This window comes from Azospirillum sp. UENF 112521 (assembly GCF_058780665.1).
The window spans coordinates 167,200-584,111 of record NZ_JBSNCI010000009.1 but is presented as its reverse complement, the minus strand read 5'-3'; the positions used below and the strand labels follow the sequence as shown (position 1 = coordinate 584,111).

The window sequence follows — 416,912 nt, the reverse complement described above, 5'->3', positions numbered from 1 at the left end:
CCGCTCAATGGCATTTGGATCAATGGCATTTGAACACGTCGAACGGTTCGAGGCAGGCGTTGCAGGCGTGCAGCGCCTTGCAGGCGGTCGAGCCGAAGCGGCTGATCTGGCGGGTGTCCTCCGATCCGCAGCGCGGACAGGCGATCACCTCGTCCGGTGCCGTCAGCGCCCGCTTGCCGGAGTGCGGCGGCGGGACGATGCCAACCTCGGCCAGCTTGTCCCGGCCGGCGTCGCTGATCCAGTCGGTCGTCCAGGGCGGGGCGATCACCACCGAGACGCGGGCGTCGAGGCGTGCGCGGGCCAGCGCGGTTTCCGCCTCCAGCACGATCACGTTGGTGGCGGGGCAGCCGGAATAGGTGGGCGTCAGGGCCACCGACAGCCGGCCGTCCGCGTCGGCCGAGACGGCGCGGACGATGCCGAGTTCGACGATGCTCAGCACCGGGATCTCCGGATCCATCACCCCGGCCAGTGCGCCCCAGGCGGCCTTCACCACCGCATCGGCACCCGGTTCCGGTCCCCAGCAGCCCGCTGCATCCGGCATGGCATCCTCACCAGGTCGCGTCGGGATAGGCGCGCGGCAGGAACTGCATCTCGGCCAGCAGATAGCCCAGATGCTCGCTGTGCTCGCCACGGCGGCCGCCCTTCTGCATCCAGCCGTCGGCCGGGCGGTCGAGCGTGGCGTCCTCCAGAACCGCTTCGACGCGGGCGGTCCAGGCGGCTTTCAGCTCGGCCGGGTCGGGAACGATGCCGGCGGCGACCAGCGCCTGTTCGGCCTCGTCGCGCTCAAACATTTCGCCGGTGTAGGGCCACAGCCGGCCCAGTGCGTCGGCGACCTTGGCATGGCTGATTTCGGTGCCGTCGCCCAGCCGCACCAGCCAATCGCCGCTGTGGCGGACATGGTAGCGTACCTCCTTCACCGCCTTGGCGGCGATGCCGGCCAGCGTCTCGTCCGTCGAGGCGCAGAGCCGCCCGTACAGCTCCACTGCCCAGGCATCGTGCAGGAACTGGCGGACGATGGTGTGGCCGAAGTCGCGGTTGGGCTGCTCGACCAGCAGGTGGTTGCGGTAGTCGAAGACGTCGCGCCGGTAGGCGAGGCGATCCTCGTCGCGGCCCTTGCCCTCCAGCTCGCCGGCATAGGTCAGCAGCATGCGGGCATGGCCGACGAGGTCGAGCGCGACGTTGGTCAGCGCGATGTCCTCTTCCAGCTCCGGCGCATGGCCGCACCATTCCGACAGCCGGTGCCCAAGCACCAGCGAGGTGTCGCCCAGCCGCAGCGTGTAGCCGAACAGGGCCTCCTTGAGATCCGTGCTCATCAGATGGTCTTCCGGCTAGATGTTTTTGACGTCGGCGGGGATGTCGTAGAAGGTCGGGTGGCGATAGATTTTGTCGTCGGCCGGGTCGAACAGGCTGGCTTTCTCCGCCGGATCCGACGCCGCGATGCTGGCGGCCGGGACCGCCCAGATGCTGACGCCCTCGCCGCGGCGGGTGTAGACGTCGCGGGCATTGTCCAGCGCCATGCGGGCGTCGGCGGCGTGCAGGCTGCCGACATGCTTGTGCGACAACCCGTTCTTCGGCCGGATGAAGATCTCGAAAAGCGGCCAGTCCTTACGATCCATCGTCTCGTCCCCTCGGAATTCTTCGGTCAGCCGGCCTTCTTCAGGGCGCGCTGCTTGCGTTTGGCGGCATGGGCGACGGCGGCTTCCCGCACCCAGGCGCCGTCATCCCACGCCTTGCGGCGGGCCTCGATGCGCTCGCGGTTGCAGGGGCCGTTGCCCTTCAGGATCTCGTTGAACTCGGTCCAGTCGATGGCGCCGAATTCGTAATGGCCGGTCCCGGCGTCGAAGCGCAGCTCCGGGTCCGGGATGGTCAATCCTAGGAACTCCGCCTGCGGCACCGTGGCGTCGACGAAGCGCTGGCGCAGCTCGTCGTTGGAGAAGCGCTTGATCTTCCAGGCCATGTTCTGGGCGGAGTGGGCGGACTGGTCGTCCGACGGGCCGAACATCATCAGCGACGGCCACCACCAGCGGTTCAGCGCATCCTGCGCCATCCGCTTCTGCTCCGCCGTGCCCTGGGCCAGCGCCAGCATCAGCTCGTAGCCCTGGCGCTGGTGGAAGCTCTCCTCGCGGCAGATGCGGACCATGGCGCGGGCATAGGGGCCGTAGGAGCAGCGGCAGAGCGGCACCTGATTCATGATCGCAGCACCGTCGACCAGCCAGCCGATGGCGCCGATGTCGGCCCAGGTCGGGGTCGGGTAGTTGAAGATGCTGGAATATTTGGCCTTGCCCGACAGCAGCTGGCCGATCAGCTCGTCGCGCGACACGCCCAGCGTCTCGGCGGCGCTGTAGAGGTAGAGGCCGTGCCCGCCCTCGTCCTGCACCTTGGCCAGCAGGGCCACCTTCCGGCGCAGCGTCGGCGCGCGGGTGATCCAGTTCCCTTCCGGCAGCATGCCGACGATTTCCGAATGGGCGTGCTGCGAGATCTGGCGGACCAGCGTGCGGCGGTAGCCTTCCGGCATCCAGTCGCGCGGCTCGATCTTCTCCTCCGCATCGACGCGCTCCTGGAAGCGGCCCTGGAGAGCCGTTTCCTGCTCCGTCACCAGCCGGGGGGACGGTTGAGCGCCCTGCTCGGTCTTGGCATCCAAACCCTGCGTGTACATCGGCATCCCCGAGATGGATTGCGCGTCCAGCGAACAATTTCTGAAGGAAAAATATGATACAGATCAAAGACTGTAAAGAGGAATTATGTGTCGCTTTAGGGGTGGGGTGGCGTGGGCGCATAAAAGCGTTTCATAACAATGCATTGATTTGAAAATCCCGAGCGCATGCCGGGGTGGTGCGCAGGGAGAATGGGCACAGGAATACCGCCACCGATACACCGATGCTGCGGTTTTGCGGATTTTGTGCGGCGCAGAAAAGGCTGGGCGGGCAGGGGGGATGGCTGCCGGACCGATGGTTGACCCCGGCGCTGTGGATTGGGCCGGCGGCACGCATCGGTCGGGCGCAGGCGTCCCGTCAGGAGCCGCTCCGCCGGGCGGGGGAGGGCTGGTGACGGGGAACTGCGACGCTAGCGGATGGGGGGAGGGAGGCGTGGCTTCGGGGGGATTTGAACGGCCGAAGCCAGCGCCTTACGCGCCGGCGCCGGAAAAGGTGCGCTCCAGGCGACGGGGGGCGCGGATCATATGGAGGTACAACTCGTCGAACTGACCGACGGAGGCAAGCTGGCGCACGTCGTTGACGGTGATGCGCTGGCCATTCACTTCGATCAGGCCACTGTCGCGCAGCCGGCGCAGGGTCCGGTTGATGTGGACGATGCTCAGACCCAGCGCGTCGGCCAGGATCTCCTGCGTCACCGGCAGGACGAAATGGCCGTCGGTCACCATGTTGACGATGCTGAGGCGGCGCAGAAGTTCGACCAGCAGGTGGGCGGTGCGCTCCAGCGCGGTCCGCCGCCCCAGGCTGAGCAGCCGCTCCGCCAGGATCGCTTCCTCGCGTGCGCCCGACCAGGCGAGCGCCGCGGCGAGGCGCGGAAAGGAGCGGAACATCTCGCCGAGCCGTTCCGGCGGGAAGCTCGCCACCTCGACCGGGGTCAGCGTGGTGACGCTGTGGTCGGCCGATTCGAACAACGTGCAATACATGCCGATGATGTCGCCCGGCAGGACGAAGTTCACGACCTGACGCCGGCCGTCGGGCAAAGCCTTGTGACGGATCGCCCAGCCGTCCCGCATGATCCGCACGTCCCGATATCTTTCACCCTGTTGGAGTAGATCGGTTCGTGGAGACACTCGGGCAATTGTCCTTTCCAAATCGGTAAGGTACAACTTTTCCTCGTCCGACAGGATGAGGTAGCTGCTCAATTTAAGCCACAATGGAGTGGGCTCTAGGGCGCGGCTCGCCGGTGCGCGAGTCATGGTCGTCTTTGCCTTCTTTGTCCTAATATTGGCGCTTTGATAAACGGACGCGCAGTTGACCCGGTTCCGCGTGAGCTCGAACGTTTAGGGTTTTCGGCAAAGGCGGCCACAACATAGGTTAATCAGCCAAATATTTTTCTCGAACGGTCTGTGACGCGCGGCCGACCGTGGTGTTGTTCCCTATGCAATTGGACGTACCGGCAGCATGGCCGGACGGTAAGCACCATCCAATAACACGGGGGGCATGATGACGGCGGAGGATGGGGCGGCGGGGATGGCCGCTCTCTCGATTTGTGAATCGTTGGTGATCGCCATGGTGGAAAAAGGCCTCCTTACGGTGGAGGAGGCCCGGGGCGTGCTTGAGGACGCGGCGGCGGCTCATCTGCGGCAGGAGACTGCCGGATTGGCGGACGGGTATCAGCAAAGCGCCGTAAGGGCGATAGAACGGCTGGTTCTGCAGGTGGACGCCGCCGGGCAATCCGGCCGCAGATGACCTGAGGGGCGCGTCGGCCCACTCGAACCGGTTCAACCGGTCAACCGGTTCGAGTGAGCCCGGCGCGATCAGCCCGGCAGGATGACGGGATTGCGCCGGCTGCCGGTCTTCCGCCCACCCTCGGTTCCGGCCCGCTCCGGAACGGCGTCGCTCAGCAGTTGCGCGACCTCCTTGGCGGCAATGGGCTTGTGCAGGATGCGGTAGCCGCTGGCCTCCGCGTCGGCGATACGCTGCGGTGCGGTGTCGCCGGTCAGGACCACGCTGGTCGGAACCCTGAAGCCCCGGCCGCGCAGGGCGACCTCGACGGCCTGGATGGCCTGCAGACCGGTGGCGCCCGCCTCCAGCCGGTAATCGGCGATCACCAGATCGGGCGGACGGTCCTGGCCGCTCAGCAGGCGCAGCGCATGGCCGGCGCTGTCGGCCGCGGTCACCCTCCAGCCGAAATCCTCGATCAGCAGGGTCAGGCCTTCGCGGACCAGAGGATCGTCGTCGATGACCAGGGCGGTGCCGCGTCCCGGCTCCGGCGCCTGTTCGGCCGGTGCCGGTGCCGACGGCGCCTCGACGGCCGGCAGGGCAGGGATGGGGATTTCCAGCGTGAAGCAGGACCCCTTGTTCGGCCGGGAGGCGACATGCACGCGGTATCCCAGCAGCCGTGCCAGCCGGTCGACGATGGCCAGCCCCAGCCCCAGCCCCTTGCCGCGGTCGCGGGTGGGGTTGGAGACCTGATAGAATTCGTGGAAGATCCGCTCCAGATGTTCGGGCGGGATGCCGATGCCGGTGTCGTAGACCTGGATGCGCAAGACCCCGCGGGCATGGCGGCAGCCCAGCAGGATGCGGCCATGGTCGGTGTAGCGCAGGGCGTTCTCCACCAGATTGCGGATGATCCGTTCCAGCAATGCTGCGTCGGCGTTCAGCCTCATGCCGGTGGGAACGCTGCGGAAGGCGACACCCTTCTCCGCGGCGCGCAGGCGGTACTCGTCCTCCAGCCGCGCGAAGATGGTGCCGAGCGACACCGCCTGCACATTGGGCGACACCGTGCCGGCATCCAGCTTGGAGATGTCGAGGATGGCGTCGAGCAGGCGGCACAGCGCGTCCATCGACGCCTCGATGCTGCCGACCAGGGAGGCGGCGGGGTGGTCGCCCAGCCGGATCGCCAGCGCCGAGGTCAGCAGGACCAGCGACTGCACCGGCTGGCGCAGGTCGTGGCTGGCCGCGGCCAGGAAATGGGTCTTGGCGGCGTTGGCGCGCTCCGCCACCATCAGCGCCATCACCGCCTCCTGGCGCGAGCGTTCCGTCTCGTTGCGTGCGCTTTCCGCCTCGGCTCGGGCCTGCTCGGCGCGCTCGGCCAGCGTGCGCTGGATGGTGATCTCCTCCGCCGCGCGCATCTCGCGGTCGCGCTGGATGCCGGCGATGTGGTCCAGCATGGCGTTGAAGCCGCGCGCCAGGGCGGACACCTCGTCGTTGCCGCGCACCTCGGCGCGCTGGCCGGTGAAGCCGTCGGTGGCGATGGCGCCGGCCAGCCGTTCCAGTTCGCGCAGGGAGCGGGTCATGTGGTTGCCGACGGCGCGGCTGCCGACATAGATCGCCAGCAGGGCGGCCAGCCCCACCATCCCGTAGGCGGGCAGCATCCAGGAGAGCAGCGCCGAGGGCGGCGTTTCCGGTGCCTCCAGCCGCAGCGTCAGCCCCAGCGACGCCAGCCGTTCCGGCACGCTCAGCGGCACCGTCACCGCCATCATGTCGGGCGGCGGCGGCTTCGGTGCGTCACCGGCGTAAAGAAGCTCGGCCTCCGGATGCAGCACCAGGAAGTCGAGCGGCACCTTGTAGAGCAGCGCCCCTTCCGGCGACATCGTGCGGGAATAGATCAGCATCTCCGCCGCCAGCAGGAACTGCGTGTCGCCCTGCTGCACCACGCGTGCGGCCGGCTTGCCGGCGGCGATGGCGGCGCGCAGCCAGGCCATGTCGGCGGGTGCGACGGCCAGCGGGTCGGCATGGCGGCCGTTGTCGGCGATCGGCTCCCCTTCGAAATCGGTGAAGACCAGGGCCACCGGAACGCTGGCGATGTGGTTGAAGCTGCCCAGGAAGGGGATCAGGTAGGTTTCCTTGCCGGCGGAATCGACCAGCGCGGTGGCGAGCATGCTGTTGTCCGCCAGCTCGCGCACTGTGGTCACCAGCGTGTTCAGCAGCCCTTCGGTTTGGCGGGCGGCGAGGCTGGCGTTGGCTTCCACATTGGCATGGTGCTGGCGGGCCAGATGGCGGCTGGACACCACATACAGGCTGGCGCCGATCAGGATGGCGATCAGCACGCCCAGCATCAGCGACACCAGCGCGAAGCGGCGCGCCAGACGGCCGGAGGTCAGCATCCGCTGCGCGGTGCGCGGGATGGTGCCGTAGGCTGGCGGATCGAGGGGGGTGGGATCGGTCATCCGTGTCCTCAATCCACCGGGACCAGCACGCCGTCGCTGCGGAACCGTGCCATCAGCAGGTCCTCGGGACCAAGCGCCTCGTGGCGGCCGGGAGCGAAGGGGCGGTCGAAGTCGCGGATCACGCCGCGATAGGGGCCGACCTGCTCCAGCGCGTCGCGCACCGCGGCGCGGTCGGTGGTGCCGGCACGGTCGATGGCCAGCGCCAGGATGCGGGTCAGATCGTAGGCATGCAGGAAGCCCACCGGCGACACGATGTCCTCCGGCCGGCGGATGCCGAACAGCCGCCCGGCGGTCTCCAGCACCGGGGCCAGCCGGTCCGGCGGGATGCGGAGGGGGCTGACCGTCTGGATCACGGTGAAATCGACCTCGCTGAGCGCCGCGCCGGCCTGTCCGACGAAGTTGCCGCCGGTGACGCCCCAATGGCTGAGGATCGGCAGCCGCTGCTGCGCCGGCAGGGCGGCCACCTCGCGCACCAGAACGGCGGCCTCGTCGTCGTTGGCGACCAGCAGGATCGCTTGGGCGCCGTCCTCGGCCAGCGCCTGATACTTGTCGAGCAGCGAGCGGTCGCGCCAGTTGTACCAGGCGGTGCCGGCCAGATCCGGGATCTTGTGGCCGGCGAGATGGCGTTTGGCGGCTTCCAGGTTGGAGCGGCCCCAGGCGGTGTTGGTCAGCAGCAGCCCGACACGGGTGAAGCCGCGGTCGGCGGCGCGCTTCAGCAGGAAGGGCATCGCCAGGCTGTCGCGCAGCGACAGGCGGAAGATGTAGTTGGGCTCCATGTCGTTGTCGACGATGGCGTCGGCCGACGACCAGGGGGCCAGGAACAGGGTGCGGGTCTGTTCCAGGACCGGCAGCTCCTCGATCACCACCGGGCTGAACCGGCCGCCGAACACGGCGATCAGATCCGGAATGGTGGCCAGTTCCCGGATGTTCTTGATGCCGCGGGCAGAGATCGATCGGTGTTCGCGCGTGATCAGTTCCAGCGGCCGCCCGCCCAGCACGCCGCCCTGGCGGTTGATGTCGTCGATGGCGGTCAGGATGCCGCGTTCGATGGCCTCGGCCGAGGTGCTGTTGGTCAGCCCGAATTCACCGTCCAGCGCCAGGATCACCGGCTCCCGGCCCAGTTCCCCACCCAGCTCCCTGCCCAACTCTCCCACGGTCTGGGCGGCGGCAGCCGTCGCCAGCGCCGCGAGCGGCAGCGCGAACAGAAGAAATATCGGCCGGCAAAGGCGAAGGACTGCGATGAACATTGACCGTCGTTCGATGGGATCGGCGGACGGAAGATGGGCTCCCGCACACGCAAGGCCGCACTATGGGTGGGCGGAAGCGGCGGGGTCAATCTGCCCTTCGGCAGAGCGGAAGGTTTGGAAGACATGAAGCGCCGCGGCAGCTTCGCCGCCGGTGGCTCGCTGCATTATCTGCACCGGTACGCTTGCTGCCGCGGGACGCTGTCTTTTCTGCGGGACGGGTCAGAGAAGCTTGGCGGTCAGGCTGATCTGGGTGCCGGCCAGCGCCTTCGACACCGGACAGTTGGCCTTGGCGCCGTTCGCCTGTTCCTGGAAGGTGGCCTCGTCGATGCCCGGGATTTCCGCCTCGCACTCCAGCTCGATCCGGCTGATGGCGAAGCCGGCACCGGCCTTCTCAAGATGCACCTTGGCGGTGGTGTGGACGCGGGTCGGCGTGTGGCCGGCCTGGGAGAGCCCGGCCGACAGCGCCATGGAGAAGCAGCCGGCATGGGCCGCCGCGATCAGTTCCTCCGGATTGGTGCCCTGGCCGTTCTCGAAGCGTGACGGGAAGGAATAGCTGCCTTCGAAGGCGCCGCTGCCCAGCCGCATCGTGCCGCTGCCCGATTTGAGGTCGCCACGCCATTCGGCGTCCGATTGCCGCATCGCCATGCTGGTGTCTCCCTTTGAAGATTGTGGTCGGTCCGGTGGCTCGCTGTCGCGTGACCGGTCCGGCCTGACCTAGGGCAGGGGAACGCCACTGCCAGCCATGTACCACCTCCGCGCTGCCTGCCGTCCGTCGCCAGCCGTCAGGCCTCCTGGACGGTCTCGATCTCCGACAGGTCCGACAGGCGGCGGGCCAGACGTTCGGTGCAGCGCACTTCCAGAATGCCGAAGCCGGCGTTGGGGGCGATGGTGTGGAGGTCGCCGGCCATGCCGTTCTCGCTGGCCAGCCGCCGCACCCGGTCCACCATGGCGTCGCGTTCCGGCCGTCCCGGACGCAGCCCCGGCAGCGGGCGGGTGAAGTGCAGCTTGTATCGCTTGAAGATCGAGGGAGCCATTCTGGTCACGGATGCCGGGTCATGGGTGCGACGTGGGGGCGGCCCCCCGGCATGAAGCCTGCGGATGCCGCCCCCGGATCTCGCACAGGCCGGCGGTGCGATGCCAGCCTGAAAAGCCCGTATTTCCGCAGCCTACTTCTTCGGCTCGACATTCTCGGCACCGGCACGGGTGCCGCCGAAGCGGTCGGCGCCCTTGGCGTCGGGGGCGTCCGGCTTCTTGTGGTTGCCGGTGTTCTGCTCGCCCTCGGTATGGCGGACGGTCTCTTCGGTGTGGGGCTGCTTGTTCTGCTGGCCGGTCATCGGCGACGCTCCTTCTATATATAAGGTGTCTTCCGTTAACCGGATCGGGCCGCTTTGGTTTCGGGCGGCCTCACCTTTGCCGTGCGATCTGCTGGGCGATGGCCTGCGCCAGGGCGATCCAGCGCTCCTCCTCGTCCGCTCCCTCCCCCTCGTCGCGCAACACGCGCAGGGGCGGCCAGACGCCGAGCCGGCTGGAGCGGCGCAGCGCGAAGAACCGGTCGAGTTCCTCATTCGTCGGCAGGCGGTCGTCCTTGCGCTGGTTGCAGCGGCGGTGCGCCAGCACGACGTTGGCCGGATCGTCGATCCCGCCATAGGCCTGGGGGATCAGATGGTCGAAGGTGGCCTTCGCCCCCACCGGCCCGTCGCAGAAGAAGCAGCGCCCGCCCTGCTGGACGTCCATCAGTCTGGCATCGTCCGGCGTGACGGGCATGGCGCTCTCCAGTCGGTCGATAGACAGGGTTCAGAGATCGCGCTCGACGCTGCCCCACAGGTCGTACTCGTCGGCATGCTCGATGGTGACGTCGACCATGTCGCCCGGCTTCAAGCCGGTCTCGCCGTTCAGGAAGACGTTGCCGTCGATCTCCGGCGCGTCGGCGTAGGAGCGGCCGATGGCGCCGTCCTCGTCGACCTCGTCGATCAGGACGCCCAGCGTATAGCCGACCTTCTGCTGGAGCCGTTCGGCGCTGATCGCCTTCTGCGTCTCCATGAAGCGCTCCCAGCGCTCCTGCTTGACCTCTTCCGGAACGGCGCCGGGCAGGTCGTTGGCGGTCGCACCCTCGACCGGCTCGTACTTGAAGCAGCCGACGCGGTCGAGCTGGGCCTCCTTCAGCCAGTCCAGCATGAACTGGAAGTCCTCCTCCGTCTCGCCGGGGAAGCCGGTGATGAAGGTGGAGCGCAGGACCAGATGCGGGCACTCGTCGCGCCACTTGCGGATGCGGTCCAGCTGCTTTTCCTGGGCGGCCGGGCGGCGCATCGCCTTCAGCACGGTGGGCGAGGCATGCTGGAACGGGATGTCGAGGTAGGGGAGGATCCTGCCCTCCGCCATCAGCGGGATGACCTCGTCCACATGCGGGTAGGGGTAGACGTAATGCAGGCGGACCCACAGGTCGAAGTTCGCCAGCTCGTTGCACAGGTCGAAAAAGCGGGTACGGACCTCGCGGTCGTACCATTTCTCCGTCTTGTACTTCACGTCGACGCCGTAGGCGCTGGTGTCCTGCGAGATGACCAGCAGTTCCTTGACGCCGGCGACCGCCAGCTTCTCCGCCTCGCGCAGGACCGAATGGATCGGCCGGCTGACCAGATCGCCGCGCAGGGACGGGATGATGCAGAAGCTGCAGCGGTTGTTGCAGCCTTCGGAAATCTTCAGATAGGCGTAATGGCGCGGGGTCAGCCGCAGCCCTTCCGGCGGCACCAGATCGGTGAAGGGGTTGTGCGTCGGCGGCACCGCCTCGTGCACGGCGCTGACCACCTGCTCGTACTGGTGCGGACCGGTGACGGCCAGCACCCCGGGATGGACTTGCCGGATCATGTCCGATTCCACGCCCATGCAGCCGGTGACGATCACCCGCCCGTTTTCCTTGATCGCCTCGCCGATGGCGTCCAGCGATTCCTTCTTGGCGCTGTCGAGGAAGCCGCAGGTGTTGACCAGCACGACGTCCGCGCCGTCGTAGCTGGGGGAGATCTCGTACCCCTCCGCGCGCAGGCGGGTGAGGATACGCTCTGAATCGACGAGCGCCTTCGGGCAGCCGAGGCTGACGATGCCGACCTTCGGGGCGCCCATGGTCTGGGCGGCGGCCGGCGATGCGGACTTCGGAACGGGGGATGTGGTCATCGCGCGCGTATACCGCCGATTCAAAGATTACGCCAGTGAAACATGGCGTTTGAGCGCCCGGGCATGGCCGGCATGCCGGTTTTGCCGGGGTCTGTCATGCCTTTGAGGTCTTCCAGCGCCTTGTCCATCCCTTTGCTCCTCCTTCGCCGGGCTCAAGCCAATGCGACAATTTGCAACAAAAGGATGAAGTGTTCGATGTTCCGTTTTGTGTTCAGCCACGCTAGTATGTATGACGATCTTATGATCGATGTGGCTGCCGCCTTACAGCGATAGCCGCCAGCCTTGTGATGCGCCCATCGTATAGCCACTAAACTTTATAGAGTGGAAAAAATGGACTTCGCAAAAGTGCGCGGTGTTGCTGCGGGCCGGATGTCGGTCCGGAACAACGGGACGCTGGACCGGACGCCGATCGGAGCCGGAGCCATCGGAGCCACCATGGACTTCGCCGAACCCGATCACGCGGGGGCTGCCTCGCCGCAGGCCATCGCCGACGTGATGCTGCAGATCTCCCATATTGCCGACAGCCTTGGCTATACCCATGGCCTGAAGCCGTCGCAGTGGACGGCGCTCCGCTATTTCGCCGGGGCCAACAACAGCCAGCGCACCGTGTCGGCCTTCGCCGATTTCCACGCCACGACCCGCGGGGCCGCCTCGCAGATGGTCGAGGTGCTGGTGGGCAAGGACCTGCTGGTCCGCGTGCCGGTTCCGGAGGACCGCCGCGTCACCCAGCTGCACCCGACGCCGAAGGCGCTGGAACTGCTGCGCCACGACCCGCTGAACGACTTCGCCGGCATCATCGCCGCGCTGCCGGGCGACGAGCAGTACAAGCTGGCCGAGACGCTGACCAGCCTGCTGCGCGGCCTGCTGGAAAAGCGCCAGTCCGTCTGACCGCCCGGCGTGGTTCGGGCGTTTGAGCCCGGCCGCCCGTCAGGGCTTGCGGCAAGCGGCGACCGCCGCCTGCAGACCGCGCTGGTCGCGCTCGTTGAGGCGGTTGGCGACGAAGCCCTCCCATAGGCCATTGCGCGCCAGTTCGGATTGCACGCAGCCGCAGTTGGCGGTGCAGGTTGCTTTCGCCACGCCGGCGCGCTCGCAGCTTGCCACGCAGGACGCCTGGAAACTGCGTACGGCGAGCGTTTCCGCCGGCATCAGCTGCGCCGCGGCCCAGGCGATCCCGAACAGCAGAGGCTGGTGCAGCAGATAGACGGCAAGGCTGTGCCGGCCGCCGAAGGCGAGCAGCCGCGCGGCGCGGCCGTTCACCGCCACCCCCTCGCCCAGTCCAGGCCGCAGCCGGCCAAGCCCGATCCCGGCCAGCACGCCGCCGATCCAGGGCAGAAGCGGCACGAAATCGTTGGAGTCCGGCGCCACGCTGGTCAGCCCGATCCAGCGCAGCCAGGGGTTGTCGAACAGCGGGAAGCCCTGGGTCGTCCCGACCAGCACCGCCGCTGCCGCCGCCGTCAGGGTCACACTGGCGGGCAGGCGGACGAAGGCGAGGCCGATGACGCTCGCCACCGCGATGTGGTGCAGCACGCCGAAGAAGATCGGGCTGTCGGGAAACAGGGCATAGGATGCCGCCGAGACCGCCGCGGCCCCGGCCGCCACCCGCCCCAACCGGCGCAGGAAACGCCCGGCGTCGATCCCGTCGCGGCTCGCCAGCACCAACCCGATGCCGGCCAGCAGCAGGAAGCTCGACAGGATCGCGGTGCGGGCAGCCAGCCACAGCGGGTCGCCCAGCAGGTCGAAGCCGGCGAGGCCGAAATAGGTGGCGTCCCAGCTGCCGTGATAGGCCGCCATCGCCAGCAGCGCCAACCCGCGGGCCACGTCGATTGCCGGCCGGCGCGAGGGCCGCTGTGCGAGGCCCTGTGCCGACGTGATGCCGATTGCGCTCATGATCCGGTCATTCCCACCCCGAAGATCCACCCCTCCTGCCGCCTTGCGGTGTCGTCCAGCCCCGGCGGTGCCCAGGCGCGCGGGGTGCCGGCGAGCCAGCGCAGGCCGGCGGCCGACACCAGCGCATCGCTGTCATGGTCGCTGACCGCCCCGGTCCGCTCCAGCGGATGCGAGCCCAGCCGGCGCAGCGCCTCGTCCATCTCGGCGCCGTCGCGGATCTTGCGCTGGCCGAAGCCGGTGTGTTTCAGGAACAGGCGCGGGTAGATCTCCACCATCACGCTGGCGCCCGGTGCCGAGTCATCGAAGGGCCAGACCGCCAGCCGGCCGGGCAGGGCGGTGCGCAGGGCGCGCAGCACCCGCATGCCGGCAAGCGCCCCTTTGCCGACCTGACGCGAGCCGATCAGCTTGTAGGGGCTCTGCGGGTGGCCCAGCCCGTCGGCGCGGCAGGCCCATTCGGTGGCGCGGTGCGGGTCCTCGTACCAGTCCGGCTGCGGCCCGCCATGCCAGAAGCCGAGCCCGTGCAGCGGATGGCTGGCGAAGGGGCCGCCGCCGAAGTCGGGCTCCGCCGCGCAGGCCTCCTCCACCGCCTCCCACAGGTCGAAGACGGTGATGTCGCGGCCGGGAAAGCCGCGCGCCGCCACCGCGAAGGGCAGGGAGAAGGCGCAGTCGATGCCGACGAGGGCCGGCTCCTTTGGCAGTTCCGCACGCAGCCAGTCGAACACCGCCGTCCGCGACCACCAGCCGCCGGGGCCCTCGACCAGCCGTGGGGCGGCATCGCCCGCGGCACATTCCGCCACCGCGATGCCGGCGTAGCGCTTGGCCAGCGCGCCGGACCAGTCGATGGCGATGAAGCGCCCGAAAGCGGGCGCCGCCGTCCCGGTCACAATCCGGCTCCGGTCAAAGCTCCGCCACCTCCACCACGCCCGGCACCGCCTTCAGGGCCGAGCGGCTCTGCGCGGTGATGGTGTAGCTGCCGGGCAGCTCGATCTCGATCTCCTTCAGCGGGTCGACCTCGACCAGCACATTGATGCGGCTCTTGCCGCGCGACAGCCGATCCAGCGTGGCGCGCAGATGCTCGATCGGGCCGGGGTCGCGCAGGACGACGCGCAGGCCGGCGCTGACCGAGGCGACGGCCTCCTCCAGCGGCTTGATCTCCTGGCAGGTCAGGCGGATCTCTTCGCCGTTCAACTGGACGTCGACGGTCAGCAGAACCGCGTTGCCCGGCTCCAGCAGGGCGCGGTTGGCCGCCAGGATTTCCGAGAACAGCGTGACCTCGTAGCCGCCGGCGGCGTCCGACAGCTCGACGAAGGCGAAGCGGTTGCCGGACTTGGAGGTCTTCTCCTTCTTCGACACGATGATGCCGGCCATCGCGCGGCGGGTCATGCCGCCGGCCTTGGCGACGTTCGCCAGATCGGCCGAGCGCACCACCTTCATGCGGCCGAGCGGGCCGGAATAGGCGTCGAGCGGGTGGGCCGACAGGTAGAAGCCGATGGCGCCGAACTCGTGCTTCAGCTTCTCCAGCGGCTCCCAGTCCTTGACCTTGGGCAGTTCCGGTTCGGGCAGGCCGCCCCCGCCGCCGCCAAACAGGTTGCCGATGCCGCTGTCGCGCTCCGCCGCCTCCGCCTGGGCGTAGCGGATGATGGTCTCCAGCGCGGCATGGACCTGGGCGCGGTTGGGGTTCAGCCCGTCGAAGGCGCCGGCGCAGGCGAGATTCTCAAGCTGGCGCTTGTTGATGGTCTTCAGATCCAGCCGGCGGGCGAAGTCGAACAGGCTCTTGAAGGGGCCGTTCTTCCGCCGCTCCTCCACCACCGCGCGCATGGCGGGCTGGCCGACGCCCTTGACGGCGGCCAGCGCATAGCGCACCGCCTTGGTCCCGTCGGTCAGCTGCTCGACCCCGAAGATGGAGTCGGATTTGTTGATGTCCGGAGTCAGCAGCTTGACGCGCAGCCGCGCCAACTCCTGGCGGAAGACGTTCAGCTTGTCGGTGTTGCCGAGGTCGAGCGTCATCGACGCCGCCATGAACTCCACCGGGTGGTTGGCCTTGAGATAGGCGGTGTGGTAGGCGACCAGGGCGTAGGCGGCGGCGTGGCTCTTGTTGAAGCCGTAGCCGGCGAACTTCATGACCTGGTCGAAGATCATGCTGGCCAGATCGGCCTTGACGCCGCGCGACTCCGCGCCGTCGCAGAAGATCTTGCGCTGGTTGTCCATCTCCTCCTTGATCTTCTTGCCCATGGCGCGGCGCAGAAGATCGGCGCCGCCCAGCGAATAGCCGGACAGCACCTGGGCGATCTGCATGACCTGTTCCTGGTAGATCATGATCCCGAAGGTTTCCTTCAGGATGCCTTCCAGGCTGTCATGCATGTAGTCGGCTTTTTCCTCGCCGTTCTTCACCCGGATGTATTTCGGGATGTTGTCCATCGGGCCGGGACGGTAGAGCGACACCAGCGCGATGATGTCCTCCAGCCGGTTCGGCTTCAGCCGGCGCAGGACGTCGCGCATGCCCGAGCTTTCCAGCTGGAACACGCCGGTCGCCTCGGCCCGGCTGAGCAGCTGGTAGCTCTTCTCGTCGTCCAGCGGGACGGTGGTCAGGTCCGGCTTCTCGGGGATCAGGTCGACCGCCGTCTTCAGCACGGTCAGCGTCTTCAAACCCAGGAAGTCGAACTTTACCAGGCCGGCCTGTTCGACATATTTCATGTTGAACTGGGTGACCGGCATGTCGGAGCGCGGGTCTCGGTAGAGCGGCACCAGCTCCTGCAAGGGCCGGTCGGCGATCACCACGCCGGCGGCGTGGGTCGAGGCGTGGCGATAGAGGCCCTCCAGCTTCAGGGCGATGTCGATCAGGTGGCGCACGGTGTCGTCGCCGTCGCGCGCCTGCCGCAGCATCTCCTCGCTGTCCAGCGCCTGCTGGAGCGTCACCGGGTTGGCCGGGTTGTTCGGCACCATCTTGCAGATCTTGTCGACCTGACCGTAGGGCATCTGCAACACGCGGCCGACGTCGCGCAGCACGGCGCGCGCCTGCAGCTTACCGAAGGTGATGATCTGGGCGACGCGGTCGTAGCCGTATTTGTTCTGGACGTAGCGGATGACCTCTTCGCGGCGGTCCTGGCAGAAGTCGATGTCGAAGTCGGGCATCGACACGCGTTCGGGGTTCAGGAAGCGCTCGAACAGCAGGCCGAAGCGCAGCGGGTCCAGATCGGTGATGGTCAGCGCCCAGGCGACGACGGAGCCGGCGCCCGACCCGCGCCCCGGCCCGACCGGGATGTCGTGGGTCTTCGCCCATTTGATGAAGTCCGACACGATCAGGAAGTAGCCGGGGAACTTCATCTTGACGATGACGTCCAGCTCGAACTCCAGCCGCTCGAAATAGGTCCGCCTCGTCTCCGCGCGCTGCTCCGGCGTCATGTCGGGGGTGTAGACGACCTTCTCCAGCCGCTCCTCCAGGCCGGCGCGCGACTGGGCGCGCAGCTCGTCGTCCTCGGTGCGGCCGCCTTCGCAGGCAAACGGCGGCAGGATCGGCTTGATCGGCTTCAGCAGGAAGGAGCAGCGCCGGGCGATGGCGACGGTGTTGTCCAGCGCCTCCGGCAGATCGGCAAACAGCAGCCGCATCTCCTCCGCCGATTTGAAGCGGTGGTCGGGGGTCAGGCGGCGGCGGTCCTCCTGGCTGAGATAGGCGCCCTCGGCGATGCACATCAGCGCGTCGTGCGCCTCGTACATGTCGGCGGTGGCGAAATAGCAGTCGTTGGTGGCGACCAGCGGCAGGCCGTGGGCATAGGCGAGGTCGATCAGCGCCGGTTCGATGGCGTTCTCCGCCGCGGCGAAATGGCCGCGCCCGCCCTCGTGCCGCTGAAGCTCGACATAGAGGCGGCCGGGGAACAGCCGCTTCAGCCGCTCCAGGACGTCGAGCGCCAGATCCTTCTGCCCCTCATGCAGCAGCCGGCCGACCGAGCCGCCGGGGCCGCCGGTCAGCGCGATCAGCCCGGCCGAATGACCGTCCAGCGCGTCCAGGGTCACCTGCGGGCCGGCCAGCGGGTCCAACTCAAGGAAGGCCTTGGACACCAGCGCCGCGAGGTTGCGGTAGCCCTCCTCGTTCTGGCAGAGCAGGACGAGCTGGTCGGGGGTGGCCGCCGCCTTGCCGGGCAGGCCGGGCTTGGCCCCTCCTGGACCTGATTGGGCCGGGCCGACGCGGGTGATGCCCAGCACGGTGCCGATGATCGGCTGCACGCCGGCATCGGAGGCGGCCAGCGCGAATTCCAGGGCGCCGAACAGGTTGCCGGTGTCGGTGACCGCGACGGCCGGCATCTGCTGTTTCAGGCAGAGCTTGACCAGCTCCTTCACCTTGATCGCACCTTCCGACAGCGAATAGGCGGAATGGACGCGCAGGTGGATGAAGTCGGCGTGGGGCATGGCAACCGGGGGCTTGCTTGCTACGGGGCCCCTGGTTCTAGCACAGCCCGGACGCTTCCCGCGACGGTCGCGCGGGGGCATGCGAACGTGGTATGGAAGTCGCCGCAACACGTTCAGGGATGGGGAGGACGCCGCGATGGATCGGCAGCACCTTGCACCCGTCGTCCGACTGCGGCCGGTCCTGCGGGACCGCCATGCCGTCCGGGCGGCGACGCCTTCGGCCCTGCTGACCGGGGCGCTGCTGACCGGGTTGGCGCTGGCGCTGTCCGCCTGCGAGACCGTGCCGCCGCCGCCGGCAGCGGCCCAACAACCCGCGGCCGGGCTGCCGGACGGGCCGTCCAAACCCTTCAGCTCCGGCAAGGGCTGGACCGTCACCATCCACACGCCCCCCGGCGGCAAGCCCTTCTGCGTCGCCGAGCGCGGCATCCCGGTCGGCCAGAACGCCGCCCCGCGCCTCAGCTTCCGCACCGCCGCCGCCGAGTCGGGCTTCATCCTGTCGGGCTTCACCCCGTCGGACAGCGGGGCGACGGTGAAGCCCGGCGAACGCTACGACCTGGCGGTGATGTCCGACCTGGGGCCGCGCCTGTCCTTGAGCGCCCGCGGCCTGCCCAACGGCAGCCTCTACGTCGCTGTGCCGACCAAGGGGTTCCTGGAGGAGATGGAGCCGCTCGCCCGCGCCCACCGCGTCAGCTTCCGCAGCAGCGGGCTGGGGGATATCGGCACGATGCTGCTGTCGGGATCGTCCTGGGCGATCAACGCATCGGACGAATGCCGGATCCTGCACGCGGAGTCGTAAAACCTGCTCCCCGCCCGTGGGGGTGACGCGCAGGTCAGCCACGCTGGCCGCGCGCTCCGCCGCCGATTGACCGGTCCGGCAGGGCCCGTTTAGCCTTCCGATCATGCGCGCTTCCCACATCCTGCTCGCCGTGGCGGTCGCCGCCGTCTGGGGCCTGAACTTCGTCGCGATCAAGGTCGGATTGCGCGATTTCCCGCCGCTGCTGTTCTCCTGCCTGCGCTTCGCGCTGGCGGCGCTGCCGGTGGTGGTGCTGGGCTGGGGCAAGGGGCCGCCGGTGCCCTGGCGCTATGTCATCGGCATCGGCGTGATGCTGGGCGTGGTCAAGTTCCCGCTGCTGTTCCTGGGCATCGACGTCGGCATGCCGGCGGGGCTGGCCTCGCTGGTGTTGCAGGCGCAGGCCTTCTTCACCGCGATCTTCGCCGCCTTCGCGCTCGGCGACCGGCCGGGGCCGCGTCAGGTCGGCGGCATGGCCGTCGCCTTCGCCGGCGTCGGGCTGATCGCGCTGGAGATGCCGGCCGGCAACTCGCTGCTCGGTCTCGGGCTGACGCTGGCGGCGGCGGCGGCCTGGGGTGTTGCGAACATCGTGATGAAGCAGGCCAAGGCCCCCGACCTGTTCAGCCTGATGGTCTGGGTCAGCCTCGTTCCACCGCTGCCGCTGCTGGCGATGTCGCTGGCGCTGGAGGGGCCGGACCGCATCGTCCATGCCTTCACCACCCTGACAGTGGTCGGAGTCGGCTCGCTGATCTACATCGCGGCGGGGGCGACCTTGTTCGGCTTCGCCGCGTGGGGCTTCCTGATGCGGCATTATCCGGCGAGCCTGGTCGCGCCCTTCTCGCTGCTCGTCCCCATTTTCGGCATGAGTTCCAGTGCCTTGCTTCTGGGCGAGACCTTCACCACGGCGAAGCTGGCCGGCGGGCTGCTGGTGTTCGCCGGGCTGGCCCTGTCGGTGCTGAGACTGCCGGCGCGGGTGCGGGCGCGGGCCTGATCATAGGCCGATTTGGGGCCGACTGGGGGCCGATTTGAGATCGGATGGGGCTGGCAGGAGGAACCAGCCGCATTAAAGTCCTATTGAACTCGATGAGCTTGACGCGGCGCTATGGCGTCCGGATCATTCCGGTCGATAGTTGCGTCCCTAAACCATAGGCAAGCCTTGATCTCTTCCGACAGGACCGCGCAACCGAATGGTGGAATGCCAAACGGTGGAATGCCGATTCCGCCGATCAGGCACTGGCAGGCCCATCTACGCGCCAGCCGGCCCCTGCGCGTCCTGCTGCTGATCGGCGGGCTGTCGGTCGCCGTGCTGCTGGCGGCGACGGTCCAATACATCGACAGCATGCGCGACCGCGAGATGGAGGGGGCGGAGCGCGAGCTGTCCACCCTGAACCTGTCGCTGGCGGAGCAGACGGCCAGCGCGACTCAGAGCGTCGATCTGGTGCTGACCACCATCATCGAGCAGCTGAAGTCGGACGGGATCGACACGCCGGAGGAGTATGTCCGCCGGCTGGGCGGGCGCGACACCTACCAGATGCTGCGGGCGCGCATCACCGGCCTGCCGCAGCTGGATGCGGTGACGATGATCGCGGCCGACGGGCACCTGATCAACTTCTCGCGCTATTACCCGATCCCGCCGGTCAACGTGTCCGACCGGGATTACTTCGCCTATTTGCGCGACCACGACACCACCGCCCCCTTCATCAGCGAGCCGGTGCAGAACCGCGGCAACGGCAGCTGGACGGTCTATCTGGCCCGCCGCATCAGCGGCCGGGACGGCAGCTTCGTCGGGCTGGTGCTGGGCGCCATCGAGCTGAGCTATTTCCAGAGGATCTACAAGGCGCTGCAGCCCGATGGCGACGGCAGCATCAGCCTGTGGCGCCGCGACGGCATCCTGCTGGCCCGCCACCCGGTGCTGCCGGACATCGGCCGGCCGCTGGGCCAGCGCCAGTTCCTGAAGGTGCTGGAGCGCGCCAAGTCCGGCGTCTATTTCTCCTCCGGCGGGCTGAACGACGGCGCCCGTCTGGTGGCGACGCGGGCGCTGGCGGACTATCCGCTGGTGGTCAACGTGACGCGCAGGCTGGACGCCGTGCTGGACAAATGGCGCATCCAGGCCTGGACCATCGGTGCGGCGAGCGCCGTCGGCATCGCGGCGCTGCTGCTGTCGCTGTGGGCGCTGGCCCGCCAGTTCAGCGCCTACGAGGCGGCGACGCGGGCGATGGATGCCGCCCGCCGCGCCGTGGAGGGACGGGAGCAGGCCGAACAGGCGCTGCGCCAGAGCCAGAAGATGGAGGCGATCGGCCAGCTGACCGGCGGCGTCGCCCACGATTTCAACAACCTGCTCCAGGCCATCGGCATCAACCTGCACGTCATCGACAGCCGCACCGAGGACGAGCGCATCGCCGGCCCGGCCCGGCTGGCCTTGCAGGCGGTCGAGCGGGGCGCCACCCTGACCCAGCATCTGCTGGCCTTCTCGCGCCGGCAGCAGCTTCGCCCGGTCCCGGTCGATGTCGCGACGCTGGTGGAGCGGAGCAGCCGCCTGCTCGGCCGCACGCTGGGCCAGTCGGTGCGGGTCGAGACGGAGGTGGCACCCGGCCTGTGGCCGGCGATGATCGACCCGACCCAGCTGGAAATGGCGGTGCTGAACCTGGCGCTGAACGCCCGCGACGCCATGCCCGGCGGCGGCACGCTGTGGATTCTGGCCGGCAACCGGACGGTGGCCAGCCCGGAGGCCGGCGATCCGGCGGCTGGCGATCCGGCGATTGCCGGCCGGTTGCCGGGCGCCGGTCCGCTGCCGGTGCAGGTGGAGGGGCTCGCGGCCGGCGACTATGTGGTCCTGCGGGTGCGCGACACCGGCACCGGCATGGCGGCCGAGGTCGCCGCCCGCGCCTTCGAGCCCTTCTTCACCACCAAGGAGGTCGGGCGCGGCACCGGGCTCGGCCTCAGCATGGTGCATGGGCTGGCGACCCAGTCCGGCGGCGGGGTGGAACTGGACAGCCGGCCGGGGCTGGGCACCACGGTGATGCTCTATCTGCCGCGCGCCGAGCAGGCGGCGGACGTGGCCGCGGTGCCGCCTGCGCCGCCGCCGGCGAGGACGAAGGTAACGGACACGGCAGCGATTGGCGCCGGATGCGCCATCCTGCTGGTGGACGACGAGGAACTGGTGCGCTCCGCCACCGCCGGCTATCTGGCCCAGGCCGGCTTCGCCGTGCGCGAGGCGGCCGATGCGGCGGCGGCGCTGTCGCTGCTCGACCATGGGTTCCGGCCGGACGTGATCGTCACCGACCACATGATGCCGGGGATGACCGGGCTGGAGATGGCCCGCACCCTGCGCGCCCGCCAGGACGAGACGCCGATCCTGATGGTCACCGGCTATGCCGAGGATCTGACCTCCACCGCCGCGGTGTGCGAAGTGTCGCTGACGGTGCTGTCCAAACCGATCGAACCGTCGCGGCTGGTCCGCTCCATCCGCGACATGGCGTCGGTCGAGGGGTGAGGGCAGGGCGGCGTTTCGGGAAGGCCTCGTGGGGAACATCGGGGGAGTGGCGGCGTTGGAAGGGCGATCCCACTCCATTTTAGCCCCCGGAGAAGCCATGAACGCCCAATCCACGATCCGCGACGCCTATGACAGCGTCTTTGAAGGCCACACCAACCTCGGCATGGGCGAGCGTATCGTCTCGACCGGCCTCGGCCTTGCCGTCGCGGCGGGCGGGTTGCGCAAGGGCGCCAGCATTCCCGGCGCCATCATGGGCCTGGTCGGCGCCGCGCTGGTCGCCCGCGGCATGAGCGGCCACTGCCCGCTGAAGGACCGCCTGTCCGGCGATCACCAGGACCGGCTGGGCCATGGCGGCTCCTATGGCGAGTCGCAGGCCGTCGACCATTCGCGCATGGCGGAAACCTACTGATCCGCCCCGCGACGGGTCCATCCCGTCACCGGATGACGCAGTACGGTCACGGGAATGTGTGACGCCATTAACCCTGATGGTGAATTGTTGGGCAGGCCAGCGACGGGGTGAAGACCGGGGGCCGCGGGTGTGACATCCTGCGGGGCCCGGGCAGCAGCCCCCGACCTGACGTCCCGCTCAGGAGTTTCACCGCATGTGGTTCACCGCTTTCCGACCCCGGTCCACCCTTGCGGCGGTGACGGCGCTCTGCGTCGGCTCCGCCCTGGTGCTGCCGGTGCCGGCGCCCGCCCAGACTGCCGCGGCCCCGGTATCGACCCCGGCCCCAGCACCGGCATCGGCTTCGGTCCGCTACGACCTCGGCTACAACATCTTCTATCCCGTCCGCAGCCGGAACGGGATGGTGGCCTCCGAGCACCGGCTGGCGACCGAGATCGGCGTCGACATCCTCAAGCGCGGTGGCAACGCGGTCGATGCGGCGGTGGCCGTCGGCTTCGCCCTGGCGGTGGTGCTGCCCAATGCCGGCAACATCGGCGGCGGCGGCTTCATGGTCGTGCATGACGCCAAGAGCGGCAAGGACGTCGCCATCGACTTCCGCGAGATGGCGCCGGCCAAGGCCTTCCGCGACATGTATCTCGACCAGCAGGGCAAGGTGGTCCCCGACCGCTCGCTCTACACCCATCTGGCGGTCGGCATCCCCGGCACCGTCGCCGGGCTGGCCCATGCGCTGGAAAAATACGGCACGATGACGCTGGCCGACGTGCTGGCCCCGGCGATCAAGCTGGCCCGCGAGGGGCACACCGTCACGCCGCAGCTCGCCGGGCTGCTGGAGGTCGAGCGCGACCATCTGGCCGCCTGGGACTCCACCCGCGCTATCTTCTTCAAGGACAACCGCCCGCTGACCGCCGGCGAGACGCTGGCCAACCCCGACCTCGCCAATTCGCTGGAGTCGATCGCCCAGCAGGGGCCGAAGGCCTTCTACGAGGGGGCCATCGCCGACAGGATCGCCGCGGAGATGTCCCGCCACGGCGGCTACATCACCAAGGACGATTTGAAGGCCTACAAGGTGGTGGAGCGCGAGCCGGTCAGCGGCAGCTACCGCGGCTATACCGTGAAGTCGATGCCGCCGCCCAGTTCCGGCGGGACGCACATCATCCAGATGCTGAACATCCTGGAGCGCTGGCCGCTGAAGGAGTACGGCCCGGACAGCGCCAGGTCGATCCACCTGATGGCGGAGGCGATGAAGCTGGCCTATGCCGACCGCTCCGAATATCTGGGCGATCCCGACTTCACCAAGGTGCCGGTGAAGGGCCTGACCTCGCGCAAATATGCCGACGAGCTGGCGGCGAAGATCGATCCGGAAAAGGCGACCCCGGCCGGCAGCATCAAGCCCGGCAAGCCGGCGCCCTACGAGAGTGACCAGACCACCCATTTCTCGGTGGCGGACAACCAGGGCAACGTCGTCAGCACCACCTACACGCTGAACCTCAATTTCGGCAGCGGCATCGTCGCCGAAGGCACCGGCATCCTGCTGAACAACGAGATGGACGATTTCTCGGCCAAGCCGGGCGTGCCCAACGCCTTCGGTCTGGTCGGCGGCGACGCCAACGCCGTCCAGCCCTACAAGCGGCCGCTCAGTTCGATGTCGCCGACCATCGTGCTGAAGGACGGCAAGCCCTGGCTGGTCACCGGCAGCCCCGGCGGCAGCCGCATCATCACCACCACCATGGAGACGGTGATCGATCACATCGACTTCGGCATGAATCCGGCCGAGGCCGCCGCCCTGCCGCGCGTCCATCACCAGTGGACCCCCGACGAGCTGCGGGTGGAGAAGGGCCTCAGCCCCGACACCGTCCGCCTGCTGGAGCAGATGGGCCACAAGGTGGCGGTCAAGCCGACGATGGGCCGCACCCAGAACCATCCAGCTGCGCGAGGACGGCCTGTACGGCTTTTCCGACCCGCGCAATCCCGACGGGATGACGCTGGGATATTGAGGGAGCAATTGGGGAGGGGATTGTCCGGAGGGCAGTGACCGGATGGGAAGACGGGCGCCCGGCGACGGCCGGGCGTCACAATTCCCGTATACAAAGAAAAAGCGGCGTGCTTTGGTAACCTTCGATCCGCCATGACCGGCGGCGCAGGGGCCAAAGGCTCGTGCCCGTTCGGGAAAGGCAACGGAACAGTTGGATTAAGGCGGGCCTGTCGGTTAGCCTTTGCAGGAGTGAACCGGAGCATTTGCCGTGGACAAGGCCTTGGTCGAAAAGAACCGCGAGTGGACCTATCAGCGTGAAGGAAAGCAGCCCGTCACCATCCGGGTCGCCGATTTCGAGCGCGAGGGGAAGCGCATCGTCGCCTTCCTGGAACAGACCGACATCGCCAAAGCGGCCGGGTTGCCCCAGCCGGCCGTGAACGATTGGCCCCGCATCGCCGAGGCCTATGCGAAGGAACAGGGTGTCGGCCTCAACGACATCTATTGGTACGAGCTGCATCCGCGCCGCTTCGCCAATGGCCGCCCCAACGTTTCGGAATACCGTCCCGGCATGGCCGAATGGCGGTTCGAGACCAGCATTCCGCTCGCCCGCGCCATCGTGGAGCAGCTGGGCTTCGACCCGGACAACCTGCCGCTCGACATCTGACAATCCTGCATGCGGCCCCCGCGCGCAGCCCCTGTGATGCGCCGCGGGACCGGTGTATGATGGCGCCATATCTCAGGCGGCCGGCGGGACGGTTTCCGCGGACCGCTGCCGGGAGATAGAGGCCGGGAGACGAAGATGAAGACGGTGCGGAGGGCGGTCGCCCTGGGTGCTGCGATGCTGGCGGTTGCGGCCGCAGCCGCCGTGATGTCCGTTCCGGGTGCTGCACAGGCGCGCGCGTCGGTATCGGTCGGCATCGGCGTTGGACCGATTTTCCCGGCCTATGGCTATTACCACCCGTACCGCTACTACGCGCCGCCCCCGCCGGTGGTGCAGTATTACGCGCCGCCGCCGGTCGTCTACGCGCCGCCGCCGGTGCAATATTATGCACCGCCTCCGGCCACGGTCGGCGCCGATCCGGCCGGACCGGTCTATTATTCGCGAAGCGGCCAGCAATGCCGCGAATACCAGAGCAGCGCCATGGTCGGCGGCCGGCCTCAGCCGGTCTACGGCACCGCCTGCCTCCAGTCCGACGGGACCTGGCGGATCGTGAACTGAGGGCAGGTCGAATCAAGGGCGGATCGTGAAACGAGGGCCTCACCGGCCCTCGCGCCCGTTCAGGCACGTCCTTTCAGCCGCGCTTTTCAGTGATGAATCGCTTCGGGAACGAGGTCGGACGGCTCTTCGGCGTTCTCGTGGTGGATCCTGCACACGTCGTCCCAACGCGACAGGAAGGCGTCCAGCAGCGCCGGGTCGAAATGGCGGCCGCGGTTCTCGGCCATGTAGGCGCGCGCCTCCTCCAGCGTCCAGGACTGCTTGTAGGGGCGGGCGGAGGTCAGGGCATCGAACACGTCGGCGATGGCGACGATGCGGCCGGACAGCGGGATGTCCGTCCCGGCCAGACCGTTGGGATAGCCGCTGCCGTCGAACTTCTCGTGATGGCTGAGCGCGATCTCCGCCGCCAGACGCAGCAGCGGGATGGGGCTGTCCGCCAGGATGCGGTGGCCGATGGCGGCGTGCTGCCGCATCACCGTCATCTCTTCCGGCGACAGGCGTCCCGGCTTCAAGAGGATCATGTCCGGGATGGCGATCTTGCCGATGTCGTGCATCGGCGCCGCCTTCATCAGCTCCTGGGCGAAGGCGCCGCCGCAGCCGGCCGCTTCGGCGACCAGCTTCGAATAGAGCGCCATCCGCTCGATGTGGGCGCCGGTCTCCGGATCGCGGTATTCGGCGGCGCGCGACAGGCGGTTGACCAGTTCCTCGCCCTGGCGCTGGAGGGCGGCGGTCACCCGCTCGACCTCGGCAGCCAGCAGGGCGGCGCGGTCGCGCAGCAGGGCGCGGCTGTGGCGCAGCGCCAGCAGGTTGCGCAGGCGCGCCTGCACCTCCGGCACGACCACCGGCTTGGTGAGGAAATCGCTGCAGCCCTCGTCGAGCGCCCGCACGCGGATGTCGACCGCCGTGTTGGCGGTGATCATCACCACCGGCACGGTGTCCAGCCGCGCATCGTCACGGATGTGGCGCAGCAGCTCGATGCCGTCCATGTCCGGCATCATCTGGTCCAGAAGGATCAGGTCCGGCTCGTTCCCGCGCAGCCATTCGACGGCCTCCAGCGGGCTTTCCATGGTCACCGGCTCCGCATCGTCCAGGCGGCGGACGATGGCGGCCATGATGAACAGATTGGTGCGGTCGTCGTCGACGATGAGGATGTTCATCTTGCGGCGTCGCCTTTCCGGTCGCTGTCCTTGCGGGCGGCGAGCAGCCGGCCGACCTCGGCCAGCAGGGCCTTCAGGTCGACCGGCTTTTCAAAGGCCGCCTCGGCCCCCAGCAGGCGGGCCATCCCCGGCAGTTCCATCCGCAGGCGCACGCTGCCGCCGGTCACCGCGATCAGGGGCGGGCGCGACTGTTGTGACTTCAGCCGCAGGATGATCTCGTACCCGTCGGCCTCCGGCATGATGATGTCCGTCACCACCAGATCGACCGCATGCCGTTCCATGACCGCCAGTGCCGCGTTTCCGTTCTCAGCCTCGTGCACGGTGTAGCCGGCGCGCTGGAAGGCTGTGCGCACCATCCCGCGGAAGTCGGGGTCGTCGTCGACCAGCAGGATCGACGGAGCGGATTCAGTTGTTGTGGAGGGGGTGGACCGGCTCCGCAACTCGAAAAGGGACATTTCCATGGTTGCCGCTTCCGTAAACCGCCGCGTGACCGCCGGGCCGCGCTGGAGAGAAATCGCTAGGCTTCACCATAACCGGCTGCCGGCGCGCGCACCCGCTGTGTCTGGGATAGTGGAGACGGGAAATGGGATAGCGGGGATATTATCCTACGTCCATGAAGACGTGGCGCCGGACGGAGATGGGGAAATATGACCGGCATGCAAAATTATGACTGGCATGAAATATGGGGAAGCCACGAAAACTTAAGATTTCGGCCAGTATAACAGAAAATCTTGATACTATGGGACGAGTGGTTGCCGAGGGTGGCGGAGGCTGGTTGATGAAGATCCTGGTGGCGGACGACCATCCCTTGTTCCGGGACGCGTTGGAGCTGTCGGTCCGTCAGGCTTGGCCGGATGCGGAAATCGGCTGCATCGGCTCGCTTTTGGAACTGCCCGCGGCGCCGGCTTCGGCCGACGGCAGCCCCGCCATGCTTTTCCGCTATGACCTGATCGTGCTCGACTGGCGGATGCCCGGTGCGGAGGGAAGCAATCCGATCGCCGTGCTTCGCCAGGCGGGGGTCCAGGGGCCGGTCGCCGTGGTGACGGGTGCGGAGGATGCGCTGACCGCCCTGGAGGTGCTGCGCTGCGGGGCCGAAGCCTTCCTGCCGAAGACGACGCCGCGCCGAATCCTGGCCCAGGCCCTGCGTCTGGTGGCCGAAGGCGGAAGCTTCGTGCCGAAATGCGTGGCGCTCGACCTGCTGCACATGACCGACCTGTCGCTCGACATCGACGAGGCGGAGGAGGCCGACGGACCGCCGCTGGAGGGGGAGGGGGCGCCGTCCTCGCCCCTGACCGACCGGGAGGAGCAGGTGCTGTCGATGCTCGCCACCGGGGCGACCAACAAGGAGATCGGGCGTCACCTCGGCCTTCAGGAGGTGACGGTCAAGCTGCACACCCGCCGCATCCTGCGCAAGCTGGGTGCCCGCAACCGCACCGACGCCGTGCGCCGCGCCCAGCAGGCCGGGCTGCTGTCCCGCAGCCTGGACGAAGCGTCGTCCTGACTCCGGCAAGACCGCTTGCCGCATAGGGCTGGTCCCAGCAGCGGAAGGCCGGCCGTTCTGGTATGGTCGCCTCCTCTCGTCACATGCCTTCGTCCGGTGCGGCAGAGATGGGCCAACCGCTATAGGGCCGCAAAAAATGGGGCCGCATTCCGAGTTGCCGATGAGCCCATCCGACCATCCCCTGCCTGCTCCGCAAACGGTCCGCGCCGCGCCCGCCACCGCCGCGCCCGCCATCGCGGCGCTGTGCGGTGCGGCGGTGCTTCTGCTGTCCGCGCTCGACCCGCTGCGCGAGGCGGCGCCCCTGGCGCTTCCGCTGCTGGCCGCCGGCTGCGGTGCGGCGGCCGGGCTGACGCTGCTGTCGGTCTGGAATGCCGGGCGCCGCAAGGCCGCGCGCGACAAGGCGGCGGAGTCCACGCCGTTTGCCGTCCCGTCCCCCCTCCCTTTCCCTGGCCCTATCCCCGGTCCGGTGACGCCGCCGGGGCGGCCGGCCTCCCCCACAGTCCCCGACATGGCTGCCGACATGGCCGCCGGGGCCACCGTCCGCATCGCCGCGCTGGAAGAGGCGTTGCGGCAAAGGGACAGGCAGGCTGCGGAGCGGCTGCGGAGCCAGCAGCTGGCGGCGATGGACGTCCGTGCCGAGCTTGCCTGCGCCATCGTCCACGACATGAACAATGCGCTGGGTGCCGTCTCGGGCTATGCCGACTTCCTGGTCAGCGACCTGCCCGCGGACTCGCCCCAGGCCGACTATGCCAACCGTGTCCTGGCGGCGGTGACCCGCGTCGGTCCCGGCCTGCGCAGGCTGGTGTCGGCCGCAAGGATGGAGCCGGTCCCGCTGAAGCCCGAGCGGGCCGTCGGCATTCTGGACGAGGCGGCCGCACTGCTGCGGACCGTTCCGGTGCAGCCGGGCAGCCTAGCCGTCCGCCACGATCCCGGCGTGCCCGATCCGGTCTGCAACGCCGACCTGCTGGCGCGGACCCTGGCGGGTCTGGCGGCGGAGATCCTCGCCGCCTCCGGCCGGGCCGGCGATGCCCGGCTTTGCCTGCGCGCCTCGGTTCCGGGCCAGTTGGGGGCAGGGCTGGGGGCAGGGTTGGGATCGGAGCTGGGTGCGGATCAGGACGATCCGGATCGGGATGCCGCCGGCTGGACCGTCCGGCCGCTCCTGACGCCGCGCCGCGGGCCGCACATCCTGTTCGAACTGCGGGTCGATGGCCCGCCGCTGGCCGACGCCCTGCTGTCCATGCTGGTCGACCCGCTGCTGTCCGCCCGCGCCTGCTACCGCCGCGGCCAGTCGGAGCGGGAGGAGGGCCCCTCCTGGCCGGCAGCCCTGCTGACCGCGCGGCTCCATGACGGCGGGCTGAGCCTGCTGACCCACCCGGTGGAAGGAACGGCGGTGCGGCTGCACATTCCCGCCGTCCCGCCGCCGCCCCGCACCTCCAGGGCGGTGACACCGCAACCGGAGAACGCGCCGCCACAGCAGCCGCAGCAGGCGCCGCCGCTGCTGCCCCGGCAGGTGCCGGGTCCGGCGACGCGCAGTTCCGCGCCGGCCTGCAAGGTTCTGGTCGTCGATGCCGACCCGGCGTCCGGAGACCGGTTCCAGACCGGGCTGGAACGGCAGGGATTCGAGGTGTCGGTCTGCGACGACCTTCGCGACGCGCTGGACGTCATCTCCGACGAGCCGGGATTCTTCGATGCGGTGGTCATCGGTCCGGGGCTGAGCGCGCTTCCCGCCGGCCTTGCGCTGGCCGGCCGCCTGAAGGCGCTGCGGCCGGACCTGCTGTGCGTGCTCTATGGCGCGGCCGGTACGGAGCTTTCGGGGGTCGGCGCCGTCCCGCTTCATGCCGAGGCCGGCGGACCGGCCGACCTGTTGCTGCCGCTGCCGGTCGACCTGCCGCGGCTGGCGCGCGCGGTGGCGGCACTCGCTGCCGGCGGCAGCCGGATGGGCAGCGGGGACGGGATGGCCGGAGGGCGGCGCTGATGCGTGGACGTCTTCATCTGCAAGGCTTCATCGGCGCCATCTGGACGGCGACCCTGGTGATCGCCGCCGGACTGTGGGCGGCGGCCCTGACGCTGGCCCATTACGACGATGCCGAGGCGATGGCGCGGGCCGAGCGCGACAGCGGCAACCTTGCCCGCGTCGTCGCCGAGCAGGCGACCCGGACCATCGCCGAGGCCGACCAGATCCTGCTGTTCCTGATCGACGATTACCACGAGCATGGCGACAGCTGGACCCAAGGCATCACCCAGATGCTGCGGCAGGCGGTGGAGCGGTCGAGCATCCTGGTCCAGCTGGCGGTGATCGACGAGCATGGCGACCTCATCCACACCAGCGTCGAGGATGCGCCGGCTCGCATCCATCTGGCCGACCGCGAGCATTTCCGTGTCCATGTCAACAACCCGGCCACCGGCCTGTTCATCGGGAAGCCGGTGTTCGGCCGCGCCTCCGGCAAATGGTCGATCCAGCTGACGCGGCGCATCGACAACAGCGACGGCAGCTTCGCCGGGGTGCTGGTCGCGTCGATGGACCCCTTCTATTTCAGCCGCTCGCTGGAGGAGCTGGACGTCGGCCCCAACGGGGCAGTGGCGATCATCGGCACCGACGGCATCCTGCGCGCCCGCTCGCTGATGAACGACCGCATCGTCGGGCGGGACGTCGGCGGATCGCCGACCCTGCAGATGGCGCGCCTCCGGCCCACCGGCTTCGTGCGCACCGCCAGCCCGATCGACGGCATTCCACGCCTGCAATCCTTCCGCACTCTGTCCACCTATCCGCTGGTCGTCACCGCGGCCTTCGACGAGGGCTCCTTCCTGGCCGACACGCGGCGGCGGCAGCGGGTTTATCTGCTGGCGGCGGTGGCGTGCAGCGCCGGGCTGATCGGGCTGGCCCTGCTGGCGACGCGGCAGACGGCGCGGCTCGCCGCATTGGCCCGCCAGCTGGCCCAGAGCGAGGAGCGGTTCCGCGACCAGGCGGAAACGGCGTCCGACTGGTTCTGGGAGATGGACGCCGACCTGCGCTTCTCCAACCTGGCCGGGCCGCTGGTCCCGCATGTCGTCAACGGCACGCTGCCCATCGGCCTCAGGCGCGAGGATGTCGCGCTGCGCGAACCGGGGGATGCGCCCAAGTGGGAGCGGCACCGTCAGGCGATGGAGCGGCGGGAGCCGTTCCGGAACTTCCGCTACCGGGTGATGACGGCGGCGGGCTTGCGCTATTTCAGCGTCAGCGGCCGGCCGGTCTTCGACGAGAGCGGGGAATTCCGCGGCTATCGCGGCTCGGCCACCGACATCACCGAGCGGGAGCTGGCCGCCAACCGGCTGGCCTCCAGCGAGGCGCGCTACCGCGCCATGTTCGAGGCGGTCGGCCAGCCGATCGTCACCATCGACGAGCATGGCACCATCGACGCCTTCAACCGCGCGGCGGAGCGGCTGTTCGGCTACCGTGCGGCCGACATGGTTGGCGGGCCGATGACCCGGCTGATGCCGACCGCAATGGGCGCCGTCCATGACGGGCTGCTGGCCACCTACCGTGAGAGCGATGCCTCCGCGCCGCGCTCGGAGGTCCGGGAGCTGACCGGCCGCCGCAAGGACGGCAGCGAGTTCCCGCTGGAGGTGACTTTGGCCGGCTGGCGCGAGGGCGACCGCCGCTACGTCACCGGCGCGCTGCGCGACGTCACCGCCCAGCGCGAGATCGAGGCCAGCCTGCGCCGCGCCAAGGAGGCCGCCGATCAGGCCAACCGCGCCAAGGGCGAGTTCCTGGCGACCATGAGCCACGAGATCCGCACGCCGATGAACGGGGTGCTGGGGGCGCTCGCCCTGGTCGAGGGGCCGAACCTGAACGAGGAGCAGCGCCAGCTTCTGGACGTCGCCAACCGGTCGGGCAACGCGCTGTTGCAGATCATCGACGACATCCTCGACCTGTCCAAGCTGGAGGCCGGCAAGGCGGAGGTCGAGCCGGTGGATTTCGAGCTGCGCGCCGTGCTGGGCGACAGCATCGACCTGCTGGAGCCGACCGCCTGCGGCCGCGGCCTGATCCTGACGCGGGAGGTGGCGCCCGCCGTGCCCGACCGGGTGCGGGCCGACCTGCGCCGCATCCGGCAGGTGCTGGTCAATCTGGTCGGCAACGCGCTGAAATTCACCAACCGGGGCGGCGTGTCCGTGCGGGTCGGGCTGGAGGCGGCCGGAACGGGGGCGGCAGATGGCGGCTTCGTCCTGCGGTTCGAGGTGGCCGACACCGGAATCGGCATTCCGGAGAATGTGCAGCAGACCCTGTTCCGCCGCTTCACCCAGGCCGACAGCTCCACCACCCGGCGCTTCGGCGGCACCGGGCTGGGGCTGGCAATCAGCCGGGAACTGGTGACGCTGATGGGCGGGCGCATCGGTGTGGCCAGCACCGAGGGCAAGGGCAGCACCTTCTGGTTCACCGTCCGCTGCGAACCCGCCGCCGATCCGTCGGCCGGGGTGCTGACCGTGCCTTGCGCCCCGGAACCGGTGACGGCGGCAGGGGGCGGGGCAGGGGGCGGTGCGGCGGGCGATGCGGCGGAAGGAACCGCGCAGGCGGCCGGCCTGCATGTCCTGGTCGCCGAGGACAACGAGATCAACCGCGACATCGTCGTCACCATGCTGCGCCGCGCCGGCAATCGCGTGACCGCGGTGGAAGACGGCCTGCAGGCGGTGCGTCTGGTGGAGGAGGGCGGTTTCGACCTCGTCCTGATGGACGTGCAGATGCCGGTGATGGACGGGGTCACCGCGACCCGGCACATCCGCACCATGCCGGGCGAGGCCGCCCGCCTGCCCATCGTGGCGCTGACCGGCAACGTCATGCCCGGCCACCGCGCCGAGTATCTCGCAGCCGGCATGACCGCCTATCTGACCAAGCCCATCGTTTCCGCCGACCTGTTCGACGTGCTGGCCTCGGTGGCCGCGTCGCGGGCGGCGGGCGGGACATGGGGGCAGTCCGGCCTGCCGCCGCGGGTGCCCCTGGCATCGATTTCCCCGGCCGCCCCGTCGCCCGCCCCGTCCGAGGCGGAGATTCTGGCGCGCGGCCCCGCTGCTGGACGACGGGCAGGCCTCGTCGCTGCGCGCGGTGATCGGCGAGGAGGCCTGGGCGCAGACGGTGGTCGCCTTCCGGCGGACGGTGGGCGACAGCGTGGCCGCCATCCGCAGCGCGGCCGGGCGGGAGGGGGGCGCCGTGCCGCCGGTCCGCATCGCCCACACGCTCAAGGGAACGGCCGCCAACATCGGCGCCGTGCGCCTCAGCCGTCTGGCTTCGCTGCTGGAACAGCAGGCGCTCGACCATGGCGGCTGGACGGCCGGAGACCCGCACTGCGAAGCGCTGGAGGGCGTGGCCGAGGCCACGCTGGATGCCCTGGCGTCCCGGTTCCAGCCGGCGGACGACGCCGCGATGGAGCAGGAGACGGCCTGACGCAATGAATACTCTGGCGGCCGTTACTTTGTTTCCGAAGAGATTTCACAGAGTTTCTCAAGAAGAACAGCGACTTCGCGTCGCATATGCATCCGTAAGGAAGTATTTTCGGTGACCGAACGGTGTGGAAGGTCTAGGGTACGCAGTCTCGGCCTGCGCCGATCATTCGTACTCTTAACCAGTAAAGTTCCTTATCATGATGGCTGCCGGAAGCATTCTCCACGTCATCTCGATCCGGGCGAAGGTCGTGGCGGTCGCGGTGTTCGTCTTCGCCGCGGTCGGCCTGTCCTCCGTCCTCACCATGCGCGACATGAACGGGCAGACCGACCATCTGTCGGAGGTGCAGCGCGATACGCATGACCTTGTCGGCAGCGTCATCCCCCTGGTTTCCCTGGTCGGGGAAATCCGGTTCGACGTGGTGCAGACACAGCAGTGGCTGACCGACGTTTCCGCCACCCGCGGGCTGGACGGCATGAATGACGGGCCGGAGAAGGCCGCCGACTATGCCCGCCGGTTCGAGGAACACACCGCCAGGGCCACCGAGCTGGCGCAGGCGCTGGCCCTGCCGCAGGTGGTCGACGAGATCGGGCGCGCCCGCAAGGCCTTCGGTCCCTATTACGAGATGGGGCGGCGCATGGCGCAGGCCTATATCGACGGCGGGCCGGAGGCCGGCAACCGGATCATGGGCGAATTCGACAGCGTCGCCGACGCCATGGGCGACAGCATGGAGGCGCTGGGCGCCAGCGTCGTCGCCCTCAGCGCCGACCGGCTGAAGGCGCTGACCGGCGGCATCGGGGCGGTGCGGGAGGCGGCCGACGGTCTGCGCTGGACCCTGACCGGCGCCGGGCTGGTCATCCTGCTGATGGCCTCGGCCTGCGTCGTCTTCCTGGAGGCGGCGATGATCCGCCCGCTGGAGCGGCTGCGCAGCGCCATGGTGGCGCTGGCCGGCGGCAGCCTGGACGTCGAGGTCGGCCTGAGCGAGCGCCGGGACGAGATCGGCCATATGGCCGACACCGTCCGCGTCTTCCAGCAGGGCGCCCGGGAGAATGCCCGGCTGCGCCTTGCCCAGGAGGAGACCCGCCGCCGGGGCGAGGAGGAGCGGCGCCGGGCGCTGGAGGCGATGGCGGAGAAGGTGGAGCGCGAGACCCGCGTCGCCGTCGATCATGTCGCCGAACGGACCGGCCGCATGAGCGGCAATGCCGGCGCCATGGCGGAATCGGCGGTGCAGGTCAGCGACAACGCCCAGAACGTCGCCGCCGCCGCACAGCAGGCGCTGAGCAACGCCGAAACCGTCGCCGCCGCGACGGAGGAGCTGTCGGCCTCCATCGGCGACATCGGCATGCAGGTGTCCACCGCAACCCAGGTCACCGGCCGGGCGGTGGAGCGGGCGGGGCTGGCCCGCTCCACCATCGAACGGCTGTCGGCATCGGTCGAGCGCATCGGCGCCGTCGCCCGGCTGATCGGCGACATCGCCAGCCAAACCAACCTGCTGGCGCTGAACGCCACCATCGAGGCGGCGCGGGCCGGCGATGCCGGGCGGGGCTTCGCCGTGGTGGCGAACGAGGTGAAGACCCTCGCCAGCCAGACCGCGCGGTCCACCGAGGAGATCGGCTCGCTGATCGCCGAGGTGGAATCGGTGACCGCATCGGCCGTCGGCGTCGTCGGCGAGGTGGCGGAAACCATCGACGAGGTGGCCGGGATTTCCTCCTCGATCGCCGCCGCGGTGGAGGAGCAGGCGGCGGCCACCCAGGAGATCGCCCGCTCGGTCAGCCAAACCAGCGACGCGGCGAAGGAGGTGTCGCTGCGCATCGGCCGCGTCTCCACCGAAGCCGACGCCACCCAGAACCGCGCCGGCGAGGTGCGGACGGTGGCCGACGACGTTGCCGGCGGCATCGACGCCCTGCGCAATGTGCTGATCCGCGTTGTGCGAACCGCCACCAGCGATGTCGACCGCCGCCAGCGCCCGCGTTTCGCCGTGTCGATGGGCTGCGGCCTGGAGATCGCCGGCGCCGTCCCGGTGCGTGCCGTCGTCGCCAACCTGTCGGCGGGCGGCGCCATGCTGACCGGCGCTCCTGACCAAGTGACCGGCGGAATGGTGACCCTGCGGATCGACGGGGTGGCCCGGCCGCTCACCGCGCGGGTGAAGTCCAGCGAGCGCGGCCGGCTGCACGTGAAGTTCGATCTGTCCGATGCCGACCGGCAGGCCTTCGAGCGCGAGGTGGAGCGCCTGACCCATGGCCTGACGCCGATGGCCGCCGTTGCGTGACGCAACGTGACCCGCGGCTTCGCGGGGGCCGGCCTACAGCCCGCCCCTACAGCCCGCCCCCTAAAGCCCGCCCCCTAAAGCCCGATGAAGGGCTGCATCAGCCGGCCCATCAGGCCGGTGAAGCGCAGCGGCGCGTCGGTCGCGATCAGGCAGATGCAGTCGCGGTGGCTGTCGGCGATGGGCTGGTGGTTGGTGTCGCCATCGACCTCCGCCAGATCGCCGGGGCCGTAGCGGCCGAGTTCGTCGGCGAAATGGCCGCTGAGAACCACGGTCAGCTCCAGCCCGCCATGGCCGTGGTGGGGCAGGGCGGTTCCCGGCGCGATGCGCAGAAGCTGCGCCGCGCCGCCGGACGCCGTGCGCGGCAGCAGTTCCACTCGCCGCACGCCGGGGGCCAGACGCTGCCAGGACAGGCTGTCCAGGGATGGGACATAAGCGCGCAGCGGACGGGGCAGCCCCATCGCCGGTTGCGGCGCGGAGCCGGCTTTCGGCTTGCCCAGCGACGGCTTGCCCAAGGACGGCTTGAGGCGCAGGGCCTTGCAGGGGTTGGCCGGCGCCTCCTCCCGGTCCAGGCGGTCCAGGGTGGCGGCCAGCGACAGGCTTTCCAGCGGAGCCGGCGGCAGATCCTCCAGCAGGGCGCCGCCCAGCGCCTCCACCTCCGCCAGGGTGGCGCGGCAGTCGGGGCAATGGGCGAGATGGACCGCCACGGCCAGCGACAGCCCCTCTCCCAGGCTGCCGGCGCCATAGGCCACCAGCAACGCATCGCTGGGATGGTGGTTCGGCAGCAGGGCCAGGGCGGCATCGGGGTGGTGGGCGGTCATCGGTCGTCGTCTCCCAACGCCTTGCGGATCTTGGCCATGGCCAGACGCAGGCGCGATTTCACTGTGCCCAGCGGCACGTCCAGCCGTTCGGCGATGGCCGGATGGGCAAGGTCGGCGAAGAAGGACAGCCGAACCACCTCAGCCTGCTCCGGCGTCAGCGCCGCCAACGCACCGCGCAGGCGGCGGGCGCGGCGGTCGCCGTCCAGCAGCTCGTCGGCGGGTGGGCGGTCGTCCTCATGCTCCAGCAACTCGTCGTCGGACACCTCCGGATGCCGTTCCCGGCGCAGCACGTCGATGCGCAGGTTGCGCGCGATGGTGAAGACCCAGGTGGCCGCCTCCGCCTTCGACGGATCGTAGAGCTGGGCCTTGCGCCAAACCGAGAGCATGGTGTCCTGCGCCAGATCCTCCGCCCGCTGCGCCGGCATCCCCAGCTTCAGCATGTAGGCCTTCACCCGTGGGGCGAAATGGGCGAACAGCCGGGCGAAGGCCTGACGGTCACCTGCGGCCACCGCGACCAGATCGGCGGACAGCCGGGCTGCCGCCGGATCGTCGCAGCCGCGTGCCGCCAGCCCGGCTTTTGCCCGGTCCGGCCTGGCCCGGTCCGCTCCGGCGGCGTGCGTCAGAAGAGTGGCGAGGGGGGCGATCATGCTGGAGTTACGCCGACGCCTGCGCTTCGGATCACTGCCGCCCCTTGTCTTTTTTCCGTTCGGCCGGGCGGCGGGAAAGCGCGAGCGTCGCGATGATCCATCCGCGCCCGTCCACCGTATCCCGATCACACGCCGAGCCTACCCAATTCGGATAGAGTGCGGCCCCGGATATCGTCGAAACCCTGGCCGGTTACCGCCAAGTCCCCCAAAGAGGACCGCCCCATGCCGCATTCTCCGTCCGAGACCAGCCCGCCGGTCCCGCTCGACATCGCCGTCATCGGCTCCGGCATCGCCGGACTGTCGGCGGCGTGGCTGCTGTCGAAGTCGCACCGCGTCACCCTCTACGAGAAGGAGGACCGGCCGGGCGGCCACGCCAACACGGTCGAGGCGGATGGCGCCGGTCCGGTCGACACCGGCTTCATCGTCTACAACGAGCCCTGCTATCCCAATCTGGTGGCGCTGTTCGACCATCTGGGCGTGGCGACGCGGGCGACGGACATGAGCTTTTCCGCCTCGCTGGACGGCGGGCGGGTGGAATATGCCGGCAGTTCCCTCGCCACCCTGTTCGCGCAGAAGCGCAACCTGCTGCGCCCGCGCTTCTGGCGGATGCTGTCCGACCTGCTGCGCTTCTACCGCGAGGCGCCGGGGCTGCTGGCGGAGTTGCAGCAGGGCCCGGCGGCGGAGACGCTGACGCTGGGCGATGTGCTGGACCGCGGCGGCTATTCCGATGCCTTCGTCCGCGACCATCTGCTGCCCATGGCCGCCGCGATCTGGTCGACCCCGGCCCAGTCGATGCGCGACCATCCCGCCGCCGCCTTCATCCGCTTCTGCGACAATCACGGCCTGCTGAAGATCAAGGGCCGCCCGGTCTGGCGCACGGTGGAGGGCGGCAGCCGCAGCTATGTGGAGCGCATCCTGGCCGACATGCCCGGCGCCCTGCGCCTGAACTGTGCGGTGGAGGGCATCGTCCGCGAGGGGGGCCGCGAGGGGGGCCGTGTGCTGGTGCGCGACCGCCGCGGTGCGGTGCGCGCCCACGACCATGCGGTGATCGCCACCCATGCCGATCAGGCGCTGGCCCTGCTGGAGGATGCCGGCGAGGAGGAGCGCCGGCTGCTGGGTGCCTTCGGCTATGAGCGCAACCTTGCCATCCTGCACAGCGACGCCTCTCTGATGCCGAAGCGCCGGGCGGTGTGGTCGAGCTGGAATTATCTGGCCGAGCGGAGGGACGATGGTCAGGGGACGGACGCGGTTTGCGTCAGCTACTGGATGAACCGCCTGCAAGGCTTCCTGCCCCGGGAGCGCGACCTGTTCGTCACGCTGAACCCGCTGCGCCCGCCGCGCGAGGGCAGCATCCTGCGCAGCGTCCTCTACGACCATCCCATCTTCGGGATGGAGGCACTGGCGGCGCAGAAACAGCTGTGGAGTTTGCAAGGTCAGCGGCGGACCTGGTTCGCCGGCTCCTATTTCGGCGCCGGCTTCCACGAGGACGGCGCACAGGCCGGGCTTGCGGTGGCGGAGGCCCTGGGCGGCCTGTCCCGGCCCTGGACGGTGCCGAACCAGTCCGGCCGCATCCATGTCGGACCGGCGCCGGTACCGGGCCCGCGTGCCGCCGCGCTGGAGGCGGTGTGATGGAGGGGCTGCCCTTCGCCTCCGGCCTCTATGTCGGCAACGTGATGCACCACCGGGTGAAACCGGTGCGGCACCGGCTGTCCTATCGGGTGTTCAGCCTGCTGGCCGATCTGGACGAGCTTCCCCGGCTGGACCGTGAGTTGCGGCTGTTCGCCCACAATCGTTTCGGACTGCTCGGTTTTAATGATGAGGATTTCGGCCCGTTGGGTGATGAATCCCCTCTCCCCCCGGGGAGAGGGAGATTAAGGACCTCAAGGGCTGGGCCGAGGGCCAGCTCGCCGCCGCCGGGATCGAGGGGGGAGGGCCGGTCCGGCTGCTCTGCTTCCCGCGGATGCTGGGCTTCGTCTTCAACCCGCTCAGTGTCTGGTTCTGCCATCGCCGCGACGGGTCGCTCGCCGCCATCATCCACGAGGTGTCCAACACCTTCGGGCAGCGCCACGCCTATCTGATCCCGGCCGCGGCCGGACCGGACGGGCTGGTGCGCCAGCGCTGCGACAAGGGCTTCTACGTCTCGCCCTTCATGGAGATGGAGACCGCCTATCACTTCCGCATCCGCCCGCCCGGCGGGCTGGCGGGGGAGCCGATGGCGGTGTCGATCCGCCAGACCGATGCCGAGGGTCCGGTGCTGCACGCCGCGCTGACCGCCCGGCGGGTGGAGCTGACCGACGGCGCCATCCTGCGCGCCTGGGCCCGCCATCCGCTGATGACCGCCAAGGTGGTGGCCGGCATCCATTGGGAGGCGCTGCATCTGTGGCGCAAGGGGCTGGCGATCCGCCCGCGCCCGCCGGCCCCCGCCCATCCCGTCACCATCGTGAACAGCGCCATCCTGACCGTTTCCGAGAAGGCTTTCCGCCCATGACCGACGTTGTTACCGATATCGCAACCGACATCGCTGCGGGCGGGATCCGACGGCAGCCCCGATGGCTGCGGCTGTTGACCGGACGGGATTTGTGGACTGGCGCCCTGGCGAGGATGGCCGGCCGCATCCGCCGGGGCGAGCTGACCCTGCGCCTGCCCGACGGGCGGACGATGTGCGTCGGCGATCCGGCCCAGGGGCCGCGGGCCGACCTGACCCTGCTGGATGGGACGGCGGCGCGGCGTCTGCTGCTGGGCGGCGGCATCGGCATGGCGGAGGCCTACGGCGACGGGCTGTGGCGCACCGGCGACCTGCCGGCGCTGATCGAATTGGCGATCCGCAACGAAGGGGAGTTGGGCGGCGCGTCAAAGAGAAATGTGCTGAAGGGCACCCTGGCGCCGGCGCTGGCCAACCGCCTCTTCCACCGCAGCCATGCCAATTCCCGCCGCGGCAGCCGCCGCAACATCGCCTTCCATTACGATTTGGGCAACGACTTCTACCGGCTGTGGCTCGACCCCGGCATGACCTACTCCTCCGCCCTCTACGGGCGGGAGGGCCAGAGCCTGGAGGACGCGCAGGACGCCAAGATCGCCCGCGTCGCCGAGCTGTTGCAACTGCGTCCCGGCGACCGGGTGCTGGAGATCGGCTGCGGCTGGGGCGGCATGGCGGAGCATCTGGCCGGCCGTTTCGGCGCCTCGGTCACCGGCTTGACCCTGTCGGCGGAGCAGCTCGCCTTCGCCCGCGGCCGCATGGAGGGCGCCGGGCTGGCGGACCGGGTCGATCTGCGGCTGATGGATTACCGGGATGCCGGTGGCGGCTTCGACCGCATCGTTTCCATCGAGATGATCGAGGCGGTGGGGGAGGAGCATTGGCCGCGCTACTTCGCCACGCTGCGCGACCGGCTGGTGTCCGGCGGAGCGGCGGTGGTTCAGGCGATCACCATCGACGACGCGCGTTTCCCGTCCTACCGCCGCAACTGCGATTTCATCCAGCGCCACATCTTCCCCGGTGGTCTGCTGCCCTGCCCGTCGGCCCTGCGGGCCGAAGCGGCGCGGGCCGGGCTGGTGGTGGAGCATGTCGAGACCTTCGGCGATTCCTATGCCCGGACCTGCGCGGAGTGGCGGCGGCGCTTCCTGGAGGCCGGGCAGCAGGTGGCGGCGCTGGGCTTCGACGAACGGTTCCGCCGGCTGTGGGATTACTACCTCGCCTATTGCGAGGCCGGGTTCCGCGCCGGAACCATCGATGTCGGGCTCTGGCGTTTCCGCAGGCCGTGAGCGGGGGACCCTTGCGATGAAGATCGAGGATTTCGCCGCCAACGTGCCCGAACTGCGGATCGAGCAGTATTTCGCCGGTCGCACCCATGCCTGGGGGGTGTTCGAGGACCGCTTCGGCACCCTGCGCCGCAGCTTCACCGTTGCCATCGACGGGGAGTGGGATGGGCGGGAACTGGTGCTGGACGAACGCTTCCTCTATGCCGACGGCGAGACCGAGCGCCGGGTCTGGCGCATCGCCAGGACGGCTGAGGGCCATTACGAGGGGCTGGCCGACGACGTGATCGGTACGGCGGTGGGGCGGTCGGCCGGCAATGCGCTGAACTGGACCTACGAGATGGCGCTGAAGGTTGGCAACGACCGCTGGCGCGTGCGCTTCGACGACTGGATGTGGCTGCAGCCGGGCGATGCGCTGATCAACCGCGCGAACGTCTATCGCTGGGGCCTGTGGATCGGCACGGTCAGCCTGTTCTTCCTGCCGGAAGGCCGGTTGGGGCGGCCCGGCGCCGTCAGTCCGGCGGAGACGCGCCAGGCTTCCGTCCCCCCAGCCGCTGCCGAATGAGGCGCAGCGGCGCGCCCAGCAGCGGCAGGCGCAGATAGACATTCTCGCCGGAGTCCCAATGGTCGATGTGCTCGGCCACCCGACCGTCGGAGGCCTGCCGCACCTCGCTGGTGCCGATGACGTCCATGCGGCCGATGCCGGTCACCGTCGCCTCGAACCGCCAGCGCAGGATCGCCAGATCGGCGGCATACAGCCGGTGGGTGACGGTGAAGCGCAGGTCGCGGCAGCCGTTCAGCGTGTGGACCAGCACCGCGCGCACCGCATCGCGCCCGCGGGCGTCGTTGAAGGGATCGCGGAACCGCACCTCCGGCACCGTCAGCGCGGCAAGCCGGTCGAGCGTGTCGAGGCTCAGATGCTCGAAGAAGTCGGCCCAGGCGTCCAGCCCCTGGCTTCTGGCGTCGTCCGTCATGCTCCCGTCGCCTTGCGCACCAGGGGGAAGTAAAGCCGATAGGGCAGGCAGCGCGCCAGCTTCAGCTTGCGGGTGAAGCGACGGGGAAAGGCGATCTCGAACCGGTCGCCATCCAACCCGTCGGCGAGTTCCCGTGCCGCATCCTCGACCGGCATCAGGTCCGGCATGCGGAAGCTGTTGCGGGCGGTCAGCGGCGTGTCGACGAAGCCGGGGCAGATCAGCTGAAGCCTGATCCCGGCACGGTCGCAGTCGGGCTTCAGCGATTCGCACAGGTTGATCAGCGCCGCCTTGGTCGGGCCGTAGGCCGCCGCCGTCGGCAGGCCGCGGTAGCCGGCGACCGAGGCCACCACCGCCAGCTGTCCGCGCCCACGCGCCCGCATTCGCGGCAGCAGCGCCTCCAGCCCATGGACGACACCCATATAGTTGACCTCCATCAACCGGCGGGCGGTGTCGGCGGAGAAATCCTCCAGCGACATCGGGCTGTGGGTGCCGGCATTCAGCACCGCCCGGTCGATGGGCCCCATCCAGCTTTCGATGGCGGCGACGGTGGCCGCGGTCGCCTTGCGGTCGGTCACGTCCAGCGGGAACATGCGCATCCGGTCGGGGACCATCTGGATGGCCGTCGTCAGAATCCTCGACGGTGCGGGCGGACAGCGCCACCCGCGCCCCGGCATTGGCGAGGTGGATCGCCAGCGCGCGGCCGATGCCGCTGCCGGCCCCGGTGATCCAGGTGACGCCCTGCGAACTCCCGTCCGTGCCGTTGCTCATGTCACTGCCCGTACCGTCCATGGCGTGCGCTCCGCGCGGTTTAGCCGTCGCGGTACGCACCCAAGGCTGCGCTGGATCACCGGAGTTGGCGGGCCAGCCGGTCGCCGCGCTCCGACAGGTCGCGCATCAGGGCGCGGGCCTCCTCCTCTCCGGTCCAATGGGCGACCGAGGCCATGCCGTCGGGCGTGTCCGCGGCACCGTCGCGGCCGCCGCCGGAATCGTCCGGCAGGCCGAACACCTGTCCCGCCCGCGCCTCCACCACCGCGAAGCGGCCGTCGCCGGCCACCAGACGGAAGCTGCCCCTCTCCTCCACCACCGAAACCCGGGTCATCGGCCGTCTCCCTGGCGCTGTTCCATGGGCGGTTCAACCGGCGGGAGCGCCGGAAGGTTGCGGTGCGTCGAGATTCTTCGCGACAGCGGGTCGGAACAATGGTAGTGAGACTTATTCGCACTCAGCGGTCGCGGCCGCCATCAGTGGCTTCGGAATGGTTCGCCAGGCCAACAAAAGCATGGTCCGACGATGGCGAATTCCCACAAAAAACGACTGAATCCCCGCTGGGCGCGGTCGATTTTCAGTGCGAGTGCGACTCATTCGCACTATAACCGCGGTGGGGTATCTGCTTCGGGTCCATTGCTCCGGAGCGCCATCGGGTTTTTTGCAGTGCGCGTGCGGGGCACGCGCCGAGTGGGAGTTGGACCGCCATGCCGACATCGTTTCGCCACCGTCCTGTCCTGGCCGCCGCCCTTGCCGGCGCCGGGGCGCTGATGGCCGGCGCCGTCCGGGCGCAGGAGGCTGCCGCGCCCGCCGCCGCCGTGCCGGCGGTCGGGCCGGGGGTGGTTCAGGGTGTGGCGCAAGGGGCGGCATCAACGGTAACTCAGGGGGCGGCCCAGGGAGCGGCGCAGGGCGTGCCGGACGCCGCGGCGGCGCTGGCGTCGCTGCCGCACGACCTGTCGCCCTGGGGCATGTTCGTGACGGCCAGCCCGGTGGTGCAGGCGGTGATGGTCGGTCTGGCGCTCGCCTCGGTTGTCACCTGGACCATCGCCATCGCCAAGACCGCGGAAGTCACCTCGGCCAAGCGCAAGGCGCGGGCGGCGCTGGAGATGCTGGAGGAGGCGCGGTCGCTGTCGCAGGCGGCGGAGCGGGTCGGCTTCAGCCAGGGCACCGCCGGCGCGCTGGTCCGCGCGGTGCTGGCGGAGACCCACATGTCGGCCGATGCGCCGTCGCGTGACGGGCTGATGGACCGCGCCGCCTCGCGGCTGGAGCGGATCGAGGCGGCGGCCGGCCGGCGCATGGCGCGCGGCACCGGCATCCTCGCCACCATCGGCTCGACCGGCCCCTTCATCGGGCTGTTCGGCACGGTGTGGGGCATCATGACCAGCTTCATCGGCATCTCCAAGGCGCAGACCACCAACCTCGCCGTCGTCGCCCCGGGCATCGCCGAGGCGCTGCTGGCGACCGCCATCGGCCTCGTCGCCGCCATCCCGGCGGTGGTGGTCTACAACGCCTGCAGCCGCGCCATCGGCGGGCACAAGGCGCAGCTGACCGACGCGTCGGCTGCCGTGCTGCGCCTGCTGAGCCGCGACATCGACCGCCATGCCCTGCCGCGCTCCCATGCGGTGCAGGGCCACGCCGTGGCGGGCCATGCCGTTCCGGCCCACGGCAATTCCCGTGCGGCGGAGTAACGGCGATGGGTGCGCGCCTCGGCTCCGGCAACGAAGACGATCTGACCGAAACCCATGAGATCAACGTCACGCCCTTCATCGACGTCGTCCTCGTCCTGCTGATCATCTTCATGGTCGCGGCACCGCTGGCGACGGTGGATGTGCCGGTTGATCTGCCCGCTTCCACCGCGACACCGACGCCGCGGCCGGACAAGCCGCTGTTCCTGACCATCCAGGCCGACAAGACGCTGTCGCTGGGCGAAACCGCGACGACGAAGGAAGCGCTGGGTGCGGCGCTGGACGCCGCCACCAACGGCGACAAGACGCAGCGCGTCTTCCTGCGTGCCGACAAGACCGTCGATTACGGCGCCCTGACCGAGGTGATGAACAGCCTGCGCGGCGCCGGCTACCTGAAGATCGGCCTCGTCGGGCTGGAATCGGCGCCGACGCCATGAGTGCGGCCTTCGACCATGGTCCCGCCGACTGGTCCGCTGGCGACGGGGAACGGCCGGGGCGGGGAGCCTTCCGCTGGGGCGGCAGCCTGATGGTTGCGCTGGGCGTCCATGCCGCGGCCGGTGTGGCGATGGTCGCCTGGCATGTGCCGATCATGCCGTCCGACGCCGAACCGCCGGCCGTGCTGCTGGAACTCGCCCCGCTGCCGGTGGCCCCGCCGGAACCGACGCCGGCCATCGATATCCCCTTGCCGGAACCGATGCCGGAGCCGGTGATCGAACCGCCGCCGCCCGAACCCGAGCCCGAACCGGTCGTCGAGGAACCGCCCCCGCCGCCCGAGCCGCCCCCCGTGGTCGAGCCGGAGGTCTTGCTGCCCAAGCCGCCGCCCGACCCGCCGAAGCCCAAGCCCGAGGTGAAGAAGGAGGCGCCCAAGCCCCAACCGGAAAAACCCAAGCCGGAGAAGCCGAAGCCGCCGCGTCCGGTCGTCCAGCCGGTGCAGCCCGCCCCGGTGGCTGCACCGCCTGCACCGGCCCAGGCGCCCGCCCCGGCGGCCCCGGCGCCGTCGGCCGCGCCCAGCCGGGCGGTGCCGAGCTGGCAGGGCCGGCTGCTGAGCCATCTGGAGCGGCACAAGCGCTACCCGCGCGCCGCCCAGGCCCGCCGGCAGGAAGGTGTCGCCCAGGTCCGCTTCACCATCGACCGCGAGGGCAACGTCCTGTCGGTCCAGCTCGACCGCAGTTCCGGCGTCAGCTCGCTGGACGAGGAGACGGTGGAGATGGTCCGCCGCGCCTCCCCACTGCCGGCCCCGCCGGAGGAGATGGCGAAGGACCGCATCGAGCTGGTGGTTCCGGTCCAGTTCTTCATCCGCTGACCCGCTGCCCGTCCAACCGCCTCCTCCCGTCAGAGCCCATTCCATGGCCAACGCCAGCAAGCCGCGCAGCCAGCGCCTGTGGTATCGCACGCTTCAGAACATCCATCTGTGGGTCGGTCTGGTCCTCTGCCTGCCGCTGGTCGTCCTCGGCATCACCGGCTCCATCCTGGTGGTGGACGAGGAGCTGCGCAGCCTGGCCGGCGACGTGCCGGCCCGCGAAGTGTCCGGGGCGCCGGCCGACGGGCTGATGCAGCCGGTGTCCGCCATCCTGGCCGCCGCCCGCGCCGCGGCACCGGCCGGGACGCAACCGGGCTTCCTGGTCCTGCCCGAAGAGCCGGGCCGCCCGGCCACGGTGCGTCTCGTCGCCGCGCGCGGCGGTGACAGGGGCGGCGAACGGGGCGGGGAGAGGCCGCAGGGTGCTCCGCAAGGCACTCCCCAGGGCGCTCCGGCGCCGCAGGGGGGACCGGTCGGCATGCTCAGCATCGATCCGATGTCGCTGGCGGTGAGCGGCGGTTCCAACCCGGCGCAGGCGTCCGGCGGCTTCCTGCGCACGGTCCACATGCTGCACGGCAACCTGCTGATCCGCGACCGCAGCGGCCGCGAACTGGTCGGCTGGCTGGGCGTGGCGATGCTGGTGCTGGGCGTCAGCGGCCTCGTTCTGTGGTGGCCGCGGCCGGGCCGCTGGAAGGCCGCCTTCACCGTCAAGTCCGGCGCCCGCGGCGTCCGCCTGCACCGCGACCTGCACGGCGCGGTCGGCATCTGGTCGCTGCTGGTCTTTGTGATCGTCAGCTTCTCCGGCGTCTATCTCGCCTTCCCGCAGACGCTGGGGGCCGGCGTGTCGTCGTTTCTGCCGGCCCGCGACCTGCGTGCCGCGGTGACGGTCCAGCCGGTGAAGGGCGCCACCCCCATCGACGTCGACCGCGCGGTCGCCCTGGCGCAGGACGCGATGCCGGGAGCGGCCCTGCGCTCCGTCTCGCCGCCGGCGCGGCCGGATCAGGCGTACCGGATCGGTCTCGCCCCGGTCGGGCAGGCCCATGGCGCCCCCATCGCCACGGTGTTCGTCGATCCCTGGACCGCGCAGGTGGCCGAGATCCGCGACCCGGCAGGCTACAGTGCCGGCGAGACGGTCATCGCGTGGCAGCGCCCGCTGCATGCCGGCGAGGGGCTGGGGCCGCTGTGGAAATGGGCGGTCTTCCTGTCCGGCATCCTGCCGCCGCTGTTCGCCGTCACCGGCACGCTGATGTGGTGGCTGAAGCGCAAGGCCCGCCGGGCCAAGAACGCCGAGCGCGTGGCAGCGCTGGCGGCCGCGGAGTAAGGGGAGGGGCGCCCGCTGACGGCGCCCGTCCGCCCTTCAACCCCGCCCCTCAATCCAAAGTCGGTTCCATCCGCTTGCCCACCCGCCGTTGGGAGTCGACGGCGGCACGCAGGCGGTCGCGTGCGGCACCGCGGCTGCCGGCGGTGGCGGCCGGGCGCAGGCCGTTCAGGGCCGCCAGGAAGTTGGTGCCGGCGCGGCCCTTCGGTTCGGCAACGATCCGGGCCGGCAATGCCGGGATCTCCTGCGTCACCACATCACGGCTGGTATCGATGCCTGCGGTCTCCGCCGTCTTCGCCTGGACGCGGGCCTGCTGCGCCTCCACCCGGGCGCGGGCGACGATGCGGTCGCGCAACTCGGCGTCGAGCGTGCGGAACACGCGCGACGCCTCGGTCAGCTCGTTCTCCCGGCCGCTGTCCAGCGTCCGCTTCAGGGCGTTGGCGAGCAGGCGGCATTCCAGGACGCCGGGCACCCGCTCGCGCTCCACCGCGCGGGCGAGGACGCCGACGGCTTCGAGGGTTTCGCGGTCGAGAGTGCCCTGGGGCATGGTGCGGCCCGATCCAAAAGGGTTAGGGCCGACACTATCGGTCGGCAAGCGAGCTTATTCAACCCGCTTGTTAACCTTTTGTGCGGCGCACCCGGATCAGCGCCCGGCGGTGGCTTCCGGCCGGTCCTGCTCCACCGCTCCGCGTCGCTGGAGCCACTCGGCGATCATCCAGCAGAAGGCCGCCCAGGCGGCGCCGACGCTCCAGCCCGCCAGCACGTCGGTCGGCCAGTGGACGCCGAGATAGACGCGGCTCGACCCGATGATGAGGGTCAGCACCATCGCCCAGGTCAGCAGATAGGCCTTGGTGCGCCGGCCCTCGACGAACTGGGTCAGCAGGGCGCCCAGCGTCAGGTAGACGACGGCCGACTGCATGGCATGGCCGCTGGGGAAGCTGGCGGAGATCACCTCGTCGCCATGCGGCACCAGATCGGGGCGGGCGCGGTCGAACAGCATCTTCAGCACGGTGCTGAGCATTCCGCCGCCGCCGACCGACACCAGGACCAGCAGGGCCGCCGCCCGCTTGTGCAGCAGCAGCAGGAAACCCAGCGTGGCGACGGTCAGGATGGCGAGGATGGTGGTGCTGCCGAGCGAGGTGATATCGCGCGCCACCCGGGCCAGCCACCAGGGGCCGCCGGGCTGGTCGGGGTTCAGCGGATCGCGCAGCGCCATCAGGATGCGCTTGTCGAAGGCGGTGGTTTCGCCCTCCATCACCTCGCCGGCCAGTTCGACGAAGCCGAACAGCAGGCCGGCGATCACCGAGAGGCTGACGAGCATGCCCAGCCGGTGCCGGCTCAGATTCGCCCAGAACCCGTTTTTGCCGAACCCGTTTCTACCGCCGCCTCCGACCGCTTCGTTCCGGTTCACCCGCACCCTCCATCCCGGTTGCCGTTCAGGCGGGAGAGAGAAGCCGCACCGGTGAGCCGGCCGTCCAGGCCAGGATGTCCTCCAGGGCGTCGCGGTAGAACACCGCATAATTCTCCCGCGTCACGTAGCCGAGATGGGGCGTCAGCACGGTGTTGGGAAGGTCAAGCCAAAGGCTGTCTTTCGGCAGAGGCTCGATGGGGAAAACGTCGATGCCAGCGCCGCCGATATGGCCATGGCGGAGCGCATGGGTGAGCGCCACCTCGTCCACCAGCCCGGCGCGCGAGGTGTTGACGAACAGCGCGGTCGGCTTCATCGCGCCGATCTCTTCGGCCCCGACCACGCCGCGGGTGCGCTCGCTCAGCACCAGATGGACGCTGACCACGTCGGAGGTGGCGAACAGCGCGCGCTTCTCCACACGGGTCACCCCGGCCTCGGCGGCGCGTTCGTCGGTCAGGTTGGGGCTCCAGGCCACCACCTCCATGCCGAAGGCTTGGCCGACCCTGGCGACCTTGCTGCCGAGCTTGCCCAGCCCGACCAGACCCAGCCGCTTGCCGCCGAGATCGCTGGTCAGGCCGGTCTGCCAGCGGCCCTCGCGCAGCGCCTGCTCTTCGGCCGGGATGCGCTTGGCCAGCGCCAGGATCAGGCCCCAGGTCAGTTCCGCCGTCGGCGCGCCGACCATGCGGGTGCCGCTGACCGGGATGCCGCGGGCGGCGCAGGCCTTCAGGTCGATGGCGTTGTTGCGGGCGCCGGTGGTGATCAGCAGCCTGAGGTTCGGCAGCCGCCCGATCAGGGAGGCCGGGAACGGCGTGCGTTCCCGCATGATCACCAGAACGTCGAAGGGCTCCAGCGCCACAGCCGCCGCGTTCTCATCGCCGAGCGGCTTTTCGAACACCGTCAGGCTGCTTCCCGCCGGAAGCTGCGACCAGTCGGCGAGGTCGCGGGCGACCTCCTGATAGTCGTCGAGGATGGCGATGCGCATGGAGCCCGTCCCCCTTTACTTGGTGAAGTAGGGCGCCAGATTGGCGCGGATGCGGTCCAGCACCGGGACGGCGGTCGCCGGCACCTCGAACGGGCGGCCGGTGATGGTCTCGCCGGCTTCGATGTAGACGCGGGCGGCCTCCAGAACCACGTCGGCGGGGATCTCCGGAACGTCCTGGGTGTAGGGATCGCAGCGGGCGACGACCCAGTTGCGGACAAAGTCCTTGTCGAAGCTCTCCGGCTTCTCGCCGGCCTCGAACCGCTCCTGATAGCTGCCGGCGAACCAGTAGCGCGAGCTGTCGGGGGTGTGGATCTCGTCGGCCAGCAGGATGTTGCCGTCGGCGTCGAAGCCGAACTCGTACTTGGTGTCGACCAGGATCAGGCCGCGCTCGGCCGCCATCTTCTGGCCGCGGGCGAACAGGGCCAGCGCCTTGTCCGACACCTCGTCCCACTGGGCGCGGGTCAGCAGGTTGCGCTCGACGATCTCGGTCGCCGTCAGCTCCTCGTCATGGCCGGCGTCGAAGGCCTTGGTGGTCGGCGTGATGATCGGGGTGCCGAGCTTCTGGTTCTGGCGCAGCCCGTCGGGGAAGATGTGGCCGTACATCTCGCGCCGGCCCTGCTTGTACATCGACCAGATCGAGGTGCCGGTGGTGCCGGCCATATAGTCGCGGACCACGACCTCGACCGGCATGATGGTCAGCCGCTTCGCCACCACCACGTTGGGGTCCGGGTATTCCAGCACATGGTTGGCGCAGATGTCCTTCGTCGCCTCGAACCAGAAGCGGGCGGTCTGGGTCAGCACCTGCCCCTTGAACGGGATGGCGGTCAGGGCGCGGTCGAAGGCCGACAGACGGTCGGTGGTGATGAGGATGCGCCTGCCGTCCGGAAGGTCGTAGTTTTCACGCACCTTGCCGCGGTAATGATTGGGCAGCTCCGGGATGAAGGCGTCGCGAAGAACGTTGGTCAGGTGCGGGGCGAGCAGGGCGGTGTCAACCATGGGATCCTGGTCCGGATGCAGGGGCGGATGCGAGAGGCGCGCATGATACCCGAAACCCCTGCCGGAGCCAGGACGCTAATTTAGGAGGGAGGATCGCTGTCCGATGCATGACGGGACCATCGAAATGCCGGATCCTGAGCTTGCCGGCGACTATGTCCTGACGCCCGGAGTCGTCCGCGTCTGGTTCGCCGATCTCACCCGGCTGTCCGGACAGAAGGCGGCGATGCGCGCCCTGCTGTCCGCCGACGAGGTGGAACGCGCCGACCGCTTCCTGATGGAGCGGTTGACCGACCGCTTCATCCTGCGCCGCGGACTGCTGCGGCTGCTGCTGGGGCGCTGCACCGGCCGCGATCCGGCGGGGCTGGTCTTCGACTATGGGACGCACGGCAAGCCGTCGCTGCCCGGCGGCCCGGCCTTCAACCTCAGCGACAGCGAGGACAGCCTTGCCATCGCCGTCGCGGCGGAGGGGCGGATCGGCGTCGACATCGAGCGGCTTCGTCCGATCGAGAGCGCCGACGGCATCGCCGACCGCTTCTTCCACGTCACCGAGCGCGCAGCGCTGCAAGGGCTGGGGCCGGAGCGGCGGGACGAGGGCTTCCTGCTGGCCTGGACGCGGAAGGAGGCCTTCATCAAGGCGGCCGGCGTCGGGTTGTCGATGCCGCTCGACCGGTTCGCGGTGGAGGTGAGGCCGGACGCGCCGCCGGCCCTGCTGGAGATCGGCGAGGATCTGCGCGGCGATGTCGGCCTGCCGGCGGACTGGAGCCTGTTCGACCGCCGGGTGCTCCCCGGCACCATCGCCGCCATCGCGGCGCATGGCACCGGCTGGACCGTGGAGACCAGGGTGATCGATGTGGGGTTCGCGGGATAGGGAGACCCTACCTCACTCTCCCCCGGCCAGCGTGCCGGTCAGGCGGTTGCGGATGGCGGAGACGGCGCATTCCAGCGGGCGGTCGTCGTCGGGCTTGGGGGCCTTGTCCATCACGTCGGGGCACATGTCCTGCGCCATCCACACCTGCGCCTTCGGCGGGACCGGGGCGTTGGGGTCGCAGGTCGCCGGGTCGGGGTGGGTTTCCTCGGTGCTGCCGTGGGTCGGCTTGACCTCCAGGTTCGGCGAGACGCCGAAGCAGTCCACCAGCGCGCCCGACGGGCGGTAGTAGCGGGCGGTGGTCAGCCGGATGCCGGTGTCGACGCTGAGCGAGGAAATCGTCTGCACCGAGCCCTTGCCGTAGGAGCGGGAGCCGAACAGCAGCGCCCGGTGATGGTCCTGCAGGGCGCCGGCCACGATTTCCGACGCGGAGGCCGAGCCGCTGTTGATCAGCACCACCACCGGCAGCCCGGCCATCAGGTCGCCGGCGGTGCCGCGGTAGGTGCGGGATTCCTCGGGATCCCGGCCGCGGACGGACACGATGTCCACCGTCTCCAGGAAGCGGTCGGCCACCTGCACCGCCTGCTCCAGCAGGCCGCCGGGGTTGTTGCGCAGGTCGATGACGGCGCCGGTCAGCCGGCCCTTCGATTGCCGGCGCATGTCCTCGATCGCCGCATCCAGCGCCGAGGAGGTCGACTGGTTGAAGGTGGCGATGCGGACATAGGCGACGTTGCCCTCCAGCCGGTAGCGGACGGGCTGGATCTTGACGATGGCGCGGGTCAGCGAGACGCGGGTGTTGGCGTCGGTCGCCGGCGGGCGGCGGATCGACAGGGCAACCGAGCTGCCGACGGGCCCGCGCATGCGGGCGACGGCGTCGTGCAGGTTCAGCCCCTTCACCGCCACATCGTCGATGCGGGCGATCAGGTCGCCGCTGCGCAGGCCGGCACGGGCGGCGGGCGAACCGTCGATGGGGGAGACGACTTTGATCAGGCCGCTTTCCTCGTCCATCGTCACCTCGATGCCCAGCCCGCCGAACTCGCCCTGCGTCTGTTCGCGCAGGTAGCGGTAGCGCTCGGCGTCGAGGAAGCTTGAATAGGGATCGAGCGAGCCCAGCATGCTGTCGAGCGCCGCCTCGGTCAACAGCCGGTCGCTGGCCTTCGGATTCTCCGCCTTCTTCTTCTTCAGCCCGTCTTCCGCCTTGTCGATCAGCACCTGCGGATCGAAGGGCTTCACATGCTCCGTCAGGACGCGGCGCATGGCGTCGGAGAAGAGGACGTAATTGCGGTCGGCGGTCGACAGCGAGCCGTAGCCGCGGATTTTCGCGAAGTCCGTGCGGTAGCGGTCGAGCGCCGCGACGGTGTCGGCACGGCTGGTGGGCGCCACGGCGCAGGCGGGCCCGATCGCCACCATCATCAGCAGCAGGGCAGCCAGCAGCTTCGCCATCCTTGGACCCTCTTGACTGGCCGATCCGGCCGGCGGTCTTGCACGCATCGTTCACTATACCAGGGTTTCGCCGGTTGCCCCGACCCTAGCACGTCGTTCGCCCATTCTCAAAGTCCACCCGATTTCGGCAAGAGGGCATGCCGGGGGTGGAACGGCCGAACCGCACGATGGAGCGGAGTCCTGACATAGGATGCACAAACAGCGATGTCGCGCGCCCCGATGGGACGCACGACCGGCGCGAACGGACGAGTGCTTTCGGAGAGTGGGGACGCTAAAGGACCTGGGGAGAGGCGCTCAGTAGGCGCCGCTGCCCTTCACCACGACGCGCACGGTGCGCAGCATGATGCCGATGTCGGCCCAGAAGTTCCAGCCGACGACATAGGCGGTGTCGAGTTGGACGCGGCGCACGTAATCGACGTCGCTGCGGCCGCTGACCTGCCACAGCCCGGTCAGGCCGGGGCGGCAGCGGGTGTAGAAGGGGAAGCAGGCGTGATAGTAGGACACCTCGTCGTCGATGATCGGGCGGGGGCCGACCAGGCTCATGTCGCCGCGCAGCACGTTGACCAGCTGCGGCAGCTCGTCCAGGCTCGATTTGCGCAGGAAACGGCCGACCGGGGTGATGCGCGGGTCGTTGCGCAGCTTGCGCGTCGCCAGCCATTCGGCGCGCGCCTCCTCGTCGGTGGCGAGCAGCCGTTCCAGCACCTCGGCCGAATTGACCACCATGGAGCGGAACTTCAGGCAGGTGAAGGAACGCCCGTCGGCACCGACGCGCCGGTGGCCGAACACCGCCGGTCCGCCGTCGCGCGCCACCATCCAGGCCAACACCAGCATCAGCGGTCCGAAAACGGCAAGCAGCCCCAGCGCGCCGACGATGTCGAAGGCGCGCTTGATGCGGTGCCGGTGCAGGGGAGGGCAACCGGGAAGCCGGTCCATCGCCTGCATCGCCGACCGGGTCCCGGCCATCCGGCCGGGGTCCAGACGGGGAGCGCCCAAAAGAGCGATGTTGGACAACGCCATTGTAATCTCTCGTCGCTGAACGTCTCTGGTCAGAGCATAGGACCATCCGAGAGAGGCAACGGCCAGCGCGCGAAAGGGGTCCCGCCAATGGGACCGATTGTTTGGAAACAGCGGGTTAGCCCGCCGGTACGTATCAGCAGATACGGGGAAGCTGTTCTCCGGTCAGCCAATCCACGATCCGGCGGCCGCCGAAACGGGTCTCCATCTGAACGAAGCGGTGGGAGTCTTCCACCACCCGTCCGATGCAGGCGGCGTCCCGTCCCAGCGGGTGATCGCGCATGACGGAGAGCAGGCGGTCGCACTCCTCCTCGGCACAGATCGCGATCAGCTTACCCTCGTTGGCGGCGTAAAGCGGGTCGAGTCCCAACAATTCGCAGGCCGCCGTCACCTGCGCCCGCACCGGGATGTCGGATTCGCGCAGCCGCATGCCGACGCCGGACTGGTGGGCGATCTCGTTCAGCGTCGTCGCCAGCCCGCCGCGGGTCGGGTCGCGCAGCACATGCAGGTCGGGCACCGCCGCCACCATCGCCGCGACCAGCCCGTTCAGCGCGGCGCTGTCGGACAGGATCGCCGTCTCGAAGCCGAGATTGTCGCGGGTCGACATGATGGCGACGCCATGGTCGCCCATGGTGCCGCTGACCAGGATGACGTCGCCGGGCCGCGCCCGGTCACCGGAGGGGGAGACGCCGGGCGGCACCATGCCGATGCCGGTGGTGGTGATGAAGAGGCCGTCGCCCTTGCCGCGCTCCACCACCTTGGTGTCGCCCGACACGATGGCGACCCCGGCCTCGCGCGCGGCGGCGGCCATGCTGTCGACCACCCGCTTCAGGTCGGCGAGCGGGAAGCCCTCCTCTATGATGAAGCCGGCGGTCAGGTGCAGCGGCACGGCACCCGCCATGGCGACGTCGTTGACCGTCCCATGGACGGCCAGCGAGCCGATGTCGCCGCCGGGAAAGAACAGCGGCGAGACGACGAAGCCGTCGGTCGTCATCACCATGCGCCCGCCTGGCACGTCGAAGGCGGCCTGGTCGTTGCCCTGGTCGAGATACGGGTTGGCGAAGGCGGCGGCGAACAGCTCGCGCACCAGCTGCGCCATCGCCTTGCCGCCCGACCCGTGGGTCATGTCCACCGCTCCGCGGGCGATGTCGAGCTTGCGGGTGAAGAGGCGGCGGTCGGTCATGGCGGGGGTCCGGGTGGTCGGCGGGTGTGTGGAGGGCAGGGCGTCAGGCCGAGGCTTCGGCGGCTTCAGTTTCGACCTGGGCGACTTCGGTCAACAGAGCGAGCGTTCGCTCGGCTTCCTCCGCGTCCAGGCGGGACAGGGCGTAGCCGACATGGACGATCACGTAGTCGCCGACGGCGACACCCTCCACCAGCTCCAGCGAGCAGGTGGAGGTGACGCCGCCCAGGCTGACGGTGGCGCGGTCGTCGGGCAACAGGGCGGTGACCAATGCTGGGACGGCAAGGCACATGGCGGCGATCCCCCCGGTCAGACGGCTGCGGTGGCGGTATGGGACGCGCGGGCCTCGGCCAGCCCGTCGGCGATCCAGTCGTACCAGTCCTCCAGCCCTTGGCCGGTGGTGGCCGACAGCTGGATCACCGCCAGCGACGGGTTGAGGCGCTGGGCATAGCCGATCATCCTCTCCACATCGAAGGTCAGATGGGGCAGCAGGTCGATCTTGTTGACGACCAGCAGGTCGGCGCGGACGAACATGTCCGGGTATTTCAAAGGCTTGTCCTCGCCCTCCGTCACCGACAGCACGACGACGCGGTGGGTCTCGCCCAGGTCGAAGCCGGCGGGGCAGACCAGATTGCCGACATTCTCGACGAACAGCACGCCATCCTCGGCGAACTGGCCGTCGGCCGCCAGCTTGTCGGCAGCCTGCGCCACCATCGAGGCGTCGAGGTGGCAGCCCTTGCCGGTGTTGACCTGCACCGCCGGAGTGCCGGTGGCGCGGATGCGGTCGGCGTCGAAGCTGGTCTGCTGGTCGCCCTCGATCACCGCGACGGGGAACCGGCCCTTCAGATCGGTCAGGCTGCGGGTCAGCAGGGTCGTCTTGCCCGAGCCGGGGCTGGACATCAGGTTCAGCACGAACACGCCGCGCTCGGCGAAGCGGCGGCGATTGACGGCGGCTAGCCCGTCGTTCTTCGCCAGGATGTCGCGTTCGATGGTGATCAGCCGCGGCTGGTTCAGCGCCGCGCCGCCGTCGATGGCGTCCGGCCGGTCGGGGCGGTGCCGGTCATGGGCATGGTCATGGGCGGCGTGATGATGGTGGCCATGGTCATGATCGTGGCCATGGTCGTGGTGATGCCCATGGTCGTGCCCGTGCTCATGCCCATGATCGTTATGGCTGTGGCGGAACACCGTGCCGTCGGGGGCGACATGCTCGTGGGTGTCGTCATGGTGATGGTGGGCATGGGGATGCGCGTCGCCGTGGCGGTGGCGGTAGACCTTTCCGTCGGGGCCGATGTGCTCATGATCGGCATCGGCGGCCTTGCCGTCGATCCGGGTTTCGCCTTCGCCGCATCCGCAAACCGTGCACATCACGCCCTCTCCCACTCTTCCATCCGCAAGACGCCCGCCCATCATCGACTTGCCTGCGGGCTTCGGCAAGCGCTCGTCATTCGTGTACGTCTATGCCGCAGGCGACGCAGGGATCCAGCATCGCGACCAGCAGCCGCACACGCTCCACCGCATCGTCACGGTCGCGCACCGCCGCTCCGGCGAGGCCGCGCGCCAGCGGGCCGTCGGCGGCGAAATTCCAGTCGGTCGGCGCCACCATGCGAGCATCGGCCAGGCGGCCGTCCCCGTCCAACCGCAGCCAGTGTGCCAGCCGCCCGCGCGCGGTCTCCGCCACGCCGCAGCCCTCGCCCGGACCGCAGGAGCCGGTGGCGGCCGGATCGGCCGGCCGAAGCGCGGCTATGGTCTTTTCCATCCGCCGCGGCAATTCCGCCAGATCGGCGAGCCGCGCCGCGAACAGCCGGGCCAGCCCGTCGCCGAAGCGCTCCGTCACCGAGGCGACCAGCAGGTGGTCGGCCTGCCGTTCCAGCGGGCCGGTCAGGGCCGGGGCACCGTTGCGGCGGGGGGTGGTGGCGAAACCCGGATCGCCGGCCAGCGCCGCCGCGAACCAGCCGGGCGACCGTTCGCCGAGCAGCGGCACGCCGCAGGCGCCCCAGCCGGCCAGATTCGGCGACAGCAGCCGGGCGGCCAGCCGTGCCGCGTCCGTGCCGCCGCGCGCCGCCCAATCGGCCAGCTCGTCGGCATCCCGCGGTGGCGGTCCGGCGAAGACCGTCGCCTCCAGCCAGCCGGCCACCCGGTCCAGCGCGTCGCGCAGAGCCGCCACGTCCGGCCGCAGCATGCCGCCGCCGGGGCGCAGCCCATCCTTGGCCGGATAGAGCGCCGGCAGGACGGCGGACGCCGCGCTCCGAAGCTCGCGCAGGGCCGCCGGCCGCGGCGGTACGCCCAGGCGCGCCGGCCATTCGACCACCGCCTGCCAGCCATGGCTGTCCAGCGCCTCCGCATCGGCCAGCAGGCCGCGCGCCGCGTCATGGGCGCTTGCGTCTTGTCCCAGCGCCGCCTCGCAGGCGCGGGCGACGGCCAGCCCCTGGGCGCTGCCGCACAGGCTGAACAGCAGGGGCGCCAGCCGCGCCGCCTCCTCCGCCCTGCGGCCGACCAGGGCGGCGACGGCGCGCGGGCGGCGGGTGGCGACCTCGGCCCGGCGGATGGTCATGCCCTCCCGACCGTTGTCCAGCCACAGCCGGACGGACACCGAACCTTCTCCGGGAAGCGTGGGGGTGGACATCGAAGGTTCCTGGGGCGGCATCTGCCGGGGGTTAACGGATCGCATCCTGACGGATCGGGGGTGCAACTCATTGACCTGCGTCAAAATACGTAGATCCGGCGAGGTGGGAGCGCTGTCTCGGCCATGGCCGGGCCGGCACTTTCTGCTACACTTTGCCCCAACCGCGCCACACCGTCCGGTTTCCCCTGCGTCGGGCGGGAAAGCCGGGACGGCATGATCCGATGGGCGCGACACGACATCAGAGGATGCTGGTCCATGAAACGTTTCCCTCTCGCCTCGGCCGTCCTGCTGGCCGGGCTGGTGCTGCCCGCGGTCGCCGACGCCCACACCTTCGGCGCCCATGACGCCGGTTTCGCCCACGGCTTCCTGCATCCGGTGGGCGGCTGGGACCATCTGCTGGCAATGGTGGCGGTCGGGCTGTGGGCGGCGCAGCGCGGCGGTGCCGCCTTGTGGGCGCTGCCGACGGCCTTCGTCACCGCCATGATCGGCGGCGGCCTGCTGGGCATGACCGGCATCGGGCTGCCGGCGGTGGAGCTGGGGATCGCCGGGTCGGTGATCGCGCTAGGCGCCCTGATCGCCGCGCAGTCGCGCCTGTCGCTGCCGGTCTCGCTGGTCGTGGTCTCCGCCTTCGCCCTGTTCCACGGCCATGCCCATGGCGCCGAGATGCCGGAGGCGGCGCAGCCGCTGCTCTACGGCCTGGGCTTCGCGCTGGCCACCGCGCTCCTGCATGGCGCCGGTGTCGGCGCCGCCCTGTCGCTGCGCGGCGTCGTCCGCGGCGGCACGGCCGCGCTGGCCCTGCGCGGGCTGGGTGCCGCCATCGGCCTCGGTGGCGTGGCCCTGGTGGCCTTGGCCTGAGCGCCGCCACCGGTTCGCCCAAGATGGCCAATCGATGATGGAAGGGCCGGGCGGGAAACCGTCCGGCCCTTCGGCGTTGTGGGCCCCGCGACATTTTCTACCCCGGCCGGGTGACGGCGTTGCGCCGCTGCGCGTTCACGCGCTATAGGGCGGATCGTCCCCGCCCACCTCCCCTCCACCGACAATCGACGGACCGCCCGTGGACTCGCTGATTCCCGAACTGATCGCGCTTGGCCAGGTGGTCTTCATCGACCTCGTGCTGGCCGGGGACAACGCCATCGTCGTCGGCATGGCCGCCGCCGGGGTGGCGCGGGAAAAGCGGGCCCGCGTGATCTTCTGGGGCATCGCCGCCGCGGTGGTGCTGCGCATCGGCTTCGCGCTAGCGGCGACGAAGGTGATGGACATCATCGGCCTGACGCTGGCCGGCGGTCTGCTGCTGCTGTGGGTGTGCTGGAAGCTGTTCCGCGAACTGCGCAGCCAGCGCGAGGAGGCCCAGGCTGCGGCGCTGGTCGCCGACGGCGATGAAGCCGGCGACGGCGGGACCGCAGCCCCGGCCGGCGGCGGCAAGTCGGTGCGCACCGCCGTCTGGGAGGTGATCGTCGCCGACGTGTCGATGTCGCTCGACAATGTGCTGGCGGTGGCAGGTGCGGCGCGCGAGCATCTTTGGGTGCTGGCCATCGGCCTTCTGCTGTCGGTGGCGCTGATGGGGGCGGCGGCCAGCGTGATCGCGCGGCTGCTGAACCGCTTCCACTGGATCGCCTATCTGGGCCTGCTGGTCATCGTCTATGTCGCCGTCCGCATGATCTGGCAGGGCAGCATCGAGGTGATGGCCTTCGCCCAGATTATCGGCTGACCTTATGGGTTGACCCGCAGGGGGCGAGGCGGGCGGGACCGGAACAATCGGCCTTCGATGGTGTTGCAAGCCGGCAGCCCCCACAGGAGACGCCCGGCATGACCCATCAGAACGACGCCATTCCGTCCGCCGCTCCTCCCGACACGACAGCGCCCCAGGGCCGCCGCCCGGAAGAGATCGAGCACGAGATCCAGTCGATCCGCGCCCGCATGGATTCTGTGATCGACGAGATCGAGTTCCGCCTGTCGCCCGGCCAGATGTCCGGCGGTGTGGTGCAGGTGGTGCGCGACGTGATCCAGGGCGGCGGCGACGGACTGTCCGGCCGCATCGCCCGCGCCGTGCGCGCCAACCCGATTCCGGTGGCGCTGATGGGCGTCGGCGCCCTCTGGCTCGCCGTGGCGGTCGCCCGCACGCCGGACTCCACCACTGAATTCGACGATTACGCCCCCAATGGCCGGCAGCTCGACCCGCGCAGCCGGCATCTGCTGACCGACCTGACCGGCGCCTGCCGCGACGGGGCCGAGGCCTTCCGCCGCGCCGACATGACCATCGCCGACCCGTCGCTGTCCGGCCGCCTGCAGGAACTGGCCGACCAGCTCGACCGCAGCGCCGTGGCGCTCGATGCCGAACTGCGGCAGGGCGGCGGCTGGATCGAGACCGCCGGCGACGGTGGGCGCGTCTGGTCGCCGATGCACGGGCTGGCTGAGGCCAGCGCCCGCAGCGTGATCGCCGGGGCCGGCGGACCGGCTGCCCGCGGCGACCTGCTGGCCCGGCTGGAAGGCGGGCTCGACGGCACGCTGGCCCTGTTCCGCGACGCCCTGCGCGATGCGCCGGACGACCATCTCCAGGTCGCAATCGGCGCCCAGTTCCACGCCCTGGAAACGGCGCGGCACCGGGTCGGCGCGCTCCGCGAAGCCGTGGCCTGAGGAGGGCGGAGGATGCTGGGGCTGAGCCGCCGACATTATTACGAGCACCGCAACCGGGTGAACCGGCAACACGGTGGGCAGCATGGCGGCGGGCATGGCGCCAATGACGGGGCCAATGCCGGCGACGGCCGGGGCCGGTCGGCGGACAGCCCGTCGGAGATTCCCAAGAAAGGCTGGAAGGACATCCTGCTGCGGGTGTGGGACGAGCAGAGCAAGGACAATGTGTCGATGCTGGCCGCCGGCGTCGCCTATTACGCCCTGCTCGCCATCTTCCCGGCCATCGCGGCGCTGGTGTCGATCTATGGCCTCGTCGCCGACCCGTCGACGATCGAGAGCCAGCTGAACCAGCTGGGCAGCCTGCTGCCGCCCGAAGCCCTCAGCATCGTCAGCGACCAGGCGCGCAAGGTGGCGACCGCACCGTCGCAGGGGCTGGGCTTCGGCCTGATCTTCGGCCTGATGCTGACGCTGTGGAGCGCCTCGCGCGGGACCAACTCGATGGTGTCGGCGCTGAACATCGCCTACGGCGAGAAGGAGACGCGCGGTTTCCTCATGCTGGCGGCGCTGTCGATGGGGCTGACGGTGGCCGGGCTGCTGTTCGTCATCCTCGCCATGGCGATGATCATCGCCGTCCCCGCCGCCATCAACATCATCGGGCTACAGGACACGCCCATCGGCTGGATCGCCAGCCTTGCACGCTGGCCGATCCTGGCGGTGACGATCATGCTGGCGCTGGCCGTCTTCTACCGCTACGCCCCCGACCGGCGGGAGCCGAAATGGCGCTGGGTCAGCTGGGGTTCGGCGATGGCGACGGTCGTCTGGCTGCTGGGCTCGCTCGGTTTCTCCATCTATGTGTCGAACTTCGGCAGCTACAACGAGACCTACGGTTCGGTCGGCGCCGTTGTGGTCCTGCTGCTGTGGTTCAACCTGACATCCTACGTCGTGCTGCTGGGGGCGGAGCTGAACGCGGAGATCGAGCACCAGACCGCCCGCGACACCACCGACCGCGACGGCCGTCCGGCCCGGCCGCTGGGCCAGCGCGACGCCTATGTCGCCGACACGGTGGGGGAGCGCAAGGCGAGCTAGCCGCGGACGCGTTCCCTTGGCCAAATCTCTCTTGGCAAGCCGGCGGCCGCGCGCTATGGTCGCCGCTATGCAACAGATGCTCGCCATCGCGTCCTGTGGACGCTCCCGATATTTTGGCCGCTGGTTTCGTTCGGCGGCCTAGGAACGCGCATCTGTCGCTCACTCCCGAAGCCGCCCGGACCGACCCGCGGCGGCTTTCGTGTTTGTGATCCCCGGCCCTCGATGGGCTGCACATCCTGAAAAATCCGAACACGGGCGACCCGGGCGGCTTCATCACAAGCCGAGAGAGGTTGTCATGTTCGATTTCGATGTCGTCACCGGTCCCACCCAGCCGCCCCATTGCCATCTCGCCGACGAAGCCGCCGGCCCGGCCGCTTCCGAGTCGGTCCTGCCGCCGGCCAACCTGATCGGCGCTGCGGCCGCCACCCTGGCCGAGCCGCATACGGCAAACGGAGAAAAGCCGCGATCCTGATGCGGATCGGGCCGCCGACCGTGGCGTGCAGGGTCCGCATCCCAGCTTTCGACCAAAAAATCACGAATCCTACCTATGTTCGGCCGGCTGTTGTCGTATACTCCCTTTGGGCAGACGTGCCCGGGTGGCGGCTCAGCCGGCCGCACTCTTGTTGGCAGGTCCTCGCCGACGTCCGTGTCGGGATGGGCGCGATGGTCGGATCGGAAGAAGGATGACGAATCATGGCGGATGATGCTCTCTCAGGCGTCAACTCTATGGTCTCCAGCCTCAACGCGTCGATCAACAACGCGGTGGAGGCCATCAAGAAGTCGCAGAGCAATCAGGCTGTCGGCGACGTCAAGGAATACTCCAAGACGGTCAAGAAGTCGGCGCAGACCACCACGGCTGGCGCCACCGACATCGGCGTGCTTGCCAAGAACACCACCCGCCTGAACGTCGCCAGCACCCTGGCGCCGAACGACAAGGTCGATTTCTACAAGTTCAAGGTCGTCCAGAAGGGCGAGATGACCATGGGGCAGGTCGGCGACGACGGCCTGCGCGTCCAGGTGATGAACAGGCTCGGCCGCGTGGTGGCCGACAGCGATCCGAAGGCCGGCGACGATTACAAGGCCTTCAAGCAGTTGCAGGCCGGCAACCTGACGGTCGACAAGGGCGACTACACCCTGCGCGTGAGCCGCGAAAAGGGCCAGTCGGACAAGGACCCGAAGAATTACGCCATGCAGCTGGTCATGGGGAATTACAGCCAGGATTACGACACGGTCGCCAAGCAGCCGGCCAAGGGTGACACCGGGCAGTCGCTCACCACCGGGCAGCAGGCGACGCTCGACGGGCTGAACCAGGCCATCAGCAGCATGAACTCCATCCCCACCGGACAGACCGGCACCCAGAAACTGATGGGCAGCTTCAGCCTGTTCGTGTGACGCTGGGCGTTGGGCCCTGCGCCATGACGGAACTGTGCTATGACGGAGCGGAGCCGATCCGTTCCGGAGCCAAGATTTTGCCGTCCATCACGCGCCTGAGCCCCGCCGACCATCGCCGCGTTCCCTGGAAGAACGGTGGCGGCGTCACCACCGAGCTGGCGATGGAAGCGGCCGCCGATGGCCGCCCCGATGGCCGTTTCGTCTGGCGCGTCAGCATCGCCGACGTGGTCGAACCCGGTCCCTTTTCCGCCTTTTCCGGTTATGATCGTCTGATCGCCGTGGTGGAAGGCGACGGCATGCGCCTGTCGGTCGATGGCGCCCCGCCGGTCGAGCGCCGCCGCCTGGACCCCGCCTTCGCCTTTCCCGGCGAGGCCCCGGTGTGGTGCGAGCCGACCGCCGGTCCGATCCGCGACGTCAACCTGATGCTCGACCGGGCGTCTGCGGCCGGCATGTTGACCCTGCTGTCCGGCTCCGCCGCGCAAAGGGCCAATGTGCACCGGGCCGAAGCCGATGTGATTCTGGTCCACGCCCTTGCCGGCATGCTGACGGTAACGCCCGAGGACGGGGAGGCGCTGACGGTTCCCGCCGGCCACAGCCTGCTCCTGCTTGGCGCGGCGGCGCTGGTGGAGGCGCCGGACGGGGCGGAGGGCGTCTGTGCCGAGGTGTGGCGCCGTTAGGACTTCGCCGCCCGGATCAGCTCCGCATACCAGCGCGCCGAGTCCTTGCATGTGCGGGCCAGGGTCTGGAAATCGACGTGGACGATGCCGAAGCGTTGGCCGTAGCCGCTGCCCCACTCGAAATTGTCCAGCAGCGACCAGACGAAATAGCCGCGTACGTCGGCACCCTGGGCCATCGCGTCGCGCATCGCCGCGTTGTAGATGGTCAGGTAATTGATGCGGTGCGGGTCATGCACGGCCCCGTCCGGGCTGACGGTGTCGCTGCCGCCGCAGCCGTTCTCCGTCACCACGATGGGCAGGCGGTAGCGGCGCTGGATGGTCAGCAGCTCGTCCCGGAAGGCGTCGGGGAAGATGGCCCAGCCGACGCCGTGGGTCGGCTGGTCGGCCGGCGCGTCGCCCCAGCCATAGCCCCAGGTGCGGGCCGGATCGGCCTTGGCGAAGATCGGGCCGTAATGGTTCAGCCCGAACCAGTCCACCGGCCGGGCGATGCGCGCCATGTCGCCGGGCCGGACATGGGGCTCGATGGCGGCGGCGGTCTGCGGCGGGTAGTGGCCCAGGATCTGCGGGTCGCAGAAGGCCAGATTCCAATGCTCGTCCAGCAATGCCGCGGCGGCGCGGTTCTCCGGCGTGTCGGTTTCCGGGATCACGACCTGCCGGTTGTGGATGGCGCCGATGGAGGCGCCCGGCACCATGTCGCGCAGCACGTCCACCCCGGCGCCATGGGCGAGGTTGACATGGTGGATGGCGCGCAGATGCTGTGTCCGGTCGACGATTCCCGGCGCCGCCCAGGGAATCGCATAGCCGAACAGGGTGAAGACCGAGAATTCGTTGAAGGTGATCCAGCGCTTCACCCGGTCGCCGTAGCGCCGGGCGCAGAGTGCCGCGTAGTCGGCGTACCAGCCGGCGCAGTCGCGCGACGACCAGCCGCCCAGATCCTGCAAGGCCTGCGGCAAATCCCAGTGATAGAGGCACAGCCAGGGCTCGATGCCCGACTCCAGAAGCCGGTCGATCAGCCGGTCGTAGAAGTCCAGCCCCGCCCCGTTCACCGCCCCCTTGCCGCGCGGCATCACCCGCGGCCAGGAGATGGAGAAGCGGTAGGCGTCGACGCCCAGCCCCTTCATCAGGGCCACATCCTCCGGCATGCGGTGATAGTGGTCGCAGGCGACATCGCCGGTGTCGCCGTTCACCACCCCGCCCTGGGTGCGGCAGCGCACGTCCCAAATGCTGGCGCCACGCCCCTCCTCGGCAGCGGCTCCTTCGATCTGGTAGGCGGAGGTGGAAACGCCCCAGACGAAGCCCGGCGGGTACAGGGTGGGCGGAGTTGGGGAGGTCCGGTCGGTCATCGTCAGGCTGCGATCTGGTTGATGCTGCGGCAGCGGGCCTCGAAGGCGTCGGAGATGAATTCCGGGCGCTTGTAATAGCCCTTGATCCAGCTTGCCAGCAGGCAGAGCTCCTCCAGCTTCACCAGCTCGTCCAGCGTCCCGTCGGGAAAGCGGATGGCGAAGCTCTCGGCGATGTATTCCAGCACCTGCTCGACCTGGTCGATGGACAGCTGGATGTCGGTCTCCAGCGTCGCATTGCGGGTCAGCAGAGCCTCATCGACCCCATACTCGTCGCGGATCAGCTTCACGATCCAACGGAACATGTGCATCCAGTTGGATACACCCTCGATCGACTTGCTCATCGCGACGCTCGGCTTCGGTTGCGCGAAAGGGGTATGCGGCAGCGACTGTACGCACGGATCGTTAAAGAATAACGCAGCCCCCGTCGGGGTCTCCAGCCGGGCGCGGCAATAAACCGCGCGGCTTTTGCCACCTGTGCGGGCAGCGGCGCCATGGATTTGCCCAGGCATTGTGCAGCGGCGGGCGGGGATACGGCCGGAAGCCGCCATCCGCCAGGGCGGCACGCCCCATGCAGAACGAAGCAGACCGATTGCAGAGCGAGGCTTCCGCCATGAAAAGCGCCGCCACCCCCGATGTCCATCCCGTCGACGAGGTTCTGGCGCCTTGGCGGCTGCTGGCGCTGGGTCTGCAGCATGTGCTGGTGATGTATGCGGGGGCCATCGCGGTGCCGCTGATCGTCGGCGGCGCCCTGAAGCTGCCGAAGGACCAGATCGCCATGCTGATCAACGCCGACCTGTTCGCCTGCGGCGTGGTCACGCTGATCCAGGCGGTGGGGGTCTGGCGATTCGGCATCCGGCTGCCGGTGATGATGGGCGTCACCTTCGCCGCCGTCGGCCCGATGGTGGCGATGGCGACCAACCCGTCGCTCGGGCTGCTGGGCATCTACGGCGCGGTGATCGGGTCGGGCATCTTCGCCATCCTGGCCGCCCCACTGGTCGGCCGGCTGCTGCCGCTGTTCCCGCCGGTGGTGACCGGCAGCGTCATCGCCATCATCGGCGTCTCGCTGATGCGGGTGGGTGTCGGCTGGGCCGGCGGCGGGGTTGGCAATCCGCGATTCGGCGACCCGGCCTTCCTGGGCGTGGCGGCCTTCGTGCTGCTGACGATCCTGGCGCTGATGAAGCATGGCCGCGGATTCGTCCGCAACGTCGCGGTGCTGCTGGGTCTGGTGGCCGGGATGGTGCTGGCGATGGTGCTGGGCATGGTCGATTTCAAAGGGCTGGGGGAGGCGCCGTGGGTGGCGTTGGTCCAGCCCTTCCAGTTCGGCATGCCGGTGTTCGATCCGGTCGCCATCCTGACCATGTCGCTGGTGATGATCGTGGTGATGATCGAGTCGACCGGCATGTTCCTGGCCGTCGGCGACATGGTCGGCCGCCCGGTGAGCCGCGAGGATCTGGTCCGCGGCCTGCGCACCGACGGGCTGGGCACGCTGATCGGCGGCGTCTTCAACACCTTCCCCTACACCTCCTTCTCGCAGAATGTCGGGCTGGTCGGAGTGACCGGCGTGCGCAGCCGCTGGGTGTGTGCTGCGGGCGGGCTGATCCTGCTGCTGCTTGGGCTGCTGCCGAAGCTTGCCCATGTGGTGGCGTCGGTGCCGGCCTTCGTGCTGGGCGGGGCCGGGCTGGTGATGTTCGGCATGGTGGCGGCGACCGGCGTGAAGATCCTGGCGCAGGTCGATTTCGCCGGCCGGCGCGAGAATTTGATCGTCGTGGCGGTCAGCGTCGGCGTCGGGCTGATCCCGCTGGTGTCCGACAAGTTCTTCTCGCAGATGCCGGCCTTCCTGTCGCCGCTTCTGCACAGCGGCATCCTGCTCGGCACCCTGACCGCGGTGGCGCTGAACTGGTACTTCAACGGGCTGGCGAGCGCCGACCGCGCCCGCCACGACGTCGCGGCAGCCGCGCAGGGGGTGGAGGCTTAAGCCTTCCCCCGCAGCAGGTCCTTGCTGGCGAGCAGCGATCCGCCGGCGATCAGGGCGCAGGACACCCAGATGATGCCTGAATTGGGGGCGAGGCCGAACAGGACCAGCAGCAGGGTCGACAGCAGGGGCGCCAGATAGGACAGCGCCCCCAGCGCCCGGATGTCGCCATGGCGCACGCCGTAATCCCAGACGAAGAAGGCCGCACCCACCGGTCCCAACCCCAGCAGAAGCATCGCGCCCCAGCCGGCGGCGCTGTCCGGCCACACCGTCCGTTCCAGGGCCAGATGGCAGAGCAGCGACAGGATCGCCGTGACGAGGCAGAAGGCGCTGACAGCGTCGGTCGGCGCCTCGCCGATCTGGCCCAGCCGGCGGCGCAGCACCGAATAGCCGGCCCAGGTGACGGCGCTGCCGAGTGCCGCGGCATAGCCCGGCAGATGCGCCGGGTCGATGGAAAATCCGCCCACCGAGCTGCTGGGGCCTCCGCGCGCGATCAGCAGGGCCGTACCCGCCAGCCCGGCGACGGCGCCGCCGACATGCCACACCCGCAGCCGCTCGCCCGGCAGCAGGGCGGAGAACAGCACGATCAGCAGCGGCCACAGATAGTTGATCAGGTTGGCCTCCACCGGCGGGGCCGCCTGCAAGGCCATGAAATAGAGGAAATGGAATCCGAACAGCCCGCCGACCCCCAATGCCCAGGCCGCGACCGGCTGGCGGAAATAGCGCAGGGGATTGTCGCCGCGGGACGCGGTCCAGCCGCTGCCGACCAGGAAGGCCAGCAGGAAGGAGGTCGCCACCAGTTGGAACGGCGGCACCATGGCGGCCAGCGTCGCCAGCGGGGCCAGCGTCGCCCACAGCAGGATGGCGATGAAGCCGACCAAAGTGGCGCGGTTGGATGAGCGGCGGTCGGGCAGGGTGGTGGTGCTGGAGGCGGTCATGATGCCTGTCGGTCGGTTGGCCCTGGGGAGGCGACCATAGCCGGCCGGCGGAGGGCTGTCTTGACCGGACCTCCGCCGCGCATTGACCGAAACTCCGGCCTTAGAAACTCCGGTCTCAGGCCGTCATCGGCAGCGGCTCGGTCCGGGCGAATGCGGTCATCACCATCGCCTCGGCCGCCTCGGCCGCCAGCGGGCGCGAGATCAGGAAGCCTTGCAGGCAGTCGCAGCCGGCCTCCGCCAGCCAATGGCGCTGCTCGGCGGTCTCCACCCCCTCCGCCACGGTGGACAGCAGGAGCCGCTGGGCGAGCGCGATGACGGTGGAGGCGATGTCGGGGGCATGCGGCAGGTCGTTGACGAAGCTGCGGTCGATCTTCAGCACATCGACCGGCAACTGGCGCAGATAGGCCAGCGAGGAATAGCCGGTGCCGAAATCGTCGATGGCGATGCGCACCCCCAACGCCCGCAGCCGGTTCAGCGTCGGCAGATGGTGGCGCACGTCCTTCATGATGACGGTCTCGGTGATCTCCAGCTCCAGCAGGTTGGGCGGCGTGCCGTGGCGCTGCAACACCTGTTCGACCAGCCGGGCGAAGCCGGGATCGGCAAGCTGGCGGGCGGAAACGTTGACCGCCACCGGCACCGGGCCATGGTCGAGCGCCCAGCGGGTCGCGGTGCGGCAGGCTTCCTCCAGCACCCAGCGGCCGATCTCGATGATCAGGCCGGTGTCTTCGGCGACCGGGATGAAATCGGCGGGCGAGACCGCCGCCCCCTCGTGCCGCCAGCGGATCAGCGCCTCGAAGCCGGTTAGCCGGCCGCCCGCCGCCTCGATCTTCGGCTGGTAGACCAGCTCGAAGGCGCGCGCCGCCACCGCCTCGCGCAGACCGGACTCCAGCCGCAGCCGGGTCTCCGCCCGGTCGGTCATCTCGCGGGTGTAGAAGACGAAACGGTCGCCGCCCGCGGCCTTCGCCGCCTGCATCGCGGAATCGGCCATCCGCATCAGGCCGGCGGCGTCCGGCGCTCCTCCGTTCCCCGCTTCCGGATGGACGGCCACGCCGATGCTGGCGGTGAGATGGACGCGGTGCTCGCCCACCTCGCGCAGGGAGGACAGGCCGTCGAGCAGCCGTTGCGCGACCATCGCCGCCTCGTCCCGGTCGGCGACGCGCTCCAGCACGACCAGGAACTCGTCGCCGCCCAGCCGGCCGACGGTGTCGCAGCGGCGCACGCTGACGCCCAGCCGGTCCGCCACCCGGCAGAGCAGCAGGTCGCCGATGGCGTGGCCCAGGCTGTCGTTCACCCGCTTGAAGCGGTCGAGGTCGACATACAGCACGGCCAGCCGGCCGGCATCCGGTTCGCGCGCGCGGTTCGCCAGTTCGATGGCGTGGTCCAGCCGGTCGAGCAGCAGCGCCCGGTTCGCCAGCCCGGTCAGCGGGCAGCGCGTCGCCAGCCGCCGCAGCTCGTCATGCTCTTGCTCCAGCAGGGTGAGGGTGTGGTTGAAGCGGGCGATGACGAAGCCAAGCTCGTCGTCGGCGTGGCCGCGCGGCACGGCCAGCGGCTGGCCATAGGGCTTTTCCGGGTCGATCCGCGCCACCGCGCGGCCGATCTGCAACAGCGGGCGGGTCAGCAGCCGGTGGAACACCACCGCCATCGCCAGCCCGATCAGCAGGTTGCGCAGGGTCCCCGCCACAAGCGCCGCGGAAACATAGGTGAGGAAGCCGGAGGCTGCCCGTCCGGTGTCGATGCCGACGACCAGCTGTCCGATCCGCGAGGCGTCGGCGGCGCGCGGTCCGCTCGCCGATCCGTTCGGCGGGGTCATCAGCTCGTGCGTCACCACCGGCCGGTCGACGAACAGCAGGGCTGTCGCCCCGCGTTCCAGCAGGCTGGCCGGCTTGGGCGCGCGTTCGCGGCGCGCCAGCAAGGTGCCGTCACCCAGGCGGATCTCCGCCCAGGCGGCGTTGGCGCGGACCATCCCCTGCAACACCTGCCCTGCCAGCTCCGCGTCGATCAGCCAAGCGGCGCTGGCGGCCGGCCCCTCGACCAACGCGACCACATCCTTGACCTGCGCCAGCGCCGTCGCCCGCTCGCGCGTGGCGGTCCAGGCAAATTCGGCCGCGGTGATGGTCAGACCGATGACGAAGGCGGCGAGGACCGCGTGAATCGCCTGCTTCAGCGTCAGGCTGCGCAGGACTGGGATCGCCATCGCACCGTTCCTAAGGCCGGGTGTTTCGCACCGCCGTCCCTGCCGGGGGTAAACCTTTCGGCGAGGACGGCGAACCGTAGCATTAGTGGTGCGGGCGATGACCGGGACGCGGCGGATCTGTGAAATTTTTGTAACCGAGGCTGTGCTCTATTGCTGACAATGCATATTGCTGCATAGGGCTATTCCCGCAGCGCATGGCTACCATTCAGCATTGGTAATACCAGTTCGTGTGCGCCGCAGCATATTCTGCCCTTGCCCATTCTCGGGGCGTTTCCTCCCTAAACTACAGGGCCGCGCGATTGCGCGGCCCTTTTTCTTTTTCGACGTCTTGTGGGGAGGCGAGGGCGGATCAGACCCGACGGGCGAGCGCCAGCAGGCCGCCGGCGCCGATCATCAGGCCGCCGGTCAGGCGGTTCAGCGACCTGGCCGCGGACACCGTGGTGAGTTTCGCCGCCAGACGGTCGCCGCCGGTGGCATAGGCCATGATCCAGCCGAACTCGATCACCACCATGGTGGCGACCAGCGCCACCAGCTGCGGCGCCAGTGGGGCGGCGGCGTCGATGAATTGCGGGAACAGCGCGCCCATGAAGACCAGCGCCTTCGGGTTGCTGAAGGCGACCAGCGCGCCGCGCAGGAACAGGCGCACGGGCGTCCCTTCCCCCGACGCGGCGGCGGCGGCATCGCGCTCGCCCGGCTGTTCGACCGGCGCCCGCCATGCGGCGATCCCGAGCCAGGTCAGATAAGCGACGCCGGCCCAGCGCACGATCTCGAAGGCGAGCACGGAGGTGGAGAGCAGGGCGCCCAGCCCGAAGGCCGACAGCGCGGCCATCACCGCCAGTGCCGCGCACATGCCGGCTCCGCCCCAGGCGGCGCGGCGTGCGCCGAATCGAAGGCCGAGGCTCATCGCCAGCAGCATGTTCGGGCCCGGCGTCATGGAGATCACGAAGGCGGTGGCGAAGAAGAAGGCGAGCGTTTGCCAAGTCATGGCTGGAAACCTCGATACCGGAGGGATGCCGGGGGGAGCGACAATCGGCCACATCACAGCAGCATGCACCCGGTTCCGCCGCAAGCGGCAGCGGCGAAACACAGCCATGCTTGCGGAACCGGCTTTCCGATGCGGGCCGAAACGGGTCAGTGCACCGCCGTCCGGACCTGCCAGGCCCGGAAGGCGAGGTTGGCCGAATCCTGGTCGGGCCGCTTGTAGGAGGCGAAGCGGCGGTCGCGGATGCGCCCGCGCGCCTCCTTCCACACGGCGTTCCAGTCGATGGCGCCGTCGGCCAGCAGCCGCTCCTCCATAATGCCCAGCAGGGCCTCGTTGACCGTCGACACGCCGATGTTCTGGGTCGCCAGAACCAGCGCATCGGGGGCGCGTTCCAAGGTCGAGCGCAGGCGCGTGTGTCCGCCGCAGGAGCCCCAGAAGACCAGCGCCGTGCCCGGCGCGATCTCCGTCATGGTGGCGTCCTCGTGATAGCTGTGGCCGCGATGGATGACGATGGACGGGGCCAGACCCTCGCGCGCCATCCAGTCCCAGGCGGCGGCTCGGCCGGCGTCGCCGGCACCGGGGATGTCGGCGACGATGACGATCCGGCGCCCGTGGCGTTCGGGACTGATGGCGACGGCGAAGCCGGACTGGGCGTGCAGCGCCCAACCCTGCGCGCGGTGCTGGCGCAGGAAGCCGCGGAAGGACGCCCGACCGTCGGGATCGTCGTAGAAGGTCATCCGCTGCACGTTGATGCCGTTGCGGAACAGGCGCTGTCCGCTCAGGACCGGCAGGGCGGCCAGCGGATGGTTCTGGGAGAAGCGTTCCGCCTCGAAGGCCGGGGTGGCCGCCCGGCCGGACAGCCGTGCCGCGTGCAGGCTGCCCGCCAGCCCGATTATGCCCCGGGCCGGCGTGTCGCCGATCCCGCCCCGGATGGATACGTCCTGTAGTCCGGTCTTTGCCGGCGGTTCGCCGGCGGCGCGGTAGCGGGCGGCCAGCTCGTCTTCCAGCGCCGCGCGGATTGCGGGACTGTCAAGATCCATGGCGTCGGCCAGGGCGCCGATCACGACCGCGGTGTCGATTGCCGGCGGTTTCCCGTCGGCCGGCAGCAGGGCCCGCAGGCTCTCGCGCATCAGCTCCCGCGCGATGGCCGGGTTGGTGCCGAACAGGCTCGCCGCCCGTCCGCCGGCGACCGTTGCGACGAAGAACTCCGCCCACAATGGCCGTGTCCGCTCCTCGCGCGCGAGGGCGAGGAAACTGCGCTTCTCCAGCTTCACCTGGATCCGCAGGATGTTGACCAGCCCGTCGAGCGAGGAGGTGTAGAGCTGCGGCCCGATCCGCGCGATCAGCCCGAGCAGATCCTCCGACGACATCGCCATCGTGATGCGGAAGCGGTCGGCCGGCGGATCGTCGACCATGTCGTCGAGCAGCGCGCCGATCTTCGGCGCCATCCCCGCCGGATCGCGCGCCAGCGAGGCCGCCAATGCCTTGGCCGCATGGATTTCCAGCGCCCGGAGATCCGTCTTGGGCAGGCGTTTGCGCAGCTCGTGCCGTGTCTCGTAGAAGGGCATGCCCCCCTCCAGCGAGCGGGTCAGCAGCCCGAGGTCGAGCGCGCGGGCGATGATCTCCTCCCCGCCGGTACGGGTGCTCAGCTGATCGGCGGCTCCGACCGCATCGAAAGGCGCCTGCGGAACGGCGTCGCGCAGGGCGGCCAGCGCCGCGTCGCCGGGGAACAGGCTGGAGCAGCGGAACGCCTCGGCCGGCGACCGGCGGGCCAGGTCTGCGAAGGCCGCATCCCCGCCGAACAGGGCGTCGAGCACTTGCTGGCTCGCCGGCTCATGGTCGGCGCAGGCGGTCTGCCCGTCCGGCGGCCGGCTGTCGGAGGCCCGGCTGCTCATGATCCGCTCGTCGGCGGCCCTGGCTTCAGCCATTTTGGCGGCTCTTGCCGCTTTCGCGGCGGCGGCTCTCGCCTCTGCGGTCTGCGGATCGGCGTTCGGCGCAGTGGAAGGCGTGGCGGGCGGCTTGGCGGCGACGGGTTGGGTCCGGCCCTGCGGTCTGGGCCGCTCGGGCGCCATCAGTTCCGCCGCATGGATGGGCGTGGGCGGCAACTCCGCCACCGTGATCGGTGCGGTCGTCGTCACCGGCTGCGCTATGCCCGAAGCCGAAAATCCGGTTGCGAGGACGGTGCAGACGGACAGCAGCAGCCGGCTGGTCCATCGCGACGGTGAAGCCGCAGCGGGAGCGGGGAGCGAACGACCAGGGAGCACGTCGATGGCTGCTTCGGAGATTGAACGGGGCGGGTGGCGGCGCGGGATGGCGCCGGCCTGACGGCGTACCCCGATAGGACTAGCCTATGCAGGCAATATCGGTTTTGTCACCCGTTACCCGCGGTCCGCCTGCATATTCTTGTACTTCCGGCGGTGGAGTACCCCGCACTGGCCGTCCGGCGGGATCGGAATAGACCAGTGAAGCATGGACAGGGAACGTTCGCGCACCAATCCTCAGTCCTTCGTCCGGCGCCCAGGCCGGACCGGTGGCTGGATGGAGGGTGCGTATGCGTGCATACCGTCTCTTGGCCCACGTCTTGGCGCGCGCCTTCGCCCCTGCGGTCGCCCGTCTTCCGATCCTCGCCCTTTTATGCCTGCCCGCATTCGTTGTCCCGGCCGTGGCGCAGACGCCGGTGGACGTGGAACTGGTCTTTGCGGTCGACGTGTCCGGCAGCGTCGATCCGGACGAGGCGAAGCTTCAGCGCAACGGCTATGTCCAGGCCCTGCTGAACCCGAAGGTGCAGGCGGCGATCCGCGGCGGCCCCTTCGGCCGGATCAGCGCCACCTATGTGGAATGGGCGGGGGAAAGCCACCAGCACACCGTCGTCGGCTGGACCGAACTGAGCGATCCGGCCAGCATCGAACGCTTCGCCGCCAGCGTGGCGGAGGCGCCGATGATGACGGAGCAGTGGACCTCGATCAGCGCGGTCATCGACTACGCCGTCCCGCTGTTCGGCAACAACGGGTTCGAGGGGACGCGGCGGGTCATCGACATTTCGGGCGACGGCGAGAACAACCGCGGCCGTCCGGTGGAGGAGGCGCGCGACGCCGCGGTCGCCCGCGGCATCACCATCAACGGCCTGCCGATCCTGAACGACCGCCCCAACCCCTGGGGCGGGGCAGCGCCGAACGATCTGGAAGCCTATTACCGCGAGCATGTCATCGGCGGCCCCGGCGCCTTCCTGGTGCCCGCCCGCGACTTCGACGCCTTCGCCGACGCCATCCTCAGCAAATTGCTGCTGGAGGTGTCGGGCGTTCCGCCGACCGGGCGGGGGCGAGGGCGGGACTTCGCCGCCCACTGACCGGGCGAGAGGCGGTCAGTTCACCGTCCGGCCGTCAGTTGACCGTGCGGTCGATGGCGCGGCCGGCCTTTTCCGCCGGGCCCGGCGGATCGATGGCGTCCTTGACGCTCTGGCCCGCATTGTCGAGGGACTTGCCGGCCCGCTCGGCCGGGCCTTCCTGGTGGCAGGCGGCCACGGCGACCAGCGGCAGGACCAGGGCGGCGGCGCGCAAAAGCCTCAGCATCGGATTCTCCTTCACTCGTGGCGCGCGGCGTCCGGTGATGGGCGGCGCGCTGCAGTGCGGAAGGAACGCCATGGCCGGGCTTCGGGTTCGCCCGCCTAGCCGATTTCTCCGCCGACGGCCACACCTGGGCCGGAACGCTGCCGTTCAAGCTACTCCCCCTGATCGCGCCTTCCTCTCTCCAGTCTGCATTTTGTGTTCTACGGTCAACTGCCCACCGCGGCACCCGTGCCACTCTTGCGTCCATGATGAGACGGGCGGGAGGCCGGCATGGCTGGTTACCAGTGCGACCTGGGGCGGCAGCGCCATCGGTTCGACGATCTGAAGGCGGTGATGGCCTGCGCCTCGCCGCGGCGGTCGGGCGACGAGCTGGCGGGCATCGCCGCCGACAGCGACGAACGGCGGGTGGCGGCGCGCATGGTGCTGGCCAACCTGCCGATGAAAACCTTCCTGACCGAGGTGCTGGTCCCCTACGAGACCGACGAGGTGACGCGGCTGATCATCGACCGCCATGACGCCGAGGCCTTCCGGCCGGTGGCGCACATGACGGTCGGGCAGTTCCGCGACTGGCTGCTGTCCTACCAGGCCGACACCGCCGCGCTGGCCGCACTCGCCCCCGGCTTGACACCGGAAATGGTGGCGGCGGCATCCAAGCTGATGCGCAACCACGACTTGGTCTGCGTCGCCGCCAAATGCTCGGTCGTCACCCGCTTCCGCACCACGGTCGGGTTGCCGGGGCGGCTGTCGAGCCGCCTGCAGCCCAACCATCCGACCGACGACCCGACCGGCATCGCCGCCTCGACACTCGACGGGCTGCTCTACGGCATCGGCGACGCGGTGATCGGCATCAACCCGGCGACCGACAATGTCCCGGCCTGCATCGCTCTCCTGGAGATGCTGGACGCCGTCCGCACCCGCTTCGACATCCCTGTGCAGTCCTGCGTGCTGGCCCATGTCACCACGACGATGCAGGCGATGGAGCGCGGGGCGCCGGTCGATCTGGTGTTCCAGTCCATCGCCGGCACCGAGAAGGCCAACCGTGGCTTCGGCGTCACCCTGTCCTTGCTGGCCGAGGCGCAGGAGGCGGCGAAATCGCTCAAGCGCGGTACCATCGGCGACAACGTCATGTATTTCGAGACCGGCCAGGGATCGGCGCTGTCGGCCGATGCCCATTTCGGTGTCGACCAGCAGACGGTGGAGACCCGCGCCTATGCCGTCGCCCGCGCCTTCGACCCGCTGCTGGTCAACACGGTGGTCGGCTTCATCGGACCCGAATATCTGTACGACGCCAAGCAGATCACCCGCGCCGGGCTGGAAGACCATTTCTGCGCCAAGCTGCTCGGCGTGCCGATGGGCTGCGACGCCTGCTACACCAACCATGCCGAGGCCGACCAGGACGACATGGACGTCCTGATGACGATGCTGGCGACCGCGGGCGTCAATTTCCTGATCGCGGTGCCCGGCGCCGACGACATCATGCTGAATTACCAGAGCCTGTCCTACCACGACGTGCTCGGCCTGCGGCATCTGCTGAAACGCCCGCCGGCCCCGGAGTTCGAGGCGTGGCTGGACAAGGCCGGCTGGCTAGACGAGCAGCGCCGCCTGCCGCCCTGGCCCGACCAGAGCCTCGTCGTCTCCGCCCTGCTGGGGAGTGCGGCCCGATGAGCGACACTCCCAAGGATAAACCGCAGGATCCGTGGGCGCGCTTCCGCAGCGCCACCCGTGCCCGCATCGCGCTCGGCCGCAGCGGCGACGCCCTGCCGACCAAGGCTCTGCTGGAGTTCCAACTGGCCCATGCCCGTGCCCGCGACGCTGTCCACAGTGCGGTCGATTTCGACCGTCTGGCCGCCGACCTGTCGCCGCTGGAGACCATCCGCGTCCACAGCGCCGCGCCCGACCGGCCGACCTATCTGCGCCGCCCGGACCTCGGCCGCCGGCTCGACCCGGCCAGCGCCGCCGGGCTGCCGGCAGGGGAGTGGGATCTGGTCTTCGTGATCGCCGACGGGCTGTCGGCCGCCGCGGTGCAGATCAACGCCGCGCCGCTGGTCCAGGCCTGCATGGCGCGGCTGGGGCATCTGCGCATCGGCCCGGTGGTGCTGGCGGAGCAAGCCCGCGTGGCGCTGGGCGACGAGGTGGCCGCTGCCATGGGCGCCCGGCTGGTGGCGCTGCTGGTGGGGGAGCGGCCCGGCCTGTCGGCCGCGGAATCGCTGGGGGTCTATCTGACCTGGGAGCCCAGGCCCGGCCGCGCCGATTCCGAACGGAACTGCATATCGAACATCCATTCCGACGGCCTGTCGATCCAGACGGCCGCCGACAAGCTGTGCTGGCTCGCCACCGAGGCGGCGCGGCTGAAACTGACGGGGGTCGCCCTGAAGGAGGACGCCCCGTCGCTCGCCGGTGCGGACAACGAGAAAAACCAACTGACCGACCGGTCGTGAGAGAGCGCCGCCAACGGCATCAACGCCACTGAATCCAAAGCCTTGAACAGGGGCAGGAGGCAACATGTCTGGGAACACGAAACCTGAATTGAGCAAAAGCCTGAGCGGGCTCCATCTTTGGGGCATCGCCGTCGGGCTGGTGATTTCCGGCGAATATTTCGGCTGGAGCTACGGCTGGGCGGCGGCGGGGACGCTGGGCTTCCTCGTCACCACGATCCTGATCGCGGCGATGTACACCACCTTCATCTTCAGCTTCACCGAACTGACCACCGCCATTCCCCATGCCGGCGGTCCCTTCGCCTACAGCTACCGCGCCTTCGGGCCCAAGGGCGGCTTCGTCGCCGGCTTCGCCACCCTGATCGAGTTCGTCTTCGCCCCGCCGGCCATCGCACTCGCCATCGGCGCCTATCTGAACGTGCAGTTCCCCGGGCTCGACCCGAAGACCGCCGCGGTCGGCGCCTACATCCTGTTCATGGGGCTGAACATCGCCGGCGTCTCCATCGCCGCCACCTTCGAGCTGTTCGTCACCATCCTGGCGATCATCGAGCTGGTGGTGTTCATGGGCGTCGTCTATCCCGGCTTCTCCTGGGCCAACTTCACCGCCAACGGCTGGGCGGGGCAGGCCAGCTTCAGCAAGGACGCGCTGGGCGGCATCTTCGCCGCGATCCCCTTCGCCATCTGGTTCTTCCTGGCCATCGAGGGGGCGGCCATGGCGGCGGAGGAGACCAAGGACCCGAAGCGCACCGTGCCGCGCGCCTATATCGGCGGCATCCTGACGCTGGTGGTGCTAGCCTTCGGTACGATGATCTTCGCCGGCGGCGTTGGCGACTGGAACGCGCTGTCCAACATCAACGATCCGCTGCCGCAGGCGATGAAGGCGGTGGTCGGTGAGTCGAGCGGCTGGCTGCACATGCTGGTCTGGATCGGCCTGTTCGGCCTGATCGCCTCCTTCCACGGCATCATCATGGGCTATTCGCGCCAGATCTTCGCGCTGTCCCGCGCCGGCTTCCTGCCGCCGGTTCTGGCCCGCCTGCACCCGACGCGCAAGACCCCGCACTGGGCGATCCTGGCCGGCGGCGTGATCGGCATCGCCGCCATCTATTCCGACGAGCTGATCCAGATCGGCGGCCAGCCGCTGACCGCCAACATCGTCACCATGTCGGTCTTCGGCGCCATCGTCATGTACATCATGAGCATGGCGGCGCTGTTCCGGCTGCGCGCCACCGAACCGGCGCTGGAGCGTCCGTTCCGCGCGCCCTTCTATCCGGTGTTCCCGGCGATCTCGCTGGTGCTGGCGGTGCTGGCCCTGGTGACGATGGTCTACTACAACACCCTGGTCTTCGGGCTGTTCGTGGCGCTGTTCGCTCTCGGCTACCTGTTCCACCTCGCCACCGCCGGCATGCGGGTCAAGGCCGGCGGGGCCGCAGGGCTGACGCACATGGATGCCTTCACCGAGGCGCGGAGCATGGTTGACTGAGAGCTTTCAACTGGTTGACGTCAGAAAAGGGGCGCCGGTGTTCGGCGCCCCTTTTCTGTTTTCACTCGCCGTCGTGGCTTTGGATGAAGCTGCGGATTTCCGGCAGGATGGCTTCGCGCCAGCGGCGGCCGTTGAAGATGCCGTAATGGCCGACACCCTTCTGGAAATGCGTCTTGCGCATCTCGTCCGGCAGCGACGAGCACAGGCGCTGCGCCGCGATGGTCTGGCCGGGGGCGGAGATGTCGTCCAGCTCACCTTCCACCGTCATCACTGCGGTCTTGCGGATCGCCGACGGCTCCACCTTGCGGCCGCGCGACATCATGGTGCCTTCGGGCAGGGCGTGCTTCTGGAACACCGTCTCGATGGTCTGCAGGTAGAAGTCCGCCGACAGATCCATCACCGACAGATATTCGTCGTAGAAGCGGCGATGCTGCTCGGCCGAATCGCCGTCGCCGCGGACGAGATGGCGGAACAGCCCGACATGCTCGTTGATGTGACGGTCGAGGTTCATCGACATGAAGCCCGACAGCTGGATGAAGCCCGGATAGACGCGGCGGAAGGCGCCCGGATAATAGACCGGGACCGTGGTGATCACGCTGCGCTCGAACCATTTCAGCGGGCGTTCCATCGCCAGCTTGACCGGCACCGTCGGGTTGGCCATCGGATCGATGGGGCCGCCCATCAGGGTCATGCTGCGCGCCTGCACCGGCTCGTCCGCCGCCGCCATCAGCGACACCGCCGCCATCACCGGAACCGCCGGCTGGCACACCGCGATGACGTGGGTGTTGGGGCCGAGGAAGCGGATCAGCTCCGCCACCGTGTCGATGTAGTCGTCCAGATCGAAGCGACCGGCCGACATCGGCACCAGCCGCGCGTCGATCCAGTCGGTGATGTAGACGTCATGGTCGCGCATCAGCGCTTCCACCGTGCCGCGCAGCAGCGTGGCGTGATGGCCCGACATCGGGGCGACCAGCAGCACCTTCGGCTGGCGCGGCGTGCCGTCCGGCTTGGCGAAGTTCAGCAGCTTGCAGAAGGGCGACTGCCAGACGAACCGCTCGGTGACCGGAACGGTCTGCCCGTCGACCACCGTCTCCGGCAGACCGAAGGCGGGCTTGCCGAAGCGGCGGGTAGTCCGCTCCACCAGCTCGGCCCCGGCGGCGACCGCCCGGCCCAGCTTGGTGTAGGACAAGGGCATCAACGGGTTCTGGAAAGTCTGCTGGGCGGCTTCGGCCCAGAAACGCATCGGCCGCATGGCAGCGTGTTGCATGTCGTACAGGTGATACAGCAAATCAGATCCTCACGTCACGGCTACCCCCGGGCGGCCAGGGTTCGTTGTTCCTTCGATCAGCGCATTGATCGTATGACCAACCATATCCTTCGTCGGGGATCGCGTATAGGTCAAGAGCCTCTTCGCATTTGCAAAGCTCTGTTGTTCAAAGAACATTGCGGTGCACAAAAAATTATCAACTGCAACAATCCCGCTATGACCTAAGCGCGTGACTCCGTTGGTCATACTGACGTTCTGGAGCGGCCTTCGACGATCAGGGGACGGCGAGCACGGCGCGGACCGGCAGATGGTCCGATGCCCGACGGGTGAGGACGGTGCGGATCACCTCGAAAGCGGGGATTTGCAGGCCGCCCGTCACATAGATGCGGTCGAGCCGCAGGGTCGGCATGCGGGCGTGGAAGCTGCGCGGATTGGCGACGTCGGCGAAGGAGGACGCCAGCTGGCGCAGCCGGGGGGAACTGGGCGTCCATTCGTTGAGGTCGCCCATGAACAGGGTCGGCAGCTCCGGCTGGCTCTCCACCCGCGACACTATGTCGCCGACCTGCTTTGCCCGTTCCCAGGGGTCGAGGCCGAGATGGGCGACGATCACCCGCACGGGGCGGCCCTGCACCTCAACCACCGCGTCGATGCCGCCGCGCGGCTCGCGCTTGCCGACCGACAGGTCCAGCGTCTCCATCGACCGCACCGGCAGGCGGGTCAGCAGGCAGTTGCCGTAATGGGCGCGCTCGCTGTGCTTGGTCGGGCCGGCATAGGCTTTCAGCCCGGTGTTGCGCTCCAGGAAGGCGAACTGGTCCATGCCCGATTCGCCGCGGTGGTGCCAGCCGACCTCCTGCAGGCCGATCAGATCGACGTCGAGGTCGCGGATCACCTGGGCGATGCGGTCGGGGGCGAAGCGGGCATCGAGCCCGACGCAGCTGTGGATGTTCCAGGTGGCGACGCTGAGCGCCGCCATGCCGTCGGGAACGGGGAGGCTGCGGCGGTCGGCACGGCGGGGGCGGCGGGAGCGGGCTGCGCGCAACACGGCGGCGATGCGCTGGACACGGTCGCGGCTGAAACGGATCACGGTTCCAAATTCCTTTCCTTTGGCCTTTCGTCAGCCCTGTCGTCTTGCCGGCCCGGCGTTTTGCCGGCCCGATCCCGGCCGGAGCGGCCGAGAAGCCGGCTGGTCAGCCAGCCCAGCCCGATCGCCAGCGCCGCCATACCCGCCAGCAGGGCGAAGTCGGCGGCGCCGGGATTCGTTATGGTGCGCTCAAGCTGGTGCCCGAGCAGATTGAAGGCAAGGATGCCGGGTGCAAGACCGACCATTGTGCCGATCACGAAATCGCCGAAGCTCAGCTTCGAGGCGCCGGCGGCGAGATTGACCACGGTGTAGGGCGCAATCGGCACGGCGCGCACGCCGGCCACCGCGGCGATGCCGCTGTCGGCCAGCTTCCCGTTGATGCGGGCGATCAGCGGGCCGCCATGGCGGTCCAGCAGGTCGCGCCCGGCAATCCGCCCGGTCCAGAACATCGCCGCCGCCGAGGCGACCGCCCCGGCCATCGCGGTGGGGAAGCCCCACCACGGCCCCATGACGATGGCGGTGGCGGCGATCATCACCGTCAGCGGGAACATGACGTAGCCGCCGGCGACATAGGCCAGCATCAGCCACAGCGGCGCCAGCGGGCTGTCGCCCAGGCTGTGGAAGGCCGACATCACGGCCTCCAGCGTTGCCCAGTCCCGCAGCGCCGTGTAGCGCCACATGCCCCACAGCCCCAGCAGCGCCAATATGCCGGCCAGAGTCAGCCAATGGCGCGTGCGCGGGATGCGCGACGGCAGCACGCGGCGGACGATCTCCACCGCGCCGACGGGGTGTTCGGGATCGAAGACGCGGGCGTCGGCCACCGCGGCAGCCAGCCCGTCCGGCTCGGGGTCGTGCAGCGGCTCCAGCGTGCGGCCGACCGGCTTGCGCAGCTGGTCGATGGCCGCGGCGAGCGAGCCCAGCCGCCGGTGCGCCGCCGCCACCTCCGCCGCCGTGGAGCCCAGATGCTCGGCGATCAGGTCGTCGCGGGTGTGCAGGATGGCGCGGCGGGTGTCGGCATGCTCCGGCCCCGGCCCGGCCTCCAGCGCCAGGTCGCACTCGGTGTCGAGCCCCATGGAGCGGTTGTTCAGGTTGGCCGAGCCGATGCGCAGCAGCCGGTCGTCGACCACCATCACCTTGGCATGGACGGTGATGCAGGCGCCGCCGTCGGTCAGCGCGGCGAACAGGCGGAAGCGGCCATGGCGGTCGGCCTCGCGCAATTCCTGGGTCAGCCGGGCGCGGGCGCCGAGCATGACGGTGTTCTCCAGCCAGCTTGTGGTGCGCACCGGGTTGACGACGATCACCTCCGGGCCGTCGGGCTCCGCCAGCCGGGCCTTCAGCGCCTCGGCCACCGCGGTGGAGGCGAAATACTGGCTTTCCAGATAGATGACGTCGCGCGCCGCGGCGATGGCCGCCAGATAGAGCGCCTCGACCTCGCGGATCTCGTCGCGCCCGTTGCAGGCGGGGTCGGTGCGGGCGATGCCGACGCGCACGCCGCGCAGCATCGGCTCGAAGCCCGGCGGCCAGGGATCGGCGGCCAGCGGATGGCGGCGGGCGGGCCGGCCGGGGGCAGGGGCGGGGGGCTTCAGCGTCTCGCCGGTGGCGCGTGCCCAGCGGTCGCGGAACATCTCGCCCAGCGCGCGGGCGGCGTCGCCGTCCACCGCCATCATCACGTCGTGGAATGGCTCGTAGGGCTTGCCGTCGGGCTGGCGCCGCCGCGGGTCATGGGCATGGTGGGCGCGGGTGTCCCAGCGGTTGGCGGTGATGTCCAGCCCGCCGCAGAAGGCGACCCGGTCGTCGATCACCAGCATCTTCTGGTGATGGCAGGCGCCGGTCGGGTGGTCGCTGTCCAGCCGGTATTGCAGGCGCCGGTGGGTCAGCCAGTTGCGCAGCATGAAGGGGTGCGACCAGCGGGCGAGGTCGAACAGCTCGGCATAGTCCCACTTCAGCACATGGATGTGCAGGTCGGGCCGGGTGGTCGCCAGCCAGTTCAGCAGCGTGCCCAGCCGGTCGGGCCGGCGCGGCCGGCGGGTCTGCGGCATCAGGCGGATGCGGGCGTCGAAATCCCAGGCGGTCAGGTAGATGCTGCGCCGGGCGCGCCGCATGGCGGCCTTGGCCAGAGCGAAATAATCCTCTCCATCGACGATCACGCCAAGCCTTGCGGTGTCCTCCACCCGCCAGCAGGTCTGCCCCGGTTGCAGGATCGGCCGCAGCACACCGGCCGATCCGGCGATGTCGGGCGTCGATCCGGCTGACGGAAGCGGCTGGGGCGAGTGGGCGTACATGGCGTCCGATCGGGTGGGTGTCCTGGGTCATAACATGTGGGAAGGCCGATCCTTCCCCACCCTTCGCCATTTGGTGAAAGCCAATGGGAATTGCAGCCACCCCGGCCACGCCCACGGTCGAAAAATTGACCCCGGCGGCGGCGTTCCGGGGCCCCGGAGCCGCTCGATTGACCTCGCTCAGTGCGGGCGGGTGCCGGGCGTGGCAGGAGTTGAGCCGTCGTCGGGCACCGCCTTCGAGGGGACCGCAGAGCATGAAGATCGCTATCGGCACCAAGGATTTCGCCACCATCGCCACCCATGGCGGCCGCACCCGCCGCTTCCTGGTCTATGAGGCCGATGCCGGCACCGCCCCGGTGGAGGCCGGGCGGATCGAACTGGGGGAGGAGGAGGTGCTGCACCTCTGCGGCGACGGCCGGCCCCATCCCATCGATGCGGTGCGGGTGGTCATCACCGGATCGTCGGGCGCCGGCTTCGTCGCCCACATGAAGCGCCGCGGCATCGAACCGGTGACGACGACGGAAACCGACCCGCTGCGGGCGATCCAGGGCTGGTTCGCCGGCACGCTGGAGCCGGCGGCGGAACCGGCGCATCCCCATGAGCACCATGACGGTGACGGGCACGCAATCCCCTCTCCCCCGGGGAGAGGGGAAGCACTTGAACCGGGAAGCTGACGCTGGCCGTGGTGCCGGCGGCGTCGCTGTCGGTGGACAGCGTGTCGCCGAGCTGGCCGGCCAGCGCTTCGGCCAGCATCAGCCCGTCCTCGGCGGTGGTGTCGAAACCAGCGGGCAGGGCGCGGCCGTTGTCCTCCACCGTCAGGCGGGCGCGGCCGCTGTCGCCCTGCTGGCGCACGGTGATGCGGATCCAGCCGTCGTCGGGGAAGGCATGGTGCAGGCAGCTCGTCACCAGCTCCGCGATGATCAGGCCGAGCGGCATCGCCTCGTACAGGCCGATCTGGATCGGGTCGGAATTGACGGTCACCGGCACGCGCGACAGGGCGCCCGGCGTGCCTTCCCGCACCGCCTCGCAGAGTGCCGTGACATAGCGGCCGAGATCGACATGGGTGCCGGCACCGCTCTCGTGCAGCTGGCGGTAGAGGATCGCCAGCGCCTCGATGCGGACCATGGTCTGCTCGTAGGCGGCACGGGCGTCGGGATCGCGGATGCGTCCGGCCTGCAGCTTCAGCAGGCTGATGACCAGTTGCAGGCTGTTCTTGGCACGATGCTGCAACTCCCGCAGCTCGGCTTCCAACTCCTGGATGCGCGCCGTCAGCCGGTCGGCCGGAGACAGGCCGGACACGCCTGACGCGATGCCGTCGCCGGTCTGGTCCGGAGGAGAATAGGCGGTCTGCGACCGCGGAAGCATCGGCATGGGGACGGACTCGGCTCGATCGTCACGGGTAAGGATCGTCGAAAACATTCGTCAATCTAAGCGCTTGTCCGGCAGGCCCCACCGGTTCTGAGGGAGTAACCCGCCGCGCCTAGCCGATATGACCGGGCCGTTATGAGAGAGGTGGCGTAGCGCTCACGCTGCATCCTGCCGTATGTCTGACGCCGCGACCGAAAGAAAGCCAAAAGAAATATTGTATCCCTCGGTTGCACTGGCAAGAGTGCCCCGATGACGATACGCAAAAGCTTGGCCTGGGGCCTGCTGCTGGTCGCCCTGTCCGGCGGTTGCGCCGCCGTGGTCGGTGCCGGCGGCGACTCCGACCCCACCCCCGGCCCCCTTTCCGTCACCGCCTCCGCGGTGCCGCTCGACCGCGGACGGCCGGACAAGGTCGCGGTCGGGCCGCTGCGCTTTCTGGGCGGTCTGGACATCGCCGGGGGCGAGCGGGTCGGCGGCCTGTCCGGCCTTTGGATCGATCCGGCCGGCGACCGCTTCGTCGCCATCGGCGACACCGGGCTGGTGGTGGACGGCCGGCTGCAGACCGATGCCGAAGGCCGGCTCGCCGGCCTGTCGGAGGTCCATGCCCGTCCCTTGCCGGTCGAGGAGGGGATCTCCCATCGCAAGCGCCGCACCGATGCCGAGGATTTGACGCGGCTGCCCGACGGCGGCTGGCTGGTGTCGCTGGAGCGGGACCACCGCATCCTGCGCTACAAGGGCGGCGATGGCAGCGTCCGGGGGCCGGCGGGCACGCCCACGCCGATTCCGATGCCGCCGGGCATGGACAGCACGCCGGAGAATGGCGGGCTGGAGTCGCTGACCCTGCTTCCCGACGGCCGGCTGCTGACCATCGAGGAGGGCAAGGACGACGGCCATCAGGACCGCCGCGCCTGGATAACCCGCATGGGCTCGTCCAGGGACGGCGTGCCGGCGAGCGCCGCCGACTGGCAGCCCTTCACCTACCGGACGGCCCCGCGCTACCGCCCGACCTCCGTCGCCCCGCTGCCGGACGGCGGCGTGCTGGTGCTGGAACGCCGGGTGTCGCTGCTGGGCGGCTGGTCGTCGCGGCTGGTGCGGGTGGCGGCGCGCCAGTTGACCGCCGGCGCGGTGGTGGACGGCGAGGAACTCGGGCGTCTGGAGACGCCGCTGGTGAACGACAATTTCGAAGGCATCGCCACCCGGCCGGGGCCGGCGGGGGAAACGCTGGTCTATCTGGTCTCCGACAACAATTTCAGTTCGCTTCAGCGCACCTACCTGCTGATGTTCGCCCTGCACGGCCCCTCGTCGTGACCTCCAGGGTGTCCCACCAAAGTCGGACACGGCCGGTGACGCGGGGGGTTTGACAGGGCCATGGCTCTGCGGCTAGCTGGGCGGGGCTGGTTGCAGAGGAAACAATCGTGGTGGCAAGCGATAAGACGGGTGCCGTTCCGGCTCCGGCGGTGCCCACGACCGGGCGGGCGGCGCTGCTGACCGTGCTGGCGATGCTGGCCTTCGCCGCCAACTCCATCCTGTGCCGGCTGGCGCTGACCCAGACCGCCATCGACCCGGCCGGCTTCACCCTGGTGCGCATCGCCTCCGGTGCGGCCAGCCTGTGGCTGATCGCCCGGGCCACCGGGCACGCGAAGGCGGGCGCCGGCAGCTGGGGCGGGGCGGCGGCGCTGCTGGCCTATGCCGCCGCCTTTTCCTTCGCCTATCTGACCATGACCGCGGGGACCGGGGCGCTGCTGCTGTTCGGTGCGGTGCAGGCCACCATGATCCTGGCCGGGCTGTATCGCGGCGAACGGCTGGTGCCGCTGCAATGGGGCGGGCTGGCGCTGGCGCTCGGCGGGCTGGCCCTGCTGCTGGCGCCCGGACTGTCGGCGCCGGACCCGCTGGGGGCGCTGCTGATGCTGGCCGCCGGGGCGGCGTGGGGGATCTATTCCCTGCTGGGACGGGCCAGCCGCGACCCCATCGCCACCACCGCCGGCAATTTCCTGCGCGCCGTCCCGATGGCGGCGGTTCTGGCGCTGGCGGCGGCGCTGGCGGGGCCGCTGTCCGGCGGCGGCCTGCGCTGGGACCAGGGCGGGCTGGTCTATGCGGTGCTATCGGGGGCGCTGGCGTCGGGTGTCGGCTATTCCATCTGGTATGCGGCGCTGCCGGCCCTGACCGCCGCCCGCGCGGCGTCCGTCCAGCTGAGCGTTCCGGTCATCACCGCGCTTGTTGCGGTGCTGGCGCTGGGGGAACGGATCACGCCGGTCCTGGCGCTGTCGTCGGTCGCCGTGCTGGGCGGCATCGCCCTGGTCATTCTGGCCAAGTCGCGGCGGGGATAAGGGCACCCCGCCTCACACCGGAGCGGGCTGTGTCCGCTTCAGTGCCCGCAAGGGCTCCGACCGGTTGCGCAGCCGGGAGGGCGGGAACAGCACGGTGGCGGTGGTGCCCCGGCCCAGCACGCTCGACAGTACGAAGCGGCCGTCCTGCAACTCGACCAGCGACTTGACCAGCGGCAGCCCCAATCCGGTTCCGGCATAGCGGCGGGTGTGGGAGTTGTCGACCTGATGGAAGGGCTCCATCACCTGGTCCAGTTCAATGGCGGGGATGCCGATGCCGGTGTCGCTGACCCGCAGGCGCAGGCTGCGCGCCACCCGGTCGGCCTCGACGACGATCCGCCCGCCGGGCGGGGTGAACTTCACCGCGTTGGACAGCAGGTTCAGCAGGATCTGGCGCACCGCACGGGCATCGGCATAGAGGATGGGCAGGGAGGCGGGCAGCGCCGACGTGAGGGTCACGCCCTTTTCCACCGCCAGCGGCCCCATCTGGCGCAGGCAGTCGCCGATCAGATCGTCGACCGGCAGATCCTCCTGATGCAGCACATATTTGCCCGATTCGATCTTGGTGGTGTCGAGGATGTCGTTGATCAGGCTCAGCAGATGCTGGCCGGACTTGCGGATGTCGCCGACATATTCGGTCTGCTTGGCCGACATCTGGCCGAAGATGCCGCTTTCCAGCGCCTCGGCGAAGCCGATGACGGCGTTCAGCGGGGTGCGCAGTTCGTGGCTCATGTTGGCCAGGAACTGGGTCTTGGCCCGGTTGGCGGCGTCGGAGACCTGCTTGGCGGCGATCAGCTCGGCCTCGATCCGGTGGCGGGCGGCGATGTCCTGGATCAGCCGCTGCTGGCTGTCGCGCAGCGCCCGCTCGCTGTCCTGGAGATCGGCCATCGCCCGTTCCCGCCGCCCCGCCTCGCGCAGCAGGGCGAGCGTCATCGCCGCCAGCACCAGCGTCCCGGCAAGATCGGCCACCGCCAGCGTCATCGCCTTCGACCACCAGTGCGCCAGCACCGCGTCGCGCGACAACGAGACGGTCACCGCCACCGGCATCTCGGCCGACGCGCGATGGCTGAGGATGCGGCGCGGCCCGTCGCTGGCGCTGTCCAGCAGTTCGGTGCCCACCCGCGCCTGCTTCAGCAGCGTGGTGAACAGCGGCAGATGGTGGGCGGACAGGCCGATGTGGCTGTCGTGGTCGGGGAAGCGGGCGATCACCGGCCCGTCGGCGTGATAGAGCGTGACCACCGCGTCGCCGGACAGGGGAAGCGTCTGGTAGAAGCTGCGGAAGGCCATCGGCTCCATCACCGCGACCACCACCCCGGCGAAGCGGCCGTCCGGCGCCTCCAGCCGCCGGCTCATGCTGATGAACCAGGTGTTGGAGGTGCGGCCGCGCACCGGGTTGCCGACGAAGACCGCATCGGCGCCGCCAGGAACCAGCCTGTCGCGGTGCGCCATCAGGTAATCGCGGTCCGACAGGTCGATGCCGGCCGGCTCCAGCGTCTGGGTGTCGTGGATCAGTTTGCCGTCGGCCGACACCACCAGGACGGCGCGGATCAGCGGCGAAAGCGTCGCCTGACGGCGCAGCAGGGCGAAGACATCGGCGTCGCCGCGCTCCCAGCTGTCGGCGCGCACGGCCAGGACCTCGACGATTCCGGCCAGGATTTTCGCCACGCCGGACAGGCTGTCGGTGGCATGGTGCTCCAGCACCAGCGCCATCGCCGCGCTGTCCTCCCGCGCCCGGGCCAGCGTCTCGTCGCGCTGGTGCAGCAGGTCGTGGCCGACCAGGGCGTTGAGGCCCAGGATCAGCGCCACACCGAATGCGCCCATTCCCCCTTTGAGACGCGAGATCAAGCGACGGCCCGCCATGTCCGGTCACGGATCACCCGATCCTACACCGTGCAGGGAATGTCCGGAAGTCGCCTTATCGTAGAATTAAGGGGTTTCCTGTTCCCTCAAAGGCGAACGGAAGTGCTGGAATAGCGCTCCGCGGTCGAGTGCCCCATCGCGTTCAGCACCGCAGCCGTGCCCAGCGCGATCACCGCCGCGGCGGCGAAGCCGAGGATCATTGCCTTCATTCCATCACTCCCTGACACATGCGCGACGTCGGTCGCATAAAAGCAAAGCGGGCGTGGCGGCGCAATCCGCGCTTTCCCGGACGCCGGAGGCCCGGCCGAAACCGCTCAGATCTCGTCGGGACCGACCAGCGTCAGCGAGATGACGTCGCTGTCGATCAGCACCTTGCCGGCATGCTCGAAATTGACGGTGATGCGGTTGCGGATGGCCGACTGCACCTGCCCCAGCCCCCAGTCGGGCTGGTCCGGGTGGCGCACCCAGGCGCCGGGCACCAGCGAATCGTCCATGTCGGGTCCCATCCATCGAACTATTGTACATAGGAAATGCGACCGCCTGTGCGGCGGGGCCGGGACAGTATAGAATCTCCAGCGCCGCGCCGTCGCCGTTCCTTTTTACCGGAGTCTGCCTCGTGACCGAATCGTCCTCCCTCCCCGTCAGCGTCGACATCCGCGTTCTGGAACTGCTGGCGTCGAAGCTCTGCCACGATCTGGTCAGCCCGGTCGGCGCCATCCGCAACGGGCTGGAGCTGATCGAGGAGATGCAGGAGGACGAGGATGGCGGGCCTGCCAGCGGCGGTTCCATCGGCGGGTTCCTGGGCGAGGCGGTGAAGCTGATCGACCATTCCTCCGGCCAGGCCGACCGCCGGCTGCGGGTGTTCCGGCTGGCCTATGGGGTGGCGGGGCGCGACCAGAAGGGCTTCGGCGACGCCCGTGCCGCCGCCGCCGGCTATGTCGAGGGCGGACGCACCCGGCTGGACTGGCCGGAACGGGTGCCCCACGACATGACCGCCCAGCGCCGCGGCGTGGTCAAGCTGGTGCTGAATCTGGTGATGCTGGCGGACGAGGCGCTGACCCATGGCGGGCTGGTCTCCGTCGCCGCCGACGGCGATGAGACGGCGGGCCGCATCACCGTGACCGCCGCCGGCCGGCCGGGCACCCTGAACCCGGAGGCCGCGGCGGCGCTTGCCGGAACGGCGACGGCCGGGGCGCTGACTCCCCGCACCATCCACGCCTATCTGGCCGGCCGGCTGGCCGAAAGCGACGGCTTCCGCATCGCCGTCGCCACCGAAAGCAGCGAGCGGCTGGTCTTCACCGCCGAGTGGTGAGGCGTCCCGCCGCTCTTCCGGCCGCGTCTACAGCTGTTTGAAAATCCGCGGCTCCACCACGACCTGCTCCACCCCGCCGGTGGTCTGGTGGGCCGTGGTGCGCAGCGTGATCGCCAGATTGTGGCGTGCGGCCTCCGCCAGCGCGGCGTTGAGCCGTTCCACGGCTTCGCGCACGGATTGGGCGATTTCGGCGTCGCTCATCGATCCTCCCTGTGAGAATGAACGCTGTGACAAAGGAACCCCGATCCTACCGGTAGCAGCTCCCGGAAGACTCCCTATCGGAAGAGGTAAGGTTCTCTTAATCAGTGTTTGACAGGCTCCCACCCTACCTGGACTGGAGCGCAACCGGCAGCCTTTCGATGCTGCCCGTTCGAGCCGCAGGCCGGCGCGGACCATAAACATTGGGCCTGGGGAATGCGACATGGATGATCTGCTGTCCGAATTTCTGACGGAGACCAACGAAAACCTCTCGGTGCTCGACGTCGAGCTGGTCAGGTTGGAGCAGAATCCCAACAATCCGGAACTGCTGTCGAACATCTTCCGGCTCGTCCACACCATCAAGGGAACCTGCGGCTTCCTCGGCCTGCCCCGCCTGGAAAAGGTGGCGCACGCGTCGGAGAACGTGCTGGGCAAGTTCCGCGATGGCGAACTGACGATCAACCCGGAAGCCGTTTCGCTGATCCTGCAGGCTCTGGACACCATCAAGAGCCTGCTGGCGGTGCTGGAAGCGACCGAGGCGGAACCGCCCGGCGACGACCTGCCGCTGATCGAGCGGCTGAACCTGTGCGCCGAAGGCAAGCTGGGCGGTCCCGCCCCGGCCGCCGCCGCTCCCCCGCCGCCCCCGCCGCCGACCGCGCCTGCGGTTGCCGCGTCGGAATCCCGGCCGGTGACGATGGACGAGCTTGAGGCGCTGTGGAACTCCACGCCCGGCCCGAACGACATTCCCGCTCCAGCGGCCGGCACCGCGGTCGCCACCCGTGCGCCCGAGCCGGCCGAGGAGCCGGCCCAGTCGCACGACCTCGTCGTGCCCGATGCCGAGCCGGTCGCCGCCAAGGTGCCGGCGCCGGTCGCCCCGATGGCCGGTGCTTCGGGCGGCGGCAACGCCGGTGCCGCCGATGCCGGCGCCGAGGCCGCGACCAAGGAATCGGCGGTCGCCGCCCAGACCATCCGCGTCAACGTCGACCTGCTCGAAAACCTGATGACCATGGTGTCGGAGCTGGTGCTGACCCGCAACCAGCTGCTCCAGATCCTGCGGTCGCAGAAGGAGAGCGAGTTCGCGGCACCGCTGCAGCGCCTGAACCATGTGACGTCGGAGCTGCAGGAAGGCGTCATGAAGACGCGCATGCAGCCCATCGGCAACGCCTGGGCCAAGCTGCCGCGTCTGGTGCGCGATCTGGCGCATGAACTGAACAAGAAGATCGACCTCCAGATGCTCGGCGCCGACACCGAGCTGGACCGCCAGGTGCTGGAGCTGATCAAGGATCCGCTGACCCACATGGTGCGCAACAGCGCCGACCATGGGCTGGAGATTCCGGCAGAGCGCGTGAAGGCCGGCAAGACGGAGACCGGCCGCATCACCCTGAACGCCTATCACGAGGGCGGCCACATCATCATCGAGATCCAGGACGACGGTAAGGGCCTTGCCATCGACCGGATCAAGCAGAAGGCGATCCAGAACGGGATGGCGTCGGAAGGCGAGCTGGCCTCGATGACCGACCAGCAGATCATCCAGTTCATCATGAAGCCGGGCTTCTCCACCGCCGCCAAGGTCACCAACGTGTCGGGCCGCGGCGTCGGCATGGACGTGGTGAAGACCAACATCGAGAAGATCGGCGGTACGATCGAGATCAAGTCGGCCCAGGGCAAGGGCTCGACCTTCGTCATCAAGATCCCGCTGACGCTGGCCATCGTCTCGGCCCTGATCGTGGAATGCGCCGGCGAGCGCTTCGCCATCCCGCAGATCAGCGTGGTCGAGCTGGTGCGCGCCGCCGCCGACAGCGAGCACACCATCGAGCGCCTGAAGGGCACTCCGGTCCTGCGCCTGCGCAACCGCCTGCTGCCGCTGGTCTCGCTCCAGCAGCTGCTGCGGCTGGACGACAGCGAGGGCGCCAAGAAGACCGAGGAAGAGACCTTCATCGTCGTCACCCAGGTCGGCACCTACACCTTCGGCATCATGGTCGACCGCGTGTTCGACACCGAGGAAATCGTGGTGAAGCCGGTTGCGCCGATCCTGCGCCACATCGAGATGTTCTCGGGCAACACGATCCTGGGCGACGGCTCGGTCATCATGATCCTGGACCCCAACGGCATAGCGTCGGCCACCGGCGAGATGGCGATGGGCGAGGCTGCCGGCAAGGAGGCTGCCGCGGTCCAGACCCAGCGCCAGGAGGACAAGATGGCGCTCCTGCTGTTCCGCGCCGGCGAGGGCGCGCCCAAGGCGGTGCCGCTGTCGCTGGTCGCCCGCCTGGAGGACGTCGATCTCGCCACGGTCGAGTTGTCGAACGGCCTGCCGGTGGTCCAGTACCGCGGCAAGCTGATGCCGCTGGTCCCGATCGACCCGAACTTCGTCGTCGCCAACGAAGGCCGCCAGCCGGTGCTGGTGTTTGCCGACGGCGACCGCTCGATGGGCCTGATCGTCGACGAGATCGTCGACATCGTGGAGGAGAAGCTGAACGTCCAGCTGGCCGCGGAGCGTCCCGGCCTGATGGGGTCGGCGATCATCGCCGGCAAGGCGACCGAGGTGATCGACGCCGGCTTCTTCCTGACCCAGGCCTACAAGGACTGGTTCGGCTCCTCCACCCAGGAGGGGTTCGAGGAGGAGAAGCTGCAGCGCGTGCTGCTGGTGGACGACAGCCCCTTCTTCCGCAACCTGCTGACGCCGCTGCTGTCGGTCGCCGGCTACGACGTGACGGCGGTGGAGAATGCCGGCGACGCGCTGGCGCTCTGCGAGGCGGGCGAGGACTTCGACGTCATCGTCTCCGACATCGAGATGCCGGGCATGAGCGGCTTCGACTTCGCCGAGGCGGTGCGCCACGGCAGCCGCTGGCAGCGCGTTCCGATGGTGGCGCTGTCCAGCCACGCCAGCGCCCGCGATCTCGACCGCGGCCGGATCGCCGGTTTCAACGACTATGTCGCCAAGTTCGACCGTGACGCGCTGCTCTTCGCGCTCCAGCAGACGCTGACCGACCAGAAAGGTGCCGCATGAGCAACGCCAAGCTGCCGTCCACCGTCCGCAAGTCGCGGGGCGACGATCTCGTCGTCTCCGGCAACCAGGACTTCGTGACCATGACGATCGCCGACCAGATGTTCGGCATCCCGGTCCTTCAGGTGCAGGACGTGCTGGGCCATCAGCGGATCACCCGCATCCCGCTGGCCCCGCCGGAGGTCGCCGGATCGCTGAACCTGCGCGGCCGCATCGTCACCGCCATCGACGTCCGCCTGCGGCTCGGCCTGACCGGCCGTCCGAAGGACAAGCCCGGCATGTCGATCGTCGTCGACCTGCGCGGAGAACTGTACAGCCTGATGGTCGATTCGGTCGGCGAGGTGCTCAGCCTGACCAAGGAGGACTTCGAGCGCAACCCGGCGACCCTGGATCCGCGCTGGCGCGAGGTATCGACCGGAATTTATAGGCTGAACGGTCAGTTGATGGTTGTGCTGGACGTGCCCCGTCTGCTCAACTTCACAACCATCGAGACGGCTTGACGGTTTGCGGCGCCCTGCCCTCCGGGGGAGGGTGCCGCACCGGCCGGCCGGCTTTTGCCGACGAACAGATGACCTGAGGCCCTGCCGCAATGAAATCCTGCCTGGTGGTCGATGACAGCCGCGTTGTCCGCAAGGTCGCGCGCAAGATCCTGGAAGAGCTGAATTTCGCCTGCTCGGAGGCGGAGGACGGCAAGCAGGCGATGGAAGCCTGCGCGGCGCAGATGCCGGACGCCATCCTGCTGGACTGGAACATGCCGGTGATGACCGGGATCGAGTTCCTGCGCCGGTTGCGCAAGATGAGCGGGGGCGAACAGCCCAAGGTGGTGTTCTGCACGACCGAGAACGACCTTGCCCACATCCAGGAGGCGCTGTCCGCCGGGGCCAACGAGTACATCATGAAGCCCTTCGACAGCGACATCATCCAGACCAAGTTCGCGCAGGTCGGCCTTCTGTGACCCCGGGCGGGATGTCGGGAGAGCCAGCGTTGAACCAGTCGAGTTGAAAGGCGAATCGCCGTTATGTCGGACAGTTTTGGCAGAGGTCCCCTCACCACCGCGCGACCGGCCAACCCGGATCCCGTCCGGGTCATGGTGGTGGACGACTCCGCCGTCATCCGCGGCCTGCTGACCCGCGCGCTGGAAGGGGACCCGGACATCCGCGTCGTCACCTCCGTCGGCGACGGCCAGATGGCGGTCAATTCGCTGCAGCGCAATTCCATCGATGTCATCGTGCTGGACATCGAGATGCCGGTGATGGACGGGCTGACCGCCATCCCGAAGCTGCTGGCGGTTGCGCCGCAGGTGAAGATCATCATGGCCTCCACGCTGACGCTGCGCGGGGCCGACGTGTCGATCCGCTGCCTGTCGGCGGGTGCCGCCGATTACATCCCGAAGCCGACCTCCACCCGCGAGATCGGCGGGGCGGAGGACTTCAAGCGCGAGCTGGTCGCCAAGGTCAAGGCGCTGGGCGCAGCCGCCCGGCGCGCCGGATCGCGCTCGCGCGGCGAGATCCGGCCGCTGACCCCGGCGGCTCCGCTGGGGCTGCTGAAGCGCGAGGTCGGGCCGATCGTCACCCGGCCGACTCCGGCCGGCACCATCGCCACCAAGCCGGACGTGATCGCCATCGGCAGTTCCACCGGCGGCCCGCAGGCGCTGTTCGAGGTGCTGTCGCACCTGAAGGCCGGCGTCAGCCAGCCGATCCTGATCACCCAGCACATGCCGGCGACCTTCACCACCATCCTGGCCGAGCACATCACCCGCCAATGCGGGATCGATGCGCGGGAGGCCAAGGACGGCGAGCCGATCGTGCAGAACCGCTGCTACATTGCGCCCGGCGACTTCCACATGCTGGTGACCCAGCGCGGCGGCGCCAACGTGATCGCCCTCAGCAAGGATCCGCCCGAGAATTTCTGCCGCCCGGCGGTCGACCCGATGATGCGGTCGATCCTGAAGACCTTCGGCGGCCGCAAGATCCTGGCCTGCATCCTGACCGGCATGGGACAGGACGGGTTGAAGGGCTGCACCGACGTGGTCAATGGCGGCGGCACCCTGATCGCCCAGGACGAGGCATCGAGCGTGGTCTGGGGCATGCCCGGTGCCGTGGCGCAAGCCGGCATCTGCAATGCCATCCTGCCGCTCAAGGAAATCGGTCCCCACATCCGCAAGCTCGCTTCGAGGGCAGCATGAGAGTCGAAGATTTCGACATGTTCTCCACGCTGCTCAAGCAGCGTTCCGGCCTGGTCCTCACCCGTGACAAGGCGTACCTGCTCGAATCCCGGCTGATGCCGGTGGCGCGCAAGTGGAACATGAAGGGCCTCGAGGAGCTGGCGACCACCGTCCGCACCCGCAAGGACGAGGCGCTGCTGCGTGACATCACGGAAGCGATGACGACCAACGAGTCGTCCTTCTTCCGCGACCAGAAGCCTTTCGACCAGTTCCGCCAGCTGGTGCTTCCGAAGCTGATGGAGGCGCGGGCGGCCAAGCGGTCCTTGCGCATCTGGTCGGCCGCCTGTTCGTCGGGCCAGGAAGCCTATTCGCTGTCGATGATCCTGAACGACGAGGCGGCGAAGCTGGCCGGCTGGCGCATCGAGATCGTCGGCACCGACATCTCGGCGGAAATGGTGGAGCGGGCGAAGGCCGGCATCTACACCCAGTTCGAGGTGCAGCGCGGCCTGCCGATCACCATGCTGGTGAAGCATTTCAAGCAGAACGGCGACAAGTGGCAGATCAGCCAGCAGCTGCGCCAGATGGCGTCGTTCCGCGAATGGAACCTGCTGGGCGATTTGTCGGCGCTGGGACAGTTCGACATCGTCTTCTGCCGCAACGTGCTGATCTATTTTGACCAGCCGACCAAGGCGAAGGTTCTGGAGTCGATTTCCCGCCAGATGCCGCAGGACGGCGTTCTGTATCTGGGCGGTGCTGAAACGGTGCTGGGCATCACCGACAAGTTCAAGCCGGTGGAGGGCCAGCGCGGCCTCTACAGCCTGGGCGGCTTCTCGGCCGCCGGCGCCAAGGTGGCATAAATCCTGGGATCCTTGTCCTGACGGACGTCATCCCCGCGAAGGCGGGGATCCAGGCTTCCAACTCGATCGTTCGGACGGCTGGATCCCCGCCTTCGCGGGGATGACAGCCGGAAAATGCACCAACTCTCAGGCCGACGGCGTGATCGACTTGATCGGGCCGCGCGGATTGCCGGACATTTCGGCGATCTTGCGATCCTGCGCTTCGAGGAAGGTGCGAATGGAATTCTCGCGGTCGAACTGATCGATGTCGGCGGTCGGCACCTTGCGGTTCGAGGTGCGCGCACCGTCCTGGTAAATCACGTCGAAAAGCGCAAACGCGTTGTCGACGGGCTGTTTCTTCTGACGGGCCATGGCCTGTCCTCCGTATGGTCGCGGTCGGCCGCGCCTGCGGCCGTCCGTTCAGGCATTGTTGGTGTCGGTTTTGGTCTCGGCATCGGCATCGGTGTCGGTCGTCAGGGAATCGTCCTGACTCTCCGTCCCGTCCGGATCGCCGGCGCGGCGGGCGGCGACGCCTTCCTCGCGACGCTGAAGCTTTTCCTGCTTCCTCTGTTCCTTGGCCCGGTTGCGCTCGGCCCGCTGCTGGTTGTAATTCGGTTTGAAAGCCATCGCGGATCTCCTCTGGGCAGAGCCCTGCATCTGGGCGACAGGGACTTGTTCAACACGGAAAAAGGGCACCGGTTTCCCGATGCCCCTTTTTCCGCAGGTCGGCGGTCAGGCGGTCAGACCGCCTTCAGATTTTCCGCCGAGGTCTTGCCACGCTTCGGATCGCGCTGCTCCTCGTAGGAAATCTTCTGGCCATCGACCAGGCTGCGCAGCCCGGCGCGTTCGACAGCGGAGATGTGAACGAACACATCCGGGCCGCCGCTTTCCGGCTGAATGAAACCGAAGCCCTTGGTGCTGTTGAACCATTTGACGGTGCCGACGGGCATGTCTGTCTCCCATAACGCAAAGGGCGCCACACCACCGGTGCGGCGCATCAGACTGGGTGTGGGATTGGCGGCCCCCAGGTGCTCGCGATCGAATTTTGCGATGGCGAAAAAAGAGGGGCTGAGCGTGGGGGCTTTTGAAAGCCCCGCAGTCCGAAGCAGAATGACCCACCAAGTATGGGAACGCCCGGTCCGGCTTTCAAGGTGAAAGACGGCCGGGCGTGGAGGGGTGGGCAAAAGAAAAAGGAGAACCGGTGAAGCGTCAGCCGGCGGCCTGCTGTTGCGGCACGCGCGGCGGCGGCGGGGGATTGCCTTCGACGATTTCCTCGTGCGGGTCGCGCAGCACATAACCGCGGCCCCACACCGTTTCGATGTAGTTGTCGCCCTGGGTCGCGGCGGCCAGCTTCTTGCGCAGCTTGCAGACGAAGACGTCGATGATCTTCAGTTCCGGCTCGTCCATCCCGCCATAGAGATGGTTGAGGAACATCTCCTTGGTCAGCGTCGTGCCCTTGCGCAGGCTCAACAGCTCCAGGATGCCGTATTCCTTGCCGGTCAGGTGCAGCGGCGACTGGTCGACCTCCACCGTGCGGGTGTCGAGATTGACGGTCAGGCGGCCGGTGCGGATGATGCTGTCGGAATGGCCCTTCGACCGGCGGACGATGGCCTGGATGCGGGCGATCAGTTCGCGCTTGTCGAACGGCTTGGTCAGGTAGTCGTCGGCGCCGAACCCCAGACCCTTGATCTTGTTGTCCATTTCGGTCAGGCCGGACAGGATCAGGATCGGGGTGGTCACGCGCGCGGCGCGCAGGCGGCGAAGAACCTCGTAACCGTCGATGTCCGGCAGCATCAGATCGAGGATGATGATGTCGTAATCGTAGAGTTTGCCGATCTCGAGTCCGTCCTCACCCAGGTCGGTAGAATCGACGATGAAACCTTCCGTGTTCAGCATCAGCTCGATGCTTTTGGCGACGGAGGAATCGTCTTCAACCAGCAGAACCCTCATGGCGATATCCCGACGTTTGATGGCGCGCTTTCGCTACCCGACCCCGGACATGGCCCCCGATCCTTGATGACCGATTTCAACCATCCCGTTTACACAAGTTAACAGACGATTCAGCTTAACGCCAGTGCCAAGCGCTTACACAACGTTAATCCTTCCATCGCAAGATGCGATCATGGTGGTTAACGTCCCCTCCGTCCACTGAGCTACCACTTAATAGGGGCGCCTCCCGTCTTGGGACCGCCTGCCCTGGAAATGCCGGTATCCGATCCATGACGTTCGATATCGATCAGTTGATCCGCGACATCGACCAAATCCCGGACTCCAGCCGGTACGGCCGCGTCACCGCCGTATCCGGCCTGATGGTCGAGGTCGGCGGGATCGAGAAGGAACTGTCGGTCGGCGGCCGCTGCATCGTCGAGACGCGCGACCGCCGTCAGGTCCCGTGCGAGGTGGTGGGCTTCCGCCAGGGCAGGGCGCTCGCCATGCCGTTCGGTGCGCTGGATGGGGTGGGGCTGGGCTGCCGGGCGCTGGTTGCGGGCGATCAGGCGCGGATCTATCCGACGGATGCCTGGCTCGGCCGCGTCGTCAACGCGCTTGGCGAGCCGGTGGACGGCAAGGGGCCGCTGCCCAAGGGGCCGCAGGGCACGCCGATCCGCAACACGCCGCCCAACGCCCATTCGCGGGCCCGCGTAGGCGAGAAGCTGGATCTGGGCATCCGCGCCATCAACGCCTTCCTCACCTGCTGCCGTGGCCAGCGCATGGGCATCTTCGCCGGATCGGGCGTCGGCAAATCGTCGGTCATGTCGATGCTGGCGCGCTTCTCCGCCGCGGAGGTCGCGGTGATCGGCCTGATCGGCGAGCGCGGCCGCGAATTGCAGGAATTCATCACCGAGGATCTGGGCGAGGAGGGGCTGGCCCGCAGCGTCGTCGTCTGCGCCACCTCGGACGAAGCGCCGCTGATGCGCAAGCAGGCCGCCTACATGACGCTGGCGGTGGCCGAGCATTTCCGCGACCAGGGCCGCGATGTGCTGTGCATGATGGACAGCGTCACCCGCTTCGCCATGGCCCAGCGCGAGATCGGCCTGTCGGCCGGCGAACCGCCGACGACCAAGGGCTATCCGCCGACCGTCTTCGCCGAACTGCCGCGCCTGCTCGAGCGCGCCGGTCCGGGGGTTGTCGGATCGGGCACCATCACCGGCCTGTTCACCGTGCTGGTGGACGGCGACGACCACAACGAGCCGATCGCCGACGCCGTGCGCGGCATCTTGGACGGCCACATCGTGATGGAGCGCCAGATTGGCGAGCGCGGGCGCTATCCCGCCATCAACATCCTGCGCAGCGTGTCGCGCACCATGCCCGGCTGCAACACGGCGAACGAGAACGAGCTGGTCGGCCATGCCCGGCGCCTGCTGTCGTCCTACGACAACATGGCGGAGATGATCCGGCTGGGCGCCTACCGCCGCGGCACCGACCCGCAGGTGGACGAGGCGATCCACTTCCAGCCGGCATTGGAAGCCTTTTTGAAGCAGAGCAAGCGCGAGGCCACCGATCTGGAGACCAGCTACGCCATGCTCGCTGAAATCTTTGGGGTGCAGTGGCCGCAATGAGCCTGAAGACGATCATCCGCCTGCAAAAGCTGCAACTGGACGAGAAGCGTCGCGTCCTGGCGGACCTCCACACGCTGGCCGACCGGCTGCGCAACGAGATCGAGAAGGTGAAGCAGGAGATCGTGCACGAGCAGGAAACTGTGCGCGACGACTTTTCGGTGTCCTTCACCTATTCCAACTTCGCCCAGGCGGCGATGGAGCGCGGCCGCAAGCTGGGCGAATCGCTGGGACAGGTGGAGATGCAGATCAACATCGCCACCGACGAGATGGCCGAAGCCTTCCAGGAATTGAAGCGCTACGAACTGGCCGAGGAAGAGCGGCTGAAGCGCGAACGCGACAAGCAGAAGCGCAAGGAGGCCGCGATGCTCGACGAAACCGCGCTGGTGGGGTTCCGGCGCCGGCAGGCGGAGGAGGAGGAGGCGACCGGGGGGTAAGGCTTGCGGGCAGGGCAATCGGACGCGCTGCCCGGTTCAAGGCTGCCCGGTCAAGCCCTTCAGACGGTCACCGAAACCAGTCCACCCGGCGACCCGCCGCCGTATCCGCCCGTCGCGGCCGGTGTGACGCCGCCGGTCGTCGGTTCTGCTGTGGCTGACCCTGCCGCCGTTCCGCTGCTGCCGGGGGCACTGGCGAAGGACACGCCGATCGACGGACTGGCCGCCGTGCCGGCCGTCGTGCCGGTTGATCCGAATCCGCTCGCCGCTGCGCCATAGCCGCTGCCGGACGATGTCCCCGCGCCGCCGGCCGATCCGTCCGAGCCGCTCTTCGCCGCGGCGGCTTTCCGCTCGTCCTCCTGGGACAGGCGGTTGGCGGTGCGGCGGTATTCCTCCACCACGCGCTGGGACGGGATCTGGTCCTGGGTTTCGCCGGTGTCGAAGTCACGGAAATACAGCACGGCCACCCGCGCGCCCTGGTCGTAGCGCATGAACGGGCTGATGAAGCCGGCTCCGGAGGATTTCTCCGCTTCGCCAGAGGTTCCGCTACCGGAGCCCTGGACTGGAGTCGACGGGGAAGCGGCGCCGGCTTCGGTCGGCTGGAAAGCAGTCGGGCGGAGTGCCGTCGTGCTGGAAACGCCACGGATCTCCATCGCTGCCTCCTGCGCTTCTTGCCCGCTTTCCAGGCGTTGCCCCTGGGACAACCCCTTGGCGGGCGCCGCCCCTCGATGCTCTCCTTGACCGACCCTGCCGCACCGGACCTGTCGTGTGATCCGGTATGGATCAGACCGTGATGTTCAGGTTCTGGCCGCGGGTGGCGGTGGTGTTGCCGCCGCTGGATCCGCTCTGGGCCGTCTGCGCCTCCTGCTGGCGGCGGGTGCGCTCGGTCTGGTCTTCCTGTGCGGATTCGACGGGCGAGGTCGACCGCTGCGCCGCGGCCGGGCCGCTGCTGAGCGGGGTGACGTATGGCTGCTGCTGATAGCCGCCGATGCCGCCAATGCTGCTGACGCCCATGATCGTTCCTCCGGTCGCTGACGCGACGCTTCTCAACCCAACTAGGCAAATTTTGCCTGATCGAAAGGGTTAGCGCCAGCGAAATCGCTTCGGTGGAGAAGCTTTTCCGGGAATGTCAACGATCAAAGTGACTTGCGGGCAAAGGGTCACAACTGTTTTTCGGCGGTTGCTTCCGCTCCGGCAACCTGCGCTGCGGGCTCCGGCGGCAACTCGGCGTTCCGCCACAGCGCCGCTTCGACCGCCAGCGTCCAGAAGCTTTCGGCCGCCTTGCTCTGGCGCGCGCGCGGGCGGACCAGCCGGATCTGCACCGGCACAGTCCAGCGTTCGTCGCCGGCCGGCACGCCGGCGCGCACCAGGGAGCCGCGTGCCAGATCCTCGGCGATCAGGCTTTCCGGCAGCCAGGCCACGCCGCGCCCGTCGCGCGCCAGCGTGCGCAGGACCGCAGCGAGGTGGGAGGTGAAGACGGTGTCGAGCGCATTGGGCAGCGGATGTGCCGCCCGCACCGCCTCCAGAATGCGGCCCATGCCGGATTCGCGGCTGTAGGACAAATGCGGCAGCGCGGTGTCCTGGCCGTCCGCCAGCAGATGGCGTGGGCGGCCGCCGGGATCGGGGGCGGTCACCGCCAGCAGCCGGTCGCCGCCGACGACGACGGAGCGGAAGGACTCCGCATCCAGCCGGCCGGCCGCCGCCGGATGGGCGTGGCAGAGCAGGAACTGCGCCTGGCCTGCCAGCATCAGCCGCTCGCAGGCCTCCATGCTGTCGGACGACAGGGTGATGGCGCCCAGCCTTGCCCGCGCCTCCAGCGCCCGCAGCCAGGAGGGGAAGAAGGTCAGCGACAGCGCATGGGTGGCGGCGAAGCGCAGGGTCGCCGCTTCCGACTGGGCGGCGAGCCGGGCCTCTTCCCGGCCTTGCAGCAGGCGGCGCACGGTTTCGTCGGCGAAGGGGCGGAAGCGGCGGCCAGCCTCCGTCAGGGTCACCGGCTGGGCGCTGCGGTCGAACAGCGGGGTGCCGGCCCAATCCTCCAACGCGCGGATGCGGCGGCTGAAGGCCGGCTGGGTCAGGCGGCGCATGTCGGCGGCGCGGGAGAAGTTGCCGCAATCCACCAGCGCCAGGAAATCGTCGAGCCAGGAGAGTTCCATCGCCCAATCTTCGTCACGTCTGCCGGGCCGGCCCGGTGCCCTTATGCCGAACCCGCATGATGCGTTCCGACCTTGGCATTGGCCCGGCGGCCCGCAACATCCCTACAGTGCCGGCACGAAACGCGCCACCACGCTGCAAGGGGAACCGCCATGCGCATCGTCGAAATCCGCGAGCAGACCGCCGGCATCAAGTCCGACATCGCCAACGCCTTCATCGATTTCAGCCAGATGACGTGCAGCGTCGTCGCGGTGGTCACCGACGTGGTGCGCGACGGCAAGCCGGTGATCGGCTACGGCTTCAACTCGAACGGCCGTTATGCCGCGGGCGGGCTGCTGCGCGAGCGCTTCATCCCCCGGCTGATGTCGGCCGCACCCGACAGCCTGCTGGACGACACCGGCGAGAACCTCGACCCGTTCCGCATCTGGGCACGGCTGATGACCAACGAAAAGCCAGGCGGCCATGGCGAGCGCTCCGTCGCCGTCGGCACCATCGACATGGCGGTGTGGGATGCCGTGGCGAAGATCGCCGGCGTGCCGCTCTACCGCCTGCTGGCCGACCGTTACCGCGGTGGGGTGGCCGACGACAGCGTCTGGGTCTACGCGGCGGGCGGCTATTACTATCCAGGCAAGGATGTGACGGCGCTTCAGGACGAGATGCGCAGCTACCGCGACCGCGGCTACAAGGTCGTGAAGATGAAGATCGGCGGCGCCCCGCTGGAGGAGGATCTCCGCCGCATCGACGCGGTGCTGGAGGTGGTCGGGTCGGGCGAGAACCTGTGCGTCGATGCCAATGGCCGCTTCGACCTCGCCACCGCGATCAAATACGCCGAGGCGCTGAAGCCCTACGGCCTGTTCTGGTACGAGGAGGCCGGAGATCCGCTGGACTATGCGCTGCAGGCCGAACTCGCCAACCATTACGACCGGCCGATGGCGACGGGCGAGAACCTGTTCTCCCACCAGGATGCCCGCAACCTGATCCGCCATGGCGGCATGCGGCCCGACCGCGACTGGCTGCAGTTCGACTGTGCCTTGAGCTATGGACTCGTCGAGTATCTGCGCACGCTGGACATGCTGAAAGACAATGGCTGGTCCAGCCGTCGGGTGGTGCCGCATGGCGGGCACCAGATGTCGCTGAACATCGCCGCCGGCCTGCATCTGGGCGGCAACGAATCCTATCCGGACGTCTTCAAGCCCTTCTGCGGTTTCGCCGACGGTATCGCAGTCGAGGATGGCCGCGTGCGCTTGCCCGATCTGCCCGGCGTCGGTTTCGAGGCGAAGTCGGAACTGTTCGCGACGATGAGCGGGCTGCTGGAAACCAGATAACTGCACTCAGGTTCAAGGTCCGGACCTGTTCCATTGGGAGACGGCATCGCCAATGGTCGATTCGGCCATTGACCGAGCGCTTTACTGTGTCAATCTGTTGGAGGTCGCAACGTTTCAGAAAGGAGGTGATCCAATGTCTCATGGAGCCAGTCCGGTCGTCGCCGCTTTGTTCGGTCTCGCCACTCTCCTGACGGCGGGGATCGCCAACGCGGACTGTTCGCCCAACCACAGCGCGAGCGCGTCGCCGCCGCCGGCCTCCAGCACCGTCGGGTCGGCAGGAACATCGGCGCCCAGCAGCACGCGCGGCGGGTGACGGCCGAACGCTGACGACCAGGAAAATCCATGCACAGGAATGGGCCGCCCCTCGCCGGGCGGCCCGTTTTCATTCCGGCAGGGAGTGAAGTCGGGTTGTGGAGAGTGTTGTCCAAAAATGTCGCAAGAGTGAATTTTTATTGCTTTTCCATATGGTGGTAGGCCGTATATTGAAATTTTTAACAATCCGCTGCCACCATTGCGCGTGAAACCTCGATATGGGTTCGAGGCGTGTTGGAGGGCAAGATGGATCACTCGACCGGTCATCACCATGGCTGCTGCCAGGGCGAACACAGCTCGCGCCGCGGGTTCCTGAAGCTGGCGACGCTGGGCGCCGGCGTGACGCTGATGGCGCCGATGATGATGAGCCGCCCGGCGCAGGCCGGGGGGGTCGACACGCTGCTGCTGACCTGCATGGACTACCGGCTGATGGCGCGGGTGGCCGAGTACATGGAAGGGCGCAGTCTCAAGGAGAAATACGACCATATCGTCCTGGCCGGTGCCAGCCTGGGCGCGCTGAACGACAAGAAGCCGGCCTGGGGCGAAGCCTTCTGGGATGAGGTGGAGATCGCCCGCGACCTGCATCATGTGAAGCGGCTGATCGTCATGGATCACCGCGATTGCGGTGCGTACAAGGCGTTCCTCAACCTCGATCTGGCCGGTGACCCGCGCCGGGAAAGCGACGTGCACGGCCAGTATCTGACGAAGCTCCGGACGATTGCCAAACAGCGCCATCCCGATCTGGAGGTCGAACTGCTGATCATGGATCTCGACGGCAAGGTCGAGACGATGGCGGCATAGCGGCAGGATGACCGGCATTCCTCCCCCGGTTCCGAGGAAGGAGTGCCGGCAGGCGGCCGTCACATGTCCAGACCCAGGTCCAGGTTCGGGGCGCTGTGGGTCAGCCAGCCGCAGCTGATCATGTCGACGCCGGTCTCGGCGATGGCGCGCACGGTGGCGAGCGTGACGTTGCCCGATGCCTCGGTCAGCAAACGGCCATCCACCATCCGCACCGCGCGGCGCAGCGTGTCCGGGTCCATGTTGTCGAGCAGCACGACATCGACCGGCAGGCCCAGCAGCTCGTCCAGCTGATCGAGCGTGTCGACCTCGACCTCCACCTTGACCATGTGGCCGATGGCGGCGCGGACGCGCTCCACCGCCGGGCGCACGCCGCCGGCGACGGCGATGTGGTTGTCCTTGATCAGCACGGCGTCATCCAGCCCAAAACGGTGGTTGAAGCCGCCGCCCAGCTTGACCGCATGCTTCTCCAGAACGCGCAGGCCCGGGGTGGTCTTGCGGGTGCAGACGATGCGCGTTTGCGTGCCCTCCACCTCGCGCACCAGGGCGCGGGTGGCGGTGGCGATGCCGGACAGCCGGCCCATCAGGTTCAACGCCGTGCGCTCCGCCGTCAGCAGGGCGCGGGCCTTGCCGGTCAGGGTGGCGATGGTGCCGCCGGAGAGCACGTCGTCGCCGTCCGCGCGCTCCACCGTCACCGACATGCCGGGGTCGAGCAGGCGGAAGGCGATCAGCGCCGCCTCCAGCCCGGCGACGCGGCCGTCCTTGCGGGCGGCGATGCGGGCGGTCGCCACCGCGTCGGCCGGGATGATGCTGTCGGTGGTGATGTCGCCGGCCCGGCCCAGATCCTCCGCCAGGGCGGCGCGGACGATGGGCTCGACGGTCAGAGGATGCAGCATGCGGCGTCTCCGGGCAGGGGGCCGGCGGCGCCGGCCAGGTCGCTGAGGGTTAGGGTGCGGGAGAGGGAAGCGGGGTTCGGCAGGGGATGGTCGCTGCGGCAATGGGCACCGCGGCTTTCCTCCCGCGCCAGGGCGGCATGGACGACCAGACGGCCGACCAGCAGCCGGTTGCGGGCCTCGCCCCAGTGCCGGACGATGTCCGGCGGAGCCTGGACGGTGTCGTGGGTGTCGCCGTCTTCGCAGCGGAGCATGTCGAGCGCCGCCGCCAGCCGATCGAGCTTGCGCCGGGCGGCCAGCAGCCCCAGCCCGTTGCGCACCAGCCCGGCCCCGTCATAGAGCGCCGTCCGCGCCTCCGCCCCGATGGCATCGAGCAGGGCATGGCCGACATCGGCGGCGACCGCCGGCGGACGGGGCAGGGCGAAAGGCGGCAGCGGCGCCAGCGGGCGGTCCGCCACGTCGCGGGCGACGCGGGTGCCGAACACCAGCGCCTCCAGCAGGGAATTGCTCGCCAGCCGGTTGGCGCCGTGGACGCCGGTGCAGGCGACCTCGCCGCAGGCCCACAGCCCCTCCAGGCTGGTCCGCCCGTCGGCGTCGGTGACCACCCCGCCCATATGGTAGTGGGCGGCGGGCGCCACCGGCATCGGCTCCGCGAAGGGGTCGAGCCCATGCTCGGCGCAGAGGGCCAGCACGGTGGGGAAGCCGCCGGGCTTGGCGGCCAGCGCCGGGCGCAGGTCGAGGAACACCGGCTCCCCCGCCGCGACGCGCCGGCCGATGGCGCGGGCGACCACGTCGCGTGGCGCCAGTTCCGCCAACGGATGCTCGTCCAGCATGAAGCGGTGGCCCTGGCGGTCGAGCAGCAGGGCGCCCGCCCCGCGCAACGCCTCGGTCAGCAGCGGCACCGGGTCGGCATCGACGGCCAGCGCCGTCGGGTGGAACTGGACGAACTCCAGGTCGGCGAGAGTGGCACCGGCCCGCGCGGCGATGGCCAGCCCGTCGCCGGTGGCCTCAGCCGGGTTGGTGGTGCGGGCGAAGGCGGCGCCGATGCCGCCGGTCGCCAGGATCACGCGCGGTGCCCGGTGCAGCACCCAGCCCTGTCCATGACAGGCCAGCAGACCGCAGACCCGGCCGTTGCGCAGCACGAGATCGACGGCGAAGGCGTCGGTCTCCACCCGCACCGACGGGGTGGCGCGCAGGCGGTCGGCCAGGGTGGTGACCAGGGTGCGGCCGGTGGCGTCGCCGCCGGCATGGACGATGCGCGCTGCACCATGCGCGGCTTCGCGGCCAAGCAGCGGCGAGCCGTCGGGCGCACGGTCGAAGGGCAGGCCGTCCTCCAGCAGGCGGCGGACCTCGGCGGCGCCTTCGCGGGTCAGCAGGGCCGCCATCGCCGCATCGACCAGACCGGCCCCGGCGGCGACGGTGTCGGCGGCATGGTCCTCCGGCCGGTCGCCGGGACCGACGGCGGCGGCGATGCCGCCCTGGGCGTAGAGGCTGGAGCCGCCGGGCAGGCCGGCGGTCTTGGTGATCAAGGTGACCGCGCGCGGCGCCAGTTGCAGCGCCGCGGTCATCCCGGCAAGGCCGGAGCCGACGACGATCACATCGGCATCGCGGACATCGTAAGGCGTGCTGGAGGTCATGGGGGGACTCCTACACAACGCGAGCAGATCCCTTCTCCCCCCTGGGGAGAAGGTTAGGATGAGGGGGTTCGGCGAAGCCGAAGAGATCCTCGAAGCGGTTCCCCCTCACCCCGACCCTCTCCCCGCTTTCGGCGGACCAAAGGTCCGCCTGTCGCGTCAGCGCAAACTTCGTTTGCGCGAGAGCGGGGGAGAGGGGGTTACTTCGGCTTCACCGCCAGCATGCGCTCAACCGAGCGGCGGGCGCGGGTGGCCAGCGCGTCCGGGATCTCGACACGCGGCTCCAGGGTCCGCAACGAGTCGAGGATGCTCGACAGCGTCACCGTCTTCATGTGCGGGCACAGGTTGCAGGGCCGCACGAACTCCGTCTCGGGCGAGGCGGCGGCGACGTTGTCGCTCATCGAGCATTCGGTGACCATCAGCACCCGCGGCGGCTTCTCGGTGCCGACGAAGTCGATCATGCGGGCGGTGGAGCCGACGAAATCGGCGGCCTCCAGCACATCGGGCGGGCATTCGGGATGGGCGATCACCGTCAGCCGGTCGAAGCGGCGGCGGAACTCGCCGATCTCCGCGCCGGTGAAGCGCTCGTGCACCTCGCAATGGCCCTTCCAGGCGATGATCTCCACCTTGGTCTGGGTCGCGACATATTTCGCCAGATATTCGTCGGGCAGGAAGATCACCCGGTCGACGCCCAGCGATTCCACCACCTCCACCGCGTTGCCCGAGGTGCAGCAGATGTCGACCTCCGCCTTCACCTCGGCCGAGGTGTTGACGTAGGCGACCACCGGCACGCCGGGATGGGCCTCGCGCAGCAGGCGGACGTCGGCGGCGGTGATGCTGTCGGCCAGCGAGCAGCCGGCGTTGCGGCTGGGGATCAGCACCGTCTTGGCCGGATTGAGCAGCTTCGCCGTCTCCGCCATGAAATGCACGCCGGCCAGCACGATCACGTCGGCATCGGTCTCGGTCGCCTTGGCGGCCAGCGCCAGGCTGTCGCCGACGATGTCGGCCACGCCGTGGAAGATCTCCGGCGTCTGGTAGTTGTGCGCCAGGATGACGGCGTTGCGCTCGCGCTTCAGCTCGTTGATGGCGTGGACCAGCGGCGCGTGGAAGGGCCATTCGATGGCCGGCACGACACGTTTCATGCGCTCAAAGATCGGCGCGGTCGCCGCGGCGACGGCAGGGGTGTAGGCGAGTTCGGCGACCTCGGGCATCGGACGGCTCCGCTCTATGCTCGTTCTGAGCAAAACCATATGTGCTCGATACGAGCATATCAAGAAGAAAAGGCGGAGCGGAAACAATCCGGCGCAAGCGGCGTTGTGCGGTGGCGGGGAAGGCCGGCAGCGTGGCCTGTCCCCCCGGTCAGCGCTGTCTGGAGTTTTGCCGATGAAAGCCTTCCTTGCTGCGCTCTGCGCCATCGTTGTCCTGGCGGGCGGCGCCTGGGCGGTGCTTCCGAGCCTGTTCGCCCGCAGCGCCGACGAGACCTTCGCGTCGAGCGGAGCGCGGGTGGGAGAGGAGGCGTCGGTTGCGCACCGCAACTTCTCCGGCCGTCCGCAGATCGACCCCCAGCAGGCCGGCAACATGCGGAAGTGATCCGGCCAACGGGGAAAACGGATGACCCCGGCAGGGTAGCCCCGACCGGGTAAGGCAACTTTTGCCCGCGCCGGCCGTTAACCAGGCTCGGGCCGACCATGGCCCCACACAGGGTTTCCGGAGCGGTTTGCGGGAGTGTGATGACGGTTCATGATCCGGAAAGCGGCGCGGAAGACTTGCGTGCCGACGTCTACCGGCTGCTGGCGCTGACGCTGGCCGCCCCGCCGGGCGCCGACCTGCTGGCGCTGCTGGGCGGCCTCACCGGCGACGCGACGCCGCTCGGCCGGGCCTTCGACGATCTGGCCGCCCGTGCCCGCGCCACCGAACCACAGGCGGCGGAGCGGGAGTTCAACGCGCTGTTCATCGGCGTCGTCCAGGGCGAGCTGGTCCCCTATGCCTCCTACTACCGCACCGGCTTCCTGACCGACCGGCCGCTGTCGGCCCTGCGCGCCGACCTCCAGGCCCTGGGGCTGGAGCGGGCACCCGACGTGTCGGAGCCGGAGGACCACATCGCCGCGCTCTGCGACGTGATGGCCGTGCTGATCCGCGAGGGGGCCGACCCGGCGGTGCAGCGCCACATGCTGGACAGCCACCTGACGCCCTGGGCCGGGCGCTTCTTCCAGGATCTGGAGGCGGCGGAAGCGGCCGGCCTCTACCGCCCGGTCGGCACCATCGGCCGCCTGTTCCTGGAAATCGAGCAGGAGGCCCTGAGCAGACAGATCGACGAATTGGAAGGGGCCGACGCATGAAGACGCCGCAAGATCCGTCGTGCAATTCCCCCGCACGCAATCCGCTGCAACGCCGCGACATCCTGAAGACGCTGGGCCTGGGGGCCGCCGGCGCCGCGGCGGCGGCTGTGCTGCCGGTCGGCGACGAGGCGCAGGCAATGGAATCGCCGCAGGAGCAGGTGAAGGCCCGCTACCGCGAAACCGAACACGTCAAGCGCTTCTACGCGCTGAACCGCCTCTAAGGGCGATCCGGAGGGTGTCCATGCTGGTCAAACGCAGCTCGGCGAAAGCGGCAGGCGCAAAGCGGTCCGGTCTGGTCGCGGCCTTGGCCGACAGTCTGGAATCGGGCGTCAGCCGCCGTGGCTTCCTGCGCCGGTCCGGCCTTGCCGCGGGCGGCATCGCCGCCGTCAGCGCGCTGCCGGGTGCCATGATCCGCAAGGCGGAGGCGGGCCCCATCCTGCCGAATGTCGAGGTGGTGACGCGCAAGAATGTCTGCACCCACTGCTCGGTCGGCTGCACGGTGATCGCCGAGGTGCAGAACGGCGTCTGGGTCGGTCAGGAGCCGGGCTGGGAAAGCCCGATCAACCAGGGCACCCACTGTGCCAAGGGCGCTTCGGTGCGCGAGCTGACCAAGGGCACCCGCCGCGTCAAGTACCCGCTCAAGCTGGTCGACGGCGTGTGGCAGCGCATCGGCTGGGACCAGGCGATCGAGGAGATCGGCAACCAGCTGATGGACATCCGCAAGGCATCCGGGCCGGACGCGGTGTTCTGGCTCGGCTCGGCGAAGTTCTCCAACGAGGGCGCCTATCTCTACCGCAAGCTGGCGGCCTTCTGGGGGACCAACAACGTCGATCATCAGGCGCGCATCTGCCACTCCACCACGGTCGCCGGCGTGGCGAACACGTGGGGCTACGGCGCCATGACCAACAGCTACAACGACATCCAGAACTCCAAGGCACTGGTGATCGTCGGCGGCAACCCGGCCGAGGCGCACCCGGTGTCGATGCAGCACATGCTGCGCGGCAAGGAGCACAACCGCGCCCCCTTCATCGTCATCGACCCGCGCTTCACCCGCACCGCCGCCCATGCCACCGAGTATGTCCGCATCCGCCCCGGCACCGACATCCCGGTCGCCTGGGGCCTGCTGTGGCACATCTTCGAAAACGGCTGGGAGGACAAGGAGTACATCCGCCAGCGCGTTTACGGCATGGACGAGATCCGCGCCGAGGTGAAGAAATGGACTCCGGAAGAGGTGGAGCGGGTGACCGGCGCCCCCGGGTCGCAGCTTCGCCGGGTGGCGGAGGCGCTGGCGAAGAACAAGCCCAGCACGGTGATCTGGTGCATGGGCGTCACCCAGCACACGGTCGGCACCGCCAACGTCCGCGCCCTGTCGATTTTGCAGCTGGCGCTGGGCAACATCGGCGTGGCCGGCGGCGGCGCCAACATCTACCGCGGCCACTGCAACGTGCAGGGCGCCACCGACTTCGGCCTCGATGTCAGCACGCTGCCCGCCTATTACGGGCTGGCGGAAGGGGCGTGGAAGCATTTCGCCCGCGCCTGGGACGTCGAGTACGACTATCTGAAGGGCCGCTTCGCCACCAAGGACCTGATGGAGGCCAAGGGCATCCCGACCACCCGCTGGTTCGATGCCGTGCTGGCGAAGCCCGGCGAGATCGACCAGCCGAGCCCGCTCCGCGCCATGATGTGCTTCGGCCATGGCGGCAACACCGTCACCCGCATGCCGGAGATGGTGAAGGGGCTGGAGAAGCTCAGCCTTCTGGTCATCGCCGACCCGCACCCGACCACCTTCGCCGCCATCAAAGAGCGGCGCAACGGCACCTACATCCTGCCGGCCTGCACCCAGTTCGAAACCGACGGGTCGCGCACCTGCTCCAACCGCTCGATGCAGTGGGGCGAGAAGGTGGTGGAGCCGATCTTCGAGTCGAAGGACGACTACGCCATCATCTATCTGCTGGCGCGCAAGCTCGGCTTCGCCGACGAGATGTTCAAGCACATCACGGTGGAGAAGGACCGGCCGGTGCCGGAGGACATCCTGCGCGAGATGAACCGAAGCTGCCTGTCCATCGGCGCCACCGGCCAGTCGCCGGAACGGCTGAAGATGCACATGAAGCATCAGGCCGATTTCGACAAGATCACCATGCGGGCCGCCTCCGGCCCCTGCGCCGGCGATTACTACGGCCTGCCCTGGCCGAGCTGGGGCCATCCGGAGATCAGGCATCCGGGATCGGCCGTGCTCTACGACACCTCCAAGCATGTGATGGACGGCGGCGGCGTCTTCCGCGCCCGCTTCGGGGTGGAGCGCAACGGCGTCTCGCTGCTGGCCGACGGCTCCTATTCCAAGGGGTCGGAGATCGAGGACGGCTATCCCGAATTCACCATGGCCGTGCTGAAGAAGCTGGGCTGGGACAAGGACTTGACGCCGGACGAGATGCGCGTCATCCAGGCCATCGGCGGCGGCGGCGGCGGCGGCGGCGGCGGGGCCGAGGTGGACAATGTCAGCTGGCAGACCGATCTGTCGATGGGCATCATCCGCGTTGCGCTGAAGCATGGCTGCGTGCCGCACGGCAACGCCAAGGCGCGCGCCGTCGCCTGGAACCTGCCCGACCCGGTGCCGGTCCACCGCGAGCCGATCTATTCCCCGCGCCCCGATCTGGTGAAGGCTTTCCCGGCCATCGAGGACCGGCGCGACTTCCGTCTGGTCCAGCTTGCCCGCTCGCTCCAGTTCAAGGTGGCGGACAGCGACCTGCGCCAGCGCTTCCCCATGGTGCTGACCTCCGGCCGGCTGGTCGAATATGAGGGCGGCGGCGAGGAGACCCGGTCCAACCCGTGGCTGGCCGAGTTGCAGCAGTCGATGTTCGCGGAGATCAACACCAAGGACGCCGAGCGGCTGGGCATCAGGGACGGCGCCTGGGTCTGGGTCTATGGGCCGGAGGACGGCAGCAAGGCCAAGGTCAAGGCGCTGGTGACCGACCGCGTCGGCGGCGGCACGGTGTTCATGCCCTTCCACTTCTCCGGCTACTGGCAGGGCGACAGTCTGCGCGGCAACTACCCGCCCGACACCGACCCCATCGTGCTGGGCGAGCCGGTGAACGGGGTGACGACCTACGGCTACGACCCCGTCACCTTCATGCAGGAAACCAAGGTCACCCTTTGCCGGGTCGAGCCGGCGTGACGTACGGGAGCTGAACAGAACAATGGCCCGGATGAAGTTCCTGTGCGACGCCGAACGCTGCATCGAATGCAACGCCTGCGTCACCGCCTGCAAGAACGAGCATGAGGTGCCGTGGGGCATCAACCGCCGCCGGCTGGTCACGCTGAACGACGGCAAGCCGGGCGAGCGGTCGATCTCCATGGCCTGCATGCACTGCAACGACCCGCCCTGCGCCGCGGTCTGCCCGGTCGACTGCTTCCTACAAACGGCGGATGGGGTGGTGCTGCACAGCAAGGATCTCTGCATCGGCTGCGGCTACTGCTTCTACGCCTGCCCATTCGGGGCGCCGCAATACCCGCGCACCACCGACTTCGGCAGCCGCGGCAAGATGGACAAGTGCACCTTCTGCGCCGGCGGTCCCGAACCGGACGGCAGCGTCGAGGAATACCAGAAATACGGCGCCAACCGGCTGGCCGAGGGCAAGCTGCCGCTCTGCGCCGAGATGTGCTCCACCCGCGCGCTGATGGGTGGCGACGGGGCAGTGCTGGCCGACATCTATCAGGAGCGCTCGCTGCGCCGCGGCTACGGCTCGGGCGCGCCGGGCTGGTCGACCGCCTATGGCCGCAACGACCGCGGCTCTCCCTTCGCACCGGGCGGGCCTGGCACGGGAGGGGCGTGAGCGCCTCCGCAAGTAAAGTCCATTCCGGGAGACCATCATGCGCCCCACCAGACTCCCCCTGCACACCCTGCTGCTGATCGCCCTGCTGGCCGTTCAGAGTTTGGCCGCTTCGACTTTCGCACAAGCGCAGCTCACCCAGGTGCCCGGCCAGAACTCGCCGACCACCAAGGAGCAGGTGCCGCTCTACGTCCCGCAGGACGACAAGCTGATCGGCCGCGTCAGCATCCCGGACGAAAAGCTGGCGGTGCTGGTCCAGCCGGAAGGGCGGGAATGGCGGGAGTGGCGCACCCACACGCTGCGGCTGGCGATCGCCGGGCTCGCCATTGGCATGACGGCGGTCCTGGCGATCTTCTTCCTCTATCGCGGCACCATCCGCATCCATGGCGGCAAGTCGGGGCGGCTGGTCCTGCGCTTCAACGGGTTGGACCGCTTCGCCCATTGGACGACGGCGGTCAGCTTTCTGCTCATGGCGTTGACCGGGGTGATCCTGACCTTCGGCCGGCCGCTGCTGATCCCGCTGATCGGCCATCAAGCCTTCACGCCGCTGGCGGAATACGCCAAGTCGATCCACAACTTCGTCAGCGTGCCCTTCGTCGTCGGGCTGCTGATGATCATGGGCCTGTGGCTGCGCGACAACATTCCGGAAAAGGCCGACTGGACCTGGATCAGGACGGCAGGCGGGCTCTTCTCCAAGGCCGGTGGGCAGCATCCGGAAGCCGGGCGCTTCAACGCCGGACAGAAGCTGGTGTTCTGGAGCATCGTGCTGGGCGGCATCGGCATGGCGGCCACCGGCTATCTGATGATGGTGCCCTTCGCCGTTTCCGGGATCGGCGGCATGCAGATCATGCACGTCGTCCACGGCCTGCTGGCGGCGGGCCTGATCGCCGCGGTGATCGGCCACATCTACATCGGCACCATCGGCATGGAAGGCGCCTTCGACGCCATGGGCTGCGGCGAGGTGGACGAGAACTGGGCGATGGAGCACCACCGCCGCTGGTATCAGGAGCAGCTGCGCAAGGGCTATGTCGAGGGGCGCCAGCCGGCGGAGTGAAGCGACACACCGATGCTTTCATAGGGTGGGACACGAACAATCCCACCCGCCGACCGTCTCCTTCCATAGTACAATTTACCCCCTCCCTCTCAGAGTGGCTGAATGGCCCTCGACAAACGCGCTGGACCGGAGACCTGACCGGTTCACCACACTGAGAGGAACGGCCCAAATGCTCCACCAGGCTCTCGACACGCTCCAGAAGCAGATCGCGCTCCGCCCCCGCTACGACAACTATATCGGTGGTCAGTGGGTTGCGCCGGTGGATGGCCAATACTTCACCAATCTCACCCCGATCACCGGCAAGCCGCTGTGCGAGATCGCCCGTTCCCAAGCCGCCGACGTGGAGCTGGCGCTCGACGCCGCCCACGCCGCCAAGGATGCCTGGGGCCGCACCTCGCCGACCGAGCGCTCGAACATCCTGCTGAAGATCGCCGACCGCATGGAAGAGCGGCTGGAGGTCATCGCGCTGGCCGAGACGCTGGACAACGGCAAGCCGATCCGCGAGACCCGCGCCGCCGACGTTCCGCTCGCCATCGACCATTTCCGCTACTATGCCGGCTGCATCCGCGCCCAGGAAGGTTCGATCGCCGAGATCGACCACACCACCTACGCCTACCATTTCCATGAGCCGCTGGGCGTCGTCGGCCAGATCATTCCCTGGAACTTCCCGCTGCTGATGGCCGCCTGGAAGCTGGCCCCGGCGTTGGCCGCCGGCAACTGCATCGTGCTGAAGCCGGCCGAGCAGACCCCGATGGCGATCATGGTGCTGGCCGAGATCATCGGCGACCTGCTGCCGCCCGGCGTGCTGAACATCGTCAACGGCTTCGGCATCGAGGCCGGCAAGCCGCTCGCCACCAACAAGCGCATCTCGAAGATCGCCTTCACCGGCGAGACCTCGACCGGCCGCCTGATCCTGCAATACGCGTCGGAGAACATCATCCCGTCGACCGTCGAGCTGGGCGGCAAGTCGCCGAACATCTTCTTCGAAGACGTGATGGCCGCCGACGACGAGTTCCTCGACAAGGCGCTGGAAGGCTTCGCGATGTTCGCGCTGAACCAGGGCGAGGTCTGCACCTGCCCCAGCCGCGTCCTGATCCAGAAGTCGATCTACGACCGTTTCATCAAGCTGGCGGTCGAGCGCGTCGCCAAGATCGCCCAAGGCCACCCGCTGGACGGCGGCACCATGATCGGCGCCCAGGCGTCGCAGGAGCAGCTTGAGAAGATCCTCTCCTACATCGAGATCGGCAAGGCCGAGGGCGCCAAGGTCCTGATCGGCGGCGAGCGCGCCCATCTGGGCGGCGAGCTGGAGGGCGGCTACTACGTGCAGCCGACCATCCTCGAAGGCCACAACAAGATGCGCATCTTCCAGGAGGAGATCTTCGGCCCGGTCGTCGCCGTGACGACCTTCGAGACCGAGGAAGAGGCGCTGGCCATCGCCAACGACAGCGAGTTCGGCCTGGGCGCCGGCGTGTGGAGCCGTGACGGCAACCGCGCCTTCCGCATGGGCCGCGGCATCCAGGCCGGCCGCGTCTGGACCAACTGCTACCACCTGTACCCAGCGCACGCCGCCTTCGGTGGGTACAAGAAGTCCGGTATCGGCCGCGAGACGCACAAGATGATGCTCGACCACTACCAGCAGACCAAGAACCTGCTGGTCAGCTACAGCCCGAAAGCGCTCGGCTTCTTCTGAGCCCTGCTCCTCCCTATCGGGCAAACCTGGGCCGGGGGCGTGTCCCCCGGCCTTTTTTCTTTCTCCGTGTGGTTTCGTGATAAAGGACCACCATGACCGCCCCAACCCCGACTGACCGCGTGACCGCCACGCCCGAGGCCGTCGCCCTGCTGGACCGGCTTGCCGCGAAGCACGGGCCGCTGATGCTGCACCTGTCGGGCGGCTGCTGCGACGGTACGGCGCCGCTCTGCCTGCCGAAGGGGGAGTTCAGGATGGGCGGTCGCGACCTGTGCCTCGGCACGGTCGCCGGTGCGCCCTTCTGCATGTCCGACGACACCTTCCAATGGTGGCGCAACACCCAGGTCATCCTGGACGTTATCCAGGCGCGCGGCGGCGGCTTCTCGATCGAGGCGCCGGACGGCGTCCGCTTCATCGCCAGGGCCCGCCTGTTCACCGACGGGGAGCTGGCCGGCCTGCCCGATCCGCAACCGGCCGATACTGTTTAGGAGCCGCCCCGCATCATGTCCTCCTTCACCGGTCCGCGGATTGGTCTTGCCCGCCGCCATCCCTGGAGTACCCTTGCCGGATCGCATCCGCGGACGGAGCGAGGGGTGCAGGGGGAAGCCATGTCCGCAGGAGAGACTTCCGTGACGGGGCCGGTACGGCCGACCTCCGGCGACGGCATGCCGCGCGCCGTCACCCATGCCGAACGCCCGGACGAGGCGGCGCGGGAACTGCGCGCCGGGCTGGGCGAGGTGGCTTTGGAACTGGTGGTCGTCTTCTGCGCCCCAAGCTATGACCGCGAGGCGCTGGCCGACGCGCTGGCGGGGCAGTTCGGCATGGTGCCGGTGATCGGCTGCACCACGGCGGGGGAGATCGGCCCCGGCGGCTACACCACCAACGCCCTGGTGGCGGTGGGCTTCCCGACCGAGGATTTCTGCATCGTCACCGCGCTGGTCGACCATGTCGACCGCTTCGAGATCGCCGACAGCACCGCCATCGCGCGGTCGCTGCTGTCGCGCCGCGACCGCGCGATGGGGACCCGCCCGGTGCCGCTGGGCGAGGAGGCCCGCAGCTTCGCCATGCTGCTGATCGACGGGCTGTCGATGAGCGAGGAGACGGTGGTCAGCGCACTGCACAACGCGCTGATCGACATCCCGCTGTTCGGCGCCTCGGCCGGCGACGACCTGCATTTCGAACGCACTTTCGTCCTGCACGAGGGCGCCTTCCACGCAGACGCCGCGGTGGTGGCGCTGTTCACCACGACGCGGCCCTTCACCGTCTTCCGCACCCAGCATTTCGTCAGCTCCGACCGCAAGATGGTGGTCACCGGCGCCGATCCGCAGCACCGCATCGTCCATGAGATCAATGCCGAGCCGGCAGGCCGCGAATATGCCCGTCTGGTCGGGCTGGAGGGGGAGCCGCTGACCCCGATGATCTTCGCCTCCCACCCGGTCGTGGTGCGGGTCGGCGGCCAGTATCATGTCCGCTCGATCCAGAAGGTGAACGACGACGAGAGCCTGACCTTCTTCTGCGCCATCGACGAGGGCATCGTCCTGACGGTGGCGGAGGGGGTCGATCCGGTCGCCAATTTCGATGGGCTGATCGAGGGCATCGAGGCGGAGGTCGGCGCCCCCGACCTGATCCTCGGCTGCGACTGCATCCTGCGCCGGCTGGAGATGGAGCAGCGGCAGCTGAACGCCGTGATGTCCGACCGGCTGGCCCGTCACCGCGTCGTCGGGTTCTGCGCCTATGGCGAGCAGGTCAACGGCATGCACGTCAACCAGACCTTCACGGGCGTCGCCATCGGAGGGCGCTAAGCCATGGCCGGCATGCAGACCCGCAACTGGACACTCGACCCCGCCGACCGCATCGCCGAGCTGGAGCGGGAGAACGCCAAGCTCCAGCGCATCAACAAGGTGCTGATGGACCGCGTCGAGCGGTCGATGGATTTCCAGGGCGGCGCCTTCTCGCTGTTCCAGACCGCCATCGTGCTGGAACAGAAGATCCGCGAGCGCACGCTGGAGCTGGAACGCGCCCTGCACAAGCTGGAGGACAGCAACCGCGACCTCGCCCGCGCCAAGGAGCTGGCGGACACCATGCGCACCCGCCTGTTCGAGGCGATCGAGTCGGTGAACGAGGGGTTCGCCCTGTTCGATTCCGCTGACCGGCTGGTGCTGTGCAATCGCAAATACCTGTCCTACTGGCCGTCGGTGGCGGGCCGCATCCAGGCCGGCATCCGCTTCAACGATCTGGTGGCGATGGTCGCCGCCGCCGATGCCGTCGCCGAGCCGCCGCCCGACGTCTGGCTGCGCGAACGGATGGAGCACCGCCACGACCTGAAGGGCGTCTTCCTGAACCGGCTGGCGGATGGCCGCTGGATCCAGGTGAACGAGCGGCGCACGCGCGACGGCGGCATCGTCGGCGTCTACACCGACATCACCGACGTCAAGCGCGAGGAGGAACGGCGGCGCGAATCCGAACAGGCGGAGAAATCCGCACTGATGATGTTGAACGACCAGCTGCAGCAGGCCAAGTCCCAGGCCGATCAGGCCAATTTGTCCAAGACACGCTTCATCGCCGCCGCCAGCCACGATCTGTTGCAGCCGCTGAACGCCGCCCGCCTGTTCGTCTCGGCGCTCGCCGATCTGGAGCAGCCCGACGCCAATGCGGAGCTGGTGGAGAACGTCGATGCGGCGCTGACATCGGTGGAGGATCTGCTGTCGGCTTTGCTCGATATCTCCAAGCTCGATGCCGGGGCGGTGACGCCGGAGGTGACCGACTTTCCGCTGCGCGGCATCCTGGCGCCGCTCGCCACCGAATATGCCGCGGTGGCGGCGGAGCGCGGCATCGATTTGAAGGTGGTGGGGTCGGGGGCGGTGGTGCGCAGCGACATGCGGCTGTTGCGCCGGATCGTGCAGAATTTCCTGTCCAACGCGCTGCGCTACGTCCAGGGCGGCCGGGTGGTGGTCGGCTGCCGCCGCACCGGCGACGGCGGCATCCGCATCGAGGTGTGGGACAACGGCCCCGGCATCCCGCGCGACAAGATCGCCGAGATTTTCCAGGAATTCCGCCGTCTCGACACTCCGGTCACCAAGGGGCGCGACCGCGGCATGGGGCTGGGGCTCGCCATCGTCGACCGCGTCGCCCGCATGCTGGACCACCCGATCACCGTGCGGTCGGAGCCGGGCCGGGGCTCCGTCTTCGCCGTCACCGTGCCGCGCGGGACCGAGCGCCGCGCCGTCCGCCCGGCCAGCATCGCCGCCCGGCCGATGACCAACCGGCTGGCCGGCACCTCGGTGCTGGTGCTGGACAACGAGCCGGCGGTGGTGGCGGGGATGGAAGCGCTGCTGCGCGGCTGGGCCTGCGACGTGGTGTCGGCCACCAATGGCGACGAGGCTCTGGCGCTGCTGTCCGGCATGCCGCAGCCGCCGGATCTGCTGATCGCCGACTATCACCTCGACGACGGCGTGCTGGGGGTGGACGAGGTGGCGCGGCTGCGCGCCGCCTGCGGCCGCATCCTGCCCGCCGTGATCGTCACCGCCAACCGCACTCCGGAACTGGCGGACGAGGCCAAGGCGGCCGGCTGCCTCGTGCTGAACAAGCCGGTAAAGCCGGCGCAGCTGCGCGCGGTGATGTCGGGGCTGGTGGGGTAGGGGCGGGCGGCGAAGAGAGCCTGATGATTTACCGGTAACGCCTTGCCGGTTCGGCTGTTGTCGGTTTTCATGACCGACCCCGCTGCGTTGCGCGACAAGGCGCTCGAAATCCACCGGCTGCTGTGCACCGTCTACGGCTGCCCGGTCGCCTATTTCCACAGCCTCGACCCGCTCAGCGAGCTGGTGTCGTCGCTGCTGTCGCACCGCACCCGCAATGCGGCCTCGGGCGCCGCCTTCAAGGCGCTGCGGCGGCGCTGGCCGGATTGGCAGTCGGTGCGCGACGCGCCGGTTGCCGAAGTGGAGGCGACCATCGCCGGCGTCACCTGGCCGGAGCAGAAGGCGCCGCGCATCCAGGCCATCCTGCGCCGCATCACCGAGCGGGTCGGCAGCCTGTCGCTCGACCTGTTGTCCGGCATGCCGGTGCCCGACGCCCGTGCGTGGCTGGAGGAGTTGCCGGGTGTCGGACCGAAGACCAGTGCCGCGGTGCTAAGCTTCTCCACTTTGCGGCAGGCCGCGTTGCCGGTGGACAGCCACCATCACCGCGTCGCCGTGCGCACCGGCCTGATCCCCGCCACTCTCGCCGTCGGCCCGTCCCACGCCGTGCTGTCGGCGCAACTGCCGGAGGGGTGGGACGCCCAGCAGGTCTATGACAACCATGAGGTCATGATGCTGCACGGCCAGCGCTGTTGCTATTATCAGGCACCGGCTTGCGACCGCTGCGTGCTGTTGCGGCTCTGCCCGACCGGACAGGCGCTCCGCCCGCCTGAGGAGGAGCGGGAGAGGGCGTGAAGCCATTCGTTTTGTGCATTGCAACACGCAGCCATTCCCAGAATGCAGGGCCCTTCACCGTCAGGCGAGCGCATATAGGATTGTGAGAGCGACGAAGACGCCGCTCCGATCTTCATAAGACGAGGCCTGAGGTGATTCACAAGATTTTGGACGCGATCGATGCCATCGTCGCGGAAAAACGGCAGAACGGCCAGCTTGAGGACTGGCTCAAGAGCGGAGCTGCACGCCGTTTCTGCGAGAAGATTTCGTCCGAGCGCAAGCACTATTACCCCGCTCTGCTTCTCTACTTGGAACGCAATGGCGGGCAGCACGTCTGACAGCATATGGGCAACGGGAACGGGCCGCGGCATTCCGCGGCCCGCCCGTTTTTGAGGGAGCCTATTCGGCCGCCAGCGGCGCCGGGATCATGCTGCCGGTCTGCTGGAAGCGGCTGTGCCAAGCGAAGGCTTCCTCCAGCAGGTGCGGGGTGTGGCCGCCGCGCTGAAGCGCCCGGCGGTGATAGTCGGCCGCCAGTTCGCGGTAGCTGGGATGGACGCAGTTGCGGATGATGGTCTCCGCCCGCTCGCGCGGCGCCAGACCGCGCAGGTCGGCCAGCCCGACCTCCGTCACCAGCACATCGACGTCATGCTCGTTGTGGTCGACATGGGTGACCATCGGCACGATGCTGGAGATGGCGCCGCCCTTGGCCAGCGACTTGGTGACGAAGATGGCGAGGTGGCTGTTGCGGGCGAAGTCGCCGGAGCCGCCGATGCCGTTCATCATCTGTGTGCCGTTGACGTGGGTGGAGTTGACGTTGCCGTGGATGTCGCACTCCAGCGCCGTGTTGATGCCGATGACGCCCAGGCGGCGGATCACCTCGGGATGGTTGGAGATCTCCTGCGGGCGCAGCAGCAGCCGGCCCTTGTAGGAGCCGATCTTCGGCAGCACCTCGGCGTACTTCCCGGCGCTGAGCGTGATCGAGGATCCGGACGCGAAATTCAACTTGCCGGCGTCGAACAGCTCGAAGGTGCTGTCCTGCAGCACTTCGCTGTACATGGTCAGATCGTGGAACGGCCCGTCGATCAGCCCGTGCAGCACCGCGTTGGCGATGGTGCCGATGCCGGCCTGGAGCGGCGCCAGCGACCGGCCGAGCCGGCCCTGTTTCACCTCGCGGCCGAAGAACTCGATCAGGTGGCCGGCGATGGCGTTGGTCTCGTCATCGGGCGGCAGGATGCTGGCGGAGCTGTCCTGCTTGCGCGTCACCACGATGGCGGCGATCTTCGACGGATCGATGGGTATGTAGGGCAGGCCGGCCCGGCTTTCCGCCGTCACCACCGGGATCGGTTCGCGGAAGGGGCGGCGCGTCGGGATATAGACGTCGTGCATCCCCTCCAGATCCAGCGGCTGGGTCAGGTTCAGCTCGATGATGATCTTTTCGGCCAGGATGGCGAAGGTCGCCGAATTGCCGATGGAGGTGGTCGGCACGATCCCGCCGGTGTCGGTGATGGCACAGGCCTCGATCACCGCGACATCGACCGGCCCCATCTGGCGCGAGCGCAGCAGTTCCACCGTTTCCGACAGATGCTGGTCGACGAACATCACCTCGCCGCGGTTGATCGCCTTGCGCAGCACCGGGTCGGCCTGGAAGGGCAGGCGGCGCGACAGCACCCCCGCCTCCGTCAGGATCCGGTCCACGTCGTTGCCCAGCGAGGCGCCGGTCATCAGCGTGATCTTCAGCTTCTCCGACGCGGCGCGCTCGGCCAGCGCCAGCGGCACCGCCTTGGCGTCGCCGGCACGGGTGAAGCCGCTCATGCCCACGGTCATGCCGTCCTTGATAAGGAAAGCGGCTTCCTCCGCCGGCACCACCTTGCCCCACAAGGATTTCAGGCGGATGCGATCTCGGTACATCGGGCGTTCCTTTTATGAGTGTTTTTTGTCGAATGACGAACGATACGTGCCTTGGTGTTCGTTTTTCTTATTTGAAAATACTCATAAGGACGGGCTGTCCGATACCGCAACCGTTCGTCCGGAATATCAGGTCACGGAGAAGTGAATGGGTGGGCGAATATCGCCATATCCGTTCGGAATGCGACCAGAGACTTCGTTCGATTGTATGGATATTTGCCGAAACACAGTTTCGCAAATCGGTATTTGGCAAGCATCGTCCGGCAACGGGGCGGTTGCCGGCGGAATGGTCGAGGGCGTACCATCGGTCTCTCGAACCGATTCCAGGAGTCCGCCGGCGTGGCGTCCCCGCATCGGCCGACCGTCAGCACCCGCAGTTACGACGGGCATGAACGGCGGCACGCGCATGACCATCACCAGATCGTGCTGCCCATCGCCGGCACCCTCGACATGGAGGTCGGCGGCGCCTGCGGCCGGGTGGGAGACGGGCGCGGGGTGCTGGTGGCCGACGGCGTGCCGCACAGCTTCCGCAGCGGCGGCGCCAACCGCTTCGTCGTGCTGGATGTACCGGCCGCCGGGCTGGTGCCGGAGGCGGCGGTGCGCGCCTGCAATGCCTTCTTCGCCATCGACGGGGCGCTGGATGGTCTGGTGCGCTATCTCGCGGCGGAGGCGGCCGACCGTCCGCTCGACCCGGTGCTGGCCCATCACTCGGCGGGGCTGCTGCTGCGCGCCCTGGAGGCGCGCCAGCCGCCGCCCTCCGTATCGACAAGGGATCCCATCGACCGCGCCCTGGCCCTGATGGCGGAGCGCTGCGGCGAGCCGTTGACGGTGGCGGAGCTGGCCGAGGCGGCCGGTCTGGCGCCCAGCCGGTTCTATGAACGCTTCCGTGCCCGCACCGGCAGCACACCGGCCCGCCTGCTGGCCGAATTGCGGCTGGACCGGGCGGAGGCGCTGCTGCGGGATGGCCGCCTGGCGCTGGCGGAGGTGGCTTTGGCGGTCGGTTTCTCCGACCAGAGCGCCCTGACCCGCAGCCTGCGGCGGCGGCGCGGCACCACGCCGGGGGCGGTGCGGAAGGGCGTTTAAGTTCCGCGGGCCGCTTCGACGATCACCGCCGCCACCGCATCGGGGCGCGACAGGTGGGGGGCATGGCCGCTTTCGACCTCGACCGTCCGGGCGCCGATGCGCGACGCGGTGGCACGCAGGAAGTCCGGCGGCAGCATGCGGTCCTGGCTGGCGACGACATACCAGGCGGGCTTTGTCTTCCAGGCGGCGGCACCGACCTTGCTGGCGAAGCAGGCCGCCGCGACCGGCCCCTGGGTGGCGGCCAGCAGGGCGACCTCCTCCGCCGGCAGATCCTGGGCGAAGTTGCGGGCCATGCCCTCCGGCGTCAGGGTCAGGAAGCGGCCTTTGTCCACCGACACGCCCGACAGGCCGGCCGACGGCGGGAAGGGCTTCAGCGTGTCGTTCGGCGATTGCCCGACGTCGGGAGCGAAGGCGGCGACATAGACGAGGGACTTCACCCGCTCCTGCTCGCCGATCTGGGTGATGACCGCCCCGCCCCAGGAATGGCCGACCAGCACCACCGGCCCCTTGGTCCGGTCGATGGCGCGCTGGACATGGGCGACATCGTCGTCGAGCGAAACCAGCGGGTTCTGCACCGCGACCGCCGCGAAGCCTTCCGCCTGCAAGCGGGCGATCACCCGGCCCCAGGAGGAACCGTCGGCGAAGGCGCCATGGACGAGGATGATGGTCGGATTGGAACTCATGGAAAGGCTCCCACAGGCGGTCGGACCCGCCAGTCAGAGCATGGCGAAAGCCGGACCGTCCAGAGGGGGCGTGGCGCTTTTCCTCAATGCGGAAAAGGGCTTGGCCGTTATTCCGCCGGCTGGCGGGCCGACCGCCGGCCGAAGGTGGCGACGCGGTAGACGTACCAGAGGGCGATCCCGGCGGCGACGATGTTGGACACAGGGTTCACCCAGTTGGCGATCTGCTGGTAGCGGTCCTCCAGCAGATAGCCGGCGCTCGCCAGGAAGGTCGTCCAGATCGCGGTGCCCAGCGTGGTGTAGAGCAGGAACGGCATCAGCGCCATGTTTGACACCCCGGCGGGGATGGAGATCAGCGTGCGCACCGCCGGGATCATCCGGCCGATCAGCACCGCCCGGCCGCCATGCTCGCGGAAATGGGCGGCGGCCTCGTCCACCTCCTCCGGTGCGATGGTCAGCCAGCGGCCATGGCGTGCCGCCCACTGTTTCAGCCGGCGGCTGCCGACCCAGCGGCCGATCCCATACCAGAACAGCGCCCCCAGCACCGCACCCACGGTGCCCGAAACGATGATCATCGGCAGGCCAAGGTCGCCCCTTGCGGCGGTGAAGCCGGCCAGCGGCAGGATCAGCTCCGATGGAATGGGGGGAAACAGGTTCTCCGCGAACATCAGCAGAGCGACGCCGAGATAGCCCGTCTGCTCCACCATACCGACAATCCAATCGAACACGGTCTTCTCCTCGCGCCTGCCGACCCGCCACCCACCGCCGGAGCAACACCGCGACGGGGGGATTGGTTGCATGGAAGGGCTCGCACCGGCCGCCGGCCCTGCTTATGTTTGCAGATGCAACGATTGGATGGACGGAGAAAGTGCCAATGGCGGCGATCAAGCTCGACCGGCATGAGAAGGGGATCCTGGCGGCCCTGCAGGAGAATGCCCGCCTGACCATGCAGGAACTGGGCGACACGGTCGGGCTGTCGGCCTCCCCCTGCTGGCGCCGGGTGCGGTCGATGGAGGAGATTGGCGTCATCCGCCGCTACACGGTGCAGCTCGACCCGCGCAAGCTGGGGCTCGGCGAATGCGTCTTCGCCCATGTCACGCTGGAGCGCCACAAGGAGAATGCGGTCGACCAGTTCGAGACCGCCATCGCCGGCATGCCGGAGGTGCTGGAATGTTTCGCGGTCACCGGCGACGCCGACTATCTGCTGCGCATCGTCGTGCCGACCACCGAGGATTACGGCCGCTTCCTCAGCGAGCGCATCTTCTCCATCCCCGCGGTGTCGCACGTCAAATCGAGCGTCACCCTGAAGGAGGTGAAGTTCGAGACCCGGCTGCCGCTGGACCATCTGGAGTGAGCAGCCAACTTTCTTGAACGGCATCAATGAAAAAGCCCCCGCTCCGGTGGAGCGGGGGCTTTTTCACATCACAACGACCGATGAGAGATCAGGCCATCTCGACGCGCTGAGCCTCGGGACCCTTGGCGCCCTGGCGGATGGTGACGCGGACCTGCGCACCGTCGTCCAGGCCGTTGATGCCCGACCGCTCCAGCGCACGGATGTGCACGAAGATGTCCTTGCCGCCGGTCGACGGGGCGATGAAGCCGAAGCCCTTCGACACGTTGAACCACTTCACCGTGCCGTCGACGACTTCGCCGCCGTCCGAATCGCCGTAGCTGTCGTAACCGCCGCGGCTGCCGCCGCCGTAGCTGTTGCCGCCGCCGTAGCCGCCGTCGTTGCCCCAGCTGTCACGCTCGCGCGGGGCGCGCGACGGACGGCTCGGAGCGGCGGTCGAGGTGTCGACCGCGTGGATGGTGGCGACCTGCGGGCCCTTCGGGCCGCGCGACAGGTCACAGGTGATGGTGGCGCCTTCGGGCAGGCTGTCGTGTCCGCAGAACTGCAGAACCGTGGAGTGCAGGAAAGCGTCGGGCGACCCATCGTCGGGGGTGACGAAGCCGAAGCCCTTGGTGGCGTTGAACCACTTGACGGTGGCGCGGATGTCGCGCTGGGTGATTTCAGGAGCGCGGAAGGAAGAGCGCTGCGGACGGTCGAACATCAGTTATCGTCTCATCTGTCGTGTTAAACCCCATCCCGGCAAAAACCAAAGAAGGGACACCCGGAACAGGGCAGGCGAAGGATGATCGGTTCCGACCCATAATTCAATCGGGATTGCGCATTTTCACCATCCGCGCACAACAAAAACTCCGCCGCCGCCTGACGGGCAGGCGGGGCGGGGCGCTTCGGCGGTTTTTTGTGCAGATGCAGCGTGACGATTCAGCCGCGACTCAAGAGCCGAACCGGTCAGGCGCCGTGGCACTTCTTGTATTTCTTGCCGCTGCCGCAGGGGCAGGGGTCGTTGCGGCCGACCTTGGGGCCGCTGCGCGGACGGGCGCCCAGCTGACCGTCCACATAGTACCAGCGGCCGTCCGTATGGGTGAAGCGGCTGGTCTCGTGGTGGGTCATCGGCTTGCCGTTCATGCTGAAACGGGCGACGAACTCGACGATCCCCTCGCTGTCGCCGGGCTGGCCGTCCTCGGTCGAACGGATCTCCACGCCGGTCCACACGCTGTTCTTGGCCCAGGTCTCGATCTCTTCACGGTTGAAGTCGTCGCGGGTGCTGGGCAGCAGCGTGTCGTGCAGATAGTCGATGTTGCCGGTGGCGAAGGCGGAATAGCGCGACCGCATCAGCGCCTCGGCCGTCGGGGCGGGCATGCCGGCCAGATAGGGTCCGCAGCAGGCGTCCAGCGGCTTGCCGGAACGGCAGGGGCATTCGGCGGCGGTCTGGGTCGTGTCGGTCATGGCCTGCTCTCGGGTGATGGCGGGGCGGGTGATGGATGCTGTCCGGCTTCGCGGGGCGCATCCATAGCGCAGCCGTGCGCCGCTTCTCAAGAGGCTGGTTGGCGCAAAAGGCCGCAATCTGCGGCACGATCGGCGGTGGCCTTGCGCGCGGACTCCGCCGCCGCTATCAAGCGGCCCCATTCCAACCGACGTTCAACTGCTGCCCGGAAGGCTGCCCGCTCCCATGCCTGCCAAAGCGCCCCGCAAAGCCGCCATCCCCCGGCAACGCCCGGACCTGTCGCTGGAGGCCGGCTTCGGTCCCGGACGCCGCGTCTGCGGCATCGACGAGGTCGGGCGCGGCCCGCTCTGCGGCCCGGTGGTCGCCGCCGCCGTGGTGCTGCCGCCCGAAGGGCTGCCGCCGGAGATCGCCGCCCTGATCGACGACAGCAAGGCGGTCAACCGGCGCCTGCGCGAGGAGATCGAACCGGCGATCCGCGCGCATGCGCTGGCCTTCGCCATCGCCGAGGCGTCGGCCGCCGAGATCGACGAACTCAACATCCACAAGGCGACGCTGCTGGCGATGAAGCGGGCCTATCTGGCGCTGCCCGGCCCGGCCCCCGACGCGGCGCTGATCGACGGCAAATTCACCCCCGACATCGCGTGCGAGCGGGTGGCGGTCGTCAAGGGCGACAGCCGCAGCCAGTCCATCGCCGCCGCCTCTATTCTCGCCAAAGTGGCGCGCGACAGCGAGATGTTGCGGTTGTCGGTCCAGTATCCACACTATGGATGGGACCGAAACGCCGGCTATCCGACACCGGAGCATCTGGACGCGCTGACCCGCCACGGTGTCACGCCGCATCACCGAGTCAGTTTTGCACCAGTGAAACGCCAAAGGGCACTGAGCGGCTGAGCCGTCGTCACTTGGCAAAGAAAGCTGTTGACGGCGACTCGGTCGAGACTCATTGTCCGGCCGAGTCCCAGTTCTTTGCCGGTCGTGAAATGCTCCCTGAAAACCGTATCCTGGTCGGCGATTGCATCGCTCTCATGAACGATCTGCCGCCCGCTTCGGTCGATCTCATCTTCGCCGATCCGCCCTACAACTTGCAGTTGGGGGGTGAGTTGCTGCGGCCGAACCACACCCGCGTCGCCGGGGTGGATGACGAGTGGGACAAGTTCGACGATTTCGAGGCCTATGACCGCTTCACCCAGGACTGGATGGCGGCCGCCCGCCGCATCCTGAAGCCGGAAGGCTCGCTGTGGGTGATCGGCAGCTATCACAACATCTTCCGGGTCGGCGCCACGCTGCAGAATCTGGGATTCTGGATTCTGAACGACATCGTCTGGCGCAAGACCAATCCGATGCCGAACTTCCGGGGAACCCGTTTCGCCAACGCCCACGAGACGATGATCTGGGCGGCCCGCGACAAGGATGCGCGCTACCGCTTCAATTACGACGCGATGAAGAGCCTCAACGAGGATCTTCAGATGCGCAGCGACTGGCTGCTGCCGATCTGCAACGGCGGCGAACGGCTGCGCGACGAGGACGGCAAGAAGACCCACCCGACGCAGAAGCCAGAATCGCTGCTGTACCGGGTGATCCTGTCCTCGTCGCGTCCCGGCGACGTTGTGCTGGATCCCTTCTTCGGCACCGGCACCACCGGGGCCGTCGCCAAGCGGCTGGGCCGCAAGTGGATCGGGCTGGAGCGCGACGACACCTACGTCAAGGCGGCCCAGGCCCGCATCGACGCGGTGGAGGAGGCACCGGAGGCGGCGATCCTCGACACCCCGCCGAAGCGCGCCGCACCGCGCATTCCCTTCGGCTGGGTGGTGGAGCGCGGGCTGCTGCGCCCCGGCTCGACCCTGTTCGACCACCGCCGCCGCGTCGCCGCCCGCGTGCGCGCCGACGGCACACTGATCGGCTCCGGCCCGCGCGGCGACCATCGCGGCTCGATCCATCAGGTGGGGGCGGCGATGGCCGGCCTGCCGGCCTGCAACGGCTGGACCTTCTGGCATTACGAAGAGGGCGAGGATCTGCGCCCGATCGACGTGCTGCGCGAGCGCATCCGCTCGGAAATGCACTGAGTCCATCCCAGACCTGTCCGTCCGGCATAGGCGCTAGCGGGGACGGTTGCTTGGCAGCGGTGGCGTTGCCGTGTTAGGGCTGTCGGCCATGAACAAGCTCTTCGCCACCGTCACCGCCCCGGTGCCGCGTTCGGCCCCGGCGACGCTGTCCACCCGTTGTTTCGTGCGCGATCTGGTGATGGATGCGCTGATCGGCGTCTATGCCCACGAGCGGCTGAAGCCCCAGCGCATCCGCCTGAACCTTGACCTCGACGTGATCGCCCCCGGCGTTACCGGCGAGGACATGGCGACCATCGTCAAGGGCGTGGTCACCCAGGGCCACGTCACGCTGGTGGAAACGCTGGCCGAACGCATCGCCGAGCGCTGCCTCGCCGACGCGCGGGTGACGGTGGCCAAGGTCCGGGTGGAAAAGCTGGACGTGTTCCCCGACGCCGCCAGCGTCGGCGTCGAGATCGAGCGCGCCCGCGGATAAGGGCGCGCAAGCGTGAGGGCGGATTCAGCACTCACCGAACTCTGTCTTAACGCAAAATTTCTTATCGCCGCAACGGCACCGCCCGCTTGACCAGCCGGCGGTCCATGTCGGCTGCGGCTACCGTCGGCTCGCCAAGGCTGCGCATGACGAAGGCGAAGGTGTCCATCACCCGGTCCAGCACGATCTCGTTGTCGTCCGGGCGGCGGCTGACCGACACCACGGCATAGCCGGCGGCACGCGCCACCGCCGGTTCGCCGCGCAGGCCGCGCACCCCCCAACCGGCCAGCGCGTCCTTGCAGCGGAACAGTTCCGCGGCGAAACCGCCGGCGGACTGGGTGCGGCCGACCACATAGGCGGCGGCGACCGCCAGCGGCGCCAGCAGCCCGTCCCAGTCCAGGCAATCCTCCCGCCCGACCCACACCCCGCCGACCGAGCAGGCGGCGGCGCCGACCGCCTCGCCCAGCCCGGCGCGGAAGGCGCGCAGCGACTCCACCGCGTCGGCCGCCGGCATCGGCTCCACCCGGCGCCCCTCCGGCATCAGCATCAGCCGGCCCGCCCATTCCGACGAGGGCGGCAGCTGTTCGGTCAGGCGCGCGAGCAGCGCCTCGCGGGCGGCGGCGAAGGGGACGACCTCGGACATCGGGGCCTGCGGCAATGGTGGGGAGAGGAGGCGAGAAAAAGCCTGAGATGCTCCGGACTGTCAAGGGCGAGCCTGTGCGCCGGCAACCCATGGCTGCGGCGCGGCTGGAATGTCACAGGCGGAGGGCGCGGAAACCGCCTTTTTCCGGAAAAATGAAGAGCTTTGCATTTTTCCGCTTGCCAGCTTTCGCCAGCGGCCATATAAGGCGGGCCTCCGTTCCCGGTTAGCTCAGTTGGTAGAGCAGCGGACTGTTAATCCGCTTGTCGCTGGTTCGAGTCCAGCACCGGGAGCCATAGCGCGGGTGTAGCTCAGTTGGTTAGAGCGCCGGCCTGTCACGCCGGAGGCCGCGGGTTCAAGTCCCGTCACTCGCGCCATTCTCTCCTCCATCTCTCCAAAACGATGTAGCGGATGATGGCGACTGCCCCACAGGGCAGCTTCGCGCTATCATGCATTCTTCGCCGTGTTCACGATCTTCGCCGTGTTCACGATGCGGCCGATGGCGCCGGTTCCCTGTTGAACGGAGTCCGCGCGCCGCAACGGCCGTGCGCATCTCGGATCGAGAATTGCCGGGGAGGAACCGCTCATGCGTTTGTCTGACAAGGTCGCCGTCGTCACCGGCGGGGGATCGGGCTTCGGCGAGGGCATCGCCCGACGCTTCGCCGCCGAAGGGGCCCGCGTCATCGTCGCCGACCTGGACGAGGCCGCCGCCGGCCGCGTCGCCGACAGCCTGGGAGAGACCGCACTCGCCGTCCGCGCCGACGTCGCGGTCGGGGAGGATTACGAGGCCATCGTCTCGGCGGCGCTGGGCGAGTTCGGGCGGCTCGACATCCTGGTCAACAATGCCGGCTACACCCACCGCTACGGCTCGATGCTGGACGTGGACGAGGCCACCTTCGACCGCATCTATGCCGTCAACGTGAAGTCGATCTACCACAGCGCCATCCACGCCGTGCCGGTGTTCCGCGCCCATGGCGGCGGCGTGATCCTGAACATCGCCTCGACCGCCGGGCTGCGGCCACGGCCGAACCTGACCTGGTACAACGGCTCCAAGGGGGCGGTCATCACGCTCACCAAATCGATGGCGGCGGAACTGGCGGCCGACAATGTGCGCGTCTGCGCCATCGCACCGGTGGCGGGCGAGACCGGCATGCTCCACCGCTTCATGGGCCAGGACACGCCCGAACGCCGCGAGCAGTTCCGCAGCAGCATCCCGCTGGGACGTCTGTCCACCCCGGCCGACATCGCCAACGCGGCGCTGTATCTCTGCTCCGACGAGGGGAACTTCCTGACCGGTGTGTGCCTGGAGGTCGATGGCGGGCGGTGTATCTGAGGCTCCTAACCCTCTGCCGCCTTCGGCGGGAGAGGGGCCTCCTCTGGTTCCGCACTCACCCCCCTCTCCCGCATCGCGGGGGAGGGTTGGGGAGGGAGCGCGGTGGCTGGCTCCGCAGTCTCCGGCGACAGCCCGGCCACTTCCGCCTCGTCCTTAACAACCGCCTCGTCCTCCTCCCGTTTCTCGTCGGGCAGCACCGCGTTCAGCAGGCGGGCGATGTCGTCGGTGGGGCGCAGGGCGCCATAGCCCGGCGCGTTGTAGTCCCAGTCATATTCGGCGAAGCCGCGGAAGCCGGCGATGACCGGGTCGCTCGTCCAGGCCCGTCGTAGGGCTTCACGCCGCAAATCCGCCGGCACCTCGCGGCGAAGAAAGCCGGTGTAGTCGCTGCCTGCGTCAAGGCTGTCCAGCGCAGGCAGGTCCGCCACCTCCTCGCCGGTCTCTCCAGGCGACGGTTCAGGCGGCACGGCCTCGGGCAGCAGGGCTTCCTGCGGCGGTGCCGCCGGCTCCTCGACCTGAACCTCGCGCTTCAGCCGCGACCAGCGGCCGAGGAAACCTTCCTCCCCGTGCTCAGCCATGCGGCGGCAATCCGGGCTTGCGGTGCCGCGCCAGGGCTTCCGGGTCGGCACGGTCGCGCTTGCGCTTGTGGAAAGGGCGCTCGACGAAGTGGCGGGCGACGAAGCCGTCCATCCACAGCACCAGCGGGATCGGCAGCGGCAGCGCCTCGATCACGTCGTCGCCGGCTTCGGCGTGGGCATCGATCTCGCCGGGGTCGGCGGTGACCGCCAGCAACTGCATCCCCGGTGCCGGACCGCCCGGCCGCAGGATGACGTAGGCACTGGGGGTGCCGCCGTCGAGGTTGTGCTTGTAGTTCTCCGCCTCGGTCGGGAACAGGGCGATCTCGGCGGTGCCGGCGTAATGGCGTGTCCAGTCGGGTCCTTCGGCCAGCACGCTCCAGTCGGGCAGGGTGGGGTCGGCCGGGACCAGCATCACCGGCTGCCAGCGCGCCTCGATCCACGGATTGTCGACGCGCCGTCGCTCCACCACCACGCCGACGCTGCGCCGTTCGGCGCGGTCCTGGAGCGAGGCGGGAGCGGTGACGTTGGCGGAAGCGGCGGCAGTGGAGGAGGGGGCGGCGGAGGACGGGAACTCGCTGGGCATTGTCGGTGTTCCTGATGGGCTGGGACCGGACGGCCTGAAAGCCGGACTCTGTCCCCGGTACAACGCGCGGCCGGCCATTTGGTGCCGTTGCGCATTGGACTCCAACGGCTTTCCCCGAAAGGCCCGCCGGCCGATTCTCCAATGGAAGGATGCGCCATGCGCAAATTCGCCGCCGCCCTGCTGCTGTCGGGGCTCCTGTCCGGCCTGCCGCTGGTCGGTGCCGCCGCACAGCAGGCGGATCAGCCGCAGAGCCAGCAGCCGGCCGCCGCTCCGGTCGAGTCCGGATCGAAGGAGTCTGCCGGCGACGCGCTCGCCCGCGACGGCAAGGTTCAGCAGAGCCAGGATCCGCACCCGACCGCTCAGGGCACCAAGCCGCCGAACCCGTCCAGCTCCGCCGCCACGGGCAGCCAGGAGTTGCAGCAGGCGCTCGCCGACGTGCGCCGGGCGCCGCCTGACCTCAACGGCAACCCGGTGCCGCGCCCGAACCAATGGGCGAGCGAACCGGACCAGCCGAACGAGCCGACCCGGTCGCAGAACCCCTCCGACCTGACCAGTCAGGAAGTGAAGTAAAGGACGCTCAGCCGGAGACCCGGCGGCTGCGGACGCGGATCAGTCCGCTGCCCTCGGGGTCGGCGCGGTCGGGCTTCAGCATCGCCTCCAGCAGCCGGGCGTCGCTGGTCCAGTAGGGGACGTACCAGGCGCGGTCGGGGTCCATTACCAGCGCGCGCTTGTTCGCCGCGTCATAGGCGCCGAGCGGTGCGATGTGGCCAAGGCCGATGTCGCCGGTCAGGGTGCCCTGGTCGAAGGCCAGCAGGATGATGTCGTCGGCGCTGCGCTCATTGTCCGACAGGATGCGGCGCAGCTCCGCCAGCGTGGCGGGCGAGGTGTCGCGCGGGCGCCAGACCTCCACCTCGGCGTCGATGCCGTAGGCGCTCAGGCTGCGGCGGACATAGGTGATCAGCTCGCCGAAGGAGATGCCCTCGCCATCGTCGGCGGTGGCGTCGCGCCAATGATCGTCGTCCAGCCGGTCGAGCAGCTGCTTGGCGGTGACCAGCCGTTCCGACGCCAGCCCGGGCAACCCGCGCAGCGCGTTCAGCATCATGGTCACGCTCGCCACCGAGCAGGAGGCGCCGGTCGTCTGCGGCACGTAATAGGGGCTGAGCGCCCAGTAATCCGGTGCGGGCGTGGTGCGGACGAAATCGACCGAGCGGGTGATCGGCACGGCGTCCGGGCCGAATTTGGGCTTCTTGTCGTCCTGTTGGGCCGAGGCCGGCCCTGCCGCACAGGCAGCCCACAGCAGCAGGCAGGCCCCCAGGGTCATCGCCACGGCTCCTGCGGTCCGTCCTGCCGTCCACGTCGCTTGCGTCATCGGAAACTGTCTCGGTCCGTCCGGTCTGGAATGGGAATGCACCCCGATCGGTACAGCTTGGGCCTGTCCGCAGCGGAGCGCGGTCTGGATATGGTGCGCTGCGGCGCGAACGCCAAGCCGGGGGCAAGGCTGCGCCGATTGCGCTTGTGCCGGGCGCCTGTGGTCTTTTCTGAAGGGATTTCCGAAACGCATGTGGGCGAAGCCTCCGTCGCTCGACCTCGAGCAAAACAGGCTCCGCCCACCGCCGGGGCCGGCACGTCGAGGGCGTACCCCCGATGCGCCGGCCCCCTATGACCGGCTTCAGGATCGGGCGATCAGACGCCGTCCCAGAAATGCTCCAGGCCCACCGCGGCGACGCCGTCGACGCCCATCTTGGCCCAGGCGAGGTCGTGGATACCCATCGCGAAGGCGGGCGAGGTCGGCAGCAGCGAATAGTCGCCCCAATAGGCGTTGGCGAACATCGGCTTGCCGATCACGTCGTGATCGCCGTACTTCGGCACGTTGAAGACAAGGTTGTTGTCGATGACGAAGTCGTTGGCGCTCAGCAGCTCGATGTAGTCGTCCAGCGGCAGGGTCCCCATCACCACGTTCTTGGTGATCGTGTTGTTGTGCGGGTCGCCGGCCGTGCCGTGCACCGGCTGCCATTCGATGCGGATGAAGTCTTCCTTGTTGCTGGCGATGACCGAGAAGTTGTTGGTCACCACGTTGTTGTCGCCGCCATGGATCTGCACCGAAGCCCAGTCGGCGTCCTTGATGAAGTTGTCCTTGACGGTGATGCCGCCGGCCATGTCGTCCAGATAGATGCCGAAGCCCTTCTGGCCGAACATCCAAGTGTCCTGGTTGCTGGTGGCGAGGCCATTGGCATGCTCGATCCGGTTGCCCTGGATGATCATGCCGGTGTCGGCGCTGGACCGGCCAAGGATCTCGATGGCGCCCCCGTCGGCGGTCTCCAGCCCGGTGTAGGAGATGTTGTTGTACTGGATGATGTTGTTGTGGTTCACCGTGTTGGTGGTGCCGCCGTAATCCTTGAACGAGATGCCGTAGCGGGCGCTGTGGTCGATGTCGTTGTTGGAGATCAGGTTGTTGTCCACGCCGGTGCCGATGATGCCGGACACCGCCTTGCGCACTTCGCCGATGTTGCTGATGCTGTTGCCGTAGATGCTGTTGCCGTTGCTGCGGCCGTCCATCTCGATGCCGTTTTCGGCCAGATGGTTCAGCGTGTTGTGGGCGATGTCGTTGTTGGACGAGGCGGCGGTCAGCTTGATCGCGGTGCCGACGTTCAGGAAGCTGTTGTCGCTGATGTGGTTGCCGCTCGACTTCGTCAGCAGCAGGGCGTCGCCGCCGGTGGTGGTGTTCTTGAAGGTCAGCCCGTCGATGGTGACGTTGCTGGCGCCGTTCAGCTTGATCAGCGTGTCCAGCCGCGGCACCTCGACGCCGCTGGAGACGAAGCCGGAGCTGGCGGCCTTGTAGAGCAGCTTGCCGTCCGACGTCCGCCAGGCGAACTCGCCGGCCTGATCGACATAGGCGGCATTGTTCAGCAGCTTGTAGGTGGTGCCTTCCGCGAAGGGCAGGGAGGCGCCGTTCTTCAGCGTGATGGTGCGGGTGGAGGCGTTGAAGCTGGCGATGGTGCCCAGCGTGTCGCCCAGCCGCTCGGCATCCATGATCTGGATGAGCGTGCCCGGCTGGATGTCGGCGGCGGTCACGTCGGTGCCGTGCGAGCGGATCGACCAGCCGCTGGGCCCGCCCGAGGCGGCGTCGGCGAAGTGCCAGCCGCTGGTGACGTCGGCGGCGTCGTAGGCGAACTTCTCGGCCAGATGCTGGCGGACGTCGCCGACGATCAGGTCGAGGTTGCTGGCGGTGCCGAGCTTGGCCGAATAGAGGCCGTTGCCCTCGCTGGTGAAGCTTTTCACCACCTCGCCGCCGCTCAGCACCGGCTTTTCGCCGGGATAGTTCTGGAAGCTGTGGCCGTTGTCGAGCGAGGTCAGCTCCAGCGTCTTGGTCAGGTGATAGGTGCCCTCGCGGACATAGGTGGTGTCGATGGCCGGGTTGGCCCGCATGGCGGCCTGCGCCTTCTCCAGGCTGGCGAAGGGACCGTCGGTGCCGTCGGCGTTGGGGGCGGACAGCTTGCCGGACCAGGTGTCCTTGCCGTTGGCGGCGACGTAGAAGGCGGGCTTGGTCGGGGCGGTCGGCACCGGCGTCTGGGTGGCGGGGGTGTTGCTGAACAGGTCGGCCCCGGCCTTGACGTTCAGGGCGCCGCCCCAGTAGAGGCCTTCCTGGCCCTTGACCACGTCCTTGCCGTCGACGACACCCTTGTCATAGGTGACGATGCTGTCGGTGGCGGCGACGGTGTTGCCGTTGATGACGACCGACTTGACGAACAGGTTGCGGTCGACGCCGTTCACGGTCGCATCGTTGTCGTACCAGACCTGGACCGTGTGGGCCTTGGTCGGGTCGACGTTGGCGGTGAACTTGTAGCCGGTGGTGGTCGCCGCGGCCTTGGCGTCGCCGATCACCTGCCCGTCGACCAGCAGCTTGAAATGCGCGGCCTGCCCGCCGGCCGAGGTGCCGTAGGCGTTGACGACGATGTCCACCGCCTTGCTCGGCGGCGGCGGGGGCGGCGGGACATAGGCGCCGCCGAAATACTCCTCCGGCACGCCGAAGGTGAGGGCGCCGCCCCAATAGAGGCCTTCCTGGCCGGCGACGACGAACTTGCCGTCGACCGCCCCCTTGTCGTAGGAGGCCATGTCGGAGGTCGAGGCGATGGTCTTGCCGTCGATGTTGATCGACTTGACGAACAGGTTGCGGTCGACGCCGTTCACCGTGGCGTCGTTGTCGTACCAGATTCTGGATCTTGTGGGCTTCGTTCGGGTCCACCTTGGCGGTGAAGGTGTAGTCGGTGGGCGAGGTGGCGCTGACCCAGGCATCGCCGACCACCTGATCGTCGACCAGCAGCTTGAAATGCGGGGCCTGACCGGCGGCGCTGGCGCCATAGGCGCTGACCTTGATCGTCGTGGTCATGGTGGCGGCCGTTTCGGCGTCCGGCACAGCGGCGGACGGGAACAGGGTGGCGGGCAGCGGCACGTTCAGCGCGCCCGGCCAATACATCTCGGTCTGGCCGGCGATGACGTTCAGCCCGTCGATCTTGCCGGTGTCGTACTTGACCGAGGGATCGATCGACAGGATGGTCTTGCCGTTCACCTCGAACGACTTGACGAACAGGTTGCGGTCCTCGCCGTTAACCGTATCGTCGTTGTCGTAGATCAGCTGCAGCGCATGCGCCTTGTCGGCCGGCACGGTCGCGGTGAAGACGTAGCGGGATTGGGTGGCGGAGGAAACGGTGGCCTCACCGATGCTCTTGCCATCCAGAAGCAGTTGAAAATGCGGCCATTTTCCGCCGGCTGCCGCGCCCCAGGCATTGACCGCAAAGGTGACCTGGATCGTGCCGTCGGTGTTGGTGGTAGCCATTTTGGAACTCCGCTTTATGGGTATCGCTTCGTTCCAAAGGCTCGTCTGTTAGCCTTAATCGGGTACTAACACTTATGGTTAGGAAATTATGAATGAGGGCGTTTCCCGTGGCATGAATGAGACAAAAAGCGGACGATTGTTTTTTATGAGAATCAGAGAAAAATGAAACTCAGGCCACCTTGGCTGTCTGGCAGAAATTGATCGGCAATTTTTGCCCGGTTACCTGGGACTCGACCGCCTCTATTTGATGGAAGCCTTATCAATGAATGCGGTTTATCGTTTTTGAGCGTTCCGACTTGCGAACCCCGGTTGCATGCGTTGTCAGGATATCGCGCTGAAAGAATGGAACCGGACACCCTGTTTCCGCGTCTAGCTTGAGCCACCATGTGGCGCATCGGCAGGGGGGCGGACGGCATGGACGGTGGACTGGGCGGCAATGGGGAGGGCAGGGCCGCCGATGGTGGACGCATCGACCGCGTCAAGCTGGCGCTCTGGCTGCTGGGCATCATTGCCGGGGCAGCGTCGCTGTGGGTGTTGCAGGCAGCATCCTCCATCCTGATCCCGCTGGTGTCGGCCTTTTTCGTCGCCGTTGCGGTGGCCCCGGTCGCCCGCTGGGTGTGCGACCGCGTGCCGCGCCGACTGTCCTGGCTGGGGCTGGCCGCATCGATGCTGCTGATCCTGGCCATCCTCGCCGCTTTCTTCGGTTCGATGGCCCTGGTGGCGCAGCGGGTGGCCGAGGATTTCCCGCACTATGCCGACGCGCTGGGAAAGCTGTGGGCCAAGGTGAACGGCTGGCTCCAGGGCGCCAAGGCCGACCTGACGGCCCAGGCAGGACAAGGGGCGGCGCAAGGGACCGGGCAGGGCGGTGAGGTGCCGGTCGATCCGATCACCGGCTTCGCCAAGGCCGCCCTGTCCTCTGCCGGACAGACGGTGTCGATCCTGGTGATGACCGTCTTCCTGTCTCTGCTGATGCAGTTGGAGGCACCGGTCTGGCGCGAGAAGATCGTCATGACGCTCGGCCGTGAGCGCTGCCGCATGGCGGTGGAGGCTGTAACCGCCATCGCCCAGCAGTTCCGCCGCTATCTGGTGGTCAGCAGCGTGCTGGGGCTGATCACCGGCGCGCTCTATATCGGCTGGCTGTCGCTGTTCGGGGTGGATCTGGTTCTGCTTTGGGGCTTTCTCGCCTTTCTGCTGAACTATGTGCCGGTGGTGGGATCGGTGGTGGCCGGCGCCTTGCCCGTGCTTCTGGTATTGGCGACACAAGATGCCGGCACGGCGATGGCGGTCGCCGGCGGTCTGCTGGTGATTGAACAGGTGATGGGCAACTTCGTGGCTCCCCATATGCAGGGCAAGCAGCTGGCCATCTCGCCCCTGGTGGTGATGATCGCGCTTCTGCTGTGGAGCTGGCTGTGGGGAGCGGCCGGCGCGCTGCTGGCCGCTCCGATGGCGGTGCTGATCGCCATCACCCTGAACCACGCCGACGCCCTGCGTCCCTTCGCCATCTTCATGAGCGACAAGAGCGACCGCGAGCGCTTCGACGCCCATACCCATCCAGAGTGAGGGAGGGGCAACCTTTCGTGAGGACAGAAAAACACATAAGCGGAATTATGGAAATATTTGTCTCGAACCCGCTGTTCCAGACGCATGAAAGCTGCCCGGCCTTGCGACCGGGCAGCGTTCGGAACCCTGCCTGTGTAATTGGCTGAGGATCAGGCCGCGTTCTCGCTCAGCACGCCGCGGCGGATCTGGTCGAGTTCGATGGATTCGAACAGCGCCTTGAAGTTGCCCTCGCCGAAGCCCTCGTTGCCGATGCGCTGGATGATCTCGAAGAAGATCGGGCCGATGACGGTCTTGGTGAAGATCTGCAACAGCAGGCCCTGGCCCTCGGTCGGCGCACCGTCGACCAGGATGCGGTTGGCCTGGAGGCGCTTCAGATCCTGGTTGTGGCCCGGCACACGGGTATCGACGCACTCGTAATAGGTGTCGGGCGTGTCCTGGAACGGGGTGCCCATGCCGCGCATCGTCTCCACGGTGCGGACGATGTCGTTGGTGCCGAGCGCCACATGCTGGATGCCTTCACCCTTGTAGTCGCGCAGATACTCGACGATCTGCGACTTGGTGTCGGCGGACTCGTTGATCGGGATGCGGATCTTGCCGCAGGGGCTGGTCATCGCCTTCGACCGCAGTCCGGTCAGCTTGCCCTCGATGTCGAAGTAGCGGACCTCGCGGAAGCCGAACAGGCGGGTGTAGAACTCGGCCCATTCCTCCATCCGCCCGGTGTGGACGTTGTGGGTCAGATGGTCGATGTAGGTCAGGCCGGCGCCCTGGGGATGCTGGTCCACCCCCGGCAGCGGCACGAAATCGACCTCATAGATGCTGCCGCGGTCGGCATAGCGGTCGACGAGATAGATCAGCGAATCGCCGATGCCCTTGATGGCGGGAATGTTCAGTTCCATCGCACCGACGCGGGTCTCGACACCCCAGGCGCCAAGCTCCAGCGCGCGGCGGTAGGCGAAGGCAGCGTCGCCGACGCGGAAGGCGATGGCGCAGATCGACGGGCCGTGCTGGGCGGCGAAGTTGCGCGGGAAGCCCGACGGCTCGGCATTGACGATGAAGTTCACGTCGCCCTGGCGGTAGAGCGTGACGTCCTTCGACCGGTGGCGGGCGATTGCCGTGAAGCCCAGCTGCTCGAACAGGCGGCCCAGCGCCACGGTGTCCGGCGCCGTGAATTCGATGAACTCGAATCCGTCGGTCTTCATCGGGTTTTCCCACATGTCGGCCATGATCGCCCCTCCCTTGGATTGTCCTGCGATCAGTATGCCGGACCATCCGTGGAAAGAGCTTTCAAAGTGAGGCGGGCATACCTATGATTTTGGCAGGACTTTCCGGCATACTGCCCGACATCGGAGATTCTTGCCGTTGCCCGCTGCGCTATCGGAAATCGACATCAAAATCCTGATCGCCTTGCAGGAGGATTCGCGCCTGACCGTGCAGGAGCTTGCCGACCGGGTCGGCACCTCGCCCTCGTCCTGCTGGCGCCGCCTGAAGTCGCTGGAGGAAACCGGGGTGATCCGCCGCTACACGGCGCTGGTCGATCCGAAGGCGGCGTCGGTCGGCGAATGCGTCTTCGCCCATGTGACGTTGGACCGCCATTCCGCCGAGACCGCCGCCATCTTCATCGACGCGGTGCGCAAGCGGCCGGAGGTTCTGGAATGCTATGCGGTGTCGGGCGACGCCGACTATCTGCTGCGGGTCGCGGTGCGGGCCATCGCCGACTACAACCGCTTTCTGGAGGAGTTCGTCTTCCAGTTGCCCTTCCAGGTCCGCATCCGCTCCAACTTCGCTCTGAAGGAAATCAAGTTCGAGACGGCGCTGCCGCTGGGAGGCGGGGCGTAAAGCCGCCCCTGGCTTCTCCCCTACCCCGCCACGCGGCGCTTGGCCGGCACGGCTGCGGCTGCGGCGGCCGGGTGCGGGCCGGCGATGCGGTCGAGCAGCAGGTCCAGGCCGCTGCGGCTGGTCTCGAAGGCGACGCGCGCACGGGTCAGCGTCTGTGCCGAGGCGGAGGCGAGCGCCTCGCGGTCGTCGGCCCAGGCCGACAGGATCGGGACGGCCGCCTTCACGAAGTCGGCGTTCTGCGGCACCAGCCCATCGGCCGGAATGTCGGAGCCGATGCAACCGCGCTCATAGGCCAGCACCGGCACGCCGGCGGCCATCGCCTCGAACAGCACCAGCGGCTGCGCCTCGTTGCGGTAGCGGGTCGGGAAGACGAAGACGTCGATGTCGCGGTAGAAGGCCTCCTTGGCCTCGCCATGGACCGGGCCGTGATACTCCACCGACCCGTCGAAGGCCATCACCCCGGCGGCGATCATCGCATTGTCCTTCGGCTTCAGTCCCGGACCGGCCAGCACAAGCCTGGCGTCCACCCCCTCGAGCTGGAGGGCGCGCAGCAGGGCGAACAGCGTGTCCAGCCCCTTCTCGCTGCACAGGTTCGACAGATGGCCGATGCGCAGGGGACCGTCGCGCCGCGGACGCGGAATGGCGCCGGGAACCGAGAAGATGGCGTTCGACATGGTCATGCAGGTGCGCGCCGCCGGATAGATCGACTGGAAGCGCATCTGCATCGCCGGGCACAGCAGCACATGGGTGCAATCGGTGCCGGCGACGCGGGTCAGCAGCCGCATCCGCCAGGTCGGCTTGGAGATGGTGGCGAAGGAGTGATGATGCAGCACCCGCTCGTAACCGAACAGCCGGGCGGTCCCGGCGAGCGCCGCGGTGTAGAGCGCGCCCCAGCCGGAATCCACCGGCATGTAGAAACGGCGGTCGGGCTTCCGCAGCCCGGCGGCGAGCCGGCCCATGGTGCCGAACACCCGCGTCATCTTGCGCAGATGGTAGACGGCGCCGCCGCCGTTCCAGCCGGGCGACAGGTCGGCGACCTCCACGCGGCCGCGCCCCCGCATGCGGTCCTGCAGACGCTCCAGCACCAGGGCCGTCACCCGGCTCATCCCATCCACCGGCGGCGGCAGGCGCCCGGAGACGACCACATGGGTGCGCGCGTTCCGTTCCATCGTCAACTCCCGGTCAGTGCCGCTCCGGTCGACCGGCCATGCTGGCCACCCTCCGGGTCGGCGGAATAGTCGGACACATAGTCCGTGTCCGCGCTGCGCTCCGCCTTCGGGCCGCCCAGCGCCACCACGGCCTTCTCCACCGACAGGGCGAAGAAGCTGGCGTCGGCCAACGCCTGGAAGGGCCGCCCGTTCAGGCTCAGGCGGCGCCACTCGTCCTCGTCGGCCGCGACCGACAGCATGTAGCGCGCCAGCCCCTCCGGGTTGTCCGGCTCCACGATGTGGCCGTTCAACCCGCTGCGGATCAGCACGTCGCGCGCCCCGCACTGGTCGGACAGGATGGTCGGAACGCCCATGGCGAGGGCCTCGTTCACCACCAGACCGAACTGCTCCTCCAGCGACGGCAGAAGCAGGCAGAGCGTGGACCCCAGCGTCTCGGCGATCCCCTTCTCCTGGAGGAAGCCGCGGAAGACGATCGACCCGTCCAGCCCGCGCCGCGTGACCTCTGCCCGCAGCTCCGCCTCCAGCGGACCGGAGCCGCAAAGGTGGAGCGGCCGGGCGGCGGGACCGGCGAGCCGCCGGTAAATGTCATAGGCTTCGACCGCCCGGAACAAGTTCTTCTTCGGGACGAAGCGCGCGATGATGGTGAAGTGGCGGTCGGCGAAGGGTACTCCCCCAGGGGCCGGTTCCATCCCGGACAGGCGGCGGATGCGGTCCAGCGACAGCGTGTCGTACCCGATGTAGAGCCGGTCCTTCGGGAGTCCCAGCAGACGGAAGTAATCCACCGTGCGGTGACTGCCGCCGATCCCCGCCTGATAGGGGGAGTAGAAGACGCTCTTGACCATTTCGCGCCACAGGATGCGCGGCTTGTCGTCGTATTTGGACGCGTTCATGTTGATGACCTTGCGGCCCATCAGCCGCATGGTCAGGGCGAGCGCGAAGACGTCCGGATCCTCGTAATGGCAGAGGAAGACATAGCGCGCGTCGGCGTTGCGGCATTCGCGCAGCAGGGCGCGGTAGACTGCCGCCTTCGACAGATCGGCCTTCGACTGTCCGGGGAACAGGGTGATCTTGCGGAAATTCTGCCCGGTCCCGGTCGAATCCCAGGCATAGGTGTGCGACTTCGACCCGACCTCCAGCCCGATCACGTCATAGACGTGACCCAGCCGGCGGCCGACCGCTTCCAGCCGGTCCATGTGGTAGGGGCCGAACATCTCCCAACTGAAGACCAGCGCGGGCTTCTTCATGCTGCCTCTCCCAACAGAAGGCGGGCGTAGCGGTCGAGCGCCACGGCGCGCGTGGCGTTCGCCTCCACCCAGGCGCGGCCGCGGCGGCCCATGGCGGTGGCGCGGGCGGGGTCCGACAACAGGGCGGCCACCGCCTCGGCCATCGCGCGCGGCTCCTCCGGCGGGGTGCACAGGAAGGCGCCGACCTGGGCCTCCAGCGTGGCGAGCGCCGACCCCGGCAGGCAGGTGCTGACGAAGGGCCGCCCGGCGGCGAGGATGGTCACCGCCTTGCCGGGCATGGCGAAGGCCGCACCCTCGGGCCGCTGCGGCACGAGATGGACATCGCCCTCCGCCATCGCCTCGTTCAGCTGGTCCTTCGGCGCCAGCGGCTGGAAGATCACGTTGCCGAGCCCCATGGCGCGGGCGCGGCCCTTCAGCTCCTCCTCCAGCCCGCCCTGGCCGCGCATCTTGATGCGGGCCTGCGGCATCAGCTCGGCCAGATGGCCCGCCATGTCCAGCACCTGCTCCAGCCCCTGCTTGCGGGCGAAGGCGCCGCTGTAGAGCGCCGTCGGCGGCTGGTCGGGGCGCGGCAGCGGGTGGACCGCGTCGGCATCGACATGGGGCGGGATCACATGGATCGGCCGGGTGACGCCCAGCTCCTCCAGCACGCCGCGCATCGGCTCCGACAGGACGACGATGGCGTCGGCGCGGTTCAGCGCCGCGCGCTCCATGGCGCGGATCGCCTTGACCGCCGCCTTGCCGCCCATGCCCAGGGCACCGGCGAGGCCGGACTGGATGTCGTGGACGATGGCGACGTGGCGGCCGCCCGGCGCCTTGAAGCGGTTGGCGATGGCCACCGACAGGATCGACGGGCAGAGCGACAGCACGGCGGCGTGGCGTCCGACCCGGCCGCGGGCGCGGGCGGCGGCGAAGCCGGCATGCAGCACGCCCTCGTGGATCAGCCGGGCCTTCATGCCGCCGCCGGCCGGCGGGATGGTGTGCAGGCGCTCGATCAGCACCCCGTCCACCGTCCTGCTGTCCTGCGCCCCGTCGGCGTAGCCGTCATAGACCTTGTTGCCGGGATAGTTGGGACGCGCGGTCAGCACCGTTGTCTCGGCCCCGGCCGCCGCGAAGGCGGTGGCGAGGTCGGTCATCATCGGCGCGCTGCCGGCCGGTTCCGGCCAATAGCTCTGCGCCACGAGCAGCAGTTCTTCCGGCACGGGCACCTCCGTCAGGGAAGGCGTGCCCGCTGAAGCCTTGGAAGCCGGCCGGTCGAAGACCGGCGGCCGCAGATGGATGGAATCGTCCGGCATCGGGCTTTACTCCGCTGCCTGCTTGGGGGCTTGGCGACGGTCCGGAGCGGCATTCTCCAGGAACCAGTCGTATGTGCGGCGCAGCCCCTCCTCCAGCGACACCTTCGGGCGCCAGCCGGTGGCGAACAGGCGCGACACGTCCATCAGCTTGCGCGGGTGGCCGTCGGGCTTGCTCAGGTCGTGGGTCAGCGTGCCGGTGTAGCCGACGGTGTCACGGATCGACGCGGCAAGCTCGGCGATGGCGATGTCCTCACCGGGGCCGACATTGATGATCTCCCCGCTGTCGTAATGGTCCATCAGATGGATGCAGGCATCCGCCATGTCGTCGACATAGAGGAACTCGCGCCGCGGCGTGCCGGTGCCCCACAGGGTGACTGTCCGGTCGCCCGCCACCTTGGCGTCGTGGAAGCGCCGGATCATGCCCGGCAGCGCATGCGAGGTCTCGGGCTCGAAATGGTCGCCGGGGCCGTACAGGTTGGACGGCATCGCGCAGATGGCGTTGAAGCCGTACTGGCGCCGGTAGGCCTGGCACATGGTGATGCCGGCGATCTTGGCGACGGCGTAGGGCTTGTTACTCGGCTCCATCTCGCCGGTCAGCAGCGCCTCTTCCTTGATCGGCTGCTCGGCATGCTTGGGATAGAGGCAGGAGGATCCCAGGAACAGCAGCTTTTTCACGCCGGCGCGCCAGGCGGCGTCGATGACGTTGTTCTGGATCAGCAGGTTGTCGCGGATGAAGTCGCCGCCGAAGCGGTCGTTGGCAAGGATGCCGCCCACCTTCGCCGCGGCCAGGATCACCTGTTCGATGCCCTCGCGGTCGAAGAAGGCGCGCACCGCCGCCTGATCGGTCAGGTCGAGCTGCGAGCGGTCGCGGATCACGAGGTCGGTGTGTCCGGCTTCGGTCAGCCGCCGCAGAATGGCGGATCCGACGAGTCCCCGGTGTCCGGCGACGAAGATGCGGCTGTTGCGGTCCATGCGGGCCGTCTCCTTAAGATCTTGTGCGAACGAATGCCTCATCGGCCGTCCTCCCCGCGAAGGCGGGAGTCCGCGTTCGCAGGGACGACGGGTGGGAGCGCGACCGCCGGTCACGCCCCCCCTGATGACGCCCTACTCCGCCGCTTGCCCCATGCGCCCCAGGTCCGCACGCGCGCGCTCGGCATACCACTCGACCACGCCGGGCAGGCCGGCGGAGAGCGGGATGCGCGGGGTGAAGCCCAGCGCGGTCAGCTTGGCGATGTCGGGGCTGCGGCGGTCGGTGCCGCCGGGGGCGGCCGGGCCGGGCATCACCTGGGCCTCGCGGCCGAGGCAGGCGACCGTCTGGCGGGCGAGGTCGGCGATGGTGACCTCCTCCGGGTTGCCGACATGGTAGATGCCGAGATGCTCGCCCTTGTCGACCACCGTCACGATGCCGTCGATGGCGTCGTCGATGTGGACGAAGGCGCGGGTCTGGCGGCCGTCGCCCTGGATCTTGAAGGGCACCGTGCCGTTTGGATGGCCGGCGATGGCCTCCACCGCGCGGCGGGAGAATTCCGGCACCACATGCTCCCAGCCCATGTCGGCGCCGTAGACGTTGTGCGGACGGAAGATCGCCACGCGGTCGAAGCCGCTGCGGCCCCAGTTGACGGCCAGCAGCTCCGAGATCAGCTTGGAGCCGCCGTAGCTGTAGCGGGCGTTCAGCACGTCCGGCACCACCAGCGGCACGTCCTCCGGCGTCGGCACCATCGGCGGGGTCTGGTAGGCCTCCGAGGAGGAGGCGACGACCAGATCGCCCACGCCGTCGGCGCGGCAGGCGTCGAGCACGTTCAGCATGCCGCGCACGCCGACATCCAGCACCACTTCGGGCTTCTCGTAGAAATGCTTGGTCCCGTTGACGGCGGCCAGATGCAGCACGCCGTCGACACCCCGCACCGCACCGCGCACGGCGTCGGCGTCGCGGATGTCGCCCTGGACGAACTCCACGTCGTCGAGCACGCCGGCCAGCCGTCCGGTATGCCCGCGCGAATTGTCGTCCAGAACGCGGACGCGGTGGCCATCACGGACCAGACGGTGGACCAGGGCGGCGCCGATGAAGCCGCTGCCGCCGGTGACGAGATAGTGTTTCATGTCAGTCAAATTCCTTCTGCGGCCAGCCCGTGGCAGGCCCGGATAGCGTCAGGCCACATGCGCGTAGCGGGCGGCGCCATGGCTGCCGAGAGCCACGTAGGCGGTGCCGTCCGGCAGGTCGACATCGCGGCTGTTGAAGTTGTTCCAGAAATCGTAGATCACGCCCGGACGGTCCATCCGATGCGCCAGATCCGGCAGCGGCATGGAGGTGAAGACCGGGTGGTTGTTGAGGATCACCGCCAGATTGGCGCCGGACACCGCCTCGGCCATGTTGGCCGCCGGCTCCAGCCCGAAGGAGCGGATGTCGTCGGGGCGCACCACGGCGTCGAAGCCGCGCAGGCGGGCGGTCGGGAAGCGCTGGCGCAGCTCCTCCAGCACCGGCTTGGCCATCGTGCCGCGCAGATCGTCGGTCGCCGGACGGCCCTTGAAGGCGAGGCCCATCAGGCTGATGGTCGGCACCTCCGGGAAGCCCTGCATCGAGTTGGCGAGCTTGCCGAGGAAGTCGGCGACCTCGACCGGCTGGCTTTCGTTGACCAGACGGCCGGCGGCGGTGATCGCCATCTCCACGCCGACCTCGCGCGCCGCCTCGATCAGGATATGGGGATCCTTCTCCAGGCAGGGACCGCCGACCGGGCCGGGCAGCGGCAGGTTGGTGCGCGGATAGCCCAGCTTGCCGGCGCGCGCCACCTCGACCGCCGAGATCTCCATGGCGTTGCACAGCTTGGCGATCTCGTTGGAGAAGGCGAAGGTGACGTCGCGGTAGGTGTTGTCGACCAGCTTGATCAGCTCCGCCGTCTCCAGGGTGGAGACCTTGACGGTGGTCGGCGTCAGGAAGCCGAAGATCTGCGCCGCACGGGTGGCGACGTCCAGGCTCTCCGCCCCGATGATCTGCGGCAGCTGGTTCAGCTCCAGCAGCGCCTGGCCCTCCAGGGTGCGCTCCGGGCAGAAGGCGATGTCGAACTTCTTGCCGGTGGCACGCAGGATCGGCGCCACGACGTTGCGGGTGGTGCCCAGCTTCACGGTGGAGCGCAGGATGACCAGGTCGCCGTCATGCAGGCTGCCGGCGACCTGACGGGTCGCCGCCTCGATCATGTCGGTGCGGACCCGGCCGTCCTTGCTGAGCGGCGTGCCGACCGTGATGATGAAGACGCTGGCCTTGCTGCAATCCTCCTGGCTGCGGCTGAAGGTCAGCCGGCCGCGTGCGATGACGTGGCGCAGCTTCTCCGTCAGGCCCGGCTCATGGAAGTGCGGGTTGCCCTGGCCGAGCTTGTCGAGCACGTCCTGCCGCACCTCGACCCCGTGCACCTGGAAGCCGGCGTCCGCCATCGCGACCGCCAGCGTCAGGCCGACATAGCCGAGCCCGAGGACGCAGACGTTACGATCGGAAAAAGTCTTGGGAAGCATCGTCGCTCCTGCCGTTTGCTGAGGCCCCGCCACCGGCGGCGGGTTGCCGAGAGTTTGGAGACGCCCCGCGTGCCATGCCCTGTTGCCAAGCATGCAGACGGAGAAACCTCGAAATTCGAAATTGTTTTCTTGTTGTGACTTCGCCGTGACGATGAAGTACCTCGTTACCGGCGTTGTGCAGCGCGAAGTGTTTCAGAAATCACCGTCCGATGAAAAGACCATGATTGCAGATCTCCGCCGTATTAATGGTACTAACCCCCGTCGCGGCCAAATGAATGCTTGGAGGCACCAACAGAGACGTTCGAAAGTGGTGCAATAGGTGCATTCCGTTCCTGCTGCCGGTATCCTTCGACCCGGCCTTGCAGAATTGAGGGTTGAACCATCCATCCAGCCACGGCCCGCCCCTCTCAGGCCGTGGCGCTGGTCAGCCGCCGCAACCGTTTCAGGTGGACCAGTCCGGTCAGCACGGCCATCGCCGCATAGACCGCGACCATCGCCACGCTGCCGGCGACGAAATGCACCAGCGCCGGCATCCGGTCGAACAGCGGGGCGGCGAAACTGTCGAGCGCGAGCGCCGCGGCGATGGACGCACCGGCGCACAGCAGGGCCCGCGCGGCGATCCCGCCATACAGCTCCCCGACCGTCTGCCGGTGGATCCAGGCGATGGCGACGGTGGCGGCCAGTTCCGCGGTGAAGGTCGCCATCGCGGCGCCCTCGATGCCGTAGCGGGGGATCCACCAGATGTTCAGCAGGGCGTTCAGCGCACCGCCCGACAGCATCGCGACCATGTAGCCGGTCTGGCGGTGCCAGACGAGCAGCGGGTTGCCCAGGATCATGTTGGCGTAGACCACCGCTGAGGCCAGCATCAGCAGGCGCAGCGCCAGCGTCGCCGGGGCGTAGGCGTCGCCGAACAGCGTGCCGAGGATGGACGGCGCCAGGGCGAAGCCCCCAGCGATGACCAGCCCGCCGACCGCCAGCATGACGCCGGCATAGGCCCGCATCCGGTCGCGCATCGGCCCGAGCTCGCCATAGGCGGCGGCCAGCTGCGGCAGGAAGGCGTTCATCACGATGTTGCCGACCAGATTGGCCAGGGTCTGGATCTTCACCGCCGCGCTGTACCAGCCGACCTCCATATGCGGGGCCAGGAAGCCCAGCATCACGACGTCCAGATGGGTGAAGATCGCCCAGGCGAAGACGCCGACCGCCATCGGCGTCGCCGCCGTCAGGATCTCGCGCCACACCTTCAGGTCGACCCGCGGGCGCAGGTGGCCGAAGTCACGGCGGAAGCGGCCGATCATCACCAGCGCGTTGACGGTGATGGAACCGCCGGTGATGGCGGCTGCGGTGATGGCGTCCTCAGGCCCACGCACCAGCAGGAAGACGAGAAGCATCGAGCCGATGGAGGTGCCTATCTCGCGCGTGGCGATCACCCCCATCTTCTCGGTCGCCTGGTAAACAAAGTCGAGGACCAGAGCGTTCCCCAGCAACTGCACCGCCTGCACCAGAAGAACCGCCTTCACCTCCATCGGTTTGTCCAGCGAGAGGACGAAGGCCGCATAGAGAACGCCGACCACCAGGGCCAGCACGGTGCGCAGGGTCAGCACATGTTCCGACAGTTCGGCCGCCCGCTCGCGGTGGTCGTCCTGCTCGCGGTTTCTCGCGATCTCACGGATGGCGTAGGTGGACAGGCCCATGTTCACGAACAGCGCCGCATAGGCCATCAGCGAGGTGCCGAAGCCCAGCACGCCGAAACTGTCCGGTCCCAGAACCCGCGCAGTCCAGGCCGCGGTGACCAGCCCGCTCGCCATCGTCGCCGCTTTCGCGGCGGCAAGGGCGCGGATGTTCCGGAAGATGCGGTGTCCAGCGGACATTCATGGGCTCTTCGGTGGTTGAAGACATCGTGACGGACTGCGCAAAAGATCCTCGGCCGGCTTTCGGCCGGCCGAGGAGCCTTGTCGTCAGTTCGCGTAGTAGCGGCGGTAGCCATGGTAGCGCCCGCTGTCGGGGAACTCGTACTGGGCATGGCGCCGGGTATCGACCTGACTGAACAGGACGCCGACCACCTCGCCGCCGGCCTCGATCACCTCCTTGAGCCCGGCCATCGCGGTGCCGCGCTTGGTCATGCCCCAGCGGACGATGAAGACGGTCTGGTCGGCGAGCGCCGCCAGCAGCTTGCCCTCCGACACCGCCAGCACTGGCGGCGAATCCAGCACGATGCGGTCGTAGTTGACCGACAGACGCGACAGCAGCTGATGCATGCCGGACGAGCCCAGCGTGTCCTGCGGCAGCGTGCGGCCATGACCGGCGGGGATGACGTGCAGGCCGGTGCGCGGGTCGACCTGGATCACCTCCTCCAGCGTCGCGGTGCCGGCCAGCACCTCGGCCAGACCGCGGTTGTTGGGCATGCCCAGCATCTCGTGCAGGCTCTTCCGCCGCAGGTCGCAGTCGACCAGGATCGTCCGCTGGCCGGCGTTGGCGCAGGTGCGGGCGAAGGCGGCGGCGACGGAGCTCTTGCCCTCGCCGGGGACGGAGGAGCTGAACAGGATCACCCGGTGCCGCCCGTCCGGATTGGCGAGCAGCAGCGAGGTGCGCAGGTTCTGCATCGATTCCGCGAAGGCGGAGATCGGCTTGTCCACCACATAGGCGGCCGGCGAGCCGCCGAAACGCGGGATGCGCGGCACGATGCCGAGGCTGCGGACGCCGGTTGCCGTCTCGAACTGGTGCGGGCTGCGGAAGCCGCTCTCGGCCCGTTCGCGCAGCATGGCCAGCAGCACGCCCAGCGTGCCCGACGCCACCAGCGCCAGCAGCAGGATCAGCTTGCGGTTCGGCTGCGACGGGTCGAGCGGGATCGAGGCCTCCGACACGATGCGGGCGTCGGGCTGGCGCATGTCGTTCTGCGTCGCGATCTGCTGCGAGCGGGTCAGCAGCGCCTCGTACATCGACTGGGCGGTGGTGGCGTCGCGCTCCAGCGTGCGCAGGCCGACGGTCGCCTGCTGCTGCTCGTTCTGCTTGGCCTCGGCCTGGTCCAGGCTGGCCTTCAGCCCCTGCTCGCGGCCCTTCGCCAACTCCACCTCGTTGCTGAGGTTGGAGACGATCTTGCCGACATCGGACTTGATCTGGCCTTGCAGGTCGCGCAGCTGGCTCTGCAGCGCCTGCAGCATCGGGTGCTTGCTACCATAGCGGTTGGTGGCGTCGGCGATCTGGCGCTGCAGATCGACCTCGCGCTCGCGCAGGGCTTGGATCAGCGGCGAGCCCATGACATCGCCGACCGCCGAGGCGCCGCGCGGCGAATTCGCCATGGCGGTGACGTCGCGCAGCTTGGTCTCCGCCTCCTGCCGCTTGGTGCGGGCCAGGATATAGTCGGCGTTCAGCTGGCTCAGCTGCTGGCCGACCACCGTGCTCTCGTTGTTGGACGAGGTGGTCAGGCCATGCTGGGTCCGGTACTTCTCCACCGCGTCGCCGCTGGTCTGCGCTTCCCGGCGCAGGTCGGTCAGCCGTTCCTCCAGCCATTGGGTGGCGCGCTTGGACGCCTTGAACTTCTCGTCGAGCTGGTCGACCAGATAGAGGTCGGCCATGGTGTTGGCGATCAGCGACGATTTGCGCGGATCCTCGCTGTCGAAGCTGACGGCGATGACATAGGAGCGCCCCTGCGGACGCACCGACGTGTTGTCGAGCACGGCATTGACCACGGAGGTCAGGTGGTTGCGCTCGATCTCCTCCGGCGACAGCGGCACGCCGCTGGACGCCTTCCAGCTGTCGGGGATCCAGTTGCGCGGGTTCAGAGCGGACACCCATCCGGGGGGCGGCGGACGCAGCGAGGCATTGAACTCCGGATCGTTCATCAGCTTGAGCTTCGCCACCACCTTTTCGGCGAAGGCCGGCGACTTCAGGATCGCGACCTCGCTCTGCAGCGCGCTGATGTCGGGGGTCATGTCGGACACCACCCCCTCGAAGTTGAGGACGGTGTTCTTGCGGTGCTCCACCATGATGAGCGTTTCGGCGGTGTAGAGCGGCGTCATCCGGAAGGCGACCAGGGCCGCCAACCCGGTGCCGACCACGATAACCGTACCGATCAGCAGCTTGTGCCGGCGCAACAACCCCGTGGTCCGGCGCACCGCGCTGGCGGCGCTGGCCGACAGATCGTACGAAATGCCGGGCGACATGGACCCGGGGCCCCGCCGAGACTCAGGGGTGTTGCGTCGGGGATGTTCCTGAAGTTCCTGGGTGGCCAAAGGGTCCTCCTCGCGTAACGACCAGAAAGCGCGGCCATAGGACCATCCGTTTGCCCGATCCTTCCTTCCGGGCAGCGGATGCTGTCCGGTGGGCAGGCTCGGCGGTTCGTCCGATTGGCTGAAACGCAGTGTTAGTCCAGCCGTTGCATCGGCCATCCAGTGCATGCGGCGAGCAATGGGCGCGCAGTGGGTAGCCTTCCTGACCCTGTTGCAGTGCAGTATGAACCGTCGATGCAGGTCGGGGGATAATGGGGGTTACCCGGAAGGACAGGTTGCCAGACGTTCGATCGCACCGGCCGGCCTGCGGGCAAACCCGTGATTTTTCCTGGTGCTGACGACGCTGTGACCGGTTGCGAGGACCCATCCCGGCAACGCCGGACACACGGCGACGTTCCGCGCCGGAACAGTTCCGCGCCGTTCCGGCTGCCGTTGTCACACTTTCCCGACGATTTTAGAGGGTGAGGCCCAAAGGCGGATAATGCCGGAAACCGGGCGCCGGGCCGCGATGTCCTGTGCCGGACCGCCGGCACAGGACAGACCGAATTCCCGATTCCGACTTGCGGCAAATTGTTCTGCACACGCATTTTTATGATGTAATGGATACTATAAAAGGTATAGGGTTCCTATGTCTTTTGGACGGAGACTGCGTCATGCCATACCGTCAGGAATCCGCTACCGTCAGCGCGATCAGGCTGATCCGCGACCATAGCCGTGAGTGCCACAATCTCCCTGCCCGGGAGGTGCTGCTCCGGGTCGAACGGCGCATGATCGAATTTCTTGAAGACGGCTCTGCCCAGCCGATGCGCAATTGACGCCCGGCTGGCGACGGGGCGGTCCATCGCGTCCCGATCACCGACAAGCCGCTTGCCGGACGCTATGCCCGGCTTTGCCAGCGTGACGGATCACGGCTGGTATGGGCACAGGCAATCATGAAGACGGCAGCCGCTTCCACGCGGAAATAAAGCGCATAGGGGAAACGGCGGACCAAGGCCCGGCGGGAGTTGGTATGAACCAACGGGAACTGAAACGGGCTCTGCCCGATCCGCATCACTGCCGTCGACTGCGGCAAAGAAGCGGTCGCCCAGACCGAAGGCGCGGCTGTCGTACCAAGCCTGGGCGTCACGCAGGTCCGTCTCCGCTTCGGGCAGAAAGAAAAACCGGGAGGCTCACGCGTCGCGCTGCCTCACTCTGGCGCGCACCGTCTCCCATGGAACCGCATGTGCGCTGGTCTCGGAGAAGCTGGAGTTGCGCCGGTCGAGTTCGGCCCTCATGCCTGCCGTCAGCGGAATGTCGGCGTCTTTGAGGCTATCCAGCAATTCCTCCGCCAGCTTCAGGCGCTCCTGCGGCGAAAGATGACTGAAGTCGATCCCGGGCATGGCTTTGTCTCTCCTGTGCATCTTGAAGATGGCACTGCCCAACAAGCCTGTCGAGGATAGCCGGGGCGATCTCTCCCCATGCCTCCAACACGAACGGCAAGAACGGCAAGCACCGCTACCCGACATGCGAACGGCCCGCTCCCGATCCGGGGCGGGCCGTTCGCATGTTCGACCTGAACCGTGCCGGCTCAGGCGCGGGGCGCGTGCTTGTTCAAGATTCGCTGGAGCGTGCGGCGGTGCATCTTCAGGCGGCGCGCCGTTTCCGACACGTTGCGGTCGCACTGTTCGAAGACGCGCTGGATGTGTTCCCAGCGGACGCGGTCGGCCGACATCGGGTTTTCCGGCGGCTGGGGCAGCGGGCGGCCGTCGGCCAGCAATGCTGATTCCACCGCGTCGGCGTCGGCCGGCTTCGGCAGGTAATCGACGGCGCCGGCCTTCACCGCGGCGACGGCGGTGGCGATGTTGCCGTAGCCGGTCAGCATGACGACACGGGCGTCGGGACGGGCATCGCGCAGGGCGGATACCACGTCCAGCCCGTTGCCGTCGCCCAGACGCAGGTCGACCACCGCGAAGGCGGGGGCCGATTCCTGCGCCACCTCGATGCCGAGCTGGACGCTGTCGACCGCGACGACGTTGAAGCCGCGCTTCTCCATGGCGCGGGCCAGCCGCGTGCGGAAGGGGGCGTCGTCGTCGACGATCAGGAGGCTGCGGGTGACGTCGCCAGTGAAGGTCAGTTTGACGGCATCGCCCGACAGCAGGTCATCGGATGTTTTGAGGGTGTCCACCGTGAAACCTCATTTCTTGGCGTTGATGGTCTTCCAGCGCACGGAAATCCGCGCGCCGGTTCCGCCCTGATTGGAGTGCCCGCCGGCGACCTGATCAGCGGGCGGCGTGCCGTCCGGCGGATTGTTTGTATAGCGCACGGTCGCGCCGGTCTTCTCCAGCAGCGTCTGCGCGATGAAAATGCCGAGGCCCATATGCCCGCCGCCCGCCTGCCCCTTGGGGCCGGAGCGCTCGCCGCGCACCGACAGGTACGGCTCGCCGATGCGGCCCAGCAGATGGGACGGGAAGCCCGGGCCGTCGTCCATCACCGTGATGGTGACGGAGCAGCCGTCCCAGGCGGCGGCGACCGTCACCTTGTGGCGGGCGAACTGGTGGGCGTTCTGGATGAAGTTGCCGATGCCGTGGATGATCTCCGGGCTGCGGCGCAGGAAGGGCTCCTCCGCCTCGCCGACCGGGTGCGGTTCCACGGCGAAGTCGATGTGGCCGAGACGGTGCGGGGCGGCGGCGGCCTCGATCAGCGCGGTCAGCGGCAGCCGTTCGAACGGGTCGCCGCCATCGGCCTCCGGCTTGCGCGCCAGATCGGCCAGGATCTCGCGGCAGCGCATCACCTGGCTTTGCAGAAGCTCGACATCCTCGCCATAGGGGCTGTCCGGCGGCAGGTCGCGCGCCAGCTCCTTCGCCACCACGGCGATGGTGCCGAGCGGCGAGCCCAGCTCGTGCGCGGCGGCGGCGGCGAGCGCGCCGAGCGCGCCCAGCCGCTGTTCGCGGGCAAGCGCCACCTGCGAGGCGGCGAGCGCGTCGGCGAAGCGCCGCGCCTCCGCGGCGACGCGGAAGACGTAGCCGGCGATGAAGACCGACGACACCGTCAGCGACAGCCAGACGCCAAAGGCATAGAGCGGCGCCATCGAGCGCACCGGCTCCTCCCACGGCAGCGGGAAGTGCCAGAGGGCAAGTGCCGTCAGGCAGATAAGGTTCAGCCCGGTCAGCAGCACCGTGCTGTAGCGCGACAGGATGGCCGCACCCACGGTCATCGGCGCCAGCAGCAGGATGGCGAAGGGGTTGCTCAACCCGCCGGTGAGATAGAGCAGCAGCGTCAGCTGCAGCATGTCGTAGCTGAGATACAGCGCCGCGTCGCGGTCGGCCAGCCGCAGCCGGCCGCCGCGCTGGGTCATCGCCACCACGTTCAGCAGGGCCGACGCGCTGATGGCGGCCAGCACCGGCCCCAGCGGCAGCGGGAAACCCAGCCCGAGATTGACGAAGGTCACCGCGGCCAACTGCCCGAGCACCGCGACCCAGCGGATCAGGATCAGCGTGCGCAGGGTGATGCGGCCGTCGGGCTGCGCCCAGTGCGGCGGCGCCGGGGAGGCCGGGAGCGGTGCGGTCAGCGCGCTGGCGAGCGTCACCATGATCCTTGTCCCGATGCTTGTCGCAATCCCTGTCCCTGGGCCGCATGCCCCTGGCGGTTGCGGCGCGTGCCGCCATATTCTGTGCCCATGACCGAACGACCCATCCCACAGCAGCAGCCGGCCACCCCCGCCATTGCCCAGGCCATTGCCCCCGCCATCCGGGCGGAGGGGCTGACCAAGCGCTTCCCCACCCCGGACGGGCGGGACGTCACGGCGGTCGACGCCATCGGCTTCACCGTGCCGCGCGGCAGCGTCACCGGCCTTCTCGGCGGCAACGGCGCGGGCAAGACGACGACCATCTCGATGCTGCTGGGGCTGTTGCTGCCGACGGCCGGGACAGTGGAGATCCTGGGCGTCGACATGGCTCGCCATCGGCATGCCGTGCTTCCGCGCATGAACTTCTCCTCCCCCTACGTCGAGCTGCCCCATCGGCTGACGGTGCGGGAGAACCTTACCGTCTATGCCCACCTCTACGGTTTGACATGCGTCAAAAAGCGCGTCCAAGAATTGGCCGAGCATCTTGACCTGTCGCGTTTTCTGGATCGGCCGTCGGGCGGACTGTCGGCAGGGCAGAAAACCCGCGTGGCGCTGGCCAAGGCCTTGCTGAACGACCCGGAGCTTCTGCTGCTGGACGAACCGACGGCGTCGCTCGATCCCGACACCGCCGACTGGATCCGCACATATCTCGAACGCTACCGGCTGCGCACCGGCGCCGCCATCCTGCTGGCCTCCCACAACATGCTGGAGGTGGAACGGCTGTGCGACAGCGTGCTGATGATGCGGCAGGGGCGGATCGTCGACCGCGGCGCGCCGTCGGCGCTGCTCGCCCGCTATGGCCGCCAGACGCTGGAGGAGGTTTTCCTCGACATCGCCCGCGCCTCCGACGACCGCATCCCGACCGGGGAGACCGCCGATGCCGCCGAATGACTTGGTGATTCCGCGCGCGGACTTCTCGCTGCGCCGGGTCGGCGCCATGGTGCTGCGCTACTGGTACCTGCTGCGCGGGTCCTGGCCGCGCATCCTGGAACTGGCCTACTGGCCGACCATGCAGATGATCCTGTGGGGCTACATCAACCAGTTCATGGCCTCATCCAGCGGCGGCGGCAGCGGCTGGGTGGCGCAGGGCGCCGGCGTGCTGGTCAGCGCGGTTCTGCTGTGGGACGTGCTGTTCCGCGGCCAGCTCGGCGTCTCCATCTCCTTCCTTGAGGAAATGTGGTCGCGCAACCTCGGCCATCTGTTCGTCAGTCCGCTCCGCCCCGGCGAGTGGGTGACGGCGTTGATGACCATGAGCCTGCTGCGCACCCTGATCGGCGTGCTGCCGGCGGCGGGGCTGGCGATCCCCTTCTTCGGCTATTCGGTCTTCGCGCTCGGCCTGCCGCTCGCCGCCTTCTTCGCCAACCTGATCGTGCTGGGTTGGTCGCTGGGGCTGCTGATCGTGGCGCTGATCCTGCGCTATGGCATGGGGGCGGAAGGGCTGGCCTGGATCGTCGTCTTCATGCTGGCCCCGGTCAGCGCGGTCTATTACCCGGTGTCTGTCCTGCCGGCCTGGCTCCAGCCGGTGGCACTCGCCCTGCCGTCCGCCCATGTGTTCGAGGGCATGCGGGCGCTGGTGTTCGACGGCACGCTGCGCTGGGACCATCTGGCCTGGGCGGTCGGGCTGAACGCGGTCTACATGGCGGGCGGCATCGCCGTGTTCCTCTACGCCTTCCATCGGGCGCGGGTGCGCGGTGCCTTGCTGCAAACGGGAGAATAGCGGCTAAAGTGTCGGCCCCACGTCGTCAGCCGCACCGGAGACCGCCGCCATGACCCCGCCCACCGCCGCCGGCCCTGCCACCCCCGACCTGTTCGACCGGCTCGTCGCCGGGGCGCAGCCGGACTGGACGGCCTATGTCGACCATGCCTTCGTGCGCGGGATGGGCGACGGCACGCTGCCGCAGGAGTGCTTCCGCCATTATCTGGTGCAGGATTACCTGTTCCTGATCCATTTCGCCCGCGCCTATGCGCTCGCCATCTACAAGGGCCGCGACCTGCGCGAGATGCGGGCTTCGCTGAACGGGCTGAAGGCGATCCTCGACATGGAGATGGACCTGCATGTCGGCCTGTGCGCCGGCTGGGGCCTGCCGGCCGCCGAACTGGAGCAGGCGGCGGAGTCCAAGGCGACGATGGCCTACACCCGCTATGTGCTGGAAACCGGCTTGCGCGGCGACCTGCTGGACCTGCATGTGGCACTCAGCCCCTGCATCATCGGCTATGCCGAGATCGGCCGCCGGCTGGCGGCATTGCCGGGTGCGCTGATTGAGACCAACCCCTACCGCGTCTGGATCGCCGAATATGCCGGCGAGGCCTATCAGGAGGTGGCGCGGGCGGCGCGGGAGAATTTGGACCGGCTGGCCGCCGACGGCATGACCGAGGCGCGCTTTCCCCGGCTGCTGACCATCTTCCGGCAGGCGTCCCGGCTGGAAGCGGATTTCTGGGAAATGGGCATGACGCTGGCGGGATAGCCGGCTCAGGACTCATCCGCCACGACATCGCCGCCGGCCTCGTCAGGTCGCACCCCCGTGTAGATGGCGCGGGGACGGATCAGATGGTCCGTGGCCCGCTGCTCCATCGCCTGGGCGATCCAGCCGGCGGCGCGGCCGAGGGCGAACAGCGTGAAGGCCGCTCCCTCAGGCAACCCGAGATGCCGCCGCAGGACCACCAGGGCGATGTCGATCGACGGCGCCTGACCGGTCAGCCCTTCGGTGGCGCCCAGCAGGTCCGCCGCCACCGGGAAGTCCGGGAGAAGCCGGGCCAGCAGCGCCTTGGCGCGGACATCGCCGCTGGGATAGAGCGGATGTCCGAAACCCGGAATCCTCTCTCCCGCAGCCAGCCGCCGTTCGATCTGGGTTGCCACGGTCTCCCGTTCCGTCAGCCCCGCCCAGAAATGCTCGATCCGCGTGGTGGTCGAACCATGCCGGTGGCCGGATAAGGCGCAGAGTCCGCCAACGGCCGCCGCCCGCAGACTTGCCCCGGTCGAGGCGATGCAGCGCGCCGTGAAACTGGAGGCGTTCAGCTCATGATCGGCACACAGCACCAGCGCCATGCGGAGGAGATCGGCCCCCGCCTCGTCGAGCCCCCATGCGGTGGCCAACTGGCAGTGCAGCGGTGCAGCACTCGGCCGGCCGCGCAGGGCTGCCGCGAAGAGCAGGCGCAGCAGGTTGCCGCAATTTTCGAAGAACCGCCCATCGGTCGGCCGCCAGGACGCCGTCGCCTCGTCGGCCGATGCCGCCAGCAGCAGGGCGGGCAAGGCCTCCGCCGGCGAACTCGCCGCGCAATGAGGCAGCAGGGCGTCATAGCCGGGAAGGGCGACCGGCGGTTCCGGCGGGAAGGCGGTTTCCACCGCGCAGGCCCAGAACAGCGCCGCGGTCTCCTCCAAAGTCGCCGTGGCGGCCAGACGCACGGCGTCCTGTCCGCGGTAATAGAGCCGCCCGTGCCGGATCAGCGTGATCGCCGATTCCAGGACCGGCGCTCCCCAATCCAGTGTTGATTTGGCGACCTCCTTCGGCCGCCGGCCGCGTTTGCGCTCCACCCCCAGCCGTTCGACCTCATCGGCCAGATAACGGCTTTGCCGCGGGTCCGCCGCGGGATGGGCCTGCAACAGGCCGCGGCTGACATAGGCGTAGAGGGTCTGGCGGGACACTCCCAACCGTTTCGCCGCCTCTTCGGCGGACAGATAGACCGTCAGCGCGCCCGTCATGGTGCCCACCCGTCACATTGATCGAAACAATCAAGATTGACGATATAGCTGGCCCGCGATGGAGTGAAGCCGGAGCGGCCTGGAACCCGCTCTTCCGATGGAGAAAATCATGGCGCTGATGAACGGGGACTCCGGTTCCCCGCAACGCACGGCCCTTGCCGAAATCTGGCGGGCCGCCGGCGGCGACGACCGGCTGGTTGGCTCGGTCGTGCTTCGTGGCGAAGGGACTCTTCCCTCCGTCTTCGCGGTCAGTGCGCTGGCCACCGCCGCAACGGCCGCGGCCGGTCTGGCCGTCGCCGAATTCAAGGAAGCAGCCTTCGGCCACAACCCGTCCGTGACGGTCGACCAGCGTCTGGCCTCCCTGTGGTTCGGCACCTCCGTAAAGCCGTTGGGCTGGAGCCTGCCACCCGCCTGGGACCCGATCGCCGGCGACTACGAGGCCAGGGATGGCTGGATCCGCCTTCACACCAACGCCGTGCACCACCGCGATGCAGCCCTTCGCTGTCTCGGCGCACCGCCCGACCGCGATGCGGTGGCCGCCGCCGTCCGCCGCTGGGACGCCGACGGGTTGGAAAGCGCAGTCGTCGGCGAAGGCGGGTGCGCCGCGACGATGCGCGATCTCACATCCTGGCGAAGCCATCCGCAAGGACAGGCGGTCGCCCGGGAACCGCTGCTGTGGGTCGAGGCACAGGAGCCGGCCGACGCCGTCCATACTCCTGCCCGGCCCCCTGCCCGGCCGGAGCGTCCCCTGGCAGGCGTGAAGGTTCTGGACCTGACCCGCGTCCTCGCCGGACCGGCCGCCACGCGGTTCCTTGCCGGTTTCGGCGCCGAGGTGCTGCGGATCGACCCGCCTTGGTGGGACGAACCTGCCCTTCTGCCCGAGATGACGCTCGGCAAGCGCCGCGCCCGCTTCGACCTGCGCGACCCCGGCCAGCGGGCACGGTTCGCGGAATTGCTGTGCCAGGCCGACCTGCTGGTGCACGGCTATCGTGCCGATGCCCTCGACCGGCTGGGGCTCGACCTTCAAACCCGGCAGCGCATCCGCCCCGGCCTGATCGATGTGTCGCTGGATGCCTATGGCTGGACCGGCCCCTGGAGGAGCCGCCGGGGCTTCGACAGTCTGGTGCAGATGAGCGGCGGGATCGCCGCCGAAGGGATGCGCCGCGAGGGCGGCAACCGGCCCAGGCCCTTGCCGGTCCAGGCGCTCGACCATGCCGCCGGCTATCTTCTCGCCACCGCTGCGGTGCGCGGCCTGACCCGCCGGCTCGCGGACGGGCGGGGATCGAGCTGGCGCACATCCCTGGCCAGGGTCGGGACGCTGCTCACCGAACTGCCGTCCTCTGACGGCGGCCCGACCATGCCGCCCCTCGGCATGGAGGATTTCACGAACGATCCGGAAAATACGGCCTGGGGACCGGCCCTGCGCCTGAAGCCCGCCGTGACGGTCGAAGGATCGCCGGTCCGCTGGGAACGGCCGGCCGGACCGCTCGGCACGGACGAGGCGCGCTGGTAGGCCGGCAAGGCGGCGGGAGTTTCGGCATTTTCGGTGCCTCTCCCGCCGTTCGGTGCAGCGCTTACCCCATCGTGTGCTCGAGCAGGATCTTCGCGCCCAGCCCGATCAGCACCACGCCGCCGGCCATTTCCGCCCAGCGCCCCAGATGGTTGCCGGCGGCCTTGCCGATCAGCACGCCGCCGAAGGCGACGGCGAAGGTCACCACGCCGATCAGCGCCGAGGTCGTCACCATGTCGACATCGACCAGCGCCAAGCCCGCCCCCACGGCGGCGGCGTCGATGCTGGTGGCGACGGCGGTGGTCAGCAGGGCCAGCCATTCGGCGCGCACGCTGCGCACCGGGCCGCAATCCTCCTCGCCCTCATCCTCGCCGTCCATGATGGCGTTGCGCAGCATCGCACCGCCGACCGCCAGCAGCAGGCCGAAGGCGATCCAGTGATCAACCGACTCCACCAGGCTGGCGAAAGCGATGCCGATGCCCCAGCCGACCAGCGGCATGGCGAACTGGCAGACGCCGAAGGCGGCTCCCACCCGCACCGCTTCCGGCAAACCGGCACGGCGCGAACAGGCCCCGCGGCCGAGAGCGGCGGCGAAGCTGTCCATCGAAAGGCTGAAGGCGAGCGCGAGGGACGTGGCGATCATGGCTATTCCCGGGCCAGACAACACAGTGGAATCGGACGGACTCCGGCTGGCCGCGGAGATGTCCGATCCACTGGTCTCGCCGGGTCGACCCTTTGGTCGCCGTGCGCGCCATGGCGGTAACGGCCGGAGGCCGAAACCATCCAAGTCTGTTGACGCGAACCCCACCGGATCGCTGCCGGCGGGTGGCTACTCCCCAATGACGGCGGAAGTCCTACAGGGACTAGGGGCTTGGGTCAAGCGCCGGTTTGCCGCAGGTGCGAATTGCGGCCGCGTAGATAGGTGGCGGCCACCGAACGGTCGTCGCCCAGCGTCACTTGGATGAACAGCTCCTCCTCCAGATCGCAGTCCACCGCCTTCATGCGATGTCGCATAGCCGGCGTCGCGGCGGGATCGAGCACGACGAGGTCGGCCCAGCGGCCGGGCTCCAGGCTGCCGATCTCGCCGGCCATGCCCAAGGCTTCGGCATTGCCGCGGGTCATCCAGTGCAAGGCGGCGAGCGCCGGCAGGTTCTGCCGCCGCAGTTGCAGCACCTTGTAGGCCTCCGCCGCGGTGCGCAGCATGGAATAGCTGGTGCCGCCGCCGACATCGGTGGCGATGGCGGTGCGCACCGGCCGCTCCGGCTTCGACAGGGCGTCGAGGTCGAACAGGCCGCTGCCGATGAACAGGTTGCTGGTCGGGCAGAAAACGGCGACCGAGCCGCTCTCCGACAGCCGGGCCATCTCCGCTTCCGACAGATGGATGCAGTGGCCGAACAGCGAGGTCGGCCCCAGCAGCCCGAAGCGGTCATAGACGTCGGTGTAGTCGCGGGCACCTGGGAACAGCCGCCCCACCTCGGCGATCTCGTCGGTGTTCTCCGACAAATGGGTCTGCATGTGGACGCCGGGATGCTCGCGCAGCAGCGCGCCGGCGGCCTCCAGCTGCGCCTCGGTCGAGGTGATGGCGAAGCGCGGAGTCACGGCGTAGCGCTGCCGCCCGGTCCCGTGCCAGCGGCCGATCAGATCCTTGCCGTCGCGATAGCTGCTCTCGGCCGTATCGGTCAGGGCGGCGGGCGCATGGCGGTCCATCATCACCTTGCCGGCGATCAGCCCGGCGCCGCGCGCCTCGGCCTCGGCGAATAGGGCGTCGACCGACTGCGGGTGGACCGAGCCGTAGACCACAGCCGTGGTCGTGCCGTTGCGCAGCAGCTCGTCCATGAAGAAGGCGGCGTTGGCGGCGGCATGGACCGGGTCGGCGAAGCGCTGCTCCTCGATGAAGGTGTATTTTTCCAGCCAGTCGAGCAGCTGGGCGCCGTAGGAGGCGATGACCTGGGTCTGCGGGAAATGGATGTGGGTGTCGATGAAGCCCGGCAGCACCAACTTGCCGCTGTGGTCGTCGACCGCCACCCCGTCCGGAACCCGGCCACGCAGGTCGGCCCAGTCACCGGCCTCCAGAATCCGCCCGTCCGCCCCGACCAGCAGCAGCCCGTCCTCACGATAGGTCAGGCAATCGAGGTCCCCCGGTCCGGCGGGTGCGCGGTTGAAGCTGAGCAGGCGCCCGCGGACGGCGGCGGAAACGGGGGCGGCGATAAACTGGTCGGGCATGGGGGTCCGGTTCGATGGAGTGCTGTGAGGGAGGGTTACTTAATGTCCCCGGACCACGCCGCCAACACCGCCCGCTCCTGCGGGGTGATTCCGGTGATGTTGGCGGGGGGCATGGCGCTGCTGTAGCCGGCTTGCAGGCGGATCTGCTCGGCATGGCGGCGGATGCCGTCGCCCTCCAGCACGACGCCGCGCGGCGGGGTGGCGATGCCCTCCCACACCGGCTGGGCGGCATGACACATGCTGCAGCGGGTGGCGACGATCTCCTCCACCTGATTGAAGCCGACCTTCACCGGCGCCGCAGCCGCCGTATCGGCGGTCGCCGGCCCCAGGGTGCTGAGCCAGATGCAGCCCAGCATGCCGGCGGCGGCCACCCCCCAGGTCCACCAGGGCGTCGGCTTGCCGGCATGGCGGCTGTTGAAGAAATGGCGGATCGCCGTGCCGACCACCAGGACCAGCGCCACCATCACCCAGTTGTAGCGGGTGGAGCTGACCAGCGGGTAATGGTTGGACAGCATCAGGAAGACGACCGGCAGGGTCAGGTAATTGTTGTGCAGCGAGCGCTGCTTGGCCTTTTTGCCCAGCGACGGATCCGGCGTCTCGCCGCGCAGCATGGCGGCCACCGTCTTGCGCTGGTTGGGGATGATCAGCATGAAGACGTTGCAGGCCATCATCGTCGCCATCAGGGCGCCGACCTGCAGCATGGCGCCGCGCCCGCTGAAGATCTTCGTCATGCCCCAGGCGGTCGCCACCAGCATGACGAATCCGGCGACAGCCAACGCCCCGTCGTTGCGGCCAAGCGGCGACTTGCACATCAGGTCATAGGCGACCCAGCCCGCCACCAGCGCGCCGACGCTGATCGCCACCGCCTGCCAGTGGCTGAGCGCCAGCACGTCCTGGTCGATCAAAAACAGGTCGGCGCCGCGGTAATACAGCACGCACATCAGGAAGAAGCCGCTGAGCCACGTCGCGTAGGATTCCCACTTGAACCAGGTCAGCTCCTCCGGCAGCTGCGGCGGGGCGACCATGTATTTGGTCATGTGGTAGAAGCCGCCGCCATGGATCTGCCAGGCGTCGCCCGCCGTCCCGGCCGGCGCCCCGGTGCGCTTGCGCAGCGAGGCGTCGAGATGGATGAAGTAGAAGGACGATCCGATCCAGGCGATGGCGGTGATGACGTGCAGCCACCGCGCCAGGGCGTTGATCCATTCCCACAGGATGGGCTCCATCGCGCGCACGCTCCTTCCGGTCAGGTCGATGGCTTGACTGTAAGGCCAGTGTGCAGCTGCGGAAAACCATTCGTCCGTCCCAACAGCTTCAAAAAATGACGAAAGATGGAACTGCGGTTTCAAGCTCGCTGCCGAAGGAGTGCGGCCGCGGCAGTCACGATCATGGCGACGCCCTCAGCCATCCGCTCCATTAGGATACGTAATGTGAAAGATTAAGATTATTCCATTCCTTAATTCCTCCGACCGCTCTAACCAGACCTCAGGTCATCGGGTCGGGGGGTGGAGGAGATGCAAACCTTGAGCGGTTTCGCGCTTTTCGTGCTGGCGGCAACGATGTCTCCCGGCGGGGCCACGACGCTTGCCACCGCATCGGGCATGAATTTCGGCTATCGGGGATCGCTTCCGTTGATCGCCGGAATATCGCTCGGCCTCGCCGGCATGGCCGCCGCCGCCGCGGCCGGGATCGAGGGTATATTCGTTGCCGTGCCGGCGATACAGACGGCGGTCAAGATCGCGGGAACGGCTTATCTTCTCTGGCTGGCTTTTCAGCTGTCACGGACGGGTGCTCCGAAGACGACCGGATCGGTTGCCAAGCCGGCGAGCATCGCGGGCGGTGCCTGGCTTGTCCTGTACAATCCGAAGGGCTGGGCGATGACCACCGGAGCCGCCGCATCCTTCTCGTCGATTGGCGACGGTCCGGCCGAAGTTGCCGTTATTCTCGGAATTGCCTTCGGATGCTTCGCGTCGATATCGCTGTCGGTCTGGTGCCTGGGCGGCCGGCTGCTCCGGCGCGTCCTGACCCGGGACCGGCACTGGAGAGCACTCAACATCGCGCTGGCGCTTCTCCTGGTCGCATCGATCCTGCCGATCTGGATCGATCCATGACGGCAAATCCCCGGCCGCCGAAAGACCCGAGCCGTCAATCGATTGCCAACCCTCCTGCGAATTGGTAGAGGAACTAATTCTTCCTCGTACCGCACGGCTCTCCGCGATGCCCACGTCCGGCAGCACAGTCACCCGCCGTGCCCTTCTGATGCTGCTCGCCGCCGCCTTCGCGCTGCTGGCGATTATCGTGATGTCGGGGTGGCTGGCAGACAGCACTCAGCAATATTCCCGCTCGGTCAGCCGGATATCGTCCCTGCGCGTCGCCGCCGGGACCCTGCTCAGCCAGTTGCAGGATGCCGAGATCGGACAGCGCGGCTACCTGCTGACCGAGGACCGCCAGTATCTCAAGCCCTACGAGACGGCCGTCGCGGCGGTGGACGCCACCATCGCCCGGCTGCGCGAGCTGGCCGACGGCGATGCCGGCGAGCTGCGCATCCTCGACCATCTCGTCGATCTGGCTGCGGCCAAGCGGCAGGAGTTGGCGGAGACCATCGCCCTGATGGAGGCCGGACGCCGGGACAACTCCCTAGCCATCGTGCAGACCGGGCGCGGCATGAGGCTGATGGACGATGCCCGGCGCTCGCTCGCCGACCTGATCACCCCCGCCGATGCGCAGCTCGACACCCAGCTCCGCGCCCTGACCGGGCAGGCCAGGACATCGGGATGGGTGGCGATCCTGGGCGGCCTGTTCATCCTGCTGGTCGTCGGCGGTGCCGTGTGGATTGCGGTCGGCTACACGCGCGCCCTCATGCAGGCGCAGCGTGCGATCCAGGCCCTCAACGATTCCCTGGAGCAGCGCGTGTCGGACCGCACCATGGAGTTGCAGCGGGCCAACGGCGAGATCCAGCGCTTCGCCTACATCGTCAGCCACGATCTGCGCGCGCCGCTGGTCAACGTGATGGGCTTCACCAGCGAGCTCGAAGCGGGGCTGGCCAGCGTAACCGCCGATCTCGATCGCCGACCGGCGGATGGCGACGACGCCACGGCGGCGGAGGCGCGGCGGGCGGTCGCCGAGGACATGCCGGAGGCCATCGGCTTCATCCGCACGTCGACGACGAAGATGGATCGTCTGATCAACGCCATCCTCGCCTTGTCGCGCCAGGGCAGCCGGACGCTGAACCCCGAACCCGTCTCCATGCAGGCTCTTGTGGAAGCCGTGGCCGCCAGCAACCGCCACCGGGCCGGCGAACTGGGCTGTGCCGTCGACATCGCCGGCCCGCTGCCGTCGCTCGTCTCCGACCGGCTCGCCCTGGAGCAGGTGTTCGGGAACCTGCTGGACAATGCGATCAAATATCTCGACCCCGCCCGGCCCGGCCGGATCGCCATCCGCGGACGGTCGGAAGCGGATTCGCTGATCTTCGAGGTCGCGGACAACGGCCGCGGAATTGCACCGCAGGATCACGAACGCATCTTCGAGCTGTTCCGCCGGTCCGGCGTGCAGGACCGTCCGGGAGAGGGAATCGGCCTCGCCTATGTCCGCACGCTCGTCCGGCGCCTGCAAGGCGATGTCACTGTCGATTCCGTTCCTGGACAGGGCAGTATCTTTCGCATAAGCCTTCCGAAAGTTCTTGCCCTGTCCCCGGAGAAGCCCGCTCATGAATCGTGACCCTCAATCGGTCTGCATCGTCATGATCGAGGACGACGAGGGACATGCCCGCCTGATCGAGAAGAACATCCGGCGGGCCGGCGTCACCAACGAGATCGTGCCCTTCACCGACGGCACCAGCGCCCTCGATTACCTGTTCGGTCCGGACGGAAGCGGACAGGCCAGCATGGGCCGGGCGCTTCTGATCCTGCTGGATCTGAACCTGCCGGACATGACCGGGGTCGATATCCTGTCCAGGCTCAAGGCGAACCCCCACACCAAGCGCTTCCCCGTCGTGGTGCTGACCACCACCGACGACCGGCAGGAAATCCAGCGCTGCTACGACATCGGCGCCAACGTCTACATCACCAAGCCGGTGAACTACGAAAGCTTCGCCACCGCGATCCGGCAGCTCGGTCTGTTCTTCTCCGTCATCCAGGTTCCCGAGGCGGAGGCATGACCGACCCGGCCATACGCATCCTCTACATCGACGACGACGTTGCCCTGGCCCGGCTGGTGCAGCGGAAACTCGAACGGCGCGGCTACGCGGTGGAGTGGGCGAAGGATGGCCGGGACGGGTTGGAGCGGCTTGAACAGGGCGGCATCGCGGTGGTCGGGCTGGACCACGAGATGCCGGGAGCGACCGGGTTGGACATACTGCCCGCCCTGCTGGCGCGCGAGAATGCCCCGCCGGTCATCTATGTCACCGGTGCCGGCGACACGCGGGTGGCCGTCGCGGCGCTGAAGGCCGGTGCTGACGACTATGTTCCCAAGGAGACCGGCGAGGGATTCTTCGATCTGCTGGCGGCGGCCATCGAGCAGGCGCTCGAAAAGGCCATTCTGCGCCGGGAACGGGAGCGCGCGGACCGGGAGATGCGCGCCGCACGGGACCGGGCGGAGCTGCTGCTGCGGGAGGTCAACCACCGGGTCGCCAACAGTCTGGCCCTGGTGGCGGCCTTCGTGCGGATGCAGCGGTCAAGCCTGTCCGATTCCATGGCCCGCACCGCCCTGGACGAGACCCAGCTGCGCATCACCGCGATCGCCGGCATCCACCGAAGCCTCTACACCTCCGACGACGTCCGCTCCGTCCGCTTCGACGCCTATCTGGAAACGCTGCTCGCCGAAATGCACACCGCCATGGCGTCCCAGCGCCCGGACAGCTTCGTCGTCGTCGCCGACGAGGTCTCCGTGCCGACCGACAAGGCCGTGTCCCTGGCGGTCATCGTGACCGAACTGGTCACGAACGCCTGCAAATACGCCTATCCCGACGGCCGGGCCGGCAGCATCCGCGTGCGGGCGACGGCTGCCGAAGGGCAGCTGTCGGTGAGCGTCGAGGATGACGGAGTCGGCTTCTCCGGCGACGATGCCCCCCAGGGAACCGGCCTCGGCACCCGCATCGTCCAGGCGATGGCGGCCAGCCTGGGGGCGCTGCTGCATCATGACCGTCAGCATGCCGGCACCCGGGTGACGCTGACGATGCCGCTGCAACCGCTCTGACCGCCGCAGACCGCTCCTGTCAGGGGCCGGGCAGGAGACCCTCGGCCATCCATCCAAACCCCATGGACAGGATGCCGCACCCAAGCTATATCTCCGCCGGCAAGGTGAGTAAGCACTCACTTATCACAAGCGACTGACCCGGCACCCTCCGATGGCCCCCTTCTGATGGCCCCGCGCCTCGACAGCCACGCCCGCAAGCGGGCGATCCTCGACGCCGCCTTGCCGCTGTTCGCACGCAAGGGCTTCGCCGCGACCACCACCAAGGAGATCGCGCAGGCCGCCGGCGTGTCGGAGGCGCTGATCTTCAAGCATTTTCCGTCCAAGGCCTCGCTCTACGAGTCGATCTTCCTCAGCTGCATCGACGGCGATCCGGAATATGAACGGCTGGTGGCGTTGCCGCCCAGCACCAGCACGCTGGTGCAGATGATCCAGGGGATGGTGAACTACTTCGTGATCGAGCTGCCGGCCGATCCCGACGAACGCGCCCGCCATCGCCTGTCGATCATCAGCCTGCTCGAAGACGGCGAGTTCATGCGGCAGGTTTTCGAGGGCATCCGCAGCCGCTTCCTGCCCTGCTTCGCCGCCTCCATCGAGGCCGCGACCGCCGCCGGCGACCTGCTGCCGGGTCCGGTCGATGCGGAGAACGGATTCTGGCTCGCCGAGCATCTTTGCGAGATGATGGCGACCGTCTGCCTGTCCGGCGGGGCCATCGTACCCTATCCCTGCGGCCGTCCCGACCTTGCGCGCCAGACGATCTGGTTCATCCTGCGCGGGCTCGGCCTGCGTGACACCGCCATCGCCGCGCATGAAAGCGGCGGACGCTTTCCCTTCGTGCCTTCCCAGCCGCCGCCGGAGCCGCCGCCACATGGCGCAGCCAAGCCCGCAAATGGCGCAGCCAAGCCCATGAATGGCGCAGCCGAGAATGACGAACCCACACCCGAGAGACCGGAGTAGCCGATCGTGACCCTGGACCATTCGCCAAAGACCGAGACGTCATTCGGCCACCCGGCGTCCGAGCCGGGTCGCGGGGCGCCTCCCCCACCTCGCCGCCGCGCAAGCCGGTGACGCGCGGGCGGCTGACCGTGCGCATCGTCATCACGCTGGTGATCCTGGGACTGCTGGGTGCGGGGCTGTACGGCTTCAACAGCTTCCGCGCCAAGGCCATCGCCGACTTCTTCGCCAACAACAAGCCGCCGCCCACCCCGGTGGCGCTGGCCGAGGCGACGGTGCAGACCATCCCGAAATACCTGACCGCCATCGGCACGCTCCAGGCGGCGCGTCAGGTGACGGTAGCCCCCGAAGTCGCCGGCCGCATCGACCGCATCCCCTTCGAATCGGGCGCCCGCGTCAAGGCCGGCGACCCGCTGGTGCAGTTGAACGACGCCACCGAGCAGGCCGACCTGCTGGCCCAGCGCGCCCAGGCGCGTCTGGCCGAGCTGAACCTGGAGCGCTACCGCGACCTGCGCCGCAGCCAGGCGACGCCCCAGAGCAACGTCGACCAGTATCAGGCGCAGCTCGACGAGACCAACGCCAACATGAAGCGCACCAGCGCGCTGATCGGCCAGAAGCTGATCAAGGCGCCGTTCGACGGCGAGCTGGGCATCCGGCAGGTCAATGTCGGCGACTACGTCAATCCCGGCGCCACCATCGTGACGCTGACCGACCTGTCGCAGCTCTACATCAACTTCACCCTGCCGGAGCAGAGCTTCACCAAGCTGTCGGTCGGCCAGGGCGTGCTGATCAACGTCGACGCCCTGCCGGGCCGCGATTTCGAGGCGAAGATCACCACCATCGAGCCGCAGGTCAGCGCCGACACCCGGGCCGTCAAGGTGCAGGCCACCATGGACAACCGGGAGCGCCAGCTGCGGCCGGGCATGTTCGCCAATGTCCGCGTCGTCCTGCCGCCGCAGCCCAACACGCTGACCGTTCCGGAAACCGCGGTCGACTACACGGTCTACGGCGATTCGGTCTTCGTCGCCCAATCGCAGAAGACCCAGGACGGCAAGGAGCAGCTGGTGGTGGAGCGCAAGCCGGTCAAGGTCGGCGACCGCCTCGCCAACCGCGTGGAGATCCGCAGCGGCATCAACCCCGGCGACCGCGTCGTGGTGTCGGGCCAGCTGAAGCTCGCCAACGGCGCGGCCGTGGTCCCGGCGGAGAAGAATCCGCTGACCCCGCCGCAGACCCTGCCGCAGAACTGAGGCCGACGCCATGGGCAGTTTCACCGATATCTTCATCCGCCGGCCGGTCCTGTCGCTCGTGGTCAGCCTGCTGATCCTGCTGGTCGGGGCCCGCGCGCTGCTGGAGCTGCCGATCCGGCAGTATCCGCAGTTGCAGAACACGGTCATCACCGTGACCACCAGCTATCCCGGCGCCTCGCCGGAGCTGATGCAGGGCTTCATCGCCACGCCGATCGAACAGGCGGTCTCCTCGGCCGAGGGCCTCGACTATCTGACCTCCTCCTCCACCCAGGGGCAGAGCGTCGTCACCGCCTATGTCCGGCTGAACTTCGACCCCAACGTCGCGATGACCGACGTGATGGCAAAGGTGCAGCAGGTCAAATACCAGCTGCCACGCGAGGCCAACGACCCGGTCATCCTGAAATCGACCGGCGAGACCACCTCGATCCTCTATATGGGCTTCTCCAGCCCCGAATTGTCGGGAGCGGCGATCTCCGACTACCTGACGCGCGTGGTGCAGCCGGTGCTGTCCACGGTGGAGGGCGTCGCCCGCGCCCAGATTCTGGGCGGCCAGACCTTCGCCATGCGGCTGTGGCTCGACCCGGTCAAGATGGCGGCGCGCAACATCTCGCCGGCCGACGTCTCGGCGGCGGTGGCCGCCAACAACTACCAGTCGGCTCCCGGCCAGACCAAGGGCGTCTTCGTCATCTCCAACGTCACCGCCAACACCGGCCTGACCGACGTTGAGCAGTTCCGCGACATGGTGGTGAAGGCCAAGGACGGGGCGCTGGTGCGCATGCGCGACATCGCCACGGTCGAACTCAGCTCCAAGAGCTTCGACGCCAGCGTGGCGATGAACGGGCAGCAGGCGATCTTCATCGGCATCGACAGCACCCCCACCGGCAACCCGCTGAACATCGTCGCCGACATCCGCAAGATGGAGCCGGAGCTGCGGCGCAACCTGCCGCCCAACATGAACATGGAGATCGTCTACGACAGCACCCGCTTCATCCAGGCCTCCATCGACGAGGTGGTGAAGACGCTGCTGGAGGCGGTCGCCATCGTCATCGTCGTCATCTTCCTGTTCCTCGGCAGCCTGCGCTCGGTTCTGATCCCGGTGGTGACGATTCCGCTGTCCATCGTCGGTGCGGCCACCTTCATGCTGGCTTTGGGATTCTCGCTGAACCTGCTGACGCTGCTGGCGATGGTGCTCGCCATCGGCCTCGTGGTCGACGACGCCATCGTGGTGGTGGAGAACATCCACCGGCATATCGAGCACGGCAAGTCGAAGGTCGCCGCGTCGCTGATCGGCGCCCGCGAGATCATCGGGCCGGTCATCTCGATGACCATCACGCTGGCGGCGGTCTACGCCCCCATCGGCCTGCTCGGCGGCCTGACCGGCGCGCTGTTCCGCGAATTCGCCTTCACGCTGGCCGCGTCGGTGATCGTGTCGGGTGTGGTGGCGCTGACCCTGTCGCCGATGATGTGCTCCGTCATTCTGAAGGAGGGGGAGCCGGGCCGCTTCGCCGCCTTCCTCGACCGCCAGTTCGAACGGCTGGCGGGCTGGTACGAGCGGCGGCTGCACGGCATGCTCGACTATCGCGCCGCGACCCTGCTGTTCGCGGTCGGCATCCTGCTGTCGGTCGGCTACCTGTTCGCCAACACCATGTCGGAACTGGCGCCGGAAGAGGACCAGGGCATCCTGTTCGGCATCTCCAAGGGGCCGCAATACGCCAACCTCGACTACATCGACAGCTTCGGCAAGCAGATCGACGAGACCTTCGCCGCCTTCCCGGAGACCGACACCCGCTTCATCCTGACCGGCCTGCCCACCCTCAACCAGGGCTTCGCCGGCATGATCCTGAAGCCGTGGGGCGAGCGCAAGCGGTCGGCCAAGGAGCTGCAGCCGCTGGCCCAGGCCGAGTTGGGCAAGGTGACGGGCATCAACGTGTTCCTGGTGTCGCCGCCGGCCCTGCCCGGCTCGACCGGCGGCCTGCCGGTGCAGATGGTGATCTCCAGCCCCGGCGACTACCGCACCATCTTCGACGCCATCGAGCGGATCAAGGACGCCGCCACCAAGAGCGGCATGTTCATCGTCACCGACAGCGACCTGCAATATGACAGCCCGGTCGTCCGGCTGAAGATCGACCGCGCCAAGGCCGCCGATCTCGGGCTGACCATGCAGTCGGTGTCGAGCACGCTGTCGGTGCTGGTCGGCGGCAACTACGTCAACCGCTTCAACCTGAACGGCCGCTCCTACGAGGTCATTCCCCAGGTGCCGCGGGCCGAGCGCCTGACTCCTGAGTCTCTGACTAACTACTACGTCACCTCCGGTTCGGGCGCCCAGATCCCGTTGTCGACCGTGGTGTCGGTGGAAACCGCGGTGGAGCCCAACGCGCTGAACAAGTACAACCAGCTGCCCTCGGCCACCTTCTCCGCCGTGCCGATGCCGGGCGTCTCGATGGGTCAGGTCGTCGAGTTCCTGGAGGAGCAGGCGCGCACCCAGCTGCCGGCCGGCTTCAACCACGCCTACCTGTCGGAATCGCGCCAGTTCGTGACGGAGGGCAGCCAGCTGATGGTCACCTTCGCCTTCGCGCTGATCGTGATCTATCTGGTGCTGGCCGCGCAGTTCGAATCGCTGCGCGACCCGCTGGTCATCCTGGTGTCGGTGCCGATGTCGATCTGCGGCGCGCTGCTGCCGCTGTTCTTCGGCGTCGCCACCATGAACATCTACACCCAGGTCGGTCTGGTGACCTTGATCGGCCTGATCTCCAAGCACGGCATCCTGCTGGTGGAGTTCGCCCGCGAGATGCAGCTCAACGAGGGCGTCGACCGCCGCACCGCCATCGAGCATGCCGCCCGCGTCCGCCTGCGCCCGATCCTGATGACCACCGCGGCGATGGTGGTCGGCCTGCTGCCGCTGCTGACCGCGGCGGGTGCCGGTGCGGCCAGCCGCTTCTCCATCGGTCTGGTCATCGTGTCGGGCATGCTGATCGGCACGCTGTTCACCCTGTTCGTCCTGCCGGCCGTCTACACCCTGCTGGCCAAGGACCACTACGCCGCCTCCCGCTCCAACCGGGCGGAGCAGCTGCGCAGCACGACCTGACGCGCCGTCGGGCATCCTTCGACGAAACAGGCCCCTCCCAACCGGGAGGGGCCTGTTTTCGTTCGGAGCTTTCTTTCGGGGCCTCTCACCCCGCCAGCTCCGCCGGCACCGGCAAATCCTCGCCCTCCTCGCGGCGGAGCATCCAGATCATCCAGCGTTCCGTGTGGATCAGCAGGCGCCGGGTCTCGACGCTGTCGCAGCCGCGGCTGTGACTGCGCAGGAGGCGGATGGCGCGGCAGATGGCGGACTGCGGGTCCTGGGCTCGTTCCGGCACGGGCGGGGTCCTCGGTGGCTGTGCGGGGGTTGATGCGGGCTCTCCGACACATAGCGGACCGGTCCGCAACCAAAGCGTGATCTTTCTTGGCTTCGTGCAGAATCCTGTCCGGCCGCCGTTCCGAAGTTGCGCACCTCCGCCGGAATGATGCGGGGTGTGACGGTCAAAGGTCCAAGGAGCGCCGCCAGCAGTGGGTGTTGGCCGGTTCATGCCCGGCAAAGGCCACCCTGTGCGCTCTTGCCCCTACCTGCGGCATTTATCGAATGTTATATCTTTCGTCCTAGACCACCGCTCGGGCCGCCGCCGTCACGAATGCTGTCCGTCCAAGCGCCGGCATTTCAAACCTGCAGTCCGTAGGGAGCCGAAAGCCATGACCAAGCGACCGTTCGTCCGCCTCGCCGCGCTCTGTTCCGCCGTGCTGTGCGGCCTGGCGGCCACCGCTCCGTTTCCGGCTCTGGCAGAGGAGCAGGCGTTCCGCATCGGCATCGCCCCGCACACCAGCGCCCGCGTCATCATCGAACAGTACCAGCCCGTCCGCCGCGCGGTGGAGGCGGCGCTGGGCCGGCCGGTGGAGATCGTGACGGCGCCCGACTTCACCGCCTTCGCCCGCCGCGCGGTCGAGCAGGACTACGACATCGCCGTGACCACCGGCCATCAGGCGGAGATGCTGCGCAAGGATGCCGGCTACCTGCCGCTGCTGACCTACAAATCGGACTTCCGCGCCGTGCTGGTGACGGCGGCCAAGGGTCCCTACCGGACGGTCCAGTCGCTGGCCGGCACCACCGTGCTGGGGCTCAGCCCATCGTCGCTGGTCACCCTGTGGGGCCAGCACTGGCTGGCCGAGCAGAAGCTGCCCAACATCCAGCTCCGCTATGTCAGCGCCGCCGACAGCGTGGCCCAGCTGATCCTGGCCGGCGACGCGTCGGCCGGCTTCATGTCGCTGGCCAACCGCGCCAAGCTGGCGCCGGAGGTGCAGGCCCAGCTGTCCACCGTCGCCGAAAGCCGGTCGATGGCCGGGCGCGTCTATATGCTGAACGGCAAGCAGGCCACCCTGGCCGAGCCGCTGCGCAAGGCGCTGTTCGCCTTCGGCGAAACCGCGGAGGGCCGGACCTATTTCGACGCCAACCAACTGGGCGGCTACCGCCCGGTCACCGACGAGGAGCTGGAGGCGATGGAGCCGCTGGCCGACGAGGTCCGGAGCGTCCTGAAGGCCGGGAAATGATCCTGTCCCGTCTGGCGCCCTGGAAGACGCTGCGCGGGCGCATGCTGGCCGCCGCCATGGCGGTCGAGGCGATCATGCTGACCCTGCTGGTCGCCAACAGCGTGCGCCTGCTCTACGGCAGCCTCGCCGAACAGGCCAAGCTGCATGCCGAACAGGTGGCGCCGGTGCTGAACGCCGCCCTGGTGGCGCCGCTGGCCCAGCGCGACTATGCGACCCTGCAGGCGGTGCTGGACGAAAGCCGCTCCACCGGCGGCGTGCTCTATCTCGCCGTCGCCGACAGCAAGGGCAAGCTGGTGGCGACCAGCGGCTGGCCGCAGGACCGCAGCCTGCCCGCTCCCGACCCGACGCTGACGCTGGACGCCAAGGACGGCGTCGCCCGCTACGACGTGACGGTGCCGGTGTCGCTGGCCGGCCAGAAGCTGGGCACGGTGCAGTTCGGCCTGGAGCTGGCCCACATCGTCCAGGCCCGCCGCGACCTGCTGACCCAGGGCATCGCCATCGCCCTGTCGGAGATCCTGCTGTCGGCCGGGCTGCTGACCCTGCTCGGCCTGTGGCTGACCCGCCATCTGGCGGCGCTGGCGCGGGCCAGCGAACGGGTGGCGGCCGGCGATTACAGCCCGCCGGCACTGGCGGAAGGCGACGACGACATCGGCCGGCTGGGGGCCGCCTTCAACACCATGTCCCACGCCATCAAGGAGCGCGTCGACCAGCTGACCGTGGCCCTGGACGAGCAGGAGGCGCTCGCCCGCGACATGGAGCAGGAACGCGCCCGCCTGTCGGCCCTGCTGTCGGCAATGGATTTCGGCGTGCTGTTCGTCGGCGCCGACGGGCGCATCGCCTATGCCAACCCGGCCTTCTCCGCCCTGTTCGCCATTGCCGGGGCGCCGGTCGGCCACCGGCTGGACGAGACGCTTGCCAATGCCGGCAACGCCCCCAGCGACACCGACCACACGCTGCTGTCGGCGGTGGACGGCGACGAGCGGCGCGAGATGACGCTGACCGACGGGCGCATCGTCAGCTGGCACAATGTGCCGGTGCGCAATGCTGCCGGGACCGCCATCGGCAAGCTGTGGCTGTGCATCGACGTGACCGAGCCGCGGCGCGCCGCCGAACAGCTGCTCCAGGCCAAGGAGAAGGCGGAAGCCGCCAGCCGGTCGAAGACCGAATTCCTGGCGACCGTCAGCCACGAGCTGCGCACCCCGATGAACGGCGTGCTGGGCAACCTGACCCTGCTGGCCGATGCCTCGCTGCCGGCGAAGGAGAAGCGGCTGGCCGACGTCGCCCGCCGGTCGGCCGAAACGCTGCTGCGGCTGTTGGACGACATCCTGGACCTGTCGAAGCTGGAGGCCCGGCGCATCGACCTGGAGGAGGCCGACTGCGCCCTGCCCCAGCTGATCGACGGCGTGCTGGAGGTGCTGCGCCCCAATGCCACCGACAAGCGGCTGGACCTGTCGGCCCGGCTTATGCCGTCGGTGCCGGAGGTGATCGTCACCGACCCGGCCCGGCTGCGCCAGATCCTGTTCAATCTGGTCGGCAACGCGGTGAAATTCACCGAAGACGGCCACATCGCCGTGCGGGTGCGCCGGCTGGATCGCGACCCTGCCGAGTCCGCTCCCCAGGGCCGCCCGGACTCCTTCCTGCTGGAGTTCGAGGTGGAGGACACCGGCATCGGCATCGCGCCCGACTCGGTGCCGACCCTGTTCGACCGCTTCACCCAGGCCGACAGCTCGATCACCCGGCGCTATGGCGGCACCGGGCTGGGGCTGGCGATCTGCCGCGACCTCTGCCTGCTGATGGGCGGCAGCATCGCCGTCGACACCGCTCCCGGCCGCGGCAGCGTCTTCCGCTTCACCATCGTCGCCGGTCCCGGCGATCCGTCGGCGCTGCGCCGCGTCGATGCCGGCCACGGAACCAGCCTGGGCGAGGCCGCGCGCGTCGCCGCCTTGCCGCCGCTGCGCGTGCTGGCGGTCGACGACATCGAGGTGAACCGCGACATCGTCCGCGGCATCCTGGAACGCGCCGGCCACAGCGTGGCGCTGGCCGCCAGCGGCGGCGAGGCGGTGCGCATGGTCCGCGACCAGCCCTTCGACCTCGTGCTGATGGACATCCAGATGCCGGGCATGGACGGGCTGACCGCCACCCGCCGCGTGCGCGACCTCCCCGGAGACAGGGGCAGCGTGCCGATCCTGGCGCTGACCGCCCATGCGTCGGGCAGCTCGCGGCCGGAATGCCTGTCGGCCGGAATGAACGGCTTCGTCACCAAGCCCTTGCGTCCCGCCCTGCTCTTCGCCGAAATGGCTTCGGTGCTGGGCAAGGGCAATGGCGGGAACAGCCCGCCCCCCACCCCGGAACAGGCCGCTCCCGAATCCCCGTCTCAGAAGGCTGACATGACCGCTATCCCGGACGCCGACCTGCTGGACGAAGAACAGGTATCGCTGCTGCTGGAGGTGCTGACGGCCGACGACTGGGCCGCCTCCATCGCCGGCTTCACCGAGAATGGCCGCAAGACCATCGACGGCCTAGTCGCCCAGGCACGCGCCGGAGAGCCGCACAACCGCACCGCCCACACGCTGAAGGGCACCTCGCTCAATCTCGGCGCCGCCGCCCTCGGCCTGTTGGCGAAGGAGTTGGAACACGCCCCCGCCGCCGCGGTTCTGGAACAGGAAGGGCGTCTCTACGAGCTGCTCGACCGCTCGCTCGCAGCATTGGCCGCACGCACGCCCATGAACGTCTGAACGGATAAGCCGACGGTTGGACAGCACCCATCAGGCAATGGCGGCTTCCACATTCGGACAGGTGGTCGCGGCACAAAAGCTTCCCTGAAGCGTTGATCCATCAGGACAACGACCAGAGAGGCACCATGAGCGAGCTTGCGGACGATCTCGACCAATGGACCGGCACGCGGTCCGGGGTGAGGATTGACCGGGTGCGGCCGGCGGTTCGCCAGGCGATGACCGCGGCCGGCTTCACGCCGATGGATTTGGGCGACGGCAGCCATGCCTGGTATCGCCGGTCCGACGACGGCACCCATGCGATGATTTCGCACAACAACGCGCTGGACGGCGACCCGGCGCTCAAGGACTGGATCGTCGGCCAGTATGGCGAGCGCGGCGGCTTCGTCGAGGTCGGCGGCCTGCCCCTGGCCCGCGCGCTGCAAGGGGCGGACGTGCTGCCATCGCCGGTTAGGCCGGACGGATCGCTGGTCGAGGCGCTCTACCCCTCCCTCCAACAGGCACTTGATGATCTGGGGTGATAGTCCAGCCCGAGCTTGCGGATGGCCCAATGGGCGATGACCAAGGTCGGGGTGGACAAGCGGACGGCTGAACGGAAAAGCTCACGCCGGTTGCCGGATGGGATTGCGACCCCCATCTGTCCGCCGACCACCGCTTTGACCAGCAGCGAGCCGCCTGTCCATGGAAGCCGACCGATCCAAGCCCTTGCGCATCCTGCTCGTCGAAGACGAACCGCTGGTGGCCATGGCCATCGAGGATTCGCTGGAAGTCCAGAATGTCGTCGTCGTCGGCCCCGCCGGCACGGTGGCGGAGGCGCTGGACCTGATCGCCGAGGGCGGCATCGACGCCGCCCTGCTGGACGTCACCCTGCGCGGTGAGCGCGTCGATAGCGTCGCCGACGCTCTGGGCGCCAAGGGCATCCCCTTCGTCTTCACCACCGGCCATGGCGCCGCCGGCCTGCCGAAGAGCCATCAGGCCCGCCCGGTCCTGACCAAGCCCTTCCGCGAGGTCGAGATGACCGACGCCATCGACCGCTATTTCCGCGGCGGGGCGTAACGCCCCGCCCCACTGCACCTTGTCCGTCCTGCTAAGCCCGTCAGCCCGGCCGCCCATCGGCCCGCGGCGCCAGCAGGACCGGGGCATAGGCGACGAGGTAGAGGGCGAAGGCGGCGACCCAGGCATAGCCCGACCATTGCAGCGCCCCCCACACCCAGTCCACCGGCAGCAGCGGCGAGGCGGTGCGGCCGGCCGCGGCGAGCGTCAGCAACACATAGGCGGCGACCGTCGCCCGCGACACCGTCAGCGGCCGTCCGGTGTGGCCGAGCGAGGCGCGGCTCATCACCGCCAGGATCAGCGTGGCGAAGGCACCGACCGTCATCGCATGGGTTCCCGAAGCAGCGGGCAGCCCGGCCAGGGCATGCAGCCCACGCAAGGTCAGCGCCACCGGCACCCAAAGATAGCCGACATGCAGGATCCACAGGATCGGCGAGCGCCAAGCCTTCCAGCCCTGCCAACCGGCCAGCCGCATGGCATGGGCCACCGCGGCGGCAAGCGCGATCGATCCGGTGACCGCCGACTCCGGGGCCAGCATCGTCGCCGGGATCAGCGCCAGCGTCAGAACCAGCGTCGGCCGCTCCACCATCGGCCAGGACCGCACGCCGAGGCCGTCCTTGCCGAGCCCGTTGCGGGTGAAGGCCGGCAGGATGCGCCCGCCGATCACCGTCACCATCATCAGGACGATGCCGAGCCCCAGCGCAAAGCCGGCATCAGCCCCGCCGTCCAGCATCTCCAGCCAGTCCAGATGGATCAGCAGGTTGGCGGCGGTCAGCAATCCGATCAGGATCAGGAAGGCGCTGTTCCGCCACTTGCCCGCCTTCACCAGCGGCCGGGCGAGCGCGATGCCGAGTCCCGGCAGGAAGGCGACATCGATCACCGCCGCCACCGGTTCCGGCATGCCGGTCCAGGGGAACACGGCGACGCGGCCGGCGATCCACAGTGCTGCGAGCGCCATCAGCGGCGCGCCGGAGACCGCCCTGGTCCCCGTCCAGCTCGGCACCGCGGTCAGCAGGAAGCCGGCGATGGCGGCCACCACCATGCCGAACAGCATCTCATGCGCATGCCAGGCGCTGGCGCCCGCCGCATGCTCCGGCCATTCGCCGGTCACCAGCACGCCCAGCCAGGCGGCCAGCAGCCCGACAGCGGCCACACCGCTGAACAGGAAGAAGAAACGGAAGCCATACTGGAACAGGATCGGGATGGCGGGGCCGTCGTCACGGCCGGCAAGACTGGGGGAGGACATGGACAGGAACTCCGCAGGACGGGTGCTGCAATGCAGGATGACCGTCAGCCTGCGCCCCGTGCCGTCACGCCGCCTTGACGAAAATCAAACGCATTCTCAAGCTGGCGTCCCATCCAACCTCCCTCCGTACCCATGCCCCGTCCAGACAGCCTGTCCCTGCGCGAGGCGCGCCGCGTCGCCATCGCCGCCCAGGGTTTCCCCAACAGCCCCGCCGTCGCCACCGATGCCGCCGACGTCGACACGGTCGAAGCCCGTCATGCCCGGCGCCTGATCGGGCGGCTGGGGCTGGTGCAGATCGATTCCGTCAATGTGCTGGTCCGTTCCCATTACCTGCCGCTCTTCTCGCGGCTCGGTCCCTACGAGGCGGCTCTGCTCGACCGGCTGGCCTATGGCGGCAGGCGGCGGGCGCTGTTCGAATATTGGGGCCACGAGGCCTCCCTGATCCCGGTGGAGCAGCAGCCGCTGTTCCGCTGGCGCATGGCGCGGGCCGAACGCGGCGAGGGGACCTATGGCGAACTGGCGCGCTTCGCCGTCGAACGCCGTCCCTACATCGATAAGGTTCTGGCGGAGGTGGCGTCACGCGGGCCGATGGGAGCGTCCGAACTCAGCGAGGCCGGGCGCGGCGCCGGCGGCTGGTGGGGGTGGAGCGACGGCAAGCGGGCGCTGGAGTACCTGTTCTGGGCCGGCCTCGTCACCACCGCCGGCCGGCGCGGGTTCGAGCGGCTCTACGACCTGCCGGAGCGGGTGCTGCCCGCCGCCGTGCTCGACACCCCCACCCCGGAGGAGGCGGAGGCCCAGCGCGCCCTGCTGCGCATCGCCGCCCGCGCCCATGGCGTGGCGACCGAGCGCGACCTGCGCGATTACCACCGTCTGGACGTCGCCGACGCCCGCCTGCGCATCGCCGAACTGGTGGAGGGCGGCGAGTTGCTGCCGGTGACGGTGGAGGGCTGGGACCGCATCGCCTACGTCACCCCCGACCTGCGCATCCCGCGCAAGGCGGCGTCCCGCGCCCTGCTCTCCCCCTTCGATTCGCTGATCTGGGAGCGGCAGCGCACCGAACGGCTGTTCGGCGCCCGCATCCGGCTGGAGATCTACACCCCCGCCCACAAGCGCGAGCATGGCTATTACGTCCTGCCCTTCCTGATGGACGAGCGCATCGCCGCCCGTGTCGACCTGAAATCCGACCGCAAGGCCGGCACCCTGCTGGTCCAGGCCGCCCACGGCGAACCGCATGCCCAGGCCGATGCCGTCGCCCCGGCCCTGGCGGCGGAACTGCGCCGGCTTGCCGGCTGGCTGGGGCTGGAGCGGGTGACCGTGGTCGGCGCCGGCGATCTGGCGCCGGCCTTGGCGGGGGTGTTGGGCGAGGCTCAGGCATACTGAAGCCGACTCCGCCTACCCCACCACCCGCTCCGGCGGAAAGCGCAGCCGCACCGTCGTGCCGTGCCCCGGTGCGCTGTCGACGGCGATGCTGCCGCCATGCAGCTCCACCAGGGCGGCGGTCAGCGGCAGGCCGAGGCCGGACCCATGCTGGGCCACCGTCATCGGATCATGGGCAGGGTCGTGGAGCTGTGCAAAGGCGGTCAGCGCCTGCGGAATGCGGTCGGGCGGCATGCCGCGGCCGTCGTCGGCGACCGTCAGGACCAGACCGCCATCCGCCTCATGCTCCGCCGACACCGTCACATGGCCCCCGGCAGCGGTGAATTTCAGCGCGTTGCCGACGAGATTGGTCAGCATCTGCCGGACCAGCGACGGATCGGCCCGCAGCAGCGGCAGATCGGCCGGCAGGCAGGCGGACAGGGTCACGCCCGACCGCTCCGCCCGGCCCGCCATCATCGACAGGGTGACGTCGACGATCAGGGCCGGCGGGCACTCCTCCTCATGCAGGTCCAGCCGGCCGGCCTCGATGCGGGCAAGGTCGAGCAGGTTGTTGATCAACTCCAGCATATAGTCGCCGGCGGCGACGATCTGGGCCGCCGCCTCGCCATAGCGCGGGCTGTCGGGCGGTCCCAGCAGCCGGTCGCGCAGCATCTCGGCGAAGCCGATGACGGCGGTCAGCGGCGTGCGCAGCTCGTGGCTCAGGTGATGGACATATTCGGACTTGCGGCGGTTGGCCGCGGCCAGTTCCAGCGCCTGGGCCTTCAGGCCGGCACTGTCGACCGCCCCCTCCAGCAGGATCAGGTCGCAGTCCGGCACAGGCACGATGCGGGCAGTCAGCGCGAGCGGCGGGCCGCCGGCTCCGCGGATGGTCACCGCTGCCTCGGTGGCCGTCGTTCCGGGTCCGGCCGGCTCGATCCGCAGGCTGCCGCCCGCCGCATCCGGGTCGAGCAGCGCGTGGGCGGTTCCGTTCAGCCAGACCACGCCGCCATCCTCCGCCCGCGCCAGCCACAGCGGCGTGGCGAGCCCGGCCAGCAGCTCCAGTGCCGGCAGACGGTTCAGATCGGGCATGGCGATGGACAGGGACGGCATCGGCTCCCCGGCGGCAGGCGTTCAGGATGAGGAAACTTGCGTCCTGAAAGGATAACACAATGGCATGAAAACAGCCAGTCGTTGAGTCGATCCCGCTCACCCGTCCGTCGGCGTGTCCCAGTAATGGCAGGCCATATGGTGGCCGGGCGCCACCTCCTCCAGCGTCGGAACGGCCTGGGCGCAGAACTCCCGCGCCAGCGGGCAGCGGCGGCGCAGCGGACAGCCGGCCGGCTGGGCGAAGGCCGACGGCGCATCGCCCTCCAGCGCCGGGCGTTCGCCCTGCGCTGCCGCCAGCATCGCCCGGCTGTAGGGGTGCAGCGGCGCCGTCCGCAGCGTTCCGGCGTCCGCACTCTCCACCACGCGCCCGGCCAGCATCACGATACCGCGATGGGCATCGCGCAGCCCTTCGTCATACCGCTCGGTCGCCAGGACCAGCGACAGCCGGCGGCGGTCGCGCACCGCCATCAGCGTGTCGAGGAAGGTTTCGCGCTCCTCCGCCGACAGGCTGGATGCCGGCTCGTCGGCGATCAGCACGCGCGGCTCCGACAGGATGGCGCGGGCAAGGCCGGCATGGGCGGCCTCCGCGACGCTCAGCGCCGACGGCCAGCGGAGCGCCGCTTCCGGACGCAGGCCGGCCTCCTCCAGCGCCTCGTCGATGCGGTGGTCGCGGCGGTCGGCGGCGATGTCCGGACGCAGGCTCTCCAGCACGAGGCCGAACTGGGCGCCGAGCGTCATCGCCGGGTCGAAGGAGGCGGCCGGGTCGGGGAACAGCGGTTGCAGGTCGCGCCGGGCACGGCGCAATCCACCGCGGTCGGGGTCGTCGCCCCTGCCGTCAGCCGCAGCCGGCGGCGCGGAGGCCGCCATCAGGTCGCGGCCCATCCACACCACCGCACCCGCCGTCGGCGGCGGCAGGCACAGCAGCGAGCGGGCGAGCGTCGCCTTGGCGCTGCCGGTCTCGCCCAGCAGGGCCAGCGTCTCGCCCGTGCGCACATCCAGGTCGATGCCGTGCAGCACCGCCAGCGACCGCGCCTCCCCCCGCGGGCCGGGGGCGAGCGGATAGGACATGCCGACACCGCGGGCATGCAGGCGGGCGGCTCCTGGCTGCTCCAGCGGCGCCAGCGGTTCGGTTCTTGCCGGGCTGGGCGGCAGCAGACGGGCGCGGCGCAGCGCCAGCACCCGGTCGGCCGGACCGGCCAGCCCGTCCTCCGGCCGTCCGGCCAGGACCAGCGCCACCCCGTCGGCCCGCGCCCAGTCGGCCAACCGATGGAGAAGCCGCAGCCGCACCGTCGGGTCCAGCCCGGCGGCCGGCGCGTCGGCCAGCAGCACCGCCGGCCCCACCGCCACCGCCATGGCGAACAGGCAGGCCCAGCGCAGCTGTTCCGGCAGCTGTTCCGGCGGCAGGTCGAAACGCCGGGCTGCGGCGGGAACGCCCATGCGGTCCAGCCCGTCGGCCATGCGGCGCAGCGACGACCGCAGGTCGAGCCCCAGATGGTGGCCGACCACCTCCGCCACCTGCAGGGCCAGCGGCCGGCGCGGCGCCAGCCGGCCGCCCTGGGCGATCAGCAGATGCCCGTCGATGCGGGCGCTCCCCGCCATGTCGACACCGGCCGGCAACCGGCCGGCGAGCGCCCCCAGCAGGGCGGTCTTGCCGCTGCCGGCGCCGCCGGTGATGGCCAGAACCTGCCCGCGCTCCACCCGCAGGGTGGCGCGGTCGAGCAGGACGCGGTCACCCAGCATGAGGGTCAGCGCCTCGGTTTCGACCGGCGCGGGCTTCGTGGCCCCAAGGACGGATGCATCGGTCATGGCTTGCGGTGTCCGGCCGCCATGCCGTCGGCGATGGCGCAGGCGGCCCAGAGGGCGAGCGCCAGCAGCAGGGCCGGCGGGACGAAGGCCACCGGGTCGCCCAGCCGTGCCGCCAGCCCGACCGAAGCGCCCCAGCTGCCCAGGGCCGGCGGCAGGCCGAGGCCGAGCAGGCTGGCGAAACTCTCCGCCGCCAGGACCCGCGGCAGGGCCAGCACCCCGGCGGCCAGCAGCGGGCGTGTCAGGTTGGGGATCAGGTGCCGGCGCACAACCTCGCCTTCCGCCAGGCCGGCGGCGCGGGCGGCGGTCAGGAACTCCGCCCGCATCAGGCCCGACAGCTCGGCATGGGCGAGCGCCGCGACCGCGGGGGCTGCCGTCAGCGCGGTGACCAGCGCCAGCAGCCAGACCGGTCCCATCAGCCCGCCGGCAAGCGGAACCAGCAGGGCGAGCGGCCAGCCGGCCATCCGCTGGGCGGCGGCGATGGTGCGCCGCTCAGCCCGGCTGCCGGTCAGCGTGCCGAGCATCCCGGCCAGCAGCGCCCAGCCGATGCCCAGCAGCCCGCCCAGCACCGCGGCGAGCAGCGCGAAGGACAGGCTGCCCCGCCCGTCGAGCAGCGCCGCGGCGACCGGGTCGGCGTCCAGCCGGTGCACAGCGCTGCCGTCGGCCATCAGCGGTGCTGCGGCGCAGGCGAGCGCCAGGGCGGCGAGGATGGCGGCACCCGACAGCCCGCGGGCAAAGCCGGCACGCGGGGTGTCCGGCGGAACCGGATGGGAAAGCGGCGGTTGGTCGTACTCGGCCATCGGCGTCCTTTTTCGGTCACGCCCCGTCGTAGGGCGTGGAGCTGTGGTTGGCCGGGTCGATCCAGTCGCGCACCCCGAGGCCCAGCGCGTTCAGCAGGGCGGTCAGCCCGCCCAGCGCCACCAGGACCGGCACCGCCCCGGCGGCCGATCCGGCGCGGGCGGCATCGACCATCAGCGCCCCCGCCCCCGGCAGGTCCAGCAGGCTTTCCAGCGCCACCGCACCGACCATCGCCGCCAGCACAGCAGCGCGCAAGCCTCCCATCACCGGGGCGACCGCCTGCGGCAGGGCGTGGTGGCGCAGCACGGTGCGCTCATCCAGCCCCAGCCCGCGGGCCATCCGCACCGCCCCACCCTCCGGCCCCGAGCCCAGGGCGCGGCCCATCGCCGGGCGCGCCAGCCGGGCGGCCTGGCAGGCGGCGGGAATCGACAGGGCGGTCCAGCCCAGCGGCGCCGCCGACGCCCCGGCCCGCACAGCCAGAGCCGCAGCCGCAGCCAGCAGGAAGCCCGGCAGCAGCGGCCCGGCGCCGGACAGCAGCCGGCCGACCAGCCCGCCGGCCGACCGCGGCGCGACCGCGGCCCAGGATCCGGCGAGCGTGCCCAGCGCGGTTCCGACCGCCAGCGACGGCAGCGTCAGCAGAAGCGTCACCACCAGCCCGCGCAGCAGCGCCATGGCGGCATCCGGCTGCGGCGCCACCAGCGCCGACAGCCCGACCCCCGCCAGCATCGGCAGGACGGCGGTCGGCACGGCATCGATCAGGCGGCGGATCACGGGACGCGGCATCTGGGCAGGGGGACCGGTGGGGAAAGACCATATGTGGGGCGACATGCGACCGTAAGCGCCCCTCCCCCGCCGGGCAACAGAATTAGCGTCGGAGGGCGACCGCGTCCGATCAGACCGAACCGGTTTCGAGAATGGCGACCAGTTCGCGTTCGACAGGATGCGGAAAGCCAAGGCTTTTGAGCTTCGCAATCGTCGCCTGGACCGGATAGCGAAAGGATTTGAGTGCGAAACGACCGTCCTCGCAGACGGCGTAGCTTGCCAGCGTCGTGCCGTTGCGGGGCTGGCCGAGGCTTCCCGGATTGAGCACCACCCTGTCGCCGATCCTGCGCAGCATCGGCACATGGGTATGCCCGACGACGAGGACATCGGCCCGCACTCCGTCAAGTTCCCTTTCCCACCCGGCGGCATCGCCGGGGTGCCGGCCATAGAGCGGATCCGACGGCATCGCGTGCGTCAGGTGGAACCGGAGGCCGTCGCGCTCGGCCTGCGCCTGCTGCGGAAGCCCGCGCAGATAGGCCTTCTGCGCGTCGCCGAGGGCGGAGGACGTGTAGCGTCTGGTCGCTTCGGCCAACGGCCGATAGCGCGCGCTCCAGCGCGAGTTGTCGCCGTGCGCCACCGCATGGTCGTGGTTTCCCTGGATCGCCAGCGACGCCTTCTCCATGATGTCGGTGACCACCTCGTTCGGTTGCGGCCCGTAATTGACGAGGTCGCCCAGCACCCAGAGTTCGTCATACGCCTCGGGCAGGGCGCGCAAGGCGTCGTGGTTGCCGTGGATGTCGGATATGATGACCAGCTTCACCATGGCCTCCCGGTGTCAGGCGCGGATCAGGACGACGCCCAGCAGCAGGGACGCCGCACCGGCCAGCCGGGTGAGGCTCACCGGATGGTGGGGAAGCCCGAACAGGCCGAAATGGTCGAAGGCAAGCGAGCCGAGCATCTGGCCGACGACGATCAAAGCGAGCACGGTCGCGGCACCGAGGCGGGGAACCATCAGGATGGCGGTCCCGATGAACAGCGCGCCGAAAAGACCCCCCGTCCAGGACAGCCACGACGTCGGTCCGGCCAGCTGGTCGGTGAGCCGGGGGCCGGAGGATGTCAGCGCCACCGCCAGCATCGCCAGCATGCCGACGAGGTAGCTGACGAAGCCCGCCCACCAGGGCGACCCGAGCTCGGCCCGCAGGTTTGCGTTCAGCACCTGCTGCAAAGCGACGCTCACGCCGGCGCCGACGACGAGAAGATAGGAAAAGGCGGACAAGGCGGCGGTCATGCCGTACTCCCCGAAAACATGCCGGCCGGCATGGAGGGTTTTCCATGCGGCGCGTCCCGGAGGATGGATAGCAGCGCATGACCTCCGCCGTCTGGAACGCATGTGACCGGGCCGCGGCCTTGCCCATGCAACCGGAGTTTGATTATGGTTGCGCGACCGTCGATTTTCCGAAAGGGCTACGGCCGGAAGCGGGGTGGTTCGTCATGACGGCATCGTTTCAGCTTCCCAGCGACATGGGCAACGGCGGCATGGGCAAAGGCGGTGCCTGGAACTATTGGCGGCCGCTCAGCCGCGACATCGTCGAACTCGGCGTCGTGTGCGGACAGGACGTCTCGCTGCCGGTGCATTTCCATGACGAGGACCAGCTGACCTTCGTCCTGTCGGGCCGCCGGCGCTTCCTGATCGGGGACATGCCGGTCGATGTCGCACCGGGCCGGGGGGTGAGAATTCCGGCCGGAACGCCGCACAGCTCGCTTTCCGAACCGGCCGATGTCTTCTGCATCAACATCTACACCCCGCCCGCGGCCTGCGACGCCGCCGCCCTGTTTGCCGGGATGGCCCTGCGGTGGCGGCAGGGGAGCATCGACTGGCCCGATCTGGCGGCGATGATCGGGACTCACCGGTGCGAGGCCGGCATGCCGGCGCAACGGGTGGAGGCGATGACTCCCTCCTGGGAAACGGTCGGCGAGGGCGCCCGCCTCGCCGGGATGAGCCGCGAAGGTTTCTCGCGCAGGTTCCGCAGGCAGCATGGTGTCGCGCCGCAGCTCTTCCGGCTGTCCGAACGATTGAACGAGGCGCGGCGCCTGCTGCGCGCCGGAGACCCGGTCGCCGCCGTGGCGGCCGAAGCCGGCTTTTCCGATCAAAGCCATCTCGGCCGCTGTTTCCGGCGCGCCTTCGGCGTCACGCCGGGCCAGTACCGCCGGAACCTGCCGCCGGCCCCCTGAGCCTCCTATACCCGACCGCCGCGCTTGACTTACAGCACCAGTTTTGTACTATATGCCTGCCTGCTCCGCCGGAGAGGCCTGGGCCCGCCGATAGGGGGTCCTGAACCCGTCATATCGCTTTGCACGAGGATGTGACATGAGCACCGCCATCGCCCTCCGTTCGCCCGATTCCGGCGAATCGCTGTCCCGCTACATCAACGACACGCACCGTTACCCGGTCCTGACGGCCGAGGACGAATACATGCTGGCCAAGGCCTGGACCGAGCATGGCGATGTCGATGCGGCGCACAAGCTGGTCACCAGCCACCTCCGTCTCGTCGTCAAGATCGCCGGCGGTTACCGCGGCTACGGCCTGCCGCTGTCCGACCTGATCGCCGAGGGCAATCTCGGCCTGATGACCGCCGTCAAGAAATTCGAGCCCGAACGCGGCTTCCGCCTGTCCACCTACGCGATGTGGTGGATCAAGGCTTCGATCCAGGATTACATCCTGCGGTCCTGGAGCCTCGTGAAGATCGGCACCACCGCCGCGCAGAAGAAGCTGTTCTTCAGCCTGGGCCGCCTGAAGCGGAAGCTGGGCGAATATGGCAGCGGCGACCTGCAGCCCGACAGCGTCACCAGCATCGCCACCGACCTTTCCGTGCCGGAAGAGGACGTGGTCGCCATGAACCGCCGCATGTCGGGGCCGGTGGCCTCGCTGAACGCGCCGATGAGCGCCGACGGCGATTCGGGCGAATGGCAGGATCTGCTGGCCGACGAGCGTCCGTCGGTGGAGGAATCGCTGGTCGAACGCGGCGAGGCCCGCCAGCGCAGCGCCCTGCTGCACGAGGCGATGGCCGTGCTGAACGACCGCGAGCGCGACATCCTGACCAGCCGCCGTCTGTCCGACAGCCCGCTGACCCTGGAGGATTTGTCGGTCCGCTACGGCGTCAGCCGCGAGCGCATCCGCCAGATCGAGGAAAAGGCCTTTGAGAAGGTCGCCCGCCAGACCCGTGTCCTGGCGGCGGCCGTCGCGGCCTGATCCTGGGCCCGGTCTGACATCGGCTTGCGGATTCCGCGCCAGCTTCAGCGGGCTGCGCCGTGTAACCCCTCCATCAGCGCCGGCGGTTTCCGCCGGCCTCGTGGAGGCGGCCCATGTCGAAAACCAATTCGTCGAAAACCATCCCCCGGACATCCATCCCCCGGACCTCGGCGATCGAGGTCATCAAGGACGCGCTGGCCCTGTATGAGAGCAACAGGATCGGCCGCTGGCAGGTCATCAACCGCCTGATCCATCTCGGCCTGTCGGCGGACGACGCCAACGTCATCGCCGACCATGGCAGCATCCCGCCGCATCTCCTGGGGGCTCTCGGCGTTCCGCGCCGATGAGTGCCGCCCGATCCGGCGTCGAAACCGGTTTCGGCATGGCGCTGCGCCTGCACCGGGCCGGATGCTGGGCGCAGGCGCTGGCGGTCTATGACCGGCTGCTGGGCGACCCGCGTCTGCCTTCCGCGCAGGCGGCGCAAGCCTATGTCAACCGCGGCGCGGCCCTGCGCCGGCTCGGCCGGGCGGACGAGGCGGTGTCGTCCTGCATCGAGGCGCTGGTCCGCCGCCCCGACATGGCCGAGGCCTATGCCAACCTCGGCGCGATCCTGCAGGAGGCCGACCATCCACTGGCCGCCATCGACGCCTGCCGCCGGGCCATCGCGCTGGCCCCCGGCCTCTACACCCCCTATCTGGCGATGGCCCATGCCGGGCAGGATTGCGGCGACCATCGCGGCGCGCTGGCCCTGCTGCGCCGTGCGGCTGCCCTCGCCCCGGCAATGCCGAGCGTGCGCTACAATCTGGCCGAGGCGCTGCTCCAGCATGGGCTCTTCGCGGAAGGCTGGCAGGCATACGAGGCGCGCTGGCAGGCACGGGAACTGGCGCTGACCAAGCCTGCCTGCACCAACCCCAAATGGGCCAACCCCGAATGGGTGGGCCAGGACATCGCCGGCAAGACCCTGCTGGTGGTGGAGGAACAGGGCTTCGGCGACACACTGCACTTCATCCGCCTGATCCCGCTGGTGAAGGCGCGCGGCGCGCGGCGGATCGTCCTGCAATGCAGGGCGCCGCTGGTCCGGCTGCTGGCCGGCATGGAGGGCGTCGATGCGGTGACCGCCGCCCTGCCCGCTCCCAACGCCTACGATCTCTGGGTGCCGCTGCTGTCGCTGATGCAGCGGCTGGCGGTGCCGCCCGACCGCATTCCGGCGGAGGTGCCCTATCTCACGCCCCCGCCGGATGCCGTCCGGCATTGGATAGGAGCCCTGCCGGAGACGGAGGATTTGCGGGTCGGGCTGGTCTGGGCCGGCGACCCGCGGCTGGGCCATGCCGCCGCCAGCCGGACCGCCGCCCGCCGCAGCGTTACCCTTGCGCAGCTTGCGCCGCTGCTGACGATGCCGGGCGTGTCCTGGGTCAGCCTGCAAAAGGGACCGGCGGCGGCTCAGCTGGACGGGCCCACGCTCTTCGACCCGATGTCCGGCGTCACCGACTTCGCCGACACCGCGGCCATCGTCCGGCAGCTCGACCTCGTGATCGGGGTGGACACCGCCGTCGTCCATCTCGCCGGGGCGCTGGGCGTGCCGGTGTGGGTGCTGTCGCGCTTCAGCGGCTGCTGGCGCTGGCTGCTCGACCGCGATGACAGCCCCTGGTACCCGACGCTCCGCCTGTTCCGCCAGCAGCGCCCCGGCGATTGGGCGCCGGTGGTGGCGCGGGTGCGCGAAGAGCTGTTGCGCGCGGCGCGGCTCCCCCGCCATCATCGCGGTCCGGCTTGAGCACGATGAAATTTCGTAAGGACTCTGCGATGCCGACCGTCCTGCCCACCGTTCTGCTCACCGGCTTCAAGCCGTTCGGCGGCGAGCCCGTCAACCCGTCCTGGCAGGCGGTGCGGCAGTTGGACGGCTGGGAGTGCCGCGGCCACCGTGTCGCCGCCCGGCTGATGCCCTGCGTGTTCGGCGCGGCGCTCGACGCGCTGGACCGCGCGGTGGCGGAAACCGACCCGGTGGCCCTGCTCGCCGTCGGGCAGGCACAGAGCCGGGCGGAGCTTTCGCTGGAGCGGGTGGCGGTCAACCTCGACGACGCCCGCATCCCCGACAATGCCGGCAATCGGCCGGTCGATGCGCCGGTCGCGGCGGGCGGCCCAGCGGCCTATTTCACCAGCCTGCCGGTCAAAGCCATCGCCGCCGCCCTGCGCGAGGCCGGCATCCCCGCCGCCCTGTCGCACAGCGCCGGCAGCTTCGTCTGCAACCACTTGTTCTATGGCGCCTGCCACCTGCGGGCGGTGCGGCGGCCGAGCTTGCGCGTCGGCTTCCTGCACATCCCGCTCGCGCCGGAGCAGGCGGTTCGCCACCCGGGAGCCCCGTCGATGGCGGTCGAGCAGGTTGTCGCCGGCCTGCGCATCGCCGTGGATACCCTGCTGGCGACCGGCGAGGACCGGCATGAGGCGGCCGGCACGCTGGAATAGCCGGACGCCAGTTTTTCGGTTTTCCGTCCGGTTCACGCTTCAGACGATACCGTCTGAAGCAATCGCACTCTACGCCACCTCGGTCAGCAGCCACTCTTTGAAGCGGCGCACCCGGCGCGCCCGCTCGGCGCCCGGCGCGTGGGCGATCAGGTAGCGGCCGCGCGGCCGCAGCGTCTCGGTGAAGGGCTGGACCAGCCGCCCCGACGCTACATCGTCCCCGACCAGGAAGACCGGCAGCAGGGCCACCCCCATGCCCGCCGACGCCGCTTCGATGATCATGAAGAAATGCTCGAAGGCCAGCGACAGCGCCGCCTCGGGCAGCGGCAGGCCGAAGGCGGCGAGATAGACGCGCCAGGAATCGGGCCGGGTGGTGTGCTGCAACAGCCGGTGCTGCGCCAGATCGGCGGGATGGCTCAACGGCGGCCCCTGCTCCAGCAGCGACGGCGCGCAGAAGACGCCCATCGTCTCCGGCATCAGGGTCGCGATCTCGGCTCCTGGCCATTCCTCCACGCCATAGCGGATGGCGACGTCGATGCGCTCCTTGGCGAAATCGACACGGTGCTCGCCGACGCTGACCTCGACCTGGATGTCGGGGTTCTCCGCCTGGAAGCCCTTCAGCCGCGGGATCAGCCAGCGCTGCGTCAGGGTCGGCAGCGCGCTGACCCGCAGCACCCCGCCCTCCTGCGCGCGGGCCGCCCGCGCCGCCGCGGCGATGCGGTCGAGCGCCGCCGACGCCTCGCCATAGAAGGCCGCCCCGGTCGGCGTCAGCTCGATGCCGCGGCCGACACGGCGGATCAGCTCGACCCCCAGATCGGCCTGGAGGGTCTGCATCATGCGGCTGACCGCGCCCTGGGTCACCGCCAGCTCGTCCGCCGCCCGGGTGAAGCTGAGATGGCGGGCCACCGCGACGAAGCTGCGAACGGCATTGAGCGACGGCAAATGGCGTCCGGAAGCGCGGTCGGGCATGGGCAATCCGAATCATGAGTTGAACTCATAAATCTCTGCCTGAGAACTCGTTTGTCAAGTGTGCGGGGATACGCTCTGCTGGGGGCACCAACAGCCGCTACTGGCAACCGCCCTTGGCAGCCACCCAGGCAGCTCACCGCCACCCGGTCCTGAAAGGCCAACCCTCCGATGACGACGCTGACGCCCTTCCACATCGCCTTCCCGGTCGACGATCTGGCCGCCGCCCGCCATTTCTACGGCACCGTCCTGGGCTGCCCGGAGGGACGCAGCAGCGACGAGTGGATCGACTTCGACCTGTTCGGCCACCAGATCGTCGCCCACCTGAAGCCGCGCGACCCCGGCGCCGCCCCAGCCCACCACAACCCGGTGGACGGCCACGACGTGCCGGTCCCGCATTTCGGCGTCGTGCTGCAACCCGCCGACTGGGACGCCTTCGCCGAGAAGCTGAAGGCCGCCGGCGTCAAGTTCGTGATCGAGCCCTACACCCGCTTCAAGGGTCAGGTCGGCGAACAGTCCACCATGTTCTTCCTCGATCCCGCCGGCAACGCGCTGGAATTCAAGGCCTTCGCCGACATGTCGAAGCTGTTCGCGAAGTAACCGGTCGGAGAGCACGGGCCGCGGGCCGTCCTCACGGATAGGCCCGCCGGCACACCGCGGCGATGGTCTCGCGGAGCCAGCGGTGGGCCGGGTCGGCCTGGAGGCGCGGATGCCAGATGGCGGAGATGGCGAAATCCGCCGTCCGCACCGGCAGTTCAAAGCTGTCCAACCCCTGACCGCCGGGATACCCGCCCGTCAGCCCGTTGCCCAGGCAGGAGCGCGGGACCGCCGCGATCAGGTCCGACCCGGCGGCGACCCGCATCGCGTCGGGGTAGCGCGGGACGACCAGCGGCACGCGGCGGCTGAGGCCCAGCTCCGCCAGAGCGTCGTCGACCGGTCCATGGAACTCGCCCCGGCGCGACGCGGCGACATGGCCGCAGGCGGCATAGCGGTCCGCCGTCACCACGCCGTCCGCCAGCAGCGGATGCCCTCTGCGGGCGACGCAGACCAGCCTGTCACGAAACAGAAGCTGCGTCAGCAACTCCGGCGCCGAGGTGCCGAGCACGCCGATCTCCAGGTCGACCCGCCCGTCCCGCAGCGGCTCCGCCTCCTTGTCGGGCTTCGGCACGAACCGCAGGCGGACATGCGGTGCCGCGTCCGCCACCGCAGCCATCACCGCCGCAGCCATCAGTTCCACGAACCCCTCGCCGGCCCGGATGGTGAAGGTGCGATGGAGCGACGCGAGGTCCAGCCGCCCGGCCGCAGGCTGAAGGACAGCCTGCACGTCGCGGCAGAGTGCATGGACGTGGCCGGCAATCTCCTCGGCATAGGGCGTCGGGACAAGGCCGCGGCCGGCCTGGACCAGCAGCGGATCGCCCGTCACCCGGCGCAGGCGTGCAAGCGTCCGGCTCATGGCGGACGGGCTCAGGCCCAGACGGCGGGCGGCACCCGTCACGCTGCGTTCGGTGAGCAGCGCATCCAGCGGCAGGAGAAGGTTCAGATCGATGGCCTGCATCGGCGCAGGATAGCCCGCCGCTCTTCCCATGCATAGCGCCGGACGCAATCGATCTTTGCATCCTGTGCGTCTGGCGCAAAGCCAGGGCCCCGGACATATGGAGCATGGACAGCGACAGCAGGAGCCACGATCCCATGCAGCATCTCCCCACCGACACCCATCGCAGCATTCTGCTGGTCGGCGCGTCGCGCGGCCTCGGCCATGCCATGGCCGCCGAATTCCTGAAGAAGGGCTGGAGCGTCCTCGGCACGGTGCGCGGTCCCAATCGCACCGAGCTGCACGATCTGGCCGACGCCCATCCCGGGCAAGTCGAGATCGAAAGCCTCGACATCTGCGCGCCCGACCAGCTGGCCGCGCTCCGCGACAGGTTGGCGGACCGGACGTTCGACATGCTGTTCGTCAATGCCGGAACCTCCAACCGCGACCCAACGCAGACCATCGGCGAGGTTTCCACCGACGAGTTCATCCACGTCATGACCACCAACGCCCTAGGGCCCATGCGAGTCATCGAAGGCCTGGAGCGCAACGTCACCGCCACCGGGCTGATCGGCGTGATGTCCTCCGGTCAGGGAAGCATCGCCAACAACCTGTCCGGCCAGCGCGAGCTTTATCGCGGCAGCAAGGCGGCGCTGAACATGTTCATGCGCAGCTTCGCGGCGCGTCAGCCCGGCGCCGCCCGCCCCCTGGCGGTGATGGCGCCGGGCTGGATCCGCACCGCGCTCGGCGGCGCCGATGCGCCGCTGTCCATCGAGGACAGCATTCCGAAGCTGGTCGATGTCCTTCTCGCCAAGCAGGACAGGCCCGGTCTGGAGTATCTCGACTATCGGGGGCAAACGGTTCCCTGGTGAGGAGCGCCCCCCTCACCCGCCCGCCATCATCAGCCCCAGCGTCTTCTCGTCCGCCCGGTCCGGCATCACCTCGCCGACGATGTGGCCGTCGAACATCACGACGATGCGGTCGGCGAGCGCCCGGATTTCGTCGAGTTCGACCGAGACCAGCAGGATCGCCTTGCCCTGGTCGCGCAGGGCGACCAGCCGGCGGTGGATGAACTCGATGGCGCCGATGTCGACGCCGCGGGTGGGCTGGCCGACCAGCAGCAGGTCGGGGTTCCGCTCGATCTCGCGGGCCAGCACGATCTTCTGCTGGTTGCCGCCGGAGAAGTTGGCCGCCGCCAGCGACCCGTCGCGCGGGCGGGTGTCGTATTCCTCCATCCGGCGGGCGCAGCTTTCCGCCACCGCGTCGCGGTCGAGCAGCACCCGGCCGTTCCAGGCCGGATCGTCCTGAAATCCCAGGATCGAGCATTCCTCCGCCGAAAAGCTGGTGACCAGCCCGACCTTCTGCCGGTCCTCCGGCACATGCCCGACGCCCAGCCCGCGCAGCGCGCGGGCGTTGAAGCGGTCGGGCCGGCCGGCCAGCTCCTCCCCGCGCAGGTGCACGGAGCCGCCGGCGATGGGCCGCATGCCGGCCAGCGCCTCCAACAGTTCGGACTGGCCGTTGCCGGACACGCCGGCGATGCCGACGATCTCGCCGGCCCGCACCGACAGGCCGACGCCCTTCACCCGCTCGACGCCGGAGGGATCGCGCACCCGCAAGCCCTCGACCCGCAGAACCTCCGCACCCGGTTTGGCCGGCGTCTTGTCGACCCGCAGCAGAACCTTGCGGCCGACCATCAGCTCGGCCAGCTGCTCCCGGCTGGTGTCGCAGGTGGCGACGTTGGCGACCACCTGCCCGCGCCGCATCACCGTGACATTGTCGGTCAGCTCCATGATCTCGCGGAGCTTGTGGGTGATGATGACGACCGTCTTGCCCTGCTGGCGCAGCGCCCGCAGGATGCGGAACAGATGGTCGGCCTCCTGCGGGGTCAGCACGCCGGTCGGCTCGTCGAGGATCAGGATGTCGGCGCCGCGATAGAGCGCCTTCAGGATCTCGACCCGCTGCTGGGCGCCGACCGGCAGGTCGCCGACCGGGCTGTCGAGATCGACCTCCAGCCCATAGTCGCGGGCCAGCCGGGTCAGTTCGGTCCTGGCCCGGGCAAGGCCGCCCGCCAGCGTGACGCCGCCCTCCGCCCCCAGCAGCACATTCTCCAGCACGCTGAAGGGGTCCACCAGCATGAAGTGCTGGTGGACCATGCCGATGCCGGCAGCCAGGGCGTCGCGCGGGGTGCGGATGGCGGCGGGATTGCCGTTCACCCGGATTTCCCCACTGTCGGCGCGCAGATAGCCGTAGACGATGCTCATGATCGTCGACTTGCCGGCGCCATTCTCGCCGATCACCCCATGGATGGTGCCGGCCGGGACCGACAGCGACACGTCGCGGTTGGCATGGTTGGTGCCGAACCACTTGTTGATCGCCACCGTTTCCAGGGCGACTTCCGACCGGATGGCCGGCGCGTTTGCCTGCGTCATGAAGGGTCCGCTTACGGCTGGTACGGCTTGACCGCCAGCGAGCCCGCGATGATCTGCTTCTTCGCCTCTTCCAGCTTCGCTTCCATCTCCGGCGTGATCAGCTTGCGGTTGTTGTCGTCCAGCGCATAGCCGACGCCGTCCTCCTTCAGACCGACGACGCGGTGCCCGGCCTTCCAGCTGCCGTCCTTCGCCGACTTCATGCAGTCATAGACGACGACGTCCACCCGCTTGACCATCGAGGTCAGGACCTTGCCGGGATGGACATGGTTCTGGTTGCTGTCGACGCCGATGGACAGCTTGCCGGCATCGGCCGCCGCCTGCAGCACGCCGAGACCGGTGGCGCCCGCCGCGGCGAAAACCACGTCGGCGCCGCGGCCGAACTGGCTCTTGGCCAGCTCCGCCCCGCGGCCGGGGTCGTTCCAGGCGGCAGGCGTGGTGCCGGTCATGTTAACGAACACCTCGTCGGCGGCGGCGACATGCTTCACGCCCTGCTCGTAGCCGGTCAGGAAGTTGCGGATCAGCGGGATGTCCATGCCGCCGATGAAGCCGACCTTGGCAGTCTTCGACGCCAGCGCCGCCGCCATGCCGACCAGGAAGGATCCCTCCTCCTCCTTGAAGGTCACCGACTGGACGTTGGGGGCGTCCAGCTTGTCGTCGATCAGGCAGAACTTGGTGTTGGGCGATTCCTTCGCCACCTTGTCCACCGCCGCGGTCTGCGAGAAGCCGACGGCGACGATGACCGAGGCGCCGCGGCGGACCAGCGTGCGCATGGCCTGCTCGCGCTGGCCCTCGTTGGTGATCTCGAACTCGCGGTAGGCGGTGCCGGTTTCCTTCTTGAACCGCTCGGCGCCGTTATAGGCGGCCTCGTTGAAGGACTTGTCGAACTTGCCGCCCTGGTCGAACACCACGGCCGGCGAGAAGTCGTCGGCCAGCGCCGGAGCGCCGACTCCCGCTCCGGCCGCGGTCACCGCCAGCATGGCTGCAAGAATACGCGTCTTCATGTCCCACCCACTCCCGACTGCGGAAACTTGACCCAAAGGATAACCGCGCCATGATTTCACACAACAGGGAAAGCGGACGATGCAACGGAGCGAATCGGGTCTCCCCCGGTTGACGCCAGGGACGGGGGCGTTTATCACCCCCGCCGACAGTCATTGCGACGAACTGGCGATGGACACGGCCATCTGAACCTGGCCACAAGAAAATGGGGGCGACGCTCGGTGAACGAAGTCTGGGTGCTCTTGCAGGGAATCGCTCTTGGATTCGCCATCGCCGCACCCGTCGGGCCGATCGGTCTGCTGTGCATCCGCCGCACCCTCCAGCACGGCCCCCTGATGGGCTTCTTCACCGGATTCGGCGCCGCGGTGGCCGACACCTTCTATGGCGCCATCGCCGCCTTCGGCGTGTCGGCGGCGCTCAGCTTCCTGCGCGGGCACGAGATCGCCTTCCAGCTGATCGGCGGCATCTTCCTGCTGGTGGTGGCGGTCCGCACCTTCCGCCAGCATCCCGACGCCGACGAGCGCGAGGCGGCCTCCGCCCCCGACAGCAAATCCTGGCTGGCCGGCTTCATGACCGGCCTGTCGCTGACCCTGACCAACCCGGCGACCATCATGGCCTTCATCGCCATCTTCGCCGGCTTCGGACTGGGCGGCACGCTGGACCGGCTGGAAGCCTCGACCCTGGTGCTGGGTGTCTTCATCGGCTCGTCGCTGTGGTGGATAACGCTGTCGATGGGGGTGGCCGCCGTTCGCCACCGCATCTCCGACCGCGGGCTGACCATGCTGAACCACTGCACCGGCGTGGCGCTGGGCCTGTTCGGCCTGTGGGCGCTGGGCATGGCCGCCACCGGCATCGTCGGGATGGCGACGGCCTGATCCCCGGGCAGCGACTGCCTCTCAGCAGCCTGCCGACGGCGTGATGCCCGGCGCCTCCGCGGCCGTGCCGCCCTTGCGCAGCAGATGCAGGTGTTTGGACAGCCGCCAGAGATAGAGGCCGACCAGCACCACCAGCAGCCCGACGGTGAAATAGCCGACCAGCCGGTGCGCGAAGGGCCAGGTGGACAGCATGTAGCCGGTCCAGGCCAGCAGCAGCGTCCACAGCACCGACCCGATGCCGGACGCCAGCGAATAGTTCAGGATCGACATCTTGCAGGCGCCGGCCGGGATCGAGATCAAAGTCCGCACCCCCGGCACCGGTTGCGAGAACAGCACCGCCAGCCCGCCGCGCTTGGCGAACCAGTCGGTGCTCTGCCGCACCTTCTTCGGATTGATGGTCAGCCAGGGGCCGTACTTCTTCAAGAACGCCTCCAGCCGGTCGCGGCCCATCAGCCGGCTCGGCAGGAACCACACCAGCTGTCCGGCCAGCGAACCGAGCCCGCCGGCGATGGCGACCCCGACCAGCGTGAACTCGCCGGTCGCCGCCCCGATCCCGGCCAGCGGGATCACCGACTCGGCGGGGATCGGCGGGAAGACCCGCGCCAATGCCACCAGAAAGAAAATTCCGACATAGTGGAGGTTGTGCATCACCTGCACCAGCCAGTCCGTCAAGCCGCCTGCCAAGACTCTTCTCCCCTGCCGGAATCCAGCCGCATTCCGAAAACGGCCCGCCGTCATGAAGAGTTCCCGACCGCAAAGGCGCAAACGACGGAAGATCGGGTTCGCCCAATGGCAGAACATCACCCCGACCACAGATACTTTAAAATCATTCCAAGAATACGACTTTCTTCATAGGTTGTATTTTGCGACGCCGTGTAAAGCAATTTTAAGATTATACAATGCACATAATGAATTTCTAATAAAAATAACATGTAAACTTGTAAATAAAACTCGCAACTTGAGGGGGTATTAAGGGATGTCTTTGGGCAATCTTAAAATCTCGATGAAGATCATGCTGATCGTCGGCATGCTGTCCGTGGTGAGCATGACCATTGCCGGTTTCGGCGCAATTGGATTGCAATCCCTTGGATCTGCGATCACGGACCTTGACGAAGCGACGACGGAGGTGCGTCTCAGTTCCCGCCTCAACCGCCTGCTCGCCGAAATCAACCGCGACGAATACAGCCTCGCGATCGATCCGGGCGAGGTCGGCACCGTCTCGACCGCCATCGGGGAACGCCGCAAGGCGATTGCCGACGCCATCACACGGCTCAAGGGCACGGTCGAAGGGGAGCAGGTGGCCATCCTGCTGAAGATCGAACGCCAGCTTCCCGCCTATTACGAGAAGCTGGTGGCGTCCCTCGATGCGGCGCGCAAGCTCCAGGGCTCGTCCACGCTGACCGATGGGCAGCGGACGATGAAAATCGCCGTGGAGGCGAGCCGTGCCGATATCCGGAGCCTGCGCAGCGACATCACGGCCTTCCTCGATTTCACCGAGAAGGACTCGACCGAACTGGCGCGAGCGGCCGAGGCGATGGCGGCCTTGAAGCTGACCTGGATGTTCGTCCTCGCCGGCGTCGGAACCGTGGCGGGGCTTCTGCTCGGCCTGCTGGTCTCGCAGAAGGGCATCGTCGGGCCGATCAAGTCCATCGTCTCGTCGCTGCGCGGGCTGGCCGACGGCAACCTGACGGTCGAGATCGCCGGAACGGGCCGCCGCGACGAGGTTGGGGAGATCGCCGAAACCGCCAGCGTCTTCAAAGCCAACCTGATCCGCAGCCGCGAGTTGGAAGAGGAGGCGAAGCAGGCCGAGGCCAGGGCGGCGTCGGAGCGCAGGCAGGCCATGCTCGGCCTGGCGGACGAGTTCGAGACGAGCATCGGCACCGTCGTCGAGGCGGTCTCCAGCGCCGCGGCGCAGCTCCAGTCCACCGCGCGGACCATGTCGGCGGTCGCCGAGGAGACGGCCCGCCAGTCGACGGCGGTAGCCGCCGCGACCGAACAGGCTTCGGCCAACGTGCAGACGGTGGCGGCGGCCTCGGAAGAACTCAGCAGTTCCATCGGCGAGATCAGCCGGCAGGTGGCCGAGTCCGCCACCATCTCCGGCCAGGCGGTGAGCGAGGCCGAGCGCACCAACGGCACGGTCGAAGGGCTGGCCGTGGCGGCCCAGCGGATCGGCGACGTGGTCAGCCTGATCCAGAACATCGCCAGCCAGACCAACCTGCTGGCACTCAACGCCACCATCGAGGCGGCGCGGGCCGGCGAGGCGGGGAAAGGCTTCGCCGTGGTCGCCAGCGAGGTGAAGCAGCTCGCCAACCAGACCGCCAAGGCGACCGAGGACATCTCCACCCAGATCGCGGAAATCCAGACCCAGACCGGCGGCGCCGTCACCGCCATCCGCAACATCGGCCGCACCATCACCCAGGTGAACGAGATCTCCAACAGCATCGCCGCGGCGGTCGAGGAGCAGACTGCCGCCACCGGCGAGATCGGCCGCAACGTCCAGCAGGCGGCAGAGGGAACCCAGGAGGTCTCCTCCAGCATCGCCGGCGTCAGCAAGGCCGCCGACGAGGCCGGCACCTCGTCGAACGAGGTGCTGTCCGCCGCCTCGCTGCTGTCGCAGGAGGCGGGGCGCCTGCGCGATGAGGTGGACGGCTTCCTGTCGCGGGTCAGGGCGGCCTGACGGGCCAACAAAAGGCTTAACAGCAGGCCGGAACCGCGGGACCAGATCCCGGAAGGGCGGAGACGGCGGGGCGTTGGATTGAACGTGCCCGCACATCCCCGAAATCCCCGCCCTTCCGGGGGGCCGGCCACCCCTGGCACCGAATGGAGGACCGGCCTGAACAGGACAAACCGGATCGGGAAGCCTGTCTGGAACGATTCAAAGAATGGCTATAAACACCTGATCAGTCCAATCGATTTTTCAGGATACCCCGATAGGAAAAACCGATTGGCGCGGGATGGGCAGCGGCGTCCGGGTCGCTCCCCCTGGCCCATCACCCGTTGAACAGGGTCGCGTCGATCCGTCGGACCATCGCCACCAACCGCGGTGCGAACTCCTCCTCCAGCCTCTTCAGATCGACCATGAAGGCCGGTCCGCCGCAGTTGAAGGCCAGCACCTGCGAGCCGTCGCGCGGCACGAACGGGACGCCGACGGCATGGACCTCCGACTTCCAGGCACCGATGGAGCGGCAATAGCCGCGCGTCCGGTAATCCTCGACGGCCTGGAGGATGCCGTCGCGGATCTGCGGCCAGCGCTCCCCCTCATGCTCTTCCAGCTTCGCCATCAAGGGCGCGCGTTCCGCCTCCGGCAAGGCAGCCAGATAGGCGCGGCCCATGCCGGTGGTCGACAGCTTGATGTGGGAGCCGACATCCAGCGACAGGGTGATCGGGCCGTTGGCCTTGCAGCATTCCAGATAGATCATGCTCAGCCGGTCGCGCCCGCCCAGCGCCACCGCCAGCCCGGTCTCGTCGGCCAGTTCCTGCATCAGCGGGCGGGCGACCTGCCGGATGCCCATGCCCGACAGGCTGGCATATCCCAGCGCCAGCACCGAGGTGCCGAGCCGGTACTTGCCGGTGGTGTGGTCGTAGGAGAGGTATCCCAGCTTGGCCAGCGTGTAGGTCAGCCGCGACACCGTCGGCTTGGGCAGGCCGGTGCGCTGCGCCAGCTCCAGGTTGCCGAGCATCGATTCGTTGCGGCGGAAGGCGCGCAGCAGTTCCAGTCCGCGGGCGAGTGCCGTGACGAAGCGCGGATCCTTCTCGTCTTCCGCCAGATCGTCGGCGACCAGAGCCTCTTCCCGCCTGCGCATGCCCGAACCCTCCCGCAAACCTTTGCGGGACGATCCTGCCAGCCGCTAGACAGCACGTCAATGAAACAGCATTCCGCAGTACGAAATTTACTGTGCCCCGCCTGTGCCTGCGCTACTGGGTCGCCCCCAGCCCCAGCGTCACCATGCGTTCGTACAGCGACGCGCGCGAAATGCCCAGCAGCTTCGCCGCCCGCGCCTTGACCCCGTTGGCCTCCTCCAGCGCCGCGGCGATGGCGTGGCGCTCGGCGGCGTGCAGAACCTCCTGCAACGGCCGCGCTCCGGCCGCCAGCGGCAGGGCCGACGCGCCGGCCGGATGCTGGCCGGGCAGCACGCTGCGGATGTGCGGTGCCGTCAGGATCGGCGCGTCGGTCAGCGCCACCACCCGCTCCAGCGTGTTGTAAAGCTCGCGCACATTGCCGGGCCAGTCATAGTCGCGCAGCACCTGCACCGCCGATTCCAGCAGTTCGCGCGGCGGCGTGCCCTGCTGGATCGCCAGCTGTTCCAGGATGCGGTCGGCGATGCTCTCGATGTCTTCCGGCCGGTCGCGCAGGGGCGGCAGGGTGATCGGCACCACGTTCAGCCGGTAATAGAGGTCGGCGCGGAACTGCTTCTCGCGCACCAGGGCATGCAGGTCGCGGCTGGTGGCGGCGATGATGCGCACATCGACCCGCACCACCTTGTTGGAGCCGAGCGGCTCGATCTCCCGCTCCTGCAACACGCGCAGAAGCTTGGCCTGCACCGGCAGCGGCATGTCGCCGATCTCGTCGAGGAACAGGGTGCCGCCGTTGGCGAGCTGGAACTTGCCGTCGCGGTGACGGCGGTCGGCGCCGGTGAAGGCGCCGGGGGCGACGCCGAAGAACTCCGCCTCCAGCAGGGTTTCCGGAATGGCGGCGACATTGACTCCGACGAAGGGCTTGGACGCCCGCGGGCTGGCCGAATGGATGGCCTGGGCCAGCAGCTCCTTGCCGGTCCCGGTCTCGCCCAGCAACAGGACGGTCGAATCCATCTGGGCGGCGCGGCGGCCCAGCCGCTTGATCTCACGGATCGATTCGCTGGCGCCCAGGAACTGCGAGAAGGAGTATTTGGCGCGGCGTTCATGCGCCAGCTCCTGCTGGGTGCGGGCCAACTCCTCCTGCATCTTCTCGTATTTGCGGACCAGCGGGCGGAGATATTCGGCGCGGTCGAACAGCACGAAGCCGATGGCGCCGATGATCGAGCCGTCGGTGCCGAACAGCGGCATCCGCGTCACCACGAAGGACCGGTCGTCGAACTCCATGATGTCCAGCGGCTGCGGCTGGCCGCTGTCGATCACCCGGCGCAGCTGGCTGTTGGGGATGACGTCCTCCACCTGCCGACCGCGCGGATCGCCGGGAACGCCCAGCAGCGCCTTGTACTTCTCGTCCATCCAGGCGATGCGGCCGGCGTGATCGACGGCGACGGCGCCGACGCACATGGATTCCAGATGCTCGAACAGGGAGTGGACCGCCCGCTGGCGCAGCGCTTCGAAATCCACGGTGTCGCCCACGTCACCCTCCCAAACGGGACCGATCTTCGTCGTCCCGGTGTCGAGGCCCCTTGCGATGCCCGCTTTGGGGTCTGCTGCGTTGCAGCGCAATTTGCCAACAATATCAGAGGTCAACATAGTAGCCCATCCGTCGGATTAAAGGGAAGGCGCACAGGATCGGGCGGGTGCGCGCGGTCATCCGCACCCGTTCATCAGACCAGACCTTTATGGAACGCCTCGCGGGCGCGCTTTTTAAAAAGGCAACCCGGACCTGTTCTCTACATCCTCCGCCATACCCCTTCGCGATTTCCGGATTTTCAACTCACGCGCGTGAGAGTCGGGTGAGGGGATGAGGAAAAGAGGGGGACCTTTCGGTCCCCCCTGGGGGAGTTCTGTCAGGAGTTCCGCGGAAACGGCCCGCGGGGTCAGTGCCCCCGCTTCGGCAGGCGGGCCAGCAGCTCGCCGACGATGCCGCGGCGGAAGACCAGCACGCAGACGACGAAGATGCAGCCGATCACCACCGGCACCGGCAGGCTGGTGGAGGCGAGGTAGCTTTCCAGCGTCACCACCAGCCCGGCACCCACCACCGGTCCGAACAGCGTGCCCATGCCGCCCAGCAGCGTCATCAGCACCACCTCGCCCGACATCTGCCACGTCACGTCGGTCAGGCTGGCGAGCTGGAACACCAAAGCCTTGGTGCCGCCGGCAAGCCCTGCCAGCGAGGCCGACAGCACGAAGGCCACCAGCTTGTAGCGGTCGGTGCGGTAGCCGAGCGACACCGCGCGCGGCTCGTTCTCGCGGATCGCCTTCAACACCTGGCCGAAGGGCGAATGCACCGTGCGCCAGATCAGGGCGAAGCCGGCGACGAAGATCGCCAGCACGGTGTAGTACATGGTCAGCGGCTGGCTGAGGTCGAACAGCCCGAACAGGGTGCCGCGCGGCACGCCCTGGATGCCGTCCTCGCCGTGGGTGAAGGGAAGCTGGAGCGCCAGGAAGAACACCATCTGGCTCAGCGCCAGCGTGATCATGGCGAAATAGATGCCCTGGCGGCGGATGGCGATCAGGCCGAAGACCAGCCCCATCAGCCCGGCCACCGCGGTGGCGGCGATCAGCCCGAACTCCGGCGCCCAGCCCCAGACCTTCACCGTGTGGGCGGCGATGTAGGCCGCCCCGCCGAAGAAGGCGGCATGGCCGAAGCTCAGCAAGCCGGCGAAGCCGATCAGCAGGTTGAAGGCGCAGGCGAACAGCGCGAAGCACAGCACCTTCATCAGGAAGACGGGATAGAGCACGAAGGGGGCTACGACGGCGACCAGCAGCAGGACGGCGGCGATGATCGCCGTTCCGGCGCCGCGGGCGGGGCCGCGCAGGGCGACAGGGGTGGAATTGCTGGCGACGCTCATGGATCAGCGCTCCCGTCCGAAGAGGCCCGCGGGCTTGATGAGAAGAACGATCGCCATCACGACGAACACGACGATGTTGGAGGCTTCCGGGTAGAAGACCTTGGTCAGCCCCTCCAGCAGCCCCAGCCCCAGGCCGGTGACGATGGCGCCCAGGATCGAGCCCATGCCGCCGATCACCACAACGGCGAAGACGATGATGATCAGGTTGGTCCCCATCAGCGGCGACACCTGATAGATGGGTGCGGCCAGCACGCCGGCCAGCCCGGCCAGCGCCACGCCGAAGCCGTAGGTCAGCGACACCATCACCGGCACGTTGATGCCGAAGGCCTGCACCAGCGTCGGGTTCTCCGTCGCCGCGCGCAGATAGGCCCCCAGCTTCGTCCGCTCGATGGCGAACCAGGTGCCGAAGCAGACGGTGAGGGAGGCGACGACGACCCAGGCGCGGTAGTTGGGCAGGAACATGAAGCCCAGATTCTGCCCGCCCTTCAGCGCGTCGGGAATCGGATAGGGCTGGCCCGACACGCCGTACTGGTGGCGGAACGCCCCCTCCAGGATCAGCGCCAGACCGAAGGTGAGCAGCAGGCCATAGAGGTGGTCGAGCTTGTAGAGCCGCGACAGCATCGACTTTTCCAGCACGATGCCGAGCAGCCCGACCACCAGCGGCGCCACGACAAGCGCCCCCCAGTAGCCGATCCCGGCATAGGTCAGCAGCAGCCACGCCACGAAGGCGCCGACCATGTAGAGCGCGCCATGGGCGAAGTTGATGACGTTCAACATGCCGAAGATCACCGCCAGCCCAAGGCTGAGCAGCGCATAGAAGGAACCATTGATCAGTCCGAGCAGAAGCTGCCCGAACAACACTTGGGGCGGAACACCCAGCAGGCTGAACATCTCCGCGTCTCTCCCGGTTCGTGGTTGTTGTTCTTGTTTTGGATTGGATGGTCGTCGATTGCCGTCCTCCGGCCCCGCCAACGGGCGGGCGGGACCGGAGGACGGCTCAACGCCTCACTTCACCGCCCCTCACTTCACCAGCGTACAGCCGCTCTGCTTGGGGTCCATGAAGGCGGTGTCGGCCGGGATGGTCTTGACGATCTTGTAATAGTCCCAGGCCCCCTTCGACTCGGCGGGGGTCTTCACCTGGGCCAGATACATGTCGTGGAACATGCGGCCGTTGGCGGCGATCTTGCCCTTCTTGGCGAACATGTCCTCGACCGGCAGTTCGCGCATCGTGGCGGCGACCTTGTCGGCATCGTCGGTCTTCGCCGCCTCGACCGCCTTCAGGTAGTGCTTCACCGCCGAATAGACGCCGGCCTGCACCATGGTCGGCTTCTTGCCGGCCTTGGCTTCGAACTTTTTCGACCACTCGCGGGTCTGCTCGTCCGCGTCCCAGTAGAAGCCAGTGGTCAGCATCAGCCCCTGCGCCGATTGCAGGCCCAGCGCATGCACGTCGGAGATGAACATCAGCAGGCCGGCCAGGCTCTGGCCCGACTGGGTGATGCCGAACTCCGCGGCCTGCTTGACCGCGTTGACGGTGTCGCCGCCGGCATTCGCCAGACCGATGACGTCGGCGCCGGACCCTTGCGCCTGCAACAGGAAGGACGAGAAGTCCGAGGTGCCGAGCGGATGGCGCACCGAGCCGGAGATGGTGCCGCCGAGCGACTTCACCATCTTGGTGGTCTCCTCTTCCAGCGACTGGCCGAAGGCATAGTCGGCGGTCACGAAGAACCACTTCTTCTTGCCCTGCTCATAGAGGGCTCGGCCGGTGCCGGCGGCCATGGCGTAGTTGTCGTAGGTCCACTGGAAGCCGTAGGGGCTGCACTGCGCACCGCTCAGCGCGGTGGCGCCCGGACCGGACATCAGGAAGATGCGCTTCTTGTCCTTGGTGATGCCCTGCACCGCCAGGGCGGCGGCGGAGTTCGGCACGTCGGCGATGACGTCGACGCCGCCGGTGTCGACCCACTCGCGCGCCTTCGACGCGGCGATGTCGGCCTTGTTCTGGTGATCGGCGACGACGATCTCGACGGGCGCGCCGGCGACCTTGTTGCCGAACTCCTCCGCCGCCATCCGCGCGGCGATGGCGGAGCCTTCGCCGGCCAGATCGGCGTAGATGCCGGAACGGTCGTTCAGCACGCCGATGCGGATGACGTTGTCCGACACCTGGGCGGCAGCCGGAACGACTGTCCCGGCGAGCGTCAGCAGGGCGGTGCCGGCGAGAAGAAGCGTGCGCATCAGAAGGTCTCTCCCTCTTGGTTTTTGTTGTCGGCCGGGTCCCGTCGCGGGTCCCTCTGCCGTGCCTGGAGCAGGCAATCGGGCATGGAACCGGCGGTTCGCCGCCCTGCCCTTCGATGGGGTCGGGGCGGCGTTCGCGCCGGTGATGTCGGGGCTGGAGCGCCTACACGCCGAGATAGGTGTGCAGCTTGTCCATGTTGGCGTGGAGCTGGTCGTTGGGGATCATGTCGACCACATGGCCTTCCTCCATCACGTAATGGCGGTCGGCGATGGTGGCGGCGAAGCGGAAGTTCTGCTCGACCAGCACGATGGTGAAACCGCGTGCCTTGAGCGCCCGCACCGCGACACCGATCTGCTCGATGATGACCGGGGCCAGGCCCTCGGTCGGCTCGTCCAGCAGGATCAGGGTGGCGCCGGTGCGCAGGATGCGGGCAATCGCCAGCATCTGCTGCTCGCCGCCCGACAGGCGCGTCCCCTGGGTCGAGCCGCGGCCCTTCAGGTTGGGGAACAGCTCATGGATCTGCGGGACCGTCATCCCGCCCTCCTTGACCACCGGCGGCAGCGTCAGGTTCTCGTCGACGCTGAGGCTGGAGAAGATGCCGCGCTCCTCCGGCACATAGCCGATGCCGAGCCGCGGGATTTTGTGCTGGGCCATGCCGATCAGCTCGGTGCCCTGGAAGCGGATCGAGCCGGTGCGCTTGCCCATGATGCCCATGATGGCGCGCATGGTCGAGGTCTTGCCGGCGCCGTTGCGGCCCAGCAGCGTCACCACCTCGCCTTGCCGCACCTCCAGGCTGACGCCGTGCAGCACATGGCTCTCGCCGTAGAAGCCGTGCAGGTCGGCGATCTCCAGCATGGCGGTCTTGGTGTTCATCCCGTCAGGCATGTCCGGTCCCCCCCGTGCCCATATATGCTTCCATCACCTGCGGGTTCTTCGAGACGACCTCGTAGGGCCCCTCCGCCAGGATCTCGCCGCGGCGCAGAACGGTGATGGTGTCCGACAGGTGGGCAACGACCGACAGATTGTGCTCCACCATCAGAACGGTGCGGTCGGCGGCGACGCGCTTGATCAGGGCGGCAGTGCCCTCGATGTCCTCATGGCCCATGCCGGCCAGCGGCTCGTCGAGCAGCATCACCTCCGGGTCGAGCGCCAGCGTGGTGGCGATCTCCAGGGCGCGCTTGCGGCCATAGGGCAGCTCGGCCGCCAGATGGCCGGCCCAGGGGGTGAGGTTCACCGCCTCGATCAGCTCCAGCGCCCGGTTGTGCAGGTCGTAGAGCGAGGATTCGGACTTCCAGAAATGGAAGCTGGTGCCGAGCGGGCGCTGGAGTGCCACCCGGACATTCTCCAGCACGCTGAGATGCGGGAAGACGGCCGAGATCTGGAAGGAGCGGACCAGACCCATCAGGGCGATGTCGGCCGGCTTGGTGCGGGTGATGTCGCGGCCCTTGTAGAGGATCTGGCCGCGGGTGGGGGTGAGGAACTTGGTCAGCAGGTTGAACACCGTGCTCTTGCCGGCGCCGTTCGGGCCGATCAGCGCGTGGATGGTGCCGCGGCGAACCTGCAGGTTCACGTCGCGAACCGCCACGAACCCCTTGAACTCCTTTGTCAGGTTGCGCGCTTCCAGGATGATGTCGTCGTTCGGTGCGGCGTTCATCGGTCGCGAATTCTCCTCCCGTTCGTCCTTATGTCCCGGGCATATGCCCGGCGGCCGCCGTGCGGCGGGACGTTTCACCGATTGTTGTACGCACGAAGCGTGCCAGATACGGGGTCGCTTCGGCCGGGCCGCCGGCCCCTTTGTTTCTCCGCGGGTTTCGGTTCGGTGTCCTCCCTCTGACCGACACCCCTGCGTCGGAAAGTGTCGGATCCCTGGACACTCTGTCCACAAAACATGACAGCATCCAAAGTGTCGGCATGCAAGATCGTCCGTGTGGCAGACGCCTTATTGCGGGCTTGCCAAACGGGCTCGGCACTGCGATGGTGGCCGTCCGACGGTGCCCTGCCCGTCCTGACGGGCGGCGGGGATAATAGGGAATGCGGTACGGACCTTCCCGGGTTTCCCGGAAGCGCCAAAGCCGTGGCTGCCCCCGCAACTGTGAGCGGCGAGCGTCCCGTCCATCATGCCACTGGCCCTCCGCGGCCGGGAAGGCGGACGGCGATGCGACGACCCGCGAGCCAGGAAACCTGCCGGCGGACACACAGAACCTTTTCCAACCCCGCCGGGTGTGGCGGGAGAACAAGGATGTTTTCGATGACCGCCCGTTCGATGAACGCCGCCAGCACCGCGACCCGCAGCGCCGCCCAGACCGCGGTCGCCGCCTTCGCCGCGATCCTGCTCGGCAGCTTCCTGCTGTATGGCGTCGGCTTCGCCCAGCCGCAGCAGATCCACGATGCGGCGCACGACGCCCGTCACTCCTTCGCGTTCCCCTGCCACTAAGCAGCGGGTCATGGAACTGATCCGGCGGCTGTTCACAGCCGCTTTGGTCGCGGGCGTGCTCTCCGGCACGGCCGCTTCCGTCGTTCAGCAGGCGACGACCGTCCCGCTGATCCTCGAAGCCGAGAAATACGAGGTGGTGACCCCGCCTCCCGCAACCGCGCCAGCCCCGAATGCGGCTCCGGCCGCCAGCCAGGCCGAAGGCCACCAGCATGGCCCCGTGCGCGAGGTCGGCGAAGGTGTGCCGGTCACGCTGGACGAGGCGATGCAGCGCATCGGCCTGACCATCGCCGCCAACCTGATCGCCGGCGTCGCCTATGCGCTGCTGCTGGGGGCGGCGATCCTGCTGGCCGGACGGCCGGTTGATGCCCGCCGCGGGCTGGTCTGGGGCATGGGCGGCTTCGTCGCCGTGTCGCTGGCCCCGTCCTTCGGTCTGGCCCCGGAACTGCCGGGCATGGCCGGGGCCGAGCTGGAGCTGCGTCAGCTCTGGTGGCTGTCCGCCGCGGCCGGGGCCGGCGTCGGCATCGCCGCCCTCGCCTTCGCCCGCAACCGTCTGGTCATCGCCGTCGCCGTTCTGGCCGCAGCGCTGCCCCATCTGATCGGTGCCCCCCATCCGGAAAGCGCCGAGGGTGCCGTTCCCCCGGAACTGGCCGCCCGCTTCGTCGCCGCCTCGCTGGGCTCCGCCGCCCTGTTCTGGGCGATCCTGGGCTCCGTCTGCGGCTGGCTGATGAGCGGCGTGGTCGAACCGGCCGAACGGCACCCGGCCCTGCGGGTTCAGCCCGGCGCGCGTTAAGGAGGCGAAGTTCATGTCCGCTCTTGCGAAAACGGCCGCCGGCAAGGTTCCTGCGACCGTCATCACCGGCTTCCTCGGCGCCGGCAAAACCACGCTGATCCGCGGCCTGCTGGAAAAGGCCGACGGCCGCCGGCTGGCGCTGATCATCAACGAGTTCGGCGATGTCGGCATCGACGGCGACATCCTGCGCGCCTGCGGCAACCCGACCTGCACCGAAGACGACGTGATCGAGCTGGCGAACGGCTGCCTGTGCTGCACCGTCGCCGACGATTTCGTCCCGGCCATCGAGAAGCTGCTGGCCCGGCCGGAGCCGCCCGAGCACATCGTGATCGAGACCAGCGGCCTCGCTTTGCCCAAGCCGCTGGTCCAGGCCTTCCACTGGCCGGCGATCAAGACCCGCGTCACCGTCGACGGCGTGATCGCCGTGGTGGACGCCGCCGCCGCCGCGGAGGGCCGCTTCGCCCCCGATCCCGCGGCGCTGGAGGCCCAGCGCGACGCCGCCGGCACCGTCGATCACGAGACGCCGATCGAGGAGGTGTTCGAGGACCAGCTGCTCTGCGCCGACCTGATCGTCGTCAACAAGACCGACCTGCTGGCCGACGGCGATCTCGCCCGCGTCGAGGACCTGATCCGCGGCGCCCTCGCGCACACGGTCGGCCGCGACGCCAAGCTGGTCCGCGCCTCCCAGGGCGCGGTCGATCCGCTGGTCCTGCTCGGTGTCGGTGCGGCGGTGGAAGACGATCTCGCCAACCGTCCCAGCCACCATGACGACGAAGAGGGCCACGACCACGACGACTTCACCAGCTTCGTGGTGGAGCTGCCGGCGCAGCCCGATCCGGCCGCCCTGGCGATGACGCTGGAAAAGGTCGCCGGCCTGCATGGCGTTCTGCGCCTGAAGGGCTTCATCGACGTGCCGGCCAAGCCGATGCGCCTGCTGGTCCAGGGTGTGGGCACCCGCATCCAGACCCATTACGACCGCCTGTGGAAGCCGGGCGAGGAGCGCCGCAGCCGTCTGGTGGTGATTGGGGAGACCGGGCTGGACCGCGATGCGGTGACACGGGCGATTGCCGGTTAAGAGTTAGAGTAGTGCGGCGTCCGCCCCCTCCTTGACCTTCGCCGTTTCCGAGGGGGGAGGGGGCAGTCGCCCCTGGACATCAAACCATGCACCTGCTTGCCGCCCGCCAGGACGAACTGGACGCCGGCCCCCAGGCGGAAGACCTGGGGCAGACGCCGGCCGACCTCGTCATGCTGTCCTTTTCCGACAGCGACCTGACCGCGCTCGCCGCCGCATGGCGGGCGGGCCGCGAGTGGCTGCCCAGCCTCCGCCTCGCCAACCTCAACCGGCTCGGCCATCCGCTGTCGGTCGATCTCTACGCCGACACCGTCGTCGCCAAGGCCAAGCTGGTGGTTCTGCGCCTGCTGGGCGGCAGCGGTTACTGGCGCTATGGTCTCGACCGCCTGTCCGCCCTCTGCCGCGAGCGCGGCATCCCGCTCGCCGTCCTGTCCGGAGAGGCGCAGCCCGACCCAAACCTGGCCGCCTACGGCACCGTTCCGCCGGACACCGCCGACCGGCTGTGGCGCTACTTCACCGAGGGCGGCCCGGCCAACATGACCCATCTGCTGGCCTGCGCCGCGACGCTGGCCGGCACGCCGCTGCCCCACGAAGACTCGGCTCCCGTCCCGCGCTTTGGCGCATACGACGGTTGGACCGGCCCCGCAGCCGCCCCCCTGGCTGCCGACTCCCCGGTCGCGGCGGTGGTGTTCTACCGCTCCCATCTGCTGGCCGGCGACCTCGCCCCGGTCCATGCCCTGTGCGACACGCTGGCCGCCCGCGGCCTCGCCCCCCGGCCGCTGTTCGTCGCCAGCCTGAAGGAACCGGACTGCGCCGCCTGGATGCGGGCCAGCCTGATTGCGCAGAACGCCGCCGTCGTCGTCAACACCACCGCCTTCTCGGCGGCGCGCGAGGACGGTTCGCCGCTGGAGGCCAACGGCACGCCGGTGCTGCAAGCCATTCTCGCCACCACGCCGGAAGCCGGCTGGCAGGCGTCCTCGCGCGGGCTGGCGCCGTCCGACCTCGCGATGAACGTCGTGCTGCCGGAGATGGACGGCCGCATCATCGCCCGCGCCATCGCCTTCAAGACAGCGGGGGATCCCGACCCCGATCTGCAATTCGCCGCACCGGCCCTGCGGCCGATCCCCGACCGCGTCGCCTTCACCGCCGACCTCGCGGCCAGTTGGGTCCGCCTGTTCCGCACCCCACGGGCGGAGCGGCGGGTCGCGCTGGTGCTGTCCGACTATCCCGGCCCCGGCGGCGGCATCGGCCATGCCGTCGGCCTCGACAGCCCGGCCAGCACCGTGGCGATGCTCCAGCGCCTGTCCGCCGAGGGATACGGACTGTCCGCCATTCCGGACAGCGCCGCCACGCTGATGGAGTCCCTCACCGGCCCACCCACCGCGACCCTGCCGCTCGCCGACTATCTGCGCTTGGCCCCGCCGAGCTTGCGCGCCCGCATTGCCGAGACCTGGGGCGAGCCCGCCGCCGACCCGGCCTGCCGCGACGGCGCCTTCGCCTTCCGCACCCTGCCCTGCGGCAATGCCGTGGTGGCGGTGCAGCCCAGCCGCGGCCACGGGCCCCTGACCACCGCCCAGCATCACGACCCCGACACCCCGCCCAGCCACGGCTATCTCGCCTTCCATTTGTGGCTGCGCCATGCCGTCGGCATCGATGCGCTGGTGCAGATCGGCGCCCATGGCACGCTGGAGTGGCTGCCCGGCAAGGCGGTGGCGCTGTCGGCAGAGTGCTGGCCGGAAATCGTCGGCGGCGCCCTGCCGACCCTCTATCCCTTCATCGTCAACAACCCCGGCGAGGGGGTGCAGGCCCGCCGCCGGCTGGGCGCCGTGCTGATCGGCCATTTGACTCCGCCGCCGGTGGAATCCGGCCTCTACGGCGACCTCGCCGCGCTGGAAACCGCCATCGACGAATATTCGCAGGCGACCGGCCTCGACCCGCGGCGGCTGGGCATGCTGCGCGAGACCATTCTCGACCTCGCCTGGAAATCCGGCATCGCCGCCGATTGCAATTTGCGGCCCGACGACGATCCCGACGCCATCCTGTCGCGGCTGGACGCCCATCTCTGCGACATCAAGGAACTGCAGATCCGCGACGGCCTGCATGTCTTCGGCCACAGCCCGGCCGGCGAGCGCCGCGACCGGCTGACCGCCGCTGTCGCACGGAGCGCCGATCCGGCCATGGTCGCCACGGCGGTCGATGCCTGCGGCGAGGCGGAGATGCGGGCTCTGCTCGACGGGCTGGACGGCCGCTTCGTCCGCCCCGGGCCCGGCGGATCGCCGGCGCGCGGGCGGGCGGACACGCTGCCGACCGGCCGCAACCTCTATGCGCTCGACCCGCGCGGGGTGCCGACGCCGACCGCCTGGACTCTCGGCTGGCAGGCGGCGGATGCGCTGATCACCCGCTATCTTCAGGACCATGGCGACTGGCCGCGCCGGCTGGTGGTCGATTGCTGGGGCACGCCCGCCATGCGCACCGGCGGCGACGAGCTGGCCCAGGCGCTGGCCCTGCTCGGCGTCCGCCCGATTTGGGAGAACGGCTCCGGCCGCGTCACCGGCTACGAGATCATGCCGGCCGGCGTGCTGGGCCGACCGCGGGTCGATGTGACGCTGCGCATCTCCGGCCTGTTCCGCGATGTCTTCCCGCAGCAGATCGCCCTGTTCGATCAGGCGGTGCGCGCCGTCGCCGGGCTGGACGAACCCGACGACACCAACCCGCTGGCCGCCACCGCCAGAGCCGAGGAACAGCGCCTCGCCAGCGCCGGCACGGCCGCGGAGGACGCCCGCCGCTGGGCCACCGCCCGCATCTTCGGTGCCGCTCCCGGCATCTACGGCACGGCGCTGTCCGGCATGATCGCGCGCGGCGACTGGACCGCGCGGGCCGATTTCGGCGCCGCCTATCTGGAGGGCGGCTGCCACGCCTATGGCGCCGGGCTGGAGGGGGTTCCGCTGCCGGCCTTGTTCCGCCGCCGGGTTGGCGGTGCCGACGCCCTGGTCCACCATCAGGACCAGCGCGAGCACGACGTGCTGTCCACCGACGGTTTCATGCAGTTCGAGGGCGGCTTCGCCGCCGCGGCCGCGCTGGAGGACTCCGAGCCGGCGCTCTACCATCTCGACAGCGCCGATCCGGACAGGCTCGCCATCCGTACCCTGGCGGAGGAGATCGCCCGCACCCTGCGCGGCCGGGCGGCCAACCCGCGCTGGATCCAGGGCATGATGCGCCATGGCTATCGCGGCGCCGCGGAACTGGCGGCGAGCGTCGATACCCTGTTCGCCTTCGCCGCCACCACCGATGCCGTACGTCCCGCCCATTTCGACCAGCTGTTCGACGCGTACGTCGAGGATTCGCAGGTGTGGGACTTCCTGTCACAGGACAACCCTGCCGCTGCCCGGCACATTCTGGCGCGCATGAGCGAGGCGCTCGACCGCGGCCTGTGGCATCCCCGCCGCAACTCCACCGCGGAGGATCTGCAGCGCCTCCGGGAGAGCGCCGCATGACGAACCCTGCCACCATCCAGCCGCGGCGCCGCGGCGCCTGCCCCGGCGTGCTGGCGCCGATGCAGGTCGGCGACGGGCTGCTGCTGCGCGTCCGCGTTCCGGCCGGCGTGCTGCCGGCCGATCATGCCCGCCAGATCGCGGAGTTGGGAAGTCGTTACGGCAACGGTCTGATCGACCTCAGCCAGCGGGGCAACCTGCAACTGCGCGGCATCGCCGCCGATGGGCTGGAGCCGGTGACCGACACCCTGCGCGGCATGGGACACGTCTCCGGCGATGCGGCGAGCGAAGCGGTCCGCAACGTGCTGTGCTCCCCCACCGCCGGACTGGATCCCACAGCGGCGATGGACGTATGGGCGGCGGCGCGTACGCTGGATGCCCGGCTGGCGGAGGATGCCGCTCTGCACCGCCTGCCGCCGAAGTTCGGCTGGCTGGTTTGCGGCGGCGGCATCGGCCATCTGGCGGACAGCAGCACGGACGTACGCTTCGACGCGGTGGATGGCGAACGGTTCCGGGTGTCCTTGGGCGGGACGCTGGCGAAGGCGGCGCCGCTGGGGCTTTGCCGGGCGGACGACGTTGCGGATGTGGCGTCGGTGCTCGGGCGTGCCTTTCTCGAGTTGCGCGCGACACTGCCGGAGCCGCCACGCCGCATGGCGGGTCTGGTCGCGGCGATTGGCACTGATGAAATCGGCAAACGCCTCTCCCGCCTGATTTCTCCTCTCCCCCCGGGGAGAGGATCAAGGTGAGGGGGACGCACCTCATGGATGTCTTCGGCGATGCCGAACCCCCTCATCCTAACCTTCTCCCCAGGGAGGAGAAGGAATCCCGCGTTGGGGAGGCGCCATCCTTCCTCACCACCGCCTTCCCCTTCGGCCGCCTCACCGCCACCACCCTCGCCGCCCTCGCCTCCGCCTGCGCCGAGATCCGCATCACCCCCTGGCGCGCTCTCATCCTCGTCGCCCCCTCCAAGGACGCCGAAGCCGTCGCCCACACCCACGGCGCCATCCTGTCCCACACCGACCGCCGGCTGAAGCTGACCGCTTGCAGCGGGGCTGGCGGCTGCGATGTCGGCACCACCGACACACATGCGGCGGCGCTCGCCATCGCCGAGCGCGCAGGCCCCTTGCTGGACCCCGTGCGAATGGTGCATGTGTCGGGCTGCGCCAAGGGCTGCGCCCATCCCGCCATCGCCGATGTCACCCTGACCGCCCGCGACGGGGTGTATGACGTCGCCCTGAACGCAAAAGCCGGTGACGCTTCCCCGTACACCGGCCTGTCCCCCGCCGACGCCGTGGCCCGCGTCGCGGATCTCGTTGACCGAGGAGTCCACCGGTGCCTGAGCCGCTCTATGACTATATCCGCGACGGAGCGGCCATCTACCGCCAGTCCTTCGCCACCATCCGGGCGGAGGCCGACCTGACCGCCATTCCCGACGACCTCAAGCCGGTCGCGGTGCGCGTCATCCACGCCTGCGGCATGGTCGATGCGGCCCAGGACCTGCTGTTCTCCACCGATGTCGGCAGTGCCACCCGTGCCGCCCTGCGCGCCGGCGCCCCCATCCTCTGCGACAGCGAAATGGTCGCCCATGGCGTGACCCGCGCCCGCCTGCCGGCCGGCAACGCCGTGGTCTGTACGCTCCGCGACGCCGCCGTGCCCGATCTGGCGAAGACCATCGGCAATACCCGCTCCGCCGCGGCACTCGACCTGTGGGGCGACCGGCTCGGCGGATCGGTCGTCGCCATCGGCAATGCGCCGACCGCCCTGTTCTACCTGCTGGAGATGCTGGCGGCCGGCGCGCCGAAACCGGCGGCGATCCTCGGATTTCCCGTCGGCTTCGTCGGGGCGATGGAAAGCAAGGAGGCGCTGGCGGAAAACCCCTTCGGCGTGCCTTATCTGGCGATCCGCGGCCGGCGCGGCGGCAGTGCCATGGCCGCCGCCGCCGTCAACGCGCTGGCGAGCGACGTCGAATGAGCGACGATATCTTCTTCCCCAATCTCCTTCCGGGCACCCTGTTCGGTGTCGGCGTCGGTCCCGGCGACCCGGAGCTGATGACCTTGAAGGCGGTGCGCACCATCGGCGCCTGCCCGGTCGTCGCCTATTTCTGCAAGCGCGGCACCCGTGGCCAGGCCCGCCGCATCGCCGATCAGGCGATCAGGCCCGACCAGATCGAATTGCCGATGGTCTATCCGGTGACGGTGGAGCTGCCGCCGACCCACCCGGACTACGGTCGCCAGATCGAAGCCTTCTTCGATGAGTCCGCCGAGCGCATCGCCGAGCATCTCGCCGCCGGCCGTTCGGTCGCAGCGCTGAACGAGGGAGACCCGTTCTTCTACGGCTCCTTCATGCACCTGTTCCTGCGGCTGTCCGGCCGTTTCAAGGCGGAGGTGGTTCCCGGCGTCACCAGCATGGTGTGCAGCGCCTCGCTGCTGCCGCGCCCGCTGATGCTGCGCGACGACGTGCTGTCGGTGATCCCCGGCACGCTGGACGAGGCGGCGCTGGTCCGCGCGCTCACCGCCGCCGATGCCTGCGTGGTGATGAAGCTGGGCCAGAACCTGCCCAAGGTCCGCCGCGCCATCGCCGCCGCCGGACTGGCCGAGCGGGCCTGGTATGTCGAGCGCGCCAGCATGGACGAACAGCGCTTCATGCCCTTCCTGGAGGCGCCGGACGTCGCCCCCTACTTCTCCCAGATCGTCATTCCGGGCGAGGGCAAGCGCGGATGAGCGGCCCGGTGAACAATGGCTGGTTGAAAGTTGTTGGACTGGGTCCGGGCCCCGATGACTGGCTGACGCCGGAAGCCCGGCGCGATCTGGCCGAGGCGACCGACCTTGTCGGCTATTTCCCTTATGTCGATCGCGTGCCGCCGGGCGATCAGGTGCGCCACGCCTCCGACAACCGGGTGGAGCTGGACCGCGCCCGCTTCGCGCTCGATCTGGCGGCGCAGGGCCGGCGGGTGGCGGTGGTGTCGGGCGGCGATCCCGGCATCTTCGCCATGGCCGCCGCCATCTTCGAGGCGCTGGACGATCCCGACGCTCCCGAGGCGTGGCGCGCGGTGCCTCTCTCGGTCGATCCCGGCGTTTCCGCCATGCAGGCCGCCGCGGCGCGGGCCGGCGCGCCGCTCGGCCATGATTTCTGCGCCATCTCGCTGTCCGACAATCTGAAGCCGTGGGAGGTGGTGCTGCGGCGCCTGCGTCTGGCGGCGGAGGCGGATTTCGTCATCGCGCTCTACAACCCGATCTCCAAGGCCCGGCCCTGGCAGCTGGGCGCCGCCTTCGACGCCCTGCGCGACATCCGCGCGCCAGAGACGCCCATCGTGCTGGGCCGCGCCGTCGGCCGCCCCGACGAGGAGCTGACGGTGACGACGCTGGGCGAGGTGCGGGCCGAGCAGGCCGACATGCGCACGCTGGTCATCATCGGTGCCTCGCACACGCGGTTCGTGGCGCGTGCGGATGGTGGGCGCTGGGTCTACACCCCCCGGCATTACCGGGGGTGAGGATGGGCGTGACGGCATTGCGGGCAGGGATGCCCGCGACCTACCCGCCGCGAGTAACCCTCTCTCCCCCGGGGAGAGGGCTGGGTGAGGGGGACGCGCGGCATGATTTCCCGAAAATCCTCGCCTCACATCCCCTCCAGCCACCCCACAGCGTCCTCCACGTCGTGCAGCTCGGCGACACCGTTTCCGGCCGGCCGCTCCACCATCACCACCGGCAGGCCGAGCCGGCGCGCGGCCTCCAGCTTGGAGTCGGTGGCGCGTCCGCCGCTGTTCTTGCTGACGACCACCTCCACCCCCTCCCCCCGCATCAGCGCCAGTTCGCTCTCGACGGTGAACGGCCCGCGGTCGAGGATCAGGCTCATGCGCGGCAGGGCCGGCATCGGATCGGGCGGGTCGACGGCACGGATCAGGTAGCGCTTGTCCGGCATTGCCTCGAAGGCCGCGACCTCCTGCCGGCCGATGGTCAGGAACACGGTGTCGCCCAGGCCGCGCAAAGCCAGCGCCGCGGCCGCCATGTCCGTCACGCCGATCCAGCGGTCGCCCGGCCCCGTTACCCAGGCCGGACGGGTCAGGAGGCGCAGCGGCACGCCGGCCCGCGCGCAGGCCACGGCGGCATTGGCGGAGATCTGCGCCGCGAAAGGGTGGGTCGCGTCGATCACAGCCTCTATGCCCTCGGCGCGCAGATAACCGGCCAGCCCCTCCACCCCGCCGAAGCCGCCGATGCGGGTCGGCAGCGGCGGCAGCACCGGGTTCTTCGTGCGACCGGCCAGCGAGACGCAGGCGTCGATGCGCGGATGGCCGGCCAGCCGTTTGGCCAGCGCCGTCGCCTCCGTCGTGCCGCCCAGGATCAGTATTTTGACCGTCAGCGCCTTGACCATCTCCCCCTCCCCACCCGTCAGGATCGGCGCCATGGATAGCATGGGAACGACCCGCTGGCTCACCATCGTCGGCATCGGCGAGGATGGCTGGGACGGTTTGTCGCCCGCCGCCCGCGCCGCGGTGGAGAGTGCGGCCATCCTCCATGGCGGCAGTCGTCACCTCGATCTCGTGCCGGTCGTTGCGGGACAGGAACGGCTGGCCTGGCCGTCGCCGATGACCGATGCCTTCCCTGGCCTGCTCAGCATGCGCGGCCAGCGGGTCTGCGTGCTGGCGAGCGGCGATCCGTCCTGGTACGGCGTCGGCGCCACCCTGTCGCGACTCGTTCCGGCTGCGGAAATGACGTTGATTCCGGCGGCCTCCGCCTTCAGCCTCGCCGCATCCCGGCTGGGCTGGCCCTTGCAGGACTGCCGCTGCCTGACCGTTCACGGCCGCCCGCTGGAGCAGGTCGTTCCGCATCTGCAACCCAACGCCAAGCTGCTGCTTCTTTCCTGGGACGGAACGACCCCGGCGAAGCTGGCCGCCCTGCTGCGCGCCCGCGGCTTCGGCGCCTCGCGCCTGATGGTTCTGGAGGCGATGGGCGGCCCGCGCGAGGCCCGGCTGGAGGCCACCGCCGACGGCTGGACCGCCGAGCGCACCGCCGATCTCAACACCATCGCGCTCGACTGCGTCGCCGCCCCCGATGCCCGCATCCTGCCGCTGGCCCCCGGCCTGCCCGACGACTGGTTCGAGCATGACGGCCAGATCACCAAGCGCGAGGTGCGCGCCGTCACCCTGTCCTTCCTCGCGCCCCGCCGCGGGGAACTGCTGTGGGACGTTGGCGCCGGGTCGGGCTCGATCGGCATCGAATGGATGCTGCGCGACCCGGCCAACCGAGCCATCGCCGTCGAACACCACCCGGAGCGGATTGCCCGCATCCTGACCAACGCCGCCACCTTCGGCGTGCCCGGCCTGACGCTGGCACGCGGCAAGGCCCCGGCTACACTGGAGGGTCTGGAGCGGCCGGACGCCATCTTCATCGGCGGCGGGCTGACCGCGGATGGCCTGCTGGCCGCCTGCTGGGACGCCCTGCCCTCCGGCGGCCGGATCGCCGCCAATGCAGTGACGCTGGAAAGCGAGGCCGTGCTGTTCGACGCCCACAAACGGCTGGGCGGCGAGCTGACCCAGATTTCGGTGGCCCGCGCCTCGGCGGTCGGCGGCTTCCGCGGCTGGCGCGCATCGATGCCGGTGACGCTGTGGCGGGCCGAAAAGCCTTGTGCAGAAAAACCTTGCGCAGAAAAGCCGTACCGGGAGGACACATGGACCGCCTGACTCCCGACGCCCTGCTGTTCGGTCCCGTCTTTGTCGGGCTGGGCTGCCGCCGCGGCTGCGGTTGGGAGGAGATCGCCACTCTGGTCGCCGACGCCTTCGACGAAGCGGCGCTGCCCGATGCCGCGCGCCAGTTGGCGGCGCTGGCAGCCCCGGCGATGAAGGCCGACGAGGCAGGGTTGGCCGAAGCCGCCCGCGCGCTCGGCCTGCCGCTGCGCTTCATCGAGGAGGACGCGATGCTGGCGGCACAGGACCGTGTCCACACCCGCTCCTCCACCGTGCTGGCCGCGGTCGGGCTGGCCTCGGTGGCAGAAGCCGCGGCACTGGCCGCCGCCGGGCCGGGATCGCGCCTGCTGCTGCCGCGCCGCTCCACCCCCCGCGCCACCGTGGCGCTCGCCCTGCCTGCCATCGTCCTGTCGGAGACCCGTTCATGACCGTCCATTTCATCGGTGCCGGACCGGGCGCTCCCGACCTGCTGACGCTCCGCGGCCGCGACCTGATCGCCCGCTGCCCGGTCTGCCTCTATGCCGGCTCCCTGGTCCCGAAGGAGATCATTGCCCACGCACCGGCCGATGCGCGCATCATCGACACCGCGCCCTTGACGCTGGAAGAGATCGTCGCCGAGTTCCAGGCCGCCCATGCCGCCGGCCAGGATGTGGCACGGCTGCATTCCGGCGACCTGTCGGTCTACAGCGCCTTGGGCGAGCAGACCCGCGCGCTGCGGGAGCTGGGCATCCCCTACAGCATCACCCCCGGCGTGCCGGCCTTCGCCGCCGCATCGGCCGCGCTGGGGCGGGAGCTGACCCTGCCGGAGGTCAGCCAAACACTGATCCTGACCCGCACCGAGGGCCGCGCCTCGGCGATGCCGGCGAACGAGACGCTGGAGGTGCTGGGCGCCTCAGGCGCCACGCTGGCGGTCCACCTGTCGATCCACGTCATCGACCGGGTGGTGGAGCGGCTGACCCCGCTCTACGGCGCCGACTGCCCGGCGGCGGTGGTCTACCGCGCCACCTGGCCGGACGAGCGGGTGCTGCGCGGCACGCTGGCCGACATCGCCGCCCAGGTCGCCGCCTCACCGATGGAACGCACCGCGCTGATCCTGGTCGGCCCGGCGCTGGGCCATGAGGAGTTCCGCTGCAGCGCGCTCTATGACGGTAGCCATGTGAGGCGCTATCGGGGGCTGGGCCAGGAGTTGGGCCAGGAGTTGGGGGAGTGAGCCTCGCCGACGATGCGCCCCTGGCGGTCGGTGACCAGCACCTCGACCGCGACCGGCGCATCCTCCAGCACCTCCTGCGCGGCGCGGCGCGCCAGCTCGGCCACATGGTCGGCCAGCGGCAGACCGGCGGCGTCCGCCATGCCCAGCACCTGCGCCGCGGTGTTGGCGCCGCGCGCCTGCGCGACCAGCTCCGGCCCGGCTCCAAGATCCGCCAGCCGGTCGGCCAGCCAGTCGAAATCGACAGCATGGCGCTTGCTGTGCAAATCCATCAGCCCGCGCGCCAGCTTGCCGAACTTGGCGAAGCCGCCGCACAGCGTCAGGCGCGGAATCGGGTGCCGGCGCAGATACTTCAGCGTGCCGCCGACGAAATCGCCCATGTCGAGCAGAGCCTGCTCCGGCAGGCCATAGCGCGCCACCACCGCCTTTTCCGACAGGTCGCCGGTGCAGGCCGCGACATGGGGCAGCCCGGCCGCCCGCGCCACATCGACGCCGCGCTGAATCGAGGCGATCCATGCCGCGCAGGAATAGGGCACGACGATCCCCGTGGTTCCCAGGATCGACAGCCCGCCGAGAATGCCGAGCCGCCCGTTCATGGTGCGCTTGGCAAGCTGCTCGCCATTCTCCACCCCGACCTCGACCACCAGATCGGCCGGCTGGCCGGCGGCGCCCGCCGCCTCCCCCACCGCCTGAGCGATCATGCGGCGCGGCACCGGGTTGATCGCCGGCTCGCCGACCGGCAGCGGCAGGCCGGGCAAGGTCACGGTGCCGACGCCGGGACCGGCGCGGAAAGTCACGCCGCTGCAGGGCGCACCGCGCCACACCCGCGCCCGCACCAGCGCGCCATGGGTCACGTCGGGATCGTCGCCGGCATCCTTGATTATGCCGGCCATGGCCCAGGGTTCGCCCGGGGAGCCGTCCGTCCCCTCCCCCCGTTCGGTCACGGCCAGGGCGAAGGCCGGGGCCTGGCCGCCGGGCAGGGTCACCGTCACCGGGTCGGGGAACTCCCCGCCGAACAGGGCATCCGCCGCCGCCCGCGCCGCGGCGGTGGCGCAGGTTCCCGTCGTCCAGCCGCGGCGCAAGGGTGTAGCATCCTCCGCACCGCCTTCCGTCTTCTCCGACCCTGAGTCCGCGTTCATGTCGTTTGAGTCGTCCATTCCCGAAAGCGTCCTGGTTCCCTTCGCCCCCGGCAGCGTCTGGCTGGCCGGCTCCGGCCCCGGCGACCCCGGCCTGTTGACCCTGCTGGCCCTGCAAGGTCTAAGGCAAGCCGATGTCATCGTCCATGACGCGCTCGTCAACGAACGGATCATGGCGCTCGCCAGCCCATCGGCAAGGCTGGAGTTCGCCGGAAAGCGCGGCGGCCGGCCCTCCGCCCATCAGGACGACATCACCAACCGCCTGATCGAGCTGGCGAAGGAGGGGCACCGCGTCCTGCGGCTGAAAGGCGGCGACCCCTTCGTCTTCGGCCGCGGCGGCGAGGAGGCGCAGGCGCTGGCGGCTGAGCGCATCCCCTTCCGCATCGTCCCCGGCATCACGTCGGGCATCGCCGGCCCGGCCTATGCCGGCATCCCGGCGACCCACCGCGACACCAACCAGGCGGTGATCCTGGCGACCGGCCATTCGCTGGGCGGCGGGCCGGATTGGCGGGCGCTGGCCGCCACCAAGGCGCCGCTGATCCTCTATATGGGGTGGAAGGCGCTGCCGACCATCGCGGCGGAGCTGATGGCCGGCGGCCTGTCCGCCGACACCCCCGTCGGCGTGGTGACGGAGGCGACGACCGCCAACCAGAAGAGCCTCGTCACCAGCCTCGGCACCTGCGTCGCCGATCTGGCGGCGAGCGGGCTGGAGCCGCCGGCCATCATCGTGATCGGCGAGGTGGTACGGCTGCACCCGGCGCTGGACTGGCTGCCGGCCCAGACGGCGCTGCACCATGGCTAATGGCCTGATCATCGCGGCACCGGCCTCGGGCACCGGCAAGACGACGTTGACACTCGGCCTGCTGGCGGCGCTCCGCGCCCGCGGCGTGGCGGTGGGGGCGGTGAAGTCGGGGCCGGACTACATCGACCCGGCCTTCCACCGCGCCGCCACCGGCCGGCCCAGCGTCAATCTCGACAGCTGGGCGATGGGGCCGGATTTGCTGGACGGGCTGGCCGCCCGTGCCGCCGAGGGCGCCGATCTGCTGGTCTGCGAAGCGCTGATGGGCCTGTTCGACGGCGTTGCCGGCGTCGGGGCCACCGGCACCGGCTCGACGGCGGAGATCGCAGCGCGCACCGGCTGGCCGGTGCTGCTGGTGGTGAACGCCAAAGGCCAGTCGCAGTCGGCCGCCGCCTTGGTCAAGGGCTTCGCCACCTACCGCGACGACGTGACCATCGGCGGCGTCGTGCTGAACAATGTCGGCAGTCCGCGCCACACAGCACTGGCCGGCGGCGCCGTCGAGGCGCTGGGCATCCCGGTCCTGGGCTCCCTGCCGCGCGCGCCGGATCTCAGCCTGCCCGAGCGCCATCTCGGGCTCGTCCAGGCTGACGAGACGGAGGGGCTGTCCGACCGGTTGGAGGCACTCGGCCGCTTCATCGCCGAGCATGTCGACATCGACCGTGTCGTTGCGCTCGCCAAGCCGTCCATAGCCGGGCGCGGCAGCGATGCCCCTGCCCTGCCGCCGCCGGGCCAGCGCATCGCCATCGCGCGGGATGCCGCTTTCACCTTCGTCTATCCCCACCTGACCGCCGGCTGGCAGGCGGCGGGCGCGGAACTGCTCTTCTTCTCGCCGCTGGCCGATGAGGCGCCGCCGCCGGACGCGGACGCCGTCTATCTGCCCGGCGGCTATCCGGAGCTGCATGCCGGCCGCCTCGCCGCCAACACCATCTTCCGCGACGGCCTGCGCGCGGCAGCGGAGCGGGTGCCGGTCTATGGCGAATGCGGCGGCTACATGGTGATGGGCGAAACGCTGGAGGATGCCGATGGCGTCACCCACAAGATGACCGGGCTGCTGGGGGTGCGCACCTCCTTCGCCAAGCGGCGGCTGCATCTGGGCTATCGCCGGGCGTCGCTGCTGGCCGACGGACCGCTGGGAGAGGCAGGATCGCTGCTGATGGGGCATGAGTTCCATTACGCCTCCACCCTGTCCCGCGGCGACGACGCGCCGCTGCTCGCCGCGACGGCGGCGGACGGCAGCGACCTGGGCGCGCTCGGCAGCCGGCGCGGGCGGGCGTTGGGCTCCTTCGTCCATCTGATCGCGCGGGGGTGACGATGGAGGAGGATTTCACCGCGGAGGAGCGCGACGCGCTCTACAAGGCGATCTTCTCACGCCGCGACGTGCGCGGCCAGTTCCGCCCCGACCCGGTCCCGGACGAGGTGCTGACCCGCATCCTGCTGGCCGCCCACCATGCGCCGTCGGTCGGCTTCATGCAGCCCTGGAACTTCATCGTCATCACCGATCCGCAGGTGAAATCCCGCATCCACGCCGACTTCGCCAGCGCCAACGAAGAGGCGGAGGCGATGTTCGACGGCGAGCGACGCAGCCTCTACAGCCGCCTGAAGCTGGAGGGCATCCGCGAGGCACCGGTGAACCTGTGCATCACTTGCGACCGCGAGCGCTCCGGCCCGGTGGTGCTGGGCCGCACCCACATGCCGGCGATGGACCTCTACAGCTGCGTCTGCGCCGTGCAGAACCTGTGGCTGGCCGCGAGGGCGGAAGGGCTCGGGGTCGGCTGGGTCAGCATTTTGCACGAGGAGGCGCTGAGGGAAGCGCTCGGCATCCCGGAGCGGATCGTGCCGATCGCCTATCTCTGCCTCGGCCACGTCACCCATTTCGAAGCGACGCCGGAGTTGGAAACCAAGGGCTGGCGCAAGCGCCTGCCCTTGGAGGAACTGGTGTTCAGGGACCGGTGGCAGGGAGGGAGATAACGCGCGCCAGAAACGCGTCCTCCGGCCCCGCTGTCATCGTCGGCCGCGCCGCCAGCAAAAGTTGCAGCAGTGCGGTGTGCAGATCGGTGCAAGCCGACAGATCGACGCGCGGCGCCGCCGTCGCCTCCAGCCATTCGGCAAGCGGCAGGGCGTCCTCGACGGTGCAGGCGGCCTCGAAGCGGGCGAGGTCGGCGTCATAACGGATCGGCATCACAACAGCTCCCGCAGATCGAGCACCAGGATCAGCCGGCCGTCGCCCAGCACCGCCGTGCCGGCATAGCCGCGTAAGCCCCGCAGAACCCCGCTCATCGGACGCAGCACCACGTCGGCACGCTCGCCGACATCGTCCACCGCCACGGCGACCGGCCCGTCGCCCAGTTCGGCGAGCACGACGCAGTCGGCCCTGCCCTCCCGCCCGCCCCCATGCCCGTGCCCGTCATCGGGGGGCTGGCCCAGCAGGCGTCGCAGGCGGACCAGCGGCACCACCCGGTCGCGCAGCACGACGCTTTCCGCCCGCTTCACCCCGCGGATCTCGGCACGCGGCACCCGCTGGACGCCGCCGACCACCGCCACCGGGATGCCGTAGAAGGATCCCGCCGCCTCCACCACCACAACCCGGGTGATGCTGAGCGTCAGCGGCAGCGACAGCCGCACCCGCGTGCCGCTGCCGGGGGTCGAGGCGATCTCCACCCGGCCGCCGGCCCGTTCCACCGCCGCACGCACCGCATCCATGCCGACCCCGCGGCCCGACAGGTCGGATACGCTGCCGGCGGTGCTGAAGCCGGGGGCGAAGACCAGCCGCACGGCCTCGTCGTCGCCGAGCGCCGCGGCGGCATCCGGGGCGAGCAACCCCTTGGCGACGGCGGCCTTGCGCATCGCCGCCGGGTCGATGCCGGCGCCGTCGTCCGACACCTCCACCACCACCCCGCCCTTGTCCTGGAAGGCATGGACCCGCAAGGTGCCGCCCGGTGGCTTGCCCGACGCGGCCCGGCGCTCCGGCGCTTCGATGCCGTGGTCGATTGCGTTGCGCACCAGATGCAGCAACGGCTCGCCCAGCACGTCGAGGATGTCCTTGTCGGCCTCCGTCTCCGCCCCGTCCAGCACCAGCTCGACCGTCTTGTCCAGCCGGCGGGCGGTGTCGCGCACCAGCCGGGGCAGCGGATCGAACACGCGGGCAAGCGGCAGCAGCCGCAGGCGCAGCGCCGCATGGCGCAGGTCGCCGACCAGGCTGTCCAGCCGGGCGGAGAAGGCCTTCATGTCGCGCGTCAGCTCGCCGTCCCCGACGCGACGGACCAGCGGTTCCAACTGCCCCTTCACCACCGACAGCTCGCCGACCAGCGCCATCAGCGCGTCCATCCGCTCCGGCTCCACCCGCAGGGCACGGCGCGGGGAGGCGGGCCGCGCCTCGGCAGCGGCGGGTTTTTCCGCAGGGTCCTTTTCCGGAGGCCCGTCGGCCAGGAAGCGGCGCAACGTCCTGGAATCGACGCAGGCCGCCGCCACGACGGCCCGGTCGGCCGACCGGCCCAGCGCGGTCAGGATCGCGGTGACCGCACGCGTCACCGCGGCGTTGCGGGATTGGCGTTCGGCAGCGCTGCCGGGCAGATCGAGAATGCGCGCCTGCTCCTCCAGCATCGCCGCCGCCAGCGAGCCCGGCGGCGCCATGGTGATCGGCTTGGCGGAGGGCGGTGCCGCGGGGGGCGCCGCAGCAGGCATCAGTGTGACGCTGCCGATCCGCACCTGATCGGGAACGCTGCGGAAGGCCGGCGCCACCGCCTCCACCCCGGCCCCGCTCAGCGCGCGGAAGCGCAGCAGGCAGCGGTAGGGGTCCAACTGCGCCAGGGGCGGCAGCGGCTCGGCCGGCTCGATCCGGAGCCACCGCAGGTCGGGGACCCGCCGGAACAGGGCCAGCGGATCGTCGCCGGTGAAGAAGCAGTCCGGATCGGGCCTGTAGTCGATGGCGGTCAGCACGCCGCCGGCCACCCCAACCGCCTCCCGGTCCTCGCCGGCCAGCGCCGCCACCCAGGGGAAGGCGTCCGTCTCCCCGGCGGCCTCGCCGCCACCGGCCGCCCCCTCCGCAGACACCCCGGACAGCCCGCGGACCAGCGTCTCCGATGCCTGCGCCGCGTCGGCGGGCAGGGCGCCGGTGTCCTCCAGCGCCGCCACCCAGCGGGCGCACTGGTCGAGCGCGCGGAACAGCCGGTCGGCCAGCTCCGGCGTCATGCCGCGCCGGCCGTCGCGCAGCAGCGACAGCGTGTCCTCCCCGACATGGACCAGCCGGGTGAAGGGCGCCATGTCGAACAGGCCGCTCGCCCCCTTCAGCGTGTGGAAGGCGCGGAACAGCTCGTCCACCGACGCGCGGTCGGCGGGATCGCGCTCCAGTGCCAGAAGCGCGCCGCCGGCCGTCTCCAGCAGCTCCTGCGCCTCGACGACGAACTGGTCGAACAGCTCGCTCATGGCACGCCCTCCGTGGTGAGAGGTTGCCCTGTCAGCAGCCGCGCCGCTTCCACCAGCACCTCCGGCCGCGGCGGCTTGACGATGTACCAGTTGGCACCGGCCAACAGGGCCTGTTCGCGGTCGCTGTCCTTCGATTCGGTGCTGATCATGATGGCCGGCACGTCGCGCAGCGCCGGATCGCGGCGCAGGACGCGCAGCATGGTGTAGCCGTCCATCTTGCGCATGTTGACGTCGACGATCACCAGGTCGGGCACGACGGCCATGGCGCGCTCCAGCCCCTCGATGCCGTTCACCGCCTCGTCCACCACGAAGCCGGCGCCCTCCAGCACGCGGCGGCTGAAGGCGCGCACGGTCACGGCGTCGTCCACCACCAGGACGCGCGGCCCGCCGGTATGGTTCGCGCTCATGCGGCACCCCCGTCGACCGGCTTCTGGTAAAGGATGGCGTCGGGGAACCGGCGCGGCACGAACAGCGAGGACATGCGGCTCATGCTTTCCGAATGGCCGAGACAGACGAAGCCGCCCGGCGCCAGGGCATCGTGGAACATGCTCGCGGTCTCCCGTCGGCCAAGATCGTCGAAATAGATCAGCAGGTTGCGGCAAAAGATCACGTCGATCCCGCGGAAACCGCGGACCTGCTGCGGGTCGGCGAGGTTGACCAGCGAGAAATCGACCGAGTCCCGCAAATCCTCGACGATCTGCCAGCGCGGTCCCCAATCGTCGGCCGCCCCGCGCAGGGGCTGGAAATATTTGGCGCGCAGATGCGCCGGCAGCCCTTGCAGGGCGCGCTCGTCATAGATGCCTTCGCGCGCGCGCTCCAGCACCGCACTGTCGATGTCGGACGCCAGCAGCTCGATCTCGTAATCGTCCACCCGGCTCCAGTTCTCCAGCAGCATGATGGCGATGGAATAGGGCTCCTCCCCGGTGGCGCAGCCGGCCGACCAGATGCGCAGCCGCGACCCCTTCGGCCGCCCGCGCACCAGCTCGTCGAGGGCGGAATTCACCAGGCAGTCGAACTGGTATTTTTCGCGGAAGAAATAGGTCTCGTTCACCGTCATCAGGTTGACGAGCCGCTGAAGCTCCTCCCCCGACGCCTGGAAGCGCAGCAGGTTCATGTAGGCGCGCAAATCCGTCGCCCCGACCGCCTGCATGCGGGCGGCGACGCGGCGGTCGACGAAATAGCGCTTGGCCTCGGTGAAGGACAGGCCGGTGCGGTCCCGCAGGAAGCCGCACAGGGTCGCATAATCCTCCGGCGACAGGCCTTGCGGGTCGGTTTCGCTCACTCCGTTCACCGTCCGCCGAAGCTCGAACGCGCGGCATCGACGGCGAAGGCGACGAAGGCGTCGTCGGGGAAGCGGCGGGCCAGGGTCTCCAGGTTGGACAGCGCTTCCGGGCTGCCGGCCTCGGCCAGCGCCTCCACCGCGGCGAGGCCGACATTCACGTCGCGATCGCGCTCCATCACCCGTGCCAGCCAGTCGGCGCGGTCCGGATGGACGAGGCTTCCCAACCCCTGCACCGCGAAGATGCGCAGATCGGTGTCGGCATGGTCGAGCAGCGGCAGCAGCGCCGGGGCGGCGACCTCCGCCGGCATCTGCTGCAGGCTTTCCAGCGCCGCGTTGCGCAAGGCCGCATCCTCGCGGTCGAGGAAGGGGACGAGGACCGCCGCCGCCGCAGGCGTGGCGATGCGGGCAAGCGCCGTCAGGATGGCCTCGCGCACGCCGGCGTCGCCCTCCGCCTGAAGCCGGCGGGCGAGCGCCGCTTCGGCACCCGGCGGCGGGCTGTGGCCCAGCCCGTGGGCGGCATCGCGGCGGACCGCGGCGTCGGCATCCTCCAGCGCGGCCAGCGGATCGCGCACCCCCCCGGCGGCGGCCGGGGAGACCTCCGGAGCGGCCTTCTTCTTCACAAGTCCCATGGCGTCACTCCCTAGTCCTTTCGGTCCGCCGCGCGGCGGGCGACAGCCAGCGGGTCAGTTGGCCGGCGATCCGGTCCGACGGCAGCACGACGCCGGCACCGCCGCGCCGGATGAGATCCTGCGGCATGCCGAAGACCACCGCGCTGTCCTCCGATTCCGCGATGGTGCGGCCGCCGCGGGCATGAAGCTCGGCCATGGACGCCGCCCCGTCATTGCCCATGCCGGTCAGCAGCACGCCGACCAGCCGCTCCGGCGGCAGCAGCCGCATGGCGCTGGTCACCAGCCGGTCGGCGTTGGGGTGCCAGGGCCGGTCGGGCGAGGACGGCACGCAGACCGCCTGCAAGCGTCCGCCCCGCCGCGCCAGCTCCACGTCGGCACCGCCGCGGGCGATGCAGATCGTGCCCGGCTCCAGCACCGTCGCCCGCTCCACCTCCACCACGCTCAGCGCGCACATCTCGTCCAGTCGCCGCGCCAGCGTCGCGGTGAAGGCGGCCGGCATATGCTGCGCCACCACCACCGGCCAGGGGAAGCCGGCCGGCAGCAGCGGCAGGATGTCCTCCAGCGTGCTGGGCCCGCCGGTGGACACGCCGACCAGCACCACGCCCTCGACCTCGCCATCCACCGCCACGGAGGGCGCCGCCGGCGGTGCGGGCGCCACGAAATCCTCACCCGCGATGCGGGCGCGGGCCAGCCGCAGCCGTTCGCGCAGACCATGCACCCGGCGCGGGCGGGAGGATGCGGCGGCGCGCACCGTCTCCACCAGCTCCTCGCCGATGCGGCCGATGGAGCCGGCGGCCGGCTTCTGCACCGCCTCCACCGCCCCCAGCCGCAGCGCCTCCAGCGTCTCGCCCGCCCCCGCCCCGGTGAGGGCGGAGACCATGACGACCGGCTTGGGGTGCTCCACCATGATGCGGGCAAGGCAGGTCAGCCCGTCCATGCCGGGCATGGTGATGTCCAGCGTCACCACATCCGGATCGACCTCCGGCAGGCGCGCCAGCGCCTCCTCTCCCGTCGCCGCGGTCTCCACCCGGAAACCGGCCTCGACCAGCAGATCCGCGATGCGCCGGCGCATCAGCGCGGAATCGTCCACCACCAGAACCGTCAGCACGCCGCCCCCCATCCGTCCGTCACCGCGGGGTAACGGGCAGCTCCGCCAGTCGGTCCATGTCGAGCAGGCTGTCCGCCTCCATCAGCAGGATCAGGCGGGCGGCACCGGCCACATCCCCGGCCATATCCCCTGCCGCATCCAGCGTCGCCACCCGGCGGATCAGCCGGCGCTGCGCCGCCGACACCGCCGGGGCCGGACCGATCCGATCCGCCGGGACGGTCAGCAGGCCGGACAGCCCGTCGACCAGCAGCCCGACCAGCAGCCCGTCGCGCCCGACCACCACCACCCGCCCGCGCTCCAGCCCGGCTGGTCCGCTCTTGCTGTCGGCGGCCGGCAGCGCCAGCAGCCGGCGCTGGTCGATCAGCGGCAGCACCTCGCCGCGCAGGGTCAGCACGCCAGCGACGAAGTCGGGCGCATTGGGCAATGGCGTGATGCTGTCGGGCCGGCGCAACACCTCGCGCACGGCGGAGACCGGCAGGCCATATTCCGCCCCGGCAAGGCGGAAGACGACGAAGCGTTCCCCCGCACCGCCGATCCCGTTGGAGCCATCCGCAGGCTGCGCCGGTTCCATCCCGTCCCCTTCCCCGTCCGCCTCCGCAGCGCCCGCCCCTGTCCCGAATGCGGCGCCATGGCGGAACAGCCGCTCCGCCGACAGCACCGACACCAGCCGCTGCCCACCACCGGACACGCCGCCAGCCCCGCCATCCGCTCTGGCGATGCCGTCCAGATCCTCGAATTCCGGCTCGCGGGCGAGCAGCGGCGGCACCGGGTCGATCAGCGCCGGGTCGAGCCGCAGGATCTCGCGCACCTCGTCCACCAGCACGCCGACCGGCGCCTGCCCATTGCCGGAGCGCACCACGACGACGCGGCGCCCGGCCGCCAATCCACTGGAGTCCTGCCCTTCGCCAGCCTCCAGCCCGAACAGGGCGCGCAGGCCCACCAGCGGCAGCAGCCGGTCGCGCACCGCCATCACGCCCAGCAGGTGCGCCCTGGACCGCGCCATGCGCGTGACCTCGCGCGGGGCCGGCAAAACCTCGCGCACCCGATCCACCGGCAGGGCGAATTCCTGTCCCGACACCTCGAAGACCAGCAGGGCCTGCCGGTCGACAGTGCCCTTGATACCGCCCGCGGCACCACTTCCCCCGGCCGGCACGGGACCGAAGCCGGCCGCCGCGGAGGCTGAGCCCCGGTCCGTCCGCTCCGTCTCCGCCGGATCGCCGAACTGGCTGTCGATCAGCGCATCCAGCTTCAGGATGGTCGCCGGGCCGTCACGCAGCAGGCCGTCCAGCAGGGCGGGGTCGAGCCCGCCCTCCTCCTGCGTCACCGGATCGATGCGGTCGGGATTGCTGCGCAGGATGCCGGCCATCGCATCCACCCGCAGCCCCACCGTCGTCTGGCCGCCCATCTGGCTGCGATGCCCGACCAGCACCACCCGCGTCTCCCGCGTCGGCTCCGCGCCGCCCGGCCTGCCCAACGCCGTGGCGAGGTCCAGCACCGGCACCGCGTCGCCATGCCAGTGCGCCAGCCCGTCCAGGCTGGGCGGCCCCAGCGGGATGCGCACCAGCTCCGGCAACCGGATCACCGCGCGGACCGCCGGCAGCGGCAGGGCAAGGCGCAGGTCGGCGACCGTCACCGTGACGAAGTCGAGAGCGCCGCCCGTCTCCCCGTCCGTCTCCCCTGGCGCGCGCCCGGCCACGGCGGTCAAACCGCGCCCAGCAGGCTGTCGGCCATCGCCGCGATCTCCTCGATCGCCGACGCCAGTTCCTCGGCACCCTTCGCCTGCTCGCGCGCCGCCTTGGCCGCTTCGGTGCCGGCGAGGTTCGCGGCGGCGGCGGCGGTGGCCACCTGCTCCACCCCGACGCGGGTCTCGCGGAGCGCCATGGTCGTCTCGGTGGCGGCCTCCAGGATTTCGCGGCTGCCGGCGGTGACCACCCGCAGCTCCTGCGCGCTGGCGGTCAGGGTGACGCCGAAGGCGCGGTGCCGCGCGATCTCCGTCACCGCGGTGGCCGACCCCTCCTCCACGTCGCGGCGCACCCGCAGCATCTGGTCCTGGATGTCGCGGACGATGTCCTTCACCCGCTCCGCACTGTCGGCGCTGTCGCCGGCCAGCTTGCGGATGTCGCCGCTGACCACGGTGAAGCCGCGGCCGAACTCGCCCGCCCGCGCCGCCTCGATGGAGCCGCTGACCGCCAGCATGCCGGTCTGGATGGCGACGGTGGCGATGGCGTCCACCACCTTGTCGATGCGCCGGCCGATCCGGTCCAGCGCGTCCAGCCGGTCCCCGGCCCGGCGGGAAGACTCCACCGCCTCCAGCATGCCGTCGGCAAGCCGGCCGATGGTGTCCCGCGTCTCGCCCAGCAGCCCTTCCATCGCGGTGCAGCGTTCCACCGACTTGCCGGCCCGGCCGGCGGCCAGCGTCGCCGCCGCGTCGATTTCCGCGATGGCGGAGGCAAGCTGGTGGGTGGCGGCACTCTGCGACTGCGCCCCGCCGGAGATCTGGCCGATGGCGGTCATGATCTGGGCCGCCCCGCGGTTGATCTCCTCGATGGCGGCCGACAGCTCCTCGGCGGCCGACGCCAGCTCGTCGGCGGTGGCGGCGAGGTCTGCGGTGCCCTCCAGATCCTCGGCCACCTCGGACAGCTGGCCGGCGGCGCGCTGGCTCTGGGCCAGGGCCACCGCCTGCTCGCCCGCGGTCCGCAGCGCCTCCTCGGCGGCGGCGGACTGTTCCTCGGCGCTGGCGGCGATGGTCTCGGCCCCGCGCAGGGCCTCGCGCGCCGCCTGATCGGCCTCGACCGCGGCGCGGATCGTCTCCTGCGCGCCCTGGACCAGGGTCGACATGTCCGACCGCACGCCTTCCAGCTGCTCGACGATCCTGCGGCCGCGCTCCACTTCCGCCTTGGCCGCGTCCGACGAGGCGACGATGCCGGCGGCGATGGCGGCCACCGCATCCTGGATTTCCCCGACCATCGACTGGATGTCGTTGGCGCTGCGCTCCGACCGTTCGGCCAGCGCCTGCACCTCGTCGGCGACGACGGCGAAGCCCTTGCCGGCCTCCCCGGCGCGGGCTGCCTCGATGGCGGCGTTCAGCGCCAGCAGATTGGTCTGGTCGGCGATGGCGGCGACGCTCTGCACAATGGTGCCGATCTCGCGGGCCTGGGCTTCCAGGTCGCGGACCAGACTCACCGATGCTTCCTGCCGTTCGGCGGCGCGGACGATGCCCTCGATGGAGGACAGGATCTGGCCGCTGACGTCCTTCAGCGTCGCCTGCAACGCCTCGACCCGCAGCACCGCCTGCTCCGCCGTGCTGCGCGAGCGGGTCAGCAGTTCCGACGCGCGGCCGATCATGCGCTGCGACTGCTGGGTGGCGCCGGCCGACTCCTCGGCTCCGGCGGCGATCTGCTCCATCGCCCGGCGCAGTTCCTCCGCCGCCGACGCCGCCTGGGTGATGCCGCTGGCCAGTTCGGTCGAGGCGGCGGCGATGCCGGTGGCGGCCTGTCGGCGGCGCGAATCGGCGCGCGCCCGGCGGCGCTGCGGCGCACCCGTGGCGGCGGCCATCGGGGGGGCGGCTGCCGAGGCGGCCGGCGCGGACTCGACAGCGGCGGCGGACCGGTCCGGACCCTCGTCGTCGGCGCCGGACCTGGTCCGGGCGGTGCGCGCCGTATCGATCTTGGTCTTCTTGATGAGTGCCATGGTCCTTACCCGTCTTCCTTACCCGCCTGTCCGACCGGCCGGTTGTTCTTGTTTCCGTTACGCCACGAGCCGGCCGATGTAGCGGCCGAGCGTCGCCTGGAGCGCGCCGGCCGAGCCGGCGTCGAGCAGCAGGACCACCCGCCCGCCGACCACGACGCCTTCGCCGCCCGGCAGGCTGGTGCGCAGATCAATGTGGAACAGCACCGCGGCTCCCTCCGCCGTCGGAGCCGTTCCCGCACAGCCCCGCAACACCTCCGCCGCATTGCCGCGGAACACCGCCGGCAGACCGGTGTCGACCGGTTCGCCCAGCAGGTTGGCGACCAGCGCCAGCGCGCTGTTCAGGACGACGTTGCCCAACTCCGACAGCACCTCGTCCTCCAGCTCCGGCACCTCCTCGGCGGGGATTTCGGGCGGCAGGGCGGCGCGCACCAGGGCAATGCTGCCCGCCTGGGGGAAGACCAGCAGGGCGCAGCCGGCGAACAGCCCGCCCAGCGTTTCCGAGATGCCCACCAGCGGCGGCGTCAGCGCCCGGTCCAGCAGCTCGGCCACCGTGTCCGGCGGCACCATGTCCACCGTCGGGACCGACAGGGTCACCAGCCCGCCCAGCATGCGGCCGAGCGCCGTCGATGCCCGGCCGATGCCGATGTTGCCCAGTTCGGCCAGGGCGTCGCGCTCCAGATCGCTCAGCATGGGAATGCGGTCACTCCTGCTGCGGCTGTGTCGGGCGGCGTGGCGGCAGGGCGGTGGAGTTCAGGAAGCGGACGACCTGCTCCTCCTCCAGCGGCTTGGGCATGAAGGCGGCGCCGACGCCGCGGATGCCGGACACCACCGCGTCCTGGGCATTGGCGGTGATGATGGCGATGTGGATGCCCGGATGGCTCTGGCGCAGCTTGGCCGCGGTCTCCACGCCGTTGTCGCCGGGCATGTTGTAGTCGATGATGGCAACATCGACCGGCGTGTCCTGCAACGTCGTGAAGAGTTCGCCGCCGTTCGCAGCCTCGACCACCGTCCAGTCCGGCTTGTTGCGCAAGACCATGGCCCGCACATGCATGCGCGAAAGCTTGCTGTCATCGACAATGATTGCAGTCTTACTCAAGATATACGCCTTTTGGATGGATATTGGCCAAGGAAGCCTAGCCTGGACCGAATTGAGCGCAAGTATACAGAATGAAATGTGCCGCGCCAGTCCCCTTAAATGTTCTTGGGATTTTGCCTGCGCGCCATCCCGCCGACTCATGCTATCGAAACGACACGTTTTCTCCGATCCGGCCGACGCCCAATGCCGCCTTCCGCCGCCTCCAAACTCCCGGCCCGATTGGCCGCCCTCCTGCGCGAGGCGCTGGCCCATCACCGCGCCGGCGACCTGGACGGGGCGGAGCGCGCCTATCGCGCCATGCTGGCCGCCGACGGGCGGAACGCTGACGCACTGCACCTGATCGGCGTGCTGCACCACCAGCGCGGGCTGGATGCCGACGCCGTCCGCCTGATCGGGCAGGCCGTCCTGCACCGCCCCGGCGTCGCCGAACAGCACGCCAACCTCGGCCTCGCGCTGCACGCGCTGGGCCGGCTGGCGGAGGCGGAGGCGGAATACCGCCGGGCGCTCGCGCTCCGCGAACCCTATGCGGAGGCGCACAACAGCCTGGGCAGCGCGCTCCAGGAGCAGGGCCGGCTGGCGGAGGCCGCCGTCCATTACCGCCGCGCGCTGGACCTGAATGCCGGCTATGCCGAGGCCTGGGCCAATCTCGGCACGCTGCTGCGGGAGCAGGATGACTATGCCGAGGCCGAAACGGCGCTGCGCCATGCCCTGCGGCTCGACCCCGGCCATGCCACCGCCCTGACCAACCTCGGCGTCGTGCTGAAGGAGACCGGCCGCACCAATGAGGCCGAGGCGGCGCATCTGGAGGCCCTGCGGCTCGCCCCCGGCGATGCCGAAGCCATGGTGAACCTCGCCCTGCTGCGCGAGGCCCAGGGCCGCGGCGACGAGGCGGAGGCGCTCTACGCCCAGGCGCTGATCCAGGCGCCCGGCTTTGCGCTGGCCCGCTGGAACCTCGCCCTGCGGCTGCTCGGGCGCGGCCGGCTGACCGGAGGCTGGGAGGAGTACGAGGCGCGCTTCGTCTCCCGCCGCGTGTCGGCCGGGCGCAGCTTTTCCCTGCCGGCCTGGGACGGAACTCCGGGGGCGCGCCTGCTGGTCTGGCGCGAACAGGGGTTGGGCGACGAGCTGATGTTCGGCACCGCCCTGCCCGACCTTGCGGAGCGGCTCGGCCCGGAAACGCTGGTCGTCGAGGTCGATGCCCGCCTGACCGGGCTGGTCGGCCGCGCCCTTCCCGGCGTCACCGTACGGGCGCAGACGGCGGATCCCGCCCCCGCCGACGCCGGCGCGCATCTGCCGATGGGATCGCTGCCCCGGCTGCTGCGCCCCGGCCTCGCCGACTTTCCCGCCCGGCCCTCCTGGCTGGCGCCCGACCCGCTGCGGCTGGCGGAGTGGCGCGACCGGCTGGCGGCGCTGGAGCCGGGGCTGCGCGTCGGCCTCTGCTGGGGCAGCCAGAATATGCTGGGGGAGCGCAAGGCCTCCTACACCACGCTCGCCGACTGGGCGCCGCTGCTGACCCTGCCCGGCCTGATCCCAGTCACCCTGCAATATGACGGGCGCGAGGCGGAGATCGCCGCTGTCGAAGGGCAACTCGGCGTGACGGTCCAGCGCTGGCCCGGCACCGATCTGAAGAACGATCTGGAAGGCGTGGCGGCACTGATCGCCGGCCTCGACCTCGTGGTGACGGTGGCGAGTTCCGTCGGCGAGATGGCGGGCGCACTCGGGGTGCCGGTCTGGCGCTTCGGCCCGGCCGGCGACTGGACGGCGCTCGGCACCGGGGTGCGCCCCTGGTTCCCGTCGATGCGGCTGTGGAGCACCCGCCCCGGCGAGGGGTTGCCGGACGTGCTGGCGCGCATGGCGGCGGAATTGCGCCGCTTGGCCCCTGCTCCGCCCTCAGCTCTGCCAATCGAGGAGTGGCTGGCCGAAGCGCGCGACCTGCACGGGTCGGGCCGCTGGCCGGACGCGGAAAAGGCCTATCAGCGCATCCTCGACCAGGGCGGCGAGGTGCCGGCGGCGCTGGAAGGCTACGCGCTGCTCGGCCAGCAGGCCGGCCGCCCCGACATCGCCGACACCCTGCTGACCCGCGCCATCGCGGCGGAGCCGAGCGCCGACCGCCACAAGCGCCGCGCCCTGGCCCGGCAGGAGATGGGCGCGCTCGCCGACGCCGAGGCCGATTGGCAGGCCGCCGCGGCGCTGGCGCCCGAGGATGTCGAGGCGCTCGGCAATCTCGGCGCCCTGCGGCTGTCCCGCGGCGCGGCGGCCGAAGCGGCAGAGGCGACCGACGCGGCACGGCGCCTCGCCCCCGTCCATGCCGGGCTGTGGATCAATGCCGGGCTGGCGCGGCAGGCGATGGGCGGGGAAGGCCGGCCCTTCTTCATGCGGGCGCTCGCCCTCGACCCCGCTGTCGCGGAGGGCTGGACCGCCCTGTCGGCCGAGGCCCTGCGCGACCCCGACCATGCCGCCGAGGCGGAGCGCACCGCCGGCCGGGCCTTGCGCCTGCGACCCGGCGACCCGGCGGCGATCAGCAACCTGGGGCTGGCGGCCCTGGCGCTCGACCGGCCGGCGGAGGCGGTCGCCCATCTGCGTCTGGCGCTCCAGGGCCACCACGGCGATCTCGCCACGCTGGGCAACCTCGCGTTGGCACTGGAGCGGGCGGGCGACGGCAATGCTGCCGGGCTGGCCTGGTGGCGGGTGATCCTGTTTGCGCCCGGAACCGGCGCCGGCTGGGCCGGGCTGGCCGATCTGCGCCAGCGGCAGGGCCGGCCCGATGCCGCGCTGAAGGGCTGGGGCCGCGCCCTGGCGCTGGAGCCCAAGCGGGCGGAATGGCGCTACAACCAGGGCAACGCCCTGCACGCCGCCGGCCGTCCGGTCGAGGCCGATGCTGCCTACCGGCAGGCGGTGGAGGACGACCCGACCCTGACGCTCGCCGCCTTCAACCGCGGCTATGCGGCGCTGGCACGTGGGGAACTAGACACCGGTTGGACCGGGTTGGAGGCCCGCTTCGCCGCCGGACAGGCCTTGCCCGACCGCCGCTTCCGCATTCCCGCCTGGGACGGCGGCGACCTGGCGGTACGGACGCTGCTGGTCTGGCGCGAGCAGGGAGTCGGCGACGAGCTGATGCACAGCGCCTGCTACCCCGGTCTGATCGCACGCGCAGCCGCAGCCGCGGGCCGGATCATCGTGGAATGCGAGCCGCGGCTGGTGGCGCTGTTCGCGCGCTCCTTCCCACAGGCGACGGTGCGCGCCGCGACCGCGGATCCGGCGGATGCCGACTGTCACATCCCGGCCGGGTCGCTGCCGTTGCGGCTGGGCTGGGGGCTGGCCGGCTTTGCGAAGCGTGGCGGATGGCTGCGCGCCGACGAGGCGGCGGTGGAGCGGTGGCGGGAGTGGTTGGGGGGGCCGGCTCCAGCCTCACCGTCGGTATCTGCTGGCGCAGCGGCATGCGCGGTGCCGCGCGCGACGCCAATTACGCCCCGCTGACCGACTGGGCGCCGATTCTCACCCTGCCCGGCCTGCGGCTGATCAGCCTGCAATATGACGAGTGCGAGGCCGAACTCGCCGACGCCGAACGGCGTTTCGGCATCGCGATCCACCGCCCACCGCTCGACCTCAAAAACGATCTGGATGGTGCGGCGGCCCTGACCGCGGCGCTGGATCTGGTGATCTCCGCCGGAACTTCGGTGGCGGAGATGGCCGGCGCGCTGGGCGTGCCGGTCTGGCGGATCGGGCCGGCGGGGGACTGGACGGCGCTCGGCACCGGCTGCCGGCCCTGGTATCCGTCGATGCGGCTGGTCTGCCCGGAACCGGGCGGGACGCTCGGCGACGCGCTCAGCGCCGCCGGGCGTGCCCTCATCGGTCTCAGAACGCGCTGACTCAGAATGCCGGAACCACGGCGTTCTTGAACTTGGTGAGGATGAACTCCTTCACCTCGGGGCTGTTGTAGGACTTCACCAGCTTGGCGACCCAGGGCTTGTCCTTGTCGGCCTTGCGGACGGCGATGACGTTGGCATAGGGGCTGTCGGCCGCCTCGCGGGCGATGGCGTCCTTGACCGGGTCGATGCCGGCCTCCAGCGCGAAGTTGGTGTTGATCGCGGCGGCAGTCACGTCGTCCAGCGAGCGCGGCAGCTGGGCGGCGTCCAGCTCGACGATCTCCAGCTTCTTCGGGTTCTCGACGATGTCGATGGGCGAGGCCTTCAGGGTGCCGCCGTCCTTCAGCTTGATCAGGCCCTTGGCCTGGAGCAGCAGCAGGACGCGGCCGCCGTTGGTCGGGTCGTTGGGAATGGCGAACTTGGCACCCGTCGGCAGCTCTTCCAGGCTCTTCACCTTCTTGGAATAGATGCCGATGGGATAGACCACCGTCTTGCCGACGCTGACCAGATCGAAGCCGCGGTCCTTCACCTGGTTGTCCAGATAGGGCTGGTGCTGGAAGCTGTTGGCGTCGAGATCGCCGCCGGCCAGCGCCTGGTTCGGGATGACGTAGTCGGTGAATTCCAGGATCTGGATGTCCAGCCCGTCCTTGGCGGCGATGGGCTTCACCGCTTCCAGGATCTGGGCATGCGGACCGGCGGTGACGCCGACCTTGATGGTCTCGGCGGAAGCACCAAGCGCGATGGCCATGGTGGCGGCACCGGCCAGCAGCGAAGCCAGCGAACGGAAGCGCAGCATCTCGAACACTCCTCGGTTTCTTGAGTCAGGTCTTTTGGGGGGTCAGGACTTCAGATTGCGTTTGTTGACGCGGCGGGCGATCAGGTCGCCCGTCGACTGGACGATCTGCACCAGCACGATCAGTACGATCACCACCGCCAGCATCACCTCCGGCAGGAAGCGTTGATAGCCGTAGCGAATGCCGAGATCGCCCAGGCCGCCGCCGCCGACCGCACCGACCATGGCGGAATAGCCGACCAGGCTGACCGCCGACAGGGTCAGGCCGGCGACGATGCCCGGCAGGGCTTCCGGCAGCAGGACCTTGCGGATGATCTGGAACGGCGTGGCCCCCATCGCCTGCGCCGCCTCGACCAGCCCGCGGTCGACCTCGCGCACCGCATTCTCCACCACGCGGGCGATGAAGGGGGCGGCGGCGACGGTCAGCGGCACGATGGCGGCGTTGGTGCCGATGGAGGTGCCGGCGATCAGCCGGGTGAAGGGGATGATCGCCACCACCAGGATGATGAAGGGGGTGGAGCGGGTCATGTTGACCACCGCCCCCATCACCTTGTTGAAGGCGAAATTCTGCAACAGCTCGCCTCGGCCGGTGACGGCCAGCATCACGCCGATGGGCAGGCCGATCAGCGTCCCGATGGCGCCCGACACCGCCACCATGTGCAGCGTGTCGATCAGCCCCTTGATCAGCAGGTCAATGATTTGCGGGGAGAGCATGGCCCAACACCTCGACACCCAGATTGTTCTCTTTCACCAGCGCGATGGCGGCATCGACCTTGGCCTGATCGCCCAGCGCCTCCACCACCAGCGTGCCGAACGGCGCGCCCTGGATCTCGTCGATCTGGCCGTGCCAGATGTTCAGGTCCAGGTTCAGCTGGCGGCTGATGGCGCTGATGACCGGGGTGGTCGCCTTCGCGCCGGTGAAGGTGATGCGCAGCACCGGGTTGCTCCCCAAACCGGGCTGGGGCGACAGCCGGTCGCGCAGGCTGTCGGGGATGCCGCGGTTGATGACGGGATCGACGAAGCTGCGGGTGGTCGGGTGGTTGGGGTGGGCGAAGATGTCGAAGACCGGCCCCTGCTCGATCACCCGGCCATTCTCCATCACCGCCACCTTGTGGCAGATCTCCTTGATCACCGCGATCTCGTGGGTGATCAGCACGATGGTCAGGCCGAGCCGCCGGTTGATGTCGCCCAGCAGATGCAGGATCTGCGTCGTCGTCTCCGGGTCGAGTGCGGAGGTCGCCTCGTCCGACAGCAGCACCTTCGGCTTACTGGCCAGCGCGCGGGCGATGCCGACGCGCTGTTTCTGCCCGCCCGACAGCTCCGCCGGGTAGCGGTCGCGCTTGTCGGCCAGCCCGACGAGGTCGAGCAGCGGCTCCACCGTCCGGCGGATCTCCGCCTTCGGGGTACCGGCCAGTTCCAGCGGCAGCGCCACATTGTCGAAGACGGTGCGCGAGGACAGCAGGTTGAAGTGCTGGAAGATCATGCCGATGGAATGGCGGGCCTTGCGCAGCTCCGCCGCCGACAGGGCGGTCATCTCCACCCCGTCCACCGTGACGCTGCCCGAACTCGGGCTTTCCAGCAGATTGACCGTGCGCAGCAGCGTGGATTTGCCGGCGCCGGACCGGCCGATGATCCCGAAGACCTCGCCGCGTTCGATGGACAGGTCGATGTCGGTCAGCGCATGGACCGGAGCCCCACCGCCGCGCGCCGCGTAAGTCTTGTGAATGTTTGTTAGCGTTATCATCTTTTAATCGGCAAAAGGGGACGTCCAGCGTCCCCCAGCCTCCCTCACCACGTCGGAATGATGGAACCGTTGAAGCGCGTTTCGATAAACTGCCGCACTTCGGGCGAACGATACAGCGCAATGAAGCGCTTGATCGTCGGGTCTTCTATGCGATCCTTGCGGACCGCCCACACCAGGTTCCACTTGGACTGGTCATCCTCCAGCACCAGGGCCTTCTTCGGCTCCAGCCCGGCCAGCACGGCATAGTTGAGGGTGATGACCGACGCATCCACGTCGTCGAGCGAGCGCGGCAGCTGGGCGGCGTCCAGTTCCACCAGCTTGATGCCCTTCGGGTTCACCACGTCGGCGATGGTGGTGTTGAGGCCGGCGCCCTCCTTCAGCCCGATCACGCCGGCCTTGGCCAGCAGGAACAGGGCGCGGGCGCCGTTGGTGGGATCGTTGGGGATCGACACCGACGCGCCCGGCTTCAGGTCGGCCAGCGCCTTCACCTTGCTGCTGTAGACGCCCATCGGCACCACGACGCTCTTGGCGACGGAGACGATGTCGTAGCCGCGCTGCTTGACCTGATTGTCGAGGAAGGGCTGGTGCTGGAAGTTGTTGGCGTCGATGTCGCCGGCCTGGAGCGCCGCGTTGGGCATGTTCCAATCGGTGAACTCGATCACCTGCGCCTCGATGCCCTCCTTGGCGGCCAGCTTGGCGGTGAATTCCAGGATCTCGCCATAGGGGCCGGCCGACACGCCCAGCTTCAGCGGAGCGGCGAAAGCGGAGGTCGCGGCGGTCAGCAGGCCGGCGGCGACGGCCACCGACATCAGGATACGCTTCATCGGGTCTTTCCTCAGGATTTTCAGCAGCGGGCTATTGGAGCGGGTTTCTTGGCAGCGGGCTTTTATCGGGGTTCAGCGGCGGCGGGTGTCGGGCAGCCGGCTGCAATGCTGGTGGGCGGCGCGCTGGGCCTGTCCGACATTGCGGAAGACACGGCGGTCGAGATCGCGGAAAGCCCAATCGGACACGAAGAAGGTGAAGCCGCCGCGTTCGGCGACGACGATGCCGGCGGAGCGGCCCTGGACTTCGATGGCGTAGGCGTTGGCGTGGGACATGGCGGACTGCTCCCCCCAGATGGGATTGGGCGCGCGGGCGGCCCTCGTCATGGCGGGGCGGCGGCGCAGATGCGTTCGGGACCTGATGGTCAGGATCGGCGGATGTGCGGAATGGGCGCTGTGTCTTGGGGCCGCGATGTCAGCGGCAACACAGGCCCGAGCGCATCATGCAGGCCGGAAAAGCGGTCCGAAGCGCGGATGGGGGAGCGGAAACTCGCGATGTCATTCCGGTCTCTCCTTCTTGAAGAGGTCCACGACCGGTATCGTGGCGCTTTAGCGTTTGGTGACGCGGCGCAAGCTGCAGAAGTCAAATTGCCGCGGGATGCCCGGCGGGGCGTCCATGGATTTTTATCTACCCTTTTGATGGAGTTTGGTCAAACCCATTTTTGCGGTTTGTGTGAAATTCCTCATTGAGCATATTTTTCCCGTTAAATCTCGCGGTCGCGACAGCGACAGGTGACGGGCGCCCGGAATGTGCTATCTATCGCGGCGATGGTTCATCCGGGGCCCCCACACCGCCCCGGCGAGCGATGCGAGGAGAGTGTTTTGTCCGCCGATACCAGCGCCCTGGGCTTGCCGGCCGCCGAGGTTCCTGTCGACGACCAGCTGGTGCTGGCCCTGCCCAAGGGCCGCATCCTGAAGGAGCTGCGCCCGCTGCTGTCCCATGCCGGCATCCATCCGGAGCCGGCCTTCGACGACGACAAGAGCCGGCTTCTGCGCTTCGCCACCAACGTGCCGAACCTCAGCATCATCCGCGTCCGCTCCTTCGACGTGGCGACCTTCGTCGCCTTCGGCGCCGCCCATCTGGGCGTGGCGGGCAATGACGTGCTGATGGAGTTCGACTATCCGGAGATCTACGCCCCGCTCGACCTCGGCATCGGCGCCTGCCGGCTGTCGGTCGCCGAACCGGCGGAGATGCTGGAGAGCGACGATCCGTCGCGCTGGAGCCATGTGCGGGTCGCCACCAAATACCCGGAGGTGACCAAGCGTCACTTCGCCGCGCGCGGCGTCCAGGCCGAATGCGTCAAGCTGAACGGTGCCATGGAGCTGGCGCCGACGCTGGGCCTCTGCCGCCGCATCGTCGATCTGGTCTCCACCGGCTCGACCCTGCAGGCCAACGGGCTGGTGGAGGTGGAGCATATCGCCGACGTCACCTCGCGCCTGATCGTCAACCGCGCCGCCTTCAAGACGCGGACGGCCGAGATTTCTCAGTGGATCGACAAGTTCCGGGAGGCGGTGAATGCCCGTCAGGCTTGATATTCGCGACGCGGACTTCGCCGCCGGCTTCGAGGCGCTGCTGCACGCCAAGCGCGAGGCCAGCGAGGATGTCCAGACGCTGGTCGCGGGCGTCATCGAGCAGGTCCGCAGCCGCGGCGACGCGGCGCTGATCGACTACACCGCCCGCTGGGACCGCCAGACCCTGACCGCCGACACCCTGCGCATCGGCCGGGACGAGATCGACGCGGCCACGGCCAAATGCTCGGCCGAGACGCTGGAGGCGCTCGACCTCGCCGCCCAGCGGATCGAGGATTTCCACCGCCGCCAGATCCCGGAGGTCACCGACTACCGCGACGCCGCCGGCGTGCGGCTGGGTGCGCGCTGGACGGCGGTCGGCGCCGTCGGCCTCTATGTGCCGGGCGGCACCGCCTCCTACCCGTCCTCGGTGCTGATGAACGCGCTGCCGGCCAAGGTGGCGGGCGTCGAGCGCGTCGTCATGGTGGTGCCGACGCCGGACGGGGCGATCAACCCGCTGGTGCTGGCCGCCGCCAAGCGCTGCGGCATCGACGAGATCTACCGCATCGGCGGTGCCCAGGCGGTCGCGGCGCTGGCCCACGGCACGGCGACGATCCGGCCGGTCGACAAGATCGTCGGCCCCGGCAACGCCTTCGTCGCCGCCGCCAAGCGGCAGGTCTACGGCCTCGTCGGCATCGACAGCATCGCCGGCCCGTCGGAGATCCTGGTGGTCGCCGACGGCCACAACGATCCGGCCTGGATCGCCATGGATTTGCTGTCGCAGGCCGAGCACGACACCTCGGCCCAGTCGATCCTGATCACCGACGATGCCGCCTTCGCCGACGCGGTGGCCGCGGCGGTGGACAGGCATCTGGAGACCCTGCCGCGCACGGCAATCGCCGGCGAAAGCTGGCGCGAGCATGGCGCCATCGTGCTGGTCGGCGACCTGATGGCCGATGCCCCCGCCCTGGTCGACCGGCTGGCGCCGGAGCATCTGGAGCTGGCCGTCGAGGATCCGGACGCGCTGGCGGCGAAGGTCCGCAATGCCGGCGCCATCTTCCTCGGCCGCTACACGCCGGAGGCCATCGGCGACTATGTCGCCGGTCCCAACCATGTGCTGCCGACGGCGCGCAGCGCCCGCTTCTCCTCCGGCCTCAACGTGCTGGACTTCATGAAGCGGACGACCTTCGTCGCCTGCGACGCCGACAGCCTGCGGGCCATCGGCCCGGCGGCGGTGACGCTGGCGATGGCCGAGGGGCTGGAGGCGCATGCGCGCTCCGTCGCCCAGCGGCTGCCAAACTATAAAGAATAAGTTCTACAAAGACTGAAGACTGCGGGGGAGGCGGGGCGTGACGACGAAAAGCAAGCGGCGCATCACCCATGTGACGCTCGACGAGCGGAGTGTCGTCCGCCACAAGCCGGAGGTCGAGCATGAGCGCGCCGTCGCCATCTTCGACCTGCTGGAGGACAACGAGTTCTGCCCCTGCGAGTTCGCGGAGGACGGGCCGTACCACCTGCATCTGTCGATCGAGGACAACCGGCTGGTCTTCGACGTCCGGCGCGAGGACAACAGCGAACTCGACCGGCTGATGCTGCCGATCACCGGCTTCCGGTCGATCGTCCGCGACTATTTCCTGATCTGCGAGAGCTATTACGCCGCCATCAAGCGGTCGACGCCGTCGCAGATCGAAGCCATCGACATGGGCCGCCGCGGCCTGCACAACGAGGGGTCCGAGATGCTGCGCGAACGGCTGGCCGGCAAGGTGGAGATGGACCTGCAGACCGCGCGCCGGCTGTTCACGCTGATCTGCGTCCTGCACATTCGCGGCTGACGGACCGGGCAAGGCCATGGCGGCGACCCCGGTCCTCACCCCTCTGCCGGTCACGAGCGTATTGTTCGCCTGTACCTACAACATGATCCGTTCGCCGATGGCGGCGGCGATGATGCGCCATTACCACGGCACGCGGGTCTATGTGGATTCCGTCGGCGTCCGCGAGGGCGACGAGGTCGATCCCTTCGCCGTCGCGGTGATGGAGGAGATCGGCATCGACCTGTCCAAGCACCGCTGCCGCACCTTCGAGGATCTGGAGGACACCAACTTCGACCTGATCGTCTCGCTGTCGCCGGAGGCACAGCACCGCGCCATCGAGATGACGCGCACCATGGCTTGCGACGTGGAGTTCTGGAACACCTTCGACCCCACCCTGGTCGACGGCACCCGCGACGCCATGCTGGAAGCCTACCGCCAGGTCCGCGACGGCCTGATGGCCAAGATGAAGCAGCGCTTCCCGCTGTCCCGCGGGCCGACCGTCTGACGGTCACCCCGTCTAATCGCCCCGTCTAATCGCCCACCACACGGCATGGTCGGTAATAAAATTGGTATTCTGCAACTTTTTGCGCGGCTCCGTGTTCACTTCGCGTCCCCGCCAGTGCTATTGAGCTGTGTCATCGCAACGCACCCTGAGCCGCCTTAGGCTCGGGGGGCGTAGACGAACATTCCCGCGGAGAGCCGTCATCCATGCCCGCAGGTCCGATGCACCGCCTGCTCCGCGCCTTCAGCCCGCGCAGCCTGCGCGCCCGCCTGATGGGCGTGGTGCTGGCCTCGCTGGCGCTGCCGCTGGGGGGACGCTCTATCTCGCCGACCAGCAGCTCGACGACCACATCGACGCGGCGCGAGAGCTGGTGCAGCATCTGGCCGACGACGGGGTGGAGCGCCAGCACGACCTGATCGGCGAGGCGCGCAACCTGCTTGGCGTGCTGTCGCTGGTGCCCGCCATCCGCAACGCGACGATGGACCACACCGACGCCTGCGTCGCCACCCTGGCGCCGATGCCGCGCCAGCACCGCTGGACCACCGGCGTCTGGCTGACCGACGCCGACGGCAACATCATCTGCGACACCACCGGCCCCGGTGCCGGCATCACCCTGCGGGAACGCGAATATTTCCAGCGCGTGCTGGACACCAGAAGCTGGGTGGTCAGCGATTTCATCATCGGCAAGCGCTCGCTGAAGCCGCTGATCATCGTCGCCAGCCCGATCATCGAGGATGGGCGGATCGTCCGCGTCATGGGCGTGGCGGTCGACCTCACCTGGCTGACCGATCTGGTGAAGGTGATGAAGCAGCCGGACGCCCGCGTCATGGTGCTGGACCGCCACGGCGTGATCGTCGCCCGCCAGCCCGATCCTGAGGGCTGGCTGAACCGCAACATCGGCAACATGCCGCATATCCGGCAGATGCTGAAGGAGAAGGACGGCACGCTGGATGCGGAAAGCGCCGACGGCCGTGGCCGGCTGTGGGCCTTCCGCCATTCGGACGAGACCGACACCGTCTTCGCCGTCGGCATGCCGACCGGGCCGATCCTGGCGGAGGCCCGGCGCGACCTGTGGCAGAGCCTGGGCCTGCTCGCCATCGCGGCGCTGGTCAGCGTCACCGCCCTTTGGGTGCTGCTGCGCGCCTCGGTCCTGCGCTGGGTGTGGGAACTCGGCACCGCGGCCACCCGCATCGGCGACGGCGGCGGCGGCACCGTGATCGAGGCGGACCGCGCCCCCCACGAATTCCGCGTCGTCTCCCATGCCTTCAACAACATGTCGCGCCGCCTGAAGCAGCGCGAGCAGGAGCTGCGCTCCGCCATGGAGGAGGCGCGGGCCGGCAGCCGCGCCAAGGAGGAATTCCTCGCCACCATGAGCCACGAGATCCGCACGCCGATGAACGGCGTGATCGGGTTCGCGGAAATGCTGCTGGAAACCCCGCTGACCGCCGAACAGCGGCGCTACGCCTCGCAGGTGCGGGATGCCGGACGGTCGCTGCTGACCGTCATCAACGACGTGCTCGACCTGTCGAAGCTGGAGGCGGGGCGGCTCGACCTGGTCAGCGTGCCCTTCCGGCTGGACGATCTGGCCGACCGCTGCGTCGCCATCGTCCGGCTGGCCGCGGAACAGAAGGGGCTGGAGCTGCAGACCGGCATCTCGGCCACCGCCCGCGGCTTCGTCATGGGCGACCCCGACCGGCTGCGCCAGCTCCTGCTGAACCTGCTGAGCAACGCGGTGAAGTTCACCGACCGCGGTTCGGTCCGCCTGACGGTGAAGGCGATCGAGGACGGCAGCAAGGGCGGCGGCCGCATCTGCACCTTCACCGTCACCGACAGCGGGATCGGCATCGCCCCCGAACGGCAGCGCGACCTGTTCCAGCGCTTCACCCAGCTGGAGCGCGGGCGCGGCGGCACCGGGCTGGGGCTGGCGATCTGCCGCCGGCTGGTGGAGCTGATGGGCGGGGAGATCGGCATGGAAAGCCAGCTCGGCACCGGCAGCACCTTCTGGTTCTCGCTGCCTCTGCTGCCCGCCGGCAGCGCCGCGATCCAGCCCGACAGCGCCATCCTGTCCCCTCTCGAGTCCGGCGTCGCCAGCGCCCGCATCCTGCTGGCGGAGGATCTGGCGATGAACCGCGATCTGGCGGTGACCATGCTGACCAGGGCCGGCCATCGGGTCGACGCGGTGGACGACGGCGCCGCCGCGGTGGCCACGGTGCAGGAGCAGCCTTACGACCTCGTGCTGATGGACGTGCAGATGCCGGTGATGGACGGGCTGGAGGCCACCCGTCGCATCCGCGCCCTGCCCGGCCCGGTGAGCCGCATCCCGATTCTCGCCCTGACCGCCGGCGTGATGCAGATCGAGGTCGAACGCTGCCTGCAGGCCGGCATGAACGCCCATCTGGCCAAACCGCTGGAAAAATCCAAGCTGCTGGCCGCCATCGGCCGCTGGGCGCGCGTCGCGCATCCCGATGATCCGCTGCCCGACGATCCGCTGCCTGATGATCCGCTGGCCGGCCATCCGTTCCCCGGCGGGGATGAGGCCGGGGACGACGCCCCGCGCCCACAGTTGATCGCACATCGCTGACGAGTCGGTGCTATAGTGCCTGCATCCGTCCGGCCATGCCCACGCTCGTGGGGCATGGAAAGACGGGGCTTTCTCCCGGCAGGCTCGGCCGGTCCGTAGCGAAGTGTGTGCCATGAAGGTTGCGCAGCCCCCTCTCGCCCCCGTTCCGGAGCGCAAGCCCGACGCCTCCCCCGCGCTCACCGACGGCAGCGTCGGCGAGCCGTCCTTCCGCGACACGCTGGTCCAGTCCACCCGGACAGGCGCCGGGACCGTGCCGGTCGGCCGGCCGGCGAACGGTCAGAAGACCCCGCCATTGCCGGCCGCCCCCCTGCCGACTTCAAAGCCGCCGGCCCCGATCCTGCTGGGCGACGGGACCCAGGTTCCCCTGCCCGCGGCCAAGCCGGTCACCCCCATCCGCCTCGCCGACGGCAGCACAGTGCCGGTTCCCGCCGCAAAGCCCGAAGCGCCGGTCCTGATGGCCTCCGACTCCACGTCCGCGGAGACCGCAGCGCCGCGCGCGCCCCTGCCCGGTCTGAAGCCGGCGGCACCGGCGCAGACTTCACCGGCCCCAAGCTCCGCCAAGGTGGCGGAGGCGGTGAAGGCCGTTGCGGCCGAGGATCCGACCGCCACGCGGGTGCTGGTCGCCTCGCAGCAGGTCGCCGGCCTGTCGGGCCACAGCTTCACCGCCATCCTCGCCCAGGCGACCCAGGAGAGCGGGCTGGACAGTGCGGCGAAGAACAGCCGCAGCTCGGCCGCCGGCCCGTTCCAGTTCCTCGAATCGACCTGGCTCGACCTGTTCCGCCGCCATGGCGCCGCCTATGGCCAGGGCGAGCTGGCCTCGCACATCCAGGTCCGCAACGGGGTGTCCAGCGTCAAGGATCCGGCGATCCGCCGCCAGATCCTGGAGCTTCGCCACGACGTCGACCTGTCGGCCGGCATGGCCGCCCGCTATCTGGCCGAGGGGCGCGAGGCGCTGGAGAAGCGGCTGGGCCGCCCGGCCAGCGAATCGGAAAGCCGCATGGCCTATGTTCTGGGCTCCGGCGGGGCGGCGAAGCTGATCCGAGCCGCCGAATCGACACCGGGCGCGGTCGCCGCCGACCTGTTGCCCAGTGCTGCGAAGGCGAATCACAACCTGTTCCACGACAGATCCAGCGGCCGTGCGCTCAGTGCGGCGGAAACCGTCGGCCGCCTGACCCGCCGCATGGAGATCGACCAGCGCGAGATGTTCGCGGCGATCGGCAAGGCGATGGACCAGCCGCGCCGCCTGGAAGAAGGCGGTGCATCGCCACTCAACCCCTACCAGTCGGTCTGACGGGACGCGGGTTGAGGGGTATTTCCGGCACGCAACGCGGGGCTGCCCCGCGCGAATGGCTGCGGCCGAACGCATCGGAGGTGGGAATCCCCCTTGACCCGGCGGCCTTGGAAGGTCAGTTATTGCCGCGAAACTATTAGGACGGACATAAGGGCCTATGGCAAAGGAAGATCTGATCGAGTTTTCCGGGACCGTCGTCGAATTGCTTCCGAACGCGATGTTCCGGGTGAAGCTCGACAACGATCACGAGGTTCTGGCGCACACCTCCGGCAAGATGCGTAAGAACCGGATTCGCGTCCTGGCGGGCGACCGCGTCAATGTGGAAATGACGCCGTACGACCTGACCAAGGGCCGCATCACCTTCCGGTTCAAGTAGCATCCTTGCTGCATCGCGGTTCCCCGTGACGATCCCGTCCAAGGCGCCCCGGCTGGTGCTGGCTTCGGCCTCGCCCCGCCGGCTCGACCTGCTGCGCCAGATCGGCATCGTGCCCGACGCGGTCGATCCCGCCGATCTCGACGAAACGCCGCTGCGCGACGAACTCCCGCCCCAGCACGCCCTACGTCTGGCGGCGGAGAAGGCGTCGTGCGTCGCCGCGCGCCATCCCGACTCGTGGATTCTCGCTGCCGACACCGTGGTCGCCTGTGGCCGCCGCATCCTGCCCAAGGCCGAACGGGAGGAGGAGGCACGACGCTGCCTGTCCCTGCTGTCCGGCCGGCGGCACCGGGTGATCGGCGGCATCGTGCTGCTGGTGCCCGACGGAGACGGTCACCGCCGGATCGACCGGCTGGTCCGCACCGACGTCACCTTCAAGGTGCTCGACCGGTCGGAAGCCGACGCCTACATCGCGTCCGGCGAATGGAAGGGCAAGGCCGGCGGCTATGCCATCCAGGGCCGGGCGGGGGCGTTGGTGCGCTGGATCGGCGGTTCCTACAGCAACGTCGTCGGGCTGTCGCTGCACGAGGTCGCCGGCATGCTGCACGGCGCCGGCTTCCCGCACCCCCCGATCCCCCATCCGACCGATGAGCAGGCTTGAGCTGCTGGTCGACCGCGACGGCCCGCTGACGCGGGCGGCGGTGCTGACCGACGGCCGCCTGACCGACCTGCACATCGACCATGCCGGCCGCCCGTCGCTGCTCGGCGCCATCATCCTCGGCCGGGTCGAGCGCATCGCCACCGGCCTGAACGGCGCCTTCGTCGATCTCGGGAACAGCCTGTCCGGCCTGCTGCCGGCGGCCGACGTGCGCCGTCCCGTCCTCGACGACGATTCCCCACAACCGCGCGCCAATCGGCCGGGCGCCAAGCCGGCCCCCATCGGCGCGCTGCTGCGCACCGGCCAGCCGGTGCTGGTGCAGGTGAAGGCCGACGCCGCCGGGGCCAAGGGTCCATCGCTGACGATGGACATCACCCTGCCCGGCCGGTTCCTGGTGCATGCCCCGCTCGGCCGTGACATCGCGGTGTCGAAGCGCCTCGGCTCCGGTCCGGAACGGACGGCACTGGCCCGCCGCATCGAACAGCTCGCCACCGGCGCCGGCTGGATCGTGCGCGCCGGCGCCGCCCAGGTATCCGACGATCTGCTGGCCGCCGAATTGGAGGCGCTGCACCTGCAATGGCGCGCCATCCGCGACGATGCCCGCGCCGGCTCCGCCCCGCGCCTGCTGCATCCCGGCCCCGACGCCCCCACCCGCGCCCTGATCGAGCAAGGGGCGGCCGCCCCGGCCGCCATCCTGGTCGACGACCCGCCGCCCGCTGGCGGGATCAGGATCGGCGATGGGCCGCTGCTGTCGGCCTTGCGCGACTGGTGCGGGCACCACGCCCCCGACCTGCTGCCGCGCCTCGGCGGCCACACCGACGCCCAACGCCTGTTCGACCTGCGCGACCTCGACTCTGCGATTGCCGAGTTGCTCGACGTCCGGGTGCCGCTGCCGCTCGGCGGTTCGCTGGTGATCGAGCGGACGGAGGCGCTGACGGTGGTCGACGTGAATGCCGGGGAGCGCGGCAACCCCCTGGACGTCAACCTCGACGCCGCGGCGGAGATCGCGCGCCAGCTTCGCCTGCGCAATGTCGGCGGCATCGTGGTGGTGGATTTCGTCAACATGCGCAGCCGCGGCGATGCCGAGCGTGTGCTGGCCGCACTGTCGCAGGCGGTGGAAAGCGACCCGGTGCAGACCCAAGTTTATGGCATGTCCAAACTGGGTCTGGTCGAACTGACCCGGGCCCGCCGCGGCACGCCGCTGGCGGCCCTGCTGCGGCCCTGACTGCTTAAGTTCGTTACGGAGGCCTTCCCTTGACCGACTCCCGCTCCCCCGGCGCACCGCAGCGCTCCCAGCCCCATGCGCAGCCCCAGGCCCAGGCGGGCACCAAGGCGGGCACCAACTGCCCGATCTGCGGCCGCCCCACCGAGCCGGCCACCCGCCCCTTCTGTTCCAAGCGCTGCGCCGACATCGACCTGTCGCGCTGGCTGGGCGGAGTCTACCGCATCGAAGGCCCGGAAACCGCCGATGTGCCCGGCGGATCCGACCCCGACGAGGGGCTGTGAGCGGGGTCGAAAATTTTTTGAATTTTCCTCTGGACAGCCCGTCCGAACCTCTCTAAAAAGCGCCCCACACGACGCGCCGCACCGACCGAAACGGTCACCCACCAAGCGGCGCCGAGATGCCCAGGTAGCTCAGTTGGTAGAGCAGGGGACTGAAAATCCCCGTGTCGGCGGTTCGACTCCGTCCCTGGGCACCACCCTCCCTTCTTTTAAATTCAGCGGGTTGGTTGGTGCAGGCGAGCCTGAAAAGGCTCTTCGCCGTTTTTGGCGTACCGGCCACGAACTTCGGAACGCGTAGCCTGGGCTGGACACGGCCCTGCGAGCATGCGGCAGGCATGGTGAAGGGCTACGCCTCTTCTGATCACCGCTGTTTCCTCGATCTGGAACGCCGAAGCTGGACCGTTCAGTGATTGGAGTGTTGGCGCGGCCGAAAGCGGGGACGGATCGGCCGGCTTGACGACGGGCTTGCCCGACAGGGATGCGGCTTGCGCTGGCTGTTTGCAACAGCGCAGATCCTATCCTATTGTTGGGATGCCGCTTTGTTTCTATAAGCGCGATTGACCTGTTCCTGGAAATCCTCATGAAGTCCAGCATCGTTCTTAGTGTTCACAACAAAGCTCATTATCTTGATGTTTTTCTCGATCAACTTCGCCGATCCGCTCGTGACGCGGAACTGGTGGCGGTCGACGATGGAAGCACTGATGGCACTCAAGCGATTTTGGGATGCTATGCAGACCGGTTGATCGTCACCAACGACATCTGGGAGGTTCGTGCAAACAACGCCGGAATCGCTGCCGCGACCGGAGACTGGGTCGCCATCGTGCAGGATGACGACTTTATATTGGCAGCCGACTGGCTTGATGTCTGTGTCGACTTCATGGAGAGCAATGGGATCGACATTCTGAGCGGTCGTGGAGTCGGACAGATTGGTGTGCGTTGCGTAAGCTCTGAAAACCCTCCACAAAGTTCCTGGCAGATACCGAACAAGATCGAAGCATTAGACAATATTCCAGACCCGCCGGTAATCGACGGCGACCATTATATTTATCTTCACACCATCGCCAAACGGTTCCGATTGCCTTCGGACAATCGGTTCGAGTCCATGGTTACATTATGCCCTATGGTGATTCGTTCGCCTCTGATCCTATCTCGACGAGCATTGGATATGGTCGGCCTTCTTGATGAGGGCTTTGCCCCTCTTCTTTATGACGATCTCGATTACTGTATGCGGGCAAACGCGCATGGGCTGAAAGTGGCGTTCACCAGCATACCCCATTTCAGTCGTTTTGGCGGCGGAAGCAAGGATCTTTATACCGATCCGAACAAGAAACGCCTCTTTCAGGAGGTCGAGCACCGCAACAGGCACATGCTTCTGGCACGCCATAAACATCGTTTCATAAATCCAAAAGAGATTTACGTGCAGAATATTGGAATTATTCGATTCGATTTACTACCGCCTCGATTTTCCTCCTGCACCGGCTTTGCCGACGCCTATTTCTCCGCTCAATCATGGGCTCCTTTCTCTAAGGCCCCCTAATTCCCTTGGGCTTCGCGCTCACCCTCAACCGGCGGGCGCGGTCCTTATGGCCGGGCGCAAGTCAGGACTTACCCTGCGTCGCATCGACGGTCCCCGACCCGAACCATCCCACCCGTCCGATTCCCGGCAGTTTCACTGCAAGGTCCAGCGGGTCGATGCCGATGGTCAGCCCCAGCACATTCAGCTCCACCCCCTCCTCCAGAGCCAGCAGCAGGCCGGCGACGCCGAACAGGCTGATCTGCCAGCCGGTGCCGCTCGGCGCCCACGCGAACAGGCCGCGGCCGAGATAATCCTTGCCCAGCGCGGTCGATGGCAGGTCGAGCCGCAGCTCCGGCACGGCACGGGCGACCCAGGCGGCGAAGGTGTTGCTGTTGGGGCCGGGCCAGACGCGGTACTCGCCGGCATAGGGATAGCCGGCGGCGGCCTTGGCGATCTTGGGAATGGCGGCTTCGGCGGCGGGGCCACGCAACTCCGCCAGCAGGGCCGGCTGGGCGCCGAACCAGCGGCCGTCGGGATCGCGGTTGCTGACGGACACCACCGACAGGCCACGGTAGGCGCGCCAGCCGATCACCTCGTAGACCGTGTAGCTGCGGGCGCCGGCCGGCTTCACGGCGAACCAGGGATGCACGCCGAAGGCGCCGCGCCAGGACAGCACGCGGGCGGCATAGACCTGGACCACCGCCTCCGGCGTCGTCGCCGCATCGGGGGCGAGGCCGACCGGGCTGCGGTCGATGCGGCTCCAATCCACGGCGGTCGGCACCGCGCCGGAGGCGAGCAGGAACACCGGCCCGGCCAGCAGCAGGACCAGCGTCAACAGAAATGCCAGCAACACCCTCACGGCCCTCGCGCCCTGCCCTCAGCTCCGGGCTTCCCGCCCGCTTTCCATATAGGCACGGCCCATATGGGCACAATGACCGCGGATTTCCGGTGATTGCGGAGGGTCAGCGCCGCGGACGCGGCTGCTCAGATGCTGTAATCGCCCTGCTGCAGGCTCTGGTCCATGGTGAGCGCCGGCGCTGGCTCGTCGCGGCACCAGCCAACCACCTTGGCCGGCACGCCGGCGACGGTGGCGCAGCCGGGAACGTCCTTCAGCACGACGCTGCCGGCGCCGACCTTGGCATGGGCGCCGATGGTGATGTTGCCCAGCACCTTGGCCCCGGCCGACAGCAGCACGCCGTCGCGCACCTTCGGGTGGCGGTCGCCATGCTCCTTGCCGGTGCCGCCCAGCGTGACGTTCTGCAGGATCGACACGTCGTTGCCGATCACCGCCGTCTCGCCGATCACCACGCCGGTGCCATGGTCGATGAACACGCCGCGTCCGACCGGCACCGCCGGGTGGATGTCGACGGCGAAGGCTTCCGACACCCGGCTTTGCAGGAAATGGGCAAGGTCGTGGCGGCCGCCCCGCCACAGCCAGTGGGCGACGCGGTGCCATTGCAGGGCATGGTAGCCCTTGAAATAAAGGAAAGGCGTCAGGCAGCCGTCGGCGGCGGGGTCGCGCGCCAGGATGGCGGCAAGGTCGGCGGCGGCGGCCTCGACGATGGCCGGGTCGGTCTCGATCGCGTCGCGCACCACGGCGGCCAGCCGGTCCTCCGGCATGGCGCGGTCGGCCAGCTTGCGCACCAGCAGGGCGGCCAGCGCCGGGCCGAAACCGTCGCGCGCCAGCACCGCGTCATAGAGGAAGGGGGCGAGCCCGCTCTCCTCCTCCGCCACCCGGACGGCGTCGGCGCGCAGGCGGCGCCACAGCGACTGTTCGACCGTTTCGGCCGGCTCGCGCATCGTGACGTCCAGGCTGTCCATCGCCACCACCCTTTCCCGCAAACCGGGCCCAAGCATTGAATCGGTCCGCATCCCCGCCATGGGACGCAAGGCTGTTACTGTGGTGAGACGCCCCCGGTCCGGTCAAGGCCGTTCCCGTCAACGCTGCCTCCCGTTCCGCCATCCCCATGCGCCCGGCGGAAGGCTTGCGGCGACCGCCCCTCGCGCTTGGTGAAGAAGCGGGAGAAATAGGCCGGATCCTCGAACCCCAGGGCATAGCCGATCTCCGCCATGCCATGGCTGGTGTAGATCAGCGAGCGCCGCGCCTCCAGCATCAGCCGGGCATGCACCAGCTGCAGGGTGGACAGGCCGGTGACCCGGCGGCAGGCGGCGTTCAGCCGGCCCGGCGTGACGCCCAGCGCCGCGGCATAGCGCTCCACCGGCCAATGCTGGCTGAACCGCTCGTCGACCATCGGCCGCAGCCGGGCGAGCAGCCTGAGGTCGGGCGACACCCCCTGCCCGTCGCGGTCGGCACTGTCCCGCCGCCGGTCGGCCGCCAGTCGTGCTACGGCGACCAGCAGCAGCATCACCTGCGCCGCGATGGCGCTGGCCCGGCCGACATGGTGGGCGCGGAACTCCCGCCTGATCTCGGCGAAGCAGCGGTCCAGCGCCGCCGCCCCATCCGACCCGGCCTCGAGGTTCCAGGCTTGCGGCAGGGCCGGGGCATCGCGCAGCTCCACCTCCGGTGCAGCCGCCAGCACCCCGGCCAGGAACCCCTCCGACATGGTCAGCACATGCCCGTCGGTGCCGGGATCGAAGCGGAAACCGTGCACCACCTGTGCCGGCACGACGATCAGCGCCGGGGCGCGGAACGCCACCTCCACCCCGTCCGCGGTCAGCCGCCCGCCGCCCTCCCCGACCAGCAGGGCATGGCTCAGCCCATCGTGGCGATGCGGACGGACCTCCCAATTGTACAAGCGCATCCGCTCCGGAATCGTCTCGATATGGACGAAGCGCAGCTCCGGCACAGCCGGCGGTTCGCCATACAGCCAATAGCGGGGAATGGGTTCGGCGCTGGGAGCGAGATGGGCGGACATCGCACGGGGCTCCGTCGGGCAGGCGTTGAAAAGTACAAGCCTTTCGCCGGTTCGTCTATGTCCGGCCCTCCTGCCCGGGAATAGCATGAACACCAATGATTGGCGTGATAAACAATTCGCAGAATCACGCCTGCCCCTGGTCCCCAAGGAGGGCGAGAGACATGCACCCCACCAAATCGACCCGAACCCCAATCGCCCGAACCCCAATCGCCCGAACCCAGGTCGCCATCATCGGCGCCGGCCCGGCCGGCCTGTTCCTGTCCCACCTCCTCCACCGCCAGGGCATCGAGTCGATCATCCTCGAACACCGCAGCCGCGAGGAGATCGAGGGCACCATCCGCGCCGGCGTGCTGGAACAGTGGGTGGTCGACCTGATGAACGACATGGGCTTGGGCGGGCGCATGATGCGGGAGGCCCATTTCCATTCCGGCATCACGCTGCGCTTCGACCGCCAAAGCCACCACATCGACATGGCGGAGCTGACCGGCGGCAAGCGCGTCACCGTCTATGCCCAGCATGAGGTGATCCGCGACCTCGTCTCCGCCCGGCTGGAGGATGGCGGCACCATCCTGTTTGGCGTGTCCGACGTGGAGTTCCTCGAACTGGACAGCAAGGCGCCGTGCGTCCGTTTCCGCCGCAGCCCGGACGGGCCGGTGGAGGAACTGCGCTGCGACTTCGTCGCCGGCTGCGACGGTTTCCACGGGCCGAGCCGGCAGGCGATCCCCGCCGCCACCCGCAGCGAATACCAGATGGTCTATCCCTTCGGCTGGCTCGGCATCCTGACCGAGGCCCCGCCGTCGCACCCCGAACTGATCTACGCCAACCACGAGCGCGGCTTCGCCCTGCTCAGCACCCGCTCGCCGGAGGTGCAGCGGCTCTACATCCAGGTCGATCCCAGGGACGACATCGCCAACTGGTCGGACGACCGCATCTGGTCCGAACTGCACCGCCGGCTGGAGGACGACAACGGCTGGACCCTGACCGAGGGGCCGATCTTCCAGAAGGGCATCATCGCCATGCGCAGCTTCGTCTGCGACCCGATGCAGCATGGCCGCCTGTTCATCGCCGGCGATGCCGCCCACATCGTGCCGCCGACCGGCGCCAAGGGACTGAACCTGGCCGTCGCCGATGTGCTGGTGCTGTCGCGCGCCCTGACCGCCTACTACAAGTCCGGTACCACCGAGGCGCTGGACGCCTACAGCGCCACCTGCCTGCGCCGCATCTGGAAGGCGGAGCGCTTCTCCTGGTACATGACCACCATGCTGCACCGGAACGAGACGGAGTCCCCCTTCGAGCAGCGGGTGCATCTGGCCGAGCTGGACTATCTCGTCCATTCCCGCGCCGCCATGACGGCGCTGGCGGAGAATTACGTCGGGCTGCCGATGGAGTGAGCGGCGCCTTCCACCCCCCGAAAATCCGCCGCCGCCCCCTGGCCCTCGCAGCGGGTCCGCGCCATCATCCCCGTCATCCGAAACCGACAGGAAGGCCCAACGCGATGAAGAGGGGCGCGATGAAACAGGTGATGTTCGTGGAACTCGGCATGGGGGTGGATCTGCACGGCCAGGACGTGACCAAGGCCGCCGTCCGTGCCGTGCGCAACGCCATAGAGCGCAACTCGATGCCGGGCATGCGGGCCTTGGTGGACGGCGACACCGGCAAAATGCAGGTGCGCGTCCACCTCGCCGTGCCGGCCGATGCCGACCGGCTGGACCATGAGGCGGTGAAGGCCGTCTTCCCCTATGGCGTGGTCAGCATCCACGTCACCAGCGGCGGCATGCTGGCGCCGAGCGGCATCTTCCTGGCCGACAAGAACGACCGCAACGAGCAGATCTATGTCGTCAACGCTGCGGTCGAGGTCGGCATCTGATCCTTCCGGGTCCCCTGCCCCGGCCTGTTCCGGCCGAGGGGGATTTCCTGCAATACCGGGCGCCGCCCGCGATCCGCGACAGTGCGGGCGAACACCCGTCACCGGCGACGACGCCCGTTTTGATGACCTCCGGCTATGGCTGAGCCTTCCTGCCGGTATCCTGGGCGATGAAGGGCTTGTCCGAGCCCTTCTCCCAGTCTGGCAAATACTCTGCCTTCTTCATCTCCACGCTTTGCATGTTCGTGCGCGCCCAATCATGCGAAGCGGGGGTGTTTTCCACCCAGGTGCAAGTCTTCAAATCGCTCTCCAGGTCAGCCGAGGAGGCGGGAACCGGCTCCAGAGAAAAGCGCGCTTTCCACATTCCGAAGCGTGGAGCAATGCGGGCGTAGTAAATTTGATCCGTCGCAAAATCCGCATCCATGAAATCGGCCGACTCCCCGACCACCATCAGGCGACGCTTGCCGGCGGGCGTTCCATAGGCAAGTTTCTTCCCAGCGGACACGATGCCGATGAATTCGGACTTGCCCGACGTTATGTCGTAGACCGACGACTGGATGGCGCCGCCGAACATCGATGGGCGCATCAGGACAAGCGTTGCTGCATTTTCAGCGGGTTTGACGGCCGCGACGGGTTCCGAAGCATCCCGCATATGCGGGCTGGCGCAGGCGCTGAGCAACAGCAGCGTGCCTAACGCCAGGAATGACGCACGAAGTCTTTGCGATATCATTGTTTTTCCCCAGCATCATTTTTTGCCGGATGATCGGTGCCGAATCGCCGTGGCTGGCGGCAGAAGCCCCCTCACCCTTGTCGGTAATACCAAATAGCGTAATAACATTATAGAAGACACGCAATTATTGCGCGCCCGGCATTCATCGGTCCGGTGAACACAACCAGGCGGTGGCTGTCGCCGAACCGATGCCGCTGTTTGGAACAGGCAACGGACCCTCGGATGTGCGGGTCGCTAACCCCGCATCTTCGCCGGCGACATGCCGAACCAGCGGCGGAAGGCGCGGCTGAAGGCGCTGACCTCCGAATAGCCCAGCAGCGCGCCGATGTCGGCGACCGGGACATGGCGCTGGCGGATATAGACCGCCGCCAGATCGCGCCGCACCCCCTCGACCAGATCGGAGAAGCTCAGCCCCTCGTCGGCCAGCCGGCGTTGCAGGGTCCAGCGGGCGATGCCCAGCCGGTCGGCGATGTCCTCGACGTAGGTCGGGCCTTCCGGCAGCCGCGCCCGCACCTCCGCCTTCACGCGGTCGAGCAGCGGCGGCGTACCGGTGCCGCGGGCGATGTCGATCAGCGTGCCGCACAGCCCGGTCAGCCGCGCCATGTCGCCGCCGGGCATGCGGCGGTCGAGCTGGCGGTCGCGCAGCAGGATGGCGTTGGTGCGCTGGCCGAAATGGGCGGGCGCGTCGAACAGCGACTCGTGCTGGCGCCAGCCCTCCGGCTTGGGATGCTCGAAATGCACCTCCTCCGGCATCCAGTCAGGCCCAAGGCAGGCGCGCACCACATTGGCGAACATGCCCATGGTCAGCTCGGCATCCTGCCGCCGCTCGACGATGCAGCCGTCGAGGATGCGGTATTCCAGCCGCAGCAGCTCGCCCTCGCGGACGAAGCGCGTCTCGGTCGCCTGCTGGTGGAAGGGGAACAGCCGGGCCAGATGGTCGAGTGCGGCCCCCAGAGTCGGGGCGGCCAGCGCGATGGAGCCGATCAGCCCCAGCATCTCCGGCTGGAACTGGCGGCCGAACATCAGGCCGAAATTGTCGTTGCCTGTCTCCGCCGCCGCCACCTCCATCATCGCCACATAGGCGCGGAGGTCGAGCGCCAGCGTCGGCTGGCCGAGCGCGCGCTCCTCCACGCCTGCCCGGTGGAACACCTGATCGGGGCAGCCGCCCTGGGCGGCGATGAAGTCCGACACCCCGCAGGCCGCAGCGGCCAGGATGTTGTGTTGCACAGTTCCTGTGCGGCTCCCGCCGGGCTGGCCGGCAGTTTGCCCAAGAGTCGGTCGGTGCGGCGTCATGACACAGCCCCTCGCAGCCGTTTTGCCGCAACGCAGCAAACATTGTGCCGGATTTCAGGCTGCCAGAGACTATTTGTGTAGGAAATTGTACGATAGGCTTACGATAAGACGGGAATGTGCCAAGCAAAAGCCGCCCCATCCCGCGCGGAACGGGTTGGAAGAGGGCGTCGTGACCTCGGCGATAAGCCCGTCAGTTCGGCGCTTGCCGGATTGCTTCGTAGGCCGCGTTCAGTCTCTGCAGAACGGAGTCCGAGACCGACAGGCCGCACGCCTCGGCATTCAGGTGACGCACGCGCAGTTCATCCATCAACTCCTCCCACAAGGGAGGACCACCCTCTTCGAGAAGCTGCGCACGAATCGACAGCTCTCTGGACGCAGGCGCGTGCCGCCGCCCCCATGCGCCCATTTGAGCCAGCAACGGAACGAGTTGGATCGCCGGCTCGGTCAGGCTGTAGATCACGCTTTGCCGGTGACGCGGGTCATCGGCCTTGGTCAGCAGGCCCGCGGCGAGAAGCCGCTTGAGCCGGTCCGCCAGAACATTGGACGCGATGCCCTCCTCCGAGCGGGTCAGGAGTTCGCGATACCGCCGCCGGTCGCCGAAAATGATGTCGCGGATGACGATCAGGCTCCAGCGGTCGCCCAGGACCTCCAGCGTCAGGTTGATCGGGCATCCCGACCGATGTGCATCCTGCAAGACCGGTCTCCTTCCGCTTGCAAATTAGGATCGGTCGCGGTAGCTTTCAACTGCTTGCATATCGCAAGCAGTTGGAGGTGCCCCGATGTCGCTGACGCTCTACGCGCATCCCTTCTCCTCGTATTCCCAAAAGGTGCTGATCGCACTCTGGGAGAACGACATTCCCTTCACCTACCGGAATTTGGAGGAACCCGGCGCAGCGGCGGAGCGTGCGGCGCTCTGGCCACTCGGGCGCTTTCCGGTGCTGGCGGACGACGGCCGCACGGTCGTGGAATCCAGCATCATCATCGAGCATCTGGATCGCCATCATGCCGGACCGATCCGGTGGCTGCCCGACGACGGTGACGCCGCCTTGGAGGTCCGGCTGATGGATCGGTTCTTCGACAACTACATCATGACGCCCATGCAGGCGCCGGTGTTCGAGTCGATACGACCGGACGCGACGCGGCTGGACGAGGTGAAGGAGAAAACCCGCCAGGCCCTCGATACGGCCTATGCCTGGCTGGAGGAAAGGCTGTCGGGCAGACGCTGGGCGGCAGGCGACGGCTTCACCATGGCCGACTGCGCCGCGGCCCCCTCGCTTTTCTATGCCGATTGGGTTCACCGGATCGGCCCCGGCTTTCCCCGGCTGCGGGACTATCGCTCACGCCTGCTGGCGCGGCCGTCCATCGCGCGTGCCGTCGACGAGGGGCGCCCTTATCGGTCCTATTTCCCACTCGGTGCGCCAGATCGCGACTGATCTGTTGGGGGAGCGGCTTCATAGCAGCAGCCATCCGCGATGGCACGGCTCATACCGTCGCCGTCATTCCCCCGTTGCCCGGGGCGCCGTTCCCGCGATGGCAGTGCCGCAGCCGGACGGCCGTCACCAGCGCCAGCATGCCGAAGGCGATCAGATAGGCCGCGACACCCCAGGCGAGCGCCAGCAGGCCCAGCGCCGGCAGGATCCACATGCTGAGCCCGAACAGGATCGACAGCGCCCCGGCCACGCCCCAGGCCCATTTGCCGTGGGTGCGCTCCATCCGCCAGGCGCCCATCACCTCGGCAAGGCCGGTGACGACCGACCAGGCGGCGATCAGGAACACCAGCGCGAACAGGCTGGCGGCCGGCCACAGCGCGGCGACGATGCCGGCGATCAGGCTGACCGCCCCCTCCAGGATAAAGGGCAGCGAGCGTTCATGGTGGCGGGAGGCGCGCAGGCCGGCCAGGATGGCGAAGACCCCGTCGAGCAGCAGGTAGGCCGAGAAGGTCAGCGCCAGCGTCGCCACCGTCACCCCCGGCATCAGCAGGGCCAGCACCCCCAGCAGGATCGCCGCCGCCCCGCGCAGGGCCAGCGCCCACCAGTTGCGCGCCAGCACCCTGTTCATTCTGCGCAGACGGCCCGCCGGTCCGGGCTGCGGATGGGGCCCGGGCCGGTCCACATGGTCGTGGGACATGGAAAGCCTCCCGCTGTCATCCCGTGCAATGACAACAGGAGGCGAAGGGTTTCGTTGCCCGCCCGCCCTTGGCCGCTCAGTTGTTGCGGCCGAAGTCCGACCCGCGCGCCGGCTCCTTGAAATAGAACATCTCGCGGTCGAAGGTGACGTCGGTCCGCGGGTTCAGCAGAGCCACCTCGGTGGTCAGGCCCTGGGCGTCCAGCACCCGCCACTTGCGCAGCTGGAAGGGCCGGTCCTCGAACACCAGGGTCAGGGTGCCCTTGCCGGCGTCCTTGGTCTCCAGCAGGCTGACCTCGATCACGCCGGGGGCCTGGAACACGTCGGTGACGGTGACGTCGCCCGACAGGCGGATGTTCTTGCGCAGGATGAAGTCGGCCAGCGTCGAGCCGATGGGGGCGCTCGACTGCTGGCGCATCTCGCCGTCCCAATAGAAGACGAAGCTGCCGTCGGCGACGATGAAGTCCTTCAGCGGCCGGTCATATTCCAGCCGCATCTTGCCGGGCCGCCACAGGGAGAAGGTACCGGTCGCCTGCCGTCCGTTCGGCGCCACCTGCAGGAACTTCGATTGCAGGGTGGTGATGCCGTTCAGATACTCCTCCACCTTGGCGACGACCGCCTGGTCCTGCGCCGTCAGCGAGACGGGCGTGGCAGGCGCAGCGACGGCGGGCGGGGCGAAGACGGCCGGCAGCGGGGCAATGAGGGCGGCGGACAGCAGGGCGGCGGAAAGGCGGCGAAGCACGGTCTTCATCCTCGGTCGTTCGGAGCCCGGCTCCTTACCCGGCCGGTATGGCGGACATAAGGCGTCCGCCCCCCGCTGCCAAGGATTACCGGTGCCGGCTCTTAATGGCTGCTTAAAGAGGCTGGCCCTTGATCATCCGCGGCAGGTCGCCGACCACGCCCATGGCGTGCTTCATGAAGAAGCGCTTGACCGGCGGCAGCCGGTTGATCACCGCCATGCCCAGGTCGCGCGCCAGCTTCACCGGCGGGATGCTGTTGGAGAACAGATGGACCAGCCCGTCGCACACCGCCGCCAGCAGCACGGTGTCGAAGCGGCGCCAGCGCTGGAAGCGCGCCAGCACCTCCGGCCCGCCGACATCCAGCCCCAGGCGATAGGCATCGACCACCACCTCGGCCAGCGCCGCGACGTCGCGCATGCCGAGATTGAGCCCCTGGCCGGCGATGGGGTGGATGGCATGCGCCGCCTCCCCCACCAGGGCCAGCCGGTCGGCGATGAAGCGGTCGGCCAGCAGGACCGACAGCGGCCAGGCCTCGCGCTTGGTCAAGAGCGTGATCTCGCCGAGATAGCCGCCGGAGCGCCGTTGCAGCTCGTCGACGAACTGGTCGTCGGGCAGCTTCAGATAGGTGTCGACCAGCGAGGTCTTCTCGCTCCACACGATGGAACAGCGGTTGTCCGTCATCGGCAGGACGGCGAAGGGGCCGTTGGGCAGGAAATGCTCGACCGCGACGCCCTTGTTCGGCTCGGTGTGGCGGATCGTGCAGATGATGGCGCTCTGGTCGTAGGACCAGCGCCGCACCCTGATCCCGGCGCTGTCGCGCGCCATCGACCGCCGCCCGTCGGCGCCGACCAGCAGCCGGCCGCGCACGGTCCGCCCGTCCGCAAGCCGGACCGAGACGCCCGACCGCGTCCGCTCCACCGTCACCGCCTTGGCCGGCGCCAGATGGACCAGCCCCGGCAGCTCGTCGGCGCGGGTGAACAGGGCGCGGCGGATGTCCTTGTTGTCCAGGATCCAGCCGAAGGGCTGGTGCTTGCCCTCCACCGCCAGCTCGGTGTGGTCGTAATGGATGAACAGCGGCGAGAACTGGTCGGCGATGCGGATGTCCAGCATCGGGCCGGCCTTGTCGGCCATGTGGTGCCACACGCCCGCCGCATCCAGCACCATCTTGGAGGCGTAGGAGATCGCCGTGGTGCGGATGTCGAAATCCCGTTCGCCCATGCGCTCCGGGCTGTCCTGGTCGATGCAGACCACCGGCACGCCGGCGTTGGCCAGCGCCGCCGCCATGGTCAGCCCGGCCAGGCCGCCGCCCAGCACCACGACCTCCGTGGTGATGTCTCCGCCCTGCGGGGGAACGGTCGCGTTGCCCGATTCGGTGCCCGGTACGGCCATGATGCTCGCTGCCTTCTCGCCTTAGAATGCCTGTGCCGGTCGCCGGCCGGGCCCGAGCCTTGCCCCTGAGCCTTGCCGGCAACGCCGCGACCAGACAATTGTCGCACTGCGGCGTCCTGTCCAGTGTCCAGTCCCCAGCCGGCCCGGCCAGATCGCCGGACAGATTGTCGCTGAATGGATTTTAGGCAGATGCCGCCTTTTTGGGCGCCCAATCAACAGGCATATTCCCATCGTTGCAGCGCATTTCAACCGGCACGATTCTTGTAATCGTTGATTTTTGCGGTCGACGCGAACAGGCTTGGGCCAACGGCGGGGGAACGGTACGGTGTCGGGCCGGACCGGAACCGCAACCGGGCTGCCACAGCCTTGCACGCGGCCGGAACAACGCTTTAAGGGGAAGCCACATGAAACTGGTTATGGCCATCATCAAGCCGTTCAAGCTCGACGAAGTGCGCGAGGCGCTGACGTCGCTCGGGATCCAGGGCCTGACCGTCAGCGAGGTCAAGGGCTTCGGCCGCCAGAAGGGCCAGACGGAAATCTACCGCGGCGCCGAATATTCCGTGAGCTTCCTGCCCAAGGTGAAGGTCGAGGTCGCCGTGTCCGACGACCAGTACGAGCAGGTTGTCGAGGCGATCCAGAAGGCCGCCAACACCGGCCGCATCGGCGACGGCAAGATCTTCGTGCTGGAGATCGCCCAGGCTGTGCGCATCCGCACCGGCGAGACCAACGCCGAGGCGCTGTAAGGCTGCCGAACCTCGGGGTCCGCTCCTTCCGGCGGGAACGGACCCGGCGGGCGCGCGTCCCGCGCGCCTGACCTCAATCCTCAGCCGGTCCTTTATCCCCAGTCGCCATCCTCACTCGCCGAAGGCGTCCGCCGCCATCGCACCGGCGTAACCGCGCACGTCGGCCGGCCACTCCGCCGTCAGCGCCTCGAACCGCGCGCGGTCCGCGGCATAGAGCGCCCGCACCGCCTCCTCATAACCCGGCCGGTCGCCGGCCAGCTCCAGCATGACGCGGTAGGCGTTTTCCTGCGCCCGGCGCACCCGGTCCTTCGCCTCGCCGCCCTTGCGCGCCTCGTCCACCAGCTTGCGCAGCGCCACCGATGCGCCGCCCGGCTGGGCGCTCAGCCATTCCCAATGGCGCGGCAGCAGCGTCACCTCCCGCGCGACCACCCCCAGCTTCGGCCGTCCCGGCCCCCGCGGTAACGGCGGCGGCGAGAGACGCCACGCAAGCTCGTCATCGCTTCCCCGCAGGTCGAGGTCGACCACCTTGCCGGTGGCGTCGTCGAACACCAGCACCGGCGGCCCATCCGGCTCCGCGTCCAGTGTCGTCCGCACCGCCCGCGCGACGCTCAGCGCATCCCCGGCGGCAAGGCGGCGCTCGCCCCGGAAGGCGGTACAGAGGGTTTCGGCGGTGACGGACATGGTCGGAACTCCGTTGGTGAGGGACATATTTTACCCGGATGAAACAGGGCCGTCAATATCGCCCGGATGAAATAGCGAAGCGACCCGTAAGGACACTGTCTTCCGTCCGCTGTGACCGTTCGGCCACCCGCCGCGGCCAAAGGTTCTGGGCGCTTGTGCCCCCCGTGCCCCGCCGATAGGATCGGTCCCTCAATCGAAGACATGGCCGCCTCCCCGGGCCGGGGTGCGGCATCCGGGGTTGCGAAGAGGGTTGCGGTCGCCATGGTTTCTGCGGATTTCAGCGTCAACAGCGGTGCCGTCTTCACCGAGGCGATCGGCAACGACCGGCTCGACCTGCTGACCGACTATCCCTTCACCCGTCTGGCCAATCTGCTGGCGCCGATCACCCCGCGCGCCAACGTCGCTCCCGTCCTGCTGACGGTGGGCGAGCCGCAGCACACCCCGCCCGCCATCATCGAGGAAACGCTGCGCGCCAGCGCATCCGGCTGGAACAAGTATCCGCCGGTCGGCGGCACGCCGGAGTTCCGCGCCGCGACCGGCGACTGGCTGACCCGCCGCTACGACCTGCCGGCCGGGCTGCTGCAGGCCGACAGCTCCATCCTGCCGCTGTCCGGCACGCGCGAGGCGCTGTTCATGCTGGCCCTGCTGGCGGTGCCGACGCGGAAGGCCGGGCGCCAGCCGGCGGTTCTGATGCCCAACCCGTTCTACGCGCCCTATGAGGGGGCGGCCGTGATGGCGGGGGCGGAGCCGGTGTTCCTGTCGGCGACGCGCGAGACCGGCTTCCTGCCCGACCTCGACGCCCTGACGCCGGAGCTGCTGGAGCGCACGGCGCTCTTCTACCTCTGCACCCCCGCCAACCCGCAGGGAGCGGCGGCGACGCCGGCCTATCTCGCCAAGGCCATCGGGCTGGCGCGGCAGTACGGCTTCGTGCTGGCGGTCGACGAATGCTATGCCGAGATCTGGCTGGACGCCCCGCCGGCTGGCGCGCTCCAGGTCGCGGCCGGCCTGCCCTACGCGGACGGCAAGCCCTGGTCCAACCTGCTGGTCTTCCATTCCCTGTCCAAGCGGTCGAGTGCTGCCGGCCTGCGCTCCGGCTTCGTCGCCGGCGACCCGGCGCTGATCGGCCGCTTCTCCCGCCTGCGCAGCTACGGCTGTGCCGGCATGCCGCTGCCGATCCTGGCCGCCAGCACCGCGCTGTGGCGCGACGAGGCGCATGTCGAGGAGAACCGCGCCGCCTACCGCGCCAAGTTCGCGGCGGCGGAGGCGGAGCTGGGCGGCCGCTACGGCTATAGCCGTCCGGCCGGCGGCTTCTTCCTCTGGCTGGAGGTCGGCAACGGCGAGGAGGCCGCCAAGCGGCTGTGGGCGGAGGGTGCGGTCCGCGTCCTGCCCGGCGCCTACCTGTCTCGCAACAATCCCGGCGAGCCGAACCCCGGCGAGGCCTTCATCCGCGTCGCCCTGGTGCAGGACACCGACACCGTCGCCCAGGCCTGCGCCTCCATCGTCCGCATTCTCGGCTGAGCGGTTCCGGCACCCGGTTCCGGCCAGCCCCTTTTTCGGTTTCTACAGCACGAGGTTTCCGTCCCATGGCCCGACCCGCCGGCCCCTCCTCCGCGCGCCCCCGGCCCAGCCTGGGACGGCCCGCCCCCAGCCCGCGCAAGGGAGCGCCCCGCGAGGCCGCGAAGGAGCCGGGAAAGGACCGCATCCGCTCCGGCCGCAGCCGGCAGGAAAAGCCGCCCTTCTTCTCGCCCGCCATGCGCGCCTTCGTCGTCGCCCGTGCGCGCGAGGCGATGGGCTTCGTGCTGGGCCTGTTCGGCCTGCTGCTGATGGTGCTGCTGGGCAGCTACGACCCGCATGACGCCTCGCTGAACTCGGTCCCGGCCACGGCGGGTGGCGCCCACAACCTGTTCGGCATCCCCGGCGCCTATGCCGCCGACCTGCTGATCCAGTCGCTGGGCTGGGCCGCCTTCGTCATCGCGCTGGTGCCGATGTTCTGGGGCTGGCGGCTCGGCGCCCAGCGCAAGCTCGGCAACCCGCTGTTCCGCACCGTCCTGGCGCTGTGGGGCGTGTTCCTGGTGGCGATGGCGCTGGCCGGCCTGACCGACGCCTCCACCGATCCGCTCGCCCCCCTTCCGGGCGGCAGCATCGGGCAGGTGCTGTTGCGCGGGGTCGCCAACCTGTTCGGGCCCGAGCCGATGGTGGCGACGGCCGCCGCGGTGGGCGGCGGGCTGGTGCTGTTCCTGGCGGCCGGCCTGTCGATCGGCGAGTGGATTGCCAGCTTCCGCGCGCTCGGCCGTGGCATGGTCAACGGCGTCCACCTGATCCGCCAGGGCACCCGCAACGGCGTGGACTCCCTGCGCCGCCACGGCCGCAATGCCGCGCAGGCGGCCTCGGTCGCCGTGGACGCCTCGCTGCGCGGCGGCAAACACGACATCCCGCGCTTCGACGAAGCCGTCCGGGTGCCCCAGCCTCCCCCCGCCGGCCTCGATGCCAGCCGGGTTACGCTGACGGCCGGACCAGCGGCAGGCCCGGCTGCCGCCCCCGGCACAACCGCCCTGGGCGGAGCCGACAAGCCGGCCCGCAGCGTTCCCATCGTCACCCCGCCCAAATCCGCAGCACCGGAGACCAAAGGCGACAAATCGGACCCGCGCCAGCCCCGCCTGCCACTGGGCGAGGAGGAGGGACCTCCGGGCTACGAGCTGCCGCCGCTCGACCTGCTGCAGGTGCCGCCCACCGGCATCCGCGGCGAGCAGTTGGACGAGGCGGCGCTTCAGCGCAATGCCAGCCAGTTGGAAGGCGTGCTGGGCGATTTCGGCGTGCGCGGCGAGATCCAGAAGGTCCATCCCGGCCCGGTCGTCACCCTGTACGAGCTGGAACCGGCCCCCGGCACCAAGTCCTCCCGCGTCATCGGCCTCGCCGACGACATCGCCCGTTCGATGAGCGCCGTGTCGGTCCGCGTCGCCGTGGTCCCCGGCCGCAACGTCATCGGCGTCGAGCTGCCCAACGCCAAGCGGGAGACCGTTCTGCTGCGCGAACTGATGGCGGCGGAAGGCTTCGACAAGCATGGCGGCAAGCTGGCGCTGGCGCTCGGCAAGGACATCGGCGGCCAGCCGGTGGTCGCCGACCTCGCCCGCTTCCCCCATCTGCTGGTCGCCGGCACCACCGGCTCGGGCAAATCGGTGGCGATCAACACGATGATCCTGTCGCTGCTCTACCGGCTGCCGCCGGAGCGCTGCCGCTTCATCATGATCGACCCCAAGATGCTGGAACTGTCGGTCTATGAAGGCATCCCCCATCTGCTGACGCCGGTCGTCACCGATCCCAAGAAGGCGGTGGTCGCGTTGAAATGGACGGTGCGGGAGATGGAGGACCGCTACCGCAACATGTCCAAGCTCGGCGTGCGCAACATCGAGGGCTACAACGCCCGCCTGCGCGAGGCGCGCGAGGGCGGCGAGTCGCTGACCCGCCGCATCCAGACCGGCTTCGACCCCGACACCGGCAAGCCGCTGTTCGAGGAGCAGCCGCTCGACCTGACCGAGCTGCCCTACATCGTGGTCATCGTCGACGAGATGGCCGACCTGATGCTCGTGGCCGGCAAGGACATCGAGGCGGCGATCCAGCGTCTGGCCCAGATGGCGCGTGCCGCCGGCATCCACCTGATCATGGCGACGCAGCGCCCGTCGGTCGATGTCATCACCGGCACCATCAAGGCCAACTTCCCGACCCGCATCAGCTTCCAGGTCACCAGCAAGATCGACAGCCGCACCATCCTCGGCGAACAGGGGGCCGAGCAGTTGCTGGGCCAAGGCGACATGCTCTACATGGCCGGCGGCGGCCGCATCACCCGCGTCCACGGCCCCTTCGTCTCCGACCACGAGGTCGAACAGATCGTCAGGTTCCTCAAGGCCCAGGGCGAGCCGAATTATGTCGACGCCATCCTGGAGGACGAGGAGGGCGAGCAGTCCTTCGACGACGATGCCCTGCCCGGCACCGGCGGCGGATCGGGGGACGACCTCTACGACAAGGCGGTGGCGGTGGTCTGCCGCGAGCGCAAGGCCTCGACCAGCTTCATCCAGCGCCAGCTGCGTATCGGCTACAACTCCGCCGCCCGTCTGATCGAGCGGATGGAGACCGAAGGGGTGGTCAGCAAGCCCAACCACTCCGGCAAGCGCGAAGTCCTGGCCCGCAACATCGACGAATGAGTGTTTCCTGGCACCCCGTTGACAGCGGGCGGGTGCAGCACCAATATCGGGGGTAGGTGGGCCGGGGACTCCTATTCCCCGGCCCGCCCGCCCGATCTTAGTGCGTCAGAAGGTCAAGCAGCCGCTTGACGATCTCCAGCACCAGGATCAGGAGAGTGAGGATTTTCTCCATCCTCCAGCCCTCCGTTGGTACGGCGGCGATGGCGGCCCTCCCGCCATCGCGTCCGCCGGCGGACTATGGCCCAGGCGGTCACTTCCGCAAACGGGAAACCCACGCGAACGTGTTCTTTTTCCGGTTGCAGGCAGCGCTGTCGCGCGCCGTGCTTTCGATCAGCGCCGCAGCGGCACCAGCGATCCCAACAGGAACAGCGCGGCGGCAGCCACCACCACGCTCGGCCCCCCCGGCAGATCCCAGTTCAGCGAGGCCAGGATCCCGGCGATCACCGCCAGGATGCCCAGGACGGAGGCCAGCGCTGCCATGCCTTCCGGCGTGCGGGCGAAGCGGCGGGCCGCCGCCGCCGGGATGATCAGCAGCGACGTGATCAACAGGATGCCGACGATCTTCATGGCGATGGCGATCACCAGCGCGATCAGCAGCATGAAGGCCAGCCGCAGGGCGTCGACCGGCATGCCCTCGACCCGCGCCAGATCCTCGTCCACCGTCACCGCCAGCAGCCGGCGCCACAGCAGCGCCAGACCGGTCAGCGCCACCGCGCCGCCACCATAGATCGCCATCAGGTCGCCGTCGGTCACCGACAGGATGTCGCCGAACAGGTAGGCCATCAGATCGACGCGCAAGGTCTCCAGGAAGGCCAGCGCCACCAGCCCCAGCGACAGCGAGCCATGCGACAGGATGCCCAGCAGCGTGTCGGCGGCGAGATGGCGCCGCCGCTGCAACGCCACCAGCGCCAGCGCCAGCGACACGCAGACCACCATCACGCCGATCATCGGGTTGACGCCGAGCAGGAAGCCCAGCGTCACACCCAGCAGGGCGGAATGTGACAGCGTGTCGCCGAAATAGGCCATGCGCCGCCACACCACGAAGGAGCCCAGCGGCCCGGCCAGCAGGGCGATGCCGCCGCCGGCCAGCAGGGCGCGGATCACGAACTCATCCATGGCAGCAGTCCCCGTCATGGTCGTGCACGACCTTGCCGTCCTCGGCATGGGCATGGTCGTGGTGGTGGACATAGACGGCAAGGTCGCGGGCATGGCCGCCGAACAGGGCGTGATATTCCGGGTGCCGGCTGACATCCTCCGGCCGGCCGGAACAGCAGACATGGGCGTTCAGGCAGATCACCCGGTCGGTGCGCGCCATCACCGTGTGCAGGTCGTGGCTGACCAGCAGCACGCCGCAGCCGCGCCGCTGCCGCACCTGGGCGATGCGGTTGAACAGCTCCGCCTGCCCATGCACGTCCACCGCTTGGTCGGGCTCGTCGAGCACCAGCAGGTCCGGCTCGCCCAGCAGGGCGCGGGCCAGCAGCACCCGCTGCATCTCGCCGCCGGAAATCGTCTGCACCGCCGAGTCGGCGAGCCGCGTCACCCCGGCCTCCTCCAGCGCCGCCGCCACCTGATCGGCGGTCACCGGCCGCCACAGCGCCAGGAACCGGCGCACGGTCAGCGGCAACGTTTGGTCCACCGACAGCCGTTGCGGCATGTAGCCGATGCGCAGGTTGGGCCGCCGCAGCACCCGACCGCCATCGGGCGCCGTCAGCCCCAGCACGGCGCGCACCAGCGTCGTCTTGCCGGCACCGTTCGGGCCGATCAGCGTCACCACTTCGCCCGGCTGGACGGCGATGTTGACGCGGTCCAGCACGGTGCGGCGGCCGAAACGGACGGTCAAATCCTCGGTCCAGGCGAGCGGGCCGGCGAAGAGGGCGGAGCCATCCCGGTTTGGTTGGGGTGTTGACATGTTACGTTATAACGTGACACCAAAGTGAAGCCGGTTTCCCTATGCGCTGAAACCGGAAGCCTGTCCAGCAAGTCTAGAGGATCCCTCCCATGCGTCGATTTGCCCTGTCCAGCCTTCTGACCGGCACCCTGGGCGCTCTTGCCGTCACCGCCATCGCCACTGGCGCCCTGCCGGCCCGGGCCGAGGCACCGAAGGTGGTGGTGTCGATCAAGCCGATCCATTCCCTGGTCGCCTCGGTCATGCATGGGGTGGGCGAGCCGGTCCTGCTGGTCCGCGGCGGCGCCTCGCCGCACAGCTACACGATGAAGCCATCGGACGCGAAGGCGCTGTCGGCCGCCGATCTGGTGGTCTGGGTCGGCCCCGAGCTGGAAGGGTTCCTGGAAAAGCCGCTGAAGGCCAACGCGCCGAAGGCGACGAGACTGACCCTGATGGAGCAGAAGGGCCTGACCCTGCTGCAGACGCGCGAAGGCGGTGCCTGGGAGGCGCACGACCATGGACATGAGGGCGGCCATGAGGGGCACGGCCATAAGGATCATGATCACAAGGACCACGATCACGCTGCCGACCATGACGACGACCATGACGAGCTGAACAGCCACATCTGGCTCGATCCCGCCAACGCCCGCGCCATCGTCACCGCGACGGCGGACGCGCTGGCCGCCAGGGATCCGGCCGATGCGGAGGCCTACCGCACCAACGCCGACCGCACGCTCCAGGCCATCGACGCGCTGGATGCGGAACTGAAGGCCACGCTGGCGCCGCTGAAGGACAAGCCCTTCGTCGTCTTCCACGACGCCTACCAGTATTTCGAGGCGCGCTATGACCTGTCGGCGGTCGGCTCCATCACCGTCAGCCCGGACCGCCGCCCGTCGGCCAAGCGGCTGTCGGCGATCCGCGCCAAGATCGCCGGGCTGAACGCCGCCTGCGTCTTCGCCGAACCGCAGTTCGAGCCGACGCTGGTCCGCACGGTGGTCGAGGGAACCAAGGCGAAGACCGGCGTGCTCGACCCCGAAGGCGCCGACCTGCCGGAGGGCGAGGCGCTCTACCCCACCCTGCTGCGCAACCTCGCCGCATCGCTGCGCGGCTGCCTTGGCGCTTAAGCCACGGCCGGGCCTGTGCTAAACCGCTGGGAGGGCGGGAAACTCCGGCCGGAAGAGTCGAACAGAGGATGGGCGTCATGAAGATCGGTGTCGTCGGGTGCGCGGGGCGCATGGGCCAGATGCTGGTGCGCGAGATCGCGGCGACTGCGGGCTGCACGCTGGCCGGCGGGACCGAGCGGCTGGGCGGCCCGGCGCTGGGCAAGGATTCTGGGCATCCTGTCCGGGATCGACCCGCTGGGCGTGACCGCCATCGACGACCCGGTCGCCCTCTTCGCCGAGGCCGACGCGGTGATCGACTTCACCAGCCCGGACTCGACGGAACGGCACGCCGCACTCGCCGCCCAGTCGGAGACCGTGCTGGTCGTCGGCACCACCGGCCTCAACCCGTCGCAGCAGGCGGCCATCGCCGCCGCGGCCACCCACACCGCCATCGTCCAGTCGCCCAACATGTCGCTGGGCGTCAATCTGCTGCTGGCTCTGGTGGAGCAGGTCGCCCACGCGCTGGACGACGACTACGACATCGACATCCTGGAGATGCACCACCGCCGCAAGGTCGATGCGCCGTCAGGCACCGCGCTCGGTCTCGGCCGTGCCGCGGCGGCCGGGCGCGGGGTGGCGCTGGAGGATGTCTGGCAGAAGGTGCGCGACGGCCACACCGGCGCCCGTCCACGCGGCGAGATCGGCTTCGCCACGCTGCGCGGCGGCGACGTGATCGGCGACCACACCGTGTTCTTCGCCAGCGAGGGCGAGCGGGTCGAGCTGACCCACAAGGCGTCGGGCCGCGGCATCTACGCCAAGGGCGCCGTCCGCGCCGCCCTGTGGGCGCAGGACAAGACGCCGGGCCTCTACAGCATGCGCGACGTGCTGGGCGTCTGAAAACCGGCCCCTGAAAGCTGGGGCTTGAAAAGCAGGTGGGGCGGCGGGTCCTACACCCCCGCCCCGTCGCGCTCCAGCACCGCCAGGAAGGCCTCGACCACCCGCGGGTCGAAATGGCTGCCGGCCTCCGCCCGCAGCAGGTCCAGCACCTCGCCGATGTCCCACGCCTTCTTGTAGGGGCGGCGATGCAGCAGGGCGTCGAACACGTCGGCGACGGCGACGATGCGGCCGGCCAGCGGGATGGCGTCGCCGGCCAGCCCCTTCGGATAGCCGCTGCCGTCGAACTTCTCGTGATGGCTCTCGGCGATCTCCGCGCCCATCGACAGGTAGCCGTGGCGGTCGCCGCCGCAGGCATCGCGCAGGATGCTGCCGCCGATGGCGGCATGCTCGCGCATCACCGCCATCTCCGCCTCGTCCAGCCGGCCCGGCTTGCGCAGGATGGCGTCGGGGATGCCGACCTTGCCGACATCGTGCAGCACGCTGGCCAGCCCGATGGTGTCGCAGAACCAGTCGTCCAGCTCGTGCGCGAAAACATTGCGGGCGTGGAGTTCGCGGGCGATGGCGGTGGCCCAGCGGCCCAGCCGCTTCACATGGTCGCCGGTGACCTCGTCCTTGTATTCGGCCAGCTTGCCCAGCGCATGGACGGTGGCGATCTGCGCCTGGTTCAGCCGCTCGTAAAGCCGCAGATTGTCCAGCCCGACCGCCGCCTTGGTGCAGAGCAGCTCCACCAGCGGCCGGTCGCCCGCGGCGAAGGGACCGCCCAGCAGGCAGAGCGCCAGCGGCGGCGCATCGCGGCCGCGCAGCACGGCGACTCCGCAGCAGGCGCTCCAGCGCGTCTGCCCGTCGGCCAGCGCCGCCAGCACGGTGGCGGCCGCCTCCGGCGGCAGGTCGTCTGCCGGCAGCCCGGCCTCCGCGACGATGGACGGTCGCCCATCCTCCCCGGCGGCGCACAGCAGGGCGGACTGGGCGCCGCCCGCCAGCGCCGCCGCCCGCCCGACCAGCCCGGCCAGGAATTGCGGGCGCGAGCGCAGCCCGGCCAGATGGTCGGCCGCCTCCATCACCCGCTCCAGCCCCTGGCGGCCATGCTCGATGGTGGCGATGTGCTGGTAGGAGCGCAGTGCCGCGACCGCGGCGGTGTAGAGCTTCTGCGCCGTCAGCTCGCTCTTCGCCTTGTAGTCGTTGATGTCGTAGGCGGCGATCACCTGCCGTTCGGGCGCCTGCCCCGGCTGGCCGGTGCGCAGGATGATGCGGATCTGCCGGTTGCCCATCTCCTCGCGGATGTGGCGGACCAGCTTCAGCCCGGCATCGTCGGTCTCCATCACCACATCCAGCAGGATGGCGGCGATGCCCGGATGCTCCGCCAGCAGCGACCGCGCCTGCCTTGCGGTGTAGGCGGACAGGAAGCGGACCGGCCGCTCCTCGAACATCATCTCGCCCAGCACGACGCGGGTGATGGCATGGACCTCGTGGTCGTCGTCGACGATCAGGATCAGCCAGGGCGGATTGCGCCGCCCGCCGTCGGCGGATTCCTCCGCTTCGGCGGCGAATTCCAGGACATCCGCGGCGGAGTCCCGCCGGAGAATGTCCGCCCTGTCGGCCCCTTTGCCCCCGTCGACCATCACCGCCCCCGCGGATCGATTCGCTTTCGCCAGCGTCAAGAAAGTTACCGGCGCGTGCACCACCTCATTCGCAGACAATTTTCGGTGAAGTTATGATGAGTTGTCAATGAATCGGCTCAGGCCGTGCGCTTCCAGGCCACGGTCAGCAGCCCGGCGCCCATCAGCAGCGAGCCGCCGACCCGGTTGACCGTCCGCTGTACCGACGGCGTCCTGACCGCGCGCCGCGCCGCCGAGGCCAGCAGGGCATAGCCGGCGGCGTTCAGCGTCGCCAGCACCAGGAAGGTCGCCTCCATCACCACCATCTGCCCGGCCAGCGGGCTGCCGGTGTCGAGGAACTGCGGCAGGAAGGCGACGAAGAAGACGATGCTCTTGGGGTTCAGCGCGGTGACGGCATAGGTGTGCAGCATCATGCGCCAGGGCCGGACATCCCGGTCGTCGGCCGCGGCCTCGGCGTTGCCGACCGGCGCCCGCCACAGCTTGATGCCGAGATAGAGCAGATAGGCGGCACCCGCCCATTTCAGCAGGGTGAACAGCGCCGCCGAGGTCGACAGCAGCACCCCCAGCCCCAGCATGGAGGCGGTCATCGCCGTGAAGTCGCCCAGCGCCACCCCGGCCACCGTCGCCATGGCCGATTTCCGCCCATGGCCCAGGGCATAGGACACCACGATCAGCACCGTCGGCCCCGGAATCATCAGCATGATGGCGGAGGCGGCTGCGAAGGCGAGCCACAGGTCGGCGGACATGGTGCTGTCTCCAATATGGGTAGTGACCCACTCATCAATCCACAGCCGGCTGGCATGCGCAATGCCATTGGCGGTGGACCGGAACGCCGATAGGCAAAAGCCCGTCCGACGCAAGAGCGCAGTGGCGGCGGAGCCGGCCGAAATTTGCCGCGTCAGACCCGCGAAACGGTCACAGGCGGAATAATTCGCCGCAACCTATGTTGGTCCCGGTATCGGCCGGTCCGCGGCGGCATCGCCCAGGCGCCGGTTGTGGCTCCATCGTCGAATTGTCACAGCCGAACGTCATAGGCACCATTGTGGAATCCGGAACGAAGGTCTAGTTTGTTTGTGCCCCCAACGATTTCCCGAGCATGGGAAGGTGCCATCCATGAACCTGCACAATCTGGCCAGCGATATGGTGCAAACCGCTCTGGCCTGTGAAAAGGCGCTCCCCGGACGGGCGAACGCCGACGAACACGATCTCGCCCGGCACATCCTGGTCGAACCCGACCACGCCTGGCACGTCTGCGAGACCTACGCCCGCGCGGTCAGCATTCCGGTCGAACAGCTCCCGGTCAGCCAGCTCCGCGGCCTCATCAGCGACATTGTCCTGTCGAAGCTTCCCCGTTACGACTGAGTTTCTCGATCCCAAGGGCCGGCGCCGTATCCGGCCGATGGCCGGAACGATCCGGGTTTACCGAACCCCGCACTCCAAGTTCCGTGGTGCCACCATGGCGATCGAGCTTCATTCCTTTACCGTAACGCTGGCCGTCGCGGATGCGACCGGCTGCTCCAGCGCCGCCGAGCATCGTGCCCGCATCTGGAAGGCCGTGTCCGACCTGTCGGCCGCCGTCCGCAATGCCGGCATGGCGACCGAGGCCCGTTTCCGCGGCCAGGACCGCCAGGGCCATGTCCTGTTCGAGGCGACCGACACCGGCGCCGCCTTCCTGCGCGGCCTGCCCGCCATCGCCAGCGTCGATGACGCGCGCAGGAACGGCGGGCGCGTCCAGCTTCGTCACTGAAGCCCCGTCACTGACGGCCCGGCGGGCACCGCTCCCGCTGGAAAAGCAAAGGCCCGCCGCTCCGATCCGGGGCGGCGGGCCTTGCCGTGTTGGAAACAGGGTTCAGCGCGCGCGGTGGCGCAGCGGCCGGACGTTGCTTTCGGTCTCGACCTCTTCCTCGGTGGGGCGCACCTTCTTCAGCTGGACGATGAAACGCTCGGCGCCGTTCTCCATCACGGCGATGCCGGTCAGGCCATGCGCCCAGTCACAGGGAACGACGTGGATTTCCTTGATGGTGGCGGTGCCGGCCGCAAGCTCCGCACGGTCCAGGACCACGTCCCCGACCCGGAACCCCAAATAGGCGTCGATCAGCATTCTCTTGGGCGTCCGTCTTCCGTTTCAGGCCACGCACCGGGGCCGGCACCGACGGCCGGGCTCCCTTACGATGGACCATCTTGCCATAGATTGGGCCGTTCGCGACGCTTTCCCAGCGATGACGACGCAGTAAACCGACAGGGACCCCCGTTTGTCCCACGGCCGGCGGGGCCGGACGGCAGGCGCGGAAGCGGCCGTCCCCGTCCGAGGGAGGAGACGGAAACGGCCGCTTCGGCGGTCCCCGGACCCTTGGACTGATGCCCGGGACCGGGGCGGGAACGCCGGCCGTCACACCAGCGGCGACCGGGACGGCGGCGTCCGGCAGGTGCAGAATAGTTCGACCGGCAAACCATTTGCGCCCCTACCTTCGTTCAGCCCTGCACAGTTCTTGAGCAATTCCGAGCCCGCCCGTTGTTGGCGGCGGCAGCATTGCGATAGGGTCGTCGCACAGCTCCCCTTCCCACCCCAAAGAGGTCCGTCGGTCGTGCAGAGTTGGCTGGTGCTGGCCGTTTCGGCGGCCTATCTGGGGGTTCTGTTCGCCATCGCCTGGTGGGGCGACCGGCGCACCGCCGGGGGCGCGCTGCTGTCGGCCTCGCCGCGGGCGACCGGCATCCTCTTCGCGCTGACGCTGTGCATCTACAACACCAGTTGGAGCTTCTACGGCTCGGTCGGCCGGGCCTCGGCCAGCGGCTTCGATTTCCTGCCGATCTATCTGGCGCCGATGATCCTGCTGCTGGCGGCCCGCCCGGTGCTGACCAAGACCATCGCCATCACCAAGGCGCAGAACGTCACCTCCATCGCCGACTTCATCGGCGCCCGCTACGGCAAGAGCCAGGCGGTGGCGGCGCTGGTGACGCTGACGGCGCTGGTCGGCGTGCTGCCCTACATCGCCTTGCAGCTGAAGGCGGTTGCCGCCAGCTTCGACGTGCTGACGGCCCCGTCGCTGGCCGCCCCGGCCGCCCTGCCGCCGCCGGTCTGGGGCGACACCGCCTTCGCGGTGGCGCTGTCGATGGCGGTCTTCACCATCCTGTTCGGCGTCCGCCACATCAACGCCAGCGAGCATCACCGCGGCCTGATGCTGGCCATCGCGTTTGAGAGCCTGGTGAAGCTGACCGTCTTCCTGGCGGTGGCCGCCTTCATCGTCTGGGGGATGTTCGACGGCTACACCGACCTGATCGCCCGGCCGCAGGCGGAGCCGCTGCTGTCGCCCGACTTCACCGACCCGACCTGGTGGTCGAACACGTCGATCTCGATCATCGCCTTCCTCTGCCTGCCGCAGATGTACCATGTGATGACGGTGGAGAACGACAATCCCCGCCATCTGCGCGCCGCCGCCTGGATGTACCCCTCCTATCTGGTGGCGCTGAGCGCCCTGATGATCCCCATCGCGGTGGCCGGCCTCATCACCTTCGGGCCCGACAGCGGAAGCGACGGCATCAACCCCGACACCTTCATGATCACCCTGCCCATCGCGGCGGGGGCCAGCGGCTTCAGCCTGCTGTCCTTCATCGGCGGCCTGTCGGCGGCGACCGGCATGGTCATCGTCGCCGCGGTGTCGCTCAGCACCATGCTGTGCAACGACGTGGTGATGCCGCTGCTGCTCAGCCGCAAGCACTTCGCCGCCCGCGTCGGCCGGCGCGACATGGTCGGCACGCTGCTGCTGGTGCGGCGGCTGTCGGTGGTGGGCATCCTGCTGCTGGCCTATGTCATGCACCGGCTGGTCGACCGCGACTACCCGCTGACCGTCATCGGCCTCCTGTCCTTCGTCGCGGTGGCGCAGTTCGGCCCGGCCTTCTTCGGCGGGCTGTACTGGCGGCGGGCCAACCGGGTGGGGGCTCTGGCCGGGCTCGGTGCCGGCTTCCTGCTGTGGGTCTACACGCTGCTGGTGCCGTCGATGGCGCGCATCGTGCCGGTGCCGGACGCCTTCCTCGATCACGGCCCCTGGGGCATCGGCTGGCTGCGCCCGCAGGCCCTGTTCGGGATCGAGGGGCTGGACCCCATCTCGCACGCCAGCCTGTGGAGCCTGCTCGCCAACCTGATCGCCTTCGTCGCCGGCTCGCTGCTGGCCCGCCCCAGTGCCGTGGAGCGCACCCAGGCCGTCTTCTACACCACCGCGACCGCCGACCGCGACGAGGACGACACGCCGCAGGCGCTGGCCAGGCTGGCCGACCTGCGGGCGCTCGCCATCCGTTTCGTCGGGGCGGAGCGCGGCAACGCCGCCTTCGATGCTTATGCCGCCGGACGCAAGGGCGAGACCGGCCCCGCCGACCTCGACGCCGTCCGCTTCACCGAGACGCTGATCGCCGGCGCCATCGGGGCGGCGTCGGCGCGGGTGGTGATGGCCGCCTCTCTGCAAGGCCGCTCGCTGTCGCGCGGCGACGCCATGGCGATGCTGGACGAGGCGTCGGAGGCGCTGCGCTTCAACCGCAAGCTGCTCCAGGCGACGCTGGAGAACATCGGCCAGGGCATCTGCGTGATCGATGCCGACCACCGCATCGCCGCCTGGAACCACCGCTATCTGGAACTGCTCGACCTGCCGGCCGACATGGTGCGGGTTGGCGTGCCCTTCGCCGACCTGATCCGCTTCAACGAGCGCCGCGGCGAATACAGCGCCCGCGACATGACGGCGCTGCTGACCAACCGCGACACCGCCAACCAGCAATGGCCCTACCGCTACGAGCGGCGCCGCCCCGACGGCACGGTGCTGGAGATCGTCGCCAACCCGCTGCCGGAAGGCGGCTATGTCTCGACCTACACCGACGTGACCGAGCGCTACCGCGCCGCCGAGGCCCTGCGCGAGGCCAACGAGAGCCTGGAGCACCGCGTGCAGGAGCGCACCGACGCGCTGCAACAGGCGAAGGCGGAGGCCGAGGCGGCCAACGCCAGCAAGACCCGCTTCCTCGCCGCCGCCAGCCACGACCTGCTGCAACCGCTGAACGCCGCCCGCCTGTTCGTCTCGGCGCTGGAGGAGAGCATGCGGGGACCGCTGCCGACGCCCGGCCAGCGGGAGTCGGAATGCGGCATGATCGACAACGCCGCCGCCTCGCTCCGCTCGACCGAGATGCTGCTGGGCGGACTGCTCGACATCTCGTCGCTCGACGCCGGCAATGTCCGGGTGAAGATGCGCAGCTTCGCCATCGACGAGCTGCTGGGCGGGCTGGGGGTGGAATTCTCCGCCCTGGCGCAGGAACGCGGCCTGACCTTGAAGGTGGTGGGCTGCGGTGCGGTGGTGCGCTCCGACCCGCAGCTTCTGCGCCGGGTGTTGCAGAATTTCCTGTCCAACGCCATCCGCTACACGCCGAAGGGCCGCGTCCTGCTCGGCTGCCGGCGCCGCCGCGACCCCATTCACGGTGATCGCCTGCGCATCGAGGTTTGGGACACCGGCCCCGGCATCCCCGAGGCCAAGCGCCACGAGGTGTTCGAGGAGTTCCGCCGGCTGGGAGGCGAAAACGGCGGCGGCAATCCGGCCGATAAGGGATTGGGCCTCGGCCTCGCCATCGTCGACCGCATCGCCCGGCTGCTCGACCATCCCGTCACCCTGCGCTCCACCGTCGGGCGCGGCACCGGCTTCGCGGTGGAGGTGCCGATGGAGCAGTCGCGCGCCACCCCGGTCACCCGACCGGTCTCCACGCCTGCCGCCCTGTCGGCCGGGCTTCTGGTCCTGTGCATCGACAATGAGGAGCCGATCCTGGCCGGCTTGCGTGCGCTGCTCGGCCAATGGGGCTGCCGGGTGGCGACGGCATCGGACGTCGAAGGCGCCCTGGCGGCACTCGCCCCCTTCGACGGGGCGCTTCCCGATGTGGTCTGTGTCGATTATCACGTCGGCGACGGGCAGACGGGGCTTGCGGTTCTGGAGCGGTTGCGGGAATTGTGGGACCGCCCGGTCAAGGGGCTGCTGCTGACCGCCGACCGCTCCGAAGCGGTGCGGGCGGAAGCGGAGCGTTGCGGCTGCGGGGTGCTCTACAAACCGGTGAAGCCGGCGTCGCTGCGCCGCTTCCTGAACGGGGCGGCCTTGCAGACGGCGGCCGTGGCCGAGCGTTAAGGCTGGAACCGGACAAAAGCCGGGCGGCCGCAAATGGGGGGAGTGCGGAAGCCATGGGCGAGGACAGCGCAGCAGGCGCATCGGCAACGGCTGGACAAACGGCGGCTGAACAAACGGCGGCCGCGCAAACGACAGCCGGACAGACGACAATCGTCATCGGCGACGACCATCCGCTGGTGCAGGCGGCGCTGCGCGACGCGCTGGGCCGGGCGATGCCGGAGGTGCGGGTGATCGAATGCCCGGACCTCAACTCGGTGATGACCGCGGTGGGAGCGCAGCCGGACGGGATCGACCTCGTCCTGCTCGACCTGAACATGCCCGGCACCCACGGTTTCGCCGGCCTGTTCCTGATGCTGGCCCACCACCCGACCGTGCCGGTCGCCATCCTGTCGGCCTTGCAGGATCCCGACACCATCCGCCGGGCGCTGGCCTATGGCGCCTCGGGCTACATCCCGAAGTCGCTGTCGATGCCGGCGATGGCCGACGCCATCCGCGCCATCCTGTCCGGCGAGACCTGGGCGCCGCCGCTGTCGGCGGTGTCATCGGAAGCCGACGAGGCAGACTCCGCCCGCCGCTTCGCCTCGCTGTCGCCGCAGCAGCTGCGCATCCTGACGATGATCGTCGACGGCAAGCTGAACAAGCAGATCGCCGGCGAACTGAACGTGTCGGAGCAGACGGTGAAGGTCCACGTCTCCAGCATCCTGCGCAAGCTGAACGTGGTCAGCCGCACCCAGGCCGCCGTCGTTGCCGGCCGGCTGGCGGTGGGCGGCGACGTGCTGCGCTAACGCCCGCTTCTCCCACGACCACACTCCCGAGTGCCTCCATGGTTCTGCTGCTGAGCATTTCGCTGACCCTGTCGCTGGTCGTCCTGCTCGGCGCCGCGGCGATGGAGCGGGCCGCGATCCTCGGCCGGATCAACGGAGCCAATGGCCTGACGATTCTGGTGGCATTGGTCGTCTCGGCCGCCGCCTCCCTCGTCGCGGCCATGCTCGCCGGCTGGATCGGCGGGTGGGGCGCCATGCTGACGGTCCTGGTGGGATCGGCCCTCTATCACTGGGCTATGGCGAAGCTGCTTCTGAGTGGCTTGCAGGGCATCGCGTCCCGCATCGCCGCCACCGACCGGGCGAAGTCGCCGTTGCGCTGACCTCGCATTCCGTTCTTCCTTTGTACGCATAAGCTGGCGCTTGCTCCGCCGCTTTGCTAAGCTGCCGTCATCATGATCACCGCCCTGCACAGCGTCTGCCGCGACTGCGCCGCCGCCCTCCCCGGCGCAGGATCGGGCGCAGGATCGGGTGACTTGACGCGCTGCCCGAAATGCGGCAGCCGGCGGCTGTTCCGCCATGCCGAGCTGCACAGCCTGCATATCGGCCACATCGACTGCGACAGCTTCTATGCCACGGTGGAGAAGCGCGACCGGCCGGAGCTGGCCAGCCGCCCGGTGATCGTCGGCGGCGACGACCATCGCGGGGTGGTCGCCGCCTGCTGCTATGTCGCCCGGATATCGGGCGTGCGCTCGGCCATGACGATCCGCGAGGCGCTGGACCGCTGCCCCGACGCCACCATCATCCGCCCCAACATCGCCAAATATAAGGAAGTCGGCCATCGGGCCCGCGAGATCATGGAGGCCTTCACCCCGCTGGTCGAGCCGATCAGCATCGACGAGGCCTATCTCGACCTGACCGGCGTGGAAGACCGCCTCAGCATCAGCCCGGCCCAGGCGCTGGTTGAGATCGTCCGCCGCTTCGAGCGGGAACTGCGCATCACCGCCTCCATCGGCCTCAGTTACAACAAGCTGCTGGCGAAGATCGCCTCGGATCTCGACAAGCCGCGCGGCTTCTCCGCACTCGGCCGGGCGGAGGCGGCGGCCTTCCTGGCGCCCAAGCGGGTGACCATCCTGTGGGGCGTCGGCCCGGCCTTGGAGCGCAAGCTGTTCGCCGACGGCATCACCCGCGTCGGCGATCTTCAGGACAGGGATGAGCATTGGCTGGTCAAGCGCTACGGCGCCATGGGCCGGGTGCTCTACAGCTACGCCCGCGGCGAGGATTCCCGCCGGGTGCACCCCGAGTCGCCGAGCAAGAGCATCTCGTCGGAGGAAACCTTCGACTGGGACGTCACCACCCTGCCCGCCCTGGCGCAGGAGCTGCGCCCGCTGGCCGACAAGGTCGCCCGCCGGCTGGAGCGCGAGGGGCTGCTCGGCCGCAGCGTGGTGCTGAAGCTGAAGACCAAGGATTTCCAGCAGTTGACCCGGTCCCGCCGGGTCGAGCCGACCCGCTCGGCGGACGCGATCCTGGCGGCCGGCCTCGCCCTGCTGGAGCGCGAGGTCGACGGCCGCGCCTTCCGCCTGATCGGCATCGGCTGCACCGACCTGACCCACCCGGAAACCGCGCCGGACCCGGAACTCGACCTGTTCGGGTGAACCGCGGGGTCAGAACGTCGATAGCGCGGCGCAAAGACGTGGAAAGGAGAAAGCACAGTGCAGAATGAGGCTTGGTTCCGGGACACGCTGGAATTCGCCAGGACCCTCCACAAGGGTCAGGTCGACAAGGCCGGCGCCCCCTATTGGAGGCATCTGGAACGGGTCGCCCACCGCCTGATGGAGCGGTTCCCCGACGCCACCAAGGCCCAGTTCCAGGCCGCCCTGCTCCATGACGCCATCGAGGATGCCGGCGCCACCGCCGACGATCTCCGGGCGGCTGGCGTCGAGGAGGAGGCCATCGCCGCCATCCAACTGGTCAGCCGGAACCTGAACCCCGAAGGAAGCTATCTCGACTGGATCGGGCGGATCGCCGCGAGCGGCAACCTCACGGCGATCCGCGTCAAGCTGGCCGACAATCTGGACAACAGCGATCCCGCCCGCGTCGCCGCCATCGCCGCCGGGCCGCGGATGGTTGCCGAGAAATACGCACCGGCCAGGGCGATCCTGGAACGGGCGATCCTCGAACAGGCGCTGTAACCGGCTCCGACCCGGAATTGGACCTGTTCGGGTGAGAGGCAGCATGAAAGATCGGCGGCCTTGGCACAGGGCTGTATTACCCATGGCCGCCCAGCCGACGAAGCGGTTGTGAAGCGTCTTGCGTGCAGTCGCTCTTCCGACCGCGGATCACGCGGCGACGGCGCCTCCGTCCGCACCGGGAGGCTCGACGGCCAAAACGGTAAGGGTCTTCGCCTCGCCCTCACGCGTGTACCATGTGATCGACTGTCCTTCCGCGACGCCGATGAGGGCCGCGCCAATGGGGGTCAGCACCGACACCCGACCGGCCGCGAGGTCGGCGTCACCCGGATAGACCAGGGTGACAGTGCGCTCCTGTCCGGTTACCTCGTCCCGGAACGCCACGCGCGCGCCCATCGTGACCACCGTCGCCACGAGTTCGCCGGCATCGATCACCGCAGCGCGCTCCAGTTCGACCGTGAGGTACGCGTACACATCGGGCAACCTCTCGGAAACGGCCTCCACCAGAGCCGAGAGGCGGTCATGGTCGGTGGCGGTCAGCACGATGGGCGGAAACTGGTCTGCGGGACGCATCGAGGTCTTCCTTCGCTTTTCTCGGCATGCTCAACCGACTGCCGGGCGACGCCCCCCGGTGGACGCCTCATCGGTCATGCAGCGGTTGCATGTGATAAACCCGCGACCGCAGGGATGCGGTTCGAGCGGCTCTTTTGGATTCGGAGACGATGTTGGCCCCGGACGGTCCGGGAGCCTTGCCTCAGGCGACCAAATCCGGGGCGGGCGAGCCTGCGTGAACGCGGCCTGCACGCAGGAGGTTACGGATATGGCGGGGCGGCAGTGTCATGGTTCCCCGAACTTGGACAGGTTCGCGCCGGAATTCAAGGATTACACGATCACGACGGTGGCATGGGCCCCCACTCCCTGAGGCAGGCCGGTCCTGGGCGAACGTACCCCCCAGGGAGACGTTCCCTCGACGGTCAGTCCGCCCGGTCCTCCAGCGCCGGCAGGTTGCCGGGGCGCACGATGCTGCGGATGGCGAAGCTCGACTGGATGCGCACCACGCCGGGGAGGCGCGACAGCGAGTCCTTATAGATGCGGTCGTAATCGCTGGGATTCTGCGCCACCACCCGCAGCAGGTAATCGGAACTGCCGGACAGCAGATAGCACTCCCGCACCTCCGGACAGCGGCGGACGGCGGCGTCGAAACGGCGCAGATACTCGTCGGTCTGCCGTTCCAGCGTGATCTGGACGATGACGGTCACCGACCGCTCCTCGTCCGCCGTCTCGATGATGGCGGTATAGCCGCGGATGACGCCGGAATGCTCCAGCATGTGCAGGCGGCGCAGGCAGGCCGAGGGAGACAGCCCGACCTCCGCCGCCAGCTTGGCGTTGCTCATCCGGCCGTCCTTGCGGAGAAGGCGCAGGATCTTGTGGTCCAGGGCGTCCAGGGCGTGCATGCAACTTTATTCGAAGACGTGGCGGATCGTGCGGAAGCTCCACCACACTATGGGGGATTCATGCAAGGCTTTGCAGAGATTCACCCGCTTCGCCGGCCGTATAGTGACATCGCTGAGACAATCTGCCCCACCGATGGTTTCCTGGGATACCAATGGTTCTGCCGGATTCGATCGGCCGGATTGATTGAAACGGGCGTTCGGATCGGGGAGATCTCGCATGGTCACGCGCATCGGCGTTCCCAAGGAAATCAAGAACCACGAATACCGCGTCGGGCTGACGCCGGCATCGATCCGCGAACTGGCGGCGGACGGCCATTCCCTGCTGGTGCAGAGCGGCGCCGGCGCCGAGATCGGCTTTTCCGACGAGGCCTACCGCGCGGCGGGGGCCGAGATCGCCGAAACCGCCGAGGAGGTCTTTGCGAAGGCCGAGCTTATCGTGAAGGTCAAGGAGCCGCAGCCGGCGGAATGTCGCAGGCTGCGCCCGGATCAGGTGCTCTTCACCTACCTGCACCTCGCCCCCGATCCCGAACAGGCCCGGCTGCTGATGGAGAGCGGCTGCACCGCCATCGCCTATGAAACCGTCACCGACCGCGCCGGCCGCCTGCCTCTGCTGGCGCCGATGTCGGAGATCGCCGGCCGCATGGCGATCCAGGTCGGCGCCGTCGCCTTGCAGAAGAGCAACGGCGGCTCCGGCATCCTGCTGGGCGGCGTGCCCGGCGTGCTGCCCGGCAAGGTGCTGGTCATCGGTGGCGGCGTGGTCGGCGCCAACGCCGCCCGCATGGCGATGGGGCTGGGCGCCGACGTGACCATCGCCGACCGCTCCATGCCGCGGCTGGCCCAGCTCGACGATCTGTTCGGGCCGCGGCTGAAGACCGTCTATGCCTCCGCCGACACCCTCGACCGGCTGGTCGCCGATGCCGATCTGGTGGTCGGCGCCGTGCTGGTGCCGGGGGCGGCGGCGCCGAAACTGGTGCGCCGCGACCAGCTGGCCGGCATGCGCCGCGGGTCGGTCCTGGTGGATGTCGCCATCGACCAGGGCGGCTGTTTCGAGACCAGCCACGCCACCACCCACTCCGACCCGACTTATGTGGTGGACGGCGTCGTGCATTATTGCGTCGCCAACATGCCGGGTGCCGTCGCCCGCACCAGCACCGAGGCGCTGAACCATGCCACCCTGCCCTTCGTCCAGGCGCTGGCCGGCAAGGGCTGGAAACGGGCGCTGGCCGAGGATCCGCACCTGCTGGCCGGGCTGAATGTCCAGGGCGGCCGGCTGACCTATCCGGCGGTGGCGGAGGCGCTCGGACAGCCCTTCACCGACCCGCGCGAAACGGTCGGCGGATGATGTGAACAGCTGTTGACAATAAACTGAACGATATTTCTCGGAAACCGTAGGACTGGAAATTTTGAACGGAAAAATCGCGACGCGTCGGAACGATTGTTGTTTTTTTCAACCCTTGGAAAGAGAGTGTTGCGCCTACGGATCAAGTTGCATTACCTGTCTGTCACAAGAAAAAGGGTAACATATGCAACCGGCGCTTAAGTGCCGGGGCCAAAGACCAAGAACAGTTTTGAACAGGGTAAGGCGCGGCGCCTTTCGCCGACTGGTGCTGTCCGGACGGTCACTCCGTCCGAACTGGCCCGCGATTCACAAGCAGGATGTCCGGCAGCGATGCCGGTGGGGACGCCACGGCTGCAAGCCCGTGCCGCGCAAGTGGGAGCTGTTGACCATGGTCGAACGACGGAATGCCGCTCGGGTGCATGACCGCACCCCCGCGACCTCGTCGCATATCCGGAAGATGCCCGCCTGGATGCCCGTCCTGGTGAAGGCCGGCCTTGTCCCGGCTCCGCGCATGCCGGCCCGCAGCGGTCCCCTGTAACGAATTCGCCCGAAGCCCCGCCGGATCCCGCATCCGGCGGGGCTTCGGCAAGAACCGGGTGCGGCGGCGGGGTTCCAAGCGTCCCCTGCCTCGGTCCTGGATGTTCTCCCCCGTTCATCCGGATCGGAACTCCGCTGCCGCACACGGCTCACTCTTTTTCGCGTGCCTGCCTATTCGTTGATCTGGGAGAGTGGGAGAAGCCTGCCTGATGGAATATTTTCTTCAGCAATTGATCAACGGCTTGTCGCTCGGTGCGATCTACGGCCTGATCGCAATCGGTTACACGATGGTGTACGGCATCATCGGCATGATCAACTTCGCCCATGGCGAGATTTACATGATCGGCTCCTTCGTGGCGCTGATCACCTTCCTGGCCATCGGCGCGCTCGGCATCACCTGGGTGCCGCTGGCGCTGCTGATCATGCTGCTCGCCTCCATGCTGTTCACCAGCGTCTATGGCTGGACGGTCGAGCGCATCGCCTACCGGCCGCTGCGCTCCTCGCCGCGCTTGGCGCCGCTGATCTCCGCCATCGGCATGTCGATCTTCCTGCAGAACTACATCCAGATCCTCCAGGGCGCCCGCTCCAAGCCGCTGCAGCCCATCCTGCCCGGCAACCTCACCCTGATGGACGGCGCCGTCTCTGTCAGCTACGTCCGGCTCGCCACCATCATCATCACGCTGGTCCTCATGGTCGGCTTCACCATGCTGATCAACCGCACCTCGCTCGGCCGTGCCCAGCGCGCCTGCGAGCAGGACAAGAAGATGGCCGGGCTGCTCGGCGTCAACGTCGACCGCGTCATCTCGCTGACCTTCGTCATGGGGGCCGCACTCGCCGCCGTCGCCGGCATGATGGTGCTGCTGATCTATGGCGTCATCGACTTCTACATCGGCTTCCTGGCCGGCGTGAAAAGCTTCACCGCCGCCGTGCTCGGCGGGGTCGGCTCGCTGCCCGGCGCCATGCTCGGCGGCGTGGTCATCGGCCTGATCGAAGCCTTCTGGTCCGGCTATGTCGGCTCCGAATGGAAGGACGTCGCAACCTTCTCCATCCTCGTCCTCGTCCTGATCTTCCGGCCCACCGGCCTGCTCGGCCGGCCCGAGATCGAGAAGGTGTAAGCGCCATGACCACGCACTCCAACACCCTCTCCGCCGGACGCGGCGCCGCGCGCGGCGTCGACTGGGCCGCCACCGTCAAGGACGCCGGCCTCGCCGCCTTCGTGGCCCTGCTGCTGACCGTGCCGCTGGTGGGCTTGCGCACCGTCGACCGCCCCACCGGGCTCGGCATCGAAGCCCGGCCGGAAGAAGTCATCGCCTCGCTGGTCCTCGTCTTCCTCGGCCGGCTCGGGCTCGGGCTGATCCGCCAGGGCATGGCGCTGCCGGTGCTGATCCTGGCGCTGGTCTGCGCCGGCATCGGGCTGGTGCTGCCGATGCCGACCCAGGTGCTGCGCCTGGTGCTGGTGCTGGGCGGCGGCGTCATCGCCATCCGCGCCGCCATGACCGTCGCCACCGGCCGCTCCAAGCTCAGCCAAGCCGACCGCGACAAGCGCATGGATCGATTCGCCGCCAAGGTGCAGCATGCCAGCAAATACATCGGCCCGGTCGCCGTCGTCTTCGCCGCCATCCTGCCGATGACGCCGCTGGCCGACCGCATGCTGCTGGACATCGGCATCCTGCTGCTGACCTACATCATGCTGGGCTGGGGCCTGAACATCGTGGTCGGTCTGGCCGGCCTGCTCGACCTCGGCTATGTCGCCTTCTACGCCGTCGGCGCCTACAGCTACGCGCTGCTCGCCCATTATTTCGGACTCAGCTTCTGGCTCTGCCTGCCGCTGGCGGGGCTGCTCGCCGCCTGTTCCGGCGTGCTGCTCGGCTTCCCCGTCCTGCGGCTGCGCGGCGACTATTTCGCCATCGTGACCTTGGGCTTCGGCGAGATCATCCGCATCATCCTGGTCAACTGGTACCAGTTCACCGGCGGCCCGAACGGCATCTCCGGCATCCCGCGGCCGAGCTTCTTCGGCATCGCCGACTTCTCCCGCACCCCGGCCGAGGGCATGGCCGCCTTCCACGAGCTGTTCGGGCTGGAGTTCTCGCCGCTCCACCGCATCGTCTTCCTCTACTACCTCATCCTGGCTTTGGCCCTGGTGGTGAACCTGTTCACGCTCAGGGTGCGCAAGCTGCCGCTGGGCCGGGCCTGGGAAGCGCTGCGCGAGGACGACATCGCCTGTGCGTCCTTGGGCATCAACCGCACCAACATGAAGCTGGCGGCCTTCGCCATCGCGGCGATGTTCGGCGGCTTCGCCGGCTCCTTCTTCGCCACGCGCCAGGGCTTCATCAGCCCGGAGAGCTTCACCTTCATCGAGTCGGCGATCATCCTGGCCATCGTGGTGCTGGGCGGCATGGGCAGCCAGATCGGCGTGGTGGTCGCCACCCTGCTGGTGATCGGCCTGCCGGAAGCGTTCCGCGAGCTGGCCGACTACCGCATGCTGGCGTTTGGTGCCGGCATGGTGGTGATCATGCTGTGGCGTCCGCGCGGCCTGCTGGCCCATCGTGACCCGACCATCCTCCTGCATGGCGGCAAAAAGCCCGCCGCGGGAGCCGCGAAATGAGCGCCGTCATGACTGAAAAGCCGCTTCTGTCGGTCGAACACCTGACCATGCGCTTCGGCGGTCTGGTGGCGAACAACGACGTGTCGTTCGAGGCGCGGGCGGGCGAGATCACCGCGCTGATCGGCCCCAATGGTGCGGGCAAGACGACGCTGTTCAACTGCGTCACCGGCTTCTACACGCCGACCGTGGGGCGGCTGACGCTGCGCCATCCCGCCGGCAAGGAGTTCCTGCTGGAGCGGATGCCGGGCTACCGCATCGCCCAGCTGGCGGGCGTGGCGCGCACCTTCCAGAACATCCGGCTGTTCAGCGGCATGAGCGTTCTGGAGAACCTGATCGTCGCCCAGCACAACAAGCTGATGCGGGCGTCCGGCTTCGCCATCGCCGGCCTGTTGGGCCTGCCCGGCTTCCGCAAGGCCGAGCATGAGGCGGTGGAGCTGGCGAAATACTGGCTGGACCGGGTGCGGCTGACCGAGTTCGCCGACTGGGAAGCCGGCAATTTGCCCTACGGCGCCCAGCGCCGGCTGGAGATCGCGCGCGCCATGTGCACCGAGCCGGTGCTGCTGTGCCTGGACGAGCCGGCGGCCGGCCTGAACCCGCGCGAGTCGGGGGAGCTGGCCGAGATCCTGACCTTCATCCGCGACGTGCAGACCCCGCAGGGTCACCGCACGGGCGTGCTGCTGATCGAGCATGACATGAGCGTGGTGATGCGCATTTCCGACCATGTGGTGGTGCTGGACTATGGCCGGAAGATTTCCGACGGCACTCCGGAGCATGTGAAGAACGACCCGGCGGTGATCCGCGCCTATCTGGGCGAGGACGAGGACGAGGCGCTGCCGCCGGAGGTCGCCGCCGACCTGCACATCGCGCCCACCGCCGGCCAGAAGGGAGCCTGAACCATGCTGAAGGTATCGGGCGTCCACACCTTCTACGGCGCCATCGAGGCGCTGAAGGGCATCGACATCGAGATCGGCGCCGGCGAGATCGTCTCGCTGATCGGCGCCAACGGGGCCGGCAAGTCGACGCTGCTGATGACGATCTGCGGCAGCCCGCGGGCGCGCCAGGGCCGGGTGTTCTTCGAGGGCGAGGACATCACCGACCTGCCCACCCACGAGATCGTGCGGCGCGGCATCGCGCAAAGCCCGGAAGGCCGGCGCATCTTCCCGCGGATGACGGTGCTGGAAAACCTGCAGATGGGCTCCATCGTGGCGCAGCCCGGCAGCTTCGAGCGCGAGCTTGAGCGGGTGCTGACGCTGTTCCCGCGGCTGAAGGAGCGCATCAACCAGCGCGCCGGGACGATGTCGGGCGGCGAGCAGCAGATGCTGGCGATCGGGCGGGCGCTGATGAGCCAGCCGCGGCTTCTGCTGCTGGACGAGCCCAGCTTGGGGCTGGCGCCGCTGATCGTGAAGCAGATTTTCCAGGTGATCCAAGAGATCAACCGGGAACAGAAGATGACGGTGTTCATGGTCGAGCAGAACGCCTTCCACGCGCTGAAGCTGGCGCACCGGGCCTATGTGATGGTGACGGGGAAGATCACGATGACGGGGACCGGGGCGCAGCTCCTGGCCGACCCGGAGGTTCGCGCGGCCTATCTGGAAGGGGGACACTGAGATGGAAACGATCCTTGGCTCCTCCGTTCCGGTCTTCGTGTTCCTGACGGTGCTGGTGTTCGGCGGCTGCGGCGTGCTGACCGGGCAGACGCTGGCAGAGGGGTGGAAGCCGGTCTCCAGCGTGCTGGCCTACTCGCTGCTGCTGGGGGTGGGCGACCGCTTCCTGGCCTGGGGCCTGTTCGGCGAGCAGCTCTTGTCGCTGTGGGGCTTCATCGTCCACACAGCAGTGATCGGGCTGATCACGCTCACCGCACACCGCATCGCCATCGCGCGCCGCATGGTCAACCAGTATCCTTGGTTGTACGAGACTGCCGGTCCCTTCGGCTGGCGGGAGCGCACCCCGGCCCGCGGCTGAAGCGGTTCCGGAAAAACACATCTGAAAAGAACTGAAGCCGGATTTTTGAAATTCCCGGCACGAAAAGGCGCCGCTTTGTCCAAGCGACGGCGGCGCCTTCACTTTGTCCAAGCTGGACCGAGACTTTGGGATTGCTGTGACAACTGGCAATCTTCCGAAAGTCAGAGAGGAAGATCATGGTGCAGACCATGATGTGCTGTTACAATATCATTTAAATTTTGCAATTCGTTGACGCTTCTGTGGCGGACGCCGGCCTTGCCGGCGGTGCTTCGCCGTGCCCTGTGCCATATCCTCATGGTTGGCGGCCGGGCAGGAAGCGGAGGCGGCACGGGAAGGGGCAAGAGCATGGCAGTGGACAAGGCGGCCGCATCCCGGCCGCGACGGTTCTGGAGCGTGGGGCGGAAGGTGACGGCGGCCTTCGTCGCCGCCATCGTCGGCGGCTTCATCGTCATCATGGGGCTTCAGGCCAAGATGCAGTATGACGACGCGGTGCGGCTCGCCACGCACGACGCCCGCGTCAAGACGGACATGCTGGCAAACGCCACCAAGACCAGCTTCGTCGCCGGCGACGGCGCCTCCATCGAGACGGAGTTCATGCCGCTGGCCGGCAGCAACGAGGTGCAGCTCGCCTCGCTGCGGGCGGTGACATCCGCCGGCACGCTCGCCGACTTCTCCAACGAGCGATTTGCAAAATACGAGCTGAAGCCCGACCAGGACCTGGTCGAGGCGGTGCTGGCCGGCAAGGGGGCGCAGACCCGCTCCGCCAACGGCCACATCGTGGTGACGGTGCCGGTGGTGACCGGCAAGAGCAACCGGCTGGTCGGCGCCCTCCAGATCGCCTGGAGCCTGGACCAGCAGATCGACGCCATCGCCACCCAGATGCGCAACCAGATCGCCATCTGCCTGATCGCGCTGGTGGTGCAGATCGCCCTGCTGAACCTCCTGCTCGGCCGCATCGTCATCCGCCCGCTGCGTGCGATGTCGGCGGCGATGGCGAAGCTCGCCGACGGCGACACCGCGGTCGAGGTGCCCGGCAACGGCCGCTCCGACGAGATCGGCGCCATGGCCGGCTCGGTCACCGTCTTCCGCGACAACGCCCGCGCCATTGAACGCATGCACGCCGCCCAGGCCGAAGCCGACGCCAAGGCCGAGCAGGCCAAGCGCGCCGCCTTGCTCGACCTCGCCGACCGCTTCCAGGGCACGGTGAAGCGGCTGGTCGAGGGCATCGCCGAGTCGGCCGCCGGCATGGCCGACAGCGCCGACCGCATGGCGACGGTGGTGGGCGAGGCGTCGAGCCAGACCCGCAATGTCGCCCGCGAATCCGACGACATCCAGTCCAACGTCCGCTCCGCCGCGGCGGCGGCGACCGAACTCGCCAGCTCCATCGGCGGCATTTCCGATCAGGTCGGCCATTCCGCCCGCATCGCCGGCGAGGCGGTGTCCCACACCGACCGCACCAACGCCACCGTCCAGGGCCTGATCGCCAACGCCGAGCGCATCGGCCAGGTGGTCGGGCTGATCCATGCCATCGCCAAGCAGACCAACCTGCTGGCGCTGAACGCCACCATCGAGGCGGCGCGGGCGGGCGAGGCCGGCAAGGGCTTCGCCGTGGTGGCGACCGAGGTGAAGGGGCTGGCCGACCAGACCGCCAAGGCCACCGACGAGATCGCCGCCCAGGTCAACGCCATGCAGTCGGTGACCCGCGAGGCCGCCGACGCCATCGGCGCCATCGGCTCGACCATCACCGAGATCGACGGCATTTCCGGCACCATCACCCAGTCGGTGCAGGAACAGAACGCCGCCACCCAGGAGATCGCGCGGGCGGTGGAGATGGCAGCCCTCGGCACCCAGGACGTCTCGGCCACCATCGCAGCCCTGGCCCGGACGGCGGAGAGCGCCGGCAGCACCGCGCTCGGCGTGCAGGACGCCGCCCGCGGCCTGTCCGGCCAGACCCGCGCCCTGGCGGCCGAGGTGGAGCGCTTCCTGACCGAAGTGCGCCAGCAGGCGAACGGGGAGATTAGGGCGGCATAAGTTCCCCGACGGCGGACCTCACCCGAGCAGCAGGAACCCCGCTCCGGTGCCGATCAGGGCGCCCGCCCACAGCAGGTCGAAATTGACCCAGCCGCGGCGCAGAATGCCGAGGCCGACGGTTTCGAAAACCGCCAGCCCGATGACGGCGATCACCGCCAGCATCGCCGCCATATGCACCAGAACCACCGCCAGCCCGGCCGCAGCCGATCCCAGTGCGGCGACCGGGCCGGTCATCCCCGCCCCCGGTCCGCACAGGGACAGCGCCATCAGCTGCGCCGGCGCCAGCATGCCCAGCAGCAGGGGCAGGATCATCAGCCCGGCCCCGTGGGCGGACGCCATCAGAAAGGACCAGAGCGTCAGCCCGGCAAAGCCGGTGCGCATGCCGACCCGCAGCCGGTGACGGTATCCGCGCACGAGCCGGTAGAGGCCGAAACCGATCAGGAGGGCGGGCGTGACCAGCCTCAGCGGGGCCGTCGTGACGACCAGCTGCAGGATGGCGAATCCCGCCACCACCACCAGCACCGACAGGGCATGGCCGAGCGCGATGGGAGGCAGCGCCCTGATGACGGCGCCCCGCCGCCCCTCCTGAAGGCCGAGAGCCACGGCGAAGAGCCATCCCATCGCCGGGTTCACTCCATGGAAGGCGCCGAGCCCGGCCAGCGCCAGCCATTGCCACGGGTCATCCATGGAGAGGTGCCCCCCGGATGGCGGTCATGGGTAGCAGTAGGAATCCGAAGAGGCGTCGCCGCCTTCCAGCCGGATCTGGTGACCGCGGAATTCGTCGTCGAAGCGCAGGAAGAACCGCTCGTCGATGGTCAGGCCGCCATCCGGGTCGGCATCGAGCTTGACCATCCAGCTCTTGATGCCGTCCGGGTAGAACTGGTCGTCCCAGCTCCGGTACAGCGAGTTGGTGAAGTAGACCCGCTTGCCGTCGCGGCTGACCTCGACCATCTGCGGGCCGCCGTTGAGGGCGCCGCCGAGGGCACCGTTGAGGGCGCCACCATCGGCATCGCCGCCGGGATGGCGGCTGCGCCCGACGATCCCGCCCAACCGCACCGAGCCGGTCAGCCGGGGCTGGAACGGATCTGACACGTCGTACCGCCGCATTTCCCCCGTGCCCCAGCAGGACACGTAGAGCCAGCGGTCGTCCAGCGAGAGATCGATGTCGGTGACGAGCGGCGGCACCGCCTTGAAGCCCTTGAGCAGCGGCGGCAGCAGATCCGGGTCGGCCGGTTCGGCCGGGATGTCGATCACCTTCCGCATGGCCCACCGGCCAGACCTGCTGCCGTCATCCTCGCGATGCCACAGCCAGATCGACGAGGACAGGTCCGACAGGTTGACCACGGCATTCATGAACCCATGGGCCTTGGTCGGGTCGTGGGCCGGCCGCAGTTCCAGCGCCAGCTGGTATTCCGGCCCCAGATCGATGGTCTGCCGGTGCCGGCGCTTGCGCAGATCCCAGAAATGGACCTGATGGCCGTATTTCGCGCCGAGCAGCAGTTCGGGGTTCAGCCCGTCCTCGATCATGTCGGGCGTGCCCCATTCGCTGGTGATCAGCGTGTCCTGGCCGAGATGCCACCAGACATCGTAGGCCAGGAACTGCGGACCGCGGTCGATCTCCCACTGGCCGAGCACCTCGAAGGTTTCGTGGTCCATCAGGAAGACGCCCCCCGGCCCGCCGCCGTCGCCCTTTCCGTTGCCGAGCGCGCTGACATAGATGCCTTCCGGTCCGCAATGCATCGTGTGCGGGCGGGAATAATTGGCGCGCGCCGCGAGTTCCTCCGGCTCGATGATCTTGACGATTTTGGGGTCGGCGGGATCGGGCTTGGTGTCCAGGATGTGGATGCGCGATGACCGCAGCCCGGGCACGATCAGGTATCGCCGCTCTACATGCGGATGCGGAGCGTAGGGGCACAGGGCGGAACTGCAGGCGTTCCAGCCGAAATGGTGCAACTCGTCGCCGACATTCGGCATGTCGACCCGCCGAAGGAGCCGGCCATAGCTGGCCGAGGAGGGATCGACATCGACCACCCCCAGCGCATCCGGCCCCCCTTCGACATTCAGCATCGCCACATAGGCCAGCCGTTCCGGAGCGGCCTGCATCGCCATGCGTGGCGAGGGGTAGAAACTGGGATCAGGAGTCCAGGTCGCCATGGAAATTCCTCCCAAACCGGCATGCGCCGAGTTCGAAAGGATATCTCAGCCTCGACAGGCACCGGCGGAGGAAAACGGGGATCATTGTCTATCTAATGAGGAGACAATCCTCCCAATTCCGAAGTAGCTTTAACAGCGGAGCAGCCAAGCCCTACCCAGATCCCCGACCAGTCCCCCCGCTCAGTCCCATGGAGCCCCGGCGTACAATGGAAAAATTCCCGCCTCGGGATGAAGGAAGCCGGTATCGGCCGAGAACAGGGGTTTGCTCCAGGAATCCGCAACCACACCGATTCCCGCAACGTCCCCGCACATCTGCCGCACCGCGGTGGCTTCCCTCCCTTCCCCGGCACCGGGCGGACTTGCGATCCGCCCGATGCCGCCGGCAACGCATGCGTTGGCACGAGAGGCGGGAAAGGGGATGGACTTTCCGCTCAGAAGAACGCCTGCAGGCCCGTCTGCGCCCGGCCCAGGATCAGGGCATGGACGTCGTGGGTGCCTTCGTAGGTGTTCACCGTCTCCAGGTTCACCATGTGGCGGATGACCTGGAATTCCTCGGAGATGCCGTTGCCGCCATGCATGTCGCGGGCGACGCGGGCGATGTCGAGCGCCTTGCCGCAGTTGTTGCGCTTGATCAGCGAGATCGCTTCCGGCGACCAGCTGCCGTCGTCCATCATGCGGCCGACGCGCAGGCAGGCCTGGAGGCCCAGCGTGATCTCCGTCATCATGTCGGCCAGCTTCTTCTGGACCAGTTGGGTCTGGGCCAGCGGACGGCCGAACTGCTTGCGGTCCAGCGTGTATTGGCGGGCGGCGTGCCAGCAGAACTCGGCGGCCCCCAGCACGCCCCAGGCAATGCCGTAGCGCGCCTTGTTCAGGCAGCCGAACGGACCGCCCAGGCCCGACACGTTGGGCAGCAGGTTCTCGTCGGGGACGAAGGCCTCGTCCAGCACGATCTCGCCGGTGACCGACGAGCGCAGCGACAGCTTGCCCTCGATCTTCGGGGTGGAGAAGCCCTTGGTCCCGCGCTCGACCACGAAGCCCTTGATCTTGTTGTCATGGGCGTCCGACTTCGCCCAGACGACGGCGAGGTCGGCGATGGGGGAGTTGGTGATCCACATCTTGGAGCCCGACAGCAGATAGCCGCCGTCGACCTTGGTGGCGCGGGTCTTCATGCCGCCGGGATCGGAGCCGTGATCCGGCTCGGTCAGGCCGAAGCAGCCGATCAGCTCGCCGGTGGCCAGACGCGGCAGCCACTTCTTCTTCTGCTCCTCACTGCCGTAGGAATAGATCGGGTGCATGACCAGCGAGGACTGCACCGACATGGCGGAGCGGTAGCCGCTGTCCACCCGCTCGACCTCGCGGGCGACCAGGCCGTAGGCGACATGGCTGACGCCCGGCCCGCCATACTCCTCCGGGATGGTGGGCCCCAGCAGGCCCAGCTCGCCCATCTCGGTCATGATCTCGCGGTCGAACCGCTCCTCGCGGAAGGCGGAGATGACACGGGGCTGCAACCGGTCCTGGCAGTAGGCGCGGGCGCTGTCGCGCACCAGCTTCTCATCCTCGGTCAGCTGGGCTTCAAGGAGGAAGGCGTCGTCCCACTGGATGCTCTGCACGGTGCGTCTCCTGGTCATGTCACATGGCGGTTCGGCCATCGATTGAAACGCACTCTGCCGCGCCGACGCCATAGCTGCAAACACATATTTTCTATCATAGCCATACCGTTTCTATATGGCTCAAAAGAAACAGTCGCTATGCCGCACGGTTCCATAAAAGTTTTAACGTGAAGCTTACCATTTCCTATGCAATTTTGCCGACGGCACCGTAACCGCCCCCTACCCAACGGACAGACCGCACGTGTTTGCTGCATTGCAACCAATAACCGCTTTCGCCGGTTTTCCCCTGTTGCTGGGCCTTGCTTTGCTTACGCTTCTGCACGAAGACGTTGCAATTGCGGTTGGAGCGAGCCTCGTCAGCGTCGGCACCGTCAGCATCGGCGTGACCGCCATCACCCTGCTGTGTGGGATTGTTATCGGCGATTTGTTCATTTATGTCCTTGGACTATTGTCCCTGCGGATCAGTTGGATTAGGCGGCGGACCGAAGGTCCTATGCTTGAACGCTGCCGCGGAGCCTTGCAGCGGAACCTGTTGCCGACCTTGGTGACTTGCCGGCTGGTTCCCGGCGTCTTGTTCCCGACCTACTTCGCCTGCGGGGTGATGCGGGTGCCGTTCCTGCGCTTCATCGCCATCACGCTGGCGACCGCCGGGGTGCATGTCGGGCTGCTGCTGACCCTGATGACCTCGTCGCTCGAAGCGGCGGCGATCCAGGTGCAGGTGATCGGCATCGGCTGCGCCGCCCTGCTGATGGTCCTGCGCACCAAGCGGGCGCAGGCCGTCGTCCGCGCGCTGTTCGCCCGCATCCGGGCGGTGCTGGAGCCGCTGCTGCCCAAGGCCCTGCGCGACGCGCTGCACGGCAGCCCGACCCCGCGCGCCATCGCCCTGCCCGGCCTGCCGGTGGTGCCGGCCGGTGCCCCCACCATCGGCTGGGCGGAGCGCATTCCGCCGCTGCTGTTCTACATCCCGCTGGTGGCGCAGTGGCTGGCGCTCGGCGTCCGCTACCGCAGCCTGTCGCTGCCGACCGCCGCCAACCCGTCGATCGAGGCGGGCGGGCTGCTCGGCGAGTCGAAGATCGCCTGCATGGACCTGATCGGGCCGGAGGCGCGCCGGTGGGCGGCGAAATCCGTCGCCCTGGTCAACCGCCCGTCGCTGACCCCGGCGCAGCTCGAGTCGCTGGCGTCCGGTGCCGGCCTGTCCTTCCCGCTGGTCGCCAAGCCGGACATCGGCTGGCGCGGCATCGGCGTGCGGCTGGTGCGCGACGCCGCCGATCTCTGCACCTATCTGCGCGGCTTCCCGGCCGACGTTAAGCTGATCCTGCAGGAGCATGTGGCTTACGCCGGCGAGGCCGGCATCTTCTACGTCCGCAAGCCGGGGGAGCGGCACGGGCGCATCTTCTCCATGACCTTCCGCTATTACCCGCATGTGGTCGGCGACGGCCGCTCCACCCTGCGCAAGCTGATCGCCGCCGATCCGCGCGCCTCCTGGAAGGCCGACCTGCACCACGAGGCGCTGGCCGACCGGCTGGACGAGGTGCCGGAGGCCGGGCGCACGGTGCGGCTGTCGCTGGTCGGCAGCAGCCGGGTCGGCGGCCTCTACAAGGATGCCTGCGGCCATGTCACCGCGACGCTGACCGCGCGCTTCGACGAGATCGCCGACCAGATGCCGGGCTTCCATTTCGGCCGCTTCGACGTGCGCTTCGCCTCGGTGGAGCGGCTGGCGGTGGGCGAGGATTTCCGCATCATCGAGGTGAACGGCGCCGGGGCCGAGGCCATCCACATGTGGGACCCGGAGTTCAAACTCGGCGACGCCTATGCCACCCTGTTCCACCAGCAGGCGTTGATGTTCGAGGTGGCGGACGCCTGCCGGGCGGCCGGGGCGCAGCCGCTGACTGCGCTGGAATTGGTACGCTATCAGCGCCGCCAGCAGACCTTGCTTCCGCTCTATCCCGCCTCCAACTGAACGGGCGTGCGCATCGCCGCACGCCAATCGGTTGGAGACGAGATGCGCGGCAGCCTGACCCATCTGCGCAACCGCCCGTCGCTGAGCGGGGCGCTGGCCGTAGCATTGCTGGCCGGGGGCCTCGCCGCCGTCTGGCTGCGCCCCACCACCGCGGTGCTGACCGGCTGGGATTGCGGGGTCGCCGCCTACATCCTGCTCGCCGGCATCCTGATGAGCCGGGCCACGGTGGCTTCCATGCGCCGGCGGGCCAAGCTGCTCGACCCCGGCAAATGGGGGGTGCTGGCCGGTGCGGTGCTGGCCTCGCTCGCGGCGCTGGTCGCCATCGTGGCGGAGCTGGTGTCGGCCAAGGGCTCCCCGCACGAGGGGATGGCGGCGGTGCTGTCGGGGGTGACGGTCCTGCTGTCCTGGGGCTTCCTGCATGTCTTCTTCGCCCAGCATTACGCCCACGATTATTGGCTGGGTGGGCAGTCGGGCCAGGAGCGCAGCCTGGATTTTCCCGGCAACGACGCGCCGGATTACCTGGAATTCCTTTACTTCAGCTTCACCGTCGGCATGACAGCACAGGTGTCCGACGTGACCACCCGCGCCGCCGGCATGCGCCGTCTGGTGCTGATGCACGGTGCCCTGTCCTTCCTGTTCAACACCGCGGTGCTGGCGCTGGGCGTCAATCTGGCCGCCGGGCTGGTCAGCTGAGGTCCGCCCCGCCCCGTCGCAATTGCTGCGGCGGAGCCTTAGGAACCCCTTCCCGGCCGCGCGATCTACGCTACTCTCATCGGATCGACCGCCACGCTTCGCGACGCAAGGCCATGCCGACCCCTCCGCTCCTCGCCCGTGCCTTTTCCTTGCGTCTCCGCTGGCCGGTCCGGCTCAGGGCGGCGACGCTGATTTTGCTGCTGGGGCTGCTGTCGCTGGGCCTGGCGTTCGCCGAGGCGTCGGCCCAGACCGCAGCGCCGCCCCCCGCCCAAACCACCGCTCCTCCGCCCGCCCCACCTGCTCCCGCCACTGCCACACCCGCCCCGCCCTCCGCAGCCGCCAGCGCGGCTGACGGCATGATGATGCTGATGCTCAGCGAAGGGCGCGACCGCATGGCGGGGTTCCGCGGCAAGCTCGCCCGGCGGCTGCGCGCCACGCCCGCCATCCCGTCGGCCATCGTCGCCACCCTGAAGACCCAGAGCCCGACCGGCAGGCTCGACTATTTCCTGCAGGTCATCGCCCTGACCTTCGCCCTGATGGCGGCCGGCCATGGCGTCCAGCATCTGGTCTATCAGCGGCCGGTCGCCCGCCGCCTGCTGCCGCCCCCGGCCGAACCGAGACCGGGCGGCTCCATCCTGGCCGCCCGCTTTCCCCGTCTGGTGGCGCATGCGCTGCTGACGCTGGTCGGCATGCTCTTCGCCACGCTGATCGCCTTCGGGCTCGCCACCGCACTGGTGCCGGAACCGACGCCGATGACCGAGAAGACGGTCATCCTCGCCGGGGCCGGCTATCTGCTGGTCTGGGCCATCGCCCTGTTCTGGCGGCTGGTGATGCCGCCCGGCGCGTCTGCGGATGCCGGCGTGGCCCCGGCGGTGCGCCGGCTGCGGCGCGACCTGACCGCCAGCGGTGCCGTGGGCGTCGCCCTGATGATCGGCACCATCTGGCTGGAGGCGCTCGGCATGCCCTACGACCCGCACGCGGTGCTGGTCGCGCTGTTCGGGCTGCTCACCGTGCTGGCGACGGTCGGCGCACTCTATGCCAACCGCCAGACGGTCGAGCGCGCCTTCCTGGCCGGGCGTCCGGCGGCGACGGTGGCGCCGCTGGAACGGCTGACCCTGCGCCTGTGGTTTCCGGCGGTCCTGGTCTATTTCGCCTATGCCCTGGCGACGCTGGTCAACCGCCTGATCCTGGGCTGGCCGACCGAGCTGCCGCTGCTGCTCGGCGCCTATGCCGTCGCCGCGGCGATCCTCGCCGTCTATGCCACCGTCACCTATGCCACCGAATGGCTGTTCCACCATCGCCGCACCCTGTGGCGGCCGCTGGAGGAAGGCCGGGAGAGTGCGCCGGACGGCGACGGCCTGCTCCCCGACACTCCCCGGCCGGCGGCCATCGACAGCTACGAGGCGCTGGCCCGGCGGGTGGCGGGCATCCTCGCCGCCGCCGCCGGGGTGGCGGTGACCCTGTCGGTGTGGAACGTCCCGCGCATGCACGGCGATGCGGCGGACAAGCTCATCAGCATCATGACGGTCTGCCTGATCGGCTACGTCGCCTATCACGGCGTCCGCATCTGGATCGACCGCCGCATCGCCGAGGAGGGGCCGACCCCCGGCGCCATTCCCGGCGACGAGGGAAGCGGCCACGGCTCGGCCAGCCGGCTGGCGACGCTGCTGCCGCTGGTGCGCAACTTCATCCTGCTGTCCATCGTCGGCGCCATCCTGCTCAGCGTCCTGATGGATCTCGGCGTCAACATCGCGCCGCTGTTCGCCGGGGCGGGCGTGGCCGGCATCGCCATCGGCTTCGGCGCGCAGACGCTGATCCGCGACATCTTCTCCGGCGCCTTCTTCCTGATCGACGACGCCTTCCGCAAGGGCGAATACATCGAGATCGGCGCCATCCGCGGCACGGTGGAGAAGATCTCGGTGCGCTCGATGCAGCTGCGCCACCATCGCGGCCCGCTGCACACCGTCCCCTTCGGCGAGATCCACCAGCTGACCAACTACTCGCGCGACTGGGTGATCATGAAGCTGCCGCTGCGCATCACCTACGACACCGACGTCGAGAAGGTGCGCAAGCACATCAAGCAGCTGGGCCAGATGCTGCTCGACGATCCCGATCTGGGGCCGAAGTTCCTCCAGCCGCTGAAATCGCAGGGCGTCATCCAGATGGAGGACTCCGCGATGATCCTCCGCGTCAAGTTCATGACCCGGCCCGGCGACCAGTGGGAGATCCGCAAGCGGGTCTATCAGGAACTCAACGCCCTGTTCCGCCGCGAGGGCATCCGCTTCGCCAATCGCGAGGTGACGGTCCGCTTCGCCGGCGAAGCGACGGCTACCAGCGCCACCGGCGACCCGGTGACGATGCAGATCGGCGAGGAGGAGCGCACCCTGGCCGCCGGCGCCGTCCTGCACGCGCTGGGCGAGGACATGCCGGACGCCAAGCCCGCAGCCGGACGGCGCCTGGAGAGCTAGACGCCCCCTCCATTCCCGCTGCCGCGCAGGACTTCCAGGAAGCGGTCCAGCACCAGATTGGGCTGGGCCCCCTTCTTGGTCACCATCTGGAACTCCAGCGCATGGCGGTAGGTGCCGGGCAGCAGCGCCCGCATCATGCCGCGCTCGACCCATTGCCGCGCGTAATGGATGGGCAGGAAGCCGACATAGCATCCGGTCAGGATCAGGAACGCCACCCCCTCGCGGTCGGTGGCGGTCGCGGTGTTGTTCAGCTCGTGCGGAAGCTGCGCCTGGGTCGGCGCCACCGCGTCGGCCGCCTCGACATCCTCCCGCGTCACTGCACCATCGGGTCTGTCGAACAGCGGATGGCCGTCGCCGCAATAGAGCAGCGATTCCTCACTATAGAGCGGCAGGCCGGCCAGCCCCGGCAATCCGCGCCGCACCGGGACGACGCCGACATGCAGCTGCCCGTCCAGCACGCCGCGCTCGATCTCGTTGGGCGGGATCATGCGGATGTTGACGCGGACCTCCGGCGCCAGCTGCTTCAGGCCGCGCAGCGCGTGGGTCACCCGCATCTGCGGCATGGTGACGAGGTTGTCGGTGATGCCGATGTTCAATTCGCCACGCAGCCGGCGATGGACCGTGTTGATCTCGCTGCGGAAGCTCTCGGTGCTGGCCAGAAGGCGCAAGCTCGCCTCATAGGCCAGCCGCCCCTCCTCCGTCAGCCGGAAGCCCGCCCGCCCGCGCCAGCACAGCGTCAGGCCGAGCCTGCGCTCCAGATCGGCCATGTGCTGGCTGATCGCGGCGCGGCTGATGTTCAGCTCCACCTCGGCGGCGGAGAAGCCGCCGCACTCCACCACCGTCCGGAACACGCGCAGCAGCCGGATGTCGGCGTCGCTGATCGGGGCCATCGACCGGGCCGGCTTGCTCATGCTGTCGCCTGGGATCGTTGAGCGGGAAAGTTAAGCGGATGCTTACGTGAAGTTCTTCCACTTTGGATTTGATGGCAACCGGGAACCGCTCACACTGACCACAGACAGCAGCCCTGACATATGCGCCCCCCAAACCAAACCGGGAGAACAGCGGATGGCCCCCCTCGACCACGATCATGCCCACGCCGACGCCCACGCCCTCGGCACGGCTGCCGGACTGACGCGCGAGGAGCTTGACGCGCACTGGATGCCCTTCACCGCCAACCGCGAGTTCAAGAAGAACCCGCGCATCATGACGAAGGCGGAGGGCGCCTGGTACTGGGACGCGCAGGGCCGCAAGATCTATGACAGCCTGTCCGGCCTGTGGTGCAGCGGCGCCGGCCATTGCCGCCGCGAGATCGCCGACGCGGTGGCGCAGCAGATCGCCACGCTCGACTACAGCCCGGCCTTCCAGCACGGCCACACCGCCGCCTTCAAGCTGGCGCACAAGCTGGCCTCGATGACGCCGGCCGGGCTGGACCATGTCTTCTTCGTCAATTCCGGCTCGGAGGCCGCCGACACCTCGCTGAAGATGGCGCGGGCCTATTGGCGGATGAAGGGCCAGCCGGCCAAGACCAAGCTGATCGGCCGGGTGAAGGGCTATCACGGCGTCAATTTCGGCGGCACCAGCCTGGGCGGCATCGTCGGCAACCGCAAGCTGTTCGGCACCGGCGTCGATGCCGACCATTTGCCGCACACCCTGCTGCCGCAGAACCTGTTCACCAAGGGCATGCCGGACGAGGGCGCCCATCTGGCCGACGCGCTGGAGGATCTGGTGGCTCTGCACGACGCCTCCAACATCGCCGCGGTGGTGGTGGAGCCGATGGCCGGGTCGGCCGGCGTGCTGCCGCCGCCCAAGGGCTATCTCCAGCGCCTGCGCGAGATCTGCACCAAGCACGGCATCCTGCTGATCTTCGACGAGGTCATCACCGGCTTCGGCCGCATGGGCACCGCCTTCGGCGCCGATTATTTCGGCGTGGTCCCCGACATCATGAACGTCGCCAAGGGTCTGACCAACGGTGCCGTGCCGATGGGTGCGGTGGTCGCCAGCCGCGAGATCTACCAGACCTTCATGGACAATGGCGGGCCTGAGTATCTGGTGGAGTTCCCGCACGGCTACACCTACTCCGCCCACCCGGTCGCCTGCGCCGCCGGTCTCGCCGCCCTCGACCTGTTCGAGCGCGAGAAGCTGGCCGACAAGGCGGCGGCGCTGATGCCGCATTTCGAGGATCTGATCCACGGGCTGAAGGGGCTGAAGAACGTCGCCGACATCCGCAACTGCGGCCTTGCCGGCGCCGTCACCATCGCGGCGCTTCCGGGCGAGCCGGCGCGGCGGCCCTACGAGATCGCCATGAAGTGCTGGGACGCCGGCTACTACGTGCGCTACGGCGGCGACACTCTCCAGTTCGGCCCGCATTTCATCAGCGAGCGCGAGGACCTCGACCGCCTGTTCAACGTCGTCGCCGACGCGATCCAGGCGACCGCGTAAGGGCCACGGCGTAAGAACCTCCACACGCGACATTCCGGGAAAAGCCCAATGCCCATCGTTCCGCACCTGATCGGCGGCAAGACCGACGCCCCGGCCGACAGCCGCACCGCCGACATCGTCAATCCCGCCACCGGCGAGATCGCCGGTCAGGTGGCGCTCGCCAGCCGCAAGACGGTCGAGGAGGCGATAGCCGCCGCCGAGGCCGCCTTCCCGGGCTGGCGCGCCACGCCGCCGGCCAAGCGCGCCCGTGTCATGTTCCGCTTCAAGCAGCTGCTGGAGGAAAATGCGCAGCGCGTCTGCGCCCTGATCACGGCGGAGCACGGCAAGGTGCTGGACGACGCCTTCGGCGAGCTGACCCGCGGCATCGAGAATGTCGAATATGCCTGCGGCGTGCCGGAGCTGCTGAAGGGCGAGTTCTCCAAGAATGTCGGCCCCAGCATCGACAGCTGGTCGGAATTCCAGCCGCTGGGCGTCGTCGCCGGCATCACCCCCTTCAACTTCCCGGCGATGGTCCCGCTGTGGATGTACCCGATCGCCATCGCCTGCGGGAACACCTTCATCCTCAAGCCGTCGGAGCGCGACCCGAGTGCCGCCCTCTATGTCGCCCAGCTGGCCGAAGAGGCCGGACTGCCGCCGGGCGTGCTGAACGTCGTCAACGGCGACAAGGAGGCGGTGGACACGCTGCTGACCGACCCGCGGGTGCAGGGCGTCAGCTTCGTCGGATCCACCCCCATCGCCGAATATGTCTATGCGACCGCCACCGCCCATGGAAAGCGGGTGCAGGCGCTGGGCGGCGCCAAGAACCACGCCATCGTCATGCCGGACGCCGACCTCGACAATGCGGTCAGCGCGCTGATGGGGGCGGCCTACGGCTCCTGCGGCGAGCGCTGCATGGCGATCTCCGTCGTGGTGGCGGTGGGCGACGAGGTGGCCGACCGGCTCAAGGACAAGCTGTCGGTGGCGCTGCGCGACCTCAAGGTCGGCGCCGGCACGTCCGCCGGCTGCGAGATGGGGCCGCTGGTCACCCGCGCCCATTACGAGAAGGTGAAGGCCTACGTCGACCAGGGCGTCGCCGAGGGGGCCGAGCTAGCGGTGGACGGCCGCGGGCTGGTGGTGCCCGGCCATGAGAACGGCAATTTCCTGGGCGGCTGCCTGTTCGACCGCGTCACCCCGGACATGACCATCTACCGGGAGGAGATCTTCGGCCCGGTGCTCTGCCTCGTCCGCGTCAAGACGATGCAGGAGGGCATGGACCTGATCGACGCCCACGAATACGGCAACGGCACCTGCCTGTTCACCCGCGACGGCGAGGCCGCCCGTTATTTCAGCGACATGATCAAGGTCGGCATGGTCGGCATCAACGTGCCGCTGCCGGTTCCGGTCGCCTATCACAGCTTTGGCGGCTGGAAGCGGTCGCTGTTCGGCGACCTGTCGGCCTACGGTCCGGACGGCGTGCGCTTCTACACCCGCCGCAAGACCGTGACCCAGCGCTGGCCGACCGGCGGCGTCCGCGAAGGCGCCCAGTTCGCCTTCCCGTCGATGAAGTAAAGATCCGTCGGTAAAATCGAGCGGCGGCGGGGACGGCAAGACACCGCCTCGCCGCCGCTCCAGTTTTGACTTCACGCCGCTACCGTGCGGGTTTCGCCCCCGCCAGGATCAGGTCGAGACCCGCGAGGAACGCCTCCCGCTCGTCATGCGTCCGCACCTGCTCCGCCAGCAGGTGAACGAACGGGTATTCCGCGGGATCGCGCCGGGTCCAGCGCTCGACGATTGCAGCCAGGACGGCCGGCCGCTCCGACGCGTGGAACTTGTGGCGCGCGGCGGCCGCGGTCTGCGCAGCGGTACCCAGCAGATACTGGACGAACGCCGACACGCAGTGGAAAAGCGCCCCGCGCGGAACGCCCAGCAGATCGAACTGCGCGGCACTGCGCTCGAAAACCTCCACCATGGCCGGCTGCCACGGTTCCCTGGCGAGCTGGGTGCCCACCCATGGATGCGCCTCGATGGCGTCGAAGACGCCCAAGGCGATGGCGCGCAGGGCGTCCGCCGGATCGGATCCGCCCGCGATTCCGGCCAGCGCATGGGACAGCACAGCCTCGGTTGCCGCAGAGAGCAGTGCGTCCTTGTCCGGGATATGCCAGTAGATCGCCCCGCTTCCGGTCGACAGCCGGTTCGCCAGCGCGCGGAAGGTCAGGGCGCGCTCCCCCTCCCCATCGAGAAGCTCGATGGCGGACGCAACGATCCGCTCCTTGGAAAGCGCATCCTCCCGCCGCTCGGGAGTCTTGGGTCTTGGATCCATGTCTCACCTTGACATGTCTGGAACAACGTTCCAATGAATAGTAATGGAACGCCGTTCCAGAGCAGGGAGAGAGCGCAGTGGAGCAAGCTGTCGTCATCATCGGTGCGGGATTGGGTGGACTGACGCTGGCCCGCGTCCTCCATGTCCATGGCATCTCCTCAATCGTCTACGAGGCGGAGCCGGGCGCCGACAGCCGGACCCAGGGCGGCCAGCTCGACATCCACGACCACAACGGCCAGCTTGCGCTCGCAGCCGCCGGCCTCACCGAGGCGTTCCGGTCGATCATCCACCAGGGCGCAGAGGCGACGCGCGTGCTGGACCGCACCGGCAGCGTGCTCCTCGACCTTCCCGACGACGGACAGAACCGGCGTCCCGAAGTCCTGCGCGGCGATCTGCGCAGGCTGCTCCTCGACTCCCTGCCGGAGGGCACGGTGCGGTGGGGCAGGAAACTCGCCAGCGCCTCACCCCTCGGCGACGGGCGGCACGAGGTCCTGTTCGCGGATGGAAGCCGTGCCACCGCCGGTCTTCTCGTCGGGGCGGACGGCGCATGGTCCCGGGTGCGGCCCCTGCTGTCCGATGCCACGCCCCGTTATGCCGGCGCGACGTTCATCGAGACATACCTGCACGATGTGGACAGCCGGCATTCCCGATCCGCGGCGGCGGTCGGCGCCGGAGCGATGTTCGCCCTGGCGCCGGGCAGAGCCATCTTCGCCCATCGGGAGGCCGGAGACGTGCTGCATGTCTATGTCGAGTTGAAGCGGCCGGCGGACTGGTTCGCCGGGATCGACTTCGGCGATCCGGCGGCGAAGGGTCTTGTCGTGGCGGAGTTCGACGGCTGGGCGCCGGAGTTGACCGCCCTCATCACCGGGAGCGACACGCCGCCGGTTCCCCGCATGGTCCACACGCTTCCCACCGGACACCGATGGCAGCGGGTTCCCGGCGTGACGCTGCTGGGAGATGCCGCGCACCTGATGCCGCCGTCTGGCGAAGGCGCCAATCTGGCGATGCTGGACGGTGCCGAACTGGCCGGCGCCCTGGTTCGGCATCCCGGGGATGTCGAAGCGGCGCTTGCCGCCTATGAGGAGCCGATGTTCGCCCGCGCCGCCCTGGAAGCCGTGGACGCCAATCGGATGCTGGAGCTTTGCCTTGGCGACGACGCGCCGTCGGGCTTCATCGACATGATGAGGAGCGTGTCCGAACCAGATCGCCAGCCATCGTGACGGGAGACGGGCTTGCGGCTCGCTTCAGAGGCTTGCCGACCGCCCCGGCCATTGCCGCCACAGCTTGACGGCGCAGACGGCCAGCGGCACCGACAGGGTCGCCCAGCACAGCCAGTCCCAGATGCCGTCGCCCAGGATGGCGGCAGCCAGCCCGACGACGGACAGCCCGGCCAGCGCGGCCGGGATGCGCCAAACCCCGCTCATGCCCCCTCTCATGCCTTGCTCCCCAGCTTGGCGCCCGATGCAGTCCTGTCGGATGTCGACCGCGCCCGCGGCCGTTTCAGCCAGACGACGAAGCCGGTCACCGTCACCACGCCGGTGACGATGGTGAACAGCGCCCAGATGATCTGCAACGGCAGCCCGCCGTAATCGCCGAAATGGAACGGCCCCGACAGCATCAGCACCGTCATGTACCAGGGCGTGCCGGCCGCCTCGGCGACCACGCCGGTTTCGGCATCGACCAGGGCTACGCTGAGCAGCCGCTGCGTCAGTTCGGTGTGGCCGCGCACGATCACGCTGAAATGCCGGCTGCCGGCATATTCGTTGCCGGGATAGGCGATGAAGGCCAGATCCTTGCCGGGGAAGGCGGCCAGCCCGGCCGCGGCCACTTGGTCGATGGGCACTGCCGGCCCGGTCATCGGCTCGGGATGGCGGGCGGTCATCGCCGCCAGCTCGGTCTTCTGCCAATAGCCGGTGATCAGCGGCGAGAAGGACAGGATGGCGCCGGTCAGCCCGACGACGAAGGCCCAGACCAGAGTCGCCACGCCGAACAGGTTGTGCAGGTCGATGTTGCCGATGCGGGTTCCCCGGCCGAAGCGCAGGATGCCGAAGGCCAGCTTCTTCATGAACGGGCCGTAGACCACCAGCCCGCTGACCGTGCTGACCACGAACAGCAGCCCCATCACCCCGACGAACATCTGGCCGGCGAAGCCGGTGAACAGGTCGACATGCAGCTTCAAGAGGAAGCCGACCAGCGTCTCCTCCGGCTGCTTCAGCATCTGGTTGGCCCCGGTGAAGCCGTTCAGCACCACCCAGCGCCCCAGGTCGAATCCGCGCTCCTCCGGCTTGCCCAGATAGATGTAGTTGACCGCCTTGTCTTCCGGATCGAAGGACAGCAGCTTGGGCACCAGGGCCGGGTCGGCCTTCTGCGCGATGTCGACCAGCGACTGGAGCGGCAGGCGGGCCTGCCCCTCGGTGTAGCTGCTGTCGAGATCCTCCCCCATCAGATGCTGGATCTCGTGGTGGAACACCAGGATCAGCCCGGTCACGCACAGGATCAGCAGGTTGGCCGAACAGATCAGGCTGGTCCAGCGGTGGACGAGGCGCCAGCCCCGCAGGCTCGCAGGCGTCATGACGGCTTCCTTTGGCAATGGGGAAGGGACGGCACGGGATTTACCAGCGATAGCGCAGGCCGGCGGTCACCGTCCGCCGATAGCCGTAGGCGCACCAGTCGCCGTAATAGCAGGAGGCGACATACTCCTTGTCGAACAGGTTCTTGCCGTTGACGGTGACCTCCGCCCCCTGGAGCTTGGACGACAGCGCGCCCAGGTCGTAGGACACCGTGGCGTCGACCAGGGTGAAGGACGGCACCTTGAAGGTATTGGCCGTGTTGGCCGTGCTGCCGGTGTAGCGCAGGCCGGTGCCGACGCCGAGGCCGGTCAGCGGCGTGCCCTCCGGCATGTGGTACATCGCCCAGGCAGAGGCCTGATGGCGCGGCACCGCGGCCAGGCGCTTGCCCTGCAGCCCGTCATTGTCCTTGGTGTATTTGGTGTCGAGGTAGGTGTAGGCACCGATCAGCTCCAGCTCCTTGGTGACGCCGACCTTGGCCTCCAGCTCGACGCCGCGCGACCGTGCCTCGCCGCTCTGGATGGAGAAGCCGGGATGGGCGGGGTCGCTGGTCAGCAGGTTGCTGCGGGTCAGGTCGAAAGCCGAGACGGTGAACAGGCTGTTCAGGCCCGGCGGCTGGTACTTGACGCCGACCTCGTACTGGGTCCCCTCCTCCGGCTTGAAGGGCTTGCCGCCAAAAGCGACGCCGCTGCTGGGCGTGAAGGATTCGGCATAGCTGACATAGGGGGCGATGCCGTTGTCGAAGACGTAGGTCAGGCCGGCGCGGCCGGTCCAGGCCTGATCGGACTGGGTGCTGCTGCCCGACGCGGTGGTCGAGGTGGTCTTCGACCAGTCGCGGCGGCCGGCGACCGTCAGGATGAAGCCGCCCAGCTTCATCTGGTCCTGGAGATAGACGCCGGTCTGGCGCCCGTCGATGTCGGTGCGATAGACCGCCGGCGGGGTGACGGCGATGCCGTAGACCGGGTTGAACACGTCGATGGACGGCGCCATCCCGAAGCCGGCGGTGTAATGGCCGTCCAGCCGCTGGTGGTCGACGCCGGCCAGCAGCGTGTGGGAGACCGGGCCGGTGGAGAAGCGCCCTTCGATCTGGTTGTCGAAGGCGTAGGCGTTCATCTCCTCCCGCGAGGTGGCGACGCCGCGGAAGAGGCTGCGGTTGTCGGTGTCGAGGCCGTTGGCGTACAGGCTGTCGTAGGCGACCTTGGCGTTCAGCCAGCGCCCGTTCAGCCGCACGGTCCAGGCGTCGCCCAGCTTCTTGTCGAAGGCATAGCCGACCGAGACCTGACGGCGGTCGAACGTCTCGTAATTCGGGTCGCCGTCATAGAAATCGACCGGGATCCTGCCCAGCGGGTTCGCCAGCACCGTGCCCTGCGGCGGGATGCCGCCATAGGAATTGCCCTTCGGGTCATGCTGGTAGAAGCCCAGCAGGGTCAGGCTGGTCTCGGCGTCCGGCTTCCAGGTGAAGGACGGGGCGACGGCGATGCGCTCGTTCTCCGTCATCCGCATCTGGCCGTCCTCGCTGAGGCCGACGGCGGTCAGCCGGTAGAGGAACTTGCCGTCCTTGTCGATGGGGCCGGAGAAGTCGGCGGTGCCGCGCCAATGGTTGTCGGTGCCGTATTCGACCCCGACCTCGTTCAACGCGGTGGCGGTCGGGCGCTTGGAAACCTGATTGATCAGGCCGCCGGCCTGCGCCTGCCCGTACAGCACGGAGGTCGGGCCCTTCAGCACCTCCGCCCGCTCCAGCAGATAGGGGTCGACCTGCGATGCAGCGTAGTAGAGCGACTGGAGCTTCAGCCCGTTCAGGTAGGTGTCGGCGTCGAAGCCGCGGATCTTCAGCTGGTCGTAGCGGGTCGCCACGGCGCCGCGGGTCTCCGCCGTCACGCCGGAGGTGTAGCGCACGATCTGGTTCAGCGTCTGCGCGTTCTGGTCGCGGATCTGGTCGGCCGGAATGACGGAGATCGATTGCGGCGTCTCGATCAGCGGCGTGTCGGTCTTGGTGCCGGTCGCCTGCTGGTTGGCGACATAGCCGGTCACCGGCGACAGCGCCGTTTCGCCCTGCCCGGTCACCGTCACCGCCGGCATCTGCACCGCGGCACCGTCGGCCCCTTGCCCGCCGGCACTTTGCGCCATCGCCACCTGGGTCATTGCCACTTGGGCCGCCGGCACCATCAGCCCGCCCAGCACCATGGCGCCGAACGCCGCCCCCCGCGACACCCGACCGCCGTCCACTCGTCTCTTCACGATGATTGCCCCCGACACGAATAAGAATCATTCGCAGTTATTGGCCCTCATAATGCAAATGATTCTTATCTTCAATACCTATCCGCGTATGTGACGCGACAATCGCATTCAACCCCTCCCCCGCCCTGGAGAGAGCGCCGAGGACCCCCGAAAAAATCTTCGGCGCCCCCCGACGAATCCGCCCCGCCGCCCCGTATCAGGGATGGACAGAAAGACCGGAGCGGCGGCAAGCGCCCCCCGGTCGGATGTCGGGACAAGCGTCGGAACAGGTCATGACGATTCGTTGGAAGCCGGTGGTCACCGGCGTTGTTCTTGCCGGACTGGTCGGCGGCGTCGGCTACGCGGTTCAGCAGAAGCTGTCCCCGCCGGCGGCCACTCAGCCGGGCGGTCCTCCCGGCGGCGGTCCAGGCGGCGGTCCAGGCGGCCCACGCAACAGCGTGGTGGCGGTCCAGGCCGGCACCGTGGCGCGCGAGGACGTGCCGATCTGGTTCGACGGCATCGGCACGGTCCAGGCCTTCAACACCGTCACCGTGCGCGCCCGCGTCGATGGCGAGCTTCAGCGCGTCTCGCTTCAGGAAGGGCAGCTGGTCAAGGCCGGCGACCTGCTGGCGACCATCGATTCCCGTCCGCTCCAGGCCCAGTTGGCCCAGGCCCAGGCGAAGAAGGCGCAGGACGAGGCGCAGCTCGCCAACGCGCGGCGCGACCTGGAACGCAACATGGGCCTGAAGGAATTCGCCTCGCGCCAGACGGTCGACACCCAGCGCGCGCTGGTCGCCCAGTACGAGGCGCAGATCCGCGCCGACGAGGCGGCCATCGATGCGGTGCAGGTCCAGCTGAACTACACCACCGTCACCGCCCCGCTCAGCGGCCGCATCGGCCTGCGCAACGTCGACCAGGGCAATGTGGTGCGGGCCAGCGACCAGAACGGCATCGCCACCATCACGCAAATCCAGCCCATCGCCGTCCTCTTCACCCTGCCGGAAAAGCAGCTGCAGGCCGTGCTCGCCGCCCAGGCGCAAGGCGTGGTCAAGGTGGAGGCGCAGGACCGCGAAGGCCGCCGCGTGCTCGACACCGGCAAGCTGTCGGTGGTGGACAATCTGATCGACACCGGCACCGGCACCATCCGCCTGAAGGCCGAGATGCCCAACGACCCGCAGAAGCTGTGGCCGGGCCAGTTCGTCAATGTCCGCCTGCTCTCCACCGTCCGCCGCGGCGCCACCACCGTGCCCTCGACCGTGGTGCAGCGCGGCCCCCAGGGCACCTACGCCTACGTCATCAAGGACGACCTGACGGTGGAGCAGCGCCCGATCAAGGTCGCCCGCCAGGAGGAGACCAAGGCCATCATCGACGAGGGGCTGACCCCCGGCGAGCGGGTGGTGGTGGACGGCCAGTACCGTCTGCAGCCCGGCTCCAAGATCCGCATCGTCGAGCCCATCGCGTCAGCTGCGCCGGTTGGGGCGGCCCCTGCCGGCACCGCTCCTGCTGCCGCACCGGAAGCCGCTCCCGCCGGCAGGACGCCCAACCAGCAGCAGGACCCTGCCGCACGCGAGGAACGGCGGCGCGAACGGCAGCAGCAACGCGAAAACAACGGCGGCGCTCCAACTCCGGGCCCCGGCCCCGGCGCCCCGCGTGAGGGACGGCAGCCCTCATGAACATCTCCGCCCCCTTCATCCTGCGGCCGGTCGCCACCGGCCTGCTGATGCTGGCGGTGGTGCTGCTGGGCCTGCTGGGCTACAGCACCCTGCCGATCTCCTCGCTGCCGACGGTCGATTTCCCGACGGTGCGCGTCACCACCCAGCTGCCGGGTGCCGCCCCCGACGTGATGGCCTCCTCGGTCACCGCCCCGCTGGAACGCCAACTCGGCCAGATCGCCGGCATCTCGTCGATGGTGTCGACCAGCTCCTTCGGGCTGTCGGTCATCACCCTGCAATTCGACCTGACCCGCGACATCGACGCCGCCTCTCAGGATGTGCAGTCGGCGATCAGCGCCGCGTCGGGCACGCTGCCCAAGGGCCTGCCGAATCCGCCGGTCTACGACAAGGTCAACCCGGCCGACACGCCGGTGATGGTGCTGGCGCTGAGTTCGGACAGCCTGCGGCTGGAAACCGTCAGCGACGCCGCCGACACGCTGCTGGCGCAGAAGCTGTCCCAGGTCGACGGCGTCGGCTATGTCGGGATCGAAGGGGGCCTGCGCCCCGCCGTCCGCGTGCAGGTCAACCCGGCCGCCGTCGCCGGTCTCGGCCTGACCCTGGAGGATGTGCGGACCACCATCACCCAGGCCAACGTCAACGCGCCGAAGGGCAGCTTCGACGGCCCGCGCCAGTCCTGGTCCATCGGCGTCAACGACCAGATCGAGAATGCCGCCGCCTACCGCCCGATCATCGTCGCCTACAAGAACGGCGGCCCGGTGCGGCTGACCGACATCGGCACCGTGGTCGATTCGGTGGAGAACACCCGGCTGGCCGCTTGGCATGACGGCAAGCCCGCGGTGCTGCTGAACGTGCTGCGCCAGCCCGGCGCCAACATCATCGACACGGTGGACCGCATCCACAAGCTGCTGCCGTCGCTCCAGGCCAGCCTGCCGCCGCAGATCCATATGGCGGTGCTGACCGACCGGACCGAGACCATCCGCGCCTCGGTGGTGGACGTGCAGAAGACGCTGGTGCTGACCGCCGGGCTGGTGGTGCTGGTGATCTTCCTGTTCCTGCGCAAGGCGTGGGCGACGGTGATCCCGGCGGCGGCGCTGCCGCTGTCGCTGATCGGCACCTTCGGCATCATGGCGCTGTGCGGCTTCAGCCTCGACAACCTGTCGCTGATGGCGCTGACCATCGCGTCCGGCTTCGTCGTCGACGACGCCATCGTGATGATCGAGAACATCGTCCGCTACATCGAGAAGGGCGAGAAGCCGTTGCCGGCCGCCCTCAAAGGCGCCCGCCAGATCGGCTTCACCGTCGTGTCGCTGACCCTGTCGCTGATCGCGGTGTTCATCCCGCTGCTGTTCATGGGCGGCGTGGTCGGCCGGCTGTTCCGCGAGTTCGCCATCACGCTGTCCATCGCCGTTCTGGTGTCGGCGGTGATCTCGCTGACGCTGACGCCGATGATGTGCGCCCGCCTGCTGAAAGCGGAGACCGAGACCAAGCCCAACGGCCTGTTCCGCTGGACCGAACGCGGCTTCGACGCGCTGCTGAACGGCTATGCCGCCTCGCTGCGCTTCGTGCTGCGCCACCAGCCGGCGACCCTGGTCTTCACCATCGCCACGCTGGCCGCCACGCTCTATCTCTACGACGTGGTGCCCAAGGGCTTCCTGCCGCAGCAGGACACCGGCGTCATCATCGGCGTGACCGACGCCGCCCCCTCGATCTCGGTCAAGGCGATGGCGGAGCGCCAGCGCGAGGTCGCCGACATCGTGCGGCGCGACCCCGACGTGGCGGGGGTGGCGAGCTTCGTCGGCACCGGCACGGTGAACGCCACCACCAACACCGGCAACCTGACCATCGCGCTGAAGCCGCGCGACCAGCGAAGATCCTCGGCGGAGGAGATCATCGCCCGCCTGCGCGCCGCCACCGGCGACCTGAAGGGCGTCTCGCTGTTCATGCAGGCGGTGCAGGACGTGCAGATCGACAGCCGCGTCAGCCGCACGCAATACCAGTACGTGTTGCAGGACGCCGACCCGCGCGAGCTGGAAAGCTGGACCCCGCGCCTGCTGGAATCCCTGCGCGCCCGTCCGGAACTGACCGACGTGGCGACCGACCAGCAGCCGGACGGCCTGCAGGTCTATCTCACCATCGACCGCGACGCCGCCAGCCGCCTGCACGTCCTGCCCCAGGCCATCGACGACACGCTCTACGACGCCTTCGGCCAGCGTCAGGTCTCGACCATCTACACCCAGACCAACCAGTACCGCGTGATCCTGGAGGTCGAGCCGTCCTTCCAGATGGACCCGTCGTCGCTGTCGAAGATCTATGTGAAGGCCAGCGGCGGCACCGTCGTGCCGCTGAACGCCATCGTGTCGGTGGAGCGCAAGACCGCCCCCCTGGTCATCACCCACCAGGGCCAGTTCCCGTCGGTCACCCTGTCCTTCAACGTGGCGCACGGCGTCTCGCTGGGGGCGGCGGTGGCGGCGATCCAGCAGGCGCGCGACAGCATCGGCATGCCCGACACCGCCACCGCCCGCTTCGCCGGCACGGCGGCCGAATTCCGCGCCTCGCTCGACACCCAGCCCTGGCTGATCCTGGCGGCGGTGGTCGCGGTCTATATCGTGCTGGGCGTGCTGTACGAGAGCACGATCCACCCGATCACCATCCTGTCGACCCTGCCGTCCGCCGGCATCGGCGCGCTTCTGGCGCTGATGGCGACCGGCCACGACCTGTCGCTGATCGCGCTGGTCGGCATCGTGCTGCTGATCGGCATCGTCAAGAAGAACGCCATCATGATGATCGACTTCGCCCTGGAGGCGGAGCGCAACCAGGGCATGGCGCCGGAACGCTCGATCTACGAGGCGTCGCTCCTGCGCTTCCGCCCGATCATGATGACCACCATGGCGGCCCTGCTCGGCGCCCTGCCGCTGGCGCTGGAGAACGGCACCGGCTCGGAGCTGCGCCGGCCGATGGGCATCGCCATCGTCGGCGGGCTGCTGTTCAGCCAGGTGCTGACGCTCTACACCACGCCGGTGGTCTATCTCTATATGGACCGTCTCGGCAGCCGGCTCGGCCGCTGGCTGCGGCCCTGGCGGCGGAAGGAAACGGCCGAGCCGGGCAACGACGCCTCCGCCGGCCGGGCGGCGGCGGAGTAGCCGGCCATGGCCTCCCTCAACCTCAATCCCCTGGCTTCGGCCGCCTCGCTTTCCGCCCTGTTCATCCGGCGGCCGGTCGGCACGTCGCTGCTGATGGTCGGGCTGATGATCCTGGGGGCGGTGGCCTACCGCTTCCTGCCGGTGGCGCCGCTGCCGCAGGTGGAATTCCCCACCATCATCGTCACCGCGTCGCTGCCCGGCGCCAGCCCGGAGACGATGGCGGCCTCCGTCGCCACGCCGCTGGAACGCCGGCTCTCCCGCATCGCCGGCGTGTCGGAGATGACCTCCAACAGCAAGCTCGGCAGCACCACCGTCGTCGTGCAGTTCGACCTGAACCGCAATGTCGAGGCGGCGTCGCGCGACGTGCAGGCCGCCATCAACGCCGCCGGCGGCGACCTGCCGGCCGACCTGCCGAGCCCGCCCAAGATGCGGCGCATCAACCCGGCCGACGCGCCGGTTATGACGCTCGCCATGACCTCGACCACGCTGGCCCCGGCGGACCTCTACAACCTCGCCGACAGCATCATCGGCCAGCGGCTGAGCCAGATCGAGGGGGTGGCCCAGGTCTCCATCAACGGGGCGGAGAAGACGGCGGTGCGGGTGCGGGTCAACGCCGCCGCCGCCGCCAACATGGGCGTCAGCCTGGAGTCGATCCGCACCGTCATCTCCCAGGCGAATGCCAACGGCGCCAAGGGCAGCTTCGACGGCACGCACGAGTCCTGGTCCATCGGCGCCAGCGACCAGCTGTTCGGCGCAGAATCCTACCGCCGGCTGATCGTGACCGAAAAGAACGGCGCGACCATCCGGCTCGGCGACCTCGCCGACGTGATCGAGGCGCCGGAGAACAGCCGCACCGCGGCGTGGCAGGACGGCCACCGCGCCATCCTGATCAACATCCAGAAACAGCCGGGCTCCAACGTGGTCGAGACGGTCGACCGCATCCGGGCGGAGCTGCCGACCCTGCGCGGCTGGATGCCGCCGGGGGTCAGCCTGTCGGTGCGCACCGACCGCACGCCGACCATCCGCGCCTCCATCGACGACGTGCAGAAGACGCTGGCGGTCACGGTGGCGCTGGTGGTGATGGTGATGGCGCTGTTCCTGCGCCGACTGTGGGCGACGGTGATCCCGGCGGCCTCGGTGCCGCTGTCGCTGGCCGGCACCTGCGGCGTGATGTGGATCGTCGGCTACAGCCTGGACAATTTCTCACTGATGGCGCTGACCATCTCGGTCGGCTTCGTGGTGGACGACGCCATCGTCGTCATCGAGAACATCGTCCGCCACATCGAAAAGGGCACCAAGCCCTTCGAGGCGGCGGTGAAGGGCGCCCGGCAGGTCGCCTTCACCGTGGTGTCGATCAGCCTGTCGCTGATCGCCGTCTTCATCCCCATCCTGTTCATGGGCGGCATCCAGGGCCGGCTGTTCCGCGAGTTCGCCGTGGTGCTGTCGGTCGCCATCGCCGTCTCGGCGGTGGTGTCGCTGACCCTGACCCCGATGATGTGCGCCCATCTGCTGCAGCCGGAGGCCGAGCGCGGCCCCCCCGGACGCCTTGCCCGCGCGCTTTCCTGGGCCGGCGACCGGCTGTTCGGTCTCTATGCCGGCGGGCTGGACTGGGTGCTGGCCCACCGCCGCACCATGCTGGCGGCGACCTTCGCCATCATCGGCGTCAGCGTCTGGCTCTACGGGCAGGTGCCGAAGGGCTTCGTGCCGCAGCAGGACACCGGCCTGCTGATCGGCTTCAGCGACCCGCCGCCGGACATCTCCTTCCGCGCCATGGTGACGCGCCAGCGGGCCTTGCAGGACGCGGTGGCCGGAGACCCGGCGGTGGAGAGCGTCGGCGGCACCGTCGGCGGCGGCGGTCCCGGCGGCACCTATTCCGGCCAGATCTTCATCGCCCTGAAACCGAAGGCGGAGCGCGACGACCTCGCCACCGTCACCCAGCGGCTGCGCCAGCGCGCCGGCCGGGTGCCGGGGGTGCAGCTCTACCTGACGCCGGTGCAGGACATCCGCGTCGGCGGTTTCCAGGGCCGCAGCCAGTACCGCTACAGCCTGCAGGATTCCGACATCGCTGCGCTGAACGAGTGGGCGCCCAAGCTGGTCGACAAGATGCGCACCCTGCCGGAGCTGGTCGACGTCGCCAACGACCGCCAGAACGGCGGCATCCAGGCCAACGTCATCGTCGACCGCGACGCCGCCACCCGGCTCGGCGTGTCCTTGAGCGCTTTGGAGTCGACGCTCTACGACGCCTTCGGCCAGCGGCAGGTCTCGACCATGTATCTGGCGCAGAACCAGCACAAGGTGGTGCTGGAGGTCGAGCCGTCCGAAGCGCTCGGCCCCGACGACCTCAAGCGCATCTATGTGAGCGGCCGCAGCGGCATGGTTCCGCTGTCGGCGGTGTCGCGCGTCGTCATCGGCAACCAGGCCGCCAGCATCCAGCACCAGAGCGGCTTCCCGGTCGCCAACCTGACCTTCGACCTCGCCCCCGGCGTCTCGCTGTCCCAGGCGACCGAGCTGATCCAGCGGGCGGCGGAGGACATCGGCATGCCGGCCAGCATCCGCGCCGGCTTCCAGGGCGACGCGCGCGCCTTCCAGCAATCCTCCTCCAGCCAGCCGCTGCTGATCCTGGCGGCGCTGATCACCATCTACATCGTGCTGGGCGTCCTCTACGAAAGCCTGATCCACCCGCTGACCATCCTGTCGACCCTGCCGTCGGCCGGTCTGGGGGCACTGATCGCGCTGATCCTGACCGGCTACGACCTGTCGATCGTGGCCCTGATCGGCATCATCCTGCTGATCGGCATCGTCAAGAAGAACGCCATCATGATGATCGACTTCGCCCTGGAGGCGGAGCGCGAGCGCGGCCTTACGCCGCTGGAGGCGATCCGCGAGGCTGGGCTGGTCCGCTTCCGCCCGATCATGATGACGACGATGGCAGCACTGCTGGGTGCGGTTCCGCTCGCCTTCGACTTCGGGACCGGCGGCGAGAATCCGCCGCCCGCTCGGCATCGCCATCATCGGCGGGCTTCTGGTCAGCCAGATGCTGACGCTCTACACGACGCCGGTGGTCTATCTGACGCTGGAACGGCTGGCCCTGCGGCGCAACCGCCGCCACGCCATCGCCGCCCCCGCGGAATAGGGGGGCGAGGATGGAGGTGCTCTTGACAATCAACGTCTTCATTGCACCCGCAAGATCCCCTCTCCCCCCGGGGAGAGGGTTAGGGTGAGGGGGTCGCGCGGCGGCCCTTACCCGAAAATCCACCCTGTGCATCCCCCTCACCCCGCCCCTCTCCCCGGGGGGGAGAGGGAGAGATCACGCCCCTGGCGCCTCACCACCCTCTTGGGCATAGTTCTCGCCCACGGCAGGAGCGGAGCCCCGGTGGTCGAGGCGAGCGACACGGACGACGAACTGATGGGCCGCGTGGCCGGCGGCGACGCCGCCGCCTTCGACCGTCTGGCCGCCCGCCACATGCGCCGCGCGGTGGCGCTGGCCCAGCGGATGACCGGCAACCCGTCCGACGCCGACGAGATCGCGCAGGAGGCCTTCCTGCGGGTCTGGCAGCATGCCGGGCGCTGGGACGGGGCGCGCGCCGCCTTCACCACCTGGCTCTACCGCATCGTGATGAACCTCGCCATCGACCGCGGCCGCCGTCCCGGCTGGTCGCCGCTGGAGGATGCCGGCGACCTGCCCGACCAGACCCCCGACGCGCTGACCCGCATCGCCGAGCGCCAGACCGCCGAGCGGGTCAACCGGGCGCTGGCGGCCCTGCCCGACCGCCAGCGCGCCGCCGTCGTGCTGTTCCACCAGGAGGGGCTCAGCCTGCGTCAGGCCGCCGAGATCCTGACCATGGGCGAAAGCGCCTTCGCCTCGCTGCTGGCCCGCGCCCGGGCCGCGCTGAAGACGGCGCTCGGCCCCGACGATCCAGCATGAAGGAGGATGCCATGACCGACGAAGACTTCCTCCGCCACCTCGACGATTACGGCGCCTCGCCGCAGCGCTGGCCGGCGGAGTTGCGGGCGGAGGCCGAAGCGGCGCTGGCCCGCTCCCCCGCCCTGCGCGCCGCCCAGGAGGACGCCGCCGCCTTCGACCGGCTGCTGGCGGCCCCCGCAGCGCCGGTAGAGGACGCCCGCGTCGCCCGCCTGCTGTCCGCCGTCGGCGCCGCGGCGCGGGCCGTGCCGCAGGAGGGCGTGGTCATGCTGCTGCTCGGCCGGATGCCGCGGCGGAGGGTGGCCGGCTTCTGCGTCGCCCTGCTGGCGCTTGGCTGGCTGACCGGGGGCTGGTTCGCCGGCCATCTCGCCAGCCCGCTCCCGTCAGCGCCGCGCAGCCAGGAGCTGGCCCTGCTGAACGACGAGGTCGTCACCCTGTTCGACGGAGAGTCCCGATGAACGGCCTCGTTGCCCCCGGTCGCCCGCAGCCCTCCCTCCTGACCCGCCTCCGGCAGGGGATGAGCCTGCGCCGGCTGGCGCTGCTGTCGCTGGCGCTGAACCTGTTTCTGGCCGCCATGCTGGTCGGCACCACCCGCAAGCCGGCGCCCCCGCCCTACCGGCCGATGCCCGACCGCTTCGTCGAGCATGTGGCTGCGGGCATGTCCGACGCCGACGCCGCCCGCCTGCGCGCCATTTTCGAGCCGCTGCGCCCGCGCTATGACACGCTGACCGAGGATTATCGCCAGGAGGGGCAACGGGTGCGCGCCCTGCTTCAGGCGGAGCCTGTGGATTTCGAGTCCCTGAACGCCGCGATCGCCGCAGCCCGCGCCAAGCGCCGCCTGATCGGCGAATTGACCGAGCAGACCGTGCTGCTCGTGCTGCCCGACCTCTCGCCTGCCGGACGGCTGCGGATGGTCGGAGGATGGGGAACCGCTGGCGCCCCTGACACGCCCAAAAAATAGGCAAACCCACTCATCCACAGGCCGGATGCGCCCGCCGGAAGGATGCGGAAGATTCTGTTCGGAGTTTGCGCACACATCTATCCACAGATTCTGTGGAGAAGAAAACCGGCAGAAATTTTATCCACACAAATTCACATTCTATCATCCCCAAGTTTTATCGCCCGCCTTCCCATGGATCCTTGTATCCACCACCGATCCGGCATATCCAAATGACGAGGCCAATTCATGTAGATTGGCAAGATCGATGGGGGATCGTCATGATCGGAGATCCATTTCATCCAAAGAAGGCGACGATCTCTTTGCGCGTTGACCGCAGAATCAAAGATGTCGCCAAGAATTACGCACGCCAGCGGCAGACGCCTTTGGCCGAGGTCATGCGCGACCTCTTGGCCCGCTACGTCGCCGAATGCGCGCGGGAGAATGCCCTGGCGTCCCCGGACCTGTTGAAGGACCGGCCGGCGCAATATGTGGATTTCGCAAAGCTGGAAGGCCTGATGGGCCGTCAGGAGTAGGCGCGCGCGCCCGGAGGGGATCTTGAGCGGGCGGCCCCGCCCCCATACATCGACGGTGGACACGCTGCCAGGGGAAGGAGCCCCGCCATGCCGCCCACCGCCAGTTCTTCCACAGGCGCCCAATCCGGCGCCGACAGCCTTCACGTCGCCTGCCCGCACTGCGACACGCTGAACCGCGTGCCTCCCGCCCGGCTCGGCGGCGGCAAATGCGGCCGCTGCGGCAAGGCGCTGTTCGAGGGCAAGCCGGTGGCGCTCGACGCCCGCCGCTTCGCCGCCCATGCCGAGCGTGGCGATCTGCCCCTGCTGATCGATTTCTGGGCCGACTGGTGCGGCCCCTGCCGCGCGATGGCCCCTGCCTTCGCCCAGGCCGCGGCCCAGCTCGAACCGCAAATCCGCCTCGCCAAGATCGACACCGAGGCCTCGCCGGACCTCGCCGCCCGCTTCGCCATCCGCAGCATCCCGTCCCTGATCCTGGTCCGGCACGGCCGCGAGATCGCCCGCACCGCCGGCGCCATGCCGCTGCCGGCACTGGTGGCGTGGGTCCGCGAGACGCTGGGCTGACCGCGCAATCAAGCCCTTGTCGAACACTCAACACTCCGCTGGGCGCCCAAACAACGCTATTGATAATTATTTGCATCGACTACCCATTTGGTTTATTCGCATTCGAAGGAAATCCCGGAGCACACCCGCCGCCAAGCCGCCGGGCCGCGTTCCCCGGTTTCCGTCGGATCGACAAAGCCGGGGAAGGTCGTCGCGTGGAGTCCTTGAAACTAATCGCAGGCATTGCTTGCGCAGCCATTGCCTCCACGAGCGCCGCGACGGCCCGGGCCGAAGACAGCACCCCCGGAACGACCGGACCGGTCCTGGAACTCGCCCCGATCACCTTGATCGGCAAGGGCGCCGCCACCGACGGCTACCAGCCCAAGCGCACGTCGATCGCCACCGGAACCGACACGCCGCTGCTCGACGTGCCGCAGGCGGTCAGCGTGGTGGCGGCCCCCGTCCTCAAGGACCAGGCCGCCCGCACGCTGGACGAGGCGCTGGCGAACGTCAGCGGCGTCACCCAGGGCAACACGCTGGGCGGCACCCAGGACGCCTTCATGAAGCGCGGCTTCGGCGACAACCGCGACGGCTCGACCATGCGCGACGGCCTGCGGACGGCGATGCCGCGCAGCTTCACCGCCGGGGCCGACCGCGTCGAGGTCCTGAAGGGGCCGGCCTCGATGCTCTACGGCATCCTCGACCCCGGCGGGCTGGTGAACGTCGTCAGCAAGGCCCCCGAACTGACCCGGCGCGGCGAGGCCCAGGCCTGGGGCAGCAGCTTCGGCGGCGGCGGCGGACAGCTCGACGTCACCGGGCCGCTGACCGCCGGCTCCAACCTCGCCTACCGCTTCGTCGGCGACATCCAGGACACCGCCTACTGGCGCAATTTCGGCCGCGTCCGGCAGAAGACCGTCGCCCCGTCGCTCGCCTGGTACGGCGACGACACCACGGTCACGCTCGGCTACGAATACACCCGCTATCAGGTGCCGTTCGACCGCGGCACCATCTTCGACACCGCGACCGGCAAGGCGGTGCCGGTGTCGAAGCGGGAACGCTTCGACGAACCCTACAACGTCACCAGCGGCTTCACCCATCTCGCCCGCATCGGCATCAGCCACAAGATCGACTCCGACTGGACCGTCAGCGCCAACTACGCCTACAGCCACAACTGGTACAAGGACGATCAGGCGCGCGTCACCGCCTACAACGCCCGCACCGGGGTGCTGACCCGGCGCGCCGACGCCACGCAGGATTCCAACGTCGACGTCCATGCCGTCCGCGCCGACCTCAACGGCAAGGTGACGTTCGCCGGCCTGCGCCATCAGCTGCTGTTCGGCGCCTCTTACGATTACAGCGACACGCTGCGCACCGACCTGATCCGCGGCCCGACCTCCGCCGCCTTCAACATCTACCGGCCGGTCTATGGCCGCTTGCCCACCAGCCGCAACGTGGTGGCGACCGACAGCGACCAGAACCGAACGGCTGGAAACCTCCTCGGTCTATGCCCAGGATTCGATCGAGCTTGGCGACCGCTGGATCGTGCTGGGCGGCCTGCGCTACCAGTATTACGACCAGTATGCCGGCCGCGGGCGGCCCTTCCGCGCCAACACCGACGTGCAGGACGGCAAGCTCGTGCCCCGGGCCGGCGTCGTCTACAAGGTGACGCCCGATGCGTCGGTCTATGCCAGCTGGAGCCAGAGCTTCCGCCCGAACTCCTCGATCTCCAGCTATCTCGGCGCCCTACCGCCGGAGGAGGGCGATGCCTACGAGGTCGGCGCCAAGGTCGAGCTCGCCCGCGGCCTGACCGCCACCGCAGCATTGTTCGACCTGCGCAAGCGCAACGTGCTCTATTCGGAGGTGGTCAACGGCCTCACCGTCAACCGCACCGCCGGTGCCGTGCGCTCGCGCGGCTTCGAGTTGGATGTCGCCGGCGAGGTGGCGCCGGGCTGGAGCGTCATCGGCAGCTACAGCCTGCTCGACGCCCAGGTGACAAAGGATCCGCTCTACCGGGGCAACCGGCTGGCCAACGTCGCCCGCAGCACCGCCTCGCTCTTCGTCACCCACGACCTCGGCCCGGTGCTGGGCAGCAATGCGCTCCGTGTCGGCGGCGGCGCCCGCTATGCCGGCAAGCGCGCCGGCGATGCCGCCAACAGCTTCTACCTGCCCTCCTACGTCGTCGCCGACGCCTTCGCCGCCTACGACACCGACGTCCACGGCACGCCGGTCAGCTTCCAGGTCAACGTCAAGAACATCTTCGACAAGACCTACTACACCTCGGCGGTCAACAATCTCGGCGTCGCCATCGGCGAGCCGTTGCAGGCGGTGTTCCAGACCCGGGTCAGCTTCTGATGCGCGTCATCCCGCCATTCTCCCTGGCCACCGCCGTTTTATTGCTGGTGCTGTCGCCCGGTCTGGCCAGAGCGGCGGAGAGTGGGGCGGCGGAGATCCGCACGACCGATCTCGCCGGCAACGAAATTGTCCTGCCGAAGCCGGCGGAGCGGATCGTGGCGCTTCCCGCCCCCTCCGCCCCGACGGTGATCGCCGCCGACCGTTCGGCCGACCGTCTGGTCGGCATGCACCAGACGGTGGGCGAGGTGGCGAAGGGCGGCCTGCTCGGCCGGCTGTTTCCGCGGCTGAACCGGCTTCCCGCCTCGCTGCTCAGCGCCGGCAAGTCGGCCTTCATGCCGAATGTCGAGGCCATCGCCGCCCTGGAACCCGACCTCGTCCTGCAACGGGGCGAGCTGGGGGCGCAGGTGGTGTCGCCGCTGGCCGAGGCCGGGTTGAAGACCGCGCTGGTCGTCTATGGCGATGAGGAGACCACCCGCCGCAACATCCGGCTGATGGCAGACCTCACCGGGCATCCCGAACGGGCCGGGGCCCTGATCGGCTGGCGGGACGAGGTGCTGGCGCGCATCCGCCGCCCCGCCCCGGCCACGGCCACGGCCCTGACTGCCGTCAAGACACCGACGGTGCTTTTCCTCTCCAGGCTCGCCGGCCATCTGGTGGTGACCGGGAAGGGGACGCCGACCGATTTCGCCATCGCCGCGGCCGGCGGCCGCAACCTCGCCGCCGAGCGCAGCGGCTCGATCACCGTCACCGCCGAGCAGATCATGATCTGGGACCCGGAGGTGATCCTGCTGAACAGCGCCGACCGCGATTTGCAGCCGGCCGACATCCGCAACGACCCGCTGCTCTCCGGCACCGCCGCGGCGAAGGCGGGCCGGGTCTACAAGGTGCCGGTCGGCGCCTTCCGCTGGGAGCCGCCGAACGCCGAGAACCCGCTGTTCTGGCTGTGGCTGGCCAAGCTGTTCCACCCGGACGCCAACGGCTACGACCTGCGGGCCGAGGTGCGGCGCGGCATCGGGCTGGTCTATGGCCTTGAGCCGACCGACGCCGAGATCGACCGGCTGCTGCTGGCCGACGTCAACCGGGGGGCGCTGAACTATGACCGCATCGTCGGCCCCTGATGCCGTTTCCGGCACCGCTGCCGCCTCCCTGCCCGGCCGCCCTTGGCTGCTGGCGGCGATGGCGGTCGGGCTGCTGGCGATGATGCTGGTGGCGCTGTGCGCCGGCCGCCTCTCCATCCCGCCGGTCACCGCGCTGCGCATCGTCGCGGCGCAACTGCTGCCCGGTGGATTGGAGTCGGACTGGAGTTCGCTCCAGGAGCGCATCGTGCTGCTCGTCCGCCTGCCGCGCGTGCTGATGGCGGCGGCCTGCGGCGCCGGGCTGGCGCTGTGCGGCGCCGCCCTGCAGGGCGTCTTCCGCAATCCGCTGGTGTCGCCGCACATCCTCGGCGTGTCGTCGGGCGCCTCGCTCGGCGGGGCGGTGGCGATCCTGCTCGGCCTGTCGGGGGCGGCGCTGGTCGGGCTGTCCTTCGTCGCCGGCTGTGCCGCCCTGCTGCTGGTCGGGCTGCTCGCCCGCATCGACGGGCGCAGCGGCGTCGTCACCGTCGTGCTGACCGGCGTCGTGGTCTCGGCGCTGTTCAGCGCGCTGGTGTCGATGGCGCAGTTCGTCGCCGACCCCGACAGCTCGCTGCCGGCCATCGTCTTCTGGCTGATGGGCAGCTTCGCCGCGTCGGGCTGGCGCCAGACCCTGCTGGCGGTGCCGGTGATCCTGGCCGGGCTGCTGGCGATCTGGGCGATGCGCTTCCGCATCAACCTGCTGTCGCTGGGCGAGGACGACGCCCGCATGCTGGGCGTGCGGGTGGAGCGCGACCGCTGGCTGATCTTCGCCGCGGTGGCGCTGGTCGAGGCGACGGTGGTGGCCTTCTCCGGCGTGATCGGCTGGGTCGGGCTGGTGGTCCCGCATTTCGCCCGGCTGCTGGTCGGGTCCGACCACCGCATCCTGATCCCGGCCTCGGCGCTGATGGGCGCGGCCTATCTGCTGCTGATCGACACCATCGCCCGCACCGCGACCACGGCGGAAATCCCGCTCGGCGTGCTGACCGCCATCGTCGGCGCGCCGATCTTCGCGCTGCTGCTGCGGCGCCGGCAGAAGCAGGAGATGGGCGAATGAGCAGGCTGGAGATCCGACTGGAGGATGCCGGGGTGCGGCGCGGCGAGCGGTGGATCTTCCGCCATCTCGGCCTCGCCCTGTCGGCCGGCCGCTGCCTCGCCGTGCTCGGCCCCAACGGCCGCGGCAAGACCACGCTGATCCGCGCGCTCGCCGGGCTGCTGCCGCTGGCCGAGGGCCGCCGCCAGGCGCCGGCCGCCATCGGCTACGTCTCGCAGTCGATCGGCGACACGGTGCCCTACCGCTGCCTCGACGTGGTGGTGATGGGGCGGGCGCGGCGCATCGGCCTGTTCGGCGCGCCCGGCCGCGCCGACTACCGCGCGGCGGAGGAGGCGCTGGCCCAGGTCGACGGCCTGCGCTTCGCCGAGCGTCCGTTCAGCCGCCTGTCGGGCGGCGAACGGCAGATCGTCATGCTGGCCCGCGCCCTGGTGACGGGGGCCGACCTGCTGATCCTCGACGAGCCGGCCTCGGCGCTCGACCTCGCCAACCAGGCTCTGCTGCTGAAGGTCATCGAGCGGCTGCGCCGCGACGGGCGCCACGCCATCCTGTTCAGCACCCATCTGCCCCAGCATGCGCTGTGCGTCGCCGACGAGGCGCTGCTGATGATGGGGGTGGAGGAGCATCTCCAGGGTCCGGCGGACGCCGTGATGACCGAAGCCAACCTCGCCCGGCTCTACGGCATCCCCATCCACCGCACCCGGGTCGCCGGGCGGGTCGAAGCGGTGGTGCCGGTCTTCCTCCCCGCGGAGCACGGCCCCGGCCCGCATCGGCCGTAGCCCTACGCCGCCCGCACCGTCGCGATGAAGGTGCCGACCTCCTTGCGCAGGCGCTCGGCCTCGACGGCCAGCTCCTGCGAGGTGCCGTGGACGCGGCCGGCAGCGTCGCCGGTCTCGTGCACCGCCGTGCTGACGCCGGCGATGTTGCTCGACACCTCCTCGGTGCCCTGGGCGGCCTGGGTGACGCTGGAGGCGATCTCGCGAGTGGCGGCGGCCTGTTCCTCGATGGCGGCGGCGATGGCGGTGGTGATCTCGCTCATGTGGCCGATGGTCTTGCCGATGCTGCCGATGGCCCTCTGGGCGCCGCCGGTGGTCTGCTGGATTTCCTGCACCTTGGCCTGGATCTCGTCGGTGGCCTTGGCGGTCTGGTTGGCCAGCGCCTTCACCTCGCTCGCCACCACGGCGAAGCCCTTGCCGGCCTCGCCGGCCCGCGCCGCCTCGATGGTGGCGTTCAGCGCCAGCAGGTTGGTTTGCGCTGCGATGCCGCTGATCAGCTCGACCACGGCACCGATCTGCTCGGCGGCGGTGACCAGATCGCGCATGGTGCGGTCGGCGCCGGTGGCGTCGGCCACCGCCTGGGTGGCGATGCGGGTCGAGTTCTCCACCTGCTGGCCGATCTCGGAGATCGAGGCCGACAGTTCCTCCGTCGCGGTGGCGACGGTCTGGACGTTGGCGGACGCCTGCTCGGAGGCCGAGGCGACGAGCAGCGACCGCTCGCTCGCCTCATGCGCGGTGGCGGTCAGCTCCGTCGCGGCATCGCGCATGCCGGTGGCGGCGTTGGCGACGGTGTCGACGATGCCCTTCACCGTCCGCTCGAAGGTGTCGGCCATCTGCATCATCGTCTGGCGGCGCTGGGCGGCGGCCTGCCGCTCGCTCTCCTCCTGCGCCCTGCGCATCCGCTCCATCTCCAGCGCGTTCGTCTTGAAGATCTGGAGCGCGCGGGCCAGCGCACCGATCTCGTCGCGGCGGTCGTCGTCGCTGACGGTCACCGTCAGGTCGCCCTCGGCCAGCCGGCCCATTTCCCGCGTGATGTTGCCGAGCGGCCTGGTGATCGCCCGCGAGATCGCCCAGGCCAGCAGCAGGCCGAGCAGGACGGCGACCACCGTCACGGCGGTGCCGCGCGCTTCCGCCGCCGACACCTCGGCGGCGGCGGTGACCTCCAGCTGCGACAGGAAGCTGGTGGAATGGTCGCGGATCAGGCCGATCTTGTCGTTGATCTGCTTGCCGGCATTGCCCAACGTTTCAGTGTTCAGCGACTTCAGCTGGTCGCTCAGCACGGCGATGCGGTCGATGCCGGCGCCATAGGCCGGCAGCTTGGCCACCGCGTCCGACAGCTTGGCCTTGACCGGGCCGTCGGCGATGCCGTCGCGCAAGCCGTTCGCCTTCGCCGTCAGGTCGCCCAGATCCTTGCGGATCCGGGCCAGATCCTCCGCCTTGGTTTCCGCGACGAAGCGGGCGACCAGCACGCGGACCAGCAGGAACTGTTCGCTGACGTCAGCCGCCCGCACCGTGCGGTCCAGGTCGCCGCCGTCCTTCTCCGCCTTGACGGTGTCGCTCAGCGTGCGGCGGATGTCGGCGCCCAGCGTGTTCACCACCGACGCGACGATGGAGTCGCGCTCGGTCCTCGCGGCGACCAGCCGGTCGAACCCGACGGTCAGCGTCTGGTGCAGGCCGGCGATCTCCTGCGCCGCCTGACGGTCGCCCGCATCGGTCATCCGCGCCGTGGCGTCCTCCAGCTTCCGGCGGAACTTGTCCATTTCGCCGCGGAAACGGTTGGCCACATCGCCGGAGCCGCTGGAGACGAACTCCTCCGCCGCCCCCAGCGCATCGGAGATGTTGGTGTCGGCCTCGGCCACCGCCATCGCGACGTGCGATTGCGCCGCATAGCGGCGGAGCGCATCGTCGCTGGACCGCAAGCCGCTCCAGGATACCGCCCCCAGCCCGACCAGAAGCGCCAGCGTGACGCCGAAGCCGGTGTAGATCTTGGTCGCCGTGCGCAGGTTGGCGAAGGGACCGGCCTTGGTCGGCCGGGCTGCGGTCATCTGGTTGGGGCTGGCGGCGTTCATCACTGGGACCCTCGTCTTCTGATCCGGCTGTTTCCGATCCGGCTACGGGCGATCTCCGATCTTTCGGACGGCCGGTTGTCGACGAGGTACCCTACAAGAACAATGCCAAGGCTCCCTTAACGCCGCGATGTTTTTTTATCCTGCGAAATCGCCGTTTCTCCAATGAAAGCCGGTCTCATCCTTCGCAATTTGCCAAAATCATTGAGATTGCTTTGCATTTTGCCAAAGCTCGACCTTCGCAATTGCGGAAATACGCCCATTAGTTATAATACTGACCGCCGTTCACCTCTATCGTCTGGCCGGTGATGTATCCAGCCAGCCGGTTCGACGCGAGAAACAGGTAGGCGCCGACGCAGTCCTCCGCCCTCCCCAGCCGTTTCAGCGGAATGCGCGCCGCGGTCTGCGCCAGCTTGTCGGCGGTCGAGTAGCGCTGGTGGAAGTCGGTGTCGATGGTGCCGGGCGACACCGCGTTGACGCGGATGCCGTGCGGTGCCAGTTCCGTCGCCAGCGAGCGGGCGAGGCTGGCCTGGAAGGCCTTGGCGGCGCTGTAGAGCGACGAGCCGGCGCTGCCCCCGGTGCGGCCGGAGATGGAGCCGGTGTTGACGATGGCCCCCCTGGACGCGATCAGCGCCGGCAGGGCGCTGCGGCTGGCGACAACCGCCGAGGCGGCGTTCAGGTCGAACTGCTCCTGCAGGAAGCCGTCGTCGATGTCGGCCAGCGCCACCCGGCCCAGCATGGTGCCGGCATTGTTGACCAGCACGTCCAGCCCGCCCAGCCGGTCGATTGCCTGCTCCACCACCGCGCGGGTCTGCCCCTTGTCGGCGAAGTCGCCGGCCAGCCCGATCACGCCGTCTCCCATCCCGGCCGCCACCGCGTCCACCGCCGCAAGGTCGCGGCCATGGATGGCGACGCGGGCGCCGAGCTGGGCGAAGGCCGCCGCCACCGCAGCACCGATGCCGCGGCTGCTGCCGGTGACCAGGACCCGCTTATCCCGGAACTCCTGCGCCAGCAGGTCGGCGGGCCAGGTGTCGATCTCAGTGGCGGTCATGACGCGCGTCCTTCCCCTGCTGCCCGGCCCGGTCCATGTTCGGAATCGCAAGCCGGCTTGATTGTTCGTGTTCCAATCCGATCATAGGGGCCGGCAGTCCGGCGTCAACAGCCGGGCCTTCGCGCCGGCGACATCCGGCTGTTTTGCGAGAATCCTGTCGATGGAAGCCGGCCCTTCGGGCTATGTAGGCGCATGAACACCGACCCGACCAGCCCCGCCCAGCCTTTCGAGATTTTCCTGGTGGCCGCCCCCGGCCTGGAACCCGTGCTGTGCGCGGAGGCCAGCGACCGCGGCTTCACCGACCCCACCATGGTTAAGGGCGGGGTGACGGTCACCGGCGGCTGGCCGGAGGTCTGGCGCGCCAATCTGGAGCTGCGCGGCGCCACCCGCGTTTTGGCGCGCATCGCCAGCTTCCGCGCCCTGCATCTGGCCCAGTTGGACAAGCGCGCCCGCCGCGTTCCCTGGGCCGAGATCCTGCGCGCCGACGTGCCGGTGCGGGTCGAGGCCTCCTGCAAGGCGTCGCGCATCTACCATGCCGGCGCCGCCGCCCAGCGCATCGAGCGCGCCATCGCCGAGGAACTCGGCGCCCCCATCGTCAAGGCGGCGCCCAAGAAGACCGGAAAGTCCGCCGAAAAGAACTCCGGGGACGCTCCGGAAGACGACACCCGAGCCGTCCAGATCAAGGCACGGATCGACGACGACCTCTGCACCATCAGCGTCGACAGCTCCGGCGAGTCGCTGCACAAGCGCGGCCACAAGGAGGCGGTCAACAAGGCGCCGATGCGCGAGACGCTGGCATCCCTGTTCCTGCGCCAGTGCGGCTATGACGGGCGCGAGCCGATGCCTGTGGTGGATCCGATGTGCGGCTCCGGCACCTTCGTCATCGAGGCGGCCGAGATCGCCGCCGGCCTGAAGCCCGGCCGCTCCCGCTCCTTCGCCTTCGAGCAGCTCGCCACGTTCGACCCCGCCCGCTGGCAGGACCTGCGCGGCAATGCCACGGTCACGCCGCCGGCCGTGCGCTTCTACGGCAGCGACCGCGACGCCGGCGCCGTCACGATGAGCCGCGCCAATGCGGAGCGGGCCGGCGTCGGCGCCTGGACCGACTTCGCCCACCACGCCATCAGCGACCTGACCCCGCCGGAGGGTCCGCCCGGCCTCGTCATCGTCAACCCGCCCTACGGCGCCCGCATCGGCGAGGGCAAGTCCCTGATCCCGCTCTACCACGCCATGGGCCAGACGCTGAAAACCCGCTTCGCCGGCTGGCGCGTGGGCATCGTCACCAACGAAGCCGCCCTGGCGAAGGCGACGGAACTGCCGTTCCAGGAAGGCGGGGTGTCGGTGTCGAACGGGGGGATCAGGGTGACGCTGTATCAGACGGGGGTGTTGAAATGATAGCATCATATTTGATGTATTTGATGAATTCCTCTCGGCTTCCACATACTCGAGCACGGCTCTTGCTCTTCTGAACAGCAGCTTGCGCACACTGCACAAGGAAGCCATCCATTGAGTAAAAGAGATCGCAATAGGATAGTGCCACGACAGCATGTTGCAAATCCTCACCATCTGACGCTTGAGGATTTCTCTTCTTATTTTTTGTTCTGGCAATGGTTAGGTTATGCTCAATCAAAAATGATGGGCACTCATTGAAGAATTTATCTTTATTTCTTACGCAGAATTCCAATAAATCTTCCTTTTCTAACTTCGTAAAGATACGATTTTCAGGGGATACATCTGGTAGCGACAGAGAAATCCAAACCCTGAAAACTTCTTTCTCTTTTGCTTTTATGGCAGAAAAATCAAAATTTTGTATCGTGCGCAATGCGTCTGGAGAGAAATGCCTGTAATGATTAAGATCAGCGAAATCTATACTCTCTATAAACTTTTCCGGCGTTAACCCAATTTGAGGCAGACACCCCGGAACGATTGACACAGCCATAGATAGATATGGGACAATTGAAATTACGGCATACGATTGTATATTATAATAATTTTCCCAAATAAACCGCTTAACTTCCTGCTTTTGGATGTCTCTTCTTTCTATAATCCAAAATGGCTTATTTTCATTCAAAAATTTTAATCTACGTAATCTCTGGGAATGATCATTCGCTCGTCCAATTTCCACAAGATTCCACATCGACAGAGCCAACCGGACTGTTCCAGCGGAAACCGATTCGTGGATGTCTTGCCACAAAGATTCGTGCGAGACCACACTGTGATCAATGTAGAGGGTCCGCATTGGCCTCTCACTTCAGTTTGATCAAAGCGTCAAACCTACAAGCGAAGCAATCAAGTGCGCAGCACAAAGTGTCAGGCATGTGTATCACACGCGCCTGAGCCAATCAGAAAAATTCATCAAAAGCGGCAACTGCAGGAAAAGTGGCGTCCCCGACGGGAGTCGAACCCGTGTCGCCGCCGTGAAAGGGCGGTGTCCTAGGCCTCTAGACGACGGGGACGTTGTACCTTCAAGCCCGCGCTCAAAAACTCATCCAGCGCGTGGATGGCGTCCCCAAGGGGAGTCGAACCCCTGTTACCGCCGTGAGAGGGCGGTGTCCTAGGCCTCTAGACGATGGGGACGTCTGGTCCCGATGCTTGTCGCGGCGGTGGAGGCTGCCACCGGCCGCGCGATCCAACCTTGGAAGGTTGGCGTCCCCAAGGGGAGTCGAACCCCTGTTACCGCCGTGAGAGGGCGGTGTCCTAGGCCTCTAGACGATGGGGACGTCATCGGCGTGGGCGGGTTTCTAACGAAGCCCGGCCCACCGATCAAGCCTTTTCTTACAGGCTGCGCAAAATACCCAGCAATCCGTCCACGACAGCCGCCGGCGTGTCGAAGGCCGTCACGAACCGCGCCGTGCCGTCGTCCCAGCGGTAGAAGCCATAGCCCGCCGCCTCCAGCGCCTCGGCATAAACCGCCGGCAGGCGGACGAACAGCTCGTTCGCCTCCACCGGATGGGCCAGCTCGACGCCGGGCAGCGCCGTCAGCCCTTCGGCCAGACGGTCGGCCATGGCGTTGGCATGCGCCGCCAGACGCAGCCACAGCCCGTCCTCCAGCCAGGCGTCGAGCTGCGCCGACAGGAAGCGCATCTTCGACACCAGATGGCCGCCGCGCTTGCGGCCGAAGCCGAAATCCTCGGCCATCGCCGGGTTGAAGAACACCACCGCCTCGGCGGCGAGGCAGCCGCCCTTGGTGCCGCCCAGCGTCAGCACGTCGACCCCGGCCCGCCACGTCACCTCGGCCGGCTTGCAGCCGAGCCGGGCGATGGCGTTGGCGAAGCGGGCGCCGTCCATATGCACGGCCATGCCGTTGGCATGGGCGACCTCGACCAGCGCCTCGACCTCCGCCGGGGTATAGACGGTGCCGGCCTCGGTCGCCTGGGTCAGGCTGAGGGCGGCGGGCTGGACGCGGTGGACGACGCCGACGCCGGCCTTGGCGATGTGGCGAGACACGATGTCCGGCGTCAGCTTGCCATGCGCGCCGGCCAGCGGCACCAGCTTGGCGCCGCCGGTGAAGAACTCCGGCGCGCCGCATTCGTCGATGGTGATGTGCGCCTCGTCATGGCACAGCACCGCGCCGTAGGGCGGCACCAGCGCCGACAGCGCCAGCGAGTTGGCGGCCGTGCCGGTGGCGACCGGGAAGACGGCGACCTCGGTCTCGAAGATCGCGCACAGCCGCTCGGTCACCCGCGCGGTCCAGGGATCGTTGCCATAGGGCGAGGCGGTGCCGGAGGACGCGGCGGCCAGCGCCGTCATCACCTGTGGGGCGGCACCGGCGACGTTGTCGCTGCGGAAATCATGCATCATCTGTGTCCGGATAGGGGGAAACGGTCACTTGCCGGCGGTCACCGTCGCGGTGACGGCGCCGTTGCGCGGGTCGATCAGATACAGGCGGTCCGGCCCCTGCGGCAGGGTCACCTTGAACAGCACGCGGTTGCCGGCCACCAGCATCTCGCCGATGCGGGCGCCGGCCGGAACGTCCAGCGTCACCTCGGCCGGGCGTTCGGCCGGAACCGGCGCCGGGGCGGTGGCCGTCAGGGAGGCGCGGGTGGGATCCGACATCCGCTTGTACAGCTCCACCCCCAGAAAGGTGAAGCCAGCGAGGATGAGAACGCCCATGATGACGACGAGTACCTTGAGGATCTGCACGGTTTGGGGTCCACTCCCGGACGATTGAAACAGGACGCGATACGCGAAGCCGATGCCAGCCGATATGCCTGACGACCAGATGCCGGACGATCTGCCCGACGATTTCCTCGATGCGGACGACGACGCCGGCTCCCCTGCCGACGCCGCTCCCCAGCTGCTCGCCCACACCATCCCCGACGAGGCGGCGGGCCAGCGGCTGGACAAGGCATTGGCGGCGGGCCTGCCGGACCTGTCGCGGTCGCGCGTGCAGGCCCTGCTGGAACAGGGCTGCGTGCGCAGCGACGGCCGGACGATAACGGACGCGTCCCTGAGGGTCAAACCCGGCCAGACCTTCGAGGTGCAGGTTCCGGGCTCGCATGCGGCCGAACCGCTGGCGCAGGACATCCCGCTCGACGTGGTCTATGAGGATGCCGACGTGCTGGTGGTCGACAAGCCGGCCGGCCTCGTGGTCCATCCCGCCGCCGGCAACCCCGACGGCACGCTGGTCAACGCCCTGCTGGCCCATTGCGGCGACAGCCTGTCCGGCATCGGCGGGGTGCGGCGGCCCGGCATCGTCCACCGGCTGGACAAGGACACCAGCGGCCTGATGGTGGTCGCCAAGAACGACCGCGCCCACCATGGCCTGTCGGACCAGTTCGCCGACCGCACGCTCAGCCGCACCTATCTGGCGCTGGTCTGGGGCGTGCCCAACCCGACCCACGGCCGGATCGAGGGCAACATCGGCCGCAGCAGCGCCGACCGCAAGAAGATGGCGGTGGTCACCGGCGGCGGGAAGCCGGCCGGCACCAAGTACCGGGTGGTCAAGAGCTTCGGCATGGCCGCCTCGCTGGTCGAATGCGTGCTGGAGACCGGGCGCACCCACCAGATCCGCGTCCACCTGACCCACATCGGCCATCCGCTGGTCGGCGATCCGCTCTATGGCCGCGGGCGGTCGGGGCGGCCGGGCGGCAAATTCGCCTCGCTGCTGCCGGAACCGGTGCGGTCCAGCCTTGTTGGGTTTCCGCGTCAGGCGCTGCACGCCGCGGCCCTGACCTTCCGTCATCCGGTTAGTGGCGAAATTGTGGCATTCCGCTCCTCAATTCCGGCGGATATTCATGAACTAATTGTCACCCTGGAGTCGGCTTAAAACGGTACACCGGGAAATCTTTCTTGGTTAGACTCGGCGTCAATGGCGAGGTTCCTTCGCCCGCTCATTGCGAGGGGCCTATGGAACCCGCGCTGAAGAACGGCGGCGGCCCCTGAAATCCTTCGGATGGGAACGCCGGCTGTCAGGAGAGGGGTTTTACCATGGCGACGGCATCCACCCTTCCGGCGATCGGGTCCGAGAGCAATCTGTCCCGCTATCTCCAGGAGATCCGCAAGTTCCCGATGTTGGAGCCGGAGCGGGAATACATGCTCGCCAAGAGCTGGCAGCAGCATGAGGATTCCGGCGCCGCCCACCAGCTCGTCACCAGCCACCTGCGGCTGGTGGCCAAGATCGCCATGGGCTACCGCGGCTACGGCCTGCCTTTGTCGGAGCTGATCTCCGAGGGCAATGTCGGCATGATGCAGGCGGTGAAGCGCTTCGATCCCGACCGCGGCTTCCGCTTGGCGACCTACGCCATGTGGTGGATTCGCGCGGCGATCCAGGAATACATCCTGCACAGCTGGTCGCTGGTGAAGATGGGCACCACCGCCGCGCAGAAGAAGCTATTCTTCAACCTGCGCCGGCTGAAGGGCCAGATGCAGGCCATCGAGGAGGGCGACCTGTCGCCCGAGCAGGTCCAGGCCATCGCCACCAAGCTGGACGTGCCGGAACAGGACGTCGTCAACATGAACCGGCGGCTGGCCAGCCCCGACCATTCGCTGAACGCGCCCCTGCGGGCGGAGAGCGAGGGCGAATGGCAGGATTTCCTGGTGGACGAGAGCGCCAGCCAGGAGATCACCATCGCCGACCGCGAGGAGCTGGGCAAGCGCCGCAAGCTGCTGGCGAATGCGATGACCGCGCTGAACGACCGCGAACGCGACATCCTGACCGAGCGCCGCCTGCGCGAGGCGCCGACGACGCTGGAGGACCTGTCGCAGAAATACGGCATCAGCCGCGAGCGCGTCCGCCAGATCGAGGTCCGCGCCTTCGAGAAGCTGCAAAAGGCGATCAAGGCCGCCGCGGTGGAGCAGAAGATGGAGACCGAGGCGTAAGGCGGGCCGGCACCGCAGGCGCTTCGAGAGATCGGACATGCAGGATATTCAGGTCACGCTCGCGGTCGTCGAACCACGCGATCTGCCGGCCTTCAAGGCCGACATGGAGGCGTCCTTCGCGGTCGCCGTCATCGAGGCGTTCGGATGCCTTCCCGACGATTCGATCCCACGCGGCAGCGATCTCGACTTGTCGATGGGCGCGCCGGGCACCGAGCTTCTGCATATCCTGTGCGGTGAGGAGCGGGTCGGCGGCGCCGTCGTCGTGATCGACGAGGCGACGCAGCACAACTCGCTGGACCTCTTCTTCCTGTCCCCGGCGCAGCATGGCCGGGGAGTGGGCTTCAAGGCCTGGACGGCAATCGAGCGGCGCTATCCCCGGACGCAGGTCTGGCAGACCCACACGCCCTATTTCGAGAAGCGCAACATCCACTTCTATGTGAACAAGTGCGGCTTCCGGATCGTCGAGTTCTTCGGCGCCCACCACCCCGACCCGCATTGGCCGGGCCCGTCCGGCCTGCCCGGCGGCGGCGAGATGTTCCGCTTCGAGAAAATCATGTGACGGCGGCGGCGCTTGCCAAGGCCAGCCTCACGTCCGCGCCTCAAGCACGACAAAGCTCCAACGGACGTCCGGTCGCCCCAACATATCGTTCCGCTCTGCAACCTGGACCGCGGCCAGCCCGTGCAGGCCTGCGAGTTCAATCGTTTCATCCGCCGAGACGTCGAACATCCTGCGCCCTTGGGGAACCGGGCCATGACGCAGCGACATGCTGATCCGGCCCTTCGCACCGAGAAGTCCGGCCAGGGATTTCATGGCCGTCCGCCGCTCGTGACCGTCCAGGTGCATCCACACGGCCGTCAGGAGAATCAGGTCGAAGCGATCCTTCCGACGATGAAGCTGCGAGAGATCGGGAAGATGGTCGGCGACCCAGTCGATGGGTTTTCCACCATGAAGCCGCATTCCCTCCTGTCTCAGCGCGTCGGTCGGTTCCACCGCGACAACCGTGTGGCCGATTGCGGCGAGCGCCGCGGCGTCGCGACCCGACCCCGCCCCGACATCGAGGACCCGCGCGGGCGGGGACGGAAAGAGATGCATCACCCCGTGGTGGACATCGTCGAAGGTGATGCTCTCATACTGTTCGGCCAGTGCCGGCGCGTTGTCGCCGTACCCTTGCGTTCCGTCGATCATCGTTTCTTCTTCAATCCAATCCCGCTGGCCAATCCCGCTGGCCAATCCCGCTGGGGCGTCTCACGCCTTCACATAGACCCAGGCATCGGCCCCCGACCGCAGCCGGACCATGACCCGCCTGTAATCCGCGACCTCGTAGGAATTGGCGGCGGCCAGCTCTTCCGGGGTAAGCTCGAACAGAGTCCCGGCGACCTCGTCGGCCGGATCGCCGCTTTCGCTGACCACGGGATGGAAACGCTTGCCGCTGGTGCGGATCACCTCGGGATCGGTGATCTCCAGCATGTCGCAGCGATAGCCCGGCATGGCGTCCGCCCGGCCGGTGAGCAGCCGGCCGAAGGACGCCAGCTGCACGTTCTCCTGTTGCAGGGTGCCGTAGGAGAACAGCAGGACCGTATCGTCAGCCATCGACGCCCCTCCCCGCTTCCGAACCGACCCGCAGCAGGTTGCCGTCGGGATCGATGTGGGCGAACTCGCGCAGGCCATAGGGCGTGTCGGACACCGCCGTCAGCCGGCCGGCCGCCTTCGCCGCCGTCCAGGCCGCGTGCAGGGCGTCAGCGTCGCTGACATAGAGGTAGCAGGCGACGACCGAGCGTTCCGGATCGAGGTCGGGAACGCGGGTCAGATGCAGCCCCACCCCGCCCCAATCGAGGAACCCATAGACCGGATCCGCGGCGGCCTCGTCATAGGCGGTCACCGTGAAGCCGAGACTCCAATAATGGGCGAGTGCGGCACGCACATCGCGCACCGGCAGGATCGGGGCCACACGGTTGAACTGGACAGTCATCGCAACCTCACACCAGGATCGAGCCTTCGAGATACAGCACCGCCTGCCCGCCGATCCTCACCCGGTCGCCGGCCAGTTCGCACAGCAGCTCGCCGCCGCGGGCCGAGACCTGACGGGCCTTCAGCACGGTCTTGCCCAGCCGCTCCGCCCAATAGGGGGTCAGCATGCAGTGGGTGGAGCCGGTGACCGGATCCTCCGGAATGCCCTGGGCCGGGGCGAACAGGCGCGACACGAAATCGACCTCCTCATCGCCGGGGGCGGTGACGCAGACCGCCCAGATGTCCAGCGTCGACAGCAGCGCCATGTCCGGCGCCAGCGCCCGCACCGCCTCTGCCGAGTCGTAGACCACCAGATAGTCGCGCCCGCTCAGGATCGCGGCCGGCGCCGGTCCGCCCAGCGCCGCCAGCAGATTGGGGTCGGGGGTTTCCGCCGGCTGGGGCGGGCGGTTGGGGAAGTCCAGCGTGTAGCGGTCGCCGTCGCGGGTGACCGTCAGCGTGCCGGCCTGCCGGGTGGCGAAGTCCATGCGCGCGCGGCCCGGCTCCAGGATGGTGGAGATGACGAAGGCGGTCGCCAGCGTGGCATGGCCGCACAGCTCGACCTCCACCGCCGGGGTGAACCAGCGCAGCTCGAACTCTGTGCCGCTGCGGATGAAGAAGGCGGTCTCCGCCAGATTGTTCTCTGCCGCGATGGCCTGGAGCTGCGCGTCGGGCAGCCAGGACTCGAGCGGCACGACCGCCGCCGGGTTGCCGGCGAAGACGCGGTCGGTGAAGGCATCGACCTGATAAATGGGCAGGCGCATGGCTTTCCCGGTCATGGATGGGTATCCCTTACGTCTTGGGGGATTCAGAATCCCCTCTCCCCGGGGGGAGAGGGGCTTATCGCACCTCAAAAAAGGACGGTCAGCCCGCCTGAACCAGCGAGGCGAAGCGAGCGAGGTCGACGTTTCCGCCGGTGACGACGATGCCGACGCGCTTGCCGCGCACGTCGAACTTGCCGGACATCACCGCGGCGGCGGCGAGGCAGCCGGTCGGCTCGACCATCATCTTCATCCGGCTGGCGAAGAAGCGCATGGACTCGACCAGTTCGCCGTCGGTGACGGTCACGATGTCGTCGACCAGCCGCTGGATCACCGGGAAGGTCAGCTGGCCGACCGCGCGGCTCTGGGCGCCGTCGGCGATGGTCTTGGGCGCGTCGATGCGGACGATGGCGCCGCTGCGCAGGCTCTGCTGCGCGTCGTTGCCGGCCTCCGGCTCGACCCCGACGACGCGGCAGCCGGGGTTCAGCGTCTTGGCGGCGATGACGCAGCCGGACAGCAGCCCGCCGCCGCCGGTCGGCACCACCAGCAGGTCGAGCGGCCCGCCCGTCTGCCCCGCCTCCTCGATCAGCTCCTTGGCGACCGTGCCCTGGCCGGCCATCACATGCGGATGGTCGAAGGGCGGGATCAGCACGCCGCCCCGCTCCTCCAGCACGCGGGCGACGGCAGCGTCCGGCGGCTCGGCATAGCGGTCGTACAGCACCACGTCGGCGCCATAGCCGCGCGTCGCCGCCAGCTTGGCCGCCGGGGCGTCCTCAGGCATGACGATGGTGGACTTCACCTTCAGCATCGACGCCGCCAGCGCCAGCGCCTGGGCATGGTTGCCCGACGAATAGGCGACGACGCCCAGCGCGCGCTGCACCGGGGTGAAGCGCGACACCGCATTGTAGGCGCCACGGATCTTGAAGGCGCCGGTGCGCTGGAAATTCTCGCACTTGAACAGCAGTTCGCCGCCGGTCAGCGTGTCGGCGGTGCGGCTGGTCAGCACCGGCGTGCGGTGGGCGACGCCGGCAATCCGCTCCGCCGCCCCCGCCACGTCGGCGTAGGAGATGGCGAGGCCAGTCGTATCGGCCACGGTGCTGGTGATCGTGTCGGGCATGGCGGCGGTGCTCCCCCTCCCCGGTGTCTTGGTCCGGGGCTTATTCCAGATCGGTGAACAGGAAGGCCTGCTCGTGCCGCTTCAGCCCGGCCTGCTCGTAGAAGCTGATGGCCTTGGGCGCGGACAGCAGCAGGCACATGGTGCCCGGCCCCATCGCGTCGCGGGTGCGGCGCATCAGCTCCTTGCCGATGCCGTGCCCCTGAAGGGCACGGTCGACGGCGAGGTCGGACAGGTAGCAGCAATAGACGAAGTCGGTGATCGAGCGGGCGACGCCGACCAGCTTTCCATCCGCCCGCGCGGTGACGATCAGGCCGGCGTTGCGCAGCATCGCCTCCACCCGGGGACGGTCGCCCACGGGCCGGCGTTCCGCCAGCCCGGAGCGTTCCAGAACGTCGATGAACGCGTCGGCGCTCAGCTCCGGTTCGACCGCATAGTCGATTTGAACGGATTGTCCCTGAATGGATCGGTCGGCCATCGTCTCATCCCCGCCAGAACGGCTTCGACACCTCCTGCTCCGCCTCGGACCGGCTGACGCCGATGTCCTTCAGCAGATGGTCGTCGAGCCCCATGAGTGCATGACGTTGTTTGCGCCGTTCCATCACGGAAAACAACAGGTCGAGCAACCGCCAGAGAGGACGACGGGCAACAACGGTGACACGGTCGGCGGCCGGGACGGCGCCCGTGGCTGCCGTGTAAAGGCCGGAACTGCGGGTCACATCGGTGTGGCGCATCGGATCCTCCATAATCTGGCGCACAACGCTCGAACAATCGAGACAATCAGGATTATGGAGACGAAATCGGCGGGGTCAAACGGAACATTGTCACCATTACATTTCCGATGTCGGATGTATCTTTTCGGCCACAGGCCGGCATGGCCCGCGTCGCGGGGACAATGGAACAAGGACGGAGACCGTCAGGCAACGGGGCAGGACAGAGGAAACGCCTGAATTTTGAACGCCTCCACCGCCGTGGGCCGGACGGCTGGGCAGGGCGGCGGAGCGTTCATCGGCACAAGGGGTACAATCTGCCGCCCCGAAATGAGTTGTCACTCCGAACAGTCAGCACCTGCCAAGCAGCTAGCAGCCCGTTCTTTCCGGCGCGCCCTCGACGGGCGGAGCGGGCACGCAGGATTTGGCCGCCCCTTGCGCCATGCCGCCGTCGGCGGCCGGTGCGGAGCGGTCGCCCACGCCGCTCCGGTCGTAACCGGTCCAGGCGAGATGGCCCGGCGACATCAGCAGCGGCGCCCAGATCACGGCCGACAGGACGTTGAACGCCTGGAACTTCCGATGGGGCATCGCCATCATGCCGGCCGTCGTCGGCACCACCGCACGCAGCGGGCCGATGAAGCGCGCCAGGAAGACGCTCTTGCTGCCATGCCGGAGAAAGAAGGCTTCGCCACGGCCGCGCAGTTCGGGATGCCGGCTGAGCGGCCAGAGCCGGAACATGCGCTCGCCATAGTGCCGGCCCAGCCAGTAGGAGGTGGCGTCCCCCAGGATGGCGCCGCCCGCGATCGCCAGATAGACCGACCAGAAATCGAGAACGCCCGCGGCGACAAGCGCGCCGCTCGCGGTCAGCATGACGACGCCGGGGATAAGAAGCCCGACGAGCGTCAGCCCCTCCGCGAAGGCCATCAGGAAGATGATGATCTCCGCCCAGTCCGCGTGCGTCTCGATGAAGCCCGCGAGCGCGGTTCCATAGGCCGTGAGATCCAGGGCCGCGAAATCCGGAAGCCCCGTCATGTCGGCGCCCGCGTCGTCTGGCAGCTCGAAGGGGGTTGGCGGCCGGGGCGGAGCAGGTCCGGATCGATCATGACGAGGGCCTTGGTCCTTTTATCGCGGGTTCGGGCGCTTCACAGCTGGGCCCGTCGTCCTGGCCCTACAAGACCGCGCCGTTCGGTTTATGGCGCCGGGGCGGCAAGACCCGCACTCCTCAGACCGGCACTCCTCAGACGGGCATCGGATTGAGCCGGGCGAAGCCCTCCTGCGTGCGGTACGGGTAATAGGGGTAGGCGGGCATCACGTCGCTGGCCGCGTCGAGACGGGCGATCTGCCCCGGTTCGAGCGTCCAGCCGACGGCCCCCAGATTGTCCCGCAGCTGCGCCTCGTTGCGTGCGCCGACGATCACCGAGGAGACGGTCGGCCGTGCCAGCAGCCAGGCGATGGCGACCTGGGGAACGCTGCGCCCGGTCTCGGCCGCCACGGCGTCGAGCGCATCGACGATGCGGTAAAGCCGCTCCTCGTCGACGGGCGGCCCCCACTGGGCGGTGTCGTGCAGGCGGCTGCCCTGCGGGATCGGCTGGCCACGGCGGATTCTTGCCGGTCAGCCTGCCCCAGCCGAGCGGGCTCCAGACCAGCGCGCCGACCCTCTGGTCGAGGCCGAGCGGCATCAGCTCCCATTCATAGTCGCGCCCGGTCAGCGAATAATAGACCTGATGCACGACATGGCGCGGCCAGCCATGGCGGTCGGCGACGGCGAGCGACTTCATCAGCTGCCAGCCCGCGAAGTTCGAGGCGCCGATGTAACGCACCTTCCCGGCGCGGACGAGCGTGTCCAGCGTGTGCAGCACCTCCTCCACCGGCGTGAAGGCATCGAAGGCGTGCAGCTGGAGCAGGTCGATGTAATCCGTCCCGAGCCGCCGGAGCGCCGCCTCCACCGCGCCGATCAGCCGGTGACGGGAAAGACCGGCATCGTTCGGCCCGTCGCCCATCGGCAACCCGGTCTTGGTCGAGATCAGCGCCTTGTCGCGCCGCCCGCGGATGGCGGCGCCGAGCACCTCTTCCGAGCCGCCGTCCGAATAGACGTCGGCGGTGTCGAAGAGCGTGACGCCGGCGTCGAGGCAGATGTCGATCAGCCGCCGGGCATCCCCAACATCGCTGTTCCCCCAGGCCGAGAACAGCGGTCCCTTGCCGCCGAAGGTGCCGGTCCCAAAGCTGAGCGCGGGCACCTTGAGGCCCGAGGCACCGAGTGTCCGGTACTCCATGTCCTGTCCTTCCCTGATCGAGACTGTCGCGGTCGCGCCGATGATGGTGGGCGATGGAAGCGGCCGCCTGCCAACGATATAGCCGACGGAGCAGCTGTGAATTAGGCTGCCGCCAGTCCCAGGACTTGTGACGCGGGGTCATCGTCGTGACGCGGATGGATGTCAACCGGGCGGCCGAGATGGAGGTCTTCGCGCGGGTCGTCGATCTCGGCGGGTTCACCGCGGCGGCCCGTGCCTGCGGCCTCACGCCATCGGGCGTGAGCAAGCTGATCACGCGGCTGGAGACACGGCTGGGCACGCGGCTGCTCCACCGGTCGACGCGACGGCTCAGCCTGACGCCGGAAGGCCAGGCCTTCCACGCCCGCGCGGTGCGGATCCTGGGAGAGATGGAGGAGGCCGAGCGGGAGGCCTCGGCCGGTGCGGCGCCGCGTGGACATCTGCGCGTCAACAGCAATGTCCCCTTCGGCATGCGCCACCTGATCCCGCTGGTGCCCGAATTCCTGGCCGCCCATCCCGGCGTCACCATCGACCTTGTGCTGTCGGACGCGGTGGTCGACCTGATGGAGGAGCGGGCCGATGTCGCGATCCGGACCGGCCCGCTGCGCGATTCAAGCCTGATGATCCGCAAGCTGGGCAGCACCCGCATGGTCGTGGTCGCCTCCCCCGCCTATCTGGAGCGGCATGGGACGCCGAGGCACCCGGACGAGCTTGCCCGCCACAGGGGAATCGGCTGGACCTTCCCGCGCGCCATCGGCGGCTGGCCTTTCAGGACTGCAAGCGACGAAGAGATCGGGGAGCATATGCCGCCCATCGCCGCACGGGCGAGCGACGGGGACGCCGCGCGCCTGCTCGCGCTGGGCGGCGTCGGGCTGGCGCGTCTGGCCCGCTTCCAGGTGGAGACCGACATCGCCGCCGGTGCGCTTGTGCCGGTGCTGGACCACATGAACCCCGGCGGCAGCGAGGACATCCACGCCGTCTATCTCGGAGGTCCAGGCCCGCTGCCCGCCCGCGTCCGCGCCTTTGTGGATTTCATGGCTGGCCGATGCCACATGACCGATACCAGATGACCGGCACCCGATGGCCGGAGCGCAATCGCGGTGTGCTCGGCCCCGCCGTCACCGCCGCCCCGCCGTCCGGACCGCCAGGAGGAGCGCCACGGCGATCAGCCCGGCCGCGACGGCGAAGGTCGTCCGGGTTCCCGCGGCGACGGCGTCCGGCGCCGCCACGGCCACCTCCATTCCCACCCCCAGCGTGAACACCATGCCCATCACCGAGGCGCCGGTGACCAGCCCCAGATTGCGCGACAGGTTCAGCACACCCGACACCACGCCGCGGCGGTCCTTCTCCACATCCGCCATCACCGCCGTGTTGTTGGCGGTCTGGAACAGCGCATAGCCGGCGGTGACGACGACCAGCGGCCCGACATAGCCGGCCACGCCCAACGTCGCCGGCAGCAGCACCAGCAGCACGCAGCCGCCCGTCGTGGCGCTCAGCCCCAGGATGGTCATGCGCGCCGCGCCGAAGCGGTCGACGACCCGTCCGGCCGGCACGCCGGTCAGCGCCGCCACCAGCGGACCGGCCGACATGGCAAGTCCGACCATGCCGGTCTCCAGCCCCAGGGCATGGGCGAGGTGGAACGGCCCCACCACCAGCGTCGCCATCAGCACCGTCGCCACCAGCAGGCTCATCGCCAGGCGCCCACACAGCGTCCGGTCGCGCAGCATCTCCAGCCGCAGCAGCGGCGACGCCGTCCGCGCCTCCACCGCCAGGAACAGCCGGAACCCGGCCACCGCCGCCAGCAGAAGCGTCACCTCGGACCAGCCGAAGCCGCCGCGCCCGCCGGTCATCGCCAGCGCGTAGGTCCCCAGCGTCAGGGCCAGGATCAGCGTGCCAGGAAAATCGAAGCTCCCCCGCCCCGCTCCACGCCCCGTCTCCAACCGGGTCTCCAACCGGATTTCCCTCCGGTCGGCCGGCAGGCAGCGCCGCACCAGCAGGAAGGCCGCGACGCCCGGCGGCACGGTGACCAGGAAGATCGCCGGCCAGCCGAAGGCCGCGATCAGCAGGCCGCCCAGCGTCGGGCCGAGCGCGGTGCCGACCGCCGATGTCGTTCCCATCAGCCCCATCGCCCGGCCGATCCGCTCCTTCGGCACCGCATCGCCGACGAAGGCGGTGGCGAGCGCCATCATCGCGGCGGCCCCCAGCCCCTGCACCGCCCGGGCCGCGACCAGCATCCACAGGCCGGACGCGGCGGCGGAGGCGGCGGAGCCCGCCGTGAACAGGGCGATCCCGGCCAGCAGCAGGCGCCGCCGCCCGACGATGTCGCCCAGCCGCCCGACCCCGACGATCAGCGTGGTGATCGCCAGCAGATAGGCCAGCACCACCCATTGGACCTCGCGGAACGGCACGTCGAACGCCCGCGCCAGCGCCGGCAACCCGACATTGGCGATGCTGATGCCGAGCGACGATAGCAGCATCGCCAGCGCCAGCCCCGCCAATCCCCCTTGCGCGACCAGCCCTCGCGCCGGTCCGCCCGCCGCCTCCGCGGCCTGCTCCGCAACCGCTTCCCTCATGACGCCTCTCCTTCCCGAATGACAGGCATCCAGGCTAGGGCGCGGGGTGGCATGGCGGAACGCGCAGCATCCGCACTGTATTCGTGCATCGGACGCCATGTTCCAGCTGCTGTCCCGGCAGCGGCGGCGGTCGGCCCGTGCTACGCTCCGGCGCATGACCGCACCCGACCTCAACATGCTCGTCACCCTGGACGCCCTGCTGGCGGAGGGCAGCGTCGCCGGTGCGGCGCGCCGGCTTCGGCTCAGCCCGTCGGCGATGAGCCGGGCGCTGGCGCGGCTGCGCGCGGCGACCGGCGACCCGCTGCTGGTCCGGGCCGGGCGCGGCCTCGTCCCCACGCCCCGCGCGCTCGACCTGCGCGACCGCGTGCGCCTGCTGGTGCAGGAGGCGGAGGCGGCGCTGCGCCCGGCCGAAACTCTCGACGTCGGCCGGCTGGCCCGCACCTTCACCCTGCGGACCAGCGACGGTTTCGTCGAAAGCTATGGCGCGGCCCTGCTCACCCTGGTCGCCGCCGAGGCGCCCGGCGTCCGCATCCGCTTTCTGGCCAAGCCGGACAAGGACAGCGGCCCGCTCCGCGACGGCTCGGTCGATCTGGAGACCGGCGTGGTTTCCGCCGGCAGCGGGCCGGAACTGCGCACCCAGGCCCTGTTCCACGACCGCTTCATCGGCGTCGTCCGCCCCGGCCATCCGCTGGCCGCGGGCGGGATCACCGCCGAGCGCTTCGCCGCCGGCCGCCATGTGCTGGTGTCGCGGCGGGGCGACGACCGCGGGCTGGTGGATGAGGCGCTGGACCGGCTCGGACTCCGGCGCGACGTGGTCGCGACGGTCGGCGGCTTCGCCGCGGCGCTGGCGCTGGTGCGCGGCACCGACCTGATCGTCAGCGTCCCCGAACGGCACACCGAGGGGCTGCGCGCCGGTCTCCACGGCTTCGCCCTGCCCTTCCCCGCCCCGGAAGTGACCGTCTCCCTGATCTGGCACCCCCGCCTCGACGCCGACCCGGCCCACCGCTGGCTGCGCGGCTGCGTGCGCAAGGTCTGCGCCTCGCCACCCGGGGCCAAACGCCGGGAGTGATATGGCCGGCGGGGCCATTGCGCACCGACGCACCGCCGCCCTATGCTGATATATCACCAAGAATCACAACGGGAGTTCGCCATGCAGCCGCCCTACCTCGCCGCCGATCAGCGCTATGGGAGCATGAGCTACCGCCGCACCGGCCGCAGCGGGCTCGACCTGCCGGCCATTTCGCTGGGGCTCTGGCAGAATTTCGGCGGCACCGACGTGTTCGCCACCGGGCGCGCCGTGCTGCGCCGGGCCTTCGACCGCGGCGTCACCCATTTCGACCTCGCCAACAATTACGGCCCGCCGCCGGGCTCGGCGGAGGAGAATTTCGGCCGCATCCTCGCCACCGATTTCCGGCCCTACCGCGACGAGATGGTGATCTCGACCAAGGCCGGCTACGAGATGTGGCCCGGCCCCTACGGCAACTGGGGTTCGCGCAAATATCTGGTCTCCAGCCTGGACCAGAGCCTGACGCGGATGGGCCTGGATTACGTCGACATCTTCTATTCGCACCGCGTCGATCCCCGCACCCCGCTGGAGGAGACGATGGGGGCGCTCGACCACATCGTCCGCCAGGGCAAGGCGCTCTATGTCGGCATCTCCTCCTACTCGCCGGAGATGACGCGGCGGGCGGCGGGCATCCTGAAGCAGCTGGGCACCCCCTGCCTGATCCACCAGCCCTCCTACTCGATGCTGAACCGCTGGGTTGAAGGCGGCCTGCTCGACACGCTGGAGGATCTCGGCATGGGCTGCATCGCCTTCTCGCCGATGGCCCAGGGCATGCTGACCAGCAAGTACCTCGGTGGCCAGCCTGCCGATGCCCGCGCCGCCAAGGGCGGCAGCCTGCGCGCCAACTTCCTGTCGCCGGAGAATCTGGAGCGCATCCGCGCGCTCGATGCCATCGCCAAGCGGCGCGGCCAGACGCTGGCGCAGATGGCCATCGCCTGGGTCCTGCGCGACCCGCGCGTGACCTCCGCCCTGATCGGCGCACGGAACGTCGAGCAGCTCGACAACTCGCTCGACGCGCTGAACAGCCTGTCCTTCAGCCCGGAGGAACTGGCCGAGATCGACAGCCACGCCGTCGCCGACGCCGGCATCAACCTGTGGAGCGCCTCCTCCGCAGCCGAAGCCGGCTGAGCGCAGAGGGGAGCGGCCGGGAGAAAGCGGCCTGCGGGGAAACCCTGGGGGCCGCCCCTCCTTTTGCCTCCCCTTTTAGTCCTTCCGGAGCAGTGGTCGGTTCGCCGAAGCGTAACAGAGATTCTGAGAGTCTTTTTCCGACCGCCCCCTCTTCGCCGGCCGACGGTTGACGGCGAAGCGGCGGTACAGGTTGCTCAAGATCGAGGACACGCCATGAACACGCTCTTCCCGGCCCTGGTCGCCGCCGGCATCGTCCTGTCCACCGCCGCCGCGGCCCAGCCGGCTGCCACCGACCTCGCCCAACGCTTTCCCCTGCTGCTCAAGGAGGCCCGGGGCAAGGTTCCCTCGACGTCGGAGGTCGGCACCATCAGCACCACCCTGTCCGCCGCCGAATGGTATTGGAGCCGGGGCGATCAGGCGCAGGCCGTCAGCTACCTGAATTTCGCCCGCGGCCGGTTGGGCCTCAGCCTTGTTCAGCCCGCCGCCCCCGCCGGCCCCACGGCGCCCTGAGTCCGGTGGGGAGGCCGGCGGGACCCGCGCCGGCCAGGGCTCAGAACAGGTGGCGCAGCAGGTAGTACAGCAGGCCGGCCAGCATGATGGCGGCCGGCAGGGTCAGCACCCAGGCCATCGCCATGTTGCGCACCGTGCTCCATTGCAGGCCGGACCCGTTCGCCGCCATGGTGCCGGCGACGCCGCTCGACAGGATGTGGGTGGTCGACACCGGCAGGCCGTAGATCTCCGCCAGCCCGATGGTGCCGGCGGCGACGATCTCCGCCGAGGCGCCCTGGGCATAGGCCAGATGCTGCTTGCCGATCCGCTCGCCGACGGTGACGACGATGCGGCGCCAGCCGACCATGGTGCCGAGCCCGAGCGCCACCGCCACCGAGAACTTCACCCAGTCGGGAATGAAGCGGGTGCCGGCGTTCAGCGCCTCCTGATAGGATTTCAGCGTCTTCGCCTCGTCATCGGGCAGGCTGGCACCGGCCTTCGGCAGCAGGCGGACCGCATCGGCGGCCAGATACATGTCGTTGCGCATGTTCGACGTCGCTTCCGCCGGCACATGCTTGATGGCGCCATAGCTCTGCACGCCCTGGGCGATGTCGGCGGACAGCACGGCCAGCGCGCCATAGACCTCCGGCCGGTTCAGCTCCTTGGTCCGCAGCGCGTCGCCGACCATCCGCCTCGCCTCCTCCGCCGACGCCGGCTGCCGCCCGTCGGCATGCGAGCGCAGGACCGCTTCGGCCCGGCGGGTGGTCTCGATGAAGGCTGGGGTGGTGCTGTCGGGCATGGTGCGGTTCAGCGCATAGGCGGTGGGCACCGCGCCGATCAGGATCAGCATGATCAGCCCCATGCCCTTCTGGCCGTCGTTGCCGCCATGGGCGAAGGACACGGCGGTGCAGGTCAGGATCAGCAGCCCGCGGATCCACAGCGGCGGCGGGCGGCTGGGGTCGGCCGGCTCGAACAGGCGCCGGTTCCTCACCGCGCGCTTCAGCACCAGCAGCAGCATGGCGGCCAGCACGAAGCCCATCACCGGGCTGAACAGCAGGGCCTGGAGAACGCCGAAGGCCTGCCCCCATTCGACGCCCGAGGTCGCCTGCCCGTCCGGCGCCATCAGCTGGTTGGCGAGGCCGACCCCGATGACCGAGCCGATCAGGGCATGGGACGAGCTGTTGGGCAGCCCGAGCGCCCAGGTTCCCAGGTTCCAGATGATGGCGGCGATCAGCAGGGCGAAGATCATGGCATAGCCGGCGCTGCTGCCGACCTGAAGGATCAGCTCCACCGGCAGCAGGGTGATGACGCTGTAGGCCACCGCCCCCGACGACAGCAGCACGCCCAGGAAGTTGAAGGCGCCGGACCACAGCACCGCCAGCACCGGCGGCATGCTGTGGGTGTAGATGACGGTCGCCACCGCATTGGCGGTGTCGTGGAAGCCGTTGACGAACTCGAAGCCCAGCGCGATCAGCAGCGCCAGACCGAGAAGCAGGAAGGCCCCCGTCGCCAGCGGCGGCTGGTCCACCCGTTGCAGGTCGGTGACGAAGCCATGGACCGCATAGCCGAGACCGGCGGCCAGCACGACGAGGAACGCCACCGGCAGGGCGGAGTGCGGCTTCTGGTGGAGATTGGGACCGCGAACCGGCGGCGAAGCGCCAGACGGCAGTGTGGTGTCCGACATGGTCGTGCTCGCTGTTCGAGAGGGTCGGGTCGCGGCGCCGGAACCGTCCGGATGCGGTCCGCGGCACGGCCATCGCTTAACCCGCCGAACACGGGACGGTTGCCGCCGTCACCAAATCTTCACCGAACATTCACCGAGCATCGCAGGTGGCGATAATCACCCTCTCCCGCCCCGGGAGAGGGTGATTATGCGTTCACACTCCGAAGCCGCCCCCCCCGGAGCCGCTTGGCGTCAGTCCGCCGTGACGGTGTCGGTCGCCCGATACCGCTCCAGCCAGTGGGCGTAGGGCGCCGGCAGCACCCAGGACGGGCGCTCGACGCCCAGCTCCTTGGCGGCGCGGTAGGGATAATGCGGGTTGGCGAGATGGGCGCGGCCGACCATCACCAGATCGAGCTGCCCGTCGGCGACGGTGCGGTCGGCGATCTTCGGCGCATCGATGCCCCAGGCCGCCGCCACCGGCAGCTCCGCCTCGCGCCGCACCCGCTCGGCGACCGGCGCCAGGAAGGCCGGCCCCCACGGAACATGGGCGTCGGGGGTGGAGAAGCCGACGCTGACGCTCAGCAGGTCGAGCCCGCCGGCGCGGAAGTTGCGGGCCAGTTCGATCGATTCGGCCAGCGTCTGCTCGTCGCGCCCGTCATACTCGATCACGCCGAAGCGGGCGGTCAGCGGCAGGTTTTCCGGCCACACCTCGCGAACCGCCGCCAGCGTCTCCAGCAGGAAGCGGCTGCGCCCGGCAAGGTCGCCGCCATACTGGTCGGTGCGCGTGTTGGCATGGACCGAGAAGAAGCTCTGGCCGAGATAGCCGTGGGCGAAATGCAGCTCCAGCCACTTGAAGCCGGCATCGCGGGCGCGCACGGCGGCGGCGACGAAATCGGCGCGGACGCGGGCGATGTCGTCCAGCGTCATCGCCTTGGGCACCTTCGGCAGATGATGGCCGAAGGGCACCGCCGACGGCGAGAGGGTGTCCCAGCCGCGCGGATCGCCCTCGGCGATGTGGTCGTCGCCTTCCCACGGGCGGTTGGCGCTGGCCTTGCGGCCGGCATGGCCGATCTGGATGCCGGGAACGGCACCGGCGGCGGCGATGGAGGCGGCGATGCGCGCCATCCCCTCCGCCTGGGCGTCAGTCCACAGCCCGGTGCAGCCCGGCGTGATGCGGCCCTCCGGCGACACCGCCGTCGCCTCGACGATCACCAGACCGGCGCCGCCACGGGCAAGGCCGGGATAATGGGCGAGATGCCAGTCGTTGACGACGCCGTCAACGGCGCTGTACTGGCACATCGGCGGAACCGCGATGCGGTTGCGCAGGGTGACGTCCTTCAGCGTGAAGGGCGTGAACAGAGCGGACATTAGGAATTCCCGTCTCGATCGTGTCGGTGGCGGCAGGGGGTAATGTGTTTGCCTACCCCTGCCGCGGATCGGGGAGATTTAGGTCAGCCCCAGCCTCAACCAAGCCGTCCCGCCGCCAAACGCCCCACGATTGCCGCATGGCTGCGGATACCCTTGCGCAGGCAGCAGCCCACCGGACCGGAGCCGCCCGCCCCGGAACAGGAAACGGCTCACCCCCCCAGCCCGAGCAGCCTGCCCAGGATCGGCTGGCCCGCGACAGCCCCCAGCACGAAGCCGGCCACCAGCCCGACCACCAGTCCCACAAACGCCAGCCCCATCCCGCCGCGGCCGGCGGACTGCGCACGCTCCGCCTGCCGCCCGCCGTTGCCAGCACTGCCGCCGGGCTCGTCGCCCTCGTCGATGGAGGAGGCGCGCCGCGCGCTGTAGGAGGTGTCGGTCGCCTCGTGCCACCCGCGGATGCGCTCCAGCGCCGGCTTCAGCTGGGCGTCGTCGGGCGTGGTGCCACGGCCATGGACGATCTCCCAGGCCAGGGCTGCGAAGCGGCTGGTCGTCCGTCCTTCCGGCGTGAAGATCGCCGCCGGCATACGGCGGTATGTCGCCTTCACCACATCCACGTCATAGGGGAAGGCGGTGCGGAACATCTGGTCGGGGAACTCGTTGCGCAGCTGCGTCAGCGATTCGCGCCCGACCTCGTCGTTGGTGATCGACAGCATCAGGATGCCGGCCAGCGTCAGGCTGGGGTTCAGCCCGTTCTGGATATGCTCCACCACCTGCAAGGTGCGGCGCAGCCCGTCCAGCGCATAGCGCCCCGGAAACACCGGCACGATCAGCCGGTCCGACGCCGCCAAGGCACCGGCCGCCAGATGGCCCAGCGCCGGCGGGCAGTCGATGACGACATAGTCCGGCGGGTTGCGCGAGAAATGCAGCGCCTTGCGCAAGCCCCGCTGCGAGCCGCCGCGGCTGTCCAGCGCATGCTCCAGCGAGTACAGCTTGCGCGCGCCGACGATCATCGACAGCCCGTCGAAGGCGGTCGGGGTGATGGCATCCTCGACGAAGGTTTCCTTGCGCAGCAGGTCGTTGATGCCGACCTTGGCCTTGTCGCGCAGCAGGAAGTTGCTGGTGGCGCTGCTCTGCGGGTCGAAATCGATCAGCACGACGCTCTTGCCCAGCGCCGCCAGCGCGAGCGCGAGGTTCACCGACGTGGTCGTTTTGCCGACGCCGCCCTTCTGGTTGTAGACCGACAGGATGGTCGGCTGCCGTGTCTCCGGCGTGTCGAAGACGTCTTCGTGGCTGGTCATGTCCATTCCGCTTCGCCGTTTCTGCGGCAATCCCCGCACGGCCCGGATCGAATTCCGGTCCGGACTGCGCGGGCGCACTATAAGCGGTGGGGTTTCAACTCTCCACACACCTTTGGGGACAGGGTGGCCGAGCGCGGAACCAGCCACGCCCGGCCGTCCTGCACACCCCTTGCTGCATTCCTGCACAACCGATGCGCAAAGTTTCGGGTCGCCCCAAAGGGCCGCCCGGGTACACATGGTGACAAACAATCCCGAGGGAGGACAATAGGATGACCACCGAACTTCAGCACCTGATCGGCGGCAAGCTGGTTTCCGGCACGTCCGGCCGGTTCGCCGACGTCTACTCCCCGATGACCGGCGAGGTGCGCGCCCGCGTGCCGCTGGCGAGCGTCGAGGAGATGCGCGCCGCGGTCGAGAACGCCAAGCAGGCGCAGCGCGGCTGGGCCGCCACCAACCCGCAGCGCCGCGCCCGCGTGCTGATGCGCTTCCTCGACCTCGTCCAGCGCGATTACGACGAGCTGGCGCTGCTGCTGTCGCTGGAGCATGGCAAGACCATCGTCGACGCCAAGGGCGACATCCAGCGCGGGCTTGAGGTGGTGGAGTTCGCCTGCGGCATCCCGCATCTGCTGAAGGGTGAGTTCACCGACGGCGCCGGCCCCGGCATCGACATCTATTCGATGCGCCAGCCGCTCGGCGTCGTCGCCGGCATCACGCCGTTCAACTTCCCCGCCATGATCCCGATGTGGAAGTTCGCCCCGGCAATCGCCTGCGGCAACGCCTTCATCCTGAAGCCGTCGGAGCGCACGCCGGGCGTGCCGGTCAAGCTGGCCGAGCTGATGCTGGAAGCCGGCCTGCCGGCGGGCATCCTCAACGTCGTCCATGGCGACAAGGTGGCGGTGGACGCCATCCTCGACGACCGTGACATCAAGGCGGTGGGCTTCGTCGGCTCCACCCCGATCGCCGAATACATCTACAACCGCGGCTGTGCGGCCGGTAAGCGCGTGCAGTGCTTCGGCGGCGCCAAGAACCACGCGCTGGTGATGCCGGACGCCGACCTCGACCAGGCGACCGACGCGCTGATCGGCGCCGGCTTCGGTGCGGCGGGCGAGCGCTGCATGGCGATCTCCGTCGTCGTGCCGGTCGGTAAGAAGACCGCCGACGCCCTGATGGACCGCCTGATCCCGCGGGTGGAAGGCCTGAAGGTCGGCCCGTCGACCGACAGCAGCGCCGATTTCGGCCCGCTGGTGACGGCCGAGCATCTGGAGCGGGTGAAGTCCTACGTCGATCTCGGCGTCAAGGAAGGCGCCAAGCTGGCGGTCGATGGCCGCGAGTTCAAGATGCAGGGCTACGAGAACGGCTTCTACATGGGCGGCTGCCTGTTCGACGAGGTGAAGCCGGACATGCGCATCTACAAGGAGGAGATCTTCGGCCCGGTCCTCTCCGTCGTCCGCGCCGACTCCTACGAGGAAGCGCTGGCCCTGCCGAACGACCATGAGTACGGCAACGGCGTGGCGATCTTCACCCGCGACGGCGACGCCGCCCGCGACTTCGCATCCCGCGTCGATGTCGGCATGGTCGGCATCAACGTTCCGATCCCGGTTCCGCTCGCCTACTACACCTTCGGCGGCTGGAAGCGCTCGGGCTTCGGCGACCTGAACCAGCACGGCCCCGACGCGGTGCGCTTCTACACCAAGACCAAGACCGTCACCTCCCGCTGGCCCTCGGGCGTCAAGGAAGGCGCCAGCTTCGTCATCCCGACCATGGAGTGATGGGCGTAACATTCCCCCTCCCGCCTCTGGCGGGAGGGGGGTTGCACGAGGTGACGCATGTCCTTTGAACTGACCGAAGACCAGGTCGCCATCCGCGACATGGCGTTGTCCTTCGCCCGCGACGAGCTGGCGCCCAATGCCGTCGAGTGGGACCAGAAGAAGCATTTCCCCATCGACACCCTGCGCGCCGCCGGCGAACTCGGCATGGGCGGCATCTATGTGTCGGAGGAGCATGGCGGCTCGGCGCTGAGCCGCTTCGACGCCGTGGTGATCTTCGAGGCGCTGAGCCAGGGCTGCCCGACCATCGCCTCCTACATCTCCATCCACAACATGGTGGCGGGGATGGTGGACAATTTCGGCAGCGACGAGCAGAAGGCCCATTGGCTGCCGAAGCTCTCCCGCATGGACTGGCTCGCCAGCTATTGCCTGACCGAGGCCAATGCCGGCTCCGACGCCGCGGCGCTGCGGACGAAGGCCGTGCGCGACGGCGACAGTTACGTCCTCAACGGCGCCAAGCAGTTCATTTCCGGCGCCGGCAGCTCCGAACTCTACCTCCTCATGGCCCGCACCGGCGAGGACGGCCCCGGCGGCATCAGCGCCTTCCTGGTGCCTGCGGACACCCCCGGCCTCTCCTTCGGCGCCAACGAGCACAAGATGGGCTGGAACGCCCAGCCGACCCGTGCCGTCATCCTGGAGGACGCCCGCATCCCCGCCTCTGCCCTGCTGGGGCAGGAGGGGATGGGCTTCAAGTTCGCCATGAAGGGGCTGGACGGCGGCCGCATCAACATCGCCGCCTGCTCCATCGGCGGTGCGCAGGCGGCACTGGACAAGGCGCTGACCTACATGAGCGAGCGCAAGGCCTTCGGCCAGACGCTCGACCGCTTCCAGGCGCTCCAGTTCCGCATCGCCGACATGGCGACGGAGCTTGAGGCCGCCCGCACCTTCGTCCACCGCGCCGCCTCGGCGCTGGATGCGAAGAGCCAGGACGCCACACGCCTGTGTGCGATGGCGAAGCGCTTCGCCACCGACACCGGCTTCGAGGTGGCGAACAACGCGCTCCAGCTGTTCGGCGGCTACGGCTATCTGGCGGACTATGGCGTGGAGAAGATCGTGCGCGACCTGCGGGTCCACCAGATCCTGGAAGGCACCAACGAGATCATGCGCCTGATCGTCTCGCGCAGCGAGATCGGGCGGATGGCGTAAAAGCGAACCACAAAAACCAAACCCAAAAAACCAAAGCAACGGGAGACGCGACGATGGCGGTGATCGGTTTCATCGGATTGGGCAACATGGGCGGCCCGATGGCCGCGAACCTCGTGAAGGCGGGGCATCAGGTGGTGGGCTACGACCTCGTGCCCGCGGCCATCGAGGCGGCCAAGGCGGCCGGCGTCACCATCGGCGAGTCCCCCACCGCCATCGCGGCGGCGGCCGAGGTGGTCATCACCATGCTGCCGGGCGGCAAGCATGTGCTGGGCGTCTATGGCGACATCGCCCCGGTGGCCCGGCCGGGCACGCTGCTGATCGACTGCTCCACCATCGACGTGGACTCCGCCCGCAAGGCGCATGCGCTGGCCGCCGGCACGGGCGCCGCCTCGCTCGACGCGCCGGTGTCGGGCGGCGTCGGCGGTGCCGCCGCCGGCACCCTGACCTTCATGGCCGGCGGCGAGACGGACGCCTTCGAGCGCGCCCGCCCGATCCTGGAGGCCATGGGCAAGAAGATCGTCCATTGCGGCGGTGCCGGGGCCGGCCAGGCGGCGAAGATCTGCAACAACATGATCCTCGGCATCTCGATGATCGGCGTCTGCGAGGCCTTCGTGCTGGCGGAGAAGCTCGGCCTGTCGCATCAGGCGCTGTACGACGTGTCGTCGACCTCGTCGGGCCAGTGCTGGTCGCTGACCAGCTATTGCCCGGTTCCCGGCCCGGTCCCCGCCAGCCCGGCCAACCGCGACTACCAGCCCGGTTTCGCGGCGGCGCTGATGCTGAAGGACCTGAAGCTGGCCCAGGAAGCGGCACAGGGCGCCGGTGCTCCCACCCCGCTGGGGGCCGCGGCGGCGCAGCTCTACGCGCTGATGAACGCGCAAGGAGAAGGCGGCGCCGACTTCTCCGGCATCATCCGCATGCTGCGCGGCGAGGGGTAAATCAGGCTGCGGTAAATCAGACTGTGGCCGGCGGGGGCAGGAACAGCGCCTGCTCCCGCCGCACCAGATCGGCGATGTAGTCGGCGGTCATCGAAATCCGCGCCAGCGAGCGCAGATCCTCGTGAACGATCAGCCAGAAGGACCGGGTGATCGTCACCTCTTCCGGCAGCACCGGCACCAGATCCGGCTCGCCGGCGGCGATGAAGGCCGGCAGCATGCACAGGCCGGCCCCGGCCAGCGTCGCCTTCAGCTGGGCGACGAGGCTGCTGCTCTTGATGCGCGGCGCCACCTCCCCCATCGTCTCGACATAGTCCAGTTCCGGGGCGAAGATCAGGTCGTCGATATAGCCGACGAAGGAATGGCCGCGCAGGTCGCCGCGGCTGCGGATTTCCTGCCGTGACCCCAGATAGGCGGCGGTGCCGTACAGCCCCAGCCGGTAATCGGTCAGCTTCCGTGCGAACAGCCGCCCTTCCTGCGGGCACGACAGGCTGATGGCGATGTCGGCCTCGCGCTTCGACAGGCTGAAGACACGCGGCATGGCGACCAGCTGCACCTCCAGCTCCGGATGGCGTTCGCACAAGGCGCCGATCCGCGGCGCCAGGAAACAGCTGCCGAAGCCGTCCGGCGCCCCGATCCTGACCGCACCGGCCAGAGCCAGATCGCCGTCCGCCACCATGCCCTGGGCCAGCAGGGCCGCACTCTCCATCACCTCCGCCGTCTGTTTCAGCCGCTCGCCCTGCGGCGTCAGGGTAAAGCCGCTGGGCCGGCGCTCGAACAGGGTGACGCGCAGCGCCTCCTCCAGCGCGGTGATGCGGCGGCTGACCGTGGTGTGGTCGGCGCGCAGCCGCTGGGCCGCCGTGGTCAGCGTGCCGGCCCGGGCCACCGCCAGGAAAAAGCGCAGGTCGTTCCAGTTGAAATCGGCCATGTCCGCCGGCGCGCCGTCCGTTCTTGCAAGGTGGATGAGGGGCCGGACTCTCCCATCAAGCCGCCCGCCTGACAAGAGTGCCAACCCGCCCCTGCGACACCATCACCCGCCGGGCCGCACTCCCCTTCCCCCCAAACATTGGTGGATGGCCGAAAGAGCCTGATCCGAAGGGGTACCGCATCTTCCGGGGCAGCGCCCCCATTTCGCGCGGACGAATTGGCACTCCATTGCGTTTATCTGTTGAGCGACGGCGATGCGACCAGCAAGAGGATACGGAATGCCGGGCGAAGGCCGGACGGCGGGGGTCAGCGGATCGGTGATGGTGGCGGCACTTGCGGCCCTGCTCGTCATGCCTGCCGCAGGCCCGGCCACGGCGGAACCGCTGCTGTCGGCACCGGAGGCCCAGGAGGCATACCAGCAGTCCGCCGCTCCCCTGCCCGCCCCCGCACCGTCGAAGCCGCAGACCGGCGCCTTCGACTGCTGGCGGCTCGATCCGGGCCGCCTGGAACAGGCGTCCGACCGCGGGCTGTGCGGCGACGCCTTCGCTCGCGCCCCCGAAACCGCAGCGCTGCCGGAAGCCCCTCCCCCGCCGCTGCTCACGCCCGCGCGCAAGCCGAAGGCGCCGGAGCGCCGCATCCGCAGCAGCGGCCGCAGCGTCGGCGGCCCGGAAAGCCACAGCCTGGCCAGTTCACGCGCCCGGACGTCGCGCGGCGGCGACGCCGATTTCTTCAGCAGTTTCCAGCGGGATTTCCGGTCGCTGACCAACCTGCTGGGTGGCGGCAGCCCGCCGTCGCGCCGCGGCGACGACAGCCCCGCCTCCCACACCTCGCACAACCACTGACAGGCGGTAAAGCCGGGACAGCCAGCTTTACCGCCCTTGGTCCTCGGCGTCTGCCCCGATATCCTCCGCCTCGACATCGATGGTGACGCCGGTGCGGCCCGACCGGCCATGATCGTCATGCTCCGGGTCGATGCCATGATCGCGGCGCAGCTCGTCGCGGATTTCCGCCATGCGGACGCGCAGCCGGGCATAGTCGGCCAGCAGCTGCCGGCGCCGGTCGTTCGGCGTCACGTCCTTCGGCGGGCGCAGCGAGCGCTTGAAGTCGATCAGTTGGCGGCGGGTCACATCGGGACGGATCAGCCCCTGCGCCTTAGCGCGCTCCAGCTCGTCCGGCGTCATGGTGACGATCTGGTAGGCGACGCTTTCCGCCCCCGGCAGCACGTCCAGCGACAGCCGGCCGGTGTCCACCGCCTCCGCCACCGCGCGGAAGCGGAAGGCGGTCTCGACCGAGAACGGCATGTCGCTTTCGATCATCGCCTCGAAGTCGCCATGCGGCAGGATTTCCTTGGCGCGGTTCAGATACCGGCCGATCGACAGGAACTCCTTGCGGCTGCGGTTCCAGTGATAGCGGATTTCCTGGGCGAATTCCTGCCGGGTGTGGCAGGGCACGATGGCGTCGCTGATATCCGACGCCCGGCGGTCCGCCTTCGACGGCGCCACGGCGGCCCCTGACCGCACAGGCGTAGACGCTACCTCTGGCTTGGCATCCGGCGGGGGAGCGGCCTTGCCCTGCTCCGCCACCTTCTTCATGAAGGACTTCACATTGGCCATAATCAGATCCCCCGGGTTCAGATCCCCAGCTCGTGCCGGATGAAGTACCAGGCGCCAAGGCATTCGTCGGCGCCGTTGACAGCACCCACATCGACGATGGAGCAGCCGACATCGTCGACCCGGTGCATGTCCTCGATGTCCGGCACCTCGTGCGGCACCAGCCGGCCGACCCGGCCCAGCTCCAGCTTCGCTTCGCGCAGGCTGACCGACCGGCGCTTGACCCGGTTCAGCAGGAAGGCGGCGGGGCGGCCATAGTCGCGCAGGAACTCCATCCAGGGGATGACGCTCATCTTGTCGAAGCGGCCGACCCCGGTCGGCACCAGCACAAGGTCGGCGCGACGCAGCAGGATCTTGGTCGCCTCCGGATACAGCTCCACCGACGGCGGCGTGTCGACGAAGACAACGTCGTAGCGGCCGGGATCGATTTGGGCCAGCGCCGCCTCGATGTCGTCCAGCGTTCCTTCGTAATGGTCGATGGACGCCACATCGTGCGGACGGCGCAGCTCGTGCCACTGGCCCAGCGTGCGCTGCGGATCGAAATCCAGCGTCGCCACCCGCATGCCGTCCTTGGCCGCGGCGACGGCGGTGTTCTTGCAGCTGGTGGTCTTGCCGGTCCCGCCCTTCGGCGCACTATACACCACCCAGCGCGCAGGCAGCGGCGCAGCCTTGTTTACCGTGCCGTCGGCGCCCTGGGCTGCCGGCCTGCCGGTTGATTTACCTGTGGATTTGCCCGCGGATTTCCTTGTGGCGACGGCGGTCGGATCGGCCATCTGTTCCCCCTGCATCGCGTGCCAGTCGTCTGATGGCCTTCTTCTTAGCGGATCGCCCCGCTCCCCGAAAGGGCAAAGGCGGCACCTGCGCCATGGAAATAGGCGGTTTCTGTACCGCCAAAGCCGTTACCGGTAACGCTTCGCCGCCATTTCCGTTACCGGTAACGCTTGTTCCTGCCCCGGCCCGACCGCCTCTGTTGCCGCCACGAAACAATCTGTCACCACTTTCGGGATTTCCGTACCGGCGCGCGGTCGCTAAAATGTTTCGCATTCCAGGGTTTTGAACAGCGTATTGCCTTCCCGCAAGAGTCGGCGGCGGCAATGGGGGTTGGGTCGGTGATGCGGGGATCGGGGCGGACGACGGTTGGCGAGCGGGCAGTTGACAAGACGGCGTTCCGACGGGACGGCACGCGGCGCCGGGCTGCCTTGCGCCACAGTACGGCGCTGGCCGGGGCGGCGCGCCTGGCGATCCTGACCGCATTCCTCGCCCTGCCCCTCCCCGCACTCGCCAACCCCGAAGGCGGCGTGGTCACCGACGGCGCCGCCACCATCCACACGACCGCCCCCGGCCGGCTCGACATCATCCAGTCGACGCCCAAGGCGGTGATCGACTGGCAGCGCTTCGGCATCCGCGACGGCGAGCACACCAATTTCCAGCAGCCCGATGCCGCCGCCATCACGCTGAACCGCGTCACCGGCTCCGACCCGTCGGCGATCATGGGGCGGCTGACCGCGAATGGGCAGGTCTGGCTGGTCAACCCCAACGGCATCCTGTTCGGTCCGAACGCCCGGGTCGATGTCGGCGGGCTGGTCGCCACCACACACGACATCCGCAACGCCGACTTCATGGCCGGCCGTTACAATTTCGAAGGCCGCGCCGGCTCCACCGCGACGGTGGAGAACGAGGGCACGATCACGGTGGCCCAGGCCGGGCTGGCGGCGCTGGTCGCCCCCGGCGTCGCCAACCGCGGCACCATCCAGGCGCGCATGGGCGAGGTGACGCTGGCCTCGGGCCGCCGCTTCGTCGTCGACCTCTTCGGCGACCAGAAGATCAACATCGCGGTGGACGCCCAATCCGATACGAAGACCGACGCCCGCCCCGTCGGCGCCGACGGCAAGCCGGTCGAGGCACTGGTCAGCAACAGCGGCAAAATCTTCGCCGACGGCGGCCGGGTGCAGATGACGGCGAGCGCCGCCAAGGGGCTGGTCGACCGCGTCGTCAACATGTCGGGCACCGTCCAGGCCCGCCGGGTGGAGCAGCAGGGCGGCGACATCGTCCTGCTCGGCGACGGCGGCGAGGTCGAGGTCTCCGGCAGCATCGACGCCAACGGCAGCGGCGCCGGTCAGAAGGGCGGCTCCGTCACCGTGTCGGGCAACCGCACGGCGCTGACCGCCACCGCCCGCATCACCGCCTCCGGTCCCGCCGGGGGCGGGGAGGTGCTGATCGGCGGCGACGTGCAGGGCGGCAGGGCATCGGCCGCCACGCTGGCCGGCTACGCCATCCGCCCGGCGCGCAAGCCGGTGCCGCCCTCCGCCGAGACCGTCGTGGCGCAGGGGGCAAGCATCGCCGCCGACGCCATCGACAGCGGCAAGGGCGGCAAGGTGGTGGTGTGGGCCGACGGCAGCACCCGCTTCGACGGCGCCGTGTCCGCCCGCGGCGGGGCGGCCGGCGGCAGCGGCGGCTTCGTCGAGACGTCGGGCAAGCTGTCGCTGCATGTGCGCGGCAGCGTCGATGCCGGGTCCGGAACAGGGCAGGGGACAGGCGTCGGCGGCTTCTGGCTGCTCGACCCGACCGACCTCACAGTGGCGGCGACCGGCGGCACCATCACCGCCGACACCATCCAGACCGCGCTAAACGGCGGCACCAGCGTCACGCTGCAAACCGAATCGACGGGGACCGATGCCGGCGACATCACCATCGATCAGGCGATCACGAAGTCGGCCGGCGGGGATGCGTCGCTGACGCTGAAGGCCCACCGCAACATCGTCGTCAACCAGAGCATCGTGTCCAGTGCCGGCGCCCTCACCCTCACCCTGAACGCCGCGACCGGCTCCGGCAACGGCATCGTGCGGACGGCGGCCACCTCCGGCACGTCGCCCATCGCCATCACCACCAACGGCGGCAATTTCATCGTCGGCGGCGGCTCCAACCCGGCGATGAAGCCCGCCACCGGCATATCCGGCGGCTATTCGCCCAGCTCCGACCGGGCCGGCGTGGAGTTCCACGACACCATCGTCTCGACCGGCGCCGGCTCCATCCTGATCAACGGCGCCGGCGGCGAAAACAACGGCAGCGGCAACCACGGCATCGTGCTGTACGACAGCCAGCTGACCACCGGGACCGGCTCGATCACGCTGAACGGGGAGGGCGGCAACGGCATCTATTACGGCGACAATGTCGGCGTGCTGCTGTCGTCCTCGGCACTCCAGACCGGGGGCGGCGCCGTTTCCATCACCGGCACCGAGGGGCATGGCGAGAGTTCCCAAGGCAACGATGCGATCCGCGTCACCGACGACTCCTCCATCACCGTGCAGGGCAACGGGGCCATCGACATCAGGGCGGGCGCCAACTCCAGCCGCGACATCCAGCTGAGCGGCGCCGTCATCCGCAACGGCAATGCCCCGATCACGCTGGAGTCGGGCGGCAGCCTGTTCCTGGATGACGACAGCAGCCTGACCTCCGACGGTGCCGTGACGCTCAGGGCGGCGTCCGGCATCTCCCTGATGGACAGCCACATCGTCGCCGCCGACCGGCCGGTCACGCTGAACAGCAACCGCAGCGGCAACGGCGGCGCCATCAGCCTGGGCAGCAGCAGCATCGCGACCGCAGGCGGCGACATCGTCCTGGGCGGCGGCAGCGATCCGGCGAGCATGGCGGCCAGCGCCGATTATGGCGACTGGGCCGGCGTGTCGATCGCCAACAGCTCGCTCTACACCGGCCACGGCTCCATCTCGATCCGCGGCGAGGGCGAGGGGTACAGCAGCGGCACCCACGGCGTGCTGATCAACGGCAGTTCGACCATCGGCGCCGCCACCGGCCGGATCGCCATCCACGGCAAGGCGACCTCCCGGTCCGACAGCCGGAACGCCGGGGTGCTGATCGAAAGCAACGACCAGGGCGGGCCGACCGTCACGGCCGGTTCCACCGCCGCCAACGCCATCCTGATCGACGGCGATGCCAGCGAAGCGGACTCCATCGAGTCCTGGGGTGTCATGCTCCAGGGCAGGGTGGGGCTGCTTTCGTCGGGCGGCGTCTCCATCGCCGGAAAGGGCGGCGCCTCGTCCGCCGATTTCGAGGTCGCCGGCATCGGGCTGGACGCCGAGAACAACGGCAACATCCAGATCGTGGCCGCCGCCGGAGAGGTGTCGCTGCAAGGCACCGCCGGGACCGCCGGCCCCCATGGGACCGCCTCCGCCCTGTACAGAAACGGCGCCGTGACGATCAGCAGCACGCCGGCTCCGCCGCCGCCGCCCCCACCTCCTCCTCCTCCTCCTCCTCCGCCGCCACCTCCCCCACCTCCCCCACCGCCGCCCCCGCCGTTAACGCCGCCGGTGACGGACCCGACGCCGACGACGCCGACCACTCCGGGCACCGACAGCGGAAGCGGTGGCGGAACCGATACGCCGTCCACCAGCACGCCGACCACCACCACCCCGTCGACGGGGACCGGGACGGACACGTCCGGGACCGGAACCACGGGCACGGGAACGACAGGCACCGGAACGACGGACACCGCGTCCCCGGAAACCGGAACGACCACCACGACGGGCGGCAGCCAGTCCGCCGCGTCCGCCTCCAGCTTCGTGCAGGCGGCGCTGCAAACGGTGGCCCAGATCGCCACGACCCCGGCAACGACCACCACCACCACCGCCACGACCGGCACCGGCGCGACCGCCGGAACCACGGCCACCGGAACCACGGCCGGCGCGACCACGCCGCAGACCCTGCTGGCGACGCTGGAGCAGGGCACGGCCAACCAAGGCACGGCCACCCAGACCGCGGCCACCCAGACCACAGCAGGGCAGGGCACCCAGTCGGCCGGCGGCAGTTCCGCCTCCAACAGCGCCCCGTCCAACGGCGCCCCGCCTTCGCCGCCGCCGCCGCCGGGCCCGGCGACGGTCGTGCTCGCCTCCGGCCGCTCGGTCTCCTTCACGGCGGACGCGACGGCGGCCTACTCCTCCGGCGCCACCCTGTCGCAGCCGGGGCCGCAGCTTCTGGCCTCCCCGCAGGTGCAGGCGGCGGCCGGCAGCCTCATCCAGGCGGCCGGCAACGGCGGCATGGTCCAGGCGGTGACGGCGCTGGCGAGCGGCGGCCTGTCGCTGGCCGAACAGCGCGCGGTGCTGGCCAGCGTGCCGGTGGCCACCCTGATCGGCGGGCTGACCGCCAGCAGCGACCCGGTGGCGTCGCGCGTCGGCGGCATTTTGCAGAACAGCGCGTCGGGCCAGCCCGGCGGCTACGCCCAGGTGCGTGCCGCGGCGGCGCAGGCCAGCCTGCCGCCCCAGGTCGCCCGCACCTACCTCGCCATGGTGCAGCGGGTCGAGCGCGAACAGCGCACCCAGGCCTTCTCCGGCGCGCTGCGCCAGCTGGTGGCGAACCCGGCGGCGGCGGACATGCTCGGCCGCCCGTCCGCCGCCTCGGCCCTGCCCAGCCTGCGGCAGGCGCAGGGTGGCCGCACCCGCGGCGGCACCATGACGCTGCGCGGCGTCGTCGCCGACAGCGCCAATCTGGCGGAGGCGCGGGTGAACGGCCGCTGGGTCTTCATCGACGAGCAGGGCCAGTTCCGCACCAGCATCCCGGTGGAGCCGGGGGCGAAGGAAGCCACCCTGACCATGACCGACGAGGCCGGCAAGACGACGGAGCAGCGCATCGCCATCGACAGCGCCACCGCCGCTCCCGACCCGGCCGCCCCGCCGAAGCCGCGCAAGATCGCCCTGATGATTGCCGTCGACAGCTACCGCGACGGCGCCATCCCGGCGCTTGCCACGCCCGACGCCGACATCAAGGCGGTGGGCAAGGCGCTGAACGACCAGCTCGGCTACGAGACGCGGGTGTTGCGCAACCCGACCAAGGCGCAGATCGGCGACGCCCTGCGCAAGCTCGGCCGCGAGGTCGGCGAGCAGGACCAGGTGATGGTCTATTACGCCGGCCACGGCTATGAGCTGGCGGAGACCGGCACCGGCTACTGGCTGCCGGCCGACGCGGAGACGACCAGCGCCCGCAACTGGGTGTCGAACAACGACATCGGCCGCTTCCTCAGCCGCATGCCGGCCAAGCATGTGATGGTGGTGTCGGACAGCTGCTATTCCGGCGCTTTCACCAAGGAGCAGAAGGTCGACGCCAGCCGCCTCGCCAGCGAGACGGAGATGCGGCAGCGCCGCTCGGTCATGGCCCTGTCGTCGGGCGGCGACGAGCCGGTCGCCGACGGCGAGGTGAACTCCCCCTTCGCGGTGGCGCTGAAGAAGCGGGTGCTCGGCCTGCCGAAGGACAGCAGCGGCTACGCCCTCTATCAGGAGGTCCGCCAGGACGTGACCAGCGAGGCGCCGCAGACCCCGCAATACGGCGTGATCCGCACCGCCGGCTACGACGAGGGCGGCGACTTCCTGCTGGACCTGCCCGACCGCCCGATGAACTGAGGGGGAAAGGCTCCCGCAGCGGCCACCCCCATTTTCCCCTGGCGCATAGTTTCAAAAGAAACTATATCAGCGGCAAATGGTCGCGCCCGGCGCCTGCCGCCGGCGCTCCTCGCAGAAGGGAGCAGCCCGCATGACGTCCTCCGCATTCACCTACCGGTCCGGCTTCGGCAACGAATTCGCGACCGAGGCGTTGCCCGGCGCCTTGCCCGTCGGCCGCAACTCGCCGCAGCGCCCGCCCTACGGCCTCTATGCCGAACAGATCAGCGGCACCGCCTTCACCGCCCCCCGCGCCCACAACCGGCGCTCCTGGCTCTACCGCATCCGCCCGGCGGTGGTGCACGAACCCTTCCGCCCGCTGGAGTCCGGCCGCCTGACCAGCCGCTTCGACGAGGTGCCGGCCCCGCCGACCCAGCTGCGCTGGAACCCGCCGCCGATGCCGGACGCACCGACCGACTTCATCGCCGGCCTCGTCACCATGGGCGGCAACGGCGGGCCGCAGGCGCAGACCGGCTGCGGCATCCATCTCTACACCGCCAACCGGTCGATGGAGGGCCGCTTCTTCTACGATGCCGACGGCGAGCTGCTGATCGTGCCGCAGCAGGGCCGCCTGCGCCTGTTCACCGAGCTTGGCGTGCTGGAGGTCGAGCCGCAGGAGATCGCGCTCATCCCCCGCGGCATCCGCTTCCGGGTCGAGCTGCCGGACGGCGAAGGCCGCGGCTATGTCTGCGAGAATTTCGGCACGCCCTTCCGCCTGCCGGACCTCGGCCCCATCGGCTCCAACGGCCTTGCCAACCCGCGCGACTTCCTGACGCCCGACGCCTGGTACGAGGATGTCGACGGCGACTTCGAGCTGGTGGCGAAGTTCGACGGCGCTCTGTGGACTGCCCGCATCGACCATTCGCCGCTGGACGTGGTGGCGTGGCACGGCAACCACGCGCCCTGCAAATACGACCTGCGCCGCTTCAACACCATCGGCTCGATCGGCTTCGACCATCCCGACCCGTCGATCTTCCTGGTGCTGCACTCGCCCAGCGACACCCCCGGCGTCGACAGCATCGACTTCGTCATCTTCCCGCCGCGCTGGCTGGTGCAGGAGGACACCTTCCGTCCGCCCTGGTTCCACCGCAACGTCGCCAGCGAGTTCATGGGGCTGATCCATGGCGTCTACGATGCGAAGGAGGAGGGCTTCCTGCCCGGCGGCGCCAGTTTGCACAACTGCATGAGCGGCCACGGCCCCGATGCCGAGACCTTCGCCAAAGCGACGGCCGCCGACACCAGCCGGCCGCAGCGGGTCGCCGACACCATGGCTTTCATGGTGGAGACCCGTGCGGTGATCCGTCCCACGCGCCACGCCCTGGAAACCGCGGAGTTGCAGCACGATTATTATCGCTGCTGGCAGGGGCTGGCGAAGCGCTTCGACCCCAACCGTCCCTGAAGGAAGCGTCCCGGACGCAGGGCAGGGCAGGGCGACAGGACGGCCGCCGGCTCCCGACCACGCGACAATTTGTCTCGACGGCGCGCGCGCGGACTTCCACACTGCACCCGTGCCATTCGGGCGCTTGGCAAGGGGAGAAGGGCCGATGGCGGCCGGTGTTGGCAATGGTGATGGTGGCAATGGCGGGGAAAGCCGGTCTCTGCTCGACCGGATGATCGACCGCATGACGGTGCAGCGCAACGCGCTGGCCTGGGCGGAGCGTGAGGTCGCCGGCCGCGACGGGCTGGTGCTGGAGGTGGGGCTGGGCAAGGGCCGCACCTTCGACCATCTGCGCCACCTGTTCCCGCCGCGCGACATCCTGGTCTTCGACATGTGGGTCCGCGTGCCGCCGGAGCTGACGCCCGACGAGGACCGCCTGTTCGTCGGCGATTTCAAGGAGACCATGCCGGCGGCGGCGGAGCGGTTCGGCCGCTGCGCCCGGCTGGCCCATGCCGATTTCGGCAGCACCGACCGCAACCATGACGCCGCGCAGGCGGCGTGGCTGGCGCCGCTGATCGATGCGCTGGTGCTGCCCGGCGGCGTCGTGCTGTCCGACCGGCCGCTGGACCGTCCCAACTGGACCCGGCTCGACCTGCCGCCCGACGAACGCTGGACCTACCATGCCTGGAGGGTGGAAAGCTGAGCGGAGCAGGGTGGATCGAAGCAGGGTGGATTGAAAAAGGGCGCATGGCAAAAGCGCCGTTGGAAAACGGACCGGGCCACGCCCATTTATTTCCCCTCATCCTCCGCTGCATGACAGGGGCGGCCGGCGACGGCTGCGACGCTGAAGGCCGCGACGCTGAAGGCCATTGATGAACCGCAACATTTTTCAGTTCATTTGGAAGCACAGCGGGCGGCAGCAGATCCTGCTCGCCCTGTTGACGGTCGCCTCCTTCCCGGTGCTCTACGCCTCGCTGGAACTGCCGAAGATCATCATCAACCGGGCCTTGTCGGACCCGCAGCCGGAACGCGAGATCCTCGGCGTCGCCATGGGGCCGGTGACCTACCTCCTGGTTCTCTGCTTCACCTTCCTGGCGCTGGTGCTCGCCAACGGCGCCTTCAAGATGCGGATCAACACCTTCAAGGGCGTGGTCGGCGAACGGCAGGTGCGGCGCCTGCGCTTCATCCTGCTCGACCGCATGCTGCGCTTCCCGCTGCCGCATTTCTCCAAGGTCAGCCAGGGGGAGCTGATCTCCACCGTCGCGTCGGAGACCGAGCCGCTGGCCGGCTTCATCGGCGACTCCTTCGCCCAGCCGCTCTACCAGGGCGGCACGATGCTCACCATCCTGCTGTTCCTGTTCATCCAGCAGCCGACCATCGGGCTGGTGTCGGTCGCCCTCATCCCGGTGCAGGCCTACATCATCCCGAAGCTTCAGCTGAAGGTGAAGCTGCTGGGCAAGGAGCGGGTGCGCAAGGTCCGCCAGCTGTCCGAACGCATCGGCGAAAGCGTCGAGAACATCCGCGAGGTCCGCGTCAACGGCACCGTCCGCTATGTCCTGGCCGAATTCTCACAGTACCTCGGCAGCATCTACTGGATCAGGCTTGAGATCTACAAGCGAAAGTATTTCGTCAAGTTCCTGAACAACTTTATCAATCAGATCACGCCCTTCTTCCTGTTCTCCATCGGCGGCTATCTGGTCCTGCAAGGCAACATGACCATCGGCGCCCTGGTGGCGGCACTCTCCGCCTTCAAGGATTTGACGGCGCCCTGGAAGGAGCTGCTCGACTATTACCAGAACATGATCGACGCCCAGATCAAGTACGAGCAGATCGCCGAGCAGTTCTCTCCCCCTTCCTGTTCGACTGGGCCACACCGACCCCCGCCACCCCGACCGACCTGAAGGCCCCGCTGCGGCTGGAGGCGGTGACCTGGGCCAACGAATACGGCGACCGCATGCTGCAGCGCCTGTCGCTGGAGGTGCCGCCGGGCGCGCTCATCGGTATCGCCGGCACCAACGCGCTGGCGCTGCGCCGTCTGGCCGAGGTGCTGGTGCGGCTGTCGCCGCCGACCTCCGGCCGGATCGCCATCGGCGACCGCAAGCTGGACGAGCTGCCGCTGGATCTGCTGGGCCGCCGCATGGCCTATGCCAGCCCGGAACCGCGCATGTTCACCGGCAGCATGATGCAGAACATCACCTACGGCCTGCGCCACCGCCCGCCGGCCGACGACCCGGACAGCATGACCCCGGCCCGCCGCCGCGAGATCGTCGAGGCCCAGGCGTCGGGCAACTCCACCGACAGCATGGACGGGATCTGGACCGACTTCGGCATGATCGGCGCCACCGACTGGACCAGCCTGCGCCCCTGGTTCATGCAATGCCTGGCCGCCACCGGCGGCGAGAGTGCCGTCTACCAGCGCGGCCTGCGCGAGGTGTTCGACCCCGACGACTACCCCTTCGTCGCCCAGCCGCTGCTGCGCGCCCGCCACTGGCTGCGCGACGCCATCGCCGAACGCGGGATGGACGCACTGCTGGCCCGCTTCGAGCGCGACCGCTTCAACCCCTATGCCAGCATCGCCGAGAACATGCTGGCCGGCCTGCCGGACGGCAAGCGGCTGACCGTCGCCCGCATGGTCTGCAACCCCACCGTCCGCGGCCTGATGGAGGAGCACGGGCTGTGGGACTCCGCCGTGCGCATCGGCCGGCGCTTCGCCTTGCGGGTGGTCGGCGTCTATCGCGACAGCGACGATGGCGACGTCATGATCATGCGCTACCCGCACATCGACGACGCCCTGTTCGAGGAGCTGGTGGAGGCGGTCACCCGTCTGAAGCGCCGGTCCGAACGGCCGCAACGCCGCCATCAGGAAGCCGACACGCTGCTGTTCGCCACCATGTTCCTGATGATCGTGCCCAAGCGCGACGGCATGGACTTCATCCCGCAGGCGGAGCGCGAGGCGATCATGGCGATCCGCGCCCGCGTGCTCGACGACATGCCGCACGAGCTGCGCGACAAGGTCGCCATCTTCCACCCCGACCTCTACCACCCGCGCCTGAACGTGATGGACAACCTCCTGTTCGGCCGCATCACCACCGAGGATCCGCGCGCCATCACCAAGCTCCGCGCCCTGGTGGACGAGGCGCTGGAACGGACCGACGCACGGGCCTTCGTGCTGATCCTGGTGGCGCTGGGCGAGGTCGGCATCGGCGGCTCGCTTCTGCCGATCAGCGTGCGCCAGCGCGTCCAGCTGATCCGCGGCCTGATGAAGAAGCCCGACATCTTCGTCATCTACCAGGCGCTGAACAGCTACGATCCCGAGGAACGGCTGCGCATCTTCCAGGCGATGAAGGAGCTGCTGCCGACCATGACGCTGATCGTGCTGGAGGAGCGGATTTCCGACAATCCCGCCTTCGACGCGCTCTACGACCTGGAGGACGGCCGGCTGGTCCGGCGCGGCCACATCGGCGCCGACCAGGACGAGGACACCGTGCCGGGAGAGGGGGAGGGAACCGACGAGCCGGCCCTGCGCCTGCTGTCGCGCTCGCCCGTCTTCTCCGACCTGCCGGAAACGGTGCTGCGCCGGCTGCTGGCGGCGTCGGAATGGCGCACGGTCGCGGCCGGCGACTTCATCTATCGCAGCGGCGAACAGTCGGAATTCGCCTTCGTCCTGGCGGAAGGGGAGGCGGAGCTGGTGCGGCTGATGCCGGACAACCAGCCGCCGCTGCACATCGCCTACATCAAGCCGCCCGAGGTGATCGGCGAGCTGGAGCTTCTGGCCGGCGTGCGCCGCTTCTCCACCATCCGCGCCCGCACCGACCTGCGGCTGCTGCGGCTGGACGGGCCGACCATGCTGCGCCTGCTGTCGTCGGTGCCGGACCTGCCGATGCGGGTGATCCAGCAGATCGGCAAGCGCCTGACCAGCGAAGCCCCCGCCGTCCCGCCTCCGGTCCCGGCCCCGGCCCCGGAGGCGGCCCCGGAGGCGGCCCCTGCGGATAGCCGATCCGAAACGGAAGTATGATGAAATGGACGCAGTAGGGCAGGCGCACCAAGCATCCCCTCTCCCCCCGGGGAGAGGGTTAGGGTGAGGGGGATGCATGGCGTGGCTATCCCGGGAATCCTCGCTGTGCGCCCCCCTCACCCCGACCCTCTCCCCGCTTTCGGCGGACCAGAGGTCCGCCTGTCGCGTCAGCGCAAACTTCGTTTGCGCGAGAGCGGGGGAGAGGGGGATAACGGCGAATTGCGAACGGCTTTGTAAAACGGGAGGAGAGCGGCGCGATGCTGAAGGTTGAGGGCCTGACGATCCGCTTCCGCAACGCCCCCCATCCGGTGGTGGACGGCGTCGGCTTCTCCATCGGCGGCGGGCAGAGCGTGGCGCTGGTCGGCGAGTCCGGCTCGGGCAAGACGCTGACCTGCCGCAGCATCCTCGGCATCCTGCCGCGCGGGGCGACGGTCGCCGGCGGCTCGATCCTGTTCGGCCATGGTGCGGAGGCGGTCGACCTGCTGCGCCTGTCGGCATCGCGCCTGCGCGACATCCGCGGCAGCCGCATCTCGATGATCTTCCAGGAACCGATGAGCGCACTGTCGCCGCTGCACACCATCGGCGACCAGACGATGGAGGTGCTGCGGCTGCACGGCAACTGCAACCGCAGCAGCGCGCGGGAACGCTGCCTCGCCATGTTCGAGCGGGTGGGCTTCCCCGATCCGGTCCGCGCCTTCCGCTCCTATCCGTTCCAGCTGTCGGGCGGCCTGCGCCAGCGCGCGATGATCGCCATGGCGATGGTCGCCCGCCCGCAGCTGCTGATCGCCGACGAGCCGACCACCGCGCTGGACGTGACGCTCCAGGCCCAGGTGCTGGCCTTGATCAAGGAGTTGCAGGGCGAAACCGGCATGGCGGTGCTGCTGGTCACCCACGATCTGGGCGTCGTCGCCAACATGGCCGACGCCGTGGTGGTGATGCGCGCCGGCCGGGTGATGGAATCGGGATCTTGCGCCGACGTTCTCGGCCGGCCGCTGCACGGCTACACCCGCAAGCTGATGGCCGCCGCCCCCTCCATCCCGGAGACGGCCTGCGCGCAAGGGTCCGGCACCGTGCAAGACCCCATCCTGGAGTTCCACGGCGTCGCCAAGACCTACGAGCGCGGCAATGTCCGCATCCGCGCGCTGGACGGCGTCGACCTCTCGGTCGGCCGCGGCGAGACGCTGGCCATCGTCGGCGAGTCAGGATCAGGCAAGACGACGCTGGCGCGGCTGGCCATGCTGGCGGAGCGGCCGGATCCCGGTGGCCGCCTGCTGTTCCGGGCATCCGCCGGCGAACCGCCGCTCGATCTCCTTTCCGCCGCCGGGCCGGAGCTGACCGCCTACCGCCGCCGGGCCCAGATGGTGTTCCAGGACCCCTACGCCTCGCTCAGCCCCCGGATGAGCGTCGGCGAGATCATCGCCGAGCCGCTGGCGATCCACGGCGTCTGCGGCCGCGGCGAGGGCCGCGAGCGTGTACGGGCGCTGATGGCGCAGGTCGGGCTCGACCCCGCCTGGGCCAACCGCTATCCGCACGCCTTCTCCGGCGGCCAGCGCCAGCGCATCGGCATCGCCCGCGCGCTCGCGCTCGACCCCCAGCTGCTGATCTGCGACGAGCCGACCTCCGCACTCGACGTGTCGGTCCAGGCGCAGGTGCTCGACCTGCTGGAATCGATCAAGCAGCGCTTGGGCCTCAGCCTGATGTTCATCTCGCACGATCTGGCGGTGGTGGCGCGGCTGGCCGACCGCGTCGCGGTGATGCGCGCCGGCCGGGTGATGGAGGAGGCGCCGCCGGCCATCCTGTTCTCCGCCCCGCTGCACCCCTACACCCGCGCGCTGATCGCCGCCTCGCCGGAGCCGGACGTGAGCCGTCCCATCGACATCGCCACCGTGGCCTTGGGCGCCGGCCGCCCCGACCTGTGGCCCGAACCCTTCCGCCCCGCTGCCGACGGCGCGCCGCCCCCGCTGGTGGAAGCGGCCCCCGGCCATTTCGTGAGGCGGGCGGCATGAGGACCGGAGTGCTCCATAGCGACGACGCGCGTGACCTTCACCCTCTCCCCCCCGGGGAGAGGGAAGGGGCCCACCGCTCTGCGGTGGGAAGGGTGAGGGGGACGCGCGGCGGGATGCTCGCGCAAATCCTTCTCCTCCTCCTGACCCTCGCCACCCCCGCCGCCGCCTTCACGCCGCAGGATCCGCCGATGCTGCGCGACCAGGTGCGCTACGGCCTGATCCCGCCCGTCCGCCAGCGCATGCCGGACGAGCCGCTGATCGTCGATGTGGAGGGCAAGGGCCGCGACCTCGGCCTGTCCGGCGGCTGGATCCGGACCTTCATCACCCAGCGGCGCAACAGCCGCATCGCCGTGCTCTACGGCTATGCCCGGCTGGTCGGCTACACCGCCAAGCGGGAGATCGTGCCCGACATCCTGAAGGACGTTCAGGTCGTCGACGGCCGCGACTTCACCCTGACCCTGCGGGCCGGCCACCGCTGGTCGGACGGCGCCCCCTTCACCAGCGACGACATCCGCTACTGGTGGGAGGACATCGCCAACAACCCGATGCTGTCGCCCTCCGGCCCGCCGCGCTTCATGCTGGTGGACGGCAAGCCGCCGCAGGTCAGCTTCCCCGACGCCGTCACCGTCCGCTTCCATTGGGACGAGCCGAACCCCTATTTCCTGCCGACGCTGGCCGCCGCCCGGCCGCCCTTCATCTACCGGCCGGCCCATTACCTGAAGCGCTACCACGCCCGCTACACCAGCGAGGCGGAGCTGGCGCCGCTGCTCGCCAAGTACAAGGTCCGCAACTGGGCGGCGCTCCACAACGCGCTCGACGACATGTTCCGGATGGAGAACCCGGACCAGCCGACGCTCCAGCCCTGGATGGCGGTCTCCAAGGGCACCGGCAACCACCTGCTGTTCCAGCGCAACCCCTACTACCACCGCTTCGACCGGCGCGGCATGCAGCTTCCCTATGCCGACGGGCTGGACGTGTCGGTGATGGGCGGCGGGCTGATCCCGGCCCAGGTCGCCACCGGCAAAGCCGACCTCCAGGCCGAAGGGCTGACCTTCTCGCAGGTGCCGGTGCTGGTGTCGGGGGAGCGGGACGGCAACTACCGCACCCTGCTGTGGCCGGAGGGCAAGGCGGCGGAAATCGCCCTCTACCCCAACCTGAACTACAACGACCCGGTCTGGCGAACCCTGCTGCGCGACGTGCGCTTCCGCCGCGCCCTGTCGATGGCGATCGACCGCCGCATCGTCAACCGCTCGCTCTTCTTCGGGCTGGCCGAGGAGAGCGGAGTCGACGTGCTGCCGGGCAGCCCGCTGTTCAAGCCGGAACGCAAGGGGGTGTGGACCGGCTACGACCCGAAACAGGCCTCGGCCCTGCTGGACGAGATCGGGCTGACGCGCAGGCGCGGCGAGCTGTACCGCGAGCTGCCGGACGGCCGCCCGCTGGAGGTGATCGTCGAGACCTCGGGCGAGAAGCCGGAAATCTCCGACGCGATGCAGATCATCGCGGAGACCTGGCGCGACATCGGCGTGCGGCTGCTGATGCGCACGGTCGACCGCGACGTGCTGCGCAACCGGGTCTATGCCGGCCAGACGATGATGGCGGTGTGGGGCGGCTGGGACAACGGCATCCCCGACCCAGACAGCAGTCCGGAGGAGCTGGCGCCGATGACCCAGGAGAATTTCAGCTGGCCGAAATGGGGCCAGTATTACCAGACCTCCGGCAGCGCCGGCGAACCCATCGACATGCCGATCCCGCAGGAGCTGATGGACATCGCCCGGCGCTGGCGCCACACCACCGACGAGACCGAGCGCCGCGCCCTGTGGTCCGCCCTGCTCGACATCCACGCCGACCAGATCTACGCCATCGGCGTGGTATCGAAGACGCCGCAGCCCATCGCGGTATCGAACCGCCTGCGCAACATCCCCGACAAGGGGCTGTGGCTGTGGGATCCCGGCGCCTATCTCGGCGTCTACCGCCCCGACGAGTTCTATTTCACCGACGCCCGCCCGGCCGATCCCGAGCCGGTCGGCATCCACCGCGGGGAGGACTGACGGCCATGCTGCGCTTCATCCTGCACCGGCTGCTGGTGATGGTGCCGACGCTGTTCGTGGTGTCGATGCTGATCTTCATCGTCATCAACCTGCCGCCCGGCGATTACCTGTCCAACCAGATCGCCGAGCTGCGCGCCACCGGCCAGGAGGCCGGGCTGGCGAAGGCGGAGTTCCTGCGCCACGAATATGCGCTCGACCGCCCGCTGGCCGAACAGTACCTGATCTGGATCGGCGTCTGGCCGGGGCCGAACGGCTTCCACGGCCTGCTCCAGGGCGATCTCGGCTGGTCCTTCGAGTTCAACAAGCCGGTGGCGGCGGTGGTGGGCGAAACCCTGTGGTTCACCGTCATCCTCAACCTCGCCGCCGTGCTGTTCGTCTATCTGGTGTCCTTCCCGCTGGGGGCGCTGGCGGCGATCCGCGCCAACAGCTGGGTCGATTACCTCGCTGCCGCCGTCGGCTATATCGGGCTGGCAACGCCAAACTTCCTCTTGGCGCTGATCCTGCTCTATTACGGCCAGAAATGGCTGGGCCTGCCCATCGGCGGGCTGGTCGACGCGAAATACGAGGACCAGCCGCTCAGCTGGGCCAAGGCCGGCTCGGTGCTGGAACATTTGATCATCCCGACCATCGTCATCGGCCTGTCCGGCACCGCCGCCATGGTGCGCCGCCTGCGCGCCAATCTGCTGGACGAGCTGGGCAAGCCCTATGTCGTCACCGCCAAGGCCAAGGGCGTGCCGCCGCTGCGCCGGCTGACCCGCTATCCGCTGCGCATGGCGCTGAACCCCTTCGTCTCCGACATCGGCTCGCTGCTGCCGTCGCTGGTGTCGGGATCGGTGCTGATCTCCGTCGTGCTCAGCCTGCCGACCATCGGCCCGGCCCTGCTGGAGGCGCTGCGGGCGCAGGACATCTTCCTGTCCGGCTTCATCCTGATGTTCATCTCGCTCTTGGTGCTGGTCGGCATGCTGGTCTCCGACATAGCACTCGCCCTGCTCGACCCCCGCATCCGCCTCGGCAAGGCGAGGAAGGCCCAGTCATGAAAGAAGGGGGCATGAAAAAGGGGGACATGAAAGACGGGGGCATGACGGACTCGGGCGTGACTGGCGGCGGCACGGGCGGCAGTTGGGAGCATTACGTCGACAGCCGGCCCTATCCCGATCCGGCCGCGGCGGACGCGCCGGCCACCCGCTTCGACGCCAACGCCTCCACCGGCCGGCTGATGCTGCGCCGTTTCCTGCGCCACCGGCTGGCGGTGCTGGGGGCGCTGTTCCTGGGCCTGTCCTATCTCAGCCTGCCCTTCGTCGATTTCCTGGCGCCCTACAGCGCCAACGAGCGCGACGTGGAGCATCTCTACGCCCCGCCCCAGGGCGTCCACCTGTTCCACGAGGGGCAGTTCATCGGCCCCTTCGTCTATCCGACCACCGGGCGGCCCGACCTGAAGGACTATCGCTGGCGCTACGAGACCGACGCCAGCCGGCCGATGCCGCTGCAATTCCTCTGCCCCGGCGCGCCCTACCGCTTCCTCGGTCTTGTCGAATCGCGGCTCCGGCTGGTCTGCCCGCCGCCGGGGGCCTCTCTGCATCTGCTGGGCACCGACCGGCTCGGCCGCGACATGCTCTCGCGCCTCGCCATCGGGGCGCAGCTGTCGCTGACCGTCGGGCTGCTCGGCATCGCGGTGTCCTTCGCCATCGGCATCACGCTGGGCGGCATGGCCGGCTATTTCGGCGGCTGGATCGACGCCGGGGTGCAGCGCCTGTCGGAAATCCTGAAATCCCTGCCGGAGCTGCCGCTGTGGCTGGCACTGTCCGCCGCGGTGCCGGCGCAATGGTCTCCGGTGACGGTGTTCCTCTGCATCTCCGTCATCCTCGGCCTGCTCGACTGGCCGTCGCTGGCCCGCGCCGTGCGCTCGCGCTTCCTGGCCTTGCGCGAGGAGGATTTCGTCATGGCGGCGGAGCTGATGGGCGCCAGCCCGGCGCGCATCATCCGCCGCCACCTGCTGCCCAACTTCGCCAGCCACCTGCTGGCCAGCGCCACCCTGTCGATCCCGGCGATGATCCTCGGCGAAACGGCGCTGTCCTTCCTGGGGCTGGGGCTGCGCCCGCCGGCGACCAGTTGGGGGGTGATGCTGAACGACGCCCAGAACCTTATGGCCGTGGAAACCTATCCCTGGGTGTCATTGCCGATGCTGCCGGTGATTCTGGTAGTCTTGTCCTTCAACTTCTTCGGCGACGGCCTGCGCGACGCCCTGGATCCCTATCATGGCGACTGACCCGTCATCGCCGCTGGACGCCGGCTGGCGGCCTGTCCGGCGCTCATATATATCACAGCGCATAGAGGCGTTGCCCTTACCCGGTCGGAAGTCATATTGATGCGCGGCAAAATCCATGTGAGGGGTTCTCTCCAGGCTGGAGCCTTGCCGCCGGTGCCTGGACGACCCCGCAACCACCGGCGCCGAACCGGTTCCAAAGACAAGCACAGCGATCTGTTCCGCGACGGATTGTCGGTTCCGAAGCATTGCTGAAGCGGAGTGTCCGAGCATGCACCAGCCACAGCCGCCCCTTCGGCCCCTCCATCCCGACCGGACGCCGCCGCGCATCCTGCTCTACAGCCATGACACCTTCGGGCTCGGCCATCTGCGGCGGTCGCGGACGATTGCCCAGGCCCTGGTGTCGGCCTTTCCCGACGCCTCCGCGCTGATCCTCACCGGCTCGCCGGTCGCCGGCCGCTTCGACTTTCCGGAGCGGGTCGACCATGTGCGGCTGCCCGGCGTGGTGAAGCAGCCCGACGGCGGCTACACCGCCCGCAACCTCGGCCTGCCGATCGAGGAGACCACCGCGATCCGGGCGGAGATCATCCGCGCCACCGCCCGTGCATTCCGCCCGACGCTGGCCATCGTAGACAAGGAGCCGACCGGCCTGCACGGCGAATTCCTGCCGGCGCTGGACGAGATGCGGGCCAGCGGCAACACCCGCATCGTGCTGGGCCTGCGCGACGTGCTGGACGCGCCCGAGGCTCTCCAGCCGGAGTGGGAGCGCAAGGAGGCGGTCGCCGCCATCGAACGCTACTACGACCAGCTCTGGATCTACGGCCTGCCGGAGGTCTACCGCCCGCTCGACGGGCTCGATTTGCCGGCGGAGATCGCGGCGCGGCTGCGCTACACCGGCTATCTGAAGCGCGAGCCGACGGAGGGCGGCGGCGCCGTCCAGGCGGCGGACAGCCCGATGACCGGCCCCTATGTGCTGGTGACGCCGGGCGGCGGCGGCGACGGGGCGGCGCTGGTCGACTGGACCATCGCCGCCTACGAGAGCGATCCGGACCTCTCCCCGCGCGCCCTGATCGTCTACGGCCCCTTCCTGGAGGATGCACGCCGCCAGGAATTCGCCACCCGCATCCGCCAGCTGAAGGGCAGGGTGGAGACCATCAACTTCCATTCCCGCATGGAGGATCTCTATGCCGGCGCGGTCGGCGTGGTGGCGATGGGCGGCTACAACACCTTCTGCGAGATCCTGTCCTTCGACAAGCCGTCGGTGCTGGCCCCGCGCACCCGCCCCCGGCTGGAACAGCGCATCCGCGCCGAGGCGGCGGAGGCGCTGGGCCTGCTGCGCACGCTGGACAGCGACCGCGACGGCGCCGACCCGCGGGCGATGGCCGACGCCATCCGCGCCCTGCCGGGCCAGCCGCCACCCTCGGCCAGCCCGCTGCCCGGCCTGCTCGGCGGGCTGGAGCGCATCGTCGACCTGACGCGCGAGGTGCTGGCGGCCGACTCGGTGCTCCCCCGCGCCACCCCCGTCACCCCGATCCGCCGGGCGGCGGAACGGCTGTCCCGCGCCATGGCAGGCAAGCGCGCATGACCGACGCCGGAACGGGCGGCGGCATGTCGTCCGATGCCATGGGGACTGGCAAGCCGCTGAAGATCGCCGTGGTGGTGAAGGGCTATCCCCGCCTGTCGGAGACCTTCATCGCGCAGGAGCTTCTGGCCCTCCAGCAGCGCGGCATCGATCTGGCGATCTGGTCGCTGCGCCACCCGACCGACAGCCGCCGCCACGCCCTGCACGAGCGCATCACCGCCCCGGTCCATTACCTGCCGGAATATCTGCGCGACGAGCCGGCCCGCGTGCTGCGGGCACTCGGCCGCCTGATCCTGAGCCATCCGGCCGGCCTGCTGCGCACCGCGGCCGGATGGCTGCGCGACCTCGCGCGCGACCGCACCGCCAACCGCGGACGCCGCTTCGGGCAGGCGCTGGTGCTGGCGGCGGAGCTGCCGGCCGACGTGCCCTTTCTCTACACCCATTTCCTGCACACCCCGGCGTCGGTCGGGCGCTATGCCGCGTCGATCCGCGGCATCGGCTGGGGCTTTTCCGCCCATGCCAAGGACATCTGGACCACGCCGGAGTGGGAGAAGCGCGAGAAGCTGGCAGACGCCCGCTTCGGCGCCACCTGCACCGCCGTGGGTGCGGCCCATCTGCGCGCTCTCGCCGCCGACCCCGGCCGCATCGACCTCGTCTATCACGGCCTCGACCTCTCGCGCTTCCCCGCCCCGCCGGACCGCGGCGACGCCCCGGCCCGCGACGGCTCCACCCCCGACCGCGCGGTGGAGATCCTGTCGGTCGGCCGGCTGGTGGAGAAGAAGGGCTATGACCGGCTGCTCGACGCGCTGGCGACGCTGCCGGACGGGCTGCATTGGCGGCTGGTCCATATCGGCTCCGGCGACCTCAAGCAGGCCCTGCGCGCCCAGGCCGAGCGGCTCGGCCTGTCGGACCGCATCGAGTGGCGCGGCGCCCAGGATCAGGCGACGGTGATCCAGGCGCTCCGCCATGCCGACCTGTTCGTGCTGACCAGCGTGGTGGCCGGCGACGGCGACCGCGACGGCCTGCCGAATGTGCTGATGGAGGCGGCGAGCCAGCGCCTCGCCATCCTCTCCACCGCCGTGTCGGCCATCCCGGAATTCATCGCCGACGGCACCCACGGCCTGCTGACCGACGGCACCCCGCCAGCCATCGCCGCCGCACTGGAACGGCTCGCCGCCGACCCGGCGCTGCGGCTGCGGCTGGCCAACGCCGCCTATGGCCGGCTCTGCGCCGAGTTCGGCATGACCGCCGGCATCGACCGCCTCGTCCGCCGGCTGGAGGAGGCCGCGGCGTGACCGCCCCCCTCCCGCGCATCGCCTTCCCCCGGATCGCCTTCCCCCGGATCGCCTTCTATGCCCCGCTGAAGCCGGTCGACCACCCCATCCCCTCCGGCGACCGCCAGATGGCGCGGCTGATCCTGCGGGCGCTGGAAACCATCGGGCCGGTGGAGGTGGCGAGTAGCCTGCGCGTCTATGACGGCGCCGGCGACCCCGCCATTCAAGCCCGCCTGACCACCGCGGCCGCCGCCGAGTGCGACCGGCTGCTGTCGCTCTACGCCGCCAAGCCGGAACGGCGCCCGGCGCTGTGGCTCAGCTACCATGTCTATTACAAGGCCCCCGACCTGATCGGCCCGGCGGTCGCCCGCCGCCTCGGCATCCCCTATGTCGTGGTGGAGGCGACCCGCGCCCGCAAGCGCCTGACCGGCCCCTGGTCCGCCTTCGCCGCCGCCGCCGAGGCCGCCATCGAGGCCGCCGCCCTCGTCCTCTGCGTCAGCGCCCGCGACCGTCAGGCGGTGGAGGCCTACGGCCCGCCCGGCCAGCGGGTGGCGATGCTGCCCCCCTTCCTCGACCTGCCGCCTGCCCCGGAAGTCCGAGAGCCGACCGCGCCGCCCCGCCTGCTCACCGTCGCCATGATGCGGCCGGGCGACAAGCTGGCCTCCTACCGCCTGCTTGCCGAGGCTCTCCAGCTCCTGTCGGCCCAGCCCTGGACGCTCGACATCGTCGGCGACGGCCCGGCGGCGGCAGAGGTGGCGGCACTCTTCGCCCCCTTCGGCCCACGGGTGACGCTGCACGGCGCCTGCCCGCCGGACAGCCTCGCCAACCATTACCGCACCGCCGACCTGCTGGTCTGGCCCGGCCTGAACGAGGCGTTCGGCATGGTCTATCTGGAGGCTCAAGCGCACGGCGTGCCGGTGCTCGCCATCGACAATGCCGGCACCGGCACCGTCATCCGCGACGACGTCGGCGGCCGGCTGACCGGCCCGGCCCCGGAGGAGTTCGCCGCCGCGCTCGCCGCCCTGCTGGCCGATCCGCCGGCCCTGCGCGCGCTTGGCCGCAGCGCCCGCGCCCATGTCGAGGCCCACCACGCCCTGACCGCGGCAGCCGACCGCCTGCGCGGCCTGCTCAGCGGACTGATGTCATGATCCGCCTCGCTTTCCTGCGCCACGGCGTCACCGCCTGGAACCGCGAGGGCCGCATCCAGGGCCGCACCGACATTCCGCTGGCCCCGGACAGCCGCGAACAGCTCGCCGCCCTGACCCTTCCGCCGGACTGGTACTCCGCCACCCTGCACGCCAGCCCGCTCTCCCGCGCCGTGGAGACCGCCGCCCTTCTCGGCAAGGGCCGCCCCGTCCACAGCGACCCGCGCCTGATCGAAATGGACTGGGGCGCCTGGGAGGGCTTGCATGGCCGCGACCTGCGCGCCGACCCCGCCAGCGGCTACCGCGACCTCGACCAGTGGGGCTGGGACTTCCGTCCCCCCAACGGCGAAAGCCCCGCCGATGTGCGGGAGCGGTTGACGGGGTGGCTGGAAGATCTGCTCTCTCTCCCAACCCGGGACCAATCCCCTCTCCCCCCGGGGAGAGGGTTAGGGTGAGGGGGACGCACGGCGAGGATCTTTTCGGCTGCGCCGAACCCCCTCATCCCGACCTTCTCCCCAGGGGGGAGAAGAAGACACCTCCCTCCCACCTCGTCGTCACCCACATCGGCGTGATGCGCGTCGCGCTGGCGCTCGCCTGGGGCTGGGACTTTCGCGGCCCGCCGCCGGTGCCGGTCAAGCGCAACCGCCTCTACGCGATGACGCTGGCCGCCGACGGCACGCTCCGCCCGGCCGGTCCAAAAGAGGGGGAGCGCCTGTCATGAGGCTGCTGATCGCCGTCACCCATCTGCTCGGCACCGGCCATCTCAGCCGCGCGCTGGCCCTGGCCGAGGCATTCACCGCCCGCGGCTGGCGCGTCGATGTCGCCAGCGGCGGCCGTCCCGCCCCCCATCTCGAAACCGGCAACGCCACCCTGCACCAGCTGCCGCCGCTGGCGAGCGACGGCGCCGACTTCGCCACCCTGCTGGGCGCCGACGGCTCCCCCGCCGACGCCGGCCTGTTCGCCGCGCGGCAAGCGATGCTGACCGGCCTGCTCGACAGCCTCCGCCCCGATGTCCTCATCACCGAACTCTTCCCCTTCGGCCGCCGCGCGCTGGCCGCAGAGTTCGACGCCCTGCTGGAGCGCGCCCGCTCCCTGCCGCACCCGCCGCTGACGCTGGCCTCGGTCCGCGACATCCTGGCCCCGCCCTCCAAGCCCAAGCGGGTGGCCGAGACCGAAGCCCGCCTGCTGCGACTCTATGACGGCGTGCTGGTCCATTCCGACCCCGCTTTGATCCCGCTGGAGGACAGCTGGCCGCTGACGCGAGCGATGATGCCGCTGCTGCGCTACACCGGCTTCGTCGTGCCGCCGCCGCCCGTCCCCGACGACGGCACGGACGGCACCGCCGAGATCCTGGTCACCGCCGGCGGCGGCCCGGTCGGCCGCCCGGTCTTCGAGGCCGCCGCCCAATGCGCCGCCTCCGGCGCCCTGCCGCAGCGCTGGCGCCTCCTGGTGGCGAAGGGCGACGCGGCGCTGGCCGACCGGCTGCGCGCCCTGGCCCCGCCCGACCGCCTGCTGGTGGAGCCGGTGCGCCCCGACTTCCGCGCTCTGCTGGGCCGGGCGTCGGCCAGCGTCGGCCGCTGCGGCTACAACACGGCGCTCGACTGCCTGACGGCCGGCGTGCCCAGCGTCTTCTGCCCCTTCGAGGACGGCAAGGAGGTCGAACAGACCATCCGCGCCGCCATCCTGGCCCGCCAGCCCGGCATCGCCACCCTGCGCGAGGCCGATCTGACGCCCGACAGCCTCGCCCGAGCGTTGCAGTCGGTGCTGGGCGCCCGCATCCCGCCGCTCAGCCCCGCCGCCCTGGCCGGTGCGGCGCGCAGCGTCGAGATCGTCGAAGCCCTGTTGGCGGAGAAGACACCATGACGAACTGGACCGCCGTAACCGAAGAACTCGCCCGCTGGACCGATCTGGACCGCCGCTGCCCGCTCTGGCTGCGCGACGACGACGCGGTCGCCGCCAGCCGGCAGCTCGACGAATTGCTCACCCGCTGCGCCAATGCCGGCATCCCCCTCGGCCTTGCCGTCATCCCGGCCGATGCCGAGCCGTCGCTCGCCGAAGCCTTGGCCGACCATGCCCACGTCACCCCGCTGGTCCATGGCTGGTCCCACACCGACCACGCCGCCCCCGGCCGGAAGAAGTGCGAGTTCGGCCCCGAACGCCCACCCGAGACCCGGCAGGCCGAGGCCGAACGCGGCCTGTCCACCCTGCGCGGCCTGTTCGGCGACCGCGTCCTGCCGCTGTTCGTCCCGCCCTGGAACCGCATGGCCCCCGACATGCCGGCCTGCCTGTCGGCCTCCGGCTACCGCGCCGTCTCCGCCTTCGGCCCGTCCCCGGCGCCCCATGACGGCATCGCCTGGATCAACACCCACCTCGACCTGATCGACTGGCGCGGCAGCCGCTCCGCCGTGCCGCTGGACGGGCTGCTCGACCTGCTGTGCCGCGAACTGCGCGACCGCCGCGAGGGCCGGCGCAATCCCGCCGAGCCCATCGGCCTGCTGACCCACCACCGCGTCCACGACGCGGCGATCTGGGATCTTCTGGACCGCCTGCTGGACCGGCTGGCCGGGCATCCCGCGATGGAATGGCCGGCCATCGCCAGCTTGGGCATCGGCAGCTTGGGGCGCCCCCGCCCCGAAAACGAATTCAACCGATGAGTTCCGCCTTGGTTTTGGACACGCCGACACTCGATACAGACCGCTTCACCTTGCGAAAACTGGTCCGGGAGGACACCGCAGCCCTCTTCCCGACCTTTTCCGACGAGGCGCAGTGCCGCTTCATGTCGCAGCCCCATTTCACGACAATGGACAACCTGGCCGACTGGCTGACGGATCCGACATGGCCCGGCCGGAGCTGGGCGGCAATCGACAAATCCGACGGGTCCCTGGCCGGCCGCTACGTCGCCTATCCGGGACGGGACCAAGGGGTCCTCGAACTCGGCTACATCACGGCGGCGCACCGTCAAGGACAGGGCGTCGCCGCCGAATGCGTCGCAGCACTCGTCGACCATCTGTTCCGGAACGAGGGATATCGCAAGCTGTTCGCCGAGATCGATGCGGAGAACGCGGCATCCGTCGCGCTGATCGAGAGGCTGGGTTTCCGGCGCGAAGGCTGCCTGCGCGAGCATGAGACGACCCACAAGGGCGTGTGCGACATGCTCGTCTACGGCCTCCTCCGTCGCGAATGGCTCTCCGGCAGGACCGCCTGACCGAAAAAAAGCCGGCCCGCGTCAGTGACGACGCGGGCCGGCCCCATAAGCACAGTAGAAAAGCTGTCCCTTACGCCGCGTGGTCGGTGATGAAGCCGGTGGCGGTGCCCAGGTTGGCGTTGTCGTGGGTCAGGTGCAGCAGGAAGTTCTCCGTGCCGTCGTTGGTGTTGGTGCCGTTGATGTGGACGGACACCGTCTTGGTGGTCTCGCCCGGCTGGAAGGTCAGGCTGCCATGGGCGGCGGTGTAGTCGGTGCCGGCCTTGGCGGTGCCGTCCTCGGTCGCGTACTCGATGGTGGTGGCGGTGGTGACCGCCTTGGCCAGCTGCACGGTGAACACCGCCTCGTCGCTGCCGGCGACGGTGCCGGAGTTGCCCGAGTTGGCGGCCAGACCGGCCTTGATGATGTTCATCTTGGTCGGATCGACGGTCTTGTAGTCGTTCTCCAGCAGGCCGCCGACGTCGCCCGATTCCGGGGTCCAGGCCCAGTAGGTCCAGTTCATGCCCTGCTGGCCGGCCGCCAGGTCGCTTTTGCCGTCCAGGTTCCAGTCGCCGTTCATGTACTTGATCAGCGTGCTGGCCCAGGTCTGCTCGGCGGCGCTGGTCATCTGGCCGCCGAACTCGCCGACCAGGATCGGGGCGATGTTGTTCTTGTAGATGTAGCCCCACATGCTGTCGTACTGGGCCGGCAGGTTGTCCGGATAGCTCGGATCCGACAGCCAGCTGAACTGCCCGACGCTCTGGCCGTAGGCGTGCGGCGAATAGACCAGCTTGTTGGGGGTGTCGAACTCGATGGGATGGTCCTTCACGCCGGCCAGCGTGCTGCTCCACTCCGTGCCCTCGACCAGCAGCAGCCAGTCCTTGTTGACGGTCTGGATCGAGTTGCCGATGCGCTCGGCCGCCGCGGCCCAGTCGGTGGCCTGGTTGCCGTCACCCCAGGTGGCGGACACGCTCGGCTCGTTGTGCAGGTCGGCGCCGATCACCGCCTTGTTGCCGGCATAATGCTCGGCCAGCATCTTCCAGTTTTCGATGACCTTCGATTCGGGGTTGTTGGCGGTGTACCACAGCCCGCTCTCGTTGGTGCCGGCGCCGCCGTCGTTGCGGTGGTGGTCGAGGATCACCTTGATGCCGCTCTTGCCGGCATAATCGATGACCTTGTCATAGACCTCCAGCCGGGTCAGGCCCTTCAGGTCCGGGTTCTTGGAATAGTCGATGCCGTTGGTGACCGCGGTGCTGTCGAACATGTCGTCGGCCCAGGTCAGGCGGATGACGTTGAAGCCCAGGTCCTTCATGCTGTCGATGTGGTGCTGGTAGCTGTCCGCCCACAGGCCCGACGGCACGTAGTTGTAGCCCTCGCCGCCGAACCAGTTGACGCCGGTCAGGCGGACGTTGTTGCCGCTCTCGTCGACGATCTGGTTGCCGTTGGTGTGCAGGAAGCCGTTGATCGAGCTGCTGCTCTGCACCATGCCCGGATCGGCCACCGTGACGTTGCCGACCTTCAGCGACAGCGAGGCGTCACCGCCCGCCGAACCGCCGGTGGAGCCGCCCGTCGCGCCGCCGGTGGCGGTGCCGCCCTTGCCGGCGTCGGTGGAGCCCCCCGTCGAACCGCCCGCCGAGCCGGTGGAGGCGGCGAAATGGCTGGCATCCAGCTTGGCAGTCAGCGTGGCGTCCCAATAGAGGTCGCTGGTGGCGCCCAGGTCGGCGCCGTCGATGGTGCGGTGGACCGACATGGCGGCGTCGGTGGCCGCCACGGTCTTGCCGTCGACGCTGACGCTGTGGACGAACAGGTTGCGGTCGGTGCCGTCGATGACGGCGTCGTTGTCGTACTTCACCTCGACCGAATGGGCGGTGCCCTGGGCCAGATCGGCGGTGAACTTGTAATCCTTGGCTTCCGAGCTGGTGGCCGTGCCTTCGCCGATCTGCTTGCCGTCGACCAGCACGGTGAAGTGCGCGCCGATGCCGCCCGCCTCGCTGCCGGCGGCGTTCACGGTGATGACGTTCTGCGCGGTGCCGGCGGCCGGAGCGGCAGGGGCGGCGGGAGCGGCGGTCTGGCCGCCGCCATAGTAGTTGGCGGGGGTGCTGAAGGTCAGCGCGCCGTCCCACCACATGGCTTCCTGGCCGGCCTGCGTCGGCGCCGGGGCGGCATCGTCATAGCGTTCGTAGATGGCGTCGGTCGGCTTCAGCGTGTGGCCGTTGACCTCGATCGACTGGACGTAGAGGTCGCGATTGGCGCTGTTCGCGGTGTCGTTGTCGTAAACGACCTGAATCTTGTGCGCCGTGTTGGCTGCAAGGTCGGCGGTGAAGCTGTATGCCTTCGACGAGGCGTCGGCCGCATTGGCCGAACCGACCTCCTGACCATCCACCAGCAGCTTGAAATGCGCCGCGACGCCATCCTGGGACTGGCCGTAGGCGTTGACGACAATCTTGCTCGGCGAGGTGGTCGTGCTCATGACTTCGATCCTATGTCCGTTGCGTTGAAGCCATGCTGGGGCTTCAATGGTTAACGAAACCTTTCCAAATCCGGTTAACTTTTCTCGAACCTTGTGGCAAATTTGGCCCAGATCGTCACAAGCCCGGTCAAGGCCCCCGCAACAGGCCGGCGAACTATATCCCATCATGGTCACAGGATTTGCGATCCTGTACACAGTCTTCTTTTGAAATAGCCAATATCCACTTTGAATCACATCATATTGGAAAGTTGATCTCGAAAGACATAGACGGATTCACTCGGGGACACAACCATAATCGCGCATCATTCTTTCAAAAATTCCGCGGGATGATGCCAGATGTAAGCCGGATATACTGATCCATCCGGGGACTGGATTGATAGAAACCTAGCACGCAGAATTACAGCCACCGGGGTAAGACGAATTCGCATCAGACCTTTTTCACCCGCAAAAAAGTTAATGCTCGTGAGACCACAGCGGCCTGCGGGCAAAGCGTTAAGAGATTTTTTATAAGCTTATATTCCTTTTGGACAGCAACGACCGGTCAGCCGCATGCCGGCCGCGAGTGCGGACCGGCTCAGGGGACGCCGTCCGGAATAGCCGGGATGAGGGCGGCAGCCTGACGTTCCCGGGCGCATCCGCTCCTGGACAGTTCCTCCTTCACCGTCGCCCTGTCCGTCCCGCTGCGGTTCTGGCTCATCTTCCGCTTGGCGTCGATCCGGGCGATGGGCAGCCGCACACCGACGATGCCGCGCAACTGCGCGTCGACGAAGTCGGGCGGGGCATCGCCGACGGCCCAGGGCTGCGGGCGCGAGGACTCGTGACGGTCGGTCAGCCGCGTGACGACATCGAGCAGCCGGTCGGCATCCTCGAAGAACTCGACCGGGCCATAGGCGTGGACCGCGACGTAATTCCAGGTCGGAACGACCTTTCCGTCCCGGCTCTTGCCCTCGTACCAGGACGGGGTGACATAGGCGTCCGGCCCCATGAAGATCGCCAGGGCCTCCGCCACCGGCGTCTCCCTCCATTGAGAATTCGCTTTCGCCACATGCCCGTAGAGCGTGCCCATCCCGCCCTCGTCGGCAGCGAGGAACAGGGGCAGGGGAGTACACAGCAGCCCGCCGGCCGTGGTCGTCACCAGATTGGCGAGCCCGACGGCCCGCATCGTCTCATGGATGAAGGGCAGATCGGTTTCGCGGAACGCGGCTGGGATATACATGCAGGCCTCTTGGTCAAGCTGGAGTTCGGGATGGAGTTTCCGTGAAAACTGGCCCACACTGAACAGCCAGTTCTGATCTTTTTGACCGGTCCAGTCGATGCCCACGCTTCCGCAGCCGGATGGGGTCAGGACCATCGCGTCCCGAATCGTCGACGCGATCAGGGCCCAGATCGCCAACGCCGTTTATCCGCCCGGCTCGCGCCTGCCGTCGTCGCGCGCTCTCGCCGCCGACCTCGGCGTGTCCCGCGCGACGGTTACGGCCGCCTATGAACAACTCGCCGCCGAGGGCTATCTGGAGGTGAGGCAGGGCGCAAGGCCACAGGTGCCGAAGGGCCTGAAACTGGATGGCCTGAGCCCGAATGACCTGAAACCCGACGGGCTGAAAACGGAACGGCCGGTGCCACCGGACACCGGCGCGCCACCACCCCGGCTTTCGGAGTTCGGGCGCCGGCTGGCCGGCCTTCCCATGCAGCATCTCCCCGGCCCCGATGCGCCCGTCATCGACTTCCGCTATGGCGAACTCGCCGCGTCGGACTTCCCGACCCTCACCTGGAAGCGGGCCGTCGACGCCGCCATCCTGTGCCGTCCATCCCGCCTGCGCTATGGCGATCCGTCCGGCTCGCCCGAACTCCGCTCGGCCCTGCAAGCCTATCTTTGGCGGGCCCGGGGGCTGCGCTGCGATCCCGACCAGATCATCGTGGTGAACGGATCGCAGCAGGGTCTCGACCTGAGCGTGCGGCTTCTGCTCGATCCCGGAGAGCCGGCGATCATCGAGAATCCGTGCTATGCGGCGGCCCGGGACATCCTCACCGCCACCGGCGCGCGGCTGATCCCGCAGATGGTGGATCGGGAAGGCATGCGCACGGAGCGGCTGCCGCCCGCCCGTCTGGCCTATGTGACGCCGTCGCACCAGTTCCCGCTCGGCAGCGTCATGACCATCAGCCGCCGCCAGGATCTGCTGGCCTGGGCGCGGGCCTGCGGGGCCACTGTCATCGAGGACGACTATGACGGCGAACACCGCTTCGACGTCGCCCCCATCCCCACCCTGCAAACCCTGGATAGAGCCAGAAGCGTCATCTATCTTGGCACGGTGTCGAAGACGCTCTCGCCGGCCTTGCGGCTCGGCTATCTCGTGGTTCCGCGGCCGTTGATCCAGTCCTTCCGCGCGGCGAAGCGGCTGGCGGACCGCCACACGCCGGCCCTGGAGCAGAGCGCCCTGACGGAACTGCTCGCCAGCGGCGCCTATGAACGGCACGTCCGGCGGGTGCGGCGGCGCAACGGCGAACGGCGCGCCGCTCTGCTGGCAGCCTTGCGGACAAGGTTCGGCGATGGGGTCAGGGTGGACGGCGCCGAGGCCGGGCTGCATGTCGTCGCCTGGCTCACCCGCTTTCCGCTGGAGCGGGAGGCCATGATCGTGTCGGCGGCACGGGCGGCGGGTGTGGGCGTCTACCCCATCACCCCGCTCTACGACACGTCAGCCCTTTCCGGCCGACCGGATTCCGACCGTCCGCACCATCCCGGTCTGGTGATCGGCTATGCCGGCCTGGATGGCCGTGAGATCGCCCAGGGTATCGAAAGGCTGGGCGCCGCCCTCGAAATCTTGGCCTGAACCCTGGTCGAACGGTCTCCACACTCCCACAACTCCGGCCGATGAGGGCGCGCCGGTCAGCGCGCCTCGACCATGCCGATGAACTGCGCCAGTTCCGGCGTGGCCGGCCGGTCGAACAGCTCGGCCGGCGGTCCCTGTTCGGCGATGCGGCCGCCATGCATGAAGACCAGCCGGTCGCAGACCTCGCGGGCGAAGCGCATCTCGTGCGTCACCAGGATCAGCGTCATGCCCTCCTCGGCCAGCTTGCGCACCACCCCCAGCACCTCGGCCACCAGCTCAGGGTCGAGGGCGGAAGTGATCTCGTCGCACAGCAGAACCTTGGGCGCCATCGCCAGCGACCGCGCGATGGCGACGCGCTGCTGCTGGCCGCCCGACAGCTGCGACGGATAGGCGTCGAACTTGTGGCCCAGCCCGACCTTGGCCAGCGCCGATTCCGCGGCGGCGCGGGTGGCGGCCTTGTCCTGCTTCTTCACCACCTTCAGCGCCAGCATCACATTCTCGCCGGCGGTCAGATGGGGGAACAGGTTGAACTGCTGGAACACCATGCCGACCTTCTGGCGCAGCGCGCGCAGGTCGATCTGGCCGGGATCGACGCATTCGCCGTCAACCTCGATGACGCCGCCGTCGATGCGCTCCAGCCCGTTGATGCTGCGCAGAAGCGTGCTCTTGCCCGATCCGCTGCGGCCGATCATGGCGACGACCTGTCCCTCCTCGACCGCCATGTCGACGCCCTTCAGCACCTCCACCGGGCCGAAGGATTTGCGGATGGCCGACAGCTTCACCAGGGGCCGGACGGTGGCGGACGTGTTAACGGGCGACATTGAGCTTCCTTTCCAGCGCCTTGGCCGACAGCGACAGCGGGTAGCACAGGGCGAAATAGATCAGCCCGACCAGCCCATAGACCAGGAAGGGCTGGAAGGTGGCGTTGGTGATCATGGTCCCGGCCTTCGTCACCTCGACGAAGCCGATGATCGAGGTCACCGCAGTGCCCTTCACCACCTGCACCGAGAAGCCGACGGTCGGCGGCACGGCGATGCGCAGGGCCTGCGGCAGGATGACGTGGCGCATCTGCTCAGGGAATGTCATGGCGAGGCTGGCCGAGGCCTCCCACTGGCCCTTCGGCACCGCCTCGACGCAGCCGCGCCAGATCTCGGCGAGATAGGCGGCGGTGAACAAAGTCAGCGCGACGGCGGCCGAGGTCCAGGCCGAGGTCTCGATGCCGATCAGCGGCAGGGCGAAGAAGACGATGAACAGCTGCATCAGCAGCGGCGTGCCCTGGAACACCTCGATGAACAGCTTCGCCGCGATGCGCAGCGGCGGCACCGGCGACACGCGGGCGACCAGCAGCAGCAGCCCGGCGATCCCGCCGGAGACGAAGGCGATCAGCGACAGCAGCACCGTCCAGCGCGCCGCCAGCAGCAGGTTGGACAGGATGTCCCACAGGGTGAAGTTAAGCACGCGACACCCCCTTGGCGAACATCCGCTGCCCCATCAGGCTGAAGATCCAGCGCAACCCCACCGCCAGCGCCAGATACAGCGCGGTCGCCAGGAAATAGACCTCGAAGGGCCGGAAATTGCGGGATTGGATGAAGTTGGCGGCGAAGCTCAGCTCCTCCGCCGCGATCTGCGAGCAGACCGACGAGCCCAGCATGACGATGACGATCTGGCTGGTCAGCGCCGGCCAGATCTTCGCCATCGCCGGCCCCAGCACGACGTAACGGAAGATCTGCGGCCCGGTCATGCCCAGGCTGGCCCCGGCCTCGATCTGGCCCTTCGGCGTCGCCTCGATGCCGGCGCGGATGATCTCGGTCGAATAGGCGCCGAGATTGATCACCATCGCCAGCACCGCCGCCTGCCATTCCGCCAGCCGGATGCCCAGCGAGGGCAGCCCGAAGAAGATGAAGAACAGCTGGACCAGGAAGGGCGTGTTGCGGATCAACTCGACATAGGCGCCGACGACGACCGCCAGCGGCTTGACGCTGGAGGTCCGTGCCGCCGCCCCGCCGATGCCGAGCGCCACCCCCAGCACCGTGCTGACCGCGGTCAGCGCCACGGTGGTCGCCACCCCGTCCACCAGCACGGGCGTGTAGTCCAGCAGGGACGAGAAATCGAAACTGTAGGCCATGATACGGTCCCGTGCCGGTGGAAGGGTCAGGCGATCACAGAATCCTTCGGCAGCGGCGCGTGCAGCCACTTCTTGGCGATGTCGTTCAGCGAGCCGTCGTCCTTCGCCTTGGCGATGATGGCGTTGACCTTCTCCAGCAGCGGCCCCTCGTTCTTGTTCAGCCCGACGAAGCAGGGGGAATTCTTGACCAGGAACTTCAGGATCGGCTGGCGCGGCGGGTTGCGCTCGAAGATGGCGGCGGCGACCACGTTGCCGGTGGCGACCAGCTGCACCTGCCCCGACAGGAAGGCGGAGATGGTGCCGTTGTTGTCCTCGTAACGGCGGACGGTCACCTTGTCCGACACGATCTTCGACAGCTCGATGTCCTCGACCGAGCCGCGGGTGACGCCGACGGTCTTGCCGTCCAGATCCTCGACCTTCTCGGCCTTGATGTCGTCGGGGCCGAAGACGCCGTTGTAGAAGGGGGCGTAGGCGGTGGAGAAGTCGATGACCTTCTCGCGCTCCGCATTCTTGCCCAGGCTGGAGATCACCAGATCGACCTTGCCGGTGGTCAGGTAGGGGATGCGGTTGGTGCTGGTCACCGGCACCAGCTCCACCTTGGCGCCCATCTCCTTGGCGATCAGGGTGGCGGCGTCGATGTCGTAGCCGACCGGCTTCAGGTCGGTGCCGACCGAGCCGAAGGGCGGGAAGTCCTGCGGGACGGCGACGCGCAGCACCTTTTCCTTGGCGATGCGCTCAAGCGCGTCGGCTTTTGCATGGGTCGGGGCAAGACCGCCGGCCAGAACCGCCGTGGCAAGGCCGAGAGCACCCAGAATCTTCGCGAACCGCATGGCACCTGATCTCCGAACCGAAAGACGATGACCCTCCTTTTCAAACCATGTGCCACTTTCGTCCTACGCATTCAGGTGTGCCGCAAAGGCGCGGGAATGTTACGCTTATCCCGCCAACGCAAGGAGACGTTACAAATGTAACACCGCTTTGGTTGCAGCCCCGGAATCCATTTTTTGTGCAAATGCCGAAGCCCAGAGGCGATCAGCCCATGAAACAGGCAATTCACGCCGCACAGGCCCCGGATGGTCCGGAGGCAGGCGAACCGTCGCTGACCGCCCGCATCCGCGACCGCTATGGCGACCTCAGCCCTATGGAGCGACAGCTCGCCGATGTGATCCTCGCCTGTCCGGGCGAGCTGTCGGGCTATTCGGCGACCGAGCTGGCCGGCCGGGCCGGCGTGTCGAAGATGACGGTGTCGCGTCTGGTCCGCCGGCTCGGCTATGCCGGCTTCGAGGCGGCGCGTCTGGCCGCCCGGCGCGGCGGCGACTGGGGCTCGCCGCTGTTCCTGCTGCCGCCCGGCGGCCCGGCCTCCGCATCGTCGGCGGTCTCCGACGGCGATCCGGCGCCGCTCGACGCGCATTTCCGGCGCAGCGCAGAGGCGCTCGCCGCCACCGCCCGCCAGACCGACCCGGCGATGCTGGCGCGGGCGGCCCGCGCGCTCGCCGACGCCCGGCGCATCTGGGTCTGCGGCGCCCGCAACAGCGCCTTCCTGGCCGGCTATGCCCGCTGGCAGTTCATCCAGGTCCGCGGCGAGGTCCACCAGCTGGCGGCAACCGGCGAGACGATGGCGGAGACGCTGGCCGATCTGGAGCCCGGCGATCTCAATCCGGGCGACCTGCTGTTCCTGGTCGGCATCCGCCGCCGTCCGCCGGCCATCGTCCGCCTGCTGCGCATCGCGGGGGAGCGCGGCATCCCCACCATCCTGATCGCCGACAGCCATTCAGCCCTGGAGGCCCCGCCGCCGCCGCTGACCTTCCGCTGCGAGACGCGCAGCCTCGCCGCCCTCGACACCCATGTCGCCGCCCTGGCGGTGATCCACGCGCTCGCCGCCGAGCTGATCCCGCTGACCGGCGAGGCCGGCCGCGCCCGCATCCGCGCCATCGAGGATCTGCATGACCGGCTTGGCGAATTGTGAGTCTGTTGCCCCGGCTGCGGTCGGATAGCATCCACCGGAGACGCGTTTCACGGTCGGGAGCAGGGCGATGGCTTGGTTGCGGTGGGACCGCGGCCGCCAGGAGAATGGCGGCAGGGACTATTTCAAGATGCTGCTGGCCCGTTCGGCCCGGCTGCGCTTCGACTGCTATCTGCTGCGCTATCCGACGACCAGCGGCCTGGACGAGCATGTCGACCCGGCACCCGACGGCTTCGAGCACCACCGCGTCAACATCATCCTGCGCCAGCCGGCGTCGGGCGGCCTGTTCCTGTGCGACGAGGCGATCGTCGACCGGCCCCGCATCAAGTATTTCCGCCCGGACCTCCATCCGCACCGCGTGACCGAGGGGGTCGGCGAGCGGCTGGTCCTGTCCTTCGGCTGGCTGCGCAAAGCGCCCAGCACAGGAAAGAATGCCGAAATATAATTTCCGTTGAAGGAATGATCATTATTCGACCTGCTTCGTCATTGTACTCCCAAAAGGATTCCGGTTTCTCGTCGACTTTCCAACCCTGCGGAACCTGCTGTTTTCGCGAGGAACCTTTGCTGCCGGCATGATGTTCAAGGCGTGAAGAGTATCCGATATCCACAGTCCGGGATTGGTCATTTGCGATCCCGGACATCGGCGGCTCCAGTCTTTTGCGTCCCCTCCAGGCTTTAAGGACCTTGAGCATGATCACACAGCACGGTGCCTACTCATCGCCCGAAACGGGACCACGCCGCACGGTCCTTGCCACCGATGTGGAGGTGAGGCCGGGCGTCCACCGCCGCGTCTCCTGGGCCGGCGTCTTTGCCGGCGTCGTCCTGGCCCTGGCGATCCAGCTGCTGCTCAGCATGCTCGGGCTGGGCATCGGCATGACGGCCATCGACCCCGGCGCCGGGCGCGACGCTCTGCCGCAGGCCAGTTCCTTCGGGATCAGCGCCGGGCTGTGGTGGACGGTCAGCTATATGCTGGCGCTCGGCGTCGGCGGCTATGTCGCGGCCCGGCTCGCCGGGGTGCCGACCCGCGGCGACGGGCTGATCCACGGCCTGCTGACCTGGGCCTTCGCGCTGCTGATCAGCGCCTATCTCGTCACCACCACGCTGGGCAGCATCACCGGCGGCGCGTTCAACGCGCTGGGCAGCGCCACCTCGGGCGTCGCCCAGACGGTGAAGCAGGCGGTCCCCGAGGTCGCCCGCGCCTCCGGTGTGTCGGCCGAGGATCTGCGCCGGCAGGCCGAGGATCTGATGCGCCCGGCCGACCAGCAGCGCAGCGGCGAGGACGCCCGCACGCAGCTGCTCAGCGCCCTGACCAAGATGGCCGCCGGCGGTCCCGAGGCCGACCAGGCGCGCCAGCAGGCGGTCTCCATCGTCGCCCAGCAGGCCGGCATTCCCGAGGATCAGGCCCGCCAGCGTCTCCAGCAGCTTGAGCAGCAGTTCGGGTCGGCCAAGCAGCAGGCGGCCGAGACGGCGACCAACGCCGCCAAGGCGACCAGCAACACCCTGTCCGCCGCCGGCATCTGGGGCACCGTCGCCCTGCTGCTCGGCGCGCTGGCCGCCGCGATCGGCGGCCGCATCGGCACCCCGCGGCGCGACCGCCTCGTCGTCGCCGACTGATCTTCGGTAACGGCCGGCAAAGCCGGCGTTAGAGCATCCTTAACCACGGGAATGGCATGACCTCTCCGACTGGAGGCCTCATGTCGTTCCTGTGGTTCTGCACTTGCGCCTATCTGCTCGTCGGCATCGTCGGCCTGCTGGAGGCGGACATCCGGGTCAGGCCCGGCACTTCGCCGTCGGCGCTGCACATCGTCCGCTCGGCGCTTCTCTTCGCCCTGACCCATCCGGCCGATGCGGCGATGCGGTGGCTGCTGGCCAGGGCGCGCGGCTGACCGCGCTGCGGTGCCGCAGGGCGGCGGCCGCCCGCCGTTTCATCCCCCATCCCCTGCCTGCCGCCTTGCTTTCCGGCGCCAATCGCGACACCCTGGTATGGCACGCGAACGGCCGACGGGCTTCCCGAAGGGGTTGCCCGTCGCCGCCGTTCGTGCCGCTGACCAGTCACCCCGCCGTCCTCTCATGGTGGCCGCCCCGGCGGCGCACCGGACGGCCCAGCCAAAAGAGGACGGCCCCCGCGGCCGGAACCATATGCGCCGTCATCGCCGCGCCAAGATCGTCGCCACCGTCGGACCGGCCAGCAACTCGCCCGAGATGCTGAAGACCCTGTTCCTCGCCGGTGTCGACACCTTCCGGCTGAACTTCAGCCATGGCACCCACGACGACCACGCCAAGGTCCACCGCGCCATCCGCGAGCTGGAGGCCGAGGTCGGCCGCCCCATCGGCATCCTTCAGGATCTCCAGGGTCCGAAGATCCGCGTCGGCACCATCCGCGACGGCAAGATCGCCGTCACCACCGGCGAGCAGATCCGCTTCGTGCTCCAGGGGACCGACGGCGACAAGCGCTCCATCCCGCTGCCGCACCCGGAAATCTTCGCCGCCATCATGCCGGGCCACCATCTGCTGATCGACGACGGCCGCGTCCGCGTCGAGGTGACCGAACTGGGCGACGACTGGATCGAGGCGAAGGTCGTCGTCGGCGGCACCATCTCCAACCGCAAGGGCGTCAACCTGCCGGGCACCATCCTGGACCTGTCGCCGCTGACGGCCAAGGACCGCGCCGACCTCGCCTTCGGGCTGGAGCTGGGCGTCGACTGGGTCGCCATGTCCTTCGTGCAGAAGCCGGGCGACATCCTGGAAGGCCGCGGCCTGATCGGCGACCGCGCCGGCATCATGGCGAAGATCGAGAAGCCGCAGGCGCTGGAGAAGATCGACGACATCATCCGCCTGTCCGACGCGGTGATGGTGGCGCGCGGCGACCTCGGCGTCGAAATCCCGCACGAGGACGTGCCCGGCCGCCAGAAGGAGCTGGTGCGCGCCTGCCGCCTCGCGGTGAAGCCGGTGATCGTCGCCACCCAGATGCTCGATTCGATGGTCTCCGCCCCGACCCCGACACGGGCCGAGGCGTCGGACGTGGCGACCGCCATCTATGACGGCGCCGACGCGGTGATGCTGTCGGCCGAATCGGCGTCGGGCCAGTATCCGGTCGAGGCGGTGACGATGATGGACCGCATCATCCGCTCCACCGAGCAGCACAAGCTCTACCGCTCGCTGATCCAGGCGACCCATCCGGGCGAGGAGCACACGCCGCCCCACGCGGTGGCCGCCGCCGCCGCCGATCTGGCCGACACCCTGCATTCCTCGGCCATCGTCGCCTTCACCTCCAGCGGCACCACCGCGGCGCGCATCGCCCGCAAGCGGCCGGAGGTGCCGATCCTGGCGATCACCCCCGACACGGCGGTGTCGCGCCGGCTCTGCCTGCTGTGGGGCGCCCACAGCGTGCTGTCCGACGACATCCGCACCTACGAGGAGATGGTCGACCGCGCCATCGCCATCGGGCGCTCGGAGGAACTGGCCGGCAAGACCGGCACCCTGGTGGTCGTCGCCGGCATCCCCTTCGCCCAGGCCGGCACCACCAACAACCTGCGCGTCATCCACATGGACGGCAAGGCGTAAGGCCGAAGCGGAGCGGCGGCACCCCCGCCGCTCCGCCGGCTTTTACCGTTCCATCTTCGTCGACAGCACGATGGACGACATCGTCCGCTCGACCCCCGGCAGGCGGCCGATGGCGTCCAGTGCGGCGTCCATCGCGTCATGGGTTTCGGTGCCGACGGTGGCGCACAAATCGTATTGCCCGCTGATGCTGTGCAGCCGGAGGACCTCCGGCATCTTGCGCAGGGCATGCACGGCGCGGTCGGCCAGCCGGGCGTTCACGCTGATCATCACCAGCGCCGACACGCCGCGCCGCGGCGCCGGATCGCCCAGCTTCACGGTATAGCCGGAAATCACGCCCTGCCGCTCCAGCCGGGCGATGCGGTCCTGCACGGTCGAGCGCGACAGCCCCAGCGCCCGCCCGAGCGCCGCCGTGCTGGTGCGGGCATTCACCGTCAACAGATCGATCAGCCGCCGGTCGAAATCGTCCATCATGGTCCGTCACGGGGGAAGGCACGCACAATCCCCTCTCCCCCCCGGGGAGAGGGTTAGGGTGAGGGGGGAGCATAGCGAGGATTCTCGGGATAGCCACGCAGTGCGTCCCCCTCACCCCGGCCCTCTCCCCAGGGGGGAGAGGGGGAATAGGCCCAGCCCCCCTTACCCCTCGCAGCCCGCCTGATAGCGCTTCATCGCCTCCCGGATGTCGTCCGGGATCGGCACGGCGGCGAAATCGTCCAGCGAGGTGGTGACCACGGTCAGGCTGCCCGACAGCCGGACCTGCCCCTCATGCTCGCCGTTGATGCGCAGCTGGAGGGAGCTGCGGCCCAGCCGTTCCAACAGGACGCCCAGCGTCAGCGTGTCGCCCATCCGGCTGGGAATGACGAAGTCGCATTCGGCATGCACGATGGGCAGGCCCAGCCGGCGCTGCAGGATCATCGTCGCATAGTCGATGTCCAGCCCCTGGGTGAACCAGTCCTCCACTGCCCCGTTGAACATGTCGAAATAGACCGGGAAATAGACGATGCCGGCCGGGTCGCAGTGGGAGAAGCGAATGGGCCGCTGCACCCGGAAACAGCCCGCCGGCAGGGGCCGGTGGCTGGCGTGGTCTTCGGCACGGCGCGTCCGCTCGCTGTACTCAGGCATCTCTCGGTCAATCCTTGTTCCGCTCCGGTCGCCTGACATATGGGGATGCCCGGTGCCTCGCGGTCGCCGCGTCTCGTTCCGGCGGCAAACAGTTGTAGCTATTCCAAACAATCCGGGAAAAGCACCTTTCGTTCAACGGCTTCCTTCATCAATAAGGGAAATCCGCAAGTTTCGTACCCAGCGCTGTTGCGGAAATGCTGCACTGCAATCACGACAACGGCCGCAACCGGCTCTCGGTCCGGATGTCCGCAATTTGTCGCGGATTCCGCTCTTTTTAGGGCAAACATCACACAAAGATCCCGCAACACCCCGCCATCCTGCGTCCCGCATCCGGGTTCAGGCCCAAAACGGACATCAGGCCCCGAAAGCCAGCCGCCCCAAGAGGCGGTCAAGGCTGGCGGGCACATCAGGCGAGGACACCGAACCGATGGCCACTTCCGCTACCAAGATCGTCGTGAACGCCCTGGGCAAGGCCGCAGGCGGCGTGAATGCCCATTTCACCCTGCTGGTCGACGGCCAGAAGGTGGGTGAAGGCACCGCCGGCACGACGGCGAAGGATTTCGTCTTCACGCCGGTGCTGACCAGCGACGTCGCGCACAAGGTGCAGATCAAGTACGACAACGACGCCGTCATCAACGGCCAGGACCGCAGCCTGACCGTCAACAGCATCTCGATCGGCGGCAAGACGATCGCGCCGACCGCCGGCATCGTCAGCTACGACAAGGGCGCGCTGGACGGCAAGGACGTCGTCGCCGGCCAGTCGAACCTGTGGTGGAACGGCACGCTGGTCGTCAACGCCGACAAGAGCTATTTCCCCACCGCCGTCACGGCGACGCCGGCCGCGGGCACGACGGCCAAGGACACCATCGTGGTGAACGCCTCCGGCACCCCGGCGGGCGGCGTCAACGCCCATTTCAAGGTGCTGGTCGACGGCAAGCAGATCGGCGAGGGCACCGCCGGCACCGCCGCCAAGGATTTCAGCTTCACCACCGACGTCGCCGACCGCGTCGCGCACAAGGTGCAGATCCAGTACGACAACGATGCGGTGATCAACGGCCAGGACCGCAGCCTGACCGTCAACAGCATCTCGATCAACGGCCACAAATACGCCGCGACCGACAGCGCCGTCACCTATGACAAGGGCGCGCTCGACGGCAAGGACGTGGTGGCCGGCCAGAAGGGCATGTGGTGGAACGGCACGCTGGTGGTGAACGCCCCGGCCTCCGATTTCCCGGCCGGCAGCACGACGACCCCGACCACCCCCACCACGCCGACGACTCCCACCACCCCGACCAACCCAACCCCGACCGGCCCGGCCTTCTACGTCGCCACCAACGGCAAGGACAGCTGGTCGGGCAAGCTGGCGGCGCCCAACGCCGACGGCACCGACGGTCCTTTCGCCAGCCTCGCCAAGGCGCAGGCGGCGATGCGCGCCGACCCCAACATCGACACCACCTACATCCGCGGCGGCGACTATCACCAGAGCGGCCTGTGGCTGGACAGCCGCGACAGCGGCGTGACCTTCGCCGGCTACGGCAGCGAGAAGGCGGTGATCCACGGCGGCTCCAACGCCAGCGTGTCCTTCGGCCTCGGCGGCGCCAAGAACGTCACCATCGAGGGGCTCAACTTCGCCGACGGCGTCGTCAGCGGCCATTACGTCTACGCCGACAACGCGTCCGGCCTGACCTTCTCCAACAACGTGGTCAAGGGCGGCGGCTACGGCATCACGGTGCAGAACAGCGCCAACAGCAAGGTCACCGGCAACCAGTTCGACAACACCGGTGCGGAGTCGATCTTCGTCAAGGCCGGCTCCAACGCCACGCTGGTCTCCGACAATCTGATCCGCCATCCGAACGCCGCCGACCGCGGCGACGCCGGCATCTGGATCAACGGCAGCTCCGACGTCAAGGTCACCCACAACCAGATCGAGAATTCGCCGGAGAAGGCCATCGCCGTCGGCTCGGTCCAGACGGACGGCAGCGACGCCGCCTACCGCGTGACCATCTCCTACAACAAGGTGATCAACGCCAACCTCGAGTCCAACGACGGCGGCGGCATCTACCTGATCAACCGCCAGCAGGATCTGGCCAACCACACCGTCATCAACAACGACGTGTCCGGCACCACCGCGACCAACCCGTCGAGCCAGGTGGCGAGCTGGGGCATCTATCTCGACGACTGGACCAGCGGCACCACGGTGAAGGGCAACGTCGTCCACGACAACATCGGCGGCGTCTTCCTGCATGGCGGCTGGAACAACACGGTCACCGAGAACGTGATCGCCGGCAACAGCGGCGCCCAGATCGGCCTCCAGCAGGATGTCGCCTGGAGCGGCTGGAAGGGCCACACGATGACCAGCAACGACATCTCGGGCAACGTCATCGACGTGCGCGAGGGCACGGCCGTCCACATCTACGGCCCGGCCAATGTCGGCAATCTCCACAACAACTTCTACAGCAGCCTGAACACCGCCGAGAAGGAGTTCGACGCCTGGCCGCAGGTGATGTCGAGCGGCGCCTGGGGCACGCTGGCGAACTGGCAGGCCGCCGGCTACGACAAGGGCTCGGTGATCCTGAACCCGGCCTTCGTCAATCCGGGTGCCGACGATTTCAGCCTGGCCTCGAACTCGCCGGTCTACGGCCTTGGCTTCGACCACATCGCCTACAGCGACATCGGCCTGTTGCACGCCTGATCCTGCTCCCCACCACAATATCCCCCTCTCCCCCCCGGGGAGAGGGTTAGGTCGGATCGACAATCACCTCAGCCAAATTGAGATGCTTGCGAGGCTGAGAAAGCCATTGAAGTGTATTTTCCTGCGGTCGTAGCGAGTGGCGAATCGCCTGAAGTGCTTGAGGCGGTTGAAACATCGCTCGATGCGGTTTCGATGTCTGTAGGCTTCGGCATCATGAGGAATGATGAGCTTGCGAGAGCGGTTGGAGGGGATGACGGCTTTGGCATTCATGGCGGCAATCGTCTCCCGCAAGGCATTGCTGTCATAGGCTTTGTCGGCGAGGACAGCGGCGCCGGACTGCCCTTCCAACAAGGCTTCGGCCTGAGTGATGTCGCCGACCTGTCCGGCGGTGACAATCAAGCGCAGAGGTCGGCCGAGCGCATCGGCCAGCATGTGGATCTTGGTGGTCAATCCTCCTCGGGAACGCCCCAGCGCCTGATCCTTGGCCCCCCTTTTCCGCTCGCCGCCTGCTGATGCGCACGCACGATCGTGCTATCGATCATCAGGTACTGGTTATCCCGGTCGGCAGTCAGCGCCTCGAACACCCGCTCCCAGACCCCGGCGTGGCACCAGCGGCTGAAACGGCGGTGGACCGTCTTCCACTTGCCATATCGTTCAGGCAGATCGCACCAGTGGGCGCCGGAACGGAGAACCCACAGGCAGCCATTGACGAACAGACGATTATCGCCACCCGAGCGGCCGGGATCGCCAACCTTGCCGGGCAGCAATCCTGAAATCCGTGCCCATTGGGAATCCGTCAGTTCGTAGCGTTTGATCCCCATCGACAGCTCCGCCTCAAAATAGCGGAAACCCATGAATCACAACTCAGTCCCGATGGGAACCATGAATGTCGATTGGGCCTAGGGTGAGGGGGACGCGTGGCGAGGATTTTCAAGAACCGCGCAGTCCCCGATTCCCCACCGAATCCACCTTGTGCATCCCCCTCACCCCGACCCTCTCCCCGGGGGAGAGGGGGAACCCGCCTCACAAGCGAAATTCTCTCCCCCCGGTCCTATCACCTGCGGCCGATAAGACACCGGCTGGAACCTTGGGTCTGACAGGGCGTTATGGCTTTCGAAAAGTCGCCCGATCCGACACCGGGCGTATCTTGAAGTAGAGACTCACCGCCCCAACCTGTCAGTCGTCATGCCGCCCCAGCCTTCAGAAAAGGAACGCGGGCGTCATCCTGATAAATACGCCGGATGACCCGCCCGCGACGCCGTTTCTGCACAGCGTCTTCAGGAGCGGCATGCCTCAGATCTGCCCGGCATTCGGCCGGCAGCCGGCCAATATAAGAGGAAACCATGGATCGCCGCGAAATCTGGATGAACGACCCGGAGCTGAAGGCCGCCTACGAGGCTCTCGGCCCCAACTTCCGCCGCGAGGTCGAGCAGGCGCAGAAGCGCCGCAGCCAGCAGACCCTGCAAGGCGCCGCCATCGCCTCGCGCGGCAACCGCTCCGCTTCGAGGTCCCAGCCGGTCACCGTCGTCCGCCGCTGACCCCGATCCTCACGCGTGCCCCCGGACCCAGCTGACCCCGGAGCGTGACCCCAGATCTGCATGACTGCCGCTGGTTCTGCGGAGAAGGACGGACCTAAATTCGGCGTTCCGCCGTTTCACCCGTCTGTTCCCCCGCTTCCGGCCCGTCCAATGCCTTCCAACCGTCTGCCACATCGGCTGCCCCCCCGGCTTCCCCAGGGGCTGCGCCGCCCCCGCCATGTCTGGATGTCGCCCAGGAACTGGCGTCGGCGCCTGCTGTTCTGGTCCGGTGCCGGCGTGGTCGGTCTGGTCGCCGTGCTGTTCGCCCGCGCCGCCGATTACGCCCAGCAGCTGTTCCGGCTGGCGGAGGCGGCATCGCCCTGGCTGCCCTTCCTGCTGACCCCGCTGGGTCTGGCCTTCTCGGCCTGGGTGGCGCTGCGGGTGGTGCCGGGATCGCAGGGCAGCGGCATTCCCCAGGCCATCGCCGCCCGCCATGTCCAGGATCCGGCGGCCAAGCGCCGGCTGCTGTCGCCGCGCATCGCCGTGGGCAAGATCCTGCTGACCCTGGTCGGGCTGGCCTGCGGCGCCTCCATCGGGCGCGAGGGGCCGACGGTGCAGGTCGGCGCCTCGATCATGCTGATGGCCGGCTCCCTCGCCGGGCTGGGGCGGGAACCCGGTCTGATCCTGGCCGGCGGGGCGGCCGGCGTCGCCGCCGCCTTCAACACGCCGCTGGCCGGCATCGTCTTCGCCATCGAGGAGATGGCCCGCAGCTTCGAGCGGCGGACCAGCGGCCTCGTGCTGGTGGCGGTGGTGGCGGCCGGCCTGGTCGCCGTGGCATTGCTCGGCAACTACGCCTATTTCGGCCACACCGCCGCCTCGGCCAGCTGGCAGGACTGGAAGGCGGTGCTGGCGACCGGCCTCGTCGGCGGGCTGGCCGGCGGCGGCTTCAGCAGCCTGCTGCTGTGGCTGTCGCGCTGGATCCGCTGCGGGGTGGGCGGACGGATTGGCCGCCACCCGGTGTACGTCGCACTCGGCTGCGGCCTCGCCCTGGCGGTCATCGGCACCGTCACCGGCGGACTGACCTTCGGCACCGGCTACGAGCAGGCCCGCGCCGTGCTCGACGGGGTGGAGACGCTGCCCTGGTACTACGCCCCGGCCAAGCTGCTGGCGACCGCCCTGTCGGGCATCTGCGGCATCCCCGGCGGCATCTTCTCGCCGTCGCTGTCGGTGGGGGCGGGCATCGGCTCCATCATCGGCGGGCTGCTGCCGGACAGCTCGCTGGAGGCGGTGGTGCTGCTGTCGATGGTCTCCTATTTCGCCGGCGTGGTGCAGGCGCCGCTCACCGCCGTCGTCATCGTCACGGAGATGAGCGCGTCGCCCGACATGCTGCTGCCGCTGATGCTGAGCGCCGCACTCGCCACCACCCTGTCCCGGCTGGTCTGCCCGCACTCGGTCTACCACGCGATGGCGGACGCCTTCCTGGCGGTGCTGCGCACCGACGAGGCCGGCAAGCCGGCCCCGCCCAAGGCGGCGGCGATCCCGTCGCCGTGACCTGACGCCTCGATAAGCGCCCTCAATAAGCGCTGGCCCGGTCCAGCTGCGCGATGTCGTCGGCCTCCAGCCGCAGCCGGGCGGCGGCGATCAGGTCGCCCATCTGCTCCGGCTTCGACGCGCTGGCGATGGGGGCGGTCAGGCCGGGCCGCGCGATCAGCCAGGCAATCGCCACCTGTGACGGCGTCGCCCCATGCCGGCCGGCGACCTCGTCCAGCGCCGCCAGGATCGCCCGGCCGCGCTCGTTCAGGTATTTCGACACCACCCCGTTGCCGCGCGCACTCTTGCCCACATCGTCTGCCGAGCGGTACTTGCCGGTCAGGAAGCCGGCGGCCAGCGAATAGTAGTTGATGACGCCCAGCCCGTTCTCCCGGCAAATCCCCTCCAGCTCCGCCTCGTAGCCCTCGCGGCTGTAGAGGTTGTATTCCGGCTGGAGCGTCTCGTAGCGGGGCAGGCCGGTGCGGGCGCTGACCTCCAGCGCCTCGCGCAGGCGGGGTGCGGTCAGGTTGGAGGCGCCGATGGCCCGGACCTTGCCCTGGTCGATCAGCTCCTTGTAGGCGCCGAGCGTGTCCTCGAACGGGGTTTCGGGATCGTCCCAGTGCGACTGGTAGAGGTCGATCCGGTCGGTCTGGAGCCGCTTCAACGAGTCCTCCACCGCCGTCCGGATCCAGGCGGGCGACAGCCCCTTCTTCCCCGGCCCCATCTCCGACCCGACCTTGGTCGCCAGCACGATGCGGTCGCGGTTGCCGCGGCTCTTCATCCAGTTGCCGATGATGGTCTCGGACTCGCCGCCCCGGTTGCCGGGGGCCCAGGCCGAATAGACGTCGGCGGTGTCGACGAAATTGAAGCCGGCCTCGACGAAGGCGTCGAGCAGCCGGAAGGAGGTCGCCTCGTCGGCGGTCCAGCCGAACACGTTGCCGCCGAAGCAGAGCGGGGACACCGTCAGGCCGCTACGGCCAAGCTGGCGTTGATCCATTGCATCGTCTCCTTTGAAGATCACGGTCAGGCGATTTCAGGTCAGGCGGTGGGCCGCCCCTCGGAATTCGGTCAGGTAGAACAGCAGGCCGATGGCGGGAAAGGCGAAGCCGATCCAGGTCACCGGTTCCCAGCCGCCGACGGCGAAGGCATAGCCGGCCAGCGCCGAGCCGGCGGCCCCGCCCAGGAAGAAGATCGCCATATAGATGGCGTTCATCCGGCTGCGAGTCTCCGCCCCCAGCGAATAGATGGCGCGCTGCCCCAGCACCATGTTCATCTGCACGCCCATGTCGAGCAGCAGCCCGGCCAGCACCAGCAGCGCAATCGACCCCTCTCCCGCACGCGCCACGAAGAAGGACAGCGCCGCCATCGCCAGCGCGAAGCCGGTGGCCGGCCGGGTCCAGCCGCGGTCGGCGATCCGCCCGGCGATCGGCGCCACCAAGGCACCCGCCGCCCCCGACAGGGCGAACAGCGCGATGCCGCGCTGGCTGAGATGGAAGGGCGCCCCCGCCAGCAGCAGCGGCACCGAGGTCCAATAGAGGCTGAAGGCGGCGAACATCATGGTCTGGTAGACGGTCCGCCGTTGCAGCACCGGTGTGCGCACCAGCAGCCGCCCCAGCGAGCCGAGCAGCGCGCCATAGCTCGACCGGCCCGTCGGCCGCCGCTGCGGCAGCACCCGCCGCATCAGCACGGCGAAGCCGACCATCACCACCGCCGACAGGCCGAACACCGCCCGCCAGCCCAGGCTGTCGGCGATCAGGCTCGACACCGGGCGGGCCAGCAGGATGCCGAGCAGCAGCCCGCTCATCACATTGCCGACCACCTGCCCGCGCGAGGCCTCCGGCGCCATGTGGGCGGCCAGCGGCACCAGCATCTGCACGGCGACCGAGGTGACGCCGATCAGGAAGGACGCCGCCAGGAACAGGGACGCGGTGGGGGCGACGGCCGCCACCAGCAGGGCCGCCACCGTGCTGCACAGGGTGACCACCACCAGCCGGCGGTTCTCCAGCAGATCGCCCAGCGGCACCAGCAGGATCAGCCCGGCGCCATAGCCGACCTGGGTCAGGGTGACGACGAGGCTGGCGGTCTCCGGCGACAGCCCGACCGCCGGGCCGATCAGCCCGACCAGCGGCTGGGCATAATAGATGTTGGCGACCACCACGCCGCAGGCCAGCGCCATCAGCAGGACGAGCGAGCGGGAGAGGGCAGGGTGGGCGGAGTCTTCAGCGGGCAAGGGAGCAGGATGTGGGGCGGCGGTGGGCGGCATCGCGCGGTCCTGTGCGGTCATGGCTGGTCGAAACTGGTCTGGTCGAAACTGTGACAGAACAGCGCACAGCCTATGTCGGCACCCGCGGCCGGCGCATCGCTCAATTGCGCCGCCCGGCCATGCGCGGCCTCATTCGATCTCCGCGCGCAGCCGGTAGAGCCAGTCGCGGAAGGCGCCGAAGCCGCCATCCTCGCGGCGCGAGGCGCGATAGACCAGATACCAGGAATGGACCATCGGCACCGCCAGCGCGAAGGGTGCCGCGAGGCGCCCGGCGGCGATGTCGTCCGCGCTGTAGAGCCGCGGCGCCAGCGCCACCCCGACGCCGTCGATGGCCGCCTGCAAGGTCATGGCATAGCTGCCGAAGGACAGCCCCCGCGTTCCCGAGGCCGGCATCGGATCCGCCACCCCGGCGGCCTCCAGCCAGCGCGGCCAGTCCTCCCCCCAATGGGAGACGTGCAGCAGCGTGGCGCCGGCCAGATCCGCCGGCCCGCACAACGCCGCCGCCAGCCGCGGCGCGCAGACCGGCTCCAGGCTGGAGGAGAACAGCCGCTCCGCCTCATAGCCGGGCCACTGGCCGTCGCCGAGCAGGACGGCGCAGGTCCAGTCGTCGTTCATCGGCGCCCCCGCCCCGCCGGTGGCGATCCGCACCTCGATCTCCGGATGGGCAAGATGGAAGCCCGACAGGCGCGGGATCAGCCAGCGCACCGCCACCGTCGCCCCCATCCCCACCGTCAGCACCGGCCCGGCCCGCATCGCCGCCACCTGCTCGACCCGCCGGGCGATGCCGTCGAACGCCTCGGTCAGCGCCGGCTGCAACGCCCGGCCGCGCTCGGTCAGCTCCAGCGCGTTGGCCCGGCGGTCGAACAGGGCGAAGCCCAGACGGTCCTCCAGCAGCTTCACCATCCGGCTGACCGCCGCCTGCGAGACATGCAGCTCCGCCGCCGCCGCGGTGAAGCTGCGATGGCGGGCCGCCGCCTCGAAGGCGCGCAGCCCGTTCAGCGAGGGCAGGCGGCGCATGCGTCCATCCCCAAGGTCACTCCGATCCCACCCCAACTTTTCCTGGGGCTGAGCATCGAACAATGCCGTTTGCGGCGCAACCATGCGCGTGAGAGTTTCCGGCCATCCTTTCTGAGATTGGGCGATTCATGCTGACGCTTCCGCTGATGGTGGGGCTTGGCCTCACCGTTCTCGTGACCTCGTTTCTGTCGGGCCTGTTCGGCATGGCCGGCGGCATGGTGCTGATGGGCCTGCTGCTGATCCTGCTGCCGGTGCCGTCGGCCATGCTGCTGCATGGCGTGACGCAGTTCGCCTCCAACGGCTGGCGGGCCTGGCTGTGGCGGCGCCATGTCGTCTGGCCGGTCATCCTGCGCTTCGCGCTGGGCGGCTCCGTCGCCGGCCTGCTGTTCGCCCTGGCCGGCGCCGTGCCGGACCGGGCGGTGTCGCTGCTGATCCTGGGGCTGACGCCCTTCCTGGCGCTGGCCATCCCCGCCCGCTGGGCGCTGAACGCGCAGAAGCCGCTGCATGGCGTGCTGGGCGGCTTCCTCTGCATGGGCATCCAGTTGCTCGCCGGCATCTCCGGCCCCCTGCTCGACACCTTCTTCATCCGCAGCGCCATGACCCGGCAGAGCGTGGTCGCCACCAAGGCCGCCATCCAATCGGTCGGCCATCTGGTGAAGATCGTCTATTTCGCCCCGCTGGTGGCGGGCAGCGGCGACGAGACGGTGGAATCGACGGTGATCCTGATGTCGATCGCCATGGCGCTGATCGGCACGAATCTCTCCCGCCGCGTCCTCGACCGCATGAGCGACGCCCAGTTCCGCCTATGGAGCCGCTATCTGGTGATGGGAACCGCCAGCGTCTATCTCGGCCAGGGGCTTCTGCTGCTGGCGGCCCATTGAGAAAAAAAATTATATAACAAAGCTTTATCCTGTTCCTTCTTTCCTATCCTTACTCCCTGGGGGCTACACTCCGGCCCGGTGCGCAAGACAGGCCCGTTCCCCGATCCTTACGGCTTGGGGGCGGGCTTCCTTACATCCTGGGGGCGTCCAAGCGTCCGTGGCTCCTTGCACAGCCCAGAATCGGACGAAGGGCTCTCATGAATGGCCTGATCCTTACCTCTCGGGGGCCTGGATCCGGTTATCAACGCCCCCAAGCCGTAAGGATTGTGCTTGCCCACAGAGCCCTGGACAGCAAAAATGGCGTTGCTCCCCCAGGGAGTAAGGATGGCGCCGCTCTCTCAAGGGCGTCTTTGCGAATCGAGTCGGTGCGATTCGGCACCTGCGGCCATGTCGACAGACCCCTTGGGGCCAGATTCGCGCTGTTGACGCCTTGGGGAAGCCGTTGCGGATCCGGCACTTGGCAAGGCTTTGCGACTCCCTTTCCCTTTTAAGAGGATTCGTCGGCGCGAATCTCCAGAGGAGTCCGCGAGTCGGTGCGAATCTTCCTTACAGGGTGGGGGAAACAGCCTTACCGGGCGGGGGCGATTCGCACACCCCCCGGGGCGTAAGGGTTCCGCCCCCAGGGTGTAAGGATGAAAAGGATTCTGCGGCGCGACCCTTTCCTTACTTGTTTTTCTGGTAAGGATTGATTTAGCCTCCCCCGATTCTGGCGGAGGACGGCTATGGCGGGGACGGGGCGCAGGAAGGCGCGCAGCACGGTGGCGGAGGAGTCCGTCCCGTCGGATGCGGCTGCGCCCATGGCGGCCCCGATGACTGCCGACAGGATTGCGGAATCGGCGAAGGGCGGACCGGGGCTGGTGGTGCTGGGCCCGCAGGATCTGGCCGGCGGTGCTGTGATCGACGGCGACGGCGCGGCGGCCACGCTGCCGGCGGTCAGCGCCGACTCCGCGGCCCCGGTCGCCGGCCTGACCGCCCGCGTCGCCAGCGCCACCTTCGAGCGCGACGGCTACAAGCATCTGATCAAGGCGGCGGAGGCGGTCTACAGCTACCCCGCCAACGGCACGCGGCTGTCGCTGCCGGCGCAGAAGATGCTGAACTTCATGATCCATCTCGCCGGCAGCCAGAATTTCGCCAACAAGCTCTACCGCATGCCCAAGCGCGTGGTGCGCGGCAACCACAAGGGGAACGAGCGCATCTTCGACGCGCTGAAGGAAATCTTCGATTCCAGCCTGGTGGTCATCGGCCCCTTTCGCGGCCGGCGGTCGCGCGCCGAACTGCGCATCCTCTCCAGCTATGTCCGGCCGGAGGAGGAGGAGGACAGCGACGCCGCCGACATCCATTTCCAGTTCACCGACGCCTTCCTGGAAATCCAGCGCTCGTCGCAGCTGTGGGCCAAGCTGTCCGGTCCGGCGATGGTCAAGGTCACCAGCACCTACGCGCTGAAGCTCTACGAGATCGGCATGCAGCGCTACCAGATGGACTATCCGTCGCTGGAGCTCGACATCGACACGCTGCGCAAGCTGATGAACGTGCCGGAGGGCGCCTACAAGGATTTCGGCATCCTGCGCACCCGCACCATCGACCGCGCCATCGCCGAGGTGAACCAGCTCGCCCCCTTCCGCGTCAGCATGCCGGAAGACAAGATGAAGCGGAAAGGCCGCAAGATCGAGGCGGTGACGCTGGAATTCCTCGCCAAGGACGAGGAGGAGGCGGCCGAGACCTATCTGGAGCGCGAACGCCACAGCGCCGGCCGCCGGGCGCGCCGCATCGGCAAGGTCGACACCGTGGCTCCTGCCGATCCGGTGGAGGCCGGCCTCGCCGACTTGGGCCCGCTGCCCGACGCCGACGACGTGACCGCCCTGTGGGCTGCCGTCTTGCACGCCTTGAAGGGCAAGGTGCCCGCGCCGCTGCTGGCCGAGCTGGAGCCGGACCGGGTGGAGGAGGCCCCCCAGGGTGGCCGCCGCCTCGTCCTGATGGCCAGGAACGCCGCCGTTGCCGACACCGCCCGCATGAATCACTGGCCGAGCCTGAAGTCGGCCCTGTCCTCGCTGACCGGCGGGCTGATCGAGGACGTCGCCTTCGAGGTGGCGGCGCGCAAGGCCAAAGTGGCGAAGGCGGTCTCCCCCGAGACGTAAGGATCGGCCCGCCGCGCCTTCGCGTCAGCGTACGAGGACGTGCGCCGCCTCCTTGGTCCGTCCGACCGCGCCGGCCACTTGGCTGACCGCGCTGGAGATGGCGGTGATGTTCGAGGTCACCGTCGCCACGGCGGCGGATGCGCTCTGCATGTTGGACGACATCGTCTGGGTGACGGCGCTCTGCTCCTCCACCGCCGACGCCGTGCCGGTGACATGCTCCCGCACCGCCGCGACCGCCTCGCGGATGGCGCTCAAGGCGGTGGCGACTTCGGTCGAGGTCGACTGGATGCCTTCGATCTCGGCGGAGATCTGCTCGGTCGCCTTGCCGGCCTGGTTGGCGAGGTTCTTCACCTCGCTCGCCACGACGGCGAACCCCTTGCCCGCCTCTCCGGCGCGGGCCGCTTCGATGGTGGCGTTCAGCGCCAGCAGGTTGATCTGGCCGGCGATGCTGTTGATCATCCCGACGATGCCGTTCATCGCCTGGGCCGCCGTCGCCAGCCGGTCGGTGCTTTCCGCCACCGTCACCGTGCGGTCGAAGGCGCCGTCCGTCGCCGCGCGGGCGCGGGTCATGCTTTGGGAAATCTCGCCAATGGAGGCAACCAGTTCCTCGGCACTCGCGGCCACCGCCTGGACGCTGGCCGAGGTCGAACCCGCGGCGTGGTTGGCCGAGTCCGCCTCTCCCATCGACAGGTGAAGCGCCTGATCGACCTCGCCGAAATTCTTGTCGATCATGATCTTCAGGTTGTTCAGCAACTGGACCTGCGCGGTCACGTCGACGGCGAACTTGACCACTTTGACCACCCGTCCCTTCTCGTCGAGAATCGGGTTGTAGGCGCCCTCGATCCACACCGGCTTGCCGGATTTGGCGATCCGCTTGTACTGCGCCGCCTGGAATTCGCCCCGCCGCAGCGTTTCCCAGAAGCGGGCATAGTCCGCGGTGTCGCGATGGGCGGACTCGACGAACATGCCGTGGTGTTTGCCGACGACCTCGTCCAGGCGATAGCCCATCACCGTCAGGAAATTATCGTTGGCCTTGGTGATGACGCCTTCGGTGGTGAACTCGATCACCGCCTGCGAGCGGCTGATCGCCGCCATCTGCGCGGCATAGTCGAGGTTCTCCAGCCGCTCCTTGGCGTCGGCCCATTCGACGACGAAACCGATGCGCTGGCCGTCCTCGGTCAGCGGCGTGACCAGCAGGTCGAACTGGTGCCCGCCGACCTTGATGGTGGCGCTGTGCGGCTTGGTCAGCGCCGCCAGCATGCCGCGTTGATGGCTGGGATTCTTGTGGAAGACGTCGATGTTGCTGCCGACCAGACGATTGACGTCCAGGCGCGGCAACTCCTTGCGCAGATCGCCCTCCGCCTGGCGCAGCAGCCCGACCACCGCGGGGTTGACGTGGACGATGGTCAGATCGGCATCCGCCACCATCACCTTGGCGCGCAGCGCATCGAGCGCCGCCATCCTGCGCTTCAGCGCAAGAGTTTGCTTTCCCCGTCCGAACATCGTTTCCCCCACATGAATGCGCCGGTATGTTTCGGATCCTATTGAAAGCAAAAAAACTGTCTATCAGGGAGAGTCCGGAATTATGCAGAAAAGACAATTACGGGATTGAAACATGGCTTCCCGATTTTAATCTTATCGCAGGCGGATTACCGGCTTGGATTTCATGTATTGTTGCGATGGCGAATGCCGACTTTTATTGATCGACTTGGGAAATAATCATAATGATGGGCATTTAAAAAATACCCGGACGAATTTGGTTGAAGCATGAAATACGGAATATAATTTTAGGGGCGGTTTTCAGAATGCACTGATGCGGTTAGCGATGATGAAGATAGCCGCCGCCGTGAGTAGCGCGAGGATGATGCGCCCCAACCGATCTTGTCGTCGATCCAGGCGTTTGTTGGCCAGCAGCCAAGCGCAGCCGTGCTCAACGATGCATCGGGCCTTGCCGAGCCCAGAGCCGTGGGGCTCGCCGATCTTGCGGATGTGCGGCTGAACTCCGTCACGCAGGCAGAGCCAGCGATTGTCGGCGCTGTCGTAGCCTGCATCGGCGTAGAGCCTGCCGATGGCGGTGCAGACGACCTGGGCCAAGCGCAGCAAGTCCGGGAAGAGCTTGGTGTCATGCACGTTGGCGGGCGAAGGGACGACCACCAGCGGTAGGCCGTCAGTGGAGACCACGACGTGGTACTTGGTTCCGGACTTGCCGCGGTCGGTCGGGCTCGGCCCGGTTAGGTCACCACCGTGCTTGGCCCGTACCGAGCATCTGTCCACCACGACGTTCCAAGCGGCGACGTCGGGGCCGGAGCGCGCCATGCGGATAAGAACGGCATGGACACGACG

General features: G+C 68.9%; 384 protein-coding genes, 6 tRNA genes, 6 pseudogenes and 2 riboswitches (1 of these 398 running past the window's edge). Of the genes and pseudogenes, 210 read left to right on the top strand and 186 right to left on the bottom strand.

All coding sequences use genetic code 11. From position 1 onward, the window contains the following. Nucleotides 1-19 precede the first annotated feature (19 nt). From paaD to ACWPN8_RS34315, 5 genes are all read right to left on the bottom strand, one after another. Nucleotides 20-541 (bottom strand): 1,2-phenylacetyl-CoA epoxidase subunit PaaD, encoded by a 522-nt coding sequence (gene paaD / locus ACWPN8_RS34335; RefSeq protein WP_492244001.1) that lies wholly within the window; start codon nt 539-541, stop codon nt 20-22. Nucleotides 542-548: 7 nt separating this feature from the next. Continuing rightward, nucleotides 549-1,313, bottom strand: coding sequence for a 1,2-phenylacetyl-CoA epoxidase subunit PaaC (gene paaC / locus ACWPN8_RS34330; RefSeq protein WP_492244000.1), 765 nt, complete (start codon nt 1,311-1,313; stop codon nt 549-551). A 15-nt stretch (nt 1,314-1,328) separates the two neighbouring features. Next, nucleotides 1,329-1,616 carry a 1,2-phenylacetyl-CoA epoxidase subunit PaaB gene (paaB, locus tag ACWPN8_RS34325; RefSeq protein WP_108548838.1) on the bottom strand — a complete coding sequence of 96 codons (288 nt, stop codon included), beginning with the start codon at nt 1,614-1,616 and terminating at the stop codon, nt 1,329-1,331. Nucleotides 1,617-1,642: 26 nt separating this feature from the next. Further along, complete coding sequence (gene paaA, locus ACWPN8_RS34320) at nt 1,643-2,656, bottom strand: 1,2-phenylacetyl-CoA epoxidase subunit PaaA (protein WP_492243999.1); 1,014 nt, start codon at nt 2,654-2,656, stop codon at nt 1,643-1,645. Between the two features lie 468 nt (nt 2,657-3,124). Beyond that, a complete protein-coding gene (locus tag ACWPN8_RS34315) occupies nt 3,125-3,724 on the bottom strand; it encodes a Crp/Fnr family transcriptional regulator (protein WP_158285360.1) in 600 nt (199 codons plus the stop codon). 457 nt (nt 3,725-4,181) lie between these two features. Between ACWPN8_RS34315 and ACWPN8_RS34310 the strand changes: the two genes are divergently transcribed. Next, nucleotides 4,182-4,400, top strand: coding sequence for a hypothetical protein (locus ACWPN8_RS34310; RefSeq protein WP_146208013.1), 219 nt, complete (start codon nt 4,182-4,184; stop codon nt 4,398-4,400). Nucleotides 4,401-4,468: 68 nt separating this feature from the next. Here the strand turns inward: ACWPN8_RS34310 and ACWPN8_RS34305 are convergent, their stop codons facing one another. The 7 genes from ACWPN8_RS34305 to rimO all read right to left on the bottom strand — a co-directional run bounded on the left by ACWPN8_RS34305 (nt 4,469) and on the right by rimO (nt 11,184). Then, nucleotides 4,469-6,823 (bottom strand): hybrid sensor histidine kinase/response regulator, encoded by a 2,355-nt coding sequence (locus ACWPN8_RS34305; protein ID WP_109096399.1) that lies wholly within the window; start codon nt 6,821-6,823, stop codon nt 4,469-4,471. Nucleotides 6,824-6,831: 8 nt separating this feature from the next. Further along, complete coding sequence (locus tag ACWPN8_RS34300; RefSeq protein WP_492243998.1) at nt 6,832-8,070, bottom strand: ABC transporter substrate-binding protein; 1,239 nt, start codon at nt 8,068-8,070, stop codon at nt 6,832-6,834. Between the two features lie 219 nt (nt 8,071-8,289). Beyond that, the gene (locus ACWPN8_RS34295) at nt 8,290-8,715 is read right to left on the bottom strand and encodes an OsmC family protein (RefSeq protein WP_109096400.1); all 426 of its coding nucleotides are present in this window, start codon (nt 8,713-8,715) and stop codon (nt 8,290-8,292) included. Nucleotides 8,716-8,852: 137 nt separating this feature from the next. Then, entirely contained in the window at nt 8,853-9,104 is a 252-nt protein-coding gene (locus ACWPN8_RS34290; protein WP_109096401.1) for a hypothetical protein, read from the bottom strand. 132 nt (nt 9,105-9,236) lie between these two features. Then, nucleotides 9,237-9,404, bottom strand: coding sequence for a hypothetical protein (locus ACWPN8_RS34285; protein ID WP_174473426.1), 168 nt, complete (start codon nt 9,402-9,404; stop codon nt 9,237-9,239). Between the two features lie 70 nt (nt 9,405-9,474). After that, on the bottom strand, nt 9,475-9,834 hold the full coding sequence (locus ACWPN8_RS34280) for an HNH endonuclease (protein ID WP_492243997.1): 360 nt from the start codon (nt 9,832-9,834) through the stop codon (nt 9,475-9,477). 30 nt (nt 9,835-9,864) lie between these two features. After that, entirely contained in the window at nt 9,865-11,184 is a 1,320-nt protein-coding gene (gene rimO / locus ACWPN8_RS34275) for a 30S ribosomal protein S12 methylthiotransferase RimO (RefSeq protein WP_109047847.1), read from the bottom strand. Between the two features lie 486 nt (nt 11,185-11,670). Here rimO and ACWPN8_RS34270 point away from each other — a divergent pair, with 486 nt between their 5' ends. Further along, nucleotides 11,671-12,123: a MarR family winged helix-turn-helix transcriptional regulator gene (locus tag ACWPN8_RS34270; protein WP_109452428.1), complete on the top strand. Its 453-nt coding sequence runs from the start codon at nt 11,671-11,673 to the stop codon at nt 12,121-12,123. Nucleotides 12,124-12,162: 39 nt separating this feature from the next. Here the strand turns inward: ACWPN8_RS34270 and ACWPN8_RS34265 are convergent, their stop codons facing one another. Genes ACWPN8_RS34265 through dnaE form a run of 3 tightly spaced genes read right to left on the bottom strand, consistent with a single transcriptional unit; the run spans nt 12,163 to nt 17,526 of the window. Next, on the bottom strand, nt 12,163-13,122 hold the full coding sequence (locus ACWPN8_RS34265; RefSeq protein WP_492243996.1) for an acetyltransferase domain-containing protein: 960 nt from the start codon (nt 13,120-13,122) through the stop codon (nt 12,163-12,165). Further along, nucleotides 13,119-14,006, bottom strand: a complete 888-nt coding sequence (locus ACWPN8_RS34260) for a hypothetical protein (RefSeq protein WP_492243995.1) — start codon at nt 14,004-14,006, stop codon at nt 13,119-13,121. The genes ACWPN8_RS34265 and ACWPN8_RS34260 overlap by 4 nt, the downstream gene beginning before the upstream one ends. A 13-nt stretch (nt 14,007-14,019) precedes the next feature. After that, nucleotides 14,020-17,526: a DNA polymerase III subunit alpha gene (gene dnaE / locus ACWPN8_RS34255; protein ID WP_492243994.1), complete on the bottom strand. Its 3,507-nt coding sequence runs from the start codon at nt 17,524-17,526 to the stop codon at nt 14,020-14,022. A 136-nt stretch (nt 17,527-17,662) separates the two neighbouring features. Between dnaE and ACWPN8_RS34250 the strand changes: the two genes are divergently transcribed. The 7 genes from ACWPN8_RS34250 (at nt 17,663) to ACWPN8_RS34220 (ending at nt 25,406) form a co-directional block, all read left to right on the top strand. Beyond that, nucleotides 17,663-18,322, top strand: coding sequence for a hypothetical protein (locus tag ACWPN8_RS34250; protein ID WP_109096407.1), 660 nt, complete (start codon nt 17,663-17,665; stop codon nt 18,320-18,322). Nucleotides 18,323-18,425: 103 nt separating this feature from the next. Then, entirely contained in the window at nt 18,426-19,307 is an 882-nt protein-coding gene (locus ACWPN8_RS34245; RefSeq protein ID WP_492243993.1) for an EamA family transporter, read from the top strand. 219 nt (nt 19,308-19,526) lie between these two features. Beyond that, on the top strand, nt 19,527-21,809 hold the full coding sequence (locus tag ACWPN8_RS34240) for a hybrid sensor histidine kinase/response regulator (protein ID WP_492243992.1): 2,283 nt from the start codon (nt 19,527-19,529) through the stop codon (nt 21,807-21,809). Between the two features lie 97 nt (nt 21,810-21,906). Continuing rightward, a complete protein-coding gene (locus ACWPN8_RS34235; protein WP_109096410.1) occupies nt 21,907-22,218 on the top strand; it encodes a YgaP family membrane protein in 312 nt (103 codons plus the stop codon). Nucleotides 22,219-22,411: 193 nt separating this feature from the next. Next, complete coding sequence (ggt, locus tag ACWPN8_RS34230) at nt 22,412-24,247, top strand: gamma-glutamyltransferase (RefSeq protein WP_492243991.1); 1,836 nt, start codon at nt 22,412-22,414, stop codon at nt 24,245-24,247. 208 nt (nt 24,248-24,455) lie between these two features. Then, entirely contained in the window at nt 24,456-24,851 is a 396-nt protein-coding gene (locus ACWPN8_RS34225) for a hypothetical protein (RefSeq protein ID WP_109047856.1), read from the top strand. A 135-nt stretch (nt 24,852-24,986) separates the two neighbouring features. Then, a complete protein-coding gene (locus ACWPN8_RS34220; RefSeq protein ID WP_109096412.1) occupies nt 24,987-25,406 on the top strand; it encodes an RT0821/Lpp0805 family surface protein in 420 nt (139 codons plus the stop codon). A gap of 86 nt (nt 25,407-25,492) precedes the next feature. Here the strand turns inward: ACWPN8_RS34220 and ACWPN8_RS34215 are convergent, their stop codons facing one another. Continuing rightward, a complete protein-coding gene (locus ACWPN8_RS34215) occupies nt 25,493-26,560 on the bottom strand; it encodes an HD domain-containing phosphohydrolase (protein WP_109096413.1) in 1,068 nt (355 codons plus the stop codon). Beyond that, nucleotides 26,557-27,021 (bottom strand): response regulator, encoded by a 465-nt coding sequence (locus tag ACWPN8_RS34210; RefSeq protein WP_109096414.1) that lies wholly within the window; start codon nt 27,019-27,021, stop codon nt 26,557-26,559. The genes ACWPN8_RS34215 and ACWPN8_RS34210 overlap by 4 nt, the downstream gene beginning before the upstream one ends. Nucleotides 27,022-27,338: 317 nt before the next feature. Here ACWPN8_RS34210 and ACWPN8_RS34205 point away from each other — a divergent pair, with 317 nt between their 5' ends. The 5 genes and pseudogenes from ACWPN8_RS34205 (at nt 27,339) to ACWPN8_RS34185 (ending at nt 35,743) form a co-directional block, all read left to right on the top strand. Continuing rightward, entirely contained in the window at nt 27,339-28,061 is a 723-nt protein-coding gene (locus ACWPN8_RS34205; RefSeq protein ID WP_109096415.1) for a response regulator transcription factor, read from the top strand. 160 nt (nt 28,062-28,221) lie between these two features. Then, complete coding sequence (locus tag ACWPN8_RS34200; protein ID WP_492243990.1) at nt 28,222-30,036, top strand: two-component hybrid sensor and regulator; 1,815 nt, start codon at nt 28,222-28,224, stop codon at nt 30,034-30,036. Then, nucleotides 30,036-32,900: pseudogene (locus ACWPN8_RS34195) on the top strand (PAS domain S-box protein); the annotation flags it as partial. The gene ACWPN8_RS34200 and the pseudogene ACWPN8_RS34195, both read left to right, overlap by 1 nt. Nucleotides 32,901-33,138: 238 nt before the next feature. Beyond that, a complete protein-coding gene (locus ACWPN8_RS34190; protein ID WP_492244010.1) occupies nt 33,139-33,477 on the top strand; it encodes an Hpt domain-containing protein in 339 nt (112 codons plus the stop codon). A 196-nt stretch (nt 33,478-33,673) separates the two neighbouring features. Further along, nucleotides 33,674-35,743 (top strand): methyl-accepting chemotaxis protein, encoded by a 2,070-nt coding sequence (locus tag ACWPN8_RS34185; protein ID WP_247872821.1) that lies wholly within the window; start codon nt 33,674-33,676, stop codon nt 35,741-35,743. A gap of 74 nt (nt 35,744-35,817) precedes the next feature. On the opposite strand, the gene ACWPN8_RS34180 is transcribed toward ACWPN8_RS34185, so the two are convergent. Together ACWPN8_RS34180 and ACWPN8_RS34175 are read right to left on the bottom strand one after the other, a co-directional pair. Continuing rightward, complete coding sequence (locus ACWPN8_RS34180; protein ID WP_109096417.1) at nt 35,818-36,561, bottom strand: ChrR family anti-sigma-E factor; 744 nt, start codon at nt 36,559-36,561, stop codon at nt 35,818-35,820. Beyond that, nucleotides 36,558-37,208, bottom strand: a complete 651-nt coding sequence (locus ACWPN8_RS34175; RefSeq protein WP_492243989.1) for a sigma-70 family RNA polymerase sigma factor — start codon at nt 37,206-37,208, stop codon at nt 36,558-36,560. Before ACWPN8_RS34175 ends, ACWPN8_RS34180 begins: the two co-directional genes overlap by 4 nt. A gap of 222 nt (nt 37,209-37,430) precedes the next feature. Here ACWPN8_RS34175 and ACWPN8_RS34170 point away from each other — a divergent pair, with 222 nt between their 5' ends. The 5 genes and pseudogenes from ACWPN8_RS34170 (at nt 37,431) to ACWPN8_RS34150 (ending at nt 41,526) form a co-directional block, all read left to right on the top strand. After that, a complete protein-coding gene (locus ACWPN8_RS34170) occupies nt 37,431-38,837 on the top strand; it encodes an NAD(P)/FAD-dependent oxidoreductase (protein WP_492243988.1) in 1,407 nt (468 codons plus the stop codon). Next, a pseudogene (locus ACWPN8_RS34165) lies at nt 38,837-38,980 on the top strand (DUF1365 family protein); the annotation flags it as partial. The gene ACWPN8_RS34170 and the pseudogene ACWPN8_RS34165, both read left to right, overlap by 1 nt. A 71-nt stretch (nt 38,981-39,051) precedes the next feature. Beyond that, nucleotides 39,052-39,696, top strand: coding sequence for a DUF1365 domain-containing protein (locus tag ACWPN8_RS34160; protein ID WP_492244009.1), 645 nt, complete (start codon nt 39,052-39,054; stop codon nt 39,694-39,696). Further along, nucleotides 39,693-40,967, top strand: coding sequence for a class I SAM-dependent methyltransferase (locus ACWPN8_RS34155; RefSeq protein WP_492243987.1), 1,275 nt, complete (start codon nt 39,693-39,695; stop codon nt 40,965-40,967). Before ACWPN8_RS34160 ends, ACWPN8_RS34155 begins: the two co-directional genes overlap by 4 nt. Before the next feature lie 16 nt (nt 40,968-40,983). Then, a complete protein-coding gene (locus ACWPN8_RS34150) occupies nt 40,984-41,526 on the top strand; it encodes a DUF3833 domain-containing protein (protein ID WP_492243986.1) in 543 nt (180 codons plus the stop codon). Here ACWPN8_RS34150 and ACWPN8_RS34145 read toward each other — a convergent pair. The 3 genes from ACWPN8_RS34145 to ACWPN8_RS34135 form a co-directional block, all read right to left on the bottom strand. Further along, a complete protein-coding gene (locus ACWPN8_RS34145) occupies nt 41,474-41,935 on the bottom strand; it encodes a nuclear transport factor 2 family protein (protein ID WP_492243985.1) in 462 nt (153 codons plus the stop codon). The genes ACWPN8_RS34150 and ACWPN8_RS34145 overlap by 53 nt on opposite strands. Next, nucleotides 41,932-42,546, bottom strand: coding sequence for an SDR family NAD(P)-dependent oxidoreductase (locus tag ACWPN8_RS34140; RefSeq protein WP_492243984.1), 615 nt, complete (start codon nt 42,544-42,546; stop codon nt 41,932-41,934). The genes ACWPN8_RS34145 and ACWPN8_RS34140 overlap by 4 nt, the downstream gene beginning before the upstream one ends. A gap of 233 nt (nt 42,547-42,779) precedes the next feature. Next, nucleotides 42,780-43,034 carry a hypothetical protein gene (locus ACWPN8_RS34135; protein WP_109096424.1) on the bottom strand — a complete coding sequence of 85 codons (255 nt, stop codon included), beginning with the start codon at nt 43,032-43,034 and terminating at the stop codon, nt 42,780-42,782. 371 nt (nt 43,035-43,405) lie between these two features. On the opposite strand from ACWPN8_RS34135, the gene exbB reads away from it, so the two are divergent. Genes exbB through ACWPN8_RS34115 form a run of 4 tightly spaced genes read left to right on the top strand, consistent with a single transcriptional unit; the run spans nt 43,406 to nt 47,001 of the window. Further along, nucleotides 43,406-44,386, top strand: a complete 981-nt coding sequence (gene exbB / locus ACWPN8_RS34130) for a tonB-system energizer ExbB (RefSeq protein WP_492243983.1) — start codon at nt 43,406-43,408, stop codon at nt 44,384-44,386. 5 nt (nt 44,387-44,391) lie between these two features. After that, the gene (exbD, locus tag ACWPN8_RS34125; protein ID WP_109096425.1) at nt 44,392-44,820 is read left to right on the top strand and encodes a TonB system transport protein ExbD; all 429 of its coding nucleotides are present in this window, start codon (nt 44,392-44,394) and stop codon (nt 44,818-44,820) included. Continuing rightward, entirely contained in the window at nt 44,817-45,686 is an 870-nt protein-coding gene (locus ACWPN8_RS34120; protein ID WP_492243982.1) for an energy transducer TonB, read from the top strand. Before exbD ends, ACWPN8_RS34120 begins: the two co-directional genes overlap by 4 nt. A 43-nt stretch (nt 45,687-45,729) precedes the next feature. After that, entirely contained in the window at nt 45,730-47,001 is a 1,272-nt protein-coding gene (locus ACWPN8_RS34115; RefSeq protein ID WP_492243981.1) for a PepSY-associated TM helix domain-containing protein, read from the top strand. Nucleotides 47,002-47,050: 49 nt separating this feature from the next. Here the strand turns inward: ACWPN8_RS34115 and ACWPN8_RS34110 are convergent, their stop codons facing one another. The 4 genes from ACWPN8_RS34110 to ACWPN8_RS34095 all read right to left on the bottom strand — a co-directional run bounded on the left by ACWPN8_RS34110 (nt 47,051) and on the right by ACWPN8_RS34095 (nt 50,384). Next, nucleotides 47,051-47,545 carry a hypothetical protein gene (locus ACWPN8_RS34110; RefSeq protein ID WP_492243980.1) on the bottom strand — a complete coding sequence of 165 codons (495 nt, stop codon included), beginning with the start codon at nt 47,543-47,545 and terminating at the stop codon, nt 47,051-47,053. Nucleotides 47,546-47,641: 96 nt separating this feature from the next. Continuing rightward, the gene (locus tag ACWPN8_RS34105) at nt 47,642-48,319 is read right to left on the bottom strand and encodes a phosphatase PAP2 family protein (protein ID WP_109452438.1); all 678 of its coding nucleotides are present in this window, start codon (nt 48,317-48,319) and stop codon (nt 47,642-47,644) included. 115 nt (nt 48,320-48,434) lie between these two features. Continuing rightward, the gene (locus ACWPN8_RS34100; RefSeq protein ID WP_492243979.1) at nt 48,435-49,388 is read right to left on the bottom strand and encodes a D-2-hydroxyacid dehydrogenase family protein; all 954 of its coding nucleotides are present in this window, start codon (nt 49,386-49,388) and stop codon (nt 48,435-48,437) included. A gap of 15 nt (nt 49,389-49,403) precedes the next feature. Next, nucleotides 49,404-50,384 (bottom strand): phosphoribosylaminoimidazolesuccinocarboxamide synthase, encoded by a 981-nt coding sequence (locus ACWPN8_RS34095; RefSeq protein ID WP_492243978.1) that lies wholly within the window; start codon nt 50,382-50,384, stop codon nt 49,404-49,406. 103 nt (nt 50,385-50,487) lie between these two features. On the opposite strand from ACWPN8_RS34095, the gene ACWPN8_RS34090 reads away from it, so the two are divergent. Further along, on the top strand, nt 50,488-51,252 hold the full coding sequence (locus ACWPN8_RS34090; RefSeq protein WP_492243977.1) for a 4'-phosphopantetheinyl transferase family protein: 765 nt from the start codon (nt 50,488-50,490) through the stop codon (nt 51,250-51,252). A gap of 12 nt (nt 51,253-51,264) precedes the next feature. Here the strand turns inward: ACWPN8_RS34090 and ACWPN8_RS34085 are convergent, their stop codons facing one another. The 6 genes from ACWPN8_RS34085 to ACWPN8_RS34060 all read right to left on the bottom strand — a co-directional run bounded on the left by ACWPN8_RS34085 (nt 51,265) and on the right by ACWPN8_RS34060 (nt 57,509). Further along, a complete protein-coding gene (locus ACWPN8_RS34085; RefSeq protein WP_109096432.1) occupies nt 51,265-52,692 on the bottom strand; it encodes a S41 family peptidase in 1,428 nt (475 codons plus the stop codon). A gap of 294 nt (nt 52,693-52,986) precedes the next feature. Next, the gene (locus ACWPN8_RS34080) at nt 52,987-53,709 is read right to left on the bottom strand and encodes a sugar transferase (RefSeq protein WP_247872823.1); all 723 of its coding nucleotides are present in this window, start codon (nt 53,707-53,709) and stop codon (nt 52,987-52,989) included. 133 nt (nt 53,710-53,842) lie between these two features. Continuing rightward, nucleotides 53,843-54,889 carry a hydrogenase expression/formation protein HypE gene (hypE, locus tag ACWPN8_RS34075; protein ID WP_492243976.1) on the bottom strand — a complete coding sequence of 349 codons (1,047 nt, stop codon included), beginning with the start codon at nt 54,887-54,889 and terminating at the stop codon, nt 53,843-53,845. A gap of 43 nt (nt 54,890-54,932) precedes the next feature. Next, nucleotides 54,933-55,178, bottom strand: a complete 246-nt coding sequence (locus ACWPN8_RS34070) for a HypC/HybG/HupF family hydrogenase formation chaperone (protein ID WP_492243975.1) — start codon at nt 55,176-55,178, stop codon at nt 54,933-54,935. A 17-nt stretch (nt 55,179-55,195) separates the two neighbouring features. Continuing rightward, a complete protein-coding gene (gene hypB, locus ACWPN8_RS34065) occupies nt 55,196-56,251 on the bottom strand; it encodes a hydrogenase nickel incorporation protein HypB (protein WP_492243974.1) in 1,056 nt (351 codons plus the stop codon). A gap of 76 nt (nt 56,252-56,327) precedes the next feature. Then, nucleotides 56,328-57,509, bottom strand: a complete 1,182-nt coding sequence (locus tag ACWPN8_RS34060) for a nickel-dependent hydrogenase large subunit (RefSeq protein WP_492243973.1) — start codon at nt 57,507-57,509, stop codon at nt 56,328-56,330. Between the two features lie 255 nt (nt 57,510-57,764). On the opposite strand from ACWPN8_RS34060, the gene ACWPN8_RS34055 reads away from it, so the two are divergent. From ACWPN8_RS34055 to ACWPN8_RS34025, 7 genes are all read left to right on the top strand, one after another. Then, the gene (locus ACWPN8_RS34055; protein ID WP_492243972.1) at nt 57,765-58,364 is read left to right on the top strand and encodes a HupE/UreJ family protein; all 600 of its coding nucleotides are present in this window, start codon (nt 57,765-57,767) and stop codon (nt 58,362-58,364) included. A gap of 199 nt (nt 58,365-58,563) precedes the next feature. Beyond that, nucleotides 58,564-59,217, top strand: coding sequence for a YjbE family putative metal transport protein (locus ACWPN8_RS34050; RefSeq protein WP_109096438.1), 654 nt, complete (start codon nt 58,564-58,566; stop codon nt 59,215-59,217). A 98-nt stretch (nt 59,218-59,315) separates the two neighbouring features. After that, nucleotides 59,316-60,143: a DUF3618 domain-containing protein gene (locus ACWPN8_RS34045; RefSeq protein ID WP_492243971.1), complete on the top strand. Its 828-nt coding sequence runs from the start codon at nt 59,316-59,318 to the stop codon at nt 60,141-60,143. Between the two features lie 12 nt (nt 60,144-60,155). Next, nucleotides 60,156-61,226 carry a YihY/virulence factor BrkB family protein gene (locus ACWPN8_RS34040; RefSeq protein WP_109096440.1) on the top strand — a complete coding sequence of 357 codons (1,071 nt, stop codon included), beginning with the start codon at nt 60,156-60,158 and terminating at the stop codon, nt 61,224-61,226. Between the two features lie 295 nt (nt 61,227-61,521). Next, complete coding sequence (locus ACWPN8_RS34035) at nt 61,522-61,698, top strand: hypothetical protein (RefSeq protein WP_158285362.1); 177 nt, start codon at nt 61,522-61,524, stop codon at nt 61,696-61,698. Nucleotides 61,699-61,919: 221 nt separating this feature from the next. Then, nucleotides 61,920-62,618: a hypothetical protein gene (locus ACWPN8_RS34030; RefSeq protein ID WP_199237515.1), complete on the top strand. Its 699-nt coding sequence runs from the start codon at nt 61,920-61,922 to the stop codon at nt 62,616-62,618. Nucleotides 62,619-62,695: 77 nt separating this feature from the next. Next, complete coding sequence (locus tag ACWPN8_RS34025) at nt 62,696-63,295, top strand: HutD/Ves family protein (protein ID WP_492243970.1); 600 nt, start codon at nt 62,696-62,698, stop codon at nt 63,293-63,295. Here ACWPN8_RS34025 and ACWPN8_RS34020 read toward each other — a convergent pair. Together ACWPN8_RS34020 and ACWPN8_RS34015 are read right to left on the bottom strand one after the other, a co-directional pair. Continuing rightward, on the bottom strand, nt 63,292-64,638 hold the full coding sequence (locus tag ACWPN8_RS34020) for a GH1 family beta-glucosidase (protein WP_492243969.1): 1,347 nt from the start codon (nt 64,636-64,638) through the stop codon (nt 63,292-63,294). The two genes, ACWPN8_RS34025 and ACWPN8_RS34020, sit on opposite strands and share 4 nt — an antisense overlap. Nucleotides 64,639-64,640: 2 nt before the next feature. Then, nucleotides 64,641-64,979 (bottom strand): acyl carrier protein, encoded by a 339-nt coding sequence (locus ACWPN8_RS34015; RefSeq protein WP_098736002.1) that lies wholly within the window; start codon nt 64,977-64,979, stop codon nt 64,641-64,643. 227 nt (nt 64,980-65,206) lie between these two features. Between ACWPN8_RS34015 and ACWPN8_RS34010 the strand changes: the two genes are divergently transcribed. Further along, nucleotides 65,207-66,613, top strand: coding sequence for a nucleobase:cation symporter-2 family protein (locus ACWPN8_RS34010; protein WP_109096443.1), 1,407 nt, complete (start codon nt 65,207-65,209; stop codon nt 66,611-66,613). Here ACWPN8_RS34010 and yddG read toward each other — a convergent pair. The 4 genes from yddG to ACWPN8_RS33990 form a co-directional block, all read right to left on the bottom strand. Continuing rightward, a complete protein-coding gene (gene yddG / locus ACWPN8_RS34005) occupies nt 66,610-67,548 on the bottom strand; it encodes an aromatic amino acid exporter YddG (protein ID WP_492243968.1) in 939 nt (312 codons plus the stop codon). The two genes, ACWPN8_RS34010 and yddG, sit on opposite strands and share 4 nt — an antisense overlap. Before the next feature lie 115 nt (nt 67,549-67,663). Continuing rightward, the gene (locus tag ACWPN8_RS34000; RefSeq protein WP_492243967.1) at nt 67,664-69,742 is read right to left on the bottom strand and encodes a putative bifunctional diguanylate cyclase/phosphodiesterase; all 2,079 of its coding nucleotides are present in this window, start codon (nt 69,740-69,742) and stop codon (nt 67,664-67,666) included. A gap of 349 nt (nt 69,743-70,091) precedes the next feature. Beyond that, complete coding sequence (locus ACWPN8_RS33995) at nt 70,092-70,727, bottom strand: LysE family translocator (protein ID WP_492243966.1); 636 nt, start codon at nt 70,725-70,727, stop codon at nt 70,092-70,094. Nucleotides 70,728-70,873: 146 nt separating this feature from the next. Further along, entirely contained in the window at nt 70,874-72,652 is a 1,779-nt protein-coding gene (locus ACWPN8_RS33990; protein WP_492243965.1) for a hypothetical protein, read from the bottom strand. Here ACWPN8_RS33990 and ACWPN8_RS33985 point away from each other — a divergent pair. Both ACWPN8_RS33985 and ACWPN8_RS33980 read left to right on the top strand, forming a co-directional pair. Then, a complete protein-coding gene (locus ACWPN8_RS33985) occupies nt 72,618-73,049 on the top strand; it encodes a hypothetical protein (RefSeq protein WP_247872826.1) in 432 nt (143 codons plus the stop codon). The two genes, ACWPN8_RS33990 and ACWPN8_RS33985, sit on opposite strands and share 35 nt — an antisense overlap. A 226-nt stretch (nt 73,050-73,275) precedes the next feature. Further along, entirely contained in the window at nt 73,276-74,070 is a 795-nt protein-coding gene (locus tag ACWPN8_RS33980; protein WP_492243964.1) for a DUF1194 domain-containing protein, read from the top strand. A 34-nt stretch (nt 74,071-74,104) separates the two neighbouring features. Here ACWPN8_RS33980 and ACWPN8_RS33975 read toward each other — a convergent pair whose 3' ends face one another. Continuing rightward, complete coding sequence (locus ACWPN8_RS33975) at nt 74,105-74,293, bottom strand: hypothetical protein (protein ID WP_244592380.1); 189 nt, start codon at nt 74,291-74,293, stop codon at nt 74,105-74,107. Between the two features lie 267 nt (nt 74,294-74,560). On the opposite strand from ACWPN8_RS33975, the gene ACWPN8_RS33970 reads away from it, so the two are divergent. The 3 genes from ACWPN8_RS33970 to eat all read left to right on the top strand — a co-directional run bounded on the left by ACWPN8_RS33970 (nt 74,561) and on the right by eat (nt 78,205). Continuing rightward, the gene (locus ACWPN8_RS33970; RefSeq protein WP_492243963.1) at nt 74,561-75,955 is read left to right on the top strand and encodes an ethanolamine ammonia-lyase subunit EutB; all 1,395 of its coding nucleotides are present in this window, start codon (nt 74,561-74,563) and stop codon (nt 75,953-75,955) included. Continuing rightward, entirely contained in the window at nt 75,952-76,728 is a 777-nt protein-coding gene (eutC, locus tag ACWPN8_RS33965; protein ID WP_492243962.1) for an ethanolamine ammonia-lyase subunit EutC, read from the top strand. Before ACWPN8_RS33970 ends, eutC begins: the two co-directional genes overlap by 4 nt. Nucleotides 76,729-76,816: 88 nt before the next feature. Further along, nucleotides 76,817-78,205: an ethanolamine permease gene (gene eat, locus ACWPN8_RS33960; RefSeq protein ID WP_492243961.1), complete on the top strand. Its 1,389-nt coding sequence runs from the start codon at nt 76,817-76,819 to the stop codon at nt 78,203-78,205. 61 nt (nt 78,206-78,266) lie between these two features. Here eat and ACWPN8_RS33955 read toward each other — a convergent pair whose 3' ends face one another. The 4 genes from ACWPN8_RS33955 to ACWPN8_RS33940 are packed head-to-tail and all read right to left on the bottom strand — an operon-like array spanning nt 78,267 to nt 82,835. After that, nucleotides 78,267-79,493 (bottom strand): polyhydroxyalkanoate depolymerase, encoded by a 1,227-nt coding sequence (locus ACWPN8_RS33955; protein WP_492243960.1) that lies wholly within the window; start codon nt 79,491-79,493, stop codon nt 78,267-78,269. A 9-nt stretch (nt 79,494-79,502) separates the two neighbouring features. Then, nucleotides 79,503-79,718: a hypothetical protein gene (locus ACWPN8_RS33950; RefSeq protein ID WP_492243959.1), complete on the bottom strand. Its 216-nt coding sequence runs from the start codon at nt 79,716-79,718 to the stop codon at nt 79,503-79,505. 28 nt (nt 79,719-79,746) lie between these two features. After that, on the bottom strand, nt 79,747-80,556 hold the full coding sequence (locus ACWPN8_RS33945) for an endonuclease/exonuclease/phosphatase family protein (RefSeq protein WP_492243958.1): 810 nt from the start codon (nt 80,554-80,556) through the stop codon (nt 79,747-79,749). Next, a complete protein-coding gene (locus tag ACWPN8_RS33940) occupies nt 80,553-82,835 on the bottom strand; it encodes a VTT domain-containing protein (RefSeq protein ID WP_492243957.1) in 2,283 nt (760 codons plus the stop codon). Before ACWPN8_RS33940 ends, ACWPN8_RS33945 begins: the two co-directional genes overlap by 4 nt. A gap of 83 nt (nt 82,836-82,918) precedes the next feature. On the opposite strand from ACWPN8_RS33940, the pseudogene ACWPN8_RS33935 reads away from it, so the two are divergent. Next, nucleotides 82,919-83,332 (top strand): annotated as a pseudogene (locus tag ACWPN8_RS33935) (NifB/NifX family molybdenum-iron cluster-binding protein); the annotation flags it as partial. Here ACWPN8_RS33935 and ACWPN8_RS33930 read toward each other — a convergent pair. After that, nucleotides 83,283-84,197 (bottom strand): sensor histidine kinase, encoded by a 915-nt coding sequence (locus ACWPN8_RS33930; protein WP_492244008.1) that lies wholly within the window; start codon nt 84,195-84,197, stop codon nt 83,283-83,285. The pseudogene ACWPN8_RS33935 and the gene ACWPN8_RS33930 sit on opposite strands and share 50 nt — an antisense overlap. 252 nt (nt 84,198-84,449) lie before the next feature. Here ACWPN8_RS33930 and ACWPN8_RS33925 point away from each other — a divergent pair, with 252 nt between their 5' ends. Together ACWPN8_RS33925 and ACWPN8_RS33920 are read left to right on the top strand one after the other, a co-directional pair. Beyond that, nucleotides 84,450-85,505, top strand: a complete 1,056-nt coding sequence (locus ACWPN8_RS33925; RefSeq protein WP_492243956.1) for an esterase-like activity of phytase family protein — start codon at nt 84,450-84,452, stop codon at nt 85,503-85,505. Between the two features lie 107 nt (nt 85,506-85,612). Further along, nucleotides 85,613-86,524 carry an EamA family transporter gene (locus tag ACWPN8_RS33920; RefSeq protein ID WP_492243955.1) on the top strand — a complete coding sequence of 304 codons (912 nt, stop codon included), beginning with the start codon at nt 85,613-85,615 and terminating at the stop codon, nt 86,522-86,524. 12 nt (nt 86,525-86,536) lie between these two features. Here the strand turns inward: ACWPN8_RS33920 and ACWPN8_RS33915 are convergent, their stop codons facing one another. From ACWPN8_RS33915 to ACWPN8_RS33905, 3 genes are all read right to left on the bottom strand, one after another. Then, nucleotides 86,537-88,342, bottom strand: a complete 1,806-nt coding sequence (locus ACWPN8_RS33915; RefSeq protein WP_492243954.1) for a sensor histidine kinase — start codon at nt 88,340-88,342, stop codon at nt 86,537-86,539. A gap of 125 nt (nt 88,343-88,467) precedes the next feature. Further along, nucleotides 88,468-88,590, bottom strand: a complete 123-nt coding sequence (locus tag ACWPN8_RS33910) for a hypothetical protein (RefSeq protein ID WP_282188101.1) — start codon at nt 88,588-88,590, stop codon at nt 88,468-88,470. Nucleotides 88,591-88,695: 105 nt separating this feature from the next. After that, nucleotides 88,696-88,875 (bottom strand): DUF3553 domain-containing protein, encoded by a 180-nt coding sequence (locus tag ACWPN8_RS33905; RefSeq protein ID WP_109096461.1) that lies wholly within the window; start codon nt 88,873-88,875, stop codon nt 88,696-88,698. 122 nt (nt 88,876-88,997) lie between these two features. Between ACWPN8_RS33905 and ACWPN8_RS33900 the strand changes: the two genes are divergently transcribed. Then, nucleotides 88,998-89,693: a histidine phosphotransferase family protein gene (locus ACWPN8_RS33900; protein ID WP_492243953.1), complete on the top strand. Its 696-nt coding sequence runs from the start codon at nt 88,998-89,000 to the stop codon at nt 89,691-89,693. 27 nt (nt 89,694-89,720) lie between these two features. Here ACWPN8_RS33900 and ACWPN8_RS33895 read toward each other — a convergent pair whose 3' ends face one another. Further along, complete coding sequence (locus ACWPN8_RS33895; RefSeq protein ID WP_174474538.1) at nt 89,721-89,894, bottom strand: hypothetical protein; 174 nt, start codon at nt 89,892-89,894, stop codon at nt 89,721-89,723. A 220-nt stretch (nt 89,895-90,114) separates the two neighbouring features. On the opposite strand from ACWPN8_RS33895, the gene ACWPN8_RS33890 reads away from it, so the two are divergent. The 5 genes from ACWPN8_RS33890 (at nt 90,115) to ACWPN8_RS33870 (ending at nt 95,916) form a co-directional block, all read left to right on the top strand. Next, a complete protein-coding gene (locus ACWPN8_RS33890) occupies nt 90,115-92,898 on the top strand; it encodes a hybrid sensor histidine kinase/response regulator (protein ID WP_109096463.1) in 2,784 nt (927 codons plus the stop codon). Beyond that, on the top strand, nt 92,895-93,395 hold the full coding sequence (locus tag ACWPN8_RS33885) for a chemotaxis protein CheW (RefSeq protein WP_109047908.1): 501 nt from the start codon (nt 92,895-92,897) through the stop codon (nt 93,393-93,395). The genes ACWPN8_RS33890 and ACWPN8_RS33885 overlap by 4 nt, the downstream gene beginning before the upstream one ends. An 89-nt stretch (nt 93,396-93,484) precedes the next feature. Beyond that, nucleotides 93,485-93,850 carry a response regulator gene (locus ACWPN8_RS33880; protein ID WP_045583532.1) on the top strand — a complete coding sequence of 122 codons (366 nt, stop codon included), beginning with the start codon at nt 93,485-93,487 and terminating at the stop codon, nt 93,848-93,850. Nucleotides 93,851-93,913: 63 nt separating this feature from the next. After that, entirely contained in the window at nt 93,914-95,080 is a 1,167-nt protein-coding gene (locus ACWPN8_RS33875; protein ID WP_492243952.1) for a protein-glutamate methylesterase/protein-glutamine glutaminase, read from the top strand. After that, complete coding sequence (locus tag ACWPN8_RS33870; protein ID WP_109096466.1) at nt 95,077-95,916, top strand: CheR family methyltransferase; 840 nt, start codon at nt 95,077-95,079, stop codon at nt 95,914-95,916. Before ACWPN8_RS33875 ends, ACWPN8_RS33870 begins: the two co-directional genes overlap by 4 nt. A 126-nt stretch (nt 95,917-96,042) precedes the next feature. On the opposite strand, the gene ACWPN8_RS33865 is transcribed toward ACWPN8_RS33870, so the two are convergent. The 4 genes from ACWPN8_RS33865 to ctrA form a co-directional block, all read right to left on the bottom strand. Next, nucleotides 96,043-96,267 carry a hypothetical protein gene (locus tag ACWPN8_RS33865; protein WP_109096467.1) on the bottom strand — a complete coding sequence of 75 codons (225 nt, stop codon included), beginning with the start codon at nt 96,265-96,267 and terminating at the stop codon, nt 96,043-96,045. 48 nt (nt 96,268-96,315) lie between these two features. After that, the gene (locus ACWPN8_RS33860) at nt 96,316-96,522 is read right to left on the bottom strand and encodes a hypothetical protein (RefSeq protein ID WP_492243951.1); all 207 of its coding nucleotides are present in this window, start codon (nt 96,520-96,522) and stop codon (nt 96,316-96,318) included. 113 nt (nt 96,523-96,635) lie between these two features. Then, complete coding sequence (locus tag ACWPN8_RS33855; RefSeq protein ID WP_012977930.1) at nt 96,636-96,845, bottom strand: cold-shock protein; 210 nt, start codon at nt 96,843-96,845, stop codon at nt 96,636-96,638. A gap of 259 nt (nt 96,846-97,104) precedes the next feature. Next, on the bottom strand, nt 97,105-97,845 hold the full coding sequence (gene ctrA, locus ACWPN8_RS33850) for a response regulator transcription factor CtrA (protein WP_098736190.1): 741 nt from the start codon (nt 97,843-97,845) through the stop codon (nt 97,105-97,107). 269 nt (nt 97,846-98,114) lie between these two features. On the opposite strand from ctrA, the gene fliI reads away from it, so the two are divergent. Both fliI and ACWPN8_RS33840 read left to right on the top strand, forming a co-directional pair. Continuing rightward, nucleotides 98,115-99,452: a flagellar protein export ATPase FliI gene (gene fliI, locus ACWPN8_RS33845; protein ID WP_109096468.1), complete on the top strand. Its 1,338-nt coding sequence runs from the start codon at nt 98,115-98,117 to the stop codon at nt 99,450-99,452. Beyond that, entirely contained in the window at nt 99,449-99,886 is a 438-nt protein-coding gene (locus ACWPN8_RS33840) for a flagellar export protein FliJ (RefSeq protein ID WP_492243950.1), read from the top strand. Before fliI ends, ACWPN8_RS33840 begins: the two co-directional genes overlap by 4 nt. Nucleotides 99,887-99,945: 59 nt before the next feature. On the opposite strand, the gene ACWPN8_RS33835 is transcribed toward ACWPN8_RS33840, so the two are convergent. From ACWPN8_RS33835 to ACWPN8_RS33825, 3 genes are all read right to left on the bottom strand, one after another. Continuing rightward, nucleotides 99,946-100,536 carry a hypothetical protein gene (locus ACWPN8_RS33835; protein ID WP_492243949.1) on the bottom strand — a complete coding sequence of 197 codons (591 nt, stop codon included), beginning with the start codon at nt 100,534-100,536 and terminating at the stop codon, nt 99,946-99,948. Nucleotides 100,537-100,666: 130 nt separating this feature from the next. Next, complete coding sequence (locus tag ACWPN8_RS33830; RefSeq protein ID WP_109096470.1) at nt 100,667-100,897, bottom strand: hypothetical protein; 231 nt, start codon at nt 100,895-100,897, stop codon at nt 100,667-100,669. A 146-nt stretch (nt 100,898-101,043) separates the two neighbouring features. Further along, nucleotides 101,044-102,036: a LysR substrate-binding domain-containing protein gene (locus ACWPN8_RS33825; RefSeq protein ID WP_492243948.1), complete on the bottom strand. Its 993-nt coding sequence runs from the start codon at nt 102,034-102,036 to the stop codon at nt 101,044-101,046. Between the two features lie 150 nt (nt 102,037-102,186). Between ACWPN8_RS33825 and ACWPN8_RS33820 the strand changes: the two genes are divergently transcribed. Then, a complete protein-coding gene (locus ACWPN8_RS33820; protein ID WP_109096472.1) occupies nt 102,187-103,359 on the top strand; it encodes a mandelate racemase/muconate lactonizing enzyme family protein in 1,173 nt (390 codons plus the stop codon). 138 nt (nt 103,360-103,497) lie between these two features. Here ACWPN8_RS33820 and ACWPN8_RS33815 read toward each other — a convergent pair whose 3' ends face one another. Next, a complete protein-coding gene (locus ACWPN8_RS33815) occupies nt 103,498-103,944 on the bottom strand; it encodes a hypothetical protein (protein ID WP_492243947.1) in 447 nt (148 codons plus the stop codon). Between ACWPN8_RS33815 and ACWPN8_RS33810 the strand changes: the two genes are divergently transcribed. Continuing rightward, entirely contained in the window at nt 103,918-104,472 is a 555-nt protein-coding gene (locus tag ACWPN8_RS33810; protein WP_109452444.1) for a carbonic anhydrase, read from the top strand. The genes ACWPN8_RS33815 and ACWPN8_RS33810 overlap by 27 nt on opposite strands. Before the next feature lie 59 nt (nt 104,473-104,531). Here ACWPN8_RS33810 and nadC read toward each other — a convergent pair whose 3' ends face one another. The 3 genes from nadC to nadA all read right to left on the bottom strand — a co-directional run bounded on the left by nadC (nt 104,532) and on the right by nadA (nt 108,207). Further along, nucleotides 104,532-105,365 (bottom strand): carboxylating nicotinate-nucleotide diphosphorylase, encoded by an 834-nt coding sequence (gene nadC / locus ACWPN8_RS33805; RefSeq protein WP_492243946.1) that lies wholly within the window; start codon nt 105,363-105,365, stop codon nt 104,532-104,534. Continuing rightward, nucleotides 105,350-106,999: an L-aspartate oxidase gene (locus tag ACWPN8_RS33800; RefSeq protein ID WP_492243945.1), complete on the bottom strand. Its 1,650-nt coding sequence runs from the start codon at nt 106,997-106,999 to the stop codon at nt 105,350-105,352. Before ACWPN8_RS33800 ends, nadC begins: the two co-directional genes overlap by 16 nt. A gap of 197 nt (nt 107,000-107,196) precedes the next feature. Continuing rightward, on the bottom strand, nt 107,197-108,207 hold the full coding sequence (gene nadA / locus ACWPN8_RS33795; protein WP_492243944.1) for a quinolinate synthase NadA: 1,011 nt from the start codon (nt 108,205-108,207) through the stop codon (nt 107,197-107,199). Between the two features lie 172 nt (nt 108,208-108,379). Between nadA and ACWPN8_RS33790 the strand changes: the two genes are divergently transcribed. The 12 genes from ACWPN8_RS33790 to ACWPN8_RS33735 all read left to right on the top strand — a co-directional run bounded on the left by ACWPN8_RS33790 (nt 108,380) and on the right by ACWPN8_RS33735 (nt 120,647). Then, nucleotides 108,380-108,586 carry a hypothetical protein gene (locus ACWPN8_RS33790; protein ID WP_492243943.1) on the top strand — a complete coding sequence of 69 codons (207 nt, stop codon included), beginning with the start codon at nt 108,380-108,382 and terminating at the stop codon, nt 108,584-108,586. 140 nt (nt 108,587-108,726) lie between these two features. Further along, nucleotides 108,727-109,335 (top strand): TorD/DmsD family molecular chaperone, encoded by a 609-nt coding sequence (locus ACWPN8_RS33785; RefSeq protein ID WP_492243942.1) that lies wholly within the window; start codon nt 108,727-108,729, stop codon nt 109,333-109,335. Continuing rightward, the gene (locus ACWPN8_RS33780) at nt 109,332-109,556 is read left to right on the top strand and encodes a twin-arginine translocation signal domain-containing protein (RefSeq protein ID WP_492243941.1); all 225 of its coding nucleotides are present in this window, start codon (nt 109,332-109,334) and stop codon (nt 109,554-109,556) included. Before ACWPN8_RS33785 ends, ACWPN8_RS33780 begins: the two co-directional genes overlap by 4 nt. 20 nt (nt 109,557-109,576) lie before the next feature. Next, nucleotides 109,577-112,507: a formate dehydrogenase subunit alpha gene (locus tag ACWPN8_RS33775; protein WP_492243940.1), complete on the top strand. Its 2,931-nt coding sequence runs from the start codon at nt 109,577-109,579 to the stop codon at nt 112,505-112,507. Nucleotides 112,508-112,529: 22 nt separating this feature from the next. Continuing rightward, nucleotides 112,530-113,165, top strand: coding sequence for a formate dehydrogenase FDH3 subunit beta (fdh3B, locus tag ACWPN8_RS33770; RefSeq protein WP_098736175.1), 636 nt, complete (start codon nt 112,530-112,532; stop codon nt 113,163-113,165). A gap of 37 nt (nt 113,166-113,202) precedes the next feature. Then, the gene (locus ACWPN8_RS33765; protein WP_492243939.1) at nt 113,203-114,216 is read left to right on the top strand and encodes a formate dehydrogenase subunit gamma; all 1,014 of its coding nucleotides are present in this window, start codon (nt 113,203-113,205) and stop codon (nt 114,214-114,216) included. 169 nt (nt 114,217-114,385) lie between these two features. After that, nucleotides 114,386-115,906 carry an aldehyde dehydrogenase gene (gene adh, locus ACWPN8_RS33760; RefSeq protein WP_109096481.1) on the top strand — a complete coding sequence of 507 codons (1,521 nt, stop codon included), beginning with the start codon at nt 114,386-114,388 and terminating at the stop codon, nt 115,904-115,906. Between the two features lie 92 nt (nt 115,907-115,998). Continuing rightward, nucleotides 115,999-116,391 carry a DUF779 domain-containing protein gene (locus ACWPN8_RS33755; protein WP_492243938.1) on the top strand — a complete coding sequence of 131 codons (393 nt, stop codon included), beginning with the start codon at nt 115,999-116,001 and terminating at the stop codon, nt 116,389-116,391. 141 nt (nt 116,392-116,532) lie between these two features. Then, nucleotides 116,533-117,705, top strand: coding sequence for a nitric oxide-sensing protein NosP (gene nosP, locus ACWPN8_RS33750; protein ID WP_247872827.1), 1,173 nt, complete (start codon nt 116,533-116,535; stop codon nt 117,703-117,705). A gap of 3 nt (nt 117,706-117,708) precedes the next feature. Beyond that, entirely contained in the window at nt 117,709-119,541 is a 1,833-nt protein-coding gene (locus tag ACWPN8_RS33745) for an ATP-binding response regulator (RefSeq protein WP_492243937.1), read from the top strand. A 69-nt stretch (nt 119,542-119,610) separates the two neighbouring features. Further along, nucleotides 119,611-120,330, top strand: a complete 720-nt coding sequence (locus ACWPN8_RS33740; protein ID WP_492243936.1) for an endonuclease III domain-containing protein — start codon at nt 119,611-119,613, stop codon at nt 120,328-120,330. 131 nt (nt 120,331-120,461) lie between these two features. Beyond that, a complete protein-coding gene (locus ACWPN8_RS33735; protein WP_109152762.1) occupies nt 120,462-120,647 on the top strand; it encodes a hypothetical protein in 186 nt (61 codons plus the stop codon). A gap of 61 nt (nt 120,648-120,708) precedes the next feature. Here the strand turns inward: ACWPN8_RS33735 and scpC are convergent, their stop codons facing one another. After that, nucleotides 120,709-122,217 (bottom strand): succinyl-CoA:acetate CoA-transferase ScpC, encoded by a 1,509-nt coding sequence (gene scpC, locus ACWPN8_RS33730; protein WP_492243935.1) that lies wholly within the window; start codon nt 122,215-122,217, stop codon nt 120,709-120,711. 336 nt (nt 122,218-122,553) lie between these two features. Here scpC and ACWPN8_RS33725 point away from each other — a divergent pair, with 336 nt between their 5' ends. Next, entirely contained in the window at nt 122,554-123,297 is a 744-nt protein-coding gene (locus ACWPN8_RS33725) for a helix-turn-helix domain-containing protein (protein ID WP_492243934.1), read from the top strand. Here the strand turns inward: ACWPN8_RS33725 and ACWPN8_RS33720 are convergent. Then, on the bottom strand, nt 123,294-123,980 hold the full coding sequence (locus tag ACWPN8_RS33720; RefSeq protein WP_492243933.1) for an alpha/beta fold hydrolase: 687 nt from the start codon (nt 123,978-123,980) through the stop codon (nt 123,294-123,296). The two genes, ACWPN8_RS33725 and ACWPN8_RS33720, sit on opposite strands and share 4 nt — an antisense overlap. A gap of 107 nt (nt 123,981-124,087) precedes the next feature. Beyond that, the gene (locus ACWPN8_RS33715; RefSeq protein ID WP_492243932.1) at nt 124,088-124,705 is read right to left on the bottom strand and encodes a DedA family protein; all 618 of its coding nucleotides are present in this window, start codon (nt 124,703-124,705) and stop codon (nt 124,088-124,090) included. Nucleotides 124,706-124,851: 146 nt separating this feature from the next. Here ACWPN8_RS33715 and ACWPN8_RS33710 point away from each other — a divergent pair, with 146 nt between their 5' ends. Next, complete coding sequence (locus ACWPN8_RS33710) at nt 124,852-125,331, top strand: Lrp/AsnC family transcriptional regulator (RefSeq protein ID WP_109048989.1); 480 nt, start codon at nt 124,852-124,854, stop codon at nt 125,329-125,331. Nucleotides 125,332-125,419: 88 nt separating this feature from the next. On the opposite strand, the gene ACWPN8_RS33705 is transcribed toward ACWPN8_RS33710, so the two are convergent. Both ACWPN8_RS33705 and ACWPN8_RS33700 read right to left on the bottom strand, forming a co-directional pair. Further along, on the bottom strand, nt 125,420-126,028 hold the full coding sequence (locus ACWPN8_RS33705; protein ID WP_109096490.1) for a cold-shock protein: 609 nt from the start codon (nt 126,026-126,028) through the stop codon (nt 125,420-125,422). Nucleotides 126,029-126,273: 245 nt separating this feature from the next. Further along, nucleotides 126,274-126,771: a YchJ family protein gene (locus ACWPN8_RS33700; protein WP_109096491.1), complete on the bottom strand. Its 498-nt coding sequence runs from the start codon at nt 126,769-126,771 to the stop codon at nt 126,274-126,276. 223 nt (nt 126,772-126,994) lie between these two features. Between ACWPN8_RS33700 and rnhB the strand changes: the two genes are divergently transcribed. From rnhB to ACWPN8_RS33685, 3 genes are all read left to right on the top strand, one after another. Further along, nucleotides 126,995-127,660: a ribonuclease HII gene (gene rnhB, locus ACWPN8_RS33695; RefSeq protein ID WP_492243931.1), complete on the top strand. Its 666-nt coding sequence runs from the start codon at nt 126,995-126,997 to the stop codon at nt 127,658-127,660. Between the two features lie 89 nt (nt 127,661-127,749). After that, a complete protein-coding gene (locus tag ACWPN8_RS33690) occupies nt 127,750-128,832 on the top strand; it encodes a site-specific DNA-methyltransferase (RefSeq protein ID WP_098736160.1) in 1,083 nt (360 codons plus the stop codon). A gap of 88 nt (nt 128,833-128,920) precedes the next feature. Continuing rightward, nucleotides 128,921-129,304 (top strand): dihydroneopterin aldolase, encoded by a 384-nt coding sequence (locus tag ACWPN8_RS33685; RefSeq protein ID WP_109048991.1) that lies wholly within the window; start codon nt 128,921-128,923, stop codon nt 129,302-129,304. Between the two features lie 61 nt (nt 129,305-129,365). Here the strand turns inward: ACWPN8_RS33685 and ACWPN8_RS33680 are convergent, their stop codons facing one another. Continuing rightward, the gene (locus tag ACWPN8_RS33680; RefSeq protein ID WP_098736158.1) at nt 129,366-129,944 is read right to left on the bottom strand and encodes a hypothetical protein; all 579 of its coding nucleotides are present in this window, start codon (nt 129,942-129,944) and stop codon (nt 129,366-129,368) included. A gap of 217 nt (nt 129,945-130,161) precedes the next feature. Here ACWPN8_RS33680 and ACWPN8_RS33675 point away from each other — a divergent pair. The 3 genes from ACWPN8_RS33675 (at nt 130,162) to ACWPN8_RS33665 (ending at nt 131,274) form a co-directional block, all read left to right on the top strand. Next, nucleotides 130,162-130,237, top strand: a tRNA-Asn gene (locus ACWPN8_RS33675). Between the two features lie 4 nt (nt 130,238-130,241). Continuing rightward, nucleotides 130,242-130,318, top strand: a tRNA-Asp gene (locus ACWPN8_RS33670). A 209-nt stretch (nt 130,319-130,527) separates the two neighbouring features. Beyond that, nucleotides 130,528-131,274, top strand: a complete 747-nt coding sequence (locus tag ACWPN8_RS33665; protein WP_109447270.1) for a glucose 1-dehydrogenase — start codon at nt 130,528-130,530, stop codon at nt 131,272-131,274. A 5-nt stretch (nt 131,275-131,279) separates the two neighbouring features. On the opposite strand, the gene ACWPN8_RS33660 is transcribed toward ACWPN8_RS33665, so the two are convergent. After that, complete coding sequence (locus ACWPN8_RS33660) at nt 131,280-131,849, bottom strand: DUF3306 domain-containing protein (RefSeq protein WP_492243930.1); 570 nt, start codon at nt 131,847-131,849, stop codon at nt 131,280-131,282. Beyond that, the gene (locus ACWPN8_RS33655) at nt 131,842-132,432 is read right to left on the bottom strand and encodes a DUF3305 domain-containing protein (protein WP_492243929.1); all 591 of its coding nucleotides are present in this window, start codon (nt 132,430-132,432) and stop codon (nt 131,842-131,844) included. The genes ACWPN8_RS33660 and ACWPN8_RS33655 overlap by 8 nt, the downstream gene beginning before the upstream one ends. Before the next feature lie 156 nt (nt 132,433-132,588). Between ACWPN8_RS33655 and ACWPN8_RS33650 the strand changes: the two genes are divergently transcribed. After that, entirely contained in the window at nt 132,589-133,002 is a 414-nt protein-coding gene (locus ACWPN8_RS33650) for a hypothetical protein (protein ID WP_492243928.1), read from the top strand. Nucleotides 133,003-133,009: 7 nt separating this feature from the next. Here the strand turns inward: ACWPN8_RS33650 and ACWPN8_RS33645 are convergent, their stop codons facing one another. The 3 genes and pseudogenes from ACWPN8_RS33645 to ACWPN8_RS33635 form a co-directional block, all read right to left on the bottom strand. Beyond that, the gene (locus ACWPN8_RS33645; RefSeq protein WP_492243927.1) at nt 133,010-133,801 is read right to left on the bottom strand and encodes a phytochelatin synthase family protein; all 792 of its coding nucleotides are present in this window, start codon (nt 133,799-133,801) and stop codon (nt 133,010-133,012) included. Between the two features lie 314 nt (nt 133,802-134,115). Beyond that, nucleotides 134,116-136,620 carry a carbohydrate-binding domain-containing protein gene (locus ACWPN8_RS33640; protein ID WP_492243926.1) on the bottom strand — a complete coding sequence of 835 codons (2,505 nt, stop codon included), beginning with the start codon at nt 136,618-136,620 and terminating at the stop codon, nt 134,116-134,118. Between the two features lie 400 nt (nt 136,621-137,020). Further along, nucleotides 137,021-137,266 (bottom strand): annotated as a pseudogene (locus ACWPN8_RS33635) (carbohydrate-binding domain-containing protein); the annotation flags it as partial. A 414-nt stretch (nt 137,267-137,680) separates the two neighbouring features. On the opposite strand from ACWPN8_RS33635, the gene ACWPN8_RS33630 reads away from it, so the two are divergent. After that, nucleotides 137,681-138,826: an AI-2E family transporter gene (locus ACWPN8_RS33630; protein ID WP_492243925.1), complete on the top strand. Its 1,146-nt coding sequence runs from the start codon at nt 137,681-137,683 to the stop codon at nt 138,824-138,826. A gap of 149 nt (nt 138,827-138,975) precedes the next feature. Here ACWPN8_RS33630 and hppD read toward each other — a convergent pair whose 3' ends face one another. Then, nucleotides 138,976-140,049, bottom strand: coding sequence for a 4-hydroxyphenylpyruvate dioxygenase (gene hppD, locus ACWPN8_RS33625; RefSeq protein ID WP_492243924.1), 1,074 nt, complete (start codon nt 140,047-140,049; stop codon nt 138,976-138,978). Between the two features lie 136 nt (nt 140,050-140,185). Between hppD and ACWPN8_RS33620 the strand changes: the two genes are divergently transcribed. Next, nucleotides 140,186-140,662: an Lrp/AsnC family transcriptional regulator gene (locus tag ACWPN8_RS33620; protein ID WP_109447286.1), complete on the top strand. Its 477-nt coding sequence runs from the start codon at nt 140,186-140,188 to the stop codon at nt 140,660-140,662. Nucleotides 140,663-140,682: 20 nt separating this feature from the next. On the opposite strand, the gene ACWPN8_RS33615 is transcribed toward ACWPN8_RS33620, so the two are convergent. The 8 genes from ACWPN8_RS33615 to ACWPN8_RS33580 form a co-directional block, all read right to left on the bottom strand. After that, nucleotides 140,683-141,831, bottom strand: a complete 1,149-nt coding sequence (locus ACWPN8_RS33615) for a glycosyltransferase family 4 protein (protein WP_109447288.1) — start codon at nt 141,829-141,831, stop codon at nt 140,683-140,685. A 2-nt stretch (nt 141,832-141,833) separates the two neighbouring features. Further along, nucleotides 141,834-143,075, bottom strand: coding sequence for a glycosyltransferase family 4 protein (locus ACWPN8_RS33610; protein WP_109447290.1), 1,242 nt, complete (start codon nt 143,073-143,075; stop codon nt 141,834-141,836). Next, the gene (locus ACWPN8_RS33605; RefSeq protein WP_109447292.1) at nt 143,072-144,367 is read right to left on the bottom strand and encodes a glycosyltransferase family 4 protein; all 1,296 of its coding nucleotides are present in this window, start codon (nt 144,365-144,367) and stop codon (nt 143,072-143,074) included. Before ACWPN8_RS33605 ends, ACWPN8_RS33610 begins: the two co-directional genes overlap by 4 nt. A 6-nt stretch (nt 144,368-144,373) precedes the next feature. Next, complete coding sequence (locus ACWPN8_RS33600; RefSeq protein ID WP_492243923.1) at nt 144,374-145,339, bottom strand: GDP-L-fucose synthase family protein; 966 nt, start codon at nt 145,337-145,339, stop codon at nt 144,374-144,376. A gap of 132 nt (nt 145,340-145,471) precedes the next feature. Then, nucleotides 145,472-146,467, bottom strand: a complete 996-nt coding sequence (locus ACWPN8_RS33595) for an NAD-dependent epimerase/dehydratase family protein (protein WP_109447296.1) — start codon at nt 146,465-146,467, stop codon at nt 145,472-145,474. Nucleotides 146,468-146,515: 48 nt separating this feature from the next. Further along, complete coding sequence (locus tag ACWPN8_RS33590; protein ID WP_109447298.1) at nt 146,516-147,871, bottom strand: nucleotide sugar dehydrogenase; 1,356 nt, start codon at nt 147,869-147,871, stop codon at nt 146,516-146,518. A 407-nt stretch (nt 147,872-148,278) separates the two neighbouring features. Further along, nucleotides 148,279-149,742, bottom strand: coding sequence for a flippase (locus ACWPN8_RS33585; RefSeq protein WP_109447300.1), 1,464 nt, complete (start codon nt 149,740-149,742; stop codon nt 148,279-148,281). A gap of 87 nt (nt 149,743-149,829) precedes the next feature. After that, nucleotides 149,830-152,034 (bottom strand): GumC family protein, encoded by a 2,205-nt coding sequence (locus tag ACWPN8_RS33580; RefSeq protein WP_492243922.1) that lies wholly within the window; start codon nt 152,032-152,034, stop codon nt 149,830-149,832. A 719-nt stretch (nt 152,035-152,753) separates the two neighbouring features. On the opposite strand from ACWPN8_RS33580, the gene ACWPN8_RS33575 reads away from it, so the two are divergent. Next, entirely contained in the window at nt 152,754-152,915 is a 162-nt protein-coding gene (locus ACWPN8_RS33575) for a hypothetical protein (protein WP_492243921.1), read from the top strand. A gap of 354 nt (nt 152,916-153,269) precedes the next feature. On the opposite strand, the gene ACWPN8_RS33570 is transcribed toward ACWPN8_RS33575, so the two are convergent. The 3 genes from ACWPN8_RS33570 to ACWPN8_RS33560 form a co-directional block, all read right to left on the bottom strand. Further along, entirely contained in the window at nt 153,270-153,479 is a 210-nt protein-coding gene (locus tag ACWPN8_RS33570; protein WP_492243920.1) for an addiction module protein, read from the bottom strand. A gap of 188 nt (nt 153,480-153,667) precedes the next feature. Beyond that, nucleotides 153,668-154,264 carry an ActR/PrrA/RegA family redox response regulator transcription factor gene (locus ACWPN8_RS33565; RefSeq protein WP_492243919.1) on the bottom strand — a complete coding sequence of 199 codons (597 nt, stop codon included), beginning with the start codon at nt 154,262-154,264 and terminating at the stop codon, nt 153,668-153,670. Between the two features lie 9 nt (nt 154,265-154,273). Continuing rightward, nucleotides 154,274-155,668 (bottom strand): ActS/PrrB/RegB family redox-sensitive histidine kinase, encoded by a 1,395-nt coding sequence (locus ACWPN8_RS33560; protein WP_492243918.1) that lies wholly within the window; start codon nt 155,666-155,668, stop codon nt 154,274-154,276. 87 nt (nt 155,669-155,755) lie between these two features. Here ACWPN8_RS33560 and ACWPN8_RS33555 point away from each other — a divergent pair, with 87 nt between their 5' ends. The 3 genes from ACWPN8_RS33555 to tenA are packed head-to-tail and all read left to right on the top strand — an operon-like array spanning nt 155,756 to nt 158,169. Continuing rightward, entirely contained in the window at nt 155,756-156,595 is an 840-nt protein-coding gene (locus ACWPN8_RS33555) for an ABC transporter ATP-binding protein (RefSeq protein ID WP_247873033.1), read from the top strand. Continuing rightward, nucleotides 156,582-157,421, top strand: coding sequence for an ABC transporter permease (locus tag ACWPN8_RS33550; protein ID WP_109447310.1), 840 nt, complete (start codon nt 156,582-156,584; stop codon nt 157,419-157,421). The genes ACWPN8_RS33555 and ACWPN8_RS33550 overlap by 14 nt, the downstream gene beginning before the upstream one ends. Before the next feature lie 49 nt (nt 157,422-157,470). Next, nucleotides 157,471-158,169 carry a thiaminase II gene (gene tenA, locus ACWPN8_RS33545; RefSeq protein ID WP_109447313.1) on the top strand — a complete coding sequence of 233 codons (699 nt, stop codon included), beginning with the start codon at nt 157,471-157,473 and terminating at the stop codon, nt 158,167-158,169. A 5-nt stretch (nt 158,170-158,174) separates the two neighbouring features. Here tenA and ACWPN8_RS33540 read toward each other — a convergent pair whose 3' ends face one another. Further along, on the bottom strand, nt 158,175-159,404 hold the full coding sequence (locus tag ACWPN8_RS33540) for a citrate/2-methylcitrate synthase (RefSeq protein ID WP_492243917.1): 1,230 nt from the start codon (nt 159,402-159,404) through the stop codon (nt 158,175-158,177). A 109-nt stretch (nt 159,405-159,513) separates the two neighbouring features. On the opposite strand from ACWPN8_RS33540, the gene ACWPN8_RS33535 reads away from it, so the two are divergent. Next, entirely contained in the window at nt 159,514-160,917 is a 1,404-nt protein-coding gene (locus ACWPN8_RS33535; protein ID WP_492243916.1) for a CoA transferase, read from the top strand. 61 nt (nt 160,918-160,978) lie between these two features. Here ACWPN8_RS33535 and ACWPN8_RS33530 read toward each other — a convergent pair whose 3' ends face one another. The 3 genes from ACWPN8_RS33530 to ACWPN8_RS33520 form a co-directional block, all read right to left on the bottom strand. Beyond that, on the bottom strand, nt 160,979-161,557 hold the full coding sequence (locus tag ACWPN8_RS33530; RefSeq protein WP_098736136.1) for a manganese efflux pump MntP: 579 nt from the start codon (nt 161,555-161,557) through the stop codon (nt 160,979-160,981). Between the two features lie 82 nt (nt 161,558-161,639). Then, a riboswitch (yybP-ykoY riboswitch) is annotated at nt 161,640-161,764 on the bottom strand. A gap of 26 nt (nt 161,765-161,790) precedes the next feature. Beyond that, a complete protein-coding gene (guaD, locus tag ACWPN8_RS33525; protein WP_492243915.1) occupies nt 161,791-163,137 on the bottom strand; it encodes a guanine deaminase in 1,347 nt (448 codons plus the stop codon). Between the two features lie 35 nt (nt 163,138-163,172). Continuing rightward, nucleotides 163,173-164,360: a urate hydroxylase PuuD gene (locus tag ACWPN8_RS33520; RefSeq protein WP_492243914.1), complete on the bottom strand. Its 1,188-nt coding sequence runs from the start codon at nt 164,358-164,360 to the stop codon at nt 163,173-163,175. Between the two features lie 297 nt (nt 164,361-164,657). Here ACWPN8_RS33520 and ACWPN8_RS33515 point away from each other — a divergent pair, with 297 nt between their 5' ends. The 7 genes from ACWPN8_RS33515 (at nt 164,658) to ACWPN8_RS33485 (ending at nt 173,610) form a co-directional block, all read left to right on the top strand. Beyond that, a complete protein-coding gene (locus ACWPN8_RS33515) occupies nt 164,658-165,245 on the top strand; it encodes a LysE family translocator (protein ID WP_492243913.1) in 588 nt (195 codons plus the stop codon). A gap of 106 nt (nt 165,246-165,351) precedes the next feature. Beyond that, complete coding sequence (locus tag ACWPN8_RS33510) at nt 165,352-166,851, top strand: sensor histidine kinase (protein ID WP_492243912.1); 1,500 nt, start codon at nt 165,352-165,354, stop codon at nt 166,849-166,851. Continuing rightward, complete coding sequence (locus tag ACWPN8_RS33505; RefSeq protein WP_109451340.1) at nt 166,841-167,290, top strand: response regulator; 450 nt, start codon at nt 166,841-166,843, stop codon at nt 167,288-167,290. The genes ACWPN8_RS33510 and ACWPN8_RS33505 overlap by 11 nt, the downstream gene beginning before the upstream one ends. Further along, the gene (locus ACWPN8_RS33500) at nt 167,287-168,327 is read left to right on the top strand and encodes a sensor histidine kinase (RefSeq protein WP_109451338.1); all 1,041 of its coding nucleotides are present in this window, start codon (nt 167,287-167,289) and stop codon (nt 168,325-168,327) included. The genes ACWPN8_RS33505 and ACWPN8_RS33500 overlap by 4 nt, the downstream gene beginning before the upstream one ends. Nucleotides 168,328-168,492: 165 nt before the next feature. After that, a complete protein-coding gene (locus ACWPN8_RS33495) occupies nt 168,493-169,281 on the top strand; it encodes a TetR/AcrR family transcriptional regulator (protein WP_492243911.1) in 789 nt (262 codons plus the stop codon). A 128-nt stretch (nt 169,282-169,409) separates the two neighbouring features. After that, nucleotides 169,410-170,525, top strand: coding sequence for an efflux RND transporter periplasmic adaptor subunit (locus ACWPN8_RS33490; protein ID WP_492243910.1), 1,116 nt, complete (start codon nt 169,410-169,412; stop codon nt 170,523-170,525). 10 nt (nt 170,526-170,535) lie between these two features. Further along, a complete protein-coding gene (locus ACWPN8_RS33485) occupies nt 170,536-173,610 on the top strand; it encodes a multidrug efflux RND transporter permease subunit (RefSeq protein ID WP_109451334.1) in 3,075 nt (1,024 codons plus the stop codon). A gap of 85 nt (nt 173,611-173,695) precedes the next feature. Here ACWPN8_RS33485 and ACWPN8_RS33480 read toward each other — a convergent pair whose 3' ends face one another. Further along, entirely contained in the window at nt 173,696-173,884 is a 189-nt protein-coding gene (locus tag ACWPN8_RS33480) for a hypothetical protein (protein WP_109050254.1), read from the bottom strand. Nucleotides 173,885-174,254: 370 nt separating this feature from the next. Between ACWPN8_RS33480 and ACWPN8_RS33475 the strand changes: the two genes are divergently transcribed. The 4 genes from ACWPN8_RS33475 (at nt 174,255) to ACWPN8_RS33460 (ending at nt 178,894) form a co-directional block, all read left to right on the top strand. Continuing rightward, nucleotides 174,255-175,106, top strand: coding sequence for a phosphate/phosphite/phosphonate ABC transporter substrate-binding protein (locus ACWPN8_RS33475; RefSeq protein ID WP_492243909.1), 852 nt, complete (start codon nt 174,255-174,257; stop codon nt 175,104-175,106). Continuing rightward, nucleotides 175,103-177,841: a hybrid sensor histidine kinase/response regulator gene (locus tag ACWPN8_RS33470; protein WP_492243908.1), complete on the top strand. Its 2,739-nt coding sequence runs from the start codon at nt 175,103-175,105 to the stop codon at nt 177,839-177,841. Before ACWPN8_RS33475 ends, ACWPN8_RS33470 begins: the two co-directional genes overlap by 4 nt. Nucleotides 177,842-177,966: 125 nt before the next feature. Beyond that, entirely contained in the window at nt 177,967-178,359 is a 393-nt protein-coding gene (locus ACWPN8_RS33465) for a hypothetical protein (RefSeq protein ID WP_109453247.1), read from the top strand. Between the two features lie 160 nt (nt 178,360-178,519). Then, nucleotides 178,520-178,894 carry a response regulator gene (locus ACWPN8_RS33460; RefSeq protein WP_109451328.1) on the top strand — a complete coding sequence of 125 codons (375 nt, stop codon included), beginning with the start codon at nt 178,520-178,522 and terminating at the stop codon, nt 178,892-178,894. Nucleotides 178,895-178,934: 40 nt separating this feature from the next. Here ACWPN8_RS33460 and ACWPN8_RS33455 read toward each other — a convergent pair whose 3' ends face one another. Next, nucleotides 178,935-180,137, bottom strand: a complete 1,203-nt coding sequence (locus ACWPN8_RS33455; RefSeq protein WP_492243907.1) for an NnrS family protein — start codon at nt 180,135-180,137, stop codon at nt 178,935-178,937. Between the two features lie 132 nt (nt 180,138-180,269). On the opposite strand from ACWPN8_RS33455, the gene ACWPN8_RS33450 reads away from it, so the two are divergent. Next, complete coding sequence (locus ACWPN8_RS33450) at nt 180,270-181,517, top strand: winged helix-turn-helix domain-containing protein (RefSeq protein ID WP_492243906.1); 1,248 nt, start codon at nt 180,270-180,272, stop codon at nt 181,515-181,517. Nucleotides 181,518-181,529: 12 nt separating this feature from the next. Here ACWPN8_RS33450 and ACWPN8_RS33445 read toward each other — a convergent pair whose 3' ends face one another. The 6 genes from ACWPN8_RS33445 to ACWPN8_RS33420 all read right to left on the bottom strand — a co-directional run bounded on the left by ACWPN8_RS33445 (nt 181,530) and on the right by ACWPN8_RS33420 (nt 187,251). Beyond that, the gene (locus ACWPN8_RS33445; RefSeq protein WP_109451322.1) at nt 181,530-182,603 is read right to left on the bottom strand and encodes a sensor histidine kinase; all 1,074 of its coding nucleotides are present in this window, start codon (nt 182,601-182,603) and stop codon (nt 181,530-181,532) included. Nucleotides 182,604-182,699: 96 nt separating this feature from the next. Further along, nucleotides 182,700-184,406 (bottom strand): ABC transporter ATP-binding protein, encoded by a 1,707-nt coding sequence (locus tag ACWPN8_RS33440; protein ID WP_492243905.1) that lies wholly within the window; start codon nt 184,404-184,406, stop codon nt 182,700-182,702. Next, nucleotides 184,403-185,203, bottom strand: a complete 801-nt coding sequence (locus tag ACWPN8_RS33435) for an ABC transporter permease subunit (protein ID WP_492243904.1) — start codon at nt 185,201-185,203, stop codon at nt 184,403-184,405. Before ACWPN8_RS33435 ends, ACWPN8_RS33440 begins: the two co-directional genes overlap by 4 nt. Before the next feature lie 16 nt (nt 185,204-185,219). Continuing rightward, nucleotides 185,220-185,984 carry an ABC transporter permease subunit gene (locus ACWPN8_RS33430; RefSeq protein WP_109451316.1) on the bottom strand — a complete coding sequence of 255 codons (765 nt, stop codon included), beginning with the start codon at nt 185,982-185,984 and terminating at the stop codon, nt 185,220-185,222. A 109-nt stretch (nt 185,985-186,093) separates the two neighbouring features. Further along, nucleotides 186,094-186,786 carry a metallophosphoesterase family protein gene (locus ACWPN8_RS33425; RefSeq protein ID WP_492243903.1) on the bottom strand — a complete coding sequence of 231 codons (693 nt, stop codon included), beginning with the start codon at nt 186,784-186,786 and terminating at the stop codon, nt 186,094-186,096. A gap of 12 nt (nt 186,787-186,798) precedes the next feature. Continuing rightward, entirely contained in the window at nt 186,799-187,251 is a 453-nt protein-coding gene (locus ACWPN8_RS33420) for a DMT family transporter (RefSeq protein WP_492243902.1), read from the bottom strand. Between the two features lie 203 nt (nt 187,252-187,454). Between ACWPN8_RS33420 and ACWPN8_RS33415 the strand changes: the two genes are divergently transcribed. The 5 genes from ACWPN8_RS33415 to pcp all read left to right on the top strand — a co-directional run bounded on the left by ACWPN8_RS33415 (nt 187,455) and on the right by pcp (nt 191,673). Beyond that, on the top strand, nt 187,455-188,195 hold the full coding sequence (locus ACWPN8_RS33415; protein ID WP_492243901.1) for a helix-turn-helix domain-containing protein: 741 nt from the start codon (nt 187,455-187,457) through the stop codon (nt 188,193-188,195). Between the two features lie 136 nt (nt 188,196-188,331). Next, complete coding sequence (gene rpoH / locus ACWPN8_RS33410) at nt 188,332-189,213, top strand: RNA polymerase sigma factor RpoH (RefSeq protein WP_109451310.1); 882 nt, start codon at nt 188,332-188,334, stop codon at nt 189,211-189,213. Nucleotides 189,214-189,326: 113 nt separating this feature from the next. Beyond that, a complete protein-coding gene (locus ACWPN8_RS33405; protein ID WP_492243900.1) occupies nt 189,327-189,560 on the top strand; it encodes a hypothetical protein in 234 nt (77 codons plus the stop codon). Beyond that, nucleotides 189,557-190,984: a glycosyltransferase family 9 protein gene (locus ACWPN8_RS33400; protein ID WP_492243899.1), complete on the top strand. Its 1,428-nt coding sequence runs from the start codon at nt 189,557-189,559 to the stop codon at nt 190,982-190,984. Before ACWPN8_RS33405 ends, ACWPN8_RS33400 begins: the two co-directional genes overlap by 4 nt. Nucleotides 190,985-191,013: 29 nt before the next feature. Further along, nucleotides 191,014-191,673: a pyroglutamyl-peptidase I gene (gene pcp, locus ACWPN8_RS33395; protein WP_492243898.1), complete on the top strand. Its 660-nt coding sequence runs from the start codon at nt 191,014-191,016 to the stop codon at nt 191,671-191,673. Between the two features lie 69 nt (nt 191,674-191,742). Here pcp and gcvA read toward each other — a convergent pair whose 3' ends face one another. Then, nucleotides 191,743-192,639: a transcriptional regulator GcvA gene (gcvA, locus tag ACWPN8_RS33390; protein WP_109451304.1), complete on the bottom strand. Its 897-nt coding sequence runs from the start codon at nt 192,637-192,639 to the stop codon at nt 191,743-191,745. Nucleotides 192,640-192,807: 168 nt separating this feature from the next. Between gcvA and ACWPN8_RS33385 the strand changes: the two genes are divergently transcribed. Then, nucleotides 192,808-193,236, top strand: coding sequence for a VOC family protein (locus tag ACWPN8_RS33385; RefSeq protein ID WP_492243897.1), 429 nt, complete (start codon nt 192,808-192,810; stop codon nt 193,234-193,236). Nucleotides 193,237-193,267: 31 nt separating this feature from the next. On the opposite strand, the gene ACWPN8_RS33380 is transcribed toward ACWPN8_RS33385, so the two are convergent. Further along, the gene (locus ACWPN8_RS33380; RefSeq protein ID WP_492243896.1) at nt 193,268-194,191 is read right to left on the bottom strand and encodes a LysR family transcriptional regulator; all 924 of its coding nucleotides are present in this window, start codon (nt 194,189-194,191) and stop codon (nt 193,268-193,270) included. A gap of 134 nt (nt 194,192-194,325) precedes the next feature. Between ACWPN8_RS33380 and ACWPN8_RS33375 the strand changes: the two genes are divergently transcribed. Continuing rightward, a complete protein-coding gene (locus ACWPN8_RS33375; RefSeq protein WP_492243895.1) occupies nt 194,326-195,039 on the top strand; it encodes an SDR family NAD(P)-dependent oxidoreductase in 714 nt (237 codons plus the stop codon). A gap of 12 nt (nt 195,040-195,051) precedes the next feature. On the opposite strand, the gene ACWPN8_RS33370 is transcribed toward ACWPN8_RS33375, so the two are convergent. Both ACWPN8_RS33370 and ACWPN8_RS33365 read right to left on the bottom strand, forming a co-directional pair. Beyond that, nucleotides 195,052-196,596 (bottom strand): ABC transporter ATP-binding protein, encoded by a 1,545-nt coding sequence (locus ACWPN8_RS33370; protein WP_492243894.1) that lies wholly within the window; start codon nt 196,594-196,596, stop codon nt 195,052-195,054. 11 nt (nt 196,597-196,607) lie between these two features. Then, entirely contained in the window at nt 196,608-197,597 is a 990-nt protein-coding gene (locus ACWPN8_RS33365) for a BMP family lipoprotein (RefSeq protein WP_109451298.1), read from the bottom strand. 219 nt (nt 197,598-197,816) lie between these two features. Here ACWPN8_RS33365 and ACWPN8_RS33360 point away from each other — a divergent pair, with 219 nt between their 5' ends. Next, entirely contained in the window at nt 197,817-198,470 is a 654-nt protein-coding gene (locus ACWPN8_RS33360) for a LysE family translocator (protein WP_109451296.1), read from the top strand. A gap of 21 nt (nt 198,471-198,491) precedes the next feature. Here ACWPN8_RS33360 and ACWPN8_RS33355 read toward each other — a convergent pair whose 3' ends face one another. Further along, nucleotides 198,492-199,154, bottom strand: a complete 663-nt coding sequence (locus ACWPN8_RS33355) for a DedA family protein (protein ID WP_109451294.1) — start codon at nt 199,152-199,154, stop codon at nt 198,492-198,494. Between the two features lie 319 nt (nt 199,155-199,473). Between ACWPN8_RS33355 and ACWPN8_RS33350 the strand changes: the two genes are divergently transcribed. After that, nucleotides 199,474-201,147 (top strand): methyl-accepting chemotaxis protein, encoded by a 1,674-nt coding sequence (locus tag ACWPN8_RS33350; protein ID WP_492243893.1) that lies wholly within the window; start codon nt 199,474-199,476, stop codon nt 201,145-201,147. A 313-nt stretch (nt 201,148-201,460) separates the two neighbouring features. Here the strand turns inward: ACWPN8_RS33350 and ACWPN8_RS33345 are convergent, their stop codons facing one another. The 7 genes from ACWPN8_RS33345 to ACWPN8_RS33315 form a co-directional block, all read right to left on the bottom strand. Continuing rightward, a complete protein-coding gene (locus ACWPN8_RS33345) occupies nt 201,461-202,273 on the bottom strand; it encodes an IclR family transcriptional regulator (RefSeq protein WP_492243892.1) in 813 nt (270 codons plus the stop codon). A 112-nt stretch (nt 202,274-202,385) separates the two neighbouring features. Beyond that, nucleotides 202,386-203,798, bottom strand: coding sequence for a sigma-54 interaction domain-containing protein (locus ACWPN8_RS33340; protein ID WP_247873269.1), 1,413 nt, complete (start codon nt 203,796-203,798; stop codon nt 202,386-202,388). Between the two features lie 404 nt (nt 203,799-204,202). Beyond that, nucleotides 204,203-205,177, bottom strand: coding sequence for a branched-chain amino acid ABC transporter permease (locus ACWPN8_RS33335; protein ID WP_492243891.1), 975 nt, complete (start codon nt 205,175-205,177; stop codon nt 204,203-204,205). A 3-nt stretch (nt 205,178-205,180) separates the two neighbouring features. Next, a complete protein-coding gene (locus tag ACWPN8_RS33330; RefSeq protein ID WP_492243890.1) occupies nt 205,181-206,068 on the bottom strand; it encodes a branched-chain amino acid ABC transporter permease in 888 nt (295 codons plus the stop codon). 129 nt (nt 206,069-206,197) lie between these two features. Then, nucleotides 206,198-207,406, bottom strand: a complete 1,209-nt coding sequence (locus ACWPN8_RS33325; protein ID WP_109446793.1) for an ABC transporter substrate-binding protein — start codon at nt 207,404-207,406, stop codon at nt 206,198-206,200. 163 nt (nt 207,407-207,569) lie between these two features. Then, nucleotides 207,570-208,292: an ABC transporter ATP-binding protein gene (locus tag ACWPN8_RS33320; protein ID WP_391349402.1), complete on the bottom strand. Its 723-nt coding sequence runs from the start codon at nt 208,290-208,292 to the stop codon at nt 207,570-207,572. Next, nucleotides 208,285-209,061 carry an ABC transporter ATP-binding protein gene (locus tag ACWPN8_RS33315; RefSeq protein ID WP_492243889.1) on the bottom strand — a complete coding sequence of 259 codons (777 nt, stop codon included), beginning with the start codon at nt 209,059-209,061 and terminating at the stop codon, nt 208,285-208,287. The genes ACWPN8_RS33320 and ACWPN8_RS33315 overlap by 8 nt, the downstream gene beginning before the upstream one ends. 318 nt (nt 209,062-209,379) lie before the next feature. Further along, nucleotides 209,380-209,610: riboswitch (cobalamin riboswitch) on the top strand. A gap of 45 nt (nt 209,611-209,655) precedes the next feature. On the opposite strand from ACWPN8_RS33315, the gene ACWPN8_RS33310 reads away from it, so the two are divergent. From ACWPN8_RS33310 to cobJ, 9 genes are all read left to right on the top strand, one after another. Then, the gene (locus tag ACWPN8_RS33310; RefSeq protein ID WP_492243888.1) at nt 209,656-209,841 is read left to right on the top strand and encodes a CbtB domain-containing protein; all 186 of its coding nucleotides are present in this window, start codon (nt 209,656-209,658) and stop codon (nt 209,839-209,841) included. A 10-nt stretch (nt 209,842-209,851) separates the two neighbouring features. Further along, nucleotides 209,852-210,631, top strand: a complete 780-nt coding sequence (locus ACWPN8_RS33305) for a CbtA family protein (protein ID WP_492243887.1) — start codon at nt 209,852-209,854, stop codon at nt 210,629-210,631. A 13-nt stretch (nt 210,632-210,644) separates the two neighbouring features. Beyond that, complete coding sequence (gene cobW, locus ACWPN8_RS33300; RefSeq protein ID WP_492243886.1) at nt 210,645-211,706, top strand: cobalamin biosynthesis protein CobW; 1,062 nt, start codon at nt 210,645-210,647, stop codon at nt 211,704-211,706. An 86-nt stretch (nt 211,707-211,792) separates the two neighbouring features. Then, complete coding sequence (gene cobN, locus ACWPN8_RS33295) at nt 211,793-215,197, top strand: cobaltochelatase subunit CobN (RefSeq protein ID WP_492243885.1); 3,405 nt, start codon at nt 211,793-211,795, stop codon at nt 215,195-215,197. Further along, nucleotides 215,194-215,940, top strand: a complete 747-nt coding sequence (locus ACWPN8_RS33290) for a ferredoxin-like domain-containing protein (RefSeq protein ID WP_492243884.1) — start codon at nt 215,194-215,196, stop codon at nt 215,938-215,940. The genes cobN and ACWPN8_RS33290 overlap by 4 nt, the downstream gene beginning before the upstream one ends. 14 nt (nt 215,941-215,954) lie before the next feature. Next, nucleotides 215,955-216,614, top strand: a complete 660-nt coding sequence (locus tag ACWPN8_RS33285; protein ID WP_492243883.1) for a hypothetical protein — start codon at nt 215,955-215,957, stop codon at nt 216,612-216,614. Further along, nucleotides 216,527-217,165, top strand: coding sequence for a precorrin-8X methylmutase (locus ACWPN8_RS33280; RefSeq protein ID WP_109448255.1), 639 nt, complete (start codon nt 216,527-216,529; stop codon nt 217,163-217,165). The genes ACWPN8_RS33285 and ACWPN8_RS33280 overlap by 88 nt, the downstream gene beginning before the upstream one ends. Further along, on the top strand, nt 217,162-217,914 hold the full coding sequence (locus ACWPN8_RS33275) for a precorrin-2 C(20)-methyltransferase (RefSeq protein WP_492243882.1): 753 nt from the start codon (nt 217,162-217,164) through the stop codon (nt 217,912-217,914). The genes ACWPN8_RS33280 and ACWPN8_RS33275 overlap by 4 nt, the downstream gene beginning before the upstream one ends. Continuing rightward, nucleotides 217,911-218,684, top strand: coding sequence for a precorrin-3B C(17)-methyltransferase (gene cobJ / locus ACWPN8_RS33270; protein WP_492243881.1), 774 nt, complete (start codon nt 217,911-217,913; stop codon nt 218,682-218,684). The genes ACWPN8_RS33275 and cobJ overlap by 4 nt, the downstream gene beginning before the upstream one ends. Before the next feature lie 125 nt (nt 218,685-218,809). On the opposite strand, the gene ACWPN8_RS33265 is transcribed toward cobJ, so the two are convergent. Further along, on the bottom strand, nt 218,810-219,604 hold the full coding sequence (locus tag ACWPN8_RS33265; RefSeq protein WP_492243880.1) for a cobalt-precorrin-6A reductase: 795 nt from the start codon (nt 219,602-219,604) through the stop codon (nt 218,810-218,812). Here ACWPN8_RS33265 and cbiE point away from each other — a divergent pair. The 3 genes from cbiE to cobM are packed head-to-tail and all read left to right on the top strand — an operon-like array spanning nt 219,603 to nt 222,084. Further along, nucleotides 219,603-220,871, top strand: coding sequence for a precorrin-6y C5,15-methyltransferase (decarboxylating) subunit CbiE (gene cbiE / locus ACWPN8_RS33260; protein WP_109450693.1), 1,269 nt, complete (start codon nt 219,603-219,605; stop codon nt 220,869-220,871). The genes ACWPN8_RS33265 and cbiE overlap by 2 nt on opposite strands. Further along, entirely contained in the window at nt 220,859-221,302 is a 444-nt protein-coding gene (locus ACWPN8_RS33255) for a cobalamin biosynthesis protein (RefSeq protein WP_109450691.1), read from the top strand. The genes cbiE and ACWPN8_RS33255 overlap by 13 nt, the downstream gene beginning before the upstream one ends. Continuing rightward, entirely contained in the window at nt 221,299-222,084 is a 786-nt protein-coding gene (cobM, locus tag ACWPN8_RS33250; protein ID WP_109450689.1) for a precorrin-4 C(11)-methyltransferase, read from the top strand. Before ACWPN8_RS33255 ends, cobM begins: the two co-directional genes overlap by 4 nt. On the opposite strand, the gene ACWPN8_RS33245 is transcribed toward cobM, so the two are convergent. Next, nucleotides 222,039-223,220: a cobalt-precorrin-5B (C(1))-methyltransferase gene (locus ACWPN8_RS33245; RefSeq protein ID WP_109450687.1), complete on the bottom strand. Its 1,182-nt coding sequence runs from the start codon at nt 223,218-223,220 to the stop codon at nt 222,039-222,041. The two genes, cobM and ACWPN8_RS33245, sit on opposite strands and share 46 nt — an antisense overlap. Between ACWPN8_RS33245 and cobA the strand changes: the two genes are divergently transcribed. From cobA to bluB, 3 genes are read left to right on the top strand one after another with little or no spacing between them, the layout of a single operon-like run. Further along, a complete protein-coding gene (gene cobA / locus ACWPN8_RS33240) occupies nt 223,219-224,019 on the top strand; it encodes a uroporphyrinogen-III C-methyltransferase (protein WP_492243879.1) in 801 nt (266 codons plus the stop codon). The two genes, ACWPN8_RS33245 and cobA, sit on opposite strands and share 2 nt — an antisense overlap. Then, nucleotides 224,012-225,325, top strand: coding sequence for a cobyrinic acid a,c-diamide synthase CobB (locus ACWPN8_RS33235; protein WP_492243878.1), 1,314 nt, complete (start codon nt 224,012-224,014; stop codon nt 225,323-225,325). Before cobA ends, ACWPN8_RS33235 begins: the two co-directional genes overlap by 8 nt. A 2-nt stretch (nt 225,326-225,327) precedes the next feature. Further along, the gene (gene bluB, locus ACWPN8_RS33230) at nt 225,328-225,984 is read left to right on the top strand and encodes a 5,6-dimethylbenzimidazole synthase (RefSeq protein WP_492243877.1); all 657 of its coding nucleotides are present in this window, start codon (nt 225,328-225,330) and stop codon (nt 225,982-225,984) included. Here bluB and ACWPN8_RS33225 read toward each other — a convergent pair. Genes ACWPN8_RS33225 through ACWPN8_RS33180 form a run of 10 tightly spaced genes read right to left on the bottom strand, consistent with a single transcriptional unit; the run spans nt 225,956 to nt 236,243 of the window. After that, complete coding sequence (locus ACWPN8_RS33225; RefSeq protein ID WP_109050385.1) at nt 225,956-226,195, bottom strand: hypothetical protein; 240 nt, start codon at nt 226,193-226,195, stop codon at nt 225,956-225,958. The genes bluB and ACWPN8_RS33225 overlap by 29 nt on opposite strands. Continuing rightward, a complete protein-coding gene (locus ACWPN8_RS33220) occupies nt 226,195-228,438 on the bottom strand; it encodes a chemotaxis protein CheA (protein ID WP_492243876.1) in 2,244 nt (747 codons plus the stop codon). Before ACWPN8_RS33220 ends, ACWPN8_RS33225 begins: the two co-directional genes overlap by 1 nt. After that, entirely contained in the window at nt 228,435-228,845 is a 411-nt protein-coding gene (locus ACWPN8_RS33215) for a response regulator (RefSeq protein ID WP_109450622.1), read from the bottom strand. The genes ACWPN8_RS33220 and ACWPN8_RS33215 overlap by 4 nt, the downstream gene beginning before the upstream one ends. Further along, on the bottom strand, nt 228,842-229,720 hold the full coding sequence (locus ACWPN8_RS33210) for a CheR family methyltransferase (protein WP_109450620.1): 879 nt from the start codon (nt 229,718-229,720) through the stop codon (nt 228,842-228,844). The genes ACWPN8_RS33215 and ACWPN8_RS33210 overlap by 4 nt, the downstream gene beginning before the upstream one ends. Before the next feature lie 5 nt (nt 229,721-229,725). After that, the gene (locus ACWPN8_RS33205) at nt 229,726-230,349 is read right to left on the bottom strand and encodes a HEAT repeat domain-containing protein (RefSeq protein WP_492243875.1); all 624 of its coding nucleotides are present in this window, start codon (nt 230,347-230,349) and stop codon (nt 229,726-229,728) included. A gap of 4 nt (nt 230,350-230,353) precedes the next feature. After that, nucleotides 230,354-231,457: a chemotaxis-specific protein-glutamate methyltransferase CheB gene (cheB, locus tag ACWPN8_RS33200; protein WP_492243874.1), complete on the bottom strand. Its 1,104-nt coding sequence runs from the start codon at nt 231,455-231,457 to the stop codon at nt 230,354-230,356. Between the two features lie 19 nt (nt 231,458-231,476). Further along, nucleotides 231,477-233,153 carry a chemotaxis protein CheW gene (locus tag ACWPN8_RS33195; RefSeq protein ID WP_492243873.1) on the bottom strand — a complete coding sequence of 559 codons (1,677 nt, stop codon included), beginning with the start codon at nt 233,151-233,153 and terminating at the stop codon, nt 231,477-231,479. 5 nt (nt 233,154-233,158) lie between these two features. Continuing rightward, entirely contained in the window at nt 233,159-235,147 is a 1,989-nt protein-coding gene (locus ACWPN8_RS33190; RefSeq protein ID WP_492243872.1) for a methyl-accepting chemotaxis protein, read from the bottom strand. Between the two features lie 57 nt (nt 235,148-235,204). Next, on the bottom strand, nt 235,205-235,837 hold the full coding sequence (locus ACWPN8_RS33185) for a chemotaxis protein CheC (RefSeq protein ID WP_492243871.1): 633 nt from the start codon (nt 235,835-235,837) through the stop codon (nt 235,205-235,207). Between the two features lie 10 nt (nt 235,838-235,847). After that, entirely contained in the window at nt 235,848-236,243 is a 396-nt protein-coding gene (locus ACWPN8_RS33180) for a response regulator (protein WP_109450607.1), read from the bottom strand. A 219-nt stretch (nt 236,244-236,462) separates the two neighbouring features. Between ACWPN8_RS33180 and ACWPN8_RS33175 the strand changes: the two genes are divergently transcribed. Then, on the top strand, nt 236,463-239,717 hold the full coding sequence (locus tag ACWPN8_RS33175) for a tetratricopeptide repeat protein (RefSeq protein ID WP_492243870.1): 3,255 nt from the start codon (nt 236,463-236,465) through the stop codon (nt 239,715-239,717). Next, a complete protein-coding gene (locus tag ACWPN8_RS33170) occupies nt 239,678-240,109 on the top strand; it encodes a hypothetical protein (RefSeq protein WP_492243869.1) in 432 nt (143 codons plus the stop codon). Before ACWPN8_RS33175 ends, ACWPN8_RS33170 begins: the two co-directional genes overlap by 40 nt. Nucleotide 240,110: 1 nt before the next feature. Here ACWPN8_RS33170 and ACWPN8_RS33165 read toward each other — a convergent pair whose 3' ends face one another. The 5 genes from ACWPN8_RS33165 to ACWPN8_RS33145 all read right to left on the bottom strand — a co-directional run bounded on the left by ACWPN8_RS33165 (nt 240,111) and on the right by ACWPN8_RS33145 (nt 243,740). After that, the gene (locus ACWPN8_RS33165; protein WP_109450602.1) at nt 240,111-240,902 is read right to left on the bottom strand and encodes a MetQ/NlpA family ABC transporter substrate-binding protein; all 792 of its coding nucleotides are present in this window, start codon (nt 240,900-240,902) and stop codon (nt 240,111-240,113) included. Between the two features lie 42 nt (nt 240,903-240,944). Beyond that, nucleotides 240,945-241,613, bottom strand: a complete 669-nt coding sequence (locus ACWPN8_RS33160; RefSeq protein ID WP_109450600.1) for a methionine ABC transporter permease — start codon at nt 241,611-241,613, stop codon at nt 240,945-240,947. Next, entirely contained in the window at nt 241,591-242,643 is a 1,053-nt protein-coding gene (locus ACWPN8_RS33155; protein ID WP_492243868.1) for a methionine ABC transporter ATP-binding protein, read from the bottom strand. Before ACWPN8_RS33155 ends, ACWPN8_RS33160 begins: the two co-directional genes overlap by 23 nt. A gap of 44 nt (nt 242,644-242,687) precedes the next feature. Beyond that, nucleotides 242,688-243,467, bottom strand: a complete 780-nt coding sequence (locus tag ACWPN8_RS33150; RefSeq protein ID WP_109050373.1) for a MetQ/NlpA family ABC transporter substrate-binding protein — start codon at nt 243,465-243,467, stop codon at nt 242,688-242,690. 72 nt (nt 243,468-243,539) lie between these two features. Continuing rightward, nucleotides 243,540-243,740, bottom strand: a complete 201-nt coding sequence (locus ACWPN8_RS33145; RefSeq protein WP_492243867.1) for a hypothetical protein — start codon at nt 243,738-243,740, stop codon at nt 243,540-243,542. Nucleotides 243,741-244,286: 546 nt separating this feature from the next. Between ACWPN8_RS33145 and hisG the strand changes: the two genes are divergently transcribed. From hisG to ACWPN8_RS33080, 13 genes are all read left to right on the top strand, one after another. Beyond that, complete coding sequence (gene hisG, locus ACWPN8_RS33140) at nt 244,287-244,997, top strand: ATP phosphoribosyltransferase (RefSeq protein WP_425290399.1); 711 nt, start codon at nt 244,287-244,289, stop codon at nt 244,995-244,997. Continuing rightward, entirely contained in the window at nt 244,981-246,285 is a 1,305-nt protein-coding gene (hisD, locus tag ACWPN8_RS33135; RefSeq protein ID WP_492243866.1) for a histidinol dehydrogenase, read from the top strand. The genes hisG and hisD overlap by 17 nt, the downstream gene beginning before the upstream one ends. A 37-nt stretch (nt 246,286-246,322) precedes the next feature. After that, nucleotides 246,323-246,805, top strand: coding sequence for a UPF0262 family protein (locus tag ACWPN8_RS33130; protein WP_109450594.1), 483 nt, complete (start codon nt 246,323-246,325; stop codon nt 246,803-246,805). Between the two features lie 16 nt (nt 246,806-246,821). After that, a complete protein-coding gene (locus tag ACWPN8_RS33125; protein WP_109450592.1) occupies nt 246,822-247,289 on the top strand; it encodes an arsenate-mycothiol transferase ArsC in 468 nt (155 codons plus the stop codon). Nucleotides 247,290-247,492: 203 nt separating this feature from the next. Beyond that, the gene (locus tag ACWPN8_RS33120; protein WP_492243865.1) at nt 247,493-247,702 is read left to right on the top strand and encodes a hypothetical protein; all 210 of its coding nucleotides are present in this window, start codon (nt 247,493-247,495) and stop codon (nt 247,700-247,702) included. Continuing rightward, complete coding sequence (locus tag ACWPN8_RS33115) at nt 247,657-249,867, top strand: hybrid sensor histidine kinase/response regulator (RefSeq protein WP_492243864.1); 2,211 nt, start codon at nt 247,657-247,659, stop codon at nt 249,865-249,867. Before ACWPN8_RS33120 ends, ACWPN8_RS33115 begins: the two co-directional genes overlap by 46 nt. 112 nt (nt 249,868-249,979) lie before the next feature. Then, a complete protein-coding gene (locus tag ACWPN8_RS33110) occupies nt 249,980-251,158 on the top strand; it encodes a lysozyme family protein (protein ID WP_492243863.1) in 1,179 nt (392 codons plus the stop codon). Nucleotides 251,159-251,315: 157 nt separating this feature from the next. Beyond that, complete coding sequence (gene infA, locus ACWPN8_RS33105; RefSeq protein WP_012977999.1) at nt 251,316-251,534, top strand: translation initiation factor IF-1; 219 nt, start codon at nt 251,316-251,318, stop codon at nt 251,532-251,534. Between the two features lie 25 nt (nt 251,535-251,559). Beyond that, on the top strand, nt 251,560-252,192 hold the full coding sequence (locus ACWPN8_RS33100; RefSeq protein WP_492243862.1) for a Maf family protein: 633 nt from the start codon (nt 251,560-251,562) through the stop codon (nt 252,190-252,192). Continuing rightward, entirely contained in the window at nt 252,179-253,414 is a 1,236-nt protein-coding gene (locus ACWPN8_RS33095) for a ribonuclease E/G (RefSeq protein ID WP_492243861.1), read from the top strand. Before ACWPN8_RS33100 ends, ACWPN8_RS33095 begins: the two co-directional genes overlap by 14 nt. A 29-nt stretch (nt 253,415-253,443) precedes the next feature. Continuing rightward, nucleotides 253,444-253,695 (top strand): DNA gyrase inhibitor YacG, encoded by a 252-nt coding sequence (locus ACWPN8_RS33090; RefSeq protein WP_492243860.1) that lies wholly within the window; start codon nt 253,444-253,446, stop codon nt 253,693-253,695. Between the two features lie 118 nt (nt 253,696-253,813). Continuing rightward, nucleotides 253,814-253,889: transfer RNA gene (locus ACWPN8_RS33085), tRNA-Phe, on the top strand. A 383-nt stretch (nt 253,890-254,272) separates the two neighbouring features. Then, nucleotides 254,273-255,229, top strand: coding sequence for a glycosyltransferase family 2 protein (locus tag ACWPN8_RS33080; RefSeq protein ID WP_492243859.1), 957 nt, complete (start codon nt 254,273-254,275; stop codon nt 255,227-255,229). Between the two features lie 61 nt (nt 255,230-255,290). On the opposite strand, the gene ACWPN8_RS33075 is transcribed toward ACWPN8_RS33080, so the two are convergent. The 3 genes from ACWPN8_RS33075 to ACWPN8_RS33065 all read right to left on the bottom strand — a co-directional run bounded on the left by ACWPN8_RS33075 (nt 255,291) and on the right by ACWPN8_RS33065 (nt 258,084). Then, nucleotides 255,291-256,058, bottom strand: coding sequence for a DUF3750 domain-containing protein (locus ACWPN8_RS33075; protein WP_492243858.1), 768 nt, complete (start codon nt 256,056-256,058; stop codon nt 255,291-255,293). A 134-nt stretch (nt 256,059-256,192) separates the two neighbouring features. Next, complete coding sequence (gene cysE, locus ACWPN8_RS33070; protein WP_247873392.1) at nt 256,193-257,029, bottom strand: serine O-acetyltransferase; 837 nt, start codon at nt 257,027-257,029, stop codon at nt 256,193-256,195. 74 nt (nt 257,030-257,103) lie between these two features. Beyond that, nucleotides 257,104-258,084 (bottom strand): helix-turn-helix domain-containing protein, encoded by a 981-nt coding sequence (locus ACWPN8_RS33065; protein ID WP_492243857.1) that lies wholly within the window; start codon nt 258,082-258,084, stop codon nt 257,104-257,106. A gap of 161 nt (nt 258,085-258,245) precedes the next feature. Here ACWPN8_RS33065 and pobA point away from each other — a divergent pair, with 161 nt between their 5' ends. Continuing rightward, a complete protein-coding gene (gene pobA / locus ACWPN8_RS33060; RefSeq protein ID WP_492243856.1) occupies nt 258,246-259,475 on the top strand; it encodes a 4-hydroxybenzoate 3-monooxygenase in 1,230 nt (409 codons plus the stop codon). 119 nt (nt 259,476-259,594) lie between these two features. Further along, nucleotides 259,595-259,951, top strand: coding sequence for a Lin0512 family protein (locus ACWPN8_RS33055; RefSeq protein ID WP_492243855.1), 357 nt, complete (start codon nt 259,595-259,597; stop codon nt 259,949-259,951). Between the two features lie 133 nt (nt 259,952-260,084). Here the strand turns inward: ACWPN8_RS33055 and ACWPN8_RS33050 are convergent, their stop codons facing one another. From ACWPN8_RS33050 to ACWPN8_RS33040, 3 genes are all read right to left on the bottom strand, one after another. Beyond that, complete coding sequence (locus ACWPN8_RS33050; RefSeq protein WP_492243854.1) at nt 260,085-260,678, bottom strand: hypothetical protein; 594 nt, start codon at nt 260,676-260,678, stop codon at nt 260,085-260,087. A gap of 234 nt (nt 260,679-260,912) precedes the next feature. Beyond that, the gene (gene qhpR, locus ACWPN8_RS33045) at nt 260,913-261,905 is read right to left on the bottom strand and encodes an AraC-like transcriptional regulator QhpR (RefSeq protein ID WP_109451407.1); all 993 of its coding nucleotides are present in this window, start codon (nt 261,903-261,905) and stop codon (nt 260,913-260,915) included. A 256-nt stretch (nt 261,906-262,161) separates the two neighbouring features. After that, the gene (locus ACWPN8_RS33040; RefSeq protein WP_109451409.1) at nt 262,162-262,665 is read right to left on the bottom strand and encodes a winged helix-turn-helix transcriptional regulator; all 504 of its coding nucleotides are present in this window, start codon (nt 262,663-262,665) and stop codon (nt 262,162-262,164) included. A gap of 85 nt (nt 262,666-262,750) precedes the next feature. On the opposite strand from ACWPN8_RS33040, the gene ACWPN8_RS33035 reads away from it, so the two are divergent. Continuing rightward, on the top strand, nt 262,751-263,404 hold the full coding sequence (locus ACWPN8_RS33035; protein WP_109451411.1) for a glutathione S-transferase family protein: 654 nt from the start codon (nt 262,751-262,753) through the stop codon (nt 263,402-263,404). 49 nt (nt 263,405-263,453) lie between these two features. On the opposite strand, the gene ACWPN8_RS33030 is transcribed toward ACWPN8_RS33035, so the two are convergent. From ACWPN8_RS33030 to ACWPN8_RS33020, 3 genes are all read right to left on the bottom strand, one after another. Further along, nucleotides 263,454-264,029 (bottom strand): HdeD family acid-resistance protein, encoded by a 576-nt coding sequence (locus ACWPN8_RS33030; protein WP_492243853.1) that lies wholly within the window; start codon nt 264,027-264,029, stop codon nt 263,454-263,456. 145 nt (nt 264,030-264,174) lie between these two features. Then, a complete protein-coding gene (locus tag ACWPN8_RS33025) occupies nt 264,175-264,846 on the bottom strand; it encodes a LolA family protein (RefSeq protein ID WP_109451416.1) in 672 nt (223 codons plus the stop codon). 103 nt (nt 264,847-264,949) lie between these two features. Then, the gene (locus ACWPN8_RS33020) at nt 264,950-266,224 is read right to left on the bottom strand and encodes a UbiH/UbiF/VisC/COQ6 family ubiquinone biosynthesis hydroxylase (protein WP_492243852.1); all 1,275 of its coding nucleotides are present in this window, start codon (nt 266,222-266,224) and stop codon (nt 264,950-264,952) included. Between the two features lie 404 nt (nt 266,225-266,628). Between ACWPN8_RS33020 and glnK the strand changes: the two genes are divergently transcribed. After that, nucleotides 266,629-266,967: a P-II family nitrogen regulator gene (glnK, locus tag ACWPN8_RS33015; RefSeq protein ID WP_012977707.1), complete on the top strand. Its 339-nt coding sequence runs from the start codon at nt 266,629-266,631 to the stop codon at nt 266,965-266,967. Between the two features lie 111 nt (nt 266,968-267,078). Here glnK and ACWPN8_RS33010 read toward each other — a convergent pair whose 3' ends face one another. After that, nucleotides 267,079-267,648, bottom strand: a complete 570-nt coding sequence (locus ACWPN8_RS33010) for a DUF2239 family protein (RefSeq protein WP_492243851.1) — start codon at nt 267,646-267,648, stop codon at nt 267,079-267,081. 261 nt (nt 267,649-267,909) lie between these two features. Between ACWPN8_RS33010 and ACWPN8_RS33005 the strand changes: the two genes are divergently transcribed. Next, a complete protein-coding gene (locus ACWPN8_RS33005) occupies nt 267,910-269,166 on the top strand; it encodes an aminotransferase class I/II-fold pyridoxal phosphate-dependent enzyme (RefSeq protein WP_109451420.1) in 1,257 nt (418 codons plus the stop codon). Nucleotides 269,167-269,231: 65 nt separating this feature from the next. After that, nucleotides 269,232-271,847 (top strand): DNA translocase FtsK, encoded by a 2,616-nt coding sequence (locus ACWPN8_RS33000; protein WP_492243850.1) that lies wholly within the window; start codon nt 269,232-269,234, stop codon nt 271,845-271,847. A gap of 330 nt (nt 271,848-272,177) precedes the next feature. On the opposite strand, the gene znuB is transcribed toward ACWPN8_RS33000, so the two are convergent. Continuing rightward, a complete protein-coding gene (znuB, locus tag ACWPN8_RS32995; protein ID WP_098736094.1) occupies nt 272,178-272,963 on the bottom strand; it encodes a zinc ABC transporter permease subunit ZnuB in 786 nt (261 codons plus the stop codon). Further along, nucleotides 272,956-273,756 (bottom strand): zinc ABC transporter ATP-binding protein ZnuC, encoded by an 801-nt coding sequence (znuC, locus tag ACWPN8_RS32990; protein ID WP_199237715.1) that lies wholly within the window; start codon nt 273,754-273,756, stop codon nt 272,956-272,958. The genes znuB and znuC overlap by 8 nt, the downstream gene beginning before the upstream one ends. Before the next feature lie 89 nt (nt 273,757-273,845). Between znuC and znuA the strand changes: the two genes are divergently transcribed. Both znuA and dapB read left to right on the top strand, forming a co-directional pair. Continuing rightward, nucleotides 273,846-274,856 (top strand): zinc ABC transporter substrate-binding protein ZnuA, encoded by a 1,011-nt coding sequence (gene znuA, locus ACWPN8_RS32985; RefSeq protein WP_109451265.1) that lies wholly within the window; start codon nt 273,846-273,848, stop codon nt 274,854-274,856. A 77-nt stretch (nt 274,857-274,933) separates the two neighbouring features. Beyond that, a pseudogene (gene dapB / locus ACWPN8_RS32980) lies at nt 274,934-275,732 on the top strand (4-hydroxy-tetrahydrodipicolinate reductase). 50 nt (nt 275,733-275,782) lie between these two features. On the opposite strand, the gene ACWPN8_RS32975 reads toward dapB, so the two are convergent. Next, nucleotides 275,783-277,351: an HD domain-containing phosphohydrolase gene (locus ACWPN8_RS32975; RefSeq protein WP_492243849.1), complete on the bottom strand. Its 1,569-nt coding sequence runs from the start codon at nt 277,349-277,351 to the stop codon at nt 275,783-275,785. 116 nt (nt 277,352-277,467) lie between these two features. Beyond that, nucleotides 277,468-278,094 carry a LysE family translocator gene (locus ACWPN8_RS32970; RefSeq protein ID WP_492243848.1) on the bottom strand — a complete coding sequence of 209 codons (627 nt, stop codon included), beginning with the start codon at nt 278,092-278,094 and terminating at the stop codon, nt 277,468-277,470. Nucleotides 278,095-278,461: 367 nt separating this feature from the next. Here ACWPN8_RS32970 and ACWPN8_RS32965 point away from each other — a divergent pair, with 367 nt between their 5' ends. Beyond that, nucleotides 278,462-278,710 carry a hypothetical protein gene (locus ACWPN8_RS32965; protein ID WP_098736097.1) on the top strand — a complete coding sequence of 83 codons (249 nt, stop codon included), beginning with the start codon at nt 278,462-278,464 and terminating at the stop codon, nt 278,708-278,710. A 94-nt stretch (nt 278,711-278,804) separates the two neighbouring features. After that, the gene (locus tag ACWPN8_RS32960; protein ID WP_098736280.1) at nt 278,805-279,095 is read left to right on the top strand and encodes a hypothetical protein; all 291 of its coding nucleotides are present in this window, start codon (nt 278,805-278,807) and stop codon (nt 279,093-279,095) included. A 102-nt stretch (nt 279,096-279,197) separates the two neighbouring features. On the opposite strand, the gene ACWPN8_RS32955 is transcribed toward ACWPN8_RS32960, so the two are convergent. Then, entirely contained in the window at nt 279,198-279,449 is a 252-nt protein-coding gene (locus ACWPN8_RS32955; protein ID WP_109048879.1) for a hypothetical protein, read from the bottom strand. Between the two features lie 484 nt (nt 279,450-279,933). Here ACWPN8_RS32955 and ACWPN8_RS32950 point away from each other — a divergent pair, with 484 nt between their 5' ends. The 5 genes from ACWPN8_RS32950 to ACWPN8_RS32930 all read left to right on the top strand — a co-directional run bounded on the left by ACWPN8_RS32950 (nt 279,934) and on the right by ACWPN8_RS32930 (nt 286,444). Further along, entirely contained in the window at nt 279,934-283,491 is a 3,558-nt protein-coding gene (locus tag ACWPN8_RS32950; protein WP_492243847.1) for a hybrid sensor histidine kinase/response regulator, read from the top strand. A 53-nt stretch (nt 283,492-283,544) separates the two neighbouring features. Then, complete coding sequence (locus ACWPN8_RS32945) at nt 283,545-284,276, top strand: LuxR C-terminal-related transcriptional regulator (RefSeq protein ID WP_492243846.1); 732 nt, start codon at nt 283,545-283,547, stop codon at nt 284,274-284,276. 38 nt (nt 284,277-284,314) lie between these two features. After that, complete coding sequence (locus ACWPN8_RS32940; RefSeq protein ID WP_492243845.1) at nt 284,315-284,635, top strand: hypothetical protein; 321 nt, start codon at nt 284,315-284,317, stop codon at nt 284,633-284,635. A 72-nt stretch (nt 284,636-284,707) separates the two neighbouring features. Next, on the top strand, nt 284,708-285,907 hold the full coding sequence (locus ACWPN8_RS32935) for a DNA polymerase IV (RefSeq protein ID WP_492243844.1): 1,200 nt from the start codon (nt 284,708-284,710) through the stop codon (nt 285,905-285,907). A 57-nt stretch (nt 285,908-285,964) separates the two neighbouring features. Next, nucleotides 285,965-286,444, top strand: a complete 480-nt coding sequence (locus ACWPN8_RS32930; protein WP_492243843.1) for an HD domain-containing protein — start codon at nt 285,965-285,967, stop codon at nt 286,442-286,444. A 147-nt stretch (nt 286,445-286,591) separates the two neighbouring features. On the opposite strand, the gene rnk is transcribed toward ACWPN8_RS32930, so the two are convergent. Next, the gene (rnk, locus tag ACWPN8_RS32925; protein ID WP_109451280.1) at nt 286,592-287,014 is read right to left on the bottom strand and encodes a nucleoside diphosphate kinase regulator; all 423 of its coding nucleotides are present in this window, start codon (nt 287,012-287,014) and stop codon (nt 286,592-286,594) included. Nucleotides 287,015-287,415: 401 nt separating this feature from the next. Further along, nucleotides 287,416-287,895: an Lrp/AsnC family transcriptional regulator gene (locus ACWPN8_RS32920; protein WP_109451282.1), complete on the bottom strand. Its 480-nt coding sequence runs from the start codon at nt 287,893-287,895 to the stop codon at nt 287,416-287,418. Between the two features lie 217 nt (nt 287,896-288,112). Between ACWPN8_RS32920 and ald the strand changes: the two genes are divergently transcribed. From ald to ACWPN8_RS32885, 7 genes are all read left to right on the top strand, one after another. Then, on the top strand, nt 288,113-289,237 hold the full coding sequence (gene ald, locus ACWPN8_RS32915; protein ID WP_109451286.1) for an alanine dehydrogenase: 1,125 nt from the start codon (nt 288,113-288,115) through the stop codon (nt 289,235-289,237). 743 nt (nt 289,238-289,980) lie between these two features. Beyond that, nucleotides 289,981-290,886 carry an ABC transporter permease subunit gene (locus ACWPN8_RS32910; RefSeq protein ID WP_109491242.1) on the top strand — a complete coding sequence of 302 codons (906 nt, stop codon included), beginning with the start codon at nt 289,981-289,983 and terminating at the stop codon, nt 290,884-290,886. 5 nt (nt 290,887-290,891) lie between these two features. Then, a complete protein-coding gene (gene livM, locus ACWPN8_RS32905; RefSeq protein ID WP_492243842.1) occupies nt 290,892-292,376 on the top strand; it encodes a high-affinity branched-chain amino acid ABC transporter permease LivM in 1,485 nt (494 codons plus the stop codon). Next, the gene (locus ACWPN8_RS32900; protein WP_492239656.1) at nt 292,373-293,269 is read left to right on the top strand and encodes an ABC transporter ATP-binding protein; all 897 of its coding nucleotides are present in this window, start codon (nt 292,373-292,375) and stop codon (nt 293,267-293,269) included. Before livM ends, ACWPN8_RS32900 begins: the two co-directional genes overlap by 4 nt. Before the next feature lie 3 nt (nt 293,270-293,272). Further along, nucleotides 293,273-293,983: an ABC transporter ATP-binding protein gene (locus ACWPN8_RS32895; protein WP_014189439.1), complete on the top strand. Its 711-nt coding sequence runs from the start codon at nt 293,273-293,275 to the stop codon at nt 293,981-293,983. Between the two features lies 1 nt (nt 293,984). Continuing rightward, complete coding sequence (locus ACWPN8_RS32890) at nt 293,985-294,338, top strand: DUF6867 family protein (RefSeq protein ID WP_492243841.1); 354 nt, start codon at nt 293,985-293,987, stop codon at nt 294,336-294,338. A 345-nt stretch (nt 294,339-294,683) separates the two neighbouring features. Beyond that, on the top strand, nt 294,684-296,369 hold the full coding sequence (locus ACWPN8_RS32885; protein ID WP_492243840.1) for a methyl-accepting chemotaxis protein: 1,686 nt from the start codon (nt 294,684-294,686) through the stop codon (nt 296,367-296,369). An 18-nt stretch (nt 296,370-296,387) separates the two neighbouring features. On the opposite strand, the gene ACWPN8_RS32880 is transcribed toward ACWPN8_RS32885, so the two are convergent. The 3 genes from ACWPN8_RS32880 to ACWPN8_RS32870 form a co-directional block, all read right to left on the bottom strand. Continuing rightward, complete coding sequence (locus tag ACWPN8_RS32880; RefSeq protein ID WP_492243839.1) at nt 296,388-297,056, bottom strand: hypothetical protein; 669 nt, start codon at nt 297,054-297,056, stop codon at nt 296,388-296,390. Nucleotides 297,057-297,080: 24 nt separating this feature from the next. Then, the gene (locus tag ACWPN8_RS32875) at nt 297,081-298,523 is read right to left on the bottom strand and encodes a selenium-binding protein SBP56-related protein (protein ID WP_492243838.1); all 1,443 of its coding nucleotides are present in this window, start codon (nt 298,521-298,523) and stop codon (nt 297,081-297,083) included. Between the two features lie 431 nt (nt 298,524-298,954). Beyond that, entirely contained in the window at nt 298,955-300,133 is a 1,179-nt protein-coding gene (locus ACWPN8_RS32870; protein WP_376966550.1) for an acyl-CoA dehydrogenase, read from the bottom strand. 241 nt (nt 300,134-300,374) lie between these two features. Between ACWPN8_RS32870 and ACWPN8_RS32865 the strand changes: the two genes are divergently transcribed. The 3 genes from ACWPN8_RS32865 (at nt 300,375) to ACWPN8_RS32855 (ending at nt 305,254) form a co-directional block, all read left to right on the top strand. Then, nucleotides 300,375-302,093: a DedA family protein gene (locus ACWPN8_RS32865; protein ID WP_492243837.1), complete on the top strand. Its 1,719-nt coding sequence runs from the start codon at nt 300,375-300,377 to the stop codon at nt 302,091-302,093. 42 nt (nt 302,094-302,135) lie between these two features. Next, nucleotides 302,136-302,786: a DUF1345 domain-containing protein gene (locus tag ACWPN8_RS32860; RefSeq protein ID WP_492243836.1), complete on the top strand. Its 651-nt coding sequence runs from the start codon at nt 302,136-302,138 to the stop codon at nt 302,784-302,786. A gap of 113 nt (nt 302,787-302,899) precedes the next feature. After that, nucleotides 302,900-305,254 carry a mechanosensitive ion channel family protein gene (locus ACWPN8_RS32855; RefSeq protein ID WP_492243835.1) on the top strand — a complete coding sequence of 785 codons (2,355 nt, stop codon included), beginning with the start codon at nt 302,900-302,902 and terminating at the stop codon, nt 305,252-305,254. Here the strand turns inward: ACWPN8_RS32855 and ACWPN8_RS32850 are convergent. Beyond that, nucleotides 305,251-306,165: a LysR family transcriptional regulator gene (locus ACWPN8_RS32850; protein ID WP_492243834.1), complete on the bottom strand. Its 915-nt coding sequence runs from the start codon at nt 306,163-306,165 to the stop codon at nt 305,251-305,253. The genes ACWPN8_RS32855 and ACWPN8_RS32850 overlap by 4 nt on opposite strands. A gap of 154 nt (nt 306,166-306,319) precedes the next feature. On the opposite strand from ACWPN8_RS32850, the gene aptA reads away from it, so the two are divergent. Next, the gene (aptA, locus tag ACWPN8_RS32845) at nt 306,320-307,693 is read left to right on the top strand and encodes an omega-aminotransferase AptA (RefSeq protein WP_492243833.1); all 1,374 of its coding nucleotides are present in this window, start codon (nt 306,320-306,322) and stop codon (nt 307,691-307,693) included. 48 nt (nt 307,694-307,741) lie between these two features. Continuing rightward, the gene (locus ACWPN8_RS32840; protein ID WP_492243832.1) at nt 307,742-309,241 is read left to right on the top strand and encodes a CoA-acylating methylmalonate-semialdehyde dehydrogenase; all 1,500 of its coding nucleotides are present in this window, start codon (nt 307,742-307,744) and stop codon (nt 309,239-309,241) included. Between the two features lie 79 nt (nt 309,242-309,320). On the opposite strand, the gene ACWPN8_RS32835 is transcribed toward ACWPN8_RS32840, so the two are convergent. Beyond that, on the bottom strand, nt 309,321-309,992 hold the full coding sequence (locus ACWPN8_RS32835) for a TetR/AcrR family transcriptional regulator (protein ID WP_109451374.1): 672 nt from the start codon (nt 309,990-309,992) through the stop codon (nt 309,321-309,323). A 77-nt stretch (nt 309,993-310,069) separates the two neighbouring features. On the opposite strand from ACWPN8_RS32835, the gene ACWPN8_RS32830 reads away from it, so the two are divergent. Continuing rightward, a complete protein-coding gene (locus ACWPN8_RS32830) occupies nt 310,070-311,212 on the top strand; it encodes an FAD-dependent oxidoreductase (RefSeq protein ID WP_492243831.1) in 1,143 nt (380 codons plus the stop codon). A gap of 24 nt (nt 311,213-311,236) precedes the next feature. Here ACWPN8_RS32830 and ACWPN8_RS32825 read toward each other — a convergent pair whose 3' ends face one another. Genes ACWPN8_RS32825 through ACWPN8_RS32815 form a run of 3 tightly spaced genes read right to left on the bottom strand, consistent with a single transcriptional unit; the run spans nt 311,237 to nt 314,797 of the window. Further along, entirely contained in the window at nt 311,237-311,416 is a 180-nt protein-coding gene (locus ACWPN8_RS32825) for a hypothetical protein (protein ID WP_492243830.1), read from the bottom strand. Nucleotides 311,417-311,424: 8 nt separating this feature from the next. After that, nucleotides 311,425-312,564 carry a PepSY-associated TM helix domain-containing protein gene (locus ACWPN8_RS32820; RefSeq protein ID WP_109451368.1) on the bottom strand — a complete coding sequence of 380 codons (1,140 nt, stop codon included), beginning with the start codon at nt 312,562-312,564 and terminating at the stop codon, nt 311,425-311,427. 40 nt (nt 312,565-312,604) lie between these two features. After that, entirely contained in the window at nt 312,605-314,797 is a 2,193-nt protein-coding gene (locus ACWPN8_RS32815; RefSeq protein WP_492243829.1) for a TonB-dependent siderophore receptor, read from the bottom strand. A 272-nt stretch (nt 314,798-315,069) separates the two neighbouring features. On the opposite strand from ACWPN8_RS32815, the gene ACWPN8_RS32810 reads away from it, so the two are divergent. The 13 genes and pseudogenes from ACWPN8_RS32810 (at nt 315,070) to ACWPN8_RS32750 (ending at nt 330,815) form a co-directional block, all read left to right on the top strand. Next, complete coding sequence (locus ACWPN8_RS32810) at nt 315,070-316,449, top strand: efflux RND transporter periplasmic adaptor subunit (protein WP_492243828.1); 1,380 nt, start codon at nt 315,070-315,072, stop codon at nt 316,447-316,449. Further along, a complete protein-coding gene (locus ACWPN8_RS32805) occupies nt 316,446-319,589 on the top strand; it encodes a multidrug efflux RND transporter permease subunit (RefSeq protein ID WP_492243827.1) in 3,144 nt (1,047 codons plus the stop codon). The genes ACWPN8_RS32810 and ACWPN8_RS32805 overlap by 4 nt, the downstream gene beginning before the upstream one ends. Nucleotides 319,590-319,595: 6 nt before the next feature. Next, nucleotides 319,596-322,748, top strand: coding sequence for an efflux RND transporter permease subunit (locus ACWPN8_RS32800; RefSeq protein WP_492243826.1), 3,153 nt, complete (start codon nt 319,596-319,598; stop codon nt 322,746-322,748). Between the two features lie 214 nt (nt 322,749-322,962). Beyond that, nucleotides 322,963-323,514, top strand: coding sequence for an RNA polymerase sigma factor (locus ACWPN8_RS32795; protein ID WP_109451360.1), 552 nt, complete (start codon nt 322,963-322,965; stop codon nt 323,512-323,514). Between the two features lie 11 nt (nt 323,515-323,525). Beyond that, nucleotides 323,526-323,969 carry a hypothetical protein gene (locus ACWPN8_RS32790; RefSeq protein ID WP_492243825.1) on the top strand — a complete coding sequence of 148 codons (444 nt, stop codon included), beginning with the start codon at nt 323,526-323,528 and terminating at the stop codon, nt 323,967-323,969. Continuing rightward, the gene (locus ACWPN8_RS32785) at nt 323,966-324,472 is read left to right on the top strand and encodes a periplasmic heavy metal sensor (RefSeq protein ID WP_492243824.1); all 507 of its coding nucleotides are present in this window, start codon (nt 323,966-323,968) and stop codon (nt 324,470-324,472) included. Before ACWPN8_RS32790 ends, ACWPN8_RS32785 begins: the two co-directional genes overlap by 4 nt. A 257-nt stretch (nt 324,473-324,729) precedes the next feature. After that, entirely contained in the window at nt 324,730-324,984 is a 255-nt protein-coding gene (locus ACWPN8_RS32780; RefSeq protein ID WP_146208092.1) for a hypothetical protein, read from the top strand. 87 nt (nt 324,985-325,071) lie between these two features. Continuing rightward, a complete protein-coding gene (gene trxC / locus ACWPN8_RS32775) occupies nt 325,072-325,545 on the top strand; it encodes a thioredoxin TrxC (RefSeq protein ID WP_492243823.1) in 474 nt (157 codons plus the stop codon). Then, nucleotides 325,521-326,177 (top strand): annotated as a pseudogene (locus ACWPN8_RS32770) (TonB-dependent receptor plug domain-containing protein); the annotation flags it as partial. The gene trxC and the pseudogene ACWPN8_RS32770, both read left to right, overlap by 25 nt. 772 nt (nt 326,178-326,949) lie before the next feature. After that, nucleotides 326,950-327,876 carry a TonB-dependent siderophore receptor gene (locus tag ACWPN8_RS32765; protein ID WP_492244007.1) on the top strand — a complete coding sequence of 309 codons (927 nt, stop codon included), beginning with the start codon at nt 326,950-326,952 and terminating at the stop codon, nt 327,874-327,876. Then, entirely contained in the window at nt 327,876-328,994 is a 1,119-nt protein-coding gene (locus ACWPN8_RS32760) for an ABC transporter substrate-binding protein (RefSeq protein ID WP_492244006.1), read from the top strand. The genes ACWPN8_RS32765 and ACWPN8_RS32760 overlap by 1 nt, the downstream gene beginning before the upstream one ends. After that, nucleotides 328,972-330,042 (top strand): FecCD family ABC transporter permease, encoded by a 1,071-nt coding sequence (locus ACWPN8_RS32755; protein WP_492243822.1) that lies wholly within the window; start codon nt 328,972-328,974, stop codon nt 330,040-330,042. Before ACWPN8_RS32760 ends, ACWPN8_RS32755 begins: the two co-directional genes overlap by 23 nt. Further along, the gene (locus tag ACWPN8_RS32750; protein ID WP_109451348.1) at nt 330,039-330,815 is read left to right on the top strand and encodes an ABC transporter ATP-binding protein; all 777 of its coding nucleotides are present in this window, start codon (nt 330,039-330,041) and stop codon (nt 330,813-330,815) included. Before ACWPN8_RS32755 ends, ACWPN8_RS32750 begins: the two co-directional genes overlap by 4 nt. A 2-nt stretch (nt 330,816-330,817) precedes the next feature. Here ACWPN8_RS32750 and ACWPN8_RS32745 read toward each other — a convergent pair whose 3' ends face one another. Beyond that, nucleotides 330,818-332,881, bottom strand: coding sequence for a methyl-accepting chemotaxis protein (locus tag ACWPN8_RS32745; protein ID WP_492243821.1), 2,064 nt, complete (start codon nt 332,879-332,881; stop codon nt 330,818-330,820). 259 nt (nt 332,882-333,140) lie between these two features. After that, entirely contained in the window at nt 333,141-333,929 is a 789-nt protein-coding gene (locus ACWPN8_RS32740) for an SDR family NAD(P)-dependent oxidoreductase (protein ID WP_109446744.1), read from the bottom strand. A 192-nt stretch (nt 333,930-334,121) separates the two neighbouring features. Here ACWPN8_RS32740 and ACWPN8_RS32735 point away from each other — a divergent pair, with 192 nt between their 5' ends. Beyond that, on the top strand, nt 334,122-335,321 hold the full coding sequence (locus ACWPN8_RS32735) for a THUMP domain-containing class I SAM-dependent RNA methyltransferase (protein ID WP_492243820.1): 1,200 nt from the start codon (nt 334,122-334,124) through the stop codon (nt 335,319-335,321). Here the strand turns inward: ACWPN8_RS32735 and ACWPN8_RS32730 are convergent. The 6 genes from ACWPN8_RS32730 to ACWPN8_RS32705 all read right to left on the bottom strand — a co-directional run bounded on the left by ACWPN8_RS32730 (nt 335,284) and on the right by ACWPN8_RS32705 (nt 338,069). Beyond that, on the bottom strand, nt 335,284-336,075 hold the full coding sequence (locus ACWPN8_RS32730) for a hypothetical protein (RefSeq protein WP_492243819.1): 792 nt from the start codon (nt 336,073-336,075) through the stop codon (nt 335,284-335,286). The two genes, ACWPN8_RS32735 and ACWPN8_RS32730, sit on opposite strands and share 38 nt — an antisense overlap. A gap of 231 nt (nt 336,076-336,306) precedes the next feature. Then, a tRNA-Glu gene (locus tag ACWPN8_RS32725) sits at nt 336,307-336,382 on the bottom strand. 45 nt (nt 336,383-336,427) lie between these two features. Beyond that, nucleotides 336,428-336,503, bottom strand: a tRNA-Glu gene (locus ACWPN8_RS32720). A gap of 67 nt (nt 336,504-336,570) precedes the next feature. Continuing rightward, a tRNA-Glu gene (locus tag ACWPN8_RS32715) sits at nt 336,571-336,646 on the bottom strand. 55 nt (nt 336,647-336,701) lie between these two features. Next, complete coding sequence (locus ACWPN8_RS32710) at nt 336,702-337,724, bottom strand: threonine aldolase family protein (protein WP_492244005.1); 1,023 nt, start codon at nt 337,722-337,724, stop codon at nt 336,702-336,704. A gap of 27 nt (nt 337,725-337,751) precedes the next feature. After that, entirely contained in the window at nt 337,752-338,069 is a 318-nt protein-coding gene (locus ACWPN8_RS32705; protein WP_109446752.1) for a hypothetical protein, read from the bottom strand. A 64-nt stretch (nt 338,070-338,133) separates the two neighbouring features. Here ACWPN8_RS32705 and ACWPN8_RS32700 point away from each other — a divergent pair, with 64 nt between their 5' ends. The 3 genes from ACWPN8_RS32700 (at nt 338,134) to ACWPN8_RS32690 (ending at nt 340,806) form a co-directional block, all read left to right on the top strand. After that, a complete protein-coding gene (locus ACWPN8_RS32700; RefSeq protein ID WP_492243818.1) occupies nt 338,134-339,195 on the top strand; it encodes an RluA family pseudouridine synthase in 1,062 nt (353 codons plus the stop codon). 161 nt (nt 339,196-339,356) lie between these two features. Continuing rightward, nucleotides 339,357-340,247 carry an RNA polymerase sigma factor RpoH gene (gene rpoH, locus ACWPN8_RS32695; protein WP_109446756.1) on the top strand — a complete coding sequence of 297 codons (891 nt, stop codon included), beginning with the start codon at nt 339,357-339,359 and terminating at the stop codon, nt 340,245-340,247. Nucleotides 340,248-340,284: 37 nt separating this feature from the next. Beyond that, nucleotides 340,285-340,806 carry a GNAT family N-acetyltransferase gene (locus ACWPN8_RS32690; protein ID WP_109446758.1) on the top strand — a complete coding sequence of 174 codons (522 nt, stop codon included), beginning with the start codon at nt 340,285-340,287 and terminating at the stop codon, nt 340,804-340,806. Nucleotides 340,807-340,833: 27 nt separating this feature from the next. Here ACWPN8_RS32690 and ACWPN8_RS32685 read toward each other — a convergent pair whose 3' ends face one another. The 9 genes from ACWPN8_RS32685 to ACWPN8_RS32645 form a co-directional block, all read right to left on the bottom strand. Next, the gene (locus ACWPN8_RS32685; protein ID WP_492243817.1) at nt 340,834-341,433 is read right to left on the bottom strand and encodes a class I SAM-dependent methyltransferase; all 600 of its coding nucleotides are present in this window, start codon (nt 341,431-341,433) and stop codon (nt 340,834-340,836) included. Between the two features lie 60 nt (nt 341,434-341,493). Beyond that, on the bottom strand, nt 341,494-341,838 hold the full coding sequence (locus tag ACWPN8_RS32680) for a gamma-glutamylcyclotransferase family protein (protein ID WP_492243816.1): 345 nt from the start codon (nt 341,836-341,838) through the stop codon (nt 341,494-341,496). After that, complete coding sequence (locus ACWPN8_RS32675) at nt 341,831-342,217, bottom strand: bleomycin resistance protein (protein ID WP_492243815.1); 387 nt, start codon at nt 342,215-342,217, stop codon at nt 341,831-341,833. The genes ACWPN8_RS32680 and ACWPN8_RS32675 overlap by 8 nt, the downstream gene beginning before the upstream one ends. Before the next feature lie 7 nt (nt 342,218-342,224). Next, on the bottom strand, nt 342,225-343,031 hold the full coding sequence (locus ACWPN8_RS32670; protein ID WP_492243814.1) for a PhzF family phenazine biosynthesis protein: 807 nt from the start codon (nt 343,029-343,031) through the stop codon (nt 342,225-342,227). Between the two features lie 85 nt (nt 343,032-343,116). Next, on the bottom strand, nt 343,117-344,130 hold the full coding sequence (locus tag ACWPN8_RS32665; RefSeq protein WP_109446769.1) for a threo-3-hydroxy-L-aspartate ammonia-lyase: 1,014 nt from the start codon (nt 344,128-344,130) through the stop codon (nt 343,117-343,119). Between the two features lie 40 nt (nt 344,131-344,170). Beyond that, the gene (locus ACWPN8_RS32660; protein WP_109446771.1) at nt 344,171-344,605 is read right to left on the bottom strand and encodes a GNAT family N-acetyltransferase; all 435 of its coding nucleotides are present in this window, start codon (nt 344,603-344,605) and stop codon (nt 344,171-344,173) included. Between the two features lie 4 nt (nt 344,606-344,609). Then, nucleotides 344,610-344,861, bottom strand: coding sequence for a DUF1127 domain-containing protein (locus ACWPN8_RS32655; protein ID WP_492243813.1), 252 nt, complete (start codon nt 344,859-344,861; stop codon nt 344,610-344,612). Between the two features lie 345 nt (nt 344,862-345,206). Then, entirely contained in the window at nt 345,207-345,869 is a 663-nt protein-coding gene (locus tag ACWPN8_RS32650; RefSeq protein ID WP_492243812.1) for a DedA family protein, read from the bottom strand. Between the two features lie 158 nt (nt 345,870-346,027). Further along, entirely contained in the window at nt 346,028-347,110 is a 1,083-nt protein-coding gene (locus ACWPN8_RS32645; RefSeq protein ID WP_492243811.1) for an aldo/keto reductase, read from the bottom strand. Nucleotides 347,111-347,265: 155 nt separating this feature from the next. On the opposite strand from ACWPN8_RS32645, the gene ACWPN8_RS32640 reads away from it, so the two are divergent. Next, complete coding sequence (locus tag ACWPN8_RS32640; protein WP_492244004.1) at nt 347,266-348,177, top strand: LysR family transcriptional regulator; 912 nt, start codon at nt 347,266-347,268, stop codon at nt 348,175-348,177. 48 nt (nt 348,178-348,225) lie between these two features. On the opposite strand, the gene ACWPN8_RS32635 is transcribed toward ACWPN8_RS32640, so the two are convergent. Then, nucleotides 348,226-349,680, bottom strand: a complete 1,455-nt coding sequence (locus tag ACWPN8_RS32635) for an MFS transporter (RefSeq protein WP_492243810.1) — start codon at nt 349,678-349,680, stop codon at nt 348,226-348,228. Nucleotides 349,681-349,834: 154 nt separating this feature from the next. Here ACWPN8_RS32635 and ACWPN8_RS32630 point away from each other — a divergent pair, with 154 nt between their 5' ends. The 3 genes from ACWPN8_RS32630 to ACWPN8_RS32620 all read left to right on the top strand — a co-directional run bounded on the left by ACWPN8_RS32630 (nt 349,835) and on the right by ACWPN8_RS32620 (nt 352,384). Then, entirely contained in the window at nt 349,835-350,749 is a 915-nt protein-coding gene (locus ACWPN8_RS32630; RefSeq protein WP_492243809.1) for a LysR family transcriptional regulator, read from the top strand. An 81-nt stretch (nt 350,750-350,830) separates the two neighbouring features. Beyond that, nucleotides 350,831-351,874 carry an L-glyceraldehyde 3-phosphate reductase gene (gene mgrA, locus ACWPN8_RS32625; RefSeq protein ID WP_492243808.1) on the top strand — a complete coding sequence of 348 codons (1,044 nt, stop codon included), beginning with the start codon at nt 350,831-350,833 and terminating at the stop codon, nt 351,872-351,874. Between the two features lie 213 nt (nt 351,875-352,087). After that, on the top strand, nt 352,088-352,384 hold the full coding sequence (locus ACWPN8_RS32620; RefSeq protein WP_109449364.1) for a hypothetical protein: 297 nt from the start codon (nt 352,088-352,090) through the stop codon (nt 352,382-352,384). A 40-nt stretch (nt 352,385-352,424) separates the two neighbouring features. Here the strand turns inward: ACWPN8_RS32620 and ACWPN8_RS32615 are convergent, their stop codons facing one another. From ACWPN8_RS32615 to ACWPN8_RS32605, 3 genes are all read right to left on the bottom strand, one after another. Beyond that, nucleotides 352,425-354,047 (bottom strand): inorganic phosphate transporter, encoded by a 1,623-nt coding sequence (locus ACWPN8_RS32615; RefSeq protein WP_492243807.1) that lies wholly within the window; start codon nt 354,045-354,047, stop codon nt 352,425-352,427. A gap of 231 nt (nt 354,048-354,278) precedes the next feature. After that, nucleotides 354,279-355,394 carry an NADH:flavin oxidoreductase/NADH oxidase gene (locus ACWPN8_RS32610; protein ID WP_492243806.1) on the bottom strand — a complete coding sequence of 372 codons (1,116 nt, stop codon included), beginning with the start codon at nt 355,392-355,394 and terminating at the stop codon, nt 354,279-354,281. A 209-nt stretch (nt 355,395-355,603) separates the two neighbouring features. After that, entirely contained in the window at nt 355,604-356,692 is a 1,089-nt protein-coding gene (locus ACWPN8_RS32605; protein WP_492243805.1) for a ParA family protein, read from the bottom strand. Between the two features lie 269 nt (nt 356,693-356,961). On the opposite strand from ACWPN8_RS32605, the gene ACWPN8_RS32600 reads away from it, so the two are divergent. The 3 genes from ACWPN8_RS32600 to mmsB are packed head-to-tail and all read left to right on the top strand — an operon-like array spanning nt 356,962 to nt 360,599. Continuing rightward, nucleotides 356,962-358,461 carry a CoA-acylating methylmalonate-semialdehyde dehydrogenase gene (locus tag ACWPN8_RS32600; RefSeq protein ID WP_492243804.1) on the top strand — a complete coding sequence of 500 codons (1,500 nt, stop codon included), beginning with the start codon at nt 356,962-356,964 and terminating at the stop codon, nt 358,459-358,461. Between the two features lie 57 nt (nt 358,462-358,518). Next, a complete protein-coding gene (locus tag ACWPN8_RS32595; protein ID WP_492243803.1) occupies nt 358,519-359,664 on the top strand; it encodes an acyl-CoA dehydrogenase family protein in 1,146 nt (381 codons plus the stop codon). A 53-nt stretch (nt 359,665-359,717) separates the two neighbouring features. Then, nucleotides 359,718-360,599: a 3-hydroxyisobutyrate dehydrogenase gene (gene mmsB / locus ACWPN8_RS32590; protein WP_492243802.1), complete on the top strand. Its 882-nt coding sequence runs from the start codon at nt 359,718-359,720 to the stop codon at nt 360,597-360,599. A gap of 16 nt (nt 360,600-360,615) precedes the next feature. On the opposite strand, the gene ACWPN8_RS32585 is transcribed toward mmsB, so the two are convergent. Then, complete coding sequence (locus tag ACWPN8_RS32585; RefSeq protein WP_109449348.1) at nt 360,616-361,524, bottom strand: LysR family transcriptional regulator; 909 nt, start codon at nt 361,522-361,524, stop codon at nt 360,616-360,618. Nucleotides 361,525-361,801: 277 nt separating this feature from the next. On the opposite strand from ACWPN8_RS32585, the gene ACWPN8_RS32580 reads away from it, so the two are divergent. Continuing rightward, nucleotides 361,802-362,365 (top strand): hypothetical protein, encoded by a 564-nt coding sequence (locus ACWPN8_RS32580; RefSeq protein WP_492243801.1) that lies wholly within the window; start codon nt 361,802-361,804, stop codon nt 362,363-362,365. A 27-nt stretch (nt 362,366-362,392) separates the two neighbouring features. Here the strand turns inward: ACWPN8_RS32580 and ACWPN8_RS32575 are convergent, their stop codons facing one another. Both ACWPN8_RS32575 and ACWPN8_RS32570 read right to left on the bottom strand, forming a co-directional pair. Beyond that, nucleotides 362,393-363,136: a DUF3102 domain-containing protein gene (locus ACWPN8_RS32575; protein ID WP_492243800.1), complete on the bottom strand. Its 744-nt coding sequence runs from the start codon at nt 363,134-363,136 to the stop codon at nt 362,393-362,395. Between the two features lie 17 nt (nt 363,137-363,153). Further along, entirely contained in the window at nt 363,154-363,774 is a 621-nt protein-coding gene (locus tag ACWPN8_RS32570) for a ParA family protein (protein ID WP_343049806.1), read from the bottom strand. 558 nt (nt 363,775-364,332) lie between these two features. Between ACWPN8_RS32570 and ACWPN8_RS32565 the strand changes: the two genes are divergently transcribed. From ACWPN8_RS32565 to ACWPN8_RS32485, 17 genes are all read left to right on the top strand, one after another. Beyond that, on the top strand, nt 364,333-369,540 hold the full coding sequence (locus ACWPN8_RS32565) for a two-partner secretion domain-containing protein (protein WP_492243799.1): 5,208 nt from the start codon (nt 364,333-364,335) through the stop codon (nt 369,538-369,540). 130 nt (nt 369,541-369,670) lie between these two features. Further along, on the top strand, nt 369,671-370,975 hold the full coding sequence (gene hmgA / locus ACWPN8_RS32560) for a homogentisate 1,2-dioxygenase (protein WP_492243798.1): 1,305 nt from the start codon (nt 369,671-369,673) through the stop codon (nt 370,973-370,975). 145 nt (nt 370,976-371,120) lie between these two features. After that, complete coding sequence (locus ACWPN8_RS32555; RefSeq protein ID WP_492243797.1) at nt 371,121-371,657, top strand: class I SAM-dependent methyltransferase; 537 nt, start codon at nt 371,121-371,123, stop codon at nt 371,655-371,657. A 169-nt stretch (nt 371,658-371,826) separates the two neighbouring features. Continuing rightward, on the top strand, nt 371,827-372,855 hold the full coding sequence (locus ACWPN8_RS32550; protein WP_492243796.1) for an ABC transporter transmembrane domain-containing protein: 1,029 nt from the start codon (nt 371,827-371,829) through the stop codon (nt 372,853-372,855). 23 nt (nt 372,856-372,878) lie between these two features. Further along, nucleotides 372,879-374,969 carry a cyclic nucleotide-binding domain-containing protein gene (locus ACWPN8_RS32545; protein ID WP_492243795.1) on the top strand — a complete coding sequence of 697 codons (2,091 nt, stop codon included), beginning with the start codon at nt 372,879-372,881 and terminating at the stop codon, nt 374,967-374,969. Between the two features lie 257 nt (nt 374,970-375,226). Continuing rightward, entirely contained in the window at nt 375,227-376,975 is a 1,749-nt protein-coding gene (locus ACWPN8_RS32540) for an ABC transporter ATP-binding protein (protein WP_492243794.1), read from the top strand. A gap of 113 nt (nt 376,976-377,088) precedes the next feature. After that, on the top strand, nt 377,089-379,023 hold the full coding sequence (locus tag ACWPN8_RS32535) for an ABC transporter substrate-binding protein (RefSeq protein WP_492243793.1): 1,935 nt from the start codon (nt 377,089-377,091) through the stop codon (nt 379,021-379,023). A 5-nt stretch (nt 379,024-379,028) separates the two neighbouring features. After that, nucleotides 379,029-380,060 (top strand): ABC transporter permease, encoded by a 1,032-nt coding sequence (locus ACWPN8_RS32530; protein ID WP_109449332.1) that lies wholly within the window; start codon nt 379,029-379,031, stop codon nt 380,058-380,060. A 41-nt stretch (nt 380,061-380,101) separates the two neighbouring features. After that, nucleotides 380,102-381,289 (top strand): ABC transporter permease, encoded by a 1,188-nt coding sequence (locus ACWPN8_RS32525; RefSeq protein WP_492243792.1) that lies wholly within the window; start codon nt 380,102-380,104, stop codon nt 381,287-381,289. A 268-nt stretch (nt 381,290-381,557) separates the two neighbouring features. Then, nucleotides 381,558-382,871, top strand: a complete 1,314-nt coding sequence (locus tag ACWPN8_RS32520; protein ID WP_492243791.1) for a glycosyltransferase family protein — start codon at nt 381,558-381,560, stop codon at nt 382,869-382,871. After that, nucleotides 382,868-384,163, top strand: a complete 1,296-nt coding sequence (locus ACWPN8_RS32515) for a glycosyltransferase family 4 protein (RefSeq protein WP_492243790.1) — start codon at nt 382,868-382,870, stop codon at nt 384,161-384,163. The genes ACWPN8_RS32520 and ACWPN8_RS32515 overlap by 4 nt, the downstream gene beginning before the upstream one ends. Further along, entirely contained in the window at nt 384,160-385,290 is a 1,131-nt protein-coding gene (locus tag ACWPN8_RS32510) for a glycosyltransferase family 4 protein (protein ID WP_492243789.1), read from the top strand. Before ACWPN8_RS32515 ends, ACWPN8_RS32510 begins: the two co-directional genes overlap by 4 nt. Continuing rightward, nucleotides 385,287-385,742 (top strand): histidine phosphatase family protein, encoded by a 456-nt coding sequence (locus ACWPN8_RS32505; protein WP_492243788.1) that lies wholly within the window; start codon nt 385,287-385,289, stop codon nt 385,740-385,742. The genes ACWPN8_RS32510 and ACWPN8_RS32505 overlap by 4 nt, the downstream gene beginning before the upstream one ends. Further along, nucleotides 385,739-386,008: a hypothetical protein gene (locus tag ACWPN8_RS32500; RefSeq protein ID WP_492243787.1), complete on the top strand. Its 270-nt coding sequence runs from the start codon at nt 385,739-385,741 to the stop codon at nt 386,006-386,008. Before ACWPN8_RS32505 ends, ACWPN8_RS32500 begins: the two co-directional genes overlap by 4 nt. Continuing rightward, the gene (locus ACWPN8_RS32495) at nt 386,005-387,150 is read left to right on the top strand and encodes a glycosyltransferase family protein (protein ID WP_492243786.1); all 1,146 of its coding nucleotides are present in this window, start codon (nt 386,005-386,007) and stop codon (nt 387,148-387,150) included. Before ACWPN8_RS32500 ends, ACWPN8_RS32495 begins: the two co-directional genes overlap by 4 nt. Beyond that, nucleotides 387,147-387,941 (top strand): polysaccharide deacetylase family protein, encoded by a 795-nt coding sequence (locus tag ACWPN8_RS32490; protein WP_492243785.1) that lies wholly within the window; start codon nt 387,147-387,149, stop codon nt 387,939-387,941. The genes ACWPN8_RS32495 and ACWPN8_RS32490 overlap by 4 nt, the downstream gene beginning before the upstream one ends. After that, nucleotides 387,938-388,492, top strand: coding sequence for a GNAT family N-acetyltransferase (locus ACWPN8_RS32485; protein WP_492243784.1), 555 nt, complete (start codon nt 387,938-387,940; stop codon nt 388,490-388,492). The genes ACWPN8_RS32490 and ACWPN8_RS32485 overlap by 4 nt, the downstream gene beginning before the upstream one ends. A 70-nt stretch (nt 388,493-388,562) precedes the next feature. Here ACWPN8_RS32485 and ACWPN8_RS32480 read toward each other — a convergent pair whose 3' ends face one another. Continuing rightward, the gene (locus ACWPN8_RS32480) at nt 388,563-390,938 is read right to left on the bottom strand and encodes a cellulase family glycosylhydrolase (protein ID WP_492243783.1); all 2,376 of its coding nucleotides are present in this window, start codon (nt 390,936-390,938) and stop codon (nt 388,563-388,565) included. Between the two features lie 574 nt (nt 390,939-391,512). Beyond that, nucleotides 391,513-392,154: an FMN-binding negative transcriptional regulator gene (locus ACWPN8_RS32475; RefSeq protein WP_492243782.1), complete on the bottom strand. Its 642-nt coding sequence runs from the start codon at nt 392,152-392,154 to the stop codon at nt 391,513-391,515. A 97-nt stretch (nt 392,155-392,251) separates the two neighbouring features. On the opposite strand from ACWPN8_RS32475, the gene pdxR reads away from it, so the two are divergent. Continuing rightward, complete coding sequence (gene pdxR / locus ACWPN8_RS32470) at nt 392,252-393,763, top strand: MocR-like pyridoxine biosynthesis transcription factor PdxR (RefSeq protein ID WP_492243781.1); 1,512 nt, start codon at nt 392,252-392,254, stop codon at nt 393,761-393,763. Nucleotides 393,764-393,819: 56 nt separating this feature from the next. Here the strand turns inward: pdxR and ACWPN8_RS32465 are convergent, their stop codons facing one another. The 4 genes from ACWPN8_RS32465 to ACWPN8_RS32450 are packed head-to-tail and all read right to left on the bottom strand — an operon-like array spanning nt 393,820 to nt 396,718. After that, entirely contained in the window at nt 393,820-394,584 is a 765-nt protein-coding gene (locus ACWPN8_RS32465; RefSeq protein ID WP_492243780.1) for an amino acid ABC transporter ATP-binding protein, read from the bottom strand. Continuing rightward, on the bottom strand, nt 394,571-395,221 hold the full coding sequence (locus ACWPN8_RS32460) for an amino acid ABC transporter permease (RefSeq protein WP_455180616.1): 651 nt from the start codon (nt 395,219-395,221) through the stop codon (nt 394,571-394,573). The genes ACWPN8_RS32465 and ACWPN8_RS32460 overlap by 14 nt, the downstream gene beginning before the upstream one ends. After that, nucleotides 395,214-395,888 carry an amino acid ABC transporter permease gene (locus ACWPN8_RS32455; RefSeq protein ID WP_098735605.1) on the bottom strand — a complete coding sequence of 225 codons (675 nt, stop codon included), beginning with the start codon at nt 395,886-395,888 and terminating at the stop codon, nt 395,214-395,216. Before ACWPN8_RS32455 ends, ACWPN8_RS32460 begins: the two co-directional genes overlap by 8 nt. Nucleotides 395,889-395,914: 26 nt before the next feature. Further along, a complete protein-coding gene (locus ACWPN8_RS32450) occupies nt 395,915-396,718 on the bottom strand; it encodes a transporter substrate-binding domain-containing protein (RefSeq protein WP_492243779.1) in 804 nt (267 codons plus the stop codon). 209 nt (nt 396,719-396,927) lie between these two features. Between ACWPN8_RS32450 and ACWPN8_RS32445 the strand changes: the two genes are divergently transcribed. From ACWPN8_RS32445 to pyk, 5 genes are all read left to right on the top strand, one after another. Further along, nucleotides 396,928-397,854, top strand: a complete 927-nt coding sequence (locus tag ACWPN8_RS32445; protein WP_492243778.1) for a MurR/RpiR family transcriptional regulator — start codon at nt 396,928-396,930, stop codon at nt 397,852-397,854. Nucleotides 397,855-397,921: 67 nt separating this feature from the next. Then, on the top strand, nt 397,922-398,296 hold the full coding sequence (locus tag ACWPN8_RS32440; protein WP_492243777.1) for a hypothetical protein: 375 nt from the start codon (nt 397,922-397,924) through the stop codon (nt 398,294-398,296). A 245-nt stretch (nt 398,297-398,541) separates the two neighbouring features. Beyond that, on the top strand, nt 398,542-399,465 hold the full coding sequence (locus ACWPN8_RS32435) for a hypothetical protein (RefSeq protein WP_492243776.1): 924 nt from the start codon (nt 398,542-398,544) through the stop codon (nt 399,463-399,465). Between the two features lie 80 nt (nt 399,466-399,545). Continuing rightward, nucleotides 399,546-399,737: a hypothetical protein gene (locus ACWPN8_RS32430; RefSeq protein WP_109449302.1), complete on the top strand. Its 192-nt coding sequence runs from the start codon at nt 399,546-399,548 to the stop codon at nt 399,735-399,737. A gap of 253 nt (nt 399,738-399,990) precedes the next feature. After that, the gene (gene pyk, locus ACWPN8_RS32425; RefSeq protein WP_109449300.1) at nt 399,991-401,415 is read left to right on the top strand and encodes a pyruvate kinase; all 1,425 of its coding nucleotides are present in this window, start codon (nt 399,991-399,993) and stop codon (nt 401,413-401,415) included. Nucleotides 401,416-401,457: 42 nt separating this feature from the next. Here the strand turns inward: pyk and ACWPN8_RS32420 are convergent, their stop codons facing one another. Then, entirely contained in the window at nt 401,458-401,886 is a 429-nt protein-coding gene (locus ACWPN8_RS32420) for an Lrp/AsnC family transcriptional regulator (protein ID WP_247873144.1), read from the bottom strand. 162 nt (nt 401,887-402,048) lie between these two features. Then, on the bottom strand, nt 402,049-402,534 hold the full coding sequence (locus tag ACWPN8_RS32415) for an acyl-CoA thioesterase (protein ID WP_247873143.1): 486 nt from the start codon (nt 402,532-402,534) through the stop codon (nt 402,049-402,051). Between the two features lie 427 nt (nt 402,535-402,961). On the opposite strand from ACWPN8_RS32415, the gene ACWPN8_RS32410 reads away from it, so the two are divergent. Next, nucleotides 402,962-405,226 carry a carbohydrate-binding domain-containing protein gene (locus tag ACWPN8_RS32410; protein WP_492243775.1) on the top strand — a complete coding sequence of 755 codons (2,265 nt, stop codon included), beginning with the start codon at nt 402,962-402,964 and terminating at the stop codon, nt 405,224-405,226. 63 nt (nt 405,227-405,289) lie between these two features. On the opposite strand, the gene ACWPN8_RS32405 is transcribed toward ACWPN8_RS32410, so the two are convergent. After that, nucleotides 405,290-406,047 (bottom strand): IS5 family transposase gene (locus ACWPN8_RS32405; protein WP_492241372.1). Its coding sequence is split into 2 segments (ribosomal slippage): nt 405,290-405,723 and nt 405,723-406,047, totalling 759 coding nucleotides; the frame shifts between segments, so codons are not numbered across the junction. A 522-nt stretch (nt 406,048-406,569) separates the two neighbouring features. Here ACWPN8_RS32405 and ACWPN8_RS32400 point away from each other — a divergent pair. Both ACWPN8_RS32400 and ACWPN8_RS32395 read left to right on the top strand, forming a co-directional pair. Then, nucleotides 406,570-406,764 (top strand): hypothetical protein, encoded by a 195-nt coding sequence (locus ACWPN8_RS32400; protein WP_109449296.1) that lies wholly within the window; start codon nt 406,570-406,572, stop codon nt 406,762-406,764. Nucleotides 406,765-406,914: 150 nt separating this feature from the next. Continuing rightward, nucleotides 406,915-408,294 (top strand): chloride channel protein, encoded by a 1,380-nt coding sequence (locus ACWPN8_RS32395; protein WP_492243774.1) that lies wholly within the window; start codon nt 406,915-406,917, stop codon nt 408,292-408,294. A gap of 22 nt (nt 408,295-408,316) precedes the next feature. On the opposite strand, the gene ACWPN8_RS32390 is transcribed toward ACWPN8_RS32395, so the two are convergent. From ACWPN8_RS32390 to ACWPN8_RS32380, 3 genes are all read right to left on the bottom strand, one after another. Beyond that, nucleotides 408,317-409,270 carry an aldo/keto reductase gene (locus ACWPN8_RS32390; protein WP_492243773.1) on the bottom strand — a complete coding sequence of 318 codons (954 nt, stop codon included), beginning with the start codon at nt 409,268-409,270 and terminating at the stop codon, nt 408,317-408,319. 36 nt (nt 409,271-409,306) lie between these two features. Then, on the bottom strand, nt 409,307-410,557 hold the full coding sequence (locus ACWPN8_RS32385) for an MFS transporter (RefSeq protein ID WP_492243772.1): 1,251 nt from the start codon (nt 410,555-410,557) through the stop codon (nt 409,307-409,309). A gap of 108 nt (nt 410,558-410,665) precedes the next feature. Beyond that, complete coding sequence (locus ACWPN8_RS32380; RefSeq protein ID WP_492243771.1) at nt 410,666-411,553, bottom strand: LysR substrate-binding domain-containing protein; 888 nt, start codon at nt 411,551-411,553, stop codon at nt 410,666-410,668. A gap of 128 nt (nt 411,554-411,681) precedes the next feature. Here ACWPN8_RS32380 and ACWPN8_RS32375 point away from each other — a divergent pair, with 128 nt between their 5' ends. Then, nucleotides 411,682-412,434 (top strand): sulfite exporter TauE/SafE family protein, encoded by a 753-nt coding sequence (locus tag ACWPN8_RS32375; protein WP_109490618.1) that lies wholly within the window; start codon nt 411,682-411,684, stop codon nt 412,432-412,434. A gap of 722 nt (nt 412,435-413,156) precedes the next feature. Then, nucleotides 413,157-414,569 carry a replication initiation protein gene (locus tag ACWPN8_RS32370; protein ID WP_109449286.1) on the top strand — a complete coding sequence of 471 codons (1,413 nt, stop codon included), beginning with the start codon at nt 413,157-413,159 and terminating at the stop codon, nt 414,567-414,569. A gap of 24 nt (nt 414,570-414,593) precedes the next feature. Here ACWPN8_RS32370 and ACWPN8_RS32365 read toward each other — a convergent pair whose 3' ends face one another. Together ACWPN8_RS32365 and ACWPN8_RS32360 are read right to left on the bottom strand one after the other, a co-directional pair. Further along, nucleotides 414,594-416,030, bottom strand: a complete 1,437-nt coding sequence (locus tag ACWPN8_RS32365; protein ID WP_492243770.1) for a methyl-accepting chemotaxis protein — start codon at nt 416,028-416,030, stop codon at nt 414,594-414,596. Between the two features lie 339 nt (nt 416,031-416,369). Continuing rightward, nucleotides 416,370-416,912: the 3' portion of an IS5 family transposase gene (locus tag ACWPN8_RS32360; protein ID WP_492243769.1), read on the bottom strand. The gene runs 225 nt beyond the window's last position; the window shows 543 of its 768 coding nt (coding positions 226-768); its start codon lies off the right edge, out of view — the gene reads right to left on this strand; its stop codon occupies nt 416,370-416,372.

Coding starts and splice junctions, on each gene's coding strand:
- paaD (WP_492244001.1), bottom strand. CDS start 541: ATGCCGGATGCAGCGGGCTGCTGGGGACCGGAACCGGGTGCCGATGCG.
- paaC (WP_492244000.1), bottom strand. CDS start 1,313: ATGAGCACGGATCTCAAGGAGGCCCTGTTCGGCTACACGCTGCGGCTG.
- paaB (WP_108548838.1), bottom strand. CDS start 1,616: ATGGATCGTAAGGACTGGCCGCTTTTCGAGATCTTCATCCGGCCGAAG.
- paaA (WP_492243999.1), bottom strand. CDS start 2,656: ATGTACACGCAGGGTTTGGATGCCAAGACCGAGCAGGGCGCTCAACCG.
- ACWPN8_RS34315 (WP_158285360.1), bottom strand. CDS start 3,724: ATGCGGGACGGCTGGGCGATCCGTCACAAGGCTTTGCCCGACGGCCGG.
- ACWPN8_RS34310 (WP_146208013.1), top strand. CDS start 4,182: ATGGCCGCTCTCTCGATTTGTGAATCGTTGGTGATCGCCATGGTGGAA.
- ACWPN8_RS34305 (WP_109096399.1), bottom strand. CDS start 6,823: ATGACCGATCCCACCCCCCTCGATCCGCCAGCCTACGGCACCATCCCG.
- ACWPN8_RS34300 (WP_492243998.1), bottom strand. CDS start 8,070: ATGTTCATCGCAGTCCTTCGCCTTTGCCGGCCGATATTTCTTCTGTTC.
- ACWPN8_RS34295 (WP_109096400.1), bottom strand. CDS start 8,715: ATGGCGATGCGGCAATCGGACGCCGAATGGCGTGGCGACCTCAAATCG.
- ACWPN8_RS34290 (WP_109096401.1), bottom strand. CDS start 9,104: ATGGCTCCCTCGATCTTCAAGCGATACAAGCTGCACTTCACCCGCCCG.
- ACWPN8_RS34285 (WP_174473426.1), bottom strand. CDS start 9,404: ATGACCGGCCAGCAGAACAAGCAGCCCCACACCGAAGAGACCGTCCGC.
- ACWPN8_RS34280 (WP_492243997.1), bottom strand. CDS start 9,834: ATGCCCGTCACGCCGGACGATGCCAGACTGATGGACGTCCAGCAGGGC.
- rimO (WP_109047847.1), bottom strand. CDS start 11,184: ATGGGCGCCCCGAAGGTCGGCATCGTCAGCCTCGGCTGCCCGAAGGCG.
- ACWPN8_RS34270 (WP_109452428.1), top strand. CDS start 11,671: ATGGACTTCGCCGAACCCGATCACGCGGGGGCTGCCTCGCCGCAGGCC.
- ACWPN8_RS34265 (WP_492243996.1), bottom strand. CDS start 13,122: ATGAGCGCAATCGGCATCACGTCGGCACAGGGCCTCGCACAGCGGCCC.
- dnaE (WP_492243994.1), bottom strand. CDS start 17,526: ATGCCCCACGCCGACTTCATCCACCTGCGCGTCCATTCCGCCTATTCG.
- ACWPN8_RS34250 (WP_109096407.1), top strand. CDS start 17,663: ATGGATCGGCAGCACCTTGCACCCGTCGTCCGACTGCGGCCGGTCCTG.
- ACWPN8_RS34245 (WP_492243993.1), top strand. CDS start 18,426: ATGCGCGCTTCCCACATCCTGCTCGCCGTGGCGGTCGCCGCCGTCTGG.
- ACWPN8_RS34240 (WP_492243992.1), top strand. CDS start 19,527: ATGCCGATTCCGCCGATCAGGCACTGGCAGGCCCATCTACGCGCCAGC.
- ACWPN8_RS34235 (WP_109096410.1), top strand. CDS start 21,907: ATGAACGCCCAATCCACGATCCGCGACGCCTATGACAGCGTCTTTGAA.
- ggt (WP_492243991.1), top strand. CDS start 22,412: ATGTGGTTCACCGCTTTCCGACCCCGGTCCACCCTTGCGGCGGTGACG.
- ACWPN8_RS34220 (WP_109096412.1), top strand. CDS start 24,987: ATGAAGACGGTGCGGAGGGCGGTCGCCCTGGGTGCTGCGATGCTGGCG.
- ACWPN8_RS34215 (WP_109096413.1), bottom strand. CDS start 26,560: ATGAACATCCTCATCGTCGACGACGACCGCACCAATCTGTTCATCATG.
- ACWPN8_RS34210 (WP_109096414.1), bottom strand. CDS start 27,021: ATGGAAATGTCCCTTTTCGAGTTGCGGAGCCGGTCCACCCCCTCCACA.
- ACWPN8_RS34205 (WP_109096415.1), top strand. CDS start 27,339: ATGAAGATCCTGGTGGCGGACGACCATCCCTTGTTCCGGGACGCGTTG.
- ACWPN8_RS34200 (WP_492243990.1), top strand. CDS start 28,222: ATGAGCCCATCCGACCATCCCCTGCCTGCTCCGCAAACGGTCCGCGCC.
- ACWPN8_RS34185 (WP_247872821.1), top strand. CDS start 33,674: ATGATGGCTGCCGGAAGCATTCTCCACGTCATCTCGATCCGGGCGAAG.
- ACWPN8_RS34180 (WP_109096417.1), bottom strand. CDS start 36,561: ATGACCGCCCACCACCCCGATGCCGCCCTGGCCCTGCTGCCGAACCAC.
- ACWPN8_RS34175 (WP_492243989.1), bottom strand. CDS start 37,208: ATGATCGCCCCCCTCGCCACTCTTCTGACGCACGCCGCCGGAGCGGAC.
- ACWPN8_RS34170 (WP_492243988.1), top strand. CDS start 37,431: ATGCCGCATTCTCCGTCCGAGACCAGCCCGCCGGTCCCGCTCGACATC.
- ACWPN8_RS34155 (WP_492243987.1), top strand. CDS start 39,693: ATGACCGACGTTGTTACCGATATCGCAACCGACATCGCTGCGGGCGGG.
- ACWPN8_RS34150 (WP_492243986.1), top strand. CDS start 40,984: ATGAAGATCGAGGATTTCGCCGCCAACGTGCCCGAACTGCGGATCGAG.
- ACWPN8_RS34145 (WP_492243985.1), bottom strand. CDS start 41,935: ATGACGGACGACGCCAGAAGCCAGGGGCTGGACGCCTGGGCCGACTTC.
- ACWPN8_RS34140 (WP_492243984.1), bottom strand. CDS start 42,546: ATGGTCCCCGACCGGATGCGCATGTTCCCGCTGGACGTGACCGACCGC.
- ACWPN8_RS34135 (WP_109096424.1), bottom strand. CDS start 43,034: ATGACCCGGGTTTCGGTGGTGGAGGAGAGGGGCAGCTTCCGTCTGGTG.
- exbB (WP_492243983.1), top strand. CDS start 43,406: ATGCCGACATCGTTTCGCCACCGTCCTGTCCTGGCCGCCGCCCTTGCC.
- exbD (WP_109096425.1), top strand. CDS start 44,392: ATGGGTGCGCGCCTCGGCTCCGGCAACGAAGACGATCTGACCGAAACC.
- ACWPN8_RS34120 (WP_492243982.1), top strand. CDS start 44,817: ATGAGTGCGGCCTTCGACCATGGTCCCGCCGACTGGTCCGCTGGCGAC.
- ACWPN8_RS34115 (WP_492243981.1), top strand. CDS start 45,730: ATGGCCAACGCCAGCAAGCCGCGCAGCCAGCGCCTGTGGTATCGCACG.
- ACWPN8_RS34110 (WP_492243980.1), bottom strand. CDS start 47,545: ATGCCCCAGGGCACTCTCGACCGCGAAACCCTCGAAGCCGTCGGCGTC.
- ACWPN8_RS34105 (WP_109452438.1), bottom strand. CDS start 48,319: ATGCTCGTCAGCCTCTCGGTGATCGCCGGCCTGCTGTTCGGCTTCGTC.
- ACWPN8_RS34100 (WP_492243979.1), bottom strand. CDS start 49,388: ATGCGCATCGCCATCCTCGACGACTATCAGGAGGTCGCCCGCGACCTC.
- ACWPN8_RS34095 (WP_492243978.1), bottom strand. CDS start 50,384: ATGGTTGACACCGCCCTGCTCGCCCCGCACCTGACCAACGTTCTTCGC.
- ACWPN8_RS34090 (WP_492243977.1), top strand. CDS start 50,488: ATGCATGACGGGACCATCGAAATGCCGGATCCTGAGCTTGCCGGCGAC.
- ACWPN8_RS34085 (WP_109096432.1), bottom strand. CDS start 52,692: ATGGCGAAGCTGCTGGCTGCCCTGCTGCTGATGATGGTGGCGATCGGG.
- ACWPN8_RS34080 (WP_247872823.1), bottom strand. CDS start 53,709: ATGGCGTTGTCCAACATCGCTCTTTTGGGCGCTCCCCGTCTGGACCCC.
- hypE (WP_492243976.1), bottom strand. CDS start 54,889: ATGACCGACCGCCGCCTCTTCACCCGCAAGCTCGACATCGCCCGCGGA.
- ACWPN8_RS34070 (WP_492243975.1), bottom strand. CDS start 55,178: ATGTGCCTTGCCGTCCCAGCATTGGTCACCGCCCTGTTGCCCGACGAC.
- hypB (WP_492243974.1), bottom strand. CDS start 56,251: ATGTGCACGGTTTGCGGATGCGGCGAAGGCGAAACCCGGATCGACGGC.
- ACWPN8_RS34060 (WP_492243973.1), bottom strand. CDS start 57,509: ATGTCCACCCCCACGCTTCCCGGAGAAGGTTCGGTGTCCGTCCGGCTG.
- ACWPN8_RS34055 (WP_492243972.1), top strand. CDS start 57,765: ATGAAACGTTTCCCTCTCGCCTCGGCCGTCCTGCTGGCCGGGCTGGTG.
- ACWPN8_RS34045 (WP_492243971.1), top strand. CDS start 59,316: ATGACCCATCAGAACGACGCCATTCCGTCCGCCGCTCCTCCCGACACG.
- ACWPN8_RS34040 (WP_109096440.1), top strand. CDS start 60,156: ATGCTGGGGCTGAGCCGCCGACATTATTACGAGCACCGCAACCGGGTG.
- ACWPN8_RS34035 (WP_158285362.1), top strand. CDS start 61,522: ATGTTCGATTTCGATGTCGTCACCGGTCCCACCCAGCCGCCCCATTGC.
- ACWPN8_RS34030 (WP_199237515.1), top strand. CDS start 61,920: ATGGCGGATGATGCTCTCTCAGGCGTCAACTCTATGGTCTCCAGCCTC.
- ACWPN8_RS34020 (WP_492243969.1), bottom strand. CDS start 64,638: ATGACCGACCGGACCTCCCCAACTCCGCCCACCCTGTACCCGCCGGGC.
- ACWPN8_RS34015 (WP_098736002.1), bottom strand. CDS start 64,979: ATGAGCAAGTCGATCGAGGGTGTATCCAACTGGATGCACATGTTCCGT.
- ACWPN8_RS34010 (WP_109096443.1), top strand. CDS start 65,207: ATGCAGAACGAAGCAGACCGATTGCAGAGCGAGGCTTCCGCCATGAAA.
- yddG (WP_492243968.1), bottom strand. CDS start 67,548: ATGACCGCCTCCAGCACCACCACCCTGCCCGACCGCCGCTCATCCAAC.
- ACWPN8_RS34000 (WP_492243967.1), bottom strand. CDS start 69,742: ATGGCGATCCCAGTCCTGCGCAGCCTGACGCTGAAGCAGGCGATTCAC.
- ACWPN8_RS33995 (WP_492243966.1), bottom strand. CDS start 70,727: ATGACTTGGCAAACGCTCGCCTTCTTCTTCGCCACCGCCTTCGTGATC.
- ACWPN8_RS33985 (WP_247872826.1), top strand. CDS start 72,618: ATGATCCGCTCGTCGGCGGCCCTGGCTTCAGCCATTTTGGCGGCTCTT.
- ACWPN8_RS33990 (WP_492243965.1), bottom strand. CDS start 72,652: ATGGCTGAAGCCAGGGCCGCCGACGAGCGGATCATGAGCAGCCGGGCC.
- ACWPN8_RS33980 (WP_492243964.1), top strand. CDS start 73,276: ATGCGTGCATACCGTCTCTTGGCCCACGTCTTGGCGCGCGCCTTCGCC.
- ACWPN8_RS33975 (WP_244592380.1), bottom strand. CDS start 74,293: ATGCTGAGGCTTTTGCGCGCCGCCGCCCTGGTCCTGCCGCTGGTCGCC.
- ACWPN8_RS33970 (WP_492243963.1), top strand. CDS start 74,561: ATGGCTGGTTACCAGTGCGACCTGGGGCGGCAGCGCCATCGGTTCGAC.
- eutC (WP_492243962.1), top strand. CDS start 75,952: ATGAGCGACACTCCCAAGGATAAACCGCAGGATCCGTGGGCGCGCTTC.
- ACWPN8_RS33950 (WP_492243959.1), bottom strand. CDS start 79,718: ATGACCAACGGAGTCACGCGCTTAGGTCATAGCGGGATTGTTGCAGTT.
- ACWPN8_RS33940 (WP_492243957.1), bottom strand. CDS start 82,835: ATGTACGCCCACTCGCCCCAGCCGCTTCCGTCAGCCGGATCGACGCCC.
- ACWPN8_RS33930 (WP_492244008.1), bottom strand. CDS start 84,197: ATGCTTCCGCGGTCGCAGACCGCCTATTCTCCTCCGGACCAGACCGGC.
- ACWPN8_RS33925 (WP_492243956.1), top strand. CDS start 84,450: ATGACGATACGCAAAAGCTTGGCCTGGGGCCTGCTGCTGGTCGCCCTG.
- ACWPN8_RS33915 (WP_492243954.1), bottom strand. CDS start 88,342: ATGGGCGCATTCGGTGTGGCGCTGATCCTGGGCCTCAACGCCCTGGTC.
- ACWPN8_RS33910 (WP_282188101.1), bottom strand. CDS start 88,590: ATGAAGGCAATGATCCTCGGCTTCGCCGCCGCGGCGGTGATCGCGCTG.
- ACWPN8_RS33905 (WP_109096461.1), bottom strand. CDS start 88,875: ATGGACGATTCGCTGGTGCCCGGCGCCTGGGTGCGCCACCCGGACCAG.
- ACWPN8_RS33895 (WP_174474538.1), bottom strand. CDS start 89,894: ATGAGCGACGCCGAAATCGCCCAATCCGTGCGCGAAGCCGTGGAACGG.
- ACWPN8_RS33890 (WP_109096463.1), top strand. CDS start 90,115: ATGGATGATCTGCTGTCCGAATTTCTGACGGAGACCAACGAAAACCTC.
- ACWPN8_RS33885 (WP_109047908.1), top strand. CDS start 92,895: ATGAGCAACGCCAAGCTGCCGTCCACCGTCCGCAAGTCGCGGGGCGAC.
- ACWPN8_RS33880 (WP_045583532.1), top strand. CDS start 93,485: ATGAAATCCTGCCTGGTGGTCGATGACAGCCGCGTTGTCCGCAAGGTC.
- ACWPN8_RS33875 (WP_492243952.1), top strand. CDS start 93,914: ATGTCGGACAGTTTTGGCAGAGGTCCCCTCACCACCGCGCGACCGGCC.
- ACWPN8_RS33870 (WP_109096466.1), top strand. CDS start 95,077: ATGAGAGTCGAAGATTTCGACATGTTCTCCACGCTGCTCAAGCAGCGT.
- ACWPN8_RS33865 (WP_109096467.1), bottom strand. CDS start 96,267: ATGGCCCGTCAGAAGAAACAGCCCGTCGACAACGCGTTTGCGCTTTTC.
- ACWPN8_RS33860 (WP_492243951.1), bottom strand. CDS start 96,522: ATGGCTTTCAAACCGAATTACAACCAGCAGCGGGCCGAGCGCAACCGG.
- ACWPN8_RS33855 (WP_012977930.1), bottom strand. CDS start 96,845: ATGCCCGTCGGCACCGTCAAATGGTTCAACAGCACCAAGGGCTTCGGT.
- ctrA (WP_098736190.1), bottom strand. CDS start 97,845: ATGAGGGTTCTGCTGGTTGAAGACGATTCCTCCGTCGCCAAAAGCATC.
- fliI (WP_109096468.1), top strand. CDS start 98,115: ATGACGTTCGATATCGATCAGTTGATCCGCGACATCGACCAAATCCCG.
- ACWPN8_RS33840 (WP_492243950.1), top strand. CDS start 99,449: ATGAGCCTGAAGACGATCATCCGCCTGCAAAAGCTGCAACTGGACGAG.
- ACWPN8_RS33835 (WP_492243949.1), bottom strand. CDS start 100,536: ATGGAGATCCGTGGCGTTTCCAGCACGACGGCACTCCGCCCGACTGCT.
- ACWPN8_RS33830 (WP_109096470.1), bottom strand. CDS start 100,897: ATGGGCGTCAGCAGCATTGGCGGCATCGGCGGCTATCAGCAGCAGCCA.
- ACWPN8_RS33825 (WP_492243948.1), bottom strand. CDS start 102,036: ATGGAACTCTCCTGGCTCGACGATTTCCTGGCGCTGGTGGATTGCGGC.
- ACWPN8_RS33820 (WP_109096472.1), top strand. CDS start 102,187: ATGCGCATCGTCGAAATCCGCGAGCAGACCGCCGGCATCAAGTCCGAC.
- ACWPN8_RS33810 (WP_109452444.1), top strand. CDS start 103,918: ATGGATCACTCGACCGGTCATCACCATGGCTGCTGCCAGGGCGAACAC.
- ACWPN8_RS33815 (WP_492243947.1), bottom strand. CDS start 103,944: ATGGTGATGACCGGTCGAGTGATCCATCTTGCCCTCCAACACGCCTCG.
- nadC (WP_492243946.1), bottom strand. CDS start 105,365: ATGCTGCATCCTCTGACCGTCGAGCCCATCGTCCGCGCCGCCCTGGCG.
- ACWPN8_RS33800 (WP_492243945.1), bottom strand. CDS start 106,999: ATGACCTCCAGCACGCCTTACGATGTCCGCGATGCCGATGTGATCGTC.
- nadA (WP_492243944.1), bottom strand. CDS start 108,207: ATGCCCGAGGTCGCCGAACTCGCCTACACCCCTGCCGTCGCCGCGGCG.
- ACWPN8_RS33790 (WP_492243943.1), top strand. CDS start 108,380: ATGAAAGCCTTCCTTGCTGCGCTCTGCGCCATCGTTGTCCTGGCGGGC.
- ACWPN8_RS33785 (WP_492243942.1), top strand. CDS start 108,727: ATGACGGTTCATGATCCGGAAAGCGGCGCGGAAGACTTGCGTGCCGAC.
- ACWPN8_RS33780 (WP_492243941.1), top strand. CDS start 109,332: ATGAAGACGCCGCAAGATCCGTCGTGCAATTCCCCCGCACGCAATCCG.
- ACWPN8_RS33775 (WP_492243940.1), top strand. CDS start 109,577: ATGCTGGTCAAACGCAGCTCGGCGAAAGCGGCAGGCGCAAAGCGGTCC.
- fdh3B (WP_098736175.1), top strand. CDS start 112,530: ATGGCCCGGATGAAGTTCCTGTGCGACGCCGAACGCTGCATCGAATGC.
- ACWPN8_RS33765 (WP_492243939.1), top strand. CDS start 113,203: ATGCGCCCCACCAGACTCCCCCTGCACACCCTGCTGCTGATCGCCCTG.
- adh (WP_109096481.1), top strand. CDS start 114,386: ATGCTCCACCAGGCTCTCGACACGCTCCAGAAGCAGATCGCGCTCCGC.
- ACWPN8_RS33755 (WP_492243938.1), top strand. CDS start 115,999: ATGACCGCCCCAACCCCGACTGACCGCGTGACCGCCACGCCCGAGGCC.
- ACWPN8_RS33745 (WP_492243937.1), top strand. CDS start 117,709: ATGGCCGGCATGCAGACCCGCAACTGGACACTCGACCCCGCCGACCGC.
- ACWPN8_RS33740 (WP_492243936.1), top strand. CDS start 119,611: ATGACCGACCCCGCTGCGTTGCGCGACAAGGCGCTCGAAATCCACCGG.
- scpC (WP_492243935.1), bottom strand. CDS start 122,217: ATGTACCGAGATCGCATCCGCCTGAAATCCTTGTGGGGCAAGGTGGTG.
- ACWPN8_RS33720 (WP_492243933.1), bottom strand. CDS start 123,980: ATGAGTTCCAATCCGACCATCATCCTCGTCCATGGCGCCTTCGCCGAC.
- ACWPN8_RS33710 (WP_109048989.1), top strand. CDS start 124,852: ATGGCGGCGATCAAGCTCGACCGGCATGAGAAGGGGATCCTGGCGGCC.
- ACWPN8_RS33705 (WP_109096490.1), bottom strand. CDS start 126,028: ATGTTCGACCGTCCGCAGCGCTCTTCCTTCCGCGCTCCTGAAATCACC.
- ACWPN8_RS33700 (WP_109096491.1), bottom strand. CDS start 126,771: ATGACCGACACGACCCAGACCGCCGCCGAATGCCCCTGCCGTTCCGGC.
- rnhB (WP_492243931.1), top strand. CDS start 126,995: ATGCCTGCCAAAGCGCCCCGCAAAGCCGCCATCCCCCGGCAACGCCCG.
- ACWPN8_RS33690 (WP_098736160.1), top strand. CDS start 127,750: ATGCTCCCTGAAAACCGTATCCTGGTCGGCGATTGCATCGCTCTCATG.
- ACWPN8_RS33685 (WP_109048991.1), top strand. CDS start 128,921: ATGAACAAGCTCTTCGCCACCGTCACCGCCCCGGTGCCGCGTTCGGCC.
- ACWPN8_RS33680 (WP_098736158.1), bottom strand. CDS start 129,944: ATGTCCGAGGTCGTCCCCTTCGCCGCCGCCCGCGAGGCGCTGCTCGCG.
- ACWPN8_RS33665 (WP_109447270.1), top strand. CDS start 130,528: ATGCGTTTGTCTGACAAGGTCGCCGTCGTCACCGGCGGGGGATCGGGC.
- ACWPN8_RS33660 (WP_492243930.1), bottom strand. CDS start 131,849: ATGGCTGAGCACGGGGAGGAAGGTTTCCTCGGCCGCTGGTCGCGGCTG.
- ACWPN8_RS33655 (WP_492243929.1), bottom strand. CDS start 132,432: ATGCCCAGCGAGTTCCCGTCCTCCGCCGCCCCCTCCTCCACTGCCGCC.
- ACWPN8_RS33650 (WP_492243928.1), top strand. CDS start 132,589: ATGCGCAAATTCGCCGCCGCCCTGCTGCTGTCGGGGCTCCTGTCCGGC.
- ACWPN8_RS33645 (WP_492243927.1), bottom strand. CDS start 133,801: ATGACGCAAGCGACGTGGACGGCAGGACGGACCGCAGGAGCCGTGGCG.
- ACWPN8_RS33630 (WP_492243925.1), top strand. CDS start 137,681: ATGGACGGTGGACTGGGCGGCAATGGGGAGGGCAGGGCCGCCGATGGT.
- hppD (WP_492243924.1), bottom strand. CDS start 140,049: ATGGCCGACATGTGGGAAAACCCGATGAAGACCGACGGATTCGAGTTC.
- ACWPN8_RS33615 (WP_109447288.1), bottom strand. CDS start 141,831: ATGGAACGGAACGCGCGCACCCATGTGGTCGTCTCCGGGCGCCTGCCG.
- ACWPN8_RS33610 (WP_109447290.1), bottom strand. CDS start 143,075: ATGAAGAAGCCCGCGCTGGTCTTCAGTTGGGAGATGTTCGGCCCCTAC.
- ACWPN8_RS33605 (WP_109447292.1), bottom strand. CDS start 144,367: ATGCCGGACGATTCCATCCATCTGCGGCCGCCGGTCTTCGACCGGCCG.
- ACWPN8_RS33600 (WP_492243923.1), bottom strand. CDS start 145,339: ATGGACCGCAACAGCCGCATCTTCGTCGCCGGACACCGGGGACTCGTC.
- ACWPN8_RS33595 (WP_109447296.1), bottom strand. CDS start 146,467: ATGAAACACTATCTCGTCACCGGCGGCAGCGGCTTCATCGGCGCCGCC.
- ACWPN8_RS33590 (WP_109447298.1), bottom strand. CDS start 147,871: ATGCTTCCCAAGACTTTTTCCGATCGTAACGTCTGCGTCCTCGGGCTC.
- ACWPN8_RS33585 (WP_109447300.1), bottom strand. CDS start 149,742: ATGTCCGCTGGACACCGCATCTTCCGGAACATCCGCGCCCTTGCCGCC.
- ACWPN8_RS33580 (WP_492243922.1), bottom strand. CDS start 152,034: ATGTCGCCCGGCATTTCGTACGATCTGTCGGCCAGCGCCGCCAGCGCG.
- ACWPN8_RS33575 (WP_492243921.1), top strand. CDS start 152,754: ATGCCATACCGTCAGGAATCCGCTACCGTCAGCGCGATCAGGCTGATC.
- ACWPN8_RS33570 (WP_492243920.1), bottom strand. CDS start 153,479: ATGCCCGGGATCGACTTCAGTCATCTTTCGCCGCAGGAGCGCCTGAAG.
- ACWPN8_RS33560 (WP_492243918.1), bottom strand. CDS start 155,668: ATGGTGACGCTCGCCAGCGCGCTGACCGCACCGCTCCCGGCCTCCCCG.
- ACWPN8_RS33555 (WP_247873033.1), top strand. CDS start 155,756: ATGACCGAACGACCCATCCCACAGCAGCAGCCGGCCACCCCCGCCATT.
- ACWPN8_RS33550 (WP_109447310.1), top strand. CDS start 156,582: ATGCCGCCGAATGACTTGGTGATTCCGCGCGCGGACTTCTCGCTGCGC.
- tenA (WP_109447313.1), top strand. CDS start 157,471: ATGACCCCGCCCACCGCCGCCGGCCCTGCCACCCCCGACCTGTTCGAC.
- ACWPN8_RS33540 (WP_492243917.1), bottom strand. CDS start 159,404: ATGACGGGCGCGCTGACGGTCTATCTGTCCGCCGAAGAGGCGGCGAAA.
- ACWPN8_RS33535 (WP_492243916.1), top strand. CDS start 159,514: ATGGCGCTGATGAACGGGGACTCCGGTTCCCCGCAACGCACGGCCCTT.
- ACWPN8_RS33530 (WP_098736136.1), bottom strand. CDS start 161,557: ATGATCGCCACGTCCCTCGCGCTCGCCTTCAGCCTTTCGATGGACAGC.
- guaD (WP_492243915.1), bottom strand. CDS start 163,137: ATGCCCGACCAGTTTATCGCCGCCCCCGTTTCCGCCGCCGTCCGCGGG.
- ACWPN8_RS33520 (WP_492243914.1), bottom strand. CDS start 164,360: ATGGAGCCCATCCTGTGGGAATGGATCAACGCCCTGGCGCGGTGGCTG.
- ACWPN8_RS33510 (WP_492243912.1), top strand. CDS start 165,352: ATGCCCACGTCCGGCAGCACAGTCACCCGCCGTGCCCTTCTGATGCTG.
- ACWPN8_RS33505 (WP_109451340.1), top strand. CDS start 166,841: ATGAATCGTGACCCTCAATCGGTCTGCATCGTCATGATCGAGGACGAC.
- ACWPN8_RS33500 (WP_109451338.1), top strand. CDS start 167,287: ATGACCGACCCGGCCATACGCATCCTCTACATCGACGACGACGTTGCC.
- ACWPN8_RS33495 (WP_492243911.1), top strand. CDS start 168,493: ATGGCCCCGCGCCTCGACAGCCACGCCCGCAAGCGGGCGATCCTCGAC.
- ACWPN8_RS33485 (WP_109451334.1), top strand. CDS start 170,536: ATGGGCAGTTTCACCGATATCTTCATCCGCCGGCCGGTCCTGTCGCTC.
- ACWPN8_RS33475 (WP_492243909.1), top strand. CDS start 174,255: ATGACCAAGCGACCGTTCGTCCGCCTCGCCGCGCTCTGTTCCGCCGTG.
- ACWPN8_RS33470 (WP_492243908.1), top strand. CDS start 175,103: ATGATCCTGTCCCGTCTGGCGCCCTGGAAGACGCTGCGCGGGCGCATG.
- ACWPN8_RS33465 (WP_109453247.1), top strand. CDS start 177,967: ATGAGCGAGCTTGCGGACGATCTCGACCAATGGACCGGCACGCGGTCC.
- ACWPN8_RS33460 (WP_109451328.1), top strand. CDS start 178,520: ATGGAAGCCGACCGATCCAAGCCCTTGCGCATCCTGCTCGTCGAAGAC.
- ACWPN8_RS33455 (WP_492243907.1), bottom strand. CDS start 180,137: ATGTCCTCCCCCAGTCTTGCCGGCCGTGACGACGGCCCCGCCATCCCG.
- ACWPN8_RS33450 (WP_492243906.1), top strand. CDS start 180,270: ATGCCCCGTCCAGACAGCCTGTCCCTGCGCGAGGCGCGCCGCGTCGCC.
- ACWPN8_RS33445 (WP_109451322.1), bottom strand. CDS start 182,603: ATGCCGTCCCTGTCCATCGCCATGCCCGATCTGAACCGTCTGCCGGCA.
- ACWPN8_RS33440 (WP_492243905.1), bottom strand. CDS start 184,406: ATGACCGATGCATCCGTCCTTGGGGCCACGAAGCCCGCGCCGGTCGAA.
- ACWPN8_RS33435 (WP_492243904.1), bottom strand. CDS start 185,203: ATGGCCGAGTACGACCAACCGCCGCTTTCCCATCCGGTTCCGCCGGAC.
- ACWPN8_RS33430 (WP_109451316.1), bottom strand. CDS start 185,984: ATGCCGCGTCCCGTGATCCGCCGCCTGATCGATGCCGTGCCGACCGCC.
- ACWPN8_RS33425 (WP_492243903.1), bottom strand. CDS start 186,786: ATGGTGAAGCTGGTCATCATATCCGACATCCACGGCAACCACGACGCC.
- ACWPN8_RS33420 (WP_492243902.1), bottom strand. CDS start 187,251: ATGACCGCCGCCTTGTCCGCCTTTTCCTATCTTCTCGTCGTCGGCGCC.
- ACWPN8_RS33415 (WP_492243901.1), top strand. CDS start 187,455: ATGACGGCATCGTTTCAGCTTCCCAGCGACATGGGCAACGGCGGCATG.
- rpoH (WP_109451310.1), top strand. CDS start 188,332: ATGAGCACCGCCATCGCCCTCCGTTCGCCCGATTCCGGCGAATCGCTG.
- ACWPN8_RS33405 (WP_492243900.1), top strand. CDS start 189,327: ATGTCGAAAACCAATTCGTCGAAAACCATCCCCCGGACATCCATCCCC.
- ACWPN8_RS33400 (WP_492243899.1), top strand. CDS start 189,557: ATGAGTGCCGCCCGATCCGGCGTCGAAACCGGTTTCGGCATGGCGCTG.
- pcp (WP_492243898.1), top strand. CDS start 191,014: ATGCCGACCGTCCTGCCCACCGTTCTGCTCACCGGCTTCAAGCCGTTC.
- gcvA (WP_109451304.1), bottom strand. CDS start 192,639: ATGCCCGACCGCGCTTCCGGACGCCATTTGCCGTCGCTCAATGCCGTT.
- ACWPN8_RS33385 (WP_492243897.1), top strand. CDS start 192,808: ATGACGACGCTGACGCCCTTCCACATCGCCTTCCCGGTCGACGATCTG.
- ACWPN8_RS33380 (WP_492243896.1), bottom strand. CDS start 194,191: ATGCAGGCCATCGATCTGAACCTTCTCCTGCCGCTGGATGCGCTGCTC.
- ACWPN8_RS33375 (WP_492243895.1), top strand. CDS start 194,326: ATGCAGCATCTCCCCACCGACACCCATCGCAGCATTCTGCTGGTCGGC.
- ACWPN8_RS33370 (WP_492243894.1), bottom strand. CDS start 196,596: ATGACGCAGGCAAACGCGCCGGCCATCCGGTCGGAAGTCGCCCTGGAA.
- ACWPN8_RS33365 (WP_109451298.1), bottom strand. CDS start 197,597: ATGAAGACGCGTATTCTTGCAGCCATGCTGGCGGTGACCGCGGCCGGA.
- ACWPN8_RS33350 (WP_492243893.1), top strand. CDS start 199,474: ATGAAGATCATGCTGATCGTCGGCATGCTGTCCGTGGTGAGCATGACC.
- ACWPN8_RS33345 (WP_492243892.1), bottom strand. CDS start 202,273: ATGCGCAGGCGGGAAGAGGCTCTGGTCGCCGACGATCTGGCGGAAGAC.
- ACWPN8_RS33335 (WP_492243891.1), bottom strand. CDS start 205,177: ATGAGCGTCGCCAGCAATTCCACCCCTGTCGCCCTGCGCGGCCCCGCC.
- ACWPN8_RS33330 (WP_492243890.1), bottom strand. CDS start 206,068: ATGTTCAGCCTGCTGGGTGTTCCGCCCCAAGTGTTGTTCGGGCAGCTT.
- ACWPN8_RS33325 (WP_109446793.1), bottom strand. CDS start 207,406: ATGCGCACGCTTCTTCTCGCCGGCACCGCCCTGCTGACGCTCGCCGGG.
- ACWPN8_RS33320 (WP_391349402.1), bottom strand. CDS start 208,292: ATGCCTGACGGGATGAACACCAAGACCGCCATGCTGGAGATCGCCGAC.
- ACWPN8_RS33315 (WP_492243889.1), bottom strand. CDS start 209,061: ATGAACGCCGCACCGAACGACGACATCATCCTGGAAGCGCGCAACCTG.
- ACWPN8_RS33310 (WP_492243888.1), top strand. CDS start 209,656: ATGACCGCCCGTTCGATGAACGCCGCCAGCACCGCGACCCGCAGCGCC.
- ACWPN8_RS33305 (WP_492243887.1), top strand. CDS start 209,852: ATGGAACTGATCCGGCGGCTGTTCACAGCCGCTTTGGTCGCGGGCGTG.
- cobW (WP_492243886.1), top strand. CDS start 210,645: ATGTCCGCTCTTGCGAAAACGGCCGCCGGCAAGGTTCCTGCGACCGTC.
- cobN (WP_492243885.1), top strand. CDS start 211,793: ATGCACCTGCTTGCCGCCCGCCAGGACGAACTGGACGCCGGCCCCCAG.
- ACWPN8_RS33290 (WP_492243884.1), top strand. CDS start 215,194: ATGACGAACCCTGCCACCATCCAGCCGCGGCGCCGCGGCGCCTGCCCC.
- ACWPN8_RS33285 (WP_492243883.1), top strand. CDS start 215,955: ATGGATGTCTTCGGCGATGCCGAACCCCCTCATCCTAACCTTCTCCCC.
- ACWPN8_RS33275 (WP_492243882.1), top strand. CDS start 217,162: ATGAGCGACGATATCTTCTTCCCCAATCTCCTTCCGGGCACCCTGTTC.
- cobJ (WP_492243881.1), top strand. CDS start 217,911: ATGAGCGGCCCGGTGAACAATGGCTGGTTGAAAGTTGTTGGACTGGGT.
- cbiE (WP_109450693.1), top strand. CDS start 219,603: ATGGGAACGACCCGCTGGCTCACCATCGTCGGCATCGGCGAGGATGGC.
- ACWPN8_RS33265 (WP_492243880.1), bottom strand. CDS start 219,604: ATGCTATCCATGGCGCCGATCCTGACGGGTGGGGAGGGGGAGATGGTC.
- ACWPN8_RS33255 (WP_109450691.1), top strand. CDS start 220,859: ATGGACCGCCTGACTCCCGACGCCCTGCTGTTCGGTCCCGTCTTTGTC.
- cobM (WP_109450689.1), top strand. CDS start 221,299: ATGACCGTCCATTTCATCGGTGCCGGACCGGGCGCTCCCGACCTGCTG.
- cobA (WP_492243879.1), top strand. CDS start 223,219: ATGTCGTTTGAGTCGTCCATTCCCGAAAGCGTCCTGGTTCCCTTCGCC.
- ACWPN8_RS33245 (WP_109450687.1), bottom strand. CDS start 223,220: ATGAACGCGGACTCAGGGTCGGAGAAGACGGAAGGCGGTGCGGAGGAT.
- ACWPN8_RS33235 (WP_492243878.1), top strand. CDS start 224,012: ATGGCTAATGGCCTGATCATCGCGGCACCGGCCTCGGGCACCGGCAAG.
- bluB (WP_492243877.1), top strand. CDS start 225,328: ATGGAGGAGGATTTCACCGCGGAGGAGCGCGACGCGCTCTACAAGGCG.
- ACWPN8_RS33225 (WP_109050385.1), bottom strand. CDS start 226,195: ATGCCGATCCGTTATGACGCCGACCTCGCCCGCTTCGAGGCCGCCTGC.
- ACWPN8_RS33220 (WP_492243876.1), bottom strand. CDS start 228,438: ATGAGCGAGCTGTTCGACCAGTTCGTCGTCGAGGCGCAGGAGCTGCTG.
- ACWPN8_RS33215 (WP_109450622.1), bottom strand. CDS start 228,845: ATGAGCGCGAACCATACCGGCGGGCCGCGCGTCCTGGTGGTGGACGAC.
- ACWPN8_RS33205 (WP_492243875.1), bottom strand. CDS start 230,349: ATGGGACTTGTGAAGAAGAAGGCCGCTCCGGAGGTCTCCCCGGCCGCC.
- ACWPN8_RS33190 (WP_492243872.1), bottom strand. CDS start 235,147: ATGGCACTCATCAAGAAGACCAAGATCGATACGGCGCGCACCGCCCGG.
- ACWPN8_RS33185 (WP_492243871.1), bottom strand. CDS start 235,837: ATGCTGAGCGATCTGGAGCGCGACGCCCTGGCCGAACTGGGCAACATC.
- ACWPN8_RS33170 (WP_492243869.1), top strand. CDS start 239,678: ATGCGCGGTGCCGCGCGCGACGCCAATTACGCCCCGCTGACCGACTGG.
- ACWPN8_RS33165 (WP_109450602.1), bottom strand. CDS start 240,902: ATGCTGCGCTTCCGTTCGCTGGCTTCGCTGCTGGCCGGTGCCGCCACC.
- ACWPN8_RS33160 (WP_109450600.1), bottom strand. CDS start 241,613: ATGCTCTCCCCGCAAATCATTGACCTGCTGATCAAGGGGCTGATCGAC.
- ACWPN8_RS33155 (WP_492243868.1), bottom strand. CDS start 242,643: ATGATAACGCTAACAAACATTCACAAGACTTACGCGGCGCGCGGCGGT.
- ACWPN8_RS33150 (WP_109050373.1), bottom strand. CDS start 243,467: ATGAAGCGTATCCTGATGTCGGTGGCCGTCGCCGCCGGCCTGCTGACC.
- ACWPN8_RS33145 (WP_492243867.1), bottom strand. CDS start 243,740: ATGTCCCACGCCAACGCCTACGCCATCGAAGTCCAGGGCCGCTCCGCC.
- hisD (WP_492243866.1), top strand. CDS start 244,981: ATGCCCGTCAGGCTTGATATTCGCGACGCGGACTTCGCCGCCGGCTTC.
- ACWPN8_RS33125 (WP_109450592.1), top strand. CDS start 246,822: ATGGCGGCGACCCCGGTCCTCACCCCTCTGCCGGTCACGAGCGTATTG.
- ACWPN8_RS33120 (WP_492243865.1), top strand. CDS start 247,493: ATGCCCGCAGGTCCGATGCACCGCCTGCTCCGCGCCTTCAGCCCGCGC.
- ACWPN8_RS33110 (WP_492243863.1), top strand. CDS start 249,980: ATGAAGGTTGCGCAGCCCCCTCTCGCCCCCGTTCCGGAGCGCAAGCCC.
- infA (WP_012977999.1), top strand. CDS start 251,316: ATGGCAAAGGAAGATCTGATCGAGTTTTCCGGGACCGTCGTCGAATTG.
- ACWPN8_RS33095 (WP_492243861.1), top strand. CDS start 252,179: ATGAGCAGGCTTGAGCTGCTGGTCGACCGCGACGGCCCGCTGACGCGG.
- ACWPN8_RS33080 (WP_492243859.1), top strand. CDS start 254,273: ATGAAGTCCAGCATCGTTCTTAGTGTTCACAACAAAGCTCATTATCTT.
- cysE (WP_247873392.1), bottom strand. CDS start 257,029: ATGGACAGCCTGGACGTCACGATGCGCGAGCCGGCCGAAACGGTCGAA.
- ACWPN8_RS33065 (WP_492243857.1), bottom strand. CDS start 258,084: ATGTCCGCCCATCTCGCTCCCAGCGCCGAACCCATTCCCCGCTATTGG.
- pobA (WP_492243856.1), top strand. CDS start 258,246: ATGCACCCCACCAAATCGACCCGAACCCCAATCGCCCGAACCCCAATC.
- ACWPN8_RS33055 (WP_492243855.1), top strand. CDS start 259,595: ATGAAACAGGTGATGTTCGTGGAACTCGGCATGGGGGTGGATCTGCAC.
- ACWPN8_RS33050 (WP_492243854.1), bottom strand. CDS start 260,678: ATGATATCGCAAAGACTTCGTGCGTCATTCCTGGCGTTAGGCACGCTG.
- ACWPN8_RS33035 (WP_109451411.1), top strand. CDS start 262,751: ATGTCGCTGACGCTCTACGCGCATCCCTTCTCCTCGTATTCCCAAAAG.
- ACWPN8_RS33030 (WP_492243853.1), bottom strand. CDS start 264,029: ATGAACAGGGTGCTGGCGCGCAACTGGTGGGCGCTGGCCCTGCGCGGG.
- ACWPN8_RS33025 (WP_109451416.1), bottom strand. CDS start 264,846: ATGAAGACCGTGCTTCGCCGCCTTTCCGCCGCCCTGCTGTCCGCCGCC.
- ACWPN8_RS33020 (WP_492243852.1), bottom strand. CDS start 266,224: ATGGCCGTACCGGGCACCGAATCGGGCAACGCGACCGTTCCCCCGCAG.
- glnK (WP_012977707.1), top strand. CDS start 266,629: ATGAAACTGGTTATGGCCATCATCAAGCCGTTCAAGCTCGACGAAGTG.
- ACWPN8_RS33010 (WP_492243851.1), bottom strand. CDS start 267,648: ATGTCCGTCACCGCCGAAACCCTCTGTACCGCCTTCCGGGGCGAGCGC.
- ACWPN8_RS33005 (WP_109451420.1), top strand. CDS start 267,910: ATGGTTTCTGCGGATTTCAGCGTCAACAGCGGTGCCGTCTTCACCGAG.
- ACWPN8_RS33000 (WP_492243850.1), top strand. CDS start 269,232: ATGGCCCGACCCGCCGGCCCCTCCTCCGCGCGCCCCCGGCCCAGCCTG.
- znuB (WP_098736094.1), bottom strand. CDS start 272,963: ATGGATGAGTTCGTGATCCGCGCCCTGCTGGCCGGCGGCGGCATCGCC.
- znuC (WP_199237715.1), bottom strand. CDS start 273,756: ATGTCAACACCCCAACCAAACCGGGATGGCTCCGCCCTCTTCGCCGGC.
- znuA (WP_109451265.1), top strand. CDS start 273,846: ATGCGTCGATTTGCCCTGTCCAGCCTTCTGACCGGCACCCTGGGCGCT.
- ACWPN8_RS32975 (WP_492243849.1), bottom strand. CDS start 277,351: ATGGTCGACGGGGGCAAAGGGGCCGACAGGGCGGACATTCTCCGGCGG.
- ACWPN8_RS32970 (WP_492243848.1), bottom strand. CDS start 278,094: ATGTCCGCCGACCTGTGGCTCGCCTTCGCAGCCGCCTCCGCCATCATG.
- ACWPN8_RS32965 (WP_098736097.1), top strand. CDS start 278,462: ATGAACCTGCACAATCTGGCCAGCGATATGGTGCAAACCGCTCTGGCC.
- ACWPN8_RS32960 (WP_098736280.1), top strand. CDS start 278,805: ATGGCGATCGAGCTTCATTCCTTTACCGTAACGCTGGCCGTCGCGGAT.
- ACWPN8_RS32955 (WP_109048879.1), bottom strand. CDS start 279,449: ATGCTGATCGACGCCTATTTGGGGTTCCGGGTCGGGGACGTGGTCCTG.
- ACWPN8_RS32945 (WP_492243846.1), top strand. CDS start 283,545: ATGGGCGAGGACAGCGCAGCAGGCGCATCGGCAACGGCTGGACAAACG.
- ACWPN8_RS32940 (WP_492243845.1), top strand. CDS start 284,315: ATGGTTCTGCTGCTGAGCATTTCGCTGACCCTGTCGCTGGTCGTCCTG.
- ACWPN8_RS32935 (WP_492243844.1), top strand. CDS start 284,708: ATGATCACCGCCCTGCACAGCGTCTGCCGCGACTGCGCCGCCGCCCTC.
- rnk (WP_109451280.1), bottom strand. CDS start 287,014: ATGCGTCCCGCAGACCAGTTTCCGCCCATCGTGCTGACCGCCACCGAC.
- ACWPN8_RS32920 (WP_109451282.1), bottom strand. CDS start 287,895: ATGCACGCCCTGGACGCCCTGGACCACAAGATCCTGCGCCTTCTCCGC.
- ald (WP_109451286.1), top strand. CDS start 288,113: ATGGTCACGCGCATCGGCGTTCCCAAGGAAATCAAGAACCACGAATAC.
- ACWPN8_RS32910 (WP_109491242.1), top strand. CDS start 289,981: ATGGAATATTTTCTTCAGCAATTGATCAACGGCTTGTCGCTCGGTGCG.
- livM (WP_492243842.1), top strand. CDS start 290,892: ATGACCACGCACTCCAACACCCTCTCCGCCGGACGCGGCGCCGCGCGC.
- ACWPN8_RS32900 (WP_492239656.1), top strand. CDS start 292,373: ATGAGCGCCGTCATGACTGAAAAGCCGCTTCTGTCGGTCGAACACCTG.
- ACWPN8_RS32895 (WP_014189439.1), top strand. CDS start 293,273: ATGCTGAAGGTATCGGGCGTCCACACCTTCTACGGCGCCATCGAGGCG.
- ACWPN8_RS32890 (WP_492243841.1), top strand. CDS start 293,985: ATGGAAACGATCCTTGGCTCCTCCGTTCCGGTCTTCGTGTTCCTGACG.
- ACWPN8_RS32885 (WP_492243840.1), top strand. CDS start 294,684: ATGGCAGTGGACAAGGCGGCCGCATCCCGGCCGCGACGGTTCTGGAGC.
- ACWPN8_RS32880 (WP_492243839.1), bottom strand. CDS start 297,056: ATGGATGACCCGTGGCAATGGCTGGCGCTGGCCGGGCTCGGCGCCTTC.
- ACWPN8_RS32875 (WP_492243838.1), bottom strand. CDS start 298,523: ATGGCGACCTGGACTCCTGATCCCAGTTTCTACCCCTCGCCACGCATG.
- ACWPN8_RS32860 (WP_492243836.1), top strand. CDS start 302,136: ATGCGCGGCAGCCTGACCCATCTGCGCAACCGCCCGTCGCTGAGCGGG.
- ACWPN8_RS32855 (WP_492243835.1), top strand. CDS start 302,900: ATGCCGACCCCTCCGCTCCTCGCCCGTGCCTTTTCCTTGCGTCTCCGC.
- ACWPN8_RS32850 (WP_492243834.1), bottom strand. CDS start 306,165: ATGAGCAAGCCGGCCCGGTCGATGGCCCCGATCAGCGACGCCGACATC.
- aptA (WP_492243833.1), top strand. CDS start 306,320: ATGGCCCCCCTCGACCACGATCATGCCCACGCCGACGCCCACGCCCTC.
- ACWPN8_RS32840 (WP_492243832.1), top strand. CDS start 307,742: ATGCCCATCGTTCCGCACCTGATCGGCGGCAAGACCGACGCCCCGGCC.
- ACWPN8_RS32835 (WP_109451374.1), bottom strand. CDS start 309,992: ATGGATCCAAGACCCAAGACTCCCGAGCGGCGGGAGGATGCGCTTTCC.
- ACWPN8_RS32825 (WP_492243830.1), bottom strand. CDS start 311,416: ATGAGCGGGGTTTGGCGCATCCCGGCCGCGCTGGCCGGGCTGTCCGTC.
- ACWPN8_RS32820 (WP_109451368.1), bottom strand. CDS start 312,564: ATGACGCCTGCGAGCCTGCGGGGCTGGCGCCTCGTCCACCGCTGGACC.
- ACWPN8_RS32810 (WP_492243828.1), top strand. CDS start 315,070: ATGACGATTCGTTGGAAGCCGGTGGTCACCGGCGTTGTTCTTGCCGGA.
- ACWPN8_RS32805 (WP_492243827.1), top strand. CDS start 316,446: ATGAACATCTCCGCCCCCTTCATCCTGCGGCCGGTCGCCACCGGCCTG.
- ACWPN8_RS32800 (WP_492243826.1), top strand. CDS start 319,596: ATGGCCTCCCTCAACCTCAATCCCCTGGCTTCGGCCGCCTCGCTTTCC.
- ACWPN8_RS32790 (WP_492243825.1), top strand. CDS start 323,526: ATGACCGACGAAGACTTCCTCCGCCACCTCGACGATTACGGCGCCTCG.
- ACWPN8_RS32785 (WP_492243824.1), top strand. CDS start 323,966: ATGAACGGCCTCGTTGCCCCCGGTCGCCCGCAGCCCTCCCTCCTGACC.
- ACWPN8_RS32780 (WP_146208092.1), top strand. CDS start 324,730: ATGATCGGAGATCCATTTCATCCAAAGAAGGCGACGATCTCTTTGCGC.
- trxC (WP_492243823.1), top strand. CDS start 325,072: ATGCCGCCCACCGCCAGTTCTTCCACAGGCGCCCAATCCGGCGCCGAC.
- ACWPN8_RS32765 (WP_492244007.1), top strand. CDS start 326,950: ATGGCCGCTTGCCCACCAGCCGCAACGTGGTGGCGACCGACAGCGACC.
- ACWPN8_RS32760 (WP_492244006.1), top strand. CDS start 327,876: ATGCGCGTCATCCCGCCATTCTCCCTGGCCACCGCCGTTTTATTGCTG.
- ACWPN8_RS32755 (WP_492243822.1), top strand. CDS start 328,972: ATGACCGCATCGTCGGCCCCTGATGCCGTTTCCGGCACCGCTGCCGCC.
- ACWPN8_RS32750 (WP_109451348.1), top strand. CDS start 330,039: ATGAGCAGGCTGGAGATCCGACTGGAGGATGCCGGGGTGCGGCGCGGC.
- ACWPN8_RS32745 (WP_492243821.1), bottom strand. CDS start 332,881: ATGAACGCCGCCAGCCCCAACCAGATGACCGCAGCCCGGCCGACCAAG.
- ACWPN8_RS32740 (WP_109446744.1), bottom strand. CDS start 333,929: ATGACCGCCACTGAGATCGACACCTGGCCCGCCGACCTGCTGGCGCAG.
- ACWPN8_RS32735 (WP_492243820.1), top strand. CDS start 334,122: ATGAACACCGACCCGACCAGCCCCGCCCAGCCTTTCGAGATTTTCCTG.
- ACWPN8_RS32710 (WP_492244005.1), bottom strand. CDS start 337,724: ATGCATGATTTCCGCAGCGACAACGTCGCCGGTGCCGCCCCACAGGTG.
- ACWPN8_RS32700 (WP_492243818.1), top strand. CDS start 338,134: ATGCCTGACGACCAGATGCCGGACGATCTGCCCGACGATTTCCTCGAT.
- rpoH (WP_109446756.1), top strand. CDS start 339,357: ATGGCGACGGCATCCACCCTTCCGGCGATCGGGTCCGAGAGCAATCTG.
- ACWPN8_RS32690 (WP_109446758.1), top strand. CDS start 340,285: ATGCAGGATATTCAGGTCACGCTCGCGGTCGTCGAACCACGCGATCTG.
- ACWPN8_RS32685 (WP_492243817.1), bottom strand. CDS start 341,433: ATGATCGACGGAACGCAAGGGTACGGCGACAACGCGCCGGCACTGGCC.
- ACWPN8_RS32680 (WP_492243816.1), bottom strand. CDS start 341,838: ATGGCTGACGATACGGTCCTGCTGTTCTCCTACGGCACCCTGCAACAG.
- ACWPN8_RS32675 (WP_492243815.1), bottom strand. CDS start 342,217: ATGACTGTCCAGTTCAACCGTGTGGCCCCGATCCTGCCGGTGCGCGAT.
- ACWPN8_RS32670 (WP_492243814.1), bottom strand. CDS start 343,031: ATGACCGGGAAAGCCATGCGCCTGCCCATTTATCAGGTCGATGCCTTC.
- ACWPN8_RS32665 (WP_109446769.1), bottom strand. CDS start 344,130: ATGCCCGACACGATCACCAGCACCGTGGCCGATACGACTGGCCTCGCC.
- ACWPN8_RS32660 (WP_109446771.1), bottom strand. CDS start 344,605: ATGGCCGACCGATCCATTCAGGGACAATCCGTTCAAATCGACTATGCG.
- ACWPN8_RS32655 (WP_492243813.1), bottom strand. CDS start 344,861: ATGCGCCACACCGATGTGACCCGCAGTTCCGGCCTTTACACGGCAGCC.
- ACWPN8_RS32650 (WP_492243812.1), bottom strand. CDS start 345,869: ATGACGGGGCTTCCGGATTTCGCGGCCCTGGATCTCACGGCCTATGGA.
- ACWPN8_RS32645 (WP_492243811.1), bottom strand. CDS start 347,110: ATGGAGTACCGGACACTCGGTGCCTCGGGCCTCAAGGTGCCCGCGCTC.
- ACWPN8_RS32640 (WP_492244004.1), top strand. CDS start 347,266: ATGGATGTCAACCGGGCGGCCGAGATGGAGGTCTTCGCGCGGGTCGTC.
- ACWPN8_RS32635 (WP_492243810.1), bottom strand. CDS start 349,680: ATGAGGGAAGCGGTTGCGGAGCAGGCCGCGGAGGCGGCGGGCGGACCG.
- ACWPN8_RS32630 (WP_492243809.1), top strand. CDS start 349,835: ATGACCGCACCCGACCTCAACATGCTCGTCACCCTGGACGCCCTGCTG.
- mgrA (WP_492243808.1), top strand. CDS start 350,831: ATGCAGCCGCCCTACCTCGCCGCCGATCAGCGCTATGGGAGCATGAGC.
- ACWPN8_RS32620 (WP_109449364.1), top strand. CDS start 352,088: ATGAACACGCTCTTCCCGGCCCTGGTCGCCGCCGGCATCGTCCTGTCC.
- ACWPN8_RS32615 (WP_492243807.1), bottom strand. CDS start 354,047: ATGTCGGACACCACACTGCCGTCTGGCGCTTCGCCGCCGGTTCGCGGT.
- ACWPN8_RS32610 (WP_492243806.1), bottom strand. CDS start 355,394: ATGTCCGCTCTGTTCACGCCCTTCACGCTGAAGGACGTCACCCTGCGC.
- ACWPN8_RS32605 (WP_492243805.1), bottom strand. CDS start 356,692: ATGACCAGCCACGAAGACGTCTTCGACACGCCGGAGACACGGCAGCCG.
- ACWPN8_RS32600 (WP_492243804.1), top strand. CDS start 356,962: ATGACCACCGAACTTCAGCACCTGATCGGCGGCAAGCTGGTTTCCGGC.
- ACWPN8_RS32595 (WP_492243803.1), top strand. CDS start 358,519: ATGTCCTTTGAACTGACCGAAGACCAGGTCGCCATCCGCGACATGGCG.
- mmsB (WP_492243802.1), top strand. CDS start 359,718: ATGGCGGTGATCGGTTTCATCGGATTGGGCAACATGGGCGGCCCGATG.
- ACWPN8_RS32585 (WP_109449348.1), bottom strand. CDS start 361,524: ATGGCCGATTTCAACTGGAACGACCTGCGCTTTTTCCTGGCGGTGGCC.
- ACWPN8_RS32580 (WP_492243801.1), top strand. CDS start 361,802: ATGCCGGGCGAAGGCCGGACGGCGGGGGTCAGCGGATCGGTGATGGTG.
- ACWPN8_RS32575 (WP_492243800.1), bottom strand. CDS start 363,136: ATGGCCAATGTGAAGTCCTTCATGAAGAAGGTGGCGGAGCAGGGCAAG.
- hmgA (WP_492243798.1), top strand. CDS start 369,671: ATGACGTCCTCCGCATTCACCTACCGGTCCGGCTTCGGCAACGAATTC.
- ACWPN8_RS32555 (WP_492243797.1), top strand. CDS start 371,121: ATGGCGGCCGGTGTTGGCAATGGTGATGGTGGCAATGGCGGGGAAAGC.
- ACWPN8_RS32550 (WP_492243796.1), top strand. CDS start 371,827: ATGAACCGCAACATTTTTCAGTTCATTTGGAAGCACAGCGGGCGGCAG.
- ACWPN8_RS32540 (WP_492243794.1), top strand. CDS start 375,227: ATGCTGAAGGTTGAGGGCCTGACGATCCGCTTCCGCAACGCCCCCCAT.
- ACWPN8_RS32535 (WP_492243793.1), top strand. CDS start 377,089: ATGCTCGCGCAAATCCTTCTCCTCCTCCTGACCCTCGCCACCCCCGCC.
- ACWPN8_RS32530 (WP_109449332.1), top strand. CDS start 379,029: ATGCTGCGCTTCATCCTGCACCGGCTGCTGGTGATGGTGCCGACGCTG.
- ACWPN8_RS32525 (WP_492243792.1), top strand. CDS start 380,102: ATGACGGACTCGGGCGTGACTGGCGGCGGCACGGGCGGCAGTTGGGAG.
- ACWPN8_RS32520 (WP_492243791.1), top strand. CDS start 381,558: ATGCACCAGCCACAGCCGCCCCTTCGGCCCCTCCATCCCGACCGGACG.
- ACWPN8_RS32515 (WP_492243790.1), top strand. CDS start 382,868: ATGACCGACGCCGGAACGGGCGGCGGCATGTCGTCCGATGCCATGGGG.
- ACWPN8_RS32505 (WP_492243788.1), top strand. CDS start 385,287: ATGATCCGCCTCGCTTTCCTGCGCCACGGCGTCACCGCCTGGAACCGC.
- ACWPN8_RS32495 (WP_492243786.1), top strand. CDS start 386,005: ATGAGGCTGCTGATCGCCGTCACCCATCTGCTCGGCACCGGCCATCTC.
- ACWPN8_RS32490 (WP_492243785.1), top strand. CDS start 387,147: ATGACGAACTGGACCGCCGTAACCGAAGAACTCGCCCGCTGGACCGAT.
- ACWPN8_RS32485 (WP_492243784.1), top strand. CDS start 387,938: ATGAGTTCCGCCTTGGTTTTGGACACGCCGACACTCGATACAGACCGC.
- ACWPN8_RS32480 (WP_492243783.1), bottom strand. CDS start 390,938: ATGAGCACGACCACCTCGCCGAGCAAGATTGTCGTCAACGCCTACGGC.
- ACWPN8_RS32475 (WP_492243782.1), bottom strand. CDS start 392,154: ATGTATATCCCAGCCGCGTTCCGCGAAACCGATCTGCCCTTCATCCAT.
- pdxR (WP_492243781.1), top strand. CDS start 392,252: ATGCCCACGCTTCCGCAGCCGGATGGGGTCAGGACCATCGCGTCCCGA.
- ACWPN8_RS32465 (WP_492243780.1), bottom strand. CDS start 394,584: ATGTCGCCCGTTAACACGTCCGCCACCGTCCGGCCCCTGGTGAAGCTG.
- ACWPN8_RS32455 (WP_098735605.1), bottom strand. CDS start 395,888: ATGGCCTACAGTTTCGATTTCTCGTCCCTGCTGGACTACACGCCCGTG.
- ACWPN8_RS32450 (WP_492243779.1), bottom strand. CDS start 396,718: ATGCGGTTCGCGAAGATTCTGGGTGCTCTCGGCCTTGCCACGGCGGTT.
- ACWPN8_RS32445 (WP_492243778.1), top strand. CDS start 396,928: ATGAAACAGGCAATTCACGCCGCACAGGCCCCGGATGGTCCGGAGGCA.
- ACWPN8_RS32440 (WP_492243777.1), top strand. CDS start 397,922: ATGGCTTGGTTGCGGTGGGACCGCGGCCGCCAGGAGAATGGCGGCAGG.
- ACWPN8_RS32435 (WP_492243776.1), top strand. CDS start 398,542: ATGATCACACAGCACGGTGCCTACTCATCGCCCGAAACGGGACCACGC.
- ACWPN8_RS32430 (WP_109449302.1), top strand. CDS start 399,546: ATGTCGTTCCTGTGGTTCTGCACTTGCGCCTATCTGCTCGTCGGCATC.
- pyk (WP_109449300.1), top strand. CDS start 399,991: ATGCGCCGTCATCGCCGCGCCAAGATCGTCGCCACCGTCGGACCGGCC.
- ACWPN8_RS32420 (WP_247873144.1), bottom strand. CDS start 401,886: ATGATGGACGATTTCGACCGGCGGCTGATCGATCTGTTGACGGTGAAT.
- ACWPN8_RS32415 (WP_247873143.1), bottom strand. CDS start 402,534: ATGCCTGAGTACAGCGAGCGGACGCGCCGTGCCGAAGACCACGCCAGC.
- ACWPN8_RS32410 (WP_492243775.1), top strand. CDS start 402,962: ATGGCCACTTCCGCTACCAAGATCGTCGTGAACGCCCTGGGCAAGGCC.
- ACWPN8_RS32400 (WP_109449296.1), top strand. CDS start 406,570: ATGGATCGCCGCGAAATCTGGATGAACGACCCGGAGCTGAAGGCCGCC.
- ACWPN8_RS32395 (WP_492243774.1), top strand. CDS start 406,915: ATGCCTTCCAACCGTCTGCCACATCGGCTGCCCCCCCGGCTTCCCCAG.
- ACWPN8_RS32390 (WP_492243773.1), bottom strand. CDS start 409,270: ATGGATCAACGCCAGCTTGGCCGTAGCGGCCTGACGGTGTCCCCGCTC.
- ACWPN8_RS32385 (WP_492243772.1), bottom strand. CDS start 410,557: ATGACCGCACAGGACCGCGCGATGCCGCCCACCGCCGCCCCACATCCT.
- ACWPN8_RS32380 (WP_492243771.1), bottom strand. CDS start 411,553: ATGCGCCGCCTGCCCTCGCTGAACGGGCTGCGCGCCTTCGAGGCGGCG.
- ACWPN8_RS32375 (WP_109490618.1), top strand. CDS start 411,682: ATGCTGACGCTTCCGCTGATGGTGGGGCTTGGCCTCACCGTTCTCGTG.
- ACWPN8_RS32370 (WP_109449286.1), top strand. CDS start 413,157: ATGGCGGGGACGGGGCGCAGGAAGGCGCGCAGCACGGTGGCGGAGGAG.
- ACWPN8_RS32365 (WP_492243770.1), bottom strand. CDS start 416,030: ATGGCGGCGCTCGATGCGCTGCGCGCCAAGGTGATGGTGGCGGATGCC.